General features: G+C 69.9%; 365 protein-coding genes, 3 tRNA genes, 18 pseudogenes and 1 riboswitch (1 of these 387 cut by a window edge). Of the genes and pseudogenes, 185 read left to right on the plus strand and 201 right to left on the minus strand.

The window, feature by feature from the left end; translation table 11 throughout:
- On the minus strand, window positions 1-34 hold the beginning of the coding sequence (locus OG584_RS03290; protein ID WP_405774769.1) for an ABC transporter permease. Its footprint begins 917 nt before the window's first position; 34 of the gene's 951 nt are visible here — the first part of the coding sequence; its start codon is at window positions 32-34; its stop codon lies beyond the left edge, outside the window.
- Complete coding sequence (locus OG584_RS03295; RefSeq protein WP_405774771.1) at window positions 31-1,881, minus strand: peptide ABC transporter substrate-binding protein; 1,851 nt, start codon at window positions 1,879-1,881, stop codon at window positions 31-33. The genes OG584_RS03290 and OG584_RS03295 overlap by 4 nt, the downstream gene beginning before the upstream one ends.
- A gap of 307 nt (window positions 1,882-2,188) precedes the next feature.
- On the opposite strand from OG584_RS03295, the gene OG584_RS03300 reads away from it, so the two are divergent.
- The 6 genes from OG584_RS03300 to OG584_RS03325 all read left to right on the plus strand — a co-directional run bounded on the left by OG584_RS03300 (window position 2,189) and on the right by OG584_RS03325 (window position 10,151).
- Entirely contained in the window at window positions 2,189-3,334 is a 1,146-nt protein-coding gene (locus OG584_RS03300) for an ROK family protein (protein WP_405774773.1), read from the plus strand.
- An 83-nt stretch (window positions 3,335-3,417) separates the two neighbouring features.
- Window positions 3,418-4,995, plus strand: coding sequence for a M81 family metallopeptidase (locus OG584_RS03305; RefSeq protein WP_405774775.1), 1,578 nt, complete (start codon window positions 3,418-3,420; stop codon window positions 4,993-4,995).
- Window positions 4,996-5,135: 140 nt separating this feature from the next.
- Entirely contained in the window at window positions 5,136-5,615 is a 480-nt protein-coding gene (locus tag OG584_RS03310; RefSeq protein WP_405774777.1) for an SRPBCC family protein, read from the plus strand.
- A gap of 133 nt (window positions 5,616-5,748) precedes the next feature.
- Window positions 5,749-6,921 (plus strand): substrate-binding domain-containing protein, encoded by a 1,173-nt coding sequence (locus tag OG584_RS03315; RefSeq protein WP_405774779.1) that lies wholly within the window; start codon window positions 5,749-5,751, stop codon window positions 6,919-6,921.
- Window positions 6,922-7,146: 225 nt separating this feature from the next.
- Complete coding sequence (locus tag OG584_RS03320; protein WP_405774780.1) at window positions 7,147-8,172, plus strand: hydroxyacid dehydrogenase; 1,026 nt, start codon at window positions 7,147-7,149, stop codon at window positions 8,170-8,172.
- Window positions 8,169-10,151 (plus strand): DUF2264 domain-containing protein, encoded by a 1,983-nt coding sequence (locus OG584_RS03325; protein WP_405774782.1) that lies wholly within the window; start codon window positions 8,169-8,171, stop codon window positions 10,149-10,151. The genes OG584_RS03320 and OG584_RS03325 overlap by 4 nt, the downstream gene beginning before the upstream one ends.
- A gap of 170 nt (window positions 10,152-10,321) precedes the next feature.
- Here the strand turns inward: OG584_RS03325 and OG584_RS03330 are convergent, their stop codons facing one another.
- Window positions 10,322-10,759: a MarR family winged helix-turn-helix transcriptional regulator gene (locus tag OG584_RS03330; protein WP_405774784.1), complete on the minus strand. Its 438-nt coding sequence runs from the start codon at window positions 10,757-10,759 to the stop codon at window positions 10,322-10,324.
- Window positions 10,760-10,807: 48 nt separating this feature from the next.
- On the opposite strand from OG584_RS03330, the gene OG584_RS03335 reads away from it, so the two are divergent.
- Window positions 10,808-11,551 carry a dienelactone hydrolase family protein gene (locus tag OG584_RS03335; protein WP_405774786.1) on the plus strand — a complete coding sequence of 248 codons (744 nt, stop codon included), beginning with the start codon at window positions 10,808-10,810 and terminating at the stop codon, window positions 11,549-11,551.
- A gap of 2 nt (window positions 11,552-11,553) precedes the next feature.
- Window positions 11,554-11,820 carry a DUF6295 family protein gene (locus OG584_RS03340; RefSeq protein ID WP_405774788.1) on the plus strand — a complete coding sequence of 89 codons (267 nt, stop codon included), beginning with the start codon at window positions 11,554-11,556 and terminating at the stop codon, window positions 11,818-11,820.
- Window positions 11,821-12,146: 326 nt separating this feature from the next.
- Here OG584_RS03340 and OG584_RS03345 read toward each other — a convergent pair whose 3' ends face one another.
- The 3 genes from OG584_RS03345 to OG584_RS03355 all read right to left on the minus strand — a co-directional run bounded on the left by OG584_RS03345 (window position 12,147) and on the right by OG584_RS03355 (window position 16,561).
- A complete protein-coding gene (locus OG584_RS03345) occupies window positions 12,147-13,184 on the minus strand; it encodes an enoyl-CoA hydratase/isomerase family protein (protein ID WP_405774790.1) in 1,038 nt (345 codons plus the stop codon).
- A gap of 157 nt (window positions 13,185-13,341) precedes the next feature.
- Entirely contained in the window at window positions 13,342-15,000 is a 1,659-nt protein-coding gene (locus tag OG584_RS03350) for an amidohydrolase (RefSeq protein ID WP_405774792.1), read from the minus strand.
- Window positions 15,001-15,091: 91 nt separating this feature from the next.
- A complete protein-coding gene (locus OG584_RS03355; RefSeq protein ID WP_405774794.1) occupies window positions 15,092-16,561 on the minus strand; it encodes a purine-cytosine permease family protein in 1,470 nt (489 codons plus the stop codon).
- Between the two features lie 201 nt (window positions 16,562-16,762).
- On the opposite strand from OG584_RS03355, the gene OG584_RS03360 reads away from it, so the two are divergent.
- Window positions 16,763-17,323, plus strand: a complete 561-nt coding sequence (locus tag OG584_RS03360; RefSeq protein WP_405783855.1) for a TetR/AcrR family transcriptional regulator — start codon at window positions 16,763-16,765, stop codon at window positions 17,321-17,323.
- A 53-nt stretch (window positions 17,324-17,376) separates the two neighbouring features.
- Here the strand turns inward: OG584_RS03360 and OG584_RS03365 are convergent, their stop codons facing one another.
- The 4 genes from OG584_RS03365 to OG584_RS03380 form a co-directional block, all read right to left on the minus strand.
- Window positions 17,377-18,279 (minus strand): DUF3048 domain-containing protein, encoded by a 903-nt coding sequence (locus OG584_RS03365; protein ID WP_405774796.1) that lies wholly within the window; start codon window positions 18,277-18,279, stop codon window positions 17,377-17,379.
- Window positions 18,280-18,468: 189 nt separating this feature from the next.
- Complete coding sequence (locus OG584_RS03370; RefSeq protein WP_405774798.1) at window positions 18,469-18,906, minus strand: subtilase-type protease inhibitor; 438 nt, start codon at window positions 18,904-18,906, stop codon at window positions 18,469-18,471.
- A gap of 340 nt (window positions 18,907-19,246) precedes the next feature.
- Entirely contained in the window at window positions 19,247-20,197 is a 951-nt protein-coding gene (locus OG584_RS03375; protein ID WP_405774800.1) for a zinc-binding dehydrogenase, read from the minus strand.
- A gap of 54 nt (window positions 20,198-20,251) precedes the next feature.
- Window positions 20,252-20,680 (minus strand): nuclear transport factor 2 family protein, encoded by a 429-nt coding sequence (locus OG584_RS03380; RefSeq protein ID WP_405774802.1) that lies wholly within the window; start codon window positions 20,678-20,680, stop codon window positions 20,252-20,254.
- Between the two features lie 151 nt (window positions 20,681-20,831).
- On the opposite strand from OG584_RS03380, the gene OG584_RS03385 reads away from it, so the two are divergent.
- On the plus strand, window positions 20,832-21,746 hold the full coding sequence (locus OG584_RS03385) for a LysR family transcriptional regulator (protein ID WP_405774804.1): 915 nt from the start codon (window positions 20,832-20,834) through the stop codon (window positions 21,744-21,746).
- Between the two features lie 121 nt (window positions 21,747-21,867).
- Here OG584_RS03385 and OG584_RS03390 read toward each other — a convergent pair whose 3' ends face one another.
- The gene (locus OG584_RS03390) at window positions 21,868-23,304 is read right to left on the minus strand and encodes an alpha-L-fucosidase (RefSeq protein ID WP_405774806.1); all 1,437 of its coding nucleotides are present in this window, start codon (window positions 23,302-23,304) and stop codon (window positions 21,868-21,870) included.
- Between the two features lie 666 nt (window positions 23,305-23,970).
- Window positions 23,971-24,044, minus strand: a tRNA-Pro gene (locus OG584_RS03395).
- A gap of 113 nt (window positions 24,045-24,157) precedes the next feature.
- Between OG584_RS03395 and OG584_RS03400 the strand changes: the two genes are divergently transcribed.
- The 5 genes from OG584_RS03400 to OG584_RS03420 all read left to right on the plus strand — a co-directional run bounded on the left by OG584_RS03400 (window position 24,158) and on the right by OG584_RS03420 (window position 29,260).
- Complete coding sequence (locus OG584_RS03400; RefSeq protein WP_405774808.1) at window positions 24,158-24,655, plus strand: DUF309 domain-containing protein; 498 nt, start codon at window positions 24,158-24,160, stop codon at window positions 24,653-24,655.
- Window positions 24,656-24,764: 109 nt separating this feature from the next.
- A complete protein-coding gene (gene cobF, locus OG584_RS03405; RefSeq protein ID WP_405774809.1) occupies window positions 24,765-25,529 on the plus strand; it encodes a precorrin-6A synthase (deacetylating) in 765 nt (254 codons plus the stop codon).
- Between the two features lie 124 nt (window positions 25,530-25,653).
- The gene (locus OG584_RS03410) at window positions 25,654-27,675 is read left to right on the plus strand and encodes an FAD-dependent oxidoreductase (RefSeq protein WP_405774811.1); all 2,022 of its coding nucleotides are present in this window, start codon (window positions 25,654-25,656) and stop codon (window positions 27,673-27,675) included.
- A 48-nt stretch (window positions 27,676-27,723) separates the two neighbouring features.
- Entirely contained in the window at window positions 27,724-28,254 is a 531-nt protein-coding gene (locus OG584_RS03415; RefSeq protein ID WP_405774813.1) for a PadR family transcriptional regulator, read from the plus strand.
- A 67-nt stretch (window positions 28,255-28,321) separates the two neighbouring features.
- Window positions 28,322-29,260 carry a DUF2510 domain-containing protein gene (locus OG584_RS03420; RefSeq protein ID WP_405783857.1) on the plus strand — a complete coding sequence of 313 codons (939 nt, stop codon included), beginning with the start codon at window positions 28,322-28,324 and terminating at the stop codon, window positions 29,258-29,260.
- A gap of 43 nt (window positions 29,261-29,303) precedes the next feature.
- On the opposite strand, the gene OG584_RS03425 is transcribed toward OG584_RS03420, so the two are convergent.
- Entirely contained in the window at window positions 29,304-29,618 is a 315-nt protein-coding gene (locus OG584_RS03425; protein ID WP_405774815.1) for a hypothetical protein, read from the minus strand.
- A gap of 199 nt (window positions 29,619-29,817) precedes the next feature.
- Here OG584_RS03425 and OG584_RS03430 point away from each other — a divergent pair, with 199 nt between their 5' ends.
- From OG584_RS03430 to OG584_RS03440, 3 genes are all read left to right on the plus strand, one after another.
- Window positions 29,818-30,336: a GNAT family N-acetyltransferase gene (locus OG584_RS03430; RefSeq protein WP_405774817.1), complete on the plus strand. Its 519-nt coding sequence runs from the start codon at window positions 29,818-29,820 to the stop codon at window positions 30,334-30,336.
- A gap of 85 nt (window positions 30,337-30,421) precedes the next feature.
- Complete coding sequence (locus tag OG584_RS03435) at window positions 30,422-31,075, plus strand: GNAT family N-acetyltransferase (protein WP_405774819.1); 654 nt, start codon at window positions 30,422-30,424, stop codon at window positions 31,073-31,075.
- A gap of 103 nt (window positions 31,076-31,178) precedes the next feature.
- Window positions 31,179-31,817 carry a GNAT family N-acetyltransferase gene (locus tag OG584_RS03440; protein WP_405774820.1) on the plus strand — a complete coding sequence of 213 codons (639 nt, stop codon included), beginning with the start codon at window positions 31,179-31,181 and terminating at the stop codon, window positions 31,815-31,817.
- Here the strand turns inward: OG584_RS03440 and OG584_RS03445 are convergent.
- Window positions 31,806-32,660 carry a sulfite exporter TauE/SafE family protein gene (locus tag OG584_RS03445; protein ID WP_405774822.1) on the minus strand — a complete coding sequence of 285 codons (855 nt, stop codon included), beginning with the start codon at window positions 32,658-32,660 and terminating at the stop codon, window positions 31,806-31,808. The genes OG584_RS03440 and OG584_RS03445 overlap by 12 nt on opposite strands.
- Window positions 32,661-32,782: 122 nt before the next feature.
- Entirely contained in the window at window positions 32,783-35,452 is a 2,670-nt protein-coding gene (locus OG584_RS03450) for a TIM-barrel domain-containing protein (protein WP_405774824.1), read from the minus strand.
- A gap of 373 nt (window positions 35,453-35,825) precedes the next feature.
- Here OG584_RS03450 and OG584_RS03455 point away from each other — a divergent pair, with 373 nt between their 5' ends.
- Window positions 35,826-37,580, plus strand: coding sequence for a coagulation factor 5/8 type domain-containing protein (locus OG584_RS03455; protein WP_405774826.1), 1,755 nt, complete (start codon window positions 35,826-35,828; stop codon window positions 37,578-37,580).
- Window positions 37,581-37,697: 117 nt separating this feature from the next.
- Here OG584_RS03455 and OG584_RS03460 read toward each other — a convergent pair whose 3' ends face one another.
- Window positions 37,698-39,308 carry an endo-1,3-alpha-glucanase family glycosylhydrolase gene (locus tag OG584_RS03460; RefSeq protein ID WP_405774828.1) on the minus strand — a complete coding sequence of 537 codons (1,611 nt, stop codon included), beginning with the start codon at window positions 39,306-39,308 and terminating at the stop codon, window positions 37,698-37,700.
- A gap of 520 nt (window positions 39,309-39,828) precedes the next feature.
- Here OG584_RS03460 and OG584_RS03465 point away from each other — a divergent pair.
- Window positions 39,829-41,232 carry a sugar transferase gene (locus OG584_RS03465; protein ID WP_405774830.1) on the plus strand — a complete coding sequence of 468 codons (1,404 nt, stop codon included), beginning with the start codon at window positions 39,829-39,831 and terminating at the stop codon, window positions 41,230-41,232.
- 43 nt (window positions 41,233-41,275) lie between these two features.
- Here the strand turns inward: OG584_RS03465 and OG584_RS03470 are convergent, their stop codons facing one another.
- The gene (locus tag OG584_RS03470; protein WP_405774832.1) at window positions 41,276-42,214 is read right to left on the minus strand and encodes a GDP-L-fucose synthase family protein; all 939 of its coding nucleotides are present in this window, start codon (window positions 42,212-42,214) and stop codon (window positions 41,276-41,278) included.
- A gap of 125 nt (window positions 42,215-42,339) precedes the next feature.
- Here OG584_RS03470 and gmd point away from each other — a divergent pair, with 125 nt between their 5' ends.
- The 3 genes from gmd (at window position 42,340) to OG584_RS03485 (ending at window position 46,871) form a co-directional block, all read left to right on the plus strand.
- Complete coding sequence (gene gmd / locus OG584_RS03475) at window positions 42,340-43,353, plus strand: GDP-mannose 4,6-dehydratase (protein WP_405774834.1); 1,014 nt, start codon at window positions 42,340-42,342, stop codon at window positions 43,351-43,353.
- A 33-nt stretch (window positions 43,354-43,386) separates the two neighbouring features.
- Complete coding sequence (locus OG584_RS03480) at window positions 43,387-46,110, plus strand: LamG-like jellyroll fold domain-containing protein (RefSeq protein WP_405774836.1); 2,724 nt, start codon at window positions 43,387-43,389, stop codon at window positions 46,108-46,110.
- Between the two features lie 83 nt (window positions 46,111-46,193).
- Window positions 46,194-46,871 (plus strand): hypothetical protein, encoded by a 678-nt coding sequence (locus OG584_RS03485; RefSeq protein ID WP_405774838.1) that lies wholly within the window; start codon window positions 46,194-46,196, stop codon window positions 46,869-46,871.
- Here OG584_RS03485 and OG584_RS03490 read toward each other — a convergent pair.
- Window positions 46,850-47,983 (minus strand): glycosyltransferase, encoded by a 1,134-nt coding sequence (locus OG584_RS03490; RefSeq protein ID WP_405774840.1) that lies wholly within the window; start codon window positions 47,981-47,983, stop codon window positions 46,850-46,852. The genes OG584_RS03485 and OG584_RS03490 overlap by 22 nt on opposite strands.
- Window positions 47,980-48,516 carry a WcaF family extracellular polysaccharide biosynthesis acetyltransferase gene (locus OG584_RS03495; protein ID WP_405774842.1) on the minus strand — a complete coding sequence of 179 codons (537 nt, stop codon included), beginning with the start codon at window positions 48,514-48,516 and terminating at the stop codon, window positions 47,980-47,982. Before OG584_RS03495 ends, OG584_RS03490 begins: the two co-directional genes overlap by 4 nt.
- Window positions 48,517-48,670: 154 nt before the next feature.
- Between OG584_RS03495 and OG584_RS03500 the strand changes: the two genes are divergently transcribed.
- Window positions 48,671-50,212: a hypothetical protein gene (locus tag OG584_RS03500; protein ID WP_405774844.1), complete on the plus strand. Its 1,542-nt coding sequence runs from the start codon at window positions 48,671-48,673 to the stop codon at window positions 50,210-50,212.
- On the opposite strand, the gene OG584_RS03505 is transcribed toward OG584_RS03500, so the two are convergent.
- Genes OG584_RS03505 through OG584_RS03515 form a run of 3 tightly spaced genes read right to left on the minus strand, consistent with a single transcriptional unit; the run spans window position 50,185 to window position 54,352 of the window.
- A complete protein-coding gene (locus OG584_RS03505) occupies window positions 50,185-51,429 on the minus strand; it encodes a hypothetical protein (RefSeq protein WP_405774846.1) in 1,245 nt (414 codons plus the stop codon). The genes OG584_RS03500 and OG584_RS03505 overlap by 28 nt on opposite strands.
- Window positions 51,426-53,150 carry a lipopolysaccharide biosynthesis protein gene (locus OG584_RS03510; protein ID WP_405774848.1) on the minus strand — a complete coding sequence of 575 codons (1,725 nt, stop codon included), beginning with the start codon at window positions 53,148-53,150 and terminating at the stop codon, window positions 51,426-51,428. The genes OG584_RS03505 and OG584_RS03510 overlap by 4 nt, the downstream gene beginning before the upstream one ends.
- Window positions 53,147-54,352 carry a glycosyltransferase family 4 protein gene (locus OG584_RS03515; RefSeq protein WP_405783858.1) on the minus strand — a complete coding sequence of 402 codons (1,206 nt, stop codon included), beginning with the start codon at window positions 54,350-54,352 and terminating at the stop codon, window positions 53,147-53,149. The genes OG584_RS03510 and OG584_RS03515 overlap by 4 nt, the downstream gene beginning before the upstream one ends.
- Before the next feature lie 186 nt (window positions 54,353-54,538).
- On the opposite strand from OG584_RS03515, the gene OG584_RS03520 reads away from it, so the two are divergent.
- The gene (locus OG584_RS03520; protein ID WP_405774850.1) at window positions 54,539-55,024 is read left to right on the plus strand and encodes an adenylyltransferase/cytidyltransferase family protein; all 486 of its coding nucleotides are present in this window, start codon (window positions 54,539-54,541) and stop codon (window positions 55,022-55,024) included.
- Here the strand turns inward: OG584_RS03520 and OG584_RS03525 are convergent.
- Both OG584_RS03525 and OG584_RS03530 read right to left on the minus strand, forming a co-directional pair.
- Window positions 54,984-55,706, minus strand: a complete 723-nt coding sequence (locus tag OG584_RS03525) for a CDP-alcohol phosphatidyltransferase family protein (RefSeq protein ID WP_405774852.1) — start codon at window positions 55,704-55,706, stop codon at window positions 54,984-54,986. The genes OG584_RS03520 and OG584_RS03525 overlap by 41 nt on opposite strands.
- A gap of 129 nt (window positions 55,707-55,835) precedes the next feature.
- Window positions 55,836-57,872 (minus strand): ATP-binding protein, encoded by a 2,037-nt coding sequence (locus OG584_RS03530; RefSeq protein ID WP_405774854.1) that lies wholly within the window; start codon window positions 57,870-57,872, stop codon window positions 55,836-55,838.
- Window positions 57,873-57,974: 102 nt separating this feature from the next.
- Here OG584_RS03530 and OG584_RS03535 point away from each other — a divergent pair, with 102 nt between their 5' ends.
- The 4 genes from OG584_RS03535 to OG584_RS03550 all read left to right on the plus strand — a co-directional run bounded on the left by OG584_RS03535 (window position 57,975) and on the right by OG584_RS03550 (window position 60,187).
- Window positions 57,975-58,100 carry a hypothetical protein gene (locus OG584_RS03535; protein ID WP_405774856.1) on the plus strand — a complete coding sequence of 42 codons (126 nt, stop codon included), beginning with the start codon at window positions 57,975-57,977 and terminating at the stop codon, window positions 58,098-58,100.
- A gap of 60 nt (window positions 58,101-58,160) precedes the next feature.
- The gene (locus OG584_RS03540; RefSeq protein WP_405783860.1) at window positions 58,161-59,066 is read left to right on the plus strand and encodes an SGNH/GDSL hydrolase family protein; all 906 of its coding nucleotides are present in this window, start codon (window positions 58,161-58,163) and stop codon (window positions 59,064-59,066) included.
- A 42-nt stretch (window positions 59,067-59,108) separates the two neighbouring features.
- Window positions 59,109-59,732, plus strand: a complete 624-nt coding sequence (locus tag OG584_RS03545) for a hypothetical protein (protein ID WP_405774858.1) — start codon at window positions 59,109-59,111, stop codon at window positions 59,730-59,732.
- A gap of 206 nt (window positions 59,733-59,938) precedes the next feature.
- Window positions 59,939-60,187 carry a hypothetical protein gene (locus OG584_RS03550; protein WP_405774859.1) on the plus strand — a complete coding sequence of 83 codons (249 nt, stop codon included), beginning with the start codon at window positions 59,939-59,941 and terminating at the stop codon, window positions 60,185-60,187.
- 133 nt (window positions 60,188-60,320) lie between these two features.
- Here the strand turns inward: OG584_RS03550 and OG584_RS03555 are convergent, their stop codons facing one another.
- A complete protein-coding gene (locus OG584_RS03555; protein WP_405783862.1) occupies window positions 60,321-60,641 on the minus strand; it encodes a hypothetical protein in 321 nt (106 codons plus the stop codon).
- Window positions 60,642-60,819: 178 nt separating this feature from the next.
- Complete coding sequence (locus tag OG584_RS03560) at window positions 60,820-61,362, minus strand: FABP family protein (protein ID WP_405774861.1); 543 nt, start codon at window positions 61,360-61,362, stop codon at window positions 60,820-60,822.
- Window positions 61,363-62,394: 1,032 nt separating this feature from the next.
- Here OG584_RS03560 and OG584_RS03565 point away from each other — a divergent pair.
- The 6 genes from OG584_RS03565 (at window position 62,395) to OG584_RS03590 (ending at window position 68,881) form a co-directional block, all read left to right on the plus strand.
- On the plus strand, window positions 62,395-63,435 hold the full coding sequence (locus OG584_RS03565; protein ID WP_405774863.1) for an amino acid ABC transporter permease: 1,041 nt from the start codon (window positions 62,395-62,397) through the stop codon (window positions 63,433-63,435).
- Window positions 63,432-64,238: an amino acid ABC transporter ATP-binding protein gene (locus tag OG584_RS03570; protein ID WP_405774865.1), complete on the plus strand. Its 807-nt coding sequence runs from the start codon at window positions 63,432-63,434 to the stop codon at window positions 64,236-64,238. The genes OG584_RS03565 and OG584_RS03570 overlap by 4 nt, the downstream gene beginning before the upstream one ends.
- 80 nt (window positions 64,239-64,318) lie before the next feature.
- Entirely contained in the window at window positions 64,319-65,338 is a 1,020-nt protein-coding gene (locus OG584_RS03575; protein ID WP_405774867.1) for a transporter substrate-binding domain-containing protein, read from the plus strand.
- Window positions 65,339-65,410: 72 nt separating this feature from the next.
- Window positions 65,411-66,181 carry a GNAT family N-acetyltransferase gene (locus OG584_RS03580; RefSeq protein ID WP_405774869.1) on the plus strand — a complete coding sequence of 257 codons (771 nt, stop codon included), beginning with the start codon at window positions 65,411-65,413 and terminating at the stop codon, window positions 66,179-66,181.
- A 127-nt stretch (window positions 66,182-66,308) separates the two neighbouring features.
- On the plus strand, window positions 66,309-67,544 hold the full coding sequence (locus OG584_RS03585; protein WP_405774871.1) for an LLM class flavin-dependent oxidoreductase: 1,236 nt from the start codon (window positions 66,309-66,311) through the stop codon (window positions 67,542-67,544).
- Window positions 67,541-68,881, plus strand: coding sequence for an NtaA/DmoA family FMN-dependent monooxygenase (locus OG584_RS03590; RefSeq protein ID WP_405774873.1), 1,341 nt, complete (start codon window positions 67,541-67,543; stop codon window positions 68,879-68,881). Before OG584_RS03585 ends, OG584_RS03590 begins: the two co-directional genes overlap by 4 nt.
- Window positions 68,882-68,888: 7 nt before the next feature.
- Here OG584_RS03590 and OG584_RS03595 read toward each other — a convergent pair whose 3' ends face one another.
- Window positions 68,889-69,290 (minus strand): zinc ribbon domain-containing protein, encoded by a 402-nt coding sequence (locus OG584_RS03595; RefSeq protein ID WP_405774875.1) that lies wholly within the window; start codon window positions 69,288-69,290, stop codon window positions 68,889-68,891.
- A gap of 394 nt (window positions 69,291-69,684) precedes the next feature.
- On the minus strand, window positions 69,685-70,680 hold the full coding sequence (locus OG584_RS03600; protein WP_405774877.1) for an aldo/keto reductase: 996 nt from the start codon (window positions 70,678-70,680) through the stop codon (window positions 69,685-69,687).
- Window positions 70,681-70,905: 225 nt separating this feature from the next.
- Between OG584_RS03600 and OG584_RS03605 the strand changes: the two genes are divergently transcribed.
- The gene (locus OG584_RS03605; protein ID WP_405774879.1) at window positions 70,906-73,104 is read left to right on the plus strand and encodes an MGH1-like glycoside hydrolase domain-containing protein; all 2,199 of its coding nucleotides are present in this window, start codon (window positions 70,906-70,908) and stop codon (window positions 73,102-73,104) included.
- Window positions 73,105-73,409: 305 nt separating this feature from the next.
- Here the strand turns inward: OG584_RS03605 and OG584_RS03610 are convergent.
- Window positions 73,410-73,483 (minus strand) — tRNA-Pro (locus tag OG584_RS03610).
- Window positions 73,484-73,620: 137 nt separating this feature from the next.
- Between OG584_RS03610 and OG584_RS03615 the strand changes: the two genes are divergently transcribed.
- The gene (locus OG584_RS03615; RefSeq protein ID WP_405774881.1) at window positions 73,621-74,295 is read left to right on the plus strand and encodes a transketolase; all 675 of its coding nucleotides are present in this window, start codon (window positions 73,621-73,623) and stop codon (window positions 74,293-74,295) included.
- A gap of 26 nt (window positions 74,296-74,321) precedes the next feature.
- Window positions 74,322-75,227, plus strand: coding sequence for a transketolase family protein (locus OG584_RS03620; protein WP_405774883.1), 906 nt, complete (start codon window positions 74,322-74,324; stop codon window positions 75,225-75,227).
- A 34-nt stretch (window positions 75,228-75,261) separates the two neighbouring features.
- Here OG584_RS03620 and OG584_RS03625 read toward each other — a convergent pair whose 3' ends face one another.
- The 6 genes from OG584_RS03625 to OG584_RS03650 form a co-directional block, all read right to left on the minus strand.
- A complete protein-coding gene (locus OG584_RS03625; RefSeq protein WP_405774885.1) occupies window positions 75,262-76,452 on the minus strand; it encodes a Gfo/Idh/MocA family protein in 1,191 nt (396 codons plus the stop codon).
- 48 nt (window positions 76,453-76,500) lie between these two features.
- On the minus strand, window positions 76,501-78,708 hold the full coding sequence (locus OG584_RS03630; protein ID WP_405774887.1) for a right-handed parallel beta-helix repeat-containing protein: 2,208 nt from the start codon (window positions 78,706-78,708) through the stop codon (window positions 76,501-76,503).
- The gene (locus tag OG584_RS03635; RefSeq protein ID WP_405774889.1) at window positions 78,705-80,165 is read right to left on the minus strand and encodes a M1 family metallopeptidase; all 1,461 of its coding nucleotides are present in this window, start codon (window positions 80,163-80,165) and stop codon (window positions 78,705-78,707) included. The genes OG584_RS03630 and OG584_RS03635 overlap by 4 nt, the downstream gene beginning before the upstream one ends.
- Window positions 80,162-81,835 carry a hypothetical protein gene (locus tag OG584_RS03640; RefSeq protein WP_405774891.1) on the minus strand — a complete coding sequence of 558 codons (1,674 nt, stop codon included), beginning with the start codon at window positions 81,833-81,835 and terminating at the stop codon, window positions 80,162-80,164. The genes OG584_RS03635 and OG584_RS03640 overlap by 4 nt, the downstream gene beginning before the upstream one ends.
- Before the next feature lie 50 nt (window positions 81,836-81,885).
- Window positions 81,886-82,746 carry a carbohydrate ABC transporter permease gene (locus OG584_RS03645; RefSeq protein ID WP_405774893.1) on the minus strand — a complete coding sequence of 287 codons (861 nt, stop codon included), beginning with the start codon at window positions 82,744-82,746 and terminating at the stop codon, window positions 81,886-81,888.
- Window positions 82,747-82,831: 85 nt separating this feature from the next.
- On the minus strand, window positions 82,832-83,833 hold the full coding sequence (locus tag OG584_RS03650; protein WP_405774895.1) for an ABC transporter permease: 1,002 nt from the start codon (window positions 83,831-83,833) through the stop codon (window positions 82,832-82,834).
- A 340-nt stretch (window positions 83,834-84,173) separates the two neighbouring features.
- Here OG584_RS03650 and OG584_RS03655 point away from each other — a divergent pair, with 340 nt between their 5' ends.
- The 5 genes from OG584_RS03655 to OG584_RS03675 all read left to right on the plus strand — a co-directional run bounded on the left by OG584_RS03655 (window position 84,174) and on the right by OG584_RS03675 (window position 92,331).
- Window positions 84,174-85,160 (plus strand): hydroxyacid dehydrogenase, encoded by a 987-nt coding sequence (locus OG584_RS03655; RefSeq protein WP_405783864.1) that lies wholly within the window; start codon window positions 84,174-84,176, stop codon window positions 85,158-85,160.
- A 62-nt stretch (window positions 85,161-85,222) separates the two neighbouring features.
- Window positions 85,223-86,317 (plus strand): LacI family DNA-binding transcriptional regulator, encoded by a 1,095-nt coding sequence (locus OG584_RS03660; RefSeq protein WP_405783866.1) that lies wholly within the window; start codon window positions 85,223-85,225, stop codon window positions 86,315-86,317.
- Window positions 86,318-86,457: 140 nt separating this feature from the next.
- Complete coding sequence (locus tag OG584_RS03665; protein WP_405774897.1) at window positions 86,458-87,870, plus strand: M60 family metallopeptidase; 1,413 nt, start codon at window positions 86,458-86,460, stop codon at window positions 87,868-87,870.
- A gap of 58 nt (window positions 87,871-87,928) precedes the next feature.
- Window positions 87,929-90,385 (plus strand): polysaccharide lyase 8 family protein, encoded by a 2,457-nt coding sequence (locus tag OG584_RS03670; protein WP_405783868.1) that lies wholly within the window; start codon window positions 87,929-87,931, stop codon window positions 90,383-90,385.
- A 77-nt stretch (window positions 90,386-90,462) separates the two neighbouring features.
- Window positions 90,463-92,331: a DUF2264 domain-containing protein gene (locus OG584_RS03675; protein WP_405774899.1), complete on the plus strand. Its 1,869-nt coding sequence runs from the start codon at window positions 90,463-90,465 to the stop codon at window positions 92,329-92,331.
- A 59-nt stretch (window positions 92,332-92,390) separates the two neighbouring features.
- On the opposite strand, the gene OG584_RS03680 is transcribed toward OG584_RS03675, so the two are convergent.
- From OG584_RS03680 to OG584_RS03700, 5 genes are read right to left on the minus strand one after another with little or no spacing between them, the layout of a single operon-like run.
- Window positions 92,391-92,960 (minus strand): GAF domain-containing protein, encoded by a 570-nt coding sequence (locus OG584_RS03680; RefSeq protein ID WP_405774901.1) that lies wholly within the window; start codon window positions 92,958-92,960, stop codon window positions 92,391-92,393.
- Window positions 92,957-93,562 (minus strand): GTP-binding protein, encoded by a 606-nt coding sequence (locus OG584_RS03685; RefSeq protein WP_405774903.1) that lies wholly within the window; start codon window positions 93,560-93,562, stop codon window positions 92,957-92,959. The genes OG584_RS03680 and OG584_RS03685 overlap by 4 nt, the downstream gene beginning before the upstream one ends.
- Complete coding sequence (locus OG584_RS03690) at window positions 93,540-93,911, minus strand: DUF742 domain-containing protein (protein ID WP_405774905.1); 372 nt, start codon at window positions 93,909-93,911, stop codon at window positions 93,540-93,542. Before OG584_RS03690 ends, OG584_RS03685 begins: the two co-directional genes overlap by 23 nt.
- A 2-nt stretch (window positions 93,912-93,913) precedes the next feature.
- Window positions 93,914-94,348, minus strand: coding sequence for a roadblock/LC7 domain-containing protein (locus OG584_RS03695; protein ID WP_405774907.1), 435 nt, complete (start codon window positions 94,346-94,348; stop codon window positions 93,914-93,916).
- A complete protein-coding gene (locus OG584_RS03700) occupies window positions 94,338-96,218 on the minus strand; it encodes an ATP-binding protein (protein ID WP_405774909.1) in 1,881 nt (626 codons plus the stop codon). The genes OG584_RS03695 and OG584_RS03700 overlap by 11 nt, the downstream gene beginning before the upstream one ends.
- 293 nt (window positions 96,219-96,511) lie before the next feature.
- Here OG584_RS03700 and OG584_RS03705 point away from each other — a divergent pair, with 293 nt between their 5' ends.
- On the plus strand, window positions 96,512-97,786 hold the full coding sequence (locus tag OG584_RS03705; RefSeq protein ID WP_405774911.1) for a cytochrome P450: 1,275 nt from the start codon (window positions 96,512-96,514) through the stop codon (window positions 97,784-97,786).
- Between the two features lie 164 nt (window positions 97,787-97,950).
- Here the strand turns inward: OG584_RS03705 and OG584_RS03710 are convergent, their stop codons facing one another.
- Both OG584_RS03710 and OG584_RS03715 read right to left on the minus strand, forming a co-directional pair.
- The gene (locus OG584_RS03710) at window positions 97,951-98,160 is read right to left on the minus strand and encodes a DUF397 domain-containing protein (protein WP_405774913.1); all 210 of its coding nucleotides are present in this window, start codon (window positions 98,158-98,160) and stop codon (window positions 97,951-97,953) included.
- A pseudogene (locus tag OG584_RS03715) lies at window positions 98,142-98,424 on the minus strand (Scr1 family TA system antitoxin-like transcriptional regulator); the annotation flags it as partial. The pseudogene OG584_RS03715 and the gene OG584_RS03710, both read right to left, overlap by 19 nt.
- A gap of 1,875 nt (window positions 98,425-100,299) precedes the next feature.
- Here OG584_RS03715 and OG584_RS03720 point away from each other — a divergent pair.
- Window positions 100,300-100,437: a hypothetical protein gene (locus tag OG584_RS03720; RefSeq protein ID WP_405774915.1), complete on the plus strand. Its 138-nt coding sequence runs from the start codon at window positions 100,300-100,302 to the stop codon at window positions 100,435-100,437.
- A gap of 548 nt (window positions 100,438-100,985) precedes the next feature.
- On the opposite strand, the gene OG584_RS03725 is transcribed toward OG584_RS03720, so the two are convergent.
- Window positions 100,986-101,576, minus strand: coding sequence for a TetR/AcrR family transcriptional regulator (locus OG584_RS03725; RefSeq protein ID WP_405774917.1), 591 nt, complete (start codon window positions 101,574-101,576; stop codon window positions 100,986-100,988).
- A 128-nt stretch (window positions 101,577-101,704) separates the two neighbouring features.
- On the opposite strand from OG584_RS03725, the gene OG584_RS03730 reads away from it, so the two are divergent.
- The 5 genes and pseudogenes from OG584_RS03730 to OG584_RS03750 all read left to right on the plus strand — a co-directional run bounded on the left by OG584_RS03730 (window position 101,705) and on the right by OG584_RS03750 (window position 107,040).
- Entirely contained in the window at window positions 101,705-102,436 is a 732-nt protein-coding gene (locus tag OG584_RS03730) for an SDR family oxidoreductase (RefSeq protein WP_405783870.1), read from the plus strand.
- 254 nt (window positions 102,437-102,690) lie between these two features.
- Window positions 102,691-103,116 (plus strand): annotated as a pseudogene (locus OG584_RS03735) (transposase); the annotation flags it as partial.
- Window positions 103,117-103,233: 117 nt separating this feature from the next.
- Window positions 103,234-104,352: a tyrosine-type recombinase/integrase gene (locus tag OG584_RS03740; protein WP_405774919.1), complete on the plus strand. Its 1,119-nt coding sequence runs from the start codon at window positions 103,234-103,236 to the stop codon at window positions 104,350-104,352.
- The gene (locus tag OG584_RS03745) at window positions 104,349-106,607 is read left to right on the plus strand and encodes a tyrosine-type recombinase/integrase (protein ID WP_405774921.1); all 2,259 of its coding nucleotides are present in this window, start codon (window positions 104,349-104,351) and stop codon (window positions 106,605-106,607) included. Before OG584_RS03740 ends, OG584_RS03745 begins: the two co-directional genes overlap by 4 nt.
- Window positions 106,597-107,040 (plus strand): DUF6262 family protein, encoded by a 444-nt coding sequence (locus tag OG584_RS03750; protein ID WP_405774923.1) that lies wholly within the window; start codon window positions 106,597-106,599, stop codon window positions 107,038-107,040. The genes OG584_RS03745 and OG584_RS03750 overlap by 11 nt, the downstream gene beginning before the upstream one ends.
- Window positions 107,041-107,215: 175 nt before the next feature.
- On the opposite strand, the gene OG584_RS03755 is transcribed toward OG584_RS03750, so the two are convergent.
- Together OG584_RS03755 and OG584_RS03760 are read right to left on the minus strand one after the other, a co-directional pair.
- On the minus strand, window positions 107,216-107,500 hold the full coding sequence (locus OG584_RS03755; protein ID WP_405774925.1) for a hypothetical protein: 285 nt from the start codon (window positions 107,498-107,500) through the stop codon (window positions 107,216-107,218).
- Between the two features lie 83 nt (window positions 107,501-107,583).
- The gene (locus tag OG584_RS03760; RefSeq protein WP_405774927.1) at window positions 107,584-108,126 is read right to left on the minus strand and encodes a GNAT family N-acetyltransferase; all 543 of its coding nucleotides are present in this window, start codon (window positions 108,124-108,126) and stop codon (window positions 107,584-107,586) included.
- Between the two features lie 281 nt (window positions 108,127-108,407).
- Here OG584_RS03760 and OG584_RS03765 point away from each other — a divergent pair, with 281 nt between their 5' ends.
- The gene (locus OG584_RS03765; RefSeq protein WP_405774929.1) at window positions 108,408-108,611 is read left to right on the plus strand and encodes a hypothetical protein; all 204 of its coding nucleotides are present in this window, start codon (window positions 108,408-108,410) and stop codon (window positions 108,609-108,611) included.
- A gap of 121 nt (window positions 108,612-108,732) precedes the next feature.
- On the opposite strand, the gene OG584_RS03770 is transcribed toward OG584_RS03765, so the two are convergent.
- Both OG584_RS03770 and OG584_RS03775 read right to left on the minus strand, forming a co-directional pair.
- A complete protein-coding gene (locus OG584_RS03770; RefSeq protein ID WP_405774931.1) occupies window positions 108,733-109,929 on the minus strand; it encodes an MBL fold metallo-hydrolase in 1,197 nt (398 codons plus the stop codon).
- A gap of 208 nt (window positions 109,930-110,137) precedes the next feature.
- Entirely contained in the window at window positions 110,138-110,929 is a 792-nt protein-coding gene (locus tag OG584_RS03775; RefSeq protein ID WP_405774933.1) for an SGNH/GDSL hydrolase family protein, read from the minus strand.
- A gap of 274 nt (window positions 110,930-111,203) precedes the next feature.
- On the opposite strand from OG584_RS03775, the gene OG584_RS03780 reads away from it, so the two are divergent.
- Window positions 111,204-112,019, plus strand: a complete 816-nt coding sequence (locus OG584_RS03780) for a tyrosine-protein phosphatase (protein ID WP_405774935.1) — start codon at window positions 111,204-111,206, stop codon at window positions 112,017-112,019.
- Between the two features lie 15 nt (window positions 112,020-112,034).
- Here OG584_RS03780 and OG584_RS03785 read toward each other — a convergent pair whose 3' ends face one another.
- The 18 genes from OG584_RS03785 to OG584_RS03870 form a co-directional block, all read right to left on the minus strand.
- On the minus strand, window positions 112,035-112,193 hold the full coding sequence (locus OG584_RS03785; protein WP_405774937.1) for a DUF6126 family protein: 159 nt from the start codon (window positions 112,191-112,193) through the stop codon (window positions 112,035-112,037).
- Window positions 112,194-112,246: 53 nt separating this feature from the next.
- Window positions 112,247-112,813 carry a helix-turn-helix domain-containing protein gene (locus OG584_RS03790; RefSeq protein WP_405774939.1) on the minus strand — a complete coding sequence of 189 codons (567 nt, stop codon included), beginning with the start codon at window positions 112,811-112,813 and terminating at the stop codon, window positions 112,247-112,249.
- Between the two features lie 90 nt (window positions 112,814-112,903).
- Window positions 112,904-114,301 carry an aspartate aminotransferase family protein gene (locus OG584_RS03795; RefSeq protein WP_405774941.1) on the minus strand — a complete coding sequence of 466 codons (1,398 nt, stop codon included), beginning with the start codon at window positions 114,299-114,301 and terminating at the stop codon, window positions 112,904-112,906.
- Window positions 114,298-116,178, minus strand: coding sequence for a 1-deoxy-D-xylulose-5-phosphate synthase (dxs, locus tag OG584_RS03800; protein ID WP_405774943.1), 1,881 nt, complete (start codon window positions 116,176-116,178; stop codon window positions 114,298-114,300). The genes OG584_RS03795 and dxs overlap by 4 nt, the downstream gene beginning before the upstream one ends.
- Window positions 116,179-116,356: 178 nt before the next feature.
- Window positions 116,357-117,379 (minus strand): adenosyl-hopene transferase HpnH, encoded by a 1,023-nt coding sequence (gene hpnH / locus OG584_RS03805; RefSeq protein ID WP_405774945.1) that lies wholly within the window; start codon window positions 117,377-117,379, stop codon window positions 116,357-116,359.
- A 5-nt stretch (window positions 117,380-117,384) separates the two neighbouring features.
- Window positions 117,385-118,029 carry a 1-hydroxy-2-methyl-2-butenyl 4-diphosphate reductase gene (locus tag OG584_RS03810; RefSeq protein ID WP_405774947.1) on the minus strand — a complete coding sequence of 215 codons (645 nt, stop codon included), beginning with the start codon at window positions 118,027-118,029 and terminating at the stop codon, window positions 117,385-117,387.
- Window positions 118,029-120,038, minus strand: a complete 2,010-nt coding sequence (gene shc / locus OG584_RS03815) for a squalene--hopene cyclase (RefSeq protein ID WP_405774949.1) — start codon at window positions 120,036-120,038, stop codon at window positions 118,029-118,031. The genes OG584_RS03810 and shc overlap by 1 nt, the downstream gene beginning before the upstream one ends.
- Before the next feature lie 102 nt (window positions 120,039-120,140).
- Window positions 120,141-121,223 (minus strand): polyprenyl synthetase family protein, encoded by a 1,083-nt coding sequence (locus OG584_RS03820; RefSeq protein ID WP_405774951.1) that lies wholly within the window; start codon window positions 121,221-121,223, stop codon window positions 120,141-120,143.
- Window positions 121,220-122,608: a hydroxysqualene dehydroxylase HpnE gene (gene hpnE, locus OG584_RS03825; protein WP_405774953.1), complete on the minus strand. Its 1,389-nt coding sequence runs from the start codon at window positions 122,606-122,608 to the stop codon at window positions 121,220-121,222. The genes OG584_RS03820 and hpnE overlap by 4 nt, the downstream gene beginning before the upstream one ends.
- Window positions 122,609-122,735: 127 nt before the next feature.
- Window positions 122,736-123,686 carry a presqualene diphosphate synthase HpnD gene (gene hpnD, locus OG584_RS03830; RefSeq protein WP_405774955.1) on the minus strand — a complete coding sequence of 317 codons (951 nt, stop codon included), beginning with the start codon at window positions 123,684-123,686 and terminating at the stop codon, window positions 122,736-122,738.
- Window positions 123,683-124,603, minus strand: coding sequence for a squalene synthase HpnC (gene hpnC / locus OG584_RS03835; protein WP_405774957.1), 921 nt, complete (start codon window positions 124,601-124,603; stop codon window positions 123,683-123,685). Before hpnC ends, hpnD begins: the two co-directional genes overlap by 4 nt.
- Before the next feature lie 485 nt (window positions 124,604-125,088).
- Window positions 125,089-125,874 (minus strand): ABC transporter ATP-binding protein, encoded by a 786-nt coding sequence (locus OG584_RS03840; protein ID WP_405774959.1) that lies wholly within the window; start codon window positions 125,872-125,874, stop codon window positions 125,089-125,091.
- A complete protein-coding gene (locus OG584_RS03845) occupies window positions 125,867-126,796 on the minus strand; it encodes an ABC transporter permease (protein ID WP_405774961.1) in 930 nt (309 codons plus the stop codon). The genes OG584_RS03840 and OG584_RS03845 overlap by 8 nt, the downstream gene beginning before the upstream one ends.
- Before the next feature lie 97 nt (window positions 126,797-126,893).
- Window positions 126,894-127,739: a glycosyltransferase family 2 protein gene (locus tag OG584_RS03850; RefSeq protein WP_405783872.1), complete on the minus strand. Its 846-nt coding sequence runs from the start codon at window positions 127,737-127,739 to the stop codon at window positions 126,894-126,896.
- A gap of 50 nt (window positions 127,740-127,789) precedes the next feature.
- Complete coding sequence (locus OG584_RS03855; RefSeq protein WP_405774963.1) at window positions 127,790-128,569, minus strand: CDP-alcohol phosphatidyltransferase family protein; 780 nt, start codon at window positions 128,567-128,569, stop codon at window positions 127,790-127,792.
- On the minus strand, window positions 128,547-129,608 hold the full coding sequence (locus OG584_RS03860; RefSeq protein WP_405774965.1) for an iron-containing alcohol dehydrogenase family protein: 1,062 nt from the start codon (window positions 129,606-129,608) through the stop codon (window positions 128,547-128,549). Before OG584_RS03860 ends, OG584_RS03855 begins: the two co-directional genes overlap by 23 nt.
- Complete coding sequence (locus OG584_RS03865) at window positions 129,596-130,348, minus strand: sugar phosphate nucleotidyltransferase (RefSeq protein ID WP_405774967.1); 753 nt, start codon at window positions 130,346-130,348, stop codon at window positions 129,596-129,598. Before OG584_RS03865 ends, OG584_RS03860 begins: the two co-directional genes overlap by 13 nt.
- Entirely contained in the window at window positions 130,345-132,120 is a 1,776-nt protein-coding gene (locus OG584_RS03870; RefSeq protein ID WP_405783874.1) for a DUF5941 domain-containing protein, read from the minus strand. The genes OG584_RS03865 and OG584_RS03870 overlap by 4 nt, the downstream gene beginning before the upstream one ends.
- 253 nt (window positions 132,121-132,373) lie before the next feature.
- On the opposite strand from OG584_RS03870, the gene galE reads away from it, so the two are divergent.
- From galE to idi, 3 genes and pseudogenes are all read left to right on the plus strand, one after another.
- Window positions 132,374-133,357 (plus strand): UDP-glucose 4-epimerase GalE, encoded by a 984-nt coding sequence (gene galE / locus OG584_RS03875; protein ID WP_405774969.1) that lies wholly within the window; start codon window positions 132,374-132,376, stop codon window positions 133,355-133,357.
- Between the two features lie 189 nt (window positions 133,358-133,546).
- Window positions 133,547-134,284, plus strand: a pseudogene (locus OG584_RS03880) (class I SAM-dependent methyltransferase); the annotation flags it as partial.
- Window positions 134,285-134,451: 167 nt separating this feature from the next.
- On the plus strand, window positions 134,452-135,012 hold the full coding sequence (gene idi / locus OG584_RS03885; RefSeq protein WP_405774971.1) for an isopentenyl-diphosphate Delta-isomerase: 561 nt from the start codon (window positions 134,452-134,454) through the stop codon (window positions 135,010-135,012).
- Here the strand turns inward: idi and OG584_RS03890 are convergent.
- Entirely contained in the window at window positions 134,978-135,481 is a 504-nt protein-coding gene (locus OG584_RS03890; RefSeq protein WP_405783876.1) for an ATP-binding protein, read from the minus strand. The genes idi and OG584_RS03890 overlap by 35 nt on opposite strands.
- A 253-nt stretch (window positions 135,482-135,734) precedes the next feature.
- On the opposite strand from OG584_RS03890, the gene OG584_RS03895 reads away from it, so the two are divergent.
- The 3 genes from OG584_RS03895 to OG584_RS03905 all read left to right on the plus strand — a co-directional run bounded on the left by OG584_RS03895 (window position 135,735) and on the right by OG584_RS03905 (window position 140,127).
- Window positions 135,735-136,514 carry an enoyl-CoA hydratase/isomerase family protein gene (locus OG584_RS03895; protein ID WP_405774972.1) on the plus strand — a complete coding sequence of 260 codons (780 nt, stop codon included), beginning with the start codon at window positions 135,735-135,737 and terminating at the stop codon, window positions 136,512-136,514.
- Between the two features lie 147 nt (window positions 136,515-136,661).
- Entirely contained in the window at window positions 136,662-137,519 is an 858-nt protein-coding gene (locus OG584_RS03900; protein WP_405774974.1) for an SCO6745 family protein, read from the plus strand.
- Between the two features lie 172 nt (window positions 137,520-137,691).
- The gene (locus tag OG584_RS03905; RefSeq protein ID WP_405774976.1) at window positions 137,692-140,127 is read left to right on the plus strand and encodes a Tex family protein; all 2,436 of its coding nucleotides are present in this window, start codon (window positions 137,692-137,694) and stop codon (window positions 140,125-140,127) included.
- A 71-nt stretch (window positions 140,128-140,198) separates the two neighbouring features.
- On the opposite strand, the gene OG584_RS03910 is transcribed toward OG584_RS03905, so the two are convergent.
- Window positions 140,199-141,836: an ABC-F family ATP-binding cassette domain-containing protein gene (locus OG584_RS03910; protein ID WP_405774978.1), complete on the minus strand. Its 1,638-nt coding sequence runs from the start codon at window positions 141,834-141,836 to the stop codon at window positions 140,199-140,201.
- Between the two features lie 188 nt (window positions 141,837-142,024).
- Here OG584_RS03910 and OG584_RS03915 point away from each other — a divergent pair, with 188 nt between their 5' ends.
- Window positions 142,025-143,515: a M1 family metallopeptidase gene (locus OG584_RS03915; RefSeq protein ID WP_405774980.1), complete on the plus strand. Its 1,491-nt coding sequence runs from the start codon at window positions 142,025-142,027 to the stop codon at window positions 143,513-143,515.
- Window positions 143,516-143,652: 137 nt separating this feature from the next.
- Entirely contained in the window at window positions 143,653-144,687 is a 1,035-nt protein-coding gene (locus tag OG584_RS03920) for a LacI family DNA-binding transcriptional regulator (protein WP_405774982.1), read from the plus strand.
- Here OG584_RS03920 and OG584_RS03925 read toward each other — a convergent pair.
- Complete coding sequence (locus OG584_RS03925; RefSeq protein ID WP_405774984.1) at window positions 144,650-145,567, minus strand: oxygenase MpaB family protein; 918 nt, start codon at window positions 145,565-145,567, stop codon at window positions 144,650-144,652. The genes OG584_RS03920 and OG584_RS03925 overlap by 38 nt on opposite strands.
- A 224-nt stretch (window positions 145,568-145,791) precedes the next feature.
- Between OG584_RS03925 and sph the strand changes: the two genes are divergently transcribed.
- The gene (gene sph, locus OG584_RS03930) at window positions 145,792-146,784 is read left to right on the plus strand and encodes a sphingomyelin phosphodiesterase (protein WP_405774986.1); all 993 of its coding nucleotides are present in this window, start codon (window positions 145,792-145,794) and stop codon (window positions 146,782-146,784) included.
- A 103-nt stretch (window positions 146,785-146,887) separates the two neighbouring features.
- Entirely contained in the window at window positions 146,888-147,655 is a 768-nt protein-coding gene (locus OG584_RS03935) for a MerR family transcriptional regulator (RefSeq protein ID WP_405774988.1), read from the plus strand.
- Window positions 147,656-147,660: 5 nt separating this feature from the next.
- Here the strand turns inward: OG584_RS03935 and OG584_RS03940 are convergent, their stop codons facing one another.
- Genes OG584_RS03940 through OG584_RS03955 form a run of 4 tightly spaced genes read right to left on the minus strand, consistent with a single transcriptional unit; the run spans window position 147,661 to window position 153,448 of the window.
- Window positions 147,661-149,832, minus strand: a complete 2,172-nt coding sequence (locus OG584_RS03940) for a 3-hydroxyacyl-CoA dehydrogenase NAD-binding domain-containing protein (RefSeq protein WP_405774990.1) — start codon at window positions 149,830-149,832, stop codon at window positions 147,661-147,663.
- A gap of 44 nt (window positions 149,833-149,876) precedes the next feature.
- Window positions 149,877-151,091 (minus strand): acetyl-CoA C-acetyltransferase, encoded by a 1,215-nt coding sequence (locus tag OG584_RS03945; protein ID WP_405774992.1) that lies wholly within the window; start codon window positions 151,089-151,091, stop codon window positions 149,877-149,879.
- Window positions 151,092-151,145: 54 nt separating this feature from the next.
- A complete protein-coding gene (locus OG584_RS03950; protein WP_405774994.1) occupies window positions 151,146-152,288 on the minus strand; it encodes an acyl-CoA dehydrogenase family protein in 1,143 nt (380 codons plus the stop codon).
- The gene (locus OG584_RS03955; RefSeq protein ID WP_405774996.1) at window positions 152,285-153,448 is read right to left on the minus strand and encodes a CaiB/BaiF CoA transferase family protein; all 1,164 of its coding nucleotides are present in this window, start codon (window positions 153,446-153,448) and stop codon (window positions 152,285-152,287) included. The genes OG584_RS03950 and OG584_RS03955 overlap by 4 nt, the downstream gene beginning before the upstream one ends.
- Before the next feature lie 136 nt (window positions 153,449-153,584).
- Between OG584_RS03955 and OG584_RS03960 the strand changes: the two genes are divergently transcribed.
- A complete protein-coding gene (locus OG584_RS03960) occupies window positions 153,585-154,823 on the plus strand; it encodes an ROK family protein (protein WP_405774998.1) in 1,239 nt (412 codons plus the stop codon).
- 101 nt (window positions 154,824-154,924) lie between these two features.
- On the opposite strand, the gene OG584_RS03965 is transcribed toward OG584_RS03960, so the two are convergent.
- On the minus strand, window positions 154,925-157,663 hold the full coding sequence (locus tag OG584_RS03965; protein ID WP_405775000.1) for a beta-N-acetylglucosaminidase domain-containing protein: 2,739 nt from the start codon (window positions 157,661-157,663) through the stop codon (window positions 154,925-154,927).
- A gap of 257 nt (window positions 157,664-157,920) precedes the next feature.
- On the opposite strand from OG584_RS03965, the gene OG584_RS03970 reads away from it, so the two are divergent.
- The 3 genes from OG584_RS03970 (at window position 157,921) to OG584_RS03980 (ending at window position 161,406) form a co-directional block, all read left to right on the plus strand.
- Window positions 157,921-158,337, plus strand: a complete 417-nt coding sequence (locus tag OG584_RS03970; RefSeq protein WP_405775002.1) for an SsgA family sporulation/cell division regulator — start codon at window positions 157,921-157,923, stop codon at window positions 158,335-158,337.
- A 263-nt stretch (window positions 158,338-158,600) separates the two neighbouring features.
- Window positions 158,601-160,238 carry an ABC-F family ATP-binding cassette domain-containing protein gene (locus OG584_RS03975; protein WP_405775004.1) on the plus strand — a complete coding sequence of 546 codons (1,638 nt, stop codon included), beginning with the start codon at window positions 158,601-158,603 and terminating at the stop codon, window positions 160,236-160,238.
- Between the two features lie 181 nt (window positions 160,239-160,419).
- Window positions 160,420-161,406 carry an acyl-ACP desaturase gene (locus OG584_RS03980; protein WP_405775006.1) on the plus strand — a complete coding sequence of 329 codons (987 nt, stop codon included), beginning with the start codon at window positions 160,420-160,422 and terminating at the stop codon, window positions 161,404-161,406.
- A gap of 215 nt (window positions 161,407-161,621) precedes the next feature.
- On the opposite strand, the gene OG584_RS03985 is transcribed toward OG584_RS03980, so the two are convergent.
- Complete coding sequence (locus tag OG584_RS03985) at window positions 161,622-161,867, minus strand: WhiB family transcriptional regulator (RefSeq protein WP_405775008.1); 246 nt, start codon at window positions 161,865-161,867, stop codon at window positions 161,622-161,624.
- A gap of 90 nt (window positions 161,868-161,957) precedes the next feature.
- Window positions 161,958-162,737 (minus strand): VOC family protein, encoded by a 780-nt coding sequence (locus OG584_RS03990; protein ID WP_405775010.1) that lies wholly within the window; start codon window positions 162,735-162,737, stop codon window positions 161,958-161,960.
- A gap of 214 nt (window positions 162,738-162,951) precedes the next feature.
- Here OG584_RS03990 and OG584_RS03995 point away from each other — a divergent pair, with 214 nt between their 5' ends.
- On the plus strand, window positions 162,952-165,261 hold the full coding sequence (locus OG584_RS03995) for a DEAD/DEAH box helicase (RefSeq protein ID WP_405775012.1): 2,310 nt from the start codon (window positions 162,952-162,954) through the stop codon (window positions 165,259-165,261).
- A 54-nt stretch (window positions 165,262-165,315) separates the two neighbouring features.
- Here the strand turns inward: OG584_RS03995 and OG584_RS04000 are convergent, their stop codons facing one another.
- The 15 genes from OG584_RS04000 to OG584_RS04070 form a co-directional block, all read right to left on the minus strand.
- A complete protein-coding gene (locus OG584_RS04000) occupies window positions 165,316-166,755 on the minus strand; it encodes a gamma-aminobutyraldehyde dehydrogenase (RefSeq protein WP_405775014.1) in 1,440 nt (479 codons plus the stop codon).
- Window positions 166,756-166,890: 135 nt separating this feature from the next.
- Entirely contained in the window at window positions 166,891-168,141 is a 1,251-nt protein-coding gene (locus OG584_RS04005; protein WP_405775016.1) for a lytic transglycosylase domain-containing protein, read from the minus strand.
- A 46-nt stretch (window positions 168,142-168,187) separates the two neighbouring features.
- Entirely contained in the window at window positions 168,188-169,000 is an 813-nt protein-coding gene (locus OG584_RS04010) for a hypothetical protein (protein WP_405775018.1), read from the minus strand.
- A gap of 24 nt (window positions 169,001-169,024) precedes the next feature.
- Window positions 169,025-169,549, minus strand: a complete 525-nt coding sequence (locus OG584_RS04015) for a nuclear transport factor 2 family protein (RefSeq protein WP_405775020.1) — start codon at window positions 169,547-169,549, stop codon at window positions 169,025-169,027.
- 11 nt (window positions 169,550-169,560) lie between these two features.
- Complete coding sequence (locus OG584_RS04020) at window positions 169,561-170,130, minus strand: hypothetical protein (RefSeq protein ID WP_405775022.1); 570 nt, start codon at window positions 170,128-170,130, stop codon at window positions 169,561-169,563.
- Window positions 170,127-170,639, minus strand: coding sequence for a hypothetical protein (locus OG584_RS04025; protein ID WP_405775023.1), 513 nt, complete (start codon window positions 170,637-170,639; stop codon window positions 170,127-170,129). The genes OG584_RS04020 and OG584_RS04025 overlap by 4 nt, the downstream gene beginning before the upstream one ends.
- Entirely contained in the window at window positions 170,636-171,898 is a 1,263-nt protein-coding gene (locus tag OG584_RS04030) for an MCE family protein (protein ID WP_405775025.1), read from the minus strand. Before OG584_RS04030 ends, OG584_RS04025 begins: the two co-directional genes overlap by 4 nt.
- Complete coding sequence (locus OG584_RS04035; protein WP_405775027.1) at window positions 171,898-173,049, minus strand: MCE family protein; 1,152 nt, start codon at window positions 173,047-173,049, stop codon at window positions 171,898-171,900. Before OG584_RS04035 ends, OG584_RS04030 begins: the two co-directional genes overlap by 1 nt.
- On the minus strand, window positions 173,046-174,242 hold the full coding sequence (locus tag OG584_RS04040) for an MCE family protein (RefSeq protein WP_405775029.1): 1,197 nt from the start codon (window positions 174,240-174,242) through the stop codon (window positions 173,046-173,048). The genes OG584_RS04035 and OG584_RS04040 overlap by 4 nt, the downstream gene beginning before the upstream one ends.
- Window positions 174,239-175,288, minus strand: coding sequence for an MCE family protein (locus OG584_RS04045; RefSeq protein ID WP_405775030.1), 1,050 nt, complete (start codon window positions 175,286-175,288; stop codon window positions 174,239-174,241). The genes OG584_RS04040 and OG584_RS04045 overlap by 4 nt, the downstream gene beginning before the upstream one ends.
- The gene (locus OG584_RS04050) at window positions 175,285-176,316 is read right to left on the minus strand and encodes an MCE family protein (RefSeq protein WP_405775032.1); all 1,032 of its coding nucleotides are present in this window, start codon (window positions 176,314-176,316) and stop codon (window positions 175,285-175,287) included. The genes OG584_RS04045 and OG584_RS04050 overlap by 4 nt, the downstream gene beginning before the upstream one ends.
- Window positions 176,313-177,554 carry an MCE family protein gene (locus OG584_RS04055; protein ID WP_405775034.1) on the minus strand — a complete coding sequence of 414 codons (1,242 nt, stop codon included), beginning with the start codon at window positions 177,552-177,554 and terminating at the stop codon, window positions 176,313-176,315. The genes OG584_RS04050 and OG584_RS04055 overlap by 4 nt, the downstream gene beginning before the upstream one ends.
- Window positions 177,551-178,354 (minus strand): MlaE family ABC transporter permease, encoded by an 804-nt coding sequence (locus OG584_RS04060; RefSeq protein WP_405775036.1) that lies wholly within the window; start codon window positions 178,352-178,354, stop codon window positions 177,551-177,553. Before OG584_RS04060 ends, OG584_RS04055 begins: the two co-directional genes overlap by 4 nt.
- A gap of 3 nt (window positions 178,355-178,357) precedes the next feature.
- Window positions 178,358-179,215 carry an MlaE family ABC transporter permease gene (locus OG584_RS04065; RefSeq protein WP_405775038.1) on the minus strand — a complete coding sequence of 286 codons (858 nt, stop codon included), beginning with the start codon at window positions 179,213-179,215 and terminating at the stop codon, window positions 178,358-178,360.
- Window positions 179,212-180,201, minus strand: a complete 990-nt coding sequence (locus OG584_RS04070; protein WP_405775040.1) for an ABC transporter ATP-binding protein — start codon at window positions 180,199-180,201, stop codon at window positions 179,212-179,214. The genes OG584_RS04065 and OG584_RS04070 overlap by 4 nt, the downstream gene beginning before the upstream one ends.
- Before the next feature lie 747 nt (window positions 180,202-180,948).
- On the opposite strand from OG584_RS04070, the gene OG584_RS04075 reads away from it, so the two are divergent.
- The gene (locus OG584_RS04075) at window positions 180,949-181,893 is read left to right on the plus strand and encodes a hypothetical protein (RefSeq protein ID WP_405775042.1); all 945 of its coding nucleotides are present in this window, start codon (window positions 180,949-180,951) and stop codon (window positions 181,891-181,893) included.
- Window positions 181,894-182,047: 154 nt separating this feature from the next.
- Here the strand turns inward: OG584_RS04075 and OG584_RS04080 are convergent, their stop codons facing one another.
- Window positions 182,048-183,550 (minus strand): DUF6801 domain-containing protein, encoded by a 1,503-nt coding sequence (locus OG584_RS04080; protein ID WP_405775044.1) that lies wholly within the window; start codon window positions 183,548-183,550, stop codon window positions 182,048-182,050.
- Window positions 183,551-183,693: 143 nt separating this feature from the next.
- A complete protein-coding gene (locus OG584_RS04085; protein WP_405775046.1) occupies window positions 183,694-184,296 on the minus strand; it encodes a hypothetical protein in 603 nt (200 codons plus the stop codon).
- Window positions 184,297-184,920: 624 nt separating this feature from the next.
- Here OG584_RS04085 and OG584_RS04090 point away from each other — a divergent pair.
- The 3 genes from OG584_RS04090 to OG584_RS04100 all read left to right on the plus strand — a co-directional run bounded on the left by OG584_RS04090 (window position 184,921) and on the right by OG584_RS04100 (window position 187,927).
- Entirely contained in the window at window positions 184,921-186,123 is a 1,203-nt protein-coding gene (locus tag OG584_RS04090) for a helix-turn-helix domain-containing protein (protein ID WP_405775048.1), read from the plus strand.
- A 116-nt stretch (window positions 186,124-186,239) separates the two neighbouring features.
- A complete protein-coding gene (locus OG584_RS04095; RefSeq protein WP_405775050.1) occupies window positions 186,240-186,701 on the plus strand; it encodes an SCP2 sterol-binding domain-containing protein in 462 nt (153 codons plus the stop codon).
- Between the two features lie 11 nt (window positions 186,702-186,712).
- Window positions 186,713-187,927 carry an acyl-CoA dehydrogenase family protein gene (locus tag OG584_RS04100; protein ID WP_405775052.1) on the plus strand — a complete coding sequence of 405 codons (1,215 nt, stop codon included), beginning with the start codon at window positions 186,713-186,715 and terminating at the stop codon, window positions 187,925-187,927.
- Window positions 187,928-188,074: 147 nt separating this feature from the next.
- Here the strand turns inward: OG584_RS04100 and OG584_RS04105 are convergent, their stop codons facing one another.
- The 3 genes from OG584_RS04105 to OG584_RS04115 form a co-directional block, all read right to left on the minus strand.
- Window positions 188,075-188,911 (minus strand): ABC transporter ATP-binding protein, encoded by an 837-nt coding sequence (locus tag OG584_RS04105; RefSeq protein WP_405775054.1) that lies wholly within the window; start codon window positions 188,909-188,911, stop codon window positions 188,075-188,077.
- Window positions 188,895-189,944 (minus strand): ABC transporter substrate-binding protein, encoded by a 1,050-nt coding sequence (locus OG584_RS04110; RefSeq protein WP_405775056.1) that lies wholly within the window; start codon window positions 189,942-189,944, stop codon window positions 188,895-188,897. The genes OG584_RS04105 and OG584_RS04110 overlap by 17 nt, the downstream gene beginning before the upstream one ends.
- A gap of 66 nt (window positions 189,945-190,010) precedes the next feature.
- The gene (locus tag OG584_RS04115) at window positions 190,011-190,886 is read right to left on the minus strand and encodes an ABC transporter permease (protein WP_405775058.1); all 876 of its coding nucleotides are present in this window, start codon (window positions 190,884-190,886) and stop codon (window positions 190,011-190,013) included.
- A 705-nt stretch (window positions 190,887-191,591) separates the two neighbouring features.
- Here OG584_RS04115 and OG584_RS04120 point away from each other — a divergent pair.
- From OG584_RS04120 to OG584_RS04140, 5 genes are all read left to right on the plus strand, one after another.
- On the plus strand, window positions 191,592-193,655 hold the full coding sequence (locus OG584_RS04120) for an MDR family MFS transporter (protein WP_405775060.1): 2,064 nt from the start codon (window positions 191,592-191,594) through the stop codon (window positions 193,653-193,655).
- Between the two features lie 190 nt (window positions 193,656-193,845).
- Window positions 193,846-194,217 carry a BlaI/MecI/CopY family transcriptional regulator gene (locus OG584_RS04125; protein ID WP_405775062.1) on the plus strand — a complete coding sequence of 124 codons (372 nt, stop codon included), beginning with the start codon at window positions 193,846-193,848 and terminating at the stop codon, window positions 194,215-194,217.
- Complete coding sequence (locus tag OG584_RS04130) at window positions 194,214-195,164, plus strand: M56 family metallopeptidase (RefSeq protein WP_405775064.1); 951 nt, start codon at window positions 194,214-194,216, stop codon at window positions 195,162-195,164. The genes OG584_RS04125 and OG584_RS04130 overlap by 4 nt, the downstream gene beginning before the upstream one ends.
- Before the next feature lie 99 nt (window positions 195,165-195,263).
- Complete coding sequence (locus tag OG584_RS04135; RefSeq protein ID WP_405783878.1) at window positions 195,264-196,520, plus strand: FAD-binding protein; 1,257 nt, start codon at window positions 195,264-195,266, stop codon at window positions 196,518-196,520.
- A 106-nt stretch (window positions 196,521-196,626) separates the two neighbouring features.
- The gene (locus OG584_RS04140; protein ID WP_405775066.1) at window positions 196,627-199,464 is read left to right on the plus strand and encodes a glycoside hydrolase family 2 TIM barrel-domain containing protein; all 2,838 of its coding nucleotides are present in this window, start codon (window positions 196,627-196,629) and stop codon (window positions 199,462-199,464) included.
- 42 nt (window positions 199,465-199,506) lie between these two features.
- Here the strand turns inward: OG584_RS04140 and OG584_RS04145 are convergent, their stop codons facing one another.
- Genes OG584_RS04145 through tdh form a run of 3 tightly spaced genes read right to left on the minus strand, consistent with a single transcriptional unit; the run spans window position 199,507 to window position 202,658 of the window.
- A complete protein-coding gene (locus tag OG584_RS04145) occupies window positions 199,507-200,421 on the minus strand; it encodes a LysR family transcriptional regulator (protein ID WP_405775068.1) in 915 nt (304 codons plus the stop codon).
- Window positions 200,418-201,605 (minus strand): glycine C-acetyltransferase, encoded by a 1,188-nt coding sequence (locus tag OG584_RS04150; protein WP_405775070.1) that lies wholly within the window; start codon window positions 201,603-201,605, stop codon window positions 200,418-200,420. The genes OG584_RS04145 and OG584_RS04150 overlap by 4 nt, the downstream gene beginning before the upstream one ends.
- Window positions 201,606-201,629: 24 nt before the next feature.
- Window positions 201,630-202,658: an L-threonine 3-dehydrogenase gene (tdh, locus tag OG584_RS04155; protein ID WP_405775072.1), complete on the minus strand. Its 1,029-nt coding sequence runs from the start codon at window positions 202,656-202,658 to the stop codon at window positions 201,630-201,632.
- A gap of 269 nt (window positions 202,659-202,927) precedes the next feature.
- Between tdh and OG584_RS04160 the strand changes: the two genes are divergently transcribed.
- On the plus strand, window positions 202,928-203,323 hold the full coding sequence (locus tag OG584_RS04160) for a ribonuclease (RefSeq protein WP_405775074.1): 396 nt from the start codon (window positions 202,928-202,930) through the stop codon (window positions 203,321-203,323).
- 34 nt (window positions 203,324-203,357) lie between these two features.
- Here the strand turns inward: OG584_RS04160 and OG584_RS04165 are convergent, their stop codons facing one another.
- Entirely contained in the window at window positions 203,358-203,825 is a 468-nt protein-coding gene (locus tag OG584_RS04165; protein ID WP_405775076.1) for a YchJ family protein, read from the minus strand.
- A 130-nt stretch (window positions 203,826-203,955) separates the two neighbouring features.
- On the opposite strand from OG584_RS04165, the gene OG584_RS04170 reads away from it, so the two are divergent.
- Together OG584_RS04170 and OG584_RS04175 are read left to right on the plus strand one after the other, a co-directional pair.
- A complete protein-coding gene (locus OG584_RS04170) occupies window positions 203,956-204,852 on the plus strand; it encodes a GNAT family N-acetyltransferase (RefSeq protein WP_405775078.1) in 897 nt (298 codons plus the stop codon).
- A 53-nt stretch (window positions 204,853-204,905) separates the two neighbouring features.
- Window positions 204,906-205,199, plus strand: coding sequence for a YciI family protein (locus tag OG584_RS04175; protein WP_405775080.1), 294 nt, complete (start codon window positions 204,906-204,908; stop codon window positions 205,197-205,199).
- Window positions 205,200-205,411: 212 nt separating this feature from the next.
- On the opposite strand, the gene OG584_RS04180 is transcribed toward OG584_RS04175, so the two are convergent.
- Entirely contained in the window at window positions 205,412-206,065 is a 654-nt protein-coding gene (locus tag OG584_RS04180) for a TetR/AcrR family transcriptional regulator (RefSeq protein ID WP_405775082.1), read from the minus strand.
- Window positions 206,066-206,259: 194 nt separating this feature from the next.
- Here OG584_RS04180 and OG584_RS04185 point away from each other — a divergent pair, with 194 nt between their 5' ends.
- Together OG584_RS04185 and OG584_RS04190 are read left to right on the plus strand one after the other, a co-directional pair.
- Complete coding sequence (locus OG584_RS04185; RefSeq protein ID WP_405775084.1) at window positions 206,260-207,126, plus strand: phosphatase PAP2 family protein; 867 nt, start codon at window positions 206,260-206,262, stop codon at window positions 207,124-207,126.
- Window positions 207,123-208,127, plus strand: a complete 1,005-nt coding sequence (locus OG584_RS04190; RefSeq protein WP_405775086.1) for a DMT family transporter — start codon at window positions 207,123-207,125, stop codon at window positions 208,125-208,127. Before OG584_RS04185 ends, OG584_RS04190 begins: the two co-directional genes overlap by 4 nt.
- Here OG584_RS04190 and OG584_RS04195 read toward each other — a convergent pair.
- Complete coding sequence (locus tag OG584_RS04195; protein WP_405775088.1) at window positions 208,015-210,228, minus strand: alpha-galactosidase; 2,214 nt, start codon at window positions 210,226-210,228, stop codon at window positions 208,015-208,017. The genes OG584_RS04190 and OG584_RS04195 overlap by 113 nt on opposite strands.
- 167 nt (window positions 210,229-210,395) lie before the next feature.
- Window positions 210,396-211,493, minus strand: coding sequence for a chitinase (locus OG584_RS04200; RefSeq protein WP_405775090.1), 1,098 nt, complete (start codon window positions 211,491-211,493; stop codon window positions 210,396-210,398).
- A gap of 405 nt (window positions 211,494-211,898) precedes the next feature.
- Between OG584_RS04200 and OG584_RS04205 the strand changes: the two genes are divergently transcribed.
- Window positions 211,899-212,864, plus strand: coding sequence for a terpene synthase family protein (locus tag OG584_RS04205; protein WP_405775092.1), 966 nt, complete (start codon window positions 211,899-211,901; stop codon window positions 212,862-212,864).
- On the opposite strand, the gene OG584_RS04210 is transcribed toward OG584_RS04205, so the two are convergent.
- From OG584_RS04210 to OG584_RS04235, 6 genes are all read right to left on the minus strand, one after another.
- Window positions 212,858-214,384 (minus strand): cytochrome P450, encoded by a 1,527-nt coding sequence (locus OG584_RS04210; protein ID WP_405775094.1) that lies wholly within the window; start codon window positions 214,382-214,384, stop codon window positions 212,858-212,860. The two genes, OG584_RS04205 and OG584_RS04210, sit on opposite strands and share 7 nt — an antisense overlap.
- Window positions 214,385-214,430: 46 nt before the next feature.
- On the minus strand, window positions 214,431-215,063 hold the full coding sequence (locus OG584_RS04215; RefSeq protein ID WP_405775096.1) for a GTP-binding protein: 633 nt from the start codon (window positions 215,061-215,063) through the stop codon (window positions 214,431-214,433).
- The gene (locus OG584_RS04220) at window positions 215,044-215,418 is read right to left on the minus strand and encodes a DUF742 domain-containing protein (RefSeq protein WP_405775098.1); all 375 of its coding nucleotides are present in this window, start codon (window positions 215,416-215,418) and stop codon (window positions 215,044-215,046) included. Before OG584_RS04220 ends, OG584_RS04215 begins: the two co-directional genes overlap by 20 nt.
- On the minus strand, window positions 215,415-215,822 hold the full coding sequence (locus tag OG584_RS04225; protein WP_405775100.1) for a roadblock/LC7 domain-containing protein: 408 nt from the start codon (window positions 215,820-215,822) through the stop codon (window positions 215,415-215,417). The genes OG584_RS04220 and OG584_RS04225 overlap by 4 nt, the downstream gene beginning before the upstream one ends.
- Window positions 215,819-217,405, minus strand: a complete 1,587-nt coding sequence (locus OG584_RS04230) for an ATP-binding protein (RefSeq protein ID WP_405775102.1) — start codon at window positions 217,403-217,405, stop codon at window positions 215,819-215,821. The genes OG584_RS04225 and OG584_RS04230 overlap by 4 nt, the downstream gene beginning before the upstream one ends.
- A gap of 259 nt (window positions 217,406-217,664) precedes the next feature.
- Complete coding sequence (locus OG584_RS04235) at window positions 217,665-220,298, minus strand: ATP-binding protein (RefSeq protein ID WP_405775104.1); 2,634 nt, start codon at window positions 220,296-220,298, stop codon at window positions 217,665-217,667.
- A 338-nt stretch (window positions 220,299-220,636) separates the two neighbouring features.
- On the opposite strand from OG584_RS04235, the gene OG584_RS04240 reads away from it, so the two are divergent.
- Window positions 220,637-221,410: a DUF2127 domain-containing protein gene (locus tag OG584_RS04240; protein ID WP_405775106.1), complete on the plus strand. Its 774-nt coding sequence runs from the start codon at window positions 220,637-220,639 to the stop codon at window positions 221,408-221,410.
- On the opposite strand, the gene OG584_RS04245 is transcribed toward OG584_RS04240, so the two are convergent.
- Together OG584_RS04245 and OG584_RS04250 are read right to left on the minus strand one after the other, a co-directional pair.
- Window positions 221,400-222,023: a histidine phosphatase family protein gene (locus tag OG584_RS04245; protein WP_405775108.1), complete on the minus strand. Its 624-nt coding sequence runs from the start codon at window positions 222,021-222,023 to the stop codon at window positions 221,400-221,402. The genes OG584_RS04240 and OG584_RS04245 overlap by 11 nt on opposite strands.
- A 235-nt stretch (window positions 222,024-222,258) precedes the next feature.
- Window positions 222,259-222,828 carry a histidine phosphatase family protein gene (locus OG584_RS04250; RefSeq protein ID WP_405775110.1) on the minus strand — a complete coding sequence of 190 codons (570 nt, stop codon included), beginning with the start codon at window positions 222,826-222,828 and terminating at the stop codon, window positions 222,259-222,261.
- A 135-nt stretch (window positions 222,829-222,963) separates the two neighbouring features.
- Window positions 222,964-223,105, plus strand: a riboswitch (adenosylcobalamin (AdoCbl) riboswitch).
- A gap of 3 nt (window positions 223,106-223,108) precedes the next feature.
- Here OG584_RS04250 and OG584_RS04255 point away from each other — a divergent pair.
- From OG584_RS04255 to OG584_RS04265, 3 genes are all read left to right on the plus strand, one after another.
- Window positions 223,109-223,333, plus strand: coding sequence for a CbtB-domain containing protein (locus tag OG584_RS04255; protein ID WP_405775112.1), 225 nt, complete (start codon window positions 223,109-223,111; stop codon window positions 223,331-223,333).
- A 27-nt stretch (window positions 223,334-223,360) separates the two neighbouring features.
- Entirely contained in the window at window positions 223,361-224,134 is a 774-nt protein-coding gene (locus tag OG584_RS04260; RefSeq protein ID WP_405775114.1) for a CbtA family protein, read from the plus strand.
- A gap of 279 nt (window positions 224,135-224,413) precedes the next feature.
- Window positions 224,414-225,838, plus strand: a complete 1,425-nt coding sequence (locus OG584_RS04265; protein ID WP_405775116.1) for an alkaline phosphatase family protein — start codon at window positions 224,414-224,416, stop codon at window positions 225,836-225,838.
- A gap of 159 nt (window positions 225,839-225,997) precedes the next feature.
- Here OG584_RS04265 and OG584_RS04270 read toward each other — a convergent pair whose 3' ends face one another.
- Window positions 225,998-226,432, minus strand: a complete 435-nt coding sequence (locus OG584_RS04270; protein ID WP_405783880.1) for an HD domain-containing protein — start codon at window positions 226,430-226,432, stop codon at window positions 225,998-226,000.
- A gap of 42 nt (window positions 226,433-226,474) precedes the next feature.
- Window positions 226,475-227,146: pseudogene (locus OG584_RS04275) on the minus strand (TetR/AcrR family transcriptional regulator); the annotation flags it as partial.
- Between the two features lie 110 nt (window positions 227,147-227,256).
- Here OG584_RS04275 and OG584_RS04280 point away from each other — a divergent pair.
- From OG584_RS04280 to OG584_RS04300, 5 genes are all read left to right on the plus strand, one after another.
- Window positions 227,257-228,765 carry an FAD-dependent monooxygenase gene (locus OG584_RS04280; RefSeq protein ID WP_405775118.1) on the plus strand — a complete coding sequence of 503 codons (1,509 nt, stop codon included), beginning with the start codon at window positions 227,257-227,259 and terminating at the stop codon, window positions 228,763-228,765.
- A gap of 66 nt (window positions 228,766-228,831) precedes the next feature.
- Window positions 228,832-229,557, plus strand: a complete 726-nt coding sequence (locus OG584_RS04285; RefSeq protein WP_405775120.1) for a response regulator transcription factor — start codon at window positions 228,832-228,834, stop codon at window positions 229,555-229,557.
- On the plus strand, window positions 229,544-231,628 hold the full coding sequence (locus OG584_RS04290) for a sensor histidine kinase (protein WP_405775122.1): 2,085 nt from the start codon (window positions 229,544-229,546) through the stop codon (window positions 231,626-231,628). Before OG584_RS04285 ends, OG584_RS04290 begins: the two co-directional genes overlap by 14 nt.
- A 122-nt stretch (window positions 231,629-231,750) precedes the next feature.
- The gene (locus OG584_RS04295; RefSeq protein WP_405775124.1) at window positions 231,751-232,182 is read left to right on the plus strand and encodes a hypothetical protein; all 432 of its coding nucleotides are present in this window, start codon (window positions 231,751-231,753) and stop codon (window positions 232,180-232,182) included.
- A gap of 148 nt (window positions 232,183-232,330) precedes the next feature.
- Complete coding sequence (locus OG584_RS04300; protein ID WP_405775126.1) at window positions 232,331-232,996, plus strand: class F sortase; 666 nt, start codon at window positions 232,331-232,333, stop codon at window positions 232,994-232,996.
- 145 nt (window positions 232,997-233,141) lie between these two features.
- Here the strand turns inward: OG584_RS04300 and OG584_RS04305 are convergent, their stop codons facing one another.
- From OG584_RS04305 to OG584_RS04320, 4 genes are read right to left on the minus strand one after another with little or no spacing between them, the layout of a single operon-like run.
- Complete coding sequence (locus tag OG584_RS04305; protein WP_405775128.1) at window positions 233,142-233,999, minus strand: SDR family NAD(P)-dependent oxidoreductase; 858 nt, start codon at window positions 233,997-233,999, stop codon at window positions 233,142-233,144.
- Window positions 234,000-234,035: 36 nt separating this feature from the next.
- Window positions 234,036-235,490 carry a hypothetical protein gene (locus tag OG584_RS04310; protein WP_405775130.1) on the minus strand — a complete coding sequence of 485 codons (1,455 nt, stop codon included), beginning with the start codon at window positions 235,488-235,490 and terminating at the stop codon, window positions 234,036-234,038.
- Window positions 235,491-235,540: 50 nt separating this feature from the next.
- Window positions 235,541-236,188: a guanylate kinase gene (locus OG584_RS04315; protein WP_405775132.1), complete on the minus strand. Its 648-nt coding sequence runs from the start codon at window positions 236,186-236,188 to the stop codon at window positions 235,541-235,543.
- A complete protein-coding gene (locus tag OG584_RS04320) occupies window positions 236,185-236,814 on the minus strand; it encodes an AAA family ATPase (protein WP_405775134.1) in 630 nt (209 codons plus the stop codon). The genes OG584_RS04315 and OG584_RS04320 overlap by 4 nt, the downstream gene beginning before the upstream one ends.
- A 408-nt stretch (window positions 236,815-237,222) precedes the next feature.
- Here OG584_RS04320 and OG584_RS04325 point away from each other — a divergent pair.
- Window positions 237,223-237,657, plus strand: a pseudogene (locus OG584_RS04325) (SPW repeat protein); the annotation flags it as partial.
- 249 nt (window positions 237,658-237,906) lie between these two features.
- Here the strand turns inward: OG584_RS04325 and OG584_RS04330 are convergent.
- The 4 genes from OG584_RS04330 to sucC form a co-directional block, all read right to left on the minus strand.
- Window positions 237,907-237,991: transfer RNA gene (locus OG584_RS04330), tRNA-Leu, on the minus strand.
- Between the two features lie 202 nt (window positions 237,992-238,193).
- The gene (locus OG584_RS04335) at window positions 238,194-239,735 is read right to left on the minus strand and encodes an aldehyde dehydrogenase family protein (protein WP_405775136.1); all 1,542 of its coding nucleotides are present in this window, start codon (window positions 239,733-239,735) and stop codon (window positions 238,194-238,196) included.
- 228 nt (window positions 239,736-239,963) lie between these two features.
- Complete coding sequence (sucD, locus tag OG584_RS04340; protein WP_405775138.1) at window positions 239,964-240,872, minus strand: succinate--CoA ligase subunit alpha; 909 nt, start codon at window positions 240,870-240,872, stop codon at window positions 239,964-239,966.
- 1 nt (window position 240,873) lies between these two features.
- Window positions 240,874-242,088 (minus strand): ADP-forming succinate--CoA ligase subunit beta, encoded by a 1,215-nt coding sequence (gene sucC, locus OG584_RS04345; protein WP_405775140.1) that lies wholly within the window; start codon window positions 242,086-242,088, stop codon window positions 240,874-240,876.
- Window positions 242,089-242,247: 159 nt separating this feature from the next.
- Here sucC and OG584_RS04350 point away from each other — a divergent pair, with 159 nt between their 5' ends.
- The 4 genes from OG584_RS04350 (at window position 242,248) to OG584_RS04365 (ending at window position 248,775) form a co-directional block, all read left to right on the plus strand.
- Entirely contained in the window at window positions 242,248-243,930 is a 1,683-nt protein-coding gene (locus OG584_RS04350) for a thiamine pyrophosphate-binding protein (RefSeq protein ID WP_405775142.1), read from the plus strand.
- 12 nt (window positions 243,931-243,942) lie between these two features.
- On the plus strand, window positions 243,943-245,172 hold the full coding sequence (frc, locus tag OG584_RS04355) for a formyl-CoA transferase (RefSeq protein WP_405775144.1): 1,230 nt from the start codon (window positions 243,943-243,945) through the stop codon (window positions 245,170-245,172).
- Complete coding sequence (locus OG584_RS04360; RefSeq protein WP_405775146.1) at window positions 245,172-247,307, plus strand: acetate--CoA ligase family protein; 2,136 nt, start codon at window positions 245,172-245,174, stop codon at window positions 247,305-247,307. The genes frc and OG584_RS04360 overlap by 1 nt, the downstream gene beginning before the upstream one ends.
- 70 nt (window positions 247,308-247,377) lie before the next feature.
- Window positions 247,378-248,775 carry an OFA family MFS transporter gene (locus OG584_RS04365; RefSeq protein ID WP_405775148.1) on the plus strand — a complete coding sequence of 466 codons (1,398 nt, stop codon included), beginning with the start codon at window positions 247,378-247,380 and terminating at the stop codon, window positions 248,773-248,775.
- A gap of 121 nt (window positions 248,776-248,896) precedes the next feature.
- Here OG584_RS04365 and OG584_RS04370 read toward each other — a convergent pair whose 3' ends face one another.
- Together OG584_RS04370 and OG584_RS04375 are read right to left on the minus strand one after the other, a co-directional pair.
- The gene (locus tag OG584_RS04370; protein ID WP_405775149.1) at window positions 248,897-249,574 is read right to left on the minus strand and encodes a GntR family transcriptional regulator; all 678 of its coding nucleotides are present in this window, start codon (window positions 249,572-249,574) and stop codon (window positions 248,897-248,899) included.
- A gap of 146 nt (window positions 249,575-249,720) precedes the next feature.
- On the minus strand, window positions 249,721-250,659 hold the full coding sequence (locus OG584_RS04375) for a beta-ketoacyl-ACP synthase III (RefSeq protein WP_405775151.1): 939 nt from the start codon (window positions 250,657-250,659) through the stop codon (window positions 249,721-249,723).
- A 278-nt stretch (window positions 250,660-250,937) separates the two neighbouring features.
- Here OG584_RS04375 and OG584_RS04380 point away from each other — a divergent pair, with 278 nt between their 5' ends.
- From OG584_RS04380 to OG584_RS04395, 4 genes and pseudogenes are all read left to right on the plus strand, one after another.
- Window positions 250,938-251,930, plus strand: coding sequence for a 2-dehydropantoate 2-reductase (locus tag OG584_RS04380; protein WP_405775153.1), 993 nt, complete (start codon window positions 250,938-250,940; stop codon window positions 251,928-251,930).
- Window positions 251,931-252,297: 367 nt separating this feature from the next.
- A pseudogene (locus OG584_RS04385) lies at window positions 252,298-252,503 on the plus strand (Fe-S-binding domain-containing protein); the annotation flags it as partial.
- 37 nt (window positions 252,504-252,540) lie between these two features.
- A complete protein-coding gene (fdhD, locus tag OG584_RS04390) occupies window positions 252,541-253,380 on the plus strand; it encodes a formate dehydrogenase accessory sulfurtransferase FdhD (protein ID WP_405775155.1) in 840 nt (279 codons plus the stop codon).
- Window positions 253,381-253,528: 148 nt separating this feature from the next.
- A complete protein-coding gene (locus tag OG584_RS04395; RefSeq protein WP_405775157.1) occupies window positions 253,529-254,173 on the plus strand; it encodes a hypothetical protein in 645 nt (214 codons plus the stop codon).
- 34 nt (window positions 254,174-254,207) lie between these two features.
- Here OG584_RS04395 and OG584_RS04400 read toward each other — a convergent pair whose 3' ends face one another.
- On the minus strand, window positions 254,208-255,230 hold the full coding sequence (locus OG584_RS04400) for a bile acid:sodium symporter family protein (protein ID WP_405783882.1): 1,023 nt from the start codon (window positions 255,228-255,230) through the stop codon (window positions 254,208-254,210).
- A gap of 100 nt (window positions 255,231-255,330) precedes the next feature.
- On the opposite strand from OG584_RS04400, the gene OG584_RS04405 reads away from it, so the two are divergent.
- On the plus strand, window positions 255,331-256,212 hold the full coding sequence (locus OG584_RS04405) for a LysR substrate-binding domain-containing protein (protein WP_405783883.1): 882 nt from the start codon (window positions 255,331-255,333) through the stop codon (window positions 256,210-256,212).
- Window positions 256,213-256,264: 52 nt separating this feature from the next.
- Here OG584_RS04405 and OG584_RS04410 read toward each other — a convergent pair whose 3' ends face one another.
- The gene (locus OG584_RS04410) at window positions 256,265-257,254 is read right to left on the minus strand and encodes an Lrp/AsnC family transcriptional regulator (protein ID WP_405775159.1); all 990 of its coding nucleotides are present in this window, start codon (window positions 257,252-257,254) and stop codon (window positions 256,265-256,267) included.
- 141 nt (window positions 257,255-257,395) lie between these two features.
- Between OG584_RS04410 and OG584_RS04415 the strand changes: the two genes are divergently transcribed.
- The 3 genes from OG584_RS04415 (at window position 257,396) to OG584_RS04425 (ending at window position 262,100) form a co-directional block, all read left to right on the plus strand.
- Window positions 257,396-258,892: an MFS transporter gene (locus tag OG584_RS04415; RefSeq protein ID WP_405775161.1), complete on the plus strand. Its 1,497-nt coding sequence runs from the start codon at window positions 257,396-257,398 to the stop codon at window positions 258,890-258,892.
- A gap of 411 nt (window positions 258,893-259,303) precedes the next feature.
- On the plus strand, window positions 259,304-261,124 hold the full coding sequence (locus OG584_RS04420; RefSeq protein ID WP_405775163.1) for an AMP-dependent synthetase/ligase: 1,821 nt from the start codon (window positions 259,304-259,306) through the stop codon (window positions 261,122-261,124).
- Between the two features lie 139 nt (window positions 261,125-261,263).
- Entirely contained in the window at window positions 261,264-262,100 is an 837-nt protein-coding gene (locus tag OG584_RS04425) for an aldo/keto reductase (RefSeq protein ID WP_405775165.1), read from the plus strand.
- 211 nt (window positions 262,101-262,311) lie between these two features.
- On the opposite strand, the gene OG584_RS04430 is transcribed toward OG584_RS04425, so the two are convergent.
- A complete protein-coding gene (locus OG584_RS04430) occupies window positions 262,312-262,617 on the minus strand; it encodes a 4a-hydroxytetrahydrobiopterin dehydratase (protein ID WP_405775167.1) in 306 nt (101 codons plus the stop codon).
- 49 nt (window positions 262,618-262,666) lie between these two features.
- Between OG584_RS04430 and OG584_RS04435 the strand changes: the two genes are divergently transcribed.
- Window positions 262,667-263,479 (plus strand): helix-turn-helix domain-containing protein, encoded by an 813-nt coding sequence (locus tag OG584_RS04435; protein WP_405775169.1) that lies wholly within the window; start codon window positions 262,667-262,669, stop codon window positions 263,477-263,479.
- A gap of 90 nt (window positions 263,480-263,569) precedes the next feature.
- Here the strand turns inward: OG584_RS04435 and OG584_RS04440 are convergent, their stop codons facing one another.
- The gene (locus tag OG584_RS04440) at window positions 263,570-263,794 is read right to left on the minus strand and encodes a hypothetical protein (protein WP_405775171.1); all 225 of its coding nucleotides are present in this window, start codon (window positions 263,792-263,794) and stop codon (window positions 263,570-263,572) included.
- Window positions 263,795-264,160: 366 nt separating this feature from the next.
- Between OG584_RS04440 and OG584_RS04445 the strand changes: the two genes are divergently transcribed.
- Genes OG584_RS04445 through OG584_RS04455 form a run of 3 tightly spaced genes read left to right on the plus strand, consistent with a single transcriptional unit; the run spans window position 264,161 to window position 267,445 of the window.
- Entirely contained in the window at window positions 264,161-265,327 is a 1,167-nt protein-coding gene (locus tag OG584_RS04445) for a PP2C family protein-serine/threonine phosphatase (protein WP_405783885.1), read from the plus strand.
- Window positions 265,308-267,005 carry a CHASE3 domain-containing protein gene (locus OG584_RS04450; RefSeq protein WP_405775173.1) on the plus strand — a complete coding sequence of 566 codons (1,698 nt, stop codon included), beginning with the start codon at window positions 265,308-265,310 and terminating at the stop codon, window positions 267,003-267,005. Before OG584_RS04445 ends, OG584_RS04450 begins: the two co-directional genes overlap by 20 nt.
- Entirely contained in the window at window positions 267,002-267,445 is a 444-nt protein-coding gene (locus tag OG584_RS04455) for a response regulator (RefSeq protein WP_405775175.1), read from the plus strand. The genes OG584_RS04450 and OG584_RS04455 overlap by 4 nt, the downstream gene beginning before the upstream one ends.
- 17 nt (window positions 267,446-267,462) lie before the next feature.
- On the opposite strand, the gene OG584_RS04460 is transcribed toward OG584_RS04455, so the two are convergent.
- Entirely contained in the window at window positions 267,463-267,834 is a 372-nt protein-coding gene (locus tag OG584_RS04460; RefSeq protein WP_405775177.1) for a hypothetical protein, read from the minus strand.
- 60 nt (window positions 267,835-267,894) lie between these two features.
- Window positions 267,895-269,298: an NADP-dependent succinic semialdehyde dehydrogenase gene (locus OG584_RS04465; protein ID WP_405775179.1), complete on the minus strand. Its 1,404-nt coding sequence runs from the start codon at window positions 269,296-269,298 to the stop codon at window positions 267,895-267,897.
- A 140-nt stretch (window positions 269,299-269,438) separates the two neighbouring features.
- Here OG584_RS04465 and OG584_RS04470 point away from each other — a divergent pair, with 140 nt between their 5' ends.
- Both OG584_RS04470 and OG584_RS04475 read left to right on the plus strand, forming a co-directional pair.
- The gene (locus OG584_RS04470; protein WP_405775181.1) at window positions 269,439-269,984 is read left to right on the plus strand and encodes a MarR family winged helix-turn-helix transcriptional regulator; all 546 of its coding nucleotides are present in this window, start codon (window positions 269,439-269,441) and stop codon (window positions 269,982-269,984) included.
- A gap of 142 nt (window positions 269,985-270,126) precedes the next feature.
- Window positions 270,127-272,184, plus strand: a complete 2,058-nt coding sequence (locus OG584_RS04475; protein WP_405775183.1) for a phosphocholine-specific phospholipase C — start codon at window positions 270,127-270,129, stop codon at window positions 272,182-272,184.
- A 64-nt stretch (window positions 272,185-272,248) separates the two neighbouring features.
- Here the strand turns inward: OG584_RS04475 and OG584_RS04480 are convergent, their stop codons facing one another.
- Window positions 272,249-274,330 carry a phage holin family protein gene (locus OG584_RS04480; RefSeq protein WP_405775185.1) on the minus strand — a complete coding sequence of 694 codons (2,082 nt, stop codon included), beginning with the start codon at window positions 274,328-274,330 and terminating at the stop codon, window positions 272,249-272,251.
- 407 nt (window positions 274,331-274,737) lie between these two features.
- Between OG584_RS04480 and OG584_RS04485 the strand changes: the two genes are divergently transcribed.
- From OG584_RS04485 to OG584_RS04495, 3 genes and pseudogenes are all read left to right on the plus strand, one after another.
- Window positions 274,738-275,508 carry an MBL fold metallo-hydrolase gene (locus OG584_RS04485; protein ID WP_405775187.1) on the plus strand — a complete coding sequence of 257 codons (771 nt, stop codon included), beginning with the start codon at window positions 274,738-274,740 and terminating at the stop codon, window positions 275,506-275,508.
- Window positions 275,505-276,137 (plus strand): DedA family protein, encoded by a 633-nt coding sequence (locus OG584_RS04490; protein ID WP_405775189.1) that lies wholly within the window; start codon window positions 275,505-275,507, stop codon window positions 276,135-276,137. The genes OG584_RS04485 and OG584_RS04490 overlap by 4 nt, the downstream gene beginning before the upstream one ends.
- 136 nt (window positions 276,138-276,273) lie before the next feature.
- Window positions 276,274-276,597, plus strand: a pseudogene (locus OG584_RS04495) (response regulator transcription factor); the annotation flags it as partial.
- Between the two features lie 32 nt (window positions 276,598-276,629).
- Here the strand turns inward: OG584_RS04495 and OG584_RS04500 are convergent.
- Window positions 276,630-277,829: an MBL fold metallo-hydrolase gene (locus tag OG584_RS04500; RefSeq protein WP_405775191.1), complete on the minus strand. Its 1,200-nt coding sequence runs from the start codon at window positions 277,827-277,829 to the stop codon at window positions 276,630-276,632.
- Window positions 277,830-277,860: 31 nt separating this feature from the next.
- Window positions 277,861-279,078, minus strand: coding sequence for an aminotransferase class I/II-fold pyridoxal phosphate-dependent enzyme (locus OG584_RS04505; protein WP_405775193.1), 1,218 nt, complete (start codon window positions 279,076-279,078; stop codon window positions 277,861-277,863).
- 292 nt (window positions 279,079-279,370) lie between these two features.
- On the opposite strand from OG584_RS04505, the gene OG584_RS04510 reads away from it, so the two are divergent.
- Window positions 279,371-280,876 carry a bifunctional phosphatase PAP2/diacylglycerol kinase family protein gene (locus OG584_RS04510; RefSeq protein ID WP_405775195.1) on the plus strand — a complete coding sequence of 502 codons (1,506 nt, stop codon included), beginning with the start codon at window positions 279,371-279,373 and terminating at the stop codon, window positions 280,874-280,876.
- 225 nt (window positions 280,877-281,101) lie between these two features.
- On the opposite strand, the gene argG is transcribed toward OG584_RS04510, so the two are convergent.
- A complete protein-coding gene (gene argG, locus OG584_RS04515) occupies window positions 281,102-282,553 on the minus strand; it encodes an argininosuccinate synthase (protein WP_405775197.1) in 1,452 nt (483 codons plus the stop codon).
- 228 nt (window positions 282,554-282,781) lie between these two features.
- Window positions 282,782-284,641 carry a transketolase gene (locus OG584_RS04520; protein WP_405775199.1) on the minus strand — a complete coding sequence of 620 codons (1,860 nt, stop codon included), beginning with the start codon at window positions 284,639-284,641 and terminating at the stop codon, window positions 282,782-282,784.
- A 322-nt stretch (window positions 284,642-284,963) separates the two neighbouring features.
- Here OG584_RS04520 and OG584_RS04525 point away from each other — a divergent pair, with 322 nt between their 5' ends.
- Window positions 284,964-285,773 (plus strand): methyltransferase domain-containing protein, encoded by an 810-nt coding sequence (locus OG584_RS04525; RefSeq protein ID WP_405775201.1) that lies wholly within the window; start codon window positions 284,964-284,966, stop codon window positions 285,771-285,773.
- Window positions 285,774-285,842: 69 nt separating this feature from the next.
- Complete coding sequence (locus OG584_RS04530; protein ID WP_405775203.1) at window positions 285,843-286,205, plus strand: VOC family protein; 363 nt, start codon at window positions 285,843-285,845, stop codon at window positions 286,203-286,205.
- Window positions 286,206-286,226: 21 nt separating this feature from the next.
- Here the strand turns inward: OG584_RS04530 and OG584_RS04535 are convergent, their stop codons facing one another.
- On the minus strand, window positions 286,227-288,194 hold the full coding sequence (locus OG584_RS04535; RefSeq protein ID WP_405775205.1) for a DUF5107 domain-containing protein: 1,968 nt from the start codon (window positions 288,192-288,194) through the stop codon (window positions 286,227-286,229).
- A 791-nt stretch (window positions 288,195-288,985) separates the two neighbouring features.
- On the opposite strand from OG584_RS04535, the gene OG584_RS04540 reads away from it, so the two are divergent.
- On the plus strand, window positions 288,986-289,582 hold the full coding sequence (locus OG584_RS04540; protein ID WP_405775207.1) for a TetR/AcrR family transcriptional regulator: 597 nt from the start codon (window positions 288,986-288,988) through the stop codon (window positions 289,580-289,582).
- Window positions 289,583-289,651: 69 nt separating this feature from the next.
- Here the strand turns inward: OG584_RS04540 and OG584_RS04545 are convergent, their stop codons facing one another.
- A complete protein-coding gene (locus OG584_RS04545; protein ID WP_405775209.1) occupies window positions 289,652-290,287 on the minus strand; it encodes an FMN-dependent NADH-azoreductase in 636 nt (211 codons plus the stop codon).
- Window positions 290,288-290,402: 115 nt separating this feature from the next.
- Window positions 290,403-290,678, minus strand: coding sequence for a hypothetical protein (locus OG584_RS04550; RefSeq protein WP_405775211.1), 276 nt, complete (start codon window positions 290,676-290,678; stop codon window positions 290,403-290,405).
- Between the two features lie 317 nt (window positions 290,679-290,995).
- Here OG584_RS04550 and OG584_RS04555 point away from each other — a divergent pair.
- A pseudogene (locus OG584_RS04555) lies at window positions 290,996-291,758 on the plus strand (transposase); the annotation flags it as partial.
- A 245-nt stretch (window positions 291,759-292,003) separates the two neighbouring features.
- Here OG584_RS04555 and OG584_RS04560 read toward each other — a convergent pair.
- On the minus strand, window positions 292,004-292,576 hold the full coding sequence (locus tag OG584_RS04560) for a TetR/AcrR family transcriptional regulator (RefSeq protein ID WP_405775213.1): 573 nt from the start codon (window positions 292,574-292,576) through the stop codon (window positions 292,004-292,006).
- A gap of 223 nt (window positions 292,577-292,799) precedes the next feature.
- Between OG584_RS04560 and OG584_RS04565 the strand changes: the two genes are divergently transcribed.
- The 3 genes and pseudogenes from OG584_RS04565 to OG584_RS04575 all read left to right on the plus strand — a co-directional run.
- Window positions 292,800-293,339, plus strand: a complete 540-nt coding sequence (locus OG584_RS04565; protein WP_405775215.1) for a cupin domain-containing protein — start codon at window positions 292,800-292,802, stop codon at window positions 293,337-293,339.
- A 203-nt stretch (window positions 293,340-293,542) separates the two neighbouring features.
- Window positions 293,543-294,136 carry a carboxymuconolactone decarboxylase family protein gene (locus OG584_RS04570; RefSeq protein ID WP_405775217.1) on the plus strand — a complete coding sequence of 198 codons (594 nt, stop codon included), beginning with the start codon at window positions 293,543-293,545 and terminating at the stop codon, window positions 294,134-294,136.
- Window positions 294,137-294,864: 728 nt separating this feature from the next.
- Window positions 294,865-295,179: pseudogene (locus tag OG584_RS04575) on the plus strand (transposase); the annotation flags it as partial.
- Between the two features lie 65 nt (window positions 295,180-295,244).
- On the opposite strand, the gene OG584_RS04580 reads toward OG584_RS04575, so the two are convergent.
- Window positions 295,245-296,012 (minus strand): transposase, encoded by a 768-nt coding sequence (locus tag OG584_RS04580; RefSeq protein WP_405773694.1) that lies wholly within the window; start codon window positions 296,010-296,012, stop codon window positions 295,245-295,247.
- A 43-nt stretch (window positions 296,013-296,055) separates the two neighbouring features.
- Between OG584_RS04580 and OG584_RS04585 the strand changes: the two are divergent.
- Window positions 296,056-297,123, plus strand: a pseudogene (locus OG584_RS04585) (IS1380 family transposase); the annotation flags it as partial.
- Between the two features lie 497 nt (window positions 297,124-297,620).
- Here the strand turns inward: OG584_RS04585 and OG584_RS04590 are convergent.
- The 4 genes and pseudogenes from OG584_RS04590 to OG584_RS04605 all read right to left on the minus strand — a co-directional run.
- Window positions 297,621-297,947 (minus strand): hypothetical protein, encoded by a 327-nt coding sequence (locus tag OG584_RS04590; protein ID WP_405775218.1) that lies wholly within the window; start codon window positions 297,945-297,947, stop codon window positions 297,621-297,623.
- A gap of 101 nt (window positions 297,948-298,048) precedes the next feature.
- A complete protein-coding gene (locus OG584_RS04595) occupies window positions 298,049-299,446 on the minus strand; it encodes a DUF4331 domain-containing protein (RefSeq protein WP_405775220.1) in 1,398 nt (465 codons plus the stop codon).
- A 71-nt stretch (window positions 299,447-299,517) separates the two neighbouring features.
- Window positions 299,518-299,850, minus strand: coding sequence for a hypothetical protein (locus OG584_RS04600; protein ID WP_405775222.1), 333 nt, complete (start codon window positions 299,848-299,850; stop codon window positions 299,518-299,520).
- A 705-nt stretch (window positions 299,851-300,555) separates the two neighbouring features.
- Window positions 300,556-300,683 (minus strand): annotated as a pseudogene (locus OG584_RS04605) (IS481 family transposase); the annotation flags it as partial.
- Window positions 300,684-301,180: 497 nt separating this feature from the next.
- On the opposite strand from OG584_RS04605, the gene OG584_RS04610 reads away from it, so the two are divergent.
- Window positions 301,181-301,516 carry a DUF6204 family protein gene (locus tag OG584_RS04610; protein ID WP_405783887.1) on the plus strand — a complete coding sequence of 112 codons (336 nt, stop codon included), beginning with the start codon at window positions 301,181-301,183 and terminating at the stop codon, window positions 301,514-301,516.
- Window positions 301,517-301,556: 40 nt separating this feature from the next.
- Here the strand turns inward: OG584_RS04610 and OG584_RS04615 are convergent, their stop codons facing one another.
- The 6 genes from OG584_RS04615 to OG584_RS04640 all read right to left on the minus strand — a co-directional run bounded on the left by OG584_RS04615 (window position 301,557) and on the right by OG584_RS04640 (window position 308,736).
- Entirely contained in the window at window positions 301,557-302,111 is a 555-nt protein-coding gene (locus tag OG584_RS04615; RefSeq protein ID WP_405775224.1) for a GNAT family N-acetyltransferase, read from the minus strand.
- A 62-nt stretch (window positions 302,112-302,173) separates the two neighbouring features.
- The gene (locus OG584_RS04620) at window positions 302,174-303,136 is read right to left on the minus strand and encodes an LD-carboxypeptidase (protein WP_405775226.1); all 963 of its coding nucleotides are present in this window, start codon (window positions 303,134-303,136) and stop codon (window positions 302,174-302,176) included.
- On the minus strand, window positions 303,133-305,124 hold the full coding sequence (locus OG584_RS04625) for a prolyl oligopeptidase family serine peptidase (RefSeq protein WP_405775228.1): 1,992 nt from the start codon (window positions 305,122-305,124) through the stop codon (window positions 303,133-303,135). Before OG584_RS04625 ends, OG584_RS04620 begins: the two co-directional genes overlap by 4 nt.
- Window positions 305,125-305,138: 14 nt before the next feature.
- Window positions 305,139-306,485, minus strand: a complete 1,347-nt coding sequence (locus OG584_RS04630; RefSeq protein ID WP_405775229.1) for a M20/M25/M40 family metallo-hydrolase — start codon at window positions 306,483-306,485, stop codon at window positions 305,139-305,141.
- Window positions 306,478-307,311: a M55 family metallopeptidase gene (locus tag OG584_RS04635; RefSeq protein WP_405775231.1), complete on the minus strand. Its 834-nt coding sequence runs from the start codon at window positions 307,309-307,311 to the stop codon at window positions 306,478-306,480. Before OG584_RS04635 ends, OG584_RS04630 begins: the two co-directional genes overlap by 8 nt.
- A gap of 105 nt (window positions 307,312-307,416) precedes the next feature.
- The gene (locus tag OG584_RS04640; protein ID WP_405775233.1) at window positions 307,417-308,736 is read right to left on the minus strand and encodes an amidohydrolase; all 1,320 of its coding nucleotides are present in this window, start codon (window positions 308,734-308,736) and stop codon (window positions 307,417-307,419) included.
- Between the two features lie 302 nt (window positions 308,737-309,038).
- Here OG584_RS04640 and OG584_RS04645 point away from each other — a divergent pair, with 302 nt between their 5' ends.
- Entirely contained in the window at window positions 309,039-310,028 is a 990-nt protein-coding gene (locus tag OG584_RS04645) for an MASE1 domain-containing protein (RefSeq protein ID WP_405775235.1), read from the plus strand.
- Between the two features lie 17 nt (window positions 310,029-310,045).
- Here the strand turns inward: OG584_RS04645 and OG584_RS04650 are convergent, their stop codons facing one another.
- The 3 genes from OG584_RS04650 to OG584_RS04660 all read right to left on the minus strand — a co-directional run bounded on the left by OG584_RS04650 (window position 310,046) and on the right by OG584_RS04660 (window position 313,875).
- Entirely contained in the window at window positions 310,046-310,654 is a 609-nt protein-coding gene (locus tag OG584_RS04650) for a PAS domain-containing protein (RefSeq protein ID WP_405775236.1), read from the minus strand.
- Between the two features lie 153 nt (window positions 310,655-310,807).
- On the minus strand, window positions 310,808-313,213 hold the full coding sequence (locus tag OG584_RS04655; protein WP_405775238.1) for an MFS transporter: 2,406 nt from the start codon (window positions 313,211-313,213) through the stop codon (window positions 310,808-310,810).
- 218 nt (window positions 313,214-313,431) lie between these two features.
- Entirely contained in the window at window positions 313,432-313,875 is a 444-nt protein-coding gene (locus OG584_RS04660; protein ID WP_405775240.1) for an SRPBCC family protein, read from the minus strand.
- Between the two features lie 146 nt (window positions 313,876-314,021).
- Here OG584_RS04660 and OG584_RS04665 point away from each other — a divergent pair, with 146 nt between their 5' ends.
- Both OG584_RS04665 and OG584_RS04670 read left to right on the plus strand, forming a co-directional pair.
- On the plus strand, window positions 314,022-315,086 hold the full coding sequence (locus tag OG584_RS04665; protein ID WP_405775242.1) for an Rv2578c family radical SAM protein: 1,065 nt from the start codon (window positions 314,022-314,024) through the stop codon (window positions 315,084-315,086).
- Window positions 315,087-315,108: 22 nt separating this feature from the next.
- Window positions 315,109-315,681, plus strand: a complete 573-nt coding sequence (locus OG584_RS04670; RefSeq protein ID WP_405775244.1) for a GNAT family N-acetyltransferase — start codon at window positions 315,109-315,111, stop codon at window positions 315,679-315,681.
- Here the strand turns inward: OG584_RS04670 and OG584_RS04675 are convergent.
- From OG584_RS04675 to OG584_RS04690, 4 genes are all read right to left on the minus strand, one after another.
- Window positions 315,630-316,196 (minus strand): HEAT repeat domain-containing protein, encoded by a 567-nt coding sequence (locus OG584_RS04675; protein ID WP_405775246.1) that lies wholly within the window; start codon window positions 316,194-316,196, stop codon window positions 315,630-315,632. The two genes, OG584_RS04670 and OG584_RS04675, sit on opposite strands and share 52 nt — an antisense overlap.
- Before the next feature lie 99 nt (window positions 316,197-316,295).
- Window positions 316,296-316,994 (minus strand): gamma-glutamyl-gamma-aminobutyrate hydrolase family protein, encoded by a 699-nt coding sequence (locus OG584_RS04680; protein WP_405775248.1) that lies wholly within the window; start codon window positions 316,992-316,994, stop codon window positions 316,296-316,298.
- 62 nt (window positions 316,995-317,056) lie between these two features.
- The gene (eat, locus tag OG584_RS04685; RefSeq protein WP_405775250.1) at window positions 317,057-318,532 is read right to left on the minus strand and encodes an ethanolamine permease; all 1,476 of its coding nucleotides are present in this window, start codon (window positions 318,530-318,532) and stop codon (window positions 317,057-317,059) included.
- 101 nt (window positions 318,533-318,633) lie between these two features.
- Window positions 318,634-319,365 (minus strand): FadR/GntR family transcriptional regulator, encoded by a 732-nt coding sequence (locus OG584_RS04690; protein ID WP_405775252.1) that lies wholly within the window; start codon window positions 319,363-319,365, stop codon window positions 318,634-318,636.
- Between the two features lie 75 nt (window positions 319,366-319,440).
- Here OG584_RS04690 and OG584_RS04695 point away from each other — a divergent pair, with 75 nt between their 5' ends.
- From OG584_RS04695 to pssA, 12 genes are all read left to right on the plus strand, one after another.
- A complete protein-coding gene (locus tag OG584_RS04695) occupies window positions 319,441-320,808 on the plus strand; it encodes a glutamine synthetase family protein (RefSeq protein ID WP_405775254.1) in 1,368 nt (455 codons plus the stop codon).
- Window positions 320,809-320,828: 20 nt separating this feature from the next.
- Window positions 320,829-322,193 carry an aldehyde dehydrogenase family protein gene (locus OG584_RS04700; protein WP_405783888.1) on the plus strand — a complete coding sequence of 455 codons (1,365 nt, stop codon included), beginning with the start codon at window positions 320,829-320,831 and terminating at the stop codon, window positions 322,191-322,193.
- Window position 322,194: 1 nt separating this feature from the next.
- A complete protein-coding gene (locus OG584_RS04705) occupies window positions 322,195-322,980 on the plus strand; it encodes a 3-oxoacyl-ACP reductase (RefSeq protein WP_405775256.1) in 786 nt (261 codons plus the stop codon).
- A 393-nt stretch (window positions 322,981-323,373) separates the two neighbouring features.
- The gene (locus OG584_RS04710; protein WP_405775258.1) at window positions 323,374-325,155 is read left to right on the plus strand and encodes a 3-hydroxyacyl-CoA dehydrogenase family protein; all 1,782 of its coding nucleotides are present in this window, start codon (window positions 323,374-323,376) and stop codon (window positions 325,153-325,155) included.
- A 100-nt stretch (window positions 325,156-325,255) separates the two neighbouring features.
- Window positions 325,256-326,071 (plus strand): TetR family transcriptional regulator, encoded by an 816-nt coding sequence (locus tag OG584_RS04715; protein WP_405775260.1) that lies wholly within the window; start codon window positions 325,256-325,258, stop codon window positions 326,069-326,071.
- 433 nt (window positions 326,072-326,504) lie between these two features.
- Complete coding sequence (gene ccrA, locus OG584_RS04720) at window positions 326,505-327,902, plus strand: crotonyl-CoA carboxylase/reductase (RefSeq protein WP_405775262.1); 1,398 nt, start codon at window positions 326,505-326,507, stop codon at window positions 327,900-327,902.
- 9 nt (window positions 327,903-327,911) lie between these two features.
- Window positions 327,912-329,924, plus strand: a complete 2,013-nt coding sequence (locus OG584_RS04725) for a protein meaA (protein WP_405775264.1) — start codon at window positions 327,912-327,914, stop codon at window positions 329,922-329,924.
- Entirely contained in the window at window positions 329,921-330,895 is a 975-nt protein-coding gene (locus OG584_RS04730; protein WP_405775266.1) for an HpcH/HpaI aldolase/citrate lyase family protein, read from the plus strand. The genes OG584_RS04725 and OG584_RS04730 overlap by 4 nt, the downstream gene beginning before the upstream one ends.
- 3 nt (window positions 330,896-330,898) lie before the next feature.
- Entirely contained in the window at window positions 330,899-331,402 is a 504-nt protein-coding gene (locus OG584_RS04735) for a MaoC family dehydratase (RefSeq protein WP_405775267.1), read from the plus strand.
- A 41-nt stretch (window positions 331,403-331,443) separates the two neighbouring features.
- Entirely contained in the window at window positions 331,444-332,649 is a 1,206-nt protein-coding gene (locus OG584_RS04740) for an acyl-CoA dehydrogenase family protein (RefSeq protein ID WP_405775268.1), read from the plus strand.
- Window positions 332,650-332,818: 169 nt separating this feature from the next.
- A complete protein-coding gene (locus tag OG584_RS04745) occupies window positions 332,819-333,466 on the plus strand; it encodes a phosphatidylserine decarboxylase (RefSeq protein WP_405775270.1) in 648 nt (215 codons plus the stop codon).
- Window positions 333,453-334,307 carry a CDP-diacylglycerol--serine O-phosphatidyltransferase gene (gene pssA / locus OG584_RS04750; RefSeq protein ID WP_405775272.1) on the plus strand — a complete coding sequence of 285 codons (855 nt, stop codon included), beginning with the start codon at window positions 333,453-333,455 and terminating at the stop codon, window positions 334,305-334,307. Before OG584_RS04745 ends, pssA begins: the two co-directional genes overlap by 14 nt.
- A gap of 90 nt (window positions 334,308-334,397) precedes the next feature.
- Here the strand turns inward: pssA and OG584_RS04755 are convergent, their stop codons facing one another.
- From OG584_RS04755 to OG584_RS04775, 5 genes are all read right to left on the minus strand, one after another.
- On the minus strand, window positions 334,398-334,856 hold the full coding sequence (locus tag OG584_RS04755; protein ID WP_405775274.1) for a MarR family winged helix-turn-helix transcriptional regulator: 459 nt from the start codon (window positions 334,854-334,856) through the stop codon (window positions 334,398-334,400).
- 182 nt (window positions 334,857-335,038) lie between these two features.
- On the minus strand, window positions 335,039-336,202 hold the full coding sequence (locus OG584_RS04760; protein WP_405775276.1) for a glycerate kinase: 1,164 nt from the start codon (window positions 336,200-336,202) through the stop codon (window positions 335,039-335,041).
- An 84-nt stretch (window positions 336,203-336,286) separates the two neighbouring features.
- A complete protein-coding gene (locus tag OG584_RS04765) occupies window positions 336,287-336,793 on the minus strand; it encodes a methylated-DNA--[protein]-cysteine S-methyltransferase (protein ID WP_405775278.1) in 507 nt (168 codons plus the stop codon).
- 62 nt (window positions 336,794-336,855) lie between these two features.
- Window positions 336,856-338,325, minus strand: coding sequence for an AlkA N-terminal domain-containing protein (locus tag OG584_RS04770; RefSeq protein WP_405775299.1), 1,470 nt, complete (start codon window positions 338,323-338,325; stop codon window positions 336,856-336,858).
- 218 nt (window positions 338,326-338,543) lie between these two features.
- A complete protein-coding gene (locus OG584_RS04775; RefSeq protein ID WP_405775301.1) occupies window positions 338,544-339,959 on the minus strand; it encodes a phytoene desaturase family protein in 1,416 nt (471 codons plus the stop codon).
- 86 nt (window positions 339,960-340,045) lie between these two features.
- Between OG584_RS04775 and OG584_RS04780 the strand changes: the two genes are divergently transcribed.
- Complete coding sequence (locus OG584_RS04780; RefSeq protein ID WP_405775303.1) at window positions 340,046-340,849, plus strand: nucleotidyltransferase domain-containing protein; 804 nt, start codon at window positions 340,046-340,048, stop codon at window positions 340,847-340,849.
- A 46-nt stretch (window positions 340,850-340,895) separates the two neighbouring features.
- Here OG584_RS04780 and OG584_RS04785 read toward each other — a convergent pair whose 3' ends face one another.
- The 4 genes from OG584_RS04785 to OG584_RS04800 form a co-directional block, all read right to left on the minus strand.
- Complete coding sequence (locus tag OG584_RS04785) at window positions 340,896-341,723, minus strand: inositol monophosphatase family protein (protein ID WP_405775305.1); 828 nt, start codon at window positions 341,721-341,723, stop codon at window positions 340,896-340,898.
- Window positions 341,724-341,765: 42 nt separating this feature from the next.
- On the minus strand, window positions 341,766-343,562 hold the full coding sequence (locus OG584_RS04790) for a gamma-glutamyltransferase family protein (protein ID WP_405775307.1): 1,797 nt from the start codon (window positions 343,560-343,562) through the stop codon (window positions 341,766-341,768).
- Between the two features lie 180 nt (window positions 343,563-343,742).
- Window positions 343,743-344,339 carry an ankyrin repeat domain-containing protein gene (locus OG584_RS04795; RefSeq protein WP_405775309.1) on the minus strand — a complete coding sequence of 199 codons (597 nt, stop codon included), beginning with the start codon at window positions 344,337-344,339 and terminating at the stop codon, window positions 343,743-343,745.
- 46 nt (window positions 344,340-344,385) lie between these two features.
- Window positions 344,386-344,949: a heme-binding protein gene (locus OG584_RS04800; RefSeq protein WP_405775311.1), complete on the minus strand. Its 564-nt coding sequence runs from the start codon at window positions 344,947-344,949 to the stop codon at window positions 344,386-344,388.
- 363 nt (window positions 344,950-345,312) lie between these two features.
- On the opposite strand from OG584_RS04800, the gene OG584_RS04805 reads away from it, so the two are divergent.
- Together OG584_RS04805 and OG584_RS04810 are read left to right on the plus strand one after the other, a co-directional pair.
- The gene (locus OG584_RS04805; RefSeq protein ID WP_405783889.1) at window positions 345,313-346,512 is read left to right on the plus strand and encodes a sensor histidine kinase; all 1,200 of its coding nucleotides are present in this window, start codon (window positions 345,313-345,315) and stop codon (window positions 346,510-346,512) included.
- A 14-nt stretch (window positions 346,513-346,526) separates the two neighbouring features.
- Window positions 346,527-347,171 carry a response regulator gene (locus OG584_RS04810; RefSeq protein ID WP_405775313.1) on the plus strand — a complete coding sequence of 215 codons (645 nt, stop codon included), beginning with the start codon at window positions 346,527-346,529 and terminating at the stop codon, window positions 347,169-347,171.
- Window positions 347,172-347,282: 111 nt separating this feature from the next.
- On the opposite strand, the gene cynR is transcribed toward OG584_RS04810, so the two are convergent.
- Entirely contained in the window at window positions 347,283-348,185 is a 903-nt protein-coding gene (gene cynR, locus OG584_RS04815; RefSeq protein WP_405775315.1) for a transcriptional regulator CynR, read from the minus strand.
- A 276-nt stretch (window positions 348,186-348,461) separates the two neighbouring features.
- On the opposite strand from cynR, the gene OG584_RS04820 reads away from it, so the two are divergent.
- Window positions 348,462-348,959 carry a nucleoside deaminase gene (locus tag OG584_RS04820; RefSeq protein WP_405775317.1) on the plus strand — a complete coding sequence of 166 codons (498 nt, stop codon included), beginning with the start codon at window positions 348,462-348,464 and terminating at the stop codon, window positions 348,957-348,959.
- A 116-nt stretch (window positions 348,960-349,075) separates the two neighbouring features.
- On the opposite strand, the gene OG584_RS04825 is transcribed toward OG584_RS04820, so the two are convergent.
- Window positions 349,076-350,008, minus strand: coding sequence for an endonuclease/exonuclease/phosphatase family protein (locus OG584_RS04825; protein ID WP_405775319.1), 933 nt, complete (start codon window positions 350,006-350,008; stop codon window positions 349,076-349,078).
- Window positions 350,009-350,366: 358 nt separating this feature from the next.
- Between OG584_RS04825 and OG584_RS04830 the strand changes: the two genes are divergently transcribed.
- The 3 genes from OG584_RS04830 (at window position 350,367) to OG584_RS04840 (ending at window position 351,993) form a co-directional block, all read left to right on the plus strand.
- Entirely contained in the window at window positions 350,367-351,230 is an 864-nt protein-coding gene (locus OG584_RS04830; protein WP_405775321.1) for an oxaloacetate decarboxylase, read from the plus strand.
- 119 nt (window positions 351,231-351,349) lie between these two features.
- Window positions 351,350-351,694: a hypothetical protein gene (locus OG584_RS04835; protein WP_405775323.1), complete on the plus strand. Its 345-nt coding sequence runs from the start codon at window positions 351,350-351,352 to the stop codon at window positions 351,692-351,694.
- Between the two features lie 179 nt (window positions 351,695-351,873).
- Complete coding sequence (locus tag OG584_RS04840; RefSeq protein ID WP_405775325.1) at window positions 351,874-351,993, plus strand: LPFR motif small protein; 120 nt, start codon at window positions 351,874-351,876, stop codon at window positions 351,991-351,993.
- 123 nt (window positions 351,994-352,116) lie between these two features.
- On the opposite strand, the gene OG584_RS04845 is transcribed toward OG584_RS04840, so the two are convergent.
- On the minus strand, window positions 352,117-352,539 hold the full coding sequence (locus tag OG584_RS04845) for a hypothetical protein (protein ID WP_405775327.1): 423 nt from the start codon (window positions 352,537-352,539) through the stop codon (window positions 352,117-352,119).
- A 19-nt stretch (window positions 352,540-352,558) separates the two neighbouring features.
- On the minus strand, window positions 352,559-352,930 hold the full coding sequence (locus OG584_RS04850; protein ID WP_405775329.1) for a BlaI/MecI/CopY family transcriptional regulator: 372 nt from the start codon (window positions 352,928-352,930) through the stop codon (window positions 352,559-352,561).
- A 158-nt stretch (window positions 352,931-353,088) separates the two neighbouring features.
- Here OG584_RS04850 and OG584_RS04855 point away from each other — a divergent pair, with 158 nt between their 5' ends.
- The 4 genes from OG584_RS04855 (at window position 353,089) to OG584_RS04870 (ending at window position 356,352) form a co-directional block, all read left to right on the plus strand.
- Window positions 353,089-353,748: a DedA family protein gene (locus OG584_RS04855; RefSeq protein ID WP_405775331.1), complete on the plus strand. Its 660-nt coding sequence runs from the start codon at window positions 353,089-353,091 to the stop codon at window positions 353,746-353,748.
- Window positions 353,745-354,350, plus strand: coding sequence for a phosphatase PAP2 family protein (locus tag OG584_RS04860; protein WP_405775333.1), 606 nt, complete (start codon window positions 353,745-353,747; stop codon window positions 354,348-354,350). Before OG584_RS04855 ends, OG584_RS04860 begins: the two co-directional genes overlap by 4 nt.
- Window positions 354,347-355,105, plus strand: coding sequence for a phosphatase PAP2 family protein (locus OG584_RS04865; RefSeq protein ID WP_405775335.1), 759 nt, complete (start codon window positions 354,347-354,349; stop codon window positions 355,103-355,105). Before OG584_RS04860 ends, OG584_RS04865 begins: the two co-directional genes overlap by 4 nt.
- Before the next feature lie 197 nt (window positions 355,106-355,302).
- Complete coding sequence (locus OG584_RS04870) at window positions 355,303-356,352, plus strand: biotin/lipoate A/B protein ligase family protein (protein WP_405775337.1); 1,050 nt, start codon at window positions 355,303-355,305, stop codon at window positions 356,350-356,352.
- A gap of 3 nt (window positions 356,353-356,355) precedes the next feature.
- Here OG584_RS04870 and OG584_RS04875 read toward each other — a convergent pair whose 3' ends face one another.
- Window positions 356,356-357,882: an NCS1 family nucleobase:cation symporter-1 gene (locus OG584_RS04875; protein WP_405775339.1), complete on the minus strand. Its 1,527-nt coding sequence runs from the start codon at window positions 357,880-357,882 to the stop codon at window positions 356,356-356,358.
- Window positions 357,883-357,911: 29 nt separating this feature from the next.
- A complete protein-coding gene (locus OG584_RS04880; protein WP_405775341.1) occupies window positions 357,912-358,916 on the minus strand; it encodes a TIGR03842 family LLM class F420-dependent oxidoreductase in 1,005 nt (334 codons plus the stop codon).
- An 837-nt stretch (window positions 358,917-359,753) separates the two neighbouring features.
- Between OG584_RS04880 and OG584_RS04885 the strand changes: the two genes are divergently transcribed.
- Complete coding sequence (locus OG584_RS04885; protein ID WP_405775343.1) at window positions 359,754-360,755, plus strand: DMT family transporter; 1,002 nt, start codon at window positions 359,754-359,756, stop codon at window positions 360,753-360,755.
- Window positions 360,756-360,836: 81 nt separating this feature from the next.
- Here the strand turns inward: OG584_RS04885 and OG584_RS04890 are convergent, their stop codons facing one another.
- A complete protein-coding gene (locus OG584_RS04890; protein ID WP_405775345.1) occupies window positions 360,837-361,592 on the minus strand; it encodes a LuxR C-terminal-related transcriptional regulator in 756 nt (251 codons plus the stop codon).
- Window positions 361,593-362,125: 533 nt separating this feature from the next.
- Here OG584_RS04890 and OG584_RS04895 point away from each other — a divergent pair.
- The 18 genes from OG584_RS04895 (at window position 362,126) to OG584_RS04980 (ending at window position 385,117) form a co-directional block, all read left to right on the plus strand.
- Window positions 362,126-362,917 (plus strand): thioesterase II family protein, encoded by a 792-nt coding sequence (locus OG584_RS04895; protein ID WP_405775347.1) that lies wholly within the window; start codon window positions 362,126-362,128, stop codon window positions 362,915-362,917.
- Between the two features lie 44 nt (window positions 362,918-362,961).
- Window positions 362,962-363,855 carry an isocitrate lyase/phosphoenolpyruvate mutase family protein gene (locus OG584_RS04900; RefSeq protein ID WP_405775349.1) on the plus strand — a complete coding sequence of 298 codons (894 nt, stop codon included), beginning with the start codon at window positions 362,962-362,964 and terminating at the stop codon, window positions 363,853-363,855.
- Complete coding sequence (locus OG584_RS04905) at window positions 363,852-364,814, plus strand: 3-oxoacyl-ACP synthase (RefSeq protein ID WP_405775351.1); 963 nt, start codon at window positions 363,852-363,854, stop codon at window positions 364,812-364,814. The genes OG584_RS04900 and OG584_RS04905 overlap by 4 nt, the downstream gene beginning before the upstream one ends.
- On the plus strand, window positions 364,814-367,051 hold the full coding sequence (locus OG584_RS04910; RefSeq protein WP_405775353.1) for an iron-containing redox enzyme family protein: 2,238 nt from the start codon (window positions 364,814-364,816) through the stop codon (window positions 367,049-367,051). Before OG584_RS04905 ends, OG584_RS04910 begins: the two co-directional genes overlap by 1 nt.
- A gap of 52 nt (window positions 367,052-367,103) precedes the next feature.
- Window positions 367,104-368,312: an acyl-CoA dehydrogenase family protein gene (locus OG584_RS04915; RefSeq protein WP_405775355.1), complete on the plus strand. Its 1,209-nt coding sequence runs from the start codon at window positions 367,104-367,106 to the stop codon at window positions 368,310-368,312.
- Between the two features lie 64 nt (window positions 368,313-368,376).
- Complete coding sequence (locus OG584_RS04920; protein ID WP_405775357.1) at window positions 368,377-369,522, plus strand: cytochrome P450; 1,146 nt, start codon at window positions 368,377-368,379, stop codon at window positions 369,520-369,522.
- A gap of 118 nt (window positions 369,523-369,640) precedes the next feature.
- Entirely contained in the window at window positions 369,641-370,726 is a 1,086-nt protein-coding gene (locus OG584_RS04925; protein ID WP_405775359.1) for a saccharopine dehydrogenase, read from the plus strand.
- On the plus strand, window positions 370,716-371,921 hold the full coding sequence (locus tag OG584_RS04930; RefSeq protein WP_405775361.1) for a saccharopine dehydrogenase family protein: 1,206 nt from the start codon (window positions 370,716-370,718) through the stop codon (window positions 371,919-371,921). The genes OG584_RS04925 and OG584_RS04930 overlap by 11 nt, the downstream gene beginning before the upstream one ends.
- A gap of 108 nt (window positions 371,922-372,029) precedes the next feature.
- Entirely contained in the window at window positions 372,030-373,352 is a 1,323-nt protein-coding gene (locus tag OG584_RS04935) for a lysine N(6)-hydroxylase/L-ornithine N(5)-oxygenase family protein (RefSeq protein WP_405775363.1), read from the plus strand.
- Window positions 373,349-374,437, plus strand: coding sequence for an NAD(P)/FAD-dependent oxidoreductase (locus tag OG584_RS04940; protein WP_405775365.1), 1,089 nt, complete (start codon window positions 373,349-373,351; stop codon window positions 374,435-374,437). Before OG584_RS04935 ends, OG584_RS04940 begins: the two co-directional genes overlap by 4 nt.
- On the plus strand, window positions 374,434-376,704 hold the full coding sequence (locus OG584_RS04945) for a class I tRNA ligase family protein (protein ID WP_405775367.1): 2,271 nt from the start codon (window positions 374,434-374,436) through the stop codon (window positions 376,702-376,704). The genes OG584_RS04940 and OG584_RS04945 overlap by 4 nt, the downstream gene beginning before the upstream one ends.
- Entirely contained in the window at window positions 376,701-380,039 is a 3,339-nt protein-coding gene (locus tag OG584_RS04950; protein ID WP_405775369.1) for a non-ribosomal peptide synthetase, read from the plus strand. The genes OG584_RS04945 and OG584_RS04950 overlap by 4 nt, the downstream gene beginning before the upstream one ends.
- Window positions 380,036-381,559, plus strand: coding sequence for an AMP-binding protein (locus OG584_RS04955; protein ID WP_405775371.1), 1,524 nt, complete (start codon window positions 380,036-380,038; stop codon window positions 381,557-381,559). Before OG584_RS04950 ends, OG584_RS04955 begins: the two co-directional genes overlap by 4 nt.
- Window positions 381,549-381,845, plus strand: coding sequence for an acyl carrier protein (locus OG584_RS04960; protein ID WP_405775373.1), 297 nt, complete (start codon window positions 381,549-381,551; stop codon window positions 381,843-381,845). Before OG584_RS04955 ends, OG584_RS04960 begins: the two co-directional genes overlap by 11 nt.
- Before the next feature lie 3 nt (window positions 381,846-381,848).
- Window positions 381,849-382,478 (plus strand): GNAT family N-acetyltransferase, encoded by a 630-nt coding sequence (locus OG584_RS04965; protein WP_405775375.1) that lies wholly within the window; start codon window positions 381,849-381,851, stop codon window positions 382,476-382,478.
- Window positions 382,475-383,524: a C45 family autoproteolytic acyltransferase/hydolase gene (locus OG584_RS04970; RefSeq protein WP_405775377.1), complete on the plus strand. Its 1,050-nt coding sequence runs from the start codon at window positions 382,475-382,477 to the stop codon at window positions 383,522-383,524. Before OG584_RS04965 ends, OG584_RS04970 begins: the two co-directional genes overlap by 4 nt.
- A 41-nt stretch (window positions 383,525-383,565) precedes the next feature.
- Window positions 383,566-384,321: a 4'-phosphopantetheinyl transferase family protein gene (locus OG584_RS04975; RefSeq protein ID WP_405775379.1), complete on the plus strand. Its 756-nt coding sequence runs from the start codon at window positions 383,566-383,568 to the stop codon at window positions 384,319-384,321.
- A 31-nt stretch (window positions 384,322-384,352) separates the two neighbouring features.
- Window positions 384,353-385,117: a hypothetical protein gene (locus tag OG584_RS04980; protein ID WP_405775381.1), complete on the plus strand. Its 765-nt coding sequence runs from the start codon at window positions 384,353-384,355 to the stop codon at window positions 385,115-385,117.
- Here the strand turns inward: OG584_RS04980 and hydA are convergent.
- The 5 genes from hydA to ggt all read right to left on the minus strand — a co-directional run bounded on the left by hydA (window position 385,072) and on the right by ggt (window position 391,186).
- Window positions 385,072-386,475 carry a dihydropyrimidinase gene (hydA, locus tag OG584_RS04985; protein WP_405775383.1) on the minus strand — a complete coding sequence of 468 codons (1,404 nt, stop codon included), beginning with the start codon at window positions 386,473-386,475 and terminating at the stop codon, window positions 385,072-385,074. The two genes, OG584_RS04980 and hydA, sit on opposite strands and share 46 nt — an antisense overlap.
- A 59-nt stretch (window positions 386,476-386,534) precedes the next feature.
- Entirely contained in the window at window positions 386,535-387,815 is a 1,281-nt protein-coding gene (locus OG584_RS04990) for an aspartate aminotransferase family protein (protein WP_405775385.1), read from the minus strand.
- Window positions 387,812-388,654, minus strand: a complete 843-nt coding sequence (locus OG584_RS04995) for a nitrilase-related carbon-nitrogen hydrolase (RefSeq protein WP_405775387.1) — start codon at window positions 388,652-388,654, stop codon at window positions 387,812-387,814. The genes OG584_RS04990 and OG584_RS04995 overlap by 4 nt, the downstream gene beginning before the upstream one ends.
- A gap of 245 nt (window positions 388,655-388,899) precedes the next feature.
- Window positions 388,900-389,283, minus strand: coding sequence for a PPOX class F420-dependent oxidoreductase (locus OG584_RS05000; protein WP_405775389.1), 384 nt, complete (start codon window positions 389,281-389,283; stop codon window positions 388,900-388,902).
- 76 nt (window positions 389,284-389,359) lie between these two features.
- Window positions 389,360-391,186, minus strand: a complete 1,827-nt coding sequence (gene ggt, locus OG584_RS05005; RefSeq protein WP_405775391.1) for a gamma-glutamyltransferase — start codon at window positions 391,184-391,186, stop codon at window positions 389,360-389,362.
- A 181-nt stretch (window positions 391,187-391,367) separates the two neighbouring features.
- Here ggt and OG584_RS05010 point away from each other — a divergent pair, with 181 nt between their 5' ends.
- The gene (locus OG584_RS05010) at window positions 391,368-392,111 is read left to right on the plus strand and encodes a hypothetical protein (RefSeq protein WP_405775392.1); all 744 of its coding nucleotides are present in this window, start codon (window positions 391,368-391,370) and stop codon (window positions 392,109-392,111) included.
- On the opposite strand, the gene OG584_RS05015 is transcribed toward OG584_RS05010, so the two are convergent.
- A complete protein-coding gene (locus OG584_RS05015) occupies window positions 392,050-392,673 on the minus strand; it encodes a hypothetical protein (RefSeq protein ID WP_405775394.1) in 624 nt (207 codons plus the stop codon). The two genes, OG584_RS05010 and OG584_RS05015, sit on opposite strands and share 62 nt — an antisense overlap.
- Window positions 392,674-392,817: 144 nt before the next feature.
- Here OG584_RS05015 and OG584_RS05020 point away from each other — a divergent pair.
- Window positions 392,818-393,141 (plus strand): annotated as a pseudogene (locus OG584_RS05020) (CocE/NonD family hydrolase C-terminal non-catalytic domain-containing protein); the annotation flags it as partial.
- A 280-nt stretch (window positions 393,142-393,421) separates the two neighbouring features.
- Here the strand turns inward: OG584_RS05020 and OG584_RS05025 are convergent.
- The 4 genes from OG584_RS05025 to pcaC form a co-directional block, all read right to left on the minus strand.
- Window positions 393,422-393,862, minus strand: coding sequence for a DUF6278 family protein (locus OG584_RS05025; protein ID WP_405775396.1), 441 nt, complete (start codon window positions 393,860-393,862; stop codon window positions 393,422-393,424).
- 62 nt (window positions 393,863-393,924) lie between these two features.
- The gene (locus tag OG584_RS05030; protein WP_405775398.1) at window positions 393,925-394,704 is read right to left on the minus strand and encodes an exodeoxyribonuclease III; all 780 of its coding nucleotides are present in this window, start codon (window positions 394,702-394,704) and stop codon (window positions 393,925-393,927) included.
- 30 nt (window positions 394,705-394,734) lie between these two features.
- Complete coding sequence (locus OG584_RS05035; protein WP_405775400.1) at window positions 394,735-395,373, minus strand: MBL fold metallo-hydrolase; 639 nt, start codon at window positions 395,371-395,373, stop codon at window positions 394,735-394,737.
- A 12-nt stretch (window positions 395,374-395,385) separates the two neighbouring features.
- Window positions 395,386-396,687 (minus strand): 4-carboxymuconolactone decarboxylase, encoded by a 1,302-nt coding sequence (gene pcaC / locus OG584_RS05040; RefSeq protein WP_405775402.1) that lies wholly within the window; start codon window positions 396,685-396,687, stop codon window positions 395,386-395,388.
- Window positions 396,688-396,749: 62 nt separating this feature from the next.
- Between pcaC and OG584_RS05045 the strand changes: the two are divergent.
- Window positions 396,750-397,051: pseudogene (locus tag OG584_RS05045) on the plus strand (replicative DNA helicase); the annotation flags it as partial.
- 71 nt (window positions 397,052-397,122) lie between these two features.
- The gene (locus OG584_RS05050) at window positions 397,123-397,509 is read left to right on the plus strand and encodes an ATP-binding protein (protein WP_405783890.1); all 387 of its coding nucleotides are present in this window, start codon (window positions 397,123-397,125) and stop codon (window positions 397,507-397,509) included.
- A 313-nt stretch (window positions 397,510-397,822) separates the two neighbouring features.
- Here OG584_RS05050 and OG584_RS05055 read toward each other — a convergent pair whose 3' ends face one another.
- The gene (locus tag OG584_RS05055) at window positions 397,823-398,503 is read right to left on the minus strand and encodes a TetR/AcrR family transcriptional regulator (protein WP_405775404.1); all 681 of its coding nucleotides are present in this window, start codon (window positions 398,501-398,503) and stop codon (window positions 397,823-397,825) included.
- A 112-nt stretch (window positions 398,504-398,615) separates the two neighbouring features.
- Here OG584_RS05055 and OG584_RS05060 point away from each other — a divergent pair, with 112 nt between their 5' ends.
- A complete protein-coding gene (locus OG584_RS05060) occupies window positions 398,616-399,572 on the plus strand; it encodes an NAD(P)-dependent alcohol dehydrogenase (RefSeq protein WP_405775406.1) in 957 nt (318 codons plus the stop codon).
- A 192-nt stretch (window positions 399,573-399,764) separates the two neighbouring features.
- Here the strand turns inward: OG584_RS05060 and OG584_RS05065 are convergent.
- Together OG584_RS05065 and OG584_RS05070 are read right to left on the minus strand one after the other, a co-directional pair.
- A pseudogene (locus tag OG584_RS05065) lies at window positions 399,765-400,064 on the minus strand (transposase); the annotation flags it as partial.
- Between the two features lie 179 nt (window positions 400,065-400,243).
- Complete coding sequence (locus OG584_RS05070; protein WP_405775408.1) at window positions 400,244-400,822, minus strand: TetR/AcrR family transcriptional regulator; 579 nt, start codon at window positions 400,820-400,822, stop codon at window positions 400,244-400,246.
- A gap of 98 nt (window positions 400,823-400,920) precedes the next feature.
- Here OG584_RS05070 and OG584_RS05075 point away from each other — a divergent pair, with 98 nt between their 5' ends.
- The 4 genes and pseudogenes from OG584_RS05075 (at window position 400,921) to OG584_RS05090 (ending at window position 404,148) form a co-directional block, all read left to right on the plus strand.
- On the plus strand, window positions 400,921-401,307 hold the full coding sequence (locus OG584_RS05075; RefSeq protein ID WP_405775410.1) for a nuclear transport factor 2 family protein: 387 nt from the start codon (window positions 400,921-400,923) through the stop codon (window positions 401,305-401,307).
- Between the two features lie 247 nt (window positions 401,308-401,554).
- Window positions 401,555-401,794 (plus strand): annotated as a pseudogene (locus OG584_RS05080) (transposase); the annotation flags it as partial.
- 59 nt (window positions 401,795-401,853) lie between these two features.
- A protein-coding gene (locus OG584_RS05085) for an IS5 family transposase (RefSeq protein WP_405775412.1) occupies window positions 401,854-402,733 on the plus strand; the annotation gives its coding sequence in 2 pieces (ribosomal slippage) (window positions 401,854-402,215 and window positions 402,214-402,733; 882 coding nt in all).
- Window positions 402,734-403,527: 794 nt separating this feature from the next.
- Window positions 403,528-404,148: a TetR/AcrR family transcriptional regulator gene (locus OG584_RS05090; protein WP_405775414.1), complete on the plus strand. Its 621-nt coding sequence runs from the start codon at window positions 403,528-403,530 to the stop codon at window positions 404,146-404,148.
- On the opposite strand, the gene OG584_RS05095 is transcribed toward OG584_RS05090, so the two are convergent.
- From OG584_RS05095 to OG584_RS05115, 5 genes are all read right to left on the minus strand, one after another.
- Window positions 404,112-405,488: an MATE family efflux transporter gene (locus OG584_RS05095; RefSeq protein ID WP_405775416.1), complete on the minus strand. Its 1,377-nt coding sequence runs from the start codon at window positions 405,486-405,488 to the stop codon at window positions 404,112-404,114. The two genes, OG584_RS05090 and OG584_RS05095, sit on opposite strands and share 37 nt — an antisense overlap.
- Complete coding sequence (locus OG584_RS05100; RefSeq protein WP_405775418.1) at window positions 405,485-406,471, minus strand: phosphotransferase family protein; 987 nt, start codon at window positions 406,469-406,471, stop codon at window positions 405,485-405,487. Before OG584_RS05100 ends, OG584_RS05095 begins: the two co-directional genes overlap by 4 nt.
- Before the next feature lie 78 nt (window positions 406,472-406,549).
- Window positions 406,550-406,951 carry a hypothetical protein gene (locus OG584_RS05105; protein ID WP_405775420.1) on the minus strand — a complete coding sequence of 134 codons (402 nt, stop codon included), beginning with the start codon at window positions 406,949-406,951 and terminating at the stop codon, window positions 406,550-406,552.
- Window positions 406,952-407,179: 228 nt separating this feature from the next.
- The gene (locus OG584_RS05110; RefSeq protein WP_405775422.1) at window positions 407,180-407,758 is read right to left on the minus strand and encodes a dienelactone hydrolase family protein; all 579 of its coding nucleotides are present in this window, start codon (window positions 407,756-407,758) and stop codon (window positions 407,180-407,182) included.
- A gap of 147 nt (window positions 407,759-407,905) precedes the next feature.
- Window positions 407,906-408,517: a TetR/AcrR family transcriptional regulator gene (locus tag OG584_RS05115; RefSeq protein WP_405775424.1), complete on the minus strand. Its 612-nt coding sequence runs from the start codon at window positions 408,515-408,517 to the stop codon at window positions 407,906-407,908.
- Window positions 408,518-408,660: 143 nt separating this feature from the next.
- Here OG584_RS05115 and OG584_RS05120 point away from each other — a divergent pair, with 143 nt between their 5' ends.
- The 3 genes from OG584_RS05120 (at window position 408,661) to OG584_RS05130 (ending at window position 411,715) form a co-directional block, all read left to right on the plus strand.
- Window positions 408,661-409,395: an SDR family NAD(P)-dependent oxidoreductase gene (locus tag OG584_RS05120; protein ID WP_405775426.1), complete on the plus strand. Its 735-nt coding sequence runs from the start codon at window positions 408,661-408,663 to the stop codon at window positions 409,393-409,395.
- A gap of 33 nt (window positions 409,396-409,428) precedes the next feature.
- On the plus strand, window positions 409,429-410,052 hold the full coding sequence (locus OG584_RS05125; protein ID WP_405775428.1) for an NADPH-dependent F420 reductase: 624 nt from the start codon (window positions 409,429-409,431) through the stop codon (window positions 410,050-410,052).
- A gap of 706 nt (window positions 410,053-410,758) precedes the next feature.
- Entirely contained in the window at window positions 410,759-411,715 is a 957-nt protein-coding gene (locus OG584_RS05130; protein WP_405775430.1) for an alpha/beta hydrolase family protein, read from the plus strand.
- On the opposite strand, the pseudogene OG584_RS05135 reads toward OG584_RS05130, so the two are convergent.
- A pseudogene (locus tag OG584_RS05135) lies at window positions 411,687-412,431 on the minus strand (IS5 family transposase). The gene OG584_RS05130 and the pseudogene OG584_RS05135 sit on opposite strands and share 29 nt — an antisense overlap.
- 10 nt (window positions 412,432-412,441) lie before the next feature.
- Between OG584_RS05135 and OG584_RS05140 the strand changes: the two are divergent.
- A pseudogene (locus tag OG584_RS05140) lies at window positions 412,442-412,689 on the plus strand (hypothetical protein); the annotation flags it as partial.
- A 108-nt stretch (window positions 412,690-412,797) separates the two neighbouring features.
- A complete protein-coding gene (locus OG584_RS05145) occupies window positions 412,798-413,151 on the plus strand; it encodes a hypothetical protein (protein ID WP_405775432.1) in 354 nt (117 codons plus the stop codon).
- Between the two features lie 526 nt (window positions 413,152-413,677).
- Here the strand turns inward: OG584_RS05145 and OG584_RS05150 are convergent.
- The 7 genes from OG584_RS05150 to OG584_RS05180 all read right to left on the minus strand — a co-directional run bounded on the left by OG584_RS05150 (window position 413,678) and on the right by OG584_RS05180 (window position 454,362).
- Window positions 413,678-414,454 (minus strand): thioesterase II family protein, encoded by a 777-nt coding sequence (locus OG584_RS05150; RefSeq protein ID WP_405775434.1) that lies wholly within the window; start codon window positions 414,452-414,454, stop codon window positions 413,678-413,680.
- Window positions 414,455-414,628: 174 nt separating this feature from the next.
- On the minus strand, window positions 414,629-415,891 hold the full coding sequence (locus OG584_RS05155; RefSeq protein WP_405775436.1) for an MFS transporter: 1,263 nt from the start codon (window positions 415,889-415,891) through the stop codon (window positions 414,629-414,631).
- 59 nt (window positions 415,892-415,950) lie between these two features.
- Complete coding sequence (locus OG584_RS05160; protein ID WP_405783891.1) at window positions 415,951-416,319, minus strand: AfsR/SARP family transcriptional regulator; 369 nt, start codon at window positions 416,317-416,319, stop codon at window positions 415,951-415,953.
- Window positions 416,320-416,554: 235 nt separating this feature from the next.
- Window positions 416,555-430,000, minus strand: coding sequence for an amino acid adenylation domain-containing protein (locus OG584_RS05165; RefSeq protein ID WP_405775438.1), 13,446 nt, complete (start codon window positions 429,998-430,000; stop codon window positions 416,555-416,557).
- A complete protein-coding gene (locus OG584_RS05170; RefSeq protein WP_405775440.1) occupies window positions 429,997-449,049 on the minus strand; it encodes a non-ribosomal peptide synthase/polyketide synthase in 19,053 nt (6,350 codons plus the stop codon). The genes OG584_RS05165 and OG584_RS05170 overlap by 4 nt, the downstream gene beginning before the upstream one ends.
- Complete coding sequence (locus OG584_RS05175; protein ID WP_405775442.1) at window positions 449,046-453,713, minus strand: amino acid adenylation domain-containing protein; 4,668 nt, start codon at window positions 453,711-453,713, stop codon at window positions 449,046-449,048. The genes OG584_RS05170 and OG584_RS05175 overlap by 4 nt, the downstream gene beginning before the upstream one ends.
- A gap of 451 nt (window positions 453,714-454,164) precedes the next feature.
- Window positions 454,165-454,362, minus strand: coding sequence for an MbtH family protein (locus tag OG584_RS05180; protein WP_405775445.1), 198 nt, complete (start codon window positions 454,360-454,362; stop codon window positions 454,165-454,167).
- An 869-nt stretch (window positions 454,363-455,231) separates the two neighbouring features.
- Here OG584_RS05180 and OG584_RS05185 point away from each other — a divergent pair.
- Complete coding sequence (locus tag OG584_RS05185) at window positions 455,232-456,992, plus strand: fatty acyl-AMP ligase (RefSeq protein ID WP_405775447.1); 1,761 nt, start codon at window positions 455,232-455,234, stop codon at window positions 456,990-456,992.
- Between the two features lie 46 nt (window positions 456,993-457,038).
- Window positions 457,039-457,347: an acyl carrier protein gene (locus OG584_RS05190; protein WP_405775449.1), complete on the plus strand. Its 309-nt coding sequence runs from the start codon at window positions 457,039-457,041 to the stop codon at window positions 457,345-457,347.
- A gap of 1,056 nt (window positions 457,348-458,403) precedes the next feature.
- Here OG584_RS05190 and OG584_RS05195 read toward each other — a convergent pair.
- The 4 genes from OG584_RS05195 to OG584_RS05210 all read right to left on the minus strand — a co-directional run bounded on the left by OG584_RS05195 (window position 458,404) and on the right by OG584_RS05210 (window position 460,701).
- Window positions 458,404-458,823: a hypothetical protein gene (locus tag OG584_RS05195; RefSeq protein ID WP_405775451.1), complete on the minus strand. Its 420-nt coding sequence runs from the start codon at window positions 458,821-458,823 to the stop codon at window positions 458,404-458,406.
- Window positions 458,824-458,930: 107 nt separating this feature from the next.
- Complete coding sequence (locus OG584_RS05200; RefSeq protein ID WP_405775453.1) at window positions 458,931-459,371, minus strand: lasso peptide biosynthesis B2 protein; 441 nt, start codon at window positions 459,369-459,371, stop codon at window positions 458,931-458,933.
- Window positions 459,368-459,637: a lasso peptide biosynthesis PqqD family chaperone gene (locus OG584_RS05205; protein ID WP_405775455.1), complete on the minus strand. Its 270-nt coding sequence runs from the start codon at window positions 459,635-459,637 to the stop codon at window positions 459,368-459,370. Before OG584_RS05205 ends, OG584_RS05200 begins: the two co-directional genes overlap by 4 nt.
- A gap of 338 nt (window positions 459,638-459,975) precedes the next feature.
- Complete coding sequence (locus OG584_RS05210; protein WP_405775457.1) at window positions 459,976-460,701, minus strand: vWA domain-containing protein; 726 nt, start codon at window positions 460,699-460,701, stop codon at window positions 459,976-459,978.
- Window positions 460,702-461,134: 433 nt separating this feature from the next.
- Here OG584_RS05210 and OG584_RS05215 point away from each other — a divergent pair.
- Window positions 461,135-461,299, plus strand: a pseudogene (locus OG584_RS05215) (helix-turn-helix domain-containing protein); the annotation flags it as partial.
- Window positions 461,300-461,373: the final 74 nt, after the last annotated feature.

Genomic DNA, 461,373 nt, shown 5'->3' on the forward strand with positions numbered 1-461,373 from the left:
CCTGGAGGAGGCGCTTGAGGAGAAAGCCGGTCACTGGTCGGCCCCCTTCTTGACGTAGTACCAGTCCTGCGGGGCGAGGGTCACGGTGGGGTTCTGGTCGACGCCCCGCAGGTCGTTGCGGATCACCGACACCTGGTAGGCCGGGTTCGGCATCCACATCACGGGGAGCTGCTGGGAGAGGTACTGGCCGTACGCGTGGATGGCGTTCGGGTTGCTGGAGTACTGGACGGCGCGGATGAGCTTGTCGGCCTTCGGGTCCGAGTAGTTGCCGAAGTTGGCGGAGGCGCCCGTCGAGAAGAGCTGCTCACCGCTCGGGTTGAGTGGGTAGTACCAGCTGCCCGCGGTGCCGAAGAACGACATGTCCCAGTCGCAGCCCGGCTGTCCGGCCTTGCAGGGAACGGAGTTGCCGAGTACGGAGTTCAGCGGCTGCTGGCGGACCTTGAGGTCGATGCCGGCCTTGCTCAGCGAGGACTTCAGTTCCTGCATCATGTTGGTGGACTCCGTGGAGCCCGACTGCGAGAGCAGGGTGAGGTTCAGCGGGGCGTTCTTCGCGATGCCGGCGCCGCACTGGTCCGCACCGGTGCCGGGGCGGGTGCAGCGGGCCTGGCCGTCCCGGACGGCCCACCCGTGGCCGGTGAGGAGCGCGCGGGCCGCCTTCACCGAGTACGGGTACTGGTTCTTCTGCATCTCCGGGGTGGTGTACTGCGTCTTCGGCGTGACGGGGACCGGGCCAAGGGTCGGGTCGGCGCTCCCCTGCCAGATGACCTTGCTCATGGACTTCTGGTCGACCAGGTGCTGCATGGCTTGGCGTATGTAGAGCTGACGCATGGCCGGCCCGCCGTGCGAGGAGTTGAAGTTGTAGACGATGTAGGTGGCCGCCCAGCCTTCCCACGGGTCGACTCGGTAGCCGCGGCTCTCGAACTTGCTCTTCTGCGCGAGCACCGACGGGGGTATGTAGCCGTAGTCGACGCCGCCGGAGCGCAGCACGTTGAACTCGGAGTCGGCGGTGGTGAATGGCTTGAGGACCACCTTGTCCAGATGTGCCTTGTCGGGGCCGGTGTACTTCGGGTTGCGGACGAGGGTGACCTGGCCGGTGTTCTGCCACCCGGCGATCTTCCAGGGCCCGTTGACGGTCTGCCAGAGCGGGTCCTTGGGGTAGGAGCCGAGACTCTTGGAGTGGGCGGTCAGCCGGGTGAAGACCGCCTTGGCCCCGGCCGTGGTCCGGTCCCAGTCGCCGACCGCGCCGCCGTCCTTCTTGGCGTCCCAAGCGGCTTGCGGCAGGGCCCGCATGAGGGTGAGCTGGTTGGCGGTGAACCAGTCGGGGTTGTACGAGCGGTTGAGGTGCAGCCGGATCGTGTGGGCGTCGACGGTCTCGAAGCTCTTGACGTTGTCCGGCATGGTGCCGACCGAGTAGCTGCCCCACTCCGCCTTGTCGGCCTTGACCATGTTGAACCAGAACTCGATGTCGCGCGACGTCACCGGCTTGCCGTTGGACCAGGTGATGCCCTTGCGGAGCGGCACAGTGACGGTCTTGTTGCCGTCGCTGTACACCGGCTTCTGCCCCAGCGTGTTGGGGCCGGTGGTGGTGAGTGCACCGTCCTTCTTCACCGCGTCGTAGACGGGCATGAAGAGGAGCGACTGGATGGCGAAGTTGTACGTCGCGCCGTAACCCGGAGCACCGATGGGGAAGATCCAGTTGGGCGTCGCAGCGGGCGGCAGGGCCATCGTGGCGGTGCCGCCCTCGACGGGTGTGCCGCCGGTGGGCCCCATGTCGATCTTCCCGCCGTCCTGCGAGCAGGCCGTGAGGGCCACGACGAGCGCCGCCCCGGTGACCGCTGCGGCGAGCGCGCGACGCCGCGCGGATGAGCGCCTTGGGCGCATGGGTGGGCCTCCATCGGATTCCAGCAGCGAGCCGACGTGAACATCGGCTGGAGAATGTCTGAAAGTTAGGACGGCTGCCGAAACTAAGTCAAGGGTTTGTGTTCGACTTAGGGCATCCTTCCTAGAGCTTTTCTCCCTCTATGTCCCGTATTTCGACGAAGAACTGTTGAAAACTTTCCCGCTACCCCTGGCGAAAGATGCCATCGGATCGCTAACTTTCATCGAGAGGACACAGACTTACTTTGATCGGTCGAAGTAACTCGACGTCATTCAGAGCAATTCGGGGAGCGCGATGACGGGGAGACCAATGACGGACAGCGCATCGAACCAGCAGATCCTGCGCATGGTCACGTCCGGCACGGCCTCTTCACGTGCCGATCTGGTCAGAGAGTTGGGGCTTGCCGCCTCCACCGTCTCGCTCCGGGTGCAGGAACTCGTCGCGGCGGGCCTCCTCACCGAATCGGGCGAAGGCGCGTCCCGCGGCGGCCGGCGCCCCCGGCTCCTGCGGATCCCGCAGCAGGGCGGCGTGGCACTGACCGCCGATCTCGGCTCGCATCACGGCAGGCTGGCCGCCGTCTCCGCGGACGGCACGGTCTCGGACGCCGCCGACCACAGCCACGACCTGACCACAGGCCCGGAACAGGCCGCCGACTGGCTGGTGGAACAGCTGACCGCGCTCGCCGCACGGCAGCGTGCGGCGGGCCGCACCGTACGGAGCGTCGGCATCGCCTTCCCCGGACCCGTCGACGTCCCGGCGGGCCGGGTACTCACCCCCTCGCGGATGCCCGGCTGGCACAACTTTCCGCTCCGTGACGTCCTGGCCGACCGGCTGGGACTACCGGTCGTGGTGGACAACGACGCGACCCTGATGGCCGTCGGCGAGCACCAGTCGGCCAGACCCGAGCTCCAGCACCTCGTCGTCGTCAAGGCGGGCCGCGGCATCGGCTGCGGAGTGATCGCCGCAGGCCGCCCGCACCGCGGGGCCAACGGCTGCGCCGGCGACATCAGCCATGTCCGGGTCGAAGCCGCGGAGGACCGCCCGTGCAGCTGCGGGAACATCGGCTGCCTGGAGACGGTCGCCAGCGGGGCGGCCGTGCTGCGCGAACTCGCCCGCGGGGGCACCCCGGTGGACGGCACGGCAGAACTGCTGCGCCTCGTCACGGACGGGGACCCGCACGCGACCACCCTGGTCCGGGCGGCCGGACGCCACATCGGCACCGTCCTGAGTGTCGTCGTCAACTTCTTCAACCCGCAGGCGGTCGTGATCGGCGGCGCGCTCGCCTCGGCGGAGCCCCTGGTGGCCGCGGTCCGCGGTGTTCTGTACGAACGCTGTCTGCCGATGGCCACGGCGGGCCTCGAAATCACCACCACCGTCTCGGGCCGCGACGCCGGGCTGCTGGGTGCGGGGCTGACGGCCCTGCGTGACAGCCTGCCGCACGCGGAAGCGCCCTGAGCCCGCTCCCGCCGGGCCCCGGCATGCCCCAGGGCCCGGCCCCCGTACCACCACCCCACCCGCAACCCGGAGAGCAGCGCCACATGACCACCGACACCCCCGCCCGCCGTCTGCGCATAGCCATCGGCGGCATCGGCATCGAGTCGTCCACCTTCTGCCCGCACCGCTCCACCGTGGCCGACTTCCGCCAGACCCGCGGGCAGGAACTCCTCGACCGCTACGACTGGACGCAGCCGGCGTCGGACCTCGGTTCGCTCGTCGAGTGGGTGCCGCTGCTCCACGCCACCGCGCTGCCCGGCGGCCCCGTGGAGGCCGAGTCGTATCTGCTGCTCAAGGACGAGCTGGTCTCCCGGATCCGCGCAGCGGGCCCCCTCGACGGCATGGTCTACGACCTGCACGGGGCGATGAGCGTCATCGGACTCACGGACGCCGAGGGCGATCTCACCGAGGCCGTACGTGCCGCGCTGGACTCGGTGGGCACCCCTGAGGACACCGCGTCCGGCCGGCCCATGATGTCAGCGGCGATGGATCTGCACGGCAATGTCTCGCGCCGCTTCGCCGAGCCGATCGAGCTGCTCACCGCCCACCGGCTCGCCCCTCACGAGGACGCCTGGGACACCCGCGAACGCGCGGCCCGCAAGCTCGTCGAACGGCTGCGGCTGCCCGCCGCGGACCGTCGCCCGCACCGCGCCTGGGTCCAGGTGCCCGTCCTGCTCCCCGGTGAGAAGACCAGCACGCGCCTTGAGCCCGCCAAGGGGCTGTACGGCCGTCTCGCGGATATCGAGGCGAAGCCCGGCATCGTGGACGCCGCGATCTGGGTCGGGTACGCCTGGGCCGACGAGCCGCGCTGCAAGGCGGCCATCGTGGTCACCGGTGACGACGCCGCTCTCGCCGAGGCCGAGGCCGGGTCACTGGCCCGTCAGTACTGGGAGGTCCGCCGCGACTTCGAGTTCGTCGGGCCGACCGGCACCGCGGAGGAGTGCATCGCCGCGGCGGTGGCGTCCGAGCGCCGCCCGTTCCTGATCAGCGACTCCGGGGACAATCCGACGGCCGGCGGCGCGGGCGACCTCGCCTACATGCTCGGGAAACTGCTGGAGAACGAGGAGATCGCCTCGGGCCGGGTGAGCGCCGTCCACCCGGGCATCACCGACCCGGCCGCCGTCCGCGCCTGCTTCGATGCGGGGATCGGCGCCACCGTCACCGTCGGTGTCGGCGGCAAGGTCGACACCAGCCAGGGCGGGCCGTGCGAGATCACCGGTACGGTGACCGGCCTGCAGCGCGCGGCCGACAAGACGGACCGGGCAGAGGGCGGCGCGTACGACCGCGGCTGCGACCTCGCGGCGATCACCGTCGGCGGTCTCACGGTCGTCGTCACCGGGCAGCGCAAGCCGTTCCACACGGTCGCGGACTTCACGGGCCCGGCGCAGGGCGGTCTGGGGATCGACCCGCGCACCTTCGACCTGGTGGTCGTCAAGATCGGCTACCTGGAGCCGGAGCTGCACGAGATGGCGGCCGACTGGCTGCTGGCCCTCACGCCCGGCGGCGTCGACCAGAATCTGCTGCGCCTGGGCCACCACCGGGTGGAGCGCCCGCTGTACCCCTTCGACGAGGACGCGTACGAGAGCGAGGGCGGGCCGGATCTGACGCCGGTACTGCTCTGATACGGCTCCGCCCGAGCCGGGCGGACGGACGGAGCGGCCGGGTGCGGCGGACGGCTGGACCGTCCGCCGCACCCGGCCCGCTTCCAGCCCGCCCCCGGGCCGCTTCCGACCGGGCCGCGGCACACCGTACGGTGGCGGACATGACGACAGAAAGCTCAGAACGCTTCGAAGTCCAGCGGGAGATCGCGGCATCCCCCGCCACGGTGTTCGCGCTGCTTTGCGACCCGCAGGGCCAGGTGGCCATCGACAGCTCCGGGATGCTCCAGTCCGCGGAGGGAGAACCGGTCCGCAAGGTGGACGACACCTTCGTCGTGCACATGGACCGGGAGGCGCTGAACGACTTCCCGATGGGCAAGTACGACGTCACGGTCATCATCACCGGGTTCGAGCAGGACGCTCTGATCGAGTGGACCATCTCCGGGACGGTCCAGCCGCCCATCAAGCACCTGTACGGCTACCGCCTCAGCCCCAGCGCGACGGGGACGCTCGTCACCTCTTACTACGACTGGAGCCGGATCGACGAGCGCTACCGGGACAAGGGCGTCTTCCCGGTCATCCCCGAGGCGGGGCTGCGAGCGACCCTGGGCATCCTCGCGCGGACCGTGGAGCAGGCGGGGTAGTACCCCCGGCACGGAGGAAGCGCCCGGCTCCCGGCCGTGGTGTCCTCGCTATGCTGCGACCGCAAGCGCTCGGGCGACCGTTCAAACGAACAGTGCACGGCGGCAGCGGACACCACGCAGGGGGCCCACAGACATGCGGGAGCCGGTCGAACTCAGGCGTCAGCGGATCCTCGGGGTGGTGCAGTCCCGGGGCGCGGTCAAGGTCAGTACGCTCGCCGCGGAGCTGGCCGTCTCGGTGGTCACGGTCCGGCGCGATGTGGAGGAGCTGGCCCGTACGGGGAAACTGCGGCGCGGGCACGGAGTGGCCCGTCCCGCCGGGGAACCGCCCCGGCTCCCGGCGCCGCGGTCCGGTGATCCGGCGGCGGACGGCGGCTCGGTCACGCTCGTCGTACCTGAGCGCCACTCGTACCTCTACGAGATCCTGCACGGCGCGCGGAGCGTGCTGGAGGAGTCCGGGGTACGCATCGCGCTGCATATCGCCCCCGAGTCGCCCGGCGGCGAACGGCCACTGGTGGAGCGGGCGCTGGCCGGGGGCGCGCGCGGGCTGCTGATCGCTCCGCGCTGGCGCAGTCCTGCGTCGGAGGAGGCGGACTACGGCTGGCTCGCGAACGTGCCGGTACCGACCGTGCTGATGGAGCGGCGCCCCAGGGCGGGCAGCGCGCTGCACGCCCTGGACTCGGTCTGCTCCGACCACTGGTACGGGACCTTCCTGGCCGTCGACCACCTGGTGTCGCTGGGCCATCGCCGACTGGTCCTCGCGGCCCGCGACGACAGCCCCACGGCGCGCACCGTCCGGGCGGCATTCGCCGAGATCTCCGCTGCCAGGCCCGAGGTGGACGACTGGTCGACGGCGCTCAGCACGCCGGACGCGGTGCCGGGACCCGGCCCCGGGGAGCCGGACGTTCCGGGCGGGGTCGTATTCAGCGCCGCACCCGCGCCGCACCGGGGAGCCCCCCTCGACCTCGCCGCGCTGCTGCACGAGCGGGGTGCGACCGGAGCGGTCCTGCACGGCGATGTGGACGCGCTGATGCTGGTGGAACGGTTGGCGGAGAGCGGGGTGCGAGTGCCGCAGGACTGCTCGGTGGTGGCGTACGACGATGTGGTGGCCGCACTGGGCAGCACCCCGCTGACCGCGGTGGCACCGCCGAAGGCCGAGATCGGCAGGGCCGCCGCGGAGTTGCTGCTGCACCGGCTGGCCGAGCCCGCCGGGAGTCACGGTCCGGTCCGCAGGACTGAGCTGCTTCCGGCGCTCGAAGTACGCGGATCGACGCGGCATGCCGACCGGAGCGACAGAACGATCGTTTGACCGCTTCACCTTTCTTCTGAGCGATCTCTTGACCCGGCGCGATCAGCCGATCAGGATTCCCCTGTCCCCAACCAGGAGCGCCGTTCCGCCACCGGCCCTCGCCTTCGCACTGCTTCAGCGCTTCCCGCGCTCCGGCTGACCGCGGGTGCCGTCGAAAGGCCGTGTCCAGGGGCTGGTTGACGCTGCTTGCCCAGGCCGCGCCTTCCGCCCCGTACCAGGAGAATGATGCCCAGCACCCCTCCCCGTAGCCGCCCCCGCACCGCACTCGCCATGAGCCCCGACGCCGCGGCCGCCGTACTCGGCCCGGAGTCGCTGACCGCACTCGCCGACGTCTGCGACCTCGCTCCGCTGCCCGTCCTGGACGACTTCACCACCGGCCGGGCGCGTACGACCCTGGCCGATGTGGACCTGCTGGTGACCGGCTGGGGCTGCCCGCCCATCGACGCCGGGGTGCTGGCCGCCGCGCCCCGGCTGCGTGCGGTCGTCCACACGGCGGGCTCGGTCCGCGGTCATGTCACCGAAGCCTGCTGGGAGCGGGGGATCCAGATCTCGTCGGCCGCGGCCGCCAACGCCCTGCCGGTGGCCGAGTACACCGTGGCGATGATCCTGCTGTCCGGCAAGCGCGTCCTGGAGCGCTCCCGTGCCTTCCGGTCCGACCGGCTCCGCGACGACTGGCTCCGCACTTCGCCGGAGATCGGCAACTACGGCCGCACCGTGGGCATCCTGTCCGCATCGCTCATCGGCCGCCGCGTCATCGAGCTGCTTCGCCCCTACGACCTGCGGGTGCTGCTGCACGACCCCTACGTCTCGGATGCCGAGGCGCAGGCACTCGGGGTCCGGCCGGCCGGGCTGGGTGAACTCTTCGCCCACAGCGACGTGGTGAGCGTCCACACTCCGCTGCTCGCGGCGACCCGCGGACTCGTCAGCGGTGAACTGCTCGCCTCCATGCGGCAGGACAGCGTACTGATCAACACCTCGCGCGGGGCCGTCGTCGACCAGGACGCGCTGACCCAGGTCCTCAGGGAGGGCAGGATCCGGGCGATCCTCGATGTCACCGACCCGGAGACCCTGCCGCCGGAACACCCGCTGTGGGACTGCGGCAACGCGCTCATCACCCCGCATCTGGCGGGTTCGCAGGGCAATGAGTGGCGCCGGCTGGCCGATCTGGCGGTCGGTGAGGTCGCCCGGTGGGCCGCGGGTGACGGCTTCGCCCACCCCGTACCGCACGAAAGGCTGGAATTCCTCGCATGACGTCTCCTCGTTCTTCGCACGCACTGCCCTGCGCCGCGCCCCGCCCGCTCGTACTCCCCTCCGAGGAAAGGCTGCTGAGCCCGCACACCGGTTACACCCGTGCGCACTGGGAGGCCGCGGCCGACGGGCTGCTGCAAGCCGCCTGGCAGTGGTCCACGCCCGGCCGCGCCCTGCTCGACCTGCCGGGCAGGCCCTCCGCTTCAGGGGTGCGCTCCGACGGCCTGGAGGGGTACGCGCGCACGTTCCTCGCCGCCGCGTTCCGGGTAGCCGGGGCCGGTGGTGAGGACCCGCACGGCTGGCTCGACCGGTACGCGGACGGGCTCGCGGCGGGCACTCTGACGCCGGGCCGAGACGACACGGAGTCCTGGCCGGTCATCCAGGACCACACCGTGTTCGGTCAGCCGATGGTGGAGTCCGCGTCCGTCGCCATCGGACTGCGGCTGACGCGTCCCTGGCTCTGGGACCGGCTGGACGCCGGGGTACGCGACCGCACCGAGGACTGGCTGCGCGGAGCGCTGCGCCATACACCCGCCCCCAACAACTGGTATCTGTTCCCCTGCACGGTGGCCGCCTTCCTGGAGTCGGTGGGGCGCGGCGACGCCGAGACGGCGCGCGCGAAGGAGCGGGCGCTGGAACTGCTGGACGGCTGGTACCGCGGAGAGGGCTGGTACGCCGACGGCGACGGCAGGGCCTTCGACCACTACAACGGGTGGGCCCTGCACCTCTATCCGGTGCTCGACGCATACCTGTCGGGCGACGCGGAGCTCTCCGCACGGTACGGCGGCCGGCTGAGGGAGCATCTGGAGGGCTTCTCGCTGCTGTTCGGTGCGGACGGTGCGCCCCTCCACTTCGGCCGCTCGCTGACGTACCGCTTCGCTGCGGGCGCGGCGGTCGGGCTGGGAGCGGTCACCGGGCACACCCCGCTGACGCCCGGCACCTCCCGCCGTCTGATCAGCGGCGCGCTCCGGTACTTCCTGGACCGGGGCGCCACCGGCGACGACGGCCTGCTCAGCCTCGGCTGGCACGGCCCGCACGACGCGACACTCCAGCCGTACTCGGGCCCCGCCTCCCCCTACTGGGCTTCCAAGGCCTTCGTCTCCCTGCTGGCTCCGGCCGACCATCCGCTGTGGACGGCGCCGGAGGAGGCCGCACCGAGCGAGGGCCCCGACCGGGTACTCGCGCTTGTGGCGCCCGGACTGCTGGTGCAGTCCACACGCACGGACGGCGTCGTCAGGCTGCACAACCACGGCAGCGATCATCTCCGTCCGCACGAAGGGGAGTCGGGGGCGGCCGACGATCCGCTCTACCACCGGCACGCCTACTCCACGGTGACCGGGCCCACGGCCGGGGAGAACGCACCGGACAACCATCTGGCAGTGGTCCTCTCGGGTGTCCGCAGCTCCCGCCGCGCGTTCCGGCCGCTCGGCGCGGGTCACGGTGACGGCTGGGGCTGGGCCGCTTCCTGGCATCGCCCGGTCTTCGCCTCCGGGGCCCCGATGGTGCCGGGGCTGCGGGTGGAGAGCGTCACGGTGGCCCGCGGCAGGAACGAACTGCGGGTGCACCGGATTCTCGGTGCCCCGGCCGGTGCCCGGCTGGAGCACACGGGCTGGGCCACCGGGCCGGACGACGCGGTGCGGTCCGAGCTGCTCGGGGTGTACGGCTGGCAGACCCGGGACACGGTACGGGCCCCGCAGGGCACGGCGTTCACCCGCTGGGCTGTCGTGCCCCGGCTGGGCGCGGACACGGCGGGTGCGGGTTCGAAGGGCCCGGCCGTCCTGGTGTCGCTGGCGTCTCTCAGCGCTGGACCGGGCGCCACCCCGCTCGCCGCCGTGCTGACCGGGGTGCGTGTGGACGAGGACGGAACCGCGGTGGAAGCCGTCTGGGCCGACGACGGGTCCACGACCCGGGTCGAGTTCGAGCCGATGGCGGTCCACCACGACCGCGGCGGGCACGGTGCGGGGGTGGATGCGGGGGCCTGATGGACGCCCCTGCCAGGGAGGGTTCGCCGGTCGCGCACGGCGTACTCCTGCAAGCGCTCGACGGCCGTGTCGCGGTCGTCCTCACCGATCAGTGGCGAGGGGTCTTCCGGCAAGGAGTTCACCGTTTCACCGTTTCACCCCAGTGCCCGGTCCGCTCGGCGGCAGGCCGGTCAGAGCCGGTGGACGACGCGGGCCAGGAGGGGCAGCGCGGCGGCCAGTTGCTCGCGCTCGTCAGCCGTGAGCTCCTCGTCGATGGCCACGGTCAGCCGCCGCGCGCGTTCCTTCCGGGCGCCGCGCAGACCCTCGGCACCCGCCGCGGTGAGCGACACGACGACCCGGCGGCCATCATCCGGATCCGGGTCGCGGGCCACCAGCCCACGCTCGTGGAGCGCGGTGACGATCGTGCACATGGACTGGGCACGGATGCCTTCCGCCTCGGCCAGCCGGCCGGGTGTCGCCGGGCCCTCGCGGTCGAGCCGCACCAGCACGGACGTCTGCGACAGGGTGAGTTCACCGTCCGGCCGCACCTGTCTCAGCCTGCGCACCAGCGGACCCAGGCAGGCCCGCAGGTCAGCCGCCATCCGCACCGAATCCACCGTGTTCACCATGGTCGACAGCATAAACTGATTAGTTCAGCCTTATGGTATAGCTGTCTCATGAGTGACTCACTAACCGCGGAAACCATCAGGCTCGCAGGTCACAACGGCGACGAGATCGAGGCCTATCTGGCCCGCCCGCAGGGCGGATCCCCGCGCGGTGGCGTCGTGGTCATCCACCACATGCCCGGTTACGACCGGGGCAGCAAGGAGATCGTCCGCAGGTTCGCCGAGCTGGGCTACGACGCGATCTGCCCGAACCTCTTCTTCCGTGACGCTCCCGGCGCGGCTCCTGACGACGCGGCGGCGGCCAACCGCGCCGCCGGCGGGGTGCCGGACGACCGGCTCACCGGTGACGTCGCCGCGGCCGCCACCCATCTGCGCGCGCTGCCCACCTCCAACGGCAGGGCGGGCACGATCGGCTACTGCTCCGGCGGCAGGCAGAGCGTGCTCGCCGCCTGCCGGCTGGACCTCGACGCGGCGGTGGACTGCTACGGCGCGTTCGTCACCGGAACGCCGCCGGAGGGATTCCCGCTGCAGGTACGCAATCTCGTCGACGAACTCCCTCAGCTTCGCGCCCCTCTGCTCGGCCTGTTCGGGGCCGAGGACAGCTTCCCGGGACCCGAGCAGGTAGCCGAGCTGGAGCAGATCCTCACCGACAACGGCAAGGACTTCGAGTTCCACACCTACGAGGGCGCGGGCCACGGGTTCTTCTCCACGGACCGGCCCTCGTACGACGTGGCCGCCGCCAACGACGGCTGGGAGCGGATCGAGACCTTCTTCGCCAAGCACCTGGGGGCCTGAGCATGTGCACCTATACGACGATCAAGGACACGGTGAACGGCAGCGCCAAGGGGCCGAACAGCTCCTGGTTCCATGTGTCCGACGTGACGGTGTACTTCGACCACCCGGTGCACGCGATGGCAGGGCACACGCTCAACATCGACTTCACCGATCCGTCGAAGGGACCGTCGGCCCGCGTCGCGCTGGAGCTGACCGCCGAGTCCGCCCGCGCTCTGGTGGCCGCGGTCCAGGAGGCGCTGGCGGCGGTGCCGCCCGCCCTCACCGCCTGAGGGCGGTGTCCGTGCGGCGTACGGGTAAGGGCCCCTGGTCCGTACGCCGCACGGGCCGTTGGATCCGAATCCTCCGGAGGGCCGGACGAGGAGGCCTGTGGGGCGGAGCCGGGTGAGGCAGATGGCCGCGGCTTCGCCGTAGCGGGTGGCGATGCCGCGCCATCGCGTCAGCCCGGGGGCGCAGCGCCCGACGGTGTCGCGCACCGCGTGTCCGCCTCACTGCCTACGGCAGGGTGATCTGCCCCTGGCCGTCCCAACGGAGTCAGGGGCTCGACTGCCCACCTGGACCAACGAAATGAGAACTGCCGAGTCCGCCGTGCGTACGGTCAGCCGAACGTGAGCTCCGCGCCGCCGAGCGGCGCGAAAAACTGGGCCACGTACTCATCGCCGACCCCGGCCAGCGTGGCGGGCGACCAGTGCGGGTCACGGTCCTTGTCGATGACCTGAGCGCGGATCCCCTCCACGAGATCCGGTGAGGTGAGCGCGGCGCTGGAGACGCGGTACTCCTGCTCCAGCACCCGTTCCAGCGAGCCGAGTTCACGTGCGCGCCGGATCGCGGCCAGCGTGACCTTCAGCGCGGTGGGCGACCTGCTCAGCAGGGTATCGGCGGTCTCCTTGGCCTCGGGAAGGCCGACGGCGAACAGCCGGTCCACGATCTCCTCGACCGTGCGGGCGGCGTAGCAGTGGTCGATCCACTCCCGCCGCGCCGCCAGTTCCCCGGCTGGGGCCTGCGCCGTGTGACGCGGCAGCACCTCTGCCACCGGGTCCCGTGCGAGATCCCCGACGAGAGCGGGCAGGCGGCCGGCCGGCACGTAGTGGTCGGCGAGCCCGCACAGCAGGGCGTCGGCCGCACCGACCGCGGAGCCCGTCAGGGCGAGATGGGTCCCGAGCTCTCCGGGCGCCCGGCCCAGCAGATAGGTCCCGCCGACGTCGGGCACGAAGCCGATGGCGGTCTCCGGCATCGCGACCCTGGAGCGCTCGGTGACGATCCGGACACTGCCGTGCCCCGAGACACCGACCCCGCCACCCATCACGATGCCGTCCATGAGGGCGATGTACGGCTTGGGGTAGCGGGCGATCCGGGCGTTCAGCCGGTATTCGTCGCGCCAGAAGGTGTCCGACGCGGTTCCGCCGGCGCGTACGTCCTCGTAGATCATGCGGATGTCGCCGCCCGCGCAGAGGCCGCGCTCCCCCGCTCCGCTGAGGAGAACGCTCTCGACGGCGGGATCGTGCTCCCAGCGGGTGAGCACCTCGTCGATGCGGTTCACCATCGGACGGGTCAGCGCGTTCAGCGCCCTCGGCCGGTCGAGGGTGAGATGACCGGTCCGCCCGTCGGTGCGCGCCCGCACGCAGTCGTCGCTCATCGCGGGTCCCCTGTCTGTCCTTGCCCGGTGGAGCGCGCACGACCGCGTCGGTTCCTGCCGGATCCGGTGGACCCGGAGGTCCCTGACGATCATCACGATGCCGTACGCGGCCGGAGGGGTGGCGGGCGGGGCCCGGCCCGCCACCCCGGCCGGGGGCTCAGACGCCGGTACCCGCCACCACCTCGCCCCCCACGACCACCAGCTGCGCCGTCGTACCGGGGATGGCCTCCGGGCTGATCCGCAGGATGTCCCTGGACAGGACGGTGAAGTCGGCCAGCTTGCCGACGCTCAGCGAACCGCGTTCGCCCTCAAGGAAGTTGGCGTACGCGGAGCCCATGGTGTAGCCGTGGACGGCCGTCTCCACGTCCACCGTCTCGGCCGGCTGCCAGGGCTCGCCACCGCCGAGCGGCCGACGGGTGACCGCGGTGTAGATGCCGGTCATCGGGTCCATCTCGGCGACGTTCCAGTCGCTGGAGAAGGCCAGCACGGCTCCGGCCTCATGGAGGCTGCGCATGGGCCAGGCCTTGTGCCAGCGGTCCGAGCCGATGTTCTCCGCCCAGTCCTGGCCCGGCCCGGCGATCTCCGGAGCACAGTGCCTCGGCTGCATGCACGCCACGACACCCAGCTCCGCGAAGCGCGCCGTGTCCTGCGGGTCGAGGCACTCGACGTGGACGACCTGGTGCCGGGCGTCCCGTGCCCCGTTGACCGCGGCGGCGTGCTCGACGGCGTCCAGCACAGTGCGGATACCCCGGTCGCCGGTGGCGTGGACGAAGCACTGGAAGCCCCGGGCGTCCAGCTTGGCGAGCAGCTCGGCGAACTCCTCCGCCGGGTAGAACGTGTCGCCCCGGTGCTTCCCGCAGCCCGCGTACGGTTCCAGCAGCGCGGCGGTGCGCGGCTCGACCACGTCGTCGATGTAGAGCTTGAGCGGACCGAGCCGCAGCCGGTCGTCGTCGAACCGGGCGGCGGCCGCGGCGAAGTCGTCCAGGTCCGCGTCAGTGGTGCCGCGCGGGTGGAAGAGTGCCGCGACGAGACGGGAGCGGAGCCGGCCCTCCGTACGGGCGCGAGTGAAGAGCTCCAGGTCGTCGAGGGAGTTCTGCGGTTCGACGACGGTCGTGATGCCGAAGCGGATGGCGTCGTCCAGGCTCTTGACCAGCCGGCCGTACTGGCGGTCGGGAGCGGCCCACGGCACACCCAGCTCGCGCAGCGCCCGGTGGCCTTCGCGGGACAGCCCCCTGACCGCGAAGTCCTTGATGAATCCGGTGGGTTCACCGGTGACCGGGTCGGTCTCGGCCCGTCCGAACGGAAGCGACGTCACCTCCCGGCTGATGCCGAGGCGGCGCAGGGCCGCGGTGTTGAGCCACGCTGTGTGGACGTCGTAGCTGAGGACGAAGGCCGGGGTGTCGCCGGTGACCCGGTCGAGATCGGCCGCGTTCGGCATCCGGCCGTCCGGGATCGCGGAGTAGTCGAAGGCCTCGGCCTCGATCCACTCGGCGCTGGGGTGTTCGGCGCTCCAGGCGGTGATGCGGTGATGGATCTCGGTGAGCGTGCGGGCTCCGGCGAGCTGGACGCAGGCGTCGTCGGAGCCGAGCCGTACGTGGTTGTGCGCGTCGATGAAGCCGGGCAGCACGAGCCTGCCCGCGCCGTCGATGAGCCGGGTGCCCTCCCCCGTCCAGGCCGCCGCCCCGGCGTCCGGGCCGAGCCAGACGATACGGCCGTCGCGGACGGCGAGGGCCTCGGCGGCGGGGAGCAGCGGGTCGACGGTGTGGATACGGGCGTTGTGCAGGACCAGGTCGGCCGGGGCTGTGGTGCGGGTCATGAGGGACGGGCTCCTGGGGTAGTACGGGTGCTGCGAAGTGGTGCGGTGGACGGGACGGATCGGGGCCGGCGCCGGGCGTACGGGCGGGGGTTCAGCAGTCGGCCGGGGCCGTACGGAGGGTGCGGCGGGTCAGCGACCAGTAGACGAGCCCGGAGACGACCGAGCCGAGCAGAGTGAGGTCACCGCCGCCGAGCGGGGCCACCAGCGGCCCGGTCCACAGTGCGGAGTTGCAGGTCAGTGCCGCGAAGGCCATACCGGTGACGAGGGCTGTCATGCCGGCGACGTGGAACCCGCCGCGGTACCAGTACGCCCCGCCGCGTCCCGCGTGCAGGGACCGGGTGTCGTAACGGCAGCGGCGTAGCAGCATGTCGGCGAGGAACACACCGCCCCAGGGCGCGAACACGATGATCAGCAAGGAGAGGAAGCTCAGCAGCGACTCGGTGAAGTCGGCCAGGAACAGCGCGGCGAGCGAGCCGATCGCGGTCACGACGACGCTGACGATGATCGCCCTGGCACGGCTCCAGGGGATGCCGAGCACCTGGAGGTTCAGGCTGGAGGAGTAGAGGGTCAGGATGGAGTTGGTCACCGAACCGCCGAGCACGAGGAGCAGGAAGACCGGCTGGAACCAGCCGGGCAGCAACTTCTCCACCCCGGCCACGGCATCCGTCATATCGGCCTGGGTGGCAGCCGCGACTCCGGCGACACCGAGTGCGACGGAGGAGACGAGGCCGCCGAGCGCGCCGCTCCAGGTGATGGAGCGCAGCGAGGTCGTCCGCGGCAGGTAGCGGGTGTAGTCGGCGGGCATCGGCAGGTAGGAGAAGGGCCCTGCCAGCATGACGACGAAGGCCAGCGTCCAGCCGGAGAACCCGGCACCGCCGCCCGGAGCGGCCCCCGTCCCGGCGCCTGGCAGCAGGAAGACCAGCAGCACGCCGAAGCCGGCGGCCAGCACGTACGCCATCCAGCGCTCGGCGAACTGCACTGTGGCGTGGCCCCACATGGCGACCGCGAAGGTCACCGCGAGAGTGATCACGAGCGCGAGGGCACGGGCGGTGTCCCCGCCACCGCGCCATCCCATGTCGGCGAAGAGCGCTTCGAGGGCGAGGGTGCCGACCACGGTGTTGACGATGGTGTAGCCGATGGAGACGACCCAGTTGAGCAGACCGGCGGGGAAATTCCCGAGGACCCCGAAGGACGCGCGCGAGATGACCAGGGTCGCGGTGCCGGTGCGGATACCGCTCAGCCCGGCGGCGCTGATCACGAAGAAGGTCAGCCCGCCGATCACGACCGTGGCGGTGGCCTGCCAGAACGAGAGGCCGAAGCCGACGGCGAGAGCACCGTTGATGACGTAGGTGAAGGTCAGATTGGAGCCGAACCAGAGCCAGAAGAGGTCCCGGGCACTGCCGTGGCGGTCCTCGTCCGGGATCGGGTCGATGCCGTGCGTCTCGACCCGGAACACCTCGTCACTGGTGACACCGGTTCCTCCGGCGCCCGGTGCCGCGGCTCCCGGCGGGGCGCTGGGCGAGGCATGCCGGTCGGTGGCATCCGTCTGTTGTCGCGCCATACGAGGCCTCCGCTTCCCGCATCCATACTTTGAATGCCGTTCTAAGAGTTAGAACGGCATTCAAGATGCGGTCTACACCCTGGGCACGTCAAGACCTCCGGTCGAATCGGTCGGCGATAGGCTCGGGCGGATCCGGAGCGGACCATCGTGAGCGGGGCGTAAGTGGCACATCGCAAGGACGGGCAGATCGCGCGGGACCGGATGCTCGAAGAGGCCATGACGGCCATCGCGGAGAACGGGCTCGCCGCGCTCACCATGTCCGCGCTCGCCGAACGGCTGGGCACCAGTGGCGGCCACATCCTGTACTACTTCGGCAGCAAGGACAGACTGCTGCTCGAGGCGCTGCGCTGGAGCGAGGCGGCACTCACCGATGAGCGCAGGGCCCTGCTCGCGGGGCGGGCGGGGCCGGCCCGCCGCCTGGACCGCTTCCTGCAGCTCTACCTGCCCGAGGGCCCCCGCGACCCGCGCTGGATGCTCTGGATCGAACTGTGGGCACGTGCCGGATCGAACGAGCCGCTGCGCGCCGCTCAGGAGGAGCTGGACCGCGGCTGGCAGCAGGACCTGGAAGCGGTGCTGACCAAGGGCGCGGCCCAGCACTGCTTCAGCGTCGACGACGCGCCGGGCCGTGCCTGCGAACTCCTGGCGCTTCTCGACGGATTGAGCACCCGCGTGGCCCTGGGCCAGCGGGGCGCGGACCGCCGGGCGGCCCTCGCGTCGGCCCGCTCGGCGGCGGCGCGGCTCCTCGGCACCGCAGAGAGCTGAGCCGACCGCCCACCGGTCGGGCCCGGCGGCGGCGCCGGTGACGGCTACCGCCTTCAGGCCGGTTCGAGCACGATCCAGGTCCTGCCCGGATGCAGTGGCATCGCCCTGCCGTTGTACGTGTACGTCGTGCGGGCATCCGCCGTGGGCCTGCTCCAGCGCACACCGTACGAACGCCCGTCGCGGAGCACCACGCCGGAGCCCGCCCCGACCGTCCGGGAGAACGGGACGAAACCTGTGCGGCTGCGGAAGCGGGACTCCTTCACCTGAACGCGCTGGACGATCACGCTGTCCGCGGTCCAGGGCGTATGCGAACCGTCCATGGCGACGCGGTAGCGCGGCGCTTCCCAGGTGAAGGTGAACCGGGCGGCGGGCATCGAGGCCGAGGTGACCGCTGCCGGACTGCCACCGGCCGGCATCTTCGCCGCGAAGCGCAGCCCGATGTCCCTGGCCGCCCCGGCGCCGTCGCTGAGCCCTTTCGTGTGCACGTACTCGTTGTGCGGAGCCGGCCGGCCGGGGCTGCGGAAGAAGGCTCCGGTGCCGGTCCTGCTCACGATGTCCGAGCTCCTGAGCACGGGCAGCAGCTTGCTCTGGGCGCCGGAGAAGGCGAGTGCGGGCCTGTCGTACCCGGCCAGCAACTGCAGATCTGTCTCCCGGGCGCTCCGGACGGGGCCCACCGTGGCGGGCAGATGGCCGCTGTCGAAAACGGCCATGAGCCGGGAGAGCCCGCCCTCGACCTCGATGGCGTACACGAGGTCCGCGTCATCGAGTCCGGTCTGCGGCCGGGCCGCGGACACGTTGTCCACCTTCACGGCGAGCACCCGCCCGGCAGCCCCCTCCTCCCCGGTGAGGACGGACCGGGATGCCCCACCGTGCCGGCCCTGCCCCGAGCAGCCCACGGCGAGACCCACGACCAGAGCCACCGCCGCGCCCGCGCGGAGTGCCTTCGCTCCGTCCACCTGTGCTCCTCACGTCCGTACCGGCCACAGCCCCGGACCGTGGACCGGGCACTACCGTCATATCCGTCATATCATCTGTCAGGGCGTCAGTAAGGCAAAGGCCTCCCGTCGCGGAGCGCCGTCCGTCGTGGACCGCTCCCGGCCAGGAGGCCTTCGTATCTCAGGCGCGTCTCAAGTCCGCGCCACCGGTCAGAAGTTGAAGACCGAGCTCTCGGAGAGGGCCGCGCCCATCTGGCAGGCGTTGCCGTAGGTGGCCCGCCAGGAGATCCGACGGCCCTGCCACACACCGTCCGCGGTGACCGTCACAGGAGCCCAGAGGAACGAACACTGCCGGTCGGCGGGGTCGGCGGGAGCGGCAGACAGGAGCCCCAGGTCGCCTCCGACCGCCTTGAGTTCGGCGCAGGCGGCCTCACTGGCCGGGTGTGTTCCCTGCGGCCGGGGTGCACAGGTCAGCGTCACAGCACGGACGACCGTGGACGCCGCCTCGTCTCCGCGGCCGATGGTGAGCACCAGGGCCGAGGGCGCGTAGATGCTCGTCGGCGCGGCGTGCGCCGTCCCGGCGATGCCTGTCACGCAGGCCGCCGCCGCCAGTGCCGCCGCGCCGAGGGTTCTGAGACTGTGCCGCATTTCGACTCTCCTGTCGAAGGGGGGATTGATTGCGGACAGGAGTCTGGTCGCTGCGGAGAGTTGCTGCACCTTGTTGATCGATTTTCGGACGCACGTGTCCGCTCAACGCAACAGAAGGATCGATTCGGGCAGTTCAAAGGGGCCGGAGAGGCCGGGAGCACCGTGTCCAACATATGGACAAACTGAATTGGTCTCATCATAAACTGCACGCTGACCTGCATCGATCTGATTCTGGTTCGTTTTTCAAGCTCACACTTTCGGCGCGAAACATGCGCGTTTCCGGGGTGCTGTGCCCCGTAGACCCATCGGTCACTCCCCGAGCAGCAGTGCGCAGAAGCGGTCAGCCCACCGTCAGAATCGCGTTGCCGCGTACCTGCCGGTCGCGGAGTTCGGCGATGACGTCACCCGTGCGCGACCAGTCGCGGACGGTGCCGATCTCCGGATGCAGCCGCCCGGCGGACACCAGCCGGACGAGCGCGGCCAGATCCTCGGCGTACGTCGTGTCGGACGAGGTGTAGTCGAAATGCGCGATCCTCGCCTGGAGGGGCCCCTTGAAGAAGTCGAAGAAGTCGAGCGTCACCGGTACCCGGGAGGCCTGGCCGAACCACACGAGCAGCGCCCCCGGGGCGAGTCGGGACAGCGCGGCCGGCAGCGAGGACCCGCCGACGGATTCCAGCGCCACGTCGAACGGCCCCTGCGCCTCGTCGACGGAGGTCACCAGTTCCACTGCCCCGAGTTCCAGCAGCCGTGCACCACGCTCGGCTGTCGCGCTGACGGCGGTCACCGCCGCGCCACAGGACGCGGCGAGCTCCGTCACATAGTGGCCCACTCCCCCGCTCGCCCCGGTCAGCAGAACCCGCCTGCCCGCGACGGGGCCCGCCGCGCGCAGGAGGCGCAGTGCGGTGATTCCGGCGAGCGGGAGTGCCGCGGCGGTCACCGCGTCGATGGAGTCCGGGAGTTCGGCGACGTGTGCTGTGGGCACGGCGACCCGCTCGGCCCAGCCGTAGGCGGGCGGATGGGCGACCACTCGGGCACCCGCTCCGGGCCCCGTCCCGTCCGCGGCTGCCCGTATCACCGTTCCGGCTACGTCCTTGCCCGGTCTCCACCCCGGCCAGCGGCGGTCGAGCTGCCCGTCGAGCTGGAACGTCTCGCCGCGGTTGACGGAGTACGCCTCGACAGCCAGGACCAGTTCACCGTCGTGGGGCTCGGGTTCGGAGACCTCACCCAGCACGACGGGAGCTCCGTCGCCGATGGAGCCGGCGGTCGACGACACGGGCAGTACGGCCTTCATGGCGGTGAATCCCTTCGGGTGGAACAGTCAGTGGCAGGTGTGTGGGGTGCGGGTTCAGGCGAAGACGACGTTGTGGGCGTGCAGGGTGTCGAAGTACTCGCGCACACTCGCGATGCGTCCGTCACGGATGGTGAAGACTGCCAGGCAGTGCTGGTCGTAGCGCCCGCCGCTCTTGGCCAGCCCCCGGGTGTTCCACTCCGCGAGCACCCGCTCTCCGTCACCGATGAGTCCTTCGAACTCCATCTCCAGCGACTCAGGAACCATCCGGTCCACCATCGCGGGGACGAAAACACCGAGGATCTCGCCGGGGCCCGTCCAGGTACCCGACAGCGGCAGCTCGCCTGCGAGCGTCCACGTCGCGTCGGCTGCGAAGAAGCCGTGCAGGGCGGCGAAATCACCCTCGGTCAGAGCCCGCATGTAGTCGAGGACGACGGCCTTGCTCCGGTCGGTGAGGGTGGTGGTGGGGTGCGTGCCGGTGCTCATGTCCGCGTTCCGTTCCGTGTGGTTCGTGCTGTGTCTCTCCCGATGTCCGGACTCTAGGAAGAGGAGCTGTTCCAAGGGAAAGACCTGTCTTCGATCAGCTCAGACCCGACCGGCATCACCGCAGCTCAGCAGAGGCCGTACGCTGCGGGGCATGTCTGAACTGCGCCGTCTGCGCTACTTCCTCGCGGTGGCCGCCGAGCGGAACTTCACCAGGGCGGCCGAGCGCGTGCACATAGCCCAGCCGGCCCTGAGCCGCCAGATCCGTCAGCTGGAGCAGGAGCTGGGTGTGGAGCTCCTCTCGCGCACCACCCACTCGGTGGAGCTCACCGAGGCCGGCAGGCTGCTCATGGACCGAGGGGCGGCGCTGTGCGACGAGGCCGACCGGCTGTGGCGCGACGTGCGTGGTTTCTCCGACGGCGCGTGCGGCTCACTGGCCTTCGGGTACAGCACGAGCACCAGCTACGAGACAGCTCCGGCCCTGCTGGCCGCACTTGCCGCCGAGCACCCCGGAATCACCGCGGCCACCCGGATGCTGTCCACGGCGGAGATACTCACGGGCGTCGCGGACGGCACCCTCGACGCCGGACTGCTGCGCTGCCCGCCGCCCACGCCGGAGTTGGTGCGCACACTCCTGAGGCTGGAACCCCAGGGGGTCCTCATGCCCGCCGGGCACCCACTCGCAGCCGCCGGCCGGGTACAGACGGAACTCCTGGCGGACGAGACCGTCCTGATCCATCCCAGAGAGGCCAACCCAGGCCACTACGACGCGATCACGGGCATCTTCACGCGAGCCGGGGTCACCCCCCGGCTCCTGCTCCGCACCATCACCTTCGACGCCGCGCACACCCTCGTGACGGACGGCACCGCGATCTCGGTCACCGGTGCGTCATCGGCGTCCGGACTGCCGGCCGGGGTGGTCTGGCGGCCGCTGGATCCCGTCGCGACCGTGGAGATCCATCTCCTGACGCGTGGGCGCACAGGCCGGCCCGCGGTCACGCGGCTGCTGCGTACCGCCACTGGCACGGCACGCGCCAGGAACTGGCTCAGCTCCCCCGACACGGCTTGATGCCCAGCCGTGCCGGGGCGACGTGCACGCTATGCCGACGGGCCCTGACACCGTGCCTGGCCCCGTCCAGGGGACCGGGTGCGAGGCGGCGTCCGCACGAAGCGGATCAGCAGGGTGCGGCTCATGACCCCTGGGCTCCCCCGATCTCCTTCAGCCGGTCCATGTACGCCGGGTCGATCCGGCCGTCCGTACCGGGCCCGACATCGAGCAGGTAGAGAGCGTTCCCCGACACGGCCTTGCGGAGATTGCCGACGATGTCCGTGGCGGCGCGCGGCTGTCCCGTCCCGCTCGTACGGAACCAGGTCGAGTTGGCGTCCAGGGTGTCACTGGCGTCCGTGGGCCGCGGGTTGGTGGCCGGCGGCATGCCCTGGACGGGGACCTCGTAGACGATGACGTCGGTCGTGTTCAGCGTCCCGAGGTGGTCGTTGTTGGCCACCACGGTGCCGGGCGACAGGTCATGGATGTGATCGCGCACCGGCTGGTAGGGGATCTTCGAGTACGGGACCTGCCAGCCCCACCCGTCGAACCACAGATAGTCGATCTTCCCGTACTTCGTGAGGAGTTCGGTGAGCTCCTTCTGCACGAGGTCGAGCGTCTCGCCGTTGTGCCGGTCCCAGATGGAGAAGTAGATACCGACCTTCAGACCGTTCGCGTGCATCGCGTCGACGTACTGGCGCAGCACGTCCCCCTTGCCCCCCTGGTACGGGCTGGCGGCGACGCTGTACGCGGACTGCGCGGTCGGCCAGAGAGCGAACCCGTCGTGGTGCTTGACGGTGAGCACGCCGAACGTCATTCCGGCTGACTTCATCCCCTTGGCCCACTGGTCCGGGTCCACCTGGGGCGGGTCGAACCGTGCGGCCGGGGTGTTGGGATCGGCCCATTGGGAGTCGGTGTACGTCCCCATCCCGTAGTGCAGGAACATGCCGAACTTGTTCTGCTTCACCCATGACTGGGCCTCGGCGGACGGCGCGATCATCTCCTGGCCGAAGGCCTGGACCTCGGCGAGCGAGAGGTAACCGGTACCCGCCAGCTGCACTCTGATGTAACGGGCGGACCCGGCCAGGTCCACGGTCGCGGACGGCCCGTCCAGAGCGGTGACGTGCTGGGCCCGTACGCCCGGCGCGTTGCGGGCTTCGTCCAGGCCGTCAGCGGTGATCGGACTGTCCGACGCCAGGACCCAGAAGTCGGAGAGGCGCTCGGCACAGCAGTCGGTGCGGTTCCACACCACCACCTTCTCCAGGTCTTTGGACGCCCCCAAGTCGGCCTGCCACCAGGGCTGGTGCTCCTCGGCGGTGTGGGTGACGGAGGAACCCGAGAACGCCCCGTCGTGGGTGAGGTCGACCGCCCGGTCCGCGGTCGCTCCGTAGGCGGTGCTGCTCTGTGCCGCGGCAGCTCCGAAGGCGAGGTCTCGCGGCTCGGCTCCTGAGGCAGCCGCGGCTCCCGGCGCGGGGCTGCGTCCCCCTTCGGACGGGAGCGGTCCGGCAGCCGCCTGGGTCGACAGTGACCCAAGCATGACAAGTGCGACGGACAGCAGGAGCATTACAGGCTTACGTCCCATCGATTCCTCCCGGCGGGTTTCCTAGGTTTCCTATACGATTTGAAGCGGACATCACGGGCAGCGCCCCAGTAGGCCGTGGACAATCGGGCGGATGGGGCGAGCGCGATGCCTGTATTCCATGCGAACCGGCCAGCTGTGTGGCATGGGTGGGCGATAGCGCAGGGCGAGTCCGAGGCGTAACCGTGGAACGCCCCACCCCGCCCTCCGTAAGAGCGAGTACCAGATCCTATATTGTTTTCAGGAACCTTGCCCTCACTTATGAACGCCGTCAAGACCGGCGACCGAACCGGTCGACCGGCAGACACACCGTCAAAGGGGCAGGTGTGCACACCACTTGAGACCGGTTCGGCGCCGCTGAAGTGCGCGCTGCGGCGAGCCCGATGAGCGCACCGCCTCCTGTCATCATGGACAGAATCCGCGGATCATGTTGGATCTGCGACCAAGAACGAGCCGGTCACACCGCACAACGGCGCCTTGGGGAGATCGGGAAAACCCGGAGCAGATCGATTCGCGGCCCGCCACCGGGCCGACTGGATTCCTCACCTGCGGTGCGGAGCCGCCTCGCAGGCGGTGCGGAGCCGCCTCGGCGTTACAGCGACTGTGCCGGACACGGAAAAGGCGGTACCGGAGTATTCCGATACCGCCTGCGACCTGTGAAAACACAAGTCGGGACGACAGGATTTGAACCTGCGACCCCTTGACCCCCAGTCAAGTGCGCTACCAAGCTGCGCCACGTCCCGATGCCCGTCCGACCTGGGGTTTCCCCCCGCCTGACCTGCATGAGAACCATACCGCACTCCGGGGACCGGACCGACTCCGCCATGACGGAGGGCAACCGGGCGACAATCAGCGGATGAACGTGAGGAAAGACAGCGAGGACGGCGGCATCCGAGACCGTGACACGGAGGGGCGGGCTCGCAACGCCCGCCCCAGGGACGGGCTCGGGCGGCCACTGCCGTACGGGACCGAGGGTGTGGAGCGGCAGCCCGAGGGCGTGGTGCGCACCCCGGCCGAGACGGTGCGGGAGGCACAGCGGCTGCTCGACGCCGGGATGCCCTTCCACGCGCATGAGGTCTTCGAGGATGCCTGGAAGTCCGGGCCCGACGCGGAGCGCACACTCTGGCGAGGTCTGGCCCAGCTGGCCGTGGGGCTGACACACGCGGCCCGTGGCAACACCGCGGGCGGGGCGCGTCTGCTGCTCAGGGGCTCGGGTGAACTCGCCGCCTACCCGGAGCCCGTGCCGTACGGAATCGACATCGACGGGTTGACGGCCTGGGCGGAACGGCTCGCGGGCGGGCTCCGGGGCCCGGTCGACGCGGGAGCGTCAGCCCCGCGCCTGACCGTCGCCTGACCGGTCCCCCCACGTGGTGCGGCAGAACGGCTCGCGCGCCCGGCCTGACTGCGTGGCGGGTGCCGGCCGTCGCCGTCCGGGAGCCGCGCCGATGCGTCAGACTCGCCGGGTGAGAAAGATCTATGTGATCGGCATCGGTGCCGGAAACCCGGACCATCTGACGATTCAAGCGGTCAAAGCCCTCAACAGGACGGATGTCTTCTTCCTTCTCGACAAGGGAGCGGAGAAGTCCGATCTGATCCGGCTGCGCCACGAGATCCTGCAGGAGCACATCACGCACGGGCGCGGTTACCGCCTCGTCGAGGCGCGGGATCCCGGCCGGGACCGTGAGGCCGGGAACTCCGGGTACGCGGCGGCCGTCGACGACTGGCGCCGTGCCCGCGCCGGCATCTACGAACGCATGATCGCTGAGGACCTGGGCGAGGACGAGTGCGGCGCCTTCCTGGTGTGGGGAGATCCGGCCCTGTACGACTCCACGCTCGGCATTCTCGGAGAGGTTCTGCGGCGGGGCTCGGTCAGCTTCGATCACGAGGTGATTCCTGGCATCAGCAGTGTGTCGGCGCTGGCGGCCGGACACCGCACGGGGCTGAACCGGGTCGGGCGGCCCGTACAGATCACGACCGGCCGGCGGCTCGCCGACGGCTGGCCCGACGGCGTGGACGATGTCGTCGTCATGCTGGACGCCCACCAGGCCTTCCGCCACCACATGGACGAAGATCCGCTGATCCACTGGGGTGCCTGTCTGGGCACCGACGACGAGATGCTGGTATCCGGGCGGCTCTCCGAGGTCGCGGGGCGTATCGACGAGCTGCGATCGGCGGCGCGGGCCCGAAAGGGCTGGATCATGGACACCTACCTGCTGCGCAGGGACTGACAGGCGGCGAACGGGGGCCGGGCGCGGATCCGGGCAGTGACGCATCCCATTATGCAACTTGTTGCACAACCGGATGCGGCTGGTCTAGAAAGAGCTGACCACCACTGCGCACCGGAGGCGCCGGATGAGCCCGTACCCCCACCTGTTGAGCCCTCTCGACCTCGGCTTCACCACGCTGCCCAACCGCGTCGTGATGGGATCGATGCACCTCGGCCTCGAAGAGGCACCCGACGGCTTCGAGCGGATGGCCGAGTTCTACGCGGCCCGCGCACGCGCCGGTGCCGGGCTCATTGTTACGGGCGGGATCTCCCCCAACGAGCAGGGCAGGCCCCTCGACGGCGGTGCCAAGCTGACCACCGCGGAAGAGGCCGGACAGCACGCAGCCGTGACCGCGGCGGTCCACCGGGCGGGCGGCCGGATCGCCATGCAGATCCTGCACTTCGGCCGGTACGCCTATCACCCGGGCCTGGTGGCGCCGAGCGCGATCCAGGCACCCATCAGCCCCTTCACCCCGCACGCCCTCACCGACGTCGAGGTCGAACAGACCATCGATGACTTCGTCCGGGCGGCCGAGCTGGCACAGGGCGCCGGGTACGACGGCGTCGAGATCATGGGGTCCGAGGGCTATCTGATCAACGAGTTCATCGCGGCGGGGACCAATCACCGCGAGGACCGCTGGGGCGGATCCTACGAGAACCGCGTCCGCTTCCCCCTGGAGATCGTCCGCCGGGTCCGCGAGCGGGTGGGTTCCGACTTCATCCTCGTCTACCGGCTCTCGATGCTGGACCTGGTCCCCGGCGGCTCCTCGCAGGCCGAGGTGGTCTCTCTCGCCCGGCAGATCGAGGCGGCGGGCGCGACGATCATCAACACCGGCATCGGCTGGCACGAGGCCCGGATCCCGACCATCGTGACCTCGGTGCCACGCGGGGCGTACACCTGGGTGACGAAGAAGGTGACGAGCGCGGTGAGCATCCCCGTGGTGACCAGCAACCGCATCAACACCCCCGAAATCGCTGAGGAGTTGCTGGCGAGTGGCAGCGCGGACATGGTGTCGCTGGCCCGCCCCTTCCTCGCCGATCCGGAGTTCGTCGAGAAGGCCGCACAGGGGCGCGCCGACACCATCAACACCTGCATCGGCTGCAACCAGGCCTGTCTCGACCACACCTTCAGCGGCCTGATCACGTCCTGTCTGGTCAACCCCCGGGCCTGCCGCGAGACCGAGCTGGTCCTGTCGCCGACCCGGCGCCGCAAGCGCATCGGTGTCGTCGGCGCCGGCCCTGCCGGGCTGGCCTTCGCCGTATCGGCCGCCGAACGCGGCCACGCGGTGACCCTCTTCGACGGGGCGGACGAGATCGGCGGGCAGCTGAACGTGGCGCGGCGGATACCGGGCAAGGAGGAGTTCGACGAGACGCTGCGCTACTTCCGGGTCCAGCTCGAACTGCGCGGCGTCGATGTCCGGCTGAAGACCCTGGCCACAGCGGAGTCGCTCACGGCGGAGGGCTTCGACGAGATCGTGCTGGCCACCGGCGTCGTCCCCCGTACCCCGCAGATCCCCGGCCTCGACCACCCCAGCGTCGTCACCTATCTCGACGTACTGCGCGACGGTGCGGCGGTGGGAGAGCGGGTCGCGATCATCGGGGCCGGCGGCATCGGCTTCGACGTGGCGGAGTTCCTCACCGACAGCGGCGAATCGGCGAGTCAGGACCCGGCGGTCTTCTTCCGGCAGTGGGGTGTCGACACCGAGCACCGCACACCTGGCGGACTGCGCGCGCCGGTCCGGCCGGCCTCACCACGGACCGTGCATCTGCTTCAGCGCAAGACCGGCAAGGTCGGCGCGGGGCTCGGGAAGACGACGGGCTGGATCCACCGCGCCGAGCTCAAGCACCGCGGAGTCACCACGGTCGCCGGAGCGGCGTACGACCGGATCGACGATCAGGGCCTGCATGTCACGGTGGACGGCACCGCGCAGCTGATCGAGGTCGACACGATCGTGCTGTGCACCGGCCAGGAACCCCGACGGGAGCTGTACGAGTCGCTGCTGGCCGCGGGCCACCCCGTCCACGTGATCGGCGGCGCCGACGTGGCGTCCGAGCTGGACGCCAAGCGGGCCGTACGCCAGGGGACCGAACTGGCTGCGACACTCTGAGCCACCGAACCGGATCAGCCTCCGGCCGGAGCTCCTTAGGATGCCCGCATGTCCCTTCCGCACGCGATCCTCACCGCCCTGCTCGAAAAGCCGTCGTCGGGGCTGGGGCTGACCCGCAGGTTCGACAAGTCGATCGGTTATTTCTGGTCGGCGACGCATCAGCAGATCTACCGCGAACTGGCGAAGCTGGAGCAGTCCGGCTTCATCCGGCCGCTGCCCCAGCAGCCCTCGCGGGGCCGGAAGCGGGAGTACGAGGTGCTGCCGGCGGGCCGTGCCGAACTGACGGACTGGGTGGGCAGGACGGAGGACCCCAGGGCGGTACGCGACCCCCTGCTGCTGCGGATGCGGGCAGCGGCAGTGGTGGGGACGCAGGACCTCGGCGCCGAGCTGGAGCGCCATCTCCACCTGCACCGGGATCAGTTGGTGAAGTACCTGTCCATCGAGGAACGTGACTTCTCGTCCCCGGATCTGTCGGCGGAGAGCCGTCTTCAGCATCTGGTGCTCCGGGCCGGTATCGATCTGGAGAGGTACTGGATCGCCTGGATCACCGAAGCGCTCCGGGAGTTCCCGGAGCGCTGACCACCAGGGCGGAGCCGGTTTCATGTGATTTTCACGCAGCGGCGCTACGGTGGCGGCTGTGACCCAGATGAGCCCGCCCGGCTGGCACAAAGACCCCGGGTATACAGGAATAGGCCCTGCCCAGGAACGCTGGTGGGACGGCGCCCAGTGGACCGATCAGCTCCGCGCGGCGCCTGCGGACACCCGGCGCCGCCGGGCCCGGATCGGCGCGGCGGTCACGGCCGCCGTGGTGGTCCTGGCCGCCGTCGGAGGCGGCATCTACCTGCTGACGGACGGGCCGGACTCCGGCCACGCGCCGGACGCGGCGACCGCACCGTCCAAAGCGCCGTCAGGCGCCCCGGAGCGCCCCGGCATGCCGGACGGCAGCGGCGGCAGCAGCGAAGGAGACGGCGGCGACGGGGGCAGTGGCAACGGCGGCGAGCAGGACCCCGGGCAGCAGCAGCCACCGCAGACCGAGGACGGCTACGCCACCGACGCGGCCAGCGGTATCAGCATTCCCGTGCCGAAGGGCTGGACCGGCGAGTCCGGAACCGTCGGCGCCGGCGTGACCATCGGCAAGTACACCTGTCCCAGCGGCTCCGGCACGGGCGGCAAGGCGGCAAAGTGTGTGCGCGGCGGGGTGTTCTCCGAGCCCGCGGTCGCCCTGAAGATCTCGGCGACGAACGCGAGGGCGGCGGCGGAGAAGGACATCGCAGGCAACGCCAAGGAGTCCTACGGGGACACCTCGTCGGGCATCACATCGCACAAGCTGCTGAAGTCCGCCGCCGTCACCGTCGCCGGCCAGAAGGGCTACCTGGTGCGCTGGAAGGTGGTGACGAAGAAGGGCGACGACGGGTACGTGCAGTCGCTGGCCTTCCCGTCCCCCCAGGCGGAGGGCATGCTGATCGTCGTCCGCTCCGGCTTCGACATCAACGCCAAGGCCCCCGCGCTCTCCGTCATGGACGACATCACCAAGGGCATCAAGGCGGCGTCCACTTCGGGAACCGGGTCGGGCGAGGGCGCCTGACCCGGTGACCGACCGGGCCCCGGACGGCGGCCGCGCCGCGGTGTCAGGGCAGCACGAGCCAGTCTGCGGCGACAGCCGCCACCAGCCCGATGCCGAGCAGCCAGGTCGCGATCCTGGTGCGGCCGCTGCGGCTGAGCTCGATGACCACACCGCAGAGGATCAGCGCCATCCCGTAGTCGGCGACGACCAGCAGGGACGACCTGCTGGTGATCCGCTCGGCGAGCACCAGCGCGACCGCCGCCATCATGACGGATGCCACCGCTATCCGTATCCGCCGGGCCTGACGAGGCGTCAGGCCTGGTTTCCCGGGCTCGGTCAGGTCCGCTTCCACGGCTTCGCTCTGGTCAGGAGTGCTCATGAGCCGGAATCGTAACGGAGGGCGCGCGGTCCGCGACGCCCCAGTCCGGTCCGATCCGGACGGCGGGCCCCGGTGTACGGGGGCCGACCGCGGCGTTCCCACCCGTGCGGGTCTCCCGGCGCGCGCCGGGAGATACTGTCCGGGCTGTGTTCACGGAGGCGCCGGTCTCCACTCCCCCGTATCGAGGTGGCCCGACGCCATGACCCTGCGCTACTCCCGAGAGAACGGCCTGCTCGTTCTGGAATCGGACCGGCTGGTCCTGCGTGAGCAGTCGCCCGCTGCCGCCGCCGTACTCGCCGAGGGCGGCACGGCCGGGCTCGACTGGCTGGACGGGACGCCGGGCAGCGGCACACAGATCGCCGGGAAGATGGTGTCGATGGCTGCCGAAGCCGGTGCGCATCTGCCCGGCTGGGGGCTCTTCGCGATCCAGCGCGCCACGGACGGCACGACACTGGGCGGCATCGGATTCCACGGGCCGCCGTCGGACGGCGCGGTGGAGATCGGCTACGACCTGACGGAGTCGGCGCGGGGCGCGGGCTGGGCGACGGACGCGGTGACCGCGCTCTGCCGGTGGACCCTGGGACTGCCCGCTGTGCGGACAGTTCTGGCCACCACGGACCCGGGCAACCTCCCCTCCCAGCAGGTACTGCACCGGGCCGGGTTCTCCCGCATCGCCGATCTGGACGGACTGTGGGCGTACGAGCTGACCGCCGGGTGATCCGGGGCCACCGCTGGGATCCGGCCGGGCTCCTGTCACTCAAATCCATTGTGGGAGCGCTCCCGCAACCTGCATAGTGGCTCTCGTGACCTCTCAGGCCTTCGTTCGCCCCTACCGCCCCGGTGATCTGCCCGCGCTCTCCGGAGTCTGCATTCGGACCGGTGAAGAAGGCGGGGACGCACGGCACTTGTACACCGATCACGATCTGCTGCCCAGTGTCTTCGCCGTCCCCTACGCGATGCTCGAACCCGGCCTGGTCTTCGTCGTCGACGACGGCAGCGGTCTGGCCGTCGGTTATGTTCTCGGCACCGCGGACACCGCACGGTTCGTCGAGCGCTTCCGCGAGGAGTGGCTGCCCGGCGTCACGGAGCGCTATCCGGACCCGGCCGGACCGCTGCGGACGCCGGCCGATCAGATGGCCGCGCTCCTGCACCGCCCCGAGCGCATGCTGCTGCCCGAACTGGCCGCCTACCCGGCCCATCTGCACATCGACCTGCTGCCGGGCCATCAGCGTGCGGGGTTCGGGCGCGCGCTGATGACACGGTTCCTCGGCGCCCTCGCGGAGCGGGACGTACCGGCGGTGCACCTGGGCATGGTCACGGCCAACACCCCGGCGCGGGCGTTCTACGACCGGCTGGGGTTCCACGAGATACCGGTGCCGGACGCGGGTCCGCTGACCTACCTCGGCCGTGGCACCGGGAACCGCAGGTCCGCCCGCCCGCCTACCCTGGCAGGATGACAGCCGAACCCACCGCACACCGGCCCGGGACGGGCGGGCGACCGCCCCAGCGCCCCGGCCGCACCCGCCGGACGCCCGTCCCCGCACTCGCGGCAGCCGCCCGATGAGCATCGACGTACGGCCGTTCCAGCCCTTCGACCTGCCGGGCATGTACCGGGTGTGTCTGCTGACCGGCGACTCGGGCGGGGACGCCACCGCGCTCTACCACGATCCCGATCTGCTCGGACACGTGTTCGCGGGCCCGTACGCGGCTGCCGACCCGGGCCTGACCTTCGTGGCCGCCGACGCGTACGGGGTCCTCGGCTACGTCGTGGCGACCGCGGACTCCGCCGGGTTCGAGAAGTGGCGGGAGGACCACTGGAACGGCCTTCTGCGCCTGCGCCACCCGGAGTCCATGGCAGCCGATCCGGGCGACGGCAGCAGGGACTGGCAGCGTGTGGCGCAGCTCCACGCCGGCCCGTCGGACAGCGATCCCCTGTACGAGAGCCATCCGGCGCATCTGCACATCGACATCCTCCCGCGCGGCCAGGGCGCCGGACTCGGCCGGCGTCTGATGTCGGCTCTGCTGGCAGCGCTGCGGTCCCGGGGGGTGCCGGGGCTGCACCTCGGGGTGGGCAGCGGAAACCCGGGGGCGCGGGCCTTCTACCTGGCACTCGGTTTCACGGAGGCCGAACGGCGGGACTGGGGATCGGTCATGGTGATGGACCTGCGGGGCGGGGGCCGGGACGGGTCAGTGCAGTAGCAGCTGCACGCCTCCCAGCACGGTCGCGCCGAGCACCAGCTGTTCGAAGAGCCGCTGATTGATCCGGTGTACACAGGCCCGTCCGATGAGCGCGCCGGGGACGACGAAGACCAGCAGAACGGCGTCCAGCAGCAGCGATCTGGCGTCGATCAGCCCCAGTCCCACACTGAAGGGCACCTTGGCCGTGTTGACGATCAGGAAGAACCAGGCCGACGTACCGAGGAAGCCCAGCTTCCGGAAGCCCGCCGAGATCAGATAGAGCGACATGACCGGCCCGCCCGCGTTGGCGACCATCGTGGTGAATCCACCGAGCACGCCGTACGAACGGGCCTTGGCCCGGCCACGGCGCAGGGGGTCCGCCGCGGGTGTGCCGGTCTCACCGGCGTCCCCCACTGCCGTGGGACCGGTTCCACTGTGCACAGCACCCTCGTCCGCCGCCCCGGCCCCGTCCGCCGCCGACGCCGTGCGGGCCGCCTCCCCCGAACGTCTGCGCCACAGCGTGAGGCCTGCCATCAGCAGCAGGATCACGCCGATCGATGTGCGGACAACCGCGTCGTCGGCCCGGAACAGGAATCCGGTGCCGATCACCACGCCCACCGCCACGGCGGGGAACAGCCGCCAGAGCGTCGGCCAGTGGGCGTGTCTGCGGTAGGTGAGGACGGCCAGTACGTCCCCTGCGATCAGTACGGGCAGCAGCACTCCCGTCGACTGCCGGGCCGGCAGGACCGCGGCGAAGACCGCGAGGCTGATCGTGTTGGCGCCGCTGACAGCGGTCTTGGAGAAGCCGACCAGCATCGCTGCGGCCGCGAGGGCGGCCATGCCCCAGATGGTTATCGCGTCCATGGAGCTCAAGATGCCATGCCCGTCACACGTCACACGTGCCGGTTCGGCACGCAGGTCTGCGGGAGCAGGTCAGGGGCCGTCGCCTGGACGGCCCCTGACCGGTCTTCACCTCTGCGGCCCGGCTACTTCCGCAGCGTGACCGAGAAGCCGTGGCCCGTGGAGAGCGACCCCGTCCTGATCTCGGTGTCCCCGGTCGCGGGGTCCGTGTACCAGCCGGACTTCGCCGCGGCGAACGCCTTCGCGGAGCTCAGCCCGTGCAGCTTGCCGCCCGCCATGACGACCTGGGACGGTGCGCCCTTGGCGTGCACGGTGAAGGTGTACGAGCGGGACGCGGGCTTGCCCGTGTAACTTCCCACACTCGCACCGACCTTGATGGTGGTGGCGCCCTTGCCGTGAGTGGGCGCCTTCACCTGGACGTGCTGGGTGGCCGACGACCCCTTCGTGAACTTCCGGGTCACGCCGTCGTCCTCGTAGAGCGTGTAGTCCGTGGTGCCCTTCGGGTAGATGTCGTAGTCGAGCTCGCTCTTGTTCCGGGTCTCCCAGGACGTCGTGCCCTTGGGCCACATCGGCACGATCGAACCGCCCTTGACGAACAGCGGAAGGGTGTCGAGCGGCGCCTTGTAGCCGTTGACCGTGGTCGGACCGTGGTAGGTCTTGCCCGTCCAGTAGTCGGTCCAGGTGCCCTTCGGCAGGTAGATGCCGTTGCGGACGTCGGTGTCGCTGTAGACGGGGGCGACCAGGAAGTCCGAGCCGGACATGAACTCGTACTTGGCGTCGGCCCCCAGCGTCGCCGGGTCGTCCGGGTACTCCAGCGAGAGCGGCCGCACCGCTCCGACGCCGGTCTTCGTGGCGTCCTTGGACAGCGTGTACATGTACGGGAGCAGCCGCTCCTTCAACTGGAGGTACTTCCGGTTGATCGAGGTGTACGGCTCACCGTCCAGCCACGGCTGCTGGTCGTGCGGCTTCTTGGTGGTGATGTCGGTCGCCCAGCCGTCCATTGTCATGATGGCCGGGAGGAACGACTTCCACTGGAGGTCACGCGCGTACATCTTCGGGTCGTGGCTGTAGATCGAGCCGACGTCGCCGGTGTTGTACGCGATGCCGGACAGGGTCGCGCCGGCGTAGGTCGGGATCTGCCAGCGGAGGTAGTCCCAGGACAGTTTCTGGTCACCGCTCCAGAGCACTCCGCAGCGCTGGGCACCGGCCCAGGAGACCGGCAGCCAGACGAAGCCGCGGGCGTCGCTGTTGTCCTCGATTCCCGCCTTGGCCTGGTCACAGGCGTCGAGGGCCATGCCGTAGCCGTTACCGACCCAGGCGACGTCCAGCTTGCGGACCCGCACCCCGGCCTTGGCCTCTTCGGGCTGGTTCGGCAGGCCGTCCTGGGTCCAGAGTCCGAGCTGGGCGTGGCTCTTGTTCAGACCGGCCCCGGTCTGGGGCAGGTCCTCGTAGCCGCAGCCATAGCCGTCGTTGACCAGCATCCAGCCGAGCGGCATCTGGTTCTGCGTGTAGCCGTCCGCGATCTTCAGCGAGTCCAGGGTGTGCCGCTCGCCCCGGTTGGCGTTGTGCAGATAGCAGTCGGAGTCACCCGGTTCGAGTCCGTACACCGGCGGCATGAACGGCTTGCCGACGAGCGACGTGTACTGGCCGATGACCTTCTTGGTGTCACCGGTGAAGTAGTAGGCGTCCAGGCGCCGTTCCTGCTGACCGGTGCGGACCGGCGAGCCGAAGTTGTACACGCCCGGCGTCATGGTGTTGCGGAACACGCCGTATCCCGCGGTCGAGATGTAGAACGGCTGCGAGTTGTTGTAGCCGCCCTCGTCCCAGTTGGTGTTGTTGCCGACGTTCATGACCTGGTCGCGGTGGGAGAAGCTGCCGTTCTGCTCACCGCCGCCGAAGAACTGCTCCTTGGCACCGCGCTTGAGGCTCTGCCGCATTCCGCCCGCCGTCCAGCGCAGCGGGTCGGCCTCCGCCCAGACGAGCGTACGGTTGTCCGCCTTGTACAGGGCGAACTTGAGCGGCTTCTTGTAGACGCGCAGCACAACGCCCTTCGACCGGATCCCGTAGTAGGAGCCGGCGTTGAAGGTGGAGGTGTGCGGCTGGACCTTCGGCTGCGTCTGGATCATGTGGCTGCCGGACGGACCGGAGAGGTCGCCGTCGGGGGATGCCTGGAGCCGCATCGTCTCGTCGGTGAAGAAGGAGGCGCGTGTCTTGAGGTCCCCGGCCGCGATGTCGTAGGTGCCGTGCGAGCCGCTGAAACCGGTGAGGTTCCCGGCGTCGGTGGACTCGGGGAGATACGCCTTGCCGGTGAAGGAGTTGTTGTGGACGTTGTACGGGACGACGACCACGTGGTACGTGCCCGACGCCTTGGGGATGACCGTCGCCTCGGGATCGGCGGCCCCCGCGCTCGACGCGACCTGCTTGTTGTCCGAGTCGTAGATGTACATGTCGAAATCGTCGGTGGGCGTCTGCCACTGGATGGAGACCGGGACACCGCCCTCGGGGTTGTCGTCCCACTCACCGGCCGGGGGGTTGACGGTCAGATCGAACCGGGCGCACTTGGCCTGATCCGGATCGTCGGCCGCCGTACCGCACTTGTCGGGGCCGTCCACGGTGCCCTTGGCGTACACGGGGCTCTGCCAGGTGACGCTCTTCGTCCCGCTGTCGAGGGTCCCGGACGGCGTCGCGGCCGCCTGTGCCTGCGACGCGGGGACGGCCAGGGTGGTGAGGGCGAGTGCCAGCGCCGACACCGCGGCGGCCGCACCCTGCCGGGAGCGGCTTCTGAGGATTCGCAAGGAGTGTTCTCCGTTCGTACCGAACAGTAAAATGTGCAATGCCTGCGCAGACATGCTTGGAACACTGGAATTTCGAGCATCACAATTCACCTTGCGGTCAGTACATGTCAACGTTTCAACGCGATCCAGCCCTCGTACCGGACGGGCGGACGTTCCGGTGGCGAATACCGGGGAAGTCGGCTCCCGACTTCAACCCCCGTCTTATGAAACAGAGTTGGAGAAACTCCGGCCATCGGCACCACTTTTTGCACAACTCTTGACGTGGAGCATGCCCGGAGGAACGATCCAACCCATCAGAGAGCGCTCCCCCACCCTTTCGCTCTTCACTTCTTGAAGGCTCACCGTCGAGCCACCGACTGCGGGAGATTTCCCCATGCTTGTTCCCCCCACGGCACGCAGGAGAAGGATGTCGGTGGTGGCCGCGGCCGCCCTCGCAGCCGCTCTGCTCGTCGTCGCCCCCTCGAAATCACAGGCCGCGGACCTGCCGGGCGGCGGCGACCTCGGCCCGAACGTGCATGTCTTCGACCCGTCCACACCGGATATCCAGGGCCAGTTGGACTCGGTGTTCAAGCGGCAGGAGTCGGCGCAGTTCGGCACCGGCAGGGACGCCTTCTTCTTCAAGCCCGGTACGTACAGCAACATCAACGCCCAGCTCGGCTTCTACACCTCGATCGCCGGACTGGGCCTGTCCCCCGACGACACCAACATCAACGGCGATGTCACCGTGGACGCGGGCTGGTTCAACGGGAACGCCACACAGAACTTCTGGCGGTCGGCGGAGAACCTCGCACTCACGCCGGTGAGCGGCACCGACCGCTGGGCCGTGGCCCAGGCCGCACCGTTCCGCCGGATGCACGTCAAGGGCGGGCTCAATCTGGCCCCCGACGGCTACGGCTGGGCCAGCGGCGGCTACATCGCCGACAGCAAGATCGACGGGGTCGTAAGCCCCTACTCCCAGCAGCAGTGGTACACCCGCGACAGCTCGGTCGGCGGCTGGGCCAACGGCGTCTGGAACATGGTGTTCTCCGGCGTCAAGGGCGCGCCGGCCCAGGGCTTCCCCAACCCCACGTACACCACCCTGGACACGACGCCCGTCTCCCGCGAGAAGCCGTTCCTGTATCTGGACGGCAATGACTACAAGGTGTTCACGCCGGCGAAGCGCACCAACGCCAGCGGCACCACCTGGGAGAACGGCACCCCGCAGGGTGACTCGATCCCCCTCGACCAGTTCTACGTGGTCAAGCCCGGCGCCACCGCGGCGACCATCAACCAGGCGCTGGACCAGGGACTCAACCTCCTCTTCACCCCCGGCATCTACCACGTCGACCAGACCATCGACGTCAAGCGGGCCAATACGGTGGTGCTCGGTCTCGGCTACGCGACGATCGTCCCGGACAACGGGGTGACGGCCGTGAAGGTGGCCGACGTGGACGGCGTCAAGCTGGCCGGTCTGCTCATCGACGCGGGTACGACCAACTCGGACACGCTGCTCCAGGTCGGCCCCGAGGGCTCATCCGCCGACCACTCCGCCAATCCGACCACGGTGCAGGACGTCTTTGTCCGGATCGGCGGCGCCGGGCCGGGCAAGGCCACCACGAGCATGGAGATCAACAGCAACAACACCATCGTCGACCACACATGGCTCTGGCGAGCCGACCACGGTGACGGAGTCGGCTGGGAGACCAACAGAGCCGACTACGGGCTCACCGTCAACGGCGACAACGTGCTGGCAACCGGCCTGTTCGTCGAGCACTTCAACAAGTACGACGTCCAGTGGAACGGCGAGAACGGCAAAACGATCTTCTTCCAGAACGAGAAGGCCTACGACGCCCCCAACCAGGCCGCCGTACAGGACGGGGCCACCAAGGGCTACGCCGCCTACAAGGTCGCCGACTCCGTGAACACGCATGAGGGCTGGGGTCTGGGGAGCTACTGCAACTTCACCGCGGATCCGAGCATCCAGCAGGACCACGGCTTCGCCGCCCCCGACAAGGCGGGCGTGAAGTTCCACGATCTGCTGGTCGTGTCACTGGGCGGCAAGGGCCAGTACAACCACGTCATCAACAACACCGGAGCCGCCACGTCGGGGACGTCGACCGTACCGTCCACCGTCGTCTCGTACCCGTGAGCACCGGGGTGACCGGCGGCACCTGACCCCGCCCGTCACCTCGGCCGGAGGCCCTTCCCCCTGCGAGCGAGGGGGGGGAAGGGCCTCGGGTCAGCCCGCAGAAACCGGGTCCAGGAATCAGGGGCTGTCCGGCCGGCCACTGGTCGCCGCGTAGTACTGGAGGTCCTGGACCTCCACCTGGCTCCGCACCGGGTGGCGCGAGGCCACTGCCGCCACCGTCCGTCCGTCGCGCCGCACGGTGGCCGTGCTCCACCCCGTGTGCAGCGGCACCAGAGTGGCCCGGACCCCGGCAGGCACCGGGTGGCTCTGCCGCTCCGTACCGACCGCCGTGTCCAGGACGGCGGGCGCGGTCAGGAAGGTCAGCGCCTCCACCATGTCCCGCGGCGGGGCCGTCCCGGCGCGGGGGCTCATCAGCTTCTGCTGCGCACCGGGCACCGGCTGCGTCCCGGCGAACTGGACACGCGAAGTCAGATAGACCGTGTCCCGCACGATCTCCGGCCACTGCCCCGTCTTGAAGCGGGTGAGGTAGTAGGAGGAGAGGTCGAGGTAGGCGTAGCCATTGTGCAGCGAGGGCGCGAACTGGCTTCCCTCGGAGTAGTCGTTCCAGGTGGTGAGCTGGACCCAGTCCGCGCCGTCGTCGATCGCATGGCCCCAGCCGGCCCGCAGCGCCGAGGTGTTGCCGGCCTCGTCGTACACCCCCTGGTTGGGCCTGGCGTCCTGCACGGACACCGGCTGCATCCACGTCCTGCCCAGCCGGTGGGCCAGCGCCACATCGGCTTCGGCACCCGCCTGGGCGTTGTAACTGCGGTTGCCCCACTCCGAGAAGCCGTAGCTGATGGGTGCGAACCGCTCCGCGTTCGCGGGGAAGTCCAGGAACAGCGGGACCAGGGCCGTACGGATGCCGTGGCGTGTCTGCAGCCGCCCGGTCAGCTGCGACCACCAGCCGGGATCGTGGGCCTCCGCCTTGAAGGGGGAGATCACCAGACGTCCGTCGCCGAGCCGGTGGGCTGCCGGTGAGGCGGCCAGTCCAGCCAGGGCGTCCGCGAGCGTCGTGGGGTCGGTGTGCAGCGATGTCATGTCGGGCATCAGCATGATCCGGAACCCGGGCGCGGCCGAAGCGGCCGCCCGGAGCAGGAGGTTGACGCGCTGCCAGTTGGGCCCGGTCAGCGAGAGGATGTCGACGCTGAAACCGTCGATGCCCGCGTCCCTGGCGGTGCGTACCTCCTGCTGGAGGTTGGCGAGCTGCCAGTCGCCGCCCTTCGGTGCGACGGGCAGCGGCCGGTCACGGAGCAGCCCGCCGTACTGCGCGTGCTTGCCGTTCTCACCCTGCGCGGACAGGTAGTTGCGGCTGTAGTAGTCCTGTCCGGCCGGCTGGTTGTCCAGGGACAGCGGATACGGCGTGAAGTAGTGGGCGAACACCAGGTGGTGGCCCGTGCGCAGCGCTGCGGGCGACGGCAGGTCGAAGGGCAGCTCCTTGCCGGTGACACGCTGCGGCCGCGGCGTCAGCGCCCCGGCACGCGTCGCCGGGTCCTGCGCGGAGGGTACAGCGGCCGGTGTTCCTCCGGCGGGTTTCCCGTCGGCCCCGAAGGGCGACCAGGCCATGCCGCTGCCGGCCAGCAGGCAGATCAGCAGCAGCCCGAGCACCAGCCCCGCCCCCGGCAGCAGGATGCGCCGCCCACCGGTTCTGCGGCGGTGGTGCGCCAACGGTCGTACTGGCGCTTCGGCCATCGTCGTTCCTTCCGGGAAGGCCGCCCGCACTGCGGGGGTTGGGCAGTAGTAGAACCGAATTGCGTCCTCGGGACAACAGGGGCGGGCAGCCGGCAGGGCTGTCCGCGGTGTGCCGGCGCCTGCCGCTTCCCCGCCCTGAACTGCGGTGTGGGCCCTGACGTCGTCATTCCGCATCACGTCGGCGGACGGGTCCCGGCCCGGCGTGGCTCCGCCCGCACGAATGTTCGCAGGAGTGGCGACGGGAGTGACCAGGGAGACGAATGACACAAGCCCAACACCCCTTCACCACACGGTCTCCAGATGCAGGCGGGGCCAATCGGTCGCAACGTTTACGTAAACGGCATTGTGTGACCTCAAGTTTGTCGTACTGTTCCCTGTTGCGACTCCGGTTCGTCGATCGGGGAATCGACGAACAGGACGAACCAGTCAACACGTGCCGGGGGGGTACATGTGGCATGTCCGAACGCCTGAGACAAGTGCGTCCGACATCAGCACTTCATCAGGCGCGATCCCGCATGGGATGCGCCTGAAAGCACCGTGGTATCTGCCGACAGCCCTGTTCGCCGATGTCGCCGGGACAGCGCTTCCGGTGGCTCTTGTCCTCCGTGCCCAGGGACAGCCGTACGCACTCCGGTCGGCCGCTGTGACGGCGGTCGCCTGGCTGGGCGTGCAGGCCTTCCGGCACCGTTACCCGAAGCGCGTCCTGGGCGAGTCCAGAGGCGCGCTGCCCGTACTCCACGACTGGCTGATCCTGCTGGGTGTGCTGGCCGTGCTGCGCAGCGCTGCGGAACTGCACCACCCACCGCTGCTCTGTCTTGCGGTCCTCGTCCCGGCCCTGCTGACCACGCTCGCCTGCCGTAAGGCGACTTACCGGCATCTCGCGGCCGCCCGCCGCAGGGCGCAGGTCGTCACCCGCGTGCTGGTGGTCGGCGAACCGGCGGCCGCCGATGACGTGGCCGGTCATCTGGCGGGCCGCACCGACCATCCGTACGTCGTGGTCGGCATCGTCGCCGTCGGCGCCGGAGAGGTGAGCAGCGGGGCCCGCCTGGCGGGCCGGCTCGCCCCGCACGCCCCGGCAGCCACTGTTGACGACACCGTGCCGCTGCTGACCGCCGCCCGCGAACTCTCGGCCGACGTCGTCCTGGTCGCACCCGGCTCGGGCATGTCGGGCGAGAGACTGCGGCGGCTGTCCTGGGCGTTGCACGACGCCGGGGTCGAACTGGCCCTGGCTCCGGGTCTGGTGGAGATCTCCGTGAAGCGGATGGAGCCTTCGTCGGCCGCGGGGATGGCGCTGCTGCGGATCGTGCCGCCGGTGCGGCGCGGCGCCCAGCCGGTACTGAAATCGGTCATGGACCGGGTGGGCGCCGGCCTCGGACTGCTGCTGCTCTCACCGCTGTTCCTGGTGATCGCCCTCGCGGTCGGGCTGAGTTCGGCCGGACCGGTCTTCTACCGCCAGCAGCGGGTCGGCCAGGGGGGTGTGCCGTTCGTGATGTGGAAGTTCCGCACCATGCGGCTGGACGCGGACGCCCGCAAGGCCGAGCTGGCGGCGGCGAACGAGACCGACGGGCCGATGTTCAAGATACGGCGCGATCCGCGGGTCACCCGGGCCGGGCGGCTGCTGCGCCGGGCCTCGCTCGACGAACTCCCCCAGCTGATCAATGTGTTGCTGGGCGGCATGTCCCTGGTGGGCCCGCGGCCTCCGCTGCCGGAAGAGGTAGCGCTCTACAACGAGACGGAGGCCAGACGGCTGGCCGTGCGGCCCGGAATGACCGGACTCTGGCAGATCAGCGGCCGGTCCGACCTCTCCTGGGACGAGTCCATCCAGCTCGATCTCCAGTACGTCGACAACTGGTCGTTCACCAGCGACGTCGACGTGATGGCCCGTACGCTCCGCGCCGTCGTCGACGGCCGCGGTGCGTACTGACCGGCCGCCGAGCGTGCGGACCGGGGCTCCGGGGTGCCCGGCGTCAGCCGCGCCGCCACGTCTCGTACGTGGCGGCGATCCCGTCGCGCAGCCCGACGGCCGGCTTCCAGCCGAGCGAACTCAGCCGGGTGATGTCGAGCAGCTTGCGAGGGGTGCCGTCGGGCTTCGAGGTGTCCCAGCCGATCCGTCCCGCGAACCCGGTCACGTCGGCCACGGTCGTCGCGAGTTCACGGATGGTCAGGTCGGCCCCGCATCCCACGTTGACCGGCTCGTCGCCGTCGTACGAGCGGAGCAGCAGCGCACAGGCCGATGCCAGGTCGTCGACGTGGAGGAACTCCCGGCGCGGTGCGCCGGAGCCCCAGAGCACCACCTCGTCCCGGCCTGCCTGGCGCGCCTCGTGGAAGCGGCGGATCAGGGCGGGCAGGACGTGCGAGGTCTCCAGGTCGAAGTTGTCGCCCGGACCGTAGAGGTTGGTCGGCATGGCGGAGATGTAGGCCGCGCCGTACTGCTGCCGGTAGGACTGGATCTGCACGATTCCGGCGATCTTGGCCAGGGCGTACGCCTGGTTGGTGGGCTCAAGCGGCCCGGTCAGCAGGGCGTCCTCGCTGATCGGCTGCGGCGCGAGTTTCGGGTAGATGCACGACGAGCCGAGGAAGAGGAGCCTGGCGACGCCCGCCCGGTGCGCCCCGGCGATCACGCTGAGCTGGATCTGCAGGTTCTCCTCGACGAACTGGACCGGGTAGGTGCTGTTCGCCATGATTCCGCCGACCTTCGCGGCGGCCAGGACCACCGCGTCGGGGCGGACGTCGGCCAGATACCGCGCGGTGCCCGCGGCGTCGCGCAGATCGAGCTCGGATCGGGTGCGGGTGAGGACCTGGTATCCGTCGGCGGTGAGCCTGCGGGCCACCGCCGATCCGACGAGGCCGCGGTGGCCCGCGACGAATATACGAGCGCCTGCCGGCAGGAACAGCGAATCAGTCATGAGCCGGATCATGCCAGGACGAAGCCCGTCACCGTGCCCAAGATGCTGACTTCTTTCTCGAAACACAACATAACCACGGGGGACGGACCGGTCCTGAACCGGTCCGCCAGGGAGGGACATTCCATATGAGCAAGTCCGCACTGATCACCGGAGTCACCGGTCAGGACGGTTCCTATCTGGCGGAGCTGCTGCTCTCCAAGGGATACACGGTCCATGGCCTCGTCCGGCGTTCGTCCAGCTTCAACACCGAGCGCGTCGACCACATCTACCAGGACCCGCAACAGGCCGACCGGTCCTTCGTCCTGCACCACGCGGACCTCTCCGACGGGGTGGCACTGGTGAATCTGATGCGGGACATCCGGCCGGACGAGGTCTACAACCTCGGGGCCCAGTCCCATGTCAGGGTCTCCTTCGACGCACCCCTGTACACGGGAGACGTGACGGGGCTCGGGGCCCTGCGGCTCCTTGAGGCGATCCGGGCCAGCGGCATCGAGACGCGTTACTACCAGGCGTCGTCCTCCGAGATGTTCGGGGCGACGCCGCCTCCGCAGCACGAGGGGACGCCGTTCCATCCGCGCAGCCCGTACGGCGCGGCGAAGGTCTTCGGTTACTGGACCACGGTCAACTACCGCGAGGCGTACGGCATGTACGCGGTGAACGGCATCCTCTTCAACCACGAGTCGCCGCGGCGGGGCGAGACGTTCGTGACCCGGAAGGTGACCCGTGCGGTGGCGCGCATCAAGGCGGGTCTCCAGGACCGGCTCTACATGGGCAACCTGGACGCCGTACGCGACTGGGGCTACGCCCCGGAGTACGTGGACGCCATGTGGCGGATGCTCCAGCACGACGAGCCGACCGACTTCGTGGTGGCGACGGGGGTCGCGGCGACGGTGCGGGAGTTCGTGGAAACGGCGTTCTCCCATGCGGGTCTGGACTGGAACGAGTACGTCCGCTACGACCCGAAGTACGAGCGCCCCAGCGAGGTGGACGCGCTGATCGGCGACCCCGCCAAGGCGAAGGAGCTCCTCGGCTGGAAGCCGGAGGTACTGGTGGAGGAACTGGCCCGGATCATGGTGGACGCCGATGTGCGCCAGGTCGCGGACCAACTGGCCGGTGCGAACGTCCGCATCGACCGCTGACCATGCACGACTTCATACCTGGGGGGTATGTACATGCGTAGATCCAGAGGGCTTTCGGCCGCCCTCGTCCTCACCGTCACCGCAGGTCTGGGGGTGACAGCGGCGACCGCACCGGCCGCGGCTGTCACCCCTCCGGTGGCCTTCACCGCCGACGACCTGCCGACCTGGCAGACCAACGGCATCGTCTGGGCCCTGGCCGAAGCGCAGGGGACCGTCTTCGTCGGCGGTACGTTCTCACAGGTACGGCCACCGGACGGGGCGAGCGGCACGCCGCAGGACGCCGTCAACTTCGTGGCGATGAACGCCGCCACCGGGGCTCCCACCTCCTGCAGACTGTCCTTCACCGTGGGCAGCGGCACCGCGACCGTGCGCACGCTCGCGGTCTCCCCCGACAAGAAGACCCTCTACGCGGGCGGTTACTTCGGTGCCGTCAACGGTGTGCAGGAGAGCAGCCTCGCCGCGATCGACATCGCCACCTGCGCTCCGAAGCCCGACTTCCACCCCAGTTTCCCGGCGACGGTACGGGCGCTGGCCGTCACCGACGACACGGTGTACGCGGGCGGCGACTTCGGGACCGTCGCCGGCGAGACACGCAAGCGGTTCGCCGCGGTGGACAGCACCACCGGGGCGCTGCGGCCGTTCCGGGCGGACGCGGACCTGCCGGGCCGGGCCGTCGCGGTGACGCCCGACGGGCACGACGTCCTGCTCGGCGGTGACTTCTTCACCGTCAACGGCGCCCAGTCGCACGCACTCGCCGTGGTCGACGCGGCGACGGGCGACAACGTGAAGACCTACCCGGGCTTCATCGAGACCAACTCGGTCGTCAAGACCATCGGCACCGACGCGACCGGTTTCTACACCGGTGACGAGGGGACGGGCGGCGGTGTCTTCGACGGGCGGATCGCGCTGAACCTCAGCGACCTCGGCCAGCGCTGGCGCGACACCTGCCTGGGCGCCACCCAGGCCGTGCTGTCGTACGAGAACGTGCTCTACAGCGCGTCGCACGCACACGACTGCTCCAGCGTGGGCGAGTTCCCGGACGGCCCGCGCAACCACCTCCTCGCCCAGCCGACCACCAGCGTGGGCAAGCTCGGCTGGTTCCCGAACACCAACGACGGCCTGGGTGAGGGCATCGGCCCGCGCGCACTGACCGTCGCGGAGACATCGTCCAACAAGTACCTCTGGGTCGGAGGTGAGTTCACCACGGTCAATGCCGCGCCCGCCCAGGGGCTGACCCGGTTCGCGGCGAGTCCCGACACCGGGGTGCCCGGGGTGCCGCAGGCCAGTGCGTCCAGCATCAAACCGGGTGAGGTGCAGGTCCGGTGGCGGTCCAGTACCGACCTGGACGACAGCAGGCTGACATACAAGGTCTACCGCAACGGCTCGTCGACCCCGGTCCACACCGTGGAGGGCGATTCCCTCCCGTGGTCGCGGCCCCAGATGTCCTTCAGGGACACCGGCGTGACAGCGGGCCAGACGTACACCTACCGGGTGACCGCCTCGGATGCGGCCGGCAACACCAGTGGGCTCTCGCCCACCGCGACGGTGACCGTCCCCTCATCGGCCGACGCGTACCCGACAGCCGTGCTGAACGACGGAGCCACCCAGTACTGGCGCTACGACGAGGCCGGCTCCCCCTTCACCGGCGACGCGTCCGCCTCCGACAACAGCGGCATCCAGCTCAACGGCCCGTCGCTCCGGCAGACCCCGGCCGCGGTCAACGGACCGAGCACCGCGATGGGGTTCGACGGCACCGACCAGGCCGTGTACAGCGACCGCAGGACAATCGTGGACGGTGACTACTCCATCGAGACCTGGTTCCGGACGACCACCCGCCGCGGGGGCAAACTCGTCGGGTTCGGGAACAACACCACACAGACCAGCAGCAGCTACGACAAGCACATCTACCTGACCGACGACGGCCATCTGGTCTTCGGTGTGTACCCGGGCGGCGTGCGGACCGTCTCCACCCCGGGCACCTACAACAACGGCGCCTGGCACCATGTGGTCGCCACTCAGGACTCGTCCGGCATCGCACTCTACGTGGACGGCTCGCGCAAGGCCTCGGCGAACGTGACGGGCAACCAGGCGTACTCCGGCTACTGGCACGTCGGCGGTGACCAGCTCAGCGGCTGGCCGCAGCAGCCAACGAGCAACTTCTTCGCGGGCCAGATCGACGAGACCGCCATCTACCCGTCGGCGCTCAGCGCTCAGCAGATCGCCGGCCACTTCCAGCTGGCGAGCGCCCCCGCGGACACCGTCTCCACGGTCCCGGCGTCCGAGGACACCTACGTCAACGCGGGAGCGCCGAACACGAACTACGGCACGTCGGGTTCACTGTCCGTGCGCGGAACGTCGGCATACGCGACGTATCTGCGTTTCACCGTGCCGCCGGCCCCGGCGGGCACGGTGCTGAAGAGCGCCAGGCTGTCGGTGAAGACTTCGACCCAGACCGGAGCGGGCTCCGCGGACAGCCAGTCGGTCGTGCCGGTCACCGGGGCCTGGACGGAGTCGGCTCTGACGTACAGCAACCGCCCTGCCGCCGGTTCCGGCACACTCGGCACGCTGAGCGGTGCCACGGACGGGTCCACCGTCTACTCGGTGCCCCTCGACACGGCCGCTCTCAGCTCGGCTCCGGGCAGCTCGTACGCGCTGGCCCTGACCAGCACGGGCACGGACCCGCTCTGGCTGTGGTCCCGTGAGGCCACAGCCTCCGAGGGGACCCCGCAGCTCGTGCTGACCTTCGGCGCACCGTGATCCCGCGGTGACGTCACCGCAATGACAGCGTGCGGGGTCCGGTCTCCCGGGCCCCGCACCGCCCGTACCACAGGAGCTCTCTCATGCGTCCACTCCACCGGCGTGCGGCTGCCGCGGCGGCCGCGCTGGCCGCGCTCGTCGCCGTCTCCGCCTGCGGGTCGTCCGGGTCCGCGCACGACGGGAAGAGCGGGGCCGGCGCTCCGCACAGCCCGGCTCCGGCGAGCGTCCCGGACCCGCAGACCGGGGACGGCGCCTCACCGTCCCCATCGGCCACAGGGCCGGTGCTGCCGGACTCCCGGCTCACACCCGTCACCGGCTCGTTCACCAAGAAGGACAAGAAGTACCTGAGCGGGCGGGTACCGCAGAACATGGACCCCTCCGCGGTGCTCCAGACCGGGCAGGAGAGCTGTCAGCGGGTGGCCAGGACCGCGGCACACGACAAGGACGCGGCGGTGGGCGCGGTCATCGCGGGCGACATCCCCGACGCGAAGGCCGCCATCACACTGCTCTGCCCGGATCAGAAAGCGGTGCTCAAGGCCGCGGACGCCGGCTTCCCCGACGGCACCAGGAAGAACCCGCGGGCCGGCGGCTACCGCGCCCTGACGGACGCCGCCGGCTGCACCTGGCGGGTCTCGGGAAAGGGCGGCAAACTGCTCGCGTCCGGGCCGGGCACAGGTGCCAAGGGGAGGGTCGAGGCCCGCATCCCGGCGGGCGCCGCCGTGTTCACCTCGTCCGGCTGCTACGCCTGGGTGCCCGCGTAGCACCTTTCGTACACCCCGAGGAGGGTGTCGAGCACCGCGTCCATGGAGAACGCCTCCGCCGCCAGCTTCCGGGCTGCCGCGGAGGCCTCCGCCCCTGCGGCCGGGTCGAGCAGTTCGAGTACGGCGCCGGCCAGTCCGGCCGCACCGTCGACCACCCGGCCCGCGCCGGCCTCCGCGATGTCCCGGGCCAGCCCGTTGGAGCGCGTGACCACGGCGGGTGTCCCCGCCGCCAGCGCCTCCAGGACCGACATCGGGAAGGGCTCGTCCACCGACGGCAGCACATAGACATGTGCGTGCCGGAGTTCGGCGAGCATCTCGCCGGCCGAGAGCGAACCGGGACAGTGCACCCGCTCCCCGAGCCCGAGTCTGCCGATGAGGGCCTGCACCGGGGCGAGTTCGCCCTCGTCGGGCCCTGCCACGACGAACTCCGCATCCGGGCGGTGGCGCAGGATCTCCGGGACGGCGGCCACGAAGTCCTGCGGGCGCTTCCTTGCCTGCAGCCGCGCCGCGTACAGGATCCGCGGGGCGCCGACGGGGGTGGCCGGCGGCTCCTGGGCCGGCACGCCGTTCACGAGTCGGACGAGGCGCAGGGGGTGCCCTGGGCTTGCGGGCGCCACAGCTTCGAGTCCCTTGCGTTCATGCTCCGTCAGATACAGCACGCCCGACGCTCCGCGGAGCACTCTGCGGACGGCCAGCGCGTCGAGGACCTTGGCGAGGAGCCGGTCGCTGGGGTCGACCATGCCGTGGGTCTGGAGCACCAGCGGCTTGCCCGCGCGCAGCGCCGCCAGGGCGACGGGCAGGGTCACCAGGTCGCGGGCGAGGTGGACATGGACGATGTCGTAGTCGCGGACGGTGCGTCCGGCGCCGGCCAGCAGACCGGGCGACGTGATCCCGCTGAAGCCGAGCGGCAGCAGTCTGCGGGCGCGGTGGAGCCGGGCGGGTACACCTTCCACCTCGGTCGGCAGCGGTCCGTCGAAGCCGTCGCCGAGCGCGAGCAGCCGCGCCTCGTGGCCTCGGGCCCGCAGCCCCTGGGAGAGGTTGAGCGCGACCCGGACGGGGCCGCCGAAGGCGTGCGTCGGGCTGTGCAGGGTGACAGCGTGCAGGATTCTCATACGGGCTCCTCCACCGGCCGACGGCCGTCGGCCGTGTGCAGCGTGAGGTCCGGGAGGTCCCGGTGGACGACCGAGCCCGCCCCGACGACGGAGTGCGCGCCCACGGTCACGCCGGCCAGCACAGTGGCGCGGGTGGCGACCCAGGCGCCGTCCTTCACGACGATCGGGGCGTTGCGGTAGCGGAAGTCCGCCGCGCGGTGGTCGTGGCTGCCGGTGCACAGCAGCGCCTCCTGGGAGACACAGACATGTGCGCCCAGCGTGACCGGCTCCAGGTTGAGCAGCCAGGCCCCCTCGCCGATCCAGGTGTGGTCGCCGACCGTCAGCTTCCACGGCCACAGCACCCGCACCCGGTGCCGTATCAGCACCCCTTCGCCGATCGTCGCGCCGAAGGCCCGCAGCAGCGCGACACGCAGCCGGGCCGGACAGAACCACGCCATGAAGACGGTGTTCATCACGGCGAACCACAGCGCCTGCGTCAGCCGCCCCCGGCCCTTGTCGTATCCGGCCAGCGTGAACGACGGTAGGTTCCGCATCACTTCACCCCCACTGGCACCTCCCCAGGTGCCTGGACGCTCAGCCTAGTCGGTGCCCGCCGCGGCAACGGGCGGCATCACGGCGTCGGTAGACTGCCGGCGGGGAGAACAGCGGAACTGTACCGGGGCGTTCAACAGGGGGCGGGGGCCATCCATGGCGACGGACACCAGCGAGGGCGCCCGGCCGGAGCCCGTGGCCGCGCTCACCGGAGGCGTTCGTGTCCCCGGCTCTGCCGGGGCGCCGGGGCCCGCAGTCCGCTTCGCGCCCGCCGTCTCCCCGCGCACGCTGCTCTCCCGTGCCCTGTCGGTGCCACTCGCGCTCGGACTCTCACTCGTGCTGCCCCTGGTCGTCGCCGTACAGCCCGGTGAAGGGGTCCACGACGCCGCGTACTGGCTCCAGCTGACCCTGACGGTCTACGCGGGGGTCAGGCTGTCCGGGATGGTGCTGACCAGCCACCGCAAGCTGCTCCAGGGGGCGTTCTGGCTCTTCGTCTACATGGCCATGGGGGTGGCTCCGCTCGCCCAGGCGGTGCTCGGCAGGGTTCCCACGCCGGTGGTGGGTCCGCGCTCGGATGTGACCGAGGCCGTGGCACTCGTCCTCATCGGGTGCGCCGCCTTCGATGTGGGCGCACTGCTGGCCCGGCACCGGCCCGGCGGGAAGGGCCGCGGTGAGACCCGGCCCGCGCTGGTGCACCGCCGCAGGCTTTATCTGCTGGTCGTGGTGGCCTTTGTGTGCAGCGCGGCGCTGGTCGTCAAGCTGGGCGGGCCCGCCGTCTTCTTCAGCAGTCGCCAGGAGATCATCGCCGGTATCGAGGAGGCGGGCATCTCGCAGGCCGACTCACAGGCCGGCCAGGCTCTGCTGCGGGGCTTCGGTACGGTCCCCGCGCTCTTCGCGCTGCTCGCCTACACCCGCTGGCTGGTCACGTCGCGGCGGGCCCGCAGATCCCCCGGGGTGATCGCTGTCTGGGGCGCGCTGGCCGTGCTGAACATCGTGGTCAACAACCCGATATCCAATCCGCGTTACTGGTTTCTCACCGTCCTGCTCGCCCTGCTGTTCACGCTGTTCCCGGTCAGTGCCGCGATGTACCGCTCCGCGCTGAGTCTGGGCGTCGTGGTGGCGCTGGTGATCTTCCCGTTCGCCGACCGGTTCCGCTACGACGCGCAGAACTACCACCCCGTGGAGACGACCTCGGTCCTGGAGCCGCTGGCCCTCAAGGACTACGACCAGATCGGCATGTTCGCGAACACCATCACCTTCGAGCGGTCCGGGGTGGGACATCTCTACGGCAAGCAGCTCGCCGGATCGGTCCTGTTCGCCGTTCCCCGGTCGGTGTGGCCCGGCAAGCCGCACGACACCGGGGTGATGGTCGGTGAGTGGATGGACGCGGTGAACACCAACCTCTCGTCGCCCGTATGGGCCGAGCTGTGGATCGACTTCGGTCCGGCCGGGATGACACTGGGACTGCTCGCCATGGGGTACGCGGCCGCGCGGGTGGACCGGAGATACGCACGCCGCGCGGTCCGGCGCACACCTCCCGGCAGCCTGATCTCACTGGTGGTGCCACTCGTCGCCGGTTACTCCTTCATCCTGCTGCGCGGACCGCTGCTGCAGGCGTCGGGGCGGGTGGCCATCGCGGTCATCTGCATCGCGATGGTCACGACCTACCGTCAGGACAGGGGCGCGGTACTGCGCTGACCGCCCCCGTCGGTGACGGGCTCGGCCGCCGGGCCGAGGCCGGTGACCCGGGCCCAGGCGGCGACCGCCTTCAGCGCGGAGCCCGCGGCGAGTCCCCAGGCCGCACCGGTCGCGCCGCCGAGCGGATAGCCGCCGAGCATCAGCGCCACCGAGACCAGCGAGAAGGCGACCTGGAGCGAGAGAGTGGCGCGCGGGCTGAGCACCCGGAGGGTGACGAGGGCGCAGGTGCCCAGCGCCATCACCGCGTACTGACTGCCGGTGGCGGGCAGCAGCGCGGAGGCCGACTGCCAGGTGGCTCCCAGGAGTTGGCGGCCCAGCCGGTCGGGCAGGGCATACAGCACCGCCGCCCAGCCGAACCCCACAGTGGCCAGCACACAGCCCAGGAAGGCGGCGGCGCGCACAGTGGCCCGCCGGCCGCCCAGCCTGCCGAGGACCGGCGGGCCGAAGGCGTTGACCGAGTTGAACAGGACGTTGAGCGGTCCGAAGAGGGTCGTGGCGCCCCGCAGTGCGCCCACCGCCAGCGGGCTGGCGAACAGCCCGAGGCCGAGCACCGCGAGCTGGCTGGAGGCGTTGCCGACGGCGAACTCGACGACGAACCGCATCCCGAGATGTCCGCGCCGAAGGTATCGCCGTACCTGTGTCGCGGCGCCGCGCACCAGCGGCCGCAGCAGCAGCAGGCCGGCCAGGAGCGCCGGGACGGCGGAAAGGCCCCAGACCGCCACCAGGCGCGCGGGGCTCACGTGGTGGGGCTGGACGAGCAGGGCGGGCACCACGCAGAAAAGCCGCAGTACGTCGGCGATGAGCGCGCGGTGGGGCTGCTGCAGAGCGGAGAAGGAGTAGCGCAGCCCGTCCTGGAGCAGCACGAAGGGCAGCACGAGCCCGAGCGCCAGGAAGGTGTGACCCAGCCGGCCGCCGGCGACCGCTCCGCCCGCCACCAGCAGGGCGCCCGCGGCGAGGGAGGCACAGGCGGTGAAGGCCGCGGCCGAGCGGCACGCCGACGCGAGCGCTGCCCGGTCGCCGCGCTCCAGCACCACGGCCTGTCCGACATACGACATGTTGAGGCCGAGCAGCACGGTGAACGTCAGATAGACCATCGAGAACGCGGCGAACCCGGCGGTGGTGGAGACCCGGGCCGCCATCACGAGCACCAGGATGTTGGTCAGGCTGGAAGCCGCCTGGTCCAGTACCGAGGCGGCGACGACGGCCGAGCGTCTCACCGGTCTCCCGCGCGGATGGTGCCGAGGGCGACGGTGTCGGTGCCGTCCCCCTCGGGGCCTCGGGGTGCCGCCGGGTGCGGGACCGGTGCCGGAAGCTGCGGCGCCGCGCCCGGCGGCACGGGTCTGCCCGATGCCCGGGTACCTCCGCCCCGGTGCCCCTGCTTGGCCGCGGTGCGGCGGCCCGCCCTGCGGGACCCGGTGTGGGTGACGGCACCCAGGACGGTGCCGCCGGCGCCGGTGATCAGCTCCCTGATCCGTACCAGATCGGCCCGGTGCACGGCACGCGGATCGCAGACGATCAGCACACCGTCGACCCGGTCGACCAGGGCGAGCGCGTCGGCGTAGGCGAGGACAGGCGGGGCCAGTACGACGACCGTGGCGTTCGGCGAGTCGGCCTCCTCGATCAGCCGTGTCACCCGCGCCGATGTGAGGGCGCGCGCCACGTTCCGTACCCGCTCACCGGGTATCAGGTCGAAGGCCCCCGACCCGCCGGCGTCCACCTGGAGTTGGTGGGGTCCGGGCCAGCCGGACTCGTCGAAGTCGGGCGGCAGGCTCCAGCCGGGCCTGCTGGGGGCGCCGGCACGCAGCAGGCCGGTGAGCGACGGCGTCCTCAGGTCGGCTTCGACCAGCAGTACGTCCTTGCCCGTCTCGGCGAACGATGCCGCCAGGTTGGCCGCCACGGCCGCCGCCGCTTCGCTGTTGCTGCCCCGGGGGGCCGCGACGAGGAGCCGGCGGCGGTCGGCGAACCGCTGGTCGTAGGCGAGCCGGAACGCCACGGAGCGGTACTCCTCGGCAAGGCGGGAGTCCGACTGGTCCACGGCGAGCAGCGGTCCGCCGTCGGCGACCCTCGGAAGGCTTCCGAGTACGGGCGCCCGCACCGCGCGGGCGACATCACCGGACGAGCGGGGCGACGGGTCGAAAACCAGCCGGACCCAGGCGGCGAGCAGCCCGAGCGCGATACCGACGGCGCCGCCCACACCGAGCGAGACGATCAGTCCGAGTCCGCTGGACGCGGACGGCGGTACAGCCTTGACGATCACGGTGCCGGCCGTCATGTCGAGCGCCTTGAGGCTCGCTATCTGACTGTTCAGGGTGCCGACCTTGCTCAGCAGGTCGTCGTTGCGGGCCCGTGAGGAGTCCGGCGCCGCGCTGCCCTCGGTCGCCAGCTGTCCGGCCAGGTCGCTCTGCTCCTTGGCGATCGGGTTCAGCTGGTTCTGCGACTTCTTGACCATGCTGTCCCGGAGTTCGCCCCACTGCTTCTTCCGGAGGTCGAGGTACGCCTTGGTCACGGCGTTGGCCCGGCGGGCCGCTTCCTCGGGCGAGGTCGTGGTGTAGGTGAAGTGGAGCACCATGGTCTGCGGCGGGTTGGTGACCTGGAGCCCGCGCTGGAAGGAGGCGAGGCCGCTGTCGGGGAGCCCCAGGGCCCGGACGGCGATCTCCGCGACGCTGCTGCTGACAGCGGTCTGCCGCTCGGTGCCCATGTTGATGGTCTTGTCGACCGAGACGGCCGGGTCGAAGGGGTCGTTGGTGGGGGCGCGCAGCCGGATGTCGCCGGCCGCCGCGTAACTCTCGGCGGACGTCACTCCCAGCCACGCGCCGCCCAGCAGTCCGATACCGATTCCCAGGCCGATGAGACGGCGGTAGCGCAGCAGTTGTCTGAACTGGTCCCTCAGAAGGTCCGGTTCGTCGTCCCTCGCCGCGGAAGCGTGCGTGTCCGTCACGTGCGTGGACCCCCCAAGGCCTCATCGATCAGTGCGTCGATCCGCGCCAGCCCCTCGTCCCTCGACAAGTGGGACGCCACATGACGCGGCCCCTCGGCCCCCAGAGCATCGGCGGTCACCGGATCTGCGGCGAGTCTACGCACCGCGGCCAGCAGAGCGTCCGGATCCTCCGGCGGAACGAGCACTCCTGCGCCCGAGCCGAGCACCTCCTGGGCGGTGCCGCCCCCGGCGGCCACAGAGGCCACCACCGGGCGCCCGGAGGCGAAGTACGAGGTCAGCTTGGAGGGGACGCTCATGTCGAGCACCGAAGCCCGCTGAGTGACCGCCAGGACGTCCGCGGCGGCGAGAATGTCCGGGAACTCACCTTCATCGGATGGCGGCAGGAAGACCAGGTTCGGCACATCCGCGGCCAGCCTGCCGAGCACCTCACGCTGGTTGCCGTCCCCCATCAGCACCACGCGCAGGGCGGGATCGCGTCTGGCGGTCTCGACCAGGACGTCGAGCCCCTGCTTCAGCCCCATGTTCCCCGAGTGCAGGACGACGGTGTCGCCCTTGCGCCAGCCGAGCCTGGCCCGGCTCTCCTCGCGCGGGCGCGAAGGACCCGGTATGTGGTTCCAGTTGGGCACGAGCCGGATCCGGCCGGGATCGACGCCCATCGCCCGTACCTTCCCGATGAAGGTCTCGTGGATCACGCCCACCAGTGTGGCCCGCCGCAGGGCGTACGACTCCGCGCGCTCGGCGAGGGCCGCGGCCCGGTCCCCGCCGCGTACCCCGCTCTGCACGGCCGCCGCCCCCATGAGGTCCTGCACGACGGGGACGTACGGCACCTCCCACCGCGCCGCGAGCCGCGCCCCGAGGACCCCGCCCGCCAGGCTGGGCATCTGCGCGAGGACGGCGTCGGGACGCCCGGTCCGGGGCGGAGCAGCCAGTCCGTGCAGGAGGACCGTGGCCTCGAAGAGCGCGCGCCGCGCGGCGGTCTGGCGCGGGGGCACGGTGTGCCGTCTGCGGTGCACCCGCACTCCGCCCCGCTCCTCTGACCGGCGCCAGACGCCGGCGTAGGACGGGTCCGTCGACCAGGACGGGTAGTGCGGCATCCCCGTCAGTACATGGGTCTCGTGGCCGCTGCGCGCCCAGTGTTCGGCTATCTGTGTCGCGTACGGGCCTATGCCCGCGTGCTCCGGTGCGTAGTTGGTGGAGACCAGCAGCAGCCGGCGCCGGCTCGCGGCCGGCTCTTCATTTCGTCGCGTCCGCGTCACGCGGCGGTCCCTTCCCCCAGAGGTGTACCCAATTGGCCACCCCGATCGTTCACTCATCCTGAACGGAATGTGCACGCTATCGTCAGTACCTTCCACCACACCGGGGGGTGTGGTTCGCTGGGGGGTTCAGTCATGACGGCAGGCAAACCGTACCGGGTCGGATACGCACCCGGCGCTTACGATCTGTTCCATATCGGGCACCTCAACATCCTTCGTCACGCGCGCAGTCAGTGCGACTACCTGGTCGCCGGGGTCGTCTCCGACGAGATGGCCGAGCGGGCCAAGGGACGCCGCCCGATGATCCCGCTCGTGGAGCGGCTGGAAATCGTCCGCAGTGTCAAGTACGTGGACGCGGCGTTCGTGGAGACCGTCGCGGACAAGGTCGAGACCTGGCGGCAGGTCCGCTTCGACGTCCTGTTCAAGGGCGACGACTGGCGGGGCACCGCGAAGGGCGAGAAGCTGGAGCAGGATTTCGCCGCGGTGGGCGTGGAGATCGTCTACTTCCCGTACACGGTGCACACGTCGAGTACCCAGCTGCGCCGCGCACTCGACGTACTGGCCCAGCCCGAACCGCAGTTCAGCGCCGAACTGCGCTCAGTTCCCGGAACCACTTCGTGAGGAAGGCGGCCAGGAACAGCGCGGCGGCGGCCCCGAGCACCGTATAGGCCCAGCGGAAGCCCGCCCCTTGGCCCAGCAGCAGGAAGACCAGGCAGAAGATGCCGTGGTCGACGGGGAGCAGTGCGACCGCGCGCAGCCGGGACGGTGCCGCGGCCGCGGAGCCCGGGGCCGGGCGCGGGGTGAGTTTCTCGGTGAGCAGTCCGCCGAAGAAGGTGACGACGGCTGCGAACTGGAAGGCGAGCGGTACCAGCAGCCACGCGTCGTCCGTCACCCCGAAGTGACCGGGGTGGCGGTAGAAGGCGATGAGTACGGCGGTGTGCAGCGCCGTGATCTTCGCGCAGTCCACCACGTGGTCCAGCCACTCCCCCGCGGCGCTGCCGCCGCCTCGCAGCCGGGCCAGCTGCCCGTCGGCCGAGTCGAAGGCGAACCCCACGGCGAGACCGGCCCACACGGCGACGCCCTGCCACGGGGACGGCTCCCCCAGCGCCACGGCGGCCACCGCGGCGAAGCTGAACACGGCGCTCACCAGCGTCACCTGGTTGGGGCTCAGCCCGACGGCGTGCGATCCGGCCGCCAGATAGCGGCCCACCGGGCGGTTCACGTAACGGGAGTAGAGCGACACCCCCTTGGCGGACTTCTGCGCCGTGCGCAGTTCGAGCAGCGCGGTACCTACGGTTCCCATGGCCCCCCCGGGTCATCTGTGCACAAATCGTGAACATCATCGCAGGTGTACGGCCACCTTCAAGACCGCGTCCGTTTCCCCGGACCCGCCGGGGTGTCCGTGCGGCCGAAACCCGCCTATGAAACCCGCCTATGAAAGGGGGAGTTGCCCGTCCAGTGCGCGGGCGAGACCCGGGGCCGTCCGTACGGACGCACCCCGCAGGAAGGCCGCGTCATAGGCCTCGTCCCCGATGGCGGACCGGGCACTGCGCTCGCACTCCTCCCGCACAGGCCCCAGCTCGGGCGTACCGCGCTGCGGATGGCCGACAGTGCGCCAGTACGCCTGGCTCGTCCCGTAGACCAGTGCGGCCCGTTCGCCGTCGCCCTGAGCCGCCAGGGCGGCGGCCAGGACGTCCAGGCCCAGGGCGATCCCGAACGCGTCGCCGATGTGGCGCTTGCCCATGAGCATGGCCCGCGCATGGGCTGCCGCGTCGCCGGGCCTGTCCTGGAAGAGCGAGACGAGGGCCAGCTGGTACTCGGTGTACGAGCGGGTCCACCAGTCACCGGTCTCCGCGCACGCGGCCCGCAACTCGGTGGCGAGACCGTGTGCTTCGGTGAGCATGCCGAGCCCGGTGAGCGCGAACACTTCGACCAGCCGGCACTTGCGGCGGGACGCCGAGTCCCTCGTCATGTCCGCGGGGCCCGGCAGCCGGACGGCCACGGTGTGCGCGGCCAGCGGCCGGCCGGCCATGAGGTGACTGAGGCCGAGGAGGTACCCGGCGGCGAGTACCTCCTCCGGGTCGCCCCCCTGCCGCGCCTCCTCGTCGCACCGGAGCCCCAGCTCGTGCGCCAGGCCGTGCTCGCCCTGGAGCAGCGCGTTCACGCCGAGCACCCACTGTGCGCGGGTCCTCGCCGGGCCCGGCGACGGGTGGAGTACCAGGGCGCGTTCCAGGTAGCCGCGCAGTTCGTGCAGGTGGCCGCAGCAGCTCCAGTAGAAGCCGACGAGACCGATGAGTTCGAGTGCGCGTGCGGGGTCGCAGACCAGCAGCCGGTCCATCGCGGTGCAGATGTCGATGTGCACATCGGCGACCCGCCGGTACCACTCACCCTGTTCGGCGCTCCGCCAGCCCGCGTCGGCGGCACGTGCGAGGGACAGGCAGTGCTCGGCATGGCGCTGGGCCAGTTCCTCACCCTCACCCAGTTCAGCGACCCATATCCGGCCGTATTCCCGGACGGTGTCGAGCATGCGGTACCGCGTGCCGTCCCAGCCGACCACGGACTTCTCGGCGAGCCCGTCCAGTACCCGCCCGACATCCTGCGGGGCGAGCGGTCCGCCGGAGCAGACTGCGCGGGCGGAGTCCGCGTCGAAGGGGCCGCGGAACACGGACAGGCGCGCCCAGAGGAGCCGTTCCAGCGGTTCGCACAGCTCATGACTCCAGCCGATGGCGGTCCGCAGCGTCCGGTGCCGCGGAGTTCCCGTCCGCTCGGTCCCCACCAGTGCCTCGAAGCGGTGGCTCAGTCTCTCGGCAACCTCCTCCACCGAGCTGTCGCGCAGCTGTGCGACGGCGAGTTCCAGCGCAAGCGGAATCCCTTCGAGCTGCCGGCAGATCCCGGCGGCCGCCCCGGCGGCGCGCGGGTCCGAGAGCGAGAGGCCGGGAACGGCCTTCCCGGCCCGTTCGGTGAAAAGGGCGAGTGCGGCGTGGTCACCCTCGACCGGCAGCGGTTCGATCTCGACGACGTACTCGCCGCCGACTCCCAGTGCCTGCCTGCTCGTCGCCAGCACCCGCAGGCCCGGCGCGGCGGTGAGCAGGTCGCCCACCAGGCTGCGGCAGGCGTCGACGAGATGCTCGCAGGAGTCGAGAACCAGCAGTCCCTCCTTGTCGGAGAGCCATTCGCAGAGCGCGTCCGCCTGGCTGCGCGTCGTATGGTCGGAGAGACCTACCGCGTCACAGACGACGGGCAGCAGGAGCCGTTCGTCCGGGAGCGGCGAGAGGTCCGCCCACCACGCTCCGTCCGGACGCTCCGGTGCCGCACGGCCCGCCGCACGCAGCGCGACGCGGGTCTTGCCCACTCCGCCGATTCCGCTCAGGGTGATCAGCCGGTGCGCCGCGAGAGCGTTCCGCAGATGCCCCAGCTCGTTCTTTCGGCCCACGAGACTCGTGGTCTCGCGGGGAAGGTAACCCGCCACGGGATCAGTCTCGCCTACTTCGGGCACCCGTCGCACCGCGACGCCGGTGTTCGTTCACCGGTCGTTCCCCGGAGGGGTGAACACCGGCTCACAAGAGCGGCGTTGAGGTATCGCCACGCCACCGCGTCGGTGCTCGACAACACCGGTGAAGTGGCGGAAGTTGTGGTGGAAGGTACCGGTCCGCCGCAGGCGGCCGTCCACCACGCCGCGTCGCCGTACAGCCAGTAGCCGGGAGCCCCTGTGAACTCACCCCGCCGTCAACCCACTTGCCGTGGAGTACGACGGCTGATCGGGACCGTGTTCGCCGCCGCCGCGCTCGCCGTATCGGCCACGGCGGGCACACCCGCGTCCGCCGCCGCAGGCGGAGCGGGCGCCACGGGCCGCCAGGTGTACGTGGCACTGGGAGACTCGATGGCCGCGGGTCCGTTCGTCCCGCGTGGCACGGGGCCCGTCGCCTGCGGGCGCTCGACCGGCAACTATCCGCACCGGCTGGCCGCACGGCTCGGGGCCGCCGTGTTCCGCGACGTCACCTGCAGCGGGGCGGAGACCGGCGATATGACGGCGCCTCAGCGGCTCTCCGTCCTCGGTCTGGACGCGGGCACCGTGCCGCCCCAGGTCGACGCACTGAGCACCGCCACCACCCTGGTGACCCTGACCATCGGCGGCAACGACGCCGGTCTGGTCGGGGTCGCGGGCGGCTGCGTCCGGCTCAGCCCGGTCGGCGGGTACTGCCGGGACACGTACCTCAGGGACGGGGTGGACCAGGAAGCGGCGCGCATCGACGGTCTGGGCCCCCGGCTCGCCGCCGTGCTGGACATCATCCACCGGCGCTCCCCCGCAGCCCTGGTGCTGGTCACCGGTTACGGCGACTACCTCAGGGCGGGCGGCTGCTGGCCCGCCGTCCCGCTGCTCGGAAGTGATGCCGACTGGTTCCAGGGCAGCATCGACCGGATGAACAGCGTGATCTCCGCGGCGTCCGCCGCGCACGGCGCCGAGTACGTCGATGTCCGCACCCCGAGCGGAGGACACGATGCCTGCCGGTCTCCGAGGGCCAAGTGGGTGGAGGGCTTCGTACCCACCGCGCCCGCCGCACCGCTGCACCCCAACGCACGCGGCGAGCAGGCGTACGCGGATGTCATTCACAGCCGGATGGGCGGCTCACGGTACGGCGTGCCCGGCGGGCGGGGGCGCTGAGGCACTGGCTGTCACACAGGTCCATCGTCCATACTGCGCACCGTGGAACAGCACATAGGTCCGAAGAGCCCCCTGCCCGTGCAGGCCGCCGCGACAGACCCGGCGTACGTCCCCGGCCTCATGCCGCCGCGCGCCGGCGCACAAGCCGCCGATGAGCCGGAGCAGGCCGAAGCGGAGGTCCCGGAGCGCGCCGGGAAGCCCGGCGACGCCGCCGCGACGCCCTCCGGCGATGTCCGGGAGGACGCATCGGCGCAGGATGCCGGGGACAGCGTGGCGGACGGCTCCGTGGCGCAGGAGCCCGCGGCGCCGCCGGAGCCGGCGGAGAGCGGCGACGGGGCCGCGGAGCACGAGCCCCCCGCGAGCGGGGATGCCGGGCGCGAGGACGACGACGGCCCTGCGCTCGAGGTCGCCGACCGCCGTTCGACGATCATCGCGAACCGCGCGGGCATCATCCTCCGGCTGGACGACCAGGAGGCCGAGTTCGAGTGGAGCGAGATCGGCGCCGTCGAGTTCCAGACGTCGAAGTACGGGCGCAGGCTGACCGTTTTCGTGCACATGCCCAACCGCCACACCTACCAGGCCGACGTCACGGCTTCGGGCCGGGATGAGCTCAAGGAATGGTCCGGGCGGCTCGACGCAGTCCTGGACGCCTACTTCGAGGAGTGAGTGGGGCGCGTCCGCCCGCCCGGACGCGCCGAAGGACGCTGACACGTACGAGAACCGCACCCGTGTCCCCATCACCGCGCCCGAGCCCTGCCCCGCACCCGGCTGTGTTCGTCCGTTCGGCTGGGTCCGGGCGGGGCGGCTTCCAGAAGAGCATCCGAACCGATATGCATGAGCTTGCCCATGTAGTTGTCGAAATAGGAGTCTTCATGCGTCTTCGCAGCATGCTCGTCGCCAGCGCCTTCGCCGCCTCCGCAGTGCTGGGTGGCGCCGCGTCCGCCTCGGCCCATGACTACGGCCACGGCCACGGCCACCACCACGGCATCGCCGCCGCCGGCAGCTTCCACAAGGAGGCCAGCGGCGTGTACTACCACAACCTCGGTGGCCCGGCGGGCATCACGGACGCCGGCGCCTACAAGAACGCCAGCGAGGGCTGGTTCGGATTCATGGCGCACTGATCCGGACTCTCGACGCCCCCGATGCCGCACTGTGCGCGGTGTCGGGGGCGTTGTTCTGCCCGGCAGGCGCGAGCAGGGTGCCTCGCGCACCGGTGCACGGCCACCGCAGGCGGCCCGGCGGTGCGCAGCCGGCCTACGCGGCGCCGGGCCCGTCGAGGAACCGGAGCAGCACGGCGGCTTCCTCGCGGAGCTGTGCGGCCCGGCCGGCGTGCGCGGGGGATGTCAACTCCGCTGCGGCCTGCATGCGTTCGGTGGCCTCGGCCCGCACGATGTCCACCATGGCGCACTCGCTCAGCTCACGCCGCATCACATCGGTGGCCCCGGCGCCGACCGGCGACTCCTCCAGGGCCGGGCCGTGCGGACCTGCCGCGTCCAGGGGCACCGCCCCGGCGTTGTCCAGCGCGGCGAGTGTGGCGCGCAGGGCGCTCACGGCCACCTTGTCGCGGGCGCGCATCGCGTCCGGCAGGGCTTGACGCATGCGAGTGTGCAGAGACATACCGGTGACCCTAGTGCAGCCGCCCGTTGGAACCACGGTCCCGCACAGCCACGGAGACCCGCCCGACGTGCCCGCCGGGGCCGTAGGGCATCCCGTCGACACGGGACGACGGGGCGCACGGCCCTGCCGGCGCCCCCTACGCGACGCGTCGCAGACGGGCCGAGAGATGGTGCTGCAGCGGGCGGCCCACCGCCGCGAGGTCGTGAATGAACGTGAGCGTGCCGTCGTCGGTCAGGGCGTAGCTCCGACGGGTGGCACTGACCTCCTTGGCCGTGGGGGTGAGGGCCACGGTGTCGGCGGCGAGGTCGACCGTGTTGCCGGCGGCGTGGCCGACCGCGATCTCCGCGATCCCGGTGGGCTGGGTGATCAGGGCCTCCACCCTGCCGTCGGGCTGGAGCCGCCACCAGCCGCTCTCCCGTGCTGATGGGCGAAGCGGCGCGCCGTCGGTGTCGAGCAGCCAGGCCCGGGTCTCGTAGTGGAGGAAGGGCCGGCCGTCGTGGCTGAAGGTGACCTCCTGGGCGTAGGAGAAGTCGCCGTCGAGCGTCGGGTATCCGCCCTCGCCCCGGCCGCGCCAGCGGCCCAGCAGACCGAGCACCGGCGCGAGAAGTGCGTGGGGCGCGGGCGCTTCGTCCGGGCGATGGCCATCGGGGTACGGGTGCTCCGATACGGGGTCGAACACGGATTGCGCTCCTGAAGTCGAGGCTGGTTCCGGTCCGAAGCCTAAAGGGTCCTTGCACTATGGGCGTCCGGTGAGGTCGCGTGGCCCGGTGCCGTGTAGCGCAAGCGCCGGAGAGTCCAGGATGGGGGTCCCCTCTGGCCCTCAAGGCCTTGGGGGAGGAGCCACCTGGGTCTTTCGGCAACGCCGCGAGTCGCGGCGCCAGGCCGCGCGGCCCTGCTCCTGCGACGGCAGAGCGGTACGGGCGCGCAGTGCGGCGTTCCTCATCGGATGGTTCACCGGGGCTGTCGCCCAGTGGCCGGAGCGGGACCGCGATGACCTCGGCCGCCTGCTGGCCCGCTTCGCCGACGCTGTGACGGCGCAACTGGCCCAACCCGACGGCACACCGTCTACCGGACACTGATTCAGCCGTGTGGCCACGGATGAAGCCCGTGTTACGGCCGCACGAAAAGAACGGCCTCCCCAACCTCCCACCGCTCCCCGGCAGCACACCGGCCCCGCCTGCCGACGCGGAATGTCTTCCCTGCTCAGAGGGACGAGGCCGCCCTTCGCCTGCACCGGCTGCCGTGCACGTCAGGCCTGTTCACACACCCTGACGGCACGTTGACGGCGACTCGCCCGCGTGGGTTACTGACGCCGGACCGGCCAGGTGATCCACCGCCGGTCCGGCGGCCGCGAATCCCGTGTGCCACCTGTGGTACCGAGCGCGTCCCGGGCAACGCCGGCGCGGCAGAGAGAACCAGGATGACCAGCATGGAGAGCGCACCGGAGCGGACGCCGGCCCCCGGCCCGCTCCGTTCCGCCACGCTGTACCCCGGCTCCACGCGTACGCCGTCCCCCGATGGTCACCCCCACTGCGCGTGTACCGGCGGGCTGCCGGCCGGCGCCCCGCGCCGCGGCCGCTGACCCCCGGACGGATTCCGTCCCGCCCCAGCCCCTTCCCGTACCGCTGCCCCGCGCCCCGGCCGTGCCGTTCCCACCGGCTCAGCCGCGCCGGTCCCGCCGTCCGGCCACCTCTCGATCTCTGGAGTGCCCATGCCCGAGACGTCCGCACCCCCGGGCGAGCCGGCCACTGCCGGCCCGTCCCCCGTTTCACCCGGACAGCCTCCGGCCGCTTCGGACGCGGCTCCGGCGGGTCCGGCCGCCCCGGTGGCCGACCCCCGCCTCGCCGCCGAGCGGGTGCTGCCGCTGCGCCACCCCTGGCGCTGGGTCCTGACAGCGGTGGTCGTGATCCTGGTCGCCCAGTTCGTCCACGGGCTGGTGAGCAACCCGTTCTACCAGTGGGACAGGTTCTCGTACTGGGTCTTCCGTCCCGTGGTGCTCGACGGGCTTGTGATCACCCTCGAAGTCGCCGCGCTCAGCGCGGTGGTCGGACTCATCGGCGGTGTGGTCCTCGCCCTCTGCAGGCTCTCCCCCAATCCGGTGCTCCGGTCGGTCTCCTGGGTCTACATCTGGCTGCTGCGTTCCGTACCACTGATCGTCGTGCTGCTGTTCCTCTACAACTTCAGCGCGCTCTACCGGACACTGAGCCTGGGAATCCCGTTCGGACCGGCCTTCTTCCACTTCGACGAGTCACATCTCGCCACGGACATGACCGTCGCGGTCGTCGGTCTCAGTCTCAACGAGGCCGCCTACGCAGCCGAGGTGGTCAGGTCCGGCGTGCTGTCCGTGGACCAGGGCCAGCACGAGGCGGCGTCCGCCCTCGGGCTGCCCCGCGGATTCCAGTTCCGCCGCATCGTGTTCCCGCAGGCCCTGCGCGTCATCGTGCCCTCGTACGTCAACCAGCTGATCGGCCTGGTCAAGAGCACTTCACTGGTCTTCTACGTCTCCCTGCTCGACCTGTTCGGCACCGTACAGAGCCAGGGAAGCACCTATCCGGGAGACATCGTGCCGCTTCTGCTGGTGGCAACCTGCTGGTACATCGTGCTGACGAGTGCCGTCTCGGTGGTCCAGTTCTATGTGGAGCGTCACTACTCACGGGGTGCGCTGCGCACCGTGCCTCCTACGCCTCTGCAGAGACTCCGGTCCGGCGTCCGCAGCGCCCGCGCCCGGATCGCGATCGGATCGGGCATATGAGCGTCAGCGCACCGCAGACCCCGAACTCCTCCGTCCGTTCCGAGCCGGTGGCCGTCGAGATCCACCAGGCGCACAAGTGGTTCGGCACCCACCATGTGCTGCGCGGCGTCGACCTGACGGTGGAACCGGGCTCGGTCACCGCGGTCCTCGGACCGTCCGGGTCCGGCAAGTCGACACTGCTGCGTGCCGTGAACCACCTGGAGAAACTGGACATCGGCCATGTGACGGTCGGCGGTGAACCGATCGGCGTGCGGCATCACCGCGGGCGGCTGAAGGAGCTGACGGAGCGCACGATCCGGGCGCAGCGCAGCCGTATCGGCTTCGTCTTCCAGCACTTCAATCTGTTTCCGAACCTGACGGTGCTGGAGAACGTCGCCGCGGCGCCGACCGCCGTGGGCCGCGTGGACCGGGAGGGCGGCCGGGTCCTGGCCCGCGCTCTGCTGGAGCGGGTGGGACTCGCGGACAAGGCGGACTCCTACCCCCGGCAGTTGTCCGGCGGCCAGCAGCAGCGGGTGGCCATCGCACGGGCGCTGGCTCTTGAACCCGGGGTGATCCTCTTCGACGAGCCGACCTCGGCGCTCGACCCCGAGCTGGTCAGTGAAGTGCTCGCCGTCATCAAGGAGTTGGCGACCGGCGGGACCACACTGATCGTGGTGACGCATGAGATCGGCTTCGCACGTGAGGTGGCCGACCGGGTCGTCTTTCTCGACCACGGCCGGGTGGTCGAGCAGGGGCCGCCCGCCCAGGTGCTGGACAACCCCCGCGAGACCAGGACCAGGGAGTTCCTCGGCAAGGTCTCCTGACTTACCGCTGCCGCCCACCGGCGCACCGCTCCACCGACTCCTCCGTCCCGCTTCTCCCACCCACGCTCAAGGGATCCGACATGCCCCGCCGCAGTTCCCGACTGTCCGCTCTCGCCGCCGCCTGCACCGTCCTCGCTCTCGCCGCCGGCCTCAGTGCCTGCGGTGACAGCGGCAGCAACGAGCCGTCCGGCTCGCCCGGCGCCGCCAAGGGGACGGTGGTCATCGGCGCGGTCTCGAACGGGGCCGCCAGGCAGACGACGCTGAAGGTGCCCGAGGTGGCCTCGATCCGGGCCCAGCTTCCCAAGTCCGTCACCGCGGACGGGAAACTCTCCATCGGCCTGGGCATGCTCTCGGCGGGCTCGGCGCCCCTGGGCTACGTCGGGGACGACCAGAAGACCGTGACCGGCTCCGAGCCTGATCTCGCCCGGCTGGTCGCCGCGGTTCTCGGCCTGAAACCCGACGTGAAGAACGCGACGTGGGAGAACCTCTTCGTCGGGATCGACAGCGGGCGCACCGAGGCCGGATTCTCCAACATCACCGACACGGAGGAGCGGAAGAAGAAGTACGAGTTCGCCTGCTACCGCGAGGACAACCTCGGTTTCGAGGTGCGGAAGAGCTCCGGCTGGAACTTCGACGGCACGTACAAGAGCCTGGCGGGCAGGACCGTCGCCGTGAGCGCCGGCACCAATCAGGAGAAGCTGCTGCTGGAGTGGCGGGACAAGCTGGCGGCCGAGGGCAAGAAGCTCACGGTGAAGTACTTCCAGGAGAGCAACAGCACCTACCTGGCGCTGAATTCGAGGAAGATCGACGCGTACTTCGGCCCGAATCCCAGCCTCTCGTACCACATCGCCCGAACTGCGTCGACCCCGCAGGCCACCCGCAGCGCCGGCACCTACTCGGGCGCCGGAGCCTCGTTGCAGGGCCTTATCTGCGCGACCGCCAAGAAGGACAGCGGCCTCGCGAAGCCACTGGCCGCTGCCGTCAACTACCTGATCAAGAACGGTCAGTACGCCAAGTGGCTCGGGGCGTGGAACCTCCGGAACGAGGCCGTGAAGACCGCCGAAGTGAACCCTCCCGGTCTGCCGGTCACCAACTCCTGAAGCACAGCCCGGTCCCCGCATGAGCCGCGAGGACGCACCGTCGTGAACCGCAGAGAGAAGAGAAGGCGCTTCATGTCCACCGACCTCCGGTCACCGCAGCCCCTGCCCCTGCCCGCCCCCGCGCCCGCTGCCGGAACGCAACCGGCGCACCTGCTGGACAACGCCGCCTGGGCGGCGCTCCGTGGACCGCACCGGCGTTTCGCCGAGACGGTCGGGTCCGCCGCGCGCTACCTGCCGGACGTCGCGCCCTTCGTCGCGCTGGCCGATCCGGCGTCCCCCAGGGCGTGGGACGACCTGGCAGTGCTGGTCGGCCCCGGTGAGCAGACCGCGGTGACCGGGGTCGCTGCCGTGCCGGACGGCTGGGAGACGGTGCGGCAGGGGACCGGTGTCCAGCTCGTCGCCGACACGCTGCGCACAGCCCACGATCCGGAGGCCGTCCGGCTGACCCCGGCCGACGTACCGGAGATGCTGGATCTGGTGGCCCGGACCCAGCCGGGCCCCTTCCTTCCCCGCACCATCGAACTGGGCGCGTACTGGGGCATCCGCCGTGGCGGTCGCCTGTTGGCGATGGCGGGCGAGCGGCTGCGCCCTCCCGGCTACACGGAGATCAGCGCCGTCTGCACGGATGCCGGACACCGGGGCGGAGGGCTCGCCACCCGGCTGGTGCGCCACGTGGCCGACGGCGTGCGGGGCCGTGGGGACATCCCGTTCCTGCACGCGGCGGCCGACAACGAGAACGCCATCCGGCTGTATCTGGCGATGGGCTTCACCCTGCGCCGCCGCAACCTGTTCGTCGTGGTCCGGGCTCCCGGGGGCAACTCCCCCACCGCACACGGGGGATGACTCCCCCGGCACCGGTGGGCCCGGTCCGGCAGCGCCCCGCTCCGCGCCCCGGAGAGGAGCAGCTGCGCCCCGCCGGGACGCACGTCCCCCTACATCACACAGCCCATTCAGGAAAGGCACAACGGACATGACACAGTCCCCCTTCCCTCCTCCCGAACCCCTCCACCTCGCCGTGGCACTGGACGGCACGGGCTGGCACCCGGCGTCCTGGCGTGAGCCCGGGTCCCGTGCCGACGAACTCTTCACCGGCGGCTACTGGCTGGATGCCGTACGGGAAGCCGAACGGGGCCTCGTCGACTTCGTGACCTTCGAGGACGGGCTGTCCCTCCAGTCCACCGATCCGACCGGTGACGACCGGCGTACCGACCAGGTCCGCGGCCGCCTGGACGCCGTCCTGACCGCCTCCAGGGTGGCGCCGCTGACCCGGCACATAGGGCTCGTACCGACCGCGGTGGTCACGCACACGGAACCGTTCCACCTCGCGAAGGCCATCGCGACACTGGACTACGTGAGTTCCGGACGGGCCGGCGTCCGGGTGCGGGTCTCCGCAGCGGCTCACGAGGCCGCGCACTTCGGACGCCGCGATCTGCCGGGGATACGGCCGGAGGACGCCGGGCTCCCGCACACGCGGGAGCTGGTACGCGAACTCTTCGACGAGGCCGCCGACTACGTCGAGGTGCTCCGCAGGCTCTGGGACAGCTGGGAGGACGACGCGGAGATACGCGACACCGCCACCGGCCGGTTCATCGACCGCACGAAGCTGCACTACATCGACTTCCGCGGAGACCGTTTCAGCGTCAAGGGCCCGTCCATCACACCGCGCCCGCCGCAGGGCCAGCCGCTGGTGACGGCCCTCGCGCACGCGGCCGTTCCGTACGCACTCGTGGCCGGCTCGGCGGACGTCGGGTACGTCACGCCGCACGATGCCGCCGGGGCGCGAGCCGTCTCCGAGGAGATCCTGGCCGCCCGGGACACCGCGCGGCGGGGCGGGGAGACGGTCCATGTCTTCGGGGACCTGGTGGTCTTCCTGGACGAGACCGCTGCTGCGGCGAGAGCGCGCCGGCGGCGGCTCGACGAGGTGGCCGGCGCCCCCCTGACCAGTGACGCCGAGGTGTTCACCGGCACCCCGGGCGAGCTCGCCGACCTGCTGCTGGACTGGCAGCGCGCGGGCCTGACGGGATACCGGCTGCGGCCCGCCGTGACAGGCCACGACCTGCCCGCCATCACCAGGGGCCTGGTCCCCGAGCTCCAGAACCGGGGCGCTTTCCGCCGTGCCTACGAGGCCGGCTCGCTGCGTGGGCTGCTCGGCCTCGGCCGGCCCGCCAACCGTTACGCCCGGGTCCGGGCCGGAGGACAGTCATGAGTGCCAGCCAGAAGCAGATCCATCTCGCCGCCCACTTCCCCGGGGTCAACAACACCACCGTCTGGAGCGACCCGGAGGCGGGCAGCCAGATCGACTTCGCCTCCTTCAGCCACTTCGCGCGGACCGCGGAGCGGGCCAAGTTCGACTTCCTCTTCCTGGCCGAGGGGCTGCGTCTGCGGGAGCAGGGCGGCGAGATCTACGACCTGGACGTGGTCGGCCGCCCGGACACCTTCACGGTACTGGCGGCGCTGGCAGCGGTCACGGACCGGATCGGGCTCGCCGGCACGATCAACTCCACCTTCAACGAACCGTACGAGGTGGCACGGCAGTTCGCCTCCCTCGACCATCTGTCCGCCGGCCGGGCGGCGTGGAACGTCGTCACTTCCTGGGACGCGTTCACCGGGGAGAACTTCCGGCGCGGCGGGTTCCTCCCGGAACAGGACCGCTACACGCGGGCCGAACAGTTCCTGCGCACCGCCTGGGAGCTGTTCGACTCCTGGGCGGACGACGAGGTCCTGGCCGACCGGGAGAGCGGCCGGTTCCTGCGTACCGCGGACGCCGGTACGTTCGCCCACCGCGACCAGCACTTCGACATCGCGGGCCGGTTCAACGTGCCGCGCTCCCCGCAGGGGCGTCCGGTGATCTTCCAGGCGGGCGATTCGGACCAGGGACGGGAGTTCGCGGCAGCGACCGCGGACGCGATCTTCAGCCGGCACTCCGCGCCGGAGGCGGGCCGCGTGTTCTACCGCGACGTGAAGGGCCGGCTGGCCCGCTACGGTCGTGAGCCGGACGAGCTGCTGATCCTGCCCGCGGCCACCTTCGTCCTGGGCGACACGGACGCCGAGGCGGCGGAGCGCGCCCACGAGGTGCGGCGCAGCCAGGTCAGCGGGCAGACCGCGATCAAGTTCCTGGAACATGTGTGGAACCGGGACCTGTCCGGCTACGACCCGGACGGACCGCTGCCCGACATCGACCCGGATACGGGTGAGCACACGGTGGCGCGCGGCAGGGCGAGCGTACGCATGGTGCGTGATCCGCTGGCAACGGCCTCCGAGTGGCGGCAGCGCGCGAAGGCCGAAGGGCTGTCCATCCGGGAGCTGGTGATCGAGACGAGCGCCCGCCAGACGTTCATCGGTTCACCGGCCACGGTCGCCGACGCGGTCGACGCCGCTGTACAGAGCGAGGCGTCCGACGGCTTCATCTTGGCCCCGCATCTGGTCCCCGGCGGGCTGGACGAGTTCGCCGACAAGGTGGTGCCACTGCTGCAGGAGCGCGGGGTGTTCCGCACGGAGTACGCGGGGACGACGCTCCGCGGCCATCTCGGGCTGCGCCCGTGATGTGACGTCAGTACCAGGGGGCGGGGCGGGGTGCGTCGCACAGTTCGAGGACCAGTTCGCCCGCGTCGGAGTTCGCCCCGTCCGCGGGACGCACTCTGTCCCCCTCGCTGACCAACTGCGGTTCCGCTCCCACGACTCGGCACCGGAACACGAAGCCCTCGGGGAAGCGGACGAGGGATTCGTTGCGCGCGGTGTCGGTATAGCGGTGCACGACGCTGGAGCGGACGACGACCCCGTAACCGTCGGTGTGCGCCGGGTTCAGGTCGCTGGAGGCGCACACCGGGCACAGGAGCCGGCGGAAGGAGGCGGTGCCGCACCAGCGACAGAGCTGATAGACCAGGCCCGTCGGGCTCTGCGGCCCGTCTGTGTCCCGCGCCGTCGGTACGGCGTTGGTTCCTGTCCCGGACACGTCTCTGCCTCCCGCGTTCGACTCGGTACGCCGCACGTACGGCGGCGGCCCAGCAGCACCGTATGGCACTGAGTGCCACACTGTAAAGCACTGAGTGCCACAGATGTGGCCCGGGAAACGGAAGCCCCGGCTGGTCGGGGGAACCAGCCGGGGCGGTAGGCGGTGAGTACGGAGGGCGGTCGCCTCTCGGCGATGGGCACCATGGGGCTTCAGCCGAACGATCTTCCCCACGGGCAATGAGTGGAGCCCGGGGACACTGTCCCCTCCGTACCCACGCACTGAAGAACGACGGAAAGCGCCCGCCTGTTCCCGCCGGCCGCCCACCTGCCGTATGACCTGTCACACGCTGCGACGGTACGGGCCATGTGCGGCGGGTCGCGGGGCCCGCGCCGGCTCAGCCGAGGAGCGAGCCGGTGCCCTCCGGCGAGAACCCGGCCAGCGACTCCTCGATACGGCCGAGTGTGCCGGGGTGCAGAGCAATCCGGGCCGCCGAAAGGTTCTCCGCGATGTGGGCGGGGGTGCGGCTGCCGGGGATGGGCACCACGTGGTCGTCCTGGTGCAGCAGCCACGCAAGAGCCAGTTGACCCGGCGTGATCCCGAGGTCGGCGGCGATACCCCGCAGGGGTGCGTAACGGTCGTTGTTGGTCTTGAGGTTGGCCTCGTCGAAGCGCGGCATGTTACGTCGGAAGTCCCCTTCGGCCAGGTCCTGCACGGTGCCGGCCAGGAAGCCGCCGCCCAGCGGGCTCCACGCCACGATGCCGACACCCAGTTCGCGGGCAGCCGCGTGCAGTTCGGCGTCGACGGGCTGCCACATCGACCACTGGGTCTGCACAGCGGCGACCGGATGGACCGCGTGGGCCCTGCGCAGTTGGTCCGCCGTGACATTGGACAGGCCGAGCCGGCGCACCAGTCCGTCCTGCACCAGGTCCGCCACCGCTCCCACGGTGTCCTCCAGCGGAACCTCCGGGTCCGGGAAGTGCGGGTAGTACAAGTCGATCACATCGGTGTCCAGGTTGCGCAGCGACTGCTCGGCGTAGCCGCGCACATGCTTCGGCTCGGCGTTCACGGCGAGTTCGCCGAACGAGTACGACACAGGGAAGCGGTGGGCGGCAGCGCCGTCGGGTACCCGGAACCCGAACTTCGTGGCGATCACGGCCTGTTCCCGCCGGCCCCGGAGCGCCCGGCCCACGATGCGCTCGTTGTGGCCGTCGGCGCCGTAACCGTCGGAGGTGTCGATGAGGGTGGCGCCCTCGTCCAGGGCAGCGTGCAGCGCGGACACCGCGCGCTTGTCATCGATCTCGCCGTACATCCCGGGCGACAGCACCATCGCACCGAAGCCGATCGCCGAAGTCGTGAGACCGCCGAGAGTGCGGGTGGGCAGAGTGGGCATGGGATGCTCCGTTTCGGTTCGGGCTGTCGGGTCGTCCATACCCTGCCCGCACTCGCGACGCCGGTCCACGGCTTATCGCTCCAGCCCTGGGTGATGGTCGTTCAGCTGCGGGTTTCGCGGTAGTTCACGGTGGCCTGCCGGGTAGTACTGAATGCCACCGAACCGGCGTTCAACGAGCTGTTAGCGTGACCGGATTCAGATACTCCTCTTGTTCCGAGGCCCTTCATGAATCACCTCTCGCGGCGGCAGTTCGCCGCAACCTCGCTCGTGCCCCTCGGCGCCGCGCTCCTGCCGGTCGTGCCCGCCCACGCACAGGAGCCGACGGCCGGGGCGCCGCACGACGGCTCGCAGTCCGCTCCTCTGCGAAGCGGACTCACCGACACCCTTGACCTGCACGGGCTCCCCGAAGCGGCCCAGCCCCCCGGCGACAACCCGCTCAACGTCTTCGCCGACCTCGGCGCCTGGCACGCCTACGGCCTGCCCTCCGCGACGGACCATGCCCACTTCGGAGGTTTCAGTGGGCCGCTGTACGTGGCGGAGGAGTACCCCTGGTACCTGAGCAGGGCCTTCACCCGCTTCGCACTCGTCGACGCACGGTCGGCACTGCCCGTCGACCTGTCGGCCGACCGGGCGCCCCGCCTGGAGGCGGGACCGGGCATCCTCAGTCAGTCGTACCTCACGGACGGCCTGCGGGTAACCGTGGAACTGCGCTACGCCAGCAACCGCACGGCCCTGGTGGAGGCGAGGGTCGAGAACCGGGGGAACAGCGTCCGGGAGCTGCGCGCCCGCTGGGAGGGATCACTGCTGCGCCACACCGACGAGCCCGTCCGCAGTGCTCCGCGACTGCACGCGACCGACGGTGGTGTGGCGGTGCGGTTCGCCGAGGTCCGCTCGTTCAAGGACTTCCTGACCACGGCGCAGACCCGGTTCGAGGTCGCGCACGCCGAAGCCGTGCACACGACCGTTGACGGTGACCGCTATCGCACGGCCGCGCGGCAGCCGCGCCGGCTGGCCCCGGGCGGGACCACCACATTTACCTGGACCGAGTCGTACACCTTCACCGATGCCGAGCGGCGCGCGGACCTCCCGGCCGTGCGGGAGGCGCTGGCACACCCGGACCGTGTCGCGGCCCGTGCGGACCGCCGTTGGCAGCTCTACCTGTCGCGCGCGCTGGACGGAGTGGCCCATGGCCGGCAGCGGGTGGCGGCGAAGGCGGTGCAGACGCTGGTGACCAACTGGCGCAGCCCGGCCGGAGCCCTGCGCTCGGACGGAATCACCCCCTCCCTGACCAACACGTCGTTCGCGGGCGGCTTCTGGGCCTGGGACTCGTGGAAGGAAGCCGTCGCGACCGCCGTCTTCGATCCCGGCCTGGCCGTTTCCACCATTGAGTCGATGTTCGACCACCAGATACAGGCAGACTCCCCGGACCGTCCGCAGGACGCCGGGATGGTGCCGGACGCGCTGTTCTACAACGACGTCCGCCACGGCGGTCTGAACTGGAACGAACGCAACTCGAAGCCACCGCTGGCCGCCTGGGCGGTGTGGCAGGTGTACGAACGTGGCGGGGGCCGGGCCTTCCTGCGCCGGATGTATCCGAAGCTGAGGTCGTACCACGCGTGGTGGTACCGCGACAGGGACCACGACGGGAACGGCCTGGCCGAGTACGGCGCGACGGTGGACACGGCCAACGACAGCACCGAGCAGCGGAGGCTGGCGGCGGCCTGGGAGAGCGGTATGGACAACGCGCCGCGCTTCGACGACGCGCAGGTGCGTGCCAACACCGACCGGGCGGGACACACCGTCGGCTACTCACTCGATCAGCAGTCGGTCGACCTCAACTGCTTCCTGTACGCGGAGAAGCGCTTCCTGGCCCGTATGGCGGGCGAGCTGGGCTGGCCGCAGGAGGCGGACGCTCTGAACCGGGCGGCGGACAGCCTGCGGGACCACATCAGAACCCGTACCTACGACCCCGCGACCGGGTTCTTCTACGACTGCGGGCCGGCCGGCGGCGGACCTCGCACGAAGGGCGGCAAGGGCATCGAGGGAGCGGTACCGCTGTGGGCGGGCGTCGCCACGGGCAGGCAGGCCGCCGGCGTCCGGGCGGCACTGACCGACCCGGCTCAGTTCGCCACCCCGTTGCCCCTGCCGACGGTCGCCCGCAACAGTCCGGCGTTCGATCCGACGGGGTACTGGCGTGGTCTGGTCTGGCTCGATCAGGCCTATTTCGCACTGCGTGGCCTCTCCGACTACGGCTACCACAAGGACGCCCGCGCAATCGGCGAACAGCTGCTGCAACAGGCGCAGGGGCTGCTGGGTACCGCGCCCTTCCGTGAGAACTACCAGCCACTGACCGGGGAGGGCGAGAACTCCGCCAACTTCTCCTGGTCCGCCGCGGCCGTCCTGGAGATGCTGCGCGGTACGTGAGGTGAGGGCCGTGGCCGCCCGACGGAAGGGAGACCGTCTTGGGCCGCCGCACTGCGGGGAGTGCGGCGGCGGTCAGTGGCTTCGTCAACGCCGCGTCGATCCCGGCACGGCCACCGGCATACGTGTACGGACCATCCCGGGACGGCGGCTTTGCGCCGAGGGCCGTGCAAGCCGTTGTCCGCGAGGCACCCAGCAGGCGGCTTTGCCGCACACTTGCCGACGGTCGTGATCGAACGGCTCAGGGCCTTGTTCCACCGAAGTGGAACAAGGCCCTGACCTGAGCTTGAAGCCCGTCTTCTGCACCGTCGGGACGACAGGATTTGAACCTGCGACCCCTTGACCCCCAGTCAAGTGCGCTACCAAGCTGCGCCACGTCCCGGTGCCCGATCCGGCCCAGGGGCTCCCCGGCCGAACGCGCACCGAAACAATACCGCACTTCATCCAGTGATCACGAACTCGTTCCCCGGCCTCGGCGCACTTGACCTCAAGTGCGCTTGATGTCGGATCGTCGGCTCCATGAACACAGAGCTGAACCGGCTGATGGCCCTCATGACCGGTGATGAGAAGCACGGGCCTGCGGCGACCTCGACCCTGGACGCACTCTGGGTCCTGTACGACCGGGTGCTGCGGGTCACACCGCAGACGTCGTCGGCACCCGGCCGGGACCGCTTCCTGCTGTCCAAGGGGCACGGCCCGATGGCGTACTACGCGGTCCTCGCGGCCAAGGGGTTCTTCCCCGAGGAGCTGCTGGCGGGTTTCGGCTCGTACGAATCGCCGCTCGGCCACCACCCCGACCGGCTGCTGGTGCCCGGTGCCGAGATCGGCAGCGGGTCGCTCGGACACGGGCTTCCGCTGGGCGTGGGGACCGTGCTCGGGCTGAAGGCACAGCAGCTCACCGCTCCACGGGTGTGGGTACTGATCGGCGACGCCGAGCTGGACGAGGGTTCGGTGCACGAGGCCATCGCCTACGCCGGACCGGCCGGTCTCGAACAGCTGCACACCGTGGTGATCGACAACGCCTCCGCGAGCTACGGCACCCCCGGCGGGATCGCGGCCCGCTTCGAAGCGGCGGGCTGGTCGGCCCTGACCGTCGACGGACGGGACCACGAGGAGCTGTACGGAGCCTTCACCGCATCCCATCCGGGCAGGCCGCACGCCGTGGTCGCCCGCGTCGAGCCCAAGAACGCCTGAGCAGGAACATCCGAGAGGGATCCGTCATGGACAACATGCGTGAGCGGTTCGCCGCCACAACGTCGCGGCTGCTGGACGAGGACCCGCGAATCGCCGTCGTACTCGCCGAGATCACGCGCGACGGATTCGCGGATGCGGCGCGGGCCCACCCGGACCGGGTGATCAACGTGGGGATCCGGGAGCAGCTGCTGATCGGTGCGGGCGCCGGGATGGCGCTGGCCGGAATGCGCCCGGTCATCCACACCTTCGCCAGTTTCCTGGTCGAGCGCCCCTTCGAGCAGATCAAGCTGGATCTGGGCCACCAGGGTGTGGGCGCCGTACTGGTGAGCGCCGGGGGCTCGTACGACTGGCCGGCGGGCGGGTTCACCCACATGTCGCCGGGTGACGTGGCGCTGCTCGACACCCTCGACGGCTGGACGGTGCACGTGCCGGGCCACCCGGAGGAGGCGGAGGCCCTGCTGCGCCATGCCGTACGGGGCGACGACCGGGTCTATGTGCGGCTCTCCACGCAGGCCAATCGGCAGCCGCGACGCGTCACCGGAGCCGGTTTCCGCACGCTGCGGGAGGGCCGCGGCGGGGTGGTCATCGCGGTCGGTCCGGTGCTGGACGCTGTCCTGGCGGCGACGGAGGGGATGGACGTCACCGTCCTGTACGCGACGACGGTCCGGCCCTTCGACGGCGCGGCCCTGCGCCGGGCGGCCGACGCCCCCGGCTCGGCCGACGTGGTGATGGTCGAGCCGTATCTGGCGGGCACGTCGACAGCCGCCGCGAACGACGCCCTGGCCGACCGGCCGCACCGGGTGCTCGGGCTCGGTGTCGGCAGGAAGGAGCTGCGGCGCTACGGCGGGATCGACGAGCATGTCGCCGCACACGGCCTGGACGCCGCGTCGCTGCACCGGAGCATCACGGGCTTCCTGCGGCCTCAGGTGTGAGCGCGCCTGGGGCCGCGGGAAGCGGCCCCAGGGGTCACGCCGTGTGCCGCTGGCCCCGCTCGAAGTAGTCGGCGAGTTCCGGTTCGAGCGGGGTGACCCGGCGCGGGGTCCCGCCGTCCCGGAGCGAGTCCGTGGCCCGCACTCCGGTGGCGACCGCCATCCTGGCGGCGACCGGCGACGTGTCGGTGCGGCCGCCCTCCCGTACGAACCGCAGGAACTCGTCCATGAGCAGCGGGTCGGCGCCCCCGTGGCCCGCCTCGTCCTGTGCCTCCGGGACGGGGTGGACCTCGTCCGGGTCCTCCCGGTAGACGGAGCGGCGGGTGTTCCAGACCTTCACCTGGCTCCCCGGCCCGTCGCCGAAGTTCTCCAGCCGGCCCGCGTCGCCGATGACGGTGTAGTTGCGCCAGTAGTCGGGGGTGAAGTGGCACTGCTGGTAGGCGGCCAGCACCCCGTTGTCCAGACGCATGTTGAGGAGGGAGACGTCCTCGATGTCGATGACGGGGTTGAGGCCGCGCTGGGTGTGCGGCGGCCAGTGTCCGTCCTTCGTGTACCAGTCGGCGGTCTTCGGCTCACCGGGCTCGCGGCGGTGCGGGTTGTCGCCGTAGACCATCAGGTCGCCCATGGCCTGGACGTCGCGTGCGTACCCGCCCGCAAGCCAGTGCAGCACGTCGATGTCGTGCGCGGCCTTCTGCAGCAGCAGGCCGGTGGTGTGCCTGCGCTCGGCGTGCCAGTCCTTGAAGTACCAGTCGCCGCCGTATCCGACGAAGTGCCGGACCCAGACGGTCTTGACCTCGCCGATGGCGCCACCGGTGATGAGGTCGCGCATCAGCCGGACGACCGGCATGTGGCGCATGTTGTGGCCGATGTAGAGCCGGGTGCCGGTCTCGTACGCGGTGCGCAGGATCTCGTCGCACCGCTCGACGGTGATGTCGAGTGGCTTCTCGACGAAGACCGGCTTGCCCGCGCGCAGCGCCTCACAGGCGAGTTCCGCGTGGGTGTGGTCGGGAGTGAGGACGAGGACCGCGTCGACGTCGGGGTCCTCGACGACAGTGTGGTGGGCGGAGGAGATCCGAGCGCCGGGGAAGGCCGTGGCCGCCTCCGTACGGGCTGCCGGGTCGGGGTCGGCGAGTGCGGTGACGCGCGAGCCGGCTCCGGGGCGGTGGGCGGTGCGGGCGATGCTGCCGCGCAGTCCGTAGCCGAGGACGCCGATACGGAGGTCGGACATGGAGGTTCCTTCGCTGGTGCGGGTGGAGCAGACCTGTCGGGTCCGTCCCTACGGGTGGACGGCGACCTGGGCGAGTCCGACCCGTCCGGTGCCGGTGAGCTGGATCCTGACGTACCGGGTGTCGGTGTTCAGGTCCAGCACGGTGGGCCGCAGGGCCTTGCCGCTGACGTGGACGGTCTTCCTGTCCGTGCGGACGTCGAAACCGGCCGTCGTGGCTGATGCGTCGTTCCAGATCTCGACCCGGCCGACGTGCCGGGCGGAGCCCAGGTCCACCTGCCACCAGGCGCCCGGCTCGGAGAGCGTCCGGGTGTCCGTCGAGGTGTCGCCGTCGGTGGCGAGCGCGGCGGCGGCCCCGTCGGTGGAGGACTGGGAAGCGGTGCCGGTGCGGGCCAGGTCGGGGGCGAGTTGTTCGACGGGGCCGCGGTGGGCGCCGGCTGCCGACGCGACTGCGACCGCGGCGGCCGGGAGCCGTTCCAGGCGGGTGTGGTTGCCGGACATCGTCGAGCCGGTGCCCGCGATGGGAGGTGCGTCGGTGTCGACCCAGTTGCCGCGTGCGGTGTTCTTGATGCCGTAGTCGGCCCAGTTGGAGACCCACTTGTAGCCGAGCCGGGTCAGGACGTTGTTCTCCACCGTGATGTACGAGGACTGCTCGTCGAGGTAGATGCCGTTGCCGTCGCGCTCGGTGTTGCCGTAGGCGGAGCGGTTGATGTAGTTGCCGGAGACTACCGTGCCGGGCTGGGCACCCTGGGTGTAGATCGCGCCGCCGTCGTGCTGGGCGTCCTTGACCTGCATGACGTTGGTGATGCGGTTGTCGGTGATCCTGTTGTCCCGCAGCACCGACTTCTGGGACTCGGGCTGGTTCCAGCCCCAGCCGACCGAGATGCCGGAGTACGGCAGCTGGTCGAGAGTGTTGTGGTCGATGGTGAGGCCGGCCTCGTAGCCCGCCCAGACGCCGGCCGCGTCGGTGTACTCGACGGCCGCGCGGGTGATCGTGTTGTGGGCGAAGGTGTTGCGTTCACCGGCCAGTTCGGGGTCCGGCATGGGCTCGGTGTCACCGATGTAGGCGGCACCCGACGACAGATCGGTGAAGTCGGAGCGCGTGACGCCGGAGTCCTTGGTGCCGGCTTCGAGGATCACCCCGGCCCCGCCGAGGTGGGTGAAGGACGCCCCGTCGACGGTCACACCACGGCCACCGTGCACGGTCAGCGCGGCCGTCGGCTTGGTGAAGAAGCGGCCCGCGTGGTCGACAGGTCCGGTGGCGCCGGTGAGGGTGAGTCCGGCCTGCATGCCGGCGTAGCCCTCGTCCGTGTCGGGCTGGTGATAGGCCGCGTAGGCGAAGCCGATCCCGCGGACGCGGACGTTGTGCGCGCCGTCGACCGTCATCAGCTGCTCGGTGGCGGGTGTGACGGCTGAGGCGCGCCGCATGTCCTCGCCCTTGCGCGGCAGGTACGTGACGGTGTGCGCGGCCGAGTCGTGAACGAACTCGCCTGGCTGGTCCAGTAGTTCGGGTGCGTTCTCGAAGAAGGCGACGCCCGAGTAGCGGCTGGAGTCCACGGCCGTGGAGTCCCAGGCCGGGCCGGTGCGGTCGGTTCCGCTCGCCGAGTTGGTCCAGCAGGGCTGGGCGAAGGTCAGTGTGTCGCCGCTGACACCGGCGATCCGGCAGTGGTAGTTGCGCCAGCGGACCTTGATGACGGCCTCGGCGTCGGTGGGCCGCTTCCAGTCGGCGATCCCGGTGGCCTTCGCCCCGGTCATGCCGGTCTTCGTGGCGTCGCAGACACTGGCCGCGCAGGCTCCGCCGCGGGCGGGGGTGGCCCGGATTCCGTTGACGAAGAGCTGGCGCGGTGTGATGCCGTCGGGAACCCTGGCGGTCCAGGCACCGCCGGACGTCCTGGTCCAGCCGGTGACCGTACGGCCCCCGGAGAGAACGGGGCGGGCGCCGGGCGCCGCGGTCCAGGTCGTGCCGGAGTCCGCCGAGGTGAGCTTCAGGGCGGTGCTGCGGGTGTACGTACCGCCTGCGAGCCGCACGGTGATGCCACCGCCGTGGACGGTACGGGCCTTGTCGCGGGCTCCGTCCAGGGAGCAGGGGCTGCTGTGCGTACAGGCCGTTCCGGCGCCGTGCGGCGACGCGTACAGGGTGTGGGCGTGTGCGGGACGGGCGGCCTGCGCGAGCGGCGCGGTGGCGAGCAGCGCGGCGACAGCCGCGAGCGCCGTACCGATCCGCCGGCCGGCCGCGCGGTGGGTGGTGCGGCGGCTCATGCGGCGGCCTTCCAGTCGGGGTGGCCCGGCATCGGCGGGTTGGTGGCGCCGAACAGCCAGTCACGCAGAAAACGGTCCAGGGTGCGGTCACCCGTGATGTCGACGGTGTGCCCGATGAATTCCTCGCTGGTGTAGGTCGAGTCCTTGTGGCGCCGGACCCACTCGCGCATGATCCGGTCGAAGGTCCGCTGACCCACCTGCTGGTTGAGCGCGTACAGGACGAGCGCCCCGCCGTCGTAGATGTTGGCTCCACCGAGCGCCTTGGGCAGTCCGGGCGGGCCGTCCTTGGCGCGGACCGCGTCCAGCGTCCCGTAGGTGGCCTTCATCTTGTCGGCGACGACCGACCAGCCGCGCTCCTCGCTGTACACGGCGGCGTAGTAGGTGGCGGGCCCTTCGTTGAGCCAGGCCTGCTGCCAGTCGTGCGGGGTGACCGAGTCGCCGAACCACTGGTGGGTCAGCTCGTGCACCATGGTGTTCTCGTACGTCGGGTTGCCGTCGGCGTTGGGCTTGAACCAGTTGGTGCCCATCAGGGTGAGCGTCTGGTTCTCCAGCGCGTCCGTGTAGCCGTCGTAGATGTGGACCCCGTACGTGGAGAACGGGAATCGGCCGAACCTCGCCTCCAGCCAGGCCAGATGGTCGGCGGTGCGGGCCACGACCGGCGCGTAGGTGTCCTCCTGGCCCTGCGGCACGATGTGCCGCAGCGGCAGACCGGTGTGGCTGCTGCCGTACAGGTAGGTGCCCTTGACGACCGCGATGCCGAGCAGCTCGGTGGGCATCCGTTCGCGGAGTGCGAAGTGCCAGACGGCCGAGCCGTCCGCGCGCGGGGACTTGTGCAGCAGCTCGCCGTTGGCGGCGGCCACGTAGCCCTGCGGCGCGCTGATGTGAAAGGCCCACGTTGCCTTGTCCGACGGGGTGTCGTTGCAGGGCAGGAAGGTGTCGGCACGCGATGACTGCACCGCTGCGGCGAATCCGCCCTCGCTGCCGAAGACCCAGCCGTTCAGGCCGAGCCGCTTGGCCTTGCCGTTGCCGTGGTAGCGGATCTCCACGGTGAAGGGCCGGCCGTCGTGCAGGGGGCGGACCGGGGTGACCGTCAGCTCCTGGCCGCTGCTGCCCGCCGAGAGCTGCCACGGGGCGGTGCGGCCGTCGACGGTGACCGCCTCGATGGTGTGGCCGTCGGTGTCCAGGTTGAAGGCGGACAGGTCCTGGGTGGCCCGCGCCGATATCCGCACGGTGGCGGTGAAGTCGTAGGTGACGGGTGTGAAGTCGAAGGTCAGGTCGTAGTGCGTGACCTGGTAGCCGCCGTTGCCGAGTGTCGGGAAGAGCGGGTCGCCGACACCGCTGGAGCCGGGCTCCGGGCCGAAGGAGCGGGCCAGGGCCGGTGTGCCGAAGACGGGTACGGCAGCGGCCGCTGCCACCACCGCGCCGCCGAGTTGGAGGACGGTGCGCCGGGTTGTCACTTCTTCCCCTTCTGGACGGCCTCTTCGAACTCGTGGCGGGCCTGTTCGGCGCCCTTCGCCAGGTATTCCTTGGTCAGCTGGGAGTAGTACGACATGGGCTTGCGGCCGGAGACGATGTCCTTGAGGCCGTCGAGCTTGAGCGTGTAGAGGCTGCCGTAGCCCTTGGAGTCCCAGGTGGGCGACGAGACCTTGAGCGTCGGGTCCTGCTCCATGACCGGGATCATCTTCGCGTACGCCTCGTGGACGTACCGCACACCCTTCTCGGTGTCCGTGCTGAACACCGCCGGGACGGCGGACGCGAGCATCTTCCAGGGGACGGTGACGTCCTGGCTGCCCTTCTTGGTGAGGATCGGGTTGCCCTTGGAGTCACGGGTGAAGTCGGTCCCCTCGACGCCGTAGTTCATCAGCGTGTACTCCTCGCTGCCGAACGGGGAAGCGGCGAAGTCGGCGAGGGCCAGGAGCTGCTTGACGCGCGCGGGGGACGCCTTCTTGACGTGCGTGTTCGCCAGCGAGACGTTGTCCATCCAGGCGATGGCCTTGTCGCTGAACGGCGTGATGGGCCGGGGGTCGAACTTCTTGTCGACCGATGCCATCGCCGCCACATAGCCGGTGCTGGGGGTGTAGTACGACGGCATCCCGTCGTACACATAGGCACCCTTGCCGTTCTTGAACATGTCGGTGTACTGCGACTTCTGCGCGCCCGACATGCCGATCGTGCCCGGGTAGTAGCAGCCCGCCTTGTACAGCGTGCGCGCCGTCTCGATCGCCAGGCGGAACTCGTCGGTCTCCAGGTCCGTCACGAACTTGCCGGTCTTCTGGTCCATCCGCCAGTAGAGGGGGGCTCCCGCCGACATGGCGAGCAGGTTGTTCGCGCCCGCGATGATGGCGTACTGGTCCTTCTTCGGGCGGGTCAGCTCCTTGCAGACCTCGACGAACTTGTCGAGGCTGGTGATCTCGTCCAGGCTGGATATCCCCACCTCGGCGAAGAGGTCGTGACGGTAGAAGCCGGCGCCGCCCGTGCCCATCCGGGAGATCGGGATGCCGAAGAGCTTGCCGCCGAAGATGCCGCCCTGCCAGGCCGCCTGCGGGATGGCCGCCAGGTTGGGGTAGTCCTTGATCTTCTCGCCGGCCAGGAACGGCGTGAGATCGGCGCACTTGGCCGTCAGGAAGGCGGCCTTGTTGTCGACACCGCCGGTCTCCGGGTACATGAAGATGTCGGGCAGGGTGTCGCTTGCGACCATCGTGGTGAACTTGGTCGAGTAGTCGTCGGTCGGGACCGCGGTGAGGTCGACCTGCCCGCCGAGCAGCTTCTCGATGGCCCGCCAGGCCGCGTTCTTGCCGCGTGCCGGAGGGGGCGGCGAGAAGGTCTCCATCGCGGCCGAGATCCGCTTCGCGCCCTTGAGTACCTGTCCCTCGGTGGCGCGCGGTGTGGCGGCCGGGTAGGTGAAAAACGCCTGCGGCACGCCCGCCGCCGTGCCCGGCAGGTCGGGCTTGAGGCCGATGTTGCGCACCGCGGTGGCCGGCAGCAGGCTCGCGCTCTTGGCCTCGGCCTTGGCCGCGGTGCCGCCGTCGCCGCAGGCGGCGAGCAGCGGGGTCGCGGCGAGGCCAAGGCCAAGGCCCGCGCCCATCCGGAAGAGGGCTCTGCGGTTGATCGGGGTGGAGCTCGGCACGGACATCTCCTTGAGAGAGGGGAGGGAAGGCCGGGGTGGAGGGGCGCGGTTCAGCCCTTGATGGCGCCGGTGAGCACGCCCTTGGTGAAGTAGCGCTGGACGAAGGGGTAGACGAGCAGGATCGGCACGACGGCGACCACCAGGACGCCCATCTGCACGGCCTCCTGCGGGGCGACGCTCTCGTTCGCTGCGGCGCCGCTGAGGCTCTGGCCCTGCAGGACGAAGGTGCGCAGCACCATGGGGAGCGGCCACTTGTCCGAGTCCTGGAGGTACAGGAGCGAGTTGAAGAAGGCGTTCCAGTACGCGACGGCGTAGAAGAGGCCGACCACGGCGATGACCGCCTTGGAGAGCGGCAGGACGACCTGGAGCAGGATCCGGAAGTCCCCCGCGCCGTCGACCCGCGCCGCGTCGTACAGCTCCTCGGGCAGATTCATGAAGAAGGCGCGCAGCACGACCAGGTTGAAGGCGCTCATCAGGGTGGGGATGACGAGGGCGGCGTACGTGTTGTAGAGGCCGAGCTGGTTGACCAGCAGGAAGTTGGGGATGATGCCGGCGTTGAAGAGCATCGTGAACAGTGCGGTCATCAGGATGAAGCGGGAGCCCGTGACGTTGCGCCGGGAGAGTCCGTACGCCATACCGATGGTGGCCAGCAGGCTGGCCGCCGTGCCGAAGACCGTGATCCCCACACTCACCAGGAGGGCCCTGGTCACGACGCCGCCGGTGAAGATGGTGCGGTACGCGTCGAGTGTCGGGTGGCCGGGCCACAGGACAAGACCGGTGGACTTGATGATGTCGGTCTGCGAGGCGAAGCTCGTGCCGATCACGCCGAGCAGCGGGTAGGCCACGGCGAGCACGACGAGGACCAGGACGATGCCCTTGCCGGTGAGACCGAGCCGGGTGGGCCGCTCCATCCACGGCGGACGTCCGTCCGACGGCCTGATCACGGGCGCCGCAGCAAGGGGCGCCGCGGTGACGGGGGCTTTCGCCGGTGACTTCTCAGCTGTCCGCACCGCGGTACACCCCTTCATGGCCGAGACGGTGGGCGAACTTGTTCGCGCCCAGGACGAGGACGGTCCCCACGACTGCCTTCACGAGGCCGACAGCCGCGGAGATGCCCCACTGGTTGTCCTTGATGCCGTGGTAGTAGACGTAGGTGTCGAGTACTTCGCCGGAACCGGGACCGACCGCGTCGCGCTGGAGCAGGATCTGCTCGAAGCCGACGGAGAGGATCTGGCCGAGGTTCAGGATCAGCAGCAGGATGATCACCGGGGCGATGCCCGGGAGTGTGACGTGCCAGAGCCGGCGCCAGCGGCTCGCGCCGTCGATGGCTGCCGCCTCGTACTGCTGCTTGTCGATCCCAAGCAGGGCGGCGAGGATGATGATCGTGCCCCAGCCCGCGTCCTTCCAGATCGACTGGAGGGCGATCAGCCAGGGGAAGGCGTTCGGGTCGCTCATCATGTCGTAGCGGGGCAGCCCCAGGTCCCCGAGCAGGTCGGGCAGCAGCCCCGCGCCGCCCAGCACCTGCTGGAAGATCGAGACGATGATGACCCAGCCGATGAAGTGCGGCAGGTAGACGACGCTCTGGATGAACCGGCGGAGCTTGTCACTGACGATGCTGTTGAGCAGCAGGGCGAGCGCGATCGGTATGGGGAAGAAGAAAATCAGCTGGACGAAGGCGATCTCCACCGTGTTCACGGTCGCCGACCAGAAGGCCGGGTCGGCGAATGCCTCGGTGAAGTTGGCGAAGCCCGTCCACGCGCTGTGCATGTACCCGAGATACGGCTGGTAGTCCTGGAAGGCGACCATGTAGCCGAGCAGCGGAATGTAGTGGAACACCACGAAGTACAGCAGGCCCGGCAGGGTCAGCAGGAGCATCACCTTGTCACGCTTGATCCGCTGCCACAGGGAGAGCCGGTGCCGGGCGACGGCAGGTGGCGACGGTGCCTTGGACTTCCGGCGCCGCTTGTCCAGCGGCAGCGGAGGTGCTGTTTCAGCCATGGTGCGGTCCTGTTCGGCCGGGGTGGCGCAGAGCGAGCCTTCTGCCGCCGCAACGTAGTAAGCGGTTAACCCCAACGTCAAGAGATCGGAAGAAACGTCTGTGTTTACGCGATGTTTCTGCCACGAGGATCACCGGCCAGTTCCCCAAATAGCATCTCAAAAGGGCCAGATGGCCACCGTGAACGCTTGACGTTTGGCGTCTGGGCTCCCTAGCGTGCCGCCCATCAATAGAACGCGTTTACTGTCCGGAGGCAGGGTGCGAACCACCGACGAGGCACCGGTCCCGACCGGTACGGCCACACCCGACCCGCCGCCGCGGCGGCCTCGGACCGTACTGGCCATGGACCCCGGGCTGATCGACGACGTCTTCCCGCCACGGGTCAGAGCCCGCCTTGAGGAGTCGGCCGATCTCCATCCCCCTTATGTCATAAGGGAGTTCGCCTCGGCAGATGCCGCCGCCGCGCTGGCCGGTGCCGAGGTACTGCTCACCGGCTGGGGCTGTCCGCCCATCGACGCGGCCCTGCTGAAGCGGGCGCCGCGGCTGCGGGCCGTCATCCACGCCGCCGGAACCGTCAAGACGTTCCTCGCCCCGGAGGCATACGAGCGAGGGGTCGCCGTGTCGTCGGCGGCGGACGCCAACGCCGTACCCGTCGCCGAGTTCACCCTCGCGGCGATCATCATGGGCGCCAAGCGCGCGTTCCCGTTCGCCCAGCTCTTCCGCGAACGCCGCACCCACCGCACCGCGGCCGACCTCGACCGGCAGCACTGGATCGGTACGCACGGCCTGACCGTCGGCGTCGTCGGCGCCTCCCGGATCGGCCGCCGGGTGATCGAACTCCTCCGGGTACTGGACGCGGACATCCTGCTGTACGACCCCTATGTGAGCGCAGCCGGTGCGGACTTGCTGGGAGCGGTCTCCACCGATCTCGACACGCTGATGGCGACCAGCGACGTGGTGACCGTGCACGCGCCCGACACGCCCGCGACCCGGCATCTGCTCGACGCGCGGCGGATCGGGCTGATGCGCCCCGGCACCCTGCTCGTCAACACGGCGCGGGGGCGCCTGGTGGACACCGAGGCGCTCACCCGGCACCTGGTCAGCGGGCGGCTCGACGCCGTACTCGATGTGACGGACCCCGAGCCCCTGCCCGACGACCATCCGCTGTGGGAGCTGCCGAACGTCTTCATCACGCCTCACATGGCCGGCGCCCAGGGCAACGAGGTCGGCCGACTCGGGGCGCTCGCCGTGGACGAACTGTGCAGGTACGCGGGCGGTCTGCCCTTCAACCACCCGGTGCGTCTGGCCGACTTGGAGCGGATCGCATGAACGGGCCCACCGCGCAGGCCATAAGCTCAGCGGCACAGGACGACAACCAGGGGGTGGGACGGATGCGCCGCCAGACCTCGGCCGCCGACAGCCGGCGACGCGCGACCGTCACGGACGTGGCCCGCCTCGCGGGGGTGTCGACCGCGACCGTCTCGCGGGTACTCAACCGCAACTACCCGGTGGCGGCAGCGACCAGGGAGCGGGTCGAGGCGGCGATGCGCGAGCTCGGGTACGTCGTCAACGCCCATGCCCGCGCACTGGCCGGAGTGTCGGGGCGCACGGTCGGCATCATCGTCAACGAGGTCATCGACCCCTTCTACGCGTATATCGCACGAGGTGTGGAACGCGAGGCGAGCCTGGGCGGACGGCTCTGCCTGGTCTGCTGCACCCAGGGCGACCACAAGCGCGAACTGGCCTTCATCGAGCTGATGCACGAGCGGCGCGCCGATGCCGTGATCGTCGTCGGGGGCAGCGTCGCGGACCGCGCCTACACCGCCGAACTGGCCCGCAAGGCCCGCGATCTGGACTCGGGCGGCTCGAAGCTGGTGCTGTGCGGGCGGCCCGCACTGGGCGAGCAGGCGCTCAGCGCCACCGTCGAGTACGACAACGAGGGCGGCTCCTTCGCCATCACCGACCACCTGCTGACCCAGGGGCACGAGCGCATCCTCTACCTCGGCGGCCCGCCGGGGCTCTCGACCACCCGCGACCGGCTCGCCGGGCACCGTCGCGCACTGGAGCTGCGCGGCGTCGACCGCGACCCCGCACTGGAACAGCTCGGTTCGTTCGGCCGCGCCTTCGGCCGCCGCAGGATGGCCGAACTCCTCCGGGAGAAGCATGACTTCACCGCCGTGTTCGCGGCCAATGACAACGTCGCCGCAGGGGCGGCCCAGGCCCTTGAAGAAGCCGGGGTCAAGGTGCCGCAGGACATGTCCCTGGTGGGGTACGACGACATTCCGGTCGCGCAGGAGCTGCGGCCGCGGCTGACGACGGTCCACATCCCGCTGGAGGAGATGGGGCGCCAGGCCATGCGGCTCGCGGTGCCGGGCGGCGACGAGGACGAGTGGCGGGAGCCGTCCACCGGGACCGTACGGCTCGGGACTCATCTGGTGGTACGCGATTCCGTGGCTCCGCCGCCGGCCGGCACCCGTCGGGCGTGACCGCTTACTGCGGGCCTGTCCGCAGTTGGCCATAGTAAAAGACAGTAACTTCCCCGGCCCTCTTGCGGGTTGACAGCAACCGCTTACATGCTGACGCGCAGTTCGTACGCCACTCCACCACCTCTGCCCCGGGAGTCCGGATGCGCCCTGCCCACCTGCCCCTCACCGCCTCCGCCGTCGTCTCCTCCGCGGTGAGCCGACGTTCCGTGCTGGCCGGGCTCACAGGTGCCGGAGCCCTCACCCTGCTCGGCACCGGCACCGCGTCGGCCCACGGCTCGGGTGACCCGTCCGGCCGGGCCCCCGGCGACACCCAGCTCATCAGAGCGTTCCCCGGGGCGGAGACCGAGCGGCTGCGGCTCGACCGGTCGCTGCGGGCCAGCGAGTTCGTCCCGACCGGCCGCTACGCCGCCCCGGGCGCCCAGGTCACCGTCCGTATCCGCGCCGGGCGCGGGGCACTGCCCGTCCTGCACATCGGGACCTTCGACGACTACAACGAGAACCAGGCCCTGAAGGCCCCCCGGGTGTTTCCGCTGCGGGCCGGGCGCAACACCGTGTCCGACGTCTACGGCGGCCCGGTCTATCTGAGCTTCGCGGGCCACGGAGAGCAGGCGGCGGTCACCTTCGTCTCCGGTACGGCGCGGATGGCGGGTTTCGAGCTGGGGCACACCACCGAGGCCGACTTCCAGCGTCAGCTGGACACCGTCACCGATGTGCCGTGGGTTGAGCTGACCACCGAGCACACCATTCTGACGCTGACCCGTGAAGGCGCTCTGCTCTACCGCGGTGAGGACCACGCCGCTCTGCTGCGGCTCTTCGACACCATCATCGGTTCGCACAACAGGATCAGCGGCCTGGACGGATCGAAGCCGCTGAACCGCCCCAAGGCAGGGCGCTACCACTTCAACGAGGTGAGCGTCGTCCCCAAGGGGGTCGGCGCCTATGCCTGGCACGGCTTCAACGGCTTCCCCCGCGCCTACATGGACCGGCTCTGCACCGTCCAGGGCCTGCTCACCCGGGGCTGGGGGCTCTACCACGAGCTCGGGCACCTCAATCAGCAGGCGGCCTACCAGGCGGGCGGGCTCACCGAGGTCACCGTCAACATCTACTCGCTGGCCGCCCAGCGCACCCTCGGCCGGCCGTCCAACCTGCTCACCGAGGACGCCACGACCGGGCTCAACTGGTTCCAGTCCGCGGCGCCCAAGGTCGGCACGCCGGGCATCGCCTACGAGACGACCTTCGGCCCGTACGAGCAGCTCGTACCGCTGCGCCAGCTGGAGCTCGCCTTCGGTGACGACTTCTGGCCGAGGCTTCACCAGCTCGTCCGCACCGAGCACCAGCACGACGCGCCGGTCGAGGACTACGACCACGACCCGGCCGTGGAGGCCAGGCAGTACCGGGCGCTGTCCACCTACGCGAGCCGGGTGTCGGGGTACGACCTGACGGACTTCTTCGTGCGCAAGTGGGCCTTCCCCGTCGATGCCACGGGGATCGCCGAGATCGCCGCCCTGCGGCTGCCCGCACCGCCCGTGGACCCCAGCTCGCTGAGCGACTGACACCGCCGCCCCGACTCCGGAACCGAAGGGAACTGCCGTGGAACCGAGGAAGAACGCGATGGGCCGGCCCCGTGCCGCCCTGAGCAGGCGAACGCTCCTGGCCGCCGGAGCCGCATCGGCCGTCGTCCCGGTCGTCACGGCCGCGTCGTCGGCGGGGGCCGCCGTCCCCGCCGGGCCCGCGGCCCCCGCCTCTGCGGCGGACGGCGACGCCCCGGCCGACGACGCGTACGAGAGCGCGCTGGCCCGCGCCGAACACCTCATCACCGGGGGCGAGTTCGACCCTGCGGACGCCGACTTCGCCGCCGCTCTCAAGACACTGGACGCATCGGCCGGCGACGTCTGGCAGCGACTGGACCGCAGCACCGGGCGCACCGCGCTCTGGCCTGACTACGTACCGGTCACCGACCCCGGGATGTTCACCCAGAGCTACACCCGGCTGCGGACCGTCGCCACGGCCTGGGCCACCCCGGGCGCCGCGCTGAGCGGGAGCGACGAGGTGGCGGACGCGCTGGTGTCGGCGCTGCGCTTCCTGCACGGCGCGGCGTACAACGCGGACAAGCGCGAGAGCGGCAACTGGTGGTTCTGGGAGATCGGGGCGCCACGCGCGCTGCTGGACTGCTGCGTGCTCCTCAGGGCGCGGATTCCCGCCGCCGATCTGGCGGGCCACCTGGCGGCCGTCTCGAAGTTCGCACCGGATCCGGACCGCCGCACCAACTCCCCCTCACTGGCCGAGACCGGCGCCAACCGGGCGGACAAGTCCGTCATCGTGGCGCTGCACGGCCTCCTGGCCGGTGACACAGCGAAGGTCGCCCTGGCCCGCGACGGCCTCTCCGACGTACGCGACAAGGGCCGCAACAGCCTCTTCCAGTACGTCACTTCCGGCGACGGCTTCTACGCCGACGGCTCATTCGTCCAGCACGACACGGTGGCCTACACGGGCTCGTACGGCGGGGTGCTGCTCGGCGGGGCCGCGTACATGAGCGCGCTGCTCGCCGGTTCGCCCTGGGAGGTCAGCGACCCGCGGATCTCGGTGATGTACGAGGCGGTCACCCGGACCTTCTCACCGGTGATCTTCGACGGGCTGATGATGGACGCTGTGCGCGGGCGGGCCGTCTCGCGCGAGCGGACCGCCGACCACACCGACGGCGCCGCAGCGGTGTCGGCCATTCTGCTGCTGGCGAGCGCCGCGCCCGCTGCCGTCGCTGACGGCTGGCGGGCCACGGTCAAGGGCTGGATCGAGCGCAACCGCACCGACCCCTATCTCGGTCTTGTCGGGATTGCGCAGGTCGCGCTCGCCAAGGAGCTGCTCGCGGACCGGAGTGTCGCCGCCGCGGACCGGGCGACCGGTCACCATGTCTTCGCGGACATGGACCGGGTGGTGCACCGGCGGCCCGGCTGGTCCATGGCGCTCGCCCTGTCGTCGAAGCGCATCGCCGCCTACGAGGCGGGGAACGGCGAGAACCTGCACGGCTGGTACACCGGTGACGGCATGGCGTACCTCTACACCGGCGACGACCTCGGCCAGTTCGGCGACGGCTTCTGGCCGACGGTCGATCCTTACCGGCTGCCCGGCACCACGGTGGACACCCGGCCGCGCGCGGACCTCACGACCGGCTCGGGTACCGGGACCTACCTGCCGGGGAACACCGTCGCGGGCGGCGCGGTGCTCGACGGGCGGTACGGTGCGGCCGCCATGGAGCTGGCGGCGCAGGGCAGTACGCTGCGGGCCCGCAAGTCGTGGTTCTTCCTCGACAACGCGGTGATCGCGCTCGGGGCCGGCATCACCGCGAGCGACGGCCGCACGATCGAGACCGTCGTGGAGAACCGCAATCTGCACGCGCCGGGCGGCCGGCGGCTGACCGTCGACGGCGCCCGCCAGCCATCGGCCCCCGGTTGGAACAGGACGTTCCACGGGGCCCGCTGGGCGCATCTGGACGGCGTCGGCGGCTATGTGTTCCCGTCGTCCGGCACCTCGCTGGGAGCGCTGCGCGAGGAGCGCACCGGCCGTTGGAGCGATCTGGACACGGGCGCGGACACCGCCGGTTCCACCACCCCGGTCACCCGCCCGTACGCGACACTCTGGCTCGACCACGGGGTCTCCCCCACCGATGCCTCGTACGCGTACATCCTGCTGCCCGGGGCTTCCGCCGCCGCCACCGCGGTCCTGGCTCACTCCAGGCCGGTGCGGATCGTGGCCAACAACGCCACCGCGCAACTGGTCGAGGTGGCCCGCACCGGGCTGACCGCGGCCACCTTCTGGCAGGCGGGGGCCGCAGCGGGGTTCACCTCCGACGGTCCGGCGTCGGTGCTCCTGCGCCGGCACGGCGGCGGTATCTCGGTGGCGGTCGCCGACCCCGGGCACGGCGGGCTCACCCTGACGCTCGAACTGCCCTTCCGGGTACGGGAGGTGGTCCGCGCCGACGCCACGGTGACCGTCGCCACGGGGCGCCGCCCGGTCCTGACCGTCGCGGTGGCCGGTTCACGCGGCCGTACACATACCGCCGAACTGCGCTGACACCCGTCCCGCCTGCACCGCCGGGCCTTCGGCACACGTTGACGGCCCACTCCCCAGAGCACAGGAGCACCACCCGGATGACCCCGCCCTTCCTCCATCTGCCCCCGACCGACCGGCTGCTCTCCTCACGCACCGGCTGGACCCGCGCCCACTGGGAGGCGCTGGCCGACCGGCTCCTGGACGCGCTGGTGCCGTATGCGACACCCGGGTTCGCGCAGTACCGGCTGCCGGGGCGCGGCAGTTGGTCGGGGGTGGTGTCGGACGGCCTCGAAGGGTTCGCGCGCTCGTTCCTGCTGGCCGCGTTCCGGATCGCGGGTGCGGGTGACAGCGCCGATCCGCGTCTCGTCGAGCGGTACGCGCAGGGTCTGGCCACCGGTACCGACCCGGCGTCGCGCGAGGCCTGGCCGAGGCTGACCGAGTGTTCGCAGCAGATGGTCGAGGCCGCTTCGGTCGCCGTGGCGCTGCACGAGACCCGCCCCTGGATCTGGGACAGGCTGGACACCCGGGTCCAGGAGCGGGTCGTCGACTGGTTCTCCGGCTTCGTCGGCAGCCGTACCTGGGACAACAACTGGCGGCTGTTCCAGGTGGTGTCCGAGCAGTTCCTCGCATCGGTCGGCGCCCCGTACAGCCGGTCCGACATCGACAGCGGCCTCGACCGGATCGAGGACTGGTACGTCGGCGACGGCTGGTACACGGACGGCGACGGGCAGAACTTCGACTACTACACCGGCTGGGCCCTCCATCTGTACCCGCTGCTGTGGTCGCGGATCGCCGGCGAGGACCCAGAGACCGGCCGCACCAAGGTCTACCGTGAGCGGCTCCGCCAGTTCCTGGACGGCTACCAGCACTTCTTCGGCACCGACGGCGCCCCCGTGCACCAGGGCCGCTCCCTGACCTACCGGTACGCGGCGCTCGCCCCGGTCTGGATGGGCGCGCTGGCCGACTGCACCCCGCTCCCGCCCGGCCGGACCCGCCGCCTGGCCTCGGGCACGATGCGGCACTTCGCGGAGCGCGGGGTGCCGGACGAGCGCGGGCTGCTCACCCTGGGCTGGTACGACACCTTCCTGCCCACCACCCAGCCGTACTCGGGGCCGGCTTCCCCGTACTGGGCGTCCAAGGGCTTCCTCGGGCTGCTGCTGCCGCCCGACCACGCCGCCTGGACGGCGCGCGAACAGGCCCTGCCCATCGAGGAGTCGGACCAGTACACGGCGCTGCCCGCCCCCGGCTGGCTGCTGCACGGCACCCGGCACGACGGCATCGTCCGGCTCGTCAACCACGGGAGCGACCACAATCCGCCGCAGGGCGACGCGGAGGACGATCCGCACTATGCGACACTCGGCTACTCCACGGCGACCGCGCCGGAATCGGCTCCGCACGCGCGGGAGCGGGCCGTGGACAACCACCTGGCGGTGCTCGGCCCCGACGGCCTGCCGTCGCGCCGGCGGCGCATCAACCGGCTGGCCTGCGAGGGGCGGACCGCGTCCTCCTGGTACGAGGAGGCGGGGGTCCGGGTCGAGACGACCAGTGTGCTGCACGGCCCGTGGGAGATCCGGGTGCACCGGGTGGATGCCGCGGCGGGCGCGACGGTACGCGAAGGGGGCCATCCGGTCGCCCACGAGCAGCGTCCGCACGCCGGCGAGGGGCTCGGCTGGGCCCTGACCGGTACGGCGGAGGGGCTGACGAGTGCCGTGGTGGGGCTGTTCGGCTGGGAGGGCGCGTCGGCGTCGGTGGCCCGCGATGTACAGGCCAACGCCTACGGACCGCACTCCGCGACCCCGTGTCTGACCCGGACCGGCCATCCGGGCGGACGGAGCGTCCATGTCACTCTGGTCGCCCTCTCGCGCGACACGGTGCACCCCCGCGCGCTCCAGGAGTCCATCGCGGTGACGGTCACCGACGACACGGTCACGCTGACCTTCCCGGACGGTACCGCTGTCGGCGCCTGACGACGCGCGGCGGGGCGACGGACCGCGGCCCGAACCGGCGGCGGCCCGTCCCCGGCCGGTCAGATCCCGCCGTCCTCCCGGTGGTGGATCTGCGCGACCAGCTCGGCCGCGGCCGCCTTGATGGTCGCCAGGCCGGCGAGGCCCCACTGCCTCGGCACGGTGTCCACGACGCACACCGCGCCGAGTGCGGTGTCCGTACGGTCGATCAGGGGCGCGCCCAGATACGAGCGGATGCCGATCTCGTCGACCACCGGGTTCCCGGCGAACCGCGGATAGTCGCAGACGTCCTCCAGGACGAGCGCCTTGCGGCGGGCGACCACGTGCGGGCAGTACCCGTGGTCGCGGGCCATGACCCGGTTGATTCCGCAGGCCGCGGCGACCGCGCTCAGGTCGCTGCCGGAGTGCGTCCCGGCCGGGGTGTGGAGTCCGGCGAAGAACTGCCGGTTCTCGTCGATGAAGTTCACCAGCGAGTACGGCGCCCCGGTGGCCTCGGCCAGGCGCCTGGCGAATGCGTCGAAGACCGGGTCGGGGTGCTGTCCCAGGCCGAGGCGGCGCAGCCGCTGTGCCCGTACGGACGCTTCCCGGTCGACGGGGGTCAGCAGCAGCCGCCCTGTCGGGTCGTACGTCATGGGCGGACTCCCTGATTGATGACCGGGTCGGACACCGGTGCGGCGTCGAGCAGATGGCCCACGAGGGTGACCAGGGTACGGATCCCCGAGCTGGCGATCCGGGCGTCGCCCAGCACCACGGGAATGTCCGGTTTGAGGTCGAGTGCGGCCCGGACCTCGTCCGCCCCGTAGCGGAAAGCGCCGTCGAACTCGTTGACGGCGACGACGAATCCGATGCCCCGCTGTTCGAAGAAGTCGATCGCGCCGAAGCACTCGGCGAGACGGCGGGTGTCGGCGAGCACGACGGCGCCGAGCGCGCCCGCGGAGAGTTCGTCCCACATGAACCAGAAGCGCTCCTGGCCCGGTGTGCCGAAGAGGTACAGGACATGCTGCTGGTCGAGGGTGATTCTGCCGAAGTCCATGGCGACGGTGGTCGTGGACTTCGACTCGACCCCGTCCAGGCTGTCGGTCTGCTCACCGGCCTGGGTGAGCATCTCCTCCGTGCTCAGCGGTGAGATCTCGCTGACCGCTCCCACGAAAGTCGTCTTACCGACCCCGAATCCGCCCGCGACCAGGATCTTCAGTGCGGTGGGGAAGAGATCAGAGCCGTCGTCGTAGGCCATCGAGCACTGCCTCCAGCAAGGAAAGGTCGGTGGGGTCTTCGTCGGGCCGGGGGGCGCGTGTGGTGACCGCCCCGCTGTCCATGAGGTCCGAGAGCAGCACTTTGGCAACGACGACGGGCAGCCGCAGATGGGCTGCGATCTCCGCCACCGAAGTGGGCCGCTCGCTCAGCCCGAGTGTCTGCGCGTGTTCGGGGCCCAGGTGGGCGGGGAGCGGGACTCCGGTAGCCATCACCTGGGAGAGCAGATCGAGCTGGGCTGTGGGGCGGGTGCGGCCGTTGCTCACGGCGTACGGCCGGATCAGCCGCCCCGCCGCTTCGTCGATCCATGGGCTGTCCTGCTGCAACGGCACGTTCAGCGCCCCGAGACACTCGATGCGCCGACCCGCCTGCGGGCCGGCGTCACCAGATAGGGCCGCACGCTCTTGACCAGCATGGCCATCTCGTATCCGAGCACCGCGGCGTCCGTCTCGCGCCCGGCGAGCACAGCGAGACAGGTGCCCGAGCCCGCGGTGGAGACGAACAGCAGAGTGGAGTCGAGTTCGACCACGACCTGCCGGACCTCTCCGCTGTCACCGAAGCGTGCTCCGGCGCTGCGGCCGAGCGAGTACAGGCCGGAGGCGAGGGCGGCCATGTGGTCGGCGCTGTCGGCGTCGAGGCCGTGCACGGACTTCACCAGCCCGTCGGCGGAGAGCAGGACGGCGTTGCGGGTGAAAGGGACGCGCTGGACAAGACCGCTCAGCAGCCAGTCGAGATCGGACACGTGGGCGGTCGGCGCTTCACTCGCCATGGTGCATCTCCTCATGGGGAACATCGTCGTCACGGTGCGGGAGCCCGCCGGTGTCCCGCTTCTCGGGCTCCGCCTCGGCGAGGCTGATACCGCGCTGGAAGGCCGCCATCAGGCCCGGATCGTGGACGGCGGGGTGCTCCTCGTCCGTCCTGGGCGCGGGGACGTCCTTGAGCTGGGGGGCCAGATGCTCCTGGCTCCGGCGCCTGGGCAGATCGGGCCGGTGCGCGGGCGAGAGCAGCGGGACGGGCCCGGTGTCGTACGGCGCCGTGTGAGCCGCCGCTCCGGTGCCGGGCGGCGGTCCGTGGTGGGCGCCGGGCAGGGCGGCGGCCGGGTTGGGCCGCTCGCCGTCCGTCCCCCGTACGGGCAGTGGCGGGGCGAGGTGGCCGGGGGCGGCCGGCAACTCATCGGGAGCGCCCGGCGCTTCGTCCCGGGGGCGGGGCAACGGCGGGGAGGGCCACTCGGCGGGCCGCTCGGAGAACGGCGGGGCCGGAGCGTCGGCCTGGGGCTCGGGCCGGAGCTCGGCCTCCGGCACGTGCGCGGCCGTCGGCTGAAGTCCTGTCTGGTGCGCTGCTGCCTGCGGCCCTGCCTGGTGCAGTCCTGTCTGGTCGGCGCCCAGCAGGGCGGCGGGCAGGACCAGGACGGCCTGTACACCGCCGTAGATGTTGGCCTGGAGCCGGACCGACACGTCGTGTCGGCGCGCCAGGGCGGCGACGACATACAGGCCGATCCGTCCGTCCTGGAGCAGGTGGCCCACGTTGACCTGATCGGGCTCGGCCAGCAGGGCGTTCATCCGGTCCGTCTCGGTGACGGACATGCCGAGCCCCCGGTCCTCGACCTCGACGGCGAGTCCGGCGGTGACGTGCTGGGCCCGCAGCAGCACCTGGGTGTGCGGGGCGGAGAACACCGTGGCGTTCTCGACGAGTTCCGCCAGCAGGTGGATCACATCGGCCACGGCATGACCGCGAAGCGTGCCGTCGACCGGGGGCACCAGTTTGACGCGTGGGTACTGCTCGACCTCGGCGACGGCGGAGCGCATCACCTCGGTGAGGGACACCGGGTTGGACCACTGACGCCGGGAGATGGCGCCGCCGAGCACCGCGAGGTTCTCGGCGTGCCTCCGGATACGCGTTGCCAGGTGGTCCACCTGGAAGAGGCCCTTGAGCAGTTCGGGGTCCTCGACCTGGTTCTCCAGTTCGTCGAGCAGCTGGATCTCGCGGTGCACCAGGGACTGGAGGCGCCGGGCGAGATTGACGAAGACCTCGACCTTCTGTTCGTCGACCGTGGTCACGGCGGGCGGCGCGATACGCGCGGCCCGGACCACTGATTCCACAGCGGTCTCCTGGGCCCGGCCCAGCTCCACGGCCAGCAGGTCGAAGGCGTCGCCCCGGGACGGCCCGGAGGCGCCGCCCCGTCCGCCGGGCGGCGCCTCCCCCCTGCCGAGCTGGTCGACCACGGCCCGCAGGTCGGCCTGGCCGCGCACGCTCGCGCGGCGCAGCGCGTTGCACCGGTCGAGCACGGTCCTGGTGACCCGGTCGGCTCCCAGCGCTGCGGCGGCCATGGCCGCCGCAGCGAGCGCCGCACACCCGGCCAGCACAGCCCGCAGCGCGGCCGACGGGTGGACCCCGGCGGAGTGGATCGTGAAGACCACGGCCGCGGTGCCGCTCAGCGCGGCGACGACGGTCGGAAGGATGGCGGTACGCAGCAGCTGAGGCCGTATCCGGGCCTCTGGCGTGGGCGGGACGGACCGCGAGCGGCGGGCGGCCGGAGCCGGGGCAGGGCCCGGCCTGGGGGCCGGGCGGTTGCCCGGCCGTCCGTGCCGTCCGCCTTCCTGGCGGTCGGTCCGCGCTTCGGGTGCGCGAAGTTGAGACATCAGCGTCCTCGGTACGTGGGATACCAGGGCTCACCGACAGGGGATGCAACTCGCCTGACGCTTCTCCCTGTTGATCAGCAGCCACTCACAGTAGTCGCCACGCCGCCACGCCCGATGTCTAGTTGCCGAACTTGCGCGCCCGGCGTCCCGCTCTGGTATGAGGGCTCGCACGCGCGGCCGATAATTATGCTGCTGTCACGGTGCGTCCGGGCCGGGCGCACGGGCCGCACGGAGCGCGGCGGGCATCGGGGCTGCGGAACGCCCTGTCCTGCGGTCCGTGCAGTATTGCGGGTATGACGAATATCCGTTCCCGTATGACCACCTGGCTGGGCCGCCGGTATCTGGCGAACATCCGCAAGAAGGGGTTCGACCTGTCGAGCGCCGCGCTGCTCCCCGAATCGACCCTCATGCCCCTGCGCCGCACCGGTCTCGACCCGGTGGCCGATCTCGGCGAACTGCGGGACCGGGAACCGGTCAGCAAGCTGTCCGTACCGTTCCCGATGAACGTCTGGCTGGTCAGCGGCTACGAGGAGACCAAGGCGGTACTGGGCCGCACGAAGGGCTTCAGTAACGACTTCACCAACCTGATAGGCAGCTCCGCCGTCACCGAGGGCCAGCAGCACCCCGGCGGTCTCGGGTTCTCGGACCCGCCCGTCCACACGCGCCTGCGCCGCCTGCTCACACCTGAGTTCACCATGCGCCGGCTCGCCCGGCTCACCCCGCGCATCCACGAGATAGTCGAGGAGCGGCTCGACGAGATGGCGCGCACCCCGGGCCCGGTCGACCTCGTCCAGAGTTTCGCGCTGCCGATACCCTCCCTCGTCATCTGTGAGCTTCTGGGCGTCCCGTACGAGGACCGGGAGGACTTCCAGCGCCTGGGCACCACCCGCTTCGACCTCTTCGCCGGGGCCGACGCCTCGTTCGGTGTGATCTCCGAGTCCCTCTCCTACCTGCGCGACATCGTCAAGAAGCAGCGCGAGAACCCGGGCGACGGTCTGCTCGGCATGCTGATCAAGCAGCACGGCGACGCCATAGACGACGAGGAGCTGACCGGTCTCGCCGACGGCGTGCTGACGGGCGGCCTGGAGACCACCGCCAGCATGCTCGCCCTGGGCACCCTGGTACTCCTCCAGAACCCGGACCACTTCGCGACCCTTCGCGACGACGAGGCGGCGGTGAGTCCGTTCGTGGAGGAGCTGCTGCGCTATCTGACGGTGGTTCAGGTCGCCTTCCCGCGCTTCGCCCGCGAGGACATGGAGATAGCCGGAACCGCGATATCCGCCGGCGACGTGGTGCTGTGCTCCCTCAGTGGCGCGGGCCGGGACGCCTCCCTGGGCCCGGACATGGACGCGTTCGACCCCACCCGCCCCTCCCCGCACGTCGCTTTCGGCCACGGCATCCACCGCTGCATCGGCGCCGAACTCGCCCGTATGGAACTGTGCGCGGCCTACCCCGCGCTGCTGCGCCGTTTCCCGGCCATGTCGCTGGCAGTCCCGGAGGAGGAGCTCGCGTTCCGCAAGTACTCCGCCGTCTTCGGCGTCGACTCCCTGCCCGTCCATCTGGGCTGACCGGCCACACCCCCTCCGGCCGAGGACACTTCCCATGCGAGTGACCGTGGACGAATCAGTCCGCCGTGGTGCCAGGCACCTTCACGCGGAGACCACGAACGGCCTCCGCTGATCAATTGCTGGTCAGCGGAGGCCGTACCGGTGGTTCGGGACGCGCTCGCCGGTCAGGCGCCCAACTCGCCGTTCCGCAGGGCGGATACGAACGACGACCAGCCGTGGGCCGCGAAGGTGAGCACAGGCCCATCGGGGTTCTTGCTGTCGCGTACGGGAACGACGGCGGTGAAGTCGGCAGCGACCTCCAGGCACTGGCCGCCATCCTGGTTGCTGTAGCTGCTCTTGTGCCAAGTCACTGCGGTCAGGTCGAGGGATCGCACGGTACTTCCTCCAGAATGCGCAGAATGAACTTCCGTGACTCGGACGGGGACAGTGCCAGGTCGCGCACCACATCGTAGGCTCGCTGCAATCGCTCCACTTTCGAATTCTCCTCGATGAGATCGCCCCAGTAAGCATTCTCCGTGTACGCAACTGTGCGTCGTTCAAGCAGGCGCAGGAAACAAACGTCGGTGCTTCACCAGGTCGTGCCGGCCGGCGCTCTGTGGCAGCACCTGAACAGTCATATCGCCTCGCTCCGCGCCCTCCCCCGAATGTGTGACATCCCGTGAATTCCCCTGAGCCCCGCTGCATCCCTGGCCCCGTGGCCAGTGTGTTCTTCCTCCTTCGGTTGCCCTGAGGCCTTGTGGCGTAACTTCGGGATTCCTGAAGCGCTCTCACCATGTCCGACCGATCCGCAGTCGGGCCGAAGGCGAGGAGGCTCGGGTTGGCGGCGCCGGCAGTCGTACGGGACCTGCGTGAGCCCTGGGCGCCCGAGTCGTCGGAGGAACTGGAGCGGTTCGAGACCGGCGTGCCGTCAGCGTTCGTCCTCGGACGGGCCTCGGCAGGGCTGGCGGACCGCACCACCCTCGGGGCCGGTCGCCTGGATCAGATCAGAACCTGGTTGAGCCAACCGCTGTGGGACATGGAGCCCGCCGAGGCGGACGTGTACTTCGGCACGACGCTGCGGCACTCGGCTGGGCCGGTTACAGGCACTGAGCACGTACTACATGTTCCTGGAACTGCGGCACAAGGTCGAAATCCACCGGACGCCCGGCCGGGTGGTCGAGTGCCCGATCGACAAGATGAACCAGCCTCGCGGGGCCAAGGACGCCCGGCTGCGGATCCCGCCGAGTGAGCCGGAGACCGGCACGCTTTGCTCACCGGCTGGGGCGGCGAGCTGGCGACCTGCCGGAAGTTCGCCCCGACCGCCCCGAACGATACGCCTCGAAGCGGATACCCCAGGTCGGCTTCCGGGTCAGCGAGGCATGCGGCCCCGACCTGGACGACATCAAGTGGGACCTGAGCCGCTTCGGCAAGCTCCACGTCCGCCACGGCGAGGGCGCCCGAAACAGGCATGCCCTGTTCTGAGGGGGCGGGTCATGGCAACATGCCCCGGCTACCCGACCAGCATCGGGGAGTGGCCACCCGTTACGACGAACGCCTCTACGTCTACCTCGGCACCACAACCGCAGCAGCCATCGCCATCTGGCTACACGTGAGTCTCCGGATGAGGCCGTGTCGTCGTTGCAACCGTGGTCGGCCCACTCGTTGAGAAGCTCGGCCAGACTTGCAAGCGGCGTCGTCATCGGCCAGGGGGCACGTTCTTCGCGACCTGCCCACGTCAGGTGAACCACAGCCCAGGTGAACGGGCGGCTCGAAACGCTGAACAGGACGTCGTCACATCCTTCGCATCGCGCCACAGCCGCGACCTCTGCTCCGTGCAATGGGTGCCCAGGCGGAAGCTCGCGATGCAGCTCCAAGTCGAAACCGTGCATGCCGCCATCGGGCGCCCACCACGGGGCGGGCAGGAGCGAAGGATCATCCGACATCCGGTGCATCGCAGCATCCTTGCAGAACTCCGTGCGCCGACCACGCTCGACCGGACAAGTCCCAGTCCCGGCTGGAGACAGCTGCCGCTGTTCGGGCAGATTCCGCGCGACTAAAGCCGTCTCGATCCAGCCGCCGCCGATCTGGCCGCCCCATGCTGACCTAGGCGAAGTACCTTGCTTACCGGCTCGCCGACGCGCGGGACTGGGAACACAACATCCGCTTCGCCGCCAACCGCAGCCTGACTCTCGACCTCACCGGGTACGTCGAGGGTGGTGTCATCCGGCACAGCGAGATCTTCACTCCGCTCCGGGCCCGCGACCTGCCGGTCGGACATAGCGTCACGGTCCTGGAGGGGGATCTTCCCGGACGACAGTGAGCCCTCCGTCGAGGGCTGGCTCGCCGAGCGTGTGGAAGGGCTCCCACCCGGCATCGGTGCGGAGGCCGAGCGTTGGGCCCGGGTTCTGCGCGACGGCGGCCCCCGCAGCCTGCCCCGGCAGCAAGGCCGGTCCGGCTCTACCTCAACCGGGTCCCACCGGAACTGCTGGAGTGGTCGGGCAGCGACGACCACCTGTGAGAAGTGGCCCGCGACGATGTGCTCGCCCACTCCGCACGGCCACCAGCGCCACGATCAACTCGCCGCGCTGCGTTCGCTCTTCACCTGGGTCAAACGGAACGGGCTGATCTTCCGCGACCCCACCAGCCGGATCAAGTTCGGGCAATACCAGTAGGGCGTGCTGCAGCCGCTCATCCCCGCCCGGGTCGACCGGTCCGTCGCGGCAGCCACCACCCCGGCAACACGACTCATCCTCGCCCTCTCCGCGGTGCACGCCGCCCGAGTCGCCCAGATCGGCACCGTCATGCTCGACGACGTCGACCCCGGCAACCGACGGCTGACCATGGCCGGACGCGTCCGCCCGCTCGACGACCTCACCCTGAAACTCCTGCTGGACTGGCTGGAGCACCGACGAAACCGGTTGGCCGGACACCGCGAACCTCCACCTGCTGATCAACAATCAGACCGCGACGAAGACCAGCCGCGCCAGCAACCACTGGATCCGCGCGCCCCTGCGCGGACAGGACGCGGCACTGGAGCGGCTCCGCATCGACCGGCAACTCGAAGAGGCCCTGACCCCCGGGCCCGACCCGCTCCACCTCACCGAGGTGTTCGGGCTCGACGACAAGACCGCGATGCGCAACGCGGCCTCCGTGCGAGCCCTACTGGAACAGGCCGCTGAACAGCAGCTTCGACGATGTGACGATGTCCGGACTTCTGCCGTCAGTTTTTGGGGAGCCGCGACGGCGCAGGTTTCAGTCCGTCCAGGGTGAGGTCGAGGAGGCGTTCGGCCTGCTCTCGCTGCTCGGGCTTGGCCGAGGTGAGGGCGATACCAGCGAGGGCGGCGAACATGTCGGTCGGGCTGATGTCGGACCGGATCGTTCCGGCAGCGGTATTGGCGTCCATGAGGGAGGAGAGGGCGGTCTGAATCATCTCGTGACTGTCGGCGTAGGGATTGGTTCCCGAGTCGACGACGGCTCGCAGGGCGTCGGCCATGCCGAGTTTGGCGGTGGCGTAGTCGATGAAGCGGCGAGTCCAGGCTCGCAGAGCCTCAGGCGGCGATATCGCCGCAAGGAGGTCGGGGACGGCCTCGCACAGCCGGGCCACCTCGTTGCGGTACGCCGCCTCGATCAGAGCTTCCCTGGTCGGAAAGTTGCGGTAGAGGGTGCCGGTCCCCACGCCCGCTTCCCTTGCGATGCGCTCGAAGTGCGCATCCAGTCCCTCGTCAGTGAACACGCGCACCGCGGCGGCCAGGATCTTGTCCCGGTTCCGCTGTGCGTCAGCCCTCAGCGGGCGTCCTGCATCCCGGGCCATCAACGGCTCTCCCCTGTCTCCATTTGCTAAGTGGAGGCTCCGCCACTTAGTGTGGACGAAGTGGCGGAGCCTCCACTTCACTGTAGGGCATGGCTGCCCCCACTCCTCTACTGGAAGGGCTGTCCATCATGTCGGGAATCGAAGGCAAGGTCGTGGCGATCACGGGCGCCAGCAGCGGCATCGGCGAGGCGACCGCGCTCCTGCTCGCCGAGCGCGGTGCGAAGATCGTCCTCGGGGCTCGCCGTCCGGAGCGCCTCGAGGCCCTGGCCGCCCGCATCGAAGAGGCCGGCGGTGAAGCCGTCTGGGCCCGCACGGACGTAACGCGACGCGAGGACCTTTTCGGCCTCGTCAACCTGGCACGTGATCGCTACGGCAAGCTCGACGTCCTCGTCAGCAATGCAGGGATCGGTTTGATCTCCCGTCTGGATGACCTGCGCGTCGAGGACTGGGAGGAGATGATCGACGTCAACCTCAAAGGGGTCCTGTACGGGATCGCCGCAGCCCTTCCCGTCTTCCGGGAGCAGGGCTTCGGGCACTTCGTCAATACCGTGTCCACCGCCGGACTGCGCATCGTGCCGCTCCAATCGGTGTACGCCGGCACGAAGAACGCCGTGCGCACCATCTCCGAGGGCCTGCGCCAGGAGGCCGGCGACAGCCTGCGCGTGACCGTCGTCTCGCCCGGCGCCGTCCGCACGGACTTCGCAGAGCGCATGGATCCGGCTGTGAAGGACCAGATCGACAAGATGATGGAGATCGCTCTTCCGCCGGACGCGGTGGCCCGCGCCATCGCCTTCGCCGTCGAACAGCCGGACGGTGTCGATGTAGGTGACATCGTCGTTCGCCCCACCGCCCAGGGATAGGCCTGCGCAGCCGCGCCGCACCACAAAGACAAGTAATAACAGAGCGTCTTATCGCGCCCAGGGTGCTTTTTCACCGTTCAGGTAGTTGACCGTTTCCGGTCCGCTGGGGCAGTAGACGTCTCTTGCGGCCGGTGAGGCAGGTGCGGCAGGTGCGGGTCCGTTCGGTCCCCTCGCTCCTGTCGGATCCCAACACGCCCCCGATCACGCCGGTTTGCGCCCTGTGGCGGAACAGCGGCCATCGGTAATACAGAAACCTGCCTCGCAGAGCGCGGCCGCACCCGAGCGACCTGTCCGATGCCCGTTGGGAACTGTTGCAACCAACTCTGACAGCGCGGCGGGCCGAACGAAAAGGGAAGGGTCTGGACATCGGCCGACCGCCCGAGCACGATCCGCGCCGAATCATGGACGCCAACCTCTACGTCGACCGTACGGGGGCCCCCTGGCGGTACCTGCCACACGACTTTCCTCCATGGGCGACCGTCGACGGGTACTTCGGCGCCTGGCAGAAGGACGAGGTCTTTGAGCAGCTCAACGGTCTCCTGCGGCGCCTGGCCCGTGAGGCCGAAGGCGGCGATGCCGAGCCGAGTGCCTGCGTCATCGCCGCCCAGAGCGTCAAGACCTCCGCCAATGTGCCCATGGCAGGCCAGGGCATCGATGCGGGCAAGAAGACCGCAGGCCGTTATCTTGAGCCGCTACCAGCGTGTCCTTGATGTGTGTGAGGCATGTCGAAAGTCCCCCAACTCCCGTGCTGGACGCGGTTATCTACCGTCGTCCAACACGGAAGGGGTGGATGCGCGATGCGCGTACAGAGGGTGCTGGCGCCCGGGGCGACGACGGAGTCGTGGACGCTGCTGGGGGATGATTTGCGGCCGGTCGATCCGGTGGAGTCGTTCCTGGCCTACCTGTCGGCGATCGAGCGGTCGCCGAACACCATCAAGGCGTACGCACACGATTTGAAGGACTGGTGGAGCTACCTCGACGGCCGTCATCTGGACTGGAAGTTGGTGGACCTGGAGGCGGTGGCCGCGTTCGTGGCCTGGCTGCGCCTTCCGCCGCCGGCCCGGAACGGGACGGTGGCGGTGCTGCCGACGGTCGAGCATCACTGCACGGCCTCCAGCGTGAACCGCAAGCTCGCCGCGGTGAGCACGTTCTACGAGTTCCACGCCCGCAGCGGCATCGAGGTCGCCGGTCTGCTGGTGACGATGCGCCCAACTGGACTGCACCGGTCGGCGGCCACTTCCTACAAGCCGTTCCTGCAGCACATCGCCTCCGGCAAGCCCGACCGGACCAGGACCATCAAACTCAAGTCCGGCCGCAAGCGGCCCCGCGTCCTGACCGCAGCCCAAGCCCAGAAGATCCTGGACGGCTGCGAACACTTACGGGACCGGCTGCTGTTCGCCCTGTTACTGGACACCGGGGTCCGCATCGGCGAGGCCCTGGGCCTGCGTCACGACGACATCGCGATCGCCGAGAAGCAGGTGACCGTGGTGCCGCGGCAGAACGACAATCGGGCCCGAGCGAAGGCCGGCCGCACACGGACCATCCCGGCGAGCGCGGAGTTGATGCGTCTGTACTCGAACTATCTGCACCGCGAGTACGGCGCCTTGGACTCCGACTACGTCTTCGTGAACCTCTTTGCCGAGCCGCACGGCCATCCCTGGGCCTATCCGGCCGTCTATGACCTGGTCAGACGGCTGCGGAGGACCACAGGCATCGCGTTCGAGCCCCACCAGTACCGGCACACCTACGCCACCTGGCTGCTGCGGCGCGGGGCGGGCATGGAGAACGTCAAGGAACTTCTCGGGCATGCCTCGATCAGCACCACCATCGATACGTATGGTCACCTCACCGTCGAGGACGCCCGCCGCACCCTGGAGAAGGCTGGCTGGTTCACCGGGCGGGAGGTCCGGCTGTGACCTCTACTGCTGCAGGCGTCGGTCGTGGTCGTTCCGGACTGCTGGAGAAGCTCCTGGCCACAGTCCGGGCCGAGTTCCGCACCGAGATCTATCGTCCGGCCCCGGGCGACCCCGTATTCGTTGCCCCGGCTTGCGCCGTCGCCGGCTGCGACCGCGTCGTCAGCATGCGCGGGCTCTGCAACGGGCACGTGATCCGCTGGCGCCACCGCGGCCGCCCGGCGATGGAGGATTTCCTCGCCGATCCCGGGCGGCCCGTTCGTGGGCGCCAGGCTCTGGCGGTCTGCCAGATCCCCGGTTGCCGCTACGGGAACTTCGGCAAGGGCTACTGCGCCAAGCACTACGAGCGGTGGCGCCGGGCCGGACGGCCCGGCCTGGATCTGTGGGATGCGCCAGATCTGGCGGAGCCCGGTGACGCCCCGGGCGAGTGCCGCCTGTCGTTCTGCACCTTGTGGGCGGAGGGCCCGCTGGCACTTTTCTGCCGCAGCCATCACGAGCGGTGGGCGAACGCCGGCCGCCCGGATCCCGAACGGTTCGCCACGGACGTCGAGTTGACCGGCACAGCCCACATCGACCTGCGCGATCTGCCCCGCCAGCTGACGCTGGAGCTTCAGTACGGGCTGCAGTGCCGGTCCGACGCCCACCGGCGCACGACACCTCCTCGCACGGTGATGCAGGCCGTCCGCTTCGCGCGAGCTACCGAGGTGGACTCACTGCTGGACCTTGAAGAAGAACAGTGGAGGAGCCGCGCGAAGACCCAAGTGGTCAGCTCTCCGGTGCTCTTCCTGATCGAGGTCCGCGACGCGGTTGAGGTCCTGCGCGACGGCGCGGGCTGGGAGAGCGAGTATCCGAGAGATGTGTGGCGGTTGGAGCGACTGCCGGGCATCACCACCCCGGCCACCGCAACCGTCCCGAGACCGCGCGTCCGCCTGCACTTCGAACGGATCGGTCAGCCGTGGCTGCGTGACCTGGCCAAACGGTGGCTGCGGCTGCGGCTGGCCAGCGGGCTGAGCGTCACCGCGGCCCACACCGGCCTCGACGCACTGGTCTGTTTCGGCGACTTCCTGGCGCACGTCGGCGTCGACCGTCTCGCCGGCATCGACCGCCCGCTGCTGGAGCGTCATCTCGCCCACGTCGCTTCCCAACCCGGGGGCCACGGCCTGAAGAAGGGCCGGATCAGCAACCTGAACTTGTTCTTCCAGGCCATCCGGCAGCACCGCTGGGACGACGCCCTGCCGGGCACTGCCGCGTTCTATCCCGGTGACATCCCACCGGAGCAGGCCGCCACGGTCTCCCGACGGCTGGCCGAGCACGTCATGGCCCAGGTCGAATCCGAGGAGAACCTGGACCGCTGGGACAACCCGTCCGGCCGCTTGATCACGCTCATCCTCGTCCACGGCGGGCTGCGGATCTCCAGCGCCATCTGCCTGGACTTCGACTGCCTCCTCCACGACGGCCAAGAAGCCCCCTACCTGCGGTATTTCAACACCAAGATGAAGCGCGAGGCGGCCGTCCCGATCGACGAGGAACTCGAGCAGTCCATCCGCGACCACCAACAGCGAGTCCTTGAACGCTGGCCGAAGGGCACCGGAGTCCTGTTCCCCCGACCGCACGCGAATGCCTCGGGAAGGCTGCGGATGTCCGATGGCAGCTACCGGCAGATGCTCCGCCGCTGGCTGGCGAGGTGTGACATCCGCGACGAGCACGGCCTGCCAGTCCATTTGACGCCCCATCAGTGGCGGCACACCTTTGCCTGCCGACTGATCAACCGTGATGTTCCGCAGGAAGTCGTACGCGTTCTCCTTGATCACGAGTCGTCCCGGATGACCGCCCACTATGCGCGGATCACGAACCAGACCGTCCGGCGCCGCTGGGAAGCGGCGATGAAGGTCAACATCAAGGGCGAGCACGTCGCGCTCGACGCCGACGGACCGCTCGGTCAGGCCCAGTGGGCCAAGACTCGCTACGGGATTGCCACCCAGACCCTGCCCAACGGCTACTGCGGGCTGCCCGTTCAGAAGACCTGCCCGCATGCCAATGCCTGCCTGACCTGCCCAGTCTTTGTCACCGGGCCGGAGTTCCTGCCGGAGCTTCGCGAACAGCACACCCGCACCCTCACGTTGATCGACAACGCGCGGACCTGCGGTCACAGCCGCGTCGCCGAAATGAACCAGCAGGTTGCCGCGAACCTCGACCGCATGATCGAAGAGCTGGAAGACGGCCAGGAGAAGGTCAAGGGAGCAGCGGATGCAGGCTGAAAATTCTCACCTGATCGTTGCCGCGGCCCGTCGGCGGGCCGCGGCGACCCGCCGACGCGCGACCGCCGCGCTGCGGCGGATGGACGCCGCCGGCAACCCGATTACCTTCGAGACCGTCGCCCGCGAAGCGGGCGTCTCCAGGTCGTGGCTCTACAACCAGCCCGACCTGAAAGGCGAGATCGAGCGGCTCCGGGCCCGTCGCCGTCCCGCCTCGGCGACCCGGGCGGTCCCTGATCGTCAACGGGCGTCCGACAGCTCACTGCTGCAACGTCTGGAGGCTGCCACGGAGCGCAATCGTCAACTGGAGGCCGAGAACCGGGAGTTACGCGAGGCTCTCGCACTCGCTCTCGGAGAACGACGCATCGCCGACCTCCCCGGCCGCCCTCGCGACACGCCGAAAAAGAAATCTTCGACCGCCATCGGACCATGCTGACAAACGCGTCGAGAACATCGTCCACCACGCGTCACACCAGGCCAGCAGCCTGCGAGGTCGGCGAGCTCAAGATAACGGCCGCAAACGTCACATCGGCGTCGACACCGCCGGCCTCCTCCTGGCCGTGCTGGTGACCGCCGCCAGCGTTGGCGGCATCCACGGCGCGACCCCTGAGTCAGGAGACAGGGATCTGAACAGGGCACTGCCAGTCGGCCGAGTCGATCAGGTTCCCCTCCGTGTCGCTGAGGTGGAAGCAGTTGCCGTTGACCCACACCGTGACCGATTCGGGCCGATGGTCGACCTGAAACGGTTCGTCCCCCAGCAGAGTCGCGGCCCACGATCCATCTGCTGCAGGCGAGTGAGTGACAACGGCCCACGTCTGCTTCGGGAGGAGCTGGTGCGTTTCCGCCCAGGGCTCCACGGTCAGCTCCAGCGCGGCCTCACCACCGTTGCTGAGCAACAGCCGCGCCGGTCAGCCTCGTCGGCAGGGCGTACTTGCTGGCGAACTGCGTGGCCTTCCCGGCCCGATCGGGTGGCGTGGGCTCAGAGCGGGGTGATGATCATGAGGATCTCATCGCGGTCGTCGCCTGCGGAGAGCCGAAGGGCGCCGGGCCACCGGCCGACTTCCTTCCAGCCGAGGCTCCCGTAGAAGTTCTCCAAGCCGACAGCGCCGCGGGCGGCGAGATGCAGCTGTTCGAGGTCCATCTCATCCCTGGCGACCCTGCGCACTTCATGCATGAGGGCACGACCAACACCGCGCCCTCTTACAGCGGTTCGGGTCTGTACGTGGTGAAGAGTGCCCCAGTGGGCTATCAGCTCGAACCGGTCGCGTCGGATGTTGAGCCAGCCTGCGAGTTCCCCGTCCATGGTTGCCGTGAGGAGCCGACTGGTGTCGGGGGAAAGCAGGCTGATGATGCGATCCAGGGCCGGAGTCACGGTGGCGACATCGACAGGAGGAAAAGGGAAGCCTGCTGCACCGCCCGCGTTAGTGACCTCGACCCAGCAATCAGCGAGGGCCTTTCGGAGCTGGGGAGTGACGTCGCCGGACGAGGTGAGCTGCTGAAAGGTGAGAAGGTCGGTAGTCATTCTGAGACCCTGGCACCCACGTCTGACACCCTGCCGCGCGGTGTCGGCCTCCATCCGGCGTCTGACGAAAAGGGGCATTCCGTTAGGCCCTGCTGATGTGCCGTGTACTCCGGCGGTCGAGGATGTACTGCTGCGGCGCGTCGCCGGGTGAGCCGACGAGTCATGAGGGTGCCGGCAGCCCAGGTGATGAACGATGCTCCCCCGGTACGCGCTGGTGTACCTCGGGGTGTGCTCGGCGCCGGTCGCACTCGCACTGGCCGCCGTCATCCCGAAGCATCGTGATGGGGCACGAGGGCCCCTGGCTCCAGCTCCGGCCGCTGAGCGGTGGACGCGAGTGGGATGCCGACCCGGCCCGGGTACGGGCGGTCGGCCCGGCCGAGCTGCTGCTGGCCCGCGCCGCCGAGGCCACTGCGCGCAGCCGTCACCGTCCCGGTTCCGGCGTCGCATCGCAGCCGCCACCGGACGGCCGGACCGGCGCCGGGTAGCGGTCGCCGCGCCCGACACGTGCGGTGCGGTGCGGTGCGGTGGGATCGGACGGGCAGTCCCCTGCCGGCAGCCGCTCATAAGCCGAGAAGCAGTGTGACGTGGGCACCGCCCACGTCCGCTTCACCCCTCCGTCGCCACCGGATGCTCCTGGTCCCCCCGGACAGAGCCCGGCGTGGCATCTCCCGGCTGCGGAGCGCGCCACGGCTGCGTGCCAGGAGCGGCAACCGGCTGCCACCACGGATCGGCGGGGACGGTTCCCGCGGGTTCGAACGGTTCGCCCGGCCGGGGCAGAGCCACTGTCTGCCCCGCCTGCCGGGCTGCGTCCATCGTCCACTCGCCGGGCTCCGCCCACGGGTGGGGTGCCAGATTGAACGTGCCCCAGTGGATCGGCAGCAGCGCACCGAGCGGCTCGTCGCCCTGGAGATCCAGATGCGCCCGCACACCCTCCGCCGGTGTCATGTGGATGTCGGGCCAGTACTCCGAGTAGGCGCCGATCTGGATCATCGTGGCGTCGAAGGGCCCGTGCTCGGCGCCGATGTCCTTGAACCCGGGGAAGTACCCGGTGTCGCCACTGTGGTAGATCCGGTGCTCAGGCCCGGCGACCGCCCAGGACGCCCAGAGCGTGTGCTGCTGGTTGCGCAGTCCACGGCCGCAGAAGTGCCTGGCGGGGGTCGCGGTGAGCCGGATGCCGGCCGCCTCGGCGGACTCGTTCCAGTCCAGCTCGTGCAGCCGGTCGGCGGGAACGCCCCAGCGCTCCAGATGCGCGCCCACGCCGAGCGGCACGGCGAAGGCCGTGTCCGTCCCGACGAGGGCCTTGATGGTGGGGAGGTCCAGGTGGTCGTAGTGGTCGTGCGAGATCACCACCACGTCGACGGGACCGAGAGCGGCGAGCGGCAGCGGCGCGGGGTGCAGCCGCTTCGGACCCGCGAAGGAGAACGGCGAGCAGCGATCGCCCCAGACCGGGTCGAACAGCACCCTGCGGCCGTCGATCTCGGCGAGCACGGTGGAATGTCCCATCCAGGTGAGCCGCAGCCCCGAGACCGGCGGCTTCGCGAGATCGGCGACGGTCGTGGCGTGGACGGGGACGGTCCCGAGGGGGGATCTGCGGGCCCGTTCCTCCTTGCGGAAGTACACCTTCGCGAACTCGGCCATGGACCCGGACGGCCGCATCCTGGCGCCGACCGGGTTCTGGAACGTTCCGTCGGCGAAGTTCGGTGAGCGCCGGATACGCGCCATCCGCTCTCCGGCCGGATCCGCGCCGAAGCCCTCCGGCCGCAGAGCGCGGAGCCGGGGTGGCAGAGAACGGGTACGGGGCACGGGGACCTCCAGGTTTCGGTGTCGATCCATTATGTGCGGGCGGCGCGAATGCGGAGGGTCGGCCCTGTGAACACACCCTGCCGCCGACGCGTCGCCTTGAGGTCCGGCACCTGCGGACCGGCGCCACACAGAGATGACGCGCGGCAGTCGGGGCGCGGTCCCGTGGTCACGGGCGCGCCCCGCACGTCGTACGCCCCACCACGCGGTGTCAGAGCGGCAGCAGGTCCGGTCGCTTGGCCTCGACGTGGTCCCCCGACGACTCGCCGCGGAGCCGGCGGCCGATCCACGGCACCAGGTGTTCGCGGGCCCACTGGATGTTGTCGCGGCGTACCGCGGCCGAGCCGCGCGGCGGCTCCGGGGGCCACGGCTGGTCCGGATCCGCCGGCACGTCGAGACCCAGCACCTGTGCGGCACGCAGCGCTACGCGGGTGTGCCCCTCGGGCGAGAGATGCAGCCGGTCGGCGTCCCAGGCACGCCGGTCCTGGATGGTCTTGAGCGACCAGAGGTCGAGCACGGGGGCGCCGTGGCGTGCGGCGATGACCCGGACGTGCTCGTTGTAGGTGGCGATCTTGCCGCGCAGATGGCGCAGGACCGGGACACCGCGGGTGTCGAACCCGGTGGTCACCATCACGGTGCCGACCGAGCCGGCCAGATCGGCGAGAGCCCGCTCGAAGCGCTCGGCCGCGTCGTCCGGATCGGAGCCGGGCCGGATGATGTCGTTGCCGCCCGCCGAGAAGCTCACCAGGTCGGGGGCGAGTTCCTTGGCGCGTGGGACCTGCTCGTCGACGATCTGGTCGAGGAGCCGTCCGCGCACCGCGAGGTTCGCGTAGCGGAAGGTGTGTTCGGGGACGCGGTCGTCCAGAAGTACGGCGAGCCGGTCGGCCCAGCCGACGAAACTCCCGTCGGGGCCGGGGTCTCCGACGCCCTCGGTGAAGCTGTCGCCGATCGCCGCGTACGACCCGATTATGTCGCTGTTCTTGATTGCCGAATCGTCTGCCACAACGGCCCATCCTGCACCTCGCGATGTGACCTGCGCGACCGTATTAAGGGGGTGACGGGCCGTGAGAAAAGCCACCTGACCGGTTTGCCCGAAGGCGGAATAAGAACGGCCGGCAGCCCACCTGGAGGGCGAGATGCCTGCACCACCCATCGATGTCGTATCGTCAAAAATTCAGGGCCGTCAGGACCGACCGGACCACAGGGCCGGGCAGACCTGGGTCCACCACGTGCCGGAGGCGGCGACCAGTCCCGCCGGCAGGACACCGAGGAGCCCCGTGACGCAGCAACTTCCGCAGGTCCCGTCGGCAGAGCCCGAGCTTTCCGGGGTGCGCAACTTCCGTGACGTGGGCGGGCTGCCGACCGCGGACGGACGGCGGGTGCGCCCCGGCAGGCTGTTCCGCAGCGGTCACCTGGCACACGCGACCCCCGAGGACGCCGTTTTCCTGTCCTCTCTCGGGCTGCACACGATCTTCGACTTCCGCAACGCCGCCGACACGGCCCTCGACGGGCGGGACGTGGAGCTGGCGGGCGTGCGCCATGTGAACATCCCGCTGACGGATCCCGCGGACGGTTCCGAGTTCTGGCGGATGGTCCGGGACGGCGATCTGGAGCAGCTGCGGAAGGTTCTCTCCGACGACCGGGCCGCGGGACGGATGGCCGACTCGTACCGGACGATCATCACGACCAAGACCGCCGAGCACAGCCGGGTGCTGCACTCGCTCGCCGAGGACAGCGTGCCCGCCCTGATGCACTGCGCGGCGGGCAAGGACAGGGCCGGACTCTCGATCGCGGTCACGCTGCTCGCGGTGGGCGTGGAGCGCGACGCCGTCGAGGAGGACTACCTCAAGTCGAACGACCCCCGCCGTCGCTACCTGGTCAAGCGCAGTGACGAGTCGGCCGACGCGAAGTCCGACGAGGTCATGGCTCTGCTGAGTCCGCTCTTCGAGGCCCGTGCCGAATACCTGCGGACCGCGTACACGGCCATCGACGAGACCTGGGGCTCCACCGACCGCTACCTCGCGGAGGGGCTGAAGATCACGCCGGAGACGCGCGAGAAGCTGCGCGCCCGGCTGCTGGACGGTGTGTCCTGAGCCGCCGCCGGCCGGCTACTGCCGGCCGCCCAGCGTGAACAGCAGGTAGGCGAAAGCGGCGAAGAGGTGCCCCGCCACCAGATAGGCGATGAGCCGTACGACGAGTCCGCGGGGGAATTTCTTCTCCTCGTTCGTGCTCTCCGCGTACGGCTTCTCCGCGTTGATCTCTGTCATGACAGGCCTCTCGTCGGATCGGGTCTCGTGCGGGATCGGTGTGCTTGGGCCGCTCAGTGCAGGTCAGGGCTCTGCAGCAGGGTGTGTACGAAGAGCAGCTCGGTCCCGTCGCGGGTCGCCGCGGCGATCCGGTGCGGGGTGAGCGAGTCGAAGTGCGCGCTGTCACCGGGGTCGAGGTCGTGCGCCGCGTCGCCGAGGGTCAGCCGCAGCTTCCCGCTCAGGACGTACAGCCACTCCTCGCCGGGGTGGACCCGGACGAGGTCGCCCTGGGCCCCGTAGGGCACCTGTACCCGCAGGGCCTGCATGGCCCGCCCCGGTGACCCCGCGGGGTGGTACGTCCAGCCGTCGGCCTCGACGGATCCGCGGCTGTCGCCGCGGATGACGGGGTCGCGCTCCGGAGGCACCTCGCCGAGCAGCTCGGAGACCGACGTACCGTAGATACGGGCCAGCGAGAGCAGCATCGGCAGCGACGGCTGGCGCGCTCCGGTCTCCAGGCGCGACAGGTGCGCCGGGGACAGACCGGCTCGGCGTGCCGCGGCCTCCAGCGTGAGGCGCCCGCGCCGGCGCAGTTCCCGCAGGCGCGGGGCGACGTCGGGCAGGTCATCGGCGGGGGTGCTCATAGGTCTATTGGGACAGCGGAATGCCCCGGAGGCAAATTTCTTGCCTCCGGGGCAAAAAAGCTGGATACCGACGGCGAATCCGGCTGCGCCTCAGCGGTTGGCGACAGCCTGCTTCACCAGTGTCCGCCCGAAGTCCCACATGAGTCCCCCTCCGCCGTGCGCGTCGTCCATCACAGCCGTGAACGCCTCGACGAAGCGGTCCACATCGGACTCCCCGACGACCAGCGGCGGGATCAGCTTGATCACTTCCAGGTGGTCACCGGACACCTGGGTGAGGATGCGGTGCTTCTGGAGCAGCGGTACGACGACCATCTGTGCGAAGAGCCCCTTGCGGGCCGCCTGGAGCATGGTCCACCGGCTGCGGAGCTTCAGCGACGTGGGGCGGCCGAACTCGATGCCGATCATCAGTCCGCGGCCGCGCACGTCGTGCAGCAGCTCGTACTGGGGGATGAGTGCGGCGAGCCGTGACTTCAGCAGATCGCCGGTCGCCCTGGCGTGAGCGACGGTCTCCTCGTCCTCCATCACCGAGAGCACCGCGAGCCCGGCCGCCATCGCCTGGGCGTTGGCGCCGAAGCTGGCCGAGTGGACCAGGACCCGGTCCATCGACGAGTAGACCTTCTTGAAGATCCAGTCCTTGCCCAGCGTGGCGCTGACCGGGACGTACCCGCCCGAGAGCGACTTGGCCACACAGACCAGGTCCGGTTCGACACCCTCCTCGTGCTGGTAGGCGTAGAAGTCGCCGGTGCGGCCCAGGCCCGTCTGCACCTCGTCGGCGATGAGCAGCGCCTTGTGCCGGTGCAGCAGGTCCTGGGCGGCTCGCAGGAAGCCTGGCGGGCACTCCAGGACCCCCTTGCCCTGGATGGGCTCGACGACGAAGCCGGCCACGTCCCCGCGCTTCAACTCCCGCTCCAGCGCGGCCAGGTCACCCATCTCGATCGCCGTGTCGGGCAGCAGCGGCGCGAAGCCGTCGCGGAAGCCGTCCTCGCCGTTGACCGAGAGCGAGCCGGTCGTCAGTCCGTGGAAGGCGTGGGTGCAGAACAGGATCCTGGGTTTCCCGGTGGCGTACCTGGCGAACTTCAGGGCCGTCTCGACGGCTTCCGTGCCGCTGTTGCCGAAGAACACCCGGTCCAGGTGCGGCGAGTGGGCCAGCAGTTTCTCGGCGAGCAGGCCGGGCAGCGGCTGGCAGTCGAAGCGGGTCAGATCGGCGAGCGAGGCGTCCAGGACGTCGTGCAGCGCCTTGCGTACGACCGGGTGGTGCCGGCCGAGTCCCATGACCCCGAAGCCCGCGAGCATGTCGAGGTAGTCGTTGCCGTCGGCGTCCCAGAAGTGGGCGCCCTCCGCCCTCTCGTAGACGTTGTCGAAGCCGATGGTGTGCAGCATCCTCGGCAGTTGGTGGTTCAGGTACCGGGTGTGCAGCTCGTAGCGCTCGGCACCTCGCTCGGCCAGCAGGGTCGTCAGGTCGAAACCCTTGGGCGCGCCTTCCGTCATTCCGTCTTCTCCTTGGCTTTCAGGGCGGCGCTGATCCGTCCTGCGATCTCGACGGGCGTCAGCCCGATGTCGGCCAGTACCTCGGCCCGTTTGGCGTGCGGGAGGAACTGCTCGGGGATTCCGAAGGTCCGCAGCGGCACGTCCACACCCGCGTCGCGCAGGGCCTGGCCGATCGCCGAACCCACACCGCCACTGCGGCTGTTGTCCTCGGCGACCGCGACCAGCCGGTGCCCGGCGGCGAGCTCAGGGAGTGCCTCGTCGACCGGTTTCACCCATCGCGGGTCGACGACCGTGCAGCCGACGCCGGCTCCTTCGAGGAGTTCCGCGGCCTGCAGACAGACCGGGGCGAGCACGCCGACCGCGACCAGCAGCACCTGGGGGCGGTCGGCGCGGTGCAGTACGTCCATCCCGCCGACCCGGCCGACCGCCGGTACCGGCTCGCCGACCGCCTCCTTGGGGAAGCGCAGCACGGTCGGCGCGTCGTCGACGCGGACGGCCTCCCGCAACTGGGCGCGGAGCTGGTCGGCGTCGCGCGGCGCGGCGATGCGCAGTCCCGGTACGGCCTGGAGGACGGACATGTCCCACATGCCGTTGTGCGACGGCCCGTCGACGCCGGTCACCCCGGCCCGGTCGAGGACGAACGTGACGCCGCACCGGTGCAGGGCCACGTCCATCAGCAGCTGGTCCAGGGCCCGGTTGAGGAAGGTCGCGTACACGGCGACCACCGGGTGCAGGCCGCCGGTGGCGAGACCGGCCGCCGAGACCGTCGCGTGCTGTTCGGCGATGCCGACGTCCCAGACCCGGTCCGGGAAGCGCTCCGCGAATTCGGTGAGGCCGACGGGGTGCAGCATCGCCGCTGTGATGGCGACGACATCGGGCCGTTCGGCGCCGATCGCGGCGATCTCGGACCCGAACACCGAAGTCCAGGACGGCCCGCCTGGCGGGGCGAGCGGCGCACAGGTCAGCGGGTCCATGACACTGACGGTGTGGAAGCGGTCCGCTTCGTCCTCCAGCGCGGGCCGGTATCCGCGCCCCTTCTCGGTGAGGCAGTGCACGAGTACCGGGCCGTGGAAGCGCTTGGCGCGGTTCAGCGCCGACTGCACGGCCGCCGGATCGTGTCCGTCGACAGGCCCGACGTATTTGAGCCCCAGGTCCTCGAACATGCCCTGGGGTGCGAAGGCGTCCTTGAACCCCTTCTTCGCTCCGTGCAGCGACTCGTACAGCGGCTGTCCGACCACGGGGGCCGACTGGAGCACTTCCTTGCCCCAGGCGAGGGCCCGTTCGTAGCCGTCGGTCGCACGGAGTGCGGCGAAGTGGTTGGCCAGGCCGCCGGTCGTCGGACCGTACGAGCGGCCGTTGTCGTTCACGACGATGATCAGCGGACGGTCGCGGGCCGCCGCGATGTTGTTGAGCGCCTCCCACGCCATGCCGCCGGTGAGCGCGCCGTCGCCGATCACGGCGACCACGTGGCCGGCCGCCCCGAGCACCTCGTTGGCCTTGGCCAGGCCGTCGGCCCAGCCCAGCACCGTCGAGGCGTGCGAGTTCTCGATGACGTCGTGCTCGGACTCCTCGCGTGAGGGGTAGCCGGAGAGGCCCCCCTTGCTGCGCAGTTTGGAGAAGTCCTGCCGGCCCGTGAGCAGCTTGTGCACATAGCTCTGGTGGCCGGTGTCCCACAGGATGCGGTCGACGGGCGAGTCGAAGACCCGGTGCAGCGCGACGGCGAGTTCGACCACCCCCAGGTTCGGCCCCAGGTGTCCCCCGGTCCTGGCCACTGCCTGGATCAGGAACTCCCTTATTTCTACAGCCAGTTCACCGAGTTCCGCCTCGGCGAGCGCCTTCAGGTCGTGCGGTCCCCGGATATTCTCCAAGATCGACACGCTCGGGCCCCCTCTCGGATTTCGTATCGCTCACACACCCGGTGCCGGCCGGCGCCGTGGCCGGCGCGACAGCACCGGAACCGGTCCGCACGCTCCGACGGCCGCCGGCCCGACCTGGACAGGTCGGGCCGGCGGCTCGTGGAGCCGGGGTGCGACAGGCCCCCGGGCAGCCGTCACGTCAGCCGCGGTTTCCCGAGACGGTCTCGCGGGCGGCGCGGATGGTCTCCTTGAGGGAGCCCATCGTGGCGAGTACGGCGGTCGGCTCGTAACCGCAGTGCGCCATGCAGTTGGCACAGCGGTCGTCCCGGCCGCGGCCGTACTTGTCCCAGTCGGTCTTCTCCACGAGCTCCTTGTACGTGGGGACGTACCCGTCGTTCATCAGATAGCAGGGGCGCTGCCAGCCGAAGAGCGAGTAGTTGGGAATGGCCCACGCGGTGCACGGGAAGTCCACCTTGCCCTCCAGGAAGTCCAGGAAGAGCGGCGAGTGGTTCAGACGCCAGCGGCGCCTGTTGCCGCCCGAGAAGGACTTCTTGAAGAGTTCCCTGGTCTGCTCGACCCCCAGGAAGTGCTCCTGGTCCGGGGCCTTCTCGTAGGCATAGGCGGGCGAGATCATCATCTCGTCCACCTCCAGGTCGTCATTGAGGTAGTTGAGCACCTCGATGATGTTCTGCGGAGTGTCCGTGTTGAAGAACGTGGAGTTGGTCGTGACCCGGAAGCCGCGCTTCTTGGCCTCCTTGATGGCCTCCACGGCCTCGTCGAACACTCCCTCCTTCGCCACGGACTCGTCGTGCCGCTCACGCAGCCCGTCGATGTGCACGGTGAAGGCGAAATACGGCGACGGTGTGAACTTGTCCATCTTCTTGCGCATCAGCATCGCGTTGGTGCAGAGGAAGACGTACTTCTTCTTCGCCACGAGCTGCCGCACGATTTCATGGATCTGCGGGTGCATGAGGGGCTCGCCACCCGCGATGGAGACCATCGGAGCACCCGATTCAAGGACGGCCCCCACTGCCTGCGCCACCGGCATGCGCTGCTTGAGCACTCCCGCCGGATGCTGGATCTTCCCGCAGCCCTCGCATGCGAGGTTGCACGCGAAGAGCGGCTCCAGCTCGACGATCAGCGGGAACTTCTCACGCTTGCGGAGCTTCTGTTCGAAGAGATACGTCCCGACCCTGATGGTCTGACGGAGCGGCATGGCCATCTAGCTCACCTCCTGGGGAGCAGCAAAGAACGGTGCCATTCATAGAAAGCTGGCAGGACGGCACGGAGTACACGGAAGGCCGATATTCCACCGCGTACCGTCCCAATACGGACGAGTTCGTGTTCTGGAGCGTCAACGACCACTCGTACGGCCGCAACCGGGCGGGGCCCGGTCCGTACGGCGCTCCAGAGCGTCGCCGCGGATTCCATGTCCACGGCGATCGCCCCTGTGGCACGCAGCTCGGCCCGTTCATGGCCGCGTACAACATGGTCTGATCCGGTCAGCGGACCGGTGTGCACAGTGCGTCCGGGCAGTGCGGCGGCGAGCGCCTTCGCGAGCACATCGGTGCCCACGCAGGCGGTGGCGCCCCTGCTGTCCCTGGTCTCGTCGGCGACGATCACGTCGCCCGGATGCATTCCGGGCGCGAGACCGGCGCAGAAGCCGGACGCGATCACGGCGGAGCCCCGAGAGGGAACCTCGCCGAGTGTGCGGGTGACGGCGTACGCGGCCGCCTCGGGCCCCATGCCCGTACGGAGTACGGTCACCGGGCCCGAGGCGCCGCCGCGGCCGCCGCCTGTGCGCAGGGCGAAGCGCTCGATGCCGAGCGCACAGGCGATCAGCAGCGGCGCGCTGTCGGAAACCTCTGCCATCAGCTCCCCTGCCGGGTCGGGGCGAAGGGCTCACCGTGGATGTAGCGCCCCAGCGCGGTCAGCGGGAAGACCTGCCGGTAGAGGTTGTAATTGATCGAGAAGTCCCAGGGGAAGCCGGTGCCGGTGAAGTACGGCTCGTCCCAGGCTCCGTCCGGGCGCTGCGTCGACGCGAGCCAGGTGACGCCCCGCTCGACGGCCTTGCTCTCGCGCTCCCCCGCCGACAGCAGCGCCAGCAGCGCCCAGGCGGTCTGGGAGGGAGTGGAGGCGCCGTGCCCGATCCACGCCTCCTCCTTGTACGAGCGCAGGTCCTCGCCCCAGCCGCCGTCGTCGTTCTGTACGGACTCCAGCCAGGAGACCGCACGGCGGATCGCCTGGTGGGAGACGGGCAGCCCGGCCGCAGTCAGGGCGGGGACCACCGACCCCGTACCGTAGATGTAGTTGACGCCCCAGCGCCCGAACCAGGCGCCGGTCGCCTCCTGTTCGGCGAGCAGCCATTCGACACCGCGCCGGGTGCGCGGGTCGTGTGCCTTGCCCTCGACGGCGAGCATCTCCACGACGTGGCCGGTGACATCGGCCGACGGCGGATCGATGACCTCACCGAAGTCGCAGAACGGCAGCCGGTTGGGGAACGGGCTGGTGTTGTCGGCGTCGAAGGCCCCCCAGCCGCCGTCCTTGGACTGCATACCGAGGTTCCAGCGCACACCGCGCGCGATGGCGCCCTCCAGCCGGGCGCGGTCCGGCACCCGGACCCTGCGCAGCGCGAGGGCGACCTCGGCCGTGTCGTCGATGTCGGGGTAGTTGTCGTTGTGGAACTCGAAGGCCCAGCCGCCGGGAGCCAGTTGGGGGCGGCGCACCGCCCAGTCCCCCGGCCGGTCGATCTCCTCGGCGAGCATCCACTCGGCGGCCTTGACGAGCGCGGGGTGGTCGGGGCTCAGGCCCGCGTCGGCCAGCGCGATCGTGGCGAGGCAGGTGTCCCACACCGGGGACTGGCAGGCCTCGATCATGCGGGCGCCGTCCTCCCGCCAGATGGCGAACCGGTCCAGCGACTGGAGGCCCGCACGCATTACCGGGTGGTCCATGTCGTATCCGAGCAGATGGAGCGCGATGACCGAGTACACGGCGGGCGGCTGGATTCCGCCCCAGCAGCCGTCGTTCTCCTGCCGTTCGATGATCCACCGGGCCGCCGCGTTCATGGCGGTCCCGCGGAGTCTTCGCGGGGCGAACCTGTGGTAAATGTGCAGCGCCCTGTCGAGGTGCTGGAACGCTCCGTCCCAACTGACCAGCGGAGCAGGACTCTTGGCGGGGTTCGGATCCTCGGGATCGATGTGCAGCTCGTCGAGGGCGAAGGGTGCCGGGCGGACCGGGCGCTTCGCGGAGACGACCGTCAGGGGCACGATCGTCTGGCGGGCCCAGCAGCCGAAGTCATAGATGTTGAGCGGGAACCACTTGGGCAGAAAAATCATCTCAGGTGGTAGCTCGGGGAGGTCGTCCCATTTCCACCAGCCGAAGAGAGCGAGCCAGATCCTGGTGAAGACACGGCTTGCGGCCACACCGCCGTGTGCGCGGATCCAGCCGGATGCCAGCGCCATGTGCGGCGCGTCGGGGGCGTCCCCGGCCAGTCGCAGCGCCACGTACGCCTCGATGGTCGTGGAGAGTTCGCCGGGGCCCTCGAAGAATGTGGCCCAGGTGCCGTCCGCGCGTTGCTCGCCGCGGATGAACTGTCCGGCGGCCCGCGTGGTCCGCTCGTCCTGGATACCGAGGAACTGCCGCAGCAGCAGATCCTCCGCGTCCATGGTCACGTTTGTCTCCAGGTCGCCCTTCCACCAGCCCTGGGCGTCCTGGGCTTCCAGCAGATACTCGACGGAGCGTCCTGCCGCCCGTTCGGCGGCTTCACGTACCGGGTCACCGGCGAGAATCGTTTCAGTGTTTTCAATGGGCGCAGATGTTCCGGCTGCCGAGGCTGCGCGGGGCTCCATGGCTCCGGGGCTTCCGTCGGTCGTCGCTGTCATGGCTTCCCCTTCGAACAGTGCTTCCTCTGCTGTGCTGGGGTCTCCGTCGGCCGGTGTCCCGGGGACACCGGCCGGCGACCGCGAATTATGTGGCGATGGTGATCATCTCTTCCGTACTACGACGAAGTCGGCGAGGGCGATGAGCTGCTCCCGCACCCTGTCCGGCATATCGACCCCGGCGAGCGCGTCGATGGCGATCGTGTGCTGCCTGCGGGCCTCCTGCGAGGTCCACTCCCGGCCGCCGGCCTCCTCGATCAGAGCCGCCCGCGCGGCGAACTCCTCCTCGGAGAAGGTGTCGAAGTCATTGCTCTTGGCGTCGGCGGCGAGCAGCTCACCCAGCCGTTCCGACGCCGGCCCGCCGGCTGCGAGCGCCGCGACGACGGGCAGGGACTTCTTGCGCTGGCGCAGATCGCTCCAGGTCTGCTTCCCGGTGGTCTCCGGGTCGCCCCAGATTCCGAGCAGGTCGTCGACGGCCTGGAAGGCCAGGCCGAGGTGGTAGCCGTACGCCTCCAGCGTGTCGGCCGTGCGGTCGTCGGCGCCGCCGAGTACGGCGCCGATGGAGACGGCGCAGGCGAGGAGGGCGCCGGTCTTGTTGCCCTCCATCTCGAGGCACTCCTCGACGGTGACCCGTTCGCGGTGCTCGTACGAGATGTCCTGGGCCTGACCGTCGATCAGCTTCCGGGTGGCGGTGGTCAGGCGGCGCGTGGCGCGCCCCGCCTCGACCGTACCGAGCTCCAGCAGGATCTCGTTGGCCAGCGCGAAGAGCGCGTCGCCGACGAGGATCGCCTGGGCGGGTCCGTGCACCTTCCAGACGGTGTCCCGGTGGCGGCGCTGTTCGTCACCGTCCATCAGGTCGTCGTGCAGCAACGAGAAGTTGTGGACGAGTTCCACGGCGACGGCGCCCGGTACCCCGGCCTCGGCCGCGGCACCCGCTGCCTCTGCCGACAGCAGTGCGAGCGCCGGGCGTACGGCCTTGCCGCCGTCCCCGTCCGCGGGGCGTCCCTCGGCGTCGATCCAGCCGAAGTGGTAGGCGGCGACGGTGTCCATGGGCGGTGCGAGCCGGTCAACGGCAGCGCGCAGCACCGGTGAGGACAGGGTCCGTCCGCGCTCCAGGAGCGCGACAATATCGACGGTGTCTGCGGCCGGGGTCACAGGCTCTCCTCTTGTTCCAGTAACAGTGCTCATGCCGCCTCCTGCAGCGGATGATCGTGGGTACGGCCGAGCGTGGCGAGCACGGCGCCCGCGGCGCTGAGGCCGCTGCGCACCGCGCCCTCCATGGTCGCGGGCCAGCCTGTGGCGGTCCAAGCCCCCGCGAGGCAGAGGCCGGGAGCATCGGTGCGGGCGCCCGGACGCAGCCGTCCGACACCCGGGGCCGGTGCGAAGGTGGCGCTGCGCTCACGGGTGACGAAGAAGTCCCTCACCCCGGCACCGCGTGCCGCGGGCAGCAGGCGTTCGAGCTCCGGGAGATAGCGCTCTCTCAGAACGGAGACGGGCTGGTCGATGTCGTCGTCGGCAGCTGACTGGGACAGTGCGAGGTACTGCCCGCCGCCCTGGAGGCCCGACGAGTCGGTACGGTCGAAGACCCACTGGACCGGCGTGCCGAGAGCGGCGAAGAACGGACGGCGGAGCACTCTGCGGTCGTACACGACATGGACGTTGAGGATCGGCGAGGTGCCGATCTCCAGCAGCCTGTCCGGGTCGTCGATTGCCCCTTCCGGGAGCAGCGCGTGGGCCTCGCGCTGCGGTACGGCCAGTACCACGGCGTCGGCCTCCAGCGTCTCGTTCTCCGTCTCCACCCGCCAGCCCCCGTCCGCCGCCGGGGCTGCGGCCGTGACGCGGGCCCGCAGTTCGGTGCGCACTCCTGCCGCGTCGAGGGCCTTGCGGGCGAGGGTGTCGTGGAGCTCGCCGAGCGGTACCCGGGCCCAGCCGATGTCGGCGGCGCCCGCTTCGGAGAGCAGCCCGGTCTTGAAGACCATCGCGGCGAGTCCGAGCGACGCGTGCGGCGCGGTCGCGTTGAGCGTCGCGACACCGACCAGGTCCCAGAGGGCCTCGATGGTGCGGTCGGACTGCCCGTGCCCGCGCAGCCAGCTCGCGAAGTCGATGTCGTCGAGGGCCGGGTCGGCGAGGTCGAGCCCCTTGAGCGCCAGCGCGGCCCGTCCGACGCTCGCCCGCTCGGCGAGTGACAGGTGGGGGTACGTGGCGAGGCTCCGGGCGAGATGCAGCGGTACGGGCAGGGCGCTGCGGCGCAGCCGGCCGAGGCGCGGACCACCCGCGGGGGCGATGTCGAGCACAGGCACGTCGAGCCGGTCCTGGAGAGGCGCGAGGGCGGCTCCGCCGACCCGGTCGAGGAACCAGCGGTAAGCGGTGCAGCAACGGAGGTACACATGCTGGCCGTTGTCCACGGTCAGCTCACCGCGCCGGAAGGAGAAGGCGAGACCGCCCAGCCGCGGGCGGCCTTCGAGCAGGGTCACGCGTACACCCGCGTCGGCGAGTTCGAGCGCGGCGGTGGCCCCGGCCAGCCCTCCGCCGACCACGACCGCGTGCGCCGGACGCGTCGCTTCGGCTGTCATACGCCCCCCTTTCGCGGCCGTCCGGCCGGGTACGGCAGGCAGGTCGTCGAAGGCAGGGACGCGTGATCTTGCCGGGAGGTTGAGTGCCACTGGGCAGCAGGTGGCGGACCGGGTCTGTCGAGGGGCATCAGGCGCGCCTCCGGGCGCTCTGACGTGTGATGTTCCTGGTGTCGAGACCGGAGAGGCCGCGGACCGCGACGTAGGCCTTCTCCCGGCCCGGAAGCGAGACCCGGCCGCGCAGGACCGCCTCGGGGTCGCGTTCGATGCGGTCCAGGAGGCGGCGGTAGATGCCGGCCATCGCGGCGACGCAGGCCCCGCTGCGACGGTCGAGGAAGGGCAGCAGCCGGTATCCCTCGGCGAAGAGGCTGCGGGCGCGGCGGACCTCGAAGTGCATCAGCCCCGTGAAGTCGGAGCCCGCGGGCGGCGTCGTGGCGCCGAAGCCGTCCGAGCAGCCGAATTTGGCGAGGTCGTCGGCGGGCAGATAGGTGCGCCCGTTGCCCGCGTCCTCACGTACGTCCCGGAGGATGTTGGTGAGCTGGAGCGCGAGGCCGAGCGTGTCGGCGTACTGGGACGCCCGGTCGGCGGCGGCCGCGCTCGCGGCGTTGCCGAAGATGCCGAGCGAGAGCCTGCCGATGGCACCGGCGACACACCGGCAGTAGACCTCCAGGTCGTCCCAGGTCTCGTAGGTCTCACCGCGTACGTCCATCAGTACGCCGTCGATGAGTTCGTCGAGCCCGCCGAGCGGGATCGGGAAGCGGCGTGCCGCGTCGGTCAGCGCGACGGCGACCGGGTCGGTGTCGTCCTCGTCGACTGCTCCTTCGCGGATCCGTCCGAGGAGGTCACGGGTCGACTCCAGCCGCTCCCGCTTGATGCCGGGTGCCAGCTCCCCGTCGCCGATGTCGTCGACGCGCCGCGAGAACGCGTACAGCGCGGACATCGCCTGCCGCTTGTCGGCGGGCAGCAGCCTGATGCCGTACGCGAAATTCCGCGCCTGCTGTCCCGTCACTGCCTCGCAGTACGTGTACGCGGCCATCACGGGCCCCGAAACCGGCGTCTGTGCCTCCACGGTCCGGCTCACCCCTCTCTACGCGTTCCTCGCAGCACGGCTCCCATTTCGCGCAGCAGGCCGAGCTTGGTGGGTTTGGGCGGTCCGGGAAGCACGTCGAATCCCGCGGCGGACACCGCCTGGAGAGCGGCGCTTCCACCGGCCACGAACCCGGCGAGCAGCAATTTGAGCCTGCCGTGGACGCTGCCCACCAGCGGCGCGCCCTCATTCAGCAGCTCGCGGGCGCGTTCGGCTTCGTAGGCGACCAGCGCGCGCACCGATGCGCCCGCGCTCGGCACCGCCAGATCCGCCTCCTGGACGTGGAACTCCTTCATGTCCTGGGCGGGAAGGTAGATGCGGTCACGGCCGAGGTCCTCGGCGACGTCCTGGAGGTGCTCGGCGATCTGCAGCGCCGTGCAGACGGCGTCGGAGCGCCGGATGCGCTCGGGGCTCGCCGTGCCCGTGATCTGCAGGACGAGGCGGCCGACGGGGTTGGCCGAGAGCTCGCAGTAGGCGATGAGGTCCTCGTAGGTCTCGTAGCGCCGGACGGTCTGGTCCTGGCGGTTGGCCGCGATGAGCCCGAGGAACGGTTCGGGGGTGAGGGCGCAGCGGCGGACGGTCGCCCGGAGCGTGCGGAGGATGGGGTGGAGCGGCGGCTCGCCCGGTCCGGCGAAGACCCGGTGGAGGTCCTCCTCGAAGGCGTCCAGCATCGCGATGCGGTCGTCGGCCTTCGCGGGGTCGAGGCCCAGGAGCCGCGCTTCGGCGGCGGGTGACGCGAGGTCACCGTCACCGATGTCGTCGACGAGCCGGGCGTAGCCGTACACCGCCATCAGGTCGTCGCGCCACGCCCGCGGCAGGAAGAACGGGGCTACGGGGAAGTTCTCCCCGGACGCCTTGTCCAGTGTGGCGCGCGCATGGCTGTCGGCGCCCGCGTCCCGGACGCCCGTCACCGCATGCTTCCAGGCGCGGGAACGGCGAGACCATCGCGGAGCTGGGACACGTCCGTTGCCATTGCCGTCACATCTCCCGTTCTACACTGCCGACTCAATACAACCCATTTCGGACACGCCGCGCAGACTGTCAGGCAAGGCGACGCCGGGTTGGCGACGCAGGGTTATTGCCCCACTTGCCTTGAATCAGCACCGGTACAGCTTACGTTGTACAACGACTGGCACGTCAGCGGGGTACAGCACCTATTACAAGAACACTTCAATCCTCTACAACCTTCCCCGCAGGCACAGTACTTGACGATCACTTGACTCACAGGAACCTGTGTGCGACGGGCTGTCAGGGGGTTGAACACCCCGCTCGGACCGGCGTGTCGGGCCGCGGCCGGACCGGGTGGGCGACCGACGCCCCGATTCGTGGCAGCGGCCCCCGCCGGAATATTCCGGCGGGGGCCGCTGCCACGAATCCGAGAAGGTGGATCCGGCCGCTACTTGCCGGTCTCCTTCTCGTACGCCTTGACGACCTCTTCGGTCGGGCCGTCCATCAGCAATTCGCCCTTCTCCAGCCACAGGACGCGGTCGCAGGTGTCCCTGATCGACTTGTTGCTGTGGCTGACGAGGAAGACCGTGCCGGCCTCCTTGCGGAGCTCGCGGATGCGCTGTTCCGAACGGATCTGGAACTTGCGGTCACCGGTGGCCAGCGCCTCGTCGATCATCAGGACGTCGTGGTTCTTGGCCGCCGCGATGGAGAACCGGAGCCTCGCCGCCATGCCGGAGGAGTACGTCCGCATCGGCAGGGTGATGAAGTCACCCTTCTCGTTGATGCCGGAGAAGTCGACGATCCCCTGGTAGCGGTCGCGGATCTCCTCACGTGACATCCCCATGGCCAGACCACCGAGAATGACGTTCCGCTCGCCCGTGAGGTCGTTCATCAGGGCCGCGTTGACGCCCAGCAGCGACGGCTGGCCGTCGGTGTAGACCTTGCCGCTCTCCGTCGGCAGCAGGCCGGCGATGGCCCGCAGCAGCGTGGACTTGCCGGAGCCGTTGGAGCCGATGAGGCCGATGGCCTCGCCGCGGTAGGCCGTGAAGGTCACACCACGGACGGCGTGCACCTTGCGGACGCCGCGGGCGGCGCTCCGGTCCTTGCCGACGATCCGGCTGAGCGCCGCCGTGGCCGCGCCCTTGCCACCGCCGCCGGCGTTGACCCGGTACACGATGTGCACATCGTCGGCGATGACGGTGGGGATGTGCCCCTGAATGGTTTCCTCAGCCACGGCCGTACCGCTCCTCAGCCTTCCAGAAGTACACGAAGCCCACGACGCCGAGCAGGACCGCCCAGCCCGCCGCGGCCGCCCAGACGTGCGGGGGCAGGTTCTCGGGACCGTATCCGTCGATCATGGCGTACCGGACGAGGTCCATGTAGACGGTCGCCGGGTTCCACTGGAGCACGTGAGCGATCCACTGCGGCTTGCCCTTGAGCATGACCGAGATGGAGAACATCACGCCCGACGCGTACATCCAGGTGCGCATGATGAACGGCATCAGCTGCGCGAGGTCCGGCGTCTTGCTGCCGAGCCTGGCCATGATCAGAGCGAGGCCCGTGTTGAACACGAACTGCAGCGCGAGAATCGGGATGACGAGGAGCCAGGACAGCGAGGGATAGCTGTGGAAGCAGACGGCGACCACGATCAGCACGATCATCGAGTACAGCAGCTGCTGGAGCTGCTGCAGCGCGAAGGACACGGGCAGCGAGGCCCGCGGGAAGTGCAGCGCCCTCACCAGCCCGAGGTTGCCCGAGATCGCCCGGACACCGGCCATCACCGAGCTCTGCGTGAAGGTGAAGACGAAGACCCCGGTCACCAGGAAGGGGATGAAGACGTCGTGCGTCAGCCCCCGCTTGGTGTCGAGGAGCAGGCCGAAGATGAAGTAGTAGACCGCCGCGTTGAGCAGCGGGGTCGCCACCTGCCAGACCTGGCCCAGCTTGGCCTGGCTGTACTGGGCCGACAGTTTCGCGGACGAGAAGGCCAGGATGAAGTGGCGCCGTCCCCAGATCTGGCGGACGTACTCCATGAGCCCAGGCCGGGCACCGCTCACCGACAGGCCGTACTTCCCGGCCAGCTCGGCCGAGGACAGACCGTCGTCCGGAGACGGGCGGTCGCTCAGTGCGACCGCGCCGTCGTGGGTTGTGTCACTCACAAGTTGAAACTTTCGTGTTCAAGATGCGCTGCCGGATCGGGGCCGGGCGCGGATGCCGGGTCCCAAGGTACGTCCGATGCTCTCAGAATCGAGCTTCTCAGATCACCGGAGGCCGACCCAGTCGGGTCAGCCGCCAGACGGTACGCCATTTCATTGGCCGCCGGGGTCCACAGGGCGTCGTCCAGCCCTCCTTGAAGCCGCCGAACCAGGCCTTGAGCGCGGCTCCGGAGGGGCGGCGCACCAGTGTGAGCAGCATCCACACCCCCAGATAGACCGGCACCAGCGGCGCGGGGAGGTTCCGGCGGGCCAGCCAGACGCGGTTGCGGGCCACCATGCGGTGGTAGACCGCGTGCCGGGACGGCGCTGTCGTCGGGTGGTGGAGCACCATGTCGGACCGGTAGTCGATCATCCAGCCGGCGTCGAGGGCCCGCCAGGCGAGGTCGGTCTCCTCGTGCGCGTAGAAGAACTCGCCGGGAAGCGGCCCGGCCTCGGCGATGACCTTGGACCGTACGGCGTTGGCCCCGCCGAGGAAGGTCGTGACCCGTGAGGAGTGCATGGGGTCGGACGCGCGCAGCCGCGGGACGTGGCGGCGCTGGGTGACCCCGGTGTCCGGGTCGGCGATCCGGAAGCTGATGATGCCCAGCTCGGGGTCGGAGGCGAAGGCCCGGCGGCACAGCTCGGCCGTGTCGGTGTTCGGGAGAAGCCCGTCGTCGTCCAGGAAGAGCAGGATGTCGACGTCGGTGCCGGCCGGGCCGAAGGCCTCGATGCCGACGTTGCGGCCGCCGGGGATGCCCAGGTTCTCGGGCAGCTCGACGGTCCGTACGCCCGCGGGGACGTCCGGCACGGGTGCTCCGTTGCCGACCACGACGACCTCGACCGGGTCGCCGTCCTGCTTGGCGACCGAGTCGAGCAGGGCACGCAGCTCGTCGGGGCGGTTGCCCATCGTGATGATGACCGCGCCGACCTTCGCGGGGCTGCCCGCGGCGGCGGCCGTCACTTGAGCCTGCTGGAGGCGAGGACGGACACGAGGTGGAGCAGGGACTGCAGGAGCGCGATGCCGGCCAGCACGGCGACGCCGAGCCGGGTGAAGAACAGGTCCCCCCTGATCTGGTCCACGATCGCAAGGACCAGGATCAGCAGCGACGCCTCGATCCCGAGGACGAGCCGGTGGAACTTCAGCGCCCCGGCCGCCCTGCGGGCCAGCGCCATGCCTGAGGAGCGCGGCTCGGACGCCGTCTCCTTGACGGGCGGCAGCCCCTGCTGGTGACGGGCGACACCGACCAGGTCGGTCTCCGACTTGATCATGATGGCGCCGAGCGCGGCGAGAGTGCCGAGGAAGGCCCACAGCCAGTCGATCCGCCCCGAGCCCCAGATGTCGGCCGCGCGCAGACCGAAGCCGACGAGGACCGCGGCGTCGAGCACATAGGCGGCTACGCGGTCCACGTAGACGCCGACCATCGAGTACTGCTTCTTCCAGCGGGCGACCTCACCGTCGACGCAGTCGAGAAGCAGATAGAGCTGGGCCATCAGCACGCCGAGTACCGCGCCCCAGATCCCCGGCACCAGGAGGGCGGGGGCGGCGAAGGCGGCGGCGACGGTCATGACGTAGGTCAGCTGGTTGGGCGTGATCCGCGTGTTCACCAGGTGCCGGTCGACACGCAGGGAGATCTCCCGCATGTAGAGCCGGCCTCCCCAGTGCTCGCCACTCCGCCGGTCCTTGACGCCCGGAGGGTGTACGACCGGGCGGAGTTCAGCTACCGATGGCTTTTGCATAGTCGGCGTAAGAGTCCTTGATCTGGTCTGCGGACAGGTTGAGGTGTTCGAGGATCGTGAAGCGCCCGGGGCGTGTCTGCGGGGCGTACTCGACGGCCTGGACGAACTCGTCCACGCTGAAGCCGATCTCCGCGGGCAGTACGGGCAGGCCGTGCCTGCGCAGCACCTCGGCGAAGAGGCCGGACTGCTCGAACGCTCCCCGCAGGTGCATCGCGAAGGCCGCGCCCAGTCCGCACTGCTCGCCGTGGCTGGCTGCGCGCTTGGGGAAGAGGAGGTCGAAGGCGTGGCTGATCTCGTGGCAGGCGCCGGATGAGGGCCTGGTGTCGCCGCTGATCGACATCGCGATACCGGAGAGGACAAGCCCTTCGGCGAGCACCGTGAGGAACTCGTCGTCGCCGATTGTGCCGGGGTGGCGCAGTACGGCTTCTCCTGCCGTACGGGCCATGGCCGCGGCCAGTCCGTCGACCGCCTCGCCGGTGACCTTGTGCGACAGCTCCCAGTCGGCGATGGCCGAGATGTTGGAGATCGCGTCGCCGATGCCGGAGCGGACGAAGCGGGCCGGCGCCTCACGGACCACGTCGAGGTCGATGACCATGGCGATGGGGGTCGGGACCCCGTAGGAGCCGCGTCCGTTGTCGTTGTCCAGCGTCGACACCGGCGAGCACAGGCCGTCGTGCGAGAGGTTAGTCGCGACGGCGACCATCGGCAGGCCCACCCGTGCGGCCGCGTACTTCGCCACGTCGATGATCTTGCCGCCGCCGAGGCCGACCACGGCGTCGTACCGCTTGCCCTTGATGTCGTCGGCGAGCTGCACGGCGGCGTCGATGGTGCCCCCCGCCACGGAGTACCAGTCGGCCCCGGGCAGCACCGGCGCGAGCTTCTCGCGCAGTGCCTGTCCCGACCCGTCACTGACGGCGACAGCGAGCTTGCCGGACGCCGAGATCCGCTGGTCGGCGAGGAGCCCGGCCAGGTCGTCGAGGGCGCCGCTGCTGATGTCGACGACGACCGGGGACGGGATGAGCCGGGTCAGTACTGGCACGCGATGCCACGGCCCTTCGCGAGGTCGTCGTGGTTGTCGATCTCCACCCAGGCCACATCGCCGATCGGGGCCACGTCGATACGGAAGCCGCGGTTCACCAGCTCCTGGTAGCCGTCCTCGTAGTAGAGGTCCGGGTCGCGCTCGAAGGTGACCTTGAGCGCGTCGGCGAGCTCTTCGGCGGCCTCGGCCTCGATGAGGGTGACGCCGATGTACTCGCCGGTGGCTGTCGCGGGGTCCATCAGCTTGGTGATCCTGGTCACCGCGTCGGTGCCGTCAGTGATGACCTTCATCTCCTCGTCGGCAAGGTGCTTCACCGCGTCGAGGGCGAGCACGATCCGCCGGCCTTCGCCACGCGCGGCGAGCAGCGTCTTCTCCACGGAGACCGGGTGCACGGTATCGCCGTTGGCGAGGATCACGCCCTGCTTGAGCACCTCGCGGGCGCACCAGAGGGAGTAGGCGTTGTTCCACTCCTCGGCCTTGTCGTTGTCGATCAGCGTGATCGTGACGCCGTACTTGGCCTCGAACTCCGCCCGGCGCGCGTACACCGCTTCCTTGCGGTAGCCGACGACGACGGCGACCTCGGTCAGTCCGACCTCGGCGAAGTTGCTCAGCGCGATGTCGAGAACGGTCGTCGGCTCACCCTCCCCCTCGGGGCCGACGGGCACGAGGGCCTTGGGCAGCGTGTCGGTGTAGGGGCGCAGGCGCCTGCCTGCGCCTGCCGCCAGTACGAGGCCGATCATGCGGGTTCTCCTTCGTCATGTACAGCAGGTGCTCCGGAGGACACCCAGAAGCGGATGCTCTCCGCGAGCACCACGATCGCCACGGCCACGGCGAGAACCGTGAGCGCGACAGTGAAACCGGTGCCGTCGGTGTGCGGGGAAGTCAGTACGGCGGCGAGCGCGGCCACCACCAGCGTCCGGCCTTCCTGGCCGCCGATCGTACGCACCAGCCACCGGGGGGGCGCGCCCGTGCCGCCCTTGATGCGGTACACCGTGTCGTAGTGATGGTAGGCGACGGCCGCCACGAGGCCGAAGGCCGCGGGCACCGCCCCCTGGAGGTCGGAGCGGGCCGCGAGCACGAGGACCGTGACGTATTCGGCAGCCCGGAAGACCGGAGGCACCAGCCAGTCGAGGGCGCCCTTGAGCGGACGCGAGACGGCTGCTCCGGAGAGTGCGCAGTACCCGACGGCGGCCAGGGCGGGCCACCAGCTGCCGACGGGGGCGAAGAGCGATACGGCCACCACGAGCGCACCGCCCAGGAACGCGATCACCGGCAGGGCGCTCCGCGGTGCCCTGAGGAACCGTGCGAAGAGCTGGGCGAGCGGTCCGGAATCGGCGAGGTCGGCCAGTGCCTGTGCCGCGCGGTCGGTGCGGGTGGCCCGGCGGGTCAGCGAGCGCAGGATCCGGCCGGCCGTCGTGTAGCAGGCGGCCAGTGCGCACCCGACGAGGAGCGCGTAGAAGACGATCCGGGGGGTCGTCACCGCGGTGAGCACGGCGATCATCGCCCAGCGTTCACCGATCGGGAGCACGATCATGCGGCGCACCCACACCGTCCATCCGACGCTGTCGAGCTTGTCGGAGAGGGCGGCGGTGGGGCTCGTGTTGGCGGTGGCGTCGTGGTTGGCCTCGTTGAACGAGAAGTCCACGACGTGACGGCAGGTCTGGAGGACCATCGCGCCCAGGGCCAGTACCCAGATGTCGTCGCCGTTGCGTGCCGCGCCCAGGGCGAGCCCCGCGTAGTAGGCGTACTCCTTGGCGCGGTCGAAGGTCGCGTCCAGCCAGGCGCCGAGCGTCGAGTACTGGAGCGAGTACCGGGCGAGCTGCCCGTCCGTGCAGTCCAGGACGAAGGAGCAGATCAGCAGGACACCGGCGGCGATGTAACCGCCGCGGGTGCCGGTCGCGGCGCAGGCCGCCGCTATGAGCGCGGTGACCAGCGACGCCGTGGTGACCTGATTCGGCGTCAGACCCCGGCGGGCGCACCAGCGTGCGATGTACCGCGAGTAGGGGCTGATGCAGTACGTGGTGAAGAAGCCGTCGCGGGACTTCACGGCCGTCCGGAGGCGGACGGCCTCGTCGTCGACGGCCGCGACGGCGGCCCTGGCCTCGTGGCGGCTCTGCGGGTCCTGCGGGACCGAGGCGATCAGCGTGCCCAGCTCGGGCCGCTGTACGGGGGTCCCTGCGCTGTCCAGGGCCGCGGCAAGCGCGTCGGGGCCGGGGTCCGAGCCGGGCAGCACCCGGTTGAGCGCGGGGCGCGCCTCGGGCTGGACGGCGAGCGCGCCGGGCACCGCGGCCGCCGCGAAGCGGGGGTCGGTCAGCGCGAGGCGGAGCGAGTGGAGGTGGCCGACGAAACGGGTGTCGACGACCGCGACGCGCTCGTCGGCGGGGGCAGTGGTGAGCAGCTTCGCGGTCTCAGCCGCGTCGGCTGCGGTGCGTACGTCGAAGCCCAGCGACCGCAGATCGCCCTCCAGCGACGATCCGGGTACCGGCGCACCGGCGAGGATGGCGGTCGACAGACGAACTCACTCCTTGGAGCTGGCGCAACACACGCGGAGACGGCCCGTTCCCGGCAGGGGCGGGCGGCATGTCGGCAGAGGCTATCGGATGAACTGAAGCAGGAGTTCACGGGCCGTTTACGTCCCGACCCGAGGGGGCACGGCTCCGCGCCACCTGCCGCGGTCATCATGATCGATCCATGCCCCGCCCCACAAACCGTGCCCCGGGGCCACCAGGGCGGGCGGGTCGGGGGCGTCCCATAGGGTGGCCGATATGACGTGGCTGATCACAGGTGGGGCGGGGTACATCGGAGCGCATGTGGCGCGGGCGATGCTGGAGGCCGGCGAGCGGGTTGTCGTCCTCGACGATCTGTCGAGCGGGATCGCCGAGCGCCTTCCGGCCGGCGTCCGGCTCATCCGCGGATCGGTGCAGGACCGCGGGCTCCTCGACGCGACGCTGGCGGAGAACCGGGTGACCGGCGTGGTTCACCTGGCGGGCAAGAAGCAGGTCGGGGAGTCCGTCGAGCAGCCGCTGAGCTACTACCGGGACAACGTGCACGGCCTGACGGTGGTACTGGAGGCCGTGGTAGCGGCCGGGGTCCGGCGGTTCCTCTTCTCCTCGTCGGCCGCCGTGTACGGCGTCCCGGATGTGGAGCTGGTCACCGAGTCGACCCCCTGTGTGCCGATCAATCCGTACGGCGAGACGAAGCTGGCCGGCGAGTGGCTCGTACGGGCCACGGGCAAGGCGCACGGGCTCTCCACCGCCTGCCTGCGTTACTTCAACGTGGCGGGCGCCGCGGCCCCCGGCCTGGCCGACGTAGGCGTCTACAACGTGATCCCGATGTTCTTCGACCGGCTGACCCGCGGGGAGGACCCGAGGATCTTCGGCGCGGACTACCCCACACCCGACGGCACCTGCATCCGTGACTACATCCATGTCAGCGATCTCGCCGAGGCCCATGTAGCGGTGGCCCGCAAGCTGTCCGGCGACGGCGGTGCCGGGGATCTCACAGTCAATGTGGGCCGCGGTGCGGGCGTATCGGTACGTGAGGTGGCCGACCTCGTCTCGTCCGTCACCCGGCTCCCGGTGTCGCCCGTGATCGAGCCCCGGCGCCCCGGTGACGCCGCGGTCTCGGTCGCGTCCAGCGAGCTGATCGCCGGGGAGCTGGGCTGGAAGGCCTCGCGCGGGGTGCGCGAGATGATCGAGTCCGCCTGGGAGGGCTGGTGCCTGCGACACCCCGAGGCACGCCGCACCTGATCCGCGCCCTGCGGGGCTGAGGTCTGCGGGGCTGGTGGCAGGCGACGGAGGAATGGGCGCGGCGAAGGCCGGGTGTTACCCTTCGGGGCCGTTCATGAGAGGAGCTGAGGTTGATGACCGTCGCAGTGAACGCTGCCCCGCGCAGCACCCGACCCCACCTCAACAGCTCCTCACTCAAGGACTTCCACGTTGCCAGAGACCTCTGTCCCTGAAGCATTCTTCGCCCTGCACCACGGTCTCCCGCGTCAGAGCCCCGGCTCCGACGCGACCACGCGCACCCTGCTCTCCTTCACGGGTGCGCTCCCCGAGCGGCCGCGCGTACTCGACCTGGGCTGCGGGCCGGGCCGGGCATCCCTGGTCCTCGCCGCCGAGGCGGGCGCAGACGTCACCGCCGTGGATCTGCACGAGCCCTTCCTGGCACAGCTGCGGCAGAGCGCCGCTGACCGCGGGCTGAGCGGATCGATCCGTACGGTCGTGGCGGACATGGGCGAACTCCCTTTCCCGGACGGCTCGTTCGATCTCGTCTGGGCCGAGGGCTCCGCGTACATCATCGGCTCCGACCACGCCCTGCGCAGCTGGCGGCGGCTGCTCGCACCCGGCGGCGCCCTCGTCGTCACCGAGTGCGTGTGGACCACGGACGAGCCGACGGCCGAGTGCCGTGCCTTCTGGGAGGCCTCGGGATCCTTGCTGCGCACCGCGGGCGAGGCGGCGATGGCGGCCGAAGCAGCGGGCTACCGCGTCCTGGGAATGTACGAGCAGCCCGCGGGCGACTGGGCCGAGTACTACGCCCCGCTCGCCGAGCGGGTGGCCACCGCGGTGGCCGAAAACCCTGCCATGGAACAGGCGCTGGCGGGCAGCCGCGAGGAACTCGCCATGTACCGCGATCACGGCGGCGAATACGGTTATGCGGCATATGTGCTGCGCCCGATGGGCGGGGCCGGTTTCCCGATGGCCTGCGAATTCTGATATTCCGGTCGGTGCCCCCGCCACACAGTGTGGCGGGGGCACCGACACGTCCCGCGCTCCGAAGTGCGGACAAGCCGCTTTTGTACGGCAGACTGAGGAGCCGGTGACGCCCGATGCGAAGGATGGTTATGTCGAACGGCGCAGCAGAAGCGATCATGCTCGAACTGGTCGATGAGAGCGGCAGGACCATCGGAACGGCGGAGAAGCTCGCCGCACACCAGGCACCCGGTCAGCTGCACCGGGCCTTCTCGGTGTTCCTCTTCGACGGGGCGGGGCGGCTGCTGATCCAGCGTCGGGCGCTCGGCAAATACCACTCCCCCGGCGTGTGGTCCAACACCTGCTGCGGGCACCCTTATCCGGGCGAATCCCCGTTCGCGGCGGCGGCCCGCCGCACCTACGAGGAGTTGGGGATCTCACCGCAGCTGCTCGCCGAGGCGGGCACAGTGCGTTACAACCACCCGGACCCCGACTCGGGCCTGGTGGAGCAGGAGTTCAACCACCTGTTCGTCGGGCTCGCCCAGGCCGAACTGCGGCCGGACCCCGACGAGGTCGACGACACCGCGTTCGTCACTGCCGCCGAACTGGCCGAACGGCACTCGGCCGAGCCGTTCTCGTCGTGGTTCATGACGGTGCTCGACGCCGCGCGCCCCGCGGTCAGAGAGCTGACGGGGCCGAGCGGGGGCTGGTGACGAGGGGGGCGAGCGGCAGTGCGGCCCAGATGACCTTGCCGCCGCTCGCCGTCTGCTCGACACCGCAGGTCCCGCCGGACTCCGCGGTGATCTCGCGTACGAGCATCAGCCCGCGCCCGCCGGTCTGACCCTGGTCCGCCTCCAGCGCCTTCGGGCGGTACGGGTGGTTGTCCTCGACGGAGACCCGGATCCAGGAGCTCCCGACGGCGACCTCCACGGCGACCTCAGGGGAGAGCAGCGCGGCGTGGCGTACCGCGTTGGTGACGAGCTCGGAGACGATCAGCAGCAGGCCCTGGACGGTTTCACCGCCGACCGGAACCTGCTGCCGCGCCAGGAGATCGCGTACGGCATGGCGCGCCTGCGGCACGGAGACGTCGATCGCGGGCGCCGTGAACCTCCAGACGCCTTCGTAGGGCAGGGAGCCGGCTACCGCCGGGCCCAGCGGGCTGTTGCTCCCGCGGCTCTCCATATCCCGGCTCCCGCCCTCGCGCTCGATGGTGACCACGTATCGAGTGTTGGGAATGAGCTGGTCCGTACCGAGCAGCTGAACAGAAGTCAGCACGAATCGGCGTTAGTCGACGGAATGCGACTGCCACTGTCTGGCATATGACTGCTTCTGGCCTCCCAGCGATCAGCAGCAGCCATCCGAAGGGGCTTCGCGGTATCCGCCGCGCGGCCCCTGGCCAATCGCCTTCACGGACGGCCCGGATAGCATCCGGCGCATGGATCCGCAGCTGGAGCACACCGTCACCGACGGGGTCGCCACCGTCGTCATCAGCAACCCCGCCAAACGCAACGCCATGACGGCGGCCATGTGGCGGTCCCTCCCGGTGCTGCTCGGCCGGCTGGCGGACGACGCCGCTGTACGGGTCCTGGTACTCACCGGCGCGGGCAACACCTTCTGCGCCGGCGCCGACATATCGACACTCCGGGACCCCGCCGAGGATCCCCAGCAGCTCGCGGTCGCCGCCGAGGAGGCTCTCGCCTCCTTCCCCAAGCCGACTCTCGCCGCCGTGCGCGGGTACTGCGTGGGCGGCGGCTGTCAGCTGGCGGCCGCCTGCGATCTGCGCTTCGCCGAGGAGGGGTCCCTCTTTGGAGTGACTCCCGCGAAGCTCGGGATCGTCTATCCGGCGGCGTCCACCGGGCGACTGGTCTCCCTGGTCGGCCCGGCCACCGCCAAGTACCTGCTGTTTTCGGCCGAGTTGATCGGCACGGACCATGCGCTGCGGTCCGGACTGCTTGACGAGGTGACGCCCGGGGACATGCTCGGCCCCCGGGTGGCGGAGTTCAGCCAGGTGCTGGTGTCGCGCTCGCAGCTGACGCAGACCGCGGCCAAGGAGTTCGCCGCCGGCCGGGACGACCGGGGCGCGTACTGGCGGGCGACGGCGCGGGGCTCCGACGACCCGGCGGAGGGGGTGGCGGCGTTCCTGGAGCGACGGGAGCCCCGATTCACCTGGACCCCCCGGCCCGGAGCGGCCCCGCGGAGCACTGCTGAAGGCTGAAGCGGCTCTTGCCGCGCAGCCCCGCGACCAGGCCGGCCGGGGCCCTCAGCGGCGAGCCCGCGTCGTCGTACGGCGGCCGCGGGTCGCACCCCGAGCAGCGGCTCCCCTCCTTTTCACACGTACCGACCAGTCGGTAACATTGTCTTCATGACATCGCTCCAGCCGCGCGCCGGCCGTCACTGCCACAACTCCGTCAACCCGCTGCACTCGACGCTCTACTTCTCCCCCGACTTCGCCGAGCAGCTCGCGGGTGTCGGCATCGACGACGCGAGCGCAGCGTATTTCGCCGGGCGCGGTGCGGCGATGGGGGCGGTGGGGCCCGGCACGATCGCCGCCACGTTCTACAACTTCAACCCCGAGCTGATCGGCCGGCACGTTCCCGCGGTGTGGGAGACCGCCTCACCACAGACCGTGCTCGACGCCCGGCTTCGCGCCGCCGACGCCACACTGCGAAGGCTCCTCGGTGAGGAGGCGGTCGTGTCCGGTGCGATGGAGGAGGCGGCGGAGCTCGCCCTGCGGGCCGCCGAGGCCTGCTCGCGGCATGCCCGCCCGCTCTACGCCGCGCACGCCGACCTGCCGGTCCCCGAGCAGCCTCATCTGGCGTTCTGGCATGCCGCGACGCTGCTGCGCGAGCACCGGGGCGACGGCCATCTCGCCGTGCTGCTCACCGCCGGACTCGACCCGCTGGAGGCGCTGGTGAGCCATACCGCGACCGGCAAGGGCATGGCGCCCCGCTGGATCCTCGCCACGCGCGGATGGCACAAGACCGACTGGGACGCGGCAGCGCAGCGCCTGCGCGGACGAGGGATCCTGGACGCGGAGGGCGGCCTCACCGACGCGGGGACGCAGCTGCGCCAGGACGTGGAGTCGGACACCGACCGCCTCGACCTCGCACCGTACGAGCACCTCGGCGCCGAAGGCGTGGAACGGCTCACCGAACTCGCGCGGGGCTTCCTCGGCGCCGCGGCGCAGGCGGGCGCCTTCCCTTCCAGCGCCACCGGCTGATCCGCCGGACGGGCGTGATCCCCGCTCCGCCGGCGCCGCCTGCCACAATGCTGATGCACTGTTTCCCCGCCCGACAGCGGTCCGGCTCCCACCGGCGGTCCGTTCGCCCGGCGGGGGCCGGAGGCTGCTCCGGGAGAACGCGGCAAGCTCAGCGAGAAGGCGGTACGGGATCGTGACCACGACCACCCCAGTTTCCATCGAAAGCAGGATCGCGGAGGAGCTCGGCGTCCGGGAACGGCAGGTGAAGGCAGCTGTCGAGCTGCTCGACGGCGGCTCCACCGTGCCGTTCATCGCGCGCTACCGCAAGGAAGCGACCGAGATGCTCGACGACGCGCAACTGCGCACCCTCGAGGAGCGGCTGCGCTATCTGCGGGAACTGGAGGAGCGGCGGACGGCAGTTCTTGAGTCCGTACGGGAGCAGGGCAAGCTCGATGCCGCGCTGGAGGCGCAGATCAGGGCGGCCGAGACGAAGGCCCGGCTGGAGGACATCTACCTGCCCTTCAAGCCGAAGCGCAGGACCAAGGCGCAGATCGCGCGGGAGGCCGGTCTCGCACCGCTCGCCGACCTCCTGCTGACCGACCCCTCGGCGGAACCGCTCGCCTCCGCCGCGGCGTTCGCCGGTACGGACAAGGACATCGCCGACCCGGCCGCCGCGCTGGAGGGCGCGCGGGCCATCCTCACCGAGCGGTTCGGCGAGGACGCCGACCTCATCGGTGAGCTCCGCGAGCGGATGTGGGCCCGGGGGCGGCTGACGGCGAAGGTACGGGACGGCAAGGAGGAGGCGGGCGCCAAGTTCGCCGACTACTTCGACTTCGCTGAGGCGTTCACCGCGCTGCCCTCGCACCGGGTGCTGGCGATGCTGCGGGGCGAGAAGGAGGACGTCCTCGATCTGGTGCTGGAGCCGGAAGGGCCTTCGGAGACCGAGGGGCCTTCCGCTTACGAGTCGGCGATCGCCCGGCGGTTCGGGGTGGCCGACCGCGGCAGGCCGGGCGACAAGTGGCTCGCCGATACGGTGCGCTGGTCCTGGCGCACCCGCATCCTGGTGCACCTGGGGATCGACCTGAGGCTGCGGCTGCGGACGGCCGCGGAGGACGACGCGGTGAAGGTCTTCGCGTCCAATCTGCGCGACCTGCTGCTGGCCGCTCCCGCCGGCACCCGAGCCACGCTCGGACTCGACCCGGGGTTCCGTACGGGCGTGAAGGTCGCCGTCGTGGACGCGACCGGCAAGGTCGTGGCCACCGACGTGATCCACCCGCATGTTCCCGCGAACCGGTGGGACGAGGCACTGGCCAAGCTGGCCCGGCTGGCGAAGGAGCACTCGGTCGACCTGATCGCGATCGGCAACGGCACCGCGTCGCGCGAGACGGACAAGCTGGCCGGTGAACTGTGCGCGAAACACCCCGAGTTGCAGCTGACCAAGGTGATGGTCTCCGAGGCGGGTGCCTCCGTCTACTCGGCGTCGGCGTTCGCATCGCAGGAGCTGCCCGACATGGACGTCACCCTCCGGGGCGCGGTGTCGATCGCCCGCAGGCTCCAGGACCCGCTCGCCGAACTGGTCAAGATCGACCCCAAGTCGATCGGGGTCGGGCAGTACCAGCACGACCTCTCCGAGGTGAAGCTCTCCCGTTCGCTGGACGCGGTGGTCGAGGACTGTGTGAACGGTGTCGGCGTGGACGTCAACACCGCGTCGGCCCCGCTGCTCTCGCGGGTCTCCGGGATCGGGTCGGGGCTCGCCGAGAACATCGTGGCGCACCGCGACACCAACGGCCCCTTCCGGTCGCGCAGGGCCCTCAAGGATGTGGCGCGGCTGGGGCCCAAGGCGTACGAGCAGTGCGCGGGCTTCCTGCGCATCCGGGACGGCGACGACCCGCTGGACGCGTCGAGCGTGCACCCGGAGGCGTACCCGGTGGTGCGGACGATGGCCAAGCAGGCGGGCGGCGGCTCGCTCGTGGGCAACGCGGCGCTGCTGCGCTCACTGGACCCGGCCGACTTCGTGAACGACACCTTCGGGCTGCCGACCGTGACGGACATCCTGCGGGAACTGGAGAAGCCCGGCCGCGACCCGCGGCCCGCTTTCCGGACCGCCACGTTCAAGGAAGGCGTCGAGAAGCTGGGTGACCTGACGGCCGGCATGGTCCTCGAGGGCGTGGTCACGAATGTCGCCGCGTTCGGCGCGTTCGTGGACATCGGTGTCCACCAGGACGGTCTGGTCCATGTGTCCGCACTCTCCAGGACGTTCGTCAAGGACCCTCGTGACGTCGTCAAGCCGGGCGACATCGTCAAGGTGAAGGTGATGGACGTCGACATCCCGCGCAAGCGGATCTCGCTGACGCTGCGGCTCGACGACGAGGCCGGGGCCAAGCCGGGCGGCGGGGAGCGGCAGGACCGGGGCAAGCGGGCACAGAGCGGCCAGGGCGGTGGCCGTCCTCCGCAGCAGCGGCAGGGCGGAGGCGCCCGGCGCGGTGGCGGTGGCGGTGGCGGTGGCGGTGGCGGTGGCAAGGCACCCTCGGCCCCCGCGCCGGCCAACAGCGCGATGGCGGACGCCCTTCGGCGGGCCGGTCTCACGGACCCCGGTCAGGGCAAGGGCCGGGACTCGCGCCGCGGCTGACCAGGCCCGGCTCCGCTCGGCGGAAAGCGCCGGGCGGGCCTGCGCCCGCCCGGCCGCGGCGGGGGGCCGGCTCAGACCTCCGTGACCTTGCCGCCGGCCACCTCGACGCGGCGCGTCGTACGCACCGCGTCGAGCATCCGGCGGTCGTGGGTGACCAGCAGCAGCGTCCCCTCGTACGAGCCGAGCGCCGACTCCAGCTGCTCGATGGCCTCCAGGTCCAGGTGGTTCGTGGGCTCGTCCAGCACCAGGAGGTTGACGCCCCTGCCCTGCAGAAGCGCGAGGGCCGCCCTGGTCCGCTCCCCCGGCGAGAGGGTCGTCGCGGGGCGCAGGACGTGCGCCGCTTTCAGGCCGAACTTGGCCAGGAGCGTACGGACTTCGGCGGGCTCGGTGTCGGGAACAGCCGCGCAGAACGCGGCCAGCAGCGTCTGCGTGCCGTAGAAGAGCCCGCGGGCCTGGTCGACCTCGCCGACCACGACACCGGGGCCGAGCGCCGCGTGCCCGGTGTCCAGCGGGACTCGGCCCAGCAACGCGCCGAGCAGGGTGGACTTGCCCGCCCCGTTGGCTCCGGTGATGGCGACGCGGTCCGCCCAGTCGATCTGGAGGTGCGCGGGGCCGAAGGTGAAGTCCCCGCGGACGACCGTCGCGTCGCGCAGCGTGGCCACCACGGAGCCGGAGCGCGGAGCGGCCGCGATCTCCATGCGCAGCTCCCACTCCTTGCGGGGTTCGTCCACCACGTCGAGGCGCTCGATCATGCGCTGCGTCTGCCGGGCCTTGGCAGCCTGCTTCTCGCTCGCCTCACTGCGGAACTTCCGGCCGATCTTGTCGTTGTCGGTGGCCTTGCGGCGGGCGTTCTTGACGCCCTTGTCCATCCAGCCGCGCTGCATCTGGGCCCGGCCTTCGAGGGCCGCCTTTTTGTCGGCGAACTCGTCGAACTCCTCCCTGGCATGCCTGCGGGCCGTCTCCCGCTCCTCCAGATATCCCGCGTACCCGCCGCCGTACAGCGTGATCTGCTGCTGGGCCAGGTCCAGTTCGAGGACCTTGGTGACGGTGCGGGTCAGGAACTCGCGGTCGTGGCTGATGACGACGGTGCCCGCGCGCAGCCCGGTGACGAAGCGCTCAAGACGTTCGAGGCCGTCGAGATCGAGGTCGTTCGTCGGCTCGTCGAGCAGGAACACGTCGTACCGCGAGAGCAGCAGCGACGCGAGACCGGCGCGGGCCGCCTGGCCGCCGGAGAGCGAGGTCATCGGCTGGTCGAGACCGATGGTCAGTCCCAGTGACGCCGCCACTTCATCGGCGCGCTCGTCGAGATCGGCCCCGCCGAGATCGAGCCAGCGCTCCAGCGTGGTGGAGTACGCGTCGTCGGCGCCCGCGACCCCGTCGACCAGGCCCTGGGTGGCCTCGTCCATGGCGATCTGCGCCGCGGCCACTCCGGTACGCCGGGCGAGGAAGTCACGCACGGTCTCGCCCTCTCGCCGCTCGGGCTCCTGCGGGAGATGGCCGACGGTGGCGGTGGGCGGCGAGAGCCTCAGCTCGCCCTCCTCCGGGGTGTCCAGCCCAGCGAGGAGCCGCAGCAGCGTCGATTTGCCGGCGCCGTTCACACCGACGAGACCGATCACGTCTCCCGGTGCCACGACGAGGTCGAGGCCGGAGAAGAGCGAGCGGTCGCCGTGGCCCGCGGCGAGATCTTTGGCGACAAGGGTTGCAGTCATGAGGGGACCGATCCTAATCGGGCTGCGGGCGCGGCCCGGATCCGGCCGGGACAACGGCGGACTCCGCGCCGGAGGCTCCATGACGGCCGAATGGCGATCCTGTGACAGGAGTGACCGTGGACATGACCAGTTGCGGGTGGGCTGAATAAGGTCGGACACCACCACGACCCCCACGACTTGGAGCATCAGTGCACCGCAGACTCATCGTCCCGAGCGTGCTCGCGGCCTCGCTCCTGCTGGCGATCCCGGCATCGGCGGCCGGCTTCACGCCCGGGGCCCCGGGCATCGGCGACCCCTACTACCCGGCGTACGGCAACGGCGGCTACGACGTCTCGCACTACGACCTCAAGCTGAAGTACCAGCCGTCGACCGACCGGCTGGACGGGACCGCCACGATCCTGGCAACCGCCACCCAGGATCTCTCACGGTTCGATCTGGACTTCCTGCTGGATGTGAGCGAGGTGCGCGTCAACGGCGCCAAAGCCTCCTTCACCACATCCGGCCAGCACGAGCTGGTGGTCACCCCGGCCAAGGGCCTCGCCAAGGGCTCCGCCGTCACCGTAGTCGTCCGCTACAGCGGTGTGCCCTCCACCAAGTCGGCGTACGGCTTCTCCACCTGGCACCGCACGCCGGACGGCGCCGTCGCGGCGGACGAGCCCGAGTCGGCGTGGTGGTGGTTCCCGAGCAACGACCACCCGCTCGACAAGGCCACGTACGACGTGTCGGTCTCGGTGCCCGACGGCACCCAGGCGATCAGCAACGGTGTGCTCCAGTCGCAGAGTTCGCAGCTCGGCCGGACCACGTACAACTGGCGCTCCAACAAGCCGCAGGCGACCTACCTGACGACGCTGGCCGTCGGCAGGTTCGACATCACCACCGGGACCACTGCGGCAGGCGTGCCCGTCGTCAACGCCTACAGCAAGGACCTGGGCGACAACGACGGTGCGGCGCGCGCCAGCGTGGAGCGGACCGGTGAGGTGGCGGACTGGCTGAGCGGGTACTTCGGCCCGTATCCCTTCAGCGCTCTCGGCGGATATGTCCCGAACACCACCACCGGGTACGCGCTGGAGACCCAGACCCGCCCCTTCTACAGCCCCAAGCAGTTCGCGAACGGCGCCAACGTCTCGGTGATCGTCCATGAGCTGGCTCACCAGTGGTACGGCGACGACGTGTCGCTCAAGGGCTGGAAGGACATCTGGATCAACGAGGGCTTCGCCTCCTACGCCGAGTGGCTCTGGTCGGAGAGCCAGGGCGACGGGACGGCACAGGAACTGGCGGACTACGTGTACGCCTCCCACCCTGCCGACGACGCGTTCTGGAAGGTGAAGCCGGGCGACCCCGGCGCCGCGAACCAGTTCGATGCCGCCGTGTACGACCGGGGCGCGCTCGCCATCCAGGCGCTGCGCGACAAGATCGGTGACACCGCGTTCTTCAAGGTACTGAAGGGGTGGCCCGCCGAGCACGCCTACGGCAACGCCTCCGTCGCCGACTTCGAGAAGTACGCCGAGCAGGTCTCGGGGAAGCCGCTGGCCGCGTTCTTCGACACCTGGCTGTTCACCCCGTCCAAGCCCGCCGCATCCGCGGCGAAGCAGGCACGGACAGCGCACCCGGAAGCCCGGCCCGTACCGCCGAAGTCCTGGGCGCAGATCGAGCGGACGCACAGCGTCCACGACCGCTGACCTGCCGCAGGAAGCCGCGCCGCCCCGGTCACCTGGGCGGCGCGGCTTCCTGCGTGCGGCCGCCGGTGGTTACCCTGCTTCGACACCACCGCGGAGCTGGGCCCGTCCGGCCCAGCAGCGCCCACGAGGAGTACCCGTTGCCCGATCCGATCCACCGCTCCCGGCCGACCCTGGAGGCCGTCGCAGCCCGCGCGGGCGTGTCGCGGGCGACGGCCTCGCGTGTCGTCAACGGAGGCGCCGGTGTGCGGCCGCCGCTGGTGGACCGGGTCCAGCAGGCCGTCGACGAGCTCGGTTACGTACCCAACCACGCGGCCAGGACGCTGGTGACCCGGCGCAACGGAGCCGTCGCTGTGATCATCGCGGAGCCGGAGATCCGGATCTTCTCGGACCCTTTCTTCTCCCAGCAGTTGCGCGGGATCAGCCGTGAGCTGACGGCCCACGACTCGCAGTTGGTGCTGCTCCTGGTGGAGGGCAGCGGGGACTACGACCGGATCGGGCGCTATCTGGCGGGCGGCCATGTGGACGGGGCGCTGGCTTTCTCGCTGCACACCGAGGACCCGCTGCCCGCCGTGATCCACCGGGCCGGGCTCCCCACGGTCTTCGGCGGCCGCCCGGTGTGGGCGGGCCCGGAGTCCGGCCTGGCGCTGCCCTACGCCGACTGCGACAACCGCGGCGGCGCCCGTACGGCCGTCCAGCATCTCGTCGCGATGGGGCGCGAGCACATCGCGCACATCGCCGGACCGCAGGACCAGACCTCGGGGATCGACCGGCTGGACGGCTACCGGGACGTGCTCCTCGACGTCGATCCCACGCTCACCGAACAGGGGGCGTTCACGGTGGAGAGCGGCGCGGCGGCGATGACCGCGCTCCTGGAGCGGCGGCCGGAGGTGGACGCCGTGTTCGCGGCCAACGACCTGATGGCGTCGGGGGCGCTCCAGGCCCTTCGGGAACATGGCAGGAGGGTCCCCGACGATGTGGCGGTCGTGGGTTTCGACGACATGGAGAAGGTCGCCGAGTGCACCGACCCCCCTCTGACGACGATCCGTCAGGACATCGAGGGCATGGGCCGGTTGATGGTCCGGATGCTGGTACGCGGCCTCGACCTGCGGAGTGTCACACCACCCGACTCCGTGATCATGCCGACGGATCTGGTCCGCCGGGCCTCCGCGTGACGTACGGTGCGCCACCGGACATCGCGGCCCGGTGGGCGGCCCGCGCCGCACGGGCCGCCGGCAGATAGCGCACCCGCTCGGGGAGCACGGGCACCACGGCCCTGACGCACCGGCCGAATCGGCGCAGCGCGCGCTCCTGGGAGCCGGTCCACTCCAGACCGATCGCCCGGCGGGCCTCCGGAGGCATCAGGCCCACGGTGACGAAGTGCCGGAAGCGCGCCAGGGGCGGCAGCAGCACCGGCCAGAGCACCCGGAGCAGGAGGCGGAGCGCGCGTGGGCCGCGGTCGGGGGGCGGCACACGGCTGCCGGGATCGGTCAGCTCCCGCACCACAGGGGTTGCCTCGATCTCATCGGCCAGCATCTTCCGGTAGTAGGGCCAGAACTCCTCGATGGTCTGCGGCATGTCACGGTCGGCGATACCGAGGATCCGTCCGACCTGGAGCCACTCCGCGTACAACTGCCGCTCCTGCGCGTCGGTATAGGGGCGGCCGAGGTACTTCCGGCCGTGCAGGAACACCGGGAAACCGGTCGCGTGCACCCAGGAGAAGGTGGCCGGCGTGAGGGCGTGGTACGGGCGGCCGCGGGTATCGGTGCCCCGGATGGCCCGGTGCAGCCGGCGCAGTCTGCGCCCCTCATCGGCGGCGGCGTCCCCGCCGTACACCCAGAGCAGCATCGACCGCAGGGACCGCTCGCCACGCCCCCAGGGGTCGGTGCGGAAGACGGAGTACGCGTCGACGCCGGCGCCGACGGCCGGGTGGGCCACCTGCATGGTCAGTGCGGCGGGCAGGGTGAGCAGCACCCGGATGTCACCGACCTCGCTCCACAGCACCCCGCCCGGCGGGGGCGGCGGCGGGGCTGCCGGTGTGGTGCTGCTGCTCATGCGTGGACTCCCGTCGATGCTCCCGTCGGCCGCAGCGGGCTCCGGCCGGGTGCCCGCTCTCTCTGTGTTCCAGTATGCGACGCCCGGGGCCGGAGGGGCGCGGGGAGCCGGGCGAGGCCGCCACACCCCGGCCAGGTGGCCGACGCACGGTGGTTACCCCGAGGTAACTCCAGCTGGTTTGATGTGCGGGCCACTCTGTCCCCGCCCCAGAAACGGGAGTTCCAGTGCCGCTTCCCCCGCTCCGCCGTCTCCCCCGCGCAGGCCTCGCCGTCGCCCTCGTGGCTGCCGCGCTGGCCTCAGCGGCCCCGGCCGCCTCCGCGGCCGGCGCCGCGCCCGCGGCTCCGCCCCGGCTCAGGGTGCTCACCTACAACACGTTCATGATGAGCAAGACCCTCTACCCCAACTGGGGCCAGGACCACCGCGCCGCAGCCATCCCCGCCGCCCCCTTCTTCCAGGGGAACGACGTCGTGGTGCTGGAGGAGGCCTTCGACAACTCCTCGTCGGACGCGCTGAAGCGCAACGCCGCGGCCCAGTACCCGTACCAGACTCCGGTCGTGGGCCGCAGCAAGGACGGCTGGGACGCGACCGGCGGTTCCTACTCGGCGCTCTCCCCTGAGGACGGCGGGGTGACCCTGCTCAGCAAGTGGCCGGTGCTGCACCAGGAGCAGTTCATCTACAAGGACGCGTGCGGCTCCGACGCCCTCTCGGACAAGGGGTTCCTGTACGCCGTCCTCGATGTGGACGGCACCAGGGTGCACGTCGTCGGCACCCACACCCAGTCGGACGACACGGCGTGCGGATCGGGCGAGGCGGCCAGGGACCGGAGCCTCCAGCTGAAGCAGATGAACGCGTTCCTGGCGGCCAAGAACATACCGGCGGACGAGGAAGTCATGGTCGCCGGCGATTTCAACATCGACTCGCGCAGCACCGAGTACACCTCCATGCTGCGGGACGGCGGGCTGGTGGCTGCGGACTCTCGCACGGGGCACCGGTACTCCTTCGACACGCAGGAGAACTCGGTCGCCCGCTACCGCTACCCCGACGACCCGCGGCAGGACCTGGACTACGTTCTGCACAAGGCCGGCCATGCCCGGCCTTCCGGATGGCGGAACAATGTGGTCAAGGAGGAGAGCGCGCCCTGGACCGTGAGCAGCTGGGGCACCGACTACACCTATACGAATCTGAGCGATCACTACCCGCTGGTCGCCGGCGGCTGACGCCGCGGGCTTTCACAGGACTGGTGCGACAGCAATACTGTTGCACCGGATCGACCGAGCAACCGGGTGCTCGGACCCGTATCCGGGAAACGAGGCACAGGCAATGGCGACCGCGCCCGACGACACCGCAGCGGCCACGGCGCTCACGGTCGACGAGCTGGCCGCCCGCGCGGGGGTGACCGTCCGCACCGTCCGCTTCTACAGCGCGCGCGGCCTGCTCCACCCCCCGGTGATCGGGCCGCGCCGCGTCGGACTGTACGGTCCCGCGCACCTCTCCCGCCTCGCGCTCATCGAGGAGCTCCAGCACCACGGGATGACGCTTGCCGCGATCGAGCGCTATCTGCAGCAGCTCCCCGATGACCTGAGCGCGCACGATCTCGCGATCCATCGCGCGGTGGTGGCCTCGTGGGCACCGGAGGGAGCGGACGACGCGACCCGCGCGGAGCTGGAGCGCCGGGCAGGGCGGCCGCTGCCCGAGCCGGACATCGACCGGCTCGCGGCGATGAACGTACTGGAGCGGGTGGAAGGCGAGAGGGATGCCTTCCGGGTGGATCCGGGGCTGCTCGCGCTCGGGGTGCAGCTGCTCGACGTGCCGATCGCCCACGAGACGATCCTGGCCGCGCGCACCGTGGTACTCGAGCACACCCGCGCCGCGGCGAAGGAGCTGACCCGGCTCTTCCAGGACGAGGTGTGGGGCCCCTACCGGGAGCGGGAGAGCGACCCCGATGCGGTGGAGGCCATGAAGTCCCTCTCCGCCGATATGCAGCCGATGGTCGTGCAGGCGCTGGTGACCGCCTTCCAGCGCTCGCTGAAGGAGGAACTGCGGGCCCGTTACGTGGACGGGCCCGCAGCCTCCGAACAGCGAGGCTGATCCGCTCAGCTGTCGCTGAACGTCTCGCCCCGCTCCGCCTTCCCGGCGAGCAGTGCGGGCGGGGCGAACCGCTCCCCGTACCGCTCGGCGAGTTCACCGGCGCGTGCCACGAATCCGGGCAGACCGCCCTCGTAGCCGTTGATGTACTGCAGCACACCACCGGTCCAGCCCGGGAAACCGATGCCCAGGATCGAGCCGATATTGGCGTCGGCGACCGAGGTGAGGACGCCCTCCTCCAGGCATCGGACGCTGTCCAGGGCCTCGGAGAAGAGCATCCGCTCCTGCATGTCGGTGAAGGGGATGTCCACTCCGGGCTTGGTGAAGTGCTCGCGCAGACCGGGCCAGAGCGCGGCCCGCCGGCCGTCCTCGTAGTCGTAGAACCCCGCCCCTCCGCTGCGTCCCGTACGGCCGAACTCGTCGACCATCCGGTCGATGACCGCGTCCGAAGGGTGCCCGGCCCACGTACCGCCCGCCTCCTCGGTGGCACGCTTCGCCTCGTTGCGGATCTTGCGCGGCAGGGTGAGGGTCAGTTCGTCCATCAGCGAGAGCACCTTGGCCGGGTAACCGGCCTGCGCGGCAGCCTGCTCGACCGATGCGGGCTCGACGCCCTCGCCGATCATCGCCACGCCCTCGTTGATGAACTGGCCGATGACGCGCGAGGTGAAGAACCCGCGGGAGTCGTTGACGACGATCGGCGTCTTGTTGATCCGCCGTACGAGGTCGAAGGCGCGCGCCAGCGCCTCGTCGCCGGTCCGCTCCCCCTTGATGATCTCGACGAGCGGCATCTTGTCGACGGGCGAGAAGAAGTGCAGCCCGATGAAGTCGCTCTGCCGCTCGACGCCCTCGGAGAGAAGGGTGATGGGGAGGGTGGAGGTGTTGGAGCAGAGCAGCGCGTCGGGCTCGACGACGCCCTCGATCTCCTGGAACACCTTGTGCTTGAGCGCCACGTCCTCGAAGACCGCTTCGATCACCGCGTCGCAGCCCGCGAGGTCGGCCGGGTCGCCGGTGGGGGTGATCCGGGCCAGCAGCTCGTCCCGCTGCTCCTGTGTGGTGCGTCCGCGTGAGAGCGCCTTCGCGAGCAGCTTCTCCGAGTACGCCTTGCCCTTCTGCGCGGCCTCGGCCGACACGTCCTTGAGCACGACGTCGATACCGGCCCGTGCGCAGGAGTAGGCGATCCCGGCGCCCATCATCCCGGCGCCGAGTACGGCGACCTTGCGGACTTCGCGGGGTTCGACGCCCTGGGGGCGGTTGGCGCCGGAGTTGACCGCCTGGAGGTCGAAGAAGAACGCCTGGATCATGTTCTTCGCGGTCTGCCCTGTGACCAGCTCGGTGAAGTACCTGGCCTCGATGGTCAGCGCCGTATCGAAGTCGACCTGGGAGCCTTCGACGGCCGCCGCGAGGATGTTGCGCGGCGCGGGATAGGGGGCGCCCTGCAGCTGCTTCTTCAGGTTGGCGGGGAAGGCGGGCAGGTTGGCGGCGAACTTCGGGTTCGACGGGGTGCCGCCGGGGATCCGGTAGCCCTTGACGTCCCAGGGCTGCTGGGACTCCGGGTGCGCGTCGATGAAGGCGTGCGCCATGGCCAGCATCTCTTCGCGGGTGGCCGCGACTTCGTGGACGAGGCCGTTCTCCAGAGCGCGGCGCGGGTTGTACCGGGTGCCCTGCAGGAGCACCTTCAGCAGCGCGTCGGCGATGCCCATCAGACGTACGGTCCTGGTGACACCGCCGCCGGCGGGCAGCAGGCCGAGAGTGACCTCGGGCAGTCCGATCCGGGACCCGGGTGCGTCCAGGGCCACACGGTGGTGGCTGGCGAGCGCGATCTCGTAACCGCCGCCGAGCGCGGCGCCGTTGATGGCGGCGACGACCGGCTTGCCCAGCGTCTCGATACGGCGCAGGGAGTTCTTGATGGCCGTACCGGTGTCGAAGGCCTGCTGGGCCTGCGCGGGGCCGACCTGGATCATGTCCTTGAGGTCGCCGCCCGCGAAGAAGGTCTTCTTGGCGGAGGTGTAGATGATGCCGCGGATGGAGTCCTTCTCGGCCTCGGCGCGGTCGGCGACGGCCGCGATCGATTCCTTGAAGGCCCGGTTCATGGTGTTCGCGGACTGGTCGGGGTCGTCGAGGACGAGAGTGACGACGCCGGTCGCGTCCTGTTCCCAGCGGATGGTGGTGTTCTCGCTCATGGTGTGGCTGCTCCGTGAGGGCCGTGGGTCGGGAGGGGACGCGGTCAGAGCCGCTCGATGACGGTGGCGATACCCATGCCGCCGCCGACGCAGAGCGTGGCGAGGCCGTACCGCTGGTCGCGGCGCTCCAGTTCGTCGATGAGGGTGCCGAGGATCATCGCGCCGGTGGCGCCGAGCGGGTGCCCCAGGGCGATGGCTCCTCCGTTGACGTTGATCTTGTCGAGCGGGAGCTCCATGTCCCTGGCGAAGCGCAGTACGACCCCGGCGAAGGCCTCGTTGATCTCCACCAGGTCGATGTCACCGATGCTCAGGCCGGCCTTGGCGAGCGCCTTCCGGGTGGCGGGCGCGGGGCCGGTCAGCATGATCGTCGGCTCGGAGCCCGAGACCGCCGCCGAGATGATGCGGGCCCGGGGAGTCAGCCCGTACCGTTCGCCGACCTCTCCGGAGCCGATGGCGACCAGTGAGGCGCCGTCCACGATGCCGGAGGAGTTGCCGGCGTGGTGGACGTGGTCGATCTTCTCGACCCAGTGGTACTTCTGCAGCGCCACCGCGTCGAAGCCGCCCATCTCGCCGATGGTGGCGAACGACGGCTTGAGGGCGGCGAGCGACTCCGCGGTCGTGCCGGGCCGCAGATGCTCGTCGTGGTCGAGGACGACCAGGCCGTTTCGGTCGGTGACGGGGACGACGGACCGGGCGAACCTGCCGTCCTTCCACGCCTCGGCTGCCCGCTCCTGCGACAGTGCGGCGTACGCGTCGACGTCGTGACGTGTGAAGCCCTCGATGGTGGCGATGAGGTCGGCGCCCACGCCCTGGGGCGCGAAGCCGGTGTCCCAGTTGGTCATCGGGTCCATCGCCCAGGCTCCGCCGTCGGAGGCCATCGGGACGCGGGACATCGACTCGACTCCGCCGGCCAGGACCAGGTCCTCCCAGCCGGAACGGACCTTCGCGGCCGCCAGGTTGACCGCTTCCAGGCCCGAGGCGCAGAAGCGGTTCTCCTGGACACCGGCGACGGTGTCGGGAAGTCCGGCCGCGACCGCCGCCGTCCGGGCGATGTCGGAGCCCTGGTCGCCGACCGGACTGACCACGCCCAGCACGATGTCGTCGATGGCGGCCGGGTCGAGCCCGGGGAACCTGCGGCGCAGCTCGTGGATCAGTCCGACGACCAGGTCGATCGGCTTGGTGCCGTGCAGGGCGCCATTGGCTTTTCCGCGCCCGCGTGGGGTGCGGATCGCGTCGTACACAAACGCTTCGGTACTCAAGACAGCAGCCTTTCGGAATGCGGATCGGGGCACGGAGGGTGGCGGATGACGGGGTCAGCCGAGCAGCGAACGGCCGATGATCTCCTTCATGATTTCGGTGGTGCCTCCGTAGATCGTCTGGATACGGCCGTCGGTGAACGCCTTCGCCACCCGGTACTCGGTCATATAGCCGTAGCCCCCGTGGAGTTGGAGGCAGCGGTCGGCGACACGCTTCTGGAGTTCGGTGGCCCACCACTTGGCCATCGACGCGTGCACGGCGTCGAGTCCGCCCGCCGCGTGGTCGACGATGCAGCGGTCGATGAACGAACGCGTGACGGCGCACTCGGTGGCCATCTCGGCGATCTCGAAGCGGATGTGCTGGAGCTTGGACAGCGGGCGCCCGAACGCCTCGCGCTCCTTGACGTACTCCGTGGTGATCTCCACGAGGTGCTCGGCGGCGGCGATCCCGGCGACGGCGATCGCCATGCGCTCCTGGGCGAGATTGGTCATCAGGTGGATGAAGGCCCCGTCCCGCTCCCCGAGCAGGTTCTCCTTGGGGACGCGGACGTCGTTGAAGAACAGCTCCGCGGTGTCCTGGGACTTCTGGCCGATCTTGTCCAGATTGCGGCCGCGCTCGAATCCGGGGGCGCCGCGTTCGACGACCAGCAGGGACAGGCCCTTCGCGCCACCGTCCGGGGACGTCCTGGCCACCACGACCACCAGGTCCGCCAGGATTCCGTTGGAGATGAACGTCTTCGAGCCGTTGAGGATCCAGTGGTCTCCTCGGTCCTCGGCATTCGTCCGGATGGCCTGGAGATCGGATCCGGCGCCCGGTTCGGTCATCGCGATCGCGGTGATGGTCCGGCCGCTGCAGAACCCTGGCAGCCAGCGCCGCCGCTGCTCGTCGGTGGCCAGCCCGCTGAGGTAGGGCCCGACGATGTCGTTGTGCAGGCCGAGCGCGAGCCCGGAAGTCCCTGCGCGGGTGAACTCCTCGGCGAGCACGGCGCTGTAGCGGAAGTCGGCGTTCCCGCCGCCGCCGTACTCCTCGGGGACCGCGAGTCCCAGCAGCCCCTGCCGGCCGGCCGCGAGCCAGGCCTCCCTGGAGACGATCCCGTCCTTCTCCCACTGTTCGTAGTGCGGGAGGACCTCCTTGCTGAGGAAGGTCCGGACGGTCTCGCGGAACGCGTCGTGCTCGGCGGTGAAGATCTGGCGTTTCAACGCTCTCCCCCTGCTGTGGTGTCCTTCGTCTCCAGAGCCTGCCCCGCGAGGCCCGGTACGTCCCAGTCCCGGGCCACCTCTGCGGTGTCGGCGCCCGGCCGGGCGGGCCCGAGCCGTACTGACCCGGGGGTGGCCGAGAAGCGCGGCGCGGGCGCCGGCTGAGTGATCCCGCTGTGCTCGACGAAGGTGCCGCGGGCGGCGAGATGCGGATGGTCCGGCGCCTCACGCAAGGAGAGCACCGGCGCCACACACGCGTCGGATCCTTCGAAGACCGATGTCCACTCCGCACGGGTACGGGTCAGGAAGCGGGCGGCGATCGTCTCGCGCAGCCCGTCCCAGCGTGCGAAGTCCTTGCGGGCGGGGGCGTCGGCCGCGATGCCGAGAAGGCTGGTGAACTCGTCGTAGAACTGCGGTTCCAGGGCGCCGACGGCCATGTACTCACCGTCCGACGTCTCGTAGCTGCCGTAGAACGGGCAGCCCCCGTCGAGCAGGTTCACCCCGCGTCTGTCCTGCCAGCCGCCGGCCGCCACCATGCCGTGGATCATGGTGGCCAGATGCGAAGCGCCGTCCACGATCGCGGCGTCGACCACCTGGCCCGCTCCTCCGTCCGTCCGCGCGTGCTGGAGCGCGGCGAGGATGCCGATGACCAGATAGAGCGAACCGCCCGCGTAGTCGCCGAGCAGATTGGCCGGGACTGCGGGCGGCTCGCCGGGGCGTCCGATCATGCCGAGGGCCCCGGTGACGGCGATGTACGCGACGTCGTGCCCGGCGCGTCCGGCCAGCGGCCCTTCCTGCCCCCAGCCGGTCATCCGTCCGTACACGAGCTTGGGGTTACGGGCGTGGCACTCCGCGGGGCCGACCCCGAGCCGCTCCGTTACGCCCGGCCGGTACCCCTCGATCAGGATGTCCGCGCGCTCCACGAGGCCGAGGACACGGGCGGGCCCGTCGTCGGCCTTGAGGTCGATGAGCACCGAGCGCTTGTTCCGGTTGGTGAGGTCGTATTCGGGGTCGACCGCGAGCGCCGCGCCGCCGGGCCGGTCGACCCGTACGACATCGGCGCCGAGGTCCGCGAGGACCATCGCGGCGAACGGGCCGGGCCCGATCCCCGCCAGCTCGACCACCCGGACTCCTGCCAGCGGACCGTTCGCTGCCTCTGCCATCCCGCCCCCAGCACTGTGACACAACTGATGTGACATCGATGATGTTAAGAACGTGTTCCACTCCGCACAAGCCTTTTCGCTGAGCATCCGCTTAGAAGCGACCGCACGTTCCCCGTCGCATAGGCTCAGCGGCGATATGACGAAGAACCTCACTCCGCTCGGCCCCAAGGCCGGCAAGGACACCGTACGGCGGCACAATCTCAGCCTGGTGCTGCGCGCCGTGCGGGAGCAGGGCGAGGCGACGCGGGCCGGTGTGGCCGGCCGGGTGGGGCTGACGCGGGCCGCCGTTTCGTCACTGGTCGAGCAGCTGCTGGAGAGCGGCTTCCTCGCCGAGTCGGGCAAGACGTTCAGCGGACAGGCCGGCCGGCCGGGCACCGTGCTCAAACCCGCCCGCACCGGCCCAGCGGGCATCGGCGTCGAAATCAACGTCGACTATGTCTCGGTGTGCGTGGTGGATCTGGCGGGCACCGGCCGGGTACGCCTCACCGAGCACCTCGACAACCGGGGCGCGCCGCCCGGCGGGGTACTGGCGCGCGCCGCGCGCGTGGCGGCGAGTGCGCTGGAGTCGGCCGGTGAGCAGGGGCTGCGGCCCGTCGGCGTCCAGCTCGCGCTGCCCGGTCTGGTCTCCGGCGGCACCGTGCGGCAGGCGCCCAACCTCGGCTGGAACCGGGTCGCGGCCGAGGGCCTCTTCGCCCAGGCGCTCTCCGCGGCCCGCCCCGACCACCGCCCGCTGCCGGTGAGTTCGGACAACGAGGCCAATCTGGCCGCGCTGGCCGAGCTGTGGTTCGGCGGTCTCGGCGCGATCCGCAGTTTCCTCTATGTGACCGGTGAGGTCGGCGTGGGCGGCGCCCTGGTGCTCGACGGTGAACTGCTGCGTGGTGCGCACGGGTTCGCGGGTGAGATCGGCCATGTACTGGTGGACCCGGCGGGCCCGGAGTGCCGCTGCGGTTCGCGCGGCTGTCTGGAGCAGTACGCGGGCCAGTCGGCGCTGCTGCGGGCCGCGGGGATCGACGAGGGCGCCGGGAACTCCGGGGTCGCGGAGCTGGAGCGGCGCGCACGGTCCGGCGACGGCCGCGCCGTGGCCGCCATCGGTGAGGCCGGGCTGATGCTGGGCCGGGTGCTGTCGGGAGCTGTGAATCTCTTCGACCCGGACGCGGTGGTGCTCGGGGGGATCTACCGGGGCCTGATGCCCTGGCTCGCGCCGGGCGCCGACCCGGAACTGACCGGCCGGGTGGTGTCCGGCCTGTGGCCGCACGGCAGCGGCAGGCTGCGCGCCTCGTCGGTCTCCGGTGACGCGGCACGGGGTGCGGCGGCGCTCATCATCCAGGAGGTTCTGGCCGATCCGGTCGCCCACACGGAGCAGGCGGCGGGCTGAGCGGTGGTGCCTGCGGTACGGCCCGCAGCCGGGCGTGCCGCATCGTGGGGGCCGGTCCGTGACCTCCCGGCCCCCACACGTCACAAGCGGTGGCCCCGCGGCTACCGCACGACGACCTCACTGATCTGCGGCGCGGCCGAGCCCCCGGCCCAGCGCAGGCGTACCGCGTCGGCGGTGGCCGCGCGGGTCCCGACCCGTGTGTACGGACCGGTCGTCGCGCCGAGCGTCCTCCACCGGCCGCCGGTACGGATCTGCACGGCCGCCCTGACACCCCTCACTCCACCGGGAGCCAGCACGGTCACGGTGTGCACCGTCCTGGCCTGCGGCAGGGACACATCCAGGGACTCCCCGGCCGATGGGGCGCGCGACGCCCGGTAGACGCTCTCGGTGTTTCCGTCGGCGGCCGCTCCCGCGGTACTGCCGTCCGCCGCCGGCGGATTGCCCGTCACACCCGGTGTGTCCGCACCGCCCACCCGGAACTCCCGCACCACCAGCCAGTCCGTCTGGGCGGCGGTCGCCCGTGCCCGGACGTACCGCGCAGTGGTACCCGCGGGTGCTGTCGCCCTGACCGTCGGCGAGTCCTTGAACGAGCTGAGCGCGTGCCAGGTGCTGTTGTCCGACGAGTACTCCAGCGCCCCCTGGTGGATGTAGTCGGATTCGCTGCCGGACTTGCCCATGGTGACGGTCACGTCGCTGATGGCCCGCTCGGCACCGAGGTCCACACCGACCCAGTCGTCCTTGGCCGCCGCGGCACTGCTCCAGAAGTAGGTGGAGTCGTCGCCGTCGGTCATCAGGGCCGGGGCGTTGCCCGAATAGACACCCAGATCGCTCCGGCCCGCCGGCTGCGGCGGAAGCCCGGTGAGCCGGCCCTCCTCGGTGAGCGCCCGCGTCACGAAGGTGTCGAGCACCCCGTCACCCACGACCACCGGGATCTTCCCTCCGTTCAGGTCCGTGTAGACCGGAGCCTTCGCCTTCGCGACCAGTGCGGCCAGCCGCTGCCGGTCCCGCCACGCGGCGGCGCCTCTTCCGGCCTTCGCCTCGTCCAGCATCCTCAGCGCGGCGAGTGTCGCCGTGCCCCAGGCCTGCGCCGAGTCCAGCCAGGGTCCGGCGTCGGTGACGAACCCCTTGCCGGGCAGCCCGGCGCGCAGCACACCGGGCGCGTCGTGCAGCTCCCGCAGGGATGCCGCGAGGGTGCTGGACGAGGCCTTGCCGTCCCAGTAGCGGGAAATGACCGCGGACAGCTCGGGCGCCTCCTGCTTGTTCAGCGACGAGCTGTAGTTGACGTCGGTGAACGCGCGCAGGGCCCGCTCCACGGCCGGGCGTCCGCCCGACAGCTCGTGTACGGCCTGCCGGTAGGAGCGGCCGGCGTCGTACGCCGTGTCGTTCCACGTGTAGTCGGCGACGGTGTACAGCGCGAGCTTCGAGGCGTACGGCTGGATCATCGGGTTCGCCGTGATGCCCGCGAGCTGTTCGGCGAGCCCCTTGTCGCGCCCGCTGTACGGGCCGAGCAGCAGCCGGTCGGTCGTGTAGTCGTTGACCGGGTAGTTGTCCCAGGCCAGGATGCGGTGGCCGAACACCGTCCGGGCGGACTTCGCCTGGGCGACCGTCATGACCGGGGCGACGACACCGACTCCGGTCCACTCGACCAGCACGTCCTGGTCGAGCTTCCCGGCGATCTCGGTCTTGTACGGCGACGGGGTGACGTCGTAGTACTCGGTCGGCACCATCTCCAGCGGCTGCGCGCCGTCGTGGGTCTTGATGAACTCCTTGTCGACCCTGTTGAGCAGATACGCCTGCGCGGCGCCGGCCGCGGCGCCGCCGGTACCGAACTTCGCCTTGTCGGCGTCGCAGTTCCAGTGGGTGTAACTGATGTCGTCCAGCGGAATGGCGAACTGCCGTACCCCGATGTCCCAGATGGTCTGCAACTTGTCGACCAGCGCCTTGAGATCGGCGTCGGAGCTGTAGCACGCGCTCAGTCCGGGCGAGAGCGCATAGGTGAACCGGACGTGACGGGAGCGCGCCCGGTCAACGAGTTGCTTGATCCGGTCCAGCTGGTCGGCCGGATACGCGTCGCGCCATTTGTCACGGAGGTAGGCGTCGTCCTTCGGCGAGTAGACGTAGGTGTTCATCTTGTGCGCGCCGTAGAAGTCCAGCTGATCCAGGCGCGCGGCCTGCGACCACGGGGTGCCGTAGAAGCCCTCGATGGTGCCGCGTACCGGTGTGGCAGGCCAGTCGCGCACCTCCAGGCCGCGCACGGACGCACCGGGGCCGCGGCGTTGCGGCAGCGCCTGGCGCAGCGACTGGGCGGCGTAGTACGTCCCCGTCGCGTCGGCGCCGGAGAGCACGATCCGGCCCGCGCTGTCGCCCCGGGCCCGGCCCGCCGCGAGTACGTACCCTTCGGCGGCGAGTCCCCGGCTGCCCTGTACGCCGAGTGATGCGAGGGCGGGGGCGGACGACGGGTTCTCGCCTGGGCCTCCGACGTAGACGGCCAGGCGGTCGCGGCCGGTGCTCCCCGGCCCGACGGACAGATGTGCCGCTCCGGCCGCTCTGAGGGACGTCTCCACCAGGGAGAGCGCTGCGGCATCCGTCGCTGGTCCGGTGATGATGTCCACGTCCGGGGTGATACGGACGGTGTCGGAGCGGGGGGTCTCGGACTGCGGTACGGGTGTGATGACGGGTGCGGCCGGCCTGTCCGGCGCCGGCGCGGCGCTCGCTGCCCCGGCGGTGGCCGCGCTGAGCGGGGCCGCCGACAGCGCCAGCGCGAGGCCGGCCACCAGAGGTCTGAGCAGGGGCCCGGAGAGCGGGCTGCGGTGCGGTCCGGCCGGCCTGTTGCGGAACATCGACGATCCTCCACGGTTCGGAACCGACCCCCGAGAGGGGCTGTAGAGGACTGGACCACTCGACTGATTGTGTGTCAACGATGCGCACAGAGAGGGTTTTGCAAACACCTTCGCGCACCGCCACCCGCTTGCCCCCTGCCGCCCGCCGCCCGGGGTGACCGATGTCACCCCCTCCCCCGGTGCACGGAACGCCCCCGCCGGTCGTCTCACCCTTCGAGTAATCACCACCGGCCGAACCGCGAGAAGGGAGCGAGACCTTGGCCCACGTCGTCGAACAGGCCGTCCAGGCTCGCCTGGTCACCCCCGCCCCCCGGATGGAGACCGTCCCGACGACTCTGCGCTACGACCGCACGGACCCCTTCGCGGTCAGTGTGGGCTTCCCGCCACAGGCCACTCTGGCGGGTGTGGCAGTGTCCTGGGCGTTCGCCCGCGACCTGCTGGCCGCGGGCGTCCGTGCCCCCGCCGGCCTGGGGGACGTACGGATCCGGCCCTTCGGCTACGACCGGACCGTACTGGAGTTCCACTCCCGCGAGGGGGTCGCGATGGTCCACATCCACACCGCCGAACTGCGCGTCTTCCTGAAGAGGACCGAGACACTCGTTCCCGCCGGACGAGAGCACCGCTATCTCGACGTGGACCAGGACGTAGTGGAGCTCCTGCGGGACCCCTGCTGAAGGACATCCGCCCCGCACGCTGAATCCCTTTGCGGCCGGGAGGGATCAGCCGTAACGTTCTCCGTGGCCCTGTCGTCGCCGATCGGAGCAGGACATTGCGTTACTGAGGTCTTGAGACACCGTGCCGTGCAGTGAACACACCTGCGCGCACCGCGTGTGACCTCGGTATCCGAGCTGTCCTCCCGGGACCAGGGCTCTCTTCATGCCCTGCGGTGTCTCCACCCGTTGCCTCCACCCTTCTCACCAGCAACCGGGAGACCTGTATGCAGGCCCATTCGTCGACCCATGTCTCGTGCACCGCACTCTCCTTCTCCTGGCCGGACGGCACCCCGGTCCTCGACGGCTTCCAACTGGCCGTCGGGCCCGGCAGGACCGGCCTCATCGGCACCAACGGGTCGGGGAAGTCGACTCTGCTGCGTCTGATCGCCGGTGAGCTCGCCCCCGCCGAAGGGACCGTCCGGGTCTCGGGCGACGTCGGGTACCTCCCGCAGAATCTGGTGCTCGACACCGCGCTGCGCGTGGACCAGGCCCTGGGCATCGACGTCCGGCGGGCGGCGCTGCACGCCATCGAGGCGGGTGACACCCGCGAGGAGCACTTCACGGCGATCGGCGACGACTGGGACGTGGAGGAGCGCGCCCACGCGGTGCTCGGTCAGCTCGGGCTCGGGTCCATCGGTCTCGACCGGACCGTCGGCGAGGTGTCGGGGGGCGAGTCCGTCCTGCTCAGGCTGGCTGCGCTGCTCCTGAGCCGCCCCGACGTACTGCTGCTCGACGAGCCGACCAACAACCTCGACCGGTACGCCAGGCAACGGCTGTACGCGGCGGTCGGCTCGTGGCCGGGTGTGATGGTCGTGGTCAGTCACGACCGTGAACTCCTGGAGCGGGTGGACCAGATCGCCGACCTGCGGGACGGCGAGGTCCGCTGGTACGGCGGCGCCCTGTCCGCGTACGAGGAGGCGCTGGCCGTGGAACAGGAGGCGGCCGAGCGCATGGTGCGGGTCGCCGAGGCCGATGTGCAGAAGCAGAAACGCGAACTGGCCGATGCCCAGGTCAAACTGGCCCGCCGTAAGCGGTACGGCCAGAAGATGATGGACAACAAACGTGAGCCCAAGATCGTGATGGGTGCGCGGAAGCGCGCGGCCCAGGAGTCGGCGGGCAAGCACCGCATCATGCACACGGAGCGGCTCGACGACGCCAAGGAGCGGCTCAGCGAGGCGGCGGACGCGGTGCGGGAGGACGACGAGATCCGTATCGAGCTGCCGCACACCAAGGTGCACCCGGGCCGGAGCGTACTGACCCTGCGCGACCTGCGAATGCCCTACGGCAGCGGCGTCGAGGGCGAGTTCACCGCGCACGGCCCCGAGCGGATCGCCCTGGTCGGACGCAACGGAGCGGGGAAGACCACCCTGCTGCGGACCGTCGCGGGTCTGCTGGAGCCGGTCTCCGGTGAGGCGACGGCCCATGTGCCGCTCGGATTCCTGCCGCAGCGGCTCGACGTACTGGACGACGGGCTGACCGTCGTGGAGAACGTGGCGCGCAACGCTCCGGACGCCGGCAACAACCTGATCCGGGCCCGGCTCGCCCGCTTCCTCTTCAAGGGGGCGCGCGCAGACCAGCCGGCCGGAACACTGTCGGGCGGCGAACGGTTCCGGGCGGCGCTCGCCGCGCTGCTGCTGGCCGAGCCCGCACCGCAGCTGCTGATGCTCGACGAGCCGACCAACAATCTGGATATGGCGAGCGTGCGCCGGCTGACCGCCGCGCTGGATTCCTACGAGGGGGCGCTGATCGTCGCGAGCCACGATCAGCCGTTCCTGGAGTCGGTCGGTATCACCCGGTGGCTCACACTGGGCGAGGACGCTCGAGCCACGCCCGGCACAGGCCCATCGCGGTGGACATCATGAGGTGCCCGAAGGTGGGCAGACGGGTGACATGGCTCTCCGCAGGGGGCGTGACCTGGCTCCATAACCGACCGTAACGGTAGATATCGGAAGTGGGGGTTGGCTCGGGCTTACTGCCGCCTTAACCTACGGGTACGTAACCTACGAATCCGTAGGTAACCACTCCCGTCCCCAGGAGCCCCCCGTGACGATCACCTCTCCCCACCTCGGCAGTACGGACGCGTGGACCGACGCCCGGCTGCTGTATGCGCTGGAGGAGGTGGTGGAGAAGGAACTCAACCGCCATCTCTCCGTGGCCAAGGACTGGATGCCCCACGAGTACGTGCCGTTCTCCGACGGCCGTAACTTTCCCGGATTCTTCGAGGACGGAAAGGTGTGGGAGCAGGAGCAGTCCAAGGTCACGGACATCGGCAGGACCGCGCTCGTGGTCAACCTGCTGACCGAGGACAACCTCCCCAGCTACCACCACGAGATCGCCTCGCTCTTCGGGCGTGACGGCGCCTGGGGCACCTGGGTGCACCGGTGGACCGCCGAGGAGGGCCGGCACGGCATCGTGATGCGCGACTACCTGCTGACCTCGCGCGCCGTCGACCCGGACAAGCTGGAGCAGTTCCGGATGGCGCACATGGCGGAGGGCTTCGAGTCCGACAACCGGCACTCGATGCTGCACTCGGTGGCGTACGTCGCGTTCCAGGAGCTCGCCACGCGGGTCTCGCACCGGAACACCGGCCACCAGTCGGGCGACCCGGTCTGTGACCGGATGCTGGCGCGGATCGCGACCGACGAGAACCTGCACATGGTCTTCTACCGCAACCTGCTCGGTGCGGCCTTCGAGATCGCCCCGGACCTCACCATGCAGTCGGTGCGCGACGTCGTCGTCGACTTCCGGATGCCCGGCCACGGCATGCCCGGATTCGAGAGGGCCGCCGCGCAGATGGCGATCGGTGAGATCTACAACATGCGCATCCACCACGACGACGTCCTCCAGCCCGTACTGCGCTACCTGAAGGTCCTGGACATCGACGGGCTCGGCCCGGAGGGTCTGAAGGCACAGGAGGAGCTGGGGATGTACATGAACGGTCTGGACGCCGAGGCCGCCAAGTTCGACGCGAAGCTCGCTGCCCGCAAGGCCCGGGTGGCCGCACGCGCCGCCGCAGGCACGGGCGCGTAGCTCCTGGAGCACATTCCTCTGGCACCGCGTCCCGGTGACCGGGTCGAGGCCGACGCTCGCGGCCTCCCCGACCCGTGATCCGTCCCCCGGCGCGGTCGCTCCGCCCCCGCTCCCACGCCGCCACCCGTGACCGGCGCCGCATCGCGGCTCCCGGTCACGGGTGGCGGCGCTCGGTTGCGGTCCCGGGCTCTCGGCCCGTGTCCGGCCCGGGGAGGTCAGCTCGCGGCGCGTCTCAGGCTGGTCCGCTCATTCTCGGAGAGCCCTCCCCAGACTCCGAACCGCTCGTCGTGGTCGAGTGCGTACTCCAGGCAGGCCACTCGCTCCTCGCAGATTCCGCAGAGCCGTTTGGCATCGCGCGTGGAGCTTCCGGGGTCGGGGAAGAAGAACGCCGGTCCCGTCTGGGCGCACAGCGCCCGCTCCTGCCAGGCGAGCTCAGGCGCGTTACTGGTGGTGATCGACATGACGGACACACTGCCGGACGTCGATCAATGTCCGTTCAACGATCGATGAACGACCGCCCCGCCGCGTTTCCCACTTCCCGGCCGCCGCTCTCACGCTCCGGCGGACTCGCTCTTGATCAACGCGAACTGCGCCCCCTGGGGATCGGTCGCCTTGGCCAGCCGGCCCACACCCGGCAGATCGACCGGCTCCATGACCACGGAGCCACCGAGACGCTGCGCCTCGGCCACGGTCGCGTCGGCGTCGGCCACCTCGAAGTACGGCAGCCAGTAACCCGCGCCGGGCTCCCCGGTACGGACGAAGCCCGCGACGTTGGCCTCCGGGCCGCGGCCCGCCGGGGCCGCCATCGTGTACGTGCCCCCGGGGTACGACGCGGAGCTGGTCTCCCAGCCGAACACCGAGTGGTAGAAAGCCGCCGCTGCGGGGACGTCCGTGGTGTACAGCTCCGTCCAGCAGAGGGTGTTCGGGTCGTTCACCACGCCCATGCCTGTGTGCTCCCCGGGCTGCCAGGTGGAGAAGGGAGCGCCCGTCGAGTCCCGGAAAACCGACAGGCGGCCGAGCGTGGCGACATCGTGCGGCCCGGACAACGACTCGCCGCCCGCCGCCTCGACCGTCCTCGCGGTCGCCTCGGCGTCCGCCGTTCGGAAGTAGACGGACCAGGACGACTTGCCCGCCTGCTCCTGCGTCCCCTGCATGACCCCGCCGACCGTCTTCCCGTCGAGGAGGTACATGCCGTATCCGCCGAATTCGGGCCCCGCCGACCGGAATTCCCAGCCGAACAGCGCTCCGTAGAAGGCAGTGGCCGCCTCCTGGTCGGGCGTCGCGAGATCGATCCAGTTGGGCGAGCCCGCGACGAACGGGATACTCAGCATGGTGCGCTCCTCGGTTCGGGGGCCCCTGTCGGCCTGCGGTTCCGAGTCTTGCACCGGGCACTGACAATCCGGCCTGCCACGGACCCGCGGGTACGGCCGGGCGGGTAGCGGGGCTACCCCAATGGCGTACCGGGATCCGTGCCCCCGGCCACACCCCCCGCCACCACTCGCCGGGAAGCCGGACGGCGCCTCACCACGTGAGATCATCCGTCCGATGAGCGGCGTGAAGCAGGGTCCGGTCCCTGCCGGCAGAAGAGCCCGGCCCGTCCTCCAGGAGGCCGAGCGGCTGCTCGTCGCCGCGCGCGCCGTCGTGGCCGACCGTGCCGCGGCGGCCGACGCCGTACGGAGCGCGCTCGCCCCGCTCCAGGACGAACTGGCCAGGGCCGAACTGGAGCCGATCCCCCTTTCCCGGCTGAGGGACGTCACCGAGGGCCGCCTGCGGCTCGGCGCCCTGGAGCAGGCGGGCTTCACCACGGTCGCCCAGGTGTACGACGCGGGCCGCTACGCACTGCGGCAGCTGCCCGGCGTCGGGGCCCAGACCGCCGACCAGGCCATCGCCGCCGCCGGTCAGATCGCCCGCGCCGTAGGGGAGACGGTCACCGTACGGATCGACATGGACCGACCCGAGCCGCGCACGACCGCGCTCGTCAGATCCCTGCACGTGCTGGCGCAGGCCGGGCCCGGACTCCGGCACGCCCACGACACGGCTCAGCGCCTCCGCACCGAACTGGACAGGCTCCTCCCGCAGGCCGGACCCGCCCGGGGACGGGTCCGTACGGCGCTGGCGGGCCGGGCCCGGCGTGCGGAGATCCTCGCCGCGCTCGAAGCCGTGCGGTGCCTCACCCGGCAGGCGGCACAGGACGAGGTGCCCCTGCTGTTCGCCCAGGTCTCCGCCGATCTTCTGCGGGTGCCCGCATCCGATGCCGAGGCATGGGTCGGCTTCGAGCTGCACTCCGCCGACTACTACAGCCTGCTCGCCGAGTTCGCGGGCCAGGGCCCGGATCCGGCCGCCGCGGAGGGGTTCGTCCCCTCCGGGATCGCCGGGCGGATCCGGGCCCAGCAGCTGGACGAAAGCCGGCTGCGGGTGTCCCTGCGCGGCTACCAGTCGTTCGGGGCGCGGTTCGCACTCGTGCAGCGCCGGGTGATCATCGGCGACGAGATGGGGCTCGGCAAGACGGTTCAGGCCATCGCGGCGATGGCCCACCTCTCGGCCGGCGGCACCACCCACTTCCTGGTCGTCTGCCCGGCCAGTGTGCTGATCAACTGGATGCGCGAGGTGGGGTCACGCAGCACGCTGACCGCCCGGCCGGTGCACGGACCGGGACGCCGGACGGCCTTCGCCGAGTGGTGCGAACAGGGCGGTGTGGCGATCACCACCTTCGACGTACTGCATCTCCTCGATGTCCCGGACGACGTACGCCCGGGGATGCTCGTCGTCGACGAGGCGCACTTCGTCAAGAACCCCCTGACCCGGCGCGCGAAGGCGGTGGCTGCCTGGACCGGCCCGTCCGACCGGGTGCTCTTCCTGACCGGCACACCGATGGAGAACCGGGTCGAGGAGTTCCGCAGTCTGGTCCGCCGGCTCCAGCCCGAGCTGGTGCCCGCTGTCCGCGACCGTGACGCGGCGGCCGGCTCGCAGGCGTTCCGAAGGGCTGTCGCGCCCGCGTATCTCCGCCGCAACCAGGAGGACGTCCTCACGGAACTGCCGGCCCTGGTGCACGTGGACGAGTGGGAGGAGTTCAGCGCCGGGGACCTGGCCGCGTACCGGGAGGCCGTGGCGGACGGGCACTTCATGCGGATGCGCCGGGCCGCGTACGCCCGCCCGGAGAGTTCGGCGAAACTCGGACGGCTGCGCGAGCTGATCAGCGATGCCGCGGCCAACGGCCTGAAGGTCGTGGTGTTCTCGTACTTCCGCGACGTGCTGGCCACGGTCGGGACGGCCCTGGACGGCACGGCCTACGGGCCGGTCGAGGGCGACCTGGCAGCGGCACGCCGCCAGGACCTGGTCGACGCGTTCTCCGCGGCACCCGGGCACGCGGTGCTGCTGAGCCAGTTCCAGGCCGGCGGAGTGGGCCTCAACATCCAGGCGGCCTCGGTCGTCATCCTGTGCGAGCCGCAGATCAAGCCGTCCATGGAGCACCAGGCCGTTGCCCGCGCCCACCGGATGGGCCAGGTCAGAACGGTGCGGGTGCACCGGCTGCTGGCAGCCGACAGCGTCGATACGCGGATACTCGGCGTTCTGGCCGACAAGACACGCCTGTTCGACGCATACGCGCGGCGCAGCGAGGTCGCCGAGGCGACCCCGGACGCCGTCGATGTGTCCGACGGCAGTCTCGCCCGGCGGATCGTCGAGGAGGAGCAGCTGCGCCTGTTCATGTCGGAACGCCGGATTCCAGGGCAGCAGGCCTGCGGACCGAAACCTCCTGGGCAGGAGCTCCCGAGTCAGGAGAGCGGGCGGCAGGGGGTCCGGACGCGGGAGTTCAGGGCGCGGGGGGCCCTCGGCGAACAGACCGGGGACCGGTGAAGGCCTGTGGTGCGGGGGCGGCCCTCACCGGCGCCCGGGTGGAAACCCGGTCTGTCAGAGAGCGGTCATGACGTGCTTGATGCGCGTGTAGTCCTCGAATCCGTACGCCGAGAGGTCCTTGCCGTAACCGGACAGCTTGAAGCCGCCGTGCGGCATCTCCGCGGCCAGCGCCCCGTGGTTGTTGATCCACACACAGCCGAAGTCCAGGCTCCTGGACATCCGCATCGCCCGCTGGTGGTCCTTGGTCCACACCGATGAGGCGAGGGCGAAGTCGACGCCGTTGGCGTAGGCCACGGCCTGTTCCTCGGTGCTGAACGACTGGACGGTGATGACCGGTCCGAACACCTCGTTCTGGATGATCTCGTCGTCCTGCCGCAGACCGGAGACGACCGTGGGGGCATAGAAGTACCCCTGGTCACCGACGCGGTGACCGCCGGCCTCGACCGTCGCGTGGCCGGGGAGCCGGTCGACGAACCCGGCCACCTGGGCCAGCTGGTTCGCGTTGTTCAGCGGACCGAAGAAGGCGTCGGTGTCGTCCGGGCCGCCGGTCCTGGTGGCTGTCGCGGCCTTGGCCAGCGCCGCGACGAACGCGTCGTGGACGGACTCGTGCACGATGACACGGGTCGCCGCCGTACAGTCCTGGCCGGCGTTGAAGTAACCGGCCACCGCGATGTCCTCGGCGGCCTTGCCGAGAGCTTCACCGTCGAGGTCGCCGAAGACGACGACCGGCGCCTTGCCGCCGAGTTCCAGGTGGACCCGCTTGACGTCCTTGGCCGCGGAGGCGGCGACCTGCATACCGGCCCGCACCGAGCCGGTGATCGCGGCCATCGCCGGCGTGGCGTGCTCGACCATCAGCCGGCCGGTCTCCCGGTCACCGCAGATGACGTTGAAGACGCCTCGGCCGTGGCCGAGGTCCGCCAGCACTCCACCGATGATCTCCGCGACGAGCACGGTCGAGGCGGGCGTGGTGTCGGAGGGCTTGATGACGACCGTGTTGCCCGCGGCGAGCGCGGGGGCGAACTTCCAGACCGCCATCATCAGCGGGTAGTTCCAGGGCGCGACCTGCGCGACGACACCGACGGGCTCACGCCGGACGATGGAGGTCAGCCCCTCCATGTACTCGCCCGCCGACCGGCCCTCCAGCAGGCGGGCAGCGCCCGCGAAGAAGCGGATCTGGTCCACGACCGGCGGCAGCTCGTCGTCCGTGAGCTGCGCGAGCGGCTTGCCGGTGTCGCGCGCCTCGGCCGCGATCAGCTCGGCCGCCCGCTCCTCGAAGACGTCGGCGACCCGCAGCAGCACCTTCTGGCGGGCCCCGGGGGTCGCGTCGCGCCAGGCGGGGAACGCGGCGGCCGCGGCCGCCATGGCGGCGTCGACGTCCGCGGCCCCCGACAGCGCCGACGTCTCGTACACCTCGCCCGTGCAGGGGTCGATCACATCGAGAGTGCGGCCGTCGGCCGCCTCCTTGAACTCACCGTTGATGTAGTTGCGCAGCATGCACACCAGCCTCACGGAATGCGCCGCCCGCGTGACCGGCCAATGTGGAGCACCGGACTGCGCCACCCTGTACAGAGCGGCGCAGTCCGGTGGCGGGCAGGTCACATGAACCGCCGGTGCGCGGCGGCGACCGCATCAGGGGGCCGCGGCTCCCGCGGTGGCCGTCGGCGAAGCCCCGGGGTCACTGGGCGACGGGCCGCAGCCGTCCCCGGGGGTGCCCGTGGGGCCGGGGTCAGCGGTGGGTGACGGCGAGGCGGAGGGTGACGGGCAGTCCGGCGGTGTGCTGCCGCCGGGATCGGGCGACGAGCTGCCCGGCGGCCCCGATGTGGGGCCCGAAGAGGGTGAGCCGCCGGATCCACCGGGACCCCCCGGTTCGCCCGGCGAACTGCCGGACGGCGACGGTGTGCCGCCACCGGAAGGGCCGCCCGTCGAGGTGTCCGACGGGCTCGGGGACGGGGTGCGGGAGGGCGGGGGGCCGATGACGATACCGCCGCCTCCGCTGTGTCCGCCGTGTCCGTGAGCTCCGCCGGGATGCGCGCCGCTGCCGTCGGATGTGCTCCCCGCACCCGGGCTGGTCGGCACTACGCCTTCGCCGTCCGGAACCTCGTGCGTCCCGTTCCGGTAGAAGGAGAGCCAGGACAGCACCAGCTTCAGATAGGCGTCGGAGTGGTTGTAGCTGAGGACCGCGGTGTCCAGACCGCCGGCGCTGCCCAGGTCGCGGCCTCCCGCGCAGAGATAGTGTCCGGCGGCGAGCGCCGCGTCGAAGACGTTGTTGGGGTCCTTCTTGCCGTCGTGGTTCCCGTCCTGCCCCCATGCCGCCCACGTGGACGGGATGAACTGCATCGGGCCGACTGCCCTGTCGTACGTCGCGTCCCCGTCGTACGCCCCGTGGTCGGTGTCGGGGATGTGCGCGAAGCCCGAGCCGTTGAGCACCGGCCCGAGTATCGGCGCGAGTGTGGTGCCGTGCGTATCGACCGCCCCGCCCCTCGCCTGCCCCGATTCGACCTTTCCGATCGCCGCCAGCAGCTGCCAGGGCAGTCGGCAGGCCCGGTCGCTGCGGCGCAGCTGCGCTTCGGCGGCACGGTAGGCGGCCAGCACGGTGGCCGGGATTCCCGACTGCTCGTACACCGGCCCCGCCCCGCTCACGTCGATCGGATTGCCCGGTGGGGGCGGAGCGACCAGCGGCGGGATCTCGGTGTGGTACGAGTTGTCCGTGGGGCCGTCCGCCTGCGCGGTGATCTCACCGGACGGCCGGGACTTCTGCGGCTGCGGCGCCAGTTGGTGAGGGACGAGCCCCGGCGCCTGCGAGGCGGTGAGCGCGGCCATGGCCACCGCCGCCACCGCGCTGCCGCCCAGCCCCCGCCGCATCCTCCGAACGTGCCTCATACGCCGCTCCCTCATCGGAATTCCGGAATGGTCCGGCTCTGCCGCGTCACCGGGTGAAGGTGTCGATGTTCGCGATCCGCCACTTGCCGCCCCCGCGTACCGCGTCCACGGCGAACATCGCCGCCGCGTAGGTCGTACGGTCCTTCTTCGCCGCCGTGTCGGTGTTGCTCTGGTCTGCGTAGAGGAGCACGCGTGCCCGGTCGCCGTCGATCAGTTCCACGCCGCTCTCGGTGACGGTGGTGGTCAGCACGAGCTTCTGCTTCGCGGCCTGCGTGCGTACGGTCGCCAGCATGTCCTTGTGCTGCTTCACTGCCTTGCCGGTGAGGAGGGTCGCCGCTGCACGGTCGGCCTTGCCCGTGTTGGTGTAGTCGTACGAGAAGAGGGCGTTGACGGCACTGGTGACCTGCCCCTTCACCTCCGTCGTGCGGGCCACGTCGCTCAGTGCGCCGTTGCTGGTCGCGGCGTCGTCGTGCAGAGCGGATGCCCGGGTCCCCGCGTAGGCCGCGAACCCGCCGAGCAGCACGGTGAGGACGGCCAGCACCACGGGCAGCCGCACCCATGCGCCCAGCGGCCTGCGCGACGCCCCGGCCTTCCCGGCCCCGGCCGCATCGGACGCGACGGACCCGTCGGACCCGTCGGACCCGTCGGACCCGTCGGACCCGTCGGACGCATCCTGCTCACCGGGCGCCGGTCCGTCCGTACCGGATCCACCGATGTCCGGGCTGTCGTCGGCGGCGGGACCCGGCTCCGCGCCGGGCACGCCCGGCGGCACCTCCTCCGTTACGCGCGGCCTGTCGCGGGCCGGGGCCACGGCCGCGAGCCGCCGCTGCCGGTTGATGAGATGACGGGTCGTCGACATGTCGTCCTCAGCTCCTCTCCTGGATCAGCCGGCTGTGTTGCCGACGGGCGCCTGGCCGAGAGCGCTGAGCTTCCAGCCCCCGGACGTACGGGTGAGTTCACCGAGCAGCCGGCTCTCCTTCTCCGCCGGCTTGCCCTTGGGCGCGGTCACCGTGATCCGCAGCGCCACCATCACGCTCGCCCTGCCCGTCCGGCCGTCGAGCTCGGTGACCGCTCCGGAGAGCACCTTGGCCGTGGAGACCGTCTGCGCCTGTTTGATCTGCTTCTCGAACTCGGGTCTTCCATCGGTGAGTTGCTTGTGCAGATCTCCGGTGGTCGACGCCTCCCACGCGTCGAGGCCCGCCGTCAGTTTCCGGTGGTCCAGCGTGTTCATGTTCTGCACGGCCTGCTCGCCGGCGGCCAGTACGCGGTCCCGTGACCGTGCGTACGCGGCGGAGTCGTCGTGTGCGGCCGCGTACCAGGACCATCCGCCCCAACCCGCCGCGCCCGCGGCCAGAAGTGCCGTCACGAGCGCCACGGCCGTCAGCGGATTCCTTGCCTTGCTCAGCATGTGCGTCTCCCTCAGCGGGCCTTGATGTCGGTGATCAGCCAGTTGCCGTCGTGGAGTTCGGCGGTCACCGAGAGCTGCGCGGCGACCACCCCGGCCGGTCTGCCCTTGCGCTGCGCGGTCTGGTCGAGGAAGACCAGCAGCTGCGCCTCACTGCCGGTCAGCCGGGTGACCCCGGCCCGTACCACCTGGGTGGTGAGCGTCAGCTTCTGCTCCTTCGCACGTTTCCCGACCTGGCCGAAGAGCGCGGTGTACTGCTTCGCCGCCTTTCCGGCGAGCAGTTCGCGCGCCGACTGGGCGGTGACACCGGTGGCCTGCGGTGTGTACGAGAGGACCTTGCCGAGCGTGTCGCTGACGTCTCCGGTGACCTGCGAGGTGGCCTCCGTGTCGGTGAGGGCGCGGTTCGCGGCGGCCGGAGTGTTCCTCAGCTGGTGGGCCCTGAAGAGCATCCCGGCCCCGCCGAGCACCAGCAGCAGGACGGCCAGACACCCCGCGATCAGGGCACGGCTGCGGCCGGGGCCACGCGCCTGCGGGGTCTGCTCGTCCGGGGCTTCCACTCCGATGTCCTCGACAGTGCTGCTCATGCGGCCTCCTTCCCGACCGGCACTGCGCTCAGTGCGGTGACTTTCCAGCCGTCCGCCGTGCGGGCGAGCGTGGCCGTGAAGCGTTTGCGGTCGGTCGTGGCGGTACCGCCCCTCGGGGTGATCGCTACCTTGACGGTGGCGATCAGCGCCGCGGTACCGGCCCGGTCGTCGAGCGCGGTGAGCGCGGCGTCGGTGACGGTGCCGCGTGCGGATGTCCCGGCCTTGGTGAGGGTGGTGCGGTCGGTGGCGCGGGTGGATGCCAGCTTGTCGTGGAGCGCGCCCGACGAGGCGTCGAGCCACCGCCGCAGCCCGCTGTCCGTGTTCCTCACATCGAGGGTGTTGAGCTCGGCGACCCGTTCGCGCCCGGCGGCCAGCGTGGCATCCCGGGACGCCGCGTAGGACAGCGAACTGTCGTCGTGCGCCCGCCAGTACACCGTTCCCGAGACGGCGCAGAAGAGCACGGCCGCCGCGAGGGCCACCCAGCTCAGCACCTTCGTACGGGTGCTCACGCGCCACCCCCCAGCCCGAGCAGGCCACCCAGATCGGTGGGGCCTCCGGCGGGCAGCGCGGGTGTCCCGAGAGCGCCGGGGAGCGAACCGGACCCTCCCGCGTCGCTTCCCAGCAGCAGGGATCCCGGCTTGGCCGGCGCGGGGACCGGTCCGCCGTGCGGGGCGTTCGCCGATCCGCGCACCTCCTTGCCGGTGCTGGGCGGCGAAGTGCAGCGGGCGGCGGTGTTGAGGTCCGCGGTGGCGCTGGTGTCCAGGCCGTTGCGGTAGGTCGTGCCGCCGTACCCGGCGGTGCACGGCAGTGGCGAGAAGAAGGTGACGGCCATACCGAAACGTGCTCCCTTGGCGTTGATCGCCGTTGACCCCGCGGCGGCCACCGCCGGCAGTTTCACCAGCAGTTCCTCCGTGCCCCGCTGCCGGGTGACAGCCACCTCCGACGTCGTCAGCAGGTTGGCGACGACCACGCTCAGATCGGGGTTCAGATCCCTGAGCAATCCGCTGACCTGCGTCGCCGCCTCGGGTGTCGCCGCGATGAGCGCACGCAGGTCGGTGTCGGACCGGACCAGCTGTCCGGCCAGCCCCTTGGCGCCCCTGGCGAAGGACTTCAGCGCGTCACCCTCCTGGGACTGCGTGCGGAGCACGGTCTCGCCGTCGGCCATCAGCTTGGTGTCGGTGGGCAGCGCCTTGTCCGCTGCCTTGAGGAAGTCGCTGCTGCTGTCCATCAGGACCTGGAGATCCTCGCCCCGGCCGTCGAGCGCGTCGCCGAACTCGTCCACGACGGTGCGCAGCGAGTCCAGGTCGACCGACGACGTCAGGTCGTTGACGCTGCTGAGTACGTTGGTCACCGGAGCCGGGATACTGGCGTCGGCGCGGGCGATCCGTGAACCGTCCCCCAGGTACGGGCCGCCGGTGGCGAACGGCCGCAGATCGATGTATTCCTCGCCGACCGCGGACAGGTTGGCGACGGACGCCTTGAGGCCGGCAGGGATGGGCGGCGCGGAGTCGCTGATCCTCAGATCGGCCTCCACTCCGTCCGCGGTCAGCCGGATGGGGCCGACCCGGCCCACCGAGACACCCCGGTAAGTGACGTTCGAGTGCGTGAACAGGCCACCCGTTTCGGGGAGTTCGACCTTCACCACGTAGTAGCCGCGCAGCCCGACCAGGTGTCCGAGGTCGGCGTAGCGGGCGCCGAGGTAGCCGAGAACGAGCACCGCGATCAGCAGGAAGGCGATGTTCTTCAGCCGGGTGGCTCTGGTGACCATCAGTTGCCGCCTTCCGTGGCCGGGGCGGTGACGGAGGGCAGCGGGAGCGGCGGAGTGGCGGCAGCGCCGGATTTCTTCTGCGCCGTGTCACCTCCTGTCTGGGCTCCGCCCCCGGTGAGGGTGACCGGCGGAATGATCTGTGTCCCGGGCACGGCCGTCACATCCAGATAGACATTGAGGTAGTCACCCTTCACGCCGCGCAGCACCTCGTCGGTGAAGGGATAGGTGAAGAGCACCTGCAGCGAGTCGGGCAGGTCCTTGCCCGAGTCGGCCAGCTCCTTGAGTGTCGGCGCCAGTGCCTTCAGGTCGGCGACCATGTCGGCCTTGCTCTTGTTCACCGTGTCGACGGCGACCCCGGAGAGGGTGTCGAGCGCCTTGAGCATGGTGAGCAGCGAGCCGCGCTGCTTCTCCAGCACCTTCAGACCGGGGCTGAGCCCCGTGAGCGCCTTGCTGATCGACTGCTTGCGGGTCGCGAGCGTCGCGGAGAGCCGGTTGACACCGTCGAGCGCGTCAGTGATGTCGCTCTTGTGTCCGTCGAGGCTGGTCACCAGGGTGTCGACGGACTTGAGCGTCGACCGGATCTGCGACTCCCGGCCGCCCAGGGTCTTGTTGAGTTCGGTGCTGATGGTCTTGAGCTGCTGGATACCGCCGCCGTTGAGCAGCAGGGAGAGCGCACCGAAGACCTCCTCGACCTCGGGGTTGCGGTTGGTGCGCGAGATCGGGATGGTCTGGCCGTTGGCGAGCTGGGCGGCCGAAGCTCCCTTGTCCGGGGCGGTGAGCTGGATGAACTTCTCGCCGAGCAGGCTGGACTGTTCGAGGTGTGCGTAGGAGTTCCGCGGCAGCCGCACCTTTCCGTTGACCCGCATGGTGACCCTCGCCGACCAGTTCCGCGGCGACAGCGTGATCTTCGAAACCCTGCCGACCGCGACATCGTTCACCTTGACCGCGGCCTGCGGGACCAGGTTCAGCACATCGCCGAAGTCGGCGGTGATCTCGTACGGGTGATCTCCGAGGTCGGCGCCGCCGGGCAGCGGCAGATTCTCGATCCCGGAGAACGACGGTGCCGCGCAGCCTCCGAGTGTGACGGCGCAGCCGACGGCCAGGGCGACCGCCGCGGCGATGCCCGTACGGGAGGCGGTGGTCCGGCTCATCGGGCGTCCCCCTTCTGTGCCGTGGGCTCCGTGGCCGCTCCGGGCTTCGCGGCGGCCTTCGGCGGGGACCCGTACACGTCACCGACCGCGGGGAGAGGGAGCGCGGGCAGCGACTTCCGCTGTGACGGCCGTACGGGGACCAGGCCGTCGAGTCCCGCGCCGGCCGCGACGCCGCCGGCGGCCGTGCCCGTTGTTCCGCCGGCGGGTGTGGCGCTGTGGAGGGCGCCGTTCATGCTGAGTTCGTTGAGGTTGCCCCGGCCGTCGATGGTGCGGTGCACCGGGTCGTAGGCGTTGAGGAGGTTGCCCGCGGCGAGTGGCGCGTCGTCCAGCATCTCGGCGAGCGAGGCCCGCTGCTTGACCAGCGTGTCGGTGATGGGCCGCAGCTGGCTGACGCTCTTCTTGAGGGAACCCCGGTTCTTCTCGATGAAGGTCTTCACCTGGCCGAGCGCGGTACCCAGTTCCTTGAGGGCGGCGCCGAGGTCGTCCTTGTCGTCGTCGAGGAAGCCGGACACCGTGGCGAGTTGCTGCTCCGCCGTGTGCACCTTTCCGTCGTTGCCCTTGAGCATCGTGGTGAACGACTGGAGATAGGCGAGGGTGTCGAAGAGGTTGCCGCTGCTCTTGTCGAGTGTCTTGGCCGCCTTGCCGAACTGTTCGATCGAGTCGCCGATCGCCTTGCCGTTGCCGTCCAGGTTGGCCGCCCCGGTCTTGAGCAGATCACTCAGCGCACCCTGGGAGTTGGCGCCCTTCGGTCCGAGCGCCGTGGCGAGCCGGGTGACGCTCGCGTACAGCTGGTCGACCTCGACGGGTGTGGCGTTCCGGTCTGCCGCGAGTGTGGCCCGGTCCTTGAGCTGCGGGCCGCTGCTGTACGCGGGTGACAGCTGGACGTACCGGTCGGCGACGATGCTCGGTGCGACGATCAGTGCGCGCGCGTCCGCCGGTACCTTCACTCCCCGGTCGAGTACGAGTACCACCCGCACCTGTGCGCCCTCCGGCCGTACGGAGTCGACCTTGCCCACCTTCACTCCGAGTATCCGCAGGTCGGAGCCCGCGTAGAGGCCGGTGGCCCGGTCGAAGTAGGCGGTGATCCGGTGGCCTCCGGCATTGTCGAGGGCGACGACGCCGGTGGTGGTCACGCCCGCGACGAGCACGAGTCCGGTGACGATGCCCGCGATGCGCCTGGTGGTGTGATTCATCGGCTGCCGCCTGAGGTCTGCTGGGGCGACATGCATCCGGTGGCCGGAGGCGTGCCTGCTGGCAGGTAGTTCTTGGGCACGAGCCCGCAGATGTAGCTGTCGAACCAGCGGCCGTTGCCCAGGGTGTTGCCGACGAGGCGGTAGTACGGGCCGGCCAGTGACAGCGCCTTGTCCAGGCTCTTGCGGTTCTTCAGCAGGACGGTCGTGACCTTGTCGAGCGCGGTCAGCGTCGGCTTCAGCTGCTTGTTGTTGTCCTTGACCAGACCGGTCAGCTCGGTGCCCAGGTCGGTGGTGCCGGTGAGCAGCAGATGGATGGAGTTCCGCCGGTTCTGGATCTCCCCGAGCAGCAGGTCGCCGTCATTGATGAGGGCGTCGAAGTTGCTGTCCTTCGCGGAGAGGGTCTTGGTCAGCTGCTTGCTGCCCTTCAGCAGCTTCGCCAGTTCGGCGTCCCGCTCCGAGACCGTGCGCGACAGCGCGGAGAGTCCGGTCGCCGCGTTCTTCACATCGGGTGGCGAGTCCTTGAAGGTCTCCGAGATCGTTTCGAAGCTCTTCGCGAGCTTCTTGGTGTCGAGCTCACCGATGGTGTCGCTGAGTCCGCTGAACGCCTGGGTGACGTCGTACGGCGATGTGGTGCGGCTCAGCGGGATCCGGGCCGACGGATCCTGCGGCCCCGCCCCGACCGGGTCGAGTGCCAGGTACTTGTCGCCGAGCAGCGTCTTGATGGCGATGGCCGCGGTGCTGGAGTTCCCTACCCATGCGCCCTTCACCTTGAAGGTCACTTTCACCTTGGCCCCGTCCAGCGCGACGTCCTTCACCTGACCGACCCTGACGCCGGCGATCCGTACCTCGTCGCCGGAGCTGAGCCCCGCGGACTCGGTGAAGTCGGCGGTGTACGTGGTGCCGCCGCCGATGAAGGGCAGCGAGTCGGCGCGGTAGGCGGCGAGCCCGATCAGTGCGAGCACCAGCAGACCCACCAGGCTCACCGCGACCGGGTTGCGCTCCCGTACGGGCTTGATCCGCGGGCGCCGCAGGCGTGGTGGCTTCATCCCCGGCACCTCGATTCGGTGACCGGGATGCCGGTGGGCGGCTTACTGCCGTCCGATGTGGTCACACCCGTCACCCTGGCCTCGCAGAGGTAGAGGTTGAGCCACGACCCGTAGGAGGCGAGCCGGGTGACGGCCTGCATCTTGGCGGGTGTGTTCCGCAGGAAGTCCTGCAGTTGCGGTGTGCCGTCGCCGAGTTGCTCCGAGACCCTCCCGAGTTCGCTGATGTCCTTCTTCAGCGGCGCGCGGCCGTCCTGCAGCAGTCCGGCGGTCGAGGTCGTCAGCGCGCCCATCGCGGTGATCGCGTCGCCGAGGGGTTTGCGGTCCCCCGCGAAGCCCGAGACGAGCTGCTGGAGGGTGACGACGAGGTCGTTGAAGTTCGACTCCCGGTCGTTGACGGTCGTCAGTACCGTGTTGAGGTTCTTGATGACCTGTCCGATGACCTTGTCCTTGGCCGCGACGGTGGTGGTCAGCGAGCCGACGTGCTGAAGGAGGCTGTCGACGGTGCCGCCCTCGCCCTGGAGCACCTGCACGATGGAGTCGGCCAGCTGGTTCATCTCGGCGGGCGCCAGCCCCTGGAGGAGCGGCTGGAATCCGTTGAAGAGCTGGGTGAGATCCAGAGCGGGTGTGGTGTGCGAGAGCTGGATGGTGTCGCCGGGAGGGAACTGCTTCCCGACGGGCCCGGTGCCCTGATCCAGGTCGACGTACCGCTGGCCGACCATGTTCAGGTACTTGATCGACGCGGTCACCGAAGCGGGCAGTGTCCGCCCCTTCTTCACCGCGAAGCGCACCTCGGCGAGCCGGCGGTCGGCGACCTTGACCGACTCGACCTGTCCGACCTTCACGCCGGCGATCCTTACGCTGTCCCCCTCCATCAGCCCGGTGGCGTCGGTGAAGCGCGCCCGGTAGGAGACGGTGTCGCCGACGTCCGTGTTGGCGATGCTCAGCCCGAGCACCACGGTGGCGAGTGACGTCACCAGGACGAAGACCAGCGATTTGACGAGCGGAGCCGTCAGGCTGCGGCGCTTCATCTGAGCTTCACCTCCGCGCCGCGGAAGACCGGGCCCGCCAGCAGGCTGCTCCAGTCGGGGAGTGACCGGGCCGATGCCTTGGCGCCCGGGGTCAGCAGTTCGTTGACGAGCTGGTTCTCCTGGGGCGAGTTGGGCAGCCCGAGGCTGTCGGACTTGCTCGCGCCGGTGGCGGCTGTCGGCACGGTCCTGCCGATGTAGGGGACGGAGTAGCAGTGCGGCCCGCCGTTCGCGGTGTAGGACGGGGTGTCCTTGCCCGGTGTGTACTTCCCGAGCGAGGGGACGGAGTCGAGGCTGACGTGCAGCCCCGGTTCGTCCGTGCCCTTGCCGAGTGCCTTGTCCATGGCGGGGACGAAGCCCGCCAGGGTGCTCAGGGTGCAGGGGAATTCGGGCGCGTACTTCGCGAGGAGTTCCAGGGTGGGCCGGCCGGTCGCGGAGAGCCGGATGATGTTGTCCTTGTTCTGCTGGAGGAAGGCCGTGATGTCCTGGGCCGTCCTGGTGGTGGTGCCGTAAAGGCCGGCCAGCTGGGCCTGCTTCTCGGCGAGGGTCGAGCTGGTGGTGGTGAAGTCGGTGAGCGCGGTGAGTATGTCGGGCGCCGCGTCCGAGTAGACCTTCGTGACTTTCACCAGCTCCGCGATGTCCCGGTTCAGTGTGGGGAGTTGCGGGTTGAGCTTCTTCAGGTACGTGTCGAGGGTGACGAAGGTGTCACCGAGCTGCTGACCCCGCCCGCTGAGGGCCTGCGACACGGCGGTCAGCGTGGCGGAGAGCTTCTGGGGTTCGACGGCGGTGAGCAGCGGCAGTACGTGGTCGAGGACCTGCTCCAGCTCGATGGCGTTGCGCGAGCGGTCCTGCGGGATGGTGTCGCCCGCCTTCAGCGCCCGGGTGGAAGCATGGGCCGGCGGTACGAGCGCGACGTACCGTTCGCCGAACAGCGTCGTCGGCAGCATCTGCGCGGTGACGTCGGACGGGACCTGGCCCAGCTTGTCCGGCTGGATGGCGAGGGTCAGCCGGGCCCCGCCGCCGTCGGAACTGATGCCGCGCACCTGCCCGATGACGACACCGCGCAGCTTCACATCGGCGTTGAGGTGCATCTCGCTGCCGACGGTGTCCGCGTCCACCCGGACCGTGGCCGAGTCGGTGAAGTCCTTCCGGTACACGGCGATGGACAGCCAGATCAGCAGTGCGGGTACGACGATGAAGACCACACCGGCGAGCCTGCGCCGTACGGTCAGCGCACTCATCCCGCCACCTTCACCGTCGTCGTGGCGCCCCAGATCGCGAGGGACAGAAAGAAGTCGGTGACGCTGATGAGCACGATGGCGTTGCGCACGGACCGCCCCACCGCCACACCGACCCCGGCGGGGCCGCCGGTGGCACGGAAGCCGTAGTAGCAGTGGGCGAGGATCACCAGCACGCTGAATATCAGTACTTTGAGCACCGACAGCAGTACGTCGTCCGGGGAGAGGAAGAGATTGAAGTAGTGGTCGTAGGTGCCGGAGGACTGGCCCTTGAAGAGGACGGTCACGAACCGGGAGGCGACGTACGAGCTGAGCAGCCCCATGGCGTACAGCGGGATGATCGCGACGACGCCGGCGATGATCCGGGTGGTCACGAGGTAGGGCATGGACCGCACCCCCATCGCTTCGAGTGCGTCCACCTCCTCGTTGATGCGCATCGCGCCGAGCTGGGCGGTGAAGCCCGCGCCGACGGTCGCCGACAGGGCGAGTCCGGCGACCAGGGGGGCGATCTCGCGGGTGTTGAAGTACGCGGAGACGAATCCGGTGAAGGCTGCGGTACCGATCTGGTTGAGCGCCGCGTACCCCTGGAGCCCCACGACCGTCCCCGTGAAGAGGGTCATGCCGACCATCACGCCGATGGTGCCGCCGATGACACCGAGGCCGCCGCTGCCGAAGGCGACCTCGGCGAGAAGCCGCTGGACCTCCTTGATGTACCGGCGCAGGGTGCGCGGAATCCAGATGAGCGCCCTTACGTAGAAGACGAGTTGGTCGCCTGAGCGGTCGAGCCAGCCGAGCATGGACATGTCTCAGCTCCCCTTCGCGGGGACGATCTGGAGATAGACCGCCGTGAGGACCATGTTCACGAAGAACAGCAGCATGAAGGTGATGACGACGGACTGGTTGACCGCGTCGCCGACGCCCTTGGGGCCACCCCTGGGGTTCAGACCGCGGTAGGCCGCGACGATTCCGGCGAGGAAGCCGAAGATCAGCGCCTTGACCTCGCTGATGTAGAGGTCGGGCAGCTGGGCGAGCGCGGAGAAACTGGAGAGGTAGGCGCCAGGCGTGCCGTGCTGCATGATCACGTTGAAGAAATACCCGCCGAGTGTGCCGACGACCGAGACCAGCCCGTTCAGCAGAACTGCCACGAACATGGTGGCCAGCACCCGTGGGACGACCAGTCGCTGGACCGGTGAGACGCCCATGACCTCCATCGCGTCCAGCTCCTCGCGGATCTTCCGCGAGCCGAGGTCGGCGCAGATGGCCGATCCGCCCGCACCCGCGATCAGCAGGGCGACGATCAGCGGGCTGGCCTGCTGGATCACGGCGAGCACGCTCGCCCCGCCGGTGAAGGACTGGGCGCCGAGCTGCTGGGTGAGCGAGCCGACCTGCAGGGCGATGACCGCGCCGAAGGGGATCGAGACCAGGGCGGCCGGCAGGATGGTGACACTCGCGATGAACCAGAACTGCTCGATGAACTCCCTCATCTGGAAGGGTCTTCGGAAAACGGCCCGGGTGACGGTGGCCCCGAGAGCGAAGAGCTTCCCGGTCTCACGCAGCGGCGCGAGCACACGCAGCGGCGGGCGGGGCTGCCGGTACTCCGGCGCCTTGCCCGCGCCGCCGTTCGCGGACGGCTCGGGCGGACGGACCGGCAACGGTGCTGTCATGGCTGCACACCGCCGGAGGCCGGGGCCGCGTAACTCTTCAGAATGGCGGTCCGCGCCGCGTCGGGCAGGTCCGCCATCATGCCCAGTACCCGCTCTCTGCGCCGCAGTACGGCCTGGCGCTCGGGGAGCCCTTCGGACGGTTCGAGCTGCGGCACGATGGGCCGGGGCGCCTGCGGGCGCGCACCGGCCGCGCTGCGCTGTTCGGCAGCGAGGGTCGCGGCGTCCTTCTCCTCGGACATCCCGATCGGCCCTTCGCGCCGGCCGCTGAGGAACTGCGCGACCACCGGCTCCTCGCTGGTGAGCAGCAGTTCGCGGGGGCCGAACGTGACGAGGTTGCGCAGGAAGAGCATCCCCATGTTGTCGGGCACGGTGGCCGCGATGTCGAGGTTGTGGGTGACGATCAGCATCGTCGCGTCGAACTGCGCGTTGAGGTCGATGAGCAGCTGGGAGATGTACGAGGTACGGACCGGGTCGAGTCCGGAGTCCGGCTCGTCGATGAGGATGATCTGAGGGTCGAGTACGAGGGCGCGCGCCAGCCCGGCCCGCTTGCGCATTCCGCCGGATATCTCGCCGGGCAGCTTTTCCTCCGCGCCCAGGAGGCCGACCATGTCCATCCGCTCCATGACGATGCGGCGGATCTCCGACTCCTTCTTCCTCGTGTGCTCCCGGAGCGGGAAGGCCACGTTGTCGAAGAGGGTCATCGAACCGAAGAGCGCACCGTCCTGGAACATCAGGCCGAAGAGCTTGCGGGTCTCGTAAATGTCGCGCTCGGGGCTGTTCACCATGTCGACGCCGTTGATGAGCACGCTGCCCCGTTCGGGTTTCAGCAACCCGATCAGAGACTTGAGGAACACCGTCTTCCCGGTCCCGGAAGGTCCGAGCATCACACTCACTTCACCGGCGGGCAGCGTGAGCGTCACGTCCTGCCAGATTCTCTGCTTGCCAAAGGACTTGGTGAGCCCTTCAACAACTACTTCGATTCCCATCTCACCTCCTGCATGCACTCACGAAGTGACAGAAGTGCGTCGAGAGGCGCACGTTAAGTTCACCGGTACCGCCGGGACAAGCCCTTGAACAGGTAACTCCCGAATAAGATCAGCTACTTGTCATGGGGTGACAAGCCCGTACGGAAACCTTGTTGAAAAGTGCTCACTCGCGAGAGGGGCGCAGGTGAGGGACTTGCGACTCGGCCTCAAGCGGCCGAGTGACTCGCGGAGAGCGACGTTACGGCCGAGTAACCTGGCCCCGCAATACCAGTTCTCCAAGTTTCGGCCCGGCTCCGCACCTATCCGCTGTTCTTTGCGGTGACTGAGCAGTGCCGCCGGGAAACTCATCCAGAAGTGACAAATTCCGCCGGCCCGCATGGAGCGGGGAGCACAGGCACAGCGGCGGGCCGGCGCCGGCCGCCTGTGGACACCCAGGAGGGGCGGTCGGCATCGGGGTACGCGGCAACTGACAAGGGGCCGGGGCCGTTTGCTCACCTCTGTACAAGAACGAGCAATCACGGAAACTTCATCAAACAGCAGGATTGTGCAGCGGTGTTTCCCGCCAGTAACCTCACGGCTCGGTGAATTCAGAGGTGAAACCGGCCTCGTGCACCTCGACCCACCCTTTCACTCATCCGCATCCGCGTCAGGCCCCTTCAGCGGGTCATGCCGGTTCCGGAACTTCGCAGACCCATCAGGTCCGAATACGGCAGCACCTTCTGGACGGCTGCCGGAAAAGGGGAAGACATGAGATCCGTTTCAACCCGGTTGCGCCTGGGGCTGCTGGCCGGCTCCACGGCCCTCGCCGCGTTCGTGTCCGCGGGCACGGCTACCGCCGGCACGGGGGCTGTCAGCCTGAACGGAACCTGGGCGCCGTTCTCCCGGTGCCCCGTGGACGCTCCGGCGATGCTGGCGGCCGACGGGCAGAACGACACCGCCCTCTGCCTCTCCTCCCATTCGGCGAACGGCTCCATCAAACTCGGCAACTCCGTGGTGCCGACCGGGGCGAGCGATCTCCAGCTCGGTGTGGTCACCCACCCCGACGGCACCTCCACTCTGGTCTCCCCCGCGGGCGGCGCCCTCGTGGCCGACTCCGCCCAGCTGCCCGGCGGACTGCTGGGCCTGATGTGCCCGAGCGACATCCCGGTGGTGAGCGGCGTCTGCAAGCAGCTCACCGACAACACTCTCAACCGGGTGACCGCGACCATCGAATCGGTGAACAACCCAAGTGGCTTCACACTGCTGGCCGGCGCCACTACAGGGAAGCCGATCGTGACTCTGCCCGTCCGGATCCATCTGCAGAACCCGTTCCTGGGTGACAAGTGCTACATCGGCACCTCATCCGACCCGATCCTGCTGCGCCCGCAGAACCTGACGGCTCCGACCCCGGGAACGGAGGCGTTCGACGGCGACGGCACCGCCGACCCGGACGGCGCCCTGGGCCGGATCAACCTCATCGGCGCGAACCAGGGTGACTCGGCCTACGCGGTACCCGGCGCCAGCGGCTGCGGGCTGAACCTGCTCAACTGGGCCGTCAATCTGAAGACAGCCCTCCCCTCCCCGTCGGGCAAGAACAACGTGACGCTGAACAGCGCGTCGACCTACGTCGCCACCCTCAACGACCCGGCCAGCGTTGCTCCCGGCGAGGGCAAGGCGCTGTCGGACGCCTGGCACTCGGCCGTCCGGCCCTGACCGGTCTGCGGCGCGAGGCCCGGTGGGCCGCCCTCACCACGAGGGCGGCCCTGACCGGGCCGACGGGCCGGACGCGCGGGCCGCGGCGCAGGACACCGCCGGCAGGCCGCACTGCCGACAACCAGCCATTCCTGCGGGGCAGCCGCGACCGCCCTCAGCGCCCGGCAGCCCCGGAACCCGGCAGGACCGGAATGTTGGGCGGGCAGAGGTTGTCGGGCGAGTCAGGAATACATGTCGTGCCCTGGTTCATCTCGATGCTGTTTCCCGGCCCTGAGATCGAGGCGGTGAACAAGGGGTCGAGGTCCTCACCATTGGTGCCGCACCCCGAGAACTCAGGAATGTCTATGGTCCCGTCGAGCGTGCCGCCGTAAAAGACGTTCGTGTATTTGGCGCCCCCATTGAGAACCACCTTGTACGGCTTCGCGGTTCGGCAGGAGCCGCCGACGTCCAGGGGTGTTCCGTTCACCTTCACGTCGTACAGACGCAGGGACTGCTTGAACGAGATCACCGAGAACACACTCGTCCCGACGTTCCCGGTGGAGATGGTGACTGGACCGGTCTCGAACCTCACCTTCGCCGTGACCGGCTCGAATCCGAAAGTCAGGAACGTCGATTCCGCGTCGGGGAGCCGCAGGTCCGCCAGCGAGTCGAGTCGCAGATACAGACCGCCCGGCTGGACGCTGGACCTGACCGAGGAATGCGTGACAGCCAGCACGCTGATCGTCACCGGGTTGTGCTTCGGATCATTGATGATCATGGCACCGTTGAGCTTGCTGATGTTCGCCGCGCCGAGCGCGTAGGCACAGCCGGGGCTCCCCGGCAGGTCGAACTCGCCGGGTGTGGCGCCCGGCGGAGCCTTGGGCGCGTCGCTGGGGTCGGCCTTGCCCTGCGGTATCACGGTCGGGCACTTGCCGGTACCGGCCGCGGTGGCCCGCGGCTGCACGGTGAGGCCTGCGCCGCCCTTGGGCCCCTTCTCGCCGCCCGGAGCACTCGGCTTCCCGGTGCCCGGCGTCGCGGACGGCTCGGAGCCCGAGGAATCCGCCACCGGAACGGTCCCCAGACGCAGATCCTGACCGGCGACCGGCCGGCAGACCAGCGGAACGGCCTTCGGGGTACTCTGCCCACCGGTGGTGGGTGTCGCGGACTGCAGTCCAAGTTTCAACTCCCCTGCGGTCAGGGTGACATCACCCGCGGCGCCCACGGTGACGGTGGGCACAGCACCCGTGTGCACCAGCCGCACATCGCCATCGGCCGGCACCGGCGTGCTCGGCGCGGCGAGGTCCGCCCACATGGCGGTGGCCGACTGATCGTTCTGGCTGACCTCCACGGCGAGCGACGCCGTGCTCAGTACGGCGTCCGCGCCGTCCGGCAGCAGCCGGGCGAGATCCCCGCGAGCGAGCCCCACCTGGACCGTCACCGGTCCTGGCTGCACCGGCTTCCCGGTCTCCGCGGATGCCGGGAGATGTGCCGCCACCTCGACGGTGGCCCGGGTGGGCCCGGACTCGGGGCCGCAGTCGTACGAGAAGGTCCCCGGGTCCCCGCTCTCGCCGGCGGCCGAGCCGTTGCCCGCCAGCAGCCCGGCGACGAGTGCCGCTGCCGCCGCGGAGGCCAGCCGCACCGGCCGCCTGCCGCCCTTCACAGGTGTCCTGGTATTCATGCCGGCCCCGCCCTCCGCCTCATACGTTCCGGTTCCTCTCTCTTCCGCCACGCGGGCCCGCCGGGTCTCCCCGCCCCCAACGTGAAATCCGGGCCGGAGGCAGCACGTGCTGCCTCCGGCCCGTGCCGTCGCGCGCAACGGGGTTACGGGGTGGAGATCACCGGCAGGGTGCTCACCGCGTACGAGGCGTTGAACGCGGCCACGTCACCGTTGTTGATGAGCCCGAGGCAGCTGGCGCCGGACGCGACCAGACCCGTTCCCGTGCCGTCGATCACCAGGGCGTGGGCTGTGTTGTCGTAGTGACCGTTGACCGTTCCGGTGAAGTCTGCCGCGCAGCCGACACCGGCGATGTGCGCCGAGATCGAGCTGACCGTGCCGTTCACCCAGGTCGGGTGGGTGGCGTTCACGCTGACCGCGTTGATCTTCCACGGGGTGGCCTTCATCGTGACCTTGAAGGTGATGCCCGCCACGTTGCAGTTGGTGAAGGTGATGTTTCCGATGGTGCCGATCCCGGCTCCCGTGGCGCTCGTCGCCTGGAGCGATCCGGCGGTCACGTCGGACGACGCACAGTTCAGTGTGGCCGCCGGCACCGCCAGCGAGGGATTGACGGCGTGCGCGGTGTAGGCGCCGGAGTGGGTGACCGTCCACGACGAGGTGGCGGTCGCCGACGCGGACGTCGCGGCCAGGCCGACGGCCGCACCAATGGCGACGGTGACGACTGCGGCTCTTGCGGCAAACTTGTGCATGGTGTGATTTCCCTTCGTGGCGTCCTGATCAGATTCCCGGAGCCCCGTCCCGAGCGGAACGGAACCCCCACGAGGTTCACGTGGCCGGAAGGCGGTTTCGTCCCGGGCGACCCCTGTTCCGACCGTGCGGCGATGACGCTACGAGTGAGTAACCTGAGTTAGCAATGGCCCGTACGAAGAAATCCGGTCCTGGGTTTTCCGCGGTCAATTTCCTGTTGTCCGGCGAGTATTGGGCCGTGCCCTCATTAGCTGAAAGTGAGTGATTCCGCTGCCGCCCGCCGTGTGCCGCGGTGACAGTTGTCCGCTCCCGGGCCCGGCCGGGTGGCACACCGCCGCACCTGCCGCAGCCGCCAATGGCCCGCGCCCGCCTTGTCAGGAAATGACAACGGCGGCACATACGGAGTCCTCGTACTGTGCCACGGCGGCCGGGCGGGGGTCCGGATCCTGCGTCCGGGGCTGGCTTGATACGGCCCTCGGGGCATCTCTCGATCCGTCCGGGCTGTGTCCACGGGCTCCCGGCTTCGACTATGTTCAGCAACCCAAGTCGGTACGCACCTGAAGGTCTCCGGGAGCGCTCTCCCGTCGGCCACCCCCACCGGGCGCCGGAGAGCAAGGGGTCGAGGAATGCCGGGAGTTGCACAACCCTCGGACATCGGAGAGCCACTGGGACCACTTCCCCAGGAGTTCGCGGCCGTCATGCGGCCCGAACTGCCCAGCCTGATCAAGGAAATCGGGCTGGAGGTCACTCGCGCGTACCCCGAGTACGCACGTCTGCTCGAAGGCCCGTACGCGCAGGGCATCCGCATCGGCGTGGAGCAGAACATCTCCGTCTTCGTCGACCAGGTCGCCGAACCCACCACCTCATCCGCACTGCGGGACGAGATGTGCCGCAGGTTCGGCCGGTTCGAGGCGTACGAGGGCAGGAGCCTGGACCAGCTCCAGGGGGCGTACCGGCTCGGAGCCAGGATCGCCCTGCGGCGGGCGAAGCGGGTGGGCAGGCGCTACAACCTCTCCCCCACGCTGATGCTCACCTTCGCCGACGCGCTGTTCACCTATGTCGACGAACTCGAAGCCCTGTCGCGCGAGGGATATCTGGAGGTCCGGACCGCGGACGGGAACCAGCTGGACACCCAGCGGCGCCGCCTGCTGCATCTGATCCTCGCCGGTTCGCCGGTGCCCCGCGCCGCCATCGCCGAGCTCGCGGAGCAGACGGGCTGGTCGCTTCCCGGCCAGGTGACACTGGTCGCCCTGCGCCCGCCCGCAGGCGTCCCGTCCGCCCTGCTGGACAACGATGTCCTCGCCGATCTGGCCGAACCGCAGCCCCACCTGCTGGTTCCTGGCCCGTTCGACGAGCGAAGACAGCACATGCTCGACGTCGCGCTCCCCGGAGCACACCGGACGGTCGGCCTCACCGTCCCGCTCGCGAACGCCGCGGACTCGCTCCGCTGGGCCCGCCGGGTGCTCGACCTGGTCGACACCGGCATCGTCGAGGACGCGCCGGCGATCAACTGCGAAGACCATATGGTGACCCTCTGGCTGCTCTCCGACCGCGCACTCCTCGAACAGCTCGCCGGGCGTGAACTGGCCCCGGTCTCCCACCTCACCGCCAACCGCAGGGACCGTCTCCTGGAAACGCTGCACGCCTGGCTCGCGACGCGCGGCACCGCCGCCCACCTGGGGCAGGTCCTGGACGTGCACGCCCAGACCGTGCGTTACCGCATGCGCACCCTGGAGAGCATCTTCGGCCAGCAACTGTCCGACCCGGAACGCCGGTTCGCGATCGAGATCGTTCTACGCGCGATGCGGCTCGAATCGAGCGGCAGCTGAGACCGGCCGGTCCCCCCGCCGTGGCGACCGCCCGCCCGGCGGTCCGTCTTGCCCGGACGCCCGCCGCACCATAACCTGACTCCCCAGTAAGTTTACTTGGGAGTAAGGAAGCGTTCGTGGCGGACAACATCAGCGAAAGGCTCGCGGAGCTGGACTTCGCATCCGTCTCCCCGCAGGAGTTCGCGAGGATCATCAAGGGGCTCTCCACCCGGGAACTCGGCGAGATCGCACGGGGTGACCTGCGCCGCAGGGTGCTCGCGGAGGTCTTCGCGCGCATGGAGAGGCAGTTCCGGCCGGAGAGCGCCGGTTCGCTCGCCGCCGTGATCCGCTGGAAGGTCACGGGCGAGAGCGACGTGGTGTACGAGACGACGATCGCGGACGGGGTGTGCACCGTCACCGAGGGCCGCTCGGACGCCGATCCGCGGCTCACGCTGACCATGGGGGACGCCGACTTCCTCAAACTCGTGTCCGGCAACGCGAGCCCGGTGACGCTCTTCATGCTGCGCAAGGTCAAGATCGCAGGCGATGTGGGCCTCGCGTCCGGGCTCACCCGGTACTTCGACATCCCGAAGGCCTGAGGGGGAGGGACATGACCGGCTTTTCCCTCGAACTGACCGACGAACAGCGGGACTTGAAGGACTGGGTGCACGGCTTCGCAGCCGGCGTGGTCCGCCCGGCCGCCGCCGAGTGGGACGAGCGCGAAGAGACACCGTGGCCCGTCATCAAGGAGGCCGCCAGGATCGGCCTCTACGGTTTCGAGTCGCTGGCCGACATGTACGGCGATCCCAGCGGTCTCTCCCTCCAGATCGCCAACGACGAACTCTTCTGGGGCGACGCCGGGATCGGCATGGCACTGTTCGGCACCTCGCTCGCGGTTGCCGGGATCTTCTCGTCCGGCACCCCCGACCAGCTGGCCGAGTGGGTACCGCAGTGCTTCGGCGACGCGGACGACCCGCGGCTCGCGGCGTTCTGCGTGTCGGAGCCGGAAGCGGGCTCCGACGTCTCCGCGATGCGCACCCGCGCCCGCTACCAGGAGGCGACCGACGAATGGGTGATTCACGGCCAGAAGGCCTGGATCACCAACGGCGGTATAGCCGACGTCCACGTGGTGGTCGCCTCGGTCGATCCCGAGCTCGGTTCGCGCGGGCAGGCCGCCTTCATCGTGCCGCCCGGCACACCGGGTCTGGCGGCGAATCGCAAGATCAAGAAGCTGGGGCTGCGCGCCTCGCACACCGCGGACGTCTTCCTCGACGAGGTCCGGGTGCCCGGACACTGCCTCCTCGGCGGCAAGGAGAAGCTGGACCGCAGGCTCGCCCGTGCCCGGGAGGGCGGCCGGGCCAAGGGCCAGGCGGCCATGGCGACCTTCGAGGTCAGCCGTCCGACGGTGGGCGCCCAGGCGCTGGGGATCGCACGGGCCGCCTACGAGTACGCGCTGGAGTACGCGGGTGACCGGCAGGCCTTCGGCCGCCCCGTCATCGAGAACCAGTCGATCGCCTTCGCGCTCGCGGATCTGCGGACCGAGATCGAGTCCGTACGGCTGCTGATCTGGCAGGCCGCCTGGATGGCCAGGAACGGCAAAGCCTTCGACGCGGGTCAGGGCTCCATGTCCAAACTGCGCGCCGGTGAGCTCGCCGTCGCCGCGTCGGAGAAGGCCGTCCAGATACTCGGCGGCGCGGGATACAGCCGTGAGCATCCGGTGGAACGCATGTACCGCGACGCCAAGATCTACACGATCTTCGAGGGCACCAGCGAGATCCAGCGCCTGGTGATCGCACGGGCGATCTCGGGCCGCCACATCCGCTGACGCCCTCTCCGCAGGCCGGTCGGCAGCTGCCTGCCGGGGCCGCGCGGCCTCAGCCGCGGCGCACCCTTCGGCGTTCAGTGCCGGCAGTGACGAAGAATGACGCCGCTCGCCCCGGGTGAGCCCGGGGCGAGCGGTCCCGGCGCCGGCTCAGCGGGCGGCGTCGCGCACGGTCGCTCCGATCTCGGCACGCAGTCCGGCGTACTCGGGCATCCCCCGCAACTCGTCCGGATCCTCACCCCCGGTACGGGGCAGGGCAATGGGAATGTCCAGCGCGACGGTGCCGGGACGGGCGCTCAGAACGACCGCGCGGGTACCCAGGAAAACCGCCTCGTCGACGCTGTGCGTGACGAAGACCGACGTGATCCCGGTCTGGGCGCTCACGGTGCGCAGATCCTCCTGGAGCCGCTCGCGGGTCAGCGCGTCCAGGGCCGCGAACGGCTCGTCGAGCAACAGCAGATCCTTGCCGCCCGCCAGCGCCCTGGCGATGGCCACCCGCTGCTGCTGGCCCCCCGATATCTGCCAGGTCCTGCGGCCGGCGGTACCGGCCAGCCCGACGCGCTCCAGCAACTCCTCCGCCCGTAGCGGTCGTTCGGCCCTGGGTACGCCTGCGAAGCGCAGGGCCAGGGAGATGTTGTCGCCGACCGTGCGCCACGGGAACAGCCGCGGCTGCTGGAAGACGACTCCTGCCTGACGCCCCGGCTCCGGCGTCCCGCCGTGCACGGCGACCGTGCCGGACGAAGCGCTCTCGAAGCCGGCGATCAGCCGCAGCAACGTACTCTTCCCGCAGCCCGACGGGCCTACGAGCACAAGGAACTCGCCCGCCGGGATGTCCAGCGTCAGCGGTCCGAGCGCCGTGACGGCCTCCGGCCCGCGGCCGTACCGGTGCTGTACCTCACGCACGGCCACGGCGGCCGTGGCGGTGCCGGTGGTCTCGGGCGCGAATCCGCCATTACCCGGCCGCGGACGGTCACTTGGAGACGGCATCGCTGAGCCCTTCCACGTACACGGCCTTCTCCAGCTCCGGGAGCCCCGGCGCGGCCGGGATCTGCTTCTGCCCGACCAGGAAGTCCGCCGCGCTCCGGAGGTTCCGGGCCAGGCCGCCGACATGGCCCGGCCGCCCCAGCCACTTGTCGTCGGCCTGTTCGGCGGGCTTGAGGAAGATGCCCTGCTTGAGCTGGGCGGCGGCGTCGCGGCTGTTGATCCCGAGCTGTCCGCCCACCGCTTCGGCCGCGGCCGGCGGGTCGTCATGAATCAGGTTCAGGGCCCGTGCCTCGACCTTGCGCCAGGCGGCGATCACCTCCGGCTGGGCCTTGATGAAGCTGCTCGACGCCACTCCCAGGTCGAGTGTGGGCTTGCCGGCTGCCGCCAGTTGACGGCTGGAGACCAGGGTCTTGCCGGTCTTCTTGAGTTCGTCGAGGGTGGGGAGCCAGACGTAGGCCGCGTCGATGTCGCCGCGCGACCAGGCGGCGACGATGTCCTGCGGTTCGAGGTCCAGCAGCTTCACCTTGGAAGGGGCCACTCCCGCCCTGTCGAGTGCGGCGAGCAGGCTGTAGTGCGAGGTGGAACTGAACGGAGTCGCGACCTTGTGGCCCGCCAGATCCTTGACGTCCTTGATACCGGAACCGTTGCGGGCCACCAGCGCCTCGTTGTCACCGGCGACGTCCAGGACCCAGGTGACCCGGTAGGGAATGTTCAGCGGTGCGGAGAGACCGCGCGCCACCGGACTCGATCCGATCGCGGCCAGATCCACCGCCCCGGAGACGAAGGCGGTGTTGATGCTCGCCCCGGAGTCGAACTTGATCCACTTGATCGTGCGGCCCGGCAGCGCCTTCTCCAGCCAGCCTTTCTCCTTCACGATCAAGTCCCCACTGGGGAAAGCCTGATAGGCGATCCTGATCTCCTTGCTGTCGCCCTTGGCACTGCCGCTGCCACCGGTACCGCAGCCGGTGACGACGATCAGCGCTCCCAGAGCCGCGACGAGCGTGGAGGTGCGGCGCAGACCGCGTGTTCCGGGCATGGCGTAGTCCTTCATTCGATGTTCGCAGGGCGGGGCGGCGGGGCGGGAGGAATGGGCGGCCGGCGGTCAGGACAGCCTGCGCCAGGGTGCGAGCCGGTTCTCGGCGATCCGCAGCAACGCGTCGATCAGCAGGCCGGAGACACCGATCGCGAAGAGGCCCAGCACCACCACGTCGGACTGGTTGTAACGCTGTGCGTCGCGGATCATGCCGCCGATGCCGGGCAGGCCGTTCACGGTTTCCGCGGCGACGACCGAGGAGTAGGCGATCCCGAACGCCAGCCGGACACCGATCAGGATCTCCGGCAGCGCGGACGGCAGGACGACAGAGGTCACGACCTGTGAGCGGCGTGCCCCGATGGCCCGTGCGGCCTCCACCAGCGAGGAGGGCGCGGAGGCGACCGCGGACGCGGTGGCCACGGCCACCGGCGGCATGGCCGCGATCGCCAGCAGCCACAGCTTGGGGGCCTCGTCGATACCGAACCAGATGATCAGAAGGCTGAAGTAGGCGAGCGGCGGCAGCGTGCGCAGGAAGGCCACCGCCGGTTCGAGGACGACACGCACCCACGGCAGCGTGCCCATCAGCAACCCCGCCACCAGTCCTGCCAGTACACCGGCGCCCGCCCCGATCGCGATCCGGCGCAGGCTGATGCCCAGGTGTTCGATCAGCGTGTGGCCCTGGTAGCCGCGCACCCCGTCATGGGTGCCGGACGTCTCGATGAAGGCGTGCCAGACGGCCGACGGCGGCGGCACCAGCAGCGGTGACCAAAGCCGCAGAGCGGTGACGAGCTGCCAGAGGCCGAGCAGGACGACGAGCGCGAGCAGCCGCAGCCCCGCCCTGCGCAGCAGCGCGGCCCTTTCCGGGGAACGGCGCCGGGGCTGAGGCGGCTCCGGGGCCGGAGCCGGAGCGTACGGCTGTTTCTCCGTGGCGGTGGATGTGGTCAAGGCGGACTCCGGCGAGAGGTGCGGAACGGCGGAAGACCGCCGGGGACAGGGAGACGCGGTACGGGGTGGCGCACTGCGGGGGGCGGCGGGCCGTGCACGCGAGTCCCCGGAGGCCGTGCGGACGGCGCGCGGTACGGGCACGTCTGCCGTACCCTCCGGCGCACGGAGGCCGCGTCCGGCGAGGACCCTGGTCAGCCGTCGGACGACCGGAGGAGGGCAGGCGGACAACGCCGCGGACTGCGGGAAGTACTCAGCGCTGCCGGGCCAGGCTCAACAGGAGCAGCTGGTCACACGGCAGAGATCGATGGTGAGGCATTCCACCAGATACTGATCGCTGGTCACGGGGGATTTGTAGCACAGCGCCGTGGCCGCCACCAGGGGATGTCCGCGACCTGGTACGGAGCGCCACCGGCCCAACGCGCCCGGCGGGCAGGGGGATTGGACCGGCGGACGCGGGGTGTGCCGGAGGCGGCCGCGCCTCCTGAGGTCATCGGCGGGCGGGCTCAGGAGGGGAACGCGACGTGAGGGCGAAGCTCTTCGGCCCTCTCAGGGGCGGCCTCCCGGCGTGCCCGTGCAGGGGCGGTCCCGGGAAGCCGTGTCCGCCACGGCACGTGTACCGCCGAAGGGATGAAGCGCCCGGCCGGACGATCGCTGGTCCGGCCCACAGCGTGTGCGCCGTTCGCGCGACGGTGTGAGGGTCCCACTGTGACCACCGCCACCAGCGCAGCCCCGGCCGCACCACCCGTGCTCGATGTCCGGCAGCGGAACATCGTGTTCGGCACGATCATGCTCGGTGTGCTGCTGGCCGCTCTCGACCAGACGATCGTCGGCACCGCGCTGCCGACGATCGTCTCGGACCTGGGCGGGGCGGCGCACATGTCCTGGGTGGTCACCGCGTATCTGCTCGCCGAGACGGTCGCCACCGTACTGGTCGGCAAGTTCGGTGACCTCTTCGGACGCAAGCTGATCTTCCAGGTGTCGGCGATCATCTTCATCACCGGCTCGTTCCTGTGCGGTCTGGCGACGAACATGCTGCTGCTGATCGCCTGGCGCGCCGTCCAGGGCATCGGCGCGGGCGGGCTGATGGTCACCGCCATGGCACTGATCGCCGACGTCATCCCGCTGCGTGAACGCGGCAAGTACCAGGGCGCCATCGGTGCGGTCTTCGGGGTGTCCACGGTGATCGGCCCGTTGCTAGGCGGGGTGTTCACGGATCATCTGACCTGGCGCTGGGCGTTCTACGTCAACGTCCCGATCGCCATCCTCGTGGTGATCGCGGCGGCCCGCAACATCCCCTCGGTCAGATCCGCGAGCCGGCCGGTCATCGACTATCTGGGCATCGCGCTGGTCACGGTCGGGGCGAGCTCCCTCATCCTGGCCACCAGCTGGGGCGGCAATCAGTACGCCTGGGGCTCGGGCACCGTCATCGGCCTGTTCGCGCTGGGGCTCGCCTCGCTCGCGCTGTTCTGCGTGGTCGAGACGCGTGCGGCGGAACCGATGCTGCCCATGCGGCTGTTCTCCGGCCCGGTGTTCGCCGTCTGCTCGATCCTCAGTTTCATCGTCGGCTTCGCGATGCTCGGTGCGATGACCTTCCTGCCGACCTATCTGCAGTACGTCGACGGGGACTCGGCGACGATCTCCGGCGTGCGGACGCTGCCGATGGTCGTCGGCCTGCTCATCGCCTCCGTGTTCAGCGGCAACGTCGTCAGCAAGACGGGCAACTACCGGATCTTCCCCATCACCGGGTCGCTGGTGATGGCCGCTGGGCTGTTCCTGATGTCCCGGATGGGCCCGCGGTCGGGCGTCTGGCGCGAGTCGCTGTACATGTTCGTGCTCGGCCTGGGGATCGGGCTCTGCATGCAGGTGCTGACCATCGCCGTCCAGAACACGGTCGACTACTCCGATCTGGGCACCGCGACCTCCGGTGTGACGTTCTTCCGTACGCTGGGAAGCGCCTTCGGCACCGCGGTGTTCGGCACGATCTATGCCAACACCCTCAAGCCGAAGCTCAGTTCGGCGATCGGGCGAGCGGCGGGGACGTCCGGTATCAGTCCGGCCCGGGTATCCCGTGCCGCCCAGGACCCGAAGTCCCTTCACAAGCTCCCCGGCAACACGGCTGAGCCGGTCATCCAGGCGTACGCCCACACCATCCACACCGTCTTCCTGTGGACCGTGCCGGTCGCCCTCATCGGGTTCGTCGTGGCCCTGTTCCTGAAGCAGGTGAAGCTCCGTGACTCCGCCCGCGCCGGGTCGACCGACATGGGCGAGGGTTTCGCCGCTCCCGCGTCCGGTGACCCGGCCAAGATGCTGGAGTTCTCCATCGCGCGGATCCTGCGCGACCAGGGTCCGGACACCGCCCGGCGGATCGTCGCGGAGTCCGACACCCGGCTCGATGTGGCGGGCGCCTGGACCGTGATGCAGGTCGAGCTGCTCACCCGCCTGGTCGGGCACGCCACCGTCGGGCTGACGGCGGCCCGGTACCGGATCCCGCCCGAGGTGCTGGTGCCGGTCTTCGACCGCATGGTCGACGAGGGCTACCTCACCCGGGACGGCAGCCTCTTCTCGCACACCGAGGCGGGTTTCCGGGAGGCGCAGACGATCACCGCTGCCTGGGCGCAGTGGCTGAACGACCAGCTGGAGGCGGACACCGGCAGGCGCCGCAGTGCCGAGCTGCGGGCGGCAGCGGACGCCATCGCGAAGCGACTGCTGGCCGAGGACCTGGCCACCGGTCTGCCCCGCGTCCCCGGGACGGCCACGGCGGCCCGCTGACCGGTTCCGGCTGCCCGGCCGCGTGCGTCATGCCGGGAGGCGGGGGCTCCGGGACAGGAACACCGGGCTTTCTTTCATAATGGTGGTCGGGGCCTCCACCGCGGAGGATCCGGACGACCACGGCAGCCCGGCCCGCCCGCCGGATCAGCGGTGCCATTGCAGCGGCGCCATTTCCTGGAGGAAGAGGCCCATGAGCGAGGAGCGCCCGGAGCGGCGCCCGGCCGGCGAGCTGGAGGCGAGCGTGCTCGCCGTGCTGTGGGCGGACGGGAACCCGCTCACCCCGGCAGATGTGCAGCGCGCGCTCGGCGGCGGGCTCGCCAGGACCACCGTGACGACGATCCTGAGCCGGCTGCACGACAAGGGGTGGGTCTCCAGGACCCGCGAGGGCCGTGGCTTCGCCTACACCCCGACCGAGGACCCTCCCGGGCTCACGGCCCGCCGGATGCACTCCGAGCTGGAGAAGGAAAAGGACCGCTCCACGGTCCTCGCCCGTTTCGTGTCCCGGCTGAGCTCGGACGACGAGCGGCTGCTGCGCGAGCTGCTGGAGAGTGAGGGCAAGTGATCTACTCCGTGTGGGTGCCCCTGCTGATGCCGCTGCTCGTAGCGCCCGTCGCCCGCCGGATGGCCGGGCTGCTGGCGCCCCGCCAGGCCGTCCGGCTGCTGACGGCCGCGGCGCTCACACTCGGCTGCTGCTCGGCCGGCGCGCTCGGACTGCTCGCCGCAGCAGGCCTGCTGCGGCTGCCGCCGGTGGCCGCGCTCGGCCGGCTGATCCACCCGGTGGCGGGCGACGGGCCGGTCACCGCCGGCGCCGCTGTGGCTGCCGGCGCCGCGCTCGCCGTCTGTGTCACAGCGCTGGTACGCACCGTGGTGCGGCAGCGCGCGGAGCTGCGGGGGGCCCGGCTGGAGATCGGGGACGGCGGAGAGCTGGCCGTGGTGCGGGACGCCGCCCCCGACGCGTACGCGCTGCCCGGCCGGCCGGGCCGGATCGTCGTCACCACCGGCATGCTGCGGGCGCTGGCGCCCGCGGAACGCGAGGCGCTGTTCGCCCATGAACGCGCACACCTGGCGGGGCGCCACCACCTCTTCGTCGCCGCAGCGGAGCTGGCCGCCGTCTGCCATCCGGCGCTGCGCGGGCTGCGGGCGCCGCTCGGTTACGCCCTGGAGCGCTGCGCGGACGAGGCGGCGGCCGGGGCGGTCGGTGACCGCTCCCTCGCGGCCCGTGCCATCGGCCACGCGGCACTCGCCGCCCACCGCGCGCCCACCGCACGCCCGAGCGTCGCGCTCGCCGCCACAGCCGGCCCTGTCCCGCGGCGGGTCGCCGCGCTTCTGGAGCACCGCTCCGCGGGCGCGGCGGGCCGCGGGTGGCACGGGCGGGCCGTGTCGGGCGTCGCCGCCGCGCTGCTGGTGTGCCTCTCGCTGTCCGCGGGCGGAGCGATCGACGCGGCGACGGACCTGCACGGCGGCATCGAGGCGGCGCAGGCCGGGGCCGGGCACCACACCGGACACTGACGGGCACGCGGAGGGCGCTTCCGCACGGTCCATGCGGCTCAGGCGCCGGGCCGCCGCGCGTGGAGTACGGCCGCGGCGGGCGCTCAGCCGCCGATTACCATCTCGAACATGTTGACGAACTGGGCGGGGAACGTCGCCTTCACGGCGCAGCACATCGACCGGCCCGCCACCCTCGCGGAGTTGCGCGGGCTCGTCGCCGCCGGCAGCCGGGTGCGCGTACTGGGCAGCGGCCACTCGTTCAACGCCATCGCGGACACCGACGGCACCCTCGTCTCGGTGGCCGGGCTGCCGCCGGAGATCGATGTGGACCGGTCGGCGGCGGCGCCCGCGGTCCGGGTCGCCGCCGGAGTACGGTACGCCGAGCTGGCCCGGGTGGTGCACGCGCACGGGCTCGCCCTGCCCAACATGGCCTCGCTCCCGCACATCTCCGTCGCGGGCTCCGTGGCCACCGGAACCCACGGGTCGGGGGTCACGACGGGTGGGCTCGCCACCAGTGTCAGGGAGCTCGAACTGGTCACCGCGGACGGTGAGTTGCGTACCCTCAGCCGCGAAAGGGACGGTGAGCGCTTCGCGGGGGCCGTGGTCTCGCTCGGCGCACTCGGCGTGGTCACCTCGCTCACCCTCGATCTGGTGCCGGGTTTCGAACTGGCGCAGCGGGTCCGCACCGGGCTGCCGCTGGCGGTCCTGGACGAACACTTCGACGCGGTGACATCGGCGGCGTACAGCGTGAGCCTCTTCACCGACTGGCGCGGCCCGCACTTCGGTCAGGTGTGGCTCAAGTACGCGGCGGGCCGGGAGCCCGAGTTCCCCTGGGCCCCCGAGGCGTCCGGGCCGGTGCACCCCGTACCGGGTGTGCACCCCGGGCACTGCACACAGCAGCAGGGCGTGCCTGGTCCGTGGCACGAGCGGCTGCCGCACTTCCGGGCGGAGTTCACCCCGAGTGCGGGTGAGGAGATCCAGTCCGAGTATCTGGTGGACCGGCGCGACGGGCTCGCCGCGCTGCACGCCGTGGACGCGATCCGGGACGCGATCGCCCCGGTGCTGCAGGTCTGCGAGGTGCGGACGATGGCCGCCGATGGTCTGTGGCTGAGTCCGGCATACGGCCACGACACGGTCGGGCTGCACTTCACCTGGCTCAAGGACGCCGGTGCCGTACTGCCGGTGCTCCGGCTGCTCGAAGAGCGGCTCGAGCCGTTCGCCGCGCGTCCGCACTGGGGGAAGCTGTTCACCGTGGAGCCCGGCCGGCTGGCAGCCCTGTATCCGAGAATGCCGGAATTCCGTGTCCTGGCACGGGAGATGGACCCCCGGTCCAAGTTCACCAACGCCTTCCTGGCACCGCTGCTCGACGACGTCTGAACGACACCACCTCGTCGCGTCCCCCGCCGTCACTTCCCCGCCGTCCGGCTGCCCGCCCGGACTTCCGACCCCTCCGGCACCCCCCGACAGAGGAGAGCCAGCACAGATGAGTACCCCGTACTACGAAGACGTGTCCCCCGGCCGTGGCGCCCTCCCGGCGCGTGCCCGGTATGCCGGATCCGATGCCACGGCCCTTTCACTGAACGGACGCTGGCGGTTCCGGCTCTCGCCGACCGCCGGCGCCGCCGACACCTCGTTCGCCGACCGGGGGTACGACGCGAGCGGCTGGGACGAGGTGGCGGTCCCCGGTCACTGGGTCCTCCAGGGGCACGGGGCGCCCGTCTACACGAATCACCTCTACCCGTTCCCCGTCGATCCGCCACGCGTGCCGACCGGCAATCCGACGGGTGACCACCTGCACACGTTCGACCTTCCGGCACAGTGGCCGCCGGCCGGTGACGCCGTGCTGCGCTTCGACGGGGTCGAGTCGTGCGCCAGGGTCTGGCTGAACGGCGAGGAGCTGGGCGAGTTCAAGGGCAGCAGGCTTCCCCACGAGTTCGCGGTGGGCGCCCTGTTGCGGCCCGGCGGCAACGTCCTCGCCGTCCGGGTCCACCAGTGGTCGTCCGGTTCGTACCTGGAGGACCAGGACCAGTGGTGGCTGCCGGGTATCTTCCGTGACGTCACGCTGCTGCACCGGCCCGACGGCGCGGCCGGTGACTTCTTCGTGCACGCCTCCTACGACCATGTGACCCGGCTGGGGACCCTGCGGGTCGACAGCGAGGTGCCCGGCCGGGTGACCGTGCCGGAACTGGGGGTCGAGCTGGCGACCGGCGACGAGGTGTCGCTGCCGGTCGAGCCCTGGACGGCGGAGACCCCGAGGCTGTACACCGGTGAACTGGCCACGGCCGGTGAGCGGGTCACGCTGCGCGTCGGCTTCCGTACGGTCCGGGTCGAGGACGGCGTCATCAAGGTGAACGGACGGCGGATCCTCTTCCGGGGGGTCAACCGCCACGAGTTCCACCCGGACACCGGCAGGACGCTCGGCCTGGAGACGATGCGCGCCGATGTGACGCTGATGAAGCAGCACAACATCAACGCGGTGCGCACCAGCCACTACCCGCCCCACCCCGACTTCCTGGCGCTCTGCGACGAGCTGGGGCTCTGGGTCGTCGACGAGTGCGACCTGGAGACCCACGGCTTCACCGAGCAGGACTGGCGCGGCAATCCGGTGGACGACGAACGCTGGACGCCGGCTCTGCTGGACCGGGCCGCCCGCATGGTGGAGCGCGACAAGAACCACCCGTCGGTCGTCGTCTGGTCGCTGGGCAACGAGTGCGGGACCGGGCGCGGGCTCACGGCGATGGCCGGGTGGGTCCGCGAACGCGACCCGGACCGGCCCATCCACTACGAGGGTGACCAGTCCTGCGCGGACACCGACATGTACTCGCGGATGTACGCCTCGCACGCCGAAGTGGAGTCCATCGGCCGCCGGGAGGACGGGGGGCCGGCCGAGCGGAGCGGGCTTCCCTTCGTCCTCTGCGAGTACGGGCACGCCATGGGCAACGGCCCCGGCGGCCTCACCGAGTACCAACGGCTCTTCGAGGCGCACGAACGCAATCAGGGCGGCTTCATCTGGGAGTGGATCGACCACGGCCTGACGCACCCCGATTTCGGCTACGCCTACGGCGGCGACTTCGGTGAGGAGCTGCACGACGCCAACTTCGTCTGCGACGGGCTGCTCTTCCCCGACCGCACCCCCTCCCCCGGCCTCGCGGAGTACAAGAAGGTGATCGAGCCGGTCGCCATCGGCGGGGACGGGCCCGCGGGGACGGTCCGCGTCGTCAACCGCTACGACTTCACCGATCTCTCCCACCTCGTCTTCGAGTGGTCGTACGACGTGGAGGGCGAGAGCGTCCGCGCGGGCGTCCTCGGCGTACCGGCGCTGGCCCCCGGCGAGCAGGCCGAGGTGCGGCTCCCTGCCGCGCCGGACACGGAGCGTACGGGAGAGAGCCAGTGGACCGTACGGGCCCTGCTCGCCGACGGGAGCCGTCACGAGGTCGCCTGGGCGCAGCTGCCCGCCATACCCCGGCAGCCGGTGGCCATGGCCACGGGAAGCGTCCCGCACCGGACAGGGGAGGTACTCACCCTCGGTCCTGCCGACTTCGACGCACGCACCGGTGAGCTGCTGTCGGTCGGGGGCACCGCTGTGCGGGAGCTGCGGCTGGACGTCTGGCGTGCTCCGACGGACAACGACAACGGTACGGACTGGACGAACGGCGCCCGCTACGGGCAGCTCTGGCGCGAGCTGGGGCTGCACCGGATGCAGCACCGCCTGGACGCGGTCGAGCTGACGGACACCGCGCTCACGGTGCGCACCAGGGTGGCGCCCGCCGCACGGGACATCGGTCTGGTCACCGTGTACCGCTGGACCAGTGACGGCACCCGGCTGCGGCTCGGGGTCTCCGTCACCCCCGAGGGCGAGTGGACGGTTCCACTCCCCCGGCTGGGTGTCCGCTTCGCGCTGCCGGGCGGGGCCGGCACCGCGGCCTGGTTCGGCGGCGGTCCCGGTGAGGCCTATCCCGACACTCGCGCGGCGTCGAGGCTCGGCAGGTGGGAGACATCGGTCGACGGTCTGCAGACGCCGTACGTCCGCCCTCAGGAGAACGGCTCCCGGGCCGACGTCCGCTGGGTCTCGATCGGTGGCGTACGGGTGGTGGGTGATCCGGAGTTCTGGTTCACGGCGCGGCGCTGGACGAGCGAGCAGCTCGACACCGCGGAGCACCGTACTGATCTGCGCCCGGCGGACCGGGTGTGGGTGAACCTCGACCACGCCCAGCACGGAATCGGCTCGCAGTCATGCGGGCCGGGAGTGCTTCCGCAGCACCAACTGCACGCGGGGCCCGCTGAGTTCGGCTTCACCTTCACCGGAGGCCCGGAAGCCTGAGGGCGGGCCCGCCGTACCCGGTGCGGTGGTTCCGCCGGGTGTTCACCCCGTGGTCAGTCCGGCCGCTGCCGCGACGAGGGCGTCGAGCAGCGGCCGGAACAGCGGATGGTCCTCGGCGCCGCGGCGCACGGCGGCGAACACCCGGCGGGTCGCGGCCGGGCCTTCCACCGGGCGGACGACGGTGTCCTTCAGCTCCATTCCGCGCAGCGCGGAGCGGGGCACCAGGGCCACCCCCGCACCCGCCCCGGCCAGCGCGACGACGGCCCGGAAGTCGTCCGACGAGTGCACGAGACGTGGCTCGAACCCGGCACGCTCGCAGGCGAGGAGCACCACGTCGTGGCAGGGGTTGCCGGGATAGGGGCCGATCCACTCGCTGTCGGCCAGCTCGGCGAGGGTGACGTACGGGCCCCGGCCGAGGGGGTCGCCAGCGGGCAGCACGGCGTCGAAGGGCTCGGCGTACAGCGGGACGCGGGCGAGTCTGCGGTCGTCCTCGCGGGGTGCGCCGCGGTATTCGACCGCCAGGGCCAGATCGGCCTCCCCGTCCAGGACGAGCGTCAGGCTCTCGTCCCCCTCGGAGTCCCGCACCCGGACCCGGATACCGGGATTGCGCCCGGCGAGCAGCCGGATGGCCGGGGCGAGCACTTCGGCGATCCCCGTCGCGAAGGCGGCGACGGTGACCTCGCCCGACACGCCGCCCGCGTAGGCGGCCAGCTCGGCCTCGGCCCGCTCCAGCTGTGCGAGGACGGCGTGGGCGTGGGTGAGCAGGATCTCACCCGCGGCCGTCAGCCGTACCCCCCGGCCGCTGCGGGTCAGCAGGGCGTGACCGGTCTCCTGCTCCAGTGCGGCGAGCTGCTGGGAGACGGCCGAAGGGGTCAGATAGAGCGCTGCGGCCGCGGCGGTCACCGTGCGGTGGTCCGCCACGGCCCGCAGAATGCGCAGGCGGCGGGGGTCGATCACCCTGCCATTGTCGCCCGTGCGTCGATGAACGCCGCAACGGCCCGTTCCACGTCGGCGGTGGAGTGCGCGGCCGAGAGCTGGACCCTGATACGCGCCTTGCCCATCGGGACCACCGGGTACGAGAAACCGATCACGTAGACGCCGCGCTCCAGGAGCAGCTCGGCCATCCGGCCCGCCTCGGCGGCGTCACCGATCATCACGGGGGCGATGGCGTGATCGCCGGGAAGGATCTCGAAGCCCGCCTCGGTCATCTTCGTCCGGAAGAGCCGGGTGTTGGCGTCGAGGTGCTGCCGCAGCTCACCGGCGGACTCGATCAGGTCCAGGACCTTGAGCGACGCCGCGGCGATCACCGGGGCCAGCGAGTTCGAGAAGAGGTACGGACGCGAGCGCTGACGGAGCAGTGCGACGATCTCGGCGCGCGCCGCGACGTAGCCGCCGGAGGCTCCGCCGAGCGCCTTGCCGAGGGTGCCGGTGATGATGTCGACGCGGTCCATCACGCCGTGCAGCTCCGGGGTGCCGCGGCCGCCGTCGCCGACGAAGCCGACGGCGTGCGAGTCGTCCACCATGACCATCGCGTCGTACCGGTCGGCCAGGTCGCAGATCTCGGCGAGCGGGGCGACATAACCGTCCATGGAGAAGACGCCGTCGGTCACGATGAGCCGGCGGCGGGCTCCGCCGGCGGCCGCGGCCTTGAGCTGCTGTTCCAGGTCGGCGAGGTCACGGTTGGCGTAGCGGAACCGGCGGGCCTTGGAGAGGCGGATGCCGTCGATGATGGACGCGTGGTTGAGGGCGTCGGAGATGACCGCGTCCTCGGCGCCGAGCAGCGTCTCGAAGACCCCGCCGTTGGCGTCGAAGCAGGAGGAGTAGAGGATCGTGTCCTCCTGTCCGAGGAAGGCCGACAGGCGCTGCTCCAGCTCCTTGTGGACGTCCTGGGTGCCGCAGATGAAACGCACGGACGCCATGCCGTAGCCCCAGCGGTCCAGGGCCTCCTTGGCGGCGGCGACGATGTCGGGATGGTCGGCCAGGCCGAGATAGTTGTTGGCGCAGAAGTTCAGCACCTCGCCGGAGGCGACGCCGACGGACGCGCTCTGGGGGGTGGAGATGACACGCTCCGGCTTGAAGAGACCGGCTTCGGTGATCTCGTCGAGGGTGGCGCGCAGACCGTCGCGGACGGACTCGTACATCAGGGTGCTCCTCAGGGGTTCGGGTCAGGCCGTCCAGTCGAGAATGATCTTGCCGCAGTGACCGCCGGCAGCCTCGTCGAAGGCGGCGTCGAAGTCCTGGTAGGCGTACTTGCCGGTGATCACCGGGGAGAGATCGAGACCGCCTTCGAGCAGCACCGTCATCGCGTACCAGGTCTCGAACATCTCGCGGCCGTAGATGCCCTTGACCGTGATCATCGAGGTGACGATCTTCGCCCAGTCCACGGCGAACTCCTCGGCGGGCAGCCCCAGCATCGCGATGCGCCCGCCGTGGGTCATGTTGTCCACCATGTCCCGCATGGCCTCCGGCCGCCCGGACATCTCCAGGCCGATGTCGAAGCCCTCCTTGAGGCCCAGGCTGTGCTGTGCTTCGGCGATACCGCTCTCGGCGACATTGAGCGCGAGAGTCGCACCGGCCTTACGGGCCAGGTCCAGCCGGTAGGGACTGACGTCGGTGATCACGACATTGCGGGCGCCTGCGTGCTTCGCCACGGCCGCCGCCATGATGCCGATCGGGCCCGCACCCGTGATCAGCACGTCCTCGCCGACCAGCGGGAAGGAGAGCGCGGTGTGGACGGCGTTGCCGAACGGATCGAAGATCGCGGCGACGTCGAGGTCGACCTTCGCACGGTGCACCCACACGTTCGACGCGGGGAGCACCACGTACTCGGCGAACGCGCCGTCGCGCCCGACGCCGAGCCCCACAGTGGAGCGGCACAGGTGCCTTCGTCCCGCCAGACAGTTACGGCACTTCCCGCAGACCAGGTGCCCCTCACCGCTGACCAGGTCGCCGACGGCGATGTCGGCGACATCGGCGCCGACACAGGCGACCTCGCCGACGAACTCGTGCCCGAGGATCAGCGGCGTCCCGACAGCCTGCTGCGCCCATCCGTCCCAGGACCGGATGTGGAGGTCCGTGCCGCAGATACCGGTCCGCGCCACCTTGATCAGAACGTCGCCGGGGCCGGCCTCGGGCTCGGGGACGTCCAGGAGCCACAGGCCGGGCTCGGCGTGCTGCTTGACAAGGGCCTTCATCGCGGCGGCTCCAGGCGTGACGGTGACGTGAGGTGGTCGGACACCAATCTGCCGAGCGACGGCCCGCCAAGTCCATCGAGGATTTCTTAAGCGGGGTCGCAGCGGAGCTTCACACGGCGCGAGCGGACTCCTCGTGCACCACGGCCGGGCCCGGCCGTGCGCGCGCATTGCGTGAAAGTTCGGTGGAGGTCAATCGGCCCCGGGTAAAGCGGAAGTGACGGTTCATCACTCCTCTTCCGCTTGGCTCCCGGCACCCTCATCCTGGACGCATGCGAATCACTCTACGCGCGTTGCGCACCCGTGCTGCTGCCGTCGGCATCGCCACCGCGATCGTCGTCACGCCTACCGTGTTCCTCGCGACCGAAGCCCATGCAAGCGTCAGCGGCACCGTCTGTTACGGCGCCCTCCCGTCCCAGGCGCACGACACGCTCGATCTCATCAAGACCAACGGCCCGTTCCCGTACTCCCAGGACGGAGTCGTCTTCCAGAACCGGGAGGGCGTCCTGCCGTCGCAGTCCACCGGCTATTACCACGAGTACACGGTGAAGACGCCCGGCAGCTCCACCCGGGGGACCCGTCGCATCATCACCGGCGACAAGACGGCCGAGGACTACTACACCGCCGACCACTACGTCACGTTCAAGCAGGTCGACTTCACCTGCTGATCCCGCTGCCCGGTCCCACCGCGGGACCGCCGGATCAGCCGTCCGCCCCGTCGTCGCCGTCCACGTACACCCAGGCGCCCTCGTACCGCTCGAACCGGCTGTGCTCGCGCAGCTCGCCGGGCTCCCCCCGGACGGTGAAGTGGGCGCGGAAGGTGACCGTGCCCGTGGTGTGGAAAGCGGTCCCCCCGGTGGTCCCCAGGATCTCCAGGCGCCGCCACAGCTGCCCCGCGTCGAACTCGACGCGGGGCGGCCTCGTCCCCGGGTGCCAGCTGCGCAGCAGGTACGCCGCGTCCCCGACGGCGAACGCACTGAAACGTGACCGCATCAGAGCCTCAGCCGTGGGGGCGGCGAGCCGCCCGCCGTGGAAGCGGCCGCAGCACTCGCCGTACGGGGCGGGCAGGCCGCAGGGACAGGGCGAATCCGCGGCGTACCGGATCCGCTGCGGCTGCCGGACCTGCTGCGACTGCTGGGGCCTCCGCGGCCGGGGAGTACGTCGGGACATACCAAGCATTCTGCCCGTCGGCGGCACCCGGTGAAAATCCGATTGCCGCCGGGACTGCGCGCTGACAGGATTCACCGCCTTCCACCTCCCGGAATCCTCCTCAACCCTCCGCACCAGCACAGGAGTTGCCTTGTCCGTCCGCGTCACCCCGCTGACCGATCCGGCGAGCAGTCCGTCGCACCGACGGCTGGTCTGGCTGGCGTCCGACACAGACGGCAGCCCCGTCGGGTCGCTGTTCCTGCGGCTGTTCACCAAGCCGGGCCAGGACCACCTCGCGGAACTGGAGCTGACGGTGCACCCCGCCGAACGGCGCAGGGGTACGGGGTCGCAGCTGCTCGAAGCGGCCGTGGCCGCCGCCCGACAGGACGGCCGCTCCACTGTCATCGCCCAGACGGGGGCCGGTTCCGCGGGAGCGCTGTTCCTGACGGGCCGGGGGTTCCGCGCTGTCCTGCACCTCACCTTCGCGCGGCTCGCACTCGCCGACGCCGACATCCCCGCGCTCACCGGCTTCGCCGCACGGCCCCACCCCGGCTACCGGCTGGTGTCCTGGGCCGGGACGGTCCCCGACGAGCTGGCCGGCACGTTCGCCACGTCGCACGGCGCGATGGACGACATGCCGATGGGCGACACCGACTACGGCACCGCGGTCTGGGACGCGGAGCGCGTGAGGGAGGCCGCCGCAGTCGTCCGCGAACGGGGCGACCTGCTGTACACGGTGGCGGCGGTGGACGAGTCGGACGGCTCGATCGCCGGATTCACCGAGCTGGTCGTCCCCGGTGACGGGACCGGCGACGCCCAGCACTACGGCACCGGTGTGCTGCCCCGGCACCGCGGGCACGGGCTGGCCCGCTGGATGAAGGCCGAGACGATCCGGCAGACTCGCGAACGCCACCCGCGGCTCGGCGGACTGCTCACCGATACCGCCGACAGCAACCTGCCGATGCGGGCGGTCAACGACGCGCTGGGCTATGAACCGACCCACCGCACGACCGAGTTCCAGCTCGACCTGGACCCGCGTCCGGCCTGACGGGTGCGGACACACCCGGCAACGGCACGAGCCGCGGCAGTAGCCTGCGGATCATGTTCGTACTGGAATTGTCCTACACAGCACCGATCGAGCGCGTGGACGAGCTCCTCGGGGACCATGTCGTCTGGCTGGACGCCGCGTACGCCGCAGGCGTCTTCATCGCTTCGGGCCGCAAGAACCCGCGGGACGGCGGGATCATCCTCGCCACCGGCACGGAGCGCGCGTCGGTCGAGGAGCTCACCGCGACGGACCCGTTCGTGCTAGCGGGAGTCTGCACGTACCGCATCACCGAGTTCATCGCGACGAAGACCGCGCCCGAGCTGGATGCCTTCCGGCAGCAGCCGTAGGGACCGGATCCGTTCCGCGGGTCAGCCGCAGTCCGTGCACCCTCAGTCCCGCGCTGCGGCGCGTACCCGCGCTCCCCCTGCGCGCCCGGAGCCCGCCGGTGTACGGACGGGCTCCGGGCGGAGGGGCGCGCCGCCCCCGTCCCCACGGTGCGGCGCAGGCGGTCCGCCGTCATCCGCTCGACGACGGCCGCCAGTCTTCGGGGCCGATGGCCTCAGGCCTCGCCCGCCCGGGGCTCCGGTGTCGCGGGGCCACCGTTACCGGGGGCACCGGCCAGCCCGAGTGCGGGAAGCACCGCGCCCCGGACGAAGCGGCCGAGGTACTCCGCGTCGCCGTAACACCCCTCCAGCATCGGCCGGATACGCATCGCGACCATCAGCTGCGGCGCCACGAACTCCACCGCCGGGTTGTCCGCCGCGACCTCACCGCGGGCCACCGCACGGGCGACCATCGCGTCGATGGCGGCCGCCGCCGGCTCGATCAGGCCCTCGCGCAGCGCCTCCAGGAGCTCCGGATTCTGCAGGGCCGCGTGGCTGAGCGCGTGCATCAGCGGAGTGTCGCGCCCCGAGTGCGCCCCCAGCGACTTCGCGGCCTCCAGCAGATCCCCGGCGAGCGTACCGGTGTCGATGCTGGTGAGGTTCCCGGCACGGGTGCCGCGCAGCGCGCACGCCACCAGCTGGGGCTTGGTCCCCCACTGCCGGTAGAGCGTGGACTTGCCGCAACGCGAACGGGAGGCGACGCCCTCCATCGTCAGCGAGTCGTACCCGCCCTCGCGGAGAAGCTCCAGTACCGCCGCATAGAACTCCTGCTCGCGCTCCGGTGTGATCTTGGAGCGTGAGGACGACGTCGCGGAGTCCTGGGGCGGCATGAGCTCTCCCTTTCGATATGGACGAACGGTGTGACGAGCGGCATCGGCACCTCATAGTACCGAAACGCCAGTGTACCGATACGCTGGTGTACCGATACGTCTCCGTATCGGTACACTGTCGTTTCGATGAGGTGCGGTCCGGACTGCCCGGACAGCGCCTCGCACATTCCGTTACGCAATGCAAAGGGGTCGGGGTGATGAGTGCCCTCACCGAGCCAGTCGAACGGGAGCCTGACACCGCAGCCCGGCCACCCCTCGTCCGTGAGCTCCTGCTGGTCGTCGGACTCTTCCTCGTGTACAAGCTGGGCCGGCAGCTGGCCGACGGCCACGTCGGCGAGGCGTACCGCAACGCGGACCACGTCTGGGACTTCGAGCGCGCGGTGCGGCTGCCCGACGAGGGCTCGGTGCAGCGGGCGCTGCTGCACAGCGATTCGCTGATTCATATCGCGAACACGTACTACGCAGCCGTGCATTTTCCGGCGATCGTGCTCTTCCTGGTCTGGCTGTACTGGCGCCGACCGCGTCACTACGTGTGGGTGCGACGGGTGCTCACCGCGCTGACCGGCGCCGCACTGGCCCTGCATCTGCTCGTACCGCTGGCGCCCCCGCGGATGCTCGCCGAGGCCCATCTCGTCGATACCGGGCAGGTCTACGGGCCGACCGTATACGGCTCCGCCCCCGCTACCGACTCCATGGCCAACCAGTACGCGGCGATGCCGTCACTGCACTTCGGCTGGGCGCTGATGATCGCCGTCGGACTGATCGTCGCCACCCGCTCCCGTGCGCGGTGGCTGTGGCTGCTGCACCCGCTGGCCACCCTCCTGGTGATAGTGGCCACGGCCAACCACTACTGGCTCGACTCGATCGTCGCCACGGTGCTGCTCGCGCTCGCCCTGGCCGTCATCCGGGCGCCCGGAGCCGTCACTCCCCGTCCCGTCGAGGCCGCCGCACCGGGCACCCCCGCCGTACCCGCGGGCGCGGTGCCCGCGCCCGCGGCGTCCCTCGACGACCAGCCGTCCGAGCCCGCCCGCGCGCTCGCCGTAAGTGGGGGGTGCCCGTGAACGCGACCCTGGCCGCCGTCGTCCTGTCGCTCCTGTCCGCCGTCGGCTATGCCACGGCCGCCGTGGCGCAGGAGCGTCTCGCCTCCCGCACCCGGCCTGGCTCCGGGCTGCGACTGCTCGGCCACGGCGCCTGGTGGTGGGCGGTCGGCCTCAACGCGGCCGGAGCACTCCTGCATGTGGCAGCACTGAAATACGGATCCCTCACCCTCGTACAGCCGCTCGGAGCGCTCACCCTGGTCGCGGCCGTCCCGCTGGGTGCGCACCTCGCCGGCCGCCGGGTCGCCAGGACCGAGTGGCGCGGCACCGTACTCACGCTCCTCGGCCTGGCCGCGCTGCTGCTGGCCGCGGGAGGTACGGCCCCGCACGAGACGCTCTCACTGCCCGAGGCGCTCGGCATCGCGGCGGTGGCCGTGCTCCTGGTCGCCGGGCTGGTACGGCGCGCGGGCAGGCCGGGCGCGCGGCCCGGTCTGCGGTTCGCCACCGCGTCCGGAATCGTCTCGGGGGTGGCGTCCGCGCTCACCCAGACAGTGACGGTCTCGGTCACCGGTCACACGCCGGGCCAGGTGATCAGCTGGCGTACGGCCGTCGTGGCGCTGCTCGTCGCGGCCTTCGCGGTGGGCGGGCTGCTGCTCTCGCAGACCGCTTACCGGGGCGGCCTCGGGGCCCCGCTCGCCATGGTCACGCTCGCGAACCCGGTAGCCGCTTCGGTGATCGGTCTTGCGCTGCTCGGTGAGCGCCTGCAGGGCGGGGCGACCGGGATACTGATGGCCGTCGTGGGGGCGGCGGCAGCGGCCCGGGGAGTCGTCCTGCTCACCCGCACGGCTGCCGGTGCGCCGCCCGCCCCCGCTCGTCCGCAGCCCGAGCCGCAGCCGGAGCCGCCGTCGCCCGTCAGGTCCCGGCGGCCGGACGCGGCTCCTGCCGCTCCCGCGCCGTGCGCCGCACCTCTATCAGCAGTGCCTGCCCCGGATCGAGCACCGGCATCGGAACCCCTGCTCCACTGAGTACCGGGCCGGGCAGCGTCACCCAGCCACCGAGGGCGGCCGTGACCCAGGGGGGCGCCGTCACCTCACGGAACGACGGCAGCCCTGCCTCGGTCCTGATGCGCACCCGGTAACTCCCGGTGCGGTCCAGGCCCGGCAGCACGACCCGGCCCGGCTGGGCCTCGGGGGAGCTCGCCACCGTTGCCCAGCAGTAGGCGGCGGCGCTCCCGTCTGCTGCCACCACACCGTGCAGCAGCGCGGCGTCACCGACGGAGTCCGCGCGGACCACCCGTCCGCTGTGCAGCAGCGGGCGCAGCTCCTTGTAGAGCGCCCCCCAGGCCTTCAGCCGCGCCAGCTCATCCGGTGAGCAGGCTCCGATGTCGCGCTCGATGCCGGCGTGCGCGAAGAGCGCCGTGAGCAGCCGGAAGGAGCTGTCGGTGAGCCGCCCCGTGGTGTGGCTGCGCGCCTCACCGACGTGCGAGCCGATCAGCTCGGGCGGCAGCAGCTGACCGGTCCAGCGCTGGATGGCCTGGCGCTCGACGGGGTCGTTGCAGTCCGACGCCCACACCCGGTCCGTACGGGCCAGTACGCCCAGGTCCACCCGGGCACCGCCGCTGGAGCAGCTCTCGATCTCAAGACCCCGGTGCCTTGATCTGAGCGTGTCGAGCAGCCGGTACAGCGCCTCGGTCTGCGCGTGCACCCCCGGCCGGTCCCGCCCGTCGGCCGAGCGCTGGACCGCCTCGTGCAGGTCCCGGTTGTGATCCCACTTCAGGTAGTCGACGCAGTACCGGGTGATGACCGCGTCGAGCGACTCCAGCAGATACTCCCAGGCCCCGGGGTGCCCGATGTTGAGCGCGTACTGATGACGGGAGCTGGGGCCGAGGCCGGAGCCCGGTCCGAGGATCCAGCCGGGGTGGGCGCGGGCCAGCTCCGAGTCGAGGCTGACCATCTCGGGCTCGACCCAGAGCCCGAACTGCATGCCGCGGGCGTGCACCCGGTCGGCGAGCGGGGTCAGCCCGTCGGGCCAGACCGACGTGTCGACAGTCCAGTCCCCGAGCCCGGCTGTGTCGTCGCGCCTCCCGAGGAACCAGCCGTCGTCCAGCACGAACCGCTCGACTCCGATGTCCGCGGCCGTGTCGGCGAGGGCGACGAGACGCTCGGGCCGGTGGTCGAAGTACACGGCCTCCCAGCTGTTCAGGGTCAGCGGGCGCGGCGTCACCGGGTGCGAGGGGCGGGCCCTGAGCAGCGTGTGGAATCGGTCGGCGAGCCCGTCGAGTCCGGCGCCGGACCAGCTGAACCAGCACACGGGCGTGGTGTACGTCTCCCCCGGCGCCAGCCGTATCTCGCCGGGCGAGAGCAGTTCCCCGCCGCCGAGCACGGACGCGTGCACCCCGGCGCCCTCGGGCAACTGCTCGGCCAGCCAGCGCTGGTTGCCGCTCCAGCCGATGTGGACGCCCCACACCTCCCCACCGCGGAAGCCGAAGCCCGGCACCCCGACCGTCAGGAGGTACGGGGCGTCCTGTCCGGTCCTCCCCCGGCGCTGCTCACGGACGTGGCTGCCGTGGCCGAGCGGCCTGCGCTGCGGGGACCGTTCGCGGCACCACCTGCCCGTGAAGTCGAGGATCTCGGCGGCCCTGCGCGGCAGCGGCAGCAGGGTGGTGACAGCGCTGAGGTCGTACGGGGTGGGGTCGGCGTCCGGGCGCCGGGCGACCGTGGTCCGCACCGCCAGCACGCCGGAAGGGGCCAGACAGTAGACGAGGGTCAGATCGAGGCCTGCGCTGTCGTCCGCGAGCCGCAGGACCAGTTCGCCTCCGGTCTCCTGCGCACCCACGAGGCGGGGCCTGGGAGCGGTGGCGGCGCCCGCCAGATGCCCCTGGTGCGCCGGGGTGCCCGACCAGCCGTCGGCCTCGGTCGGCCAGACGGTGAACTGCCTTGGATCGTCCGGGGAGTTGTGGAGCGCGGCGCCGTCGGCGGTGAGCGCGAGCGCTGCGCACTCCTCGTCCGTGAGGTGCCCCAGATCCTCACCCCAGTGCAGGATCCGGGGCAGTGGTGCGCAGAGTTCGACGACCAGTCCGACGCCGGCTGAGCGCAGCTGCACGGTCCTGGGGGCGGTGCGGGTCATTCGGGGGCGTCCTCTCCGCTGTCCCGGGCCGTCCCGGGAAGGTCATCGGTGCCCCGCCCCCGGCCCGGGTACGCGTCCGCGAGGCGTCCGGTGTCCCGGACCGCGTCGGCGCGGCCCGGGACACCGGTGGACCACCGGCCCCGCCCCCTTGTCGGCCCTGGTACTTCTCAGCCCTGGTACTGGGCGAGGATCTTGCTGAACTGCCACGCGTCCTGGGTGACGCCCGAGCACGTGTCGTCGTTGGGGTAGCTGCCGGGGCAGGGACGGTCGCGGTTGACCGACCAGAAGGTCAGCCGGGCCAGGTGGTGCTGCGACGCGTAGTCGGTGATCGCCTGGAAGTCAGCTGTGGTCACGGTCTCGTTGTTGTCCGTGATGCCGTTCATGGACGAGATCCCGCTGTGCCGGTAGGCCTCGTCGTCGGTGTACCCGTAGGCGCTCCTGACCGAGTCCTTCAGCCCGTCGGCGGCCTGCTCGGTCAGGTCGGCCATGTTCTTTCCGGCCCCACCGAAGTCGAACGGCATGATCGTCCAGCCGTCCACCGTGAGCCCGGAGCCGGCCGCGCGCCGGATCATGCTGTCGTCGGGGCCGCTCTGGTCACTCGGGAACGTGACATAGGTGACCAGGCCCGGGTTGCCGGCCTTCACCTTCTTGAGCGCGTCGACGGTCTTCTGCTGGGTGTCCGGGCTGTTGTAGGCGTCGCCCTCGATGTCGATGTCGATCGCCTTGAGGCCGTACGCGTCGATCACCTTCTGGTACGCCCCGGCGAGAGCGTCCGCGTCCGCGCAGGACTCCTCCAGCTTGTTGCCGCTGGCGCCGCCGAACGACGGCACCACATCGCCGCCGCCCTGCCGTACGGCGTCCACGGTCTTCTGGTCGACGTCGCCGGTGAGCGGCCGGGAGCCGTCCCACTTGGGGTCGCAGCCGCCGTCACTGAGCACGAACGCGAGGGTGAACCAGCGCACTCCGGTGGCCTGCTGAACCTCGGTGGGGTCCGGCGGGTTGCCCCATCCGTTGTAGAGGTAGGGCGCCACGGCCTGCGGCGCGGCCGCCGGAGCGGGGGCCGCCTGCGCGCTGAACGCGGTGCCCGCGGCGACAGCCGCCACCACGACGGCAATGGAGAGCGGACGGATACGACGGCTCAGCGGCCTGCCGCCGTGCCGGGAGAGGTGGCCCATGGGGGAGCCTTCCTGATATGTGGGGGGGGGAAGGGGTCGCAGCGAGGGGCCTGCCGGACGCGTACCTCCCGGCAGCAGAGACCCTCGCATTGGTCCAGACTTATTTCACGCCCTGAGTCAACCCGTGAAGAATGCCTGCGTCAACCACCTTGAACGGAGCGGGAGATGGACCTGCGAGCAGCCGCCGTCCGGACGTTCCCGCAGTGCGGGAGCGCCCAGAGGATCGACCACGGAACACACCTGCGCTAGATTCGAAACAAGACAACTTTTGATCAATTGAGGCCACGCGTCTGCTAGTTGTATGGTGAACAACGATCGGGCGTGGGCGCATACGCTCCAGCGCACCGTCAGGCATTCCGCACTTGGAGGCTGATCATGACCATCGCCCCACAACAACGGTTGGTTCAGCAGCTTCCAGCAGCACCTTTCTACTGCCCGGTGCCTCCAGGCAAACACCCGGCGGCGGCCTCGCTCAATGAGGCGACCGTACGCTGGATGCTGCAGCAGGACCTCGACACCGACGAACACCAGCGGCGCCGTCTCACCCTCTGCGACTTCGGCGGACTGACAGCGTCGACCATGCCGTACGGCCGGATCGCGCCACTCACCCTGATGGCCAGGCTGCACGCCGTGCTGTTCTCGCTGGACGACGGACTGTGCGACGAGTCCTACGCGACCGCCGGGCTCCTCGCCCAGGAGACCGGTCGCATCATGCGCGCCATCGAGGCCCCGCACGCCGCGCCCGCCCCCGGCGAGTCGGCGCGCACCGCAGCGCTGCGGTCCATCCGGCTCGACCTCGCCCTGCACGCGACACCCGTCCAGCTGCGCCGCTGGACCGAGGCCATGCGGGTCTACACCTCCGGACTCGTATGGGAGGCGTCCTGGCGCACCAGCCCCGGCCTCCCCTCGCTCGACGACTACGTCACCCTCTGGATGCGGGCCATAGGAATGGCCCCGTCCACCACGATGATCGAAATCACCGCCGGGCTGACCCTCACCGACGACGAACTCGACGACCCGCGGATACGCGCGCTCACCGAGATCGCCTGGACGCTGGTCAGCTGGGACAACGACCTCTACTCCCGGAACAAGGAGATCCTGCGGGCCGACGACGATCTGAACCTGATCGACGTCCTGGCCCAGGAGTACGGCATCGACGCGCTCCAGGCCCAGCAGGAAGCCGTGATCATGCGCGACCGCGTGATGGTGCTCTTCATGCGGCTGCGCGAGCGGGCGCTGCGCGAGGCAGGCCCGCAACTGCGGCAGTACGTGGACGGGCTGGGCCAGTTCGTCCGGGGCCACCTGGACTGGGCATCGGTCTGCCCCCGGTACACCGTGCCGGGCGCCCCCTCCACCGGGCCGGACGGCTGGTGGAAGCGGCTCCCGGCCGTGGTGGACCAGGACCCGCTTCCGCTGGCCTCCATCTCCTGGTGGTGGGACCAGGCGGACGGCGCTCAGTAGCCGCGCCACCAACTCGTCAGCGACCGCCACAGCCGCTTCGGCGCCGAACCACGTTGCGCGGGTACCGCTGCGGCGGGCGCCGCCTGTCCCGGCACCGCGTGCCCGGAAGGCGCCTGAGGGGGCGGAGCGTACGCGGGGGGCGCGGGCTGGGGCGCGGGCGGCGCTGCCGGCGCGTGCGAGGTGACCTCCCAGTCGGTGCGCGGCGGAGGCATCGCAGCGGGGGACGGTGCCACCATGATGTCCTGCGGCGGGCGCGGCGCGAACGTCACGGGCAGCCGGTCCAGGTGACGGGACATCAGGGACCCGGTCCAGCTCAGTTCGTGCTCCGCGATGGCCAGCTCGACATCGGGCAGCCGCATCAGCAGCGCGTCGACGCCGACATCGGCGATGGCCCGTCCGATGTCCTGCCCGGGGCACTCGTGCGCGCCGCCGCTGAAGGCGAGGTGGGCCCGGTTGCCCTGCATGGACGCGTTCGGATCGGGGCGGACGACCGGGTCGATGTTGGCCGCGGCGATCCCGACGACCAGGGCGTCACCCGACCTGATCTGCTGTCCTCCCAGCTCCGTGTCACCGACAGCCCAGCGGCCGAAGATCGTGGTGAACGGCGGTTCGTCCCACAGGGTCTGCTCGACCGCCTCCGGAACCGTCATATGGCCGCCGCTGAGCTGGGCCCTGAAGCGCGGGTCGGTGAGCACCATGCGCAGCACGTTGGCGATCAGGTTCGCGGTGGTCTCGTAGGCGGCGATGAGTACGAGCCGCAGGTGCTGGCCCACCTCGTCGTCGGTGAGCCCTGCGGGGTGCGCGATGAGGCGGCTCGCGAAGTCCTCCTTGGGCGCGGATCTGCGCTGCGCCACCAGGCGGTTGAGCGCGGCCATCACATAGGCGTTGCTCACGATGGCGGTCTCGGTGCCCTTGATCATGTCGCGGGCGGCCTGGACGAGCCGTTCGCTGTACTCCTCGGGCATGCCCAGGATCTGGCACATGACCATCATCGGCAGATGCTCGGCGAACCTGCCGACGAGGTCGGCCTTGCCGTCCTGGCAGAAGTCGTTGACCAGCCGGTTGCTGTAGCGGTTGATGAAGCGTCGGGTGCTGCGGGTGTCGATGTGCGACATCGCGTCGGTCACGGCGCCCCGCAGCCGCTCGTGCTCGGCGCCGTCGGCGAAGACACAGAGCGGCTGCCAGGTGAAGACCGGCGCCAGCGGGTGGTCGGGGCGCACCGTACCGTCCTGCAGGGACCGCCAGCGGCGCGAGTCGCGCGAGAAGAGCGAGGGCGTACGGGTCATGTACAGGTTCTCGCTGTGGCCGAGGACCAGCCAGGCGGGGGCGTCGCCGTGCAGCAGTACGGGCGCCACCGGGCCGTGTTCCGCGCGCAGCTTCTCGTAGAGGCCCATCGGGTCCTGCTCGGCCTCGGTCCCGTACAGCCGGCGCAGCCCGCCGGGTCCGAGCCCGTGGGCCGGGCACTGCGGGGGCGGGACTGCCGCGCCGGTGCCGGGCTGATGGTCGAAGGGGGTTGTCACGGTCACTCCAATACGTACGGACGGGGGACGGCCTGGGCTTGCGGGGTCACAGGCCGGACGGCTGCTGGGCGCGTCGCATGGCGAGGGCGTGCAGATAGCGCATGAGGGCCATCAGGGTGTCGCGGCTGGAGGCGCGCTGCCGCGCGTCACAGTCCACGATCGGCACCTCGTCGGGCAGGTCCAGCGCGGCCCGCAGCGCCTCCAGGCGGTGCCGGGGCGCGTCGGGGAAGGTGTTGATGGCGACGATGAAGGGGACGCCGCGCTCCTCCAGCCTGCCGATCACGTCGAAACTGACTTCGAGGCGGCGGGTGTCGACGAGTACGACGGCGCCGAGCGCGCCCTCGAAGAGGCCGTTCCACAGGAACCAGAAGCGCTCCTGGCCGGGCGTGCCGAAGAGGTAGAGCACGAGTTGTTCACTGATGCTGATCCGGCCGAAGTCCATCGCCACGGTGGTGGCGGTCTTGCTCTCCACACCGGAGTTGTCGTCGACTCCGACCCCGGCCTGGGTCATCGTCTCCTCGGTGGTCAGCGGGCGGATCTCGCTCACCGAACGCACCATCGTCGTCTTGCCGACCCCGAAACCGCCCACGATCACGATCTTGACCGCGGCCGTGGCCGTGTCGGGCAGTACGTCTTCCCTCCTGGGGCCTGCGATCGTGTCAGAGCTTCTGGAGTCCATGCATCACCGCTTCGAGAAGGGCCCTGTCCGGCAGCGCGGCGCGGACGATGGGCGCGCGCGACTCGACCAGTTCGGCCGCGAGGAGATCGGTCAGCAGCGCGGTCACCACGCTGAACGGCAGGCGCAGATAGGCGGAGATCTCGGCCACGGACAACGGCGACTTGCACAGTCGCACGATCGCGGCCTGTTCCGGCTGGACGGTCGGGGAGGGCTCGGCCCTGGACACCACGATGGTGACCAGGTCGAGCTCCGCCCGCTCGGCCCCGTCGGGTCCGCCGGTGATCACGTAGAGCCGTTCCGGGTCCCCCGAATCCCGGTCGGCCTTCCGGCGTTCTCTGCGGGGCGGCGAGGTCATCCGGCCTTCCCGTCGTGCCGCGGCGGGCTGGCCAGATGGGCGCCGATGCGGACGACCATGTCGCGCATCTGCGCTCCTACCAGGCCGGCTTCGACCCGTTCGTCGGTGAGGACTGCGAGGTAGGAGCCGGTGCCCGCGGCCATCAGATAGAAGAAGCCGCCGGTGATCTCGATGACGACGAGCCGCATTCTGCCGTCGCTCCCCGGGATCTCGGTGGCGACGGCGGCGGCCAGGCTCTGGAGCCCGGCGCAGGCCGCAGCGAGGCGGTCGGCGCCGTCCGGGTCTCCGCCGTGCCGGGCGATCCGCAGTCCGTCGGCGGAGAGCACCACGATCTGCTGGATACCGGGGACACCGTCGGCCAGCTCCTTGAGCATCCAGTCCATGCTGCCAAGTTGCTGAATCACGCCAGGTCCCCCTTGTCCCGCGTGTCGCCGGACTCTCCGACGGCCGACGGCTCCTGCGGCACTCCGTTGGCCGCCTTGGTGAAGGCCTCCAGCCAGATTCCCGGCTGGGGCTCCTCCTTCTCCGGTTGCTGCGTCTCATCGGATGCCCGTGGGATGTACGGGTCGGGCTCCGGCGCCGGGGCCGGTACCAGCGGCGCCGCTTCCTCGGAGCCGAAGGACGAACGGAGGCGACTGCGGCGCTGCGGCAGGCCGTTCGGAGTCCACTCCGTCACCACAGGTACGTCGTCCTCCATCGACAGCGCGGCCGGGGCTGGCCGCTTCGGTGCCGGGGCCTTGCGCGGCGCCCTGGAGGGGACACGGTCGGCGAACGCGCCGATGTCGGTGTCCGCTCCGGTACGGGGCTGTCCGGCGGCTCCGATTCCGTGCGCGATCCCGGGGGCGGGCCCCGTAGTGATCATCTCGCGGGGCACGATCAGCACCGCCCGGACGCCGCCGTAGGCCGACTGCCGCAGTGCGACCTTGAGGTTGTACATCTGGCTGAGCCGTCCGACGACTGCCATCCCCAGCCGGGGCGACTCGCCCAGGTGGTTCAGGTCGGCACCCGCCTGTGCCTTGATCAGCATGCCTTCGGCCCGCTTGCGGGCCTCCTCGCTGAGGCTGACGCCGCCGTCCTCGATCTCGATGGCGATCCCGGTCTGCACCTCGACCGCGGTGACGTGGACGCGGGTCTGCGGCGGTGAGTACCGGGTCGCGTTGTCGAGGAGTTCCGCGACGGCGTGGATCAGCGGCTCGACGGCGGGGCCCACGATGGCGACCTTGGCGATGGAGTGCAGATCGACCCGCGGGTACTCCAGGATGCGGGACATCGCGCCGCGCAGCACGCTGAACAGCGGTACGGGCTTGGGCCACTGGCGTCCCGGCCGGGCACCGCCGAGTACGGAGATGCTGTCGGCGAGACGCCCGATGAGCGCGTTGCCGTGGTCGAGGCGGAGCAGATCGTCGAAGACCTCCGGCTGACGGCCGTGGTCCTCCTCCATCTCCCGGAGCTCCGCGGCCTGCTGGTGGACGATGGCCTGGACGCGGCGGGCGATTCCGACGAACGCGAACTGCGCGCCCTCGCGCTGCGACTCCTCGTCGTCGACGATCTTCAGCAGCGCCGCGAGGATCTCGCGCTGCGCGGAAGGCAGGTCGCGGTACATCTCGTTGTCGTCCACGAGGATCCGCATGACCTCCAGCGGCGACTCACCGTGCTTGAGCCGGTGGATGGCCGCTGGCATCAGCTCCTTGGCGAGCCGCACGGTCTCCGCGTCGTGTGCGGCCAGGCGCTGTTCCAGGAATGCCAGCCGCTCCCCGTAGGCCCGGTGGAGCGTGCGGGTCCCTGACGCGCGGCGGACGAGTGCGGTGACGAGTACGGCGATGACGACGGTGGCCAGAGAGCCGGCCCAGACAACGGGTATCCGGGCGGCCCGGTCCACCGCGACCGCGCCGACGGCCGTGGCTGCCGACGTCGTGATGACGGAGAGCAGCAGCGCACGAACCAGTGGCGCTGTCCGCTCGGTTGGAGGCGCCTCAACGCGAACCATGTGATCCCTCTGGCAGTTGACGGTGGGGAGAATCGAACTATCAAGACATGTGGGAACAAGGGCATGAATACATGTCATCTCAACTCACAATGAGCGAGCGTAGCCGGATCACATCACCGCGGCGGCATATTCCGCCAACCCCGTGCGGTGGCCACTCCAGAGGAATAGACTCGCCGGTTTTACACAGTCAGCTCCCGTTCACACACGTGGAGTGACCGAACGTATGTCCCAACTACCCCCCAAAGAGGGCAGGTTGGCCTCAGCGCAGGTGCAGGGCGTTCCTGGCCCGGTCGGCCAGCCCGTCGGCGCCGCAGGACTCGGCGAGAGCGAGCCCCCGTACGAGGTCGGGCTCGGAACGGGCGGCGATACCGAACTCGACCCGGGCCTGGGCGTGTTCGTACGCGCATGGCGACGCTTCGAGATAGGCGACGGCCCCACCGAGCAGCTCCACCGCCCGGCCGCCCGTCTCGACGACCGCCGCGATACGCAGCGATTCGCCGATAGCCGTATCCGTCCCGTACCGCTCGGCGCGGTCGCGGACATAGGTCACCAGCTGGGCCGCGCGGGCCGGGTCCTCGGTGGCGAGTGCGCGCACCAGATCACCCGCCCAGGGCGCCATGACGCTGTTGTGCCGGCCGCGGACGCGCAACGCCTCTCCCGCGGCCTCCAGTTCGGCGACGGCCTCCTTCGTGCGGCCGCAGGCCAGCAGCAGCCGGCCGCGCACGGACGGCGCGTCGGGAATGACGATGGCGGAGGGGTAGGGCGGCGCGAAACCGTAGCGTTCCGCGGCCTCGGCCGCCTCCGGCACATGGCCGCGCGCCAGCAGCGTGTCGATGAGCATGCAGGCGGCGTCCCAGTTCATCGGGAGGCCGTTGCCGACCCGCTCAGCGAGGCGCAGACTCTCGCGGAGATAGGTCTCCGCCTCGGCCAGGCGTCCGCGCCTGCGCTGCAGATAGCCGACGAGGGCGTTGGCGAAGGAGAGGTGGCCGCCGCTCCAGCCGGACACCTCGAAGGAGCGGAGCGCCTCGATGAAGAGGCTCTCGGCCCGGTCGAGCCGGTCGGCGAAGGCGTACGAGAGGCCGAGCAGCGCGGCAGGCTCGAACCCCCAGGAGGTACTGGTCCAGCCGATGCCCGGTGGCAGCCGGCCGTTGACCAGGGCCCGGTCACAGATCTCGACGATCTCCTCCGCGCTCTCACCGCGGGCCGTACCGTCGAACGCGCGCAGTATGAGCAGGATCCGCTCGGAGTTGTCCTGGCCGCCCAGGCTGTCGGTCATCGCGGCGAGCCGGCGGGAGCGTTCGGGCCCGTCGTCCTCGACCACCTGGACTCCCTCCCAGAGGAAGTGCGCGGTCTGGAGCCGTCGCCTGGCGGGGCCGGCCTCGGTCACCTCCGCCTCGGCTGCCACCGCCTCGGCCGCCTCGCGGGTCTGGTTGTTGTGGGTGAGCGCCTGGGCGAGCCGGAAGACGGCGTCCACCCGCAGGGCGCCGTCGAGGCCCGGCAGGGCGAGTGCGGCCCGCAGATGGCCGACCGTGGTGGCCGGCGATGTCAGCAGCGTGGCGCAGCCCAGTTCGTACAGGACGCTGGCGCGCACGGTCGGCAGCGGCGGTTCGGCCAGCGCCCGCTCGAGGCAGCGCCGGGCCGCGTCCGGCGCGCCCACCGCGAGGTGTTCGGCCGCGGCCTCCCGCAGCTGGGCGACCAGCTCGGGGTCGTCGTCGGGGTGGACCTGCAGCAGATGCGGCGCGGCGGCCGCCGCGCCCCGGCCCGCCATCGTGACCGCCCAGGCCGCCTGGCCGTGCATCGCGGTACGGGTGGCCGAAGGGACAGCACGGTAGACGGCGCCCGCGATCAGCGGATGGACGAACTCCATCGGGTCAGTGCCGGTCAGGATGCGGGCCGCCCTCAGCCGCTCGGCGCAGTCCATGGCCTCGGCCTCGCTCATGCCCGCCAGCCGCGCGGCCAGGTTGAGTGAGATACCCGTACCGAGGATCCCCGCCGCCCAGGCGAAGCGGGTAGCGGCGGTGCCCAGTTCCTCAAGGCGGGCGATCAGCCCCGAACCGCGGGCCGACGCGCCCAGCGCCCGCAGGGCGCCCGCCGAGTCCTCCACCGGGTCGAGCGCGTCGTCGCGCACTCTGGCCAGCAGCTCCACGGTCTCGTAGGCGTTGCCGCCGGTCACCGCCCAGACCTCGCGGCAGAACGGGTCGTCGGCGTGCTCCCCGAGCGCGCTGCGGGACAGCTGGGCGATGGCATCGGGGGTGAGCGCACGCAGCAGTACGTGCTTCTCGGCCGCGGCCTCCAGGGTGCGCAGATACTCGGCGGCGTCCCCGACCGCCTCACCCGTGCGGTAGGCGATCACCAGAAGCACCGGGGGCCCGCCGTCGCGCCGGGAGAACGAGGCCAGCCAGGCGAGCGTCTCCAGGTCGCACCAGTGCGCGTCGTCCACGATGAACACCAGCGGGCGGAACAGTTCGGCCAGCCGCACGGCCACCGCGTCCAGGCCGTCCCGGACACCCTGCGGGTCGGCCTGCTGGGCGCTGGGCGGGGCGACTCCCAGCGCGGGCCCGACGATGTCGTACCGGTCACCGAGCAGGTCGCGGGCGTCACCGATCCCGGGCATCGTCAGTGCGGGCTGCAGGAGTTGGCGTACGACATGGAAGGGGACGGATGTGAGTGTCTCGCCACCGCGGGCCGACCACACCGTGCAGCGCCCGGCCGCCTGCGTGCTGACGGTTTCGAGCAGCGCCGTCTTGCCCAGGCCGGCCTCGCCGCTGTAGATGAGGAGGCCACCGGCGGACTCCCCCGCGCACAGCGCCTCGACGGCGTGCGCACCGGCCGCGAGCTCGTTCTCCCGCTCCAGCAGCGGCACGGCCACCGGGCTTTCCTTCCGGGACCCCATCGTTCCTCCCCTGCCTGCAAACGGATTTCGAGAATATCCCGGCAGGCCGGCGCTGCGGGGCGGTCCGGAAGGACCTCTTCACGAGTGAGCAGAAGTCCCCATGCCCTGGCAGAGATGGCAGTAATCTTCCGAACGCCCCCTGCCTTGCCGGATCAGCCGGGCGGAGCGGCCCCCCGGAGCCCGCGCGGAGCACTCTCGCCGGGTGCTGGGAGTTCTCCCCTGTCGGTGCCCTGTCACCCCGGCGCCTACGATGCGTTGTTACTGTCCGCCGGGGCCGGTCCGCCGGCCACCGCGGCGGTGTCGACGAACACGGAATCAATGATCACGGGGAAGACTGCATGAAGATCGACTGGGACCGGCGTACCTGCGCACGGCGCGGGCATGTGACCTACGCCCCTCAGGAACCGGAGCTGGCGGCGCGCCTGCGCGCCGAGACCGGGTTCGGGGAGGCCTGGCGCTGCCTTCGCTGCGGCGACTTCGCCCTCGGGGACCCGCACGCGGCGGGTCCCGCGCGGGATGCGCCGCTGGTGCCGCGCGGCAAGGTACTGCGCGACCTGTTCATCCTGCGCTTCCTCGCCGTGGAGCGTGCGGTGCGCGGCGTGTTCATCGTGCTGGTGGCGGTGGCCGTATGGAAGTTCAGCAACAGCCAGGACGCGGTGCGCCGGCTCTTCGACGAGAATCTGGACGTCCTGCGTCCGGTGTTCCGCCACTTCCACTACGACCTCGACCACTCGCCGGTGGTCGGCACCATCCAGAAGACCTTCGGCTACAAACACTCGACGCTGGTGCTGGTGGCCGCGCTGCTGGTCGTCTACGCGCTGATCGAGATCATCGAGGGCGTCGGACTGTGGCGCGCGAAGCGCTGGGCCGAGTACCTGACCGTCGTCGCCACAGCCGTGTTCCTGCCCCTCGAGGTCTACGAGCTCACCGAGAAGGTCAGCTGGCTGAAGATCGCCACCCTGGCGATCAACATTCTCGCGGTGCTCTACATCCTGCTCGGCAAACGCCTGTTCGGCCTGCGGGGCGGTCACGCAGCCTTCGAGGCCGAACGGCAGAGTGCCTCGCTGCTGGAAGTGGAGACGACGGCCGGGGTGACCGCCGCTACCGGTTGACCGGTCCGGGGACCTGGTTCCACACGGCGAGGGCTGGCCGGCCGTGTTCGGTGCCGATCCGGCTCACCGACGCGGTGTCCAGACGGAAGAGCGCTCCGCCGGAGGCCGGCAGCCCGAGGCGGCGCGCGGTCAGCACCCGCAGGAAGTGCGCGTGCCCGACCAGGACGACGTCCCCGCCCTCGCCGTCGAGGTCGGCGTCGCGCAGCGCCACGTCGACCCGGCTGAGCAGGCGGTCGGCCCGCTCACCGACCTGCTGCGGGGTCTCACCGGGGTGCTCGGGCGGGCCCTCGGCCACTCCGTCGGTCCACAGGTCCCAGTCGGGCCGGTCCCGGTGGATCTCCACACTGGTGATGCCCTCATACGCCCCGTAGTCCCATTCGTGCAGGTCGGCGTCCGTGTGGGAGGGACTCAGCCCGGCGAGCTCGGCGGTCCGCACAGCACGTGACAGAGTGCTGGTCAGCGTGACCGCGATGCGCCGCTCGGCCAGCAGCGGGGCGACGGCCCGAGCCTGCTCCTCACCGAACGCCGTCAGCGGCAGATCCGTCCAGCTGGTGTGTTTCCCGCTGCGGCTCCAGCTGGTCTCACCGTGCCGTACGAGAATCAGCTCTCCCATGACCGCCCTGCCTTCTCGCGTCCACCGCCTCGACGGCTTCTTCGGTCTCGCTGTTGATATCGCTCTTGTCCGCCGGCGACCCGACGCCGGTGTTGATGTTGTACAAAGGCTTCAGCCCGTCACGACCAGCGAAGATTCCCGCGGAGGCAACCCACGGGGTGTGATTCCCGGCGCACTGCCTCCGGGCGCACCGCACCTCAAGCGCAGCGCACCTGCCGCGGGCCCGCATCCCGGGTCAGGGCTCCAGCGGCCGTCCGATGCGCAGGTTCCACCGTCCGGCCCTGCCGCTCAGCTCGGTCAGGGTCAGCGGCGCCGCGTCCAGCCGCCAGAACGCCTCGTCGGGCAGGGCCAGCGCGTGCAGTACGGCCGCCCGCACGACGGCGGGGCCGGCGACCGCGGCCACCCGGCCGCCGCTGCCCGCCAGCCTCTCCAGCCAGCCGCCGGCCCGCTCGCGCAGCCCGCGCAGAGACTCACCGCCGTGCGGTGAGGCCGCGGGGTCCGCCAGCCATTCGGCCACCGCTTCCGGTTCCCGCTCGGCCAGCTCCGCCAGAGTCCTCCCTCGCCAGCGGCCCAAGTCCCAGCCTCTCAGGGCAGGTTCGGGCCGGGCCCGCAGACCGAGCGCGGCAGCTGTCTCACGGCACCGGGCGTCGGGGGCGGCCAGTTGGCGGTCGGCACCCGGCACGGCGTCCGCGGCGAGCGCCGCACGGCGGGCGCCCGACTCGTCCAGCGGCCCCTCGTCGTCGAAGCGGACCTCGCGCAGCGCGGTGCTGCGGGCGGGTGAGATCAACATCACTCGTACCGTCATCGCCGGTCCCTCCTGCTGTCCTGTGCCTCGGCGGGGCAAGCACATCACGGGGGTCGCGGGCAGCGGGCAAGGGGTGTGACGGACCGTCCGGCCGACCGGCACCGTAGCGGAGCCCGCCCGCCAGGCGGTACGGTCACGTGAACATGACGAAGGTGTGATGGAAGTCCGGTGGGAATCCGGCACGGTCGCGCCACTGTGAACCCGCTCCGCGGGAAGTCAGACCCAGGACCTTCGTCTCAGGTACCACGATCGGGACGCGTGTTCCCCAGGAGGTTCTGCCATGGCAAGCTCCCTTGCCCCCACCCCCAGCACTCCCGCCACTCCGGCGATCGCCCCCATCTCCCTCAAGGCCATCGCCCCCTGGGCGGTCTTCTTCGGGATCCTCATGCTCATCCTGCTGTACTTCGTCGGTGCCGAGCAGGGTGCCACTTCGCTCGTCTCGGGCACGGATGTGCACGAGTGGGTCCATGACGGGCGTCATCTCCTCGGCTTCCCCTGCCACTGATCACTGACGTCCAGGGGGACCTCTCTCATGAACTCCATATCCGTACGCGCCCTGCTCGTCCGCGGCATGCTGGCCGGTCTCGTGGCCGGCCTGCTGGCCCTGGTCGTCGCCTACCTGCTCGGTGAACCGCGGGTGGACTCGGCCATCGCCTTCGAGGACGCGCACAGCCACGAGCACGAGATGGAGGTGGTCAGCCGCTCGCTCCAGTCGACAGCCGGTCTGGCCACCGGTGTGCTCGTCTTCGGGATCGCGGTCGGCGGCATCGCCGCTCTCGCGTTCTGCTTCGCGCTCGGGCGTATCGGCCGGTTCGGCCCGCGAGCGACCGCCGCGCTGGTCTCGGTCAGCGCGCTGATCGCGGTGTACGTCGTGCCGTTCCTCAAGTACCCGGCCAACCCGCCGTCCGTGGGCGATCCGGACACGATCGGCAAGCGCACCACCCTGTACTTCCTCATGATGGTCCTCAGCGTGCTGCTCGCCGTCGCCGCGGTGATCCTCGGCAAACGGCTCGCGCCCCGGCTGGGCAACTGGAACGCGACCATCTCGGCGGGAGCCGCGTTCCTCGTGGTGGTCGGTCTCGCCTACGCGTTCCTGCCTGCCGTCAACGAGGTCCCGAAGGACTTCCCTGCCACACTGCTCTGGCAGTTCCGGCTCTCGGCGCTCGCCATCCAGCTCACGCTGTGGACCGCGTTCGGGCTGTTCTTCGGTCACCTCGCCGAGCGCCACCTGCTGCCGCGGACGGCTCCGGCACGTGAGACGACCGGCACGGCGGCACGCACCACCGCACCGGCCGGCCGGGCGTGAAGTGACGGTTCACGGCAGCTGATCACCGGAGCGGGCCGTTTCTCCTCTCCGGCACCGCAGACCCAGAATCCCGCCCGGATCACATCCGGGCGGGATCTGGTCCGTCCGGACCTCTTCCGGGCGGAATCCGCCCGCCGCCGCGGACCACGGCTTGGGCAACTGCTTGCCACTCATTGGCCGCCTGTTCACCGATACGCTCCTCTGCTCCTCACCGGCCTCCCGCGAGAGTTCCGGAGGGTCCTGAACAAGGACCGATCCGAGCTCGAGAAGGGGACGTTCATGGCCGAGTTGACGCGACGCAGACTCCTTGGCTCAGCGGCGGCTGCCGGTGGCGCGGCGGCGCTGTCGCTGCTGCCGCCCAGTGTGCAGAAGGCGGTCGCGGCCGGTCCGCCGCGCCACGGATCGCTGCGCGACATCGAACACGTCGTCATGCTGATGCAGGAGAACCGCTCGTTCGACCACTACTTCGGCACGCTGTCCGGTGTGCGCGGCTTCAGCGATCCGCACGCGCAGAAGCTGGACAACGGAAGGCCTGTCTTCTACCAGCCGGACGCGGTGAACCCGAAGGGCTACCTGCTGCCGTTCCATCTGGACACGCACACGTCGAGCGCCCAGGCCATCCCGTCCACCAGTCACGCCTGGTCCGTCCAGCACGAGGCGTGGAACGGCGGCCGGATGGACCAGTGGCTCCCCGCCCACCGCAAGGCCGACGGGCTCAACGGCCCCTATGTCATGGGCTATTACACCCGTGAGGACATCCCCTTCCAGTTCGCGCTGGCGGAGACCTTCACCATCTGCGACAACTACTTCTGCTCGGTGCTCGGGCCCACCTGGCCGAACCGGCTGTACTGGATGACGGGCACAATCGACCCGAACGGCACCCAGGGCGGCCCGATCCTCAACAACACGGCCCCCACGCCGTACCGCTGGATGACCTACGCCGAGCGGCTCCAGGCGGCGGGCGTCAGCTGGAAGGTCTACCAGCAGGACGACGACTACGGCTGCAACATGCTGGAGAACTTCGAGGCCTTCAAGAACGCCAGGCCCGGTGACGAGCTGTACGAGCGCGGGGTACGCCCCCAGCCGGAGGGCACGTTCGAGGACGACGCCCGCAACGACCGGCTGCCGGCCGTCTCATGGATCATGCCGACGAGCTATCAGTCCGAGCACCCGGACTATCTTCCGGCGGCGGGCGCCGACTTCGTGGCCCAGAAGATCGAGGCCATCGCGTCCAATCCGAAGGTATGGGCGAAGACGGCCTTCATTCTCAACTACGACGAGAACGACGGCCTGTTCGACCATGTGGCGCCCTCCACCCCGAAAGCGGGCACGACGGACGAGTTCGTCCAGGGTCTGCCGATCGGCGGCGGTTTCCGGGTCCCGGCGATCATCGTGTCGCCCTGGACCGTGGGCGGCTGGGTCGCGGGCGAGCGGTTCGACCACACGTCGGCGCTGCAGTTCCTGGAGCGGTTCACGGGCGTGCGGGAACCCAACATCACCCAGTGGCGCCGCCGTACCTTCGGCGATCTGACGTCGGCGTTCCGCTTCTCCGACACCCACCACCGCCCGCCGCACCTGCCGCAGGACACGGCCGAGCAGCTGGAACAGGCGAAGGAGGAGGTGGCCACGCTGCCGAAGCCGACGCTGCCGGGGGCCGACCAGGCGTTCCCGCGGCAGGAGCGGGGGCACCGGCCGCGCACGTAGTGCCGGGGCAGGCAGGGTCCGGTGCGCTTGTGACCTGCCGGGCCCGCTGCGACGCCAGCTCGCCCCGCCGGCCGGCCACGGGCGGTCGCCTGCCCCTTCGGAGCGACGGTCCAGGAAAGCTGTACGCCGTGGCGCACGGCGCCTGGGCCGGCCCGCGGGTCAGCCGATCCCCAACAGCTTCCGCATCCGCGCGTACTTGGCCGTGAGGCGGTCCCTGGTGGGTGCGTCCAGTACGGCCAGCCGCCGCGGGTCCGCGTTGTGCGCGATGTCCGCCTCCTTGACCAGCACCGCGCTCGGAACCGCGAGGAGGCGGGCCGCGTAGGCCTCCGGGGCCTCACCCGCCCGCTTGGTCATGGCGAACACCATGTCCTTGACACTGCGCGGGAGCGGAGCGCCTTCCACCCAGTCCGCGGTGAGCACACCGTCCTCGACCGAGTCGTGCAGCCAGGCTGCGGCGATCTGGTCGTCGGTGCCGCCGCGTGCGGCGACGCCTTCCGCCACGGCTGCCAGGTGCACGGTGTACGGCTGCCCGGCCTTGTCGGTCTGCGTCGCGTGCACCCGGCGCGCGAGCGCCTCGACCTCCGACAGGCTCAGGCCGCCGGAAGGCTCCCGCGGGAAGAAGGTGTGGGCCAGGCCGTCGAGCAGATAACCGAGGCGGCGCTCGAACACCTCCTTCGGGTCCGTCCCAGCGTCCGTCTCACGCAGGGCCCTCGATGTGAGCGGGTACGCGCCCGACTCCGCGGCCGTGTCGAGGTAGGCCGGTTCGGCCCGGCTGTCCTCCCCCGCCTGTCGCGCCGCGCTGCTCCTGCCCGCCTCCAGCCGTCGCGCCTCGGCATGGGCGTATCCCTGGACGAACGCCACGACAGTCCGCCAGACGTCGAGCATCTGCCCGGTCGTGAAGCCGTATCCGTCGAGCAGCGACAGGCCGGACTCCGTCATCGCGAGGGTGCCGGGCCCGAAGGCGTCCACAGTGAGCGCCTGCCGTGCCAGCCACGGGTGGCGCAGAGTGACCTGCCGGGTGGTGTGCGCCATCGCGGTGAGGTCAGCACGCCAGTCGCCGGTACGCGGCGGCATCGCTACATCCGCGCTGACGCGGTCGACCATGAGATGGATGAGGTCCTCGCGGCTGTCGACGTATCGATACAGCGACATCGCGCCTGCCCCGACGCGCTCGGCGACCTTGCGCATGGTCACCGCGTCCAGCCCTTCGGCGTCCGCGAGAGCGATCCCTCCTGCGGCGATGACGTCGTAGGACAGTGCTGCCCGAGCGGCCTTTGCCGGCTGTCCGGCTTTCTCCCAGTTCACCATTTGCGTTTCACTCTAAGCGGTGCGTACATTGTCCGCAAGAGTACAACGTACGCACCCATGGGGCGTGGCCGCCCCGTCCCTCGTCCGCCGACACAGCCGAGGAATTCACGATGGAACCCCTGAACCCCTCCAGCCCCTCACCCACCCCGCAGTGCGACGTCCTGATCGTGGGCGCCGGACCGACCGGCCTCATGGCTGCCTGCGAACTGGCCCGCCGCGGGATCGCCGTCCGCGTCCTCGACAGCGCCCCGGGCCCCTTCACCGGATCCAGGGGCAAGGGTCTGCAGCCCCGGAGCCTGGAAGTCCTGGACAACCTGGGAGTGGCCGGCGAGCTGGTGTCCCGCGGGCGCTTCCGCCTTCCGGTGCGGTTCTACGCGCCCGACGGCAGCTCCACGGATGCCGATCTGAGCGCGGGTTCGGAACCGGACCCCGCAAGCCCTTACGCCCGCACGCTGCTCATCCCCCAGTGGCGTGTCGAGGAGACGCTCCGCCGCCACCTGGAGGGCCTCGGTGCCGCACCCGAGTGGGACCGCACCGTGACCGGCATCGTCCAGCACCCAGGGCACGCCGTTGCCGGGCTGGCCGACGGCTCGACCGTCACCGCCCGTTACGTGATCGGTGCGGACGGCGGCTCCAGTACCGTCCGGCGTCTCCTCGGCATGTCCTTCCTCGGCACCACCGACGAGGACGAGCGCATGCTCCTGGGGGACGTCCGCCTCGACGGCCTGGACCGCGACCACTGGCACATATTCCAGGGCTCCGACGGCACATCCGTCGCGCTGTGCCCGCTGCCCGCCCAGGACTCCTTCCAGATCCAGGCCCCCGTCGTCCCCGGCGACACCAGCGACCCCACGGTCGAGACCTTCCAGGGCATCGTCGACGCCCTCGTCGGCCCGGGGCGCGTCCGCCTGCACGAGGCGACGTGGCTCTCACGCTGGCGTCTGAACGTCCGCATGGTCGACCGCTACCGCGAGGACCGCGTGCTGCTCGCCGGCGACGCGGCTCACGTCCACTCCCCCGCCGGCGGACAGGGAATGAACACCGGTATCCAGGACGCGGCCAACCTCGGCTGGAAACTCGCCGCCGTCCTTCACGGGGCCCCCGACGCCCTGCTGGACACCTATCAGGCCGAGCGGCTGCCCGTCGCCGCCGCCGTCCTCGGTCTCTCCAGCCGTCTGATGGACCAGGACGCGGGAGCCCACGGTGCGGAAATGGACCAGCTGCTCCAGCTGGGCCACACCTACCGCGGCGGGCCCCTGGCCCCTGCGGCCGACCCGGCCGCCGGGGGACCACAGCCCGGTGACCGCGCCCCCGACGCGCCCTGCCACCTCCCCGACGGCAGCCCCGCCACGCTCTTCGGCCTCCGCCGCGGCGGCCACTGGACCCTGTACGGATTCGGATGCGCGCCCCGCGCCCACCCGGCCGTGCGCACCGTGGAGATCGGCGCGGACATCACCGACACCCACCACCACGCCCGGCAGGCCTACGGCGCCGACAACGGCGACATGGTCCTGGTCCGCCCCGACGGGCACATCGCCGTCCGCAGCCGCGACGCCGACGCCGTCGCCGCCTACCTCGACGAGCACCTCGGTGGAGCCCCCGTACCCGTCCACGCCTGACCGCAGCGGCCGCCTGCGCACACCGCCCGTCCGCCGCGATTCCCGGACTCCTCTACGATCAGCGGCGTGTGCGCACAAGTCATCGTCGCTGAAGACGACGAGAAACAGGCCGAGCTGGTACGCCGTTACCTCGAACGCGAGGGACACGCGGTCACGGTGGTCGGTGACGGCCTCGCTGCCCTCGACGAGGTCCGGCACAAAGCCCCCGACCTCCTGGTCCTGGACGTGATGATGCCGCGCGCCGACGGCCTGGACGTCGTGCGGGTCCTGCGTGCCGAGTCACGGGAGCTGCCGGTGCTGATGCTGACGGCCCGTACCACCGAGGACGATCTGCTGCTGGGGCTCGACCTGGGCGCCGACGACTACATGACCAAGCCGTACAGCCCACGGGAACTGATGGCACGGGTCCGCACCCTGCTCCGCCGTTCACAGCGGTCGGCGGGCACGGTGCCGGACCCCGATCCGCTCCTGTCGGTGGGCGCGTTGACCGTTGATCCGGTGCGGCACTCGGTGTCGGTCGGGGGACGGCCGGTCGACTGCACACCGGGCGAGTTCCGGGTGCTGGCCGCGATGGCCGCCGAACCGGACCGGGTCTTCACGCGGCAGCGGCTGCTTGCCGAACTGCATGGTTTCGACCGGTACATCAGCAACCGGACGGTCGACGTTCACGTCATGAACCTGCGTAAGAAGATAGAAGCGTCCCCACGGAAGCCGGCCCTGCTGCTCACCGTGTTCGGCGTCGGTTACAAACTGACCGACCCCGCGAAGGGCGCCCGCCTTGCAGCGCAGTGACGGGCGGTCGGGACCTTCCGGCCGCAGGGGACGGGCAGCACGTGCGGGGCGTACGCGGCTGCCCCTCCGCAAGAGTCTGCTCGGCCGGCTTCTCGCGGTGTCGGCGCTGGTGGCCGCCTGTTCGGTGGTGGCGACGGCCTGGCTCGCCGCACAGACCACCTCCGGCGCGATCAAGCAGGAGCAGGGTCAGAACCTCACGGCCGACACCCGCATCTACAACACCCTGCTCGGCTATGCGGCCGCGCATCCCCGCTGGGACGGAGTGGACGCGACGGTGCGCGAACTGGCCCGGCAGTCCGGCCGGCGGATCGCCCTGACCACCGAGAACCACCAGCCCGTCGCCGACTCGTCGGCCCGGTCGCGGCCGCCCGCGCTGCCGCCCCAGGTGTCGGCGGTCGTCGACCCGCTCTCCATGGACACCACACTGGCCGCGCGGAGTTCCACTTCCACAGGGACCGGCACATCGGCCGACCGGATCGACCCACGGGCCGTCGGCCCCTTCCGGCTGCCCGCGTCGGAGCGAAGTACGCTGAAGCGGGTCGCCGACGACACCGTGGACTGCCTCAACAGGCTCGGGATCGCCTCGGACGCGGTGCAGGGGCCGAGCGGCCGTCCCCGTATCCAGGCCGTGGGCAACGACCCGGACCGCACACAGGGAACCAGGTGCGGCACGGAAGCGCTGGACGTGCCCACCCCCACCGAACGGAAGGCACTCACCGCCCTCGACCACCTGGCGGACGCGTGTCTCGACCGCCGGCACCGCGCCGCGATACATCTGAGCCTGAACCTCTCCTGGAACGAGGCCGCCAAGGCCACCGAGCCTGAAGCCGCCGGGAACCCGGCTCCCGAACCGGCCGCGAGCGTGCCGTCCGCCGCGCCCACTCCTGCGGCGGAGCCGAGCGTCCGCAACAGCGACGAAGACCGGGCCATCGCGTCCTGCGTGGGCACCGCGCGCCGCGAACAGCTCAGCTCGTACGTCGCATCGCCCGCCCTGCTGTACATCGGTGATCAAGGCGGTGCCACGGTCCCGGGGTTCAACCTGTCCCCGGCCAACACCGCCCGCATCGCGGGGGTGGCCGCACTCGTCCTGGCCCTCACGGTCGGCGCGTCGGTGCTCGCCGGGGCCCGGCTGGTACGACCGCTGCACGCGCTCACCAACGCGGCGCAGCGGATGCGGGACGGCGGGAGTTCGGAACCGGTCGAGGTGACAACGGACAACGAGATCGGCCGGCTCGCGGCGACGTTCAACGACATGTCGGCGCACCGCGCCCGTCTTGAGGAGCAGCGCAAGGCGATGGTCAGCGATGTGGCGCACGAACTGCGCACGCCGCTCAGCAACATCCGCGGCTGGCTGGAGGCAGCGCAGGACGGTCTCGCCGAACCCGACCCGGCGTTCGTCTCCTCGCTCCTGGAGGAGGCGGTGCAGTTGCAGCACATCATCGACGACCTCCAGGATCTGGCGGCCGCCGACGCCGGGGCGCTGCGCCTGCACGTGGAGCCCGTGCGCGTCCAGGACCTGCTGGTCCAGGTCGCGTCAGCCCATCAGGCACGCGCGGAGGCGGCCGGGGTGACGCTGACGGTGGCCGGGGCGCAGCCCGGCACGCCCGCTCCGGTACTGGCCGCCGATCCGGTCCGGCTGCGGCAGGCGGTGGGCAACCTGGTCTCCAACGCGGTTCGTCACACACCGGATGGCGGGCAGGTCGTGCTGCGTGTGCGGGGCGGTACGACGGACCCGGCCTCCACGGAGTCGAGTCCCACGGACGTGTTGCTGGAGGTCGCCGACACCGGGGACGGCATCCCGTCCGAGTACCTCCCCTACGTCTTCGACCGTTTCTGGCGTGCGGAGAAGTCACGTAACCGCCGCACCGGCGGCAGCGGTCTGGGCCTCGCGATCGTCCGCAAACTGGCCGAGGCACACGGCGGCACCGCGACGGCGGCGAGTACGGAGGGAGAAGGCTCCGTCTTCACGCTCAGGCTGCCGCTGCGACAGCGGGGCGAGGCGACCGGCTTGGACGAGTCCGGCCCTGCGTCGCGGACCGGGCCCACTGCATCACCGCCGCCGGCGCCCTGATCCGATGACCACAGCGTCCTGACAGGTTCCTCATAACTGCTTGCCAGTCTGTCGCTGTGCCCCGGCGCCTGCTGCGGAACGCAGCCAGGAATCACCGAGCCGGGCCGGAACTGGAGCTGTTCATGTCCCCTCGCATGTCCCTGCGCACCGCTGTGCTCGCCGCCGTGGCGGTCGGTACGGTACTCGTCCCGTCGACCGCGGCCTTCGCGTCCGACAGCCCCAAGCCCGTTGCTCCCAAGGCTGAGCCGTCCGCCGCCAGCAGCGCGGCGCCGGCGAAGGCCGCACCTGCCGAGCAGCCGTCGGCGGCGCCGCGCGGAGCCGTCGCGGCGGGCGACAAGCCCACCCCGAAGGCGCGCGCGGCCGAGCCCGCCGCGAGCTCCCGGACCGCCCGCCCGGCCGCCGCGCCGCGCGGCGCCGTCGCCGCGGGTGAGCGGCCGGCCGGGAGCGGCGGCGACACCACGGCGCTGATCGGCTCGGCTGCCGGGGCCGTCCTTCTCGCCGGCGCGGGCACAGTCGTCCTGCGCCGCCGCTCGGCCGCGCAGCGCAACGGCTGACCCCTCGTCCCACAGCAGTGGCGCCGTCCGGCACCGGACGGCGCCACTGCCTGCGTCGCGTGCCATCCCCGCGCCCCTGAACACGCACGCGGCCTCTCCTCCCCCCGTACGCCCCTGACCCCGTACCCCTGACTGCCCTGGAGCCCTCATGTCCCGTACGCACCAGCCGATGTGGCGATCCGCCGCCCTGCCCGCAGCAGCCGCCTGTCTCACTCTCGCGGCGCTCACGGGCTGTTCGTCCGGGTCATCGGACTCGGCCGGCAACAAGCCCGCCGACACGGCGAGTACGGCACCGGGCCCGGCCGCCGGGAAGGGCACCGCGCAGGACACGTCCGGCACGAAGACCGACGCGAAGAACAAAACGGAGCAGGCCGCACCCCCGGCCGAGGTGTCGATCCCGTCGATCGGGGTGTCCAGTTCGCTGCTGCGCCTCGGCCTCAACGCGGACCGCACGGTCGAGGTCCCACCGGCAGACAAGGGCATGACAGCGGGCTGGTACACCGGGAGCGCCGCCCCGGGCGAGCGGGGAGCAGCCGTACTGATCGGCCACAACGACACCCGCTTCGGCAGGGCCGTCTTCCACGACCTGAGGAAGATCCACAAGGGTGCGGACATCGCCGTCCGCAACACCCTGGGCAAGACGGCCCACTTCACGGTCACCGGCACACAGAGCGTCAGCAAGAAGTCGTTCCCGACCGACAAGGTCTACGGAAAGACCACCGAGCGCGCACTGCGGCTGATCACCTGCGACGGATCATTCGACGCGCAGGGGCACCCGGTGAACAACCTGATCGTCTATGCGGCATTGCGCTGACAGAGGGGTGCTCGTCAGGTAGGGCAGCGAGCGTCTCACGGACGTTCTCCACGGGGACGACGGGGTCCTCCCGTTATGCCGTGGACTATTTGGCGAAGAGCCCCATATGAGCCTTCGAGGGGCAGGGTGCCGCGTCGGGGCTGTCTCAGCCCGGCTCCCCGCCCAATTTACTCAAGGGCGCCCCCAACCCGGCCTGTGGCTGTCCTCCGTCGGCCGGGATGTGGGCGCCGTTCACTGCCCTGGAGGCAGGAGAGAGGAGAAATGCCACAACCTGTGCGACTTCGTCGGCGTTCAACAGGCGTCCGCTCGGGTTGCGTTCGGCATACGCCGCGTACGTCTCGGGGTCACGTTGGCGCAGACGGTCCCAGCTCTTGCCCGGTAGGAGGATCGAACCAGGACTGACCGTGTTGACGCGGGTCCGGTACGGAGCGAGTTCCTGGCTCAGGGCGCCGGCGAGGTAAATCTCCGACGCCTTTGCCGCGCCGTACTGCGCAGGAAAGCGTGGCTTCCAGCCCGAGATGGAAGAGACAATCACCACTGAGCTGCCGGGACGCAGGCTGTCCAGCGCCGAACGAACCGTCCGCACGGCGTGACCGCCGTTCAGCTCCCAGGTCGTCTGCCAGTCCTCGCGAGTCGAGTCGAGGAGTCCGCCGCCACGCTTTCCGCCGATGTTGGCGACTACACCGTCCAGGCCGCCGAGTGCCAGCCCGGCATGCCGCGTGAAATCCTCGAGTTCATCCGGTGCCAGAATATCCAACGCCCCCGTAATGACCTCGGCGTTGAAGTCCTTCTGCAGTTCGGAAGAGGCACGGTCCAGGGATTGGGTATCACGGCCGCATATCGCGACGGCTGCCCCGTCCGCGGCTAGAACTCGGGCGACCGCATATCCCAGCCCCCTGCTGCCGCCCGTCACCAAAAACGTCCTGCCCTGCAGCCCGTACGTGGCTGTCGGTGTTGGCATCAGATGCTCTTCGACCCAGTCGGCTTCTTCACGTTCGCTCATGGCTCACCACTCTGCCATCCACCGACCAGCGGTGCCTCAACGCACGAGCTTGCGGATGACGATGCCCACGATGAGCGTGGTGAACAGCATTCCCGCTACGGTGAGTGACACTGCCAGCGCCGACCATCCGGCCGACTTCAGCTCGGAGGGCATTCCGGTACCGACGTTGAGCCAGAGCGCGAGCGCCATCACGAACGCCTTTCCGGCGGCGGTCACATCCGTCAAGCCGCTGCCGGGCTGACGCAAGGCTCCGGTCAGATGGAGAATGACACCCGTCAGGAAGACCCCGACCACCAGAACGCGCGCCGGGTTACGTGCACGTACGCCCCAGCCGAGGACGCCACCGAGGACACCCCGCACAACAGTGCGCCGCAGCCCAGGAAGGGCAGCTGCCTCGCGCTGGCGAGCAAGGTAGTAGAGCTCGTCCACCTCACGGTTCCGATTCCGTCTCGCCAGCGCGATCCGCACGGATTCCATTGCAACTGCGGTCACTTCGGTGAAAGAACGCTCGAGGAAGGAAAGGATCTGACCGCCGTCGCGGAAGACCTGCCCGGCGAGCTCCATGTCACCAATGCTGGAGGAATCATCGAGACTGTACCGGGAACTGCCGGTCGGGAGCCCGAGGGTACCTGTGACCGAGGACCCGTACAGGCTGATCACCGACAGCCCCTCGGATCCCGAGGCCAGTGACACCAGTGTCGTGTTGTGAAGTGAGAGTCGCGCTGTCGCCTCGGCCCCAGCGGCGCCTGCACTGTCGCAGAGTCCGAGGTTACGTACTTCTACTGGCCCTCTGACAGTGCTGTTGGCAATCGTGCTGTCCTCAGCGGGAATCACCAGTCCATTCACACGTAACGTCTCGGTGCAACGAAGTTCGTTCACTTGCAATGGCTCGTCCAGCCTGACTCGCTGCAGGGTGAGCTCCGGCGTCTCGACATCGTCGAGTTGCAGTGCGGACAGCCACAGATCGTCGAACCTGACGTCCTCACGTGCGCGCAACCCTCGGACCACTACACGCGGTCTCCCGAGACGGCCACCCGTGGACTGGCTGCGAACTGCGAGCGAGGAAACCCGGGTGTTGCTGATGCGGACCGGCCCGCGCAGGGCGTTGAGCTGGAGGAGCTCCTCCACCCGTAGGCGCTCGAGTCGGGCGGGGCCACACGAGTGCAGAGCAAGGAATTCCAACGAGGAGTCGATCACGGTGATCTCACAGCCGAGTGATGCACTGCGGATGGTCAGGCGCGCGATCCGTGAGTTCACCACGAAGAAGGCATCTGCCTCCACATGGTCCACGATCAGTTCGTCGATATGGCAGGAGCGCACAGTGAGCGTCCCGTCAATGCTCATCGAGTCGAGCGAGATCCGGTCGGCCGATACCGTGTCCAGCAGGAGGTCGGCCGTGACCTCGTCCTGGTGCAGATGCACGCTGCGGTCGTTGACGGTGCGCTGGCGACCGATTCTCGCCAGGTCCTCAAGCGTGCGGACAACTCCCACCGGCATCCCCCTGCTGTGTGTGACTGCTGCTGGCGCTTGTGATGACTGGCTCATGCCCGACGAGAATCCGCCCCCGGGGCTGCCCCGCCTCGTCCCGCCCCGATCCCCAGAGTCGCGAGCAGCGCTTGCGGGCTCAGCATGTCCGGCGAGCCGGACAGCGCGTAGGCGATCTTTTTGGCCGCTGTCGCCGGATCCGTACGGTCTGTGCGCACCACCACGTCGAACAGGTCCCGCACATCGGAGTCGAGGACGTCGTGCGCCGTCTCGTCCCAGGCCTTGAGCCTCTTCGATGTGTCCATATCGCCCCGCGCACGCGACCGGGCCTCGCACACGTCCCGCGGGACCCAGAGAAGGACCCGCAGCCACGAGACCGTGGACCGGGTGCGGTTCACCAGCGTGCGCATGTCGGCAATGTTGCCGATGTGGGCGACCGGCACCAGACCCTTCTCCTGTGGTTCTGCGAGAGAAAGGCCATCGACCGCGTAGATGTTGCCGTACCGCCGAGTCTCCACGACGATCCTGCCGCTGAGGCGCAGGGCATCCAGCTCCTCAGCGGTGACGAACCTGTACCCGGCTGACCGGCCGGACCCCTGTTTGAGCTTGGTGAGGAGTTCAAATCGCGGATCGACGGAGCGGAGCGCCGCCGTAATCGTGTCCTTCCCGGCTGCGGGGGGACCGAACAGCACGACAGCGCTCATGAGTCCGCCAGGAGCCGCTGTGCGATGGACTCGACCTGCTCGGCGAGCGGTCGCGATGCGCCGATACGATTGTCGATCACGTGATGAGATGCCACCGGTCTGAGACCGATGTCGATGGCTCCCGTGTAGGTCGGCCAGTGGGTCAATTTCCAGGTGTCGCGAGATGCGTTACGCGAAATCAACCGGTCCCGCATGGATTCCAGGTCGCTGTCGACCCACAACGTCTCGAACCGGGCCCCCATCCTGCCGCAGCGGCGAGCCACCCGGGCTGCCCACTGCGCGTCAGCGCTCTCGGCGAGGAAGGGCGCCACAGCAATTACGGACGTGCCGCACTCCAGATTTTCCCACACCGTCTTCATGAGACACGCATATTCCAGAGGTCTGGCATGCTCAAGGTAGGTGGGACTGTGGCGGTCGTCCGCGTCTCCCCCCAGCGCCCGTAACAGGGACTCGGTCATGGGGCGGCTGATGGTGTCCTTGTCGAGCACGGCCCAACCTGTCGCCGACGCCAGGAGTTTGCCGGCCTCGGATTTCCCCGATCCGGCGTACCCCGCGACGACAGCGAGGGTGATCTGACCGGCACGTAACGCAGTCGTCATGCTGTCTGCCCCCGAAGTCTCGTACAACTGAGCTCAGCTTAGAGGCCGGACAGCGCCCTGAAGCTCGAACTAGGCTTCTGTCGGGGCGGATCGGCCTGCCTGTGGCAGCACGCATCGAGCGGGGTTCGTGAGGCAGCTGTCGTTGTCGGCGTCGACTGTCCGGGCACGCCCGTCCGCCCTCGGCCGGCTCCGACGGGAACTGCTGCGCCGGATGCGCCTGGAGGTCACGGTCACATGTCTCGAAATGACCGAGCCGCAGGCGTCCATGCCGAAGCCGTACTGCTCGAGCGAGCACATCCCTCGCGGAGGCGGGACCTTGAAGTCCCCTGCGCTTTATCTTGCCTATACAAAGCAGACAAACAGGAGCAAACTGGTATTTGCGCGGCTCAGCCGCGCAACGCGGTCGGACTTGCAGCAATGAAGGAGGCGAGTCGCATGGCCGACGTCTCACATACAAGAGGCGATCTGGAAACCCACCCTGACGTACCCGAAATGCGGGCTCGGTACGACCGGATGCTCGGCGGGCGTGATGTGGCGCTCGTGGACGGACCGGTGTTCCTCGTCGGTGTGTACTGCGCGATGTCCGCGTGGGTGATCCACTTCTCGGGCACCCAGTCGGCGCTGACGACGCACAATCTCATCATGGGCATCGCGATCGCCCTCCTGGGCCTCGGATTCACCATCATGCCGGAGCGGATGTACGGCCTCAGCTGGGCCATGGTCGTGATGGGCGCCTGGCTGGTCGTCGCACCGTGGATCGTGGGCAGTCACCCGGACAAGGGGATCATCTGGAGCAACGCGATCATCGGCGGCGTCACCGCTTTGCTCGGGTTGGTGTGCACCGTCGTAGCGGCGAAACGCAGTCGCGCCGCGCACTCGGCGGCCGCCGCGGGAGCGAGCCGCCGCACCGGCGGAGCGAGCCGCCTCAGTCGCGCGGGGCACACTGACCGCGACCGCACCGAATGATGTGAGTCCGCCGGCCGCCGGGCCGGCCGGCCGGAAGAACGGTCGGCCGACAGCAGGACAGGACGCCCGGAGAGAAACCGCGGAGACACAACAAGAGATGGGTGGTGCGGGCCGGATATCCGGCCCGCACCACCCATCTCTTGCTTCTCGAAGTGTCCGAGGGGGGACTTGAACCCCCACGCCCGATAAAGGGCACTAGCACCTCAAGCTAGCGCGTCTGCCATTCCGCCACCCGGACAAGGTGCCTGTCGGCCACGCGTGCGTTCCCCGTGGCGACAAGAACAACAATACCAGGGGTTTGCGGCCATCCTCACCCGCATTTGCCGTGGTCAGCGGCTGGCCCCGCGCACCGGCGAAGAGCTCCTCCGAGTCCCGTCGCGGCGCGCGGGACCTTGTGTCACCGGGTGAGCACCATCAGTACTTGGCCGCTCCTGCGGGCGTCACGGGGCGAGCTGGTAGTCCGGGAAGTTACCCGGCGCCCTCTCTCCCGCCGGGCCCTCCGTCACCGCGTGGACCAGCAGTTCGCCGCCCACGAAGGCGCCGCGCCACGACGCCCCGTGGCCGCCGAAAAGCTCGTCGCGGTCCCCGCGCGAGCGGGGCTTGGAGCGGCCGACCTTGAAGGCCCGGATCTGCGGGGCGAGCCGCTCGTACGCGTCGGGGTCGTCGGTCGACAGGGTGGAGACCAGCGCCCCGTTGGAGGCGTTCATGGCGGCCAGGAGTTCCGCCTCCGTGTCGACCAGAACGATCGTGTCGACCGGTCCGAAGGGCTCGGCGTGGAAGAGCGGGGAGGACGGCGGCGGGTTGAGCAGAGTGACCGGAGGAAGGTAGGCACCCGTGTCCTGGCCGGGGAGAAAGAGGCCGTCGTCAAGGGCGCCCCGGTGCAGCGGGATCGCGCCGCGGTCGATGGCCTCGGCCACCTGGTCGTTCAGTTCCTCGGCCTTGGCGGAGTTGATCAGCGGCCCGAAATCCAGCTCCGGGAGGGCGTCGGACGGGCTCTCGACGGCCAGCGGGTGGCCGATGCGCACCGAGCGTGCGGCGGGAAGATACGCCGCCAGGAACGCGTCGAACGCGCTGCGCTGCACCACGAATCTCGGGTAGGCCGTGCACCGCTGCTTCCCGTAGTCGAAGAGCTTGGGGATCACCGCGGAGAGCGCGGACCAGTCCGTGTAGTTCCAGAAGCCCCAGGTGTTGAGCCCTTCCTGTTCGAGGATGTGCCGCTTGCCGAGATCGGCCACCGCCGTGGCGATCCTCGCCCCCGTGTCACGGCCGCCCACGAACGAGACACAGCCGATCTCCGGAGAACGGACCAGGGCCTCGGACAGTTCACCGCCGCTGCCGCTGACGAGTGTGACCGGGATGCCCTCCCGTGCCGCGAGCGCGCAGGCGAGCGTCAGGCAGGCGACGCCGCCGTCGGTCGGCGCCTTGGCGATGACCGCGTTTCCGGCCAGCGCCTGCACCAGCATCGCGTGGGCCAGCACTGACATCGGGTAGTTCCAGCTGGCGATGTTGGAGACCGGGCCTTCGAGAGGGGTACGGCCTTCGGTCATCGACTCGATGCCGTCGACGTACCAGCGCACACCGTCGATGGCGCGGTCGACATCGGCCGTGGCCAGCCGCCAGGGCTTGCCGATCTCCCAGACCAGCAGGAGCGCCAGCAGCTCGCGGTGTTCGGTGAGCGCGTCCAGCGTGGCGGAGACCCGGGCCCGGCGTTCGGGCAGCGGGACATGCCGCCAGGCCCGGTGCTGGTCGAGGGAGGCCCGTACCGCCTGCTGCGCGGTGGCGGCGTCGAGGCGTGGCGGGCCCGCGATACGGCTTCCGTCGACGGGGCTGGTCGCCGGCAGCGCCCGCCCGTCGGCCTGCCATGAGGCGTTCCAGAAGTTCAGCACGCGGTCGTCCCTGAATGCCTCGGGGGCGACGGCGAGACAGCGGTTCCAGGCGTCGGCCCAGGCTGTTCCGGACTTGAGGGTGAGGGTGGGTGCCATCGGTCGGTCTCCGCTCATGTGGGGCGGGGTGTGTGGTGGCTTTCCTGGTGCGCGGCCGGCCGCCCCCGCACAGGGCGGTGGCCGTAGGGCGAAGGTAGCGGGGACGGGGCGCCTTCCGGTCCGCACCGGCCGTGCCGTATGAGTGACGTCATGTGCGGCACGGCCTCGCACGACGAGCGGTGTGCAGCCCGCGGCCCTGCTGCGGCGGCCGGGGGCGGGCCCGCGCGATCACCGGACGCTCGGCTCGGCACCCCGCAGGGCCGCGAGCCGGGCCAGGACCAGTGCCGCGGTCTCCGATGGGGTGGACCCGACGCTTACGCCCACCGCTTCGAGAGCCGCCTTCTTGGCCTGCGCCGTGCCCGAGGAACCGGAGACGATGGCTCCCGCGTGCCCCATGGTCCTGCCCTCCGGAGCCGTGAAGCCCGCGATGTATCCGACCACGGGCTTGGTGACGTGTCCGGCGATGTACGCGGCGGCCCGCTCTTCCGCGTCGCCCCCGATCTCGCCGATCATGACGATCAGGTCGGTGTCCGGATCGTCCTGGAACGCCGCGAGGCAGTCGATGTGAGTGGTGCCGACGACGGGGTCCCCTCCGATACCGACCGCCGACGAGAAGCCTTCGTCCCGCAGCTCGTACATCAGCTGGTAGGTGAGTGTCCCGGACTTGGAGACAAGCCCGATGCGGCCTGGGGTACCGGCGATGTCGGCAGGGATGATCCCGACGTTGGACCGTCCCGGGCTGATCAGGCCCGGACAGTTCGGCCCGATGACACGGGTGCCTCGCCGCTCGGCGTACGTCGTGAAGACCACCGCGTCGTGCACGGGGATTCCTTCGGTGATCACGACCACGAGGCGGACCGAAGCGTCGGCTGCCTCGGCGACCGCGGCTCCGGCGAAGGGCGGCGGGACGAAGACGACCGTGACGTCCGCGCCGGTGGCCTCGACGCCCTCGCGCACCGAGCCGTACACGGGAACGGTCACACCGTCGAAGTCGGCCGGACGGCCGGCCTTCCGCGGATTGACGCCGCCGACGACGCGTGTCCCGGCGGCGAGCATGCGACGGGTGTGCTTCATACCCTCGGTGCCGGTCATGCCCTGGACGAGTACCCTGCTCGCCTCGGTCAGGAAGATGGCCATCTCAGGCTCCCAGGTCGGTGTGGATCACGGAGTGGACGTCGGCAGGGGCATCGGCCCGAGTGCCGGAAGCAGCGTCGGAAGCGGTAGCCGCGGCGGCCAGGTCGGCCGCCTTGCGGGCCGCGCCGTCCATCGTGGTGACCTGCTGGACGAGCGGGTGGGCCCGGCGGTCGAGTACCGCCCGGCCCTTCGCGGCACTGTTGCCGTCGAGCCGTACGACGATTGGTTTGGTCACCGCGACCGACTCCAGGGCGCGGACGATGCCCTCGGCAACCGCGTCGCAAGCGGTGATGCCGCCGAAGACGTTGACGAGGACCGACTTCACCTGCGGGTCGGAGAGGACGAGGGCGAGCGCGTCGGCCATCACCCGGGCCGAAGCGCCGCCGCCGATGTCGAGGAAGTCGGCGGGCCGGGCTCCGCAGCCCGCGACGACGTCGAGAGTCGACATGACGAGTCCCGCGCCGTTGCCGATGACCCCCACCTGACCGTCCAGGCGGACGTAGTTGAGCCCGCCGGCCGCTGCCGCAGCCTCCAGCGGACCGCCGTGGGGATCGCCCTCCCCGGCGCCCCAACGTGACTGCCGGAAGCGGGCGTTGTCGTCCAGGGTGACTTTCCCGTCGAGTGCGAGCAGCCGGCCCGCGGTGGTCTTTGCCAGCGGGTTGACCTCCACCAGCAGGGCGTCCTCGCGGACCATGACCTGCCAGAGCCGCTGGAGCACACCGGCAGCCTCCGCCGGGAGGCCCGCGGCCCGTGCGATCTCCGTGGCCCCGGCGGCCGTGACGCCTTCGGCGGGGTCGACGGGAATCCTCACGACCGCGTCGGGCCTGGTTGCCGCGGTTTCCTCGATCTCCGTACCCCCCTCAGCCGACGCGATGGCGACGAAGGCTCCCGCCGCGCGGTCGAGGACGTAACTCACGTAGTACTCATCCGCGATGTCGACCGGCCGGGCCAGCATGACCTTGCGGACGGGGTGGCCCTTGATGTGCATGGCGAGCATCCGACGGGTGATCAATTCTGCTGCCTCCGGGCCGGCCGCGAGCTTCACACCGCCCGCCCTGCCCCGGCCGCCGGTCTTCACCTGGGCCTTGACGACCGCGCGTCCGCCCAGGAGTTCGGCGGCGGCCCGCGCCTCGCGCGGCGTGGCCACGACAGCCGCGTCCGGTACCGGGATGCCGTGGACCTTGAAGAGTTCCCTTGCCTGGTGCTCGTACAGATCCATACCCGTACCTGCTCCCTGTGCTGTGAAGGAAAGTGCCGCACGCCCCCTGGACACCACCCACCGGGATGGGGGATAACAAGGTTCATACAGTATTCGTCGACTGTATGCAATCTACCGCGACAGAGCTCCAGCACCCCTACGAAGGGAACGGACTTCGCTATGCCCGACCCCAGCCAGGACCTCATCTCCGGTGGGCACTTGGTCGCCAAGGCGCTCAAAGCGGAGGGTGTGGAACGCATCTACACCCTGTGCGGTGGCCACATCATCGACATCTACGACGGCTGTGTGGACGAGGGCATCGAGGTCGTCGATGTCCGCCACGAGCAGGTGGCCGCGCACGCGGCCGACGGTTATGCGCGTATCACCGGCAAGCCGGGCTGCGCCGTGGTCACCGCCGGCCCCGGCACCACCGACGCCGTGACCGGTGTGGCCAACGCCTTCCGGGCCGAGTCGCCCATGCTGCTGATCGGTGGTCAGGGAGCGCTGAGCCAGCACAGGATGGGCTCGCTGCAGGACCTCCCGCACGTCGACATGATGGCCCCGATCACGAAGTTCGCCGCGACGGTGCCGCACACCGCGCGCGCCGCCGACCTGGTGTCGATGGCCTTCCGCGAGTGCTACAACGGCGCTCCGGGGCCCTCGTTCCTGGAGATCCCGCGCGACGTGCTGGACGCCAAGGTCCCGGCCGGGCAGGCACGTGTGCCCCAGGCAGGCCGGTACCGGGCCTCGACCCGCTCGGCCGGTGACCCCGCGGGCATCGAGAAGCTCGCCGATCTGCTGGTGCACGCCGAGAAACCGGCGATCCTGCTGGGCAGCCAGGTCTGGACGACCCGCGCCACCGAGCCGGCTGTCGAGCTGGTCCGCACACTCAACGTCCCCGCGTACATGAACGGCGCCGGACGCGGCACCCTGCCGCCCGGCGACCCGCACCACTTCCAGCTCTCCCGGCGCTACGCCTTCTCCAACGCCGACCTCATCATCATCGTCGGCACGCCCTTCGACTTCCGGATGGGATACGGCAAACGCCTCTCCCCGGATGCCACCGTCGTGCAGATCGACCTCGACTACCGCACGGTCGGCAAGAACCGCGACATCGACCTCGGGCTCGTCGGCGACGCGGGGCTGATCCTGAAGTCCGTCACCGAGGCCGCGTCCGGGCGGGTCAACGGCGGTGCGGCCGGCCGGAAGGCCTGGCTGGACGAGCTGCGCGCCGCCGAGCAGGCGGCGCTCCAGAAGCGGCTGCCGTCGCTGAGGTCGGATGCCTCACCGATCCACCCCTACCGGCTGGTGAGCGAGATCAACGACTTCCTCACCGAGGACTCGGTGTTCATCGGCGACGGGGGCGACATCGTCACCTTCTCCGGGCAGGTCGTACAGCCCAGGTCCCCCGGCCACTGGATGGACCCTGGCCCGCTGGGCACCCTCGGCGTCGGCATTCCCTTCGTCCTCGCCGCCAAGCAGGCCCGTCCCGACAAGGAGGTCGTGGCGCTCTTCGGCGACGGGGCCCTCTCACTCACCGGCTGGGACTTCGAGACCCTGGTCCGCTACGGCCTGCCCTTCGTCGGCATCGTCGGCAACAACTCCTCGATGAACCAGATCCGTTACGGCCAGGAGCAGAAGTACGGCCCGGAACGCGCACGTGTCGGGAACACCCTCGGCGACGTCCGCTACGACGAGTTCGCCCGGATGCTGGGAGGCCACGGCGAGGAAGTACGGGACCCGGCCGGCATCGGCCCGGCGCTGCGGCGCGCCCGCGATTCGGGCAAGCCCTCACTCATCAACGTCTGGGTCGACCCGGACGCCTACGCCCCCGGAACCATGAACCAGACCATGTACAAGTAGGGGAGCTCCGCCATGTCCCAGGCTCTTGAGGGCGTACGCGTCCTCGACATGACCCATGTCCAGTCCGGCCCGTCCGCCACCCAGCTACTGGCCTGGCTCGGCGCCGACGTCGTCAAACTCGAGGCGCCGCAGGGCGACATCACCCGAAAGCAGTTGCGCGATCTGCCCGACGTCGACTCGCTCTACTTCACCATGCTCAACTGCAACAAGCGCAGCATCACCCTCAACACCAAGACCGAGCGGGGCAAGCAGCTCCTCACCGAACTGATCCGCCGCTCGGACGTCATGGTGGAGAACTTCGGACCCGGCGCCGTCGACCGGATGGGCTTCACCTGGGAGAGGATCCAGGAGATCAATCCGCGGATCGTCTACGCCTCCATCAAGGGCTTCGGTGAAGGCCCCTACACCGGCTTCAAGGCCTACGAGGTCGTTGCCCAGGCCATGGGCGGGGCGATGTCCACCACCGGCTTCGAAGACGGGCCGCCCCTGGCCACCGGCGCGCAGATCGGCGACTCGGGGACCGGCATCCATCTCGTCGCCGGGGTACTCGCGGCGCTCTTCCAGCGCGAGAGCACCGGGCGCGGCCAGCGCGTCAACGTCGCCATGCAGCACGCCGTACTGAATCTCTGCCGGGTCAAGCTGCGCGACCAGCAGCGTCTGGCGCACGGGCCGCTCGCCGAGTACCCGAACGAGGACTTCGGCGACGAGGTGCCGCGCAGCGGCAACGCCAGCGGCGGCGGCCAGCCCGGCTGGGCCGTCAAGTGCGCACCGGGCGGCCCCAACGACTACGTGTACGTCATCGTCCAGCCCGTCGGGTGGCAGCCGATCAGCAGGCTGATCGGCAGGCCCGAGCTCGCGGAAGACCCCGACTGGGCGACCCCGGAGTCGCGTCTGCCCCGACTCGGCAAGATGTTCCAGCTGATCGAGGAGTGGTCGTCCACGCTGCCCAAGTGGCAGGTCCTGGAACAGCTCAACGCCCACAACGTGCCCTGCGGACCGATCCTCTCCACCAAGGAGATCATCGAGGACGCCTCACTCGCCGCCAACGGGATCGTGGTCGAGGTCGAGCACCCCGAACGCGGCACCTTCACCACCGTCGGGTCCCCGCTGAAACTCTCCGACTCCCCTGTCGATGTGCGTACGTCGCCACTGCTGGGCGAGCACAACACGGAGGTGTACGTCGGTGAACTCGGCCTGGACCGCGAGCAATTGAGACTGCTGAAGACGGACGGAGTCATCTGATGCCACGACAGGACAAGGCGGCGGTACGGGCGGTGCTCGACGCCGTGCCGGCCGGGGGGCGCCGGGCACTCACAGCTCCGGAGGCGAAAGTGATCGCCGACGCGTACGGCATTCCGGTCCCGGCGGAGGCGCTGGCCGAGTGCGCGGACGACGCGGTCGCGCTCGCCGACCGCATCGGGTTCCCGGTGGTGCTGAAGATCGTCTCTCCTGACATCGTGCACAAGACGGACGCGGGCGGGGTACGGGTGGGGGTGGCGTCCCCCGCCGATGTGCGCACCGCCTTCACCTCGATCGTCGCAAGCGCCCGTGCCTACAGCCCCGATGCGGTCATCCGGGGCGTGCAGGTCCAGCAGATGGTGCCGTCCGGGACCGAGGTGCTGGTGGGTACGGTCACGGACCCCACCTTCGGCAAGATCGTCGCCTTCGGCCTCGGCGGGGTCCTGGTGGAGGTACTCAAGGACATCACCTTCCGTCTCGCACCCGCCTCCCGGGACGACGCGCTGTCGATGCTGGATTCGATCCGGGCCGCCGAGATCCTCCGCGGGGTCCGCGGCGGGGCGGCCGTGGACCGCGCGGCGCTCGCGTCTTTGATCGTCGCGGTCTCCGAACTGGCGGCCGACTTCCCGGAGATCGCCGAGATCGACCTCAACCCGGTCTTCGCTTCGGCGGGCGGCGTGATGGCCGCCGACGTGAGGATCCTGCTGGACCCGGTGCCGGCGGTGCGGCGGCGCACCTACAGCCGCACCGAGATCCTCGCCTCGATGCGCCGGCTGATGGAGCCGCGGTCGGTCGCCGTGATCGGGGCCTCCAACGAGGACGGGAAGATCGGCAATTCGGTGATGCGCAATCTGGTCGACGGCGGTTTCGCCGGAGAGATCCACCCGGTGAATCCCAGGGCCGATGACATTCTCGGCCGTAAGGCGTACAAGAGCGTGATGGACGTTCCCGGTGAGCCGGATGTGGCGGTCTTCGCGATCCCCGCGAAGCTCGTCGCGTCCGCCCTGGAGGAGGTCGGGCGCAAGGGCATACCGAACGCCGTGCTGATCCCCTCCGGCTTCGCCGAGACCGGGGAACACGCCCTGCAGGACGAGATCGTGGCGGTCGCCGAGCGGCACGGCGTCCGGCTGCTCGGCCCGAACATCTACGGCTACTACTCCACCTGGCAGGACCTGTGCGCCACGTTCTGCACGCCGTACGACGTCAAGGGCGGTGTCGCGCTCACCTCGCAGTCGGGCGGCATCGGCATGGCCATCCTCGGCTTCGCCCGTACGACGAAGACCGGGGTCTCGGCCATCGTGGGTCTGGGCAACAAGTCGGACCTGGACGAGGACGATCTGCTCACCTGGTTCGGCGAGGACCCGCACACCCAGTGCATCGCCATGCATCTGGAGGACCTCAAGGACGGCCGGGCGTTCGTCGAGGCGGCTCGGGCCACCGTCCCGAAGAAGCCCGTCGTGGTGCTGAAGGCGGGCCGCACCAGCGCCGGAGCCAGGGCGGCCGGGTCGCACACCGGCGCGTTGGCCGGTGACGATGCGGTGTACGAGGACATCCTGCGGCAGGCGGGGGTCATCCGCGCACCGGGACTGAACGACATGCTGGAGTACGCCCGTGCGCTGCCCGTACTGCCCGCTCCCCGGGGCGACAACGTCGTCATCATCACAGGGGCCGGCGGTTCGGGGGTGCTGCTCTCGGACGCGATCGTCGACAACGGGCTCTCGCTGATGGAGATCCCGCCGGATCTGGACGCGGCGTTCAAGGCGTTCATCCCACCGTTCGGGGCCGCCGGCAACCCCATCGACATCACTGGTGGTGAGCCACCGTCCACCTATGAGGCCACGATCCGCCTCGGCCTCGAAGACCCGCGGATCCACGCGCTGGTGCTGGGCTACTGGCACACGATCGTCACTCCGCCGATGGTCTTCGCCGAGCTGACCGCACGCGTTGTCGCCGAGTTCCGGGCACGGGGCATCGAGAAGCCGGTCGTGGCATCGCTGGCGGGCGACGTCGAGGTCGAGGAGGCCTGCCAGTACCTCTACGAGCGGGGAGTCGTCGCGTACCCCTACACCACGGAGAAACCGGTGGAGGTGCTCGGCGCGAAGTACCGCTGGGCGCGGGCGGCGGGGTTGCTCACCTGACCCCGGCACCTCGGAGCGAAAGGTTTGGACAGGGGGCGCTGGCCAGTTCTTTCGAGACCAAGGGGACCTGATGAGTACAGAGAACGAACGGTCGGCGGCCGGGTCGGTCGCGTACCGGGAAGTGTCGGACAGCAAGGGCCGCGTCTACCGCGTCGGCGAGACGGACCGGGACCTCCTGGGCCACTCGCGCAAGCTCATGGTGTATCTGCCGTGGGTCGCCATGATGGCCATCAGTGTGTCGGAGTACGCATACGGTTCGGCCGAGGACACTCTCTCATCGGCCCACGGGTGGACGCAGAGCAACACCTTCTGGATTCTGAGTGTCTGGGTCTTCTTCCAGGCGGGAATCGCCTTCCCCGCGGGCTGGATGCGGGAAAAGGGGATACTCACGGCCCGCCGGGCGACGCTCGTGGGGGCCGTTCTCTGTCTCGTCGGCTTCGTCGCACTCGCTCATCTCGACAATGTCTTCCTGGCGATCTGCGGCTTCGGCGTCATAGGCGGGCTCGGCTCCGGCCTCATCTACGCCACCTGCATCAACATGGTCGGCAAGTGGTTCCCCGAGCGGCGGGGCGGGAAGACCGGCTTCGTCAACGGCGGATTCGCCTACGGGTCGCTCCCCTTCATCTTCATCTTCAACTACGCCTTCGACACCGGCAACTTCGCCGAGGTGCTGGATCTGATCGGTGTCTACGTCCTGATCGTCGTGGCGATCTGCGCCTGGTTCTTCAAGGACCCGCCGAAGAACTGGTGGCCGGCGGAGATCGACCCGCTGAACCACACAGGCGACCGGAAGAACGCCCGGAGCCTGGCCAAGAACCCGCCGGCCGTCAAGCAGTTCACCCCCATGGAGGCCATCAGGAGCGGCATGCTGCCGTTGATGTGGATCGCTGTGGTCATCACGGCCGGTGTGTCGATCTTCGGGATCTCCTTCCAGGTGGACTTCGCGAAGGAGGTGGGCTTCGGTCCGCTGGTGGCGGCCACGTCGATGGGTCTGATGGCCGTCGTCAACGGCATCGGCCGAGCGGTGGTGGGGTGGCTGTCCGATCTGTGGGGGCGCAGACTCACCCTGTTCTTCGTCATCCTGGTCCTGGGTCTCGCGCAGTTCGGCGTGATCTGGGCCGGTGACATCCACAGCGAGTGGCTGTTCCTGGTCTTCGCTTTTCTCTCCGGATTCGGCGGCGGGGCGTTCTACCCGATGTTCGCGGCCCTCACCCCGGACTACTTCGGAGAGAACTACAACGCCACCAACTACGGGCTGGTGTACAGCGGAAAGCTCGTCAGCGGGCTGTTCGGCGGCGGCCTCGGTTCGATGGTGGTGGACGCCTGGGGATACGACGGCGCATACGCACTCGCCGGATCCGTCTCCATGGTGGCCGCGGTCATCGCCCTGCTGCTGCGCCAGCCGGGCCGGCCGCGCGCCGGGGACATCGTGGCCAACCCCATGCCGGTCAGCAGGGAAGCCGTCTGACCCGCGCCAGCGGTCCCGCCCGGCCCTCCCGGAACTCCTGACACGGACCGGCGCGGCAAGTGGCCCTCCACACGGCTCTGTCCGAGCCGCGCGGGGGGCCGCTGCCGGGTGGTCCGGACGGTCAGTTCTTCTCGCGCTGGTGGTAGGTCGTACGGGTGTGCTCGGTGTGCGCCCGCATGACCGCTGTCGCGGACTCCTCGTCCCGGGCCGCGATCGCCGTGATCAGCTGCCGGTGCTCGATCCAGGACCGCGTGCCGCGCTGCCGGGCGACCGGCTGGTAGTACCAGCGCACCCGGCGGTCCACCTGCCCCGCCAGTTCCGACAGGACGACATTGCCCGCCAGCTCCATGACCTTGGCGTGGAACCGCGCGTTCGTCGCCACGGCCAGATCCACGTCGTCGTCCGCGACCGCGCGCTCCCCCTCGGCGCACAGCTCCTCCAGCGCGGCGATCCCCGCGGACCCGGAGTTCGCCGCGGCCAGCCGGGCGGCCTCGGCCTCGAGGAGCGTACGGACGGAGAGGAGCTGGTCGGCCTCCCGCTCCGTGGGCTCGTGGACGAACGCGCCCTGCGCGGGCCGCAGATCGACCCATCCCTCGGTGTTGAGCCGCTGCAGCGCCTCGCGCACCGGCTGGCGGGAGACTCCGAGATGGCCCGCGAGTTCACTCTCGACCAGGTGCTGTCCCGGTGTCAGCGTCCGCGTGGTGATGAGTTCGAGCAGTGCCTCGTACACCCGCTCGCGAAGCGGCCCCGGCCGCTCCAGCTTCGGTACGGCCCCTTGCGGCAGTCCTGTGGACAACATCACGGTCCCCCTTCTGACCCTTGAGGGGCCAGCGGCGTCGGCGTAGACCAATTGGCTATCGTCTACAGTCTACCGAGCGCGATAGGCCGTCACCGGATCGCCCGGCGCCGGGGCCACAGACCTGATCCGCTCGATGCGGCGGGCCGTCACGGGCAGCGGACCACTTGTCCGGCGTACGAGAGATTCCCGCCGAAGCCGAAGAGCAGCACCGGCGCCCCGGACGGGATCTCCCTCCGCTCCACCAGCTTGGACAGCGCCATCGGGATGCTGGCGGCCGACGTGTTGCCGGAGTCGACGACATCACGGGCGATGACCGCGTTCACGGCGCCGATCTTCGCGGCCACCGGCTCGATGATCCGCAGATTGGCCTGGTGCAGCACGACGGCGGCCAGCTCCTCGGGGGTGACACCCGCCTTCTCGCAGACCTTGCGGGCGATCGGAGGCAGCTGGGTGGTGGCCCACCGGTACACGGACTGCCCCTCCTGGGCGAAGCGCGGCGGCGTCCCCTCGATACGTACGGCGTTACCCATCCCGGGGACCGAGCCCCACAGGACGGGGCCGATGCCGTCCTCGTCGCACGCCTCGACCACGGCGGCGCCCGCTCCGTCCCCGACCAGGACGCAGGTGGAACGGTCGGTCCAGTCGGCGATCTCGGCCATCTTGTCGGCACCGATCACCAGGGCGCGCTCGGCGGAACCGGCGCGCACCGCATGGTCGGCGACGGCCAGCGCATGCGTGAATCCCGAGCAGACGACATTCACGTCCATGGTCGCGGGCGAGACCATCCCGAGCTTGGCCGCCACCCGCGCCGCCATGTTCGGCGACCGGTTGATCGCCGTCGAGGTGGCGACCAGGACGAGGTCGACCTCGCCGGGTGCGCGCCCGGCGGCGGCGAGGGCTTTGGCTCCGGCCTGGGCGGCGAGTTCGTCGACGGGCTCATCGGGCCCGGCGATGTGGCGCGTCTTGATGCCCACCCGGGTCCGAATCCATTCGTCGCTGGTGTCGACAAGGGCTGCGACATCGTCATTGGTGAGCACCTTGGCCGGCTGGTAATGGCCGAGTGCGGCGATGCGTGTACCCGTCATGCCCGGGACCCCTCTGCTGCTGATGTCAGGAGCCCTCCAGTCTCGTCAGCGACTCACGGGTACGACGGCACGTAAAGCACCAAGATTCGGGCGTTCCTCTTGGAGGCTTCGGATCACTTCCGCCCAGGGAGCGGGGGGCGGCCACGGCGCGGGAAGTACCGCAGAACCTCTTGTACGCCGAAGCCGAATACTGTAGACACTATTTTGTCGACACAATTCCGTCACTCGGAGTGATCATTCCGGTTTCCATCGGTACTCCCGACCGAACGGAGAGCCTCGTGAAAGTCGCAGTTCTCGGCGCCGGAGCAATCGGCGCCTACGTCGGAGCCGCGCTGCACCGCGCCGGCGCCGACGTCCATCTGGTGGCCCGCGGGCCGCACCTGGCGGCCATGAGGCAGCACGGTGTGCAAGTCCTCAGTCCGCGCGGTGACTTCGCCGCACAGGTGCACGCCACCGACGACCCGGCGGCCGTCGGCCGGGCCGACTATGTGTTCCTCGGCCTCAAGGCCACCTCCTACGCGGCGTGCGGGCCGCTCATCGAGCCGCTGCTCCACCGGCACACCACGGTGATCGCCGCGCAGAACGGCATCCCCTGGTGGTACTTCCACCGGCACGGCGGCCCGCACGAAGGCCGTCGCGTCGAGAGCGTCGACCCCGGCGGGGCCGTCAGCGCCGTCCTGCCGCCGGAGCGCGCGGTCGGCTGCGTCGTGTACGCGGCGACGGAGCTGTCGGGGCCCGGAGTGGTGCGGCACCTGGAAGGAACCCGGTTCTCCATCGGCGAGCCGGACCGCTCCACGTCCCGGCGCTGCCTGGACTTCAGCGCCGCCATGAAGGCGGGCGGCCTCAAGTGTCCGGTGGAGGCGGATCTGCGCAAAGACATCTGGATCAAGCTGCTCGGCAACATCTCCTTCAACCCGCTGAGCGCCCTCACCCGGGCGACGATGCGCCAGATGTGCGTGCACAGCGACACCCGAAGGGTCATCGAGGTCATGATGGCCGAGACGCTCCAGGTGGCCACGGCACTGGGCAGCCGCCCCGATGTCTCGATCGAGCGGCGGCTGGCCGGCGCGGAGCGGGTGGGCGACCACAAGACCTCGACCCTCCAGGACCTGGAGAAGGGCAAGCCGCTCGAACTGGACGTACTGCTCGCGGCGGTGGTCGAACTGGCCGGGGTGACCGGGGTGCCGGTGCCCACCCTGCGGACCGTGCACGCCATGGCCGACCTGCTCGGCCGGTCAGCCGCCGCTCGGGCCGCGACCGACGCGGCCTGATCCGGACCTTTCCGCTCCGGCCCGGCCGGTCCGGGCCGCCCACTCGGCCCGCACGATCCGCCCGGTCCGGCCGGACACCCGCGAAGCCCTCGCGAGAGGGTTCCATTCAGCTCCGGCCTGCAGAATACTGTATGCAATGAGGCGCTGATCGTCATCGTGAGGAGCGCAGGCGTGAAGAATCCAGACCGAACGCCGAAGAACTGCGCCCGGCTCGCCCGACCCTCGTGCGGGACAGCAACGGAGCACCGTACCGGGCGAGTCGGGGCGAGACGCTGGAGCGGGCCGACGACGGCTCCGGGCGGCGCGCGGCGCCCTCCCGGGACGCTCTCCTGCTCCCGGGCCGGCAACGGGATGAACCACTGGCGCGGAAGCGCGCGAGGCGGGAACCTGGGTCGAGTACGCGCCGGCGGAGACGACCACGGTCCGTGCCTGCCGCGGGGTGGGCCGCAACGTCGCTCTGCATGTCCAGGAGAATGAGATCCCGAGGTCACCCCGCCGCACGGCAGCCCGGTGACCCGCGGCAACCTCCGCATCAAGGGCCGTTTCGGCTTCCAGCACGTATCGCAGCACTGATCACCGCAGCACTGATCGAAGAGTAGGACTGATTCCCATGGGCCGGGTCACCGAACGCCGCCGCACCATCCGCATCCGGGACGGAGCCGTGACGACCCGTCCCGACACGCTGGTGGCCGAGGAGCCGATGGAGATCCGGCTGAACGGCAAGGCCCTCGCCATCACCATGCGCACCCCGGGCGACGATTTCGCCCTCGCCGCCGGCTTCCTGGTCAGCGAGGGCGTGCTCGGTTCGGCGGACGAGCTCCAGTCGATCGTGTACTGCGCCGGAGCGAGCGCCGACGGTTCGAACACGTACAACGTGGTGGACGTCAGGCTGGCTCCTGGCGTCGAACTGCCCCACATCACGCTGGAACGCAATGTCTACACCACCTCGTCGTGCGGGCTCTGCGGCAAGGCCAGCCTGGACGCGGTCCGGACCACCACGCGCTTCCCGGTCGCCGGCACTCCCCCGGTCCGCGTCGAGCCCGAAGTCCTCGCCGTCCTGCCCGACCGGCTCCGGGCGGCGCAGCGGGTGTTCGACCGGACCGGGGGTCTGCACGCCGCCGCGCTCTTCACGCCGGAGGGTGAACTGCTCGACATACGCGAGGACGTGGGCCGCCACAACGCGGTGGACAAGCTGGTCGGCCGGGCCCTGCAGAGCGGCCGGCTGCCGCTTTCACAGGTCGTTCTGCTGGTCTCGGGCCGGGCCTCCTTCGAACTGGCGCAGAAGGCGGTGATGGCCGGGATCCCGGTCCTCGCGGCCGTGTCCGCCCCGTCGTCGCTCGCCGTCGACCTGGCCACCGAGTCGGGGCTCACGCTGATCGGCTTCCTGCGCGGGTCCTCCATGAACGTGTACGCGGGCGACGAGCGGGTCGCCCTGCACTCCGGGGTCTGACCCGCCCCGCGGCACGGGTCGGCGGTCCGGCCGGCGGGGAGCGCCCCCTGCGCCGGCCGGCCCGGGGCCCGGCCGGGCGTACGCCCTTGCCCGGCGGGAGCGGGCAACCGCTGTCCCTGTGCCGGGCGGCAGCAGTACGGTCAGGCGTATGACCCGCCCGCCCTCCGCAGCCCAGCGCCGTGCGATCCGCACCGCCGACGCCGGGTCCGGACTGCTCCAGGGCCCCGCGGCGGCTCTGGCCGGACTCGTCGCCCAGGGGCTCGCGGTGCGCCATGCGCGGCCTCCGCACCGGTATTACCTGACGCCGGCGGGGCAGCTGATGCGGGAACAACTGGCCGCCGAACCGGTCCGGTTGGTACCTCCGCCGGAAGCGGGGCCCGCGCCGGTCCCGGGCTCCGCCCCGGCGGACCCGTCCGGAGTGTTCAGCGCACGCACCGGAGCCGGCCACGCCGGAGACGCCCCGCAGCCCGACCCGGGGCGGGAGCGTGAGGTGCGCAGCGCCTGGGCGGGCCTGGTCGAGATGCGCCGGGTCACCAATCCGGACCACTCGGTGGAGCGGCCCTGCGCCTGGGAACGTACGCACCTGACGCAGGCGGTCGCCCTCGCCCTGGAGGCGGGACACTGCCGCGGCTATCTGGTGAGCGAGACGGTGCAGCCCGAGGCGGTCAGGGTGGACGGGCCGGATTCCCGGGGGTACGCCGGCACACTGGAACGGGCGGGCTGGCAGACATCGGCGCACGCGGACCGGCGGGCCGGCGCGGCCTATCTGCTGGCCTCACCGCGGCGCACATGACCCCGCGTCCCACCGCATCGCGCGGTGGGCCCGGTCACCGCAGCGCGGCCTCGGGAGTGACCGCCTGCCCGGATTCCTCGGGCAGCGGGTCGCGTGAACGGCGTTTGGCGATCACCGCGCAGACCATGAGCTGCATCTGGTGGAAGAGCATCAGGGGCAGGACGGCCAGTGAGGCCTGGGCACCGAACAGCACGCTCGCCATGGGCAGTCCGGCCGCCAGGCTCTTCTTCGACCCGGCGAACTGGATCGCGATGCGGTCGCCGCGCGTGAAGCCGAGCCGCTTGGCCCCGTACCAGGTCAGGACGAGCATGACGGCCAGCAGCAGCGCCTCGACCGCGAGCAGTCCCAGCAGCCGGACGAAGCTCACCTGGTGCCAGACACCCCGCACCATGCCCTCGCTGAAGGCGGTGTAGACGACCAGCAGGATCGAGCCGCGGTCGACGTAGCCGAGGACCTTCTTGTTCCGGACGAGGAATCCGCTCACCCAGCGGCGCAGCAGCTGCCCGGCCAGGAAGGGCACGAGCAGCTGCAGCACGATCTTCAGCAGGGAGTCCGCGGAGAAGCCACCCCCGCTGCCGCCCAGGACCAGTGCCGCGAGCACCGGGGTGACCACGATGCCGGCGAGCGAGGAGAACGAGCCGGCGCAGATCGCCGCGGGCACGTTGCCGCGGGCCATCGAGGTGAAGGCGATCGACGACTGGATGGTCGAGGGCACCAGGCAGAGGAAGAGCAGACCGTTGTAGAGCTGAGGCGTCAGCACGAACGGTACGACCCCCTTCGCCGCGAGGCCGAGCAGCGGGAACACCAGGAAGGTGCAGACCAGAACCGTGACGTGGAGCCGCCAGTGCTTGAGCCCCTCCACCGCCTCGGCGGTGGAGAGCCGGGCGCCGTAGAGGAAGAAGAGCAGGGCCACCGCCCCGGTGGACGCTCCCCCGGCGACATCGGCTGCCGTGCCGCGCGCGGGCAGCAGCGCCGCCACGGCGACCGTGCAGATCAGGGCCAGGATGTACGGGTCGATCGGCAGCCAGGACGGAAGCTGCAGCTTGCGGCGGCTCATGTTCTCCACTTGCTTCTCGGGGGGCCGGTACGTGCCCTCTCCATCGTCCACGCGCTACCCATGATCGGGAATCCTGCATTCCACTCTGACTGAGATCATGATGCGCGATAACGTGGGATTCATGTACGACCCGGCGCAGCTGCGTACCTTCCTCACCGTGTCGCAGACCCTGAGCTTCACGCAGGCCGCCCACCGCCTCGGGCTGCGCCAGTCGACGGTCAGCCAGCACGTGCGCCGGCTCGAGGGCGCAGCGGGCCGGACGCTCTTCACCCGCGACACCCACAGCGTGGAGCTGACCGAGGACGGTGAGGCGATGCTCGGCTTCGCCCGTACGATCCTCCAGGCGCACGAGCGGGCGGCGGCGTTCTTCACGGGGACGCGGCCGCGGGGCAGACTGCGGTTCGGCGTGTCGGAGGACTTCGTACTCACCCGGCTGCCGGAAGTCCTGAAGTCGTTCCGCGCCGAGCACCCCGAGGTCGACCTGGAGCTCACCGTCGGTCTCTCGGGCATCCTGCACGAGCAGCTGGCGACGGGTTCCCTCGATCTGGTCCTCGCCAAGCGGCGTAACGGCCACGGCCACGGCGAACTCGTCTGGCGCTCGGCCCTGACCTGGATCGGCGCCCCCCGGCTGCACATCGACCCCGAGCGACCGCTGCCGCTGATCCTCTTCCCGCCACCGGGCATCACTCGCGCCCGTGCGCTGGAAGTACTGGAGGAGGACGGCCGCGACTGGCGAATCGCCTGTACCAGCGCCAGCCTCAGCGGGCTGATCGCAGCGGCGCGCGCGGGCCTCGGCATCATGGCGCACACCCGAGGCCTGATCCCGCCCGGCCTGACTCAGGTCCCGGCCCGGAGCGGGCTTCCCGACCTCGGTGACGTGGACTTCGTGCTGCTGCACGGCCGTGCGGGCGGGCACGCCCAGGAGGCCGCCGACGCGCTGGCATCGGCGATCCTGGCCGGCGCCGACCAGCTGCACGCGTAGGACCGCTCCCGGCAGGGCCTCGGCAGGGGCCCCGACGGCCCCGGTACCGGAGCTACGAGAGCGTGCGGCCGGTGAGCCGCTCCTCGTACTTCAGCTGCTTGACCCGCCGCAGCATCGGTGTGCACTCCACGTGCTGCACCCCCTCCAGGCTGCCGAGCCTGCCGCTCACATACGCGTACAGCTCCGGGGTGTCGCGGCAGACGACCACGGCGAACAGGTTGCACGGTCCCGATACGGCACTGGCCGTGGCCACTTCGGGGTGAGTCGCCAGGGCCCGCCCCACGGTGTCCAGGGCCGACGGGGCCGCCGTGATCCACAGCAGCGCCGCGATGCCGTACCCGAAAGGCTCGGAGTCGAACTGCACGTCGATGAAGAGCGTGCCGGAGCCCAGCAACTGGTCGAGTCTGCGGCGCACCGCGGATTCCGAACGGCCTGTCGCCTTGCGGAGTTCTGCGAATGAGGCCCGGCCGTCGTGTTCGAGAGCGGTGATCATCGGCTCGTCCTCCGGGGCGATGCCGGCACCTTCCGTCCGCCCGGCGCGGGAGGGACGGAGCTCGGCCACCTGTACGTCGGTGAGGGCGCGGCTCTTGCCGAGCCAGCCTTCGGGACCGCCGTAGAAGCGGTGCAGCAGTTGGTGGGCCCGGATCTCGGTGATGCTCGGAGTGCGCGGAAGCTTGCCGAGAAGCAGCTCCTCGTGTTCGCTCCTGGTGCGGGCCCTGGTCTGGCCGACCACTTCCGTACCGCCCGATGTGAGCCCGATCCAGGCCGTGTCGGGGCGGCGGGCCAGCGCCCTCGCGATCGAATCAGCGGCGTCTGGCGCACAGCGCAGCCGGAGCATCCAGGTGTCCTGGCCGAGGCCTGCCGCGTCGCGGACCCCGACCACACGCAGGCCGCCCTCGGTCTGCAGCCGCCGGAACCGGCGGGCGACCGTCTGATCGGAGACGCCGAGTACGGCCGCCAGGCGGCTGAAGGAGACGCGCGCGTCGACTTCGAGACCGTGCAGCAGCTTCAGGTCGAGCTGGTCGAAGTCAGGTGATTCCACGGATTCGCCCCCTTCTGATGTCGGGTTCCAGCGAATATCCGGCCGTGGTTAGGGGATCTCGCCGCCCTGCGCCGATCGTACGGGGGGCCGGAAGCAGAACGTGCAGCCGGTCGTGAAACTCGGCACTCAGGGAGACAAAGAATGCGTAAGTGGGGGCCGCTCACAGCGGTCTGTCTCGGCACCTTCATGCTGTTGCTCGACGTGACGATCGTGATCGTGGCGCTTCCCGACATGGCGGGTTCGCTGCACGCCTCGCTCTCGGACCTCCAGTGGGTCATCGACATCTACGCGCTCGCGCTCGCCGCCCTGCTGCTGGGGGCAGGAGCCGCGGCCGATGTCACCGGGCGGCGCAGGCTGTACGCGGCGGGGACCGCGCTGTTCGCGCTGGCCTCCCTGGCCTGCGGTCTCTCGACGAGCCCGGCCATGCTGATCGCGATGCGCGGGCTGCAGGGTGTTGGCGGCGCCGCCATGTTCGCGACCACCCTTTCGCTGCTCGGCGCCGCCTACCAGGGCCGGGACCGCGGGGTCGCGCTCGGGGTGTGGGGTGCGGTGAGCGGCGCCGCTGCGGCGATCGGCCCGGTGCTCGGCGGGGTGCTGACCCAGTCCCTGGACTGGCGATGGATCTTCTTCGTCAATCTGCCGGTCAGCGCCGCGGCCATCTGGATCACGCTGCGCACGGTCACCGAGTCGCAGCGGCAGAGCGACCGCAGGGTCGACTGGGCCGGTACGGCCGCGTTCGCGGTGTTCGCCGGGGCACTGACGTTCGCCGTGGTGCGGGCGGACACAGTGGGCTGGATCTCCGGACGTACCGGGGCCGCGGTCGCCGTCGCCGCGGTGGCGCTGGCGGCCTTCGTGGTCGTCGAGCGGCGTGCGGCCCATCCGCTGCTCGATCTGGCCCTGCTGCGCCGTCCGTCGTTCGCCGTGGTGATGGTGGGTGCGCTGGCCTTCAACGCGGCAGCCTTCGGGGTGCTGCCCTACACCTCGATGTGGCTCCAGACGCTGCTCGGGATGAGCCCGGTGCGGGCGGGGCTCGCCGTACTGCCGCTGGCTGTGGCCTCGTTCGTGGTCGCTGCGGTCGGTGGCCGGCTGCTGCACGGCAGGTCACCCCGGCTGGTGATCGGCGGCGGGCTTGTCCTCATCGGCGCCGGGGCGCTGGCGCAGGCCACCCTGGACGCCGGGTCGCACTGGACCGGACTCTCGGCCGGCCTTGTGGTGGCCGGGATCGGGGTCGGCCTGGTGTCGCCCGCGCTCGCCGGCGCGGCGCTCGCCTCCGTACCGCCGCGCAACGCCGGCATGGCGGGCGGCGCGGTCAACACCTTCCGTCAGCTCGGATTCGCACTGGGCGTCGCGGTGTTCGGCACCATGGTCACCACTCGGATGGAGGGGGCACTGCCCGGCCCCTCCGCGCAGGCGCACACCGCCGCCCACGTGCTGGCAGGCGGCGGCGCGTCCGCGCTGCGCTCCCGGATACCGGATGCCACGCTGCACAGCGCCTTCGCCTCCGGGCTCAACGGCGCCGCACTCGTCGCGGGCATCCTGGGACTGGTGGCCGGGATCGCAGTGCTGGCCTTCCTGCGGCCCGCTCCCGCCGAGAGGGTGCGGACGCGCACCGAGGAGCCGGTGGCGGCTGCCGGATAGCCAGTGGTGGAAACACGGAGGGTGCCCGCACGAACTGTGCGGGCACCCTCCGTGTTTCCCCCGGTGCGCTTCTCCGCCGGGCATCACCGTGGATCACAGGGGAGTCACAAGGACATCACAGGAGGCTGCTGCCCGCGGAACGTCTCCCTCGTACGTCCCCCGCAGGTCACGGGGCATGGGCGGCCTCCGTGCCTTCTCCGTACAGATTCGGTGGAGATTCCGTCTCGCGGAACTTACCGTTCAGTCAGGAGGGTGCCCAACACTTCCCCATGTGAGTACATTTCGCCTCCCGGGGCCCCGCCGAGTCTCGCAATATCCCCACAAACCGGCCACAGGAGCCCTCTCCCGCGGGATCCCGCCTTGGGGTAGCGTCACGGCGCTGTGCGGAGCGTCACATAGGAGCAGGTCATTTTGCGCGAGTTCACTGTCCCACCCATAGTGACGGCGCCCCAGGTCGGCGGACTGGCGGACGTCGTGTTCGATCACGCCGAGGACGATCCCCACCGGCCCGCCCTCGGCCGGAAGAAGGACGGGCGCTGGTACGACATGTCGTCCAGCGAGTTCCGGGACCAGGTGATGGCGCTCGCCAAGGGGCTGCTCGCCGACGGGGTGCGGTTCGGCGACCGCGTGGCGATCATGTGCCGGACCCGCTACGAGTGGACGCTCTTCGACTTCGCCCTCTGGGCCGTGGGCGCCCAGCCGGTGCCGGTGTACCCGACGTCGTCCGCCGAACAGGTCTTCTGGATGCTGCACGACTCCGAGGTCACCGCGTGCATGGTGGAGCAGGAGGACCATGCGATGACCATCGGCTCGGTGATCGACCGGCTGCCCAGTCTGCGCAGGCTCTGGCAGCTGGACGCGGGTGCGCTGGAGTGGCTTCTCGAAGCGGGCGCCGACATCGAGGACGAGGTGGTGCACCGCCACCGGCGCGCCGTGACTCCGGAGTCCGTGGCCACCGTCATCTACACCTCCGGCACCACGGGCCGGCCCAAGGGCTGTGTCATCACCCATGCCAACCTGATGTACGAGGCGGACACCATGGTCGCCCGCTGGGCGCCGGTCTTCCACTCGAAGCGCAGCGAGCCCTCGTCCACCCTGCTCTTCCTGCCGCTCGCCCACGTCTTCGGCAGGATGGTCGAGGTCGCGGCCGTCCGCGGCCGGGTGAAACTGGGCCACCAGCCCGAGCTCGCGGCCCGCGCGCTGCTGCCCGATCTGGCCGCGTTCCGGCCGACGTTCATCCTCGCCGTGCCCTACATCTTCGAGAAGGTCTTCAACGCGGCACGCCGCAAGGCCGAGTCCGAGGGGAAGGCGGGACCCTTCGACAAAGCCGTCGAAGTGGCCGTGCGCCACGCCGAGGCCATGGAGCACAAGGCGTTCGGGCTGGGGCCCGGTCCGTCCGCGGCGCTGCGGATGCAGCACCAGTTCTTCGAGAAGGTCGTCTACGCGAAAGTGCGCGAGGCGATGGGCGGCCGGGTGCGCCACGCGATGTCCGGCGGTTCGGGGATGGACCGGCGGCTCGGCCTCTTCTACGAGGGCGCCGGTGTCTCGATCTACGAGGGGTACGGACTCACCGAGTCGACGGCGGCGGCGACGGCCAACCCGCCCGAGCGCACCCGTTACGGCACCGTCGGCCGGCCGATCCCCGGTGCCACCGTGTACATCGCGGACGACGGCGAGGTGTGGGTACGCGGCCAGAACGTGTTCGGCGGGTACCTCAACTCCCCCAAGGCCACCGACGGCGTGCTCCACGAGGGCTGGCTCTCCACCGGTGACCTGGGAGCCCTGGACGACGACGGATATCTCACGATCACCGGCCGCAAGAAGGAGATCCTGGTGACCTCCGGCGGCAAGAGCGTCTCGCCGACCGGACTTGAGGAGCGCGTGCGGGGTCACCCGCTGGTCGCCCAATGCCTGGTCGTGGGCAACGACCGGCCGTACATCGCCGCGCTCGTCACACTCGACCAGGAGGCGGTCGCGCACTGGCTCGCCATCCATGGCAAACCGCCGATGAGCCCGGCTGCCCTGGTGCGTGATCCGGATCTGGAGACCGAGGTCAGGCGCTCCGTGGTGGCGGCGAACACCCTGGTGTCGCAGGCCGAGTCGATCCGGACGTTCCGCATCCTCGCCCACCAGTTCTCCGAGGAGCACGGTCTGCTCACGCCGTCGCTGAAACTCAAGCGCAAGGCGATCGAGACGGCATACAGCGAAGAGGTCGAGGCGCTCTACCGCTGAAGCCACCGGATGGGCGGATCGGCGGTCCGTCCGCGATGCGGGTACGGGTGCGGGAATGGTCGGCGCCGTGTGATCGTTGACCCTTTGCGTATCAAAAGATGACGTACCCACAACACGCACCAAGAGGAGTCGACCGCTCGTGAGCAAGGTCCCCTTCATCACCCTCAATAACGGCGCCCGGATGCCGCAGCTCGGCTTCGGGGTCTGGCAGGTCGCCGACGACGAGGCCACGAAGGCCGTCGGCTCCGCGCTGGAAGCCGGCTATCGCAGCATCGACACCGCGGCGATCTACGGCAACGAGGAGGGCACAGGGAAGGCGCTCGCCGCATCGGGGATCGCCCGTGAGGAACTCTTCGTCACCACGAAGCTGTGGAATTCCGAGCAGGGTCACGACTCGACGCTGCGCGCCTTCGACACCTCGCTGGCCAAGCTCGGTCTCGACTACGTCGACCTGTATCTCATCCACTGGCCCGTCCCCTCCAAGGACGCCTACGTGGACACGTACAAGGCCTTCGAGAAGATCCACGCGGACGGCCGCGCCAAGGCCATCGGTGTCTCCAACTTCCTTCCGGAGCACCTGGAGCGGCTGCTGGGCGAGACCTCCGTGGTTCCCGCCCTCAATCAGATCGAGCTGCACCCGCAGCTTCAGCAGGCCGAGTCGCGGGCGTTCCACGCGGACCACGGCATCCACACCGAAGCCTGGTCCCCTCTCGGCCAGGGCAAGGGCCTGCTGGAGGTTCCGACCATCGTCGCCATCGCCCGCAAGCACGGCCGCACCGCCGCCCAGGTGGTGCTGCGCTGGCACCTGCAGACCGGCAATGTGGTCATCCCCAAGTCCGTGACGCCGTCGCGGATCAAGGAGAACATCGACGTGTTCGGCTTCGAGCTGGACGCCGACGACCTGGCGGCCATCACCGCGCTCGACGAGGGCAAGCGGCTCGGCTCCGACCCGGCCACCATGGCCCTGGGTGTCTGAACCCCGCCGACCGGACGCCGGTGTCCGGACCGCCTCAGTGCGGTGGACCGCTCACCGGCGACAGCGCCGCCCGGAGTGTTCCGGGCGGCGCTGTCGTATGCGGGGGCGGTCTACCGCACTCCCGCGCGCTCCCGGCGTGCGCCGGGGCCGCCGTCCAGCAGTCGGGTTCGGCTCGGCGTCCCGCTCCGGCCGCGGCGGGTCAGCCGCGGTCTCAGCGGGCGCCGTGCCCCGGGGCGATCGCTTCGACCCGGTGCGCCAGTGCGAAGTCCTTCGCGGTGACGGCGCCGCCCGCGTCGTGCGTGTGCACGCTCAGCGCCACGCTGTTGTACCCGAGGGCCAGATCGGAGTGATGGCCCAGCTCCTCCTGGATCTGGGCGATGTGGACGACCATCGCGGTGGCGGCGAAATGTCCGGGAAGCCGATAGGAGCGGACGATCCTGTCGCCGTCCAGCGTCCAGCCGGGCAGCTCACTCAGCCGGTTCTCGGTCTCCTGCTGCGACAACGGTTCTGCGGGCATCCGCGAAACTCCCTCCGGGAAACGGTCCTCGCGACGATACGGTCCGGGGATGACAACTGTCGCTCTCGACACCGGAGTGGGGCCACTGCTGCGCGACTGGCGCAGGCAGCGCCGGGTCAGTCAGCTGGAGCTGGCCCTGCGGGCGGACTCGTCCGCCCGCCACATCAGCTTCATCGAGACGGGCCGCGCCCGCCCCAGCGAGGAGATGGTCCTGCGGCTCGCCGAGCATCTGGAGGTGCCGGTCCGGGAGCGCAACGCCCTGCTGCTCTCGGCGGGTTACGCGCCGCGGTACCCGGAGACGATGCTGGACGACCCGTCGATGGGCGCGCTGCACGAGGGCATCAACCAGCTTCTGCGCGGGTACGAACCGTATCCGGCGCTGGTGGTCGACGGCCGGTACGACGTCGTCGCGGCCAACAGCGGCATCGCGATGCTGATGCAGGGGCTGCCAGAACGGCTGCTGGCTCCCCCGCTCAACGCGATGCGGCTCACGCTGCACCCCTCGGGTCTCGCCCCCCGGATCCGCAATTTCCGGGAGTGGCGGGGGCACCTGCTGCACCAGATGCAGCGTCAGCTGGCGCTCGCACGCTCCGATTCGCTGCGTGAGCTGTACGAGGAGGTCGCCGCCTACCCGTTCCCCGCAACCGCCCAGGACCGGGACCGGGACGAGAAGGCTCCGGTGCCCGTTCCGCGGTTCGCACTGCCGATGCAGATCGAACACGAGGGCCGGGTCCTTTCCTTCCTTTCGTCCATCTCCACCTTCAACACCCCCATGGACGTGACGGTGGCCGAGCTGGCGATCGAGACGTTCCTTCCGGCCGACCCGGCGACGGTCACGTATCTGCGGTCGCTGACGGCCTGACGGTCCCCACCCGGCCGACCCGTAAGGCCCGGCCGGTCCGCCGTGCGGGTCGGACCCCGTGGACCGGGACCGACCCGAACGAAGGGTTCTTCAGGGCACCTGCCGCAGATACAGCGCACCGCAGGAGTGGCAGAAAGGCTGGCTCCCGGGGGTCCCCCAGGCATCCGTCGACTGCTTGGGCGCGGCCGGGTCCAGCTCGTGTCCGCACAGGGCGGTCGTCTCACGGATGTGCGCGATGTGCCACCACTCCACGCTGGGGTGCTCGTCCGACGGCGAGGAGCCCTCCTGGAGATCGGCCTGCATGACGTATTCCATGTTCACCTCCTTTCCTGCAATTCTCCCACTTCAGCAATTAGATCGATATGAGCTAAGAGTTCCACTTTCCTGCGTGTCGAGAATAATCCCGTCAAAATCATCGTTTATGACGTTCTCGTCAATTTACCCGCGGCCCCGTGGCGTTGTCCGCCGGTCCGTCGCCGGGCCAGGCTCCGGTCGCATATGCTTCGCGGCGATACGGCGCCCCGTACCCGCGCCGTCGGGCTGGGGTGAGAGGGGTGGAGCGTGTCCGATATACCTGTGCCCGCTTCGGCACGTCCTGCGGCGTCCGCGGTGCCCGCGGCGCGGAACCGGCAGCGGCTCCTGACTGTGCCCACGGGGTCCGTCCGCGACGTCGAGGCCGTCATGGTCCTGGTCGAGGACGATGCCGGTGACGCCCTGCTCGTCGAGGAGATGCTGGCCGACAGCGACCTGGACTCCCCTGTCAGCTGGTGCAAGTCCCTGGCCGCGGCCCAGCAGTTCCTCCGGACCTGCCGTACGCCGGTGTGTGTACTGCTCGACCTGCATCTCCCGGACGTCCAGGGCCTCGACGCGGTCACCCACATCGTCCGCGCTGCGCCCGATGTGGCCATCGTGGTGCTCACCGGTCTCGCCGAGGCCGAGGCCGGCCTGGCCGCCGTCGCGACCGGGGCGCAGGACTACCTGGTCAAGGGCAGGCTCGATCCGGAGTCGCTCAGCCGGGCCGTGCGGTACGCGCTCCAGCGCAAGCAGGTGGAGCAGGCGGCTGCGGCGCTGCAGGCCAACCGGCTGATGGCGGAGGAGAACGCCAGACTGGAGCGGGGCCTGCTGCCCGTGCCGCTGCTGCGCGGGCGTGGCGACTTCGAGGCTGTCGCCCGGTATACGCCGGGGCGGGCGCACGGGCTGCTCAGCGGGGACTTCTACGACGTGGTGCAGACGGCCGACCAGACCGTGCATGCGGTGATAGGCGATGTCTCGGGCCACGGGGCGGCCGAGGCGGCACTGGGCGTGTGTCTGCGGGTCGCCTGGCGTACCGCGGTGCTCTGCGCGATGGAGCATCTGGAGCAGATCAGGATGCTGGAGGAGATCCTGGTGGCCGAACGCTCCGATCCGAGCATCTTCGCCACCGTCACATCCCTGGTCTTCTCCCCCGGCCGCCGCAGCGTGCGGGTCACCCGCGCCGGACACCCCGGGTTCCTCGTCCGGCACGGTGCGGAGGTCGCCTGGGCCGAGCCGGGCGGCGGTATGGCCCTGGGGCTGCTGCCGGGAGCCGCGCGCTGGACGGAGACCGAGCTGCCACTGCCCGTCGGGGGTCAGGTCGTGCTCTTCACCGACGGGCTGTTCGAAGGCCGCACCGGCGAGGAGACCCGGCTCGGGGAAGCGGGGCTGCTGGACCTCGCCCGAAGACACGGGGCGCTGCCCGCGACCGACTTCGTCGACGCGCTGGTGCGCGGCGCGACCGAGGGCGCAGCGCCTTACGGGGGCCTCGCGGACGACGTGGCCGTACTGCACCTGGGATGGGGGCCGGCTCGCCATGAGCAGTCAGGTGATTAGCGGGACCGCCGGCGACGGCGGAATCCCGCCCGAGGACGCCGCGGAGAGCGGGAGCCCTGCCGACACGGTGGTGCCCACGGCACGCCCCGGCCTCAGGTCCCGCCTCTCGGTCCAGAACTGGGTCCATCTGATCCTCGCCGGATTCGTGGTCGTGGTCTGCGGCTGCACCGCCGTCGGCGGAGTCTTCCTGTCCCGTACCAACGACAGGACCACGGCCCTCGTCGACCGCATCCAGCCGGCCCGGTCGGCTTCCTTCCAGCTTCAGAAGGCGCTCCTCGACCAGGAGACGGGGGCCCGCGGTTACGCGCTCAGCGGTGACACGTCCTTCCTCGAACCGTACGAACAGGGCCGGCGCGACGAGCAGCGGTACCGGGCCGGGGTCGAAGCGTTCACCGGAAGCGGGAGCCCCTACGCGCAGGACCTGGACCGGATCCGGCTGGCCGCGGAGAAGTGGCGCAGCGAGCAGGCCGAACCGCTGATCGCCACCGTACGGGCGAAGGGCCGCGGCGGGGCGTCGGAGGCACGTATCGGACGGAGCAAGTCAGCCTTCGACGGTCTGCGCGCGGACATGGCCGTACAGCAGCGCCACATCGAGGCCGCACAGACGCGGGCACGGGCCGGGCTCGACGCCTCGCGTCACACGCAGAACCAGGTACTGATCGCTCTGCTCGCGGCCTTCGCGCTGGTGGTGATCGTGCTCAGCCTGCTGCTGCACCGGATCGTGGGCCGGCCGCTGAACGCGCTGCGTGTCTCGTCCGACACCGTCCGGGGCGGGGACTTCCATCGCCGGATCGAGGTCCGGGGGCCCTCCGACGTGCGCGCTGTCGGAGCGGCCGTGGAGGACATGCGACGGCGGCTCGCCGACGAGCTCGCCGAATCCCTGGAGCGCGAGACCCTGCTGGCCGGGCAGGCGGACGAACTGCGGCGCTCCAACTCGGAGCTGGAGCAGTTCGCCTATGTGGCGTCGCACGATCTTCAGGAGCCGCTGCGCAAGGTCGCCTCGTTCTGCCAGCTGCTGGAGAAACGGTACGCAGAGGTGCTGGACGACCGAGGGAAGCAGTACATCGACTTCGCTGTCGACGGCGCCAAGCGGATGCAGGTCCTCATCAACGACCTGCTGACGTTCTCGCGGGTCGGCAGGGTGCTCGACAGCCGGCGGACCGTCTGCCTCGACTCCTCGCTGGACCGGGCGCTGGCCAATCTGGCCTTCGCGACCGAGGAGACGGGTGCGGCCGTCGTACGGACGGATCCGCTGCCCGAGGTCACCGGCGACCCCACGGCCCTCGTCATGCTCTGGCAGAACCTGATCGGCAACGCGGTCAAGTTCCGCCGGGCCGGCCACCCCTGTGTCGTCACCGTCGGCTGCACCGGGGACGGCGACACCTGGCATATGACGGTGTCGGACAACGGCATCGGCGTCGCACCGGAGTTCGCCGAGAAGATCTTCGTGATCTTCCAGCGGCTGCACGCGCGGGACGAGTACGACGGGACGGGGATCGGCCTTGCCCTCTGCCGGAAGATCGTCGAGTTCCACGGCGGCCGGATCTGGCTGGACGAGTCGATGACGGAGGGCGCGCGCATCCACTTCACGCTGCCCGTGCGCTCCGGCGCCGACGCCGCGGGCCCCGTGGCTGTCGCAGCCGAACACCCCACCACAGCACAGGAGGCCACCGCATGAACGCCCCGCTCCAGCCCATCGAGGTCCTGCTCGTGGAGGACGACCCCGGCGACGAACTGATGACCCGTGAGGCGTTCGCGGACAACAAGATCGGCAACACACTTCATGTGGTGCGGGACGGCGAGGAGGCCCTGGACTTCATCTACCGGCGCGGGGCCCACACCGGCGCGCCGCGTCCCGACCTGGTGCTGCTCGATCTGAACCTGCCCAAGTACGACGGCCGGCAGGTGCTCGAACGGATCAAGTCGGACCCGGATCTCTGCGACATCCCCGTCGTGGTGCTGACGACGTCGTCGGCGGAGGAGGACATCCTGCGCAGCTACCGGCTGCACGCCAACGCCTACGTCACCAAGCCGGTCGATCTGGATCAGTTCATGTCGGCGGTGCGCCAGATCGACGACTTCTTCCTCACGGTGGTGCGTCTCCCGCACCGGATGTGACCGGTGCGGGCCGACGGCTACCTGTTCTCCAGCTGGAGTTCCAGCTCCTTCTCCTGGTCACCGAGAGCCTCACCCTGCTCCGCCACGGAGAAGACGCTGCCGAGCGCGGCCCGCATCATGTCCACTGCGTGATAGCCACCCTGCACGGTGGCCTTGACCGGTGCCGTCAGACTCGCGGAGCCGAGCCGGTCCGGGGCCTCTTCCAGCACCTCGAAGGACGCCGTCCACACGGTCGGCCTGCCGGGGATCTCCGTCTGCGGGGTGTCACCGGCTCCCCGGTCGCTGGGGAAGGCCGTGCGCAGCGCGCCGAAGACGGCCGCCGCGTCCTCCTTCGAGTGGCCGGTGAGTGCCACCGTGACGAGCGTGTCCTGGTTCTCCGTGTCGGCCATCGTGCTCACTTTCCTCGCTGGATCGCGCTGATACGGGGGCGGGCCATCGGGCCGCTCCGGTCACTCGTCGGGTTCGGCACCGTGCCAGACCGTGGTGACGTTGCAGAACTCGCGGATGCCGTGGGCGGACAGCTCACGGCCGTACCCGGAGCGCTTGGCCCCGCCGAAGGGCAGAGCCGGGTGGGACGCGGTCATACCGTTGAAGAAGACGCCTCCCGCCTCGATGTCCCTCACGAACAGTTCCATTTCGTCGTCTGCCCTGGTCCAGACGTTGGAACTCAGACCGAACGGTGTGTCGTTGGCCACCCGCACCGCTTCCTCGGCACTCTCCACCCGGTAGACGGTGGCCACCGGACCGAACGTCTCCTCGCGGTGGATCCGCATGTCGGTGGTGATGCCCATGAGGACGGTGGGCGAGTAGAACCAGCCGCGCCCGGTTCCCTCCGGCCGGCCACCTCCGCAGAGCGCGGTCGCTCCCCTGCGCACGGCGTCGTCGACCAGCTCCTCCAGGTCGGTGCGGCCCTGCTCGGTGGCGAGCGGTCCGACGTCGGTCGACTCGTCCAGCGGGTCGCCGACCTTCAGCGCGGCCATCCGGGTGGTGAAGTGCTCCATGAAGGCGTCATAGACATCCGTATGCACGATGAATCGCTTGGCGGCGATGCAGGACTGTCCGTTGTTCTGCACCCGGGCGGTCACCGCCGTCCGCGCGGCCCGCTCGACGTCGGCCGACGGCATCACGATGTACGGATCGCTGCCGCCCAGCTCCAGGACGGTCTTCTTGACCTCGTCGCCCGCGATCGCCGCCACCGAGCGGCCGGCGGGTTCACTGCCCGTGAGGGTGGCCGCGGCCACCCGTGGGTCGCGCAGGATCGCCTCGACCTCGCCCGAGCCGATCAGCAGGGTCTGGAAGCAGCCCTTCGGGAATCCGGCCCGGTGGAAGAGTTCCCCCAGGTAGAGCGCTGTCTGCGGCACGTTCGACGCGTGTTTGAGCAGCCCGGTGTTGCCCGCCATGAGAGCGGGCGCGGCGAACCGTACGACCTGCCAGAGCGGGAAGTTCCACGGCATGACGGCCAGCACCACGCCCAGCGGACGGTAGCGGGTGTACGCGCGGGTGGCACCGGAGTCCGCGGTGTCGGCCATCGACGGGTGTTCGTCGGCCAGCAGCTCCGCCGCGTGCCGCGCGTACCAGCGCATCGTCTTGGCGCACTTGGCGGCCTCGGCACGGGCGGCTCCGACCGGCTTGCCCATCTCGGTGGTCATGGTGCGCGCGATGTCCGCCTGCTCGCTCTCCAGCAGGTCGGCCGTGCGGTTCAGCAGCCGGGCGCGTTCAGCGAACTCCGTGCGGCGGTAATCGCGGAAGGCGGCGTCGGCCGCCGCCAGGCAGCGTTCGATCCCCTCGGCACCCAGGGCATCGAAGGTCTGGAGCGTTTCACCTGTGGTGGGGTTCACCGTGGCGATGGGCATGGGTGGGGCCTCCTCGTACTCGCCCTTCCGACCCTCCCGCGCCCGGCGCGCCGCCGCAACGCGGACAGCGCGCCGGGAGGGTCGGGGCGCACGCCGGCCGAATGGTTCGTGATACGAACATTCCGCCCTATGCTGACCGGATGGAGACGGGCAGGGGTGAGGAGCCGCTGGGGATCGCGGCAGCGCTGGTGAGGACGTCGTTCCTGGTGCAGACCGTGTACACGGAGGCCAGCCGGGCGCACGGACTGCCCGCACAGCAGGCCCAGTTGATCTGTGTGCTGACGGCTCAGCCGCACGGAATGGGCGAACTGAGCACCATGCTGGGTCTGGAGAAGTCCAGCCTGACCGGACTCGTCGACCGGGCCGAGCGGCGCGGGCTGGTGCGCCGGGAGCCGGATCCGCAGGACAGACGCGCGGTACGGGTGGCTCTGACCTCCGAGGGCGCCAGGGTGTCCGGGGCCTTCTCGGCCCTGGCGAGCGCACGGATGGAGGCGCTGACCGGCGGGGTGAGCACGGCGGAGCGGAACCGGCTGGCGGCGGCGCTCGGGCAGCTGGTGCGGAGCAATGAGGTACCGGCGGTCTTCGCGGAGCCGCAGCAGCAGAGCGGGGCAGCCGCGGCCGGAAGACAGGCCGTGGACTCGACCGAGCCGGCCCCAGTGAACGAGTTGTACAAACAAGTTCCGTGAAAGCTGACCGAAATCAGCCGAGTTGTTCGCTTCATATGCCGTGTTCCGTCACTTGCCTGTCACCAGCTCTTCCCTTTGGCCCCCTCATCTGGAAAGACTCGGCTGGATCATTCCCCTCACACCGCGAGAGGTCCCCACACACATGCCTCAGCTCAATCGGCGCCGCTTCCTCCAGATCGCGGGCGCGACCGCAGGCTTCTCGGCCCTGTCGAACAGCATCGACCGCGCCGCCGCCATCCCCGCGAAGCGCCGCTCGGGAACGATCGACGACATCGAGCACGTCGTCGTCCTGATGCAGGAGAATCGTTCGTTCGACCACTACTTCGGGTCCATGAAGGGTGTTCGCGGCTTCGGCGACCCCCGGCCGATGACGCCCGTCGGCGGCAAGCCGGTCTGGTACCAGTCGGACGGCACCAAGGACGTGCTGCCGTACCACCCGGACGCCGAGGACCTCGGCATGAAGTTCATCGCCGGCCTCGACCACGACTGGGCGGGCGGCCACAAGGCCTGGAACCAGGGCAAGTACGACCAGTGGATCCCCGCGAAGTCCGCCGGCACGATGGCCCATCTGAACCGCAAGGACATTCCGTTCCACTACGCGCTGGCCGACGCGTTCACGGTCTGCGACGCGTACCACTCGTCGTTCATGGGGGCCACCGACCCCAACCGCTACTACCTCTGGTCCGGTCACGTCGGCAACGACGGCAAGGGCGGCGGCCCGGTGCTCGGCAACGCCGAGGCCGGGTACGACTGGACGACCTATCCCGAGCGCCTGGAGAAGGCCGGGGTCTCCTGGAAGATCTACCAGGACACCGGCGACGGCCTGGACGCGGCAGGGTCCTGGGGCTGGATCGACGACGCCTACCGGGGCAACTACGGCGACAACTCGCTCCTGTACTTCAACACGTACCGCAACGCCAAGCCCGGCGACCCGCTCTACGAGAAGGCGCGCACCGGCACCGACGCCAAGAACGGCGACGGCTTCTTCGACATCCTCAAGGCCGACGTCAAGGCGGACAAGCTCCCCCAGGTCTCCTGGATCGCCGCTCCTGAGGCCTTCTCCGAACACCCCAACTGGCCCGCCAACTACGGCGCCTGGTACATCTCGCAGGTGCTGGACGCACTCACGTCCAACCCCGAGGTGTGGAGCAAGACGGCGCTCTTCGTCACCTACGACGAGAACGACGGCTACTTCGACCACGTCGTGCCGCCGTTCCCGCCCGCTTCCGCAGACCGGGGCGCGTCCACGGTGGACACCTCGCTCGACTACTTCCCCGGCGACGCGAGTTACGGTGCGGGCCCCTACGGTCTCGGCCAGCGCGTGCCGATGACCGTCGTCTCCCCGTGGAGCACCGGCGGTTACGTCTGCTCCGAGGTCTTCGACCACACCTCAGTCATCCGGTTCCTGGAGCGGCGCTTCAAGGTGACCGAGCCGAACATCTCGCCGTGGCGGCGGGCCATCTGCGGTGACCTGACGTCGGCCTTCGACTTCGGGCTGAAGAACACCAGGCCCGCCACGCTCCCGGACACCGACGGATTCCGGCCGCCGGACGGCGACCGGCACGACAGTTACACCCCGAAGGCCCCCGCCGACCCGGCGCTGCCCAAGCAGGAGGCGGGGTCCCGGCCGTCCCGTCCGCTGCCCTACGCTCCGCTGGTGGACGGCCAGGGTTCGCCGTCGGACGGGAAGTTCGCGCTGACGTTCAGCGGGGGCGCGTCCGCCGGAGCCTGCTTCACTGTGACGTCGGCCAACCGCGGTGACGGGCCGTGGTCGTACACCGCCGAGGCGGGCAAGAAGCTGTCCGACACCTGGAACACGTCGTACTCGAAGGGCTCCTACGACCTGTCCGTTTTCGGCCCGAACGGTTTCCTGCGCACGTTCAAGGGGCCGGGCTCCACCGCCGGCCCCGAGGTCACCGCCCGTCACCGCGCCACCGACGGATCGGTCGAGCTGACGATGACCAACGCGGGCAGCGCCGACTGTCATCTCACCGTCACCAACGCGTACGGCGGCAAGAGTGAGACCTTCACGGTACGCAAGGGGAAGACCGTGGTGCACACGGTGGACCTGCGCTCCACCCGGCAGTGGTACGACCTGTCCGTGGTCTCGGACCGGGACAGCAGCTACCTGCGCCGGTTCGCCGGACACGTCGAGACCGGCAAGCCCGGTGTGAGCGACCCGGCGATCATCACCGGCTGACCGCCACAGGTGCCGGGCCCCGCGAGCCGGGGGCCCGGCACCCGGGCTCGGGGCGTTCCCGCGCTCACGCCGCGCTGTCGGGCGCGACGCCGTCCGCCGCGGGCACCGGCCTGCCGAGCGGGACCTGCGGGCCCTCGCACTCGGTCAGCCAGCGCCGCAGGATGCGGTGCACCTGTTCGGCGCCGACCAGTTCGTGGCCGTCGGCCACCGCCTCGGAGAGGTCGAGCGGCGCCAGCAGGAAGGGCGCCGACTGTTCCCCGCCCAGGCCGCCGTGCGAACCGATCTGCCCCTCGAAGGCGTGCACGGATCCGGTCTCGGGGTCGTACACCGAATTGACCATGACATCCGCGACGTGCGGGAACGTGTCCGTGCGGCACACCGCTTCCGCGGCGCCGGGCCCGAAGCCGGCGAGCGGCCCCTCCCCGTCGGTGAGCGCGGCCACGGGCACCTCGGCGCCGCCGGCCCCGAGCACCACCGAGCCGTGCTCCTCGCTCGCGACGAGCAGGAACCCGATCCCCGGATGGTTGGCCAGGGTCGGCAGCAGCGCCGGATGGCGCCGGTCGAGCTGTTCGCGCGTCATGCGGCCCGGCGCGTCGGGGAAGGAGATCAGCCCGAGGTTGCCGGAGGCCAGCACCACCGGGTCGGACTCCGGGTCCGGCGGGGTCTCGTCGCCGGCCGGCGCCGGGCGGTGCAGCACGACGCGCACGGCGGCCCTCGCCTCGGAGCCGCTCCTCGTCCGCTGCGCCCTGCGCGGGACGGGAAGCCCGCAGCCCGCCCGCACCAGGTCCTTGAGGGTCAGTCCGTACGCACCCTCGAAGGTCTGACCGGGGCTCTGCCCGTGGTCGGAGAGCAGCACGATCCGGTACGGCCGCGGTGCGTGCTCCTCGGCCCTCGCGATCAGTGCCAGGGAACGGTCGAGCCGCGCCAGTACCTTCGCCGCGTCCCTGCTGTGCGGCCCGCTGTGGTGGGCCACCTCGTCGTACGCGACCAGGTCCGCGTAGACCGCGGTCCGCCCGGCGAACATGTCCCCGATCACCGATGACACCACCACATCGCGCTCGACGACGGTCGCGAAGGCCCTGATGAACGGGTAGAGGCCACCGCGCTTGATGCGCGGCTCCTCCTGCCGGGCGCGGGCCCGTGTCGACTGTCCGATCTCCCGGCCGACCTCGGCGAGGAACGAGATCGCGGTGCGGACCGCGTTGGCCGGGTCGGAGAAGTAGGCGAAGTAGCCGGCCCTGGAGCGGTGGTGGCGGTCACGCCGTGCGGCGACGGAGAGCACCAGGGCCAGCTCGTCGGCGCCGCCGCTGAAGAGGTTCCCGCGGCTCGCGCCGTCCACCGTGAGCAGCCCGCCGTCACGCGTGCGCTCGACCGCCCGGCGCTGGAGCTCGGCCGCGCTCGCGGGCCGGTTGCAGACCATCACGTCGCCGGTCTCCTTCTCGTACCAGCGGAAGGCGGGGATGTCGTGGTTGGAGCCGTGCAGGATGCCTAGCTGGCTTGCGCCCGTCTGGCTGGACCAGTCGGTGCGCCAGGCGCTGAGCCGGTGCGTGGAGCCCATCCACCCGGCGGCGGTGGGCATCAGCCCCTCTCCGACCGCGCGCAGCAGCGCCGCATGGCCGACCCCGTCGAGCTGCAGGAAGACGGTGCCGTGCGGCCCGCACCGCCCCGCGTCCTCGCCGCTTCTGCGCCGCCGGCGGGAGGCGAGGCGCGAGAGTCTTCGGCGGTACGCCTCGTCGTCGCGCACCGCGAGCGCGGTCGAGGTCGCGGAGGCGACGGCCGACATCACCGCGGCGACCACGACTGCCGTCTCCGGGTCGGAAGTGCCCCGCCCGTTCGGGATCAGGTCCAGCGCGACCAGCAGGAACGACCCGTTCAGGACGAATACCAGCAGGCCCAGGACGAGGGCCGGGACCAGCAGCAGCGCGCGCACGACCAGCGGCCACACCAGTGCGCTGAGCAAGCCGAACGCCGCCGCACCCCACCCCGCTGTGATCGCCACCGTGGTGGCGCTGTCGCCGTCGGCGGACTCCAGCCGGAAGTCCGGCAGGATGCCGGCGAGCGCCAGCATGGTCAGCGTGGACACCGCCCACACCACGGTCACCCGCAGCAGAGCGCTGCCCGCGCTGCGCCATCGCCCTGTCACCACGCCTCTTCCACCTCACGTCCCGAGGGCCCCCGGGCGGGCCCGCCGGGGGGCAGCTTTTCACAGACAGGACAGTGCCCCGGCCACGGTCACGCGGGCAGGAAGCACGACCGCCGTGACCTGCCGTGAGCATGTGTCACGGCAGGTCACGGTGGGTTACGCCGGGTCACGGCGGGGAGCTGTAGCCGCAGGAGTGGCAGATCTTCCAGCCGTCCTGCGTGACGGCGAGGACACCTCCGCAGCGCGGACACTGCTCCGAGTACAGGGTCACGGAGCCTCCTCCCGTTTCGCTGCATCGCTACCCAACGTGAGCCGGGGCAGACGTGACAACGGACGTGACACGCTGTCCCGGGAGCGGGCCGCATAGAGTCGGCGGAAGCCCGAAGTGACCAGATGTGAGGAGACGGCACGTGCCGGTCGCTGTGACCTGGTGGGGACACGCCACTTGTACGGTCGAGGACTCCGGGGTCCGGGTACTGACCGACCCGCTGTTCGCCCGCAGGCTGGCTCATCTGCGGCGCCGGCGCGGCGCCGTTCCGCCCCCCGGCGCGGCAGCGGCCCAGGCCGTCCTCGTATCGCACCTGCACGCCGACCACCTCCATCTGCCGTCGCTGGCCCGGCTGGCGCCCGGCACCACGCTGATCGTGCCGCGCGGGGCGGTCCGCGCCGTACCCGGACTGCGGCGGCTCGGCCTGCCCATCACCGAGGTCGTCGCCGGCGACGAGGTGCGGGTGGCCGACCTGACCGTCCGCGCGGTACCCGCGCACCACGACGGCCGCCGGCTGCCCTTCGGACCGCAGCGCGCACCCGCGCTCGGCTTCGTCGTGAGCGGTGAGGCGCGGACCTATTTCGCAGGGGACACCGGTCTCTTCGACACGATGGGCGAGGCTGTGGGCGACGTCGATGTGGCGCTGCTCCCGGTCGGCGGCTGGGGCCCCTTCCTCGGCGAGGAGCACCTTGACGCCAGGCGGGCCGCCGAAGCGCTGACCGTGCTGCGGCCGCGCTCCGCCGTACCGGTCCACTACGGCACGTACTGGCCGGTCGGGATGGACGGTGTGCGGCCACATGAATTCCACACGCCGGGCGACGAGTTCGTACGGCAGGCGGCGCAGCTGGCCCCCGAAGTGTCCGTGCACCGCCTCACGCACGGTGAACAGGTGCTGCCGGAGGTGGCCGGGTGATCCACGAACTGCTGGGCCAGGTGCCCCCGGAGTCCACCCAGCAGGCCGCCGGCTACCCGTCGCTCTTCCTGCTGGTCGTGCTGGGATCCCTGGTGCCGGTCATTCCCACGGGAGCGCTGGTGAGTTCTGCGGCCGTGGTCGCCATCCACCAGACGGATCCCCTGGCGCTGCTCTTCGTGTTCGCCGTGGCCTCATCCGCCGCGTTCCTCGGGGACATGGCCCTGTACTGGCTCGGCCGGCGCGGCGTGCACTCCAAGAACGGTTCGCGCTGGCTGGAGGCGCTGCGCAGGAGGGTCCCGCAGGCACGCCTGGCGCGGGCACAGGAGCAGCTCGACAAGCACAGCAAATCGGTACTCGTCCTCTCCCGGCTGGTCCCGGCCGGCCGGATACCGGTGATGCTCGCCTGTCTGCTGGGTGAGATGCCGCTGCGCAGGTTCGCCGGCGGCGACGTGCCGGCGTGTCTCGCGTGGGCCGCCGCGTACCAGCTCATCGGGATACTCGGCGGCTCGCTCTTCGACGAGCCCTGGAAGGGCGTGGCCGCGGCGATCGCCCTCACTCTGCTGGTGAGCGGGGCACCTGCCGCGTGGCGCAGGCTCCGGACACGCGGCGGGTCTCCCGCCCCCCGCTGAGCCGCGCTCCGGGACGCCAACTGTGCTGTGCCCACACGTCGTTCGTACCGGCCCTGCCCCTACCCGTAGTACTCGGGAGTGACGCGGAAGGTTCGCTCTGCGGCGGGACGCCTGCCACCGGGTGCGCTCCATAACTTCAGTACGGGTGGTGGCCGCCGGTGACGCGCTGCTCGCCCCGAACATCACCAAACGCCTCATCGCGGAGTTCTCCCGGGTGACCGGCTCCCCCCGCACAGCGCCCAAGGGCCGGACCGGCGACCTGACCGAGCGCGAGACCGAGGTCCTCTCCCTCATCGCCCAGGGGTTGTCCAACGCGGAGATCGCCGGGCGGCTGGTGGTGGCCGAGCAGACCGTGAAGACCCATGTGAGCCGGATCCTGGTCAAGCTGGGTCTGCGCGACCGGACCCAGGCCGCGGTCTTCGCGTACGAGACGGGCCTGGTGCGCCCGGCCGGATACTGACGGACCGTGCGACGCACGGAGCCCGTGTCCGGTCAGTCGGCGAGCGGCCGGTCCGCCGGTACCTCCGCGGGCGCGTCCTGGAGCACTCTGGACCCCCCGACGGGCAGGTCCCACAGGTCCTCGCGCGGGCGCCCCGCCAGCTCCCAGGCAGCTCGGACCCGGGTGAGCGGTTCGAGTACCGGCTCGGCGGACAGCAGGAACGCGCCCCAGTGCATGGGAGCCATACGCCGCGCCCCCAGGTCCTGGCAAGCGGCGACCGCCTCCTCCGGGTCGGTGTGCACGGGCCCGAGCATCCAGCGCGGTTCGTACGCCCCGACCGGGAGCAGCGCCAGGTCGATGCCCGGGTGGCGGTGGCCGATCTCCCCGAACCAGTGGCCGTACCCGGTGTCGCCTGCGAAGTACACCCGCTGACCGCGCTGGTCGGTGAGGACCCAGCCGCCCCAGAGCGAGCGGCAGGTGTCGGTGAGGGTGCGCTTGGACCAGTGGTGGGCAGGCACGAACTCGAAGCGGACACCGCCGGTCTCCGCCGACTCCCACCAGTCCAGCTCCGTGACCCGGGTGAAGCGGCGCCGCCGGAACCAGCGGGCCAGCCCGGCCGGGACGAAGAGCGGGGTGTCGCGCGGGAGCCGTCTGACCGTGGGGGCGTCCAGGTGGTCGTAGTGGTTGTGACTGATGACGACGGCGTCGATCCGCGGCAGGTCCGCCCAGGGGACACCGACCGGGGTGACGCGGGCCGGCGTACCGAGAATCCTGCGGGACCAGACGGGGTCGGTGAGGACGGTGAGGCCCCCGATGCGCACTACCCAGCTGGCGTGCCCGGCCCAGGTGACGGCGATCGTGGCGGCGTCCGTCTCGGGCAGTGGGGCGGGGGCGTACGGCAGCAGCGGGATATCGCGCAGCCCCTCGGCGCGTGGCCGCACGGCACCTTCGCGGGCCAGTCTCGCCATCGCTCGGACACCGGGCAGCGGAGCGGTGAGCCGGTCGGCGAAGGACTTCGGCCAGAGCCTGGTCTCGCCGAGTGGGCGCAGGAGGCCCGGTTTGCGGGGGCGGTGCCGGGTGTGCGGGCGGGTGGCCGGCTGAGCCGCGGCCGGCGCGGACGGCGGCCGGCCCGGCGTCTCCTGGCCGGTCGGTTCACGCGGCCCGGTCTCCGCGAGCGGGCCGGTCTCGGGGCCGGGCCCGGTCCGGGCACCCGGCTGCGGTTCGGTGAGGGAGCGCTCGGTCTGTTCCGTCATCGAAGGGCTCCGTCCGGTGGCGGTGAGGCAGTCATCGCAGTTGCTCCAGGGCCGATGTGAGGATGCTCAACGCGCGGGCCACGTGGGGAAGTTCGAGTGGCTCCGTCGAGTTGAGGGACTCCAGGCGCTCCTGCGGGGTTGATCCGACGAGCGGGCCCGTCGCGAGCCGCACCCGCAGTTCGTCCGGATCGTCACCGAAACGGTGGCCTCCGGGGGCCGGTGCGCCGATCCGTTCCCCCAGGTACTCCTCCAGTTCCATCGCGTCGGTGACCCCGAGGTCCGAGAGGCCGGCCCCCAGCGGGCCGAGATCCACGTAGAGGTGGCGGCCGGCCTGCGGGGGTCTGGCCAGCGCGCCCGCGGCGAGCACCGCTTCATGGGCGGCTGCCGCCAGCCGGGCGTGCAGCCGGGCCGCCTGCGCCGCGCGCTCCCGTACGGCCGCCGGCTCCCGCAGCGCCCAGGCGGCAGCCGCCGCGACCGGCGCGGACGGCGCCGCCCCGGTCGCGGTGAGAACGTCCAGGGTTCTGGCGCGCCGGGCGGCCCCGTCCGCCGTGCCGGGGAACCGGGCCACGGCCACCGGCCAGGCCGTCGGAGTCAGCGAGCCCGCGAGATCGGACAGGACGGTCACCTCGTCCGGACACATCTCCGCGGGGCTGAGCAGTACCGTCTCGTCCGGCCGGTGCCGGGTGTCGCGCCAGGTCTCGTCGCTGATGATGTGCAGCCCCTCGGAGAGCGCGGCCTCGCAGGCCAGGTGCAGCAGCTCGGGCGGGGCAGTCGTCGCGGTCGGGTCGTCGGCGACGGAGAGCAGCAGCAGGCGGGGGTTGCCGCCCTCGGTGCGCACCCGGCGTACGGTCTCCAGGAGGGCGTACGGGTCGGGGACGCCGCCGCACTCCGCCGGGGTGGGCACCGGGTAGGCGGACCGCCCGATGAGACGGGCCTGCGGTATCCACCAAGCGGGGCACGGGCGGGGCAGCATCAGATCGCCACCGTCCGCCGCCAGCAGCGCGAGGAGCAGCGACTGGGGGCCATCGGCTGCGACCGTGTCCCCCGGCTCGCAGCCCAGGCCGCGCCTCGTCCAGTATCCGCAGGCCGCCGTCCGCAGCCCGGGGCCGCCGCCAGGTGGCTCGGCTGCGGTGTGCGGGGCCGCGCCGGAGAGCACGGCGGCCAGTCCGGGGAGCACCGGCAGTCCAGGGCCGGGGGCGGGCGGCCCGTAGCGGACAGGGCCGCGGCTCTCCGGAACCGTCCGCTGCATGCCCGCACCTCCGCTGTCGCCGGCCCCCCAGAGACCTTTATACGTAGATTTGCCCGACCGGGCGACCGTGGCAGCCGGGCCCCTGCGGGGGCGGGAGCGCCCCAGGGGCCGGGCTGCCGGCCCTCCCGCTGCCCGGTGGCTGCCGTGACGTGCGGCGACACGCCGGGGCGCCGGAGGCATCTCCCGGGCCGGACGGGGTACGACGATCGGTCACCAGAGCCGCCGCGCAGCACCGTCCTCCGCCCGGAGATCCGGTCAGGACGCGTACGGATCATCGAGAGGGTTGATTTTCATGGCCTCCGCCGTCCCCCACAGCGGCCCGGTCCACCTCGAACGGCTCACGAGCTGGCTCGGGGCCCGCGACCAGGCGCTGTTCAGGTCAGCGGCTGCCAGGCACTGGCCGGCGGCGGCGCCGGTCCTGCCCCGGCTGAGCCGCAGCGCCAATCACGGTCTGCTCTGGTTCGGCGCCGCCGCGGGTATCGCCGTGGTGGGCGGCTCGACCCGTGCGCGGCGGGCCGCGCTGCGCGGGGTGACCTCACTGGCCGTCGCCTCCGCTGTCGCGAACACGGTGGGCAAGCGGTCGGTCCGCAGAGCGAGGCCGATACTGGACGCCGTACCGGTGATGAGACAGCTGAAGCGGCAGCCGGTCACCACGTCCTTCCCCTCCGGGCACGCGGCTTCGGCTGCCGCTTTCGCCACCGGGGTCGCGCTGGAGTCGAAGGGCTGGGGCGCGGTCGTCGCACCGATCGCCGTGAGCGTGGCGGCCTCGCGTGTCTACACGGGCGTGCACTACCCGAGCGATGTGATGATCGGGGCCGCACTCGGGGTGGGTGCCGCCTTCGCGGTGCGCGGGCTCGTACCCACCCGCGACCAGCTGCCCGCCCCCGGCCGGCCGCACACCGAAGCGCCGGCCCTGCCCGGCGGTCAGGATCTGGTCGTGGTGGTCAACAGGGCGTCGGGATCGGCTGCCGCCAGGGCAGCCCTCGTCAGGGACGCGCTGCCGCTGGCGGATGTGGTGGAGTGCGATCCCGGCGAGCTGGCGGCCACGCTGGAGAAAGCGGCGAAGCGCGGCCGGGCGCTCGGAATCTGCGGCGGGGACGGGACGGTCAACCGGGCGGCCGCCGTCGCGGCCGCACACGGTGTGCCGCTCGCGGTCTTCCCCGGCGGGACGCTGAACCACTTCGCTTACGACATCGGGATCGAAGAGGTCCACGACACCTGCCGGGCGCTGGCGTCCGGCGACGCGGTCAAGGTCGATCTGGGCCGCTTCGCACCGGGGCCGGACGGCCCGGGTGGCGAGCCGGGGCACTTCCTCAACACGTTCAGCCTGGGCGTCTATCCGGAGCTGGTACGGATCAGGGAGCACTGGTCCCCGAAGATCGGCGGATGGCCTGCCGGAGTCCTGGCGGCGGCGCGGGTGCTCGGCTCGCGGCGACCGCTCCAGGCGGATTTCCAGGGCGAGCGGCGGACACTGTGGATGCTGTTCGCCGGAAACGGCATGTACCGGCAGATGGGGCCGACCCCCGGCAGGCGCTTCGACCTGGCGGACGGCCTGCTGGACGTCCGGGTGGTGCACGGGGGCAGGCTGCCGGGCCTGCGGCTCCTCGCGGCGGCGCTCGCGGGACCGCTGTCCCGCTCGCCCGTGCACGCTGCGGAGCGGATGCGGCGGGTACGGGTGTCGGGACTCGCGCCCGGCACGGCGCTCGCGTTCGACGGCGAGGTCACGCAGGCGCCGCCCACTCTGTGGATCGACAAGGACAACGAGGCGCTCACCGTGTACCGCCCGCTGCCGCTCTAGGTTTCTTCGGCGATGGCTGTGCTGTCTCTGCCCCTCAGGACTGTGCGGGGCGAGTTCCGGCGTCACCGACTGCCTTACGAATCCGCCCCGTTCGCAGAAGCGGACCACTCCGGCGTCGCCCGCGTACGCCGGAACACCCGGCTGGGCGGTGCGGCGCGCGCCGCACCGCCCAGCCGGACACGGATATCAACGCCCGGCGCCGACGGACGTCCCGTACCCCATGTCTCAGTCGGTGCCGAACTCCATGGCGGCGCGGTCGAGCATCTGGTCGTCGTCGCCATCGGCAACGCCGCGGGACGCGATGACCTCGGCGCCGCCTTGCGGCATCGCGCCGATCAGCCCCGTCGAGGCGGCCTGGGCTGCGCCGATGAGTGTCGCGTGCGTGTTGCCGACGATGCCGAGATCGGCGTACTGCTCCAGCTTGGCGCGGGAGTCGGCGATGTCCAGGTTGCGCATGGTGAGCTGGCCGATCCGGTCCACCGGGCCGAAAGCCGAGTTCTCGGTGCGCTCCATGGACAGCTTGTCCGGGTGGTAACTGAACGCCGGGCCGGAGGTGTTCATGACTGAGTAGTCCTCGCCGCGCCGCAGCCGCAGCGTCACCTCTCCGGTGACCGCGGCACCAACCCAGCGCTGCAGCGCCTCACGGATCATCAGCGCCTGCGGGTCCAGCCAGCGGCCCTCGTACATGAGGCGGCCGAGGCGCCGGCCCTCGTTGTGGTACTGCGCGATGGTGTCCTCGTTGTGGATGGCGTTCACCAGGCGTTCGTACGCGGCGTGCAGCAGCGCCATGCCCGGGGCCTCGTAAATACCCCGGCTCTTGGCCTCGATCACCCGGTTCTCGATCTGGTCGGACATGCCCAGACCGTGGCGGCCGCCGATGGTGTTCGCCTTCATCACCAGGTCGACCGGGGTGGCGAACTTCTCGCCGTTGATCGTCACCGGGCGGCCCTGGTCGAAGCCGATCGTCACATCCTCGGCGGCGATGCGGACGTTGTCGTCCCAGAACCGCACGCCCATGATCGGGTCGACGGTCTCCACACCGGTGTCGAGGTGCTCCAGGGTCTTGGCCTCGTGCGTGGCGCCCCAGATGTTGGCGTCGGTCGAGTAGGCCTTCTCGGTGCTGTCGCGGTAGGGGAGGTCGTGGGCGAGCAGCCACTCCGACATCTCCTTGCGTCCGCCGAGTTCGGAGACGAAGTCTGCGTCGAGCCACGGCTTGTAGATGCGCAGGTGCGGGTTGGCGAGCAGGCCGTAGCGGTAGAACCGCTCGATGTCGTTGCCCTTGAATGTCGAGCCGTCGCCCCAGATCTGCACGTCGTCCTCGAGCATCGCCCGGACCAGCAGGGTGCCGGTGACGGCGCGGCCGAGCGGTGTCGTGTTGAAGTAGGAACGACCGCCCGAGCGGACGTGGAACGCACCGCACGTGAGCGCGGCCAGGCCCTCCTCCACCAGCGCGGCGCGGCAGTCGACCAGACGCGCGATCTCGGCGCCGTACGCCGTCGCGCGGCCGGGCACCGACGCGATGTCGGGCTCGTCGTACTGGCCGATGTCGGCGGTGTAGGTGCACGGGACGGCACCCTTGTCGCGCATCCACGCGACCGCGACGGAAGTGTCGAGGCCGCCGGAGAAGGCGATGCCGACGCGCTCGCCGGCGGGCAGGGAGGTAAGGACCTTAGACATAGGAAGAGTATGCAGGAAACCGCATGATCATGCAACGTGGCTCCGGTCGCCGCCCCGGAGCCACGGCGCGGGCCGTCGCAGGGCGACAACGGTCTCCGGCCCGGAGCTACGGAGCAGGGGCACCCCCGGAGCAGTGCAAAGCAGCGCAGGGCCGCGGCGGAGACCGCCGCCGCCCTTGCCCGCCCCTCAGCGACACCGGAGACGGCCTCGGCCCAGCTCCCGCTCCGGTCAGGCCGGTCGGATCACCGCTTTCTCCACCAGCAGCCGCGCGGCCGCGGTGATGCTCTGCGCGTCGATACCTGCCGCGGCCAGCTGCTCCTCCGGCGTGGCCGACCCCGGCATGTTCCCGACCGCGAGCCGGACGAGCCGGGGCACCGGCCTGCCGTCCGCGAACGCCTCGGCCACCGCGTCCCCCAGTCCGCCTTCGGAGTGGTGGTCCTCGACCGTGATCAGGCAGCCCGTCTGGTCCGCCGCCGTCCGCAGGGTCCCTGCGTCCACGGGCTTGACCGAGTAGAGGTCGATCACCCGCACCGCGATGTTCTCCCGCGCCAGCGCGTCGGCCGCCGCGAGGCACTCATGGAGGGTCTGGCCCGCGCCGACCAGGGTCAGCGCGTCGTCCTCACCGGACCGCAGGACCTTGCTGCCGCCGATCGGGAACTCCTCGTCCGGCCCGTAGATGACGGGGGTCTCCCCGCGGTTCGTCCGCAGGTAGCGGATGCCGTGCGCGTCCGCCATCTCGGCCACCAGCCTGGCCGTCTGGTTGGCGTCGCTGGGGTACAGGACCGTGCTGCCGTGGATCGACCGGAACATCGCCAGGTCCTCAAGACCCATCTGGGACGGGCCGTCCTGACCGATCGCCGTACCGACGTGCGAGCCGACGACATTGATGCCGGCGGCGCCGATCGCCGCCATCCGGAAGAAGTCGTGCGCCCGGGTGAGGAACGAGGCGAAGCTGCACGCGAACGGGGTGTAGCCGCGCGCCTGCATGCCGACAGCGGCGGCCGCCAGCTGCTGCTCCGCGATGTAGCACTCGAAATACCGCTCGGGGTGCTTCTTCGAGAAGAACTCGGCTCGTGTCGAGTCGCCGACCTCCCCGTCGAGTACGACCACTTCGCCGCGCGCCGCACCGAGGGCGGTGACCGCATCGCCGAACGCGTTGCGCGTGGCGACCTCGTCGCCCTTCTCGTAGCGCGGCAGAACGAGGTCCCCGCCGCCGGTGCTCCGCGCCGGTCCGGCGTCGGCCGGCTTGTGCACGTCGACCCGGATGGACCGGCGGCCACCCAGCTCCTCGACAGCCGCTGCCGCATCCGGCAGTGGTTTGCCGTGCATCCCCTCGCGGTCCTCGACGTCGGCCACCCCGCGCCCCTTGCGGGTACCCGCGATGATCGCGGTGGGCCTGCCCTTGACGGCGAGCACCTCCTCGTACGCCGCGTCGACAGCGGCGATGTCGTGCCCGTCGATCTCGACCGTGTGCCAGCCGAAGGCCCGCAGCCTGCGTCCGTACGCCTCCAGGTCCCTGCCGTGCCGGGTGGGCCCGCGCTGCCCCAGCCGGTTCACGTCGACGATCAGCGTCAGATTGTCGAGGTTCTCGAACCCGGCGTGTTCGGCGGCCTCCCAGACCGAGCCTTCGGCCATCTCGCTGTCACCGCTCAGCACCCAGACCCGGTACGGCAACCGGTCCAGGGATTTACCCGCCAGTGCCATGCCCACCCCGACGGGCAGCCCCTGCCCCAGCGAGCCGGTGGCCACGTCCACCCAGGGGATGCGCGGCGTCGGATGACCCTCTAGACGGCTGCCCTTCTTACGGAAGGTGAGCAGCTCCTCGTCCTCGACGGCACCCGCCGCGCGGTACATCGCGTAAAGGAGCGGAGTGGCGTGGCCCTTGGAGAGGACGAAGCGGTCGTTGCCCGGATGGTCGGGCCGGTCGAAGTCGTAACGCAGATGCCTGGCGAGGAGTACGGCGGCCAGATCCGCCGCGGACATCGATGACGTGGGATGCCCGGAGCCCGCCGCGTCCGCTGCGCGAACCGCGTCCACACGGAGCTGCTGGGCCAGTTCGAAGAGCTCTGCGTTCTGATCCGTACTCATTTGCTGTTCCCTTCCCGCGACCGGGCTCACTGCGGTGCCGGCGGAGCGGTGTCGAGCGGGCAGCCCCTGGAGTGGGCGTACCCGGATGTTCACCTTGTCCCGGTCACACAGCACCGCGTACCCAGTCCGCGACGACGCGCACACGTTTCCCCGGCATGGCGGCAGCCGCCTCCGTCGCCGCACCTGGCCTCCCCCGGGCACAGCGGTCGGAACACCGAACGGGCGTATCAGTATCCGAGATACGCATCTCAGCATTCGGCGAAAGCATCTACGGTGGTGACACCACTTCGGATGAGTTCGACATCGAACAGGGAGATCCGCCATGCCGGAAGAGACAGCCGTATACACGCACGGCCACCACGAGTCGGTGCTGCGCTCGCACACCTGGCGGACCGCCGCCAACTCCGCGGCCTACCTGGTGGGCGAGCTCAAGCCCCACATGCGGATCCTGGACATCGGCTGCGGGCCCGGCACGATCACCGCCGATCTGGCCGCGCTGGTGCCTCAGGGCACGGTCACCGGCGTGGACAGAGCGCCCGCCATCGTGGAGAAGGCCCGTGCGCTGGCTGCCGAACGCGGTCTGGCCAATACCGACTTCGCCGTCGCGGACGTGCATGCGCTGGACTATCCGGACGACACGTTCTGCGTGGTCCACGCGCACCAGGTGCTCCAGCATGTCGGCGACCCCGTGCAGGCTCTGCGCGAGATGCGCCGGGTCACCAAGCCGGGCGGCATCGTCGCGGTGCGCGAGAGTGACTACGGTGCGTTCACCTGGTACCCGGAGTCCCCGGTGATGGACGACTGGCTGGACCTGTACCACCGGGTCGCCCGCGCCAACGGCGCCGAGCCGGACGCCGGGCGGCGGCTGTTCTCCTGGGCCAGGCAGGCGGGCTTCACGGACATCAGGTCGACGGCCACCAACTGGGTCTTCGCCACCGATGAGGAGCGCTCCTGGTGGAGCGGGCTGTGGGCCGACCGTACGACCGAGTCCGTCTACGCGCAGCAGGCGGTGGACGGCGGGCACGCGACACGGGAGCAGCTGTCGGCGGTCGCGGACGCCTGGCGCGAGTGGGGCGCGCAGGAGGACGGATGGTTCCTGGTCCCGCACGGCGAAGTCCTCTGCCGCGTCTGATGCCGGGCCGGAGCGGGCCTGCCGATTCCGGCCCCGAGGCCCACTCCGGCGTCAACTAGGCTTCTCCGCATGGAGATCCTGGGAACCACGTTGCGTATCTGCGTCGACGACCTAGAGGCTTCGGTGTTCTTCTACGAACGCCTCACCGGTGCCAAGGCGCTGCGCTTCGAGCGCGGCGGAGTGTCCGTCGCCGCGGTCGGCTTCTTCCTCCTGATGAGCGGCCCGGAGTCGGAGCTGGAAATTCTTCGCAAGGTGAAGGCGACCATCGCGGTACGTGATGTCGACGAGGCCCTCGCCACACTCACCGAGGTCGGCGCGCAGGTCATCGCTGGGCCGGTACCGACCCCGGTGGGCCGCAATCTGATCGCGGTCCACCCCGACGGGTCGGTGTTCGAGTACGTCGACAGAAACGGGGCCGGGCCCGCGGCCTGAGCGTTACGGGCCCGGGGCCTCTCAGCTCTGCGGCCGCATCCGGTACTCGTACGCCTCGGGCAGCGGCTCGTCGGTGAGCGCCGACCAGACCTCGTTGAGGACTTCGGCGCCCTCCCGGAGGTCTGCCACTTCGAAGCCCGCGTCGAATATCGCACGCGCCGCGCCGGTCTCCCCCTCGGCGAGCAGGAGCTGGGCCTCGACCAGACGGAACCGGCCGCGGTCCCGGGTCCCGGGGTCCAGCCGGTCCCAGACGCTCCGGGCGTCCGCGGTACGCCCCACCGCGAGCAGTGCCTCGATGGTCTCGCGTCCCAGAGCGGCCGTCACCGCCGTCCAGCCGGGCCCCTCGCGCCGCTCGTCGCAGAGGTCGTCGAAGGCCTCGGCGCAGCGGTCGGCCGCCCTCCCGCTGTGGCCGTCACACCGGTCGGCGACAGCGAGGCAGCGCAGCAACGGCCAGCGGGACGGGGCCAGTTCGAGGCCGCGCTCCCAACTGCGCACCGCCTGGGCCCGGTCGCCCTCGTGCCACTGGGCGATACCCAGGTGGTACTCGGTCAGCGGCTCGGCGAGGGCGGTCTCCAGCATGTCCCGCCAGTGCCGTGAGACCAGCGACGGTCCGGGCGGAGTGACCTTGCGCGGCGCGGGGAAAGCACCCGACCGGTAGAGTTCGAGCCAGGGCTGCTGGTCGTCGCCGAGCGCCGACTCGTCGAACGGCGTGCCGGGCAACTTGTACCCGCCGCGCAGGACTTCGAGCGCGCCCCAGCCGGAGCCGGTGGCGAGCATCTCGTGCGGCTCCCGGTCGGCGAAGCCACGCCACGCCTCGTGAGCGGCCGCCACCCGGTCCCTGGGCAGCGCGGCTTCGAGCCGGGCCGCCGCCTCTCCGCGGGCCGCCGCCCAGTCGTCGCCGTGGACGGCCGACGCGTCGGCCGTGAGCGGCCCGTACGCCTCCAGCCAGCTGAACTCGGCGCCCGCTTCGAGCCGTACGTGCTCCAGCTGGGTGCGGGCGAGGCCGGCCTGGATCTCGGCGTAGCCCGGGGTGCCCGGCTCGGTCAGCCACTGCTGCCAGCGCCGGCCACCGGTGCCCGAACCCCACAGGAAGAGCTTGCGGCCGGACAGCTGGTCGGTCGATGTCTGGACGAGCCCCTGGCCGTCCGCGCCCACCGCGGCGATCCACTTCCTCGCCTCGCGCGGCACCTCGTAGAAGTAGTCGGCCGGGTACTCGCTGCGAAGGGGGTACGTGCGGTCGGCGCCGTTCCAGCCGGGGACCGGGACCCGGCGCAGACTGCGCTCGTAGCCGAAGTGCCAGGCCTCGTCGGCGGGGGCGATGACACGGGTCGCCGTGTCCTCGGGCACGGCGATGTTGGACCACCAGTAGGTGGGCACTGGCTGCTCGTGCGGGTTGCGGATCCGCACGCCGACATAGAGGAAGTCGGAGTCGTCCGGCAGCCACAGGTCCACCTGGAAGGGCAGATCGCGCAGCCGCTCCCACTCCCAGAGCCGCAGCATCTCACCGCCGTCGGGTGCGGTCACGAGCGCCGCGTGCAGCGGGGCGCAGCTGAGGGTGGTGTGTCCGGTCGCGCCGATGTTCCACTCGATGCCGCCGGAGAACCAGGCGCCGTTGAGCGCGAAGTCGGCGGGCTGGAGCACGGGGTTGCGGTAGAGCAGTTCGCGGCCGGTCGGCTTGTGGAACAGGGAGTGGATCCGGCCGCCGAGCCCGGGAAGCACCGTGGCCCGCAGCCGGTCGTTCTCGATCACGATCGTGTCGAGACCGGTGGGCGTGCGTTCCCTGCCGTAGCCGTCGAGTACACGGACCGGCAGCACGCTGCTCAGCGGCGCGTACCCGACCTGGTGGGCCATGTCGTACGGGAGTCCGTCCCGGTCCTCGGCCTCCACGGTGTGCATCTCGTCGAGCGGACGCAGCGCCGGGAGCGGGTTCTCCGGCCCCAACGGGGCAGCGGGCACGGTCATCACCGCACGTCGCACGGTCGTGGCCAAGGCAACCTCACTCGCTCGTGGGGCAGCCGTCCGCCCGGCGCCCCCTGATGACCATGGAACACCGGCGAGGCTGGTCTGACCAGGGGTTCCCGCGGCCGACTTATCCGGAAGGAATCCGACAAGCTGCGGCACGAGGGCGACACCGGGGCCCCGCGGTAGGCCTGGCACAAGCCAATGAGAGCGCCGTCTTCGGCGATGGCCTACTTGTACACGTCACCGCTCGTCCGCTTCGACTCGGAAGTGGCGAGCAAGTCCCGGTCCTCTTCGCACCGTGGCGGGCGACCCACGACTCCCAGGGGCGCAAGTGGTCAAGTGAGACTCCTCGATCAGCTTGAATGCCGGAGCTAAGTCGCTCTGCCCCACCGGCATCGCGGGACGAAGTCTCCGCACTCGACGATCTGCCTCGGTCGGCCCATGAGGGCCATGCCTGTCCCCAGGACAGCCTGCCGGTCCCATACCTACGCCGCCCCCCTGGGGTCGCGCTGGAGCAGCCGGAACCACCCGCTGGAACAACTCCCACAACCCATCCGGCACCAGACGCTCCACCACCACCGGCACGACCGTCAGCCTAGTGATCAAGCCAGTTGAGATGACCCCCAAACCGGGGTTGGGAACATTCGGAGGGTCCGGCGACGAGCCAAGGGCCACGGGGCGTTCTTCCTGGTGGGGCGGTTCGGACACGGTAGTGGGGCGGCGGTACGCAAGATGAAGGTAGTCTCAACTTCACTGTCCCCAACGTGCTGCAACATGATGGATTCCCCAATTCAGGAATTCAGGGAGAGGTGAGCACCGTGCCCGAGGCACCCCAGCGGCCGCCGCTGCGCGCCGACGCCCGCCGCAACGTCGAGAAGCTGCGCCAGGCCGCGGCGGACGCCTTCTCCGAGCACGGGCTCGACACACCGCTGGAGACGATCGCGAAGCTGGCGGGAGTGAGCGTCGGCACGATCTACAACCGCTTCGGCAGCCGTGACGCGCTACTGGACCAGGTCGTCAACGAACTCGCCGACCGGCAGGTGCGCGCCGCGATGGTCATCGCGGACGGCACAGCGGGCACCGCGTGGGAGAGGCTGCTGGCCTACGTAGGGGCCATCTGTCAGGCGCAGGCCGAGGACCCGGCGTTCAACGACGCGTTCTCCCGCCGCTACCCCAACGCCCCAGCCCTCAAGGCGGTCTGCGACCGGTCCCTGGCCTTCGCCACCGAGCTGGCTGCCGGCGCCCGCGCCGAAGGGGCCCTGCGCGAGGACGCCCAGGCGGACGACATCGCCCGCTTCTTCCAGGTCAACGGTGACCTCGTGCGGGCCGGGGACGACGCCGGCCGCCGCCGCGTCCTCGCCCTGCTCTTCGAGGGCCTGCGCGCACGCACCGGCAGTCGCCCGCTGCCTGACTGAGCACGGCCTGGAACGACGGCGGTGTCGGCCCCGCCGAGGCGGCGGGACCGACACCGCCGTCGCGCGCGACTACGCAGCGCGGGCCGCGTTCGCGGCGGCCTCGAACGCGTCCGCCCGCGACTGTTCGCCGAGTGGGACCAGGTGCTCCATGGCCGGGATGTCCGCGGCCAGCGTCAGGTCCGCGACGATGAAGGTCGCCTCCATCTCGAAGATCACCGACAGCACGGACTCCAGGTAGTTCAGCACGTGCTCGTGCGGCGCCCGGGGTGTGCCGGGGGCGTAGGAGCCGCCGCGGCTGGTCACCACCGTCACCGGCGTGCCCCTCACCTTCGACTCCGGCGAGCCGGCGGTGCGGCCGATCAGGATCACCTGGTCCAGCCACGCCTTGAGGCTGGAGGGCACCGAGAAGTTGTACATCGGCGCGCCGATGACTACCGCGTCGGCCGCTTCCAGCTCCGCTATCAGGGCCAGGCGCTCGGCGAAGGCTCGAGCCTGCCCCTCGGTGTGCTCCGCCGGGTCGAGCGACCCGGCGGTGTGGGCGTCCGCAGTGATGTGCGGGACCGGCTCAGCGGCCAGGTCCCGGTAGATCACCTCGCCACCCGGGTGCTCTTCCAGCCACGCACGACGGAAGGCCTCGGTGACGGCCCGAGAGGTGGACGCCTGGCTCGCGAACGCGGACGAGTCGATGTGCAGCAGTGTCGTCATGGTGCAACTCCGAAAACGGCAGAGGGCGTGCGCACCCTCCCGCCGCAGGCGGTGGGAGGGTCGCGGTAGATAACTTGAACCTACCATCAACTTCAGCCGCAAGTTGAGTGCACTCTCAAGTTCCGTCGATACGCCCCTCAGGCTCAAGCCGGGCCACTCCTTCGCGCCGCCGCGCGGAGCCACATGCGCAGGAGATACAGAGTGAGCAGGCCCTGGGCGAGGGGGCCTCGACTGCGTCGAGGTCGACCGGGGCGCGCCCGGAGCGTCCGTTGCCGAAGTGGGTGAACCTGCCCGCGGACCGGGCCCGACGAAGCACGGTCGCGCCCGGCAGGGCGCAGAGCTTGCGTACGAGTGCCTCCAGGCACAGGGCCTTGAGGTCCGGTTCTGCCACCGGCCGGTGAAGAGCCCTTCCGGAGAGACCGCGTCGGTGAAGCCCCGCACGGTGCATAGCTCATGCCGAGCTGCCGCTGGACCGAACACAAGCCGTAGGCGCCCCTACACGGCTGAGCCCTGACCGTATGCCGTGCGCCCTGCAAGGACACCCCGGCTTCACCTGCCCAGACACAGAATTCCGTATCACTTCAGGGACGATTGGGCTTCGCTCCCGGGTCGGAGTGAAACCCCAGCAGCTCATTAACCTCGTGCTTTCACGAGGTGGGCCGTCTGGTGAGCGGTCAGGAAAGCAGAAAGTACCTCTGACCAGCGACAATGAGGATTGCTGAGGTCCTTGTTCCCGCCACCGCCGGAAGCACTTCCCAGGCGAAGAAACGTATCGGGTCCTACCCGCGTGTCCGCGTCGAGGGCGCCGGTCGCGGAGTCGTCTCGCAGGCCGGGGCCGTGCTCCTGGCGGCTATATCGGCGGCACTCCTGCCGTGGCGCAGACCGTGGGCGGTCCACGGCCCGGGCAAGATCCTGCTGGATGTCGCGCTCACGGTGGCGCTGGGCGGGGACTGCCTGGCCGATGTCGGCATGCTGCGGGCCGAGCCGGCCTTGTTCGGGCAGGTTGCCTCCGACCCCACGGTCTCCCGGCTGGTCAGCGAGCTGGCCTCGGGCGGACATCAGGTCCTGGCCGCGCTGCGCACCGCCTGCGCAGAAGTACGTGAACGGGTATGGTGGTTGGCCGGTGACACAGCACCGGACGCGGGCGGGCAGGTGATCGTGGACGTCGATGGCGTCCTCGTCCTGGCGCACTCCGAGAAGCAGGACGCCACCGCGACCTGGAAGAAGACGTTCGGGCAGCACCCGCTGATGGGGTTCGTTGACACGGTCGCGGCGGGTCCGGTGAGCCGGTGGTGGGTGGTGGGCCTGCTGCGCCCGGCAACGCGGGCTCCAACACGGCCGCGTGATCCGCGCCGACTCCGGCGGTGGCACCCATGAGTTCGTCGTCTGGCTCGCCAAGCGCGGAAGGTGGCTGTCGTACTCGGTCGGCATGACCAACACCGACGCCATCCACCAGGTCGTCCTGAAGGCCGCGCTGGCCATGGACCGATGTGATCACCGATGCCCTGGACCGGCTCCACGCCCTCCCGAACCCCGGCTGATCAGCAGCGTCCCCATCCCCACGAGTAGCACTACCCGACCGGAGCCGTGGAACCCGGCGCCCGCCCGACGCGACAGTCGGGCGCTCAACCTGCCCAGACTCCGAAAAACCCCACCGGTACTCATCACGAAGGGCCGTCAACAAGCTGACGGCCCCTCATGAACAATCGAGGCTAGCTAGCTTAGGCTGACTGCGGCGTTGACGATCCGGTCGAGTTCGCGGCGGGCGAGGCCGGCGAACCCCCGATAGGCCGGGCTTTCGGCCCAGCGCGCGTATGCCGCGCCGAACGCCGCGGTGCCGGCCAGTCCGGCCAGTTCGGCCGTCCCGGCGGCGACTTCCCGATCCTGCAGCGCTTCGGTCATCGTGTGGGCAAGCGCGGCGCGCTTGAGCACGGCGCGCTCGTGCAAGGTCGCCGAGGAAGCGATCAGGCGTTGACGGGTCGCGGCATGGCGGTGCCGGTCGGCGTCGAAAACGGGGTCGACGGCGAGGACCGCGGCACGCACGAGCTCGAGCGGCGAGGCACCTGGCGCGCCATCCGCGATGGTCTGCCGGAAGGTGTTGCCGAGCAGGTCTTGGCCCCAGAACAGCACCTCGGGCTTGTCGGGGAAGTGGCGAAAGAACGTCGCCTTGGTCAGTCCGGCGCGGCCGGCGATCTCGGCGGCCGACACCGCCTTGTACCCGCGCTCGGCGAACAACTTGAGGGCGGCTTCTTCTAGCCGTGCGTGCGCGTCCGGTTGCCAGCGGGCCATGACCCCATCATAGCGGCGCGTTGCGACTGGGTCTCGTCAACGTATACGGTGTTGAGACCAAGACTCATCACTAGGGCCTTGTCAGGACGGATTCGAGGAGAAAAATCATGGGACGTCTGACCGGCCGGACGGCCGTCGTCGCCCGCGTATCGACCGGCATCGGGCTGGCGACGACGCCGGGGATGGTCGAGGAGGGCGCTGTGGTCTTCCGCGGGGTGGGAGCATGACGGTTCGCCGGGTCGTCACCGGACACGACAGCGAGGGCAGGTCGCGCGTGGTCGACGACCAGAACGTGGAGCCGATCACCTCCGCGCTGACGCCCGGCTTCGCCGCTTACCGGCTGTGGGGGCGAGACGAGCCGCCCACGTTCCCGGACGGCGGGTCGCCCAGCGGCGTCGAGACGTACTTCCCACCGCGGGAGGGATCGCGCTTCGTGATCATTACGCATCCTCCGGAGGGGGTCACCCCACCGCCGGACGTGGACGCAGCTGCAGCTACCGCCGAGCTGGAGCGGCAGATGCCAGGCGTGATGGCCTCAATGGAGCCCGACGGCTCAGGGATGCACACCACCGACACGATGGACTACCTGATGGTCGTGCAAGGCGAGGCCACGCTCGAACTCGACGACGGCGAGCGAGCCGTGTTGCGGGCAGGCGACGTGGTCGTCCAGAACGGCACCCGGCACGAGTGGCGCAATTACGGCACCGAGCCCTGCACGCTCGTCGCTGTCTCGGTCGGCGCGGACCGCACAACAACCCGTTAGTCCCGCGCACCCCAGGGGCATGGCCGGCCGGCCTCGGGACTCGCTGCTCTTTTCTGCCACCGTCCGAGTTGGCGGTGGCAGAGGAGAACGCACGACCGTTGGAGTCCAGCACCAGAGGCGGATAAGGCCGTAAGGACCGCCGCCTCAAACTTTCTGTGAAAGTCCGGCCAACCTCAAACAGCAGCAGCGAACGGAGAACGCCAATGGCAGCCAGAAACCATGATTTGAGCGGGCGTCTCCCGCTCGTCGACACCGCAGCACTGAGCCCAGCGCAACAGCGCTTCTACGACGCCGCGATGGCTGAGCAGCACCCGTGGTCATTGAAAGCGGGCTTTCAATTTGTCACCGCCGACCAACGTCTGATCGGGCCGTACAACGCGTTCCTACGCCGTCCTGAGGTCGCCGAAAAGTTTCAGGAGTTGGCCAAGGCCGAATCTCAGCACACGTCTCTGTCCCCGCAGTTGCGTGAGGTCGTGATTCTCGCGGTCGGGTCAGCCTGGGGCTCGGACTACGAGGTCTACGCCCACCGGATCCTGGCCCAGGCCGCGGGGATTTCCACCGGCGATGCGGACGCATTGGCCGCGGGTCGCTCCCCCGAACAGCTCGGTCGCGAGGCAGAGCTTGTCTTCGCTCTCGCGCGTCAACTGACTATTGAGCATCACATCGAGCAGGCGCTCTACGACGAGGCCCTGTCCACCTTCGGCGAGGAGGGCCTTTTTGACATCGCGGTGCTGATGGGCGTCTACCTCACTGTCAGTAGCATTCTCAATCTCTTCGCCGTCCCCGCACCTGAGTAGCCGGTCCTCTCCGACCTCGCAGGAGGCTGAAAAAGTCGGTCGGCCGGTGCTGCGGTTGCGCCGGATCAGCAGCCAGTACCGCCTGGCCGGCCCAGCGGGAGCGGGCTGCTCGGGTGGCCTGTCGTCCTCGGCCGAGGGTGCCTTCTGGTCGCTGGTGTCGATCAGGGCCCAGTCGCGCCAGCGGCGCCCGTGAGCTCCCTGATCTTGCGGTGGCCGCTGGTCACAGCGTAAACGTTGCCGGTTGGCGGCGTGTTCTGGACCGGGCACCCGATGCGTTCGCGGCCGTTTCATCCGGTGGAGACGCGGCGTGCGGCGGCCGGGTTAGTGACCGGCCTGCTGGCCGATCTTGATGTCAGGACGAGTTGGCAGCTTGCAGACAGCCGCGACCGAAGCAACGCCCCACCGAGACGACCATGATCGAGCTGACCTTCAACGAGACCCGCCTCCTCATCAACGCATTCCTCATCGAACCCGGCCGCACCTTGATCCACCGCTTGTACTGGTCAGGATGGCGACGCCAGCACCGACTCCGCGCCAGAAGATCCCACTACGCAGCCCGCCCCACCCTCGAACTCCAGCCATGATCACGAATGGCGGCTGCCGTAATAGCGCGCTTTCGCGAGTGGGTCTGTCCGAGCCGTGATCAAATAAATGGAGAGTACTGCTGACCTGCAACGATAGGACTTGTCGAGGGTCCTGTCAGCTGCAAGGAAAGAAGCACTCTCCAGGTGAAGAAGAGCAGCGGCTCCTACCCGCGTGTCCGTGTCGAGGGCGGCGGCCGTCGAGTTGTTGCCCAGTCCGGGGCCGCGCTGTTGGTCGAGACGGTCCGCAAGTCTGCCCTTGACACCGCGATATCCGCGGCGCTGGCGCCGTGGCGAAAGCCGCGGGCCTCGCACGATCCGGGCAAGACCCTGCTGGATGTGGCCCTGACTGTCGCACTCGGCGGCGACTGTCTGGCCGACGTCGGCATGCTGCGGGCCGAGCCGGCGGTGTTCGGCCCGGTGGCCTCCGATCCGACCGTCTCCCGCCTCATCGGCGCACTAAGACCTGTCCCGTAAATGATCTCTGCCTGGTGTGGACGTGGGCGGTGACCAGCCCGACCGCTCGTCTATCCGGCGAGGTTGAGGTTGTGCAGGCGGGCGATGCCGAGCATGGCGTGGTGGACGCCGTCGCCCTTGAGGCGGCAGTCGCGGAGGATTTTCCAGGTCTTCATGCGGGCGAAGACGTGCTCTACGCGGGCGCGGACCTGTTTGTGGGACTTGTTGTGGGCGTGTTTCCAGTCGGGCAGTTCCTCGCCGTTGCGGCGCCGGTGTGGCATCACCAGCCCGGTGCCCGGATAGCCGCCGTCGGCGATTGTCATCGTCTTGCCGACGGCGGCCTTCGCGCCGGACTCCTCCCACGCCTTGCAGTCGTTGCGGTTGCCGGGCAGAGGCCGGCCGACCACCACAACGAGCCGAGTGTCGGCGTCGATAACGACCTGGTGGTTCGTGGAGTACCGGTAGTTCTTGGACTGCTCGGCGATGGTGTGGTCGCGGGTGGGCACCAGGGTGCCGTCCACGATGAGCACGGTGTCCTTGCGGAACCGCTTGCGGGGCTGCAGCGCGAGGGACGGGCCGAGGTGGTCGATGATGCGGTCGGCCGCGGACTTCGAGATACCGAAGAGAGGGGCGATCTGGCGCAACGTCAAGTTCGTGCGCCAGTAAGCCGCTACCAGCAGCACCCGGTCCTCCAGCGGAAGAGACCACGGGCGGCCCTTGCGGACCGGATCTGCACCTTCGCGGCGCAGCGCGGTCACCAGCTTGCCGAAGATACGCGGGCTCAGCCCGGTGAACGGGGCTATCCAGGACGGCTCCGACGCCGTGATCACACCAGACACAGCAAGATCATCTCACCTGTGACCAGCAGTTACGGGACAGGTCTTAGCCGCGTCCGGCCCGAAAGCTCTTGCAGCGATCCGCGGCGCACGTTCCGAAGTGCGCCAGCGAGTCTGGAAGTTGGCCGGGGAAAGCAGTCCGGCCGCCAACGGCCAGGTGATCGTGGACATCGACGGCGTACTGGTCCTCGCCCACTCCGAGAAACAGGACGCCACCGCGACCTGGAAGAAGACCTTCGGCCATCACCCGCTCGTCGCTTTCGTCGACCACGGCCCAGCCGGGTCCGGAGAGCCGGTGGCGGCCCTGCTGCGGCCCGGCAACGCGGGTTCCAATACCGCCGCCGATCACATCGAAACCGCCCAACTCGCCCTGGCTCAGCTGCCCCAACGCTTGCGGCGGGGACGGCAGACGCTGATCCGCACCGACTCCGGCGGCGGCACCCACGCCTTTCTCGACTGGCTCTCCCGGCGCGGCCGGTGGCTTTCGTATTCCGTCGGAATGACCATCACCGACGCCATCCACCAAGCCGTCCTGAAGATCCCGAAGAAGGCGTGGACACCTGCCTACGACGCGGGCGGCACCGAACGGCCCGGAGCCTGGGTCGCAGAGATCACCGACATGCCCGACCTGAGCACCTGGCCCACGGGCATGCGGCTGATCGTCAGAAAGGAACGCCCCCACCCCGGTGCCCAGTTGCGCTTCACCGACTTCGACGGACTGCGGCTCACCTGCTTCGCGACCAACACCAAAGGCGGCCAGCTCGCCGACCTCGAACTGCGTCACCGCAGGCGGGCCCGCTGCGAGGACCGCATCCGCGGCGCCCGTGCCACCGGCCTGTGCAATCTGCCCCTGCACGACACGGCACAAAACCGGATCTGGCTGGAGATCATCTCCCTCGCACTCGACCTCCTCGCCTGGATGCCGATGCTCGCCCTGACCGGCGAAGCCCGCCGCTGGGAGCCCAAGACGCTCAGGCTTCGGCTGTTCTCCGCCCCCGCGCAGCTCGTCACCACAGGCCGCCGCCGCTGGCTCCGCCTGCCCGACCGATGGCCCTGGACCACCGCCATCAGCCACGCGTTCGTCAGGCTCAACGCCCTGCCGAACCCCGGCTGATCAGCCACATCGACCGTCCCGACGACCCGCACCACAACACACCGGCGAAGTGGAACCCGGGCGCCCATCCGACGCGAGAGCCGGCCCCTCGCCCTGCCCCAACCCCGAAAAAATCGCACCCCCAAACACAGAGTCCCCGTCAGCAAACCGACGAAGACTCATGAACGATCGAGGTTAACCTCACCCGACAGCGCAACCAACATGCCTGAGGGCACTTCTGTAACTCGATATGAGTTATCTCGTACGGAACTGACGAAGTCATCCTGCAGCCCAAGGTCGTACCGCCGCACATAATGGATCAGATCCCACCTCCAAATCCATTCACCGTCAGTAAGTACAGACGACCCCCCTCTTATAGAGAACTTCGAACGCGGCCGAGGCGGTCGAGCTGCTGGCCGCGCTCGCACCAAACCTGCGCGCCGCAGTGAAGGCCGTTTCACGCAAGGCATTCGTGATCGCCGCCACCATGGTTCAGCTGTCCGCAGGAATCGGTCTGGTCACGACCAGTGGTATTCAGTGACGCTTCCTCCGCTCACGGTGAGGGTGCCGTGAGGAGTGGTTGCGTCGGACCACACGGTGTATTCGCCCGCGGTCAGCGAGGAGATGACCAGGCAGTGGATGGTGCGGTCTGCGAGGTGACGGGGCCGGACGGCAGCGTGGGTGCGGCGCTCCGGCTCATCTGATGGGCTGACTTCGATCTCCAGGCCGTCGTGTTCGGCGCGGGTGTGGATGATTACGGCGCCGGTGTCGGCTCCGATGTCGAGGACGACGCTGCCCTCGGTGGACGGTGCGGGCAGGGGCGCGTGGGTGTGCACGTCTGTCATGGCTGATTCCGTGTGGGTCGTGGGGACAGCTGGCGCCGCACGCCGAGGCAGGAGTGGAGGCGGCACCAGCTGTTCGCCTGAGGGGCGGATGCGGGCTGGGGTCAGGCGGACGGGTGGTGGTATCCGTCGTAGGGGACGCCGAGGTAGGGGAACTTGTCGAGGTAGGGGTTCTTCACGTCGTCGGGTGTCAGCCCGTCGGTGACCTGTCCTGCTGCGGGGTCAGGGGTGTAGGTCTTGTCGACGAGCGGGACGGTGACTCCGGCCAGTGCGCGCAGTTCGACAGTGACGACGTCGTCGAACACACGCCGGCCGTTGGGGAATCCGGCTGCGTCACCTGCGATGAGGCCCAGGATGTCGGGCTTGGTGCTGGGCGGCACCGCGACATTGAGGCGGAGCATGTCGGCCTGTGTGTCTCCGGTGTGGTTCTGGAAGCCTGGTACGACTCCGTCGGGGATGCCGGTCAGCAGGATCGCGAGGAGGTCTGCGCGCGCTGTGCCCGAGGTGTTGAGGGCCGCCAGATTCGGAAAGACGCCGGGGTAAAGCGTGGGCAGGAGCTTGGCCAGCTCGGGGTGGGCGACGTACGTCGCGAAGAGTTTGTCCTCCGAGGGCGGCAGCGTGTTCCAGAGGTCCTTCTTACCGAGCGGGACGAGGACTTCGTTGAAGAGCGGGTTGCCGAGGCGGGAGACCTGGACGAACGGACCCGTTTCACGGTCGCCGCCCTTCCCGGGCGACAGTACGCGGGCCTGGCGCCGGCTTGCCGTGGTCCACACACCGATCGTGGCCCTGGGGTCCTTGACGTCCCGGCCCCGCCAGCCCCGGCGGGTCAGTTCGGTGATGGGAACCTGCAGGGCCAGCGTGTGAACGTTGAGTTCCTTGGTGGTGTTGACGCCGTCCGCAGGCTGGGTGAAGACGCTCATGCCGAACTGGTTGTGCAGGTTCTGGAACGGCCTCAGGTTGCCGAGGTCGAAGATCGAACCGAGATCCACGTAGAAGCCTTCGGCGCGCTGCCCGGCGAAGACCTTGCGGCTGCGGCCGGCGTTGTGGACGGCCCTCGCGGCGAGGCCGGCGTAGTGCGGGGTGGAGAGCGGGCCGATGTTGCACGGAGGGCACTTGAGGTCGCGGCCCAGGACTGTGGTGCGTCCGCCTCGTTCGACGCGGGTGAGCGTGTAGCTCTGGTGGCGGTTCCAGTTGGGTGAGTCGAGGCTCAGGATCGGCCCGGTGTTGTAGAGGAAGCTGTCGGGGTCGCGCAGGCGGGTGGTGAACCGGAACTGGTAGGTCACATCGGGGCAGCCGTCGCCATCGTTGTCGATGTGGATCTCGTACAGGACGTCGTCGCCGAACTCGTAGAAGTTCGGTCCGCCCGCAGGGTTCTGGAGCGGAATGTAGTTGGCGATCAGAGTGACGCTGTCGGGCTGATCGGGGCTGACGAACGCGTACACGTCCGTGCTGTCAGCGACGGGGTCCTTGGAGATCTCGGGTGCTTCGCGGTGGGAAGACATCGAATGCCTCACAGAGTTGGGTGCGGCTTGGGTCGCCGCGTGCGGTGGACGCAGCTGGGTTGTGGGCTGGTTCAGCGGAGGTTGCGCATGATGGCCTCGGCCAGTCCTCGGTCGACCACCTCGGTGTGCTGGTCACCGTGGAAGATGTCGGCTGCTCCGGTCATCGCGTTGCGAAGGTGCACCACCACTTGCTGGTCCTCCCGACCGGTGGTGCTTTCCGCTGACGGCGGGCCGATCGGGCTGCCCTGAGGCTGATCGGCAGCGGCGTTACCGGCAGCGCCGAGGACCAGCACAGAGGCAGCTCCGGCGCCCGCTACGGCGGTGTTCTTCATCAGCCCCCGCCGCGAGAGCGGGGTCGTCTGCCCGGGTTCTGCCGGCTCGGGTACTGAGATCTCTTCGGACATGAATACTCCCTGTTCCGGATGGGGATGGGGATGGGGCGAGTCTGCGCGCACGGGTGCGCACCTCAATGCGAGAGCAGAGGTGAAGTGATGTCCCGTGAATGAAAGAGTTCGCGCCGGATCCGACGCGAACGGCCGCCGTCGGCAGAGGGAGACGGCCTTTCTCCTTCCGGAGTCAAGCCCGCCTGCCTGCAGCAAGTCAAGCAGACACGCCCAGTCCTCCGTTCGCCTCTCCGGCAGGACCAGGTCCGTCCGGGTGAATAAATTCTCCCTGTGGTCCCCGGCCAATCCAAAGCGCGCGTGGCCACGAATGCGTTCCCGGCAGATCGATCGAAAGGCGGCTCCGAAACTGGCCTCATAAACTCAAAGGAAAGCCGGACTGCGAAGCCTCAACACGCTTTCCCATGTCCTGTTCCGGTCGCGTATCCCGGGTGCCGCCTCATCTGAGGCCCAGGGCCTTCCTACGCATGCCCTTAGCTCGACTCTGTCGGCGACCTTGGAGTTTCCGGTGCGCCACAGTGATCAGCGGGCACGCTCGGGGCTGTTCCGAGGCGATGTAGCTGCTGTGGTGTCCGTTGTCACTGCGCCCTCGTTCCGGAGAGCAAGTCCCTGCTCCGACCGCGCCTCTGGTGCCCAGCACGCATCGCCTACCTGCTCGGCCTCAATCCCTCCACCCCGTGCACCGAGTGCTCAGCCGATACCGATTCGGCGTTCCGCAGTGGTGGGCGAGACCTGGAAGCGTTCAGCCGCGCGGCGCAGCGGCCATTGGCGTCGACCACGCATTGCGCCGGGCGCAGGGGGCCGGTTTCGGTCAGGGGTGCGTTGCGGTGGACCATGCCGGGCTTCCTGGCTCGGAGGATGACGATGGCCGGGTGCACGCCGAGGGCGGCGGCGAACAGGCGGGCGACCGAGTGGACGATGGACAGTTGACCGTGGTCGTCCGGGCCCCGGACCAGGCCCGGCCTGATCACGCCATGGCACGCGCCCGCCGGTGTACGGGTTACGGACCAACTGCTCCACGGCCAGTCGGTCAGCGGCCAGTCGGTCAGCGGTCAGCGGTCAGCGGTTCGATATGGAGGGCTCGTCCTCGGCGAAGTAGACCCGGATCCAGAAGGCCCCCGCGCGGTCGGTGACCTCGCCAATGCCGTGGGCATGAAGCCTCAGCCTGCTCCCACCTGGTCCGCCTGCTCCGCACCCTCGGACGCGTCACCGGAGCACGCCGGGGCCACTCCATCCTCGACAGAGCGCGCGAAGAAACCGGTGGACGGAGCCTCCCGTGCGCCCCGTAGTCTTCGGCCGGGAAGGGTGTACGAACGAGACGAGGGCGGACGAGATGGCCGAGCAGCACACCTACCGGGTCATTGTGCGGGGCACCTGGGGCGCGCTGACGGACGCTTCGCGGGCCCGGCTGCTCGCCGAGGTGGACGAGCACGGTCTGACGCAGATGCACTTCACCGAGCAGGGCTCACTCACCTACGACAGGGCGCTCAGCCACTTCTCGTTCCGCTATGTCGTCGTATCCGACGCGGCGGACGGCGATGAGATGGCGGGCGCGATCGCCGAGGACCGCGCGGAGACGGCGCTCAAGGAGCTGGGGCACGGCTTCGGTCCGCTGCGCTCGACCGTGACGGACATGGACACCATGAAGATCAACCGCAAGGGCCGCTGACCGCCCCGGGCTTGCGGGGCAGGGGCCCGCGGCGCCGCTGTCAGCGGACCGTCATCTCGGCGGTGAACGCCCAGCGCTCGTGGTCCCGCCAGGCGCCGTCGATGAAGAGGAAGTCCGGCGAGTACCCCTCCAGACGGAAGCCGGCCCGGCGGATCAGAGCGAGTGAGGCCTCATTGGCAGGCTGGATGTTGACCTCGAGGCGGTGCAGGCCGAGCGGGCCGAACGCGTACGCCATCACCAGACGGAGCCCCTCCCCCATCAGACCGCGGCCGGCGGCATGCGCGAAGGCGCCGTATCCGAGCGCCCCGCTGCGGAACGCGCCCTCCACAATGTTGTTGACGTTGATGAACCCCGCGATGCGACCTGCCGCCCCGGCCTCGTGTTCGCACACCAGGAAGCCCGCCTTCGACGGGTCCTCGATCAGCCGCCGGGCGTAGACGAGAAAGCCTTCCGGGTCGGCGGGCGGGGCGAGCCAGGGGTGGTGCAGATCCCTGCTCTCGCGCACCAGCGCGGTGAACTCCCCGGCGTCGTCGTACGAGAAGGGGCGGATGCCCACACGGGGGCCCGCGGCGAGGTATGGGGTCGTGTCCGGCATCGGGCCAGGTTAGTCCGGCCCGGCGCGCCGCACGGTGGCGGCCCCGGCGCGCCGCCGGCGGCTCACATCAGCGCCGGGACGTCCAGAGTGAGCGTGCCGGCGTCGGCGTCCAGGACTGCGGGGACACCGAGGGGCACCGTCTGCGCGGTGGTGCAGTGACCGAAGCCGAATTCCCCGACCACCGGGACGCCCAGCCCGCCGAGCCGGTCGGTCAGCACCGCGCGCATCTCGTCGGCCGGTGTGCAGTCCACCCAGGAGCCGAGCGCGATACCCGTGACACCGTCCAGCAGCCCCGAGCGGAGCAGCTGGGTGAGGATCCGGTCGATGCGGTAGGCCTCCTCGCCGATGTCCTCGATCAGCAGCAGCCCGCCGCGCGCCGAAGGGCGGGCGTGCGGCGTGCCGAGATCCGCGGCGAGCAGGGAGACGCAACCGCCGAGCGTGATACCGGCCGCCCGGCCGGGGACCAGGGTGCGGGCGGTGCCGAGGCCGAGCGTCCGCACCGTGTCGGGCTCGAAGAGCGTGGCACGCAGGGACTCCTGAGTGTCCGTGTCCTTCAGGAAGCTGAGTGCCGCGGTCATCGGGCCGTGCAGCGTGGACAGCCCCATCCGTACCGCGAACGCCTCGTGCAGCGCGGTCACGTCGCTGTAGCCGACGAACACCTTGGGGCCGGCCGCGCGCATCGCCGCCCAGTCGAGCAGATCGGTCATGCGCTGCGCGCCGTATCCGCCGCGCGCGCACAGGACCGCGGACACCCGCGGGTCGCACCACGCCTCCTGGAGGTCTCGGGCACGGGACTCGTCGTTGCCCGCGAGGTATCCGAACCGCGGGTGCCTGTCCAGCACATGGGGCATGACCACCGGGTCCAGGTCCCAGCCGCGGAGGATGTCGAGCCCCGCCGTGAGCCGGTCCTCCGGGACGGGTCCGCTGGGCGCCACGACGGCCACCCGGGAGCCCGGCCGCAGCCGGGCGGGCCGGGCCAGGGGTACGAGGGGCTGCGGAGTGCGGGCCGGGCGCGCGGGGCTCATGTGCCGAGCTCCAGGACGGGGACGCCGGGCTCGTCGATACCGAAGGTCTGCGCGTACAGGGAGAGTTCGCCCTCCAGTGCGCGGATCATGGTGTCGGCCCTGCGGAACCCGTGCCCCTCGCCCTCGAAGGTGAGGTACGCGTGCGGTACGCCGCGTCCCGCCAGCTGTGCCAGGAACCGCTCGCACTGGGCCGGCGGGCAGATGACGTCGTCGAGCCCCTGGAGCAGCAGGAACGGCGCGCTCACCCGGTCGGCGTGCTGGGCGGGCGAACGGTCCAGGTAGCGGTCGGGGACCCCGGCGAGCGGCCCGATGAGACTCTCCAGGTACTGGGACTCGAAGTCGTGTGTGCCGCCGTCGGACGCCCAGTCGGCCAGATCGAGGATGGGGTACATGATGGTGCCGCAGGCGAAGACCCCGGTGGCCGCCAGTGAGGCCGCGGACGTCCAGCCGCCGGCGCTGCCGCCGCGGATCGCGAGCCGGGCACGGTCGGCCGCCCCCTCGTCGGCGAGCGCCCCGGCGACGGCCGCGCAGTCCTCCACGTCGACGACGCCCCACTGCTCGCGCAGCCGGTTGCGGTACTCCCTGCCGTAGCCGGTCGAGCCGCCGTAGTTCACCTCCGCCACGCCGATGCCGCGTGACGTGAAGTAGGCGATCTCCAGGTCGAGTACGAGCGGGGCGTGGCTGGTGGGGCCGCCGTGCGCCCAGACGACGTACGGCGGGAGCTCCCCTTCGGGCACGGTGCGGTCCGGGCTGCGGGGCGGGTACACATGGGCGTGGATCTCCCGGCCGCCGGGTCCGGTGAACGCACGGACCTGCGGATCGGGGTAGTACGCGGGGTCCACCGCGTCCCGGTGCGGGGAGCCGATGACGCGGGTGTGGCCCGTCCTGGTGTCGAGCTCGACGACCTCGAACGTGCTGCGCGGGCCGGCCGCGAGGCCGACGACCCGGCTGCCGTACGCGGCGAGAGTCGAGGCCCACTCGGTCCAGGGGCCGGCCCCGTCGACGAGTTCACCGCTCTCCGGGTCGAGTACACCGAGCGCTGTGCCGCCCCGGCCGTGAACCACGGCGATCAGTCCGTTGTCCAGCGGTTCGAACCACTTGAGGCCGATCTTCCAGAGCGGTCCGCCGAATTCCTCGTCACGGGAACAGAGCGCGACCACGGCGCCGTCCCGTTCCGCCCGGTAGAGATTCCACCAGCCGGTGCGGTCGGACACGAACAGCAGCCGCCCGTCGGCCGCCCAGCAGACCTGGGCGACGGACTCGTCGGGCCCTCCGGCGAACCGGCGGGCATTCTCGAACGGCCCTCCCGCGGTGACGTCGGCGAGCATGACGTCGGTGCCGTCCCACGGCATCCGCGGATGGTCCCAGCCCAGCCAGACGGCGCGCCGGCCGTCCGGTGAGAGCTGCGCGCCGGTGACGAAGCGGTGCCGCCCGTCGGACAGTTCGGTCACCGCCGCACGGTCATCGGCGGCCGAACCGTCCAGCGGTACCGCCACGACGACCCGCCGCACGTCGGTGGGCGACTCGCCGGTGAACTCCTCCAGTACGCACCAGACTTCGCCACGGTCCGGATGGACCGTCGGGTCCACCCAGCGGAGTCCGCCGCCCACGGCGGAGACCGGGGTGAGCGGCCGCGGCTGCGCCGCCGCGCCCTGCGCGTCCGGCTCGTACGCGTAGAGGCGCTGGTCGGCGAAGTGGACGAAGACCACGAGCGGCCCGCCCGATGGCCGCGCCGCCGCCGCCCAGGGCTGTCCGCCGTACTCGATGACCCGGCTGCGGACGTTCCACGGGGCGGGCAGCGCCGTCTCCTCGCTGCCGTCCGCCCGCCGACGCACCAGCGCGCGCCGGCCGCCCTCCGCCGGGCGCGGCGCGGTCCACCACACCTCGTCGCCGACCGTCCCGAGGAATTCGGGGCGGCCGTCCTGCGCTGCCGCGAGTGCGGCGTCGATCGGCGAAGGCCAGGACCCGCAGGCCCCGGTGGGTGCCATACTCACAACTCCCCCTATGCGGTACGCAGATAGTGATCGAGCACCCTGACACCGAAGTGCAGTGCGTCCACCGGCACGCGCTCGTCGACCCCGTGGAACAGGGCCTGGTAGTCGAAGCCGATGGGCAGCCTCAGCGGCGAGAAGCCGTATCCGGTGATCCCCAGCCGGGAGAACTGCTTGGCGTCCGTGCCGCCCGACATGCAGTAGGGCACCACATGGCCCTCCGGTGCGAACCGCTCGACCGCCGCACGCAGTTTCGCGTACGTCGACGAGCCCACCGGGGCCTGCAGCGCGACCTCGCCGTGGTCGAACTCCCAGTCGACATCGGGCCCGGTGAGCCGGTCGAGCGTCTCGCGGAACTCGTCCTCGCCGCCGGGCACCATCCGCCCGTCGACGTACGCCGTCGCGTGCCCGGGGATCACGTTGACCTTGTAACCGGCTTCGAGCATCGTCGGGTTGGCGCTGTTGCGGACCGTCGGCTCGACCAGGGCCGCGGCCGGGCCCAGCTTCGCGAGCAGCGCGTCCACGTCGAGGCCCGGATCGGTGGTGTCCACATCGATGCCGTGCAGCGCGGCGATCTCCGTGAGCGCGGCCCGCACGGTCGGGGTCAGACGCACCGGCCACTGGTGATCGCCGATCCGGGCGACGGCGGCGGCCAGCCTGCTGACCGCGTTGTCCCGGTTGACCTTGGAGCCGTGTCCTGCCTTGCCGTGCGCGGTGAGTTTCAGCCAGGCCGTTCCGCGCTCCCCCGCCGCGATGGGGTAGACGGGCATGTCCGGGCCGGCGTGGAAGGTGAAGGCCCCGGACTCACTGATCCCTTCGGTGCAGCCCTCGAAGAGTCCGGCGTGGTGGTCGGCGAGGTAGCCGGAGCCGTCGACGGCGCTCGCCTCCTCGTCGGCGGTGTAGGCGATGACGATGTCGCGCCGTGGCCGCACGCCTTCGCGCGCCCAGGCCCGCACCACAGCGAGGACCATCGCGTCCATGTTCTTCATGTCGATGGCGCCGCGGCCCCAGACCACACCGTCGCGGACCTCACCGGAGAACGGATGCACCGTCCAGTCGTCCGGCTCGGCCGGCACGACGTCCAGGTGCCCGTGTACCAGCAGGGCGTCCGCCGACGGGTCGGTGCCCTCGATCCGCGCGACCACGTTGGTACGTCCGGGGGTGCGCTCCAGAAGCGTCGGCTCGATACCCGCACCGGCCAGCCGCTCGGCGACGTACTCCGCGGCGGGCCGCTCCCGGCAGTCGCCGCCGCCCCGGTTGGTCGTGTCGATCCGGATCAGCTCCGAGGTGAAGTCCACCACCTCGTCGAGCGCCACCGCGTCCAGTGAGACCGCTTCCATCGAGTTCACGTCAGCCATACTGTTCCTCCACCGCGGACGAGACGAGCGTCGTGACCGCCTTGAAGGTCCGAATGCCCTCATACATCGTCGCGCTGGTGTACGCGACGCGCCGCTCGGCGGTCCGCCGGACGCCCGGCACCACGGTCGCCGCACCCACCAGATGTTCCGCGTCGAACTCGACCTCCACCGTGAAGGCAGTGCCGGTCACGGGTTCGTGGCGCACCGCGAGCTCGGCGGCCTCCGCTGCGGCCGACCGGATGTCGGAGGCCGTACGGGCAGGGGTGCGGCAGACCGCGGCGTACCGCGAGACGTGGTCCTTCACCGCCACCGTGCGGGCCCGCGGCGCGTATCCCAGCGCGTCGGCGCAGGCCAGGTCGTCGCCGGTGACGAGCACCACGGGGACTCCGTACTCCGCGACGACGTGAGCGTTGAGCAGGCCCTCACTCGCCCGTACGCCGTTGAGCCAGACTCCGGTGATCGAGTTGGCGAGGTAGGTGTGAGCGAGTACGCCCTCCATGCCGGCGCCCGTGTGGTACCCGACGAAGGCGATCCCGTCCACGTCGCCGTGCTGGACACCCTCCACCATGGACAGCGACTTGTGGCGTCCCGTGAGCATCTGGACGCGCTCGTCGAGTTGCTCGATGAGGAGGTTGCGCATGGACCAGTGGGCCTCGTTGACGAGCACCTCGTCGGCGCCCCCGTCGAAGAAGCCGAGGGCCGCCGCATTCACGTCGGATGTGAACAGCGACCGGCAGCGTTCCCACTGCGAGCTGCCCGGCAGGACGTCACCGGGCCAGGTCACACCCGTCGCGCCCTCCATGTCGGCGCTGATGAGGATCTTCATAGCGCCCCACCGTACTCGCCACTGAATGCCCAGGCCAGGGGCTATGGGACCACCAGAGGTACACACCACTGACGTGAGTTCCACCGGCCCCGGACAGAGCACCGGTCACGTTCGGCGCTCCTGGTCGGTGCTCCCGTCGAGCCAGGCCAGAGCGGCTGCCACGAGGTTGTGCACGCCCGTTTCCAGGGTGGGATGCAGCGCGGGGGCGAACTCCGGTGAGTGGTTGCCGGGGAGTTCGTCGTGGGTGCCGTCGGCGAGTGCGGCCCGTACCGTGTCCGCATCGGGTCCGCCCCAGAACCAGTAGACGATCGGTACTCCGGCTGCCTGCGCGAGGAACCCGACATCCTCGCTCGCGGTGACGGCCGGTATCGGGAATATCCTCTCCTGGCCGACGCGGGCGGCCACGGCCGAAGCGGTCACACGAGTGGCTTCCGGATCGGACACGAGCGCGGGGCCGTCCATCAGCCATCGCACGACGGGCGGGCGAGGGCTGTTGCTCGCCGACGCCTCGGCATGGACGATGCGCTCCACCGCTCGGTGGAGCAGCGCCCGGGTGCTTTCCGAGTGGGCCCGCAGCGTGAGTCCGATCTCGGCGTGTCCGGGGACGATGTTGTCCTTGGTGCCCGCCTGGAGCCGGCCCACCGTCAGGACGGCGGTCTCGCCGGGCGGGACCTCACGGGCGACGATGCCCTGAAGGCGTACGACGACATGGGCCGCGAGCAGGACCGGGTCGACGGTCGTTTCCGGCCGGGCGCCGTGGCCGCCACGCCCGTAGAGGGTGATGGACGCCGCCTCGACACCGGCCATGACCGGGCCCTCGCGGAATCCCACGTACCCGGCGGGCAGTGGCCCGACATGCTGGCCGAGCACGATGTCGGGCTTGCCGAAACGCTCGAAGAGGCCGTCGGCGACCATGGCGCGGGCACCCTGGAGGGTCTCCTCGGCGGGCTGGAGAACCAGCATCAGCGTCCCCGACCAGGCGTCGCGGGACCCGGCGAGCAGGTGCGCAGCGCCGATCAGGGCGGCAGCGTGCATGTCATGCCCGCAGGCGTGCATGACGGGCACGGGGCTCCCGTCCGGGCCGGGGGCCTGCTCTGTGCTCGCGTACGGCAGGCCGGTCTGTTCCTCCACCGGAAGTGCGTCCGTGTCGGCGCGCAGGAGGACGGTGGGTCCGGGGCCGTTGCGCAGCAGCGCGACGATGCCCGTGCCGCCGACGCCGGTGTGCACCTCGTAGGGCAGCGCCTCCAGGGCATGGGCCAGCGTTGCGGCAGTGCGGTGCTCCTGGCCGGAGAGTTCCGGGTGCCGGTGGAGGTCCTGGTAGAGCTCGGAGAGTACGGGGAGCAGTTCGGTCAGCGCTGCGGTGTCCCGGTCACGCAGGACATCGGCCGGGCCGGCTGTGCTTCCGGCACTCTGCTCTGTGCTCATGGCTGGTTCCTCGCTGCGTGTCGGGAGCGGTGGTCCGTTCCGAGTATTCAGGACCGTGACCTGCGTACGTCACGGGGGCGCCCCCCTGACGTACACCTCCGGAGCCGCTCCCGGAGGTCGGCCGCGGACGCGGCTCCAACGTCAGGACCCGGGTGACCCCTTGGTCCCGGCTGCCGGGAATCCACGCCGGGGCAGCCGCATTCCCGGTTGGTCTGGATCAGCTAACTTCTCCGGATGGGGCGCGACTGCGGGCTTCAGGGGGAATACCGGTTCAAATCGATTCCTCTCCCCGGGGCGCACCCATGGCGACTGCTCTGTTCGCACCGGACACCCGACGGCCTGCGGTGCTCGTCGTGCAGATGGTGCTGGTGGCCGCCGCTTACTACGGATCGGCGCGGCTCGGCCTGCTCAGAGAAGTGGTCGTCGACGGAGCGGTGATCACGCCTCTCTGGCTGCCCACCGGCGTCGCCCTCAGCGCCCTGCTCCATCTGGGGCTCAGGGTCTGGCCCGGCATCGCGGTCGGTGCCCTGTTCTCCATCGCCACGATCAGCAGCACGCTCACTCAGCCAGGGGTCACCATCGCGGCGGGCAACACCCTGGCCCCCGTCTGCGCGTTTCTGCTGCTGCGCCGGGTGGGCTTCCGCCCGGCGCTGGACCGGCTGCGCGACGGTGTGGCCCTGGTCTTCCTGGGCGCGATGTCGGCGATGCTCGTCAGCGCCAGCATCGGATGCGGCACGCTGGCCGTCACCGGGAAGCTCCCCGGTGAGAAGTTCTGGCCGGTCTGGTCGGCGTGGTGGGCCGGTGACGCCATGGGCGTGCTCGTCGCCACCCCTGTGCTGCTCGTCCTGGGCAGAGCCAGGCTGCCCAGGGCAACCGACCGGTGGGCCGAAGCGACCGCGCTGTCCGTCACCGCCGTCGTGATCACCCTGCTGGCCACCCGGAGCTCGCTCGTCCTGCTCTTCCTCGTCTTTCCGCTGCTGATCTGGGCCGCGATCCGCTTCCAGCTGCCGGGCAGCGCCCCCTGCGCGTGTCTCGTCTCGGTGTTCGCGGTCATCGCGGCGACCGGGAACGTCGGCCCGTTCCGTCACCAGTCGCTGTTCGAAGTGACGGCCAATGTCGCACTGTTCAACGGTTCGGTGGCGCTGACCGCGCTGCTGCTGGCCGCGATCGTCACCGAGCAGAAGAACATCCGCAGCAAGATCGAGCTGGCCTGCCTGGAACTGGCCGACCTGGTCGAGCAGCTCGCGCCGGGGCAGGTGGGGATCCGGCCGCCCACCGACGGCGGTCTCTGAAACGCCCGCCGCCCACCTCAGCCAGGGGTGACGGGCACCCGGTCACGGTGAGGGAACTCCAGTACGGGACAGCCGAGTTCGTGGACCCGGGAGGCGATACCGGCCGCTTCCCGCACGCTCATGTCAGACAGGATTCCGGGAAGCCGTCCGGCCAGGTCCCGGCAGCCGGGGAAGCCGTCGCCCGGGGCGAAGCCGGGGGCTGTCGTCCCGGCGGCGCCGCCCTCCTCGACCTGCGCGGCATCGGCGGCGAGGACCAGGAGCCCGGGGCCGGGCAGCGGGTACGCCCACCAGAGCACGTCGATCCGGCCGCGCAGCGGCTCGTCGAGCCGGGCCCGGCCCGCCGACGGGCGGGCGGTGATACCGCTGACCGAGTCGCCGGGGCCGGGACCGGCACACATCCCCTCCGGCCCGTACTGCCCTTCCCGGCTCAACACTCCGGCCACCGGCAGCAGTTCACCCGCGGCGCAGCCGACGGCGTCCTGGCGCGCCACGCCGAACAGCCGGCGTGCACCGCTCGACCAGTACGAGACCATCCCTTCGGCATCGACGACCACCACGGCGAGCGGCAAACGGCCCGCCGCGGTGCCGCGCGGCTGGGCCGGCCGATGCGGTCCACCAAGGTCCATGGGTGGGAGGCTCCTTCCCGTCCGCAGGGCTCCGTGGGACGTGTGTCCACCGTACGGCGCCCGGTCCGGCGTCCGCGGGGCATCGGCTGAACAGGGCTCCGGAGAACGGCCGGTGGTGCACCATGCACACGCCGGCCCCTCAGTCCGCGCCGGTCAGTCCTCGTGCCCGAGCTGGAGGTCGCGCTCGGTACGTCCGCCGCCCGCGACCTGGAGCACCGTCGCGACCGGCGGGTAGCCCGCCGCGATCACGGTGTACTCACCGGACGACAGGTCCACGAAGCGGAAGGTGCCGTCAGGGCCCGTGGTGAGGGTGTCCACCACGTTCCCCGCCGCGTCCAGCAGCGTCACCCGCGCGTCCTCGACCGGCCGGCCGCCGCTGGCGCGCACGGTGCCGCGCAGTACGGCGCCGCCGGCGAGTTCCACGTCCTGCCGGGTCTCCCGTGCGGCCTGCACACTGACCGGCATCGCGGTGGGGCGGAACGCGGGCGCGCTGCCCGCGAGGGTGTACTCGCCGGCCACCAACTCGTTGATGACGTAGCTGCCTTCCCGCCCGCTGCGGGTGGAGGCGACGACCTCGCCGCGTACGTCGGTGAGGGTCACGGCCGCGTCGCGCACCGGCGTGCCGTCCGCGGTGACCACGGTCCCGGCCAGCCGTCCGGCGCCGCCGAGCACCACATCGAGATCGACGGGGCGTTCACCGACGGTCACGCTGACGGCCTGTGGCTGGTGGCCGCCGGCCGCCGCGATGAGGACGTACGAGCCGGATCCGGGCACGCTCAGCGCGTACCGCCCGTCCTCGCCGCTCGCACCGCGCCCGATCTGGCGCCCGGTGATGTCGATGAGAGTGAGTGCCGCGCGCGGCACCGTGGATCCGTCGTAGTGCTGGACGGTCCCGCAGACGGGGACGCCCGCGATGTACGGGGCTTCCGCGGCGCGGGCGGCGGGCACAGCGGCATCCGGTGCGGCTGTGGGGGCGTTGTGGGACACCAGCGGTTTCTCCTTGAGGAAGAAGGCGATGAACAGGCCGAGCGCGAGCACCGGCACGAGGTAGAGGAAGATCCGGGGCATGGCGTCGGCGTACGCCCGGATGTAGCCCTCCCGCAGCGCGGTCGGCAGTGAACGGACCAGCTGCGGGGTGATCGACTCGGGGTCGGGCAGCCGGGAGCCGGACGGGATACGGACCTTGAGTGCGTCGGTGAGCCGGCCGGCGAAGAGCGCGCCGAAGACCGCCGCCCCGACGCTGCCGCCGATCTGCCGGAAGTAGTTGTTGGCGCTGGTGGCTGTGCCGAGGTCGCGGGGTGCGACGGAGTTCTGCACGGCGAGCACCAGGACCGACATGATCAGCCCGATGCCGATGCCGAGTACGGCCATCCAGACGCTGTACGTGAGCTGGGGGGTGTCGGTCTCCAGACGCGAGAGCAGCCACATCCCGACGGCCGAGATCGCACAGCCGAGCAGCGGAAAGATCTTGTACCGCCCGGTGCGGCTGGTCAGCTGTCCGGAGACGATGGAGGCGACGACGACGCCGCCCATCATCGGCAGCATGAAGAGCCCGGACTCGGTGGCACTCGCGCCGTCGACCATCTGCAGGAAGGTCGGCAGATAGCTGGCGGCTCCGAAGAGCGCGACGCCCACCACAGCGCCGACGAGCGCCGTCACATTGAAGATCGAGTCGCGGAACAGCCGCAGCGGGATGATCGGTTCGGGCGCCCGGTGCTCGACGGCCAGGAAGAGCAAAGCCGCCACGACGCATCCCGCGGCGAGCCCGAGGACGGTGCGCGAGCCCCAGGCGTACTCGTTGCCGCCCCACGTCGTCAGGAGCACCAGACAGGTCGACGCGACAGCCAGGAGGAGCGCGCCGAGGATGTCCAGGCGCGGCTTGGCCGTGGGTTTCGGCAGTTTCAGCACCACTGCGATGACGGCCAGCGTGACCAGGCCGAACGGCACGTTGATGTAGAAGCACCAGCGCCAGGAGGCGTGGTCGGTGAAGAATCCGCCGATGAGCGGCCCGGCGACGGAAGCGAGCCCGAAGACCGCGCCGATCAGCCCCATGAACCGGCCTCGTTCGCGCGGCGGCACGATGTCCCCGATGATCGCCTGCACACCGATCATGAGACCGCCGCCGCCGATGCCCTGGACGGCGCGGAAGGCGATGAGTTCGTTCATCGTCCGGGACCAGCCGGCCAGCGCCGAGCCGATCACGAACACGACGATCGCGAACATGAAGATGCTCTTGCGGCCGAAGAGGTCGCCCAGCTTGCCGTAGACCGGCAGGCCGATCGTGGAGGCGAGAAGGTACGCCGTGACGGCCCAGGACATCTTGTCCAGGCCGTGCAGCTCACCGACGATCTTCGGCAGCGCGGTCGCCACGATCATCTGGTCGAGGGCTGCGAGCAGCAGCGTGAGCATCAGCCCGAAGAACACCATCCGGACCCGGCTGGGGCTGAGTTCGGCCCGCTCCCCCGGCGCGGGAGGTGGTGGCGGCTGACTCGCCGCCGTTTCCGTCCGGACATCGGTCTGCCCGTCCGGACCGTCCTTCACCAGAGTGATTCCACCCACGTACCGCTCCCCTCGTCGCGCCTGCGCCGCCCTTTTCTCGCATTCGACGACAAGGGGGTGCAAGCGCGACGATTGGCGCGCGAGGCGCACGCCGGGGGCTTCAGGGCCGGTGGGAGCCCCTACGGCGCACAACGGGGCCGTACAGAAAACCACTCGAACCGGTGAGCATCATTTCCGCCCGAAGGGGTTACGCGGCGAGCCGGCCGTGCCGGTCGGCCTCACTTGCCCACTTCGGCGTCGAGCTTCGCGAGCAGCTCGTCGTAGATGCGGCCGAGCCCCTTGGGAGCGAAGGTCTTCTCGAAGAACCCGCCGACGCCCCCGGCGCCGTTCCACACGGTGGAGACGACGACCTTGGACTTCCCCTCGCCCGCGGGGGTGACTGTCCAGGTGGTCACCATGGACGAGTTCCGGTCCTTCTCGGCGAGCTGACCGTCCGTCGGCTCGGTCACGTCGAGCAGGCAGTCCCGGATGCGCTTGCTGGTGGCCTGGAGCTTCCAGTGGACGAGCGTGCCGGCGCCGTCACCGCCCTCCCGGACCTCGTACTCGCTGAAGTGTGCGGGCAGGAGCTTCGCGCGCGTGCCGCTGTAGTCCGCGAGCGCGTCGAACACCGCCTCCGCGTCCGCCGCGATGATCCGCTCGGTGGTGGCCTCTACCTGCGCCATGCCAGTTCCTCCAGCTGTCGTTCTTCAGTCGGTGTGATGAACCGCGTGCTGAGCCAACCACCTCGGGTGCGGGCACGGAAATCCGGGTTGCGCATACGATGGGAACAGGTGTTCTATTCGAGAGTACGTGCTATCGAGGAGGCGCCATGCGCTGGGACCAGCTGACCGAGAACGGCGGGACTGCCGTCACCACAGGGGACGTCGGAACCGGTCAGAACGCCGCCCTGTTCGGAGCGGACACAGTGACCACCCGAACCTTCGACACCCCGGAGTTCCGGGGGATCACCTTCCACGAGGTACGGGCCCGTTCGATCGTGAACCGGGTACCGGGGGCCTCGCGCATGCCGTTCGAATGGACGGTCAACCCCTACCGCGGCTGCAGTCACGCCTGCGTCTACTGTTTCGCGAGGAAGACGCACAGCTATCTGGACCTCGACACCGGCCTCGGCTTCGACTCGCAGATCATCGTGAAGGTCAACGCACCGGAGCTGCTGCGCGGCAAACTCGCCTCCCGCCAGTGGCAGGGCGCGCACATCGCGATGGGCACCAATGTCGACTGCTACCAGCGCGCCGAGGGCCGCTACCGGTTGATGCCGGGCATCATCTCGGCCCTCACCGAGTACGCGAATCCGTTCAGCATCCTGACCAAGGGAACGCTGATCCTGCGCGACCTGGAGCTGCTCCAGCAGGCCGCACGGGTCACCGATGTCGGCGTCTGCGTCTCGGTCGGCTTCGTGGACGAGGATCTGTGGCGCACGGTGGAGCCCGGCACCCCGTCACCACTGCGCAGGCTCGACGCCGTGCGGACGCTGACCGACAGCGGGATCGGCTGCGGCGTGCTGATGGCTCCGGTGATCCCGTTCCTCGGAGACCATCCCGACCAGCTGCGCGCCACCGTCCGCGCCGTCGCGGCCGCCGGGGCGACATCGGTGACCCCGCTCGTCCTGCATCTGCGGCCGGGGGCGCGCGAGTGGTTCATGTCCTGGCTCGGACAGCACCATCCGCAACTGGTCCGGCGCTACGAGCGGTTGTACGCCGAGGGGGCCTATGCCCCCAAGTGGTACCAGCGGCGGATCACCCGCCAGGTGCACGAGCTGGCCACCGAATACGGCATCGGGCCCACCCAGCGCACCGTCCCGCGCCGGGCCGGGCGGACGCCGTACCCGCACGGGCCTTCGGCACCGGAGCCCACCCAGCTGACGCTGATCTGAACCGGACGGCCAGAATGGACCCATGACGACACCAGCCGGAACCCGTCCGCCGGTCGGTCTGAGGGGCATGGGGGTCGAGGACTGCGAAGCGGTGGGCGTGGTGCGAGTACGGGGCTGGCAGTTCGCGTACCCCGGGCTCGTCCCCCAGCCGTACCTCGACGCGATGGACCCGGCCCGTGACGCGGCCGCGCGCCGCGCACAGTTCGCCGAGGGCGGGGCGAGAACCGTCCACGTGGTCGCCGAACGGGAAGGTGCCGTCGTCGGCTGGGCCTGCTGCGGACCGCACCGGGCCGACGCGGCACATACGGGTGGCGCCGAGCTGTACGCCATCTACGTACTGCCCGGACACCTCTCGTCCGGCGTCGGGCGCGCGCTGCTGGACGAGATGATCGCCCGCGCCACCGCGGCGGGCCACCGCACCCTGCGCCTGTGGGTCCTCGCGGGAAACACCCGCGCGCGCCGGTTCTACGAGAAGGCGGGTTTCACTTTCGACGGCACGGAGGACACCTTCCGGGTGGCCGGGAGCCCGGTCCCCGAGGTGCGTTACGCGAGAAGGCTCAGCGACCGCGACGCCGCGATGCCCAGCGCCGGTTGAGTCAGAGCGGCTTCGAGTACCGGACGGGCGCGCGGGTCGCCGAGCAGTCCGAGCCCGTCGACGCAGCCGAGCGCGACCCGCGCATGCGGGCCGTCCGGTGTCAGCAGCGGCGCCAGTGTGCGGATCAGGGCGGGCACGGACTCGGGCGCGCGCAACTCCGTGAGCAGCCGCACCGGTTGCAGCGCATAGGCCGTGCGGAGCGGGTTCGTGGCGAGGGCCGCCGCCGCGCGGGCGGTGCGCGGATCACCGAGACGGACGAGCGCGTGCGCCGCGGACACGCAGCGCTCCGGGTCGCGGTGGTTGAGCAGCAGCACGAGGGCCTCGAAGGCCCGGCTGTCACCTGCGCGGCCGAGCCGGATGGCAGCGAGCTCCCGCGCCCACAGCGGCTGTCCGGTGGCGGTGAGGACGCCGGCCAGCTCCTCACGGTCACCGGTGGCCATCAGCCGCCTGTACGCCGCCGAGCCTCCCGCCTCGTCCCGCAGCCGGTCCGTGAACGACCGCAGTTCCTCGTCCATGCTCGAAGCGTAGTGCCGCGACCGCGACCGCACTTGGCGTACGGCCTTCCCGGCCGAAGCGGGTCTCACCGGCGCCGGTGAACGCAGGCCGGCCCTCCCTCACCGCACCGCGGACCCGTCGCGGGCCGCCGCCACCAGCGCGGCCATCACCCGGGTGTCGTCGCCGGCCTCCGGGTGCCACTGCACGGCCAGTGTGAAGGCGCGTGCTCCGGGCAGCTCCAGCGCCTCGACGGTGCCGTCGTCCGCGTACGCCGAAGCGAGCAGTCCGGGGGCGAGCCGGTCCACCGCCTGATGGTGGTAGGTGGGTACGGACACCGGTTCGGGCAGTGCGTCGCCCAGCAGCGTCCCCGGGACGGGCGTGACGGCATGGCGGTCGAAGACCCCGGGTGCACCGGCGTGGCCGTCGAGATGCTGGACGAGAGTGCCCCCCAGTGCGACGTTCAGCAGCTGCAGCCCCCGGCAGATGCCGAGCAGCGGTACACCGCTCTGCAGCGCGGCCTCGATCAGGGCCAGTTCCCAGGCGTCCCGCTCCAGGGCCGGCGGCCCGGTCCTGGGGTGCGCGGCCGCACCGTAGCGGGCGGGCTGGACGTCCGCCCCGCCGGCGATCACCAGCCCGTCCAGGCGGGCGACGGCCGGCGCGGCGGCCGACGGGTCGTCGGGCGGCAGCAGCGCCGCGAGCCCGCCCGCTCGCTGCACCAGCCGGGGGTATCCGGCGGGCACGAGCGCAGCGGGCAACGCCCATACCCCCCACCGGGCCTCTTCCAGATAGGTACTGATGCCGATCAGTGGCTGGGACATCGGGGCGCCTCCGGGCGTGTGCGTGACGGGCGGCCGGAGTGCGGGGCCGGCCGCCCCGGTGGTCAGTCGCGTTCGAGTTCGGCCTCGGCCGCCGCCAGCGCCGCGAACTCCTCCTCGGGCGCCGCGGCCACCAGCCGGTGGCGGGAGTAGCAGGCGAAGTAGGCCAGCGCCACGCCGTAGACGCCCAGCGCGATGAAGGCCGCCTCCTTGTCGACCAGGAAGGTCGCGACCAGCGCCGAGCAGGCGAGGACGAAGGCGACGGACGAGGTCAGCATGCCGCCGGGGGTGCGGTACGGGCGGTGCAGGGCGGGTTCGCGGCGGCGCAGCACGATGTGCGAGAGCGACATCAGCGCGTAGGAGATGGTGGCGCCGAAGACCGCGACATTCAGCATCCGCGCTCCGTCGCCGGTGGCCGCCGCGAGCCCGAAGCCGAGCGCGCCGGGGATGAGCAGGCCGAGATAGGGCGCCTTGCGGCGGCTGGTGAGGGAGAGGAAGCGCGGGAGGTATCCGGCCCGGGACAGCGCGAAGAGCTGCCGGGAGCCGGCGAAGATGAGCGAGAAGAACGAGGCGACCAGGCCGGCGAGGCCCGCATAGTTGACGATCCTGCTGACCACGGTCGGCTCGCCGTGCGGCTGCAACGCCCGGACCAGTGGATCGCCGGCCGACTGGACAGCGGCCGAGCCGCGGGCGCCGGTCGCCGCGATGAAGGTGACCAGGGCGAGCAGCAGCAGAATCCCCATCGCGGCTGCCATTGCCTTCGGCAGGACTCGGGCCGGGTCCCTGGTCTCCTCGGCGGCCAGCGGTACACCCTCGACGCCGAGGAAGAACCACATTCCGAACGGGAAGGCCGCCCAGATGCCCAGAACGCCGAACGGCAGCCAGGAGTTGGCCCCGAAGGCGCCGGCGTCGACCGGGATGTCGTTGAGCGAGTCCACGTGGAAGTCGGTGAGCGCGGCCAGCGCGAAGACGACGATCGCGGCGACGGCTATCGCGGTGACGACCAGGCTGAACCGCAGCGCCTCACCGACGCCCCACAGATGGATGCCGATGAAGATCACAAAGCAGGCGAGGTAGACCGGCCAGCCGGAGTGGAGGCCGAACAGGCCGAGCGCTTCGACATAGTCACCGAGGAAGATGGCGATCGCGGCGGGCGCCAGCACGTATTCGATGAGGATCGCGGTTCCGGTCAGGAAGCCGCCCCAGGTTCCCAGTGCGCGCCGGGCGAAGCCGTAGCCCCCGCCCGCGGTCGGCAGGATCGAGGACAGCTCCGCCAGCGCGAAGACCAGGCAGGTGTACATCAGGCCCATCAGTACGCCGGCGACGGCGAGTCCGCCGAAGCCACCGTGTGCCAGGCCGTTGTTCCATCCCGAGAAGTCACCCGAGACGACGTAGGCGACGCCCAGACCGGTCAGCAGCAGCGGTCCGGCGCTGCCGCGGCGCAGCGCCCGTCGCTCCAGATAGGCGTCCCCGGGCGATGGGCTGCTGTCGGGGGAGGACGTGGGCGGTGCGGTCCGTGTTGATTCCTCGCTGTCGGCCATGAGCCGCTCCTGCCTCGCCGATGGGGATCCGGAGTAAAGGTTCAGCGGCATACCTTTGCGGTCCTGCCGCTCCAGCGCAAGACCCGCGCCACAACGGATCGTCAGGAGACCGGAGCCGTGAGGAATCCCCGCAGGAGGGCGGCGGTCCCGCAGCAGTGTTCGCGCATCACCTCGCGTGCGCCGTCCGCGTCGCCGTCGAGAACCGCCTCCACCAACGCGCCGTGCTGGGTCTGCGAATGCTCCAGGTTCCGCACCAGGAGCGGAATGCAGTCCAGCAGGTCGTTCACGCCCGAGCGCACCGCCGCGTACTGGGCCGCCAGCGAGGCCGAGCCGGACAGTTCCGCGAGCGTCAGATGCAGCATCGTGTCGCACCTGCGGTAGCCGGCGAGCGGTGCGTCATGGGTCGCCTCCAGAGCGGAGCGCAGCCTGTCGCCCTCCGTGACGGTCAGCCCATGGGTCGCGCACAGGCCGGCCGCACCGACCTCCAGCACCTCCCGGAACCGCAGAGTGTCCTCGACGTCGATCTTCCCGATCCGGCGGCGCAGTTCGGCCTCGCCCGGATTCTCCGTACGGGTCCGTACGAACGTACCGCCGTAGCGCCCGCGCCTGGCCTCCACCAGACCCTGGTCCTGAAGGACCTTCAGGACCTCACGCAGGGTCACCCGGCTGATCCGCAGCCGGTCCGCCAACTCCCTTTCGGAGGGCAGCCGTTCACCCTGCGACACCAGGCCGAGCCGGACTATCTGGAGTATCTGCTCCAGCGCCTCCTCGAAGCCGTTGCCCGCCCGCACCGGCCGCAGCACGGGCGCGAGCCGGTCCACCGCACCGTCCATCGCCGACCCCTTCCCAATCAATGGTTCACACGCCTACCTTATGACTTCCGGATGCAGTGATCAGGAGGCAATACCGTGGCCGACCGCACGCCCCCACTCCCGGCCGGGGAGCTCAGAGCACTCGTTGACGCCGGGGAGATCGACACTGTCGTCCTCGCCTTCACCGATATGCAAGGCAGGCTCCAGGGCAAGCGGTTCGCCGCCCGCTACTTCCTCGACACCGTCCTCGAACACGGCACGGAGGGCTGCAACTACCTCCTCGCCGTGGACGTGGACCTGAACACGGTCGAGGGCTACGAAATGTCCTCCTGGGAACGCGGTTACGGTGATTTCGCCATGCACGGCGATACAGCGACCCTGCGCCGCACCCCGTGGAACCCCGGCACCGCTCTGATCACCGCCGACCTTGCCTGGCACGACGGCTCGCCGGTCGTCGCCTCGCCCCGCCAGATCCTGCGCCGCCAGCTCGACCGGCTCGCCGAACGGGGCTGGAGCGCCCATGCCGGCACCGAGCTGGAGTTCATGCTCTTCAAGGACACCTACGAAGACGGCTGGTCGCGCGGCTACCGTCAGATGTCCCCGGCCAACCAGTACAACTCCGATTATTCGGTGCTCGGCACCGGCCGCGTCGAACCACTGCTGCGCCGCATCCGCAACGAGATGGGCGCGGCCGGCATGACGGTGGAGTCCGCCAAGGGCGAGTGCAACCTCGGCCAGCACGAGATCGTGTTCGTCTACGACGAGGCGCTCACCACGTGCGACCAGCACAGCATCTACAAGACCGGCGCCAAGGAGATCGCGGCCCAGGAGGGCATGTCGCTCACCTTCATGGCGAAGTACGACGAGCGGGAGGGCAACTCCTGTCACATCCACCTCTCACTGCAGGACGCGGACGGCCGGCCGGTCATGGCCGACGACAACGGCCCGTACGGCATGTCGAAGGTCATGCGGCACTTCCTCGCGGGCCAGGTCGCCGCCATGCGGGACTTCACGCTCTTCTACGCCCCGAACATCAACTCCTACAAGCGCTTCCGCGCGGGCTCCTTCGCACCCACCGCCGTCGCCTGGGGCCCCGACAACCGGACCTGCGCACTGCGGGTGATCGGCCACGGCCGCTCGCACCGCCTGGAGAACCGCCTGCCCGGCGGCGATGTGAACCCCTACCTCGCGGTCGCCGCGATGGTCGCGGCCGGCCTGTACGGCGTGGAGAACGAGCTGGAACTCCCCGACGCGTGCACCGGCAACGCCTACAACGGCGACGCCGCACACGTCCCCACCACGCTCCGCGAGGCCGCCGAGCGCTGGGAGAACAGCCCGATCGCCCGGGAAGCCTTCGGCGACGAGGTCGTCGACCACTACCGCCACATGGCCCGCGTCGAACAGGACGCCTACGACGCGGCCGTCACCGACTGGGAACGCTTCCGCTCCTTCGAGCGCATGTGAGGAACGACCACGTGTTCAAAGTGCACGAGCTGGACATCATCAATCCGGCGAACGAGGAGGTGGTGGCCACCGTCCCCACCACCTCCCCCGCCGAGGTCGACGCCGCGGTCCGGCGGGCCGGAGCCGCCCAGGTGAAGTGGGCCGCACTGGCACCCGCCGACCGGGCCCGCCTGCTGCGCCGGTTCGCCGATGTCGTGGACGCCCACCTCCAGCCGCTCGCCCGGCTGGAGGTCCAGGAAGCCGGCCATCCACTGGGCAACGCCGAGTGGGAGGCGGGCAACGTCCGCGATCTGCTGCACTACGCGGCCGGCGGAGTGGAGCGCCTCAACGGCACGCAGGTCCCGGTCCCTGGCGGCCTGAACGTCACCTTCCAGGAGCCGCTGGGCGTCGTCGCCGTGATCGCCCCCTGGAACTTCCCGATGCCGATTGCCGCCTGGGGCACCGCCCCGGCACTCGCGGCCGGCAACGCGGTCCTCCTCAAACCCGCCGAGACCACCCCGCTGACCGCGCTCCGGCTCGCCCAGTACGCGCTGGACGCCGGACTGCCCGAGGACCTCTTCCAGGTCCTGCCGGGTGAGGGCGCGGTCACCGGTGCCGCCCTCGTCGACCACCCCGGCGTCGCCAAGGTCGTCTTCACCGGCTCCACCGCCACGGGCCGGCGGGTCGCGGCCCGCTGCGCGGAGCAGACGAAGCGGCTGACCCTGGAACTCGGCGGCAAGAGCCCCAACATCGTCTTCGCCGACGCCGACATCGAGGCCGCAGCGGCCGCCGCTCCCGGATCCTTCCTCGACAACACCGGCCAGGACTGCTGTGCCCGCAGCCGCATCCTCGTCCAGCGCTCGGTCCACGACCGCTTCATGGAGCTGCTGGAGCCCGCGGTCAAGGCGTTCGTGGTCGGCGATCCCTCCCACCCCGCCACGCAGATGGGCCCGCTGATCTCCGCCGCCCAGCGCGCACGGGTACGTTCCTACGTCCCGGAGGACGCCCCGGCCGCCATCCGTGGCGAGGCCCCGGCGGGCAAGGGCTTCTGGTACCCGGCGACTGTCCTGGAAGGGCGGCCGGAGGACCGTACGGCCACCGACGAGATCTTCGGGCCTGTCGCCGTTGTCCTCCCCTTCGACGACGAGGCCGACGCGATCCGGATCGCCAACGCCACCGACTACGGGCTCGCCGGCTCCCTGTGGACACGCGACGTCGGCCGGGCGCTGCGTGTCTCGCGCGCTGTCGCGGCCGGCAACCTTTCCGTCAACTCCCACAGCAGCGTGCGCTACTCGGCCCCTTTCGGGGGATTCAAACAGTCCGGCATCGGCCGCGAGCTGGGCCCCGACGCACTGTCCGCCTTCACCGAGACCAAGAACGTCTTCATCGCATCCGAGGAGTACTGAAGTGACCGACCGGACCCCCGTGTGCCGCCGGCTGGTGGGCCGCACCGCAGTGATCACCGGAGCGGGCAGCGGCATCGGGCTCGCCACCGCCCGCCGGCTGGCTTCGGAAGGCGCGAACGTCGTCTGCGCCGATATCGACGAGAAAGCGGGCAAGGCCGCGGCCGAGGAGGCCGGCGGCCTCTTCGTCCAGGTGGACGTGACCGATTCCGACCAGGTCGAGGCGGTCTACAGGACCGCTTTCGAGGCCTACGGGTCCGTCGACATCGCCTTCAACAACGCCGGCATCTCCCCGCCCGACGACAACTCGATCCTCACCACGGAACTGGACGCCTGGAAGCGCGTCCAGGAGGTCAACCTCACCTCGGTCTACCTCTGCTGCAAGCACGTCCTGCCGTACATGCTCGACCAGGGCCGCGGCTCCATCATCAACACCGCGTCCTTCGTGGCAGTGATGGGCGCGGCCACCTCCCAGATCAGCTACTCCGCTTCCAAGGGCGGCGTGCTGTCCATGTCCCGCGAACTGGGCGTCCAGTTCGCCCGCGAAGGCATCCGGGTCAACGCGCTGTGCCCCGGGCCGGTCAACACCCCGCTGCTGAAGAAGCTGTTCGCCGATGACCCGGCACTTGCCGAGCGCCGTCTCGTGCACGTCCCCGTCGGCCGGTTCGCGGAACCCGAGGAGATCGCGTCCGCGGTCGCCTTCCTCGCCAGCGACGACTCCTCGTTCGTCAACGCCGCGGAGTTCCTGGTCGACGGCGGGATCGCGGGCGCGTACGTCACGCCCGTCTGACCGCTTGCGCCCCGCCCCCTCCCGGTGCGGCGCGCTCCGAAGACGCCCGGGGACCCGCCCGGGGCCGGTACCCCGTGTGCCGGCCCCGGGCCTGCGGCGCCCGCGAACCGTCCGCACCCCAGCGATCCAGATCACAGCCCTCCACGTCTGGCGCGCTCGTTACCCGCCGGTTAGTCTCAAGTGAGCGGGGTGACCACCCCGTACGTTCCATCTCAGCGCGGCCTGGTGACGCAGCCGCCACGAGTTGTCCGTCGGTTCAGCAGTTCTGTACGACGCGGCCCCGGGACCGGGCCCGTCGGCCCTTCTCACGACACCTCACGCACGCCCCGGCGTACTCCGGTACGGACACGCCGCGTGCGCCCCTCAGTCGTCACTCATCCCTGGAGTCCCCTGATGGACATCCCTCTCCGCACCATCGCCGTGGTCGGCCTCGGCACCATGGGCACCGGCATCGCCGAGGTCCTGGCCCGCGCCGGACGCGAGGTCATCGGAATCGACGTCAGCGCCGACGCGGCCGGCCGTGCCGTGGCCGCGCTGGAAGCCTCCACCGCCCGCGCCGTGCAGCGGGAGCGCCTCACCGAGCAGGAGCGGCTGGACGTCCTCGCCCGCTTCCGTACCTTCTCCGACCTCAGGGCAGCGGCCGATGCCGAACTGGTGATCGAGGTCGTGCCGGAGTCGTACGAGACCAAGCAGCAGGTCTTCCGCGCCCTCGACGCCGTGGTCAGCCCCACCGCGATCCTCGCCACCGGCACCAACGCGCTGTCCGTGACCCGGCTCGCCGCCGACACCTCGCACCCCGAGCGGGTTCTGGGCCTGCACTTCTTCAACCCGGCCCCGGCCATGAAGCTGGTCGAGGTGGTCTCGTCGGTGCTGACCGCTCCGAAGGCCGTCGACACCGTCACGGCGCTCGCCCGGGAGCTCGGCAAGGAGCCCGTCGCGGTCGGCGACCGGCCCGGGTTCGTCGCCGACGGGCTGCTGTTCGGCTATCTCAATCAGGCGGCGGCGATGTACGAGGCCAAGTACGCCTCGCGCGAGGACATCGACGCGGCGATGCGGCTCGGCTGCGGGCTGCCGATGGGCCCGCTCGCCCTGCTCGACCTGATCGGCGTGGACACCGCACGCACCGTCCTGGAGGCGATGTACTCCGCGTCCCGGGACCGGCTGCACGCCCCCGCTCCGATCCTCAAGCAGCTCAGCAACGCCGGGCTGACCGGGCGCAAGTCGGGGCGCGGTTTCTACACGTACGAGGAGCCCGGCAGCGCCGCCGTGGTGCGTGACGCGCTCACCCCGCTCGACGGCGCGCAGCCCGCGGCGCCCCGCACGGTCGGCTCGGTGGGCGTCGCGGGCTCGGGGACGATGGCCTCGGGTATCGCCGAGGTCTTCGCCAAGGCCGGTTACGACGTGGTGCTGGCCGCTCGCAGCCCCGAGAAGGCCGACACCGCGAAGGCCCGTGTCGCCAAGTCGCTCGCGCGCTCCGTGGACAAGGGGCGGATGACCGCGGCGGCCCGTGAGGAGACACTGGCCAGGATCGCACCGGCCGGTTCGCTCGACGCGTTCGCGGACGTGGACCTGGCCGTCGAGGCCGTGGCCGAGGACCTGGAGGTCAAGCAGCAGCTCTTCGAGACTCTCGACAAGGTCTGCAAGCAGGGTGCGGTGCTCGCCACCACGACCTCGTCGCTGCCGGTCATCGCCTGCGCCCGCGCCACCTCGCGCCCGCAGGACGTCGTCGGGATGCACTTCTTCAACCCGGCCCCGGCCATGAAGCTGGTCGAGGTGGTCCGTACGGTCCTCACGGCGGACGATGTCCACGCCACGGTCCGCGAGGTGTGCGCCGCGGTCCGCAAGCACCCGGTGGACTGCGGCGACCGGGCCGGTTTCATCGTGAACGCGCTGCTTTTCCCGTATCTCAACAACGCGGTCAAGATGGTCCAGGAGCACTACGCGACGCTCGACGACATCGATGCGGCGATGAAGCTGGGCGGCGGCTACCCGATGGGGCCCTTCGAGCTGCTCGACGTGGTCGGCCTCGATGTCTCGCTTGCCATCGAGCGGGTGCTGCACCGGGAGTTCCGCGACCCGGGCCTCGCCCCCGCCCCGCTTCTCGAGCATCTGGTGGCGGCGGGCTGCCTCGGCCGCAAGACCGGCCGCGGATTCCGCGAGTATGCCCGGCGCTGATCCGCCGGGCGACTGGGGCGGGCTGCTGGAACCGGGTGTGCGGCCCGGTCCCGGCAGCCCGGCGACACGTTCCACGGCCGGAATGCAGTACGTTCGGTCCATGCCCGAGCTCACCGGCCCCGTCCGACGGCCAGTCCGCAAGAAGGCGTCGTCCGACGCCCCTGAGAGTGCCGCAGGCACCCGCGCGGCCGCGCAGCGGCTGAAAATGCGTCGTGAGCTGGCGTCGGCGGCGATGGAACTCTTCGCGGCCAAGGGCTACGAGGCGACGACGGTCGACGAGATCGCGGCGCAGGCGGGGGTCGCCCGCAGGACCTTCTTCCGGCACTTCCGCTCCAAGGAAGAAGCGATCTTCCCTGACCACGACGACACGCTCGTACGCGCCGAGGCGGTGCTGAACGCGGCGCCCCCGCACGAGCATCCGCTGGACACCGTGTGCCGCGGCATCAAGGAAGTCATGCGGATGTACGCGTCGTCGCCCGTTGTCTCGGTGGCGCGGTACAAGCTGACCCGCGAGGTGCCGACGCTGCGGGAGGCGGAGATCGCCTCAGTGGCCCGCTACGAGCGGCTCTTCACCCGTTATCTGCTGGGCCACTTCGACGAGCACGACCAGCACGACGGCAACGACGACCCGCTGCTGGCCGAGGTGGCGGCGTCCGCAGTGGTCACCGCGCACAACCATGTGCTGCGCCGCTGGCTCCGGGCCGGCGGCCAGGGCGACGTGGAGGCAAGGCTCGACCACGCCTTCGCCATCGTCAGGGACACCTTCGGTACGGGGATAGGCGCCGGCCGCACCGCTGAGCGCACCCCGGCTGCGACCGCGCGGCGGAGTGGAGAGGTCCTGGTGACGGTGGCACGTACCGATGCCCCGCTCGATGAGGTCATGCGCACCATCGAGCAGGCGCTGAGGAAGCGCTGAGGAAGCACTTCGCGCGAGCCGGCCGGCACACAGGCCGATCCGTACCGCTACGGCCGTCCCTCCGGGGGCGGCCGTTCTTCTGCCCTCTCCGCTTTGCTCATCCGTGACCCGAGGGTGACAACTGAGAGAATTTGTTGGCACTCAGTGTCTTGCCACTTGGCACGCGGTGCCATACGTTGAGGGTGTCCGGGCGGCCGGCGTGCAGCGACCTTCGCGTGCCGGCTGTCCCCGTGAATCACGTGTTCACGCGCCCGGACGCCTGCGTCACAGGCACCTTCAGCGCCCCACCACGGCGCGGCCGCTCCAGCTCACGCCGAACCGACGGCACACCTCCACAGCAGCAGCCCCTCCTCCCTGGGGCACACCCCTCGACCGACTCCCCCGACACGCATCTCCCCGGACTCCGGTCCGGCGAGAACCTGGAGGCAGCACCGTGAAGGAAATCCTGGACGCGATCCAGTCGCGGACCGACACAGCCAGTGGCTCCACCTCCGCGACGGCGGCCGACTTCGCCGCCCTGCCCCTGCCCGAGTCGTACCGCGCGGTGACCGTGCACAAGGACGAGGCCGAGATGTTCTCGGGCCTCGCCGGCCGCGACAAGGACCCCCGCAAGTCCCTCCACGTCGAGGACGTGCCGGTGCCCGAACTCGGACCGGGCGAGGCACTGGTGGCCGTCATGGCCAGCTCGGTGAACTACAACTCGGTCTGGACCTCGATCTTCGAGCCCGTTTCGACGTTCTCCTTCCTGGAGCGCTACGGAAAGCTGAGCGAGCTCACCAGGCGCCACGACCTGCCGTACCACGTCATCGGCTCCGACCTGGCCGGCGTCGTACTGCGCACAGGACCCGGCGTCAACGCCTGGCAGCCCGGCGACGAAGTCGTGGCGCACTGTCTCTCGGTGGAGCTGGAGAGCTCCGACGGGCACAACGACACGATGCTCGACCCCGAGCAGCGCATCTGGGGCTTCGAGACCAACTTCGGCGGTCTCGCGGAGATCGCCCTCGTCAAGTCCAACCAGCTGATGCCCAAGCCCGGCCACCTCAGCTGGGAGGAGGCCGCGGCCCCCGGCCTGGTCAACTCCACCGCCTACCGCCAGCTCGTCTCGCGCAACGGCGCGGGGATGAAGCAGGGCGACAACGTCCTCATCTGGGGCGCCAGCGGCGGCCTGGGCAGCTACGCCACCCAGTTCGCCCTGGCCGGCGGCGCCAACCCGATCTGCGTCGTCTCCAGCGACCAGAAGGCCGACATCTGCCGCCGGATGGGCGCCGAGGCGATCATCGACCGCAACGCCGAGGACTACCGGTTCTGGAAGGACGAGCACCACCAGGACCCTCGCGAGTGGAAGCGCTTCGGCAAGCGCATCCGCGAACTGACCGGCGGCGAGGACGTGGACATCGTCTTCGAGCACCCGGGCCGCGAGACCTTCGGTGCCTCGGTGTACGTCACCCGTAAGGGCGGCACGATCGTCACCTGCGCCTCGACGTCCGGATACACCCACGAGTACGACAACCGCTACCTGTGGATGTCCCTGAAGAAGATCGTGGGCTCCCACTTCGCCAACTACCGCGAAGCCTGGGAAGCCAACCGCCTGATCGCCAAGGGGAAGATCCACCCCACCCTCTCCAAGGTCTACTCACTCGACGACACCGGACAGGCCGCGTACGACGTCCACCGCAACCTGCACCAGGGCAAGGTCGGCGTCCTGGCGCTGGCACCCGCAGAAGGCCTCGGCGTACGCAACCCGGAACTGCGCGAGAAGCACCTCACCTCCATCAACCTGTTCCGTGACACTGCGGCCGCACCGGCCGCCCCCGCCGGCCGGAACGTCTGAGGTCTCCCGATGACTGAACGTCACAAGGACCGCCCCTGGCTCATGCGGACCTACGCGGGCCACTCGACGGCCGAAGCCTCCAACGAGCTCTACCGGCGCAACCTCGCCAAGGGCCAGACAGGTCTGTCGGTCGCCTTCGACCTGCCCACCCAGACCGGCTACGACCCGGACCACATCCTGGCCCGAGGCGAGGTCGGCAGGGTCGGGGTGCCCGTCTCCCATCTCGGCGACATGCGACGGCTGTTCCAGGACATCCCGCTGGAGCAGATGAACACCTCGATGACCATCAACGCCACGGCCATGTGGCTGCTGGCGCTCTACCAGGTCGTCGCCGAGGAACAGGGCGCGGACGCCGGACTCCTCCAGGGGACGACGCAGAACGACATCGTCAAGGAGTACCTGTCGCGCGGCACGCACGTGTTCCCTCCGGGGCCCAGCCTGCGGCTCACCACCGACATGATCACGTACACGGTGGCGCACATCCCCAAGTGGAACCCGATCAACATCTGCAGCTACCACCTGCAGGAGGCGGGCGCCACGCCGGTGCAGGAGATCGCGTACGCCATGTCCACCGCGATCGCGGTCCTGGACGCGGTACGCGACTCCGGGCAGGTGCCGCCGGAGAAGTTCGACGCGGTCGTCGCACGGATCTCGTTCTTCGTGAACGCGGGGGTCCGCTTCGTCGAGGAGATGTGCAAGATGCGCGCCTTCGGCCGCATCTGGGACCGGCTGACCCGTGAGAGGTACGGCATCACGGACCCCAGGAAACGCCGCTTCCGCTACGGCGTCCAGGTGAACTCGCTCGGGCTGACCGAAGCCCAGCCGGAGAACAACGTCCAGCGCATCGTCCTGGAGATGCTGGCCGTCACCCTGTCGAAGGACGCACGGGCACGCGCCGTGCAGCTGCCCGCGTGGAACGAGGCGCTGGGGCTGCCCAGGCCCTGGGACCAGCAGTGGTCGCTGCGCATCCAGCAGGTACTCGCCCAGGAGAGCGATCTGCTGGAGTACGAGGACATCTTCGAGGGTTCCCACGTCATCGAGACCAAGGTCGGGGAGCTCGTCGAGGAGTCCCTCGCGGAGATCGACCGCATCCAGCAGATGGGCGGCGCGATGGCGGCCGTCGAGTCCGGCTATCTCAAGTCGGAGCTGGTCTCCTCGCACGCCGCGCGCCGCGCCAGGATCGAGGGCGGCGAGGAGAAGATCGTCGGCGTCAACTGCTACGAGTCCACCGAACCGAACCCGCTCACGGCCGACCTCGACACCGCGATCATGACGGTCGATCCGGAGAACGAGGCCCGCGTCGTAGCGGCGCTGCACACATGGCGCGACGACCGCGACGAGGGCGCGGCCCAGGACTCGCTGGCCGCACTGAAGGCGACCGCGGCCGGAGACGGCAACCTCTTCGAGGCGACGGTGGCCTGCGCTCGCGCGGGCGTCACCACGGGCGAGTGGTCCTGGGCACTGCGCGACGTGTTCGGCGAGTTCCGGGCACCCACCGGAGTGGGCGGCGCGCCTGTCACGGTGACCGCGGAAGAGGGCACTCCCCTCGCCGCCGTGCGTGCCGCCGTGACCCGTACGGCCCAGGACCTCGGGAGCGGACGACTGCGCCTGCTGGTCGGCAAGCCAGGGCTCGACGGTCACTCCAATGGCGCCGAGCAGATCGCCGTACGAGCCCGCGACGCCGGGTTCGAGGTGGTCTACCAGGGCATCCGGCTGACACCTGAGCAGATCGTCGGTGCCGCCCTGGCCGAGGACGTGCACTGCGTGGGCCTGTCGATTCTGTCCGGCTCGCACGCCGAACTGGTCCCTGACGTGCTCCAGCGCCTGCGCCAGGCCGGTGCGTCCGACATCCCCGTGATCGTCGGTGGGATCATCCCGAACGCCGACGGCACGGCTCTCAAGGAGGCCGGTGTCGCCGCCGTCTTCACCCCGAAGGACTTCGGGATCACCGAGATCATCGGACGTATCGTCGAAGTGATCCGGAAAGCGAACAAGCTCGACCCTCTGGAGGTCCCCGCATGACCGCGCCAACCAGCCCTGTGAACCGTCTGCGCCCGCGGCGTTCCTGTCTCGCAGTCCCCGGATCGAACCCGCGCTTCCTGGAGAAGGCCCAGGGGCTCCCGGCCGACCAGGTCTTCCTCGACCTGGAGGACGCGTGCGCGCCGCTCGCCAAGGAAGGCGCCCGGCACACCATCGTCGAGGCGCTGAACAAGGGCGACTGGACCGGCAAGACCCGCGTCGTACGCGTCAACGACTGGACCACCCACTGGACCTACCGTGACGTCGTCACCGTCGTCGAGGGAGCCGGCCACAACCTCGACTGCATCATGCTTCCGAAGGTCCAGGACGCACAGCAGGTCGTGGCCCTCGATCTGCTCCTCACCCAGATCGAGAAGACCATGGGCTTCGAGGTCGGCAAGATCGGTATCGAGGCGCAGATCGAGAACGCCAAGGGCCTGGTCAACGTCAACGAGATCGCGGCCGCCTCCCCCCGCAACGAGGCCATCATCTTCGGCCCGGCCGACTTCATGGCATCGATCAACATGAAGACCCTGGTCGTCGGCGAGCAGCCGCCCGGCTACGGCGCCGACGCCTATCACTACATCCTCATGAAGATCCTCATGGCGGCCCGCACCTACGACCTGCAGGCGATCGACGGCCCCTACCTCCAGATCCGCAACGTCGACGGCTACCGCGAGGTGGCCAAGCGGGCGGCGGCCCTCGGGTTCGACGGGAAGTGGGTCCTGCACCCCGGCCAGGTCGAAGCGTCGAACGAGATCTTCTCGCCGTCGCAGGAGGACTACGACCACGCCGAGATGATTCTCGACGCCTACGAGTGGTGCACGTCCGAGGCCGGCGGCAAGAAGGGGTCGGCGATGCTCGGCGACGAGATGATCGACGAAGCCAGCCGCAAGATGGCCCTCGTCATCTCCGGCAAGGGCCGCGCCGCCGGAATGCAGCGCACCACCTCCTTCGAAGCCCCGGAGGCCTGACCCATGCAATTCGGACGCACCTACGAGGAGTTCGAGGTCGGCGCCGTCTACAAGCACTGGCCGGGCAAGACCGTCACCGAGTACGACGACCACCTGTTCTGCCTGCTCACGATGAACCACCATCCGCTCCACATGGACAGCAACTACGCCGGGAACACAACCGACTTCGGCAAGAACGTCGTCGTCGGGAACTACATCTACTCCCTGCTCCTGGGCATGTCCGTCCCCGACGTCTCCGGCAAGGCCATCGCCAACCTGGAGGTCGAGTCGCTCAAGCACATCGCACCGACGTTCCACGGCGACACGATCTACGGCGAGACCACCGTCCTGGACAAGACCCCCTCCAAGTCCAAGAGCGACCGCGGCATCGTCCACGTCGAGACCAAGGGCTACAACCAGGACGGCACTGTCGTCTGCGTCTTCCGCCGCAAGGTCATGGTCCCCACCGAGACGTACATCAAGGAACGCGGCGGCGAACAGCCCGGCCGCCCGGCGCCTTCCCAGTAGGCGATTTCCACCAACAGCCTGACATCACAGGAGAAGCAGTCATGAGCCGACTCGCCCAGACACCGGGTCTCACCGATGTGCAGCAGGAAATCCTGGCCACCGTCAGGGACTTCGTCGACAAGGAGATCCTGCCGGTCGCGACCGAACTCGAACACCGCGACGAGTACCCGGCCCAGATCGTCGAGGGCCTCAAGGAACTCGGCCTGTTCGGGCTGATGATCCCCGAGGAGTACGGGGGCCTGGGCGAGTCGCTGCTCACCTACGCGCTGTGTGTCGAAGAAATAGCGCGTGGCTGGATGAGCGTGTCGGGCATCATCAACACGCATTTCATCGTCGCGTACATGCTCAAGCAGCACGGCACCCAGGAGCAGAAGGACACCTTCCTCCCCCGGATGGCCGCCGGCGAGGTCCGCGGTGCATTCTCGATGTCCGAGCCCGCGCTGGGCTCGGATGTGTCGGCGATCACCTCGAAGGGGATCAGGGACGGCGACGACTACGTCCTGGACGGCCAGAAGATGTGGCTGACCAACGGTGGCACGTCCTCGCTCGTCGCGGTCCTCTGCCGCAGTGACGAGGGTCACCCCGAGGGGACCGCCCGGCACAAGTCGATGACGACCTTCCTGGTCGAGAAGGAGCCGGGCTTCGGCGAGGTCCGTCCGGGCCTGACCATCCCCGGCAAGATCGACAAGATGGGCTACAAGGGGGTCGACACCACCGAGCTGATCATGGACGGACTGCGAATTCCGGCCAATCGCGTACTTGGTGGCGTTACCGGCCGAGGGTTTTACCAAATGATGGACGGAGTCGAAGTCGGGCGCGTCAATGTCGCAGCGCGTGGCTGCGGTGTGGCACAGCGCGCCTTCGAGCTGGGCATCGGCTACGCACAGCAGCGTCACACCTTCGGCAAACAGATCGCTCAGCACCAGGCCATTCAGTTCAAGCTGGCCGAAATGGCTACCAAGGTGGAAGCGGCCCATGCGATGATGGTCAATGCGGCACGCAAAAAGGACTCCGGGGAACGAAACGACCTTGAGGCAGGGATGGCCAAGTATCTGGCCTCCGAGTACTGCAAGGAGGTCGTGGAGGACGCCTTCCGTATCCACGGTGGATACGGGTTCTCCAAGGAGTATGAGATCGAGCGGCTCTACCGCGAGGCCCCGATGCTGCTGATCGGCGAAGGTACCGCCGAGATCCAGAAAATGATCATCGGTCGACGCCTCCTCGAAGAGTACCGATTCCAGGGCTGATTGTCCGTTCCGTGGTGATATATCAGCGAAGAAGATCACAGCCAGTCATCATCTTCCGGCCGCCGACTCGGCTTCCTGGCTTGCCCAGTTGTGGTCCACAACCGATAGCATCGCCCGAAAGCCGCCGTCCCCCGTTCCCGCGCGGCATCATCCGCTACGAAGGTCATTCATGCCCCACAGCCAAACCTCTGCACCACGCGGCCGCGTACGTCTCGCGCGTGGAGCATCGCCGTGGCTCCTGCCGACTGTCGCGAGCGCGGCCCTCAGCCTGACCAAGGCACGCCGCTCCGGCCGCTGGGCCGCTGTCGCCGTGCCCACCACCGCCCTCGCGGCGGGCATGCTGTGGTTCTTCCGCGACCCCGAGCGGGAGATCACACAGGGCCGGGTCATCTCACCGGCCGACGGCGTAGTGCAGAGCATCATGCCGTGGAAGGACGGACGTACCCGCGTCGCGATCTTCATGAGCCCGCTGAACGTCCACGTCAACCGTGCGCCGCTGGCCGGGACCGTGACGTCCGTCCAGCACATCCCCGGTGGTTTCGTCCCGGCGTTCAACAAGGAGAGCGAGAACAACGAGCGCGTTGTCTGGCACTTCGACACCGAGCTCGGCGACATCGAGATGGTGCAGATCGCCGGGGCCGTCGCACGCCGCATCGTGCCGTATGTCCCGCAGGGTACGAAGGTGGAGCAGGGCGAGCGGATCGGCCTGATCCGCTTCGGCTCGCGCGTCGACATCTACCTTCCGGAAGGTATCGATGTCGCGGTCGAGGTCGGCCAGACCACCACCGCGGGGGTGACTCGAATTGACCGTGATTGATCCGGAGACAAGGACCGACTGGGTTCCGGAGGCAGGCGCGGAGGACGACGCCGAGGACATGCCTCTCTCCATGAGGCTGTCGATAGCGGACACGCTGACTCTCGGCAACGCGACGTGCGGATTCATGGCGGTGTACTTCACCACCACCGGAATCCTCATCCCGCACCTCCAGGGCAGCCAGGAGAACGGCATGGCGCGGCACTCCGCCGCGACCGCCGTGATCCTCATGCTGCTCGCCGCGATCTTCGACCTCTGCGACGGGCTCGTGGCGCGCAAGCTGCGGAGCTCGCCGATGGGCGCGGAGCTGGACAACCTCTCCGACCTCATCAGCTTCGGGCTCGCCCCGGCCTATTTCGTGCTCGTGTACGGCATGGTCGCGGACGACGCCCATCAGCGGGTCGCGGCGGTGGCGGCGATCGTGGTGCTGCTGGCGGTGGTACTGCGGCTCGCGCGGTTCTCCTGCGTGGCCCTGAAGGACGGCACGTTCCAGGGCATGCCGTCCCCCTTCGGGGCGCTGACGGTGGTCTCCATCGTGCTTCTGGAGCTGCCGTTCGTACCGACGCTGCTCGCCGTCATCGGGGTCGCCTGGCTGATGGTGAGCCGGGTCGAGTACCCGAAGCCGCGGGGCGTTCTCGCGGCGGGGATGCTCAGCTGGATCGTGGGCGCCATGGGGCTGCTCGCCGCATGGGCGTTCGACGCCCCCGGCGGCCAGCTGCTCCTGCAGACCGGCTGCGCGCTCCAGGTGGTGCTGGGAGCGGTCATTCCGCTCTTCGCCACCGCGCGCCGGGTGAACACCTTCCGCGGCAACCGCCGTGAGGCGCGTACGGCGCAGCTGCCGTAGCCTCTGAACAGCTCCTGAGGGCCCCGAGTGCAGCGTCTCGCACTCGGGGCCCTCCTCTGCTTCAGGAGCGCCGAGGCAGCCTCTCGCGGGCTACGGAGTCCGGCCGCCGGTGACGGGCTCCGCGTCCGGGACGGCGAAGACGCGCTCCAGCAGGCCGGCGAGTACGTCCCGGTCGGCGTCGTCCAGGGTTTCGAGACCCGCGAGCGTCGTGCGCATCCCCGCCCGGATCGCGTCGACGGCGCGCTCGCCGTCCGCCGTGAGCAGGACGTTCTTGACGCGCCGGTCGACGGGGCTCGGTTCCCGGCGTACGAGTGACCGCTTCTCCAGCCGGTCGATGATCCCCGTCATATTGGACGCGTCGCAGGCCAGCGTCGTCGCCAGGGCCCGCATTGCGGACGGCCCCCGGCGCAGCACGCTGAGGGTCTTGCCCTGGCTGGCCGTGAGGCCCTCGGCGGCGGCCGCCACGGTGAAGTCACCGTAGTAGGCGCCGAGCGAGACGGAGAGCAGCTCCATGAGCCGGTCGGTGCCGGCTCCGGGGGTTTCCGGCATGGGGGAATGCTACGCCAGGAAAGTTGACCATCTCAAATATTCAGGCCCGGACGGGGTACGGAGGAGCCCTGCACCGTCAGCGGGCCCGGACGGGCACGGTGCACGGTGCAGGGCTCCTGAGGCCCGTCGCGGGCGGGCCGGGGGCAGCCCCGGTCCGGCTCACACTCCTGGGAGAGCCGCTGTCACCCGCGGGCGGCCAGGAAATCGCGGGCGATGTTCTCGGCGAGCTGCTCCAGGAGCGGCCCCGCGTTGGCGATGCAGCGCTCCACATCGGGCTCCAGATCCGTGAGCGCGTACGCACGGCGGATACCGGCCCTGCCCAGCACATCGGCCGGGAGCGTGAGACGGCCGCAGACCGCGACGACCTCCTTGCCCGCCGCCCTGGCCGCCGCGGCGACACCGGCCGGGGCCTTGCCGTGCAGGGTCTGCTCGTCGAGCGAGCCCTCGCCGGTGATGACCAGGGTCGCCCGGCCCACCGCGGGGGCGAAGCCCAGTACGTCGAGCATCACGTCGATCCCCGCGCGGAAGCCGGCCCCCAGGCCGACCAGCGCCCCGTAGCCGATACCTCCCGCGGCGCCGGCGCCCGGCGCGAGCGCCGCCTCCGCGGCCTTCGGGCCGATGGACTTCTCCAGCACCGCGGCAAAGTGCGCCAGTGCGCTGTCCAGCGCCTCGACCTGCTCCGGCGACGCCCCCTTCTGCGGCCCGTACACCGCGGGCGCACCCTTGGGTCCGGTCAGCGGGTTGTCCACGTCGCTCGCGAGCACGATCTCGGCACCGGCCAGGCGCGGGTCCAGGCCGGACAGGTCGGCGGTCGCCAGCTCGCTGAGTCCGCCGCCGCCCGGTCCCACGGGCCGGCCTGCCGCGTCCAGGAAACGCGCGCCGAGCGCGGCCAGCATGCCCGCACCGCCGTCGGTCGTGGCACTGCCGCCGACACCGAAGACGATCGACCTGGCACCCGCGTCCAGCGCCGCGCGCAACAGCTCGCCGGAGCCGTAGGTCGTGGCGGTGAGAGGTGCGAACACGCCGGCCGGGAGGTGCTGGAGGCCGGAGGCCTCGGCCATTTCCACCACGGCGACGCCGTCGCGCAGCGCGAACGCCGCGTCCAGCTGTTCGCCCAGGGGTCCGGTGACCCGCACCTCGTGCCGGTCGAAGCCGGCCGCGACCGCGGCGGCGACAGTGCCGTCCCCGCCGTCGGCGACGGGCAGCGTCTCGACCTCCACGTCGGGAGCGATCCGCCGGAGTCCGGCCGTCACCCGCTCAGCGACCTGCACGGCCGTGAGGGACCCCTTGAATTTGTCGGCCGCCACGAGCACCCGTGCGGCTTCAGTTACTGCTCCGTCCGTCACCTTGTTTAATCCCTTGCTTTCGAACAGGCAGTCGCGCCGCTCCGACCCTATCCGCACCACCTGCCCGCTGCCCATGGGGACCGGTCAGAAAAGGGAGTAATCGCATGGATTCGCCCCGCAGGACTCGAAAGCCAGCAGCCGCTGCTTGCGGTCGAGTCCGCCGCCGTACCCGGTGAGGCCACCCGTCGAGCCGACGACCCGGTGGCACGGGACGATGATCCCGACGGGGTTCTTGCCGTTCGCGAGTCCGACGGCCCGGGAGGCCCCCGGCTTGCCGAGCCTGGCTGCGAGGTCGCCGTAGGAGCGGGTCTCGCCGTACGGGATCAGCCGCAGCTGCTGCCAGACGCCGCGCTGAAAGGGTGTACCCGCGAGGTGCAGCGGCACCGTGAACTCCGTCAGCCCGCCGTCGAAGTAAGCGGTCAGCTCCTCCTCCGCCCTCCTGAAGGGGCGGGGGTCGGGTTCACCGAAGGCCGCGTCCGGTGGCCGGTGACGCTGGTCGGTCATGTACAGGCCGCTCAGCAGACCGTCGGTCGCCACGAGGGTGAGCGCGCCGTACGGGCTGTCGATGACGGTGTGCCGTTTCTCCGGCATGAGTGTGCTCCTCTCCCCCGGAACGACCGGAGCCAGCCGGGCGGGGGTCGCGCGGACAGAAGTCAGACGGGCAGCTGGTTGATGGGATGGGAGTCGGTGGCCCACAGGTACTGCACGGCGTACGCCCGCCAGGGTCGCCAGGCCGCGGCCCTCGCGGTGAGTGCCGCCGGGGTCGACGGCAGGCCGAGCTCCCCCGCCGCACGCCGGATGCCGAGGTCCGTGGGGAGGAACGCGTCAGGGTCGCCGAGTGCCCGCATCGCGATGGCCTCCACCGTCCACGGGCCGAAACCGGGAAGGGCCAGGAGCCGGGTGCGGGCCTCGTCCCAGTCGCTGTCGACGCCGAGCGTGAGCGACCCTTCTGCGAGCGCGCCCACCAGGGTGGTCAGCGTCGTACGCCTGCTGCGTGGCAGCGCCAGGGACTCCGGGTCGAGGGCCGCCAGGGCCTGCGGCGACGGGAAGAGATGGGTCAGCCCGCCCTTCGGGTCGTCGACGGGCACCCCGTGCGCAGTGACGAGCCGTGCGGCATGGGTGCGGGCCGCCGCCGTCGAGACCTGCTGGCCCAGCACCGCCCGTACCGCGAACTCCGCCACGTCGACCGTACGGGGCACCCGCCGGCCCGGTGCCTTGTCGACCATCGGTGCCAGCAGCGGGTCGTTGCGGAGCTCGCCGTCGACAGCCACCGGATCGGCGTCCAGGTCGAGAAGCCAGCGGCAGCGGCTGATGGCGTGGGTGAGGTCGCGCAGGTCCGTGAGCGAGAGCTGACAGCCGATGTGGTCCGGCCGCGGGGTGAGTTCGGCGATGCCGTGCCCGTACGGCAGGGAGAGCGTCCTGCGGTAGGCGCCGTCCCGCCACTCCTCCACGCCGGGGACCCCGGTCGCCGCGAGGTGGCCGAAGAGGTTGTCGGGGTTGAGCGGCGCGCGGAACGGCAGCCGGAGCGGGATCGTGCCCGGAGTGTGCGGCCGCGCGCCGGCTGTGACCCGGGTGCGCAGTTCGCCCGGTGCGAGGGCGAAGACCTCGCGGACCGTGTCGTTGAAGGTACGGATGGAGGAGAACCCGGCGGCGAACGCCACGTCCGCCATCGGCAGCTCCGTCGTCTCGATGAGGATGCGTGCCGTCTGGGCGCGCTGGGCGCGGGCCAGCGCGAGCGGACCGGCGCCGAGCTCGGCGCGGAGCTGGCGCTCGATCTGCCGGGTGGAGTACCCGAGCCGCCCCGCGAGTCCGGGCACGCCTTCGCGGTCGACGATTCCGTCCCGGATCAGCCTCATCGCACGGGCCACGACGTCGGCGCGGGCGTTCCACTGCGGGGAGCCGGGGCTGGTGTCGGGACGGCAGCGCTTACAGGCGCGGAACCCGGCCTGCTGGCAGGCTGCCGCGCTCGGGTAGAAGGTCATGTTCTCGACCTTGGGCGGCACGACCGGGCAGCTGGGACGGCAGTAGATCCTGGTGGTCAGGACGGCCGTGAAGAACCAGCCGTCGAAGCGGGCGTCCTTCGACTGGACGGCGCGTACGCAGCGCTCGGTTTCGGTGTGCATGTTTCAAGCATCGGCCACCCCGGGCACGACGGCTGGCGAGAATCCGACATGTGGGTCCGGGGGCGGCAGAGCGGGCACGGACCGCTCGCACGGCACGGCGGGCCTGCCGTCGCCGTCGGGGACGGCACCCAACTCCCCTGCGGATCAGGCGAGTCGGCGCGCGGCGGTGGCAGCCGATGCGGCCCGGCCGACGCGCCACGGGCCGGGCGACGGGCGCCTCACCTCTGGCGCAACCGCCGCCATACGGCCTTGGCCGCATTGTGTCCCGACATGCCGTGGACCCCGGGGCCCGGCGACGTCGCCGCCGAGCAGAGGTACACCGCGGGATGCGAGGTCGTATAGGGCGACAGGGAGAGCTTGGGCCGCAGGAGCAGCTGCAGTCCCGAAGCCGCACCGCAGGCGATGTCACCGCCCACATAGTTCGCGTTCCGTGCGAAGAGCTCGGCAGGGCCCGCGGTGGCGCGGGCGAGTACGCGGTCCCGGAATCCGGGGGCGAAGCGCTCGATCTGCCGCTCGACGGCTTCGGTGAGGTCGCCGTCCCAGCCGTGCGGGACATGTCCGTACGTCCAGAAGACATGCTTTCCTTCGGGCGCCCTCGACGGGTCGACCACGCTCGGCTGGGCGCTGATCAGGAAGGGCGTAGCGGGGGCCCGCCCGCCCACGGCCTGGCGCAGCGCCGTTCCGATCTCACGGCTGCTGGGGCCGACCTGCACGGTCCCGGCGATGCGGGGCGCGTCCGCCGTCCAGGGCACCGGCCCGTCGAGCGCGTAGTCGATCTTGAAGACGCTCGCTCCGTAGCGGTATCCGTCGTAGGCCCGGCCGAGACCGGCGATACGTGCGGCGGCCGTCGGTGAGGTGTCGAAGATGTACGCGCGGGCGGGCGGCAGGTCATCGAGCCGCTTCACCTCGAAGCCGGTGTGCACCACTCCGCCCAGATCCAGCAGATACCCGGTCAGCGCGTCGGAGATGGACTGCGAGCCGCCACGCGGCAGCGGCCAGCCGCCCTCGTGCGCGGCCAGCGCGAACATCAGGCCGACCGCGCCGGTGGCAATGCCTTCGAGCGGCGCGATGACATGCGCCACGAGACCGGCGAACAGCGCCCGCGCCCGGTCGTCGCGGAAGCGCTTCATCAGCCAGGTGGAGGGCGGCAGGCCCGTCAGTCCGAAGCGCGCGAGGGTCACCGGATCGCGTGGCAGCGCGGTGAGCGGCAGCGACATGAAGTCCCTTGCCAGCGTGTCCCATCGGCCGAGGAACGGGGTGACCAGACGCCGGTACGCGCCGGCGTCGCGCGGTCCGAACGAGGCGGCGGTCTCGGCGACGGAGCGGGACAGCACGGCGGCCGTACCGTCGTCGAAGGGGTGCGCCATGGGCAGTTCGGGGTGCAGCCACTCCAGGCCGTACCGGTCGAGCGGCATGGTCTTGAAGACGGGTGACCCGACACCCAGCGGGTGGACGGCGGAGCAGGGGTCGTGCCGGAATCCGGGAAGCGTGAGCTCCTCGGTCCGCGCGCCCCCTCCGACGGTGTCCCGGGCCTCGAAGACCTCGACGGCGAATCCACGGCGGGCCAGCTCCACGGCAGCGGTCAGCCCGTTGGGTCCCGCTCCCACGACGACAGCATCGAGCATCGACGGCACCTTCGGACTCCTTCGTAGCCGATGGCATGAGGCCCCAAGGATATTCCCGCGCGCCGACAGCGCCTCCGCGGGTAGCGTCCCAGCCGATGAGACCGACGATCGAGACCATGGCGGACCGGCTCAGCACCGTTCCCGGCATCAGAGCGGTGGCCCTCGGCGGGAGCCGCGCACGCGGCACCGAACGCCCCGGATCCGACTGGGATCTCGGCCTCTACTACCGAGGCAGCCCCGACACGGCGGCGCTCGCAGCGCTGGCGGCAGCGGTGGCGGACCGGCCCGTCGAGGTGACGGGCCCCGGCGGCTGGGGGCCGTGGGTCGACGGCGGTGCCTGGCTCACGGTCGGCGGCGTCGCGGTGGACTGGATCCTGCGTGACCTGGACCGGGTGGAGCGGGTCTGGTCGCAGTGCCGCGAGGGCCGATACGAGGTGGGCGTCCAGCCGGGCCATCCGCTCGGATTCTGGTCCCCCGCCTACCCCGGCGAGGTCGCGCTCTGCCGCGTACTCGCCGATCCCTCCGGGGAGTTGACGGCGCTGCGCGAGAAGACGCGCCGCTACCCGGAACCGCTCCGCACCGCACTGGCGGAGGCCGCCTGGGAGGCGGACTTCTCGGTGGCCGCCGCCCGCAAGGCCGCGGGCGGCGGGGACGCCCTGTACGTATCGCTCTGTCTGTCCCGTGCTTTCGGCATCCTGGCCCAGTCCCTGCACGCCCACCACCGCACCTGGTGTCTCAACGAGAAGGGTGCGCTGGCGGCGGCCGCGGCACTGCCGGACACCCCCGCCGGCTTCATGGAGCGGGTGTCGTCGGCGCTCGGCGCGCTGGATGCGGCGGCGGTGGAGACCGCAGCCGCCCTGGTGGCGGAGGTGCGGGCGGTACTGGGCCCGGCGGGCTGAGCGCCGGGGCTGGACGTCGTGAGTGACACGGGAGCGAGCCCGCTGCTCAGGCGTCCGCCGCCAGCAGTTCGTGCACCCGGCGCGCTGTGGCCGCGTCGCGGGCTGCCGTGAACGGCAGCGCGTTGCCGCCCGTCACGCGGAACGGCTCGCCCGTGAGTGTCAGATGGGAGCCGCCCGCCTCCTCCACCAGCAGCAGACCGGCCGCGTGGTCCCAGGCCAGCTCCCAGTTGAACGCCACGGCGTCGAGGGCGCCCCTGGCGACGGCGAGGTACTCCAGGCCCGCCGAGCCGCACGGCCTGGTGCTGACTCCCTCGGTACGGAGGGCGAGCAGCGAGCTCTTCTGCTCGGGCGTGGTGAAGTCGGGGTGCGATGTGGCCACCCGGAGTTCCGCGCCGGGCGCGGGCGAACCGGCCTGGAGCAGTTCCCCGTTGAGCCGCGCCCCACCGCCCCGTACGGCCACCGCCATCTCGTCGAGTACCGCCGCATAGGTCCAGGAGGCGAGGACTTCGCCGCGGTGGGCGAGCGCCACCAAGGTGCAGAACCCCGGTTCGCCGCGCACGAACTGGCGGGTGCCGTCGACCGGGTCGACGATCCAGACGGGAGCGTCGCCCCGTATCGCCGCGTACGAGGACGGGTCTGCCGCGACCGCCTCCTCACCGACCACCACCGAGCCCGGCAGCAGGGCGGTGAGAGCCGCTGTGAGGTGTTCCTCGGCGCCGCGGTCGGCCACCGTCACCAGGTCGTGCGGTCCGCTCTTCTCCGCGATCTCGTGCACGGCGAGCTGCCGGAAGCGCGGCAGGATCTCGGCGGCGGCCGCCTCGCGGACCGCCGTGTCGACCTCGTTCAAGTCCCTGGTCAGAAGCTGTTCGGTCATGCCCCCCATCTCAGCACACCCGGATGACCGCGCCGTGCCGGTTCAGCGGCCGACGGCGTAACCCTGCATGCCGCGCGGGTTCGCCGCGGCGCTCAGCACCCCGGTCTCCGGGTCGCGGGCGACCGCGCACAGCCTCCCCTCCGACCAGGCGTCGCCGACGGTGACGTCATGCCCGCGGCGGCGCAGCTCCCCGATGATCTCCTCTCCCGTCCGCGACTCGACGGTGACGCTGCCCGGCCGCATTCCGCGCGGGTGGAAGGAGCTGGGGAACGAGTCGCTGTGCCAGTTCGGGGCGTCGATGGCGCCCTGCAGGTCCAGGCCGCCCCGGACCGGGGCGGTCAGCGCGACCGCCAGGAAGAAGTGCAGCTGCCACTGGTCCTGCTGGTCACCGCCCGGCGTGCCGAAGGCGAGGACCGGGACCCCGTCCCGCAGGGCGAGCGAGGGGGTGAGGGTGGTGCGCGGACGGCAGCCGGGGGTGAGCGAGTTCGGCAGTCCCTCGTCCAGCCATGCCATCTGGAGCCGGGTACCGAGCGGGAAGCCGAGTTCCGGCACGACCGGGTTGGACTGGAGCCAGCCGCCGCTCGGGGTCGCGGAGATCATGTTGCCCCAGCGGTCGACGACGTCGAGGTGGCAGGTGTCGCCGCGGGTGGCACCGTCCTTGGCGACGGTCGGCTCACCGGCGCCGGGGGCGCCCGGTGCCTCGGATCCGGGCTCGCCCGCGGCCACGGCGGTGGCCTGCCTGCTGAGCCGCGGCTCGCGGCCGCCGGGGCTGCCGGGGCGCAGATCGTGCGAGGCCCGGCCGGTGATCAGTGCGCGGCGCTCCGCGTTGTACGGGCCCGACAGGAGCGTGTCCAGCGGCACGGGGGCGGCGTCGCCGTACCAGGCCTCCCGGTCGGCCATCGCCAGTTTGCAGCCCTCGACGAGCAGGTGCACGTAGTCGGCGGATCCGTACCGGGGCAGCTCCGGCGGGAGGAGGGCGAGCTGCTGGAGGAGGGCCGGGCCCTGGCTCCAGCCGCCCGCCTTGCAGAGGGTCCAGCCGTTCCAGTCGTAGGTCGCGGGGGCCTCGTAGGACGCCGACCAGCCGCCGAGGTCTGCCATGGTGAGCGTGCCGGTGTGGCGGGCGCCGCTGGTGTCCCTGGTGGGTCGCTGCGACTGGCGTACGAGCGCCTCGGCGATGAACCCCTCGCGCCAGACCGCGCGTGCGGCGTCGATCTGGGCGGCCCGGTCCTGCGAACCGGTGGTGGCCTCGGCGATCAGCCGGCGCCAGGTCGCGGCGAGCGCGGGGTTGCGGAACAGTTCCCCGGGGGCGGGGGACCTGCCGCCGGGAAGGTACACGTCGGCGGACGACCGCCACTCGGTCTCGAAGACTTCGCGCACGGACTCGACCGTCAGACCGACCCGCTCGACGGGCGCGTGACCGTCCTGCGCGTAACCGATGGCGTACTTCAGCACATCGGCGAGGGACTTGGTGCCGTGATCGCGGAGCAGCAGCATCCAGGCATCGAAGGCTCCGGGCACCGCGGCGGCCAGCGGTCCCGTGCCGGGGACGAGGCCGAGGCCGAGCGAGCGGTAGTGCGCGGCGCTCGCACCAGCGGGGGCGACGCCCTGCCCGCAGAGCACCCGCACCTCGCCGCCGGCCGGGGCTATGAGGGCGGGGACCTCTCCGGCCGGGCCGTTGAGGTGCGGCTCGACGACATGCAGCACGAACCCGGCGGCGACAGCGGCGTCGTAGGCGTTCCCGCCGTCCTCCAGCACAGCCATCGCGGACTGTGAGGCGAGCCAGTGGGTGGACGACACCATGCCGAAGGTGCCCTGGAGAGTCGGTCGAGTGGTGAACATACGGCTTATCACCTCGGTGTTCGGGCGCTGTGGCCAGGCAGGTCGGTGCTCAGGACGGAACCGGGGCCGCCCGGGGAGTACCGGCCGGAGCCCTCGCCCGTCCGCTCCCCCAGCAGGCTATCCATCGCCCTGCGTCCCACACCGGCCGGGCGGGTATGGACCGCGCGGTGACGGCCCGTCTCAGCCCGCGGACTTCAACAGGTCCGCGATCCTGGTGAACCCGCGCCTCTCGGCGTGCTCCAGGGCCGTCACCCCATCTCTGTCCGGCAGGTCCACCGTGGCGCCCGCAGTGATCAGCAGCTCGGCGATCTCCTGGTGTGCCCGTCCTCCGTCACCGAGGATCACCGCCTCCAACAAGGCAGTCCAGCCAAGGCGGTTGACGTGGTCCACATCGATGTCGGTCTCCCGCAGGAGAGCCCGTACGTAGTCCACGTGACCGCGCTCGGACGCGGGGATCAGGGCGATCCCGCCGAAGCGGTTGCGCAGTTCGAGGTCGGGACCCGCCGCCAGCAGCACACGCATCATCGCCACACTGCCAGTGACACCGGTGGCCAGCCAGGGGCTCTCGTCGCGCTCGTCCTGAGCGTTGGGGTCCGCGCCCGCGGTGACCAGGACGCGGGCCGCCTCGACCCGGTCACCGAGCGAGCAGAGAAGAAGGGGGGTACGGCCGTGTGCGTCACGGACCTCTGTGTCCGCACCCGCCGCCAGGGCTGCCCGCACCGCCGTCGCGTCCCCGCGGTCGGCGGCGTCCAGCAATGCCTGGTCATGCTTGTTCATCCGGTCTCTCCTTCTCCGTTCCCTGCCCGCACCCCGGTATCGTCGCCTACCCGTTGAGGGCTGCGACGCCGGCCTTCGCGAATGTCTCGTCCAGGTCTCCGGACGGGGCCCCGGCGACGCCGATGGCCGCCACGGGGGCACCCTTGGCGGTAAGCGGTGCGCCGCCGGCGAGGAACAGGGTGCCGGGAACGTCCCTAAGGTTCGGCGTCTGGTCCAGTCGCTCGACCAGTTCGGACGTGGGGGCGTTCCAGGAGACCGCGGTATACGCCTTCTTCTCGGCCGACGCGTAGGACTGCGGGCCCGCACCGTCTCCGCGCAGGGTGACAAGTGTGTTGCCGTCACGGTCGACGACCGCCACGGACACGTGCTGGTTGCCCTTCTCGGCGGCGTGCAGCGCGGCCTGCGCGGCCTTGACCGCGGCAGCGGTGTCCAGGTGGGTGGATTCGACGGTGTCGCCCTTGTGCAGGCCGGGCGCCGCAGCCGCCCGGACCGCCGGGGCCGGGGACGACGCGCCGGCGGAGACCACCCCGACGGTGCCGACGGCCGCCGCGGCGAGCAGGGCGCCCCCGGCCACGAGGCGAACGCGCTGGGTGTTCTTGATGTGCTTCACTGCCGGCTCCTGAGGGTGGTGGGGTGGTTCGGGCCGCGGTTCACCGCGGTTCCGTTCGGTCGGGTGGGGCGTCCGGGGGCTCCCCGTTCCGCCGTCCCGCTCCGGAATCCATCCTGGGCCTGGTTCGCTTCGGGATCCGTCGGCGTACCGGCTGCGACCGGCGCCCGGAACGGCTGACGGCCGGGTCATCCGATCGGCTGACACCACGCTCGCCGCGATCGACCACAATGGGGGTGTTTGCCCTTCGGGGCAGTACACGGACCGGCGACGGACGAAGCCGGACCGACGACTCGAGACGAGGGGGACCCTGCTGTGGCAGAGCGCGCCGACGCCGACCCGGACGCCAGGTGGCTCGCCGCCGTCATGCATGCGGCGTTCTTCCTGCTGCTCGGGGGCGCCCTCTCGCGCTTCCTGATCCGCCATCCCGGCGAGGCGCGCATCCCATGGATCGTCGCCCTGTCCGCCGTCCTGGCCCTGCTGTACGTATGCGGTCCGCCGCTCGGCGCCCGCGGCGCCGCCTCCCGCCGCCCCGGCCGACCGGCGTGGCTGTTCCTGGTGGTCGCCGCCTGGGTCGTGCTCGTCCTCCTCGCACCCAGCTTCGCTTGGTGCGCGGTGCCGCTGTTCTACACCGGCCTGCGCACGCTCCCGCTCCGTGCGGCGCTCGTCCTCGTCGGTCTGCTGACGGCTCTGGTCGTCGCCGCGCAGCTCCAGCTGGCCGGGCGCTTCGATCCGGACCTGCTGCTGGCCCCGCCCGCCGTCGCCGCGCTCGCCGCCGCTGTCTTCCTCCACATGGAGCGGCAGACGGCCAGACAGCGTGCCCTGATCGACGACCTGATCCGCACCCGCCGCGAACTCGCCGCCACCGAGCGCCGCGAAGGCATGCTCGCGGAGCGCCAGCGGCTGTCCATGGAGATCCACGACACCCTCGCACAGTCGCTGTCCAGTCAGCAGATGCTGCTGCAGGCGGCGGACCGGCTCTGGGACACCGACCGCCCGCTCGCGCGCACCCACGTCCGCACCGCCGAGTCGGTGACCGAGCGCGGTCTGGCCGAGACCCGCCGATTCGTCCAGGACCTGTCCCCCGCCGATCTCGCGGACGCCGAGGGGGCCGACGGGGGCCTGCAGGAGGCGCTGCGGGCCCTGGCAGAGAGGGAGTCGGGCGCGGGAATGACTGTCCGGTTCCATGCCGAGGGCTCGGCGGAGCTGCTGCCCGACCGGGTGCGGTCTGCACTGCTGCGGATCGCGCAGGGCGGCCTGGCCAACGCCCGCGAACACTCCGGTGCCTCCACCGCCGCACTGACCCTGACCAGCCTGGACGACCAGGTACTCCTCGACATCGCGGACGACGGCCGCGGCTTCGACCCGGACGGGCCGCCCGCACCGTCCACCCTGCGCGGTCACGGCCTGCCCGCGATCCGCGCACGCGCCGGGCAGCTCGGGGGCGCCCTCACCGTCGAGTCGGCGCCGGGCCATGGCACTGTCCTGTCCGTGGCGATCCCGCTGGCCACGTCGTCTTCCCCGCCACCGCCACCGGAGAGCCCGTCACCACAGGAGATCCCGTGAGCGCAGGAGAGCCCGTGAGCACACATCCCCCGGTCCGGATCGTCGTCTGCGACGACCACGCCGTCGTACGCGCAGGCCTCCTCGCCCTGCTCGGCAGCACCCCCGGCATCGTCGTGGTCGGTGAGGCGGGCACAGGGGAGGAAGCCGTCGCGCTCGCCGCGAAGCTGGTTCCCGATGTCGTCCTCATGGACCTCCAGCTGGGCGCGGGGCTCGACGGCGTCGAGGCCACCCGACGGATCACGTCCGCCCCCGGCAGCCCGCGGGGCTCCCACGTACTGGTGCTGACCACCTACGACACGGACGCGGACATCACCCGCGCCATCGAGGCCGGGGCGACCGGCTACCTGCTGAAGGCCGAGCGTCCCGAGGAGCTCTTCGCCGCCATCCATGCGGCCGCCCAGGGCCGCACCGCGCTCTCGCCACCGGTCGCCAGCCGGGTGATGGCCCGCATGCGCAGCCCGCGGCCGGCACTCACCGAGCGCGAGCTGGACATTCTCGGCCAGCTCGCGCAGGGTCTCGGCAACCGGGACATCGCCCGCGCCCTGTTCATCAGCGAGGCGACCGTGAAGACCCACTTGGGCCGTATCTACAGCAAACTGGGCGTCGAGACGCGCGCGGGCGCCGTGGTCGTGGCGAAGGAGCAGCGCCTCGCCCCCTGAGCGACCTGCGGGGCGGATCGAGGAAGTCACGGCGCGCCGCAGCGGCCCTCCGCAGGCCAGTACGCATCCGCCGGCTCCCGCGCAGCATCCGGTACGCGTACGCCCGGACAGTCAGGCGGCGCGATAGCCACGCGTGCGGACCACATGCCGGGCCAGGTCGCTGAAAGCACGGGCGGCTGCGCTCCGGTAGGCGTTCTCGCGGTGGAGCAGCATGACGGTACGCGCGGGCAGAGCCGGCTGGAGGGGGACGGGATGGAGCCGGGGGTGCTCGTGGGTGACGGCGTCGGGCAGCACTGCGGCCAGCTCGGTGCGCTGGACGATCTCGGTGAGGGCCTGGATGGAGTTGGCCTCCACCACGATGCGCGGCTGCACCCGGTGAGCGGCGAAGTAGGCGTCGATATGGCTGCGTGTCGCGAAGTCGCCGCTGAGCAGGGCGAGTCGGGTGCCATGGAGGTCACTCACCGGGACCGCCGCCGGCTTCCCCGTCGCGGGCCGGGTGCCGGTGACGAGGCTGAGTGTCTCGGTGAACAGCGGGCTCGCGGTGATACCGGGCGGGTGGGGGTCGTGGAAGGCGATTCCGAGGTCGAGTTCGTCGGCCAGCAGCCCGGCCTCGATGCGGTCCTGGGTCATCTCCTTGACGTCCAGGGTGATTCCGGGGTGGCGCGAGTGCAGCTCGGCGGTGAGCGGGCCGATGAGGTAGGCGGTGAAGGTCGGGGTGAGGGCGAGACGGAGGTGGCCGCGGGAGAGGTCGGCGACGTCCAGGACGGCGCGCTCCCCGGCCGCCAGATCACGCAGGGCCTGGCGGGCGTGGTGCACATAGGTCTCACCGGCGTCGGTGAGCCGGACCGTGCGGCCAGTCCGGTCCAGCAGCTGCACACCGACAGCGCGCTCCAGCTGTTTGATCTGCTGGGAGAGCGTGGGCTGCGAGATGTGCAGGTCTTCGGCCGCCCGGGTGAAACCGGCATGCTCGGCGACGGCTATCAGATAGCGCAGATGACGGATTTCCGGGGCCATACGCACCACCATAGATCCACTCATGGATGGTATCTATCGCAGCGATCGGTTATACGTCTTGGACGCTATACCACCAGGTCAGGCACTGTTGATTCAGCCAGCCGGACAGGAAGGCGGTGCCGGAGGGAGCGGTCCGTGCACGACCTCGCCGCGGTGTCGGGCGATTCCAGCGGTATTTCCGCCCGTCCCCGGCCGGCCGTCCCGATCCGGCCGGCCGTCCCCCTCGGTCACACCCGACCCACCGGGCAGCCCCGCTGCCCTCCCCCGGAGGAACCCATGGACTTCGAACAGCGCACGATCGACATTGCCCGCCGCAACGTCGAGGAGGGCGGCCGCCCCTTCGCGACCGTCATCGTCCGGGACGGCGAGATCCTGGCCGAGAGCCCGAACCTGGTGGCCCAGACCAGCGATCCGACCGCACACGCCGAGGTCCTCGCCATCCGTGAGGCGTGCACGAAGCTCGGCACCGAGCACCTGACCGGCGCCACCATCTACGTACTCGCGCATCCGTGCCCGATGTGCCTGGGCGCTCTGTACTACTGCTCACCGGACGAGGTCGTCTTCCTGACCACCCGCGAGGCCTACGAGCCGCACTACGTGGACGACCGCAAGTACTTCGAACTCGACTCCTTCTACGGCGAGTTCGCCAAGGATTACACCGAGCGCCGGCTCCCCATGCGCCACGACGCACGGGAAGCAGCCACCGACGTGTACAAGGCGTGGCAGAAGCGCAACGGCGGCGAGCGCCGCGTATCAGGAACACCGGCCTCCTGACTCGGGCAGCCCGCTTCGCGCCCGAGGACGGATCACCGCACGGAGGACACCCCGCTCAACGGGCGGCGGACCGGCCCAACGGCGCGTGCGCCGCGTTTCGCCGCGTTTCGCCGCGGTCAGCGGATGCCGCGCCAGCACTCACCGAGACCGCCGGCCGGCGTCGACTTCCCGAGTTCCAGCAGGAAGCCCTCGTGGTCGGTGTTCTCGACGGTGTAGGACCACCCGCAGCTCTGCCGCCAGAAGCCGGAGTAGTAGATGTGCTGCAGGCCGTCGGTCGGATTGGCCTTCTGGTCGGCCGCCGAGCGCTCCAGGTCCTTGAGCCCGCTGTGGGTACCGGGAGCGCAGTTCTCGCCGGAGCCGGCCATGTTGACGTCCCCCGCGAACACCGTGGGCCCGGCGGTGGGGGTGAGGACGTCATCCCGCAGGGCGGCGCATTCGACGGCCTGGTGGCTGTCCTGGGACTTCAGCGAGAGATGGGTGGTGCAGACCCGGACGGACGGCCACTCCGACGTGCCGACCTGCGCGCAGAGGTAGGAGCGCCAGCCGGGATTCTCGTAGTACCCGTGCGGCCCCGGCCCGGTGATTTCCTTCGCCAGGATGGCGTTGACCCCGACGCCACGCCCCGCGGTGCAGTCGCGCGGCCTGTTGTCCGTACCCGCGCCGGTCTCCTGATAGGCCAGTTGGTACCCGATGGTGTCGGCGACACTGCGCAGATCACCGAGGCAGCCCTCGCTGACGGTGATGACGTCGGGGATGTGCCGGGAGACCTGGGTGGCGACCGACGCACGCTTGAGCGCGGCGACGCGCTTCTCCTCAGCCGTCCAGGCGGCACTGTCGACGGCCGCACCCGACGTGTTGGGGAAACAGCTGGGGGTCTCCTTGGAACCCCACATGCACATGTTCAGCTGCTCGATCGTGAGGATTCCCGGACCGTCGGCCTGATCGGGATTGGAAGGGGACCCCGCGGCCGATGCCGTGGCGGTGGTCGCGGCAGAGGAAAGGGCCAAGGCGAGCAGGAGCCCCAGGAGGACGGTACGCAGACGTTTCATCGACAGCAGCACAGCGCGTCAACATACGCGGCACGACACCGGCACACAAGACCGACTGCCCCCAACTAGGCTTCCTGCAAGCTGACTTGACTTCCGTTCCGCCCGCCGGACAGTCACCCGGACCCATTGGGCGGCGACGGTCAACACGCCCGCGCGTCCCGGGCGGAAATCTTTTGCACATCATCCGAACAGCCCTCAGGTAGAAACGATTCTCCGCAGACGCACCGGGCCGCTCCGTGACGTCTCCCCGGGGGGCGCGAGCGATCCAGTACTTCCGATTGGAACGTCAAGAGTCTGTAAATTCAGGGTCAAGCGAAGAGCAATAGAACTCTTCGGGACTACAGCCTCAGGAGCTTCGATGAATTATGGAAACGCGCTGCGCGAGGAGATCTCCGCACCGGGCACCACGCCGCTCATCGGTATTTACGACATGTATTCAGCTTCCGTCGCGGCCGGTCACTACAACGGGTTCTTCGTCTCCGGATTCGGTTTCGCCGCCTCTCACTACGGTCTTCCCGACATCGGTTACATCGCCTGGCCCGACATGGTCGCCTTCGTCGAGCGGCTTCGCCTGGCCTTTCCCGGCCGGCACCTCCTCGTCGACATCGACGACGGGTATGTCGATCCGGAGGTCGCCTGCCACGTCGTGCAGCGCCTGAACCGGGCCGGCGCGTCCGGCGTGATCCTGGAGGACCAGAAGCGCCCCCGCCGCTGCGGGCACGCGGACGGCAAGCAGGTCCTGCCGTTCGGGGAGTACCTGGACAAGCTCAACATGGTGCTGGAGTGCCGCGGGGACATGGTCGTGGTGGCCCGCACCGACGCGGTCGAGGACGACGACATCCTCCACCGGGCCGCGGCGCTGGCCAAGACCGACGCCGACGTGGTGCTCGTCGACGGCGTACGCAGCGTGGAGTGGATCCGCCGTATCCGCGACGTGATCGGTGACAAGCCATTGCTCTTCAACCAGATCGCCGGCGGCAAGTCGCCCCGCCTGTCCCTTCCGGAGCTGGACGCCCTGAACGTGGACGTCGCGATCTACTCCACCCCGTGCCTCTTCGCCGCCCACGAGGCCATCGACACGGCCATGCGGAACCTCAAGGCGGCCGACGGGCGCCTCCCGGAGGCGGGCGGCGAGCGGAGCATCGGCGTGCCGGAGTCGACGCGGCTGCTGGAGCGCAACATCAGCCGCCACCACGACTCCCCCTCGCTCCTCGGCTCCTGACGGCTGCCCGCACCGCACCGCCGTGAGCCCGGCTCGCGGCCCCCTCACCCGATGACAGTCGTGCACCACCACTACCGACGGCCACCGTCTCGCCGCGGTGGCCGTGAGGAGGCCCCACGGTGACATCCCCTCCCGAATCCGCGCCCGCTTCGCTCCCCTCCGTTCCATCGCGCGGCGGGGTCCCGCCCGGCGCGGCCCGCCCCCGCCGGGCTACAGCCCCGGCGGCGGTCCGGAGCCTGCTGTCGGCAGCGGCCGGCCTGGCCATCAGCGCCGCCTGCGGCCAGGGCGTGCCGGCTGCCGCCGCGGAGAGCCCTCTTCTGGTGTCGTCCATCACGCTGCCCACGCACCTCGCCGCCCTCGAAGTGGACAACTCGAACGCGGACTCCTGGCTGGAGGTGGACCGGACGGCGAATGCCCAGACCGGCGCCGGGGACGCGGGCAGCGACCACGAGGGCGGCGACTGACCCCACGCGGCTCGAAGCGACGGGTCACCGCGCCCCCGCTCGCGCTGCTGCACCCGGGGATCGGGAGGAGACTTGGCGTACGGGCAGCACCTCGATGGCCGGCCACGCGTACGCCACGTGGGTCCCACGGTCCCCCGTCGAGGAGCCGTCAGTGCTCGGCCGGACACCCAGGAGGAGTCATGCTCAGCGCCATCGCGGACGTACTGCGGGCCATCGGAGGCACCATCGCCTCCGTGGTCTCGCTTCCCTTCAGGGCCCTCGCCCGGCTCTTCGGCGGCGCATCCGGGGGCGGCCGCTGACGCCGGGCGGAGACCGCAGGATTCATTGCGCCGCTCACGGCCCTTGATTGGGCCGGAAGGGTCGCTCCCTCTCCGCCGGCCCGGCCGGCCGTCGCTGTCCCGCGCGTCACCCGCGCGGGACCGTCACTCCGCGCCGTGGCGGCGACCGCCGTCCTCGTCGCCGTCACCCCGGCCGGCGCCGCCGGAACCGTCGGCCCGGTCCGTATCGTCGCGGTCCGTATCGTCGCGGTCCGTATCGTCGCGGTCCGTATCGTCGCGGTCCGTATCGTCGCGGTCCGTATCGTCGCGGTCCGTGTCATCGTGATCTGTGCCCTCGGTGCCCCGCTGGACGTCCGCCTCCCTGCGCAGCCGGAGCCCCTGAGCCACGAAGACCACGGAGATGACGATCCACAGAACGGTGGCGATCCAGGCGTACGGCTTCGGCGCCCAGACGAGCCAGATGAATGCCCAGACGAAGAAGATCCCCGCCAGCGCGAAGTACCTGGTGGCCGTGGTGCGGACGAGCCACCTCGACGCGGCTGCGGTTGGCCGTTCATTGCGCTCCATGAACGGAACGTACCCGCGATCACGCCCCGCCGTCGTTCAGCAGTTCCCGCAGCAGGCGCTCGTCGTCGGAGCTGAGGTCGGCGACGAAGCGGGCCAGCACGGTCCGCCGGTCGCCGCCGCTCTCCAGCGCGCGGTGCATACGGATCGCGGTGAGCCCCTGTGCGTCCTGGAGCGGTACGTACACGAAGCCGCGGCCCGAGCGCTCCCGGCCGACGACACCCTTCCGGTGCAGCCGGGCAAGGATCGTCGTCACGGTGGTCCGAGCCAGCGGCAGCGCGAGGAGGCGCCGCACCTGGCCGGGGCTCAGCGGGGCGTCCGCGGCCCACAGGGCCGCCACGACGCTTGCTTCGAGCACACCGGCCGGACGACGTCCGGCGCTGCTGCCGCTCATGGAACGCCCCTCACCGCTATCGTCTACAGTTACGTAGACCGTCTACTGAACTGTAGTCGCTTCGGTGCGGTCCGTCACCCGTCGGCCCGGCCCGCACCGCCGGTCCGGCGCGGCGTCCGGGCCGTCCCTCGTCCGTCCTACCGGAAAGGCCGGGATCCTTGCTCACAGCTTCTTCCCTCGCGGTGAACATCCTGGATGCGCAGTCCGTGCTGTCCGCCTTCGGCGTGGCCGGAATCGCCGTGGTGATGTTCGCCGAGACCGGCCTGCTGGTCGGCTTCTTCCTGCCGGGCGACACTCTGCTGTTCACCGCGGGGCTGCTCTGCACAGGGAGCTCCACCGGCACCCTGAGCCTGTCGCTGCCCATGGTGCTGCTCGCATCGGCTGTGGGGGCTCTCGCGGGAGCCCAGTGCGGCTATCTGATTGGGCGGAAGGCGGGAGGCGCCCTGCTCGCCCGCAGCCGCTCGGAACATCTGCGGAAGGGGGCGGCCCGCGCGGAGGAACTGCTCGGCAAATACGGCCACGCGAAGGCCGTCGTCCTCGCGCGCTTCGTCCCGGTGGTCCGCACGGTGCTCAACCCGATGGCGGGCGCGCTCTCCGTACCGCTCAGGACCTTCACGGTCTGGCAGGTGGTCGGCGGCCTCGTCTGGAGCCAGGGCCTGGTGCTCGCCGGATACGCACTCGGGTCATCCATCCCGAACGTGGACCACTACCTGCTGCCGATCATCGCGGTGATCGTCCTGGTGTCCCTGCTGCCCCTCGCCCTTGAACTGCGGCGCTCCCGCAAGAACCGCCCGCGCACGGACGGAGCCGCCGGATGAACTCCGCGTTCGACGGATCCACCGTCGACGGCGGCCTCTACACCGGAACGGTCGGTCTGGCCCATCGCGCCCCCGGCTGGCTGGACTCGGCCGTGTCCGTCTGGTCCGGCTACGGCCTCGTGCTGTTCGCCGTGCTGATGGTCGCCGGGTGGTGGCGGGCGCGCCGTGAGGGAGCGACCGCCGGGCTGATGGCACTGGCCGTCCCGGTGATCGTGGTGCTGGCGTACTGCGTCAACGACGCGGTCAAGGCGGCCGTACGGGAGGACCGGCCGTGCCGGAGCCTGCATGTGACGACACTGGAGGCGTGCCCGGCACCGGGCGACTGGGCCTTCCCGAGCAACCACGCGGCTCTCTCCTTCGCTGCGGCGGTGGCCCTGCTGTTCGTCTCCCGGCGGCTGGGCGCGGCCGCCCTGGTCTGCGCGGCCGCGATGGCGGTCTCCCGGGTCTGGGTGGGCGCCCACTATCCGCACGATGTCGCAGCCGGCGCCCTGGTGGGCGCGCTGGTGGCGCTGGTACTCGCGACGTCTCTGCGCCGCCGGCCCGAAGCCCTGGCCAGGCGGCTCACGGACACCAGGCTGCGGCCGCTGCTGGTCTCGTCGTGAACCGGAGGAACGCCGGCGATCTGGCCGTGTCGGCAGCCGTGGGCACGCTGGTGGCGTTCGTGCTGCTGGCGATGGTGGTGGCGGGCCACCACGGCACACCGCTGCTGACGGACGGCGGACTGCTCTCCTGGTCGGTGCGGCACCGGCCGCCGGTGGCGGTCGCCGCCGCGCGCGGTGTCACCGGCACCGGCACCGGCGTCGTCGCGTATCTGCTGGCCGTACTTGCAGGTGTGCTCGCCGGGCGCGACGCGCGGCAGCGCGTGACCGCCGGCGCCGTCTGCCTCGCCTGCCTGGGCCTGGCCCAGGTGGTGCGGTACGGGGTGATGTCCCTGATCGCGCGGCCTCGCCCGCCCGTCGGTGACTGGGCCACCCAGGCGACGGGGTGGTCGTTCCCGTCCGGGCACACCACCACGTCCGCCGTCACCGCCGGTCTGCTCATCGCGGCGGTGCTGCTGCGGGCGCCGCGGGGCAGCAGAGCGATCGTGACCGCAATCGGCTGCTGGGCCGTACTGGTCGGGCTGAGCCGGGTGTACCTCGGGGTCCACTGGTCCACTGACGTGGTCGGCGGCTGGCTGTTCGCCCTCTGCTGGCTCGCCGTCTGCTTCCGGCTCGCGGCCAGGTACCGTCCCGCGCTCCGCGCTCCCTCGGGGGAGAGCACGCCTCGAACGCGGGACGCGGCGTGCTCGCGCCGCGCCGGGGGCGGCTCCGCCGGGGCCGTCGGCTCACCGGGCGGCCCTCCGCGGGAAACGGGCTGACCGTGGGGCGGCGGACTCCGGACGCGGAGATCCACGCGGCTCGATGTCCCGGCCGCCAGGACGCCGAAGCCGCCTGCCACGGCTCCGGCCGAGCGGGTCCCACCGCGGAATTGCCCCGTCTGCTGCGGCGTTGTCGGTGGCGGGAACGGGCTCGCGCCGGATTCACGGGGCGGCCGGGCAGATCTGGAGGCAGGGCTGTGCACGGTGAGTACAAGGAGCCCGGCGGCAAGCTGGTCGTCGTCGACCTCGATGTCGAGGGCGGCGCACTGCGCAACGTCCGGGTGGCCGGGGACTTCTTCCTCGAACCGGACGAGGCGATCCTGCAGATCGACGCCGCCCTGGAAGGCGCGCCGGCCCACACCGACGCCGCCGGGCTCGCCGCGCGCCTCACCGCCGCCCTGCCCAAGACCGCGGTGCTGTTCGGTCTCTCCCCCGATGGCATCGCCATCGCCGTGCGCCGGGCCCTCAGCGGGGCCACCGAGTGGAGCGACCACGACTGGCAGCTGATCCACGACCCGGCGCAGCCCCCCGCTCTCCACATGGCGCTGGACGAGGTCCTCACCGCGGAGGTCGCGGCGGGCCGCCGCCCGCCCACCCTGCGGGTCTGGGAGTGGGCGTCCCCTGCCGTGATCATCGGCAGCTTCCAGTCCCTGCGCAACGAGGTCGATCCGGCCGGAGCCGAGCGCCACGGCTTCGCGGTGGTCCGCCGGATCTCCGGCGGAGGAGCGATGTTCGTGGAGCCGCAGAGCACCATCACCTACTCCCTCTCGGTCCCCGAGTCGCTGGTGTCCGGCCTCTCGTACGCCGACAGCTACGCGTATCTGGACGACTGGGTGCTCGGCGCGCTGGCCGGCATCGGCGTCAAGGCCTGGTACCAGCCGCTCAACGACATCGCCACCGATGTGGGCAAGATCGCGGGCGCGGCGCAGAAGCGCACCGCCGGCGGCGGGGTGCTGCACCACGTGACCATGGCCTACGACATCGACGCCGGCAAGATGGCCGACGTGCTGCGCATCGGCCGGGAGAAGCTGTCCGGCAAGGGCACCGCGAGCGCAGGGAAGCGTGTCGACCCGCTTGCCCGGCAGACGGGCCTGCCGCGCGCGGAGGTCATCGAGCGGATGATCGGGGCCTTCCGCAGGCGCTACGGTCTCGCCGACGGCAGTGTGACCGCCGATGAGATGGCACGGGCACGGGACCTGGCGGCGACCAAGTTCAGCAGCCAGGAGTGGACGGCTCGGGTGCCGTGACGGTCAGCGGACCTGCTCCCGCGGTCCGTGCCGGCCCGGCGCACCTCTCATCAGCAGCGCGTACAGCACCAGCGCCGAGGTCAGGCCCACGGCCCACCCGTAGTCCGCCAGCGGTTTGAGGAGTGGGACGAGCCCGTCCACCGGGAACGGCCCCTGCTTCGCGCCGTGCGCGTCCACCGTGGAGTAGGAGCCGCCGACCGCCAGCAGCCCGCCCACGGCAAAGGCCGCGACCGCCCGCCAGTTCCAGCCGCCGGTGTACCAGTAGCGGCCTCCTGGCCGGTAGAGGTCGGCGACGTCCAGCACAGTGCGGCGGACGATCCAGTAATCGGCGATGAGAACGCCGGCGACCGTACCGAGCACACCGCCGACCACACCGAGCCAGGTGTAGATGTACAGCTCGGGCGTGGACGTCAGCTTCCAGGGGAGGAACAGCACTCCGACGACACCGGTGATCAGCGCGCCGGTACGGAAGTTGATGAGTCGCGGCAGCAGGTTGGCCAGATCGTAGGCGGGTGAGACGACGTTGGCCGCGAGGTTCGCGGAGACCGTCGCGATGAGCACCGTCACCAGGCCGAAGAGCAGGCCGAAGGTGCTGTCGGTCCTGCCGACCAGCGCGACCGGATCCCAGACAGCGGTCCCGTAGACCGCTTCCGAGCCCGAGGTGACGAAGACCGACAGGAGTGCGAAAGCGGTCATCGTGGTCGGCAGTCCCAGGGCCTGCCCCCATACCTGGGCGCGCTGCCCCTTCCCGAAGCGGGTGAAGTCCGGGATGTTCAGGCTCAGTGTCGACCAGAAGCCGATCATGCCCATCAGTGACGGGAAGAAGACCCGCCAGAAGCCGGGGCCCCAGCCGTGTTCCGAAGGCTGGTCGAGCAGCGGCCCGAAGCCTCCCGCCTTGTGGGCGATCCAGACCAGCAGCACGACTGCGCCTACGAGAACGAACGGCGCCGCCCAGTTCTCGAAGCGGCGCAGCGTCTGCATCCCCCGGTGAATGATGGCCAGTTCACCCGCCCAGAAGACCCCGAAGCAGAGCCATAGCGTCCACGGGTAGCCGCCGACGGTCGTGACGTCCGCCCACCCGCCGCCGAAGACCTTGCCGAGCAGGACGAAGATGCCCTGGCCGCCGATCCAGGTCTGGATACCGAACCAGCAGCAGGCCACGGCGGCCCGTACCAGCGCGGGCAGGTTGGCTCCGCGCAGGCCGAAGGAAGCCCGCGCGAGGACCGGGAAGGGTATGCCGTACTTGGGGCCGGCGTGGCCGGTGAGCAGCATCGGCACGAGGACGACGACATTGGCGATCGCGATGGTCAGGACGGCCTGCTTCCAGTCCATACCGAGGGCGACGAGCCCTGAAGCGAGCGTCCACGAGGGGATGTTGTGTGCCATGCCGACCCACAGGGCTGCGAAGTTGTAGGTCGTCCAGGTGCGGTCCGGCTCCGGGACGGGCTGCAGGTCCGCGTTGGCGAACCGCCCGTCGGACGCCGCGTCGTCGCGCCCCGGTCCGGCCTGGGATATTCCGGTGTCCGTCATACATCGGCCGCCTTGGTCGGAAGTGAGGCTCAGTGAGAGGCGAGGGCCGGAATGATCTGCTCGCCGTAAGTGTCGATGACGCTCTCGCGGGCGTCGTGCATGGCGTACAGCGCGAACTGGTCCACGCCCAGGGCCCGCAGCGTCCGCAGCTTCTCGATGTGTGCCTCGGCGGGTCCGAGCAGACAGAAGCGGTCCACGATCTCGTCCGGTACGAACGCGGTGTCCGGGTTGCCGGTCCTGCCGTGGTGGCTGTAGTCGTACCCCTCACGCCGCTCGATGTACGCGGTGAGCGCGTCGGGGACCAGAGCGGAGTGCTCTCCGTAGCGGGCCACCAGGTCGGCGACGTGATTGCCCACCATCCCGCCGAACCAGCGGCACTGCTCACGCGCGTGCTCCAGGTCGTCACCGACGTACGCGGGCGCCGCGACGCAGATCTTGACGGAGTCCGGGTCCCGGCCCGCGTCGGACGCCGCCGTCCGCACCGCCGCGACCATCGACTCGGTGAGGAAGGGATCGGCGAGCTGGAGGATGAACCCGTCGGCCACCCTGCCCGCCAGCGCGAGCGCCTTGGGGCCGTACGCGGCCATCCAGACCGGCAGTTTTCCGTCCTCGACCCAGGGCAGCCGCAGCGGCCGACCGTCCACGTCGGCCTCACGGCCCTCGGCCAGATCCCTGATGACGCCGATCGCGTCGCCGAGTGCGGCCAGCGTGTTCGGCTTGCGCCCCGCGACCCGCATCGCCGAGTCACCGCGCCCGATACCGCAGACCGTGCGGTTGCCGTACATCTCATTGAGCGTGGCGAAGGTGGAGGCCGTGACCTCCCAGGTCCGGGTGAACGGGTTGGTGACCATGGGCCCGACGATCAGATCGGTGGTGTGCTCCAGGATGCGGCTGTAGATGACGAACGGCTCCTGCCAGAGGACGGCCGAGTCGAAGGTCCAGCCGTAGCGGAACCCGTTGCGTTCCGCCCGTCGCATCAATCCGACAACGGCCGAGGCGGGGGGATCGGTCTGCAGGACAAGTCCGAAGTCCAATGCGGGGCTCCTGGATACGAGGGCGGATTCTCCAGCACGTGGCAAGGAGCGGCCGGGGTAGGGCGGCGCGGGGGCCGGTGGCGTCCCCAGCGCGGGGAGAGGCGGCAGAGGCGTGCCGCCGGCATAGCCCAGTGCTCATACCGCCCTCTCCGGAACTCCGGTCCCGAGGCCCCTGGAGGCGCGCGCTGGTGAAGGCTCTGCGGACGCTGTCGTCGAGTGCTGCGCCCCGGGAGATCTTTCCACATCAGGCCATGCCGAACCTTGCGCGACGACGTCCACGGGCGAGTCGCGAGAGGACAATCCTGAACCGCCTGCCGGGCCTTGGGAAGACGTTCACCGAAGTCGCCTGCCGCTCTCGCCGCCGAGTATCGGACGGCAGGCCCTTCCGGGCAGGAACCCAAGGGCTGGGCGCCCCTCCCTTCGCCGCTCGTTACGGACTGGGCAAAATCTGACCGGCACACCGATGGGCCATATTGAGACACGGCAACCGCCCCTCCGTATACGAAGCGTTGCGCGTGCGAACCCGTACCGGTCGGTCCCGGGCGTCAGCGCACCGGTTTCCGCTGCACCGGCTCCGAACACGACGTGACATGCCCCAAGGCTCGACACCGCCATGCGCACCGTCAACTGTGCCTTGAAAACCATCAGTTGGCGTAGGACAGCAGGACGCTCACCGCAATCCCGGCCGCAGAGTCGCGGCTCCGGGCCGGCGCGACCACATCCGGCCAGATGTTGACACTCCTCCGCAGGGCCTGCACGTGGTCCGGCGTCAACACGGCGCCACGGCCATGGGTCCAACGGGCCACCGCGATGGGGCAACGACGCTACTTTGCTCACATGAACTCATTACCCGAACGTTCCGGAATGGATCGGCGTGCGCTGGCCGCCGCATCGGTCACCGTGGTGCTCTGGGCCTCCGCTTTTGTGTCCATTCGCGCATGCGCCGACTACTTCGAACCGGGAGCGCTCGCGCTGGGGCGGCTGCTGACGGGCTCAGTGGCCCTGGTCTGTCTGCTGGTGGCCAAACGGGGCGGGGTGCCGCCCCGGAAGGCGTGGCCCGGGATCGCGGCGTCGGGCGTCTTCTGGTTCGGCGTCTACATGGTGGTGCTCAACTGGGGCGAGCAGCTGGTGGACGCGGGAACCGCGTCCATGATCGTCAATGTGGGACCGATGGTGATCGCCCTGCTCGGCGGCTGGTTCCTGAAGGAAGGGTTTCCGCCGCTGCTGCTGGCCGGCATGGCCGTGTCGTTCGTCGGGGCGGTGGTGGTGGGCTTCTCGACCTCCGGCGGCGGATCGTCCTCGATCCTGGGTCTGGCTCTGTGCCTGCTGGCGGCCGTGGCGTACGGGTGTGGCGTGGTGTTCCAGAAGCCCGCGCTGCGGCATGCGACGCCGATGCAGGTGACGACATACGGCTGCCTGATCGGCGCCGTGGCGTGCCTGCCGTTCAGCGGCCAGCTGGTGACGGATCTGTCGAAGGCCCCGTTGTCGGCCACGCTCAACGTCGTCTACCTGGGGCTCTTCCCCACCGCGCTGGCCTTCAGCACCTGGGCGTACGCGCTGTCGCGGACCACCGCGGGGAAGATGGGCGCGACCACCTACGCGGTCCCCGCCGTGGTGATTCTCATTTCGTGGATCGCCCTTGACGAGGTGCCCGGCTGGGTCACCCTCCTCGGCGGCGCCATCTGCCTCAGTGGCGTGGCCGTATCCCGCATGCCCGGCTTCCGCCGGCGCGGCCCCGAAGAAGTCGTCGTGCCGCCCGCTCCGGCGGAGGCGCGCACCGCGGTGAAGACGCCCGATCAGCCCGTCGAGACCGGTGGAACCGACGGATCAGGCTTGTAGGGAGTGCGGGGCGGGGGGCTTGACACCCCCGCCCCGCACTTCACATGCGGCCCCCTGCGCGACGGCTCTCCGTCCGCCGCTTCACAGGATGAGCGTGGTCTCGTTCCTGCCCAGTTCGTAGCCGAACTGGATTCTGGTGTGCGCCCCCAGCTTCTGCTTCATCGCCGAGATATGCCCTTGCAGTGACCTCTCGCTGATCCCGAGCCTGCGAGCGATCTGCTTGTCCGGATATCCCGCGATCAGCAGCTTGCTGATCGACTGCCGGAGTGAAGGAATTACCTGCTCTGCCGCCATCGCGGCATGGGCCGAAACAAAAGGAAAGGGTTTCGCCCGGTCCCACGACCGTTCGAATATATCATTGAGGAATCGGACGATGGCGGGCTCCCTGATCGCCACCGCGTCCGTACGGCTTTCATTGGCGGCGACGAAAGCCACAGCACTGTCGATGATGATGATCCGGTCGTAGAACTCGGCGAGAGTGCGCACCTGGACTCCGTAGTCGGAGACCGCCCTCACGTAATTCTTGGTCGCTTCGTCGAATCGCGTGGTGTGCTGATAGAGGGTGCGCATCGCAACGCCACCCGCGATCTGTCTCCGTACCGCCTCGAGGGCGTCGTCCAGAACGGGCCCGGGGCGAGGCCCGTCCGGCTGAGCAGTCAGGATCTCCGTGCGTGCGCCGGCTATCGCCTCGTCGATAGCGGTGGCAATGGCTTCGAGACCGTAGTGGTAGGTGATGCGGGGGCCGTCCTGTGCCACTGGCGGTGCGGCCGGTACAGCGACTGGGTCGGCCGGTTCGACGGCAATGAGCCGGGAGAGAGCCTGCAGATGCTCGGCCATGAGCTGCTGCATACCCTCCGGACCATCCGGAATTTTATATTCCATTCACATTCTCCAAGTCTCCGTCTTGATGAGTCCTCTGGCGCCCGAAGGGCCTCATGACATGGACTGAATGTCTGGTTTCTCCCGCTACATGGCTTTTGAGTTGCATCAGGTTTCGGCACCGTGGAAATCTGAGCCATCTCGAAGCTTGAGTCTAAGTCAGTGAAGCGGCAACAGTGAGGAAGGGCGGTCGCAGTCATCGCCTTCACCCTCACATAAACGAGCCGGGGGCCCTTGTCCCCCTCTTTTGAGAGGCTTCACGAAATGCGGTCACACCTTTTACCCTTACGTCTCCGTACGTCACTCCAGGCAGCCCTGACGATCCGCGCCACCTCCCTGCTCATTGCCACAACCCTGGTAGGCGGCGTTTTCACCGTCTCCACAGTGGGCTTGAGCGGCACTCACCGGACAGCGGATGAAGTGAAGGTTCAGGGAGATGTTGGCTGGAATTCGAGCCCGCTTAACGCCGTCACTCCCGCGCGGTCACTCAAATGAGCCAGTCTTCCTGGTTCGTGTCGGACAAAGCAGAATCCGGTTCAGGGCCCGCCGCTCGCGTCTACTGCTTCCCGCACGCAGGGGGTAACCCGCGCTCCTTCCAGAGCTGGCAGCCCGCCCTGGCGGGCGCGGCCGAGGTCGCCGGCCTCTGCCCGCCCGGACGTGGCCGCCGCTACCGGGAGCCGGCCGTCACCGAGGTCACGGAACTCGCCGACAGAGTGGCGCAGGAGATCGCCGCCACCGCCGACCGCCCCTTCATCCTTTTCGGACACAGCCTCGGCGCTGTACTGGCCTTCGAAGTCGCCCGACGCATCGGCCACTTGTCTGATTTCCGCCATCTGGTCGCCTCCGGCTGTTCGGCCCCCGCGCTGCTGCCGACCCGGCGCGTCGTCGAGGCCGCCCGGCTGGAGGGCCGGGAGTTCACGGAGGCCGTCGGCTTTTTCGGCGGACTGCCGCCGGAGGTCATGGACGACGAGACTCTGCAGGAGCTGCTTCTGCCGCATCTGCGCACCGACTTCCGCATGGTCGCCGGGTACGCCTACCGGCCGGGTGCCCCTCTGTCCGTACCCGTCACGCTCATCAACGGCCGCGAGGACCCGCACGTCCGCGAGGCCGAACTGGGGCCCTGGGACCGGGAATGTCTGAGCGCTCCGGTCCAGCACTGGATCGACGGCGGCCACTTCTACTTCAACGACCGCCCCGGGGCCGTCACCGACATCCTGCGGTCGCTGCTGTCCGAAGCGCCTGGAATCAGGCAGTCTGTCGACGGGCACGTCGAACTCATCTGACCGTGCCGGACCGTACGACACCAGCAGCAAGAGGAACTCCTGCCGTGAACCAGCCCGTTGCCCCCACTCTCGATCCCGGTGACCAGCACGCTCGCGCCATCGCCTTCCGCCGGCTCCACGAGCGCACCGAACCCTTCGTCGTCGCCAACCCGTGGGACGCGGGAACCGCACGACTGCTGACCGGACTCGGCTTCTCCGCACTGGCCACCACCGGGGCGGGACTTGCCTACAGTCTCGGCCTGCCGGACGGCGCGAACCGGGTCGGCAGACGGGAGATCCTGGCGAACGCCGCGGAGATCGTGGCCGCGACGCATCTGCCGGTCTCCGCCGACCTGGAGAGCGGTTTCGGCGACAGCCCGCGGGACGTGGCCGAGACTTTCCGCCTCGCTGCGGCGGCGGGCCTCGTGGGTGCCTCGATCGAGGACTCCACCGGCCGCGCCGACGATCCCGTACGTCCCCTGGACGAAGCCGTGGAACGGGTGGCCGCGGCCGTCGCCGCCGCCCGGGAACTCGGCTTCCCCTTCACCGTCACCGCCCGCGCCGAGAACTTCTTCCAGGGGCGGTCCGACCTCCCGGACACCATCCGAAGGCTTCAGGCGTACGAGGCGGCGGGCGCCGATGTCCTGTACGCACCGGGCCTGCCGGACGCCGATTCGGTGCGTGCGGTGTGTGCCGCCGTCCGGCGCCCCGTCAACGTCCTGATGGGCTCACCCGCCCTGCCCTTGTCCGTGGCGGAGCTCGGCGGGCTCGGTGTCCGGCGGATCAGCGTCGGCTCGGCGATGGCCCGGACGGCGCTCGGTTCACTCGTCCGCGCGGCCGAGGAGATCCGCACCGACGGGACCTTCGGCTTCGGGGCGGAGGCCATCCCCTATCCCGAAGTCAACGCGATGATGACGCCGGCCCGACCTCCCGGTCAGGAGAGTGACTCCGCACGGTGAACGCCACATCCGTCCATCTGTCCGCCCCCCGCTACACACTCGGCGAGAACCCCGCCGACCACACCTCGATCGCGGATCTGACCGAACGCGCTGCCGAACTGCGGATACCGGCCAAGGCCTCCTTATGGGGCTGGGGAACGGTTCACCGCACCGGCAGGAGTCTTGAGGACCTGGCCGTGGAGAGCGGCCGGGCGTCGCTCTCCACGGCCGGGGCGGAGCCCGGAGACGTCGACGCCCTCGTCCTCTGTTCGACCCGGTTTCCCGGCGGCCCCCACTCCCACGGGGACTTCGTCCGGGCCGTCATGACCGGCCTCGGACTCGCTGATGCCGCTTTCACCGGCATCACCCTGAACCGCTGTACGAATCTGCTGGTCGGCCTGCGCCTGGCCCAGGCGCTGGTGTCCTCCGGGCAGCACCGCACGGTACTGGTCGTCACCACCGACCGGGTCACGGACGAGGCGGACAGGATGGAGAACTTCGCGCTCTTCAGCGACGGTTCGGCCGCCTGTCTGGTGAGCACCCGGCCGTACGGGACGGACACGTACGAGATCCTGGGCGGCTCGTCCGCCCAGGACCCGCCCTCGCTCCCCTGGTCCAACGAGATCAGCTCGGACCTGACCCGGGTTGCCAACGACCGTGTTCTCGCGCCCCTCGACCTGACCCTCAAGGACGTGGACGGCGTTCTGCATCCCAACCTGTTCAAACCGATCATCGCCCTGAAAGAGCGTCAAGCCGGTTTCAGCGCAGACCAGTTGTTCCTGGACAACATCTCCCGTGTCGGCCACTGCTTCGCAGCCGACCCTCTGATCAATCTCGTGGACCGCGCCGAGGCGGGACAACTGCGCGACGGCGGTCACTACCTTCTGGCATCAAGTGTGCCGGGCGTACGCGTCTGCGTACTCCTGCGCAAGCTGTCCGCCGCCCAGCAGCCGACGAGCGACGAACCCCCGGAGTCCTGATGAACGCGTACGCCGGATTTCCCCTCCCGGACCTGACCACCTCGCTGCCCCGCACGGACTTCCTGTTCAGTCCTGCGGCCGCCGAGGAGGCCACGGCGGTCCTCGCCACCGGGCCGGCCGGAATTTTCCGCCGGCTCCTCGACGACCAGGAGAGCGAGACGGCCCTGCTCGTCGCCCGCCGTGCGCTGCACGCCTTCCTGCCACTGCCCGGTACCGGCAGCGCCGCTGCGGCCACGGGCCCCGGTGACGGCGACCCGGGCGCGGACACGATCGCCGCCAGGGTCCGGCGGACCCGCTCCGATGTCGCACCCGTCATCGCCGGTCTGCGGGAGCGCGCGCCCCAGACGTACCGCCTGGTCCTGCGCCAGCGGGCGCCCCTGATGCTGCTCGCCAACTGCTGGCTGGACAACGTCTCGCAGACCGCCACCCAGCCCTCGGTCATCGTCAACCGCCTCTTCGGCCAGTACTTCTTCCTGCAGGGCGAAGGCACCCCCGAGCGCGGGCTGGCGGCCCAGCGGCGGCGGGCGCTCACCGAGCGCGAGGTGTATCTGCCCGAGATCGAGGCCGCGCACTTCCTGAAGGACACCGAGGCGCGCCCGCTGACCGCTCTGCATGCCTCCTTCCATCTCGCGCTCTCCCGGCTTCCCGCATCCTTCCTGCCCGAGGTGGTCGGCGTGCACTACGCCTTCAACGCCTTGGGCGTCGACGACTCGCTGCTGGGTACGGAGACTCCCTTCCTGGCCGAAGCTGAGGCACGCACGGCGCTGTCCGAGTACCTGGCCCTGACCGAGAGCTCACCGACGGGCGCACAGGACCGGCAGCGGATGGCAGCCGCGGTCGACCTGGTGCTGCGCCTGGAGCGGGAGCACATCGCGCTCCTCGGCGAGCTGGCCGACTGGCACGACGGGTTGTCGCTCGACGCCAGAGTCGGACGGATCGTCGCCCGGCACGCACCGTACGCGGGCCGCCAGCACCGCAGTGTCCGCCTCGGTGACCGGCGGCTGACGGAGTGGCTCGACGGCGAGGACGTGGATCTGGCCGCCTTCGTCGGCCAGTTCCGCGAGGCCCGCCAGATGAGACCCACGCGCGACGGCGTGTGCCGGTTCCTGCGGTCCATCAAGTTCGGCGGGCCGATGTTCGGCATCTTCGACGAACACGAGGCGGCCGTCTTCACCGAGTGGGCGCGGGCCATCGAGGCGGGTGACCCTGCGGACCTCGACTTCCGTCCGAACACCGCGGGCGACGGCCCGGCCCGTGCCTGGGCCGGGGTGCTGCACAGCAGTGACCCGGCCGATGCGGTCCTCGCGCCCGCCCCGTCCGGGCTGGACGACCGGCAGCTGTTCCACCGCGTGGTCAATGCCGAGCGGTTCCCGCACATCCTGGGCACTGCCCGGGAGGTGGCCGAGGCCAACCTCGCCGAGGCCGAGCTGCTGTTCACGCACGGTTCGGGCGGAGTCCTCACGGACGCCGAGTACTTCGACTACACGCCCGAGGCGCTCATGGCACGGGTCGACGCGGTCTACTGGGACAAGCTGGTGGACCCGTACCAGCCACTCACGGAGATTCCCGACCGCGAGACCGTGATCTTCGAGCAGACCACCTTCGCGCTCGGCAGCCTGGTCGACGGCACCTGGGCCCAGCGCATCGGCGGTCTCGGCCGCAACCACCGGCAGAGCGACCACATGCTGTTCTCCATCTACGCCGACGAGATGGGCCGCGGCGACATCGGCAAGAACCACATCACGCTCATCCACCAGGTGCTGGCGAGCATGGACATCCACCTGCCGCACATCCGCCAGGAGGAGTTCCTGGAGCAGGGCGATCTGCCGGACGGGCTCTACGGATTCTCCATCCACCAGGTGTGCCTGTCGCTCTTCCCCGACTCCCTCTACAACGAGATCCTCGGCTACAACCTGGGCATCGAGATGTTCGGCCTCGGCGCGATGCGGCTGCACGAGATACAGAAACTGCGCCGTCACCACCTCGACGCCGGCTATGAGCAGGCCCACCTGTCGATCGACAACTTCTCCGCCGGACACGCCCGCCAGTCGGCCGACATCATCGTCTCCTACCTCGACGACGTCCGGCGCAACTCCGGTGAGGAAGCGGTCCAGAGGGAGTGGCGCCGGATCTGGCGTGGCTACGCCTCCTTCGCGTACTTCGTCGAACACAAGCTGGTCGACCGGGTGCGCGCCGGGCAGCAGCCCGCCGATGACGACGCCGGACTGCTCATCTGACGCCTGCCGCACTGTCCGCTACCCGCGATCCTCCCCCGCACGGAGAGCACCCTTGCCACTCACCAGCGCTTTCGATCAGGAAATACTCGCCCTCCCCTTCTACGACGACGGTCACCGCCGGCTGGCGGACGCCATCGGCACCTGGTGCGACGACCGCGCGCCCCAGTGGAAGGACGTCCGCAAGGAGGACCCGGAGGAGGCCGGACGGCGGCTGGTGCGCATGCTCGGCGATGACGGCTGGCTCGCCTTCCTCGACCCGTCCGCGTCCGGCGGCCACCCCGGCGACTTCCGGGCCATCGGCCTGATGCGCGAGGCGCTCGCCTACGCGGAGGATCTGGCCGACTTCGCCTTCTCCATCCAGTCCCTCGCCGCCACACCGATCATCAGGTACGGCAGCGAGGAACAGAAGGAGCGGTATCTGCCGCGACTGGCCGACGGCTCGCTGATCGGAGCGTTCGCGGTCTCCGAGCTGGAGGCGGGATCGGACGTCGCATCGGTCGGGCTGCGGGCCGAACGGGACGTGGACGGCGGTTACGTCCTGAACGGGCAGAAGGCGTGGATCGCCAATGCCGGAATCGCGGATCTGTACGTCGTCGTCGCGCGCACCGGTGAGGGGCCGGGTCCACTCGGACTCAGCGCCTTCCTGATCACCCCGGCCGGCACTCCCGGGGTGCGTGCCCATGAGCGCCTGGACGCCGTCGCACCGCGTGCGTTCGCGCATCTCTCCTTCGAGAACTGCCGGGTGCCCCGGGAAGCCGTACTGGGCAAGCCCGGCAAGGGCTTCATCATCGCCATGGATCTGCTGGAGCGGTTCCGGATGACGGTCGGCGCCGCGGCGCTCGGCTTCGCCCGGAGGGCCGCCGACACCGCGCTGGCCCATGCGCGCACCCGGCGGATCGGCAACGGGAAGCTGATCGACCTCCAGCTGCCCAGGGCGTCACTGGCCGACATGGACGTCCGGCTCAACGCGGCGGCGCTGCTGGTGGCGCGGGCGGGCTGGGAGGCCGACCACGGCAGCAGACGCTTCGCCCGGCACTCGAGCATCGCCAAGCTGTACGCGACCGAGGAGGCCCAGCACGTCGTCGACTCCGCGGTGCAGTTGCTGGGGGCCGCGGGTGTCGTCGCTGACAGCGTCACCGAGCGTCTCTACCGGCAGATCCGTTCCCTGCGCATATACGAGGGGACCTCCGAGGTCATGCGGCTGACGATCGCGGGCACCATCGACACCCGGCGCGCCGGACTTCCCGCCCGCTATCTCTGACACCCCATCCGGCCGACCGGCCCCGCCACACCGCACACCGAGCACCCGGCAAGGAGCACCTCCGGTGAACAACCCGATCGAAGCAGTCAGGCTGGCAGACCCGTACCCCGGCTACGCCGAACTGGTGGCCGAGCGCCCCTTCGCGTTCGACCCGGCTGTGGGCGCCTGGGTCGCGGCGGACGCCGCGGCCGTGCGTGCCGTACTGGGCTCCGCTGCCCTGCGGGTCCGTCCGGTGGCCGACCCGGTACCGGCCGGGATCGTCGGTACGGCGGCCGGTGACGTTTTCGGAGATCTGGTGCGGATGACCGACGGCGGCCTCCAGCAGCGGCTGAAGGGGGTGGTCGCTGCGGCACTGAGCAGCGCCGACACCGCGTACGCCGCCCGGCTGGCCGCCGAGCAGACGAGGGCAGCTCTGAAGGACGGGGGCGAAGTCCCCTTCGAGGAGCTGATGTTCGCCGTACCCGCCCGGGTGGTGGCGGCGCTGTGCGGGCTTGACGCCGACGGGTCGGCGGAGGCCGCCCGGCTGACCGGTGACTTCGTCCAGTGCATCCCCGCGCTGGCCACGCCGGAGCAGCAGCGGGTGGCCGCGCTCGCGGCGGCCGGGCTCCGGACACTGCTGGGTCCCGGTATCGACCGGCCGGATCCTGCGGGGAACGGGCTGCTCGCCGCGCTCGTACGGGCGGCCCGGGACGCCGCCTGGAGCCGGACCGCTCCGCTGCTGGCCAACGCGGTGGGGTTCCTGTCCCAGACGTACGACGCCACGGCCGGGCTGATCGGAAACACACTGCTGGCGCAGGCCAGGGGCGAGGAGCTTCCGAAGACGCCGGCCGCGACGGAGGCCTTCGTGCAGGAGGTGTCCCGGCACGACGCGCCGATCCAGAACACCCGCCGCTTCGCCGCCGAGCCGTTCCGGCACGGCACTGCCGAGGTGGCGCCGGGTGAGCAGGTGCTCGTGCTGCTCGCGGCCGCCAACCGGGACCCGGCGGTCAACCCCGATCCGCACACCTTCAGGACCGACCGCACGGCGCCCGTGGTCTTCACCTTCGGAGCGGCCGCCCACCGATGTCCCGGACAGCGTCTGGCGGTGTCGGTGGCCGGGGCGGTCACCGAGACCCTGCTGGACTGCGGGGTGGACCCGGCAGGGCTGCTGTCACAGACCGGCTCGGTGACGTACCGGCCACTGGCCAACGCCCGGATCCCGGTGCTGTAGCGGGCAGCCGCCCCTCAGCTGTTCCGCCATGAGCACAGCCGTGGCTGCCCCCTGCCCTGTTTCAGTGAACTTATGGCGCAAAGTCAGCAGTTGACCCTTGAACAAGGGAATGAAACCTATGTCGGACAAGCTGCATCTCTGGATGCGGGCCGAGTCCCGGCCCAGCGAGCGCCGCGCACCCCTCGTACCCGAGGACGCAGCGCTCCTGGTGAGCCAGGGCATCCAGGTCACCGTGGAGGAGTCGGCCCAGCGGGCCTTCGCCCTCGACGACTACATCAGCGCGGGCTGCCATACGGCGCCGCCGGGGGCCTGGGACGAGGCACCCGCGGAGGCGCACATCCTGGGCCTGAAGGAACTCCCGTCGGACTGCGCTTCGTTGACTCACCGTCACATCTACTTCGGGCACGCCTACAAGGGGCAGTCGGGTGCCTGCGAGCTGCTCGGCAGGTTCACGGCCGGCGGCGGCACACTCCTCGACCTGGAGTACCTGACCGCCGACACCGGCCAACGGCTGGCGGCCTTCGGCTACTGGGCGGGCTACGTCGGCGCGGCACTGGCCGTACTGCACCGGCGCCGGCGCCTTGAGACCCCACTGCGCCCGACCGATCTGGGCACGCTGGACGCCCTGCTGACGGAGCCGGGCACGACCGGCAGCGCGCTGGTCGTCGGCGCACTCGGACGCAGCGGCCGCGGCGCGTGCGACGCCCTGGAGCGGGCCGGCTTCACACCGACCCGGTGGGACATGGCGGAGACCGCGGACCTGGACCGCGCAGCCCTGCTCGACCACGACATCCTCGTCAACACCGTCCTGATGTCGCGCCCCGCGCCGCCGTTCCTGACCGGCCAGGACCTCGACGGACCGCGCCGCCTCTCCCTGGTGGCCGACGTCACGTGCGACGTGACATCGGCATGCAACGTCCTGCCGGTCTACACCGAACTCACCGACTGGGAAAGGCCGGTACGCCGCCTGCGGGACGGCGACCGGCCGGCCGACCTCGTCGCCATCGACAATCTGCCGTCGCTGCTTCCGGTGGAGGCCAGCCGCGCCTTCTCGGCGGAACTGCGGCCCCTGCTGGCCGGTCTGAGCGGCGCCGACCCGGTCTGGGCGCGCTGCCGCGACGCCTTCGCGACCGCCGTCGCCGGGACCGGGAAGAGCGACGACAGCGCCCCCCACGAAGGCAAGGAGTACACCAATGCCCGCTGACCCGATTCCCACCTCACCGGCTGCCCCGGCCCTGGTGCCCGCCAGTGGCACCGTCCACTGGATCGGCACCGGTCTCTCGACCGGTCGCCGCGGCCTCGCGCTGCTGTGCGAGCAGGCCGACCGTGTCGTGCTCTGGGACCGTACCGCCGAGCGTGCCGCCGAGCGGCTCACCGCTCTGGAGCTCACCGGCCGGGCGGAGGTACGGGCGCTGACCGATGGGGCCCTGGAGGCCGGCGTGGCCGCCGGGGACGTGGTCGTGTCCATGCTGCCCGCGACCGAACATCCGCGACTGCTGCGCCTGGCCGTCGACCGGCGAGCGCACTTCGCGTGCACCAGCTATGTCTCCGAGGAGATCGCCACGCTGGCCAAGGACGCCGCCGCGGCGGGTGTCGTGGTGCTGGCCGAGGCCGGACTCGACCCGGGCATCGACCACCTGATGGCCCATCTGCTGGTCGAGAGGGCCCGCGAGGCGATCGGAGACACGGCCGACGCGGTCGACTTCACGTCCTACTGCGGTGGCATCCCGGCCGTTCCCAATGAGTTCCGGTACCGCTTCAGCTGGGCGCCGTACGGTGTGCTCGCCGCTCTCGGATCAGCCGCGCGTCATGTCGCCGGCGGCGTGGAGACCACCGTCCCCCGCCCGTGGGAGGCCACCGCCGTCCACCGCCTGGGCAGCGAGGATTTCGAGGTCTACCCCAACCGCGACAGCGTGCCCTTCGTGGACCAGTACGGCATCCCCGAGGGCTGGCGGTTGCGCACCTTCGTCCGGGGCACCCTGCGCAACGCGGGCTGGCGCGAAGCCTGGGAGCCGGTCTTCCGTGTGGTGAGCGCCGGTGACCAGGCACAGATCCGGCTGCTCGCCGAGGAACTGGCCGAGCGTCATCCGACCACCGAGTCCGACCGCGACCGGGTGGTGCTCTCCGTCGCGCTGGATGTGCGCGCACCGGACGGGAAGCGCTGGCAGGGCTCGTACCTGATGGACCTCACCGGTGACGACTCGGGGAGCGCGATGGCCCTCGCCGTGTCGCTGCCGGTCGCCCACGGCATCACCCGGCTGCTGGCGGATGCGCTGCCGGCCGGCCTGAACCGCCCCGGCCGGTCGCACGAGGAGGCCGTTCACTGGATGGCCTTCCTGGACCGCAACGGCCTGCGCGGCACTTTCAGCGACACAGTTCCGGGAGGAGCCGGCGCATGACCACGCCGGAACAGCCCGGCCGCTGTGCGACCCCCCACGCCTCACGTGCCATCCCCATTGGCACCACTCCGCCGGTCACGACGAGCACGCCTTGAAGGAGAGGACAGCATGAGCAACGAACCCGTCCGTCCCGGGTCCGACCACTTCCGCTGCATCGGCATCGGAGTAGGCCCGGCGAACCTGAGCCTTGCCTCCCTGCTCCACGGCCGCCCCGAGGTGAACAACCTCTTCATCGACCGGAAGGAAGCCTTCGGCTGGCACGACAACCAGCAGATCCCCGGCGCGACACTTCAGGTCTCGATGTTCAAGGACCTGGTCAGCCTCGCCGACCCCAACAGTCCCTTCTCCTTCCTGTCCTACCTCCACGACAAGGGCCGGGTCTACCACTTCCTGAACGCCCAGTTCGCCGACATACCCCGGCTGGAGTTCCGCAACTACCTGGCCTGGGCCTCGCAGCGCAACCCCAACGTCGTCTTCGGTGAGACGGTGCAGGACGTCTCCTTCGACAAGGTGTTCACCCTGCGCACGGACCGCCGCACGGTGACCGCCGACAACATTGCCGTAGGGATCGGCAGCCAGCCCTGGGTCCCGCCGCAAGGCACTCTCGGCCCCACGCAGTTCCACGTGAACAACTACGTGGAGGCGGCCCGGAACCTGGGCGACAAGCGGGTCGTCGTGGTCGGCGGCGGTCAGTCCGGCGCCGAGGCGTTCCTGGACCTGATATCCCGTTCCGGCAACGAGCTGCCGCGCCGGATCTCATGGATCTCGCGCCGCCGCAACTACTTCCCGATCGACGACTCCCCCTTCACCAACGACTACTACATGCCGTCCCACTCGGACTACTTCTACGGTCTGCGTCCGGAGACCCGCGCCAGCTTCAACGCCCAGCACATCCTCAGCAGCGACGGGATCTCCGAGTCCACGCTGCGCGACGTCTACCAGGCGGTCTACGTACACCGCTTCGTGGAGGGCAACACCGACCTGGTCGGGCTGCACCCCAACCGAGACGTCGTCGCGGTCGACGAGAACTCCGTCGGCGGCTGGGACCTGACGGTCCGGCACAACGACGATCCCAGCGCCCCCGCCGAGCACTTCGACGCGGACGTCGTCGTCTGGGCCACCGGATTCCGGCCGGCCCGGATGGACTTCCTCGATTCGATCGCGGGCCGCCTTGAGCGCGATGGCAGCGAGTTACGCATCGACGAGGACTTCGCGGTGCGCTGGGACGGTCCGGCCGACCGGAGCATCTTCATCCAGAACGCCGCCCGCGGGCAGCGCGGCCTGGCCGACCCCAACCTCAGCCTGAACGCGTGGCGCAGTCTGCGCATCGCCGACCGGCTGTGCGGGGTGCGTACCGACGAGCAGCTGGCGTCCTTCATCGAGTGGTCCGCGAAGGCCCCGAAGTCGAGTGCCGCCCGGAGCATCGGATGACCCCGCCGCGGCAGGACGTGACGGAGTACGACGTCGCGGTGGCCGGCGGTGGCGTGCTGGGGCTCACCATCGCCCAGGAGATCCTCTCGCGGAGGCCACAGACCCGTGTGGTGGTCCTGGAGCGGGACGCGGTCGCCAGCGGTGCCACCCGTCGCTCGGCGGGACTGCACTTCCCGCGCGGGGCATCCGCGCGGACCCGCACCATGGCCGCCCACAGCCAGGAACGGTACGCGGCACTCAAGGCGAGCCGTCCCGAACTCCCTTTGCACAGCCTGGGCATGACGGTCGTGGCGCCGGCTTCCGCGCAGGCACGGCTGGAGGAGATCTACCTGCCGCAGGCGAGGCTGCGCCCCGTCCCCGAGGTGGCGGGCAAGACCGTGCTGCTGCCGGAGGGCTCTGCCGCCTGGGAGGGCGACGGCTGCCAGTACGCGGACGTCCACGCCCTCACCCAGCTCCTTGCGCGCGATCTGCGCCGGACCGTGGAGATCCGCGAAGGGGTCGAGGTCACAGCGGTGGCCCCCGGCCCCGGCTCGGTGGAACTCTCGCTGGGTACGGGCGGCACGCTCCGGGCCGGGCAGGTGATCGTGGCCCCCGGCCCCTGGCTGGCGGCCCCCGCGTGGCGCGACCTCGTGGCACCGCTCGGGGCCAGGGTGAAGAAGGTCGTGGCCCTGCACATCGAGATCCCGCCCACCGCGGACGACGGGGCGGTGGTCTTCCAGGACGAGGATGCCTTCCTGCTGCCGTACCACGAGCGCGGGCACTGGCTGTTCAGCTACACCTGCCAGGAGTGGGACGTCGATCCGGACACCATCGCGGCGAGCCTGACACCCGCCGACCGGGAAGCGGCCCTCGCCGTCCTGTCCCGCTACGCGCCGGGCCTGGTGGACCACTGTGTCTCCGGCCGGGTGTTCTGCGACGCGTACGGACCCGGCTTCGAACCCCTGGTGCGCCCTCTCACGGCTGACGGCCGCGTGGTCTTCGCCGGCGCCGCCAGTGGCTCCGGGTACCGGCTGGCCCCCGCCATCGCGGCGCAGACCGCGGATCTGCTTCTCGTACCGTCCCCCAGAAAGGACGAGGTCCAATGATCCTCAACACCTATGACGACACCGTGCTCAGCGAGGCCTTCGGCATCGACATGAGCGACATCCACGGTCTGGGTGTCGGCGCGGGCTGGGGCCGGGTCTCCCCCGGCACCGGCTCCGACAGCCACCAGCACGACGAGACCGAGTTCTTCGTGATCGTCTCCGGGCGGGGCGAGTTCGTCGTCGACGGTGTGCGCCACCCGGCCGCTCCCGGCACGGTCGCCCTCTTCGAGCCGTTCGAGTCGCATGTCCTGGAGAACACCGGGGACACCGACCTGGTCTTCCTCACCCAGTACTGGCGGGACGCCGGCCGCGCCCTCACGTCCGCGCTCAACGCGGAGCGCAAGGGCTTCGGCGACCGCCCTGTCTTCGTTTTCTCCACACCGCCCACCCCCAACGGCGACCTGCACCTGGGCCACCTGTCGGGTCCTTACCTCGGCGCCGATGTCTACGTCCGCCATCAGCGGCTGAACGGCACCAACGCCTGGCATCTGACGGGCAGCGACGACTTCCAGAGCTATGTGATCGCGGCGGCCGCCGCCGACGGCGTGACTCCCGCCGAGGCCGCCGCCCACTACAGCGCCGAGATCGCCAGGACGCTCGAACTGATGGACATCACCCCCGACCAGTTCACCGTCACCGGCACCGCCCCTGATTACCGGTCAGGTCTGCGGGACTTCTTCTCGCGCCTGGTTTCGTCGGACAAGGTCACGGTCACCGAGGCGGACGCCCTGTTCGACGCGGAGAGCGGCCAGTACCTCTACGAGGTGGACGTCAAGGGCGGCTGCCCCGCCTGCGGTTCGGGCGCCGGCGGAAACATCTGCGAGCAGTGCGGCGAGCCGAACGTCGTCGCCGACCTGACCGACCCGGCCTCCGCCCTCTCCCAGGCCGCCCCGACCCGTGGCACGGTCTCCCGCTGGTCGCTGCCGCTGCACGAGTTCCGCGAGGACCTCGACGCCCACCACCACCTGGGCCGGGTCCCCGCCAGGCTCCGCGAGCTCACGGACCGCCTCTTTCGCCGCGCGAGCCTGGACATCCCTGTCAGCCACCCCTCGTCCTGGGGCGTTCCGCCTGCCGAGAAGGACCTGGACGGGCAGGTCATCTGGGTGTGGCCGGAGATGTCCTACGGTTTCCTGCACGGCATCCAGTCCCTGGGCGCCCGACTGGGCAAAAGCTGGAAGGCCGCCGAGCCGGAGCAGGACTGGAAGGTCGTGCACTTCTTCGGCTACGACAACAGCTTCTACCACTCGGTGCTCTACCCGGTCCTGTACAAGCTGGCCTTCCCCGGCTGGACACCGGACATCGACTACCACGTCAACGAGTTCTACCTGCTGGAGGGAGAGAAGTTCTCGACCAGCCGCCGGCATGCCATCTGGGGCAAGGAGATCCTCGGCCCGGACTCGGTCGACGCCGTCCGCTACTTCCTCTCCCGTACGCGCCCTGAGGCCGAGCGCACCAACTTCCAGCGTGCCGCGTACGAGGCGACCCTCGAGGACACACTGATCGGCACCTGGCAGACCTGGCTGAACGACCTCGGCTCACGGGTCGCCAAGCGCTACGGCGGCGCCGCACCGGACGCGGGCACCTGGACGCCCGAGCACTCCGCCTTCCTCGGCCGGCTCGGCAACCGCCTCGACGCCGTCTCCGCCGGCCTCGGATCCGACGCCTTCTCGCTCAACGACGCGGCAGCCGAGCTCGACGGCATCGTCAACGACACCGTTCGGTTCTCCCGCAAGGAGGGCCTGCTGGCCGAGACCGCGGGCTGGGAGAGCGAAGCGCGTACCGTGGTCGCCCTCGAGCTGGCCGCGGCCCGCCTGCTCGCCGAGGTGGCCGCCCCGGTCATGCCCCGCTTCGCCGCCCGGCTGGCCGAGGCGATCTCCCTGCCCGCGCCCACCGCATGGCCGCGTACCGTCGAGCTCCTCGCGCCGGACAGCGGGATCCGCCTCGCGGACGCCGTCTTCTTCGTCCGGACGGCCGCGTCCGCGCCCCGCACCACCGTTCCGCGGCTGACCGGCTGGCTGAGCGGACTGGTACGGACCCTGCTGCAACTGCCCGCGGACCAGTCGGTCGCCTCCCACGGCCTTGCCTCCCTCGGCACCAGTTCGCTGCAGGCCGTGACGCTGCAGTACCAGATCCTTGAGGCGCTGGACGTCGACGTCACCCTCGACGAAGTGCTCGGCGCCGACGACGTCTCGGCGCTCGCCTCCCTCGTCGAGGAGCGCGCGGCCGGCACCGCCGTCACCGAGCTGGCCGAGGCGGACAGCCGATGAGCGTCCAGGACATAATGCGTGAGATCGAGGACCGCGGCCTGTTCGTGGAGCTGTCCGGCACCGACCTGCGCCTGCGGGGCGACCGGGAGCACATGGAGCCGGACTTCATCGAACGCATCAAGGCCGTGAAGAAGGACCTCATCTCCTACCTGCTGGACGAGGAGAAGAACGGCCCCGGCTTCCCGCTCACCACCCTGCAGCGCGCGTATCTGCTGGGCCGCGGGGGCATCTTCGAGATCGGTGACGTGGCCAGCCACGTCTACCACGAGATCGAGGGCTGCTGGGACGTGGATCGCCTGGAGGCGGCGCTGGCGGCCGTCATCGACGCCCACAGCGCCCTGCGTTCGCGCTTCCCCACCGACGACCGCCAGGTCACCGGGACCGACCCGGAACCGCTGCGGATCGCCCGTCTGGACCTGCGGTCCCACAGCCCCGAGCAGCAGGACCGGCTCCGCGGCGAGCTGCGCGAGCAGCGCTCGCACCGGGTGCTCCCCGCCGACCGTGTGCCGCTGATCGCCGTCGAGGTGACCGTCATCGCCGACGACCGGATGGTGCTGCACGTCAGCCACGACGGGCTGGTCATGGACGGGATCAGCATGTTCCTGTTCTTCCGGGCCTGGTGGCGCGAGTACCGGGCGCCCGGCACCGGCACATTCGAAGAGCTGCTGTTCGAGGACTACGTGACGGCTGTGGAGGCCGGAAGGGACCGGGCTCCGGCCCGCCGCTCCCGCGATTACTGGCTGGCCCGTGTCGACGGCCTTGCCCCCCACCCCGACCTGCCGCTGCGCACCAGCCCCTCGGCACTGACCTCGTCCCGCTTCCACCAGCGCCAGGTCCGCCTGGACGAGGCCGCGTGGGCGACGTTGAAGGGGACGGCGGCCGATGCCGGGCTGACGCCGTCGGCCCTCCTGCTGACGGCGTACGCGGAGACCCTGGCCACCTGGGGTGCCGGAACCAGGTTCACGGTCAACACCACGGTCGCCAACCGTCCGCCCATCCACCCGCGCGTGTTCGATGCGATCGGCAACTTCTCGGACACCCTGCTGGTCGAGGTGGAGGTGGACCGCAGCCTCACCTTCTCGGAGCGGGCCGTCGCGCTCCAGACCCAGCTGCGCGCGGACCTGGACCACCGGCACTTCTCCGGTGGCCAGGTGATGCAGGAACTGGCGGCCCGGCGAGGGGGCTTCGCGGGCGCGCGGATGCCCTTCACCTTCAACAGCGCGATAGGCCACGGCAACGCGGAGGCCGACGGCTCCGCCCTGGAACTGTTCGGCCCCGAGGTCTTCACGGTCTCGCAGACCCCGCAGATCTGGCTGAACGCCTTCGCGATGGAGCAGCACGGCGGTCTCGTCGTCCAGCTCGACGGTGTCGACGAACTGTTCCCCGCGGGAATGCTGGACGACTTCGCCCACGGCTACCAGACCCTGCTGAAGGACCTGACCGATCCGCGCTCCTGGCAGCGCAAGTCCTTCGGCCTGCTGCCCGAAGCGCAGGTCGAGCGGCGCCGTGAGGCCAATGACACGCAGGTCCCGCTGGTGCGGACCATGCTGGGCGACGACTTCGTCGAGCAGGCGCTGCGGGCTCCGGACGCGGCCGCGATCATCACGTCCGGCCGCGAGATCAGTTACCGCGAACTGCTGCACCGGGCCGCCGCCGCGGCGCGCCGGCTGCGTGAGGGGGGCGTCGGCCGGGACGAGCTGGTCGGTCTGGTGATGCACCGCGGGCCCGAGCAGATCGTCGGCATCCTCGCCACCGTGCTGAGCGGAGCGGCCTACCTGCCCGTGGACGCGGGGCTGCCCGCCGACCGGCAGGACTACATGCTGCGTGACGGCCGGGTACGCCAGGTCCTCACCAACGCCGACTGGCGGGACACCAGCGGTGAACGGGAGGTCGTACGCCTCGACATCACGGACGCCGACAGCGGCTCCGGAGCAGCGGAAGCCGCCGATGTGCCCGCCCGGCTGCCGGGCTCCGGACCGGACGACCTGGCCTACGTGCTCTACACATCCGGCACCACCGGCGCTCCCAAGGGCGTCATGGTCACCCACCACAGTGTGGCCAACGTCGTCGCCGACTGCCACAAGCAGTTCGGCATCACTGAGGCCGACCGGTTCTTCGCCGTCAGCGCCTTCAACTTCGACCTCTCGGTCTGGGATGTCTTCGGCGCCCTTTCGGCGGGCTCCGCCCTGGTCATGCCCGACCGGGACCGGGCCGTTGACCCGGCGCACTGGCTGGAGCTGTGCGAGAGCGCGGGCGTGACGGTGTGGAACTCCGTTCCCGCGATAGTCGGCCTGCTGCACGACCAGGCGGTCGCGGACGCGGTGGTCCCACCCGCCCTGCGCCTGGTGATGATGAGCGGCGACCGCCTCCCGCCTGCCCTGCCCGCCGCACTGCGCAAGCTGAAGGCCGGCATCGACGTGGTCTCGCTCGGCGGCCCGACCGAGACCACGATCTGGAACATCTGGCACCCTGTCGGCACGCAGGAGGACGGCAGCGACTCCATCCCCTACGGCCGCCCGAACGCCAACAACCGTGCGTACGTGCTGGACCGGGACGGCCTGGACGCACCGGACTGGGTGACAGGTGAGATCTGCGCGGCGGGTGCCGGGCTGGCCCGCGGGTACTGGGGCGATGAGGAGAGAACAGCCGAACGGTTCTTCCACGATGCCGTGCGCGGCGAACGGATGTACCGCACGGGCGACCTGGGCCGGATGCTGCCCGACGGGAACATTTCGATCCTGGGCCGCAGTGACTTCCAGATCAAGGTCAACGGCTACCGCATCGAGGCCGGTGAGGTCGAGACGCGCCTGGTCGCAGTCCCCGGTGTCGCGCAGGCCGTGGTCGCCGGCCAGAACGGTGCCCGCGGCGCCCGGCTGGTGGCCCATCTGGTGGCGGCCGGCGGGGACCGGCCCACCGACACCGGGCTGAGAGACGCACTCCGCCGTGATCTGCCCGATTACATGGTGCCCACATCCGTGGTCTGGCACGAGGAGCTGCCGCTGACGAGGAACGGCAAGGTGGACCGGGGCGCGCTGGCCGCGGCGGCCGTCACGGCCGCGGACCCCGCACGGGAACCCCGCGGTGGTGGCGAACCCGGCACGGACACCGAACGGGCTCTCGTCTCGATCTGGAACACAGTGCTGCGCGGCAAGCAGGTCGGCGTCCACGACAGTCTCGGCGCGCTGGGCGGCGACTCCATCGCCGCCGCGCGCATCCTGACCGCCGTCCGCAAGCGGTTCGGGATCACCGTCCCGCTCGACGCGTTCGCCGAGATGGACTCGGTCCACGCGCTGGCCGGGGCGCTCGACGAACAGCAGGCGGAGGACTCGAAATGAGCAGTACGTCGACACTCAACCAGGCCGTCTCCACCGCCCCGTCCGGCGGCCGGATCTCCTTCGCACGCCTGGACGGTACGGAGGTCATAGGTCTTGCCGAGCTGTACGAGCGTGCCGGGCGGCTCGCCGTCCGGCTGCGGGACCGGGGTGTCGGGCCGGGCGACCGGATCGGAATCCTGGGCGCGAACAGCCTGGAGTGGGTGCTGCTGGACCTGGCGGCACTGCGGCTGAAGGCCGAGACCTCCGGGTTCGAACCCGGCAAGTTCGATCCGGCCGACGATCTGGTCGGACGCTACGGGCTGACCCTGCTCTTCACCGACCGGCCGGCGGACGGCGACCGGATCGTGCCGATGAGCGAGGTGCGCGCGCTCTCCGAGCAGCCCGGCGGCGCAGCAGCTCCGGCGCCCGTGACGTGGGGCCCCCGGGACGTGACCACGATCAAGTTCACCTCCGGAAGCACCGGCACGCCCAAGGGACTCGGTGCGACGGCCGGCAGTATCGACAGCTCGCTCGCGGCGGTGCAGGGGATCTTCCACCATGCTCCGGGCGACGACCTGTTCGTCTTCCTGCCCCTGTCACTGCTCCAGCAGCGCTACTGGGTCTATTCGGCGCTCGCCCACGGCCACGACGTCACGATCAGCACGTACGAGGCGGCCTTCGCGGCGCTGCGCCGCGTCAAGCCGACCGTGGTGATGGGAGTGCCGGCTTTCTACGAGACGGCCAAGCGCCAGGTCGAGGCCCGCGTCAGGCGTGCGGGGGGCGCGGCGACGACCGCCGAAGCGGCCCGCCACCTGTTCGGTGACCGGATTCGCTACCTGTGGACCGGTTCCGCGGCGGCCGACGCGGCGATGCTGCGGTTCTTCACCGAGGCCGGCCTGCCGATCTACGAGGGCTACGGCCTGAACGAGACCTGCATCGTCGCGAAGAACCACCCGGGCGCGGTCCGGGAGGGCAGTGTGGGACGCGTACTGCCGGGCAAGCAGGTGCTGTTCGACGACGACGGGGTGATCAGCGTCCGCAGCGAACATCCGGTCGGCTACGGCTACACGTACGCCAAGCCGGGCGACTCCGAGCGCGTCTTCGACGCGCAGGGCACGGTGCGGACCGGAGATCTCGGCTACGTCGACGACGACGGCTTCCTCTTCATCCGTGGCCGGGCCGACGACGTCATCGTCCTGGACAACGGCAAGAAGGTCATTGTCCGGCCCCTCGAAGAGCATATGCGGGCCAGCCCGGCCATCGCGGAATGCGTCCTGTTCTGCCCGACTCAGACGGACCTGGTCGCGGTCGTCTCACCGACGGCACTGCCCGCCGACCCGGACGCGATCCGCGCCCAGCTCGCCCTGACCAATACCACCTTCGGCAGGGACGAACAGATCAGCCGGGTCGTCGTGGCCGACGAGCCCTTCAGTATCGACAACGACCTGCTCACCTCGCAGTACAAGCCGAAACGCCCAAGGATTCTGGCCACCTACCGGATCAGCCTCCACGACAGCAAAGCAGGCATTCATGCACCCTGAGACCGTCACCGACAAGGGCATCGACCCGGCCATCGAGAACGCGGCCCGCGAGGCACTCTCCGCCGTACTCGACCCGGAGGTCGCCCCTGAGGAGCTGGACCTCGACGCCGACATGGTCGACTCCTACAGCCTGACCTCGCTCAACAAGGTCCTCTTCCTCACCGAGGTGTGCGAGGCGACCGACGTCGACCTCGCCAACTTCACCGAGCACGACCTCGCGGACATGCTCACGCTGCGCAGCGTCGTCGAGTCCCTCGCCCACCACACCGACAACAAGGCGGTCTGAATCATGTCCTGGTCCCAGCACGCGGCAGCGGTCCTGGAGAACGAGTACGTCCTGGTACGGCCGGTCGCCGACGCGGACCGCGAGGCCGTACGCGCCGTCGCCATGGATCCCGACATCTGGCGCTACTTCGTCTCCGCCGTCACCGACGAGACCGACTACGCCACGTTCTTCGACGCCTGCATCGCCGACCACGCGGCCGGCCGCCGCGCGGTCTACGTCATCATCGACAAGACGTCCGGCCGGGTAGCGGGCAGCATGAGCTTCGGCAACATGGCTGAGGCCGACAAGCGTCTGGAGATCGGCTGGTCCTGGCTGGGCCGCGACTTCCGCGGCAAGGGCATCAACCGCTGGGCCAAGTACCTGCTGCTGCGCCACGCGTTCGAGGTTCTCGGGGCCGAGCGTGTCGAGTTCAAGACGGACATCCTCAACACCCAGGCGCGCCAGGGTCTGCGCAATATCGGAGCCGTGGAGGAAGGCACCCTGCGCAGCTTCAACTTCATGCCGGGCGGCCGCCGCCGGGACGCCATCTTCTACAGTGTTCTGCGCGCCGAATGGCCCAGGGTGGAGCGCGAGCTCGCCACGAAGCCGAAGGTGACCCCGCTGGACGCCGCCCTGCTCCCCGCCAACGGATGACCGGGGGCGGGGCGATACCCCTCATCCACGCCTCGGGCGACCCGTTCGCCGTGGGGCACGCACACGGCCGTGCCCTCGCGGGGCCGCTCCGCGCCTTCCTCGACGACTCACTCTGCCGGCTGAACAAGGTCATGCAGGAGCCGGTCTCGCTGGACGGTCTGCTGCCGTCGATCGCCGCCTACCGGGCGTCGGTCACGGCGGCGGTCCCAGCCCTTGCCGACGAGGTCGGCGGCCTCGCGGCCGGGGCCGGGATCGGGCTGGACGAGGCCTGGCTGCTGCAGCTGCGCCGGGAGATCATGGGCTATCGCAAGGTGCCCACGGGAGGCGACTGCACCACGTACGCCCGCAACGGTGCGGGCGGTCCCGTACTGGCCCAGACCGTCGACCTCAACGGAGATCTGGACGACTACCTCAGTGTGCTGAGAGTGGCGCGTACCGACCTGCCGGGCCGGCGCTCGCTCGTCCTGAGCTTCGGTGGGCTGCTCGGCTACCTCGGTCTCAACAGCGACGGCCTCGCGGTCGGCCTCAATCTGGTGCTGGGCGGCGACTGGCGCCCCGGCGTGCCCCCGTACCTCGCCATCCGGCACCTGCTGGACTCGGCGGGCGGTGTCACCGAGGCCCTGGAGATCCTGCGGGGGCTGCCGCTGGCCAGCTCACGCACGCTCGTGCTGTGCGACCGCGAGCGCGTCGTCCACGTCGAGATCCTCGGCGAGGAACTCCGCGTCGTGGAAGGCCGGGTCGCCGTACACACCAACCACTTCCTGCATCCCGACTTCGTCCCGGACGACGAGATCAACGTCTTCGCCCGCAACTCCTCGGTGCGCAGGCTGAAGGCGGCGGATGCCGGACTCGCGGCGCTGCCCCCGGGCGCGGGCGCCGAGGAGCACTTCGGGTTGCTGTCGCAGTCTCCGATCTGTGTACCGGACCGGGGCAACATCCGCGCCGAGCGGACCGTCGCGGCCGTGGTGATGCTGCCGGATGCGGGTGAGCTGCACGTGCGGCCCGGCGATCCTTCACTCAGCGGCACCCAGGTCTTCAGCCTGTAGCGGCCGCCCCGGCCCGCGCGGAAGCGAAGGAGGAATCACCCATGGACGCCGCATGGCTGGTCGACCTGGACGAGTGCGCGCGACCGCCGGGGCGCGATCCGGGCGGCGGCATCATGCCGGGCGGGAAGGCGCGGCCGACACCGGAGGAGAGCAGACGCGCGGCCCGGTTCACCCACGCGTCCGCGGCCCGCCGCTTCCTGCGGGCCCGGCTGGCCGTCCGGGACCTGCTGGGGGAACGCCTCGCCGTTCCCCCGGCGGAACTGCGCGTCGCGTACACGACGGGCGGAAAACCGTATCTGCCGGACCAGCCCCATCTGCACATCAGCTGGTCGCGCTCGGAACGGCTGCTGCTCCTGGCAGTGTCCGAAGCGGGCCCGGTCGGGGTGGACATCGAATGGCTGCGGCCGGTGCCCACTGCCCTTGACGTGCTCGCCACGCTCTACCCCGCGCTGCCGGCGACCGCCGGACCGGAGGTCTTCCTCCCGGCCTGGACCCTCCTGGAGGCCGCGGTCAAGGCGACCGGCCGCGGCCTGGCACGAGGCGCGAAGGATGTCGATCTCCGGCTCGGCCCCGGCGGCACGGTGTCGCTGCGCGGCATCAGCGGCCAGGGGCCGTCGGGCGCCTGGTACGGCAGTACGGAGACGCTCGCCGCGAGGGGCGGGCTTCCGGCTGCGGTGGCCGCCGTGGTCGTCCGGGGCCGGCCCGCGGTGTGCCTCGGCCGGCTGCTGGGGAGACATCCGCCGCACGCCGTACCCGGCTCCCCCGCCGCCACGGACCCCTTCGTCCTGACCCTGTGACCGCCCCCGACGCATCGAGGAAGCGAAACTGATGACACGACCCGCCGGCGCCTTGCTGAGGCTGCATGCCGTCGTCCCCGGGCTCGGCCCGGCCGCCCTGGCCCGCGCCGTCTCCCGCACCCTGACGGGCCAGGACTCCCCGCCCGGCGGATGGCTCGCCGGCCGCCACGGCCGGGCCCTGCACCACCAGGGGACCAGCGCCGAGGTGTCGAATGCCTGGGACGGCCCCGAACTGCGGCTGTGGCACCGGGGTGAACCGGCAGCCGCCGGATGGGCCGCCGGACTGCTGGACAGGGTCTCGGCGGTGGCGGCCGGCACGGACCCGGCCGCCGCCCACCGCGCCGTATCCGGTCCGGACCGGATGCCGGCCCGGCGGCCGGAAGCCCCCGCCTACCTGGCGTGGCGGGCCCTGCTGACCCAGTGGCAGATCGCCCCGGACCACCTCGCGGAGATCAACGCTCCGGGCCTGCTCACGCCCCTGCTCTCCGACGCAGCTGAGCCCGCTGCCGACGAGCCCGTCTTCGTCTTCGATCACGCCGGCCCTCCGAAGCCGCCGCCCGGATGGCTGCTGCGGGGCTGGTTCGCGCCCGACGCAGGTGTCTACCACTGCTCGGTCCTGCCCGGCTCCCGGCTGTCGGTCCGCTCGCCGGAGCCGGCGGCCGGGAGCCGCTGCGCGGAACTCCTGGCCGCCTGGCAGGCCCTGACAGCCTGCTATGACGCGCCGGCTCCACCGCTGCCCGCCGCCGGATCTCAGCTCTCGTACTGGCAGGTGCCCCGCGGCAGATACACCCCATGACCCGCGTGGCCCACGTAGTCGCGGTTGTCGATCACCGGGACGCCCCGGGAGAGCACCGTCTCCACCCGTCCTGTCACCCGCTTGCCCTCGTAGGCCGAGTAGTCGACCCGCATGTGGTGCGTCTCGGCGGACAGGGTCTGTTCGGCGGCCGGGTCGTAGACCACGATGTCGGCGTCGGCGCCCGGGGCGATCGTCCCCTTCTTCGGGTAGAGACCGAACATCCGCGCCGGCGACGCACAGGCGATCTCGATCCAGCGGCGGCGGGAGATGTGGCCGTCGACGACCGCCTGATGAAGCAGGTCCATGCGGTGCTCCACACCCGGCATCCCGTTGGGAATCTTCGAGAAGTCGCCGCGGCCCAGCTCCTTCTGACCCGTGAAACAGAAGGGGCAGTGGTCGGTGGAGACGACCTGGAGATCGTTCCTGCGCAGCCCCCGCCAGAGCGCGTCCTGATGTTCGCGCGGACGCAGTGGCGTCGAGCAGACGTATTTGGCGCCCTCGAACTCCGGCTCGGCGAGGTTGTCCGTGGAGAGGAAGAGGTACTGCGGGCAGGTCTCGCCGTAGACCGGGAGCCCCTGGGTGCGCGCCCGCGTCAGTTCGGCCAGCGCCTCGTCGGCTGAGACATGCACGATGTACAGCGGCGCACCGGCCACCTGCGCCAGCTTGATCGCACGGTGGGTGGCCTCGGCCTCCAGCAGGACCTTTCGCACCTCGCCGTGGTAGCGCGGGTCGGTACGGCCCTCGGCCAGCGCCTGCTCCACCAGGACATCGATCGCGATGCCGTTCTCGGCGTGCATCATGATCAGCCCGCCGTTGGACCCGGCGCGCTGCATCGCGCGCAGGATGCGGCCGTCGTCGCTGTAGAACACCCCGGGGTAGGCCATGAAGAGCTTGAAGGAGGTCACTCCCTCGGCCACCAGGAGGTCCATCTCCTTCAGCGTGGACGGGTTCACATCCGACATGATCATGTGGAACCCGTAGTCGATGGCGCACTGGCCGTCGGCCTTGGCGTACCAGGCGTCGAGCCCTTCACGCAGCGAGCGGCCGACCGACTGGATCGCGAAGTCGACGATGGTGGTGGTGCCGCCCCAGGCGGCGGCCCGCGACCCCGTCTCGAAGGTGTCCGATGCGAAGGTGCCGCCGAACGGCATCTCCATATGGGTGTGGCCGTCGACGCCGCCGGGCACGACGTACTTCCCGGTGGCGTCGATCGTACGGTCGGCGGTCCATGCCTCCGCGGCGGACGAGCCGTGCGCGGCGAGAGCGGCGATGCGGCCGTCCTCGACGAGGACGTCGGCGTGGGTCTCCTCCGCGGCTGTGATGACCAGGCCACCGCGGATCAAGGTGCGGTTACTCATGGTGGTGTGTGCTTCCTCTTCGTGCGCCGGTGCTCCCGTACGCGCTGCGAGACCGTCGACTACCCTGCGTGCAGGGCCTGTTCGAGGATGGCCGCACCTGCCTCCGCCTCTGCGACATTGAGCGAGAGCGGGGGTGCGATCCGCAGCACGCTGGTGTCGTGGCCGCCGCCCTTGCCGATCAGCAGCCCGCCCTCGCGGGCCGCCTCCAGGACAGCGACAGCCGCATCCGGATTCGCCTCGTCGGTGCCGGGCTTCACCAGCTCGACGCCGATCATCAGGCCCCGGCCGCGCACTTCGCGTACGAGCGGGGACTGCGCGCCGACTGCCCGCAGCCTTTCGAGCAGCAGTCCGCCGACCCTGCGGGAGTTGCCCTGGAGGTCGTGTTCCAGGAGGTAGGTGAGATTGGCGAGGCCCGCCGCCATGGTGACCGGGGAGCCGCCGAAGGTCGAAATGGAGTTGGCATCGAGGCAGTTCATGACCTCGGCGCGGGCGACGACGCCTCCGATGGACATCCCGTTCCCGATGCCCTTGGCGAAGGTCAGGATGTCCGGTGGCCCGTTCTCGGCGTGCGCCTGCCAGCCCCAGAAGTGGTCGCCTGTGCGACCCCAGCCGGTCTGCACCTCGTCGGCGATCCAGAGGATGCCGTGCCGGTCGAGCACCTCGCGGAACGCGGCGTAGAGGCCGTCCGGCGGCGCGGTGAAGCCGCCGACACCCTGGATCGGCTCGGCGATCAGGGCCGCGACATCACGGGTGTGCCCGAGCAGGTCCTCCAGGTCGGCGACGCACGCTTCGATGAACCGGGCGTCGGTGAACTGCGCGTACGGCCCCCGGCTGCGCACGCCGCCGTGCACGTAGAGCGTCTGGAGCGGGGAGAGACCGGTCGGCGACCAGCTGCGGTTGCCGGTGATGCCGACGGACGTGAAGGACCGGCCGTGGTAGCTGTTGCGCATCGCGAGGATCTGGTTGGACCTGCGGTACGCGGTGGCCAGCAGCAGCGCGGTGTCGTTGGCCTCGGTCCCGGATGTGGTGAAGAAGACGCGGGCGTCCGGGATCCCGGAGAGTGCCGCGATCCGTTCGGCCAGTTCCACCATCGGCCGGTTGAGATAGAGCGTCGAGGAGTGGACGATCCGACCGGCCTGCTCGCTGACGGCTTTGGTGACCTCGGGCAGGGCATGGGCGGTCATCGTGGTGAGGATGCCGCCGAAGAAGTCGAGGTAGCGGTTGCCCTCGGCGTCCCAGACATGCCGGCCCTCGCCGTGGGTGATCTCGATCGGGTGCCGGTAGTAGGTGGCCAGCCAGTCGGGGAGGACGGCCAGATGCCGGTGGTACAGATCGGTCACGGCTGCACCAGCCCCTCGTACGCGTCGGGCCTGCGGTCCCGGTAGAACGCCCACTGCTGCCGCACCTCGTCGATGAGATCCAGCTCCAGGTCGCGCACGAGCAGCTCCTCGGCCTTGTCGTCCGCGACGTCCCCGACGAACTGGCCGCGCGGGTCGACGAAGTAGCTGGTGCCGTAGAAGTCGTTGTCGCCGTACTCCTCCTGGCCGACCCGGTTGATCGCGGCGATGTAGTACTCGTTGGCGACAGCCGCCGCCGGCTGCTCCAGCTGCCAGAGGTGGGCCGAGAGACCGCGCGAGGTGGCAGAGGGGTTGTACACGATCTGGGCCCCGTTCAGGCCGAGTTGGCGCCAGCCCTCCGGGAAGTGACGGTCGTAGCAGATGTAGACGCCGACCTTGCCCACGGCCGTGTCGAAGACCGGCCAGCCCAGGTTCCCCGGTTTGAAGTAGTACTTCTCCCAGAACCCCTTGACCTGTGGGATGTGGTGCTTGCGGTACTTGCCGAGATAGGAACCGTCGGCGTCGATGACCGCCGCCGTGTTGAAGTAGAAGCCCGACTGCTCCTGCTCGAAGACCGGAACGACGATCACCATGCCGGTCTCGCGGGCAAGTTCCCGCATCCGGGTGACGGTCGGCCCGTCGGGCACGGCCTCCGCCCACCGGTAGTGCTCGGCCTCCTGCACCTGGCAGAAGTACGGGGCGTTGAAGACTTCCTGGAATCCGATGATCCGCGCACCCTGACGAGCCGCTTCGCGGGCATGGTCCTCATGCTTGGCGATCATGGATTCGGTGTCGCCGGTCCAGGTGGCCTGGACCAGTGCGGCGCGTACGACGTGGGACATGAGCAGCTCCTTCAACAGGGCGCCACGAACGCTCTACGCACGTAGACGGGTTGCGTAGGAGGAGAACGTAAGCCCCGTCACACACGGGGGCAAGACCATCGCCGCTAACCGGCAGAGTCGATCATGTTTCGCATCTCCATGATCACTTCGACACGGTGCAGCGATCAGAATGCGCGCTTCCCTACACACAGTGACCTGGTCCGGACGGTCCCGCGCAGACGGTCCGCCCGCCCGCCGCGGCCGGCTCAGCCGAGTGTGACGGCGATCCCGGTGTGCGGCCGCTTGCCGAACCGGATCGCGGCTCCCCCTGTGTCGAGGAGCCAGAACTGCCAGGTGTACTTGGCCCTCAGCAGCCGCCGCACGCGCCGGATGTCCGCATCGTCGAGCAGCCGTGCGACACCCTCCATGGCGGACGCGCCCTCCGGGACCCGCCCCCGCACGTCGCAGACGGTCACCAGGACGCGGCTGTCCCGGCGCAACCGCTTGACCTTCCACGAGTCGGAGCGGGTCCAGACGAAAAGCTCGCCGCCGTCCTCCGCGGCCCACACCGGCGTGGCGACCGGCGTGCCGTCCTTGCGGAAGGTGGTCAGGCTGACGTACTTACTGCGCCCCAGCGCATCGAGAGTCATTCCCGGAGCCTATGTCCCGCCGGCGTCGGTGGGACAGGAACCGGGACGTACCGCAGCGCCGACGGCGGGCAGCAGCTCAGGGTCGTCCGCTGGGGTGGACCACCATCGCTGAACCGCCGCCCCGGCGGACCGGTTCGGCGGCGGCCAGCCAGCGGCCGTCCGGCAGGCGCTGCACCCCCGTAGCGGCGCCGATCTCGGGGTTCAGCGTGAACGAGTGCCCGAGCGCCTCCAGCCGGGCGCGCAGCGGGCTGTTGTACAGGGCCGGTTCGAGCTCCGTCGTGGTGGCGTTGCGCTGGCTCGCACGGGGCGCGGCGATCGCGTCCACCAGTGGCAGCCCCCGGTCGAGATGGCCGATGAGCGTCTGCAGCACTGTGGTGATGATGGTCGCGCCACCGGGCGATCCGACGGCCAGGACCGGTTTCCCGCCCTGCAGGACGACCGTCGGAGAGATCGAGGAGCGCGGCCGCTTGCCGGGCCCCGGGAGGTTGGGGTCGTGGACCGACGGGCTCGCCGGCGCGAAGGAGAAGTCGGTCAGTTCGTTGTTGAGCAGGAACCCGCGGCCCGGCACGGTCATGGCGCTGCCGCCCGTCTGCTCGATGGTCAGCGTGTACGCCACGACGTTGCCCCACTTGTCGGCCACCGTCAGATGTGTGGTGTTCTCACCCTCGTACGTGGTGGGAGCCGCCTTTCCACCGCTACCGCACCGCGCCGGGTGGCGTGGGTCGCCCGGTGCCAGCGGGCTGGTCAGGACCGCGTTGTCCTTGATGAGGCAGGCCCGCGAGTCCGCGAAGCGCTGGGAGAGCAGCCCCTTCGTCGGGACCGGCTCGAAGGCCGGGTCGGCCACCCAGCGGCCCCGGTCGGCGAAGGCGATCCGGCTCGCCTCGATGTAGTGGTGCAGATACTGCACCTGCGAGGCCTTCGAAAGGTCGGTGCGCTCAAGGATGTTGAGCGCTTCGCCGACCGTCGTACCACCGGAGGACGAGGGAGCCATGCCGTACACATCGAGGCCCCGGTACGAGGTCTCCGTCGGGGCGCGGTGCAACGGCTCGTACGCCCGCAGGTCCTTCGCCGTCAGGTCCCCGGGGCGGGCGTTGCGGGTCGAACCCGGCGCCAGGTCAGGCTTTCGGACCGTGCGGACGATGTCCTGCCCCAGACGGCCCCGGTAGAGGTCGCCGACGCCCTCGCGGCCCAACTCCTGGTAGGTGCGGGCCAGATCGGGGTTCTTCAGCGTGGAGCCCACGGCGGGCGGCTGTCCGCCGGGCAGGAAGAGCTTCGCCGTCGCCGGGAAGTCCGCGAAACGCGCCTGGTTGTCCTGCGTCTGGCTGCGGAAGGTCGGGTCGACGGTGAATCCGTCCCTGGCGAGCCGCTCGGCCGGTTCCAGGACCGACCTCAGCGGCTTGCTGCCCCAGGAGGCGAGCGCCGAGTCCCAGGTGGCCGCGGTGCCCGGAGTGCCCACGCTCAGGCCGCTGGTCACCGCGTCCGCGAAGGCCAGCGGTCTGCCGTTCTCCAGGAAGAGCGAGGAGTCGGCGGAGCGCGGAGCCGTCTCACGGCCGTCGATGGTCCGCACCCGGTGGGACCTGGCGTCGTAGTAGACGAAGTAGCCGCCACCGCCGATCCCCGCGGAGTACGGCTCGGTCACCCCGAGCGCGGCCGCGGTGGCCACCGCGGCGTCCACCGCGTTACCGCCCTTGCGGAGCACCTCGATACCCGCTGCCGACGCGTCCGCGTCGACACTCGACACTGCCCCGCCGTACCCGACAGCGACCGGTGTCTTCTCCGCCGCGGCACCCCGGGTGTCCCCCGGTGGTGCTCCGGCGGCTGAGGGCGGAGCGGTCGCGCCCAGCGACAACACAGCTGCGGCGACGGCGAGATACGACAGCTTCCGGACGGTGACACGGCGCATCCATGACCTCCAGCGGAGAGACGTACGGCGCAGCGTAGCCCGCCTGGGACCCCGTAGTCATGAACACGTCGGTAGCATGCCGCCCCATACTGATCGTGGCCATCAAGGGCGGGCCGCAGCCCGAAGCAAGCCCGTCGGCCGACACCGTAGGACCAGACCGAACTGCCGAGGTGTGTATCCCGTGAACGACGACCTGCGCAACATTCTGCTCGGAGTGATCGCCGCCGGCGTCAGCGCCGCGCTCGGCTGGCTCGCGCGCACCTCACTGTGGCAGCGACGGCTCCGCAGGAAGCAGAACTTCTTCGGGCTGCCCCGGAACTCCGAGTGCCTGCTGGTCGTCAACCGTGATGCGGGGGGCGACGGGGCGGTCCACCGCAACGACGTCTTCGCACTGCTCGAACTCTCCTCCCTCATCAAGGACTGCGGTGCAAACGCCCAGATCCTCCAGTCCGACACCGCCCAGCAGGGCATCGGCGAGCGTACGGAGTTCTGCGTCGGCGGCCCGGGGTCCAACCGCCGGATGGCCGCCCATCTCCAGTCGCTGCTGCCCGGCGTCGAGGTGAACACCCAGCCCGAGCCGGGACCGGACCGTGCGGCCTTCCAGATCGGCAGTGAGCGCTACCGGATGGAGAGCGGCAGGCTCGCCCATGTCGTCCTGGCCCGGCTCACCACACAGCCAGGTACCCGGCCCGTCTTCCTCTTCTGCGGTCAGCAGGCCATCACCAACCAGGCCGCCTCCCGCTATCTCGCCCGCAACCACGAGAAGCTGGCACGCAAGTACGGCGACAAGTCGTTCTGCCTGCTGTTGAAGGTGGTCAACTCCCAGGCCTACGGCCCCGATGTGGTGGAACTGATCGGGGATGTCACTCGTGCGGCGCAGACCCCGATCCCGGCGCCCCGTACATCGCATCGCGCGGATCGCTGACACGCACACCACCGGGCGCGCACTCGCGGATCAGCGCCACCAGCTCCGCCGGTTCCAGATCGAAGACCTGCGCCTCGATGCACAGGCCCTGCGCCTCCTCGCTCCGGCCGAGTGACGGCGCGAGCCTGCGGTACATCGACCGCGGCCGGCAGAACCTGGGCAGCGCGTCCGACCCCGGCGCGAAGTCGACGAGGACGTAGGCGTTCGTCCTCCCCCCGGCGGTGAGCTGAGCACCGTCCACGCCGGTCACAGCGGACCACGGCACGGTACGGGCGGGCCAGACCGGCAGGCGTACGGTCAGGCCCTCGGCGTGCGGAGCGATCCGCAGCGGCCGTACGAGGTAGCCGACGAACGTCACGGTGAAGAAGGCCAGCAGTGCGGCCGCGATCACCATCAGGGTGCCGCCGACTGCTCCGTACGCCCCGGTGGCGACGGGCGGTATGGCCACCACCCAGGCGGCCAGGACCACCACCGCCCCCACCGGGACCCACTGCAGCTTCCCCTTGAGCCGCAAGGTCATGTCCGTCCGGCCCCCGTCCGCGCCGTTCTCTGAATTCGTCACACGGAGAGCTTGGGACGCCGGGCGCCGTCACGCCAGGGTTTCGCTGAATTTTAGTCAACAATCCTCCGGCGACGAACGCGGCACCACACCCGGGCCATCACCCTGCCGGCCGCCTGGATTCGGCACCGAACGGTGCATTCGCGCCGCGGCCTCCGTACGACCGTCACCAGCAACAAGGAGAGCGGCACCCTCGTCGCACACCTCTACGACGTGGGGCCGCTCGGCCTCGGCAAGCTGGTCAGCAATGCGCCGTACACCTTCCACGGGCAGACACCCGGCAAGGCGTTCCCCATGAACCTGGACCTGTTCTCCACGGCGTACGACGTGCCGGCGGGCCATCATTTGGCCCTGGTGACCGGCATCGTCGACCCGCTGTACACCGAGCGCAACCCGACCGGCACGCAGCTGACCTTCTCCTCACCTGAAGCCGACCCGTCCTGGCTGTCGGTCCCGCTGCGCAAGAAGTGATCACCGGCTGCTGCCGGGCGGGCATGGCCCTACGTGCTACTGCGCACCCGGCAGCAGCGTCCCTGGTCCGGCCGGGCCCGGCCGTCTCCGGACGGTCGAGACCGATGTTCCGCAGAACGTATAACTTTCCGTAGAACTTCTGACGTCACTCGCCCACTCTCGGCTCTGTCGGGGTGACGCAAACTATCCATCCCGACAAGGGACTTCACACCCGACACGCGCTAAGTAGCCATAAACCGTATTTGCATTGAAAAGCGGTTAAGTGCATCAATCCGGGCAATCAGCCCTCTGCCGCTTCCCCGTAGACCTGCGAGAGTTCCGGTGCTCCGGCGACGGCCCAGTCGAGACCGGCTTCGACCACATTGATCTCGCGCCCCGACTCCAGACGGACCACCGGGGTGCCGCCCGGCCAGACGTCCCAGACGGCGCCGGGAACAGTTCTGACAATGATGGTCCCGAGGTAGAGGCCCGCGTCATTGCCCAGCCAGGGCAGCTCCTCGGGGTCGTCCCGCCAGTGCGGCGGGAGCTGGTCGAGCGCGGCCAACGAAGCCGGTGAATCATCGAGTTGAAGCCCGTCCTGTCCGGCTCTGGCCCGCAGCAGCTCACACTCGGAGAGCAGCTCCCCCACCCCCTGCGGATCGTTCCGCACGGCCGTGGCCAGGGTCTCCGCGTGCTCCGTGCCGTGCCGCCTGCGCCAGTTGTCAAGGAAAGGGATATTCACACCGCTCAGCCTCGCATTCCGCTCGACAGTCGCACCAACAGGCGCGCGGGCCCCCGGCGGCCTCAGACGTCGAGATCGACCACGACGGGGGCATGGTCCGACGCGCCCTTCCCCTTGCGCTCCTCACGGTCCACATAGCTGTCCTTGACGGCTGCGGCGAAGGGGCTGTTGCCGTACACCAGGTCGATTCGCATGCCCTTGTTCTTCGGGAAACGGAGCTGGCGGTAGTCCCAGAAAGTATACGGGCGGTCGTACTTGAGCGGGCGGGGCACGACATCGCTCAGACCCGTCTCGCGGAGGGCCGCGAGCGCGGCCCGCTCGGCCGGCGTCACATGGGTGGCGCCCTCGAAGAGCGCCGGATCCCAGACGTCGTCGTCCGTCGGTGCGACGTTGAAGTCCCCGAGGACTGCGAACGGACGCTCACCCGCCGCATCCGCGGTGGCCGCCGCCTTCAGCGCCGCGAGCCACTCCAGCTTGTACGTGTAGTGGGCGTGGTCGACCTCACGCCCGTTCGGCACGTATACGGACCAGACCCGGACGGGCCCGCAGGTCGCCGAGATCGCTCTCGGCTCCTGCGCGCCCTCGTACTCCGGACCGCCGGGGAGCCCCGTGGTCACGTCGTCCAGGCCCAGCCGGGAGATCAGGGCCACCCCGTTCCACCGGCCGGTGGCATTGACCGCCGACTCGTAGCCCAGCTCCCGCAGCTCGTCTTCGGGGAACTGCTCGGCGGTGCACTTGGTCTCCTGCAGGCACAGCACGTCCGTGCCTGAGCTCTCCAGCCAGGCCAGCACCCTCGGGAGACGGGCGGTGACCGAATTGACGTTCCACGTGGCGATGCGCATGGGACCAAACCTAGCCGGTGGCACCGACAGTCACAGGTCCGTGGCGTCGCCCGGCATCAGACGGGTGTGACCGGCGCCGCCGAGGTTGCCGATATGAGTGTCGTACACACCGCGGGCCAGATCCTTGAGCAGCACGTCATGGATGTCGATGGCGCGCTGCGGCCGCACCTCGCGCACGTAGTCGATCACCTCGGAGATCTTGTTCCACGGGGCGTGCACGGGAAGCATCAGCGTCTCGACCGGCTGGTCCGGAACCGTGAAGGCGTCGCCGGGGTGGAAGACGGAACCGTCCACCAGGTAACCGACATTGGTGATCTGCGGCAGATCCGGGTGGATCACGGCGTGCAGCTCCCCGTGCACCTGGACACCGAACCCGGCGGCGTCGAAGGTGTCGCCGTGTCCGACGGTGTGGACCCGTCCGGGAAATGCGCCGGACAGCTGCTCGGCGACGCTGCGCAGCGTCCAGATCTCGGCAGCGGGGTTCGCCTCCATCCCGGCGCGCAGACGGTTCTCGTCGAAGTGGTCGAAGTGCTCGTGCGTGACGAGGATGACATCGGCGCCCAGCGCCGCGTCCTCCTCGCTGAACCCGCCGGGATCGATGACGAGCGTGCGCCCGTCCTTCTCCAGCCGGACACACGCGTGGGTCTTCTTCGTCAGCTTGATCGTCATGACACCATCCTGCTACGTCTCGGGGGTCGTCTCCTGCCGGATCACGGCCCGCGCCACTTCGAAGGCCGAGTTCGCGGCGGGAACACCGCAGTAGACCGCGGTCTGAAGCAGTACTTCCCTGATCTCCGCCGGGGTGAGTCCGTTGCGCAGGGCAGCGCGGACGTGGGAGGCCAGCTCCTGCGGATGGCCACCGGCGATCAGCGCAGTCAGGGTCACCGCGCTGCGGGTCCGCCGGTCCAGTCCGTCCCGGGCCCAGACCTCACCCCAGGTATAGCGGGTGATCAGCTCCTGGAAGTCCCCGGTGAACGCGTCGGCGGCTGCCTCCACCCGGTCCACATGGGCGTCACCCAGGACCTCACGGCGTACCTTGACGCCCACGTCGTACGGATCGGGGCGCCCGGCGGGCACGGCGTCCGGCTGGGGCGCCGCAGGGGCGATCTCCGCGATGGGGGCCACCGGGGCCGACAGACCCGGTACGGGGAACGGCGCCGGTATCGCGGGCGATGTGGTCGACGTGGTCGAGGACACGGCGTCCTGCCAGCCGGTGGAGAAGTGCCGGACCAGCAGGTCCGTGACAGCGGCGGGCTGTTCGACCGGCGCCAGGTGGGAGGCGGCCGGAACCATCGCGAGCCTGGCGTCCGGTATACCGGCCACCAGGGTGCGGGCGTCCGCCGGCCCGGTCACCCGGTCCTCGGCGCCGACCACGACGAGCGCGGGCACACCGATCCGGCCGAGTTCCGCGCGGACGTCGAAGGACGCGAGGGCCTCGCAGGCGGCGATGTAACAGCCGGGGTCGGTGGTGCGGACCATCTGTACGGCCCACTCCACGATGGCAGGCTGCGCCGTCGCGAAGCCGTGCGTGAACCAGTGCTCGGGCGCGCTGCGCGCCATCGGGTCGAGACCGTTCGTACGCACGATCACTCCGCGCTGGCGGAACTCGTCGGCCGTGCCGAACCGGGGAGACGCCGCGACCAGCGCGAGCGAGGCGACCCGCTCCGGGTGTCGCAGCGCCAGCTCCATGCCGATCGCACCGCCGATGGAGCATCCCGCGTAGCCGAAGCGCTGCACGCCGAGCCCGTCGAGCGTGGCCAGCAGCCGCTCGGCCATCCCGGCGACCGAGGGCACGGGGTGGGCGGGAGCGCCTCCGTGTCCCGGGAGATCGAAGCGCAGGACCCGCCAGGTCCGGGCCAGCTCGGGCGTCTGCCGGTCCCACATATGCCATGTGGTACCAAGGGAGGGGCCCAGCACGAGGACCGGGGCGTCTTCTGGCCCGTCAAAGCGGTACTGGAGGGTCTGCTGCGTCGTCTCGCTCATCCGCCTCACGCTCTCATATCTCACCTCCAGAGCTATCGCCAGGGCCAGAAAGTCTGGGGCGACGCGTGCTGGCCAAACCAGCCGGTTCCGTCGAGCACTGGGGCGAGCGCGCCCTGCAGCGCTCCCTTCTGACCACGGCCGAACACACCGGCCGACGCATCGGGGTGTTCGCCGGTGACCCGGCGAACACCCCGTGCCAGCTCGTCGTCGGCGCCCGCCGCGCCCTTGCTGACATCGCCGCAGTCCGCACCCGCTGGCAGCACGCCACCGAAGCCACCCGGCCACAACGGCGGCGACCAGCACCCGCGCCGGCCCGCCGACGACCACGGCCGCGCACGCCGCCCGGTCCACACGAGCAACCCGACAGCCCCCGCCGCGCTCTCCACGGGCACCGTCGCCCAAGCACGCCAGTACACCCGGGACTTCCTCGAAACCCTGCGGCCGGCCGTCGACGGGGACGCGGCCGACACCGTGGTCCTGGTCGTCTCCGAGGTCGTCACCAACGCCCTGCGCCACGGCGGCGGCACCTACGCCCTGCGACTGACCGCCCACCCCTCCGCCATCGAAGTCGCCGTCGAGGACCCCAGCCCCGAGCACCCGCGACCGCGTACCCCCAACCTGCACTACGGCACCGGCGGGTTCGGCTGGCACATGGTCAACGACCTCGCCCACACCACCATCACCCCACACCCGAGGGCGGCAAGACGATCCGTGTGCTCCTCCCCCGGTAGATCCGGAGGCGGTGGAGCCGGTCGGCAGGCCGGCCGTGAGCTGCGATGCGCCGCTGAGTACCGCGCTGGCCTCTGCCCGGCCATCGGCTGACCTCTGCCCATCGGCATAGACCTCCCGAGAGCACTGAGGAGCGGGGCTTTCGAGCCGCCGTCTTTTCGGGAGGGCGCCGGTGGTCATGTACGGCCAAGGCGAAGGACGAGCAGGTCAAGGGGCAAGCTCAAGGAGAACGCTGGGCCCCTGCGGGCAACAGCGGCTGATCGCTGAGAGGCGCGTGGAGCAGGCCGAGGGCGGCGCCCGTGACACCAAGGAAAAGATCAAGGACATCTTCAAGCGATGGCCCTCGCGCCGTCAGGGCCGGGACCACACAGCGTCCCGGCCCTGAAGCCGTCCTGGGCGTTGGGTCTCAAAAGTGCGGGTGAACTTTGTGCAGCCCCAGTTGTGGGGGTGGTGGCATGGGGCTTGTGTATCGGGTCTGGGCCGAGCGGAGGAAGTGGGCGAGCAGGCGGCGGGAGGCGGCCAGCGCGGTGTCCTCGGGCTGTCCGGCCAGGCCTCTGTTGGCCAGCAGCAGGAGGGTTACATCAGCGGGGGCCACGTCATCGCGGAGCTGGCCGGTCCTTTTGCCGCGTTCGATCAGCAGGGCCAGCCCGTCCTCGGCCCGGGTGCTCTCCTGGTCGTAGTCGAGAGCGTCGGGGAAGTGCTCCATGAACGCCGCCGCGAAGCCGCGGTCGGTGGCCTGCATGGCGCACACCTGCTCAAGAAGGTTGCGCAGGCCGCGCAGCGGGTCCGGATCGTCGAGCGCCTCGTCGAGGACAGCCACGCACACGGAGAGCTGTTCGGCGAAGGCGGCGCTCACGAGGGCGGCGCGGGTGGGGAAGTGCCGGTACAGGGTGGCGGCGCCGACACCTGCGCGGCGGGCCACCGCGGTCAGGGGAACGCCGATGCCCTTGTTGGCGAAGGCATCCTGGGCCGCCTGGAGAATACGGGCGCGATTGCGCCTGGCGTCTGCGCGTCGCTCTGCCGGACCGGTGCCGTCGGCCCGGCCCCCGGCCCGCTGAGGGGGTTCGTGAGAGGGCTGAGCAGGCATGTCTCTCACTTCTCTATAAGTGGAAGGTGTCGCCCGTTTAGCGGGTTAGCGTGAGTGTACCGGCGGGGCCGGCCGCTCTCCCGGCACCTTGAACGTGGAACAGGACAAGATCATGAGTGAGATGCGTGCTGCCCTCTTCGACCGCTACGGGCCTCCGGAGGTTCTGTACGTCGGTAGCGTGCCGATACCGACGATCAAGCCTGACCAGGTCCTGGTCCGTGTCCACGCGGCCAGCGTCAACGGTGGTGAACTCGCCGGGCGTGCGGGAAAACTGCGCCTGATCACCGGCCGCACTTTCCCCCAGGGCACCGGGGTCGACTTCGCAGGGGAGGTCGCCGCGGTGGGTGCCTCGGTCACCGGAGTGCGTGTCGGTGACCGGGTGTGGGGCATTCAGCGGCTGAAGGTGGCCAGCATGGCCGAGTACGTCGCCATCAGCCCCCGAAAGATCTCCCCCGCCCCGCGAAACCTGACTCCCGCGGAAGCGATCTCCCTGCTGGCTGGCGGGACCACGTCCTTGACGGCGCTGCGCGACCATGCGGCGATCAAGCCCGGGGAGCGGCTGCTGGTACGCGGCGCCAGCGGAGGTGTGGGAAGCGTGGCCGTCCAGATCGGCAAGCTGCTGGGAGCGCACGTCGTTGCCCTGGCCGGAGCACGGAATCTCGACTTCGTCCGCGGCCTGGGCGCCGACGAGGTGCTCGACTACCGCACGACCCCCCTCTCACAACTGCCGTCCTTCGACGTCGTCCTCGATGCCGCCGGCACCCAGCAGTCCCACCTGCGCCACCTGCTGGCACCCGGCGGCCGCATGGTCGCCATCACCACCGACCTCAACCGCCCCCTCGCCAGCCTCACCACCATCCTCACCTCGGCCGTCCACGGCCGCGGACGCATCCGCATCTTCAGCGGCAACCCCGACACCCAGCTACTCACCGAACTCACCCAGTACGCCGAGAACGGCGACGTCGTCCCCGTCATCGACACCGTTCACACCCTCGACGGCATCGCCGCCGCCCACCGGGCCCTCGAAGCCGGAGGCGTCCGCGGCAAACACGTCATCCAGGTCGTATGAGTGCACGCACGGGAGCATCGAGGTGGCAGTGCACGACTGCGACCCCGGCTCCTCGGATGCGTAAGCCCAACCTGACGCCGAAGGGCGTCCTTCACGCCACGATCCGGCAAGGTGCGGGCTCCGGCAGCCTCTGACGCCGGGACTGCAAAAGAAACGGCCCAGTCTCGCATTCGGTGGTGACGGAGCGTGTTGCTATCCGAGGAGGATGCGGTGACGAAGCGGGGTGAAGCCTGCTCGTCCGTGCATCTGGCGCGCGATCCGCTTGGTCTTGGTGTTGACGCCATCGGTGGGGCCGTTGCTGTACGGAAGCGTGAGCCCGGCGATCACGGCGTCAATGTCCCAGCCCAGGCCCCGGGTGAAGGCATGCAGATGAGGCAGATCGGCTGCTCGGACTTGAGTGATCCAGCGTGTGAGCGCGTCGGCGTTGTCGGGGCGTGGCGCAAGGAGCGGGGCGAAGCCCCTGATACCCGCTGCCAGTTGGGTCATCTCGGGGCGCCCTGTCTCCGCGGTGTCCGCCTCCGGTTCCGTCCGGATCAGGCAGATGACGGGGGGTTCCGAAACGGCATGGGGTCATGGGGCTGTCTTGCAGGTGTTCCGTAACCTCTTCCCCCCGGGCCCGAGGCGTGTGCGGCTCCGAGCGGGTTCCTGCTCGAGCGAGGAGCTGAGGAAGTTCACAACTCAGGTTGAAGCTTCCCGGGCAGTTCCGCGACAAGGTCGCGGACGTACGCCTCATCCGTAGCGGGGATCGAGAAGACCACCCGGAAGTAGAGCGGCGCAACGATCCGATCCAGAACCTGCTCCAGGGATGGGGGCGCGTCGCCGCGCTCCCGCGCCGCGTCGAGGACAGGGCGGAAGCGCTCGCTGACCCTGCGCAGGCATTCACGCAGTCCGTCGTGGCGTTCGTCGACGTCGGGCGCGACCTCGGCGCGGAAGAACGCGATGCCACCGGGCCGGGAGAGCTCCGTCAGTGTCCAGAGCGCCTGGTTCTCCAGGTCGGCGCGCAGGTCGCCGACGAGCGGGGGCGCGCCAGCGTCGCTGCGGTGCTTGGCGACGTCGGCCAAGAGTGCGGCGAGCGTACCCCAGCGCCGGTAGAGGGTGCTGGAGTTGACCCCCGCGCGCCGGGCCACAGCGGGGAGGGTCACCTTGTCGGCGCCGAACTCGCCCACCAGCGCGACCGCGGCGCTGTGCACGGCGGCACGAACGTGGGTGCTGCGGCCGCCGGGCCGTTTCGTCGATGCGTCAGCGTTCACCCCTCCACTTTAAAGCAAAGAGTTGTGCCTTAGCGGGCAGGGGGCTTACGGTCACACTAAAGCGGAGATCACCGCTTTAGTGTTGTGAAGGGAATGCCATGTCCACCAACGAAGCCCCCCTCGCCCTCGGGCGCACCTTCCACCAGGCCCTTGTCTCGGGCGACTGGGACGGCATCCGGGCCCTGCTGCACGATGACGCCACCTGGACCCTGCCCGGCGACAACACCGTCTCCGGCACAGCCGACGGCGCCGACGCGGTGGTGGAGCGCGCTCAGCTGATCGCCTCGTACGGCCTCGACTTCGAGCTGCTGCATCTCCTGGTCAGCAGGGAGAACATGGCGCTCTCCCTGCACAACACGGCGCACCGGGAGCACGCCGTGCTGGACGAATACCTGGCCACGGTCTGCCGGCTCCGCGATGGAAAGATCGCGAGTATCGAGACCTATCTCTCCGACGTGCCCGGGATGAACGCCTTCTTCGTCTGACGAGTCCCCGGCTTGGGTCCTGACCTTCGACCGGCTCCCCGCTCCATCGCGACCATGCCTCGGCCCTCTTGGCGTCCGCCTGAGCCCGCGGGATCGGCGGCGGATACCGCAGAGGGGGGCGGGCAAGCCGGACTGAGGTTAAAACTCAAGCTCAGCCGGTAAGCAGTCAGGAACGAGCAGCGGGGCCGGACAGGGCGATCCCGTCCGGCCCCGCTGTCGCCGGGTCAGCCGAAGTCGAGCGTCTGCTGTGCGATGGCCGGGGCCGGACGATGCTGGGGCGGCGGTGCGCCGTCCGGCTGTGCACCTGGCCTGCGACGGACAGGGCCGGCCTCTTGCCTTCACCCTGACCGGCGGCAACAGCAACGACTGCACACAGCTCGAATCCGTCGTGGATGGCATCCGCATCGCCCGGTCGGGCCCGGGAAGACCCCGGACCCGGCCCAAATGGGTAGCCGCCGACAAGGGGTACTCATCCCGGAAGATCCGCGCCTAGGCACTGTCCGGCGGATCATGTGACTTTCCGACTGGTCGCTCGTTGAATGAGGCATGAGTCGGGGGGATCTGACGAGTCGCGAATGGTCGCTTCTGGAACCGCATCTGCCGCTGCCAGGTGGCCGGGGAGGCCGGTGGAACAACCACCGCACGGTGCTCAACGGGATCCTGTTCCGAATCCGCACTGGTGTCCCGTGGCGTGACCTCCCAGGACGATACGGCTCCTGGAAAACCGTCTACGAACGGCATCGCCGCTGCTCTGCGGACGGAACCTGGGACCGCATTCTGCAGGCGGTCCAGGCCAACGCCGACCTGGCGGGCCGGATCGACTGGGGCATGGTCGGCGTCGACTCGACCTCGTGCCGGGCCCACCAGCACGCGGCCGGCGCCCGCAAAGCCAAGCCTCGGGTCCCGAAAAAGGACGACGCCCCGGCACCACCGCCCCAACGAGGGGCTTGGACGGTCCCGGGGCGGCCTGACCTGCAAGATCCACCTCGCCGGTGAAGGCGGCTGCCGCCCACTGGCACTCCTACTCACGCCGGGCCAGTGGGGCGACGCCCCGCAGATGGTCGAGGTCCTTGACCGGATTCGGGTTCCCCGACCGCAGGGCGGACGGCCGCGGACCCGGCCCGACCATGTCAGCGGCGACAAGGCATACAGCTCCCGCCGCAACCGGCGCTACCTGCGACGACGCGACATCAAACACACGATTCCGGAACCGAAGGACCAGCGGGCCAACCGTCGGCGCAAGGGCAGTAACGGCGGCAGGCCCACCGGCTTCGATCGCGACCGATACCGGCGGCGCAACGAGGTCGAGCGAACCATCAACCGGCTCAAGAACTTCCGTGCTGTCGCAACCCGTTACGACAAACGGGCCTACGTCTTCCATGGCACCGTCACCGCAGCAGCGGTCCGCTTATGGCTCAGACCATGATCCGCAGGGCAGTGCCTTGCCGTGCCGATCGGATCCAGGCTGCACCCGCACGACCCACATGTACCCGGCCAGACCAATCGATCCGCGCACCGTCGCGTCAGCCCATGCCAGCAAAACGCTGCCTCCGGCATTCCATCCCAGGCTCCAGAAGAGGAGCAAACTCAGTGCGCTTGCCACTATGACTGCGCTCCCGTACCTGACGAGCGTCGTGCGGCCTCTGCCCAGCCAGATTCCCAGAAGCCCAGCCGGGATCTGCACCATCACATGGAAACTTGCGCATGCCAGCGGCACAGTAAGGAGGAGGACGAAAGGTGCATCTGCTGTGGGATCGCCTGGCGGGGTCGCATAGCCGGAGTCCAGCATCCACAACGGCGGCACCAAGAACGTGAGCAGGAGTACGGCTCCACTCAGATGCATAGCGCCAAGGTGCCGCAGTGCCGAATGTGGAGCCCCGACGCTTCGTCCCCTGGCAGTCGGACCATTGGTTCTCTCGCCCATATCTCCCCTCCCGCCGCCCTGCAGACGTGGGACATGGTAGTCAGGCGGTTGCCCCGTCCTCGCACGGCGTAGCACGTCCCGCACAGGAGTCGTCATGATCCGCCGGACAGTGCCTAGCCGCGTAAACGCGGAATCGCCTGCACCATCGCCGAACGCATCAGATCAACGGCAGACGCGGGACGAGGTGAATCACTCTGCCGTCTCGACCGCACGGCTCTGGCGCTGGGATGGGGTGCTTGCTCGCGGAAAAGTTGGTAGCCGACCTGCTACCCATTGCCGCTGCGATGATGGCCCGTATGTCTGATGGGGAAACCGAGCCGCCAGTGCCTTCGCGTGGATATGCGAAGGGGCGGGCGCGCCGTGAGCAGATCGTGACGACGGCTGTCGAGGTGTACGCGGATGTGGGATATCACGGTGCCTCGTTGCGGGAGATCGCGAAGCGTGCCGGGATCAGCCACGTGGGCCTCCATTACTACTTCCCCAGCCGTGAGGCGCTGTTGGCGGCGGTGCTGGAGCGCCGGGACGAGGAGGACACCGCACGGCTCGGACCGAAGGAGTACTCCCCCAGGGCGGTGGTGCAGCATCTGGTCGACCTGGCGGATCACAATGCCCGGCATCCGGGCATGGTGGAGTTGTACGTGCGACTCGCGGCGGAGGCGGTCTCCCAGGATCATCCCGCGCATGAGTATTTCAGAGTTCACTACCGGACGACACGGGAGTACGTGCAGCGTGCCTTGCGGGAGCTGTCGGAGCAGGGGGCGTTGCGGGAGGGGGTTGATCCCCGGATGGCTGCGGCCGGGTTCGTGGCTCTGATGGACGGGTTGCAGGTGCAGTGGCTGACAAGTTCGGATGAGGTGGACATGGCCGGTGTGCTGCGTTCCTACGTGGAGCGGTTCCTTAAGGAGCCTTCGGCGTAGCGGGCGTGCAGGCGTCGCAGCAGCAGGAGGGCAACTGCCGCGGTGGCTATCTCACCGGCGGCCAGAGCGGTCCAGACGCCCGTTGTGCCCAATGGGCCGAGGGCGGCGATCAGGGGAACCTTGATCAGGAGCAGGGTGCCGATGGAGATGAGGTACGCGGGTGCCGGGCGGCCCAGTGACTGGGCGTAGGCCGCCACCAACGGGCCGATTCCGGCGGCGGTGAGCCCGATCGCGATGATCGGCAGTGCCTGTCCGACGGCGGTGATTGTGTCGGCGTCGTTGAGGAAGAGACCAGCGAGGGGTCTGGCGAGCACGGCGAGGGCAACGGCGGTGAGCAGTCCGTATACCGCGGAGGCGATCAGAGAGTAGTTGCGGGCTTTGAGTGCCCGGCCGGACAGGCCGCGTCCGGTGTTGTAGCCGACGATGGGCTGCAGTCCCTGGCTGATGCCGGTGTGCGGCATCATCACGAAGGTCTGCAGGCGGACGCAGACAGCGTAGGCCGCGAGCACGGTAGCGGACCCCGTGGCCGCGAGGGTGGCGTTGACGAGAACGGCCAGGAGTGTGACGCCGGTGCCGGCCAGGAATGAGGGCAGGCCGACGCCCAGCAGTGCTCGCAGCGTTGGACCGTGGGGCAGCAGGTCCCGCAGGCCGACGCTGTAGGGGCGGCCTCTCTGGACGAAGAAGAACCACAGGCTCATTGCCGCGGACACGGCCTGGCCGCCGACGGTGCCGAGCGCGGCACCCCGTACACCCATGCCGAATCCGAAGATGAGCAGTGGGTCCAGCGTGATCTGCACGGCGACGGGCACGAGCCACAGCAGGGTGGAGAACCCCATGCGGCCTTCGGCCCGTACCAGGCTGGAGAACCCGGTGGACACCAGGGCCCCGCACAGCAGCACCACGGCATAGGGGCGTGCGGTCGCGCCCAGTTCGCCGGTGGCGCCGAGCAGGCTGAGCAGCGGGTCCAGGAAGGCCAGGCCGAGTGCGGTGGTGGCTGCGGCGCAGGCCCAGAACAGGGCGAAGGAGTTGCCCGCCGCGCGGGCGGCGGCCCGGTGGTCTCCCGTGCCCAGGGCGCGGGAGACCAGGGAGGCACCGCCCGCGCCGACGGTGGTGGACACCGCGCCGAGGAGCAGCAGGAGCGGGGCGACCAGGTTGACCGCGGCCATGGCGGTGTCGCCTGCGCCGCGACCGACGAACCAGGCGTTGGTGAGGGCGTAGATGCCGTACACGCCGACCGCGGCGGTTGTCTGGGTGCAGGCGCGCCACAGCAGCCGGCCCACCGGGTCGGTGCCGAGCCGGGTCGTGTGGTCGGTGGCGGGAACCGCTTGCGCGGAAGTCACCGGCGGGTGCGGCCGAACAGAGCCATGACCTCGTCGAGGCGAAGGCGCGCCCAGTTGTACTGCTGGGGGTCGGTGTGCCCGCGGTACACGGTTTCGATGACCATGATCAGTACCAGGTAGAGGCAGTACAGGCGGCGGCGCGTCTGCTCGGTTCCGGTCAGCTCGCCGTGACCGTAGCCGCGCATGAAGGGGGCCGGGTCCCCGAAGGCGGCTATCTGGGTGCCGGTGAAACCGGCTTCGATCAAGGGGTCGCCGTAGAAGGCGCGTTCGTGGTCGATGATGCAGACGATCTTGCCGTCACGGACCATGACGTTGCTGGCCCACAAGTCCCACTCCACCAAGCGGGGTTCGGTGACCTCGTCGAGGCTGTCGGCGTGTGCGGCCACGACCGCGCGCACAGTGTCGTACTCCCAGCCGATGTCGACGCCACGGCGCTCGCCGTCGACGAGTACGTTCTCGGTCATCGTGGTGAACGCCTGCCGCCAGGTGTCATGCCCCGGCCCGGCCAGCGGGCCGAAATGCTGACCGCGGACGGAGTTGATCTCCCGGTTGAGGGCGCCGAGTTGTTCCATCAAGTCATCGCGCCCAGCCGTGGGAAGCGTTTCGGTGATGATGCCGAGGTTGTCGGCGTCGATGTACGGCATGAAGAAGTAGTCGGCGTCGCACAGTTCGCGGCTCTGGTCGGCGAAGTCGACGGCGGGGACGGGCACGGCGGTCCGTGTGCGCAGCAGGTCCAGCGTGGTCAGTTCGATCGACATGGCGCCCTGCTCGTAGGTCATCACCTCCACCGCGGGCGGCGGGGCGATCTTCAGGACAACGTCGGTGCCGTCGCGCAGGCGGATGCGGTAGGCGACGTTGAACCAGCCGTGCCCCAGCTCGCTCGCCCACCCGTCCCCGTCCGGGACCTGCTCGGCTCCGTAGGCGCGCTCGATCATGGCGCGCAGCACCTTGGGAGGCTGCCTGTTCTTGGTGATGCTCTCCACTCTCGTCCCTTTCGTCGATGGCGTGTCGGTGGCGCAGGAAGGGGCAAGGAGCCCGGTGCCAAGCCCGCCGCACGGCCCTCAGTAAGTATCCACGAAATATTTAACACGTGGTAGAAATTCTCCGAGCAGCGCCTCGTCGACTGCGTCCGCCAGCACATCCATCGGCGCGGTCCCGTCACCGACTTGGGTCGCCCCTGCCGTCAGCCGGCGTGCCCGCCGAGCCACCGGTGTCCGGCCGCTGACGGAGGCAACGGTCTCAAGACCGAAGAGGTCCGCGCCGAAGAGGCGGTAGCAGACCAGGTCGATGCTGTGCCGGTGCTCGCTCACGGCGTGAACGTCGTAGCGCGTGAAGGCGCCGACGATGCAGATCAGGCGCGGTCCGCTCCAGAGCACCTGGGCCGCGGCCGTGGCCCCGAGCCGGTTACGCACCAGGTGCTTGAACTCGCGGCGGTGGTCCATCCGCCACGAGAGGTAGAACATCCCTGGTTGATGACGCCGGCGTCGACGCCGCGCTTGTACTTGGCTTTACCGACCGCGGGAGCTCGTGAACCGGCTCTGAACTGCGACGACTCATAGAGTAGATGTCCGCGACGGAGATTGGGGGCCGTTGCTCTGACTCGGCTGGGTGGCCTCATGGGGCGGCCCGTCCACCGGGACGGTGGACGGGCCGCGAGGTCGTCAGCCGGACAGGATCAGGTTGTTGATCCCCTACTTGATGCGGTCGAGGAAGCCGAGCACCCGATGGTTGACCTGCTTTGTGGCCTGTTCGTCGTAGGACGGGAGGCTGCTGTCGGTGAACAGGTGCCTGTCGCCGGGGTAGAGGAACAGTTCGGCATCCGTCGCCGTCTCGACGAGCGCACGTGCGGCATCCACATCGCCCTCCCCGGCGAAGAACGGATCTGCGTCCATGCCATGGATCTGAACCGGGACGCCCTGGGGCCAGGCCCCGCCGAACTCCGAGATCGGGACGCATGCCTCGAGCAACAGTGCGGCCTTTGCGCCGGGTCGGGTCTGGGCGAGCTTCTGCGCTGGCAGGACACCGAGTGAGAACCCAAGGTAGACGAGCTCCGCAGACAGCCCCTCGGCGGCGGCGGTTCCGCGCGCGATGATCGTGTCGAACCCGGCCTTCTCGACGTAACCGATGCCCTCCTCGAGGCTGTCGAATGCCTGCCCATCGAACAGATCTGGGGCGTGGACGGTGTGTCCGGCCCGTCGCAACTGCTCGGCGAACGCGCGGACGCCGGCGGTCAGCCCGTGCCCGTGGTGGAAAACCAGCACCTCAGCCATGTCGCTCCCTCGTGCTGCGATACCCGGGCGGGCGGCCAGTTCCGTAAAAGCCAACAGATCCGGGCCAGGCACCGGGCGAGTCTCGCGTACCAGCCAGTGCAGCCGCGCGACTGGCAGCGCGTCCAGCCCAGGCGCGGAAGTGCCAAATTAGCTTGACACTTCCTCCCGTCGCCGGTCGTCGCCGGCTGTGGCGGGGATGGCGCTGTCGATGAGGACGGCCGCGATGGCGGCGGCGGTGGGGAAGGCATCGGCGTTGAGGACCCGGGTGCGGGCCGCCGCGCCGTCGATGAGGAGCGCGAGCTGCTCGCCGAGCTGTTCAGGGTCGGCGGCGCCGGCTTCGCGGGCGGTGTCGGCGAGCCGCGCGGCGACGGCCTTCTTGTAGTCGCGTGCGTACTGGGATGCGGGGTGCTGGGGGTCGTGGAGTTCGACAGCGGCGGCGATGTACGGGCACAAGGGTGTGTCTGGGGAGATGTCGAAGGCGGCGAGGAGCCGTTCGCGGGGGGTGAGGTCGGTGCGGTCGAACACGCCGGACAGCACGGAGGGGTCGAACCGGCGCAGGTACTCGGCGACGAGTTCGTCCTTGCCGGCGAAGTGCTGATAGGCCGTGCGCTTGGACACCTCGGCCGCCGCACAGAGCTCGTTCATGCCGGTGCGGTTGATGCCCTGCTCGCGGAACAGCTGCTGGGACGCGCTGATGATGCGCTCGCGGGCGCCCCGGCCGCGGCGGCGCCCCGTGGGGCCCTTTTCCAACTCCGTCATAAGTCCACGATACCCCCACGGGTAACGACTGGTGTACATAGTTTGCGCCCCGGCCCCCTGGCCAGTACCTTAAGGAAACAGAGCGGTGTACATAACACCGTCACCCCAGGTACACACGGCATCACCGACCCACGGGAGCAATCATGGGAAAGCTCGACGGCAAGGTCGCGGTCATCACCGGCGGCACCACCGGCATGGCCCTGGCCGGCGCGAAGCTCTTCGTCGACGAGGGAGCGCACGTCTTCATCACCGGCCGCCGCCAGGACGCCCTGGACGAGGCCGTCAAGCAGATCGGCCGCAACGTCACCGGCGTCCAGGGCGACGCGGCCGACCTGGACGACCTGGACCGCCTCTACGACACCGTCAAGCGGGAGAAGGGAAGCCTCGACGTGCTGTGGGCCAGCGCCGGTGGCGGCGAGCCCGCCCCGCTCGGCGAGATCACCGAGGCCCAGTTCGACACCTGGTTCGGGCTCAACGCCCGCGGCACTCTGTTCACCGTGCAGAAGGCCCTCCCGCTCTTCAACGACGGCGGCTCCATCCTCATGACCGGCTCCAACGCCTCCCTCGGCGCCTTCCCCGGCTGGAGCGTCTACGCCGGCAGCAAGGCCGTCCAGCAGGCATGGGCTCGAATCTGGCTCAACGAGCTCAAGGACCGCCACATCCGCGTCAACGTCCTGACCCCCGGCCAGGTCGCCACCGCCAAACAGGAAGAACTCTTCGACGAGGCCACCAAACGCCAGTTTGAGTCCCTCATCCCCCGCGGCCAGATGGGCCGCCCCGACGAAATCGCCACCGCCGCCCTCTTCCTCGCCTCCGACGACTCCACCTACGTCAACGGCATGGAACTCGTCGCCGACGGCGGCACCACCGCCATCTGAACCCGACAACACACAACCAGGACAGGACACCTCATGAGCAGCATCAGCATCATCGGCACCGGGAACATGGCCCGCACCATCGGCGCGCGAGCGGTAGCGGGCGGCAACACCGTCGAGATCATGGGTCGCGATCAGTCCAAGGCCGCTGACCTGGCCCAGGCTCTCGGCGGCGGCACCACGGCGGGAGAATGGGGCACCGCCCCAGCCGGGGACATCGTCATCGTGGCCCTGCTGTACGACGGCGTAGTTCCGGCCGTCGCCCAGTACGGAGACGCTCTCGCGGGCAAGGTCATCGTCGACATCAGCAACCCCTTCAACTCCACGTTCGACGGGCTGGCCCACCGCGAGGAGACCTCCATCGCGCAGGAAGTCGCCAAGGCTGCCCCGGCCAGCGCCAGCGTGGTGAAGGCGTTCAACACCATCTTCCGCCACGTCCTGGAGAAGGGCCGGCCCGACGTCTTCATCGCCGGCGACAATGCACAGGCCAAGGAACGCGTGGAGGCGTTCATCGAAAGTCTCGGGCTGCGCCCGCTGGACGTCGGCGGCCTGCCAATGTCGCACTGGCTGGAAGGAGCAGGCGTGGTCACGGTCGGCCTCGCCAACCACGGCGTGGGGAACTTGGACTTCGCCCTCAGCATCAGCGAACTCCCCATCTGAGTGCGCGGTTGACGGATCACTGGAAGGAGCACCGGGCCGGGAGCGCACCACCCATGGACTCAAGTGGTGCCCGGGAAGGGGGGCGTGGACCACGTACCGGGCGAGAAACCTGCCGAGAAGCCGCGGGCGATTCGCTGCCGCTATGGCGTCGGCTGGATCAGCATGGGTGGATGAAAGTCGTAACGCTCAACACCTGGGGCATGCACGGCGATTGAAGGAGCGCGAGGTTCGGCTTCGTGATCGCGTCGAGCAGCTTGTACCGGACATCACGACGCTGCAGGAGACCGTGTATGCGCCCGGGAACCACCCCGCCGTCAACTACGAAGCGGCTCCACCGGCATCCTGATCGGCTGTGTCGCGTCGGTACGGGGCGCCATACTCAATATTTGTAGCCAGGTGATCAAACCTCAGCACGGCTGTTGGCCAGTAGGCCCCTTCGGCCGGTCGGCGCGATGGGTGAACTGGTGCAGACTGAGGGCGCAGGCCGACTCCATCTTCCGTGGCCGTGCGTTTCGAGGGCCTGCGGGCCGCGCGCCGCCTCTTCAGCCCATTCCTGGCTGCGGATAGGAACCCGTCTCGTTTGGCCGTTCGTCGATCTCTCGATCTTGTAGCGCACTGGCGGGAAGTTCACGGAAGGTTCCGTTCCGGATGGCCGAGCTTCCAGATCAACCGAACGAGGCCCGTCCAGAACCATGAGACTGAGTTCATGAAAAGCGTGAGAGTGCAAGAGGTCACGTTCGTCAACGGTGCGGTAGAGCTGGCCGGTTCACTGCGAGTGCCGGTTGAGGCCGACCTGCCCGTTGCTGGCGTGGTGCTGGTCGGGGGGTCCGGGCCGACCGACAGGGACAACGGCACATACTTCCTGCCGATCCAGCAGCACCTTGCAGAGGCTGGATTTGCCGTGCTCTCGTATGACAAGCGCGGTGTTGGCCAGTCATCTGGTGATTGGCGCGCAGCGACCATGGATGATCTGGCGGCTGATGCAGGCGCGGCGCTGAGCTTTCTCCGTGCTCAGCCTGAGGTTCAACCTCAAGCGGCGGGGCTTTTCGGGCATAGCGAGGGTGGCTGGGTTGCTCTGCGCGCATCTGCGGCGCGGGGTGACCTGCCGTGGGTGGTCACCAACAGTTGCCCAGGAGTGAGCCCTGCTGAACAGGAACGCTACGCCCTCGGCAACCACCTGAAGGGAATATATGGTGAAGGGCACCCTGAGGTCCGCAGCACCCTGGCCCTGTACGACCAACTGGCAGAAGCAGGCCGACGCAACGTCGACTTTTCCACGGCGCAACAGCTCGTCGACAACGCGGGAGCGCCGCCGGGACTGGCCTACTACTGGGGCGACGTGGACGAACGCCTCTGGTTATATCTGAAGCGAAAACAGGACCACGACCCGACCCCGGACCTGCTCCAGCTCCGCTGCCCGCATCTGGCGCTATTCGGTGGTGCTGACACAACGGTTCCGGTCGCCGACAGCATCCGTATCTTCGCCACAGCCGCCTGCCACTCGGCCCGCCTTCACCACGCCACCTTGACTGTGGAGGTGCTCCCGGGCGGCGACCATCGTCTGCAGTCAGAGGACTCAGCGGCCCTCGTTCCCGGATACCTCGACACGGTAAGCCAGTGGCTCGCAAACCATGTCATGCCATCAACCGGCGCCAGCAGATGAGGGTGCACGCGATGCTGGTGAACGCGAGGAAGTGGTCTGCCTTGCGTTCGTAGCGACGGTGAAGGCGGCCACAGCCGGTGAGCCAGGCCATGGTGCGCTCTACGGTCCAGCGGTCGCGGTCCAGCCGCTGGGAGGGCTCGACTCCCTTGCGGACAATGCGGTGCGTGATGCCTCGCTGGCGTAACCATCGCCGCAGGTGGGCATAGTCGTAGCTTTTGTCGGTATGAAGCGTGCCAGGCTTGCGCCGCTGTCGGCCGCGACGCGAACGGATCTGCGGGATGCCCTTCACGAGGGTGATCAGACCCTGACTGCCGTGCAGGTTCGCCCCGAAGATGCCGACAGATATGGGCAGTCCGGAACGTCAGGTGAATCTTCGAGCCGTGCTTGCCCCGGTCGACAGGATTCGGACCCGTCAGGTCCCCCTTTTCAGGGCCCGATGTTCACCGAGTCGATCGCGCACCGCGACCAGTCCGATTCACCACGAGCACCAAGTTCCTCCTGGACCAGGCAGCGAAGCTTGGCCCACACCCTGGCCGCCGGTAGGCCGTTACTCCGGACGGGCCGGACGACGCGGAAAGCAGCCGCTGCCAGGTACAGCCCGCCGTAGCCACGAACACGACCGCGGCCAGCACCTCCCGGTCGCCGTGCCGACGCCGGCCACCACCCTGCAGCCACGATGGCGCATTCGGCACCACCCGCTGGAACAACTCCCACAACTCGTCCGGTGAGGTGCACGGAACCGCTGGTGATCTTGGTCGTCCGTGAGCGGCGATCCACGGCAACGCCCGCATCCCGGCCGACTTCCGGCTCTACCTCACCGCGTCCCCTCGCATCCTCGCCGCGGCCCGCCCGCAGAAGGGCGCGGACGGCCAGGAGGCGGAGATCGCGACCATTGCAGACGACCCGGAGGGCACGTACGGCGCGTGGCTCGCGGAGATCGGGCTGAGGAGGCGATCGAGCGGGAAATCCTTGCTAACGGTGGGCTCGGGTATTGGAACTCTCGGAACGCCTGCCTCACGCCCTGCGTCGTTGAAGTTAATGCGTTGCCGCTGAAGGTTGGTGATCAGTAGGTTTGCGCCATCATGAGGACGCGAAATCTGAGGTTCGGCTTGTATGCAGACGAGCAGGGGCTGGCATGGGTCAGGGACATCGTCAACTGGTCTGCAGGTTCCCGGAGTGCCCGGATCGTCAAGTTGGACGTTGCACGTACCTATACCGATGGCGACCTGACGACCGCTGAGATGTACGACTTTCTTGCTGAACAGTGGGCCCTCGAACATCCTGGTCAGAACAGCGGCGACCGGGAAGCGGTTGAGCTGCGGGTCGACCTGGCGTGTTCCCTGCGGACATGGCGAGCGATCCGCAAGGCAGTGATCAAGGCTCTGTGCCCGGAAGGCATGGCACCCCATGCTTGCTGCGTTCCATGGTGTGCCTGAGCTGGTGCATGGTTCTCGGCAAAGCACTGCGATGCCGTCTCTCTGCCCTCGACGGCCCCATGCGGGGGAAGCGGGACTTCGCCAGGGCCCGGTTGGGGTTGTCGGTGGGGCGGCGGACATGCACGTGCGGGCCCTCGGCCCGACAGCCCTCCGCGCGCGAGGAGGCCAGCAGGTGCATATCGCCGCGCCCCCTGTCGAAACCCCGATCTCCACATACTCATCGGCACGGGACAGCCCGTCGGCAAAGGGCGACATCAGCCGCGACGACCTGTTAGAAGCCCTAACAGAAGTCTCTGATGGTGTGGCTGTCGGCCTGGACGCTCGTTCGACGCGACGACATCCACGAACCCTTCCTCGGACTCTCCACCTGCCTAATCACCCGCAGACACGCCCAACGCCTTTGTCAGGACCTCTTAGGACCTCTTGACCCGGTTCCGATGGCGGTCGGCGGCGGTCCCGAGTCGCCCGGAGCGAGGCGGCGCGGTTACGAACGTGACGCCAGGAGGGCAGGGTCGGATGGCCTCGATCACCTATTGGGAAGTACCGGCCGGGTGACCCGTGCCCTACGCAGCCGTGCGGACAAGTCATCCAGCACCTCTGCTTCGGAGTCGACCAAGTAGAAGTGCCCCCCGGGGAACACCTTGATGCTCGATTCACCGATCGACGTGTGCGACCACGCATACGCCTCCGAGACGGTGACGTCCGGATCACTGTCTCCGACATAGATCAAGAGCGGGCTCTTGACGGTTCGGCCAGGCTGAGGACAGTGATTCTTGATCATGCGCAGGTCCGCGCGGAGGGCCGGAAGCAGCAGCGGGCGAAGGTCCTCGTCGTCGTACGCCACCGAGTTGAGGCTTCCCAGAGACTTGGCGAAGTCGATGATCGATTCGTCGTTGTCATCAGGCAGGTCGCGCCCCCCGACGCCGGGAGCACTACGGCCGGAGACAACGACCATTGCTGGGCCCCGGCCGTGTTCTCCCTCCAGCAGCAAAGCAACTTCGAAGGCAAGGGCTGCGCCCATGCTGTGCCCGAACAGGACCAGGCCGCTGTCGAGCAGCGGGGCCAGCTCTGCGGCGATTTCGCCAGCCATCTCGTCCATGTCCTCGACGAACGGTTCCATGATCCGGTCCTCTCTGCCCGGATAGCGGATTGCCAGCAGGTCGACATCGACGGGCAGTCGATGGCGCCAGCTCCTGAAGGTGCTGGCGGAACCTCCGGCATGGGGGAAACCGACCAGGTGCTGCTTGGCTCCGGCGATCGTGCCGAACCGTCGCAGCCATACCGCGGTGTCAGTCGCATTCACGGACATTAAGGTGTGCTCCAGCAATGAGTTACATGGTGGGATCACAATCACCTTACGTTGATCGTGACGTCGAGAAGGAAGCGTGGATCACCGCAGAAATACGGGTGGTTTCATTGCATCGGCACCCACCCGCAAAAGATCGTTCGCAACCCGCTTGACATGAGCGTGATTCACTTATCGTTTCGCAGTTCCGGTCGGCTCCTCACTTCTGGATTCATCGCCTTGCAGCACATCTGCACGTTCCGGGACTGCACGCCGGCGCTGCTCGGGTCGTGTTGCCAGGTACAACGTGCCGACGACGAGAATTCCGACACTCAGATAGACCAGGTCGCGGTAGGGCAGCACGTCAATCAGCATGACGCCGACGAAGATGCCGATGCCTTGCATCCCGGTCATGATGAAGCTCGCTGCCCCTGTCACCCGGCCCAGCAGCTCGTTAGAGGTGTACAACTGAAACGCCGTCATCGAACTGACCACGACCGGTGCCAGGCACAGCCCGACGACCGCGACAGCGGCGATCACCACCGCGTCGTTCGGGACCGCGATGAAGCCGGCGGCGACCGCGCACAATCCCAGGCCGACCGCCGCCGTCCGCCCAGGTCCGGCGCGTTTGATGAACATCGGCGCGAGCAAGCCTCCGATCAGCCCGGTCAGGCTCATGACGGTGACCAAAGTGCCCACCCAGGTCGCGGGATGCCCCAGCCCGACGGTCACCACAGCGATGCCGAGCGTCTCATAGAAGCCCATCGCGAAGAAGGCGAGCGCCAAGGCGAAGGACAGGTGACGCAGCAGGGGCGCGGTCAGCAGGTACCGGAATCCGACCACGACCTGCTGGCTCCAGCTCTCCCGGCCCGCCTCCCGGACCGGCTTCGGGTCGTCGATCCGCACCACCGACCAGCACAGCACCGACACACCGAAGGTGGCCGCGTCGACAACGGCCAGGGTGTGCCCGCCCCAGGCCGCCAGGACACCCAGCCCGATCCCGGGGGTGATCAACCGAGCGCCCTGGTTCAGCGCCTGGCTGAGCCCGATGGCCGCGCTCACGAGTTCCGCGGGCATGAGCTGCTCCCGCAAGGCGACGAAGGCACCGGAAGTGAGCGCGGAGCTGATCCCGTAGAGGAACATCATCAGGTAGATCAGCCAGACCTGACCCGGGCCGTCCACCGTGACGAGGGACAAGATCAGCAGCGCGGTGGCCACCTCGGTGAACATCAGCAGCCGTCTGCGTCGGAACCGGTCGACCAGTACTCCGGTGACGGGTGAGAGCATGGTCCCCAGGGTCAGGCAGAGGATGACGACGCCGGCCTGCGCAGTCGACCCGGTCAGTTCCTTGACCCAGATGGAAGCGGCGAGCCAGAAGGCACTGTCGCCGATCATGGTCACCGTATTGCCCAGGATGCAGATACGCAGGTTACGGGTACGGAATAGTTCGCGCATGAAGTTTCAGTCCTTCGGGCGGGCCGGCTCCGGCCCTTCTGGGGTTGCGGTGCGCTGGATCACGCGATCGACCGCATCGGGGTCTGCGGCCTGATCGTCAGGACGTCGAAGCTCCGCGACAGAATCGCCTGCTGAAGACTGCGCAGACGGTGGCTGGGGGCGAGCCCGGACTGCTCGCTCAGCAAGTTGCGAATCGACGAGTAAACCCGCAACGCCTCGCTGGGGCGTCCAGCGTTGTAGAGAGCGACCATCAAGTATTCGTGGACTCGTTCGCGGGAGGGGTACTCCTCCGCCAATGTATAGAGTCCCCCTACCAGTTCGGCATGCCGTCCGAGGTTCAGGTCGAGTTCTACCGACTTCTCGTAGGAGGTCATGTACAGCTCGTCGAGTCGCCGCGCCTCCGCCGTCAGTCGTGGCGTGCAACGGATGTCGGCGCAAGATCTTCAACTTCAAGGCGCCAGGTGCGCATGGCCGATCATCACTGTCGACCAGCGACAACTGCCCCAGGATCCCGCACTTCATACATCTGCTCCCCGTATGGATGGTGCATGCGTACTTGGACGTGCCAGCCGTCCGGCCTTGGCGGGGCCGCCGTACCACCGCCAGGGCCGGACATGTGGACTCCCGGGAAGGGAAGCCCGCCTGACCGCTGCCTCCGCGCAGTCAGGCCCCCCTCAACGAAGCCGCGATGATCGGCACGATGTGCGAGATCGAGTCAGGACTCATCATCGCTCCGTGCTCGAAGGGCACGGAGTGCTTCACGATGCCGCCGTCGGTGTATGGGAGCCACTTGTCCGCCGCCGTGGTGTCACCGGTCCCGGACGGATCCGCAGCGATGTACAGCACCTGCGAGGAGAGACCGCGGGGTTTGAAGTCACCCAGGATCCGTTCGTTGTTCTCTGCGGTGTCGACCAGAGCGTTGATCCGTGCTTCGTCTCGGTCTCGCCAGTCAGGCTGGGCTCGGCGCAGGAAGTTGATCACATCCGTCCGAGTGAGCTGACTGGCGGTGGCGTCCCTGTCGGTCTCAGCGCCGATCACGTCCTCGGGCTTGTGCGCGAGGCTCTGCAACAGCATCTCGAGCGTCTCGTGCTCCACGATCGACTCATTGGCTGCGACTGTGTATTCAGCGCCCGCGTCGAGCAGCGCGAGCAGCGACACCTGTTCGCCCTGCTCCTCGAGCTGTACCGCCATCTCGTGGGCGACGTTCCCTCCGAACGACCACCCGAGCAGGCGGTAAGGCCCAGATGGCTGCACCGTGCGCAGCTGCGCCACGTAATCGGCGGCCATCTCCGCCACGCTCCCGGGCTGTCGCTCCGGCTGCAGCAAGCCCCGGCCCTGGAGACCGTAGACCGGGCAGTCCGGCCCAAGCCGGTCCGCCAAGCCCTCGTAGGCCCAAGCGAGTGAGCCCAACGGGTGCACGCAGAAGAGCGGTGCCGAGGTGCCAGTGGCCCTCAGCGGCAACAGCACCCCGTAGGAGTCCTCGGGGGCGTCCACGTCGAGCCGCTCCACCAGTCCGGCCACTGTCGGAGCATCGAACAGAGCACGGATCCCCAACTCGGCGCCCATGACCGTACGGATGCGGCTGATGAGGCGGGTGGCGAGCAGGGAGTGGCCGCCGAGTTCGAAGAAGTTGTCGTCGATGGTGACCTGCTCGACGCCGAGCGCTTCTGCGAACAGCTCACACAGCTGCTTCTCCTGCGGTGTGCGCGGGGCACGGCCGCTCGCGCTGCCGGTGAACTCGGGCGCGGGCAGGGCCCGCCGGTTCAGCTTCCCGTTCGGCGTCTGCGGCAGCGCGTCCAGCACCAACACGGCCGAGGGCACCATGTAGTCCGGCAGAGCCTTCGCCGCATGCGCCCGCAGGGCTTGCGGGTCGAGTGCTGCACCGGCGGTGGGGACGGCGTATCCGACGAGCCGCTTGTCGCCGGGCCGGTCCTCCCGCACGACCACCGCAACCTGGGCGACATCGGGGTGTGTGGCCAGGACGGACTCGATCTCGCCCAGCTCGATGCGGAAGCCCCGCACCTTGACCTGATCGTCGATGCGACCGAGGTACTCGATCTCCCCGCTCGCATTCCACCGCACCAGGTCCCCGGTGCGGTACATGCGCGAGCCGGGCGCCCCGAAGGGGTCGGCGACGAAGCGCTCCGCCGTCAGCCCCGGACGGTTGAGGTAACCCCGTGCCAGACCGTCACCAGCGATGTACAACTCACCGGCCACGCCCACCGGCACCGGGCACAGGCCCGAGTCCAGGACATACACCTGCGTGTTGGCGATCGGAGCGCCGATCGAGGACACCCCGCCGGCATCCCCGCGGATCTCGTCGGCCGTGGACCAGATCGTCGTCTCGGTCGGACCGTACAGATTCGTCACCGACGCCGTCCGGGCCATCAAAGTGCGCGCCAGTTCACCCGGCAGCGCCTCACCGCCCACCAGCGCCCGGACCCCGGCCAGCTCATCCGCGGCATCGGCCACCACCGCGTGCCACAGACTGGGCGTCGCCTGCACCACACTCACCCCGGCCGAAGAGACCAGCGACCGCAACACCAGCGGGTCACGCACCTGCTCCGACGCCGCCAGTACCACAGCAGCACCGTTCAACAACGGCAGATACAACTCCAGACCCGCGATATCGAAGGCGATCGTCGTCACCGCCAGCAACCGGTCACCCGCACCCAGATCGAACCGCTCCTGCATCGAAGACAGGAAGTTCACCAGCGCCCTGTGCTCGATGACCACACCCTTCGGCCGCCCCGTCGAACCGGACGTGAAGATCGCATACGCCGGTACGCGCGCACCCAACGGAGCAACCCGCTCGGCATCGGACAGGTCGCCCGCCGCCCGCGCGTCGAGAGCCTGCTCCACCGCCGGATCGTTCAGCAGGATCCGGGTGGTACCGGCCGGCAGCTCGACCCCGCTGTCCCCGACCGTGATCACGCCCATGGGTCCAGCGTCGTCGAGGATGCAGGCGATGCGGTCGGCGGGGTAGTCCGGGTCGATGGGCACGTACGCCGCACCGGTCTTCAGCACCGCCAGCAGCGCGATCACCAGGTCTGTCGACCGGGGCAGGGCTACCGCGACGAACCGCTCCGGGCCCGCGCCCTGCTCGACCAGCAGCCGGGCCAGACGGTTCACCCGCTCGTTCAGCTCGCGATACGACAGTTCCGTGCCGTCGCAGATGAGTGCCGTGGCATCCGGTGTCCGCACGACCTGCTGTTCGAACAGCTCGGGCAGAGCCGTGGCGGGGATGTCACGGCTGGTGTCGTTCCACTGCTTGAGTACGAGGTTCTCCCCGTTCCCGTCGAGGACGGGCAGGGTGTGTACGGGGGTGTCGGGAGCCTGGTCCAGGGCCTGGACCAGGTGGCCGGTGGCGGCGTCCATCAGGGACAGCACCAGATCCGGGTCGATCGGGTCCACACACTGGACGGTGAAGACGAAACCGTCGCCGGTGTCGTCCACCGTGACCGTCAGCGGGTAGTTGGTGCGCTCCTGAGCGAAGAGGATCTCGATGCCCTCGACTTCGACATCGGTGTCCGCAGCGCTGTGCCGGTAGTTGAACAGGGCGGTGAACAGCGGGGCTTCCGCCGACACCGCGCTCATGCGCTGGGCCAGGGCAAGCGGGGCATGCTCGTGGACCAGCAGTTCCGCCAGGTCGGTCTGCATGTGCTTGATGGCGTCGCCCAGCTTCTTGCTAGTGTCCAGGCGCACGGGCAGGGTGTTGATGAACAGGCCCGGGATCCGGTCCGCGCCGGCACCCGCCTGCATACGGCCGAAGAGCACCGTTCCGAAGACGACGTCCTCACGGCCCGAGGCCGAGGCGACCACCCGCGCGAACATCACATGCAGCACCGTCGCCGCGCTCACACCCAGGCGCCGCGCCACCTCGCGTACGGCCGTGGCGGTGGCTCCATCGAGGGGTTTACGGGCCTCAGCGATCTCGGTGCCATCACCCCGTACATCGGTGATACCGAAGGGCGCGGTGGGTTCGGTGACGTCGCCGAGCCGGCCGGCGAAGAACGCCTCGTGTTCGGCGACCGGGATGCCCAGTCTCGCCTGCGCGACGAAGTCCCGGAACGGCAACGGCACCGGCAGCTCCGCCTCCCGGCCGTCCAGGAACGCCTGGACCTCCGTGAACAGGACGTCCACCGCCGTGTGGTCCTGGATCAGATGATGCACCTGGATCAGTGCCATCGAACCGGCCGTGGTGACTCGGACCAGCGGCGCTGCGGTGATGTCCATCACCGAGTCGGACGCCGCCATCAGGCCCTGCACATCGGTGACGTGCGTCAGTTCGTGGACCGGGATCGCCACGTGCTTGTGGACCACCTGGACCGGCTCACGCAACCCCTCCCACAACACGGCCGTACGAAGGATGTCGTGCCGGTCCACCACCTTCTGAAGCACCGCGACGAACTCATCCAACCGGGCCCGGGAATCGAAACCGAGCACCATCGGCAGGACGTACGCGTCCTCACCCGACGACGCACCCATCAGATGATGGAAGAGAATGCCCTCCTGCAGCGGAGCCAGCGGATAGACATCCGCCACATTCGCGACACCGCCCGGAACACGGTCCACGACCCGGCCGATCTCCTCCTGCGACAACCCCGCCAACGGCACCATCTCCGGCGTGATCACATCAACGCCTTCGACGATCCCGTTCGCCGGAACCACCACGGACGCGCCACTGTCCACCGCTCCCAGGCCGGACGCGAGCCCCGCCACCGTCGGCGTCACGAACAATGACCGCACCGGCACCGCAAGCCCACGCTCACGCAACCGCTCCACCAACGACACCGCCAGCAGCGAATGCCCACCCAACTCAAAGAAGTTGTCATCGATGGACACCCCCTCAACGCCCAGTACCTCCGCAAACACCTCACACAGGATGCTCTCCTGCGGGGTACGCGGTGCACGGCCCTCCGAGCTCGCCGTGAACTCGGGCGCAGGCAGCGCCCGCCGGTCCAGCTTCCCGTTCGGCGACAGAGGCAGCACGTCCAGCAGCACGATCGCCGACGGGACCATGTACTCCGGTACCGCCTTCGCCACGTGGGCCCGCAGGGCTTGCGGGTCGGCGGTGGAGACGACGTACCCGACCAGCCGCTTGTCGCCACGGTCCTCTCGTACGACCACTGCGGTCTGGTCAACGTCGGGGTGCGAGGCGAGGACGGACTCGATCTCGCCCAGCTCGATGCGGAAGCCTCGCACCTTGACCTGGTCGTCGATGCGGCCCAGGTACTCGATCTCGCCGTTGGTGTTCCATCGGACGAGGTCTCCGGTGCGATACATCCGTGAACCGGGACCGCCGTACGGGTCGGCGACAAAGCGTTCCGCTGTCAGGTCAGGGCGGTTGAGGTATCCGCGCGCGAGACCGGCGCCCGCGATGTACAACTCCCCCGCGACGCCCACCGGTACGGGGCTCAAGCCGTCGTCGAGGACGTAGGTGGACACATTGTCGATCGGGCGGCCGATCGGCGGTGTGGTCGCGGTGTCAGCGTCGGTGTGCCAATAGGTGGTGTAGACGGTCGCTTCGGTCGGACCGTAGATGTTCGCGACCCTGGCCCCGGGCATCGCCGCCCGGATGTCACGTACCGTGTGCGCGGCCAGCGCCTCACCGGCCAGGGCCACCGCCCGCGGACGAGCACCGCTCAACGTGCCGGCCAGCAGATGCGAGAAGGCCGAGGGCACGCCACTGACCAGGCTCCCGGACAGTGTGTCGGGGTCGAGATCGGCCAGGGACAGCAGGTCTCGAACAATTTTGATGCTGCCGCCGGCCACCAGCGGGGCGAAGATCTCGAAGACGGAGACGTCGAAGTTCAGCGATGTGGAGGCCACGACCCGGGACAGCTCCGCGAAGCGGAAACTGCGACCGGCCCAGGCCAACAGGTTCGCCACCGACCGGTGTTCGACGACGACGCCCTTCGGGCGGCCCGTCGAACCCGAGGTGTAGATCACGTACGCCGGTGTGCGCGGGTCCAGGGACACCGGCAGATCCGCTTCGGAGTCATTGTCGAGGGCATCGAGGAGGACCCGGGCGATGCCGTCCGGCACCTCAACTCCGCTGCCCTCGATCGTGATCACGCACATCGGGGCGGCGTCTTCAAGGATGTAGGCGATCCGATCCGCCGGGTAGCCGAGGTCAATGGGTACGTACGCCGCACCCGTCTTGAGGACCGCGAGCAACGCGATGATCAGGTCCGACGAGCGGGGCAGGGCGATGGCGACGAACCGTTCCGGACCCACGCCTCGCGCGGCCAGGAGACGGGCCAGGCGGTTCGCCTGCTCGTTCACCTGGCGGTACGACAGTTCGGTGCCGTCGAAGACCAGCGCCGTCGCGTCCGGCGTCCGCGCGACTTGCTCCTCGAACAGCTCAGGCAGCGTGCCGCCGGACACCTCCCGACCGGTGTCGTTCCAATCCTGGAGTACCAGGCTCAGTTCGACGTCATCGAGGACGCGTACCCGGCTGACCGGCTGCTCCGGGTCCGCCAGGACCTGCTCCAGGAACCGCGCCAGCCAGCCCGTCATGCGCTCGATCGTGGACCGGTCGAACAGATCCGTCGCGAACTCGATGCCGCCCGTAATCCCGGCCGGTTCGCCCTCCTCGCTGAACACCTCGGCGAGATTGAACGAGAGGTCGAACTTCGCCACCTGCGTCCCGACCGGCACGACCTCTACGTCCAGACCCGACATCACCAGATCCGACACCGGCGCGTTCTGGAACGCCAACGCCACCTGGAACAACGGATGCCGGCCCATCGAGCGAACCGGATTCAACACCTCCACCAACCGCTCGAACGGCACATCCTGCGCGCCGAAAGCCCTGAGATCAGTCTCCCGAACCCGCTCCACCAACTCCGCGAACGACGGATCACCCGACACATCCGCCCGCAACACCAACGTGTTCACGAAGAACCCGACCAGATCATCCAGCGCCTCATCCAGACGACCCGCCACCGGAGAACCAACCGGAATGTCCGTGCCCGCTCCCAGTCGGGACAGCAGACCCGACACCGCAGCCTGAACCACCATGAACACACTCGCCCCACGCTCACGCGCAAGACCCACCACGTTCCGGTGCACCGCCGCATCGAACTCAAACTCGACGACATCACCCTGATGCGAAGCCACCAACGGACGCGACCGATCGTACGGCAGCGCCAACTCCTCAGGGACCGCGGCGAGCTCACCCCGCCAAAACTCCACCTGCTCCGCGCCCGTACTCTCCGGGTCGTCCTCATCACCCAGCAACTCCCGCTGCCACAAGGTGTAGTCCGCGTACTGCACCGGCAACGGCTCCCACTGCGGACCCGCGCCCGCACACCGCGCCCCGTACGCCGACGCCAGATCCCGCGCCAACGGACCCAACGACCACCCATCACCCGCGATGTGATGCACCACCGCGACCAACACCCACTCACCCACGGCCACGCGGAAGGCCCAGGCCCGCACCGGAATCTCCGACTCCAGATCAAACGCATACGCCGAGACGCCCGCGACGTCAGCCCAGACTCCCCCACGATCGCTCTCCCGCACCACCAACGCCGGCGCAGCCTCCTCCACACTCAGCACCCGCTGGAACGGCTGACCATCCACCTCCACGAACACCGTCCGCAGACTCTCATGCCGACCAACCACGTCGCTGAACGCCGCATCCAACGCGTCAACATCCACCTCACCCCGCAACCCCACGACCAACGGGATGTTGTACGTCGCGCTCGGCCCCTCCAACCGGCTCAAAAACCACAACCGCCGCTGAGAGAACGACACCGGCACCCACTCCGGACGCTCCACCGCCCGCAACACCACACGCCCCGCACCAGCACCAGCAAGCCGCTCCACCAACCCCACCACCGACGGAGCCTCGAACAACACACGAATACCCAACTCCACACCCAACACCGACCGGACACGACTCACCAAACGAGTCGCCAGCAGCGAATGCCCACCCAACTCAAAGAAGTTGTCATCGATGGACACCCCCTCAACGCCCAGGACCTCCGCAAACACCTGACACAGGACCTCTTCCTGCGGCGTGCGCGGAGCACGACCCATGCCATCGGCGACAAACTCGGGCGCGGGCAAAGCCCGCCGGTCCAACTTCCCGTTCGCCGTCAACGGCAAGGCATCCAGCACCATCACGGCCGAGGGCACCATGTACTCCGGCACCGCCTTCGCCGCATGCGCCCGCAGGGCTTGCGGGTCGAGTGCTGCACCGGCGGTGGGGACGGCGTACCCGACGAGCCGCTTGTCACCGGGCCGGTCCTCCCGCACGACCACCGCAACCTGCGCGACATCGGGGTGTGTGGCCAGGACGGACTCGACCTCGCCCAACTCGATGCGGAAACCCCGCACCTTGACCTGATCGTCGATGCGACCGAGATACTCGATCTCCCCGCTCGCATTCCACCGCACCAGGTCCCCGGTGCGATACATCCGCGAGCCCGGAGTCCCGAAGGGATCGGCAACGAAGCGCTCCGCCGTCAGACCCGGACGGTTCAGATACCCCCGCGCCAGACCAGCACCCGCGACATACAACTCCCCGACCACACCCACCGGAACCGGCGACAGACCACCATCGAGGACATACACCCGGGTGTTCCACGAAGGCCGACCGATCGGCACCGGACCCGCCAGAGCCGGCTGACCGGGCACGAGCTGGTAGGCGACGCATCCCACCGTCGCCTCGGTCGGGCCGTACTCATTGACCACAGTGGCCGTCGGATGGGCCCGCCGCCACCGCTCCAACTGCTCACCCGTCAACTGCTCCCCACCCACCACCAGATCACCCGACGGCGAAAACACACCCGGCAACGCCTCCAGCAACGCGACATGGCTCGGCGTGACCTTCGCGAAGCTCAACGGCACAGCCGCCAAAACCTCTTCGACCGCCGGATCCTCCTCCAGATCGGCCACCACCACACAGCCGCCACTGACCAGCGGCGCGAACAACACCGTCACCGTCAGATCGAACGACACCGGCGAATGCAGCAACGCGCTCCCACGCACCCCGGGATACATCTCCACCGCCCAGGACACGTAGTCGACCACCGACCGATGCTCAACCACCACACCCTTCGGCCGACCCGTCGAACCCGACGTATAGATCACATACGCCGGCGTGCCCGGATCCAGGGACACCGGCAGCTCCGCCTCAGAGTATTCGTCGAGGAGAACTCGGGCGGTGCCGTCGGGGACCTCAATTCCGCCGTCGCCGACAGTGACCACGCACATGGGAGCTGCGTCTTCGAGGATGTACGCGATGCGGTCGGCCGGATAGTCCGGGTCGACAGGCACGTACGCCGCACCCGTCTTCAGGACTGCCAACAGCGCGACGACCAGATCTGCCGACCGAGGGAGGGCCACGGCGACGAACCGCTCCGGACCCGCACCCCGCTCGGCCAGGACGCGCGCCAAACGACTCGCCCGTTCGCTCAGCTCGCGGTACGACACCTCGACGCCGTCGAAGACCAGCGCCGTGGCGTCCGGCGTCCGCGCCACCTGCTCCTCGAACAGCTCAGGCAGCGTGCCGCCGGACACCTCCCGACCGGTGTCGTTGCGGAGGAGTTGGTCAAGGTGAGCGTCGTCGAGGACGGGCAGGGTGTTTACCGGAGTGTCGTCCAGGGCCTGGATCAGGTGGCCGGTGGTCGTGTCCATCAGGGACAGCACCAGATCCGGGTCGATCGCGTCCACACACTGGACGGTGAAGACGAAACCGTCGCCGGTGTCGTCCACCGACACCGTCAGCGGATAGTTGGTGCGCTCCTGAGCGAAGAGGATCTCGATGCCCTCGACTTCGACATCGGTGTCCGCAGCGCTGTGCCGGTAGTTGAACAGGGCGGTGAACAGCGGGGCTTCCGCCGACACCGCGCTCATGCGCTGGGCCAGGGCAAGCGGGGCATGCTCGTGGACCAGCAGTTCCGCCAGGTCGGTCTGCATGTGCTTGATGGCGTCGCCCAGCTTCTTGCTAGTGTCCAGGCGCACGGGCAGGGTGTTGATGAACAGGCCCGGGATCCGGTCCGCGCCGGCACCCGCCTGCATACGGCCGAAGAGCACCGTTCCGAAGACGACGTCCTCACGGCCCGAGGCCGAAGCGACCACCCGCGCGAACATCACATGCAGAACCGTCGCCGCGCTCACACCCAGGCGCCGCGCCACCTCGCGCACGGCCGTGGCGGTGGGCCCATCAAGCCTCGCAACGGACTCGGACACCCCGGTGCCGTCACCACGGACGTCCATGACGCCGAAAGGCGCGGTGGGTTCGGTGACGTCGCCTAGCTGGCCGGCGAAGAACGCCTCGTGCTCGGACGCAGGGATGCCCAACCTCGCCTGGGCGACGAATTCCCGGAACGGCAGCGGCGGCGGCAGCTCCGCCTCCCGACCCTTCAGGAACGCCTGGACCTCCGTGAACAGGACGTCCACCGCCGTGTGGTCCTGGATCAGATGATGCACCTGGATCAGTGCCATCGAAGCGGCCGTGGTGACTCTGACCAGCGGTGCTGCGGTGATGTCCATCAACGAGTCGGACGCCGCCATCAGGCCCTGCACATCGGTGACGTGCGTCAGTTCGTGGACCGGGATCTCCACGTGCTTATGGACCACCTGGACCGGCTCACGCAACCCCTCCCACAGCACGGCCGTACGGAGAATGTCGTGCCGGTCCACCACCTTCTGGAGCACCGCGACGAACTCATCCAGCCGGGCCCGGGAATCGAAACCGAGCACCATCGGCAGGACGTACGCGTCCTCGCCCTTCGAGGCACCCATCAGATGGTGGAAGAGGATGCCCTCCTGCAGCGGAGCCAGCGGGTAGACATCCGCCACATTGGCCACGCCGCCCGGAACTTGGGCTACGGCCCTGTCGATCTCCTCCTGCGACAACCCCGCCAACGGCACCATCTCCGGCGTGATGACTTCGACGCCGTCGACGATCCCGTTCGGAGGGATCAACAGACTCTTGTCCGCGGTCTCCAGGCCGGACGCGAGTCCCGCCACCGTCGGCGTCACGAACAATGACCGCACCGGCACCGCAAGCCCACGCTCACGCAACCGCTCCACCAACGACACCGCCAGCAGCGAATGCCCACCCAACTCAAAGAAGTTGTCATCGATGGACACCCCATCAACGCCCAGTACCTGCACGAACACCTCACACAGGATGCTCTCCTGCGGGGTACGCGGTGCACGACCTTCCGTGCTCACGGTGAACTCCGGAGCCGGCAACGCCCGCCGGTCCAACTTCCCGTTCGCCGTCAACGGCAAGGCCTCGATGGCGACGATCGCCGACGGGACCATGTAGTCCGGCACCGCATCGGACACGTGGGCCCGCAAGGCTTGCAGATCGGCGGTGGAGACAACGTACCCGACCAGCCGCTTGTCACCGGGCCGGTCCTCCCGCACGACCACCGCAACCTGCGCGACATCGGGGTGCGAGGCGAGGACCGACTCGATCTCGCCCAACTCGATACGGAAGCCTCTGATCTTGACCTGGTCGTCGATGCGGCCCAGATACTCCAGCTCCCCAGGCCCGTTCCACCGGACCAAATCTCCGGTGCGATACATCCGCGAGCCCGCAGCACCGAAGGGATCGGCCACGAAGCGCTCCGCCGTCAGCCCCGGACGGTTCAGATACCCCCGCGCCACACCAGCACCCGCGACATACAACTCACCCGCGACGCCGAGCGGAACCGGGCACAGCCCCGCATCCAGGACATACATCCGCAGATCAGGAATGCCTTCACCGATCCTGCTACCGCCACCCGCCAGGCACATGTCCTGGTCCAACGGCAGGTAGGTGACATGCACCGTGGTCTCGGTGATCCCGTACATGTTCACCAACGTCGGACCACCCGAACCACGCCGCTCATACCACGACGCCAACCGGCCCAGATCCAACGCCTCACCGCCGAACACCACATACCGCAGAGCAAGCCGATCACCCGTCGCCGAATCATCCCGGTCGGCTTGCATCAACTGATAGAACGCAGACGGCGTCTGATTCAGCACCGTCACACCCTCGCGGGCCAGCAGATCGAGGAACTCTCCCGCCGAGCGGCTCACCTCGAACGGCACCACCACCAGGCGACCACCGTGCAACAGCGGCCCCCACAACTCCCACACCGAGAAGTCGAACGCATACGAGTGGAACAGCGTCCACACGTCATCGGATCCGAACCCGAACCACTCGTCGGTCGCGGAGAACAACCGCACCACATTCGCCTGCGGGACCACCACACCCTTCGGCCGACCCGTCGACCCCGACGTATAGATCACATACGCAGGCGTGTCCGAGGTCAGAGACGCCGTCCGCTCCACATCCGACAAGTCAGCTGCCGAATAAGCGTCAAGGATCGGCGTGTTCACCAAGATCTGCGGAGTGTCTCCGGGCAGAACGCCTTCCGCCCCGAGACCCGTGATCACACACATCGGGGCGGCGTCTTCGAGAATGTACGCGATACGGTCGGCCGGGTAGTCGGGGTCGATGGGCACGTACGCCGCACCCGACTTCACCACCGCCAACAACGCGACCACCAGGTCGAGGGAGCGCGCCAGGGCTACCGCGACAAACCGCTCCGGCCCCGCACCCCGCTCAACCAGCAACCGAGCCAGACGATTCGCCCGCTCGTTCAACTCGCGGTACGACAGCTCGTCGCCATCGAAGACCAACGCCGTAGCATCCGGCGTCCGCGCCACCTGCTCCTCAAACAACTCGGCCAGCGTGCCACCCGGCACCTCAGCGACAGTGTCGTCCCAGCCTTGGAGCACCTGCCCCATTTCGGCGTCGTCCAGGATGCGTGCCCGGCCGACCGGCTGCTCCGGGTTCGCCAGGACCTGCTCCAGGAACCGCGCCAGCCAGCCCGCCATCCGCTCGATCGTGGACCGGTCGAACAGATCCGTGGCGAACTCGATGCCGCCCCGGATGCCCGCCGGCTCGCCCTCCTCGCTGAACACCTCGGCGAGATTGAACGAGAGGTCGAACTTCGCCACCTGCGTCCCGACCGGCGCGACCTCTACGTCCAGGCCCGGCATCACCAGATCCGACACCGGCGCGTTCTGGAACGCCAACGCCACCTGGAACAACGGATGCCGGCCCATCGAGCGAACCGGATTCAACACCTCCACCAACCGCTCGAACGGCACATCCTGCGCGCCGAAAGCCCTGAGATCAGTCTCCCGGACTCTTGCGACCAGCTCCGCGAACGACGGATCACCCGACACATCCGCCCGCAACACCAACGTGTTCACGAAGAACCCGACCAGATCATCCAGCGCCTCATCCAGACGACCCGCCACCGGAGAACCGATCGGAATGTCCGTGCCCGCCCCCAGCCGCGACAGCAGACCCGACACCGCAGCCTGAACCACCATGAACACACTCGCCCCACGCTCACGCGCAAGACTCACCACGTTCCGGTGCACCGCCGCATCGAACTCAAACTCGACGACATCACCCTGATGCGAAGCCACCAACGGACGCGACCGGTCGTACGGCAGCGCCAACTCCTCAGGGACCGCGGCGAGCTCACCCCGCCAAAACTCCACCTGCTCCGCGCCCGTACTCTGCGGGTCGTCCTCATCACCCAGCAACTCCCGCTGCCACAAGGTGTAATCCGCGTACTGCACCGGCAACGGCTCCCACTGCGGAACCGCACCCGCACACCGCGCCCCGTACGCCGACGCAAGGTCTCGCGCCAACGGCCCCAACGACCAAGCATCACCTGCGATGTGGTGCACCACCGCGACCAACACCCACTCGTCCACGGCCACTTGGAGAACCGAGGCCCGCACCGGAATCTCGGACTCGAGATCGAACGCATACGCCGAGGCATCCGTGACATCGGTGGTCAGGCGCTCCCGAGAACTCTCCCGCACCACCAGTGCCGGGGCGGCCTCCTCCACCGGCAGGATTCGCTGGTAGGGCTGACCGTCCACTTCACAGAAGACCGTCCGCAGGCTCTCGTGCCGGTCCACCACATCCGTCAACGCCAGTTCCAGCGCCTTCGAATCCAGCTCACCGCGCAGCCGTACCACCAGCGGAATGTTGTACGTCGCGCTCGGCCCGTCCAAGCGGCTCAGGAACCACAACCGCCGCTGGGCGAACGACACCGGAATCATGAGCGCTCCTCGTACTTAGACCTGTCCATGCGGCGCAGTGCCGGACGTGCTTTCTTCACACTGCCGAGCTGATCGACAACTCCGGCGACCGTGGGGTTCTCGAATAGGGGTTTGATGTCGAGCTCCAGCCCCATGGCCGTACGGATGCGGCTGATGAGGCGGGTGGCGAGTAGGGAGTGGCCGCCGAGTTCGAAGAAGTTATCGTCGATGGTGACCTGCTCGACGCCGAGCGCTTCTGCGAACAGCTCACACAACTGCTTCTCCTGCGGTGTGCGCGGGGAACGGCCGGTAGTGCTGCTGGTGAACTCGGGAGCGGGCAGGGCCCGCCGGTTGAGCTTCCCGTTCGGTGTCAGTGGCAGCACGTCCAGGACCACGACCGCGGAGGGGACCATGTAGCCCGGCACCATTTTCGCCGTATGCGCCCGCAGGGCTCGCGGGTCGAGTATCGCCTCGGCAGTGGGGACGGCGTATCCGACGAGCCGCTTGTCACCGGGGTGGTCCTCCCGCACGACAACCGCGGCCTGGGCGATGTCGGGGTGGGCGGCCAGGACGGATTCGATCTCGCCCAACTCGATCCGGAAGCCCCGCACCTTGACCTGGTCGTCGATACGGCCCAGGTACTCGATCTTCCCGTTGGTGTTCCATCGCACCAGGTCTCCCGTGCGGTACATGCGTGAGCCGGGGGCGCCGAAGGGGTCGGCCACGAAGCGCTCCGCCGTCAGACCCGGACGGTTCAGATACCCCCGCGCCAGACCCGCACCGGCGATGTACAGCTCACCGGCCACGCCCACAGGTGCCGGGCTCAGGCCCGAGTCCAGGACATACACCTGGGTGTTGGCGATTGGAGCGCCGATCGAGGACACCCCGCCGGCGTCCCCGCGGACTTCATCGACCGTGGACCAGATCGTGGTCTCGGTCGGACCGTAAAGGTTCGTCACCGATGCCGTTCTGGCCACCAAGGTGCGCGCCAGTTCACCCGGCAGCGCCTCACCGCCGACCAGCACCCGCACGCCGGCCAACTCCTCGCCGGCATCGGCCACCACCGCGTGCCACAGGCTCGGCGTCGCCTGCATCACGCTCACCCCCGCAGAGGAGATCAAAGAGCGCAGGGCAAGGGGATCGCGTACGTCCTGCGTAGAAGCCAGCACCACAGCAGCGCCGTTCAGCAGCGGGACGTACAGCTCCAGACCCGTGATGTCGAACGCGACCGTGGTCACCGCCAGCAGCCGGTCACCTGCACCCAGGCCGAAGCGCTCCTGCATCGAAGACAGGAAGTTCACCAGCGCCCTGTGCTCGATGACCACACCCTTCGGCCGGCCCGTCGACCCCGACGTGAAGATCGCATACGCCGGTGTGCCCGGGTCCACCGCCTTGGAGAGGTCGGCTCCGGAGTGTCCAGCGAGGGTAGGGGTGTTCACCAGGATCTGCGGAGTGTCTCCGGGCAGAACGTCTTCCGCCCCGAGACCGGTGATCACACACATCGGGGCGGCGTCTTCGAGGATGTAGGCGATACGGTCGGCCGGGTAGTCGGGGTCGATGGGCACGTACGCCGCACCCGACTTCACCACCGCCAACAACGCGACCACCAGGTCGAGGGAGCGCGCCAGGGCTACCGCGACAAACCGCTCCGGCCCCGCACCCCGCTCAACCAGCAACCGAGCCAGACGATTCGCCCGCTCGTTCAACTCGCGGTACGACAGCTCCTCGCCATCGAAGACCAACGCCGTAGCATCCGGCGTCCGCACCACCTGCTCCTCGAACAACTCGGCCAGCGTGCCACCCGGCACCTCAGCGACGGTGTCGTTCCACTGGCTGAGCACGAGGTTCTGCTCGGTGTCGTTGAGGACGGGCAGGGTGTGTACGGGGGTGTCGGGAGCCTGCTCCAGGGCCTGGACCAAGCGGCCGGTAGCAGTATCCATCAGGGACAGCACCAGATCCGGGTCGATCGGGTCGACGCACTGGACGGTGAAGACGAACCCGTCACCGGTGTCGTCCACCGACACCGTCAACGGATAGTTCGTCCGCTCCTGAGCGAAGAGGACTTCAATCCCCTCCACTTCCATATCGGCGTCCGCCGCACCCACACTGTGCCGGTAATTGAACAGTGCGGTGAACAGCGGCGCCTCGGCAGCTACACCGCTCATCCGCTGTGCCAACGCCAGCGGAGCGTGCTCGTGCACCAGCAACTCGGCCAGATCGGCCTGCATCGACCGGATCGCGTCCAGTGCAACGCTACGGCCGGTATCGAGACGCACGGGCAGGGTGTTGATGAACAACCCGGGAACCCGGTCCGCACCGGCACCCGCCTGCATCCGCCCGAACAACACCGTTCCGAAGACAACGTCCTCACGGCCCGAGGCCGACGCGACCACCCGCGCGAACATCACATGCAGCACCGTCGCCGCGCTCACACCCAGACGCCGCGCCACCTCACGCACAGCCGTGGCAGTGGCCGCGTCGAGGGATTTGCGGGCCTCGGTAACCTCGGTGCCGTCGCCACGTACATCGGTGATACCGAAGGGGGCGGTCGGCTCACTCACATCACCCAGCAAACGCCCGAAGAACGCCTCGTGCTCGGCGACCGGGACGCCCAACCTCGCCTGCGCGACGAAGTTCCGGAACGGCAGCGGCACCGGCAGCTCCGCCTCCCGACCCTCCAAAAACGCCTGGACCTCCGCGAACAGCACATCCACCGCCGTGTGGTCCTGGACCAGATGATGCACCTGGAGCAACACCACCCACCGCAGCGAACCGGGGACCCCAGCCGTCGCCACCTGCACCAACGGCGCCACGGTGACATCCATCACCGACCCGCACGCCGCCAACAGACCGCCCACCACGTCACCGTCATGCCCCAGCACGACCTCACGGACCGGGATCCGCGCATGCCGGGCCACCACCTGCACCGGCTCACGCAACCCCTCCCACAACACGGCCGTACGGAGAATGTCGTGCCGGTCCACCACCTTCTGAAGCACCGCGACGAACTCATCCAACCGGGCCCGTGAATCAAAACCGAGCACCATCGGCAGGACATACGCGTCCTCACCCGACGACGCACCCATCAGATGATGGAAGAGAATGCCCTCCTGCAGCGGAGCCAGCGGATAGACATCCGCCACATTCGCGACACCCCCCGGAACTTGGGCTACGACCCTGTCGATCTCCTCCTGCGACAACCCCGCCAACGGCACCATCTCCGGCGTGATCACCTCAACACCCTCAACGATTCCATTCGCCGGAACCACCACGGACGCACCACTGTCCACCGCTCCCAGGCCGGACGCGAGCCCCGCCACCGTCGGCGTCACGAACAATGACCGCACCGGCACCGCAAGCCCACGCTCACGCAACCGCTCCACCAACGACACCGCCAGCAGCGAATGCCCACCCAACTCAAAGAAGTTGTCATCGATGGACACCCCCTCAACGCCCAGGACCTGCACGAACACCTCACACAGGATGCTCTCCTGCGGGGTACGCGGTGCACGACCTTCCGTGCTCACGGTGAACTCCGGAGCCGGCAACGCCCGCCGGTCCAACTTCCCGTTCGCCGTCAACGGCAAGGCGTCGATGGCGACGATCGCCGACGGGACCATGTAGTCCGGCACCGCTTCGGACACGTGGGCCCGCAGGGCTTGCGGATCGGCGGTGGAGACAACGTACCCGACCAGCCGCTTGTCACCGGGCCGGTCCTCCCGCACGACCACCGCAACCTGCGCGACATCGGGGTGCGAGGCGAGGACCGACTCGATCTCGCCCAACTCGATACGGAAGCCTCTGATCTTGACCTGGTCGTCGATGCGGCCCAGATACTCCAGCTCCCCAGACGCGTTCCACCGGACCAAATCTCCGGTGCGATACATCCGCGAGCCCGCAGCACCGAAGGGATCGGCCACGAAGCGCTCCGCCGTCAGCCCCGGACGGTTCAGATACCCCCGCGCCACCCCAGCACCCGCGACATACAACTCACCCGCGACGCCGAGCGGAACCGGGCACAGCCCCGCATCCAGGACATACATCCGCAGATCAGGAATGCCTTCACCGATCCTGCTACCGCCACCCGCCAGGCACATGTCCTGGTCCAACGGCAGGTAGGTGACATGCACCGTGGTCTCGGTGATCCCGTACATGTTCACCAACGTCGGACCACCCGAACCACGCCGCTCATACCACGACGCCAACCGGCCCAGATCCAACGCCTCACCGCCGAACACCACATACCTCAGAGCAAGCCGATCACCCGTCGCCGAATCATCCCGGTCGGCTTGCATCAACTGATAGAACGCAGACGGCGTCTGATTCAGCACCGTCACACCCTCGCGGGCCAGCAGATCGAGGAACTCTCCCGCCGAGCGGCTCACCTCGAACGGCACCACCACCAGGCGACCACCGTGCAACAGCGGCCCCCACAACTCCCACACCGAGAAGTCGAACGCATACGAGTGGAACAGCGTCCACACGTCATCGGATCCGAACCCGAACCACTCGTCGGTCGCGGAGAACAACCGCACCACATTCGCCTGCGGGACCACCACACCCTTCGGCCGACCCGTCGACCCCGACGTATAGATCACATACGCAGGCGTGTCCGGAGTCAGAGACGCCGTCCGCTCCACATCCGACAAGTCAGCTGCCGAATAAGCGTCAAGGATCGGCGTGTTCACCAGGATCTGCGGAGTGTCTCCGGGCAGAACGTCTTCCGCCCCGAGACCGGTGATCACACACATCGGGGCGGCGTCTTCGAGGATGTAGGCGATACGGTCGGCCGGGTAGTCGGGGTCGATGGGCACGTACGCCGCACCCGACTTCACCACCGCCAACAACGCGACCACCAGGTCGAGGGAGCGCGCCAGGGCTACCGCGACAAACCGCTCCGGCCCCGCACCCCGCTCAACCAGCAACCGAGCCAGACGATTCGCCCGCTCGTTCAACTCGCGGTACGACAGCTCCTCGCCATCGAAGACCAACGCCGTAGCATCCGGCGTCCGCACCACCTGCTCCTCGAACAACTCGGCCAGCGTGCCACCCGGCACCTCAGCGACGGTGTCGTTCCACTGGCTGAGCACGAGGTTCTGCTCGGTGTCGTTGAGGACGGGCAGGGTGTGTACGGGGGTGTCGGGAGCCTGCTCCAGGGCCTGGACCAAGCGGCCGGTAGCAGTATCCATCAGGGACAGCACCAGATCCGGGTCGATCGGGTCGACGCACTGGACGGTGAAGACGAACCCGTCACCGGTGTCGTCCACCGACACCGTCAACGGATAGTTCGTCCGCTCCTGAGCGAAGAGGACTTCAATCCCCTCCACTTCCATATCGGCGTCCGCCGCACCCACACTGTGCCGGTAATTGAACAGTGCGGTGAACAGCGGCGCCTCGGCAGCTACACCGCTCATCCGCTGTGCCAACGCCAGCGGAGCGTGCTCGTGCACCAGCAACTCGGCCAGATCGGCCTGCATCGACCGGATCGCGTCCAGTGCAACGCTACGGCCGGTATCGAGACGCACGGGCAGGGTGTTGATGAACAACCCGGGAACCCGGTCCGCACCGGCACCCGCCTGCATCCGCCCGAACAACACCGTTCCGAAGACAACGTCCTCACGGCCCGAGGCCGACGCGACCACCCGCGCGAACATCACATGCAGCACCGTCGCCGCGCTCACACCCAGACGCCGCGCCACCTCACGCACAGCCGTGGCAGTGGCCGCGTCGAGGGATTTGCGGGCCTCGGTAACCTCGGTGCCGTCGCCACGTACATCCGTGATACCGAAGGGGGCGGTCGGCTCACTCACATCACCCAGCAAACGCCCGAAGAACGCCTCGTGCTCGGCGACCGGGACGCCCAACCTCGCCTGCGCGACGAAGTTCCGGAACGGCAGCGGCACCGGCAGCTCCGCCTCCCGACCCTCCAAAAACGCCTGGACCTCCGCGAACAGCACATCCACCGCCGTGTGGTCCTGGACCAGATGATGCACCTGGAGCAACACCACCCACCGCAGCGAACCGGGGACCCCAGCCGTCGCCACCTGCACCAACGGCGCCACGGTGACATCCATCACCGAACCGCACGCCGCCAACAGACCGCCCACCACGTCACCGTCATGCCCCAGCACGACCTCACGGACCGGGATCCGCGCATGCCGGGCCACCACCTGCACCGGCTCACGCAACCCCTCCCACAACACCGCCGTACGAAGGATGTCGTGCCGGTCCACCACCTTCTGAAGCACCGCGACGAACTCATCCAACCGGGCCCGGGAATCAAAACCGAGCACCATCGGCAGGACGTACGCGTCCTCACCCGACGACGCACCCATCAGATGATGGAAAAGAATGCCCTCCTGCAGCGGAGCCAGCGGATAGACATCCGCCACATTCGCGACACCCCCCGGAACTTGGGCTACGACCCTGTCGATCTCCTCCTGCGACAACCCCGCCAACGGCACCATCTCCGGCGTGATGACTTCGACGCCGTCGACGATCCCGTTCGGGGGGATCAACAGATTCTTGTCCGCGGTCTCCAGGCCAGACGCGAGCCCCGCCACCGTCGGCGTCACGAACAATGACCGCACCGGCACCGCAAGCCCACGCTCACGCAACCGCTCCACCAACGACACCGCCAGCAGCGAATGCCCACCCAACTCAAAGAAGTTGTCATCGATGGACACCCGCTCAACGCCCAGGACCTCCGCAAACACCTGACACAGGACCTCTTCCTGCGGCGTGCGCGGAGCACGACCCATGCCGTCGGCGGCAAACTCGGGCGCGGGCAAAGCCCGCCGGTCCAACTTCCCGTTCGCCGTCAACGGCAGCGCATCCAGCACCATCACGGCCGAGGGCACCATATAGTCCGGCACCGCCTTCGCCGCATGCCCACGCAACGCCTGCGGGTCAACTACCGCACCGGCCGCGGGGACCACGTATCCGACCAGCCGCTTGTCACCGGGCCGGTCCTCCCGCACGACCACCGCAACCTGCGCGACATCGGGGTGTGTGGCCAGGACGGACTCGACCTCGCCCAACTCGATGCGGAAACCCCGCACCTTGACCTGATCGTCGATGCGACCGAGATAATCGATTTCCCCGCTCGCATTCCACCGCACCAGGTCCCCGGTGCGATACATCCGCGAGCCCGGAGTCCCGAAGGGATCGGCAACGAAGCGCTCCGCCGTCAACCCCGGACGGTTGAGGTAACCCCGTGCCAGACCAGCACCCGCGACATACAACTCCCCGACCACACCCACCGGAACCGGCGACAGACCACCATCGAGGACATACACCCGGGTGTTCCACGAAGGCCGGCCGATCGGCACCGGACCCGCCAGAGCCGGCTGACCGGGCACGAGCTGGTAGGCGACGCATCCCACCGTCGCCTCGGTCGGGCCGTACTCATTGACCACAGTGGCCGTCGGATGGGCCCGCCGCCACCGCTCCAACTGCTCACCCGTCAACTGCTCACCACCCACCACCAGATCACCCGACGGCGAAAACACACCCGGCAACGCCTCCAGCAACGCGACATGGCTCGGCGTGACCTTCGCGAAGCTCAACGGCACAGCCGCCAAAACCTCTTCGACCGCCGGATCCTCCTCCAGATCGGCCACCACCACACAGCCGCCACTGACCAGCGGCGCGAACAACACCGTCACCGTCAGATCGAACGACACCGGCGAATGCAGCAACGCGCTCCCACGCACCCCGGGATACATCTCCACCGCCCAGGACACGTAGTCGACCACCGACCGATGCTCAACCACCACACCCTTCGGCCGACCCGTCGAACCCGACGTATAGATCACATACGCCGGCGTGCCCGGATCCAGGGACACCGGCAGCTCCGCCTCAGAGTATTCGTCGAGGAGAACTCGGGCGGTGCCGTCGGGGACCTCAACTCCGCCGTCGCCGACAGTGACCACGCACATGGGAGCGGCATCTTCGAGGATGTACGCGATGCGGTCGGCCGGATAGTCCGGGTCGACAGGCACGTACGCCGCACCCGTCTTCAGGACTGCCAACAGCGCGACGACCAGATCTGCCGACCGAGGGAGGGCCACGGCGACGAACCGCTCCGGACCCGCACCCCGCTCAGCCAGGACGCGCGCCAAACGACTCGCCCGTTCGCTCAGCTCGCGGTACGACACCTCGACGCCGTCGAAGACCACCGCCGTCGCGTCCGGCGTCCGCACCACCTGCTCCTCGAACAGCTCAGGCAGCGTGCCGCCGGACACCTCCCGACCGGTGTCGTTCCAATCCTGGAGTACCAGGCTCAGTTCGACGTCATCGAGGACGCGTACCCGGCTGACCGGCTGCTCCGGGTCCGCCAGGACCTGCTCCAGGAACCGCGCCAGCCAGCCCGCCATCCGCTCGATCGTGGACCGGTCGAACAGATCCGTCGCGAACTCGATGCCGCCCGTAATCCCGGCCGGTTCGCCCTCCTCGCTGAACACCTCGGCGAGATTGAACGAGAGGTCGAACTTCGCCACCTGCGTCCCGACCGGCGCGACCTCTACGTCCAGGCCCGACATCACCAGATCCGACACCGGCGCGTTCTGGAACGCCAACTCCACCTGGAACAACGGATGTCGGCCCATCGAACGAACCGGATTCAACACCTCCACCAACCGCTCGAACGGCACATCCTGCGCGCCGAAAGCCCTGAGATCAGTCTCCCGAACCCGCTCCACCAACTCCGCGAACGACGGATCACCCGACACATCCGCCCGCAACACCAACGTGTTCACGAAGAACCCGACCAGATCATCCAGCGCCTCATCCAGACGACCCGCCACCGGAGAACCAACCGGAATGTCCGTGCCCGCTCCCAGTCGGGACAGCAGACCCGACACCGCGGCCTGAACCACCATGAACACACTCGCCCCACGCTCACGCGCAAGACCCACCACACGACGGTGCAGCCCCGCCCCGAGCGCCACCTCGACAACATCACCCTGATGCGAGGCCACCATCGGACGCGGACGATCAAAGGGCAGAGACAGCTCCTCGGGAACGCCAGCGAGTTCACTCCGCCAGAACTCCACCTGTTCCGCATCACCCTCATCACCCAGCAACTCCCGCTGCCACAAGGTGTAATCCGCGTACTGCACCGGCAACGGCTCCCACTCCGGAACCGCACCCGCACACCGCGCCCCGTACGCCGACGCCAGATCCCGCGCCAACGGCCCCAACGACCACCCATCACCCGCGATGTGATGCACCACCGCGACCAACACCCACTCACCCACGGCCACGCGGAAGGCCCAGGCCCGCACCGGGATCTCCGACTCCAGATCAAACGCATACGCCGAGACGCCCGCGACGTCAGCCCAGACTCCCCCACGATCGCTCTCCCGCACCACCAACGCCGGCGCAGCCTCCTCCACGCTCAGCACCCGCTGGAACGGCTGACCATCCACCTCCACGAACACCGTCCGCAGACTCTCATGCCGACCAACCACGTCGCTGAACGCCGCATCCAACGCGTCAACATCCACCTCACCCCGCAACCCCACGACCAACGGGATGTTGTACGTCGCGCTCGGCCCCTCCAACCGGCTCAAAAACCACAACCGCCGCTGAGCGAACGACACCGGCACCCACTCCGGACGCTCCACCGCCCGCAACACCGCACGCCCCGCACCAGCACCAGCAAGCCGCTCCGCCAACCCCACCACCGACGGAGCCTCGAACAACACACGAATGCCCAACTCGACACCCAACACCGCCCGGACACGACTCACCAAACGAGTCGCCAGCAGCGAATGCCCACCCAACTCAAAGAAGTTGTCATCGATGGACACCCGCTCAACGCCCAGGACCTCCGCAAACACCTGACACAGGACCTCTTCCTGCGGCGTGCGCGGAGCACGACCCATGCCGTCGGCGGCAAACTCGGGCGCGGGCAAAGCCCGCCGGTCCAACTTCCCGTTCGCCGTCAACGGCAGCGCATCGAGGTTGAGGATCGCTGAGGGAACCATGTACTCGGGGACCGCAGCGGCCACATGGGCACGCAGAACCTGCGGGTCGAGCACCACGCCGTCGGCCAGGACGACGTACCCTACAAGGCGCTCATCGCGGACGATGACGGTGGCCTGGGTGACGTCGGGGTGTGTGGCGAGGACGGTTTCGATCTCGCCGAGTTCGATGCGGAAGCCTCGGATCTTGACCTGATCGTCGGTACGGCCGAGGTATTCGATCTCACCGTCGGTGTTCCAGCGGACGAGGTCCCCGGTCCGGTACATCCGCGTGCCGGGCGCCCCGAAGGGGTCGGCGACAAAGCGCTCCGCCGTCAGACCGGGCCGCTGGTGGTAGCCGCGGGCCAGCTGGACACCGGCGATGTACAACTCGCCTGCCACGCCGACGGGTATGGGAGAGAGACCCTCGTCGAGGACGTACAGCTTCGTGTTCCACACCGGCCGCCCGATCGGCACGGTCGTACCCGCCGGCGCCGAGCACTTCCACCATGACACGTCGATCGACGCCTCGGTCGGCCCGTAAAGATTGAACAACGGGACATCCAGCACCTGCCGGAACCGGTCGACCGCCTCCGGCGGCAGCGCCTCACCGCTGCACACCACCCGTCGAACCACACCGCGGCACCGCGCCGCAGCAGGCTCCTGGAGGAAGACCTGGAGCATGGACGGCACGAAGTGCACCGTCGTCACCCGCTCCTGTGTGATCAGCGACGCCAGGTATTCGGGATCCCGATGCCCACCGGGCCGGGCCACGACCAATCCGGCGCCGGTCAGCAGCGGCCAGAAGAACTCCCATACCGACACGTCGAACCCCGACGGCGTCTTCTGCAGCACCCGGTCATCAGCCGCCAGGGGAAACCGGTCCTGCATCCACAACAACCGGTTCACGATGCCCCGGTGCTCGACCACCACACCCTTGGGCCGGCCCGTCGAACCCGACGTATAAATCACATACGCAGGCGAACCCGGATCCACGACAACCGACAGATCGTATTCATCGACGACGGCCTGCGCGCTCTCGGCCAGCATCTCCTTCGTGACCACACACATCGGGGCGGCATCTTCGAGGATGTAGGCGATGCGGTCGGCCGGATAGTCGGGGTCGACAGGCACGTACGCCGCACCCGTCTTCAGCACCGCAAGCAATGCCACCACGAGTTCCGCCGACCGTGGCAGCGCGACCGCCACGAATCGCTCCGGCCCCGCACCCCGCTCGAGCAACAACCGGGCCAGGCGATCTGCCTGCTCATTCAACGAGCGATACGACAACTCGGCGCCTTCGAAGACCACTGCGGTGGCATCCGGAGTACGTGCGACCTGCTCCTCGAACAACTCGGGCAACGTACGGTCAGGCACCACGGCAGCGGTGTCGTTCCAGTCCGTGAGGACCCGACCCAGTTCGGCGTCGTCCAGGACGCGTGCCCGGCTGACCGGCTGCTCCGGGTTCGCCAGGACCTGCTCCAGGAACCGCGCCAGCCAGCCCGCCATCCGCTCGATCGTGGACCGGTCGAACAGATCCGTCGCGAACTCGATGCCGCCCGTAATCCCGGCCGGTTCGCCCTCCTCGCTGAACACCTCGGCGAGATTGAACGAGAGGTCGAACTTCGCCACCTGCGTCCCGACCGGCACGACCTCTACGTCCAGACCCGACATCACCAGATCCGACACCGGCGCGTTCTGGAACGCCAACGCCACCTGGAACAGCGGGTGCCGGCCCATCGAGCGAACCGGATTCAACACCTCCACCAACCGCTCGAACGGCACATCCTGCGCGCCGAAAGCCCTGAGATCGGTCTCCCGGACTCTTGCGACCAGCTCCGCGAACGACGGATCACCCGACACATCCGCCCGCAACACCAACGTGTTCACGAAGAACCCGACCAGATCATCCAGCGCCTCATCCAGACGACCCGCCACCGGAGAACCGATCGGAATGTCCGTGCCCGCTCCCAGTCGGGACAGCAGACCCGACACCGCGGCCTGAACCACCATGAACACACTCGCCCCACGCTCACGCGCAAGGCTCACCACGTTCCGGTGCACCGCCGCATCGAACTCAAACTCGACGACATCACCCTGATGCGAAGCCACCAACGGACGCGGACGATCAAAGGGCAGAGACAGCTCCTCGGGAACGCCAGCGAGCTCACTCCGCCAGAACTCCACCTGTTCCGCATCACCCTCATCACCCAGCAACTCCCGCTGCCACAAGGTGTAATCCGCGTACTGCACCGGCAACGGCTCCCACTGCGGAACCGCACCCACACACCGCGCCCCGTACGCCGACGCCAGATCCCTCGCCAACGGACCCAACGACCACCCATCACCCGCGATGTGATGCACCACCGCGACCAACACCCACTCACCCACAGCCACGCGGAAGGCCCAGGCCCGCACCGGAATCTCCGACTCCAGATCAAACGCATACGCCGAGACGCCCGCGACGTCAGCCCAGACTCCCCCACGATCGCTCTCCCGCACCACCAACGCCGGCGCAGCCTCCTCCACACTCAGCACCCGCTGGAACGGCTGACCATCCACCTCCACGAACACCGTCCGCAGACTCTCATGCCGACCAACCACGTCGCTGAACGCCGCATCCAACGCGTCAACATCCACCTCACCCCGCAACCCCACGACCAACGGGATGTTGTACGTCGCGCTCGGCCCCTCCAACCGGCTCAAAAACCACAACCGCCGCTGAGCGAACGACACCGGCACCCACTCCGGACGCTCCACCGCCCGCAACACCACACGCCCCGCACCAGCACCAGCAAGCCGCTCCACCAACCCCACCACCGACGGAGCCTCGAACAACACACGAATACCCAACTCCACACCCAACACCGACCGGACACGACTCACCAAACGAGTCGCCAGCAGCGAATGCCCACCCAACTCAAAGAAGTTGTCATCGATGGACACCCCCTCAACGCCCAGGACCTCCGCAAACACCTGACACAGGACCTCTTCCTGCGGCGTGCGCGGAGCACGACCCATGCCATCGGCGGCAAACTCGGGCGCGGGCAAAGCCCGCCGGTCCAACTTCCCGTTCGCCGTCAACGGCAATGCATCCAGCACCATCACGGCCGAGGGCACCATATAGTCCGGCACCGCCTTCGCCGCATGCGCCCGCAGGGCTTGCGGGTCGAGTGCTGCACCGGCGGTGGGGACGGCGTATCCGACGAGCCGCTTGTCGCCGGGCCGGTCCTCCCGCACGACCACCGCAACCTGCGCGACATCGGGGTGTGTGGCCAGGACAGACTCGACCTCGCCCAACTCGATGCGGAAACCCCGCACCTTGACCTGATCGTCGATGCGACCGAGGTACTCGATCTCCCCGCTCGCATTCCACCGCACCAGGTCCCCGGTGCGGTACATGCGCGAGCCGGGCGCCCCGAAGGGGTCGGCAACGAAGCGCTCCGCCGTCAGCCCCGGACGGTTCAGATACCCCCGCGCCAGACCGTCACCAGCGATGTACAACTCACCGGCCACGCCCACCGGAACCGGGCACAGTCCGGCGTCGAGGACGTAGGTGGAGACGTTGTCGATCGGACGGCCGATCGGCGGGGTGGTGTCGATGCCGGTGTCGGCATCGGTGTGCCAATAGGTGGTGTAGACGGTCGCTTCGGTCGGACCGTAGATGTTCGCGACCCTGGCCCCGGGCATCGCCGCCCGGATGTCACGTACCGTGTGCGCGGCCAGCGCCTCACCGGCCAGGGCCACCGCACGCGGACGGGCACCGCTCAACGTGCCGGCCAGCAGATGAGAGAAGGCCGAGGGCACGCCGCTGACCAGGCTCCCGGACAGTGTGTCGGGCTCGAGGTCGGGCAGGGACAGCAGGTCCCGTACGACCTCGATACTGCCGCCGGCCACCAGCGGGGCGAAGATCTCGAAGACGGAGACGTCGAAGTTCAGCGATGTGGAGGCCACGACCCGGGACAGCTCCGCGAAGCGGAACCTGCGACCGGCCCAGGCCAACAGGTTCGCCACCGACCGGTGCTCAACCACCACGCCCTTCGGCCACCCCGTCGAACCCGACGTGAAGATCACATACGCTGGGCACGCCGCACCCAACGAACCCAGACGCTCGCCATCGGTGAGGTTCTCCTGGCCCAGGACGGCCAGCCGGGCCACCGTCCCGGAATCGTCCAGCAGGATCCGGGTGGTGCCGGCCGGCAGCTCGACCCCGCTGTCCCCGACCGTGATCACGCACATGGGGCGGGCGTCATCGAGGATGTAGGCGATTCGGTCAGCCGGGTAGTCCGGGTCGATGGGCACATATGCTGCGCCCGTCTTCAGCACCGCCAGCAGAGCGATAACCAGGTCGAGGGACCGAGGCACGGCCACCGCGACGAAGCGCTCCGGGCCGGCACCCTGTTCGACCAGCAGATGGGCGAGACGGTTCACGCGTTCGTTCAGCTCGCGGTACGACAGTTCGGTGCCGTCGAAGACCAGCGCCGTCGCGTCCGGCGTCCGCGCGACTTGCTCCTCGAACAGCTCAGGCAGCGTGCCGCCGGACACCTCCCGACCGGTGTCGTTCCAATCCTGGAGTACCAAGCTCAGTTCGGCGTCATCGAGGACGCGTACCCGGCTGACCGGCTGCTCCGGGTCCGCCAGGACCTGCTCCAGGAACCGCGCCAGCCAGCCCGCCATCCGCTCGATCGTGGACCGGTCGAACAGATCCGTCGCGAACTCGATGCCGCCCGTAATCCCGGCCGGTTCGCCCTCCTCGCTGAACACCTCGGCGAGATTGAACGAGAGGTCGAACTTCGCCACCTGCGTCCCGACCGGCACGACCTCTACGTCCAGACCCGACATCACCAGATCCGACACCGGCGCGTTCTGGAACGCCAACGCCACCTGGAACAACGGGTGCCGGCCCATCGAGCGAACCGGATTCAACACCTCCACCAACCGCTCGAACGGCACATCCTGCGCCGCGAAAGCCCTGAGATCAGTCTCCCGAACCCGCTCCACCAACTCCGCGAACGACGGATCACCCGACACATCCGCCCGCAACACCAACGTGTTCACGAAGAACCCGACCAGATCATCCAGCGCCTCATCCAGACGACCCGCCACCGGAGAACCAACCGGAATGTCCGTGCCCGCCCCCAGCCGCGACAGCAGACCCGACACCGCGGCCTGAACCACCATGAACACACTCGCCCCACGCTCACGCGCAAGACTCACCACGTTCCGGTGCACCGCCGCATCGAACTCAAACTCGACGACATCACCCTGGTGCGAAGCCACCAACGGACGCGACCGATCGTACGGCAGCGCCAACTCCTCAGGGACCGCGGCGAGCTCACCCCGCCAAAACTCCACCTGCTCCGCGCCCGTACTCTCCGGGTCGTCCTCATCACCCAGCAACTCCCGCTGCCACAAGGTGTAATCCGCGTACTGCACCGGCAACGGCACCCACTGCGGAACCGCACCCACACACCGCGCCCCGTACGCCGACGCCAGATCCCGCGCCAACGGACCCAACGACCACCCATCACCCGCGATGTGATGCACCACCGCGACCAACACCCACTCACCCACGGCCACGCGGAAGGCCCAGGCCCGCACCGGAATCTCCGACTCCAGATCAAACGCATACGCCGAGACGCCCGCGACGTCAGCCCAGACTCCCCCACGATCGCTCTCCCGCACCACCAACGCCGGCGCAGCCTCCTCCACACTCAGCACCCGCTGGAACGGCTGACCATCCACCTCCACGAACACCGTCCGCAGACTCTCATGCCGACCAACCACGTCGCTGAACGCCGCATCCAACGCGTCAACATCCACCTCACCCCGCAACCCCACGACCAACGGGATGTTGTACGTCGCGCTCGGCCCCTCCAACCGGCTCAAAAACCACAACCGCCGCTGAGCGAACGACACCGGCACCCACTCCGGACGCTCCACCGCCCGCAACACCGCACGCCCCGCACCAGCACCAGCAAGCCGCTCCGCCAACCCCACCACCGACGGAGCCTCGAACAACACACGAATGCCCAACTCGACACCCAACACCGACCGGACACGACTCACCAAACGAGTCGCCAGCAGCGAATGCCCACCCAACTCAAAGAAGTTGTCATCGATACTGACCTCTTCAACCCCAAGCACCTCCGCAAACAGCTCACACAGCTGCTTCTCCTGCGGGGTACGCGGTGCACGGCCCATGCCGTCGGCGGTGAATTCGGGTGCGGGCAGGGCCCGCCGGTCCAACTTCCCGTTCGGCGTCAACGGCAGTGCGTCAAGAACAAGAACTGCGGAGGGGACCATATAGTCCGGTACCGCCTTCGCCGCATGCGCCCGCAGGGCTTGCGGGTCGAGTGCTGCACCGGCGGTGGGGACGGCGTACCCGACGAGCCGCTTGTCACCGGGCCGGTCCTCGCGGACGATCACCACGGCATGGGCGACGTCCGAGTGCCCAGCGAGGACGGACTCGATCTCGCCCAGCTCGATGCGGAAGCCCCGCACCTTGACCTGATCGTCGATGCGACCGAGGTACTCGATCTCCCCGGCCGCGTTCCACCGGACCAGGTCTCCGGTGCGGTACATGCGCGAGCCCGGAGTCCCGAAGGGGTCGGCGACGAAGCGTTCGGCGGTCAGGCCGGGCCGGTGGTGGTAGCCGCGGGCCAGCTGGACACCGGCGATGTACAACTCGCCCGCCACGCCCACCGGCACCGGGGACAGGCCGGCGTCCAGGACGTACAGCTGCGTGTTCCACACCGGCCGCCCGATCGGCACGCTCGTGCCGGCCGGGGTCCGGCACTGCCACCAGGAGACGTCCACCGACGCTTCCGTCGGGCCGTAAAGGTTGAACAGCGGCACATCCAGCACCTGGTGGAAGCGATCGACCACCTCGGGCGGCAGTGCCTCACCGCTGCATACCACGCGCCGCAGCCCACCGCACTGCCCGGCCGCGGGCTCCTGCAAGAACACCTGTAGCATCGACGGCACGAAGTGCACCGTCGTGACCCGCTCCTGCACGATCAGCGACGCCAGATACGCCGGATCCCGGTGACCACCGGGCCGCGCCACCACCAGCCCCGCACCCGCGATCAGCGGCCAGAAGAACTCCCACACCGACACGTCGAATCCCGACGGCGTCTTCTGCAACACCCGGTCATCAGCCGTCAGAGCAAACCGGTCCTGCATCCACAACAACCGGTTCACGATCCCCCGGTGCTCGACCACCACACCCTTGGGCCGACCCGTCGAACCCGACGTGTAAATCACATACGCCGGAGTCGACGCCTCCAGCGGAGCAAGCCGATCAGCATCGGAAAGGTTCTCGGGGCTGAGAGCGGCCTTCCGGTCCGCTACCGTCGGAGCGTCGAGGACGAGCGGGACGGTGCCGGCCGGCAGCTCGATCCGGCTTTCCTCGGCAGTGATCACGCACATCGGGGCGGCGTCCTTCAGCATGAACGCGATCCGGTCCGCGGGATAGTCCGGGTCGACGGGCACATACGCCGCCCCCGACTTGAGCACCGCCAGCAGTGCGACGACCAGGTCCAGCGACCGCGGCAACGCCACCGCCACAAACCGCTCCGGACCCGCACCCCTTTCCACCAGCAGCCGCGCGAGCCGGTTCGCCCGCGCGTTCAGCTCGCCGTACGACAGCTCCACACCCTCGAACACCACCGCAGTCGCCTCCGGCGACCGCGCCACCCGCTCCTCGAACAGAACCGGCAGCACACCATCAGGAACCTCACGGCCCGTGTCGTTCCACCGCTCGAGCACCAACTGCCGCTCGGCCTCGTCCAGAACCTCAACCCGGCCCACCAGCCGGTCCGGATCCACCCGCACCGCCTCGATCAGGCGCAGCAGCCAGTGCATGATCCGCTCGGCGCTCGCCTGGTCGAACAGGTCGGGGCGGTAGTCCAGCCACAGCCGGAGGCGTTCTCCGGGAGCTACGACCAGCCGAAGCGGATAATGTGCGGCATCCTTGACGTCAATTGACACCACCTGCAGCCCGACGCTGGTCAAGTCGAGGGATTGCGGGTCCACAGGGTAATTCTCGAAGACGATGCAGGTGTCGAACAGCTCGTTCACCCCGGCCATGCGGTGCAGTTCAGACAGGCCGAGGTGGTGGTGCTGGATCAGCTGCGACTGGCTTTCCTGCAGGTGCTGCAGCCCGTTCCGGAGTGACTCGGAGGGTACGATCTGCATGCGTACCGGGACCGTGTTGATCAACATGCCGATCATCGAGGCGGAGCCGGTCAGTTCCGGGGAACGGCCGGAAACCGTGGCGCCGAAGGTGATGTCGTCGCGTCCGGTCAGCCGGCTGAGGATGTTTCCCCAGGCACCTTGGATCGCGGTGTTCAAGGTCAGGCCGCAGGTGCGTATCTGCTGGTTCAGGGCAGCAGTCTCCTCAGCCGACAATTCGACCGGGATTCGCTCGGGCATCATTGAGGCTTGGCGGGTCTCGCCCGGGGCCACCAGCGTCGCTCCGTCCAAGTTGGCGAGTTCCGCGCTCCAAGCCTTGCGCCCGGCCTCGTCATCCTGATGCGCGAGGTAGGACAGAAAGTCGCGATACGGCGCCGCGTAGGGAAGAGCGGATTCGTCGCACCGGTTCATGTACAGCGTGAAGAGCTCTCGCATGAACAGCGGCATCGACCATCCGTCGAGGATGAGGTGATGGTTGCTCAAGACCAGGCGGGTCAGGTCCGGTGCGATCCGGATCAGGATGAACCGGATCAAGGGCGGCCGGGCCAGGTCGAAGCGGCTCACACGGTCCTCGATCAGCAGCTGGGCCGCTTCACGCTCCGCCTGTTCCCGGTCCTGTGAGCTGAGGTCGATCTCCCGCCATGGGAGCGGCACCTCGGTCGGGATCACCTGGACGGGTTCGCCCGTCTTCCTCTGCCGGAACGAGGCTCGCAGGTTCGGGTGCCGCCGGAGCACCGTCTCGGCCGCAGCCCGCAGGGTAGCGGTGTCCAGTGCGCCTCTCAGGTCAAACGCCCACTGGGCCGTGTACACGTCCGTGTCGGTGAGGTCGAAGAGAGAGTGGAAGAGCAGGCCCTCCTGGAACGGCGTCAGAGGCAGAATGTCTTGGATACGCGGCCGGCCAGTCACCAGGTCCCCCACTCAGAGTCAAGTTCACTTTCGAAAGCGTCGATTTCGCCCTGGCTCAGATCCACCAGGGAAAGGTCGGACGGCGTGTGGCCGCCCGCGTCGGGGCGATACCCGTGCGCGGCAAGCGCGTCCAGAATTCGGAACCAGGTTTCGGCCAGGTCGCGCACGGTCGCGTCTGGGAACAGGGAATGCGGCCAGGTCCAGCGGACCGTAAGGCGTGCGCCGTCGGCATGATTCTCGGTGACGGCGTTGATCTCGATCGCGTGGGCCACAGCCATCGAGGCGTCACCGCCGCCGACAAGTCCGAGCTCCGGTACTGCCGCCCAGTCACGACTGTCTGGAGCGGAGGAGACGTCGAACCGTCCCAGGTAGTTGAAGCCGATCTGGGGCTTCGGCAGGGCGGACAGCTCGGCACCGGTCTCTGTGTTGAGATATCGCAGCAGGCCGAATTCGGTGCCGTTCGCGGAGAATTCGCGTACCTGTTCTTTGATGCGCTTGAAGGCGCGTCCCAGGTCCTCCCCGCCGGCCCAGATGTCTGGCCAGTCGACCTCGCCAGGGTCCAACAGCATGGGATAAAGGCTGGTGAACCACCCCACGGTTCCGGACAAGTCGACCGGCTCGGCCAGGCCCTCGCGGCCGTGTCCTTCCACGTCCAGCAGCACAGCCGTGCTCCGGCCGAAGTCGCAGCGCCGACGCCAGTCCGCCACCGCGAGGGCCAGTGCGGCCAGGAGCCCGTCTTGAACGGTGGCATGGAAGGCCGACGGTACTGTCGTCAGAAGGGCAGCGGTCTGTGCCTCCGGCAGAGAAAGCGTGATGCTTCGAAGTGTCGACTCAGTGTCCCGAGCGGGGTCGAGCGCAACCGGCCCCAGGCTCTGGTCACCGGCCTCGAGGGCCGCGGTCCAGGTGGGAAGGTTGGCCGTGCATCCCGGGTCCACGGCAAGCTGCTGCAACTGCGCCGCCCAGGTACGGAAGGACGTACCCGAGCGGGTCAGCGAGGGTGTCACACCGGTTGCGGCCGCGGCACACGCGGCCGCCAGGTCCGACGCCAGGATCCGCCAGGAAACTCCGTCGACGGCCAGGTGGTGAATGACCCATAGGAGTCGGCCACGCTCGGTTGGTCCGGCATCGAACCAGGTGACCGTGAACGCGACGCCGGCGTCGAGGGCCAACCGCTCTGCGGCCGGGCCGATCTCGGCACGAGTCAGCTCTTGTACTTCTTCTTCCGACAGCCCGCAGATATCGATCCGGGAAACTCGGGCGCCGGAATCGACCGCGCCGCGCTGCTGTACTTCGAGCGTCGGCGCTGCATCAGTCGCTCCGTGCACGGTGCGCAGCCGCAGCATGTCATGGTGCTCCACGACGGTACCCAACCCGGTTCGCACGTCACCAGCTGTGAGACCTGCCGGGGTCCGCACCACCATCGCCTGGTGGAAGTGGTCAATCGGTCCGTTCCTGTCGAACAGCCAACGCATCATGGGTGTGGGCGGCAGCTCGCCAATCCCTGCGTCCGGGTCTTCCGAGACCTCATCGGTGAGGACGGTCACTACGGATGCCAGACCGTGAACGCTTCTCAGCTGGAAGACGTCTTTTGGCGTAATGCCCAGACCGACTTGCTGTGCTCGGCTCACCACCTGGAGCGCCAGGATGCTGTCGCCGCCCAGCTCGAAGAAGTTGTCGTCGATACCGACCCGCTCGACCCCGAGGACCTCCGCGAACACCTGGCACAGGACCTCCTCCTGCACCGTCCGCGGAGCACGGCCCTCCCCGACAGCGGTGAACTCCGGCGCTGGCAAAGCCTTGCGGTCCAGCTTCCCGTTCGGCGTCACCGGCAGCCCGTCCAGCACCACGACCGCAGACGGAACCATGTACTCCGGCAGCAGCTCCGCGACGTAGGACCGCAGTCCCTGAACGTCCAGCGCACCGGCATCGGCCATGGCAACCGCGTATCCGACCAGGCGCTTGTCACCCTGCCGGTCCTCACGCACCACGACCGCGGCCTGGCCCACCCGCGGATGACCCATCAGGACCGACTCGATCTCACCCAGCTCGATCCGGAAACCACGCACCTTCACCTGGTCGTCCGCACGACCGACGTACTCCAGCTCCCCGGCCGCCGTGCGGCGCGCCACGTCGCCGGTCCGGTAGAGCCGGCCGCCGGCCGGTCCGAAGGGGTCGGCGACAAAGCGCTCGGCGGTCAGGGCGGGGCGGTTGAGGTAACCGCGGGCGAGCTGGCCGCCCGCAATGTAGACCTCACCGGCAACGCCGCCCGGCACCGGACGGAGCAATCCGTCGAGGACATAGACCCGGGTGTTCCAGACCGGACGGCCGATCGGGACGGTGCCGGCGTCACCGCCAAGGCCGTCCAGCCGGCCAGCTGTCGCCTGGATGGTGGCCTCGGTCGGACCGTACACATTGATCACGCTCGCGTCCCAGGCCGCGGCGGCTTCCCTGGCCAGCGTCGCTGGAAGCGCCTCACCGCCCGAGAGGAGCACCCGGATGCCCCGGCCCCGCTCGTCCAGCGGCATCGCGGCCAGCAGGGACGGCACGAACTGAGCCACCGTGACGCCGCGGTGCCCGATGAACGCGAGCAGCTGCTCGGGGTCGCGGGTCACCTCGGCCGACGCCATGGCCACGGCCGCCCCGGAGATCAACGGCGCCCACAGCTCACCGCCGGCCGCGTCGAAGCTGACCGAGGTGCGGGCGAGCACCACGTCCCGTGAGGTCAGCCCGGTCTCCGCGGCGAGCCAGCAGAGCTGGTTGGCGAGGCCGGCGTGGGTGACGACGACGCCCTTGGGGGCGCCGGTGGAACCGGAGGTGTAGATGACATACGCCGGGTGCCGGGCGGTGAGCGCGGCCATCCGGTCCGTGTCCGTCACATCGGTGTCCGAATGGACCGTCAGGGCCGCGGCGGTCCCCGGCTCGTCGAGCAGCAGGACCGGTTCCGCCGTCTCGATCCTGGCCCCCCTGGTGGTCAGCACCAGAGCGGGGGCGGCGTCCTTCAGCATGAACGCGATCCGGTCCGCCGGATAGTCCGGGTCGACGGGCACATACGCCGCCCCCGACTTGAGCACTGCCAGCAGTGCGACGACCAGGTCCAGCGACCGCGGCAACGCCACCGCCACAAACCGCTCCGGACCCGCACCCTGTTCCACCAGCAGCCGCGCAAGCCGGTTCGCCCGCGCGTTCAGCTCGCCGTACGACAGCTCCACACCCTCGAACACCACCGCAGTCGCCTCCGGCGACCGCGCCACCCGCTCCTCGAACAGAACCGGCAGCACACCATCAGGAACCCCACGGCCCGTGTCGTTCCACCGCTCGAGCACCAACTGCCGCTCGGCCTCGTCCAGAACCTCAACCCGGCCCACCGGCCGGTCCGGGTCCACCCGCACCGCCTCGACAAACCGCTGGAACCGGGCCAGGTGTGCGGCGAGCTCCTCGCGCGTGTACAAGGCGGGGTTGGCGTCGAAATCGACGCGCAACATGTGAGGGTCGGCGTCCTGGGTGATCGTGATCGCCAGGTCCCCGACCGGGCCGTTGGTCAGGGCGTGCGCAACCGCGTGCTGTCCGGCGAAGTCGAGCTCATAGTTGAATGACATGATGTTGATCGTCGGCCCGAACGTGCGCTGCCATCCGGCACGGCCAAGGTCGCTGTGCAGATCCTCCTGCCGGTAACGCTGTCGCTGCAGCAGGCCGCGAACCGAGCTGGAGACGTCAGCCAATACCTCGGCGATGCCGGCTTCAGGGCGCACCCGAACGGTCAGGGGCAAAATGTTGGACAGCATACCCGGGGTGTATCGCTGAACCGCGGTCGCCCGGGAAGTCACCGGCACCTCCAGCGTGACGGCGTCTTGGCCGGTGAGCCGGGCGAAGTAGGCACCGCTGAGGGCCAGCACAGCACCGGGCCAAGCCGATTGGCCAAGTCCAGCGGTGGTGCAGATGTCGGTGACGGTCTCCTTGGCCAAGCATGCCGTTTCCCGGAGGGGGACGCCAGCGGGCGCTGCGGAGCGGCCAGCGAGCAGGAGCGGCGCAGCGTCGGCTGCGGGTTGGCGGGACCAGAAAGCTCGATCGTGCTCAAGTTGCGGCGAACTGCGATACTCGCGCTCCTCGTCCAGCAACCGGGTGATCGACTTGAACCTGGTCTCCCGGCAGGGTTCGGATCGGGTCAGCGCGGTGTAGACCTCAGCTACCCGCTGGGCCACCAGTCCACAGCTGTAGCCGTCCATCACAATGTGGTGGCAGCGCTGATACCAGAAGTATCGGCGGTCTGAGATCTTGAGCAAGGCCCATGTGAACAGCGGTCCAGTGGTCAGATCAAAGGGAAGCGTCATTTCGGCGCGCATCCACTGCTTCGCCTTCCCGACAGGATCCGCTTCGCTGGCGAGGTCGAGGTAAGTCAGAGTCCAGTCGGAACCCGAGGTTACTTCCTGTCCGACCTCGCCCTTCTGCTCCACGATCTTGATCCGCAGCGCCTCAGTCTCGGCCAGCACACGGCGAAGCGCACATTCGAAAACGTCCACGTCCATGGAGCCATCAATGTCAGCGTATTGATTGACATTGAACATGAGGCTTGCCGGTTCCAGCTTCTGAGCCACCCACACGCCCATCTGCGCAGCGAGCAGGGGCAGGGAAGCCCTCGAGGCTTCGGTCACTTCGGTTCCCATCATGTGCTTCGTCTCTCCAGCAGACTGTTGGATGCTGAATTGGCCTCTTCAGACCCACCCAACGCCGGCACCTGCAGAAAAACCCTTGTTTGACTCGCCTCGTTGACATGGCAGGTCATATCTACCGCGCGCCATCGCCATTACATTTGCGCCCCGCGGTCACTTAAGCGTCGGACGACGAGACTCCCGGGACTCAATCGCCCAGCGCCAGAACACACCAAAGACCTTGATCGAGATAAGGCTGGCCCGGAGGCCGACTTCACAGAACGCCTCACTGGCAGGGCGAGATGATGTACACGTCCGAGTCACGTCTACGGCAGGGCGGCACATGCCGAGCCAGGCCCTCCACCCGAGGCGGTCAGACCTGGATGCCGGAAAGTAGCGTGCTGAGTGACCGACGATGAGACGACTACCGAAACTCATTCGACATGAGGCACGGCTACAGGAGAGGGGCTCACCCAGCAGGAGTGAGAGGCTTCATATCAGTCCAGTTGCGCTCGACATAATCGAGGCAGCTCTGTCGGGAGTCCTCGCCGTGGGCGATCACCCAGCCAGCCGGCACCTCGGCAAAGCTAGGCCACAGCGAGTGCTGTCCAGCCTGGTTCCTCAGCACGACGTACTTTCCGTCTTCCTGCTCAAAAGGGTTCGACATCGGGGAGACCTCACAGTCATAACGTGGCTATTGAGTGGAGAGAGCGCTAACGAGCCAACGTCGACCATGACTTGAAGGCATGGTTCGACACTCGTATCAGGAAGATGCACAACGCAGCATCACGCATCCCGCAGAATCTGCCCGGTCGATCCAGCATCTTCGAGTGGGCACAGAGCGGGTATGAGTTCACACACCTGCGTGAGGGCTCGTACAGGAAGGGGCCCTTCGCCATGAAGGCGCGAATGAAGTCAGAGAGAATCCGACAAACAAAGACACAGCAAATACACATCCCCCGTGCAGTTCGTCATGTCCGCTGGCATTGGGTCACAGCGATCACTTGACGCATGTCATCCAAACACCTGCACTGCACCCCGTCAACCGCTTCCTCGATGCAAATGTCCGATTTCATCCCCGTAAAAAGAACGTAAGACCCCCTCGACTTGACCGGATTTTTGCGATCCTTTTACAGGCTCAACGACCTGCCTACCGAACAGCGCTGATACCCCGTCACAGATGTTGTGCACCAGTGCAGTTAAGGACCCGCAGGCCCCTGGCGGCAGCGAAGACCTCCCCATCGGGTACGGTTCCCCGAGGCATTACCTACGTCAATTCGCTGGCGTGGCGGGGTCTCTAAATGGAGGGGACAGGTCCTCTCATCGCCCGGTGAGGGAGGGCGGGGGAGGTAGCGCGGCCTGCCCACCGACTGGTGTGGACCGCCCCTGCACACTCCTCAGCTCCTGCTCCAGTTCACCTCCGGTGCATCGGACCCACGGATGCTTGCGAGTAACCCATCCCGCTTAAGTACCGCTTAAGCACGGCCAATTACCCTCGATCATCCGTCAGCACGCCACCCAGCACCGAAGGAAGGCATGGAGGCACAGTTGGAAGCGCGGATTGCCAACACATTCGTGGACGTCGTACGGCAACAGGCCGATGCCCACGGCGATCGGGAGGCTTTCGCCTACATCCGGGATATGAGCGACGGCCAGATCAACGACACACTCTCGTTCCGTGAACTGGACACCCAAGCCCGCATCGCGGCCGGCTGGCTCACCAAGCAGGGGGGCGCGGCAGGCGACCGGGTACTGCTGTGCTTCCCGCCGGGCCTGGACTTCATCGTCGGCTTCCTTGGCTGCCTCTATGCGGGCATGATCGCCGTGCCAGCGCCCATGCCCGAAGGCTTCAGCTCGTCAGAGGACCGGGTAAGCAAGATCGTCCGGGACGCCCAGACTGTCATCGCTCTCTCCGATGCGAGCGGGGTTGCGAAGCTTGAGCGATGGCTTGCCGACCAGCTCGGGGCTGCACTGCCCTGTGGCGCGGTCCGCACCATGGATTCCGCCCTCGCGGCAAGCCTCACCACACCTGATCTGACGCCGGACACGGTGGCGTTGCTGCAGTACACCTCCGGCTCGACCAGCGACCCCAAAGGGGTCATGATCACGCACCGGAACCTGCTGAGCAACATGAAGCTGATCAGCGAGTGCGCAGATGGCGGACCGCACAGTCGTTCCTTCGGTTGGCTGCCGGTCATCCACGACATGGGACTGATCGGACAGGTGCTGTGGATGCTCTGCCTCGGGGGTTGCAGCGTGCTCACCTCGCCGACCGAGTTTCTCCGACGCCCCTATCGCTGGCTCGAGCTCCTCAACGAGCTGAACATCGACTTCACCGTGGCACCGAATTTTGCCTACGACCTCTGCGTGCGAACCGTCTCCGAGGAGAAGGTGCGCGGGCTGGACCTGTCAGGCTGGCGGGTGACCTTCAACGGGGCCGAACCGATACAAGCCCAGTCCCTGGCCAAGTTCGAAGAGAAATTCGGGCCGGTCGGCTTCAGGTCCGAGACGTTCCTGCCGTGCTACGGACTGGCCGAGGCGACCCTGTTGGTCACCGGGACACGTGCCGACAGCAAACCGGTGATCACAACGGTCGACGCCGAGTTGCTGGCCCAAGGAGAGTTCGTTCCTACGGACCCCGTGGCAGGACAGCGCGAGCTCGTCGGCAGTGGAACGGTGGATCGGTCACGGGTGCGGATCGTGGACACCGAGACACGTGAGGCCCTACCGGACGGGAAAGTCGGTGAGATCTGGGTGCGCGGTGAGAGCGTGGCCCAGGGGTACTGGGGTCATGCCGACTTGAACGCCGAGATGTTCAACCAAAGCGTCGGCGGCGAGACAGGCTTTTTCCGCACCGGGGATCTCGGCGTGATCTACGAGGGCGAGCTTTATGTCACCGGTCGCCTCAAGGAAGTGCTGATCATCCGTGGACGCAACCTCTATCCGCACGACCTCGAGCGGGCTGTCCGCGGGGTCGATCCACGGCTGGCAACCGGAGCCGGCGCGGTCCTCACGCTTGACGCTCCTGAGGGCTCGGTCGTGGTGGTCCAGGAGATCAAACCACGCGGCCTGGTCGAAGACGACTACCGTGCACTCGCCAGGAACATCCAGCGGACCCTGGTGCGCGAGTTCAGCATCCCTCTGCCCAGCGTCGTGTTCGTCGGACCGGGCCGCGTTCGCAAGACCACCAGCGGCAAGATCCAACGCTCGTTGATGAAACAGCTCTTCATAGCGTCCACGTTGAAGCCCCTGCACGCGGAGCTGACGGACTCTCTCGCCCATCCGAAGAACAGCTGACCGAGGAACACCGGTCAGCCGCACTTCCTGCGCTCTTCCGTCCCTCATGTCAGCCAAGAGAATGGATTACGTTGTGACAACGGTGCACCGCGATAGCTCGCCTGAAGAGATCCGAGCGTGGCTTATCGAGCGGGTGGCGTACTACCTTGAACTACCGGCGGGGAAAATTGACCCAGAACTCGAGCTCGCAGAATACGGGATGGACTCCGTGTACACCATGAGCATGATCGCCGAAATCGAGGACCACCTCGGTGTAAAGATCGACGAGATGGCCGCTTGGAAGTACTCCACGATCAATGCCTTGGTCGAGTACGCAGAGAATCTGATCAGCGAACAAGTGCACTCCGCGCGATAACGACGGTTCCTGCGTGCGGGCGGCCCCGGTGCCCATCAGCATCTATCGATCCGAAACGGTAGGTGTTCTGGGTCGATGATCTATGTGTGAGTGCTGGAGGGCGCACGGCAGTTGTCGCAGTCGGCGCAGGAGGCAGTTTGGCTTCGGGCGGTGGCCGCCTTGGTGGCTGGACGGACTCGCGAGGATGTCGCGGCGGTGCTCCAGATCGCGCTCAAGGAGGTGGACAACTGGGGGCGAAGTAGCCGGCCGGCGGGCGCGCAGCACTGGTGGCCGGTCGCGCGGGCGGCGGGTCGGCGAGCACAAGGTTCTCGATGCGATCGAGCAGCGGGCGATCCGGCAGTTTGTACTGGGCCACCGTCCCTGTGACCTGGGGCTGGCGGGGCAGCTGAGGTAGGAGATCTGGTCGCGAAGTCGTACCGGGTGCGGCTGACTGAGCAGGGCGTGGGCAGGTACCTGCGCCGCTGGGGCCTGTCCTTCCAGCGCCCGGACAAGCGGACCGTGGAGCAGGATGCGGAAGCGGTCCGCGTCTGGCGGGAGGAGACCTGGGCAGCGATCCACGCGAAGGCGAAGGCTGAGGGTGGTGAGGTGCTCTTCGCCAACCAGGTCACCGGCCGCACCTGGGGTGCCAAGGGGCGCACGCCGGTCGTCCGCCGCACGGGCAACCGCTTCTCCGTCAACGCGATGTCCGCATTCAGTAGCACGGGCCGGATGCACCGCATGGTATTCAGCGAAGACTTTCGACACCGACCTCATGTGCTGCTTCCTGGAGCGTCTCGCGGGCCACTTCGACCACAAGGTCCGCGCCTGTCCCGCCGATCACCCCGACCGTATCGAACTGCACTTCCTGCCGCCGTAAACCGTGTGTCCGCTTCGACGGCGTCGGGCCTGTTCACGGAGCACCCGCCCAGGTCCGCTCAGCCCTCAATGCCGATGTCACGGCGAAAATTCGGCCGACTCACGGCGTTCTGCAACAGGCTCTTAGGACGAATGGTTGGCCCGAGGTATGCGAAATGAAGACGACTTCCTGATGGGCGTCCATTATCGACGCGAATCAGCTTATTCGACTCTCGTGGCGTCGAGCCTGCCTCGCTGATCCTCCGTGTGAGACGCGGACCCGTCTGCAATCTTCATTGCGCGCAGCAAAGGCAAACATGACACCAGTACAAACAGGCCGAAAAGGGTGATAGCTGTCAACCCCGCAGGTTGCAGCAGCTGCGTGGGGTCCGCCTTCACAGACGCCCAGTTGCTGATCCAGTTCGCGGCGACGTCCAGTGTCATCACAGCGCTCCCCCACCAGACACCGCTCCGCCTCACGAGGCCCACCAGCACCACGACCAGCGGATCCAGGACGACGAGGCTTACGAAAAACACCCGAATGAACACGTGTGGAAACGCTGCATAAGCATGGATTCCACCCTGTACCAAATCGCTGACATGAGCACACGCACCTTCAGCGAAACCGATCAGGTACAGCACAAGAACCCATCGTGCCCGCCGTGGCAGGCTCCCCCATCTGCTCCGCAACCGCTCCTGCATGCAACAAGCCTATCCGCAGCCGATCACAACACTGAATGCTCCCGACCCTATTGCGGCCGCTTCGGAGCCGCGCGATCGGCAGGCCCGACCGCCAGGAGTGTCCGGAAGTGGCCCGCTGGATACCGTTCTCCGACAGGAACTCCCTCGACTTCGACCCAAGCATGGGCCGAGAAGAGATTCGTACGGACGCCCGTGCACCACGTGGGCCACGTGCCGCGCGCCCGACACAGGAGGGCGGTCGCCACCGAGCGCTGCAGGCATGCCTGTCCTGCGCATCGCAGGCTGACCCCGACCACGGCTGCGCGTGCCGCCGCAGCCTGGTCCGCGGTGGCCGGTGCGGCACGGCGGCGGGCGAACTCCAGTACCGCGCGCAGCCCGGATGGGGAGAGCCTACTGAGGATTCCGGCGACGGACACAACCAAGGGAGGAACCACTCGGCGGTACGGCGGCAGCCGATCACGGCGGGACAACGCCACTGGGATGCTCATCGGCGTTCCCGTAGCAGGTCCGCCGAGCACAGCGAAACCAGAAGGGCCGCAATGTCATTGCGAGCGCGCGTGGCGGAAATAGCGCGCTGAGAGGCGAGGGGCTGAGCCGCTTGCTCGCGGGTCTGGCCACTGGTCAGGCTGCGGAGGACAGAGAACCCTGTGGTGTTCGGCTGCCAGTAGCGACCGGTGCGTTTATGGAGAAGTACAGCTCCGTCGTCCGTCTCGGCGAGGGATACCTGCGGATTAAGAACATAGGTGACGCTCATGTCTGTTTGGGTCGCCTCTCGTTTCGTGCGAGGTTGCGTGCGGCACGGAACCAGGTTTCGCAGTCAAGGAGCTGCTCGATGGCGAAGTTCCTGTCCAGGTTGGCCTAGGGGGTGAGCAGCTGAGTGCGGACCGCGTCTGCTCGGCGCCGGCCTCAAGGTGTCCGAGCCGTCCGACCGATTCGAGCGGGAGGCAGAGGCCACGGCGACCCTGCGCGCCGGTGCCCCGCCGTCGAGGCTGGGACGCCGTCTCCCCTGGACGCGGACCGTCGACAGGCCCGCCAAGAGTTAAGAGTCGGGGCAGGCGGCCGCCCTGAACTCCTCGGCCAGACCGATGTCGTTCACCGCAGAAGCTCTGCAGTGCGTGCGTCGCGCAACCACCGGGGGAACCCGTCGAGCAGCTGGTCGTACAGCACCGTGTCCGACAGAGCCCGCGGGTCACGCCCCGCATGGAAGAACCCCGCGTTGTCCACCACTCGCTTCGCCGGCACCGCCAAGCTGTCGAGTCTGTGCAGGAACGCGAACTCGTTGTCGTCCGGATCACCGAACCCCACGAACTGCCAGAACAGCGGCAGCTTCGCGGCCTTGCAGACGTAGCGTTCAACTGCGAGTCGGCTCGTCGGTCCGCCATCCGTCTGGAAGACGACCAGTGCTGGGTCGCGGCTCCCGGACGCCTGGTAATGGTCGATCACCTCGTCCATCGCCCAGTGATAGTTCGTGCGTCCCATGTGCCCGAGGTTCTGGTGGAGCTTCTCGATCCGGCCCTCGTAGTTGTCCAGGTTCACGTCGCTGAGGCCGTCGATGTCGGTGGAGAAGAACACCACTGGCACGACACCGTCATCGTCGAGATGCGCGGACAAGCCGAGCACCTGCTCGGCAAGGTGCTGCACGGTCCGGTCCCGGTAGTACGGGCGCATCGAACCCGACCGGTCCAGCACCAGATACACCGCAGCCCGCACCCCCTCCAGAGCGTTCTTTCGCAGACTGACCGCCGCGCTCTTGTACAGGCTCACCAGCCCCGGAGCAGCAGCCTCCACCTTCGTCAGACTGATAGCGGAACCAGACACGGCCCCCATCACCCCTCCCCCGCGTCGCTGATGTAGACCCCGCCGGTGAAGCCCGCCTGACGTGGCCGGACTAGCAGACGCAGCTGCGCCCATTATCGAGCGGTGTCAACCACGGAGTCACGGCATGCAGGTGTCCGTCCTGGGCACCTAAGTGTAGTGACCACGAGCACTGCCGATGGAACATGGCGGTGCCCCCGGACTGACATGACCCATGACCCGAGACCACCGACTGCGGCTCCGCTCGATCAGCGCAGTCCCACCCGGTCTTACGCAAGACAAGCCACGCACGACCGCAAACCTACGGCCCGTACCCCTGAGGAAGGTACGGGCGTACCCCTTTGACCTGCGCTCGCGCCGCTGCATCACCAGTCCGCCAGTCCGTGCACACTGCTTCCCTCTCGCGCGGAGGCTGTCCCAACCAAAGAGTCCCTCCGTGTTCCACCCCAATGTCCGACTCACCGTCCATGGCAGACGTCTCGTTGTCGCCCGGATCTGCTCCGGCCGCCCCGTGACACACATAGCCGACGAAATGGGCAACTCCCGCACCACCGCCTACGAGTGGGTCCGGCGTTGGCGCGCCGAAGGCGACGACGGCCTGGGGCCCATGGCTGGGCGGATGCCCGAAGCCGGGCTGCGGTGCGAGCGAGGGCTCGGCCCCGCACCGATGGGTCG

Origin of the sequence: Streptomyces sp. NBC_00859 (assembly GCF_045161865.1) — a bacterium.
Taxonomy (GTDB): Bacteria; Actinomycetota; Actinomycetes; order Streptomycetales; family Streptomycetaceae; genus Streptomyces.

Coding starts and splice junctions, on each gene's coding strand:
- OG584_RS03300 (WP_405774773.1), top strand. CDS start 2,189: ATGACGGACAGCGCATCGAACCAGCAGATCCTGCGCATGGTCACGTCC.
- OG584_RS03765 (WP_405774929.1), top strand. CDS start 108,408: ATGGGGCACGAGGGCCCCTGGCTCCAGCTCCGGCCGCTGAGCGGTGGA.
- OG584_RS03430 (WP_405774817.1), top strand. CDS start 29,818: ATGACCCTGCGCTACTCCCGAGAGAACGGCCTGCTCGTTCTGGAATCG.
- OG584_RS03345 (WP_405774790.1), bottom strand. CDS start 13,184: ATGAGCGACGACTGCGTGCGGGCGCGCACCGACGGGCGGACCGGTCAT.
- OG584_RS03625 (WP_405774885.1), bottom strand. CDS start 76,452: ATGTCCGACCTCCGTATCGGCGTCCTCGGCTACGGACTGCGCGGCAGC.
- argG (WP_405775197.1), bottom strand. CDS start 282,553: ATGTCTAAGGTCCTTACCTCCCTGCCCGCCGGCGAGCGCGTCGGCATC.
- OG584_RS04400 (WP_405783882.1), bottom strand. CDS start 255,230: ATGAGCCGCCGCAAGCTGCAGCTTCCGTCCTGGCTGCCGATCGACCCG.
- OG584_RS05090 (WP_405775414.1), top strand. CDS start 403,528: ATGTCTGATGGGGAAACCGAGCCGCCAGTGCCTTCGCGTGGATATGCG.
- OG584_RS05055 (WP_405775404.1), bottom strand. CDS start 398,503: ATGCCTGCTCAGCCCTCTCACGAACCCCCTCAGCGGGCCGGGGGCCGG.
- OG584_RS03480 (WP_405774836.1), top strand. CDS start 43,387: ATGCGTAGATCCAGAGGGCTTTCGGCCGCCCTCGTCCTCACCGTCACC.
- OG584_RS03325 (WP_405774782.1), top strand. CDS start 8,169: ATGACGTCTCCTCGTTCTTCGCACGCACTGCCCTGCGCCGCGCCCCGC.
- OG584_RS03650 (WP_405774895.1), bottom strand. CDS start 83,833: ATGGCTGAAACAGCACCTCCGCTGCCGCTGGACAAGCGGCGCCGGAAG.
- OG584_RS04960 (WP_405775373.1), top strand. CDS start 381,549: ATGCACCCTGAGACCGTCACCGACAAGGGCATCGACCCGGCCATCGAG.
- sucC (WP_405775140.1), bottom strand. CDS start 242,088: ATGGATCTGTACGAGCACCAGGCAAGGGAACTCTTCAAGGTCCACGGC.
- OG584_RS04080 (WP_405775044.1), bottom strand. CDS start 183,550: ATGAATACCAGGACACCTGTGAAGGGCGGCAGGCGGCCGGTGCGGCTG.
- OG584_RS03925 (WP_405774984.1), bottom strand. CDS start 145,567: ATGAGCAGCAGCACCACACCGGCAGCCCCGCCGCCGCCCCCGCCGGGC.
- OG584_RS03445 (WP_405774822.1), bottom strand. CDS start 32,660: ATGGACGCGATAACCATCTGGGGCATGGCCGCCCTCGCGGCCGCAGCG.
- OG584_RS03315 (WP_405774779.1), top strand. CDS start 5,749: ATGCGGGAGCCGGTCGAACTCAGGCGTCAGCGGATCCTCGGGGTGGTG.
- OG584_RS03555 (WP_405783862.1), bottom strand. CDS start 60,641: ATGCGCGCCCGCGACAAGGTGGCCGTGAGCGCCCTGCGCGCCACACTC.
- OG584_RS03590 (WP_405774873.1), top strand. CDS start 67,541: ATGAGTGCCAGCCAGAAGCAGATCCATCTCGCCGCCCACTTCCCCGGG.
- OG584_RS04590 (WP_405775218.1), bottom strand. CDS start 297,947: ATGACAGACGTGCACACCCACGCGCCCCTGCCCGCACCGTCCACCGAG.
- OG584_RS04500 (WP_405775191.1), bottom strand. CDS start 277,829: ATGACGGAACAGACCGAGCGCTCCCTCACCGAACCGCAGCCGGGTGCC.
- OG584_RS03410 (WP_405774811.1), top strand. CDS start 25,654: ATGAGCCCGTACCCCCACCTGTTGAGCCCTCTCGACCTCGGCTTCACC.
- OG584_RS03795 (WP_405774941.1), bottom strand. CDS start 114,301: ATGACGGAAGGCGCGCCCAAGGGTTTCGACCTGACGACCCTGCTGGCC.
- OG584_RS04780 (WP_405775303.1), top strand. CDS start 340,046: ATGAGACCGACGATCGAGACCATGGCGGACCGGCTCAGCACCGTTCCC.
- OG584_RS04595 (WP_405775220.1), bottom strand. CDS start 299,446: ATGTCTTCCCACCGCGAAGCACCCGAGATCTCCAAGGACCCCGTCGCT.
- OG584_RS03725 (WP_405774917.1), bottom strand. CDS start 101,576: ATGGCCCGGGATGCAGGACGCCCGCTGAGGGCTGACGCACAGCGGAAC.
- OG584_RS03675 (WP_405774899.1), top strand. CDS start 90,463: ATGACCCCGCCCTTCCTCCATCTGCCCCCGACCGACCGGCTGCTCTCC.
- OG584_RS04365 (WP_405775148.1), top strand. CDS start 247,378: ATGAGTACAGAGAACGAACGGTCGGCGGCCGGGTCGGTCGCGTACCGG.
- OG584_RS04240 (WP_405775106.1), top strand. CDS start 220,637: ATGAAGATCGACTGGGACCGGCGTACCTGCGCACGGCGCGGGCATGTG.
- OG584_RS04350 (WP_405775142.1), top strand. CDS start 242,248: ATGCCCGACCCCAGCCAGGACCTCATCTCCGGTGGGCACTTGGTCGCC.
- OG584_RS04230 (WP_405775102.1), bottom strand. CDS start 217,405: ATGGTTCGCGTTGAGGCGCCTCCAACCGAGCGGACAGCGCCACTGGTT.
- OG584_RS05060 (WP_405775406.1), top strand. CDS start 398,616: ATGAGTGAGATGCGTGCTGCCCTCTTCGACCGCTACGGGCCTCCGGAG.
- hpnE (WP_405774953.1), bottom strand. CDS start 122,608: ATGACAGCCGAAGCGACGCGTCCGGCGCACGCGGTCGTGGTCGGCGGA.
- OG584_RS03335 (WP_405774786.1), top strand. CDS start 10,808: ATGAGTGACTCACTAACCGCGGAAACCATCAGGCTCGCAGGTCACAAC.
- OG584_RS04255 (WP_405775112.1), top strand. CDS start 223,109: ATGGCAAGCTCCCTTGCCCCCACCCCCAGCACTCCCGCCACTCCGGCG.
- OG584_RS03330 (WP_405774784.1), bottom strand. CDS start 10,759: ATGGTGAACACGGTGGATTCGGTGCGGATGGCGGCTGACCTGCGGGCC.
- OG584_RS04105 (WP_405775054.1), bottom strand. CDS start 188,911: ATGCCGTCTCCAAGTGACCGTCCGCGGCCGGGTAATGGCGGATTCGCG.
- OG584_RS04440 (WP_405775171.1), bottom strand. CDS start 263,794: ATGGAATACGTCATGCAGGCCGATCTCCAGGAGGGCTCCTCGCCGTCG.
- OG584_RS04110 (WP_405775056.1), bottom strand. CDS start 189,944: ATGCCCGGAACACGCGGTCTGCGCCGCACCTCCACGCTCGTCGCGGCT.
- OG584_RS04795 (WP_405775309.1), bottom strand. CDS start 344,339: ATGAACAAGCATGACCAGGCATTGCTGGACGCCGCCGACCGCGGGGAC.
- OG584_RS03460 (WP_405774828.1), bottom strand. CDS start 39,308: ATGGCCGAAGCGCCAGTACGACCGTTGGCGCACCACCGCCGCAGAACC.
- OG584_RS04630 (WP_405775229.1), bottom strand. CDS start 306,485: ATGGCTGACGTGAACTCGATGGAAGCGGTCTCACTGGACGCGGTGGCG.
- OG584_RS04675 (WP_405775246.1), bottom strand. CDS start 316,196: ATGGACGAGGAACTGCGGTCGTTCACGGACCGGCTGCGGGACGAGGCG.
- OG584_RS04860 (WP_405775333.1), top strand. CDS start 353,745: ATGAACTCCGCGTTCGACGGATCCACCGTCGACGGCGGCCTCTACACC.
- OG584_RS04445 (WP_405783885.1), top strand. CDS start 264,161: ATGGTCCTGGTCGAGGACGATGCCGGTGACGCCCTGCTCGTCGAGGAG.
- OG584_RS03790 (WP_405774939.1), bottom strand. CDS start 112,813: ATGAGCACCCCCGCCGATGACCTGCCCGACGTCGCCCCGCGCCTGCGG.
- OG584_RS05125 (WP_405775428.1), top strand. CDS start 409,429: ATGAGCAGCATCAGCATCATCGGCACCGGGAACATGGCCCGCACCATC.
- OG584_RS03440 (WP_405774820.1), top strand. CDS start 31,179: ATGAGCATCGACGTACGGCCGTTCCAGCCCTTCGACCTGCCGGGCATG.
- shc (WP_405774949.1), bottom strand. CDS start 120,038: ATGACAGCGACGACCGACGGAAGCCCCGGAGCCATGGAGCCCCGCGCA.
- OG584_RS04415 (WP_405775161.1), top strand. CDS start 257,396: ATGCGTAAGTGGGGGCCGCTCACAGCGGTCTGTCTCGGCACCTTCATG.
- OG584_RS04530 (WP_405775203.1), top strand. CDS start 285,843: ATGGAGATCCTGGGAACCACGTTGCGTATCTGCGTCGACGACCTAGAG.
- OG584_RS05205 (WP_405775455.1), bottom strand. CDS start 459,637: ATGAGCGTCACCTATGTTCTTAATCCGCAGGTATCCCTCGCCGAGACG.
- OG584_RS03720 (WP_405774915.1), top strand. CDS start 100,300: ATGTGCTCGCCCACTCCGCACGGCCACCAGCGCCACGATCAACTCGCC.
- OG584_RS04300 (WP_405775126.1), top strand. CDS start 232,331: ATGTCCCGTACGCACCAGCCGATGTGGCGATCCGCCGCCCTGCCCGCA.
- OG584_RS05110 (WP_405775422.1), bottom strand. CDS start 407,758: ATGGCTGAGGTGCTGGTTTTCCACCACGGGCACGGGCTGACCGCCGGC.
- OG584_RS05075 (WP_405775410.1), top strand. CDS start 400,921: ATGTCCACCAACGAAGCCCCCCTCGCCCTCGGGCGCACCTTCCACCAG.
- OG584_RS04765 (WP_405775278.1), bottom strand. CDS start 336,793: ATGCCGGAGAAACGGCACACCGTCATCGACAGCCCGTACGGCGCGCTC.
- OG584_RS03985 (WP_405775008.1), bottom strand. CDS start 161,867: ATGTCGATCACCACCAGTAACGCGCCTGAGCTCGCCTGGCAGGAGCGG.
- OG584_RS04160 (WP_405775074.1), top strand. CDS start 202,928: ATGCGAATCACTCTACGCGCGTTGCGCACCCGTGCTGCTGCCGTCGGC.
- OG584_RS04075 (WP_405775042.1), top strand. CDS start 180,949: ATGAGATCCGTTTCAACCCGGTTGCGCCTGGGGCTGCTGGCCGGCTCC.
- OG584_RS04615 (WP_405775224.1), bottom strand. CDS start 302,111: ATGCCGGACACGACCCCATACCTCGCCGCGGGCCCCCGTGTGGGCATC.
- OG584_RS03585 (WP_405774871.1), top strand. CDS start 66,309: ATGACACAGTCCCCCTTCCCTCCTCCCGAACCCCTCCACCTCGCCGTG.
- OG584_RS04600 (WP_405775222.1), bottom strand. CDS start 299,850: ATGTCCGAAGAGATCTCAGTACCCGAGCCGGCAGAACCCGGGCAGACG.
- OG584_RS04360 (WP_405775146.1), top strand. CDS start 245,172: ATGCCACGACAGGACAAGGCGGCGGTACGGGCGGTGCTCGACGCCGTG.
- OG584_RS04165 (WP_405775076.1), bottom strand. CDS start 203,825: ATGTCCCGACGTACTCCCCGGCCGCGGAGGCCCCAGCAGTCGCAGCAG.
- OG584_RS04820 (WP_405775317.1), top strand. CDS start 348,462: ATGGACTTCGAACAGCGCACGATCGACATTGCCCGCCGCAACGTCGAG.
- OG584_RS04965 (WP_405775375.1), top strand. CDS start 381,849: ATGTCCTGGTCCCAGCACGCGGCAGCGGTCCTGGAGAACGAGTACGTC.
- OG584_RS03730 (WP_405783870.1), top strand. CDS start 101,705: ATGTCGGGAATCGAAGGCAAGGTCGTGGCGATCACGGGCGCCAGCAGC.
- OG584_RS04895 (WP_405775347.1), top strand. CDS start 362,126: ATGAGCCAGTCTTCCTGGTTCGTGTCGGACAAAGCAGAATCCGGTTCA.
- OG584_RS03810 (WP_405774947.1), bottom strand. CDS start 118,029: ATGGCAGAGGTTTCCGACAGCGCGCCGCTGCTGATCGCCTGTGCGCTC.
- OG584_RS04125 (WP_405775062.1), top strand. CDS start 193,846: ATGAGCGAGGAGCGCCCGGAGCGGCGCCCGGCCGGCGAGCTGGAGGCG.
- OG584_RS04505 (WP_405775193.1), bottom strand. CDS start 279,078: ATGCAGCGGACGGTTCCGGAGAGCCGCGGCCCTGTCCGCTACGGGCCG.
- OG584_RS03850 (WP_405783872.1), bottom strand. CDS start 127,739: ATGGGCAACCGCCCCGACGAGCTGCGTGCCCTGCTCGACTCGGTCGCC.
- OG584_RS04970 (WP_405775377.1), top strand. CDS start 382,475: ATGACCGGGGGCGGGGCGATACCCCTCATCCACGCCTCGGGCGACCCG.
- OG584_RS03910 (WP_405774978.1), bottom strand. CDS start 141,836: ATGACTGCAACCCTTGTCGCCAAAGATCTCGCCGCGGGCCACGGCGAC.
- OG584_RS03605 (WP_405774879.1), top strand. CDS start 70,906: ATGAATCACCTCTCGCGGCGGCAGTTCGCCGCAACCTCGCTCGTGCCC.
- OG584_RS03975 (WP_405775004.1), top strand. CDS start 158,601: ATGCAGGCCCATTCGTCGACCCATGTCTCGTGCACCGCACTCTCCTTC.
- OG584_RS03940 (WP_405774990.1), bottom strand. CDS start 149,832: ATGAGCGAGAACACCACCATCCGCTGGGAACAGGACGCGACCGGCGTC.
- OG584_RS04945 (WP_405775367.1), top strand. CDS start 374,434: ATGATCCTCAACACCTATGACGACACCGTGCTCAGCGAGGCCTTCGGC.
- OG584_RS04060 (WP_405775036.1), bottom strand. CDS start 178,354: ATGTCCATGCTCGGCTGGCTCGACCGCTCAGGCGACCAACTCGTCTTC.
- fdhD (WP_405775155.1), top strand. CDS start 252,541: ATGGGCCGGGTCACCGAACGCCGCCGCACCATCCGCATCCGGGACGGA.
- OG584_RS04980 (WP_405775381.1), top strand. CDS start 384,353: ATGACACGACCCGCCGGCGCCTTGCTGAGGCTGCATGCCGTCGTCCCC.
- OG584_RS04620 (WP_405775226.1), bottom strand. CDS start 303,136: ATGAGCCCCGCGCGCCCGGCCCGCACTCCGCAGCCCCTCGTACCCCTG.
- OG584_RS04200 (WP_405775090.1), bottom strand. CDS start 211,493: ATGCGAGGGTCTCTGCTGCCGGGAGGTACGCGTCCGGCAGGCCCCTCG.
- OG584_RS04975 (WP_405775379.1), top strand. CDS start 383,566: ATGGACGCCGCATGGCTGGTCGACCTGGACGAGTGCGCGCGACCGCCG.
- OG584_RS03760 (WP_405774927.1), bottom strand. CDS start 108,126: ATGACTACCGACCTTCTCACCTTTCAGCAGCTCACCTCGTCCGGCGAC.
- OG584_RS04830 (WP_405775321.1), top strand. CDS start 350,367: ATGAATTATGGAAACGCGCTGCGCGAGGAGATCTCCGCACCGGGCACC.
- OG584_RS04085 (WP_405775046.1), bottom strand. CDS start 184,296: ATGCACAAGTTTGCCGCAAGAGCCGCAGTCGTCACCGTCGCCATTGGT.
- OG584_RS04220 (WP_405775098.1), bottom strand. CDS start 215,418: ATGACCTCGCCGCCCCGCAGAGAACGCCGGAAGGCCGACCGGGATTCG.
- OG584_RS04525 (WP_405775201.1), top strand. CDS start 284,964: ATGCCGGAAGAGACAGCCGTATACACGCACGGCCACCACGAGTCGGTG.
- OG584_RS03375 (WP_405774800.1), bottom strand. CDS start 20,197: ATGAAGGCCGTACTGCCCGTGTCGTCGACCGCCGGCTCCATCGGCGAC.
- OG584_RS04430 (WP_405775167.1), bottom strand. CDS start 262,617: ATGCCCGCAGAACCGTTGTCGCAGCAGGAGACCGAGAACCGGCTGAGT.
- OG584_RS04845 (WP_405775327.1), bottom strand. CDS start 352,539: ATGGAGCGCAATGAACGGCCAACCGCAGCCGCGTCGAGGTGGCTCGTC.
- OG584_RS04405 (WP_405783883.1), top strand. CDS start 255,331: ATGCGCGATAACGTGGGATTCATGTACGACCCGGCGCAGCTGCGTACC.
- OG584_RS04395 (WP_405775157.1), top strand. CDS start 253,529: ATGACCCGCCCGCCCTCCGCAGCCCAGCGCCGTGCGATCCGCACCGCC.
- OG584_RS04195 (WP_405775088.1), bottom strand. CDS start 210,228: ATGACCCGCACCGCCCCCAGGACCGTGCAGCTGCGCTCAGCCGGCGTC.
- OG584_RS04215 (WP_405775096.1), bottom strand. CDS start 215,063: ATGGACTCCAGAAGCTCTGACACGATCGCAGGCCCCAGGAGGGAAGAC.
- OG584_RS04610 (WP_405783887.1), top strand. CDS start 301,181: ATGGCCGAGCAGCACACCTACCGGGTCATTGTGCGGGGCACCTGGGGC.
- OG584_RS04665 (WP_405775242.1), top strand. CDS start 314,022: ATGCGCTGGGACCAGCTGACCGAGAACGGCGGGACTGCCGTCACCACA.
- OG584_RS04260 (WP_405775114.1), top strand. CDS start 223,361: ATGAACTCCATATCCGTACGCGCCCTGCTCGTCCGCGGCATGCTGGCC.
- OG584_RS03600 (WP_405774877.1), bottom strand. CDS start 70,680: ATGCCCACTCTGCCCACCCGCACTCTCGGCGGTCTCACGACTTCGGCG.
- OG584_RS03350 (WP_405774792.1), bottom strand. CDS start 15,000: ATGACCCGCACCACAGCCCCGGCCGACCTGGTCCTGCACAACGCCCGT.
- OG584_RS03565 (WP_405774863.1), top strand. CDS start 62,395: ATGCCCGAGACGTCCGCACCCCCGGGCGAGCCGGCCACTGCCGGCCCG.
- OG584_RS04680 (WP_405775248.1), bottom strand. CDS start 316,994: ATGTCCCAGCCACTGATCGGCATCAGTACCTATCTGGAAGAGGCCCGG.
- OG584_RS04730 (WP_405775266.1), top strand. CDS start 329,921: ATGACCGCGCCAACCAGCCCTGTGAACCGTCTGCGCCCGCGGCGTTCC.
- OG584_RS04645 (WP_405775235.1), top strand. CDS start 309,039: ATGGCGACTGCTCTGTTCGCACCGGACACCCGACGGCCTGCGGTGCTC.
- OG584_RS04825 (WP_405775319.1), bottom strand. CDS start 350,008: ATGAAACGTCTGCGTACCGTCCTCCTGGGGCTCCTGCTCGCCTTGGCC.
- OG584_RS04755 (WP_405775274.1), bottom strand. CDS start 334,856: ATGCCGGAAACCCCCGGAGCCGGCACCGACCGGCTCATGGAGCTGCTC.
- OG584_RS04065 (WP_405775038.1), bottom strand. CDS start 179,215: ATGACAGCACCGTTGCCGGTCCGTCCGCCCGAGCCGTCCGCGAACGGC.
- tdh (WP_405775072.1), bottom strand. CDS start 202,658: ATGAAGGCCCTTGTCAAGCAGCACGCCGAGCCCGGCCTGTGGCTCCTG.
- OG584_RS04725 (WP_405775264.1), top strand. CDS start 327,912: ATGACTGAACGTCACAAGGACCGCCCCTGGCTCATGCGGACCTACGCG.
- OG584_RS04740 (WP_405775268.1), top strand. CDS start 331,444: ATGAGCCGACTCGCCCAGACACCGGGTCTCACCGATGTGCAGCAGGAA.
- OG584_RS04150 (WP_405775070.1), bottom strand. CDS start 201,605: ATGTACGAGTCCGTCCGCGACGGTCTGCGCGCCACCCTCGACGAGATC.
- OG584_RS04805 (WP_405783889.1), top strand. CDS start 345,313: ATGCATGCGGCGTTCTTCCTGCTGCTCGGGGGCGCCCTCTCGCGCTTC.
- OG584_RS05000 (WP_405775389.1), bottom strand. CDS start 389,283: ATGACTCTCGATGCGCTGGGGCGCAGTAAGTACGTCAGCCTGACCACC.
- OG584_RS04005 (WP_405775016.1), bottom strand. CDS start 168,141: ATGAGGCACGTTCGGAGGATGCGGCGGGGGCTGGGCGGCAGCGCGGTG.
- OG584_RS04710 (WP_405775258.1), top strand. CDS start 323,374: ATGGACATCCCTCTCCGCACCATCGCCGTGGTCGGCCTCGGCACCATG.
- OG584_RS04010 (WP_405775018.1), bottom strand. CDS start 169,000: ATGTCGACGACCCGTCATCTCATCAACCGGCAGCGGCGGCTCGCGGCC.
- OG584_RS03960 (WP_405774998.1), top strand. CDS start 153,585: ATGACGAAGAACCTCACTCCGCTCGGCCCCAAGGCCGGCAAGGACACC.
- OG584_RS03615 (WP_405774881.1), top strand. CDS start 73,621: ATGAACACAGAGCTGAACCGGCTGATGGCCCTCATGACCGGTGATGAG.
- OG584_RS04565 (WP_405775215.1), top strand. CDS start 292,800: ATGACGGTTCGCCGGGTCGTCACCGGACACGACAGCGAGGGCAGGTCG.
- OG584_RS03620 (WP_405774883.1), top strand. CDS start 74,322: ATGGACAACATGCGTGAGCGGTTCGCCGCCACAACGTCGCGGCTGCTG.
- OG584_RS04280 (WP_405775118.1), top strand. CDS start 227,257: ATGGAACCCCTGAACCCCTCCAGCCCCTCACCCACCCCGCAGTGCGAC.
- OG584_RS05190 (WP_405775449.1), top strand. CDS start 457,039: ATGTCAGCCAAGAGAATGGATTACGTTGTGACAACGGTGCACCGCGAT.
- OG584_RS04205 (WP_405775092.1), top strand. CDS start 211,899: ATGCTGCAGCAGGACCTCGACACCGACGAACACCAGCGGCGCCGTCTC.
- frc (WP_405775144.1), top strand. CDS start 243,943: ATGTCCCAGGCTCTTGAGGGCGTACGCGTCCTCGACATGACCCATGTC.
- OG584_RS03400 (WP_405774808.1), top strand. CDS start 24,158: ATGAACGTGAGGAAAGACAGCGAGGACGGCGGCATCCGAGACCGTGAC.
- OG584_RS03370 (WP_405774798.1), bottom strand. CDS start 18,906: ATGCGGCACAGTCTCAGAACCCTCGGCGCGGCGGCACTGGCGGCGGCG.
- OG584_RS03820 (WP_405774951.1), bottom strand. CDS start 121,223: ATGAGCACTGTTACTGGAACAAGAGGAGAGCCTGTGACCCCGGCCGCA.
- OG584_RS03680 (WP_405774901.1), bottom strand. CDS start 92,960: ATGACGTACGACCCGACAGGGCGGCTGCTGCTGACCCCCGTCGACCGG.
- OG584_RS03995 (WP_405775012.1), top strand. CDS start 162,952: ATGAGCGGCGTGAAGCAGGGTCCGGTCCCTGCCGGCAGAAGAGCCCGG.
- OG584_RS03360 (WP_405783855.1), top strand. CDS start 16,763: ATGCTCGAAGAGGCCATGACGGCCATCGCGGAGAACGGGCTCGCCGCG.
- OG584_RS03865 (WP_405774967.1), bottom strand. CDS start 130,348: ATGATCGGCCTCGTACTGGCGGCAGGCGCAGGCAGGCGCCTGCGCCCC.
- OG584_RS03955 (WP_405774996.1), bottom strand. CDS start 153,448: ATGGCAGAGGCAGCGAACGGTCCGCTGGCAGGAGTCCGGGTGGTCGAG.
- OG584_RS04040 (WP_405775029.1), bottom strand. CDS start 174,242: ATGAATCACACCACCAGGCGCATCGCGGGCATCGTCACCGGACTCGTG.
- OG584_RS04015 (WP_405775020.1), bottom strand. CDS start 169,549: ATGCTGAGCAAGGCAAGGAATCCGCTGACGGCCGTGGCGCTCGTGACG.
- OG584_RS04140 (WP_405775066.1), top strand. CDS start 196,627: ATGAGTACCCCGTACTACGAAGACGTGTCCCCCGGCCGTGGCGCCCTC.
- OG584_RS05115 (WP_405775424.1), bottom strand. CDS start 408,517: ATGACGGAGTTGGAAAAGGGCCCCACGGGGCGCCGCCGCGGCCGGGGC.
- OG584_RS03670 (WP_405783868.1), top strand. CDS start 87,929: ATGGGCCGGCCCCGTGCCGCCCTGAGCAGGCGAACGCTCCTGGCCGCC.
- OG584_RS03900 (WP_405774974.1), top strand. CDS start 136,662: ATGACATCGCTCCAGCCGCGCGCCGGCCGTCACTGCCACAACTCCGTC.
- OG584_RS03420 (WP_405783857.1), top strand. CDS start 28,322: ATGAGCCCGCCCGGCTGGCACAAAGACCCCGGGTATACAGGAATAGGC.
- OG584_RS04910 (WP_405775353.1), top strand. CDS start 364,814: ATGAACGCGTACGCCGGATTTCCCCTCCCGGACCTGACCACCTCGCTG.
- OG584_RS03305 (WP_405774775.1), top strand. CDS start 3,418: ATGACCACCGACACCCCCGCCCGCCGTCTGCGCATAGCCATCGGCGGC.
- ggt (WP_405775391.1), bottom strand. CDS start 391,186: ATGCGCCGTGTCACCGTCCGGAAGCTGTCGTATCTCGCCGTCGCCGCA.
- OG584_RS04625 (WP_405775228.1), bottom strand. CDS start 305,124: ATGGCACCCACCGGGGCCTGCGGGTCCTGGCCTTCGCCGATCGACGCC.
- OG584_RS03455 (WP_405774826.1), top strand. CDS start 35,826: ATGCTTGTTCCCCCCACGGCACGCAGGAGAAGGATGTCGGTGGTGGCC.
- OG584_RS04560 (WP_405775213.1), bottom strand. CDS start 292,576: ATGGCCCGCTGGCAACCGGACGCGCACGCACGGCTAGAAGAAGCCGCC.
- OG584_RS03465 (WP_405774830.1), top strand. CDS start 39,829: ATGCGCCTGAAAGCACCGTGGTATCTGCCGACAGCCCTGTTCGCCGAT.
- OG584_RS04925 (WP_405775359.1), top strand. CDS start 369,641: ATGTCGGACAAGCTGCATCTCTGGATGCGGGCCGAGTCCCGGCCCAGC.
- OG584_RS04055 (WP_405775034.1), bottom strand. CDS start 177,554: ATGAGTGCGCTGACCGTACGGCGCAGGCTCGCCGGTGTGGTCTTCATC.
- OG584_RS04640 (WP_405775233.1), bottom strand. CDS start 308,736: ATGAGCACAGAGCAGAGTGCCGGAAGCACAGCCGGCCCGGCCGATGTC.
- OG584_RS03785 (WP_405774937.1), bottom strand. CDS start 112,193: ATGACAGAGATCAACGCGGAGAAGCCGTACGCGGAGAGCACGAACGAG.
- OG584_RS04785 (WP_405775305.1), bottom strand. CDS start 341,723: ATGACCGAACAGCTTCTGACCAGGGACTTGAACGAGGTCGACACGGCG.
- OG584_RS04570 (WP_405775217.1), top strand. CDS start 293,543: ATGGCAGCCAGAAACCATGATTTGAGCGGGCGTCTCCCGCTCGTCGAC.
- OG584_RS03990 (WP_405775010.1), bottom strand. CDS start 162,737: ATGCTGAGTATCCCGTTCGTCGCGGGCTCGCCCAACTGGATCGATCTC.
- OG584_RS04375 (WP_405775151.1), bottom strand. CDS start 250,659: ATGACGGGTACACGCATCGCCGCACTCGGCCATTACCAGCCGGCCAAG.
- OG584_RS04475 (WP_405775183.1), top strand. CDS start 270,127: ATGCCTCAGCTCAATCGGCGCCGCTTCCTCCAGATCGCGGGCGCGACC.
- OG584_RS04995 (WP_405775387.1), bottom strand. CDS start 388,654: ATGTCCCACGTCGTACGCGCCGCACTGGTCCAGGCCACCTGGACCGGC.
- OG584_RS03580 (WP_405774869.1), top strand. CDS start 65,411: ATGTCCACCGACCTCCGGTCACCGCAGCCCCTGCCCCTGCCCGCCCCC.
- eat (WP_405775250.1), bottom strand. CDS start 318,532: ATGGCCGACAGCGAGGAATCAACACGGACCGCACCGCCCACGTCCTCC.
- OG584_RS04335 (WP_405775136.1), bottom strand. CDS start 239,735: ATGGCACCCACCCTCACCCTCAAGTCCGGAACAGCCTGGGCCGACGCC.
- galE (WP_405774969.1), top strand. CDS start 132,374: ATGACGTGGCTGATCACAGGTGGGGCGGGGTACATCGGAGCGCATGTG.
- OG584_RS03630 (WP_405774887.1), bottom strand. CDS start 78,708: ATGAGCCGCCGCACCACCCACCGCGCGGCCGGCCGGCGGATCGGTACG.
- OG584_RS04265 (WP_405775116.1), top strand. CDS start 224,414: ATGGCCGAGTTGACGCGACGCAGACTCCTTGGCTCAGCGGCGGCTGCC.
- OG584_RS04465 (WP_405775179.1), bottom strand. CDS start 269,298: ATGCCCATCGCCACGGTGAACCCCACCACAGGTGAAACGCTCCAGACC.
- OG584_RS05145 (WP_405775432.1), top strand. CDS start 412,798: ATGAGGACGCGAAATCTGAGGTTCGGCTTGTATGCAGACGAGCAGGGG.
- OG584_RS05105 (WP_405775420.1), bottom strand. CDS start 406,951: ATGTTCTACCTCTCGTGGCGGATGGACCACCGCCGCGAGTTCAAGCAC.
- OG584_RS04745 (WP_405775270.1), top strand. CDS start 332,819: ATGCCCCACAGCCAAACCTCTGCACCACGCGGCCGCGTACGTCTCGCG.
- OG584_RS04885 (WP_405775343.1), top strand. CDS start 359,754: ATGAACTCATTACCCGAACGTTCCGGAATGGATCGGCGTGCGCTGGCC.
- OG584_RS03700 (WP_405774909.1), bottom strand. CDS start 96,218: ATGTCTCAACTTCGCGCACCCGAAGCGCGGACCGACCGCCAGGAAGGC.
- OG584_RS04520 (WP_405775199.1), bottom strand. CDS start 284,641: ATGAGTACGGATCAGAACGCAGAGCTCTTCGAACTGGCCCAGCAGCTC.
- OG584_RS03355 (WP_405774794.1), bottom strand. CDS start 16,561: ATGGCGCGACAACAGACGGATGCCACCGACCGGCATGCCTCGCCCAGC.
- OG584_RS03570 (WP_405774865.1), top strand. CDS start 63,432: ATGAGCGTCAGCGCACCGCAGACCCCGAACTCCTCCGTCCGTTCCGAG.
- OG584_RS05035 (WP_405775400.1), bottom strand. CDS start 395,373: ATGACGATCAAGCTGACGAAGAAGACCCACGCGTGTGTCCGGCTGGAG.
- OG584_RS04305 (WP_405775128.1), bottom strand. CDS start 233,999: ATGAGCGAACGTGAAGAAGCCGACTGGGTCGAAGAGCATCTGATGCCA.
- OG584_RS04650 (WP_405775236.1), bottom strand. CDS start 310,654: ATGGACCTTGGTGGACCGCATCGGCCGGCCCAGCCGCGCGGCACCGCG.
- OG584_RS04045 (WP_405775030.1), bottom strand. CDS start 175,288: ATGAAGCCACCACGCCTGCGGCGCCCGCGGATCAAGCCCGTACGGGAG.
- OG584_RS03385 (WP_405774804.1), top strand. CDS start 20,832: ATGTCTGAACTGCGCCGTCTGCGCTACTTCCTCGCGGTGGCCGCCGAG.
- OG584_RS04690 (WP_405775252.1), bottom strand. CDS start 319,365: ATGGACGGTGCGGTGGACCGGCTCGCGCCCGTGCTGCGGCCGGTGCGG.
- OG584_RS04250 (WP_405775110.1), bottom strand. CDS start 222,828: ATGACGGTACGAGTGATGTTGATCTCACCCGCCCGCAGCACCGCGCTG.
- OG584_RS04955 (WP_405775371.1), top strand. CDS start 380,036: ATGAGCAGTACGTCGACACTCAACCAGGCCGTCTCCACCGCCCCGTCC.
- OG584_RS04455 (WP_405775175.1), top strand. CDS start 267,002: ATGAACGCCCCGCTCCAGCCCATCGAGGTCCTGCTCGTGGAGGACGAC.
- OG584_RS03490 (WP_405774840.1), bottom strand. CDS start 47,983: ATGAGAATCCTGCACGCTGTCACCCTGCACAGCCCGACGCACGCCTTC.
- OG584_RS03500 (WP_405774844.1), top strand. CDS start 48,671: ATGGCGACGGACACCAGCGAGGGCGCCCGGCCGGAGCCCGTGGCCGCG.
- OG584_RS03415 (WP_405774813.1), top strand. CDS start 27,724: ATGTCCCTTCCGCACGCGATCCTCACCGCCCTGCTCGAAAAGCCGTCG.
- sucD (WP_405775138.1), bottom strand. CDS start 240,872: ATGGCCATCTTCCTGACCGAGGCGAGCAGGGTACTCGTCCAGGGCATG.
- OG584_RS03310 (WP_405774777.1), top strand. CDS start 5,136: ATGACGACAGAAAGCTCAGAACGCTTCGAAGTCCAGCGGGAGATCGCG.
- OG584_RS03660 (WP_405783866.1), top strand. CDS start 85,223: ATGCGCCGCCAGACCTCGGCCGCCGACAGCCGGCGACGCGCGACCGTC.
- OG584_RS05155 (WP_405775436.1), bottom strand. CDS start 415,891: ATGCGCGAACTATTCCGTACCCGTAACCTGCGTATCTGCATCCTGGGC.
- OG584_RS03705 (WP_405774911.1), top strand. CDS start 96,512: ATGACGAATATCCGTTCCCGTATGACCACCTGGCTGGGCCGCCGGTAT.
- OG584_RS05200 (WP_405775453.1), bottom strand. CDS start 459,371: ATGAGCATCCCAGTGGCGTTGTCCCGCCGTGATCGGCTGCCGCCGTAC.
- OG584_RS03740 (WP_405774919.1), top strand. CDS start 103,234: ATGCGCGTACAGAGGGTGCTGGCGCCCGGGGCGACGACGGAGTCGTGG.
- OG584_RS04245 (WP_405775108.1), bottom strand. CDS start 222,023: ATGGGAGAGCTGATTCTCGTACGGCACGGTGAGACCAGCTGGAGCCGC.
- hydA (WP_405775383.1), bottom strand. CDS start 386,475: ATGAGTAACCGCACCTTGATCCGCGGTGGCCTGGTCATCACAGCCGCG.
- gmd (WP_405774834.1), top strand. CDS start 42,340: ATGAGCAAGTCCGCACTGATCACCGGAGTCACCGGTCAGGACGGTTCC.
- OG584_RS04935 (WP_405775363.1), top strand. CDS start 372,030: ATGAGCAACGAACCCGTCCGTCCCGGGTCCGACCACTTCCGCTGCATC.
- OG584_RS04635 (WP_405775231.1), bottom strand. CDS start 307,311: ATGAAGATCCTCATCAGCGCCGACATGGAGGGCGCGACGGGTGTGACC.
- OG584_RS04940 (WP_405775365.1), top strand. CDS start 373,349: ATGACCCCGCCGCGGCAGGACGTGACGGAGTACGACGTCGCGGTGGCC.
- OG584_RS04020 (WP_405775022.1), bottom strand. CDS start 170,130: ATGAGCAGCACTGTCGAGGACATCGGAGTGGAAGCCCCGGACGAGCAG.
- OG584_RS03390 (WP_405774806.1), bottom strand. CDS start 23,304: ATGGGACGTAAGCCTGTAATGCTCCTGCTGTCCGTCGCACTTGTCATG.
- OG584_RS04460 (WP_405775177.1), bottom strand. CDS start 267,834: ATGGCCGACACGGAGAACCAGGACACGCTCGTCACGGTGGCACTCACC.
- OG584_RS04370 (WP_405775149.1), bottom strand. CDS start 249,574: ATGTTGTCCACAGGACTGCCGCAAGGGGCCGTACCGAAGCTGGAGCGG.
- OG584_RS03695 (WP_405774907.1), bottom strand. CDS start 94,348: ATGGCGAGTGAAGCGCCGACCGCCCACGTGTCCGATCTCGACTGGCTG.
- OG584_RS04070 (WP_405775040.1), bottom strand. CDS start 180,201: ATGGGAATCGAAGTAGTTGTTGAAGGGCTCACCAAGTCCTTTGGCAAG.
- OG584_RS03495 (WP_405774842.1), bottom strand. CDS start 48,516: ATGCGGAACCTACCGTCGTTCACGCTGGCCGGATACGACAAGGGCCGG.
- OG584_RS03935 (WP_405774988.1), top strand. CDS start 146,888: ATGGCGACCGCGCCCGACGACACCGCAGCGGCCACGGCGCTCACGGTC.
- OG584_RS04790 (WP_405775307.1), bottom strand. CDS start 343,562: ATGTTCACCACTCGACCGACTCTCCAGGGCACCTTCGGCATGGTGTCG.
- OG584_RS03655 (WP_405783864.1), top strand. CDS start 84,174: ATGGACCCCGGGCTGATCGACGACGTCTTCCCGCCACGGGTCAGAGCC.
- pcaC (WP_405775402.1), bottom strand. CDS start 396,687: ATGAGCGAGACGACGCAGCAGACCCTCCAGTACCGCTTTGACGGGCCA.
- OG584_RS03340 (WP_405774788.1), top strand. CDS start 11,554: ATGTGCACCTATACGACGATCAAGGACACGGTGAACGGCAGCGCCAAG.
- hpnH (WP_405774945.1), bottom strand. CDS start 117,379: ATGGCCATGCCGCTCCGTCAGACCATCAGGGTCGGGACGTATCTCTTC.
- OG584_RS04545 (WP_405775209.1), bottom strand. CDS start 290,287: ATGACGACACTGCTGCACATCGACTCGTCCGCGTTCGCGAGCCAGGCG.
- OG584_RS03685 (WP_405774903.1), bottom strand. CDS start 93,562: ATGGCCTACGACGACGGCTCTGATCTCTTCCCCACCGCACTGAAGATC.
- OG584_RS04840 (WP_405775325.1), top strand. CDS start 351,874: ATGCTCAGCGCCATCGCGGACGTACTGCGGGCCATCGGAGGCACCATC.
- OG584_RS04180 (WP_405775082.1), bottom strand. CDS start 206,065: ATGCCGCCCCAGGACTCCGCGACGTCGTCCTCACGCTCCAAGATCACA.
- OG584_RS03485 (WP_405774838.1), top strand. CDS start 46,194: ATGCGTCCACTCCACCGGCGTGCGGCTGCCGCGGCGGCCGCGCTGGCC.
- OG584_RS03520 (WP_405774850.1), top strand. CDS start 54,539: ATGACGGCAGGCAAACCGTACCGGGTCGGATACGCACCCGGCGCTTAC.
- OG584_RS05185 (WP_405775447.1), top strand. CDS start 455,232: ATGGAGGCACAGTTGGAAGCGCGGATTGCCAACACATTCGTGGACGTC.
- OG584_RS03525 (WP_405774852.1), bottom strand. CDS start 55,706: ATGGGAACCGTAGGTACCGCGCTGCTCGAACTGCGCACGGCGCAGAAG.
- OG584_RS04235 (WP_405775104.1), bottom strand. CDS start 220,298: ATGGGGTCCCGGAAGGAAAGCCCGGTGGCCGTGCCGCTGCTGGAGCGG.
- cynR (WP_405775315.1), bottom strand. CDS start 348,185: ATGGCCCCGGAAATCCGTCATCTGCGCTATCTGATAGCCGTCGCCGAG.
- OG584_RS04470 (WP_405775181.1), top strand. CDS start 269,439: ATGGAGACGGGCAGGGGTGAGGAGCCGCTGGGGATCGCGGCAGCGCTG.
- OG584_RS04435 (WP_405775169.1), top strand. CDS start 262,667: ATGACAACTGTCGCTCTCGACACCGGAGTGGGGCCACTGCTGCGCGAC.
- OG584_RS03470 (WP_405774832.1), bottom strand. CDS start 42,214: ATGACTGATTCGCTGTTCCTGCCGGCAGGCGCTCGTATATTCGTCGCG.
- OG584_RS04715 (WP_405775260.1), top strand. CDS start 325,256: ATGCCCGAGCTCACCGGCCCCGTCCGACGGCCAGTCCGCAAGAAGGCG.
- OG584_RS04875 (WP_405775339.1), bottom strand. CDS start 357,882: ATGACGGACACCGGAATATCCCAGGCCGGACCGGGGCGCGACGACGCG.
- idi (WP_405774971.1), top strand. CDS start 134,452: ATGTCGAACGGCGCAGCAGAAGCGATCATGCTCGAACTGGTCGATGAG.
- OG584_RS03665 (WP_405774897.1), top strand. CDS start 86,458: ATGCGCCCTGCCCACCTGCCCCTCACCGCCTCCGCCGTCGTCTCCTCC.
- OG584_RS05120 (WP_405775426.1), top strand. CDS start 408,661: ATGGGAAAGCTCGACGGCAAGGTCGCGGTCATCACCGGCGGCACCACC.
- OG584_RS04295 (WP_405775124.1), top strand. CDS start 231,751: ATGTCCCCTCGCATGTCCCTGCGCACCGCTGTGCTCGCCGCCGTGGCG.
- OG584_RS04050 (WP_405775032.1), bottom strand. CDS start 176,316: ATGAAGCGCCGCAGCCTGACGGCTCCGCTCGTCAAATCGCTGGTCTTC.
- OG584_RS03425 (WP_405774815.1), bottom strand. CDS start 29,618: ATGAGCACTCCTGACCAGAGCGAAGCCGTGGAAGCGGACCTGACCGAG.
- OG584_RS05130 (WP_405775430.1), top strand. CDS start 410,759: ATGAAAAGCGTGAGAGTGCAAGAGGTCACGTTCGTCAACGGTGCGGTA.
- OG584_RS04090 (WP_405775048.1), top strand. CDS start 184,921: ATGCCGGGAGTTGCACAACCCTCGGACATCGGAGAGCCACTGGGACCA.
- OG584_RS04510 (WP_405775195.1), top strand. CDS start 279,371: ATGGCCTCCGCCGTCCCCCACAGCGGCCCGGTCCACCTCGAACGGCTC.
- OG584_RS03895 (WP_405774972.1), top strand. CDS start 135,735: ATGGATCCGCAGCTGGAGCACACCGTCACCGACGGGGTCGCCACCGTC.
- OG584_RS04770 (WP_405775299.1), bottom strand. CDS start 338,325: ATGCACACCGAAACCGAGCGCTGCGTACGCGCCGTCCAGTCGAAGGAC.
- OG584_RS03320 (WP_405774780.1), top strand. CDS start 7,147: ATGCCCAGCACCCCTCCCCGTAGCCGCCCCCGCACCGCACTCGCCATG.
- OG584_RS03645 (WP_405774893.1), bottom strand. CDS start 82,746: ATGGAGCGGCCCACCCGGCTCGGTCTCACCGGCAAGGGCATCGTCCTG.
- OG584_RS03890 (WP_405783876.1), bottom strand. CDS start 135,481: ATGGAGAGCCGCGGGAGCAACAGCCCGCTGGGCCCGGCGGTAGCCGGC.
- OG584_RS04850 (WP_405775329.1), bottom strand. CDS start 352,930: ATGAGCGGCAGCAGCGCCGGACGTCGTCCGGCCGGTGTGCTCGAAGCA.
- OG584_RS03575 (WP_405774867.1), top strand. CDS start 64,319: ATGCCCCGCCGCAGTTCCCGACTGTCCGCTCTCGCCGCCGCCTGCACC.
- OG584_RS05175 (WP_405775442.1), bottom strand. CDS start 453,713: ATGATGGGAACCGAAGTGACCGAAGCCTCGAGGGCTTCCCTGCCCCTG.
- OG584_RS04450 (WP_405775173.1), top strand. CDS start 265,308: ATGAGCAGTCAGGTGATTAGCGGGACCGCCGGCGACGGCGGAATCCCG.
- OG584_RS04890 (WP_405775345.1), bottom strand. CDS start 361,592: ATGGCCGAGCATCTGCAGGCTCTCTCCCGGCTCATTGCCGTCGAACCG.
- OG584_RS04735 (WP_405775267.1), top strand. CDS start 330,899: ATGCAATTCGGACGCACCTACGAGGAGTTCGAGGTCGGCGCCGTCTAC.
- OG584_RS03855 (WP_405774963.1), bottom strand. CDS start 128,569: ATGCAAAAGCCATCGGTAGCTGAACTCCGCCCGGTCGTACACCCTCCG.
- OG584_RS04000 (WP_405775014.1), bottom strand. CDS start 166,755: ATGCTGCGCAACTACATCAACGGTGAGTTCAAGGAGGCGGCCGACGGC.
- OG584_RS04100 (WP_405775052.1), top strand. CDS start 186,713: ATGACCGGCTTTTCCCTCGAACTGACCGACGAACAGCGGGACTTGAAG.
- OG584_RS05165 (WP_405775438.1), bottom strand. CDS start 430,000: ATGATTCCGGTGTCGTTCGCCCAGCGGCGGTTGTGGTTCCTGAGCCGC.
- OG584_RS03295 (WP_405774771.1), bottom strand. CDS start 1,881: ATGCGCCCAAGGCGCTCATCCGCGCGGCGTCGCGCGCTCGCCGCAGCG.
- OG584_RS05030 (WP_405775398.1), bottom strand. CDS start 394,704: ATGCGCATCGCCACGTGGAACGTCAATTCGGTCACCGCCCGTCTCCCG.
- OG584_RS04035 (WP_405775027.1), bottom strand. CDS start 173,049: ATGAGCCGGACCACCGCCTCCCGTACGGGCATCGCCGCGGCGGTCGCC.
- OG584_RS03380 (WP_405774802.1), bottom strand. CDS start 20,680: ATGAGCACCGGCACGCACCCCACCACCACCCTCACCGACCGGAGCAAG.
- OG584_RS03965 (WP_405775000.1), bottom strand. CDS start 157,663: ATGTTCCGCAACAGGCCGGCCGGACCGCACCGCAGCCCGCTCTCCGGG.
- OG584_RS04670 (WP_405775244.1), top strand. CDS start 315,109: ATGACGACACCAGCCGGAACCCGTCCGCCGGTCGGTCTGAGGGGCATG.
- OG584_RS03550 (WP_405774859.1), top strand. CDS start 59,939: ATGCGTCTTCGCAGCATGCTCGTCGCCAGCGCCTTCGCCGCCTCCGCA.
- OG584_RS04950 (WP_405775369.1), top strand. CDS start 376,701: ATGAGCGTCCAGGACATAATGCGTGAGATCGAGGACCGCGGCCTGTTC.
- OG584_RS03750 (WP_405774923.1), top strand. CDS start 106,597: ATGCAGGCTGAAAATTCTCACCTGATCGTTGCCGCGGCCCGTCGGCGG.
- OG584_RS04030 (WP_405775025.1), bottom strand. CDS start 171,898: ATGGTCACCAGAGCCACCCGGCTGAAGAACATCGCCTTCCTGCTGATC.
- OG584_RS04930 (WP_405775361.1), top strand. CDS start 370,716: ATGCCCGCTGACCCGATTCCCACCTCACCGGCTGCCCCGGCCCTGGTG.
- OG584_RS04175 (WP_405775080.1), top strand. CDS start 204,906: ATGTTCGTACTGGAATTGTCCTACACAGCACCGATCGAGCGCGTGGAC.
- OG584_RS04315 (WP_405775132.1), bottom strand. CDS start 236,188: ATGAGCGCTGTCGTGCTGTTCGGTCCCCCCGCAGCCGGGAAGGACACG.
- OG584_RS04660 (WP_405775240.1), bottom strand. CDS start 313,875: ATGGCGCAGGTAGAGGCCACCACCGAGCGGATCATCGCGGCGGACGCG.
- OG584_RS05180 (WP_405775445.1), bottom strand. CDS start 454,362: ATGTCGAACCCTTTTGAGCAGGAAGACGGAAAGTACGTCGTGCTGAGG.